Source organism: Paenibacillus sp. AGC31, assembly GCF_057334655.1.
On sequence record NZ_JBHFJH010000027.1, the window covers coordinates 57,672 to 519,044 of the forward strand.

The window sequence follows — 461,373 nt, forward strand, 5'->3', positions numbered from 1 at the left end:
AGCGTGAGACCGCGCATCGTTACATGCTCGGGTTGTATGACGTCATGGAACGAATCACTTCAGCGTTCCCGAACATTCTGTTCGAGAGTTGTTCAGGTGGGGGTGGCCGCTTCGATCCAGGTATGCTGTATTACATGCCACAGACGTGGACAAGTGATAACACCGATGCTATATCCCGCCTGCGGATTCAATACGGTACGAGTCTTGTATACCCGGTAAGTTCGATGGGATCGCATATCTCAGCGGTACCGAATCATCAGGTCAACCGGATCACTTCGCTTGAGATTCGGGGACATGTTGCGATGTCGGGCAACTTCGGGTACGAGCTGGACCTGACAAAATTCACGGAGGAAGAGAACGACATCGTGAAAGCCCAGGTTGAGCTGTACAAAGAGATTCGTGGAACGGTGCAATATGGAACATTCCGTCGTTTGCTCAGTCCGTTTGAAGGCAATGAGACAGCGTGGATGTTTATTGCACCGGATGGAAGCGAAGCTGTGGTATTCTACTTCCGCGTGCTCTCTGAGCCTAATGCGCCACTTCAGCGCTTGAAGCTGAAGGGATTAGATCCTAATGCGGATTACCGTCTGAAAGGCGGATCGGAGACCTTTACCGGCGATGCCCTCATGTATGGCGGTATTTCGGTAGGCAGCACATCAGGAGACTATCTGAGCGAACTGTTCCGGTTCGAGCGCGTCTAGATAAGTGAACTACATTTTATTTACACGGATACTACGATGACAGAACAACCTTCCAATCGCTGTTATCCCCAGATTTTTCGGTTCTCTTTTCTCAAAGGGGAAATCCGGGGATAAAGGCGAACGCTTCGCTTTTTCAGGTTTTTTCTGTCCTCTCCGTTATCGTGTAAATGAGCAGTTTCACTTATTAGATTGCTATTGTATTTAAAGTTTTAAACAAAGGAGGACCGAGGAGCGTCGTGTTGACGTTTTTTCGGTCTTTTTTTGACGTATTGGGGAAGGCTGGAGAATGACATCATTCTGTCAGAACTTGTATGCTATCGGATTGATGGAAAACTGGACGTGATTTTGTGATAATATAAGGTAGAGTGGATGAATCTGATGATTCAACCATACTGTAATTACAGCAGCAGAGCTGCCCTGAAATGATTGTAACGAACGATTCAGGAAGGAAAGAGGGATTTATTTTGTCTGAACAGGAAACGGTTCTGGAACCCAATGAAGAAACAATAAAGGCAGAACGCCATGAACGAATCATCAAACAGGTAGCCAAGGAACTGTCACTGTCCTTGAAGCAGGTCCGCACCACGTCGGAGCTTCTGGACGAAGGCAATACGATTCCATTTATCGCGCGCTATCGTAAAGAAATGACTGGAGAGCTGGATGAGAACCAGCTGCGATCGATTGAAGAACGCATTGTGTATCTGCGCAACCTCGAGGATCGCAAATTGGAAGTCATCCGTATTATAGAGGAACAGGGCAAGCTGACCGGAGAACTGCAGAAATCCATTACTCAGGCTGTGAAGCTGCAGGAAGTGGAAGACCTGTATCGACCTTACCGTCAGAAGCGGAAAACGCGTGCCAGCGTAGCCAAAGAAAAAGGTCTTGAACCCCTTGCTGTATGGATCTGGGGTCAACCGAAACAAGGAGATGCGCTCCAGGAAGCTGCGCGTTATATCAATGCTGAACTGGGCGTAGAAGATGCGGAGTCGGCGCTTCAGGGAGCCAAAGATATCCTCGCGGAGAACATTGCAGACGATGCTGCCATTCGTGCATGGATTCGTCGGTACACCTTGGATCACGGTATGCTGACTTCTGAGGCGAAGGATGCTCAAGAGGAGTCCGTATACGAGAATTATTATGATTACCGCGAATTAGCCAAGAAAATGCCTCCACACCGTATTCTCGCGATTAATCGTGGTGAACGGGAGAATATTCTGAAAGTCGGTCTCGAAGTACAGGCAGAGCCGGCTCATCGCCACATGGAAGGGCAAATCATTCGTGGTGCTTCTGCCGTACAGGACGTCCTGCGTGCTGTAATTGAAGATGCCTACAAGCGGCTTATTGCGCCTTCCATCGAGCGTGAAGTTCGTGGAGAACTTACGGAAAAAGGTGAAAATCAGGCTATATCGGTATTCTCGGCTAACCTGCGTAACCTGTTGCTTCAGCCGCCGATTCATGGCAAACGTGTGCTGGGTGTCGATCCGGCCTATCGTACTGGTTGTAAATTGGCTGTAGTGGACGATACAGGCAAGCTGCTGGAAGTGGCTGTCACCTATCCGACGCCACCGCACAACAAGAAACGTGAAGCAGCCGAAGTATTCCACCGGATGATCAAGCAATATGATATTGGTCTGATCGTTATCGGTAATGGTACCGGATCACGTGAAACGGAGCAGTTTGTGGCCGAGATCATTCAGGAGAACGGTGACGAAAGTCTCGTGTATCTGATTGTTAACGAAGCTGGAGCTAGTGTCTATTCTGCATCCAAGCTGGCCCAAGACGAATTCCCGGACCTCGATGTAGCTGAACGCAGTGCGGCTTCGATTGCTCGCCGGGTGCAAGATCCGCTGGCTGAGTTGGTTAAGATTGATCCAAAAGCTATTGGCGTGGGTCAATATCAGCATGACGTTTCCCAGAAGATTCTGGAGGAAAGTCTGAAGGCTGTCGTGGAATCCGCAGTTAACCATGTGGGTGTGGACGTGAATACGGCTTCGCCTTCATTGCTGTCCTATGTTGCTGGAGTTAACGCTACGATTGCCAAAAACATTGTGAAGTACCGTGAAGAAAATGGTCGGTTCACGAACCGCCGCCAGTTGCAGAAAGTACCACGTTTAGGCGCCAAAACATATGAGCAGTGTGTAGGCTTTATGCGTATTGGTGAGGGTGAGAACCCGCTGGACCGTACACCGATTCACCCTGAGTCCTACAAGGTCGTGGATCAGTTGTTCAAGGAGCTTCAGGTTGCACTGGACAAGCTGGGTACCAAGGAACTGTCGGTATTGCTGTCTGAGCAACAGCCAGAGCAGCTGGCTGTGAAACTGGACGTGGGTGTGCCTACATTGCGTGATATTTTGGACAGCTTGCAGCGTCCGGGTCGTGACCCGCGTGAGGAGATGCCATTGCCAATCTTCCGTACGGATGTATTGAAGATTGAGGATCTGGTGGAAGGCATGGAACTGCAGGGTACCGTTCGGAACGTTATTGATTTCGGTGCATTTGTCGATATTGGGATCAAGAGTGATGGGCTTGTCCATATTTCACAATTGAGCAACGGATATGTTAAACATCCGATGGACGTGGTGTCTGTTGGGGATAACGTAACGGTGTGGGTCATGAATGTGGATACCAAAAAAGGCCGTGTCGGCCTTACGATGAAGAAGCCTGCTTCTGCGCAACAGTCTTCTTAAGTAATAGGATTGGAGAACAGCCTTCCTGAGTAGGAAGGCTGTTTGTTGTCGACAATAATGGTCCCGTTATCCGTTCTAATTCCTCTGGTAAGTACGGTGGGCTATGATCATGGGCTTTTTCTTAAAGTTCGTAACCACAAGCGGACTTTTTGAACAACCTCTTAAAGTTCGTTCTCCGCGCTGCGCGGTGTGCCGCTTGCTGGTTTGTTACGATAAAAGAACCAGCATTCGTTCAGCAGCTTGATTTGTCGGCTGTCCTTTTTGTGAAATGCACGCATCAGTTGATTGCAAAGCCATTGAGGCAAGGGTATCTCCTCCTCTTGCATAATTCATCTGTACGTTAGCATATGTGGCAATAGCCTGGACTGTGCGGGATAAGTGAAGGACCCCGGCAAATCAATATCTCAATCACCAAAAAGCACAAATCCCAATTCAGGGAGATGCGCTTTCCGTTGTTCTCATTATAAAATGATACCTGGGGTGAATTAGAGAGCTTCCATCTCTTCTTCATACCATTGTTCCAATTGGGCCTGAAGCGCCCGGATTTCGGTAAGCAGGGAGATCAAGGGATAATGGCTTTCACGTAGTGCTGCAAAAGATTCTTCAAGTGCATTGATATAATCAAGGCCACCGATGATAGTAAGATTTTCGTTCAGGAGATCGAGGTTGTCGCATTCAGCGATCGCCCAAGGCAGAACAGGGACATCTGCTGCAGTGAGTTTATCGATTTCCTTATGCAGGCGCAGATTGAGCGCACTGAGTTGATAGGCATAATCTGAAGGCATTTCCACAAACTGCAATTGTTGTTCCTGCTGCAGGATGACATAGCGCATTGTAGGCATAACGAGTAATAATCTCCCCTCATACATTCTACTTGACAGTGTAGCCTACGAAACGGTTAAAATTCAAGTATTATACCGGAAAAACAAATGCTCCGAGGGGGTGCAAGGAGAGGATACCGATGGAAAATGAGGAATTGCAACAATGGATTGAACAGGTATCACTGGATCATTTCGGAGTGCCGTTCACCCATGAAGCGTTGTTTAACAGTCGCCTGACCACAACAGGTGGGCGTTATATGCTCAAAAGTCACCGGATTGAGATCAATCCGCATCAACTCGAAGCCTATGGGCGAGATGAGGTTGAGAAAATCATCAAACATGAGCTGTGTCACTATCATCTGCATATTCGTGGGCGCGGCTATCAGCATCGTGACCCGGAATTCAAGGCTTTATTGCAGAAGGTAGGCGGCTCGCGTTACTGCCAATCACTTCCTGACGGTAAAGGCAGAAAGCCGCTGCCATATCGTTATAAGCTGGTGTGCAAGAGCTGTGGTACGGAATATTTGCGCAAGCGGAAAATAGATCCGAAGCGTTACCGTTGTGGTCGTTGCGCGGGAAAGCTGGGCCTTCAGAATATCTGATGTGTGCATTGTTCACTACGCGTAAGTAAAGTGATGAAAGGCATGTTGACTTGGATTATTAATCATGATAGATTAGTCTTATTCAAGTTAATTTTCCCTGATAGCTCAGTTGGTAGAGCACTCGACTGTTAATCGAGTTGTCACAGGTTCGAGCCCTGTTCGGGGAGCCATTTCTTGGAGAGATACCCAAGTGGCTATAAGGGGACCCTCTGCTAAGGGGTTAGACTGCGTAAGCGGTGCGAGGGTTCGAATCCCTCTCTCTCCGTTCTGAATTAAACTTCTCTGCAAAGGGATGAGAACCCTAAAGGTTCGTCGGAGCATAAGCTTCGTTAGCAATACTTCGCAGTCTCGAACGAAGTGAGAGTACCCCTCTCTCTCCGTTCTGAATGACAAAAAATCCTCTTCACATTAGACCGGTTAACGGTCAGTGTGAAGGGGATTTTTTGCGTGTACTGATCTTTGGTTATCCCTTGTATACGCTTCTGCTTAAAGTGTGATGCTCAACACCTCGTATAAACCTTTCTTGCCTGCTTCCGTTACTTCGACAGAGCGACTTCCTGTTTTTTGACGAATCCAGTCCAGTTCCGATAATCGATGTCTGAGTTGTTCCCCAAGTATACCTGAGAGATGATGACGGCGTTCGCTCCAATCCAGACATTTGCGAGCGATGGCCCGGCGTGATCCTGGCTTCATCTGAAGTTTAATTTCAAACGTAGTGAACCACTGTATTCCTTTCTCTGTAACTTGATAATCCTTGCTGTGTGCCTCTTCGGGCTCTGAAAGATACCCCTTCTGTATTAAGGCTTCACAGAGCGAGATTCCCAATTTCCCGGCCAGATGACCATAACAGGTCCGTGCATGACTCAGTTGTTGAAGCTGATCGGATTGTTTGAGAGAGCGGATCTGTACAGGCGGAGCAATACTGGCCATCGTTTCAATCAGATTAGCAATTTCTTTGTTTGCAAGACGGTAGTATCGATGGCGTCCTTGTTGTTCAACTTCGAGTAATCCTCCCTCTACGAGTTTAGCTAGATGGCTGCTTGCCGTCTGGGGAGTGACACTTGCCATATGAGCAAGCTCTCCTGCGGGCAACGCACGGCCATCCAGTAAGGATGACAGAAAAATAGCGCGGCTTGGATCAGCGATTAACGACGCAATAACAGTAATATTCGGATATACATTCATACTTCGATCATATCTGAACTATTACTGTATTACAATCCAGTTGTATCGTCCTACGGTCAGATTGAGCTTATATATCATTGGAATGGGAACAGGAGAGGTTCAGGATGAAAAAGATAACGAAACAGGACTTTGCTACAGAGCAGTTGTCCGCGAGTCCAGCAGTGATTCAACATGAGACGATTAATCCCAGTATTTTATATTATGGTACGCCCGTATTGCTGCTAAGCACATTAAATGAGGATGGGTCAACCAACCTGTCACCATTATCTTCGTCTTGGGCGCTGGGGGATTGTCTGGTTCTCGGTCTAGGTACACAGGGCAAAGCCTATGAAAATCTGAGTCGACATCCGGAGTGTGTGATTAATTTACCAGATGCGACCATGTGGAGACAGGTTGAGGCATTAGGACGTTATACGGGAGTCACACCGGTTCCTGAGGAGAAAAGGAAGATGGGCTATGAATATTGTCATGATAAATTCACTGTAGCTGGACTAACATCTGAATGCTCAGTTCAGGTGGCACCAGATAAAATAGTTGAATGTCCGCTCCAGATTGAGGCGGCTGTACAACACATACGTATTCCCGAACATACACCGTTCATGGCGATTGTGGAAGTGAAAGCGTTGAAGGTGCACGTGCACACAAGACTAATATCTGGACCGAACAAGATTAATCCAGAGGAATGGCATCCGCTGATATATAATTTCAGACAATATTTCGGATTGGGCAAGAGACAAGGGGAAAATTTCCGGGCAGAGAAGTGACCTGAGTAGAGGCTTTTTATTATATAAGATGAATTAATCATTTACACGATAACGGAGAGGACAGAAACAAACTGAAAAAGCGAAGCGCTCGCCTTTATCACCGGATTTTCCCTTGAGAAAAGGGAATCGAAAAAATCTGGGGATAACAGCGATTGGAAGGTTGTTCTGTCATCGTAGTGCCAGTGTAAATAATCTTTAGTTCAACTTATATAGTCAGGGAAAGATTGGGTAATAGTAAAGATAGACTCATGTAAGCATATACATAATGAAAGAGGTGATGTGCATGGAAGTGGAATATTTGATGCGTGTACTCATAGCTGGAATATGTGGTGTGCTAATCGGTTATGAGCGCAAGAATCGAATGAAAGAGGCGGGGATTCGTACTCATTTTGTGGTGGCCGTTGGTGCTGCCCTGATGATGATTGTATCCAAATACGGATTCCAGGATCAGGCTGGCTGGGCCAATCTGTCTCTTGATCCGTCAAGGATTGCTGCACAAGTCGTTAGCGGTGTGGGGTTCATTGGAGCCGGGATGATCTTCACACAGCGTCACACGGTCAGGGGATTGACCACAGCGGCTGGCATATGGGCTACGGCAGGCATGGGACTTGCTGTGGGTTCAGGTCTGTATTGGACGGGTGCAGGCGTGACACTGCTTATTGTCGTGGCACAGATGTTACTGCATAGACCCACACGCTGGTTGGTATCCGCCCGAACAGAGACGTTAACCATCCATCTGCAAAATGAGGGAGAGGCCCTGAAGACTGTTTTGGCACTGCTGGGGCAGGAGAAGATATCAGTCATCGGATTTAAGACAGAACAGCAAACAAGCACAGACTCCGTGGAAGAGACTGTGCTTGAGTTCACATTGCAACTACCGGGTTCGTACCGGGGTGAGCAACTGATTATTTTGTTACAGGACGTGCCTCACGTTCGATCTGCGGAGTTAAAATGAAGAGAACCTGCATGGATCAACAGGCGACCATGCAGGTTCAGTACTTAATTCAGTATGGGTTCAATTACTGACCTTCTCCGACAATCGTTTCTGGACGGGACACCGGTTTACCTTCAAGCAGGCACTCGATAGCATGGGCTACACCGTGCTCCACATTGGTCAACGTTATGGCTTTGGCTAATGCCTGGATCTCGGGTTCGCCATTACCCATGGCGATGCCGAGTCCTGCCATTTTTAACATGGAGACATCGTTGAAGTTATCGCCAATCGCTACGGTATCCTCCATGGAGATGTTCAGGTGAGCCGCCAGTTTGGTGAGGGCATTACCTTTGGATACGTCCGGGTGCTGCATTTCGAAGTTATGCTCAAAGGATACAACCATGGCGACATCGGATCGGGAAGCGAAGTATTCTCGACCAGTCTTTACTTTGTCCGGATTCATGGAGAAGGCCATAATATTATAGATGTAGGCTTCTGCCGGAATTTCGAGGTGGCTGTCTACGCGGTGGTAGTCTTTTTTGTCATAGTGTTTCTTGATGGAGCGAATCATGCGTGCAATGTCCTCACCAGGGTTCGAACCAAGAACACGTTCCATCTCGGCGAGCAAGGTCTCATGACTGCTACGCGGGGCATAGATGCCTTGTTGCGTTGAAGCCTCATAATAGACATCATGATCTTCCAGCCACTGCATGACGGAAGCTGCTGTGTCACGCTCGAGCGGAAGATGGAATAAACGTTCACCGTCTGCATCATGAATTGTCGCTCCATTGGAGCCGATAATCGGGGTTTTGATTCCGCCTTCGCGGCTGATGGTCACAACATCGGAATAGACACGTCCTGTTGCAATGGTAACTTTCATACCGGATTGCTGGGCCTTTTGGATGGCTGCGGCATTCTCCGGGCTAATCTGGCTATCAATGTTCAACAAAGTTCCATCTAAATCTGTGGCAAATAATTTCATAATTTACAACTCCTTATCATCTGTAGGTTCAGGAATGAGAATCTCAACCTGTTGTTCGGCTAGAAAAACAAGCCATTCTTTGGTTGGCCATTGATCCGTAATCAATACATCCACCAATGACCAGTCGGCAAAACGATAACCATAACGTCTATCAAACTTGGATTGATCTGCAAGAACAACAACTTTCTTGGCAGCTTTCATCATTTGGTGTTTAATTTTCCCTTCCTCTTCGGAAGCACTGAAGCCATCCATGGTGATACCGCCAATTCCGATAAAGGCTTTATCTACATAATAGTGGGAGAGGGTCTCGATAACAGAGGTACCGTAGACATAACGTTGTTCCTTGTCTACTTTGCCTCCGAGCAAACGAATCTGGACAGCAGTGTGATTGGAGAGAAGATCAGCGGAATGAATCGAATTAGTAATGACGGTACAGGATTTGCCGTTTAAGTTCTCGGCACAGGCCTGCACAGTCGTGGAAGAGTCCAGAATAATAATCTCGCCTTCCCTTACAATGGCCGCAGCGAGTTTGCCGATGGCCCTCTTTTCCTCAGATACATCGAGTAAACGGTCTTTGTAGGATCTGAATTCTTGCGGAGGAGGGGGGAGAATCGCACCGCCACGTGTTCGGATAATGGCATCCTGTTCCTCAAGCTTAATCAGATCCCTGCGTGCAGTATCCCGTGATACATCAAACAAGGCGACAATATCATCGGCTGAGATGCGATTGTGTTTGCGTAGATGTTCAACAATGAGCTGCATTCGTTCTTCTTGAAACAAACATGTCACCTCCGAGTGTATGGATGACCGTACTTATACTGATACTTTAATTATAAGTATTTTTAATGTGATTTGCAATATTATAAGTGAACGTAAGTTTTTGTAAGTGTTTTAATGAATGATTTACATTTTTCCTGCACAGTGATGACACTGGCATGAATAGGAGAGGTGGCGATTAACGGGCCTCTGAAGAACAGTATGCAATGGACAAAAAGGCTTGAAAAATAAATTTCAAAAAAAGTATTGCAAGTTCAAATTGTCCTGTGGTATACTCATTCTTGTCGCCAAGAAAGACAACTTGTTATTAAGGCCCGTTGGTCAAGGGGTTAAGACACCTCCCTTTCACGGAGGTAACAGGGGTTCGAATCCCCTACGGGTCATATCTTCACCACCTCATGAGATCTACATTTTCGATGAGTAATCCTCAAAGTCATTGCTCTTATAGACAAGAATGAAGCATGGCACATCCGGTGAAGTTTACAGCAAGAGCCATTAGCTCAGTTGGTAGAGCACCTGACTTTTAATCAGGGTGTCGAAGGTTCGAGCCCTTCATGGCTCACCATTTTTACAATTGAATATGCGGTCGTGGTGGAATGGCAGACACGCTATCTTGAGGGGGTAGTGGGTGTATACCCGTGGAGGTTCGAGTCCTCTCGACCGCATCACAGCAACAATATAAGATAGACTTCTATGATCATTCATGGGAGTCTATCTTTGTGTTATACGATATACCTTATCCTGTTCCAGGCATATAAAGGCTGAGCATTCAGGAATAATGTGGTATAATTCAAGCAGATGAGTTGATTATTACGGTTGGAAGGCGGTTCTTGTATGCAGTCGATCTATGAGCGAATTGAACACCTGATTGCCGAACGAGGAATGACCAAGAAGGCTTTCTGCCAACAGCTGAAGATTAGCACAGGCAATCTGGGTGATTGGAAACGTGGCAAGTCTATTCCGAGTACGAATAAATTAATTGAGATTGCTTCGTTTTTTGATGTGAGCCTCGACTGGCTCATGATTGGACGTCCATCGAAGGAAGCGATGGTTCGGGAAAAACGGGAGGATTATTTTTTTGACGTTTTGCGGCAATTGAATTGCCAAGAAAGTGAATTATCGACTGTGGAACAGTCTTTTATCAGCGAATATATTGAGTTCACCCGTTACCGCAAATCCAAGGAAAGCAAGGATGCAGGCGACTATCGCTATAAACCTGAGAACAAGTCAGAGAACGATTCTGAGGAAAACGAAGCGTAAGTGATATGAGCAGCATCCATAGACTGAATGTACAAAAACCTCTGGACTAATCCGAACACACTCGGAGACAGTTCAGAGGTTTTTGTGTTAACCATCCTTACTTCACGCCCTTATTTACGAAAGACGAGGGTTTCTTTGCTCAGCAGATGGGGGCGGAGTGTATTCCAGATTTGAAGACACTGCTCCTGAAGTTCCCAAGCTGCCATGCCAAGGAGTCGAACGCCGATTCCACCGGTTGCCAGCAAACTTGCACCTGCGAGCATTCGTCCATCTGGTGGCAGAGCAGATCTGACTTGCTCCAACTCCGCAGTACCAAGCCCCGGGGCAATCATCCATAACGCAGCGGTATGTGTGTAGTGAAGGAGGGACGCTGAGTGTCTGGGATCATCGGTATCCGGTTCGAGTCCGAATCGATCCCAGACAGCCAGTTGCTCACCTTGCCATATCTCCGTCAAGCTGCGGTAACGCTCGAATTGGAACGCTTCTCCCCGATGAATCCGTCCGGCAGACCAGATATCTGCATAGGCCAGGATTGCCTGTTCTTCCAGCTCAAAGGTTACAGCGAGCGAAGAAGAACTTCCCTTGAAGGGAATGACGCATTCAGGGAAGTATTCCAGCGTGGCCCCTTTTCCCAACCGAAAGTGATGATTAACGGATGAAGGAATGGAAGGTGTGGGATGGAGTCTGGTAGCAGATGTGCTGCTCAGCATGACATGGGTGCCTTCACCTAATTCCCACTCGGAATGATAATGATCCCCGTTAAGGACTCCAGGCGAGACGTCTGACGTGTACACACATAATTCGGTTCCGCCTCCGGGAGGTCGAAAGGATCGGCTAAACCGGAGTGGTGCGCTGTAATAACGATCAGTCATGACAGTCCGGTCGCCTTGAAAGGCAAAGGTGGCCCGAAGCTCGCTGCGGCGTGTGACGGGCGAACCTGCACTTTCATTCCCATTTAGCTCTGTTTCCGTGGGGACAGAAGATGAATTAATGCGAGTGAGTGCCATGTTCATGGCTGTGTGAATGCAGATGTGCAGCGGAAGCATCGTCATCCATATATTGATGTTCAAGCCAGTGGACAATCTCGGATACACCTTCACCGCTCATTAGATTAGACATGACATAAGGGCGGCCTTCGCGTACCCGTTCGGTATCATTTTTCATAACTTCCAGGCTTGCACCAACGTAAGGGGCGAGGTCGGTTTTGTTGATTAACAGCAGATCTGAACGTGTGATTCCGGGACCGCCTTTGCGAGGGAGTTTCTCCCCTTGGGCAACGTCGATAATGTAGATGAACACATCGGCCAGTTCCGGACTGAATGCAGCGGAGAGATTGTCGCCGCCACTCTCGATGAAGATCAGTTGCAGATCCGGGAAACGTTCAATCAACTCGTCAACCGCTTCGAAATTCATGGAGGCATCCTCACGAATAGCCGTGTGCGGGCATCCGCCTGTCTCTACACCGATAATGCGCTCTGGTGCCAGTGCATTCTGACGCAGCAAGATTTCGGCATCTTCCTTGGTGTATATGTCATTGGTGATGACAGCAAGGCTATAACGTGTACGCAGTGCCTTGGACAGCTTCTCCACCAGGGCTGTTTTACCTGAACCTACCGGTCCGCCAATTCCAATTCGCATCGGACGACTCCGATCAAATGCTTTACGTTCCCACTCCGGATGATGCGTATGATTAGCTCCTCCACACATAACAATTCCTCCTAAGTTAGATAAAAGTTGTAGTTAAGACATAAACAACCGCGCGGGTAAGGTCTCGTGCCGCATGGCGTAGATTTCCTGGGCGATTCCGAAGCTGTGCATATCTTCCGGGTCATTTTCCCGAATGAGCGCCCATTCCGCTTCGATATCATCAAGCAGTTTCTGAATCAACATCTGCGCTTCGGTTTGTCCGATGGGCAGCAGGCGAAGTGCGCTGTTCACATAAGCGTTCACTGAGGTATACAGATGCCCGGTAACGGCTTCATCCAATTCAATCTCCAATTGATAGTTGATATAACCGTGAATGGTCGTGATGCCACAATACGCGCCGTGTTCCCGTATAGCCTCATCGATCAGGGAAAAGTCCATCCATGGATAGAGTGAACGGGCCAGCTTGAGCAGTCGTTTTCCCATTTTGTGGCCGCTTTCCCTGAGTTCCCGAGGGGAGCGCTGGGCGTGGACACGTTTGTCATACAGGGCAAGTAGAGCGGCATCTTGCTGTTTTATCGCCTGATAGACGCCTTTGATGGCAAGACCATCTAGTCGTACAAGACTGGAGTGAAGCTGGCTACGAATAAACTGTTCAAGCTGCGCGGTATTTTGCACGGTGCCATCATGCGTGTAAGCTTCCAGACCGAAGGAATGGGAGAAACCACCGATGGGCAGGGCTGAATCCAGCAGCTGAACATAACGGAGTAGCTTCGTGCCACTATTCATCATGAGTGCCCCCTTATCAGCTAATCCGTATTCCTATCAAAACATAAAGTACCGCTGTGCCATAGGCAACTCGTCTGCGGGTTCACAGGTGAGTAGCTCGCCGTCGGCGCGTACCTCGTAGGTTTCGGGATCGACTTCAATAACGGGGGTGACGTCGTTATGAATCATGTCTTTTTTACTGACCGAGCGACAGCCCTTGACGGGTTCAACCCGTTTCTTCAGGCCCAATAACTCTTTGATCCCCGCATCTGCTGCGGCTTGGGAGACAAATGTGATCGATCCGCTGGCAATGGCGCTACCATAGGCTCCAAACATCGGTCTACCAAATACGGGCTGAGGTGTCGGGATGGACGCATTGGGATCACCCATCTGGGCAAACGTGATCATGCCACCTTTAATGACGATCTCGGGTTTTACACCGAAATAGGCCGGTTTCCATATGATTAGATCTGCCAGCTTTCCAACTTCCACCGAACCGACGAGATGACCGATTCCGTGTGCGATAGCTGGATTGATGGTGTACTTGGCGACATATCGCTTGATCCGATCGTTATCGGAGGGGGAATCCGGGTTGAGTTCAAGTTTGCCGCGTTGTTTTTTCATTTTGTCGGCTGTCTGCCAGGTGCGGATAATGACTTCGCCCACTCGGCCCATGGCTTGAGAATCGGAACTGATGATGCTGAACACGCCAAGATCATGCAAAATGTCTTCGGCTGCGATGGTTTCGGGACGAATCCGTGAATCGGCAAAAGCTACATCTTCCGGGATGGAAGGGTCCAGGTGATGACACACCATCAACATATCGAGATGCTCTTCTACAGTGTTGCGTGTGTACGGTCGTGTTGGGTTGGTTGATGAGGGGATAACGTAGGACTCCCCAGCGGCCCGGATAATATCCGGTGCATGTCCGCCACCAGCGCCTTCCGTATGGTACGTGTGGATCGTCCGGCCGTTGATCGCAGCCAGGGTGTTTTCGAGAAATCCGGTTTCGTTCAATGTATCGGTATGGATAGCCACTTGAACATCATGTTCTCCGGCGGCAGTCAGACAAGCGTCGATAGCGCTCGGGGTAGTGCCCCAATCTTCATGCAGCTTCAGGCCGATGACACCAGCTTCAATCTGTTCAATTAAAGGTGCGGTACTGGAACTGTTGCCTTTGCCAAGGTAACCGATGTTCATGGGAAAAGCTTCTGCGGACTCCAGCATCCGGTGGATGTGCCAGGCTCCTGGTGTGCAGGTGGTGGCTTTGGTTCCTGTTGCCGGTCCTGTTCCGCCGCCGATCATGGTCGTGACCCCGGAGGATAACGCAGTCTGAATCTGCTGTGGGCAGATGAAATGAATATGGGTATCAATGCCGCCAGCGGTTACAATCATGCCTTCACCAGCGATGATTTCGGTGGAAGCACCGATGACCAGTGCGGGATGAACACCATCCATTGTATCCGGGTTACCGGATTTGCCAATGGCGCAGATGTGACCATCCCGAATGCCGATATCCGCTTTTACAATGCCCCAATGATCGATAATGATAGCGTTGGTGATAACCGTATCAGGAGTGCCGTCGCTTCGCAGAGCGGTGGTGGACTGGCCCATTCCGTCGCGGATAACCTTACCACCTCCGAACTTGCTCTCATCTCCGTATACGGCATAATCATGTTCAATCTCTGCCCATAGTTCGGTATCCGCAAGTCTTACGGCATCGCCGGTTGTCGGTCCAAACATGGACGCGTATTGTTCACGGCTCATTTGTTTCATGAGGGTTCACCTCCATCTGGTATGGGAGGGGAGAACGTCTTCAGGAATGCCTCCAGTTTCACTGGATCAGGAACTTGATCCGCAGAGCCTTCGGTTAGTCCGTTGAACCCGTGAATTTGGCGTTTGCCGCCAAAGGTCGTGAGTTCGACAGGTTTCTCTTCACCAGGTTCGAAGCGAACTGCGGTGCCTGCCGGAATGTGCAGGCGATGTCCAAAAGCTGACATGCGATCAAAGTCCAGTGCTGCATTCACTTCATAGAAGTGAACGTGAGAGCCGACCTGGACGGGGCGGTCGCCGCGGTTAAGGACAAGGAGTCGTAGGGTTGAACGATCCGGATGACAGATGATGTCGTCATCTGGCTTCAAACGGTATTCACCAGGAATCATGGTTTCTCCTGCCTTTCTCAGCGTATAGGTTCATGTACGGTAACCAGTTTTGTACCGTCAGGAAATGTGGCTTCTACCTGTACTTCAGGAATCATATCGGGAACACCATCCATACAGTCTTCACGTGTCAGGATGGTGCCTCCGTATCTCATTAATTCGGCAACACTCATTCCATCCCGTGCTCGTTCCATCAGTTCGGAGGTCAACAAGGAGATGGCTTCGGGAACATTTAACTTGAGTCCGCGTGCTCTTCGTTCACGGGCGAGGTTAGCGGCCACGGTAATCAGGAGTTTTTCCTTTTCCTGCTCAGTCCAGTGCAAGGCAATCCGACCTTTCGCTTATAGTGTCTGATATGTTCATGAATCAAGTTATATGTTAAATATACTCACACAGGGTGATTTCTTTGTCAATAAGCTTCAAGGCTTATTAGCAGTATGCATGAAACAGGTAGGCATGAAATAAAATTATGTAAGCTATATTGACATGAAGAGAGTAACCCTCCATAATTTGGATCAACGAACATTTCGGACGCAAATGACCTTAATGTTCGTCAATAGACTAAAAAAAGGGAGTGTAGGCTATTGAAGAAGAGGTCGGTCAAGTTATGGAGTATTTTGCTGGGTGCGGTCATCGTGATGACAGGATGTGTGGAGGGCGCTACGCCTCCTGAAGCTTCGGGTTCAGGTGGTACAGGAGAGCCGGCTGCATCCGGTGATACGATTAAAGTTGGCATTCTTCACTCTCTCAGCGGAACGATGGCGATCAGTGAAGTATCTGTTAAAGATGCGGAGATGCTTGCCATTGAAGAGATCAACGCCGCGGGCGGAGTTTTGGGTAAACAGATCGAGCCTGTAATTGAGGATGGCGCTTCGGATTGGCCTACTTTTGCGGAGAAGGCTGGGAAGTTACTGCAACAGGATAAGGTTGCTGCTGTATTTGGTGGATGGACCTCTGCAAGTCGGAAGGCTATGCTCCCAGTGTTTGAACAGAACAAAGGTCTATTGTTTTACCCGGTGCAATATGAGGGATTGGAATCGTCGCCAAATATTTTTTATACAGGAGCAACAACCAATCAACAGATCGTTCCATCTGTAACCTGGTTACTGGAGAACAGGGGCAAGACGTTTTATCTGCTCGGTTCAGATTATGTATTCCCAAAAACGGCCAATCAGGTCATTAAGGCACAACTCACAGCAGAAGGCGGCGAAGTGGTGGGCGAGGAATATACACCGCTAGGCCATACCGATTACAGTACCATCATTAGCAAAATCAAAGCTGCGAAGCCGGATATTGTATACAATACACTGAACGGAGATAGCAATGTGGCCTTCTTCAAACAATTGAAGGATGCCGGAATCTCCTCGGATCAGATGACGACCCTCTCGGTAAGTGTGGCGGAGGAAGAAATCCGTGGTATTGGCGCAGACGTATTGAAGGGACATCTGGCTTCGTGGAATTATTATCAGACAACGGATACACCTGAGAATGCAACATTTGTTGCCAAGTATAAAGAAAAATACGGTGCTGATCGAGTGACAGCTGATCCGATTGAAGCGGGATATGTGGCGGTTTATCTCTGGAAGGCGGCGGTGGAAAAAGCAGGATCAACCGACGTGGAGAAGGTGAAGGCAGCTGCCAAGGGTCTGGAGTTTGATGCTCCGGAAGGTAAGGTAACCGTGGATGGAGAGAATCAGCATATCTACAAAACCGTACGGATCGGTGAGGTGCAGGAAGATGGGCAGTTCAAGGAATTATGGAATTCTGGTGAGCCTGTCAAGCCGGACCCTTATCTGAAAACGTATGAATGGGGAGCTTCCCTCAGCGCTAAATAACATAGAAACCTCGCAATAAAACAGGCAACTCGCTTCAAAGCAGCCGAAACATAAACGAGGGTGTGACAACACATCCTCTCACCGTATCGCGGTAAAGCGTTACTGTAATATGGGAATGTTCCTGCCGCTAATTGAAGTCATGTGAAATATCGAGAGTCACGGTATGGAGGAGGGGATAGCGATGGATATGTTTATCCTGCAGATGTTCAATGGTCTGAGTATCAGTTCAATTCTGTTGTTGATTGCATTGGGGCTTGCAGTAACGTTTGGGCTGATGAATGTCATCAATATGGCTCACGGTGAACTGATCATGATCGGTGCATATGCAACGTATGTAACACAAAATCTGTTCATGTCCTATGCTCCAGCTGCGTGGTTTGGTGCTTACTTTGTTGTGGCTCTGCCAATTGCGTTCATTGTAGCGGCTCTGATTGGCTGGTTGCTTGAAGTGGTTCTGATCAGGCATCTGTATGGCAGGCCGCTGGACAGTCTGCTTGCGACATGGGGTGTAGGCATGATGCTGCAACAACTGGCCCGTACCATATTCGGAGCACCAAATGTGGGAGTATCCAGTCCAGCTTGGCTCAATGGGGGATTGGCGATCTCGGATGGAATTGTATTTCCGTATAAACGAATTTTCATTATCGCACTGGTTGCGGTTGTACTGCTGTGTATGTATCTCTATATCTATCGAACATCTTCCGGAAGACGAATGAGGGCTGTAATGCAAAATCGGAGCATGGCGGGGTGTCTTGGGATTTCGACCCGGCGGGTGGATGGCATGACCTTTGCGATTGGTTCGGGCATTGCCGGAATTGCAGGTTGTGCATTAACGCTCATTGGTCCGATAGGTCCTTCACTTGGTACGTATTATATTGTGGATGCGTTCATGGTCGTTGTCCTGGGTGGCGTAGGGAAATTGGTCGGAACCGTGTGTGGTGCATTGGGGATTGGTATGTTCAACACGCTGTTCGAAACCTATACCTCGGCCTCCATTGGCAAGGTGCTTGTGTTTGTATGTATCGTTGCTTTCCTGCAATGGAAACCACGCGGATTGGTCGCGATGCGCACACGGAGTCTCGATTAACGTGAAAAAGGGGGTTAGTTCATGTCCGCTTTACTCAAGACTGGCAGTCTGAAAATGAGGATTATCTGGGCAGTTGTGCTGATTATGATGTGTCTTGCTCCACTGATCTCCACGGAGTTTCGTTTGAGTCTGTTAGCCAAGTTTTTGGCGCTGGCAATCCTGGCCATTGGTCTTGATCTGATCTGGGGATATGGAGGTGTGTTGAGTCTTGGGCATGGGGTGTTCTTTGGACTGGGTGGATACGCGATGGCGATGTATCTGAAGCTTCAGGCCAGTGGAGCAACACTTCCTGACTTCATGGGATGGAGTGGTCTCAGTGGTCTGCCATGGTTCTGGGAGCCGTTTCGCTCCTTCCCGGTGGCGCTGTTATTGGGGATAGCCCTTCCGGCATTGCTCGCCTTTGCCCTGGGGTGGTTTACGTTCCGTAACCGGATCACCGGTGTTTATTTTACCATCCTGACTCAAGCCTTGGTTCTCATTACGGTAACACTCTTTGTTGGTAAACAGGAATGGACGGGCGGAACAAATGGCATCACCGGATATAATTCGATCTTTGGTTTTACACTTCATTCCGCTGGAACGACGATTGCTCTCTACTATATAACGCTTGCTGTTCTGGTGATCGCTTATATGCTCTGTCGTCGAATGGTGAACAGTCGATTCGGTCAAGTGCTCGAAGCTGCGCGGGATGGGGAGAATCGGGTGCGATTCCTCGGATATGATCCGGCAGGATATAAAACGCTGGCTTTTGCTTTTTCCGGTGCGCTTGCAGGCATCGCGGGCATGTTGTTTGTTCTTCAGGTGGGTATTATCTCGCCATCGATGATGGGGATTGTGCCTTCCATTGAGATGGTCCTGTGGGTTGCATTGGGTGGTCGCGGTACGCTTATTGGGGCGGTCATCGGAGCGGTGGTGCTGAATGCAGCCAAAACAGGCATAAGTGAGGCTTACCCCGAAGGGTGGCTGTTTGTCATTGGTGGGCTCTTTGTAACAGTCGTTTTGTTCATGCCAAACGGTATTGTAGGTGTATATCGTCATATAGTTCGCTTGTTGAAGCGGAGAGGAGAGAGTGCGCATGTCCAAGTCACTCGGGAAAAACCTAAAGTCTACTGAGGAATCAGCGGTGTTGGTAGCCGAGGATATTACGGTGGCCTTTGGTGGGTTCGTTGCTGTTAAAGGCATGAATCTGAAGCTGCATGAACATGACCTGCATTTTCTAATCGGACCCAATGGTGCTGGGAAAACAACGATGCTGGATGTGATATGTGGCAAAACAAAACCCATGTCCGGCTCGGTGAAGATGGCGGATGGCACGGAATTAACACGACTGAAGGAGCACCAGATTGTTCGCAAAGGTGTGGGACGCAAATTCCAGGCCCCATCGATCTTTGCGGGTCTGACGGTGCAGGAGAATCTGACACTGGCGGCGGAGACTCGCCGTTCCCCTTTGCAAGCCATCGGTATTCGTCGATATGGGAAAATGAGTGCTGCCATGGAGCATGTTACCCTCCAGATTGGTCTGCAAGACCGCGTTGATGCTCGTGCAGGAGCGTTATCACATGGGGAGAAGCAGTGGCTGGAGATTGGTATGCTGCTTCTGCAGGAGCCACGGGTGTTGTTGCTGGACGAACCAGCCGCAGGCATGACGGATGAAGAAACACACAAGACCGGGCGACTTCTGCAAGAGATTGCGCGTGAGCGCTCGGTTGTGGTGGTGGAGCATGATATGGAGTTTGTGCGAGAGTTCGCAGCGAAGATAACGGTGATGCATGAAGGGAAACTGCTGAAGGAAGGTACGATGGCGGAGGTACAGGCAGACCCGAAAGTGGCCGAAGTGTATCTTGGTAAAAGGAGGGATGACCATGCTGTCGCTGCAACGAATTGAATCCGGCTATGGGGAAAGTAATGTGCTTCGTGGTGTGAACCTGGATGTACAGCCTGGACAGGTGGTGTGTCTGATGGGCCGTAACGGTGTAGGGAAAACAACGTTGATGAAAACATTAATGGGGCTGCTTAAAACACGCAAGGGCAGTATTCAGTGGCAAAATCAGGAGTTATCCACCTTGGATACAGCCAAGCGGGCAAGGGCAGGGATCGGTTATGTACCGCAGGGGCGGGAGATTTTCCCGCAGCTTACGGTGAAAGAAAACTTATTGCTAGGTCTGGAGACAAGTGCACCGGGAGTAAAAACGTTCCCCGAGGATGTACTGGCGATGTTTCCAGTGCTTGCGACGATGTATGGACGGCAGGGCGGGGATCTGAGTGGTGGACAGCAGCAGCAGTTGGCATTCGCCCGGGCATTGGCTTCGCGTCCGGGGTTGTTGCTACTTGATGAGCCGACAGAAGGCATCCAGCCTTCTATCGTGGAGGACATTCGGCAGGTTATTTTGCAGCTCAAGGCAAAGGGGAACCTCTCGGTTCTGCTGGTAGAGCAGAGTATTGATTTTGTACGAAGTGCCGCAGATTACATCTATATCATGGACAAAGGAACCATAACCCTGCATGGGACACCGCAAGAACTGGATATGTCGCAGTTTGAACATCATCTCTCCGTATAGTTGTAGTTAGTGTGGCGAGTGGAGAGAGGTTTCAGGAGCGCTTGTCCAGGATATTCGAGTATTTCGGATATAACCGCCGAATGCATTCCGGACAGATGTCATGGGTGAATTCGGCGTGGGTATGCTTCTCCAGATAACTCTCAACGGAGTTCCAGTGTTCCTCTTCGTCCTTGATTTGTTTGCAGACGGCGCAAATAGGCAGCAGTCCGCGCAATGTACGCACTTCAGACAATGCCTTCTTCAATTGGTGTTCTGTCTTTCTCTGTTCGGTAATATCCATGTGTGCAATTAAAGCGAGATCGGTATCCAGAATTGAATTTGCATAAGATAGAGGGGTGAGTTCTACACGAAACCACCTCTTTTCGTTGTATACAGTATACACGCAGATGTCATATGTATGATTTCGATTAAAGGGTATTCCGCGTTCTTTCAAATTCTGTGTGACAAGTGCCATGTTAGCGTTCTTGCTTCGTTTTGCCCAGGCTTCCGTCAGATGCAGGTAATGTCTATGACTACTGTGTATATCCGGGTTTGGTGAGCATTGACCGAGTCCCTGTTGCCAGGCACGGTTACAACTTTGGATAATCCAATTGTGATCAACGATGATGAGCTGGTGACGTATGGACTGGAACGACAGCCTCTCCAGATCGGATGTAACATGTCTCATGGATGAGACCCTCCTTTGGCAGAAATCTTATCTCAGTTCATCTGGAATATCCAAAATATCAGCGACCAGGTGCCTGAATCGGGTTGCTTTGCGTGTGCCGTGAATAAGATTGGATAAACGATAGGGTGGGATGCCATGCTGTTCGCAAAAAGTCTTCTGGTCCACTTGAAGTTCGGTTAGCCGTCGTTTGATGGCCCATCCGAACGGAGTAACTGGTTTTTTCTTGTTCAAAAGGGTTCACCCCTGGTTAGAATGTAGTATTCAGCCGCCCTTTCTTCATGTAGAATGTATAGAAATGCGAGCTGTATGTTTCATTATATACGTAATTTCGTCATCTAACAATTAAAAAAGACGGAAAAAAGTGTATTTTGTGATGATAAATGGCGTAAATACGTAAATAAAACAAATAAAATGACAAAAAACACGTCGGCAAGGAGGTTGCCGCGTGTTTTTTAGTTTGTCTGAATGAAGGGGAGCAGGTATGAGGAGGAAGAGGATTAGGCCCTGTAGGCATGAAGTCCAGCTCCAAGCATATGGAAACTGGGGAAAAACGATTTCATGGACATCGAGGTTGGCTGTGCCAGTCCATCCGCAGCCGAGGCGCTGACGGTCTTCCATTCATTCTCCAGATCTGTGGCCAGGCGGACCATCAGATCCTTGGTTGTATCGTTGTTCAGGGGGATGACTTTGGAGGCTTCGGTTATGCAGGCATTCATGGCTGAATGCAGGTAACCAAGGACCGCCTCCTCGACCGGGATATCGAGGTGGTGGTTAATCCAGGCGTGAACAGTGGAGAGGCAGCCAACCGAATCGTATTTGGCAAAGATCTGTTCGAGCTGGCTGAATTCAATCCAGGGGTGCAGAGCGCGTGCGAGTCTGATCAATCGTTTACCCATCGCGGCAGCTTGTTCTCTGAGATCTCCAGGGGTTCGCTGAACATGGACGAGCTTGTCGATCAGAGCTATCCGCCATGTATCCTTGTGATCTGCTGCGGTATAGATGCCTTTAATGGCCATACCTTCAAGACGAACAATGCTGGGATGCAACTGACAACGCATGAATGATTCGAGATCTTCAGCATTACGAATGGTACCCTCCCTGATATGGATATCCATGCCGAAGGAATGGGTGAACCCTCCAACCTGAATAGAGGAATCAAGCAGTTTGACATAATCGAGCAGCTTATTCCCACGGTTCACAATCATTCGCCTCCTGTGTTCGTTAAATGTCACTTAAAGTGACATTTATATTCCTTTTTGTTTGCTTTGTGTTTAAAAATCCGAATTATATGATAGTTATCATCCCATAAATGTCCGCTTTTTGTCAATAGTATCCGTGAAAATTAATGAATTAAATCTGGGATTTAATATTGTGTTATTTTATATAACTTGTTGTGTTATTTATATGGTGAAGTGCAGGGTGGACTATATATAAGGAAGGACTATATATAAATGAATCAATAAGATCAGCTCAAGCCGGAAAAGAGGGGATCAAATCTAATGATATGCAGTTCATGGGTAAAGATGACGAGATTATGCGATTTTTGATGAAATTGCCTAGCTGAAAAAGTAGTATTAAAAAATACTTTACTTTTGGTTCTGGACCCGGTATAATCAATTCTGTTGCCGATTATTTACGACATGCGGTCGTGGTGGAATGGCAGACACGCTATCTTGAGGGGGTAGTGGGCGTATGCCCGTGGAGGTTCGAGTCCTCTCGACCGCATCATATGAACGATTAAAAAGAAGCTTTCCATTAATGGAAGGCTTCTTTTTTTTGTCTTTTTGAACAGTTTGACATCAGAGTTGAGAAAAAAAAGGCCATCCATTACCGGGGCAATGGTGCTCTACCTTCCGGCTACGGGTGGCCAATGTATTATTTTTGCAGCAAGTTCTTGATATCTTCTTCAATCTTGTCCGGTGTTGTTTTGGGAGCATAACGTTTGATTACCTGTCCGTTCTGATCCACAAGGAATTTGGTGAAATTCCATTTGATTGCTTTGGAGCCAAGCAGGCCAGGAGCTTCTGTGCTAAGGTGTTGGAAAAGAGGGTGAGCGCTTGAGCCGTTCACATCAATTTTCTCAAACATGGGGAAACTCACGCCATAATTCATCTGACAGAACTCGGCAATATCGTCGGAAGATCCTTTTTCCTGTGCAAACTGGTTGCTTGGGAAACCAAGAACTTCAAATGGAGCATCTTGAAACTTGTCTTGCAGTTCTTGCAGACCTTTGAATTGAGGGGTAAGGCCGCATGAGCTTGCCGTATTCACAATCAGTAACACTTTGTCACGGTAGTCGGACATTTCAACTTCTTGACCGCGAAGTGTATTCACTTTGTAATCGTAGACTGTCATCTAAATCGCCTCCATTTATTTACTCTTATATCTTCTATTATATTGGTTGCAATTAAATATTGCAAAACTAATGTGGTGTTAAAAGAATCAAAACAGGCAAGTTGTGCAGAATACGTGAATGAATTGGGAAGTGATTTACGCCAGAGTGAGAATTAGATAGCCTTGAAGAGATAGATGGAGTATAACTTTGTTGTAAGCGTTATTATGGATGGGAATTGGCAAAAATCTGCCGATTTGGTGATCTGGGCGGACTTTACACCGACATGGCGCGGGTGTATGATTCATAACGTAATTTCAATTTAAACTAAATTGTACCTGAAAAACGAAACAAACGATAATATCGCTCGATCTTACCTTAAGATATACGAACGATGTTTTAATCGCTGAGTTTCCATTCATTGATGAGTGGGAAACGGGGGAACCAACGGAATGCGCTGTCCAGGACAGTAGGCATTCATGGGGTGAATTTTCCGGTGACAGCCGGAAATAGGGCGACTCTCGCGCCCGAATCCGTCAGCTAACCTCGTAAGCGTTAAAGGGAGAGGCAACAAGCCGTACGCTGGTTCATGGCGTTTTCGCCATGGGTACTTTAAGAAGCGTTCGGGAGGCCTTGGTCCCCCACGCTTCTTTTTTGTTGTCTTTTCACGCCAAGGGAGGAACGAATGATGGATACTGAGATGATCTTAGTGACTGCTCCAAATGAAGCAGGACGCAAATTTATCAAATTGCTGATGTACAAAAAAATGCCGTTTGCCGTTCTAACCAACAGTGCAGGGGAAGAGCGCAGACTCCGTAGAATCGGAGTAGAACATGTCATTCGCATGAACACGGCTGCAGCTCAAAAATGGTTTTTGCCGCAGGGCAGCGTAGGCAATGTGTTTATTTTCGAGAACAGCCTGAATCTGACCTGTCGTTATTTACAGATCTGCCGTTCATGGACTTCGAAATCTCTGTGCGTTATTACGGAGCAGAGTCATCCTAAGGGCATCTATCGGGGCATGGGCGCAGACCGGATTGTATATTCGCTCAATGGGGAAGTTGGCTTTCTCCTCAATGGTTAATGCCATAGCTTGTGATTGCTCAGGTGTAAGGTGACTGTTATAATTGAATGTATCGATAAACGGAAGTTTGAGGAGACTCATGCAGGATGGTGAGTCTTCTTTTTTATGGTTTTAGAGGTTGTTCAAAAAGTCCGCTTTTGATTACGAAGGATGCCTTGTGGCATCATCAGCATCGAATATGAAATTCAGCCGAAATGTCCGTTGCTCACGTAGTTTTCCCTACGCTCCGCTACTCCATTTCTAGCTTCATTCCATCTTCTCGGTACTGAAAACCAGACTTTTTGAACTCGATTAGGATCAGGAATCACCTGTGGCTTACAAGGAGGAATTGGCGTGCCGGATGTAGGTGGATTGAAATGGTTGTTTTTTGATGTTGGAGATACGCTAGTGGATGAATGGGAGCCGGTTGATGATATTATCGGACAGTTCGTCCGCGAAGCCTGTGCATTGGGGTATCCGGTGAAGATTGAGGCGGTACGCGAACTGTTCGCGAACTGTTACCAGAGATATGAGCAATGGCCGATGAGAGTGGCGATTCGCACATTCGTTGAAGACGAGGGACACCAGAAGCAGATTCAGGACAAGCTGAAATTTCAAAAAGATCTTGAACGTCCTTTTCCATCAGCGGATTACGTCCTTCAGCAGTTGTCACGGCATTATCGCATTGGCATTATTGCCAATCAGAGTCCTGGAACGGAAGAGAGACTGGAGAGCTACGGCTTGCGGAAGTATGTTGATGTTCTGGCATGTTCGGCTGAAGAAGGAGTGTCCAAGCCAGACCCTGAGTTATACGCTGTGGCCTTGAAACAGGCCGGTTGTGAACCGGAGGAAGCCGTCATGATCGGCGATCGGATCGATAACGACATTATACCTGCTCTGAAGCTGGGCATGCGTACGATTCGAATTATGCAGGGTTACGGAAGATTCCAGCCAGAACTATCTGATGACCAACGTGCGGATTGGACTGTTGATTCATTGGATCAACTCCTGCCGTTACTGATACCAAATCAGGATTAGATGATTGTTTACTGGAGTTTGAGTTTTACTATAAAAGAAAACACCTTGCTGTATTGCAACAATAAAGGCTGATCAACTTGGGTATAGCATACCGGAGTTGATCAGCCTTTTTAGTATTTTGTCGATAAGAACGAGATTAGAATAACCGAATCGTCTGAATGATCAGATATACATTCAGCACAACGATAATCGCGGCAATGACCCATGAGATGATTTTGAGCCACAATTTGTTGGCGAATGCACCCATGCTTTTTTTATCACTCGTGAACATTACCAGGGGAATTACAGCAAAGGGCAATTGAAGCGACAGCACGACCTGGCTCAAAATGAGCAGTTCTTCTGTGCCATGTTCTCCTGCAATGGCTGTCACAATTACCGCCGGGATGATGGCGATCAGACGTGTGACCAGTCTGCGTAGCCAAGCCGGAATTCGAATGTTCAGGAAACCTTCCATAACGATCTGCCCAGCGAGTGTACCTGTAAGGGTAGAGTTCTGACCTGATGCTAACAGCGCCACACCGAACAGAATACTTGCAACCGTAGTACCCAATAGAGGTGTCAGCAGATGATAGGCATCAGCGATCTCAGCAACCTGCGTCATACCAGCACTATGGAATACAGCAGCAGATACAATCAGGATGGCCGCATTGATGAACAGGGCCAGTGTCAACGCGATTGTAGAATCCATGGTCGAGTACCGAATGGCTTCTTTTTTGCCCTGTGGTGTCTGTTCGATCTGACGGGTCTGCACAATGGAAGAATGCAGATACAGATTATGCGGCATCACGGTTGCTCCGATAATACCAATGGCAATATAGAGCATAGCCGGGTTTTGCAGAATCTCAACATTTGGTACAAAACCATGGAGAACACCGCCCATATCCGGTTTTGCCAGAAACAGATCAATCCCGAAGCAGAGGGCGATGGTTGCCATCAGCACAATGACGAGAGTCTCCAAGGCGCGGAAGCCTTTGTTTTGCAGTACAAGAATCAGGAGTACATCAACTGCTGTGATGATAACGCCGTATAACATAGGAATGTTAAATAACAGCTTTAACGCGATGGCAGAACCGATGACTTCAGCCAGATCGGTGGCTGCAATGGCAAGCTCACACAGAATCCATAACATCATGACAACAGGCATGCTGAATCGTTCACGACAGGCTTGAGCCAGATCCCGTCCAGTGACGATGCCGAGTTTGCCAGCCAGCGACTGAAGGACAACGGCCATCAGGTTCGATAACAGGATAACGGATAACAAGGTATACCCGAACTGCGAGCCGCCTGCGATATCTGTTGCCCAGTTCCCGGGGTCCATGTAACCTACGGCAACAAGGTATCCTGGGCCTACAAAGGCGAGGAATTTCTTCCACCATGCAGCATTCTGCGGAACTTTCATGGAACTATGTGCTTCTCCAAGGGAAGGGGCCATGCCCGCAGTAGACAATGATTCTCTTGAAGGAGCGTTGAACGGATTTTTTTTACTCATACGATAATCACCTGACTTTGAATTATTGATTTGGAAATATATGCGGGACAACCCGCTCATGATATATCTAAATTTTTATGTTTATTGTTACATTGTACTCCTTCAATTGTTTTTGTCTAGTGCAACTTTTATGTATCAGCACAAAATTTCGGTTCCAGCTTGTAGATGTCCCTTCGTATATTACCCAACCGTGGGGAAAATACAGCCATGGCATTGAAATGCATGAAAATAATAAAGTTGTAAAAGCTGATAAAGATACAAAATTGCGTTTCAAAATGAGCCAGAAGTTTAAATTGAAAGGAAGGCAATAAAAACTATATGGATAAGGGAGAGATTCTTAATGGAAGCTTTATATACAGCAGTAGCGACAGTTAAAGGTGGACGTACAGGTTCCGTGACTTCTTCGGATGGCGTTCTCAAGCATGATCTGAAAATGCCAAAAGAGCTTGGTGGCTCCGGTGGTGAAGGTACTAACCCTGAGCAGCTTTTTGCCGCTGGATATGGAGCATGTTATGAAAGTGCCCTCGCCAATGTAGCACGCAAAGCAGGTGTGAAATTGGAGGATGTGGTCGTTACAAGTAACGTATCCATTGGTAAAGACCCTGCGGATGACGGTTTCCAGCTGTCTGTTCGTCTGGATGTTAGCATGCCTGGTGTAGATCACAGTCAAGCAGAGGAACTGGCCCGCAAGGCGCATGATTTCTGTCCATATTCCAAAGCAACACGCGGCAACATTGATGTTGTTTTAAACGTAGTCTAAGATTTGACTCCCGGCAAGTAAAGGGAACATATAGAGCAGGGTATCCCAGATACCTGATGTTCGACTACAAAGCCCTGCTGGCAATCGGCAGGGTTTTGTGTTGATCATCTTATAAGGACATGATGCAGGAGACTAGATGCCAGATCGCGTACTATTTTACATAATTGCACTCCCACTTCATGCTACACATTCTATAAAGGGGGAACAAAGATGAGTATTGAAGAGATGATTGAGCGGCGATTTGTGTGTACGAAATGCAGAAGCACGGATTGTAACATTAAGGAAGTTTCCATGTCAGGAGCAGGCCTGAGCAAGATGTTCGATATACAGCATAACCACTACCTGTTCGTGGCTTGTGCTTCCTGCGGGTATGTTGAAGTGTTTGATCCGGATGTCTTCAAAGGGAAAAAACAGGGGCAGGTAGGGACGATTCTGGATATTCTGTTTGGCGGGTAGACATGCGCGAGTTGACATTGAACTGAATTTTCTTTAATATAACTTAGTACTGAGTAGTGTCATTGCATGAACCAAATTTGAATTAAACAGGTGATATCCATGTCTTATAGACCGCGTATTGCAGATTTAGAATTAGCTTATGGTAACAAGGAAGACGGATTGTATGAATTCAAAATGAATTTGGTAGACGGTACAAAATGCCGTGTATTCTACTCCCGTTCCCCGGAATGGAAGATGACCAATATCAGCCGTCTGCAGAAAACGCCTTGTCCAGTATGTCGCAAAGATTTCATTTGCAAATGTATGGACCAGTGGGCAAGTGACCTGCATCAACAGATGATCGATGACCAATGGATGGAAAAGGCAGTTACGGAGTAATTGTCGGACAGATACGAGCGTGGGCACAATGCCTGCGCTCTTTTTCTTTTATTTCCCATTAATGCGTGTTCAAAAAGAGCGCTTTTCAGTCTTTTTGAACAACCTCCAGAAATAAATTTAGAATTAGTGAACAAGAAGGCCCAGATTGGGTAAGTTACTCTAACCGCAACAATAGGAGGCAGCCAATATGACAGCAAATCAAACAGATGTGCATCAGGGACATCCGATCGTACTGGTGGATGGTGTCTGTCACTTCTGCCAGGGCTTAACCAAATGGATTATCAAGCGTGACCCGGAAGGGAAATATCATTTTGCATCGCTCCAATCGGATGTAGCCAAGGAACTGCTGGCGAAGGGCAATTTGTCGACAGACAGCATGGACACCTTTGTTCTGATTGAAAATGGAAAATACTATACACGTTCAACCGCCGCACTGCGATTGGCCAAAGGTCTGAAGTATCCTTATCCGTTGTTATATGTGTTCATTATTGTGCCTAGATTTATTCGTAATGCAGTCTATAACTGGGTTGCTCGCAACCGTTATCGCTGGTTTGGCAAGGATGAAGCGTGCATGTTGCCTACACCGGAGATCAAAGATCGATTTTTGTGAGTGTGATTAATAACGGAAATAATTGGGTAATGACTACAGATCATATCTATTTTGGGAGGAAAACAACTTGAAGAAGTGGACTACATTATTTATCGGGGCATTATTAGCAGTGAGCTTGGCAGCATGTGGTAACGATACAGATAATACGGCAACGCCGCCAGCGACTAACAACGAAACATCTAACGAGGGTAATACACCTGCGGAGCAGGAAACAAAGGTCCCTACCCTGGACGAATTGATTACCAAAACCAATGCAGCAACCAAAGAAATGAAAAGCTTCACAACTGAAGCAAATATTGATCAGAATCTGAAACTGGATGCTGGTGAACAGTCTCAGGATCAACAGGTTAAAACATCGCTCAAAATGGATATTATCAAAGATCCAATGATGATCTATCAAGAGATGAAAATGGAAATGTCGGGACAGGAAGCTCAGAACGTGAAGCAGTATATCACATCGGATAAAATCTACTCTCAAGTTGGGGATCAATGGGTTGCGATTCCTGAAGCTCAAACCAAGGAACTGATTGAGCAGATGAAGGCAAGCATGAATCCGGAAGGTGAATTGGAGCAATTCAAAAAGATTGAAGAAGATACTGAAGTGACCGAAGAAGGCGACAATTATGTGATTAATGCTGACGTATCCGGTGATAATGTGAAGGAACTGGCGAAAGCCGTGATGGAGCAGAACGGATCGGATGCCCAGATGCAAGCCATGCTTGATCAGATGAATATCACCAGCATGAAGATGAAATACATGATCAACAAAGAAACCTACCTGCCTGCAAGTACGGACGTAACCATGGTCATGGAGATGGAACAGAATGGACAGAAAATGACGATGGACATGAAGATGAACAGTACATTTTCTAACCAAGATCAAGTGGAAGAGATTAAGATTCCACAAGAAGCATTGGATAGCGCAAAATAATTTGGTTATGCCAAATGTGCTGAAGATGATTTAATGCGGTAAGCGAGCATCCTTGTATGCCCGTTTGCAGGGCACCTCTGAACTAGATCTGTGTGAGCCGAGAGGTTTACCGGATTAGAATCAGGGGTGTTTTTCTGTTTAGCGGAGATTATGGTCAGGGTTCAAGGTGTTATAGTATAGTCATATTGAAGTAGAGAGGGGAGATAAAAGATGATTGAATATGCACACATCCACCATGTTAGTCTGGCTGTACGTGATCTGGAAATCGCGAAGAAATTCTATTCTGGGTTACTAGGCATGCAGGAGATTGAACGTCCAGCCTTCCGCTCCACGGGTACATGGTACGCTATCGGCAGCCAGCAGCTTCATCTGCTTCAGCACCCGGAGGGCCACACGTTACGTGAGGCTGGTATTGATACTACAGACGGCCACTTTGCGATCTGGGTCACCAGTTATTCAGGGACTATAGCCTGGCTGGAACAGCAGGGAATTGAGTATGAAGCGAGACCTGACAGTGTGGCTGGATTCGCACAGATTTTTGTACTTGATCCGGACCGTAACATTATTGAGTTCGATTCACCGTACAACTCTTAAGGGAAAAAGGGTTAGAATAAATCCCTTGCTCCCCCAGAAATTGTATGCTATATTATCCATACATTCATAGCACGTGACGGAAGCACCGTCCAAATATCGCATATTCATGCGGTTATTGGACGGTGCTTTTTTGTGCTTTTTGACAGGGAGGGAAGGAGAAATTGATTGTACTAAAGGCGGTATTGGTTTCAAAAGACAAAGATTATATCAGTGCCTGGCTTGATTATGTACAGGGAAATTCGTCTGGTCTTCATGTGCGTTTCACGGCATTCTCCCAAGAAGATTCGTTCAGAGATCACATGAACGAGCAGCAGGAAGGTCGAGAATTACCGGATTTGGTTATTGCGGAACCGGAGTTTCTGAATGACTGGCTGAATAACGGGGGAGAAGTATCAGGTGTACCTTGGCTAATGCTTAGTGAAGGGATGGAAGAGGTGGATGAGGCCAAGCGGCTGATGAAATACCAACCCTTGCCTACTTTGCTGGATGCTGTGATGCATGCTTGCCGGCAGCCACGCCGTAAGAAGGTTCACCATCCGGGGCAAGAGACTCTCTCTATCGGTGTAGTATCCGCTTCGGGTGGAAGTGGCAAAACGGCAGTAGCCCTGCATATGGCCAAGCAATTGGGACTTGCAGGATATGCTGTTCTCTATCTGAATCTGGAGACGCTGGACAGTACGCTCCCGTTTCTGGAAAAGGGACTCACTAGAAGTGGGCAGCGTCACCCGGATGCGGAGACGGGATTGTCCCGTCTGTTATACGATCTGAAGGTGGGCAGAAAGGAATCCGGTAAGCAGTTACAGGTGCAATCGAAGGGCGTAGATGGATATGTGGTCCGGCATGAAGCCCTGAAATCCGATGTGTTCTGGCCATTATCGAATCGGAAAGAACTGTTGCAAATGACTCGTGAGGATACGTCGAATCTGCTTCGTTATTTAACGGAATGTGGACAATATGACGTGTTAATTCTGGATGGGGATTCCGGTTGGGATGGGCGCAGTGAAGGGGTGCTGGATGCAGCAGATGCATTTGTCTGGCTCGTTGAGGATGATATATCTGCCATGCATCGATGGGGACAATGGTTACAGCATGCTGAGCGTACGAAGCCAGATTTGTACGAAAGTATGCTTGAGCGTTCACGCTTTGTGGTTAACAAATATCGGGACAATGTCGTCAATGGACTCCCACGCCCTGATCTGCATCTGGATGCAGTATTGCCCTATATCCCTTCCTGGAAGCAACTTAGTCAGGAGGAAGTCATGCTTAGTTCTCCGATCTTCCAACGTGAAGTGAAGAGATTATGTGCCATGCTGGTACAGGATGGCGAAGAAGAATTGAAGCAGGCGGGACGAATTCAGAAGCAGGATCGGTGGGCACTATGATGGATTCATCCAATCGAATACTGGATCGTGAAGAACAGTTTCAGATGATGCGCAGGGAAGTCAGGGCTGGCCTCGATTTAACCTCTTCCGCAGGAGATGATGAACTGTGGCAGGGGATAGAACGCAAAGTTCTCACTGACCCGAAGCTGGATGATCTGACCTCAGGAGAGCGTCACACGCTGGTACAGCGATTGTTTGATTCCTTTCGTGGATTGGATATTTTGCAGCCACTTGTGGATCATCCCGATATTACGGAAATTATGATCAATAGTCACAAGGAGATTTTTGTGGAGCAGGAAGGTGAAGTCAGCCAGATCACCCTTGAATTTGAGTCGAGGGAACGACTCGAGGATATCATCCAGATGATTGTGTCTGGGGTAAACCGGATTGTGAATGAGTCTTCTCCAATCGTAGATGCCCGTTTAAAGGATGGTTCACGGGTTAATATCGTGTTGCCTCCTATTGCCTTGAAAGGCCCCACAATGACGATTCGTAAATTCCCCAGTGAACCGATGAAGATGTCTGATCTGATTGAAAAGGGAGCCCTGCATGAAGAAGCAGCAGAATTATTGCAGCAGTTGGTACGTAGCAAATACAACATCTTCATTGGAGGCGGGACCGGATCGGGAAAAACGACCTTTTTGAACGCATTATCCCAGTTTATCCCTGCCGATGAACGGATTATTACTATTGAGGATTCGGCGGAGCTACAGATAGTTACGGTACCGAATCTGGTATCACTGGAAACGCGGAATGCAAACACCGAAGGCAAGGGACAGATATCTATTCGGGATCTGATCAAATCTTCCTTACGGATGCGTCCGAACCGGATTGTCATTGGCGAAGTAAGGGGCGCGGAAGCGTTGGATATGTTACAGGCCATGAACACAGGGCACGATGGGAGCTTGTCTACAGGGCATGCGAATACCATCTCGGATATGATTAGCAGACTCGAAACGATGGTGCTCAGTGGTGCGGATCTTCCCATTGCGGTTGTAAGGCAGCAGATTAGTTCGGCGATCGATATATTTGTACATTTATCCCGGCTAAGGGACCGCTCCCGGCGGGTGACAGAGATTAGTGAAGTGATTGGCATGCAGGACGGTGAGGTTATGCTGAATCCACTGTTTCGTTTCCAGGAACAAGAAGAGCGCGAAGGCAAAATTATTGGCGGGTTAGTGCAGGTTGGAAAGTTGAATCAGGTGGATAAAATTCAGATGGCTGGGCTCGGGGAATGGCTGGATGGATACATAGAACAATACAGTGTTGAAATAGATTCATCAGATAACAACGTGAATTAAAGTCATTGGAAGGTGATTACTGTTGGGTGAAGCCAGACAGATGTTGACGGATTACACCGTATATACGCTTTCCCGGAGACAACGAATGGCCTGTATGCTGATTAGTGGTCTGCTGTTTTTTGGCATCGGAATTCTGTTCTACCATCACTGGTTGGCTGGAGCGATCCTGGCTGCGGGTTGTATATGGGTGCCAAAACATTGGACTAAAGTGCTGTTGGAACGAAAAAGAATGACACTCAGTTTACATTTTAAGCAAGCGTTATATGCACTATCTTCGGCACTTGCCGCAGGAAAATCGGTGGAAAATGGATTCAAGGAATCCGTAGAGGATCTGCGGATGTTGAACCCGGAAGCGGATACCGATCTGATTCGTGAGTTCACGATCTTGCGGACACGGATGGAGTATGGACAACCAATCGAAGAGGCACTTCAGGATTTTTCGGATCGGGCTCAGATTGAGGATATTACGAACTTTGCAGATGTGTTCATTACGTGCAAACGAACTGGCGGGGACCTGGTTGAGGTTGTGCGTCGTACCTCTGCGGTGATTGGTGAAAAGCTGGACATTCAGCAGGATATTATGGTCGCGGTATCGCAGAAAAAGTTCGAATCAAAGGTGATGTTTGCAGCTCCGTTTATTTTTTTGATATTTCTGAATCTGACCGCCAAGGACTTTATGGAGCCGTTATATAGCGGGATGGGATACCTCATCTCTAGTGGTGCCTTGGCAGTACTCGCCTGCTGTTATCTGTGGATTAATCGCATTATGGATATCAAAGTATAAGGAGCTGAAACGATGCTGCTTCCCGTTATAGTCGCAGGGATGCTCGGAGCGGGATGGCTGATTCTGGATCGAACCCGGGGGCAGACCTACCGGCATCTGCGCAAGCTGGATATGGAAGGATTACGATTGAAGAAATTGCATGGCCCCTTCCTGTTTATATTGGACAAGTTCGAGATTGGACGCAGATTGCCAGTGCTCATGTTTCGAATGCAACATGCCATTCAGAAAATGTATGGCATACAGCACAGTGGAGAGAAAACGATGCTGTATTGCGCTGAAATGTTGACCTACACATGGCTCATGCTGCTGGTGGGCTGCCTGTTATCACTCGTTGGAGATATGGGCATCGGAGGTATGGTAGGTGGGCTCGCGCTCGGTGCAGCGTTGCCTTTTGCGCTCTACAAAGATCTCAATACGAAGGTGCAGCGAAGAGACCAGGATATTCTTATGGAACTGCCTGAGTTGCTGAATCGAATTGTACTGCTGGTTGGCGCAGGGGAGACTGTGCAACGTGCCATCGTTCACTGTGTGACAAGCCAGGGTGAACGGAATCATCCGTTGTACAACGAACTTAGAAAGACAGTGGGAGATTGGAATAATGGTTATTCGTTTCAACAATCATTTGAACAGTTCAGCCGCCGCTGCGGTGTACAGGAAGTGACGATTTTTACAACAACGGTGCTACTGAATTTCCGGCGTGGGGGAGGTGACTTTGTATTGGCGCTGCGGGATCTGTCACATGTGTTGTGGGAGAAACGCAAGGCTGTCAGTCGGGCGAAGGGAGAACAGGCTTCTTCCAAACTGGTGTTTCCGATGGTACTGATCTTTTTTACGATTGTGGTCATGATCGGGGCACCTGCTTTTATGATGATGAATATGTAGGAGGAATTGGGATGATGGAAGTGTTGAAAAACAAGGTAAACGTATTTTGGAAGGAAGAGGACGGACTCGGCACGTTGGAGCTGATTCTGATTATCGGGGTTATTATCATTATTGCTTTGATTTTTAAAGACCAAATAACGGCACTAATCAAGTCTCTTCTTAGCAAAGTGGATACAAAAAGTAATGAATTTTTCCCGGGTTAACAGGCTGAAGAAGGAAGAAGGGAGCTTCACCGTTGAAGCCTCCCTGATCTTCCCTGTCGTGCTGTTTATTCTTGTGTTATTGCTCTTTTTCACCATGTACATGTATCAAAAGACATTCCTGAATCAACATGCCTATGCAGCTTCCGAACGTGCAGCCTATAGCTGGGACAACAGCCACAAACAGGCGATGACAGGTGAATATGTTGCTGGAGAACATGACAATCTGTATTGGAGACTGACGGACGATCGTATGCTTGGAGCGCTGTTTGGCTGGGCGGGAGCGGATAATCAGGTTAGCGTTTCTATACCTGCTGGTGAAGGCGGCAATCTCTCGGAACAGAAATTAGCACAAGCGGTGCAACATATGCCCTCAGCCATGAAAGGAACGATTGAGTATCAGAATTCTCTGATTCAGCGGAAAGTAACAACCAAGCTGGAACAAGTAATTTCTTTGCCTCTTCCTTCTTTTTTGTTCGATTCAGGTAACCGTGTACTGACGCGGGGATCATCCGCAGTTGTTGAACCGGTTGAATTCATTCGAACGGTCGATCTGGTTCGTTATTACGCAGCCAAGTTTAAAGGCAAAGGCGGTGCGGCGACCAGTACAGCGGCAGAAGCCGGACAGGTTGTGCAGCATTTTGGCAAAAGTAAAAAGTGAGAAAAGGAGGAGGGCGGAGCTGTTTAGAAAAAAAGACGGTGAGTTGGGAGCCGTAACCCTTTTTTTAATATTAATATTGGCCGGAGTTTATATGTTTGTTGCTATATTTATTGATTACGCTCGTATAGCTGCATTCAAGGTGCAGACTGAACGCATGACACATGCTGCGATGAGATCCGTCATGTCAGCCTATGACACATCACTACGAGAGTATGGTTTATTCGGGTATGGCGACAGCAGTGGGGATGCAATCATGGCTAAAGTACTGAATGATAGCGTGAAGCCTTCAGCTGTAAAAGATGGATTTCCCATTCTGGATATCCAGTGGGATACAACTACGCTGAGCATGGAGCGTGAACTGGGCAGATACGATATATTTAATCGCCAGATTCAGGAGGATATGAAGTATCGGGCTCCGGTTGATTTTACCCTTGAAGTGATCAATCGGTTCAAACCAATGTCAGACGAGATGAAGGAAGCCGCGCACACGGTAGATTTGCTGAAAAAATTACAGAAGTTATATGACAAACGTGAAGAACTACTGGACGAAGCCATTGCCAATCAGACGGAATCCGCGGAGAAGCTGAAGAATCTTCCAAAGTTGATCATGGACCCGCCTTCACAAGCGATCTATGAAGAAATGTTGGAAGAAACACCGGAGACAGCTGCCGAGGCAGCAGCACGTTATGCAGATTATCTGAACAAGAAACAGGCAGATGAGGGACTGCCGTTGAGAGAGCAACAATACATATTGGAACTGGCTCGTTATCGGACTGGTGTTGGTAATGTGGTGACAGGCATCAGCATGATCATACAGCCCGCGTTACAGGCCCATCAAACAAAACTGGAGGAAGCACAGTCCAAGATCGAAGAAGCACGCAAGATTAATGAGGAAATGAAACGTGTGATCGCGGAGGGGGAGAACCGTTCACAGAATGCCAGCTACGACAACGTGGGCAACTCGAATCTGCCTGGGACGAGTCCTGCAACTACTGGATCAGGCAGTGAAGCTAAGAGCACACGCTCACTCGCCTCGGAGCTTTTGAGGGCGGATAGCCTGTTTGATCAGTTGAAGGCACGGGTTGTTTCCCAGAATGCGGACTTCTCTAACGTCAGAAGAGACAACATGGAATTGAATAGTCAGCTTCGCAGCGTTACGGGAATGAGTGGGGTTCCGATTAAACCTGCGGTCAGACAGGCAAGTCAGATTACGGAACGATATATGGATACCTATGTGAATAGTGGTCCTGCCAACCTCATCCAACAGAGTAAGCAGCAGCTGGAGAGTGGTCGTGGGTCGGATGCCCAACGCAAAGCGAATGACAAAGAATCCAAAGGGAAATTGAAGGAAGTCAAACGAATCTTGTCGCAGATCCAGAATGGAAGTTCGGGTTCCATGGACACTTTCAAACAGTTGGAGGAATATTATAACGCTAATATTTCTTTTAACGAGGCTAGTCGTGAGGAAGCCAAAAAGGCAGAGATTGCTGGAGACCCCTATGACTCTGGTGGCGATGCCATGAAGGGAATGGACAGTTTGTTTGGCGGGATGTCCGGTCTGTTGGACAGTCTTGGCGACGAATTATTTCAGAATGAATATGCTTTAGCCTATTTTAACTCCATGGATTTTGGTCAGTTATTTACCTGGGCTGAAGGTGGTGGAGATGCTGGTGATGTTTTCAAACTGGAGAATCAGGAACTGGAGTATATCGTTTATGGGTTTCATAATCCTTCGGGTAACATCGCTGCGGCATATGCGGAGATATTTGGGATGCGGCTGGCTATTCGAACCGCAGAAGGGTTAATTGAGCACAGCAAGCTGGGGAACCCACTTCTGGTATTATCGGCAGCAATCTTATACGGGATTACAAACGCCATCGCGGATATGGTGAAACTAGCAAAAGAGGGCAGTGTGGAATTGTCCAAGTATATCAAAGTCAAACTGACGTACAGGGACCATCTCCGATTGTTCCTATTGATGCATAGTAACAATGAACGCAAAATGTCCAGAATGCTGGCGCTAATTCGATTGAATACGGGTGTGAATCCAGATGAGAAACAGACGTATGCTTCGGGTAACATGCGCAGCAGTATCAAGCTGTGGTTTTTACCAGGGGTGGTTAGAAGCATGGGTGCAGTGATGGGTAGTGCGGACCAAGTTGAAGATGGACGATTTTTCATTGAACGGAAGGCGGATTATTCCTATTGAATAATCAGGATCGTTTCGGTGGAGGGATTATGGATAAGCAGCAACATTATGAAAAAGAAAGCGCACAAATGCAGATTCGTTTAACAAGAATAATCAGATTGCAGCGTTTGAAGTCTCTCAAAAAGCAGATATATTCTTCGGAAAAGGAACAAGGTAGCATGGTTCTGGAAGCCTCACTAGTGTTACCTGTCTTCTTGTTTTTTATCATGTTTCTCATCTTCATAGTGCAAATGACTCTAATCTCCACAGCGTTACAAAGCACAGCGGGTGAAGCGGTGAAGCAGTTATCAACGAAAATATATCCCGTTTCCCTTGCATTCACACCTTCTGATTCTGCCGGCGGAGAAGGTTCTGGAGGGGGTTGGAAGATACCAGAGTTATCTCTGACGGAATGGGCAGAAGGTTATGCTTCTTCTCTACCCGAGCCATTAAGTGATTGGGTACGTTCAGCGGCGGCCAGTGGTGAACAACCACTACAGGAGATCAAAACATCCGTCTTGGAAACCGTACTTGATCCCACGGTAAAACCGTTGCTTCAACCATTTATCGAGCCAACGCTGCTGAATATGGAACGTGTTCATGTGAATGGTATTTCGGTACCTGATCTTAAAAACAAAACAAATCCGTATTTCCGACTTGAACTGAGTTATGAATTGCCGCTAAAAGTCCCCTTTCTCAGTAAACCGCTACGGATTCAGGCCGCTGCGGCAGAACGGGTATGGATTGGGGATACCGGAGAAGGATCGGATGGCAGTGCAGGAGACGGGGATACTGCGGATTCAGCAACGGTTCTGTCGAAGCCTGACCCGGCTTACATAGGCAACAATGCAATGATCAAGGTGAAGGTAGAACCAGGAGAGACAGCCAACTTAACGATATTTTACAAGTCAGGTGAAAGTTCTGCGAAGCACATCGGCTGGGCTACCGCAGATGAGAATGGAATTATTGAATGGAACTGGTTTGTTGGTACTCGGACAACAGAAGGAACTTGGAGTTTTGTTGTCGAGACAGGGGACGGTGCCAAGACGGAGACTACGTTTACCGTGGCCTCCAGAAAATAAGGAAGGGGATGATAGAGGTGGAGTGGTTTTACATTGCCTGTGGCATATACGTCATTGCAGCTTTTATTACAGATATTCGTTCCATGAAAATTCCAAATCGATTGACTTTACCCGTGACTGTTACAGGCGTATTGGCCCATATCATATGGGGAGGTTGGGATGGTTTCTTGTTCTCAGCCGCTGGATTAGCAGCAGGTTTTGGCATTTTGTTTCTGATGTATGCGATTGGCGCCGTAGGAGCAGGAGATGTGAAATTGTTTGGTGGGATTGGCGCATGGACGGGACTTGTTTTTGGCATTCATGTCATTATTTACTCCGTTTTGTACGCGGGCGCAATAGGTCTAGTGATACTGCTATTCCGAAAGGACTCAGCGAAACGAATTCGAGGCATGGCAGGTAGTCTTGCGGGGTTCTTCATGCTTGGTTCGCTCAAGCTGGTGAACAAGGAGAAGACATTGAAGTTTCCGTTTATGCTGGCGGTGTTACCTGGATTTATCACGGTGCTTGTCTCGGGACTTTTCCCTTTATAAAAGGGAATCAAGAAATCTGGGGATAACAGTGATCGGAAGGTTGTTCCGTCATCGAAGTGCCCAGTGTAACTTTCTTTAGTTGACCTAAATAACAATGGAAAGAGAGGATTGGCATGTATGGATTAACGAGAGATTTTATTCGTAACGGCGGAGCATTCATGGTTTTGGAGAAAGAGGACGGGTTACGAATGGAGGAATTAAGCCGGGTACAGATGGGGATGTTGTCCTCCAATCAGATTCCGCGACTTCTTCCTGTTCATATTCGGGAAGTCGATCGAAATGTAACTTTGCAGTACGACATATCAGGGTACAAGATGTTATCTCAGATGTTAAAGTCAAGCAAAATCAAATTGCGTGTTCTGTATGGTTTGTTGTTCCAACTAGCTGATGCCTTCACGGAATGCCGGCAATACATGCTGGAGCCTCGTAAATTATTGATCCATGAAGAGTACTTGTTCATCAACGGTTCATTCGAACAGGGTGAGCTAGGGATGGTATATGTACCAATCATGGATACGGTTGAAGTTGATCCAACGCCTCAGCAATTCCGTGAGCTGGTGATCAGGCTTATGGCGCATGTACAGGAACTGCAGGGAGAAGGCATTCAGCGTGTTCTGCAGTTATGTGACAATGAACGCTGGGATATCAGACAGTTGCGAGAACTCCTTTTGGAATTATACGCTGACGAGCAAGAGAATGGAGGAGGCGCAGCATTTCTCTCATCCAGAACTTCGGAAACACCCAATGATTCAAGAGGTGATCTTCATTCGTCGATTTCTGAGCGAGATAGCAGGCTAGCCACTGGTACTTCTCGGCCATATCAACCCGGTACTCCCGTTCAAAATGCTGCTGTGGGACCGCAACTAAATTTCCGTCAGCCGCAGAAAACGAGTGAATCTGAGGTGGAAGACATTCCGGTGAGATCTCGAACCTTTCCAGGCAGGCGCTCACCTGAGCAATCTTCATTAGAGAGTTCAAATAGTATGGATAAGAGAGGAAGTAACCCGTATGATTCGCTAGAGCGTGTTGATATGGAAGTGGAGGAGAAGCCCGGATCTTCCAAAGTAACCTATATCATATTGGGCTGTATGGTTGCCATGGCATTGGTATGGAGATTTATTTACATGGAGCAACCGGGACAGACGCAGATGATCCTGTGCATGGTACTAAGCCTTGGCTTGTTTGGTATAGCAGGATGGACGTGGAAACGTAAGGGAAGCCCTCAGAATGATTCAGAGAATAAGCGGTCTTTTTCATTCAATTTAGGTAAGAACAAAGGCAAGCAAATGGAAGATGAAGAGGAACCATTTCAGGAAAGTTGGCGCTGGAATACAGCTGAAAGGCCAGCGGAACGCATAAAACAAACGGTTGCATCCACCTCAGAAGGTAGTAGCGAGCATTCCCGTTATCAAAGTCTGCATGTGACACCTGAACACTCCGAACCATCGCTCGTTCAGCGCCATGTGGAAACGGTAGCTTCAACTTCAGAGCTAATTCGAAATGATGCAGTTGCGGAAGCAACCGTAAATTTGCAGAATCTGGCTAATGGTAAATTTACAGGGGAAGGCCCGGTGATGGCGTCTTATTATCTTGAACGAAGATCTGGCACCAGTGACCAACATGAACGGATGGATGTGCAAGGCGCATCTTTTGTCATCGGAAGATCAGCAGACATGGTTCAGTGGGTGGACACAGCGACCGGCGTGTCCCGTGCTCATGTGGAATTGAGCCGGAACAAATCGGGCTATGTGATTAAGGATCTGGGTTCCGTCAATGGCACCATTCTTCAGGGCAATATTCTTGCTCCGTATAAGGAGTATCCATTGGCGGATGGAGACACCTTTACACTTGCGGAATCAGTCTATACTTATCGGTCGGTTGGATAAGGCCTTGTTCAATCAGTCAGATAAGCCGCGATGCTTCAGATCTTCCAATGCCTGGGTTAAGGTAGGGAAAGTGAACTGGAATCCGTGGTCGAGTGCTTTTTGCGGAATGACTCTCTGCCCCTGAAGCAGAACAACGGATAGTTCACCAACTAAGGTTTTAATTAAAAAGCTGGGTACGGGGAACCAGTGAGGGCGATGATAGACCTTGCCGACCGTACGACCAAATTCATCATTGGTGACCGGATTCGGTGAGGAAGCATTAACCGGACCTGACACTTGTTTATTTTGAATGCTAAAGTCAATCAGCCTTACGATATCCATAATGTGAATCCAGCTGGTCCATTGCTTGCCACTGCCGATCTTGCCGCCAACACCGAGCATGTAAGGGAGTTTCATCAATGGAAAGGCTCCTTTTTTATGGCCAAGCACCAGGCTAACCCTGATTTTGACGAGTCTGACATGCTTGATGGCATCTGCAGCTATTTCCCATTGTTCTGAGACCCGGGACGGGAAGTTCATTGATTTTTGTGGACTGCTCTCGTCAAAGGTTTCGTTAGGGGAGGTTCCATAGATGGCCATGGCAGAAGCCTGAACGACCACTTCCGGCTTTTGTTCCAGAGACTCCACCAATCGGGCTACCCGCGCTACGGTCGTGACTCTGGATTCAACAATCTCCAGCTTCGCTTTGGTTGTCCAACGTTGATTCAGTGTTTCTCCGGCAAGGTTAACGAGAGCGTCCATACCTTCCAGCAAGTGAGGTTGTTCTTCGACTTGTTCCCACGATATATATGTAAGATTTTTACTTGGATTATGCAAGTCAGGCAGTTTTCGTGTAATAACTTTCACATGGTGCCCGGCTTGCAGCCAGTAATCTACAAGTGCTCCTCCTACAAATCCGGTACCTCCACAAATGGCAATTTTCATATCAAACATCCTCTCTGTATTTTCACTGCGCTGATATATTACCGTTGGATCGACAAACAGCCCCGTACGGTAAGCAATGCCTGTTGGGAATAACTTACCTGACGGAGCATATCTGTATCTAATTAACCAAATTTATATGTCATTTAACTCATCTTTTATTTTATTTAATCAAATGTTGATAAGGGGAATAATCGATTTTGTTTTTCTCCAAAAATTTGACCAAAAACTTATTATCCCTTTTCGGTGTGGCTATAATGTAACCTTTGATGCAGTGATCTCTCGATACTTCCGTGGCGTCGTCTTCAACTGCAATTTTACCGATCTCTGCAGCAATGGAATGTTTGGCAATGTCACGAAATGGCCCTGGCACAGGCTCCACAAGTTGATCCAAAAAAGCTTTGGCTTCATCTGTCCATAAGTGACGGCTGGCTTCAACCCAATAATTCTGCCAATCCAGTTTGGACTTTCCGTCCGCTTTTGGTAGCACTTTCAAAAACTTGCGCATCATAAAAAATCCACCGATACACATGCTGCCAAGCAATAAAAAAGTCCAGAATGCGATCGTATTCATAAACCAATTGCTGGGGGAACTGCTGGTCAGTATCATCGCGTAGGAGTCGAAAATCATTGCGGAGTCACCTCGGTTCATTGATTTTCACGGAAAGACGGATTCCGCCTACCCATGTTCCACATATTAGCTGTAAAAAATAGCCTCTATCCCGAATTATAGCGCATTTCTAGATTTATTTCGATAATCGCGTTAGAATAAGGGATAATTCAGATTAAGGGGGATCAATAATGCTGAAAATCGGCTCCCACGTGTCCTTTTCGGACAAGGGATTATTGAGTGCAACGAAGGAAGCGTCCTCGTACGGTTCCAGTTCGTTTATGATATATACGGGTGCACCACAGAATACACGTCGCAAGCCAATCGAATCCATGTATATTGAAGAAGGCAAACTTGCCATGCAAGAGGGTGGAATGGAAGATATCGTTGTCCATGCACCGTACATTATTAATCTTGGCTCATACAAAGACAACACGTATAGACTCGCTGTAGATTTCCTTCAGGAAGAGATCCGTCGTACACATGCCATTGGTGTGAAAAACATCGTATTACATCCCGGCGCTTTTACAGACAAAGATGCCCACTATGGGATCGGACGGATCGCAGAAGGGTTGAATGAAGTGCTGGAGGGTGTGAAAGAGACAGATGTGAACATTGCTCTGGAGACCATGGCTGGCAAAGGTACGGAGATGGGTCGCAGTTTCGAAGAAATCGCCCAGATTATTGAGAAAGTAACGTATAACGAACGTCTGACTGTGTGTATGGATACATGCCACATTCATGATGCCGGATACGATATCGTTAACGATTTTGACGGTGTACTGGAACAGTTCGATCGCACTGTAGGACTTGACCGCATTGCCGTAATGCATATTAATGATAGTAAGAATGCTGTGGGTGCGCACAAGGACCGTCATACACCAATTGGCTCTGGCTGGATCGGGTTTGAAGCGATTAACCGCATCGTTAACCATGAGAAGCTTCAAGGACGTCCATTTATTCTGGAGACACCTTGGATTGGTAAAGAGGCCAAGACACAGCGTCCAATGTATGAGGTGGAGATTGCCCTGCTTCGTGGGGATGTTGCCGGTCGATTCGGCCAGGAATTCCTGACAGAAGTAGAACAGTTGCAACACTTTTTCAAAGGTAAAGAGATTGAGTCTCGTTCGTATATTCTGGATGTGTGGACGCTGCTCAAAAATGATGCCAAAGCCAAAAAGGCAGATCCGCGCGAACCGCTGGAACGCCTCTATGACATGGTGGCTGAAGCTGCACTATTCCCGCATTTGAATGAAGAACAACTGAATCATCGCTTGATTGCATGGCTTGCGGGTTAATCCCGCAGGTCATGGCTTAATTGAAGGAGGAAGAATAACCCGATGGAGATCCACGCTAAACAAGTACGCCCTGATTCTAAAAACCGCGCCGATCGTGCGCGCATGCTTATTTCCTGTCCAGATGGTCCAGGAATTGTAGCTGCCGTATCTCATTTCCTGCACCAGCATGGTGCAAACATTGTTCAGTCGGACCAGTATACCATGGACCCTGCTGGCGGCATGTTCTTTATGCGGATTGAGTTTGATCTTCCACAATTGTTGGTCAATTTGCCGAAACTCGAAGCTGATTTTGCAGAAGTGGCAAGCCGTTTCCAGATGGAGTGGACGTTATCTGCGGTCAGCCGCAAGAAAAAACTGGCTATCTTTGTATCCAAAGAAGATCATTGTCTGGTTGAATTGTTGTGGCAATGGCAGGCAGGCGACCTGGATGCCGATATTGCGCTTGTGGTCAGCAACCATCTGGACATGAAGGACTATGTAGAATCATTCGGTATTCCATATCATCATATTCCGGTTACAGCAGATACGAAGAAAGAAGCGGAACAGCGCCAACTGGACGTCATCGGCAACGATGTGGATGTGATCATTCTGGCTCGTTACATGCAGATCATCTCTCCCATGTTCATTGAGCACTACCGTAATCGAATCATTAATATCCACCATTCGTTCCTGCCAGCCTTTGTGGGTGGTAAACCGTATGCGCAGGCGTACAACCGTGGTGTCAAAATTATCGGTGCGACAGCCCACTATGTTACGGAAGAACTGGATGGCGGCCCGATTATTGAACAGGACGTGCAGCGTGTAAGCCACGGGGACGATGTAACCGAGCTGAAACGTATCGGACGTACCATTGAGCGTGTTGTGCTCGCACGTGCCGTGAAATGGCATGTTGAAGACCGTGTTCTCGTTCACGAAAATAAAACCGTCGTATTTTAAGCTCATGCTTTAATACTGTGCAAGGTTGATTCGGAACCACATAATAGATTAACAACAAAGCGACCCCAATCGTTTACGAAACGGGAGTCGCTTTTTTTGTTGTGTTGATATACTTTCCGCACAAGCCAAGCACAGTACCAAACAGCAGATGTCCTACAATCCAGTAGAGGATGGCGGACACATCGTACAGCTCTGGAACACGTGATGACAATTGAGAGAGTGGGATATAGAGCAAGGACGAGACTGCACCAAGTAAAATTCCTTTGATCATAGGGCGGCCTGAATGCCTTACCCACCACAGATAGAAGATGCCGATGACAACGGACACGATGAGATGCAAAGCAAATTCAATGAATTCGGGTAAGGTTGGCGGAAGACCAGGCACAAAATCAATATTCAGCAGCAGGGTATATACTTGTTCGCCTGTGCTGGCCTGAATCATTTTGAGGAAAAACCCAAGTACAACTCCCGAGAGGATTCCCGTTAAAATACCGGATAACCAGGGTAATGAGTTTTTTACCGATGTTGATGGGTGAGCAGCAGGATCTGGCATGATCGTGACCTCCTATGATTGACGCGTGTACATCTGAAAAGTAAACCAATGCCCGAATCTCGAATCCATAATTAAGGAACATTATATGTGAATTGAGGATGAATATCTAAAAAATGCATGGTTTTCAGGTTAAAGGTTATACTTCATGCGATGGATTTGTGAGGCTCCTTAAGTCTGCTTTTGGAATTTAGTACCTTGTAAAGTACGATTTTTGCTTGATAAGCTAAGGATTATTCATCACAAACCACCGATTTTCACGAACTTCTAAAAGAAGGTTATGGAAAAGCTTCACGCCAAGTGATACAATACAAAAGTGAATAAGTCAAAATGAAACACTCAAGCGGATTCACTTATTGTGAAATTCGGTTTGCTTGTATGATGAGAGGGATTCGCTTGCGCACCCGACTTATCTAAAGACATGAGGAGGACAAACCATGACTGACAAGAACGAAGCGATTCAAAAGGACGAGAACACCACAATCGACAACCTGTCGATTACTACCGTACGTACTTTGGCGATTGATGCAATTGAGAAGGCAAATTCCGGACATCCGGGTATGCCTATGGGCTCCGCTCCAATGGGGTACCAACTTTTTGCAAAAACGATGACTCATAACCCGGACCACCCAACTTGGGTTAACCGGGACCGTTTTGTCCTGTCTGCAGGACATGGCTCCATGTTGCTGTACAGCTTGCTGCACCTGAGCGGATATGATCTTCCAATGGAAGAACTGAAACAGTTCCGTCAATGGGGAAGCAAAACTCCGGGTCACCCGGAATTTGGACATACTGCAGGTGTTGATGCAACAACCGGCCCACTGGGTCAAGGTATTGCAATGGCTGTAGGTATGGCGATGGCTGAAGCTCAACTGGGCGCAACATACAATAAAGACAAATTCAACGTAGTTGACCACTACACTTACGCAATCTGTGGTGATGGTGACTTGATGGAAGGCGTATCTCATGAATCAGCTTCCCTGGCTGGACGTTTGCACCTGGGCAAATTGATCATGTTGTTCGACTCCAATGACATCACGTTGGATGGTAAATTGGATCTGTCTTCTTCCGAAAGCATCGCGAAGCGTTTTGAAGCTTATGGCTGGCAAGTGCTGCGCGTTGAAGATGGTAACGATCTGCCTGCAATCGAAAAAGCAATTCAGGAAGGTCAAGCAGATACACTGCGTCCTACACTGATCGAAGTTAAAACGGTTATCGGTTATGGTAGCCCTAACAAACAAGGTAAAGGCGGCCACGGCGGTACTCACGGATCTCCACTGGGTGCAGACGAAGCCAAATTGACTAAAGAGTATTACAAATGGGTTTACGAAGAAAACTTCCACGTACCAGCTGAAGTTCGCGATCACTTTGCACAAGTGAAAGATCGTGGTATCTCTGCTAACAAAGCTTGGGATGAGAAATTTGCCGAGTACAAAAAAGCTTTCCCTGAGCTGGCAGCTCAATTCGAAACAGCGATTAACGGCGACCTTCCAGAAGGTTGGGACCGTGATCTTCCTAAATATGCAGCAACAGACAAAGCTCTTTCCACTCGTGTAGCATCCGGTAACGCTCTGAACGGTCTGGCACACAACGTGCCACAACTGACAGGCGGATCTGCTGACTTGGAAAGCTCTACAATGACTCACCTGAACAACCTGGAGAACTTCACACCAGAAGATTACTCCGGCCGTAACATCTACTTCGGTATCCGTGAATTCGGTATGGCTGGAGCAATGAACGGTATGGCACTGCACAGCGGTGTGAAAGTATTCGGAGGTACGTTCTTCGTATTTACCGATTACCTGCGTCCGGCTGTTCGTCTGGCTGCCCTGATGGGATTGCCTGTAACGTATGTTCTGACTCACGACAGTATCGCTGTTGGTGAAGATGGTCCTACGCACGAACCAATCGAGCAACTGGCATCCCTGCGTATCATTCCTAACCTGACGGTTATTCGTCCGGCTGATGGTAATGAAACTTCGGCTGCTTGGGCTTATGCGCTTGAGAACAAGAGCAACCCGGTTGCACTCGTACTCACTCGTCAAAACCTGCCGATCCTGGAAGGTACGGTTGAAGGTTCACGTGAGAACGTGAAACGTGGTGCTTATGTTGTCTCTGATGCAAAAGATGGCAAAGCGGTAGCACAAATCATCGCTACAGGTTCTGAAGTGCAATTGGCTGTTAAAGCTCAAGCAGCACTTGCTGAACAAGGTATCCAAGTTCGCGTAATCAGCATGCCAAGCTGGGATCTGTTCGAGAAACAAGACAAAGCTTACAAAGAGTCCGTTCTTCTTCCGGATGTTAAAGCTCGTCTTGCGATTGAAATGGCTTATCCAATGGGCTGGGAAAAATATGTTGGAGATCAAGGTGACATTCTCGGAATCAGCACATTTGGTGCATCCGCGCCTGGCGACCGTGTTATCCAAGAATATGGCTTTACAGTGGACAACGTGGTTAGCCGCGTAAAAGCATTGCTGTAATAGAGGTTGTTGAAAAAGTCTGCTTTTGATTACGAAGGATGCCTCACGGCATCATCAGCGTCGAAGATGGGATTCAGCCGAAATGTCCGTTGCTCACGTAGTTTTCTCCTACGCTCCGCTACTCCATTTCTAGCTTCATCCCATCTTCGCGGTACTGAAAACCTGACTTTTTGAACACGCACTTATAGCTTCATAAGCGCTGCTATGGTCGGGAGAGCTTCATGCTGTCCTGATCCATGGCAGTAAGTTATTTCCGCAGAGCATGGGCGGTAACTCGTTATCGCCCTGATCTGTTTTGCCTTTTGTTTTCATTAACTTCAGGGGAGCGGGTACGCATGTCACAATTCGATCAAGTCAGTGTAGTGAAAGAGGCCAACATTTATTATGATGGTCAGGTAACCAGCAGAACGGTTATTTTGGGGGATGGCAGCAAAGTGACTCTAGGCATCATGCTTCCAGGCAGTTATGAGTTCGGTACGGATTCCCGTGAAATTATGGAGATTCTGTCCGGAGATCTGAAAGTATTGCTTCCCGGAGAAGAAGAGTGGCAAGAGATTCAAGGCCAAGCTACGTTCCACGTGCCTGCCGAGTCCAAATTTAAACTGGAGATACGCAGCGTTACTGACTACGTCTGCTCGTACCCGGCGGAATAACATAAGAAGGGTAAGCAGAACCGCAACCCGCGGATTCGGTTTACCCTTTTTGCTTCTTGAATTCTAACGACAAAGTTCGAGCTGCAAGCTTGTCAGCCCCGTGGATTTGAAGTATCCTTAAGGCAAGTTGTTTAGAATGGAATACGGATACGGAAAAAATATAACCGAAATCAGGAGGTTTTTGAGATCATGGCAAAAAAAGTGACATTTGACTATAGCACGGCATTGCAATTTGTAAATCAGCATGAAGTGGATTATTTTGCAGAACCGATTCGTCTGGCTCACGAGCAGCTTCACAACGGAACAGGAACAGGCTCCGATTATCTGGGCTGGATTGACCTGCCGACGGCTTATGACAAAGAAGAGTTCGCCCGCATTCAAAAAGCGGCTGCCAAAATCCAACGCGACTCCGAAGTACTGATCGTTATCGGTATCGGTGGATCATACCTGGGTGCACGTGCAGCGATTGAAATGCTGACTCACTCTTTCTATAACAATCTGCCAAAAGACAAACGCAAAACACCTGAAATCTATTTTGCAGGAAACAATATCAGTTCCACATATGTAACTCATTTGCTGGATCTGGTTGAAGGCAAAGATTTCTCCGTTAACGTCATCTCCAAATCCGGTACAACAACAGAGCCAGCAATTGCATTCCGTATCTTCCGTGCAGCACTGGAAGAGAAATACGGTAAAGAAGAAGCTCGCAAACGCATCTATGCTACAACAGACAAAGCACGCGGTGCATTGAAAGAACTGGCAAATGCAGAAGGATACGAATCTTTCATTATCCCGGATGATGTAGGCGGACGTTACTCCGTTCTGACAGCTGTAGGTTTGCTGCCAATCGCAGCAGCTGGTATCAGCATCGAAGAAATGATGCAAGGTGCGGCTGACGCATCCAAGGAATACAGCAACCCGAACGTAGCTGAGAATGAAGCATATCAATATGCTGCAGTTCGTAACGCATTGTATCGCAAAGGCAAAGGAACTGAGATTCTTGTAAACTATGAGCCTTCCCTGCACTTCGTATCCGAGTGGTGGAAACAACTGTTTGGAGAGAGTGAAGGTAAAGACTACAAAGGGATCTATCCTGCATCCGTTGATTTCTCTACAGACTTGCACTCCATGGGTCAATTCATTCAGGAAGGTAGCCGGAATATTTTCGAAACTGTTATCCAGGTTACTGAAGTTGCAGAGCATATCTCAATCAAATCCGATCCGGACGATCTGGATGGTTTGAACTTCCTTGAAGGTAAAACTATGGACTTTGTTAACAAAAAAGCATTCCAAGGAACACTGCTTGCACATACAGATGGTCAAGTGCCAAACCTGATTGTGAACATTCCAGATATGACTCCATATTCTTTCGGATATCTGGTATACTTCTTTGAAAAAGCATGCGGTATCAGTGGCTACCTGCTGGGCGTCAATCCATTTGACCAACCAGGCGTGGAAGCTTACAAGAAGAATATGTTTGCATTGCTGGGCAAACCAGGCTTTGAAGAAGAGAAAGCAGCGCTCGAAGCGAGACTTTCCGAATAATTCATCGGTCTGCTCATATAGTTGAATAAGGTAATGTAAATCTAACTGGGAATCACTGTTTGTGTAAGATGCAGGGTTCCCGGATGTAGATAACCAGGGCAGTTCGTCCGCGTTCGCGCGGTGAACTGCTTTCTTGTAAAATGGACTCAGGAAAAGATCAGAAAGTTGGATTTGGAATGATTGAACGTTATCGCACGGTTCGAGGACCGGGCAATCTGGAAATTGTAATCAAGAAGTCGCGATTTATCGGTCATATTATGCCGGTCACGACAGAGGCAGAAGCTGTTGCTTTCATCGATGAGATCAAGAAAAAACATTGGAATGCAACTCATAACTGCTCTGCATACATGATTGGGGAGCGGGACGAGATCCAGAAGCAATCCGATGACGGGGAACCCAGCGGAACAGCAGGGAAACCCATTCTTGAAGTGATCAAAAATCAGAAATTAAAAAATGTGGCAATTGTGGTTACGCGATACTTCGGGGGAATTATGCTTGGAGCTGGCGGGTTAATTCGTGCTTATACGGATGGAGCTGTAGCAGCCATTGAAGCCGGAGAAGCCATTACCAACGTGCTGCATCGTGAAGTGTTTGTTGAACTGGATTATACGTGGCTGGGTAAAGTGGAAAATGAGTTAAGAAGCCGGGAAGTCCGTACAGGTGAAACTGGATTCACCGATAAGGTTACGTTGACTTGTCTTCCGCCGGATAGTGAAACCGAGGCTTTTGTAGCCTGGATCACGGATTTGACGCAAGGGCAATCCCGGATCACGGAGGGACAGCGGCTTTATTTTATTGAAGGGGAATAAAATATATGGCTAGAAGAGCAGTCGAACAGGAGTTGTCGAGGGAGCGGATACTGGAGGCGGCGAGGCACCTTTTTATTACCAAAGGATACCGCGCCATTTCGATGCGAAGCATCGGCCAGCATCTGGGCTATAGTCATGGGTCGCTGTATTATCACTTTAAGGAAAAGGCAGAGCTGTTCTATGCCATCGTGGTTGAAGATTTTAATCATCTGGGGCATTTGCTGCTGCAAGCCATGGTCAGGCCGGTTCGTGATGATGTGAGCAAGGTAGAGCATATCATGATGGAGTTTATTCGCTTTGGTCTGGAGAATCCATACCAATACGAAATTATGTTTATGATCAGGGACGAAGAACTGTTGTCTTATTGTCGTGCCGAACAGGGACGTTGCTTCGAATTGTTTGCATCGATTATAAGGCAGTATATGAATGAAGAGAACTGTACGGAAGAGGATATTCAAAGGGTACCGCGTACGCTATTTTTGGCTATGCACGGATTCATTTCTTATTACATTCAGGACCGTTTAACGTTTGTGGAGATTGAATCGTCTGCGCTGTCTCATGTCAAAGTGCTGTGCCGCAATCTGGGTCAGCAGTCTGGCGACCAATAATGGCGCTGTTGTTGCACCCCTACACTTCAGGGCGGTGATTTGTCATAACTTTAATCCTTTATAACGTTGTCTCGCGAAAGTTAGTATGCGCAGCAAACCAAGTCAGGCGGCTCCGACCCGGAATGAGGGTGGACCGCCTGTTTGTGTTTATCAAAAATGAACGAGTGGGTGGCAGGCCTATTGGACCCAACTAACCTTCCATGATTTTGAGGAAGTACTCCCGCTCACGTGGTCCATCGAATTCGCAAAAGTAAATGCCTTGCCAGCGGCCAAGCAGCAGCCTGCCTTCGTGAATAATCACCGTCTGTGATGGCCCTGTAGTGATCGATTTGAGGTGAGAGGCTGTATTGCCTTCGGCATGTCGATACTCGGGATGCTCCCAAGGGTATACTTCGTCCAGACGCAACAAGACATCGTGTTTCACATCCGGGTCTGCATTTTCGTTGATGGCAATACCGGCCGTCGTATGTGGACAGTAGATGAGCACCGTCCCATTCTGCACTCCGCTACTCTGGACAACCTGCTTCACGTCCCATGTGATATCCTTCATTTCGTCTCGTGTGGAAGTGGATATATTCTTCGTATATAACATGTTAGATCACTCCTTATCATCTCTGTTCTTACCCTCGATTGTACCTTAACCACTACATACCAAACAAACCACAATGACGCTGATTATGGGAATTGCACCATAACGAAGAGGACAGAAATAACCTGAAGTGATTTTTATTAATCGTTCTCATATGAGGCCCAATTATATTCAATAAAAGCATTGACGATTAGCACTGCAAACTGGTAAAGTATCAGAAAAGCAAAACCAAGTAGACTAATGGGAATAATATTAAAGTAATATCATCCAACTTAGGGAAAATGTCGTATTAAAACCAGGAAGACTGCCGACCGGAGCTAAAGCCGGAGGCTGGGAGGGAACGCAGCAATGAATACCGTTCTTCGTCATAAGGGATGGACTTGGGGATTCCGCAGTACCGTATTGTTATATTTTATCGTACTTATTGTACTTCCAATCATCGGTGTGTACGTCAATTCCTTCTCCGAAGGATGGAGCAACTTTGTTCAGAGCATTATGGACCCCATCGCGTGGAAAGCCGTACTGCTGACCATTCGGCTGGCCGTGATTGCCACGCTGATTAATGTGGTTTTGGGCACGATGATCGCTTGGGTGTTGACAAGGTATCGCTTTGTAGGTCGATCGTTTCTCAACAGTCTGGTTGATCTCCCGTTTGCACTGCCAACAGCGGTGGGCGGCTTGATGATTATGCTGCTTTTGGGTCCGGTCAGTGCCATCGGGAGACTGGCAGAATCCATGGGATTTGAGATTGTATTTCACCAGCCCGCCATTGTTATCGCGATGACCTTTGTCACGTTTCCGTTTGTTATCCGTGCGGTGCAGCCTTTGCTGGAAGAAATCGATCCTTCCGAGGAAGAGGCCTCGTACACGATGGGGGCATCCAAGGCTCGCACGTTCATGCAGGTTATTTTGCCTTCCATGGCACCTGGCATGATCAGTGGGGGGATGCTCGCTTTCTCCAGAGGACTGGCTGAATTTGGTGCTGTCGTGCTGGTGGCTGGTAACATTCCGGGCAGAACACTGACCGCTTCCGTATTTATCTACGGGGAGATTGAAAGTGATAATCCAACGGGAGCTGCTGCTGTATCCGTGTTGCTCCTGACGCTCTCCTTCCTGATCCTCTGGCTGATCAATCTGGTGCAGATGCGGGGGAGAAGACGATGAGACGACTCTTAATCGGACTGACGTTTGCGGTATTTATTGTACTGCTGATCATCCCGCTCGGACGCATTTTTATTGGTGCATTTGAAGACGGGGCAGGTGGATTCCTGAAAGGGTTAATGCGTCCTGAGGCGCTACATGCCTTGATGATGACCGGACTGGTTGTCCTGGTGGTCACCCTGTTAAATACATTGTTTGGCATCATGATGGCTCTGTATCTGGTTCGTGCCGGATGGCTGAGTGAAAAGATAAAAGGGCTGCTGAACAGCATTGTAGACCTGCCTTATGCCGTATCTCCTGTCATTGGCGGTTTGATGATTGTGTTGATGTTGGGACCTAACAGCATTATGGGCGCTTTTTTTGAAGGGATTGGATTCAATGTGGTCTATGCCTTCCCGGGTATGGTGATCGCAACGTTATTTGTTACCTTTCCACTGATGGTCAGAGAGGTTATGCCTGTCCTGCAGGAACTCGGTTCCCAGCAAGAGGAGGCCGCATCTACACTTGGCGCATACGGCTGGAGAACGTTCTGGAGTGTGACATGGCCTTCGATCCGCTGGGCGGTAGTGTATGGTCTAGTCTTGACGGTTGCGCGCTCGCTTGGGGAATTCGGTGCAGTGCTGGTGGTATCCGGTAATATTATGAACAAAACGCAGACCGCAACAACCCTGGTGTATCAGGATGTTGAGAATTTTAATGTGGCTGCCGCAAATGGTGTGGCGTTGGTGCTGGTAACCTTCTCCGTCGGGCTGCTGCTCATGATGGAATGGGCCAAGAAGCGAAAGGAAGTGCATTGATATGCATGTAGAAGTCCGTGATCTGAACAAACATTTCGGTGATTTTCATGCGGTAAAAGATGTCTCATTCGATATTGCCAAAGGCCATCTGATCGGTCTGCTTGGACCCAGCGGAGGCGGGAAAACGTCCATTCTGCGGATGCTTGCGGGTCTGGAGAATCCGGGTTCCGGGGAGATTCGCTTTCACGGAAAAGTCGTGAACCATCTGCCTCCACAGGAGCGGGGCATCGGATTTGTATTCCAGAACTATGCCTTGTTCAAACATATGACGGTATTTGAGAATATCGCCTTTGGACTCAAGGTTAAGAAGACACCAAAAGCCCAGATCCGTGATCGGGTAATGGAACTGGTTGAACTGACCGGGTTAAAAGGTTTCGAACAGCGCTATCCGCATCAGCTGTCTGGTGGGCAGCGTCAGCGTGTTGCTTTTGCCAGAGCACTCGCCCCGGAGCCACAGCTGTTATTGCTGGACGAACCGTTCGCGGCCATTGATGCCAAGATCCGTCAGGAACTGCGTTCATGGTTACGTGAGCTAATCGAGCGGGTAGGAATCACTTCGATTTTTGTAACACATGACCAGGATGAAGCGATTGAAGTGGCGGACGAGATTATGATTATCAGCCAAGGTCGTCTGGAGCAAAAGGGCACACCTTGGGATATATACAAAAACCCGCAGACCCCTTTTGTCGCTACATTTATCGGGGAGTCTACGGTTGTGGAGGATGCCTCCCAGTTGAAAGGATTCGAACATGCGGTTGAGGGTGAAGGTACCAAAGCGCTGATCCGACCGGAGTATATTGAGATCGGCTTGAAAAACGAATTCACCATGCTGTCTGCAACGGAAAAAGGTACAGTCAAACATCTTCATTTCCGCGGCAGTGAATGGATGGTAGAGGTGGACGTACAGGGTCATAAGTTAATCACATATCGTTCCCTGGAGAAAACGACATTGGAGATCGGTCAACAAATTCGAGTCCTTGTACACCGTGCATACCTGTTCAATGACTCCAACAGTTGGGTGGTTGAGAACCGACTGAAGGAAGATCCGATGCCGGTGATGATTTAGATCAAGTGGAAGAAAGGGGCTGCCCATGCAGACGAGGAAGAAGAAAGCCATACTCTTATATGTTGCCCTCATGCTTCTGCTCGTCTGCATGACCGCTGGATGCAGCAAGCAGGAGGGGGCAAGTGAACAGAACGAGCCCTCTGGTAACGATTCATCCAATACGCTGGTGATTGGTGCTTATAGTGTAGCGAAAGATGCTGTAGGCGAATTGCTACCCAAGTTCCAAGAGGAGTGGAAGGCAAAAACCGGACAGACGATTAACTTTCAAGAATCCTATGAAGCTTCGGGTACACAGGCAAGAGCCATCGTTGGTGGATTCGAGGCTGATGTGGCCTTGCTCGCGATGGAGAGTGATATCGAGAAGTTGGTCAAAGCCGATCTGGTTAGCTCTGATTGGAAACAGACCCCTAATGAGGGTATGATCACCCGTTCAATTGTTGTTCTGGGCACAAGAGCGGGCAACCCGCTCGGTATTCGTGATTTTCAGGACTTAACCAAGCCAGGAGTGAAGGTACTGTACCCCAATCCAAAGACATCCGGAGGAGCACAATGGGACATTAATGCCATTTATGGTGCCGGATTGAAACTGTCGGAGGAGCAAGAGGGGAAGAAAGATCCTGCCGTAGCCAAGGCTTTTCTCGAACAGGTACATCGTAACGTTGAATCATTGGACAAGAGTGGGCGTTCTTCGATGGCGGCATTCGAATATGGCGTGGGTGATGTAATTGTTACATATGAAAATGAATTGCTTGCCCGGATCGCCAAAGGTATAGATTATGATATCGTCATTCCAAAAAATACGATCCTGATTGAAAACCCGGCAGTTGTGGTGAATAAATATGCCGATAAACATGGGAATCGTGAACTGGCGGAAGCTTTTGTCGCCTATCTGCGTACACCAGAAGCGCAGCGCATTTTTGCCAAGCATGGTTTTCGTTCAGTAGATCCGGATGTATTTGCACAGACCGAGGCGACATTCCCAACGCCTGAAGGGTTATTTGATATCAACTATCTGGGTGGATGGGATGAGGTACGCAGTACGTTGTACTCCAAACGTGGCGTGTGGTATCAGGTGCTCGCTGGATTATAGGTTGAATTATGAATTTGGACGTTTGTTTACTTAGTACAGAGGCTTAAAGTTTTGTGTGATAATCGTTTAGAATATTATTGAAATGGCCTCCCCATGGTTAGATAATGTCTAACCATGGGGAGGCCATTTACAGTGAGAGTGAGTTATAACAGGATTTCTCTAGAAATATTATTAATCAGTATTGTTGGTATTCTAAGGATTCAAGTTGACAAAAAATAATTCTGCTTGAGTCCTGTCCTTTCCAAAATCCATACGAGTAAAGGTAAGAATATCCCCGAAATTAGTAATAGGGGTATAACTTCCTTCTTTTGTGGTTAACCGTTGTTTATTACCTGTGGTTAAATCTACAGCCATAATATAGGGGGATTGTTTGTAGATAAGCTGATTTTCAAATAAAAAAGGCGAGTATCCACCGAGTAGCGAGCTGTCGTGAATAATGGAATATATCAGTTTTTTAGTTTTTCTATCTAAGATTTCAGTAGTACTCTCCGTTGTCAATACAATCCATTGCTCATTTACTGTGAAATCATAAATGTCTTCACGATCTTTAACAATAAGCTCAGGTTTGGAATGGTCTTTAGGATACATAACAATGTCAAACCGTTTTTCATTATTCTGATCTTTATTTTCAAAAACCGTTTGTTGTATCAATAATCCTTCTTTTACAGGCCTTTGTAAATCAAGGAAGATACCTTCTCTGTTCTTTGATTGTTCATTTAGAAATTGTGTGGCTACCGTGGTCTTGATACGAGTCTTCACATTATAAATGTAAGCTTCGTTCTTCACGATGTGATTGGTAATCTTCTTCTCTATCCAGCTAATTTCATCTTGATTGGATCTTAATACTGGAACGGCTATCTGATCTTCGCTAATCCCTTCGGCAAAAACGGTAGCGGTTGCATCAAGATCATCTCGTTTCATTCGTTTAATTTTCCATGGAGTAGTATTATCTGTTGACTTGGATGGATTTTCTACCCAAAATAAGTCATCGCCAACGGACACCAGGGTATTAATAATCATGCCTTTCGCAGCACGATATTGGGAGATATAGGTATTGTTTTTCGTGTCAAACTGAATGATTTCCATCTCCATCACTTCAGTTGTAGAAAAATCTCTACTAAAAATGACGATACCGTTATCATTTTTATAGCTGGAAACGATGGTGTTACGCTCTAGAATATCATTTTTAATTGTAATTGAATCGATTGTGTAAGGAAGCTTAAATTTAACATCGGGTTTAGCTTGTGGAAGTTCGGATAACGTTGGCTTTTGAGATAAATCTGTTAAATTAGTTTCAGGTGCAGTTTCCAATGTACTAGAAGGTTTTTCAAGTGAATGTTGATCTATAGTTTGATTTGCTGGAGTTGATTGGTTACAGGCTGTAAGTAGTAATATAAGCACAATGATGAGATAGAAATAAATGCATCTATACTTCTCTTTCATGTCGAAGCCTCCTGTAGAGTAGTAAAGAAGGGAAGCATGCTTCCCTTCTTTAACCTGATTTTACCATATAATTGCTTGTCTAAAGTGGTTTTGATTAGCTTGCCACACTTTTTCAAGCGTGTACCACTTATTACCATGCGTTTTCCCTCTATTTCCTTGATCGTAAGGATCAGTGAGTCTTACTTTTGCATCATTTGTTCTAAAATCATAACCTGAGACATTTATTATATGACCGCTTACAGTTCCCGTATAATTTTCTAATTCATTTCCGGTAATTTTTAAATCTAATACAGCTGGATGGTAGTTATCCGATGAATACATGATGGCATACTTCCATGATTCAATTGGAAGTGACGTAGAGTATGAATAAGTATAGTTTGATTGAAGATTATTTAGTACGTCATCAACAACTGTAAAGTCAGTTCCATCTTTTGTGGTTCCTATTTTTTGTGCATAATATGATTGTGATTCTGAACTGCCATTTAGGTAATTTAATACTTGCTTAGACGTAGCTGGTCCACACCAATATGTTGTTTCCTGTTTGAAAGGGGTAACACCTACCGTTTTTAAGTCACCAATTGCCATTATTTGGAATTTACTTTCAGCTTTATCCTTGTGAATTTGTAAATCTTTTAATTTTTTTGGAAGAACTTGTTGTTGTTTTAAGCTATGATAGTTACATTTCAAAACAATGAAAGTAAACTTGAGACCGGAAGCTAACTCTTCATTTCAATGGAAGTAGAGATGGAGGTTTTTTACTGCCAAAAGGTTATAATAGGGGTATACTGAATCATGATTGTTACATAGTGCAGGAAGGTGTGAGTTGGATGAGTGCAGAGATCAAATTATCCCAAAGTACAGCGATTCGACTGGAGCAGGCCCGCGGTAAGGGTATGCCTGAGGAAGAAATATTAAAAGCCATTCAAGCGAAAGATGTTTCCGCTTTTGACGCCGTGTCTGAAGAGGAATACCGATATAACGAATTTTTCTCGTATGCGGATGAGCATGGTGAAAATCTGGAGGCAGCAGTAAAAGATGGGTACCGGATTACCTTTAACACACGTGGTGGACTCGGAATCTGGTTGGAAAAGGCCTTTAAAGTGCAGCCAGAGAAAGATTTCACGGTGGGTGAAGGAATCATCACCGGATTACAGTTGAAACCGGCGCAGGCAGAGGTACTGGCGAAGCGGCTTGCGTCGAACTGGGTGATTACGGATTCGAAGGATGTACCTGCGGGTCAGGAACTGACGTTGAAGCTGCGGGCACTGGTATAGTTCCAGCGCCGAGTGGATGTGACTCGAATTAATCAGTCGTGGCCTGTTTAAAAGGTAAGTCCTGATCTTCATGCGGATGACCCGCTTATAAGGTTGCACTACATGCTGACGAAGCGTACGCTCCCGAATGGAGCGAAGCATGGAATTAAAGTCTGACGGTGAAGTGTCAGACCACAGACTGTCCCGAATTGCAGTGTAGAACTGCAGCGGGATGGTCTTTTTTTTGCAAAAACAGGGGTGGACGATTACAATTTACATATCATTAATTCAGGGGGAATGCGGATTGGATCAGCTAACATTTCTGGGCACTGGCGATGCGATGGGCGTTCCACGTGTGTATTGTGATTGCGACGTATGTACAGAGGCGAGGCTTACGGGAGAGAATAAACGGAAACGCTCTTCTGTTCTGATTGACGGTGATGGCGATGGTGCTAGCGAAGGATTCATGATTGACTGCGGACCAGACTGGAGATCACAGATGGAGGATCAGGGGGTGCGTATGGTGCATACGCTGCTCATCACTCATGCCCATTTTGACCATATTGGAGGATTGCCGGAATGGGCGGATGCGTGTCGCTGGTTGGGCGTGAAGGGGCGTTTATATGCGCCACGTGAAGTGATTGTTACGATTCAGGGACAGTTTCCCTGGTTGGGGCGTCATATGGACTTTTTGGAAACGGATGACGGTATTGAACTGGGCGGCTGGAAGGTACATTCATGGAAGGTCTGCCACGGTAAAAACGGTTATTCCTATGCGTATCGACTCGTACGGGAAGGGTATAGCTGGGCGTATTGTTCGGATGCCATTGACCTGAAAGCAACCGAGAAAGAGCCGTTGCACGGACTGGATCTGCTGGTGCTCGGAACGAGCTTTGTGCATGAGCTTGCGGAATTCTCGACACGTTCCGTGTACGATATGGGTGAGGCGCAGGAGCTGCTGCGGGAACTGAAGCCAGGTCATACCTATTTTACACATATGTCTCATGACGTCGATCTACGGCAGAATTATAATCTGGATCAAGGCATTACGATTGCCCTTACCGGGATGAAGGTGCCGCTTGGAACATTAAAGCTGGAAACGAATGCGTAACCCAACTTAACTAGCGTAATAAAATAAATTCAGAAGAGCGTATCCTTTACAAGGGGTTCTTCGTTTACATAGTGTAAGTCAAAATCAATCAGGAACCAGCAAAGGGGGGCCCCCAAGATGGCCTTTGTGAAGTCCGTGGATTGCAGAATCAACAGACCACATGATGATGGTAAACAAGATAAATTCGATGTTGATTTTAATGGCAACGACAGAAAAAATCAATTGAACCAAAGCATCCGTACTCTACTACCCGATCTGATGGGTTCGTTGTATGCGTATTGTTTATCTCTGACGAAATCAGTTCCAGACACGGAGGATTTGGTTCAGGAGACCTGTCTCAAAGTGTTGTCGTCGAGTGTAGTTGGAACTTATGGGATGAATAAAGATATAAACTGGGAAGCTTATCTGATTCGTATTGCACGCAACAGCTGGTTTGATATCCTACGTCAGCGGGAGAGATTAGCATGTAAATTGGATAGCTTGAAGCCGCTCCTGCACGAGATGGAGGAGGAAAGGCAATTCGAGGAATTGGAGTCTGCCGTACAACTTCTTGTAAATACGCTACCTCCGTGGCAGCGAGTGATATATGTATTACGTGAATTAATGGGTTATAAGGCGGCAGAGACTGCGGAAATGTTGGATACGACAGAAGGTGCTGTGAAAGCAGCGTTAAGTCGAGCCCGCTCTGCCATAGCTGAAGTGAGGCACAGGTTGGAACAATCGGACGACACAGAATTGCAGTATGAGGAAGGCGCAGTGGAGGACAATCGGGAGGAACTGCGCAGCTATCTGCTGGCATTTCGTAATGGAGATACAGCCCGAATTATTGATCTGTGCCTGAACCGGACCGATGATCCGATGGCTGTGGCGGGGACGATTTTGCAGCAGACTTTGCCGTCTCCATCCATGCAGCCAATGATGTACGGGTACTCTACTTCTGGCATGAACTCGATGTCATATGGAGGTGGGTACACGGTCAACATGGTTGCCTAAATCGAGGAGGCGACACATATGAATGTAGTGCCGTATGTAGTGGAACAAACAGCTCGTGGAGAGCGGAGTTATGATATTTATTCACGTTTGCTCAAAGACCGGATCATTATGGTGTCCGGGGAGATTGAGGATCAGATGGCAAATGCCATTGTGGCTCAGTTGTTGTTTTTGACTGCAGAGGACCCGGAGAAGGACATCCAGATGTACATCAACAGTCCTGGTGGCTCGGTGACTGCGGGATTTTCAATCTATGACACGATGCAATTTGTGAAGCCAGATATCTCCACGATCTGTACAGGTATGGCGGCAAGTTTTGGCACGATCTTGTTGGTGGGTGGAACAAAAGGCAAACGTATGGCATTGCCCAACAGCGAGATTATGATCCATCAGCCACATGGTGGTACGCGGGGGCAGGCGTCGGATATGCTGATTCATGCTAACCGCATCATTCAGCATCGACAACGTCTTAACAAGCTGTTAGCCGACCATACAGGACAGTCAATTGAGCGGATTGAGAAGGACTCGGATCGAGACTATTTCTTGACCGCTGCTGAAGCAGTCGAATATGGATTGGTGGATAAGGTCATATCCAGCTCATAACAGTAGCCCGGAAGGTCATGTGACCTTCCGGGCTTGATTAATCAAGAGGACGAACAGGAAACTGACGTCCTCTTTTTTGTCGTCCAGATTAGCCAGTCCACGTCTATGGATCGAATCAGAATGAGAATAATGTGAAATAAGGATTGACCATCGGTAGGTATAGTGTATATATTATATATATACACTATACCTACCGAAAATTATTTAACATCAATGGAGTGAGGAAAGATTAACATTTTAATATCGAACGCTTCGAGCGATCCGATCTATATGCAGATTTTAACTCAGATCAGACAGAGCATCTTGAGCGGAGAATTGGTTGCTGGAGATAGTCTCCCCTCCATTCGGCAGCTCGCCAAGGATCTGCAAGTCAGTGTCATTACAACTAAACGTGTCTATGAAGAGCTGGAGAAGGAGAAGCTGATCGATTCAGTTGTAGGCAAAGGGAGCTTCGTATCTGGAGCCAATCAGGACTTTATTCGGGAGCGGCGGATGAAACAATTGGAAGAGAAGATGCTCGAAGTGATTCGTGAGAGCAAAGAACTGGGCATGAGTTCACAGGATGTAATCCATCATCTTACATTGTTGGTTGAGGAGGAATAAGCATAATGAACGCGATCGAATTACGTAATGTAACCAAAACGTATCCTTTATTTAAAGTAGATAATGTATCTCTGGACGTGAAAAAAGGATATATTACGGGACTTATTGGTCCGAATGGAGCGGGAAAGAGTACTCTGATCAAAATGATCACGGGTCTGATCCATCCCGATAAGGGGAGCCTCAAGACATTGGGCAGCCAGATGCCCAATCAGGAAGTTGATATCAAGCAACGCCTTGGCATTGTGTCCGATGAATGTTTTTACTATGAGCATCTAACGATCCGTGAGATGACACAAATGATCGCTCCTTTTTACACCAAATGGGACAATAAAGCGTTCAATGACTACTTGGATCAGTTCGAACTGTCTCCCAAAAAGAAAATCCAGGATCTGTCCAAAGGCATGAAAATCAAGTATTCTCTCGCCGTAGCTTTGTCGCATGAAGCGGATCTGCTGATTATGGATGAACCGACATCTGGACTTGATCCTGTGTTTAGGCGGGAACTGCTCGATCTGCTTGCAGATATGATACAGGACGAAACAAGGAGCATTATTTTCTCGACGCATATTACGACGGATCTGGAACGGATTGCAGACTATATTACGTTTATTCATCAAGGGAAACTGGTGTTCAACGAGGCAAAAGATGATGTGCTGGAAAGGTATACGATTGTAAAAGGGGATATGGGTCTGCTTGATTCCGACATTCGGAAACATTTCATCGGAATACGCGAGACAGCCGTTGGTTTTGAAGCATTGTCGGATCATAAGGCAGAGGCCGAACAGTTATTTGGCAGGCTTGCTCTTATACAAAGACCTACGTTGGAAGACCTCATTTATTTTACGGCGAAGGGAGGACGCAAATATGCTTAACCTACTTCGTAAAGACTTCATTGTACTGAAAAGTTCACTATGGATTATTGCATTATACTTGGTGGTATTCAGTCTCGCATTCATACCGCAGAGTGAAATGTCGATGTATTTTGTAGGCATCTATACTGCATTTGGTTCCATTATTATGGCAACCATGATTGATATCAAGAACCATAATCATAATTTTCTGGTGACGCTCCCTGTTAGCCGTAAACAGATTGTAAAAGCAAAGTACTTGTCTGCCATAGTCTACGCGCTATTCGGGGTGCTCGCGTCGTACGGAATTCACGAGCTTGTGAACCTGAATTATCCTGAACTGAACAAGCCGAATTATTCACTTAGGGATATTGTCATTTCCATAGGTATGGTGCTTGCGTTGGTTTCCATATACATGCCTCTTTTCTACGGACTTAGCAAAAAAGGTGCTGGCATCATCAATGCGATATTCATGGTCTGCATGATTATTTTGGCGCAACCCGTTGCGTACCTCATGAGTATGGCCAACGAGAACGGCATAATTACCACGACGACAATGACGTTGGTTTCCGTAGGCATTATAGGTTTGTTTTTTGCGTCCTATCTGATTACCATTCGCTTGTTTGCAAGAAAAGACCTTTGAGCACAGAGCGGGTTGCAGGTAAAGAGTATAGAACACCAAAAGTAAAGTCGCCACAAGGCGACTTTTTTTGATGCAGCAGGGTGAGAGGGCAATTACACTAGATATTCTTCGGAGTGACGTCAATTCCAGGGAATCCAAACGTTACATTTGTTTGGCCAGCGTAATAAGTCTGCTCATCCCTTCCCGAATCTGCTGCTCATGCGCATAAGAGAAGGACAGGCGCAACTTGCGACTGGCTGAATTATCCGAAGAATCAAATACGGTTCCGGGTACGAATGCAACGGATTGTTCCATGCATCGGTGAAGCAGTCTTCCGGTATCCACACCCTCAGGAAGCTCCACCCAAAAGTTGAGTCCGCCCTCCGGCCGGGTCCACGTCCAGTCCGTTTCCAGCAGACACTGTTCCATCACTTCCATCCGTAGCTGGATGGCGGTCCGCAGCTTGGACAGATGCTGATGCATACGTTCTGACTGAAAATAACGGAGAAAAAGCTTCTGGTTCAGAAGGGGCGATCCGTTATCTGTCAGTGATTTTACAGCCTGTAGTCCTGGCATGAAACGCTGACGGCATATGATGGCTGCAATCCTTAGTCCGGGTGCAACATACTTGCTGTAACTACGGATGTACAGGGTGTGTCCAGTGGTGTCGTAGGTGAAAATCGGTGCAGGAGGTTTCTCCTTAAAATAGATATCATAGGTGCTGTCGTCTTCGAGCAGAAAACATCCATACTGTTCTGCAAGTTCGGGTAACTGCTTGCGCTGTTCTACTGGAACGTTAACGCCGGTTGGATTATGAAAAGTTGGCGTCGTGTAGAATAAGCGTGGTTTCTCCGATTTCATCAAATGCTCAATCTGCTCCAGATCATAACCTTCCGAGTGAATATCCGTAAAGATCAGACGAGCACCCTGCTTGCGGAAAATCTCCATTGCCGGTCCATACGTAGGCCGTTCCATCAACACCCGATCTCCGGGTTTGACCAGCGTCCGCGAGATGACATCGATCGCTTGCTGGGCACCCGAAGTAATGAGCACTTCGTCTGCGGAGAGATAGAAGCGTTCTTTTTTTGTTAGATGGCTTGCCAGCGCACTTCGCAATTCCAGATCTCCCTGAATTGTGGAATACGTTCCGAGCAAACGGGGATATTGATCCAGCAGATCACGCATCAGTTCTCCCCAATACCGGTTGGGCAGCAGAGAGGGATCAATTAACGATTTGGAAAATTGGTATTCTGCTTCTAGAGACTGTACCCGCGCTAGTGAATCCCAATGCAGCCAAGCAGACACAGCAGGATCATCCGCCTGATCCGTTACAGAGAATGGGGTCGCTGGACTAACATAATAGCCAGACTTATCCTTTACATACACATTTCCACGTTCCTTTAACTCCTGATAGGCTTTGAAAACGGTCAAGCGATGTACGCCGAGTAGCTCGGACAGGCTTCGTACAGATGGCAGTTTTTCATGTTCAGCCCACTCTCCCGCTTCTATACGCACGACGAGATAATGGATTACTTGCTCATATAGTTTCAGGCTGTTATCTGTCATCATCATGGTTTTGCCCACCCGGCTCACGCTCCTTTTGAATTCTATTGTAACAGTAAACGGAAGATATCTGTTCTGTTTTGTTCATTCTGTTCTGTAGACAGTGCTATATGATGGAGAACAGATGAAGGAGGGGCTAGCATGGTTGGGATCGCATTTACCGTAATGTGTCTTATTTTTGGAACAACGTTTCTGGCAATTAAAATTGGAGTGGAAGCAGGCATGCCGCCTTTTCTGTCCGCTGGACTCCGTTTTATCATTGCAGGGGCTTTGATGTTTACATGGATGTGGATGAAGGGAAAGGTCAATATTTCCCTGCTATGGCGTAAAGAAATGCTCATTACAGGTGCAGGACTGACGTTTGGTACATTTGCGACCTTATATTGGGCTGAACAATATGTGAGTTCGGGCGTTGGTGCGATTTTGTCAGCGACAGGGCCTTTGATGATTATGTTGATGCAGACGGCGCTGTTACGGCAAAAAACATCTGCCCGTATGATTACAGGCTGCCTGATCGGGTTCTCCGGTGTGGTTCTGGTTGTGTTGCCAGGTGTATCGTTTGGTGCAGGTTCCCTGTTCATGTGGGGTTGTATCGCGGTACTGGTGGGGGAGGTCTGTTATTCAGCAGGTGCCTTGTACTCCAAAAAGGTTATTCATCAGTTCAAGGAGGCTAGTCCTATAGCGATCAATGCGGTGCAGATGATGTATGGGGGACTGCTGTTATCCCTGCTCTCAGTCGGAACAGAATCGTGGAATATGTCTACTCTGGACTGGGTGCCTGCCGTCTCGTCGGTGATCTATCTGACTGTCATTGGCTCCATGGTGGGGCATAGTCTGTTCTATTGGATTATGTCGCGTACCAACCCGTTGTTTCCAGCAACATGGTTATACATTTCACCACCCATTGCCGTAGGGCTTGGTGCTGTTGTCTATGGTGAACATGTCAGCTGGGTTACGTGGATCGGTGTGGTGCTGGTCGTTTCAGGTCTGCTGGCGATGAATGAGAAGGTGAGCAGCTGGTTGAAGAAAAGAAGTCGTGCGAGGATGACAGTGCAGGCTTCCGAATCTGTTTTAAAATAGCTGGCCTTTCTCACATAACAGATCGAGTAGCTCCATCGTTAACAATTTATGAGTTCGGGTAACTCTCAAATCCACCTTTTTATCAATCATTTTCATCTACATCAGTTCCTTATTGTAGTTTAGCTATATATTATCAACACAATGATTCTTACATGATACGAGATTCCAAGTGTATATTGGTATTATAAGTAATTTTTTAATAGGGCTACAAGTGTAGATAAAATATGATGGATTAGAGAGGATGAAGTGGCGATGTCCGAAATGAAAAAAGCTGTGGTGATCGGGGCAGGTATTGCAGGGTTAATCACTGCAAGGATGTTATCTGATTATTATGATGAGGTATGTATCATTGAGCGAGATGAATTGCCTTCTGAGCCGGCAAATCGGCAGGGTGTGCCTCAATCCTTTCATCCACATCGTGTATTGCCGCGCGGCGGACTCATTCTGGAACATTACTTTCCCGGATACAATGACGAATTGGTCGCGCTTGGTGCCATTCCTTCACATGAAGAGAAGTTTATGATTGCCAATCGCTACGGTAGATTAGTTAATAAGGCGAATGCTGCTTCCTCATTCAAAATTGCATCGAGCAGCAGAGCTCTGCTGGAATGGGTACTGCGTCAGCGAGTCCAGAACATAGATCATATAAGCTTCTTAACGAGTACGGAAGTTACCGGGTTAATGGCATCAGAAGATCAGCGTTCGATTACAGGCGTGTATACCAAAATAAGAGGTCGGGATAACCGGGAAGAAATGCTTGCAGCAGATATGGTTATTGATGCCGCGGGACGTTCTTCCAAATTGATCAGATGGCTTGAACAGATAGGGTTTTCCGTGCCTGAGCCGGAAGTGCTGAAGGTGTCGCTTGGTTACAGCACCCGCTATTATAAGATACCATCCTCTATTCAAAATGAATGGGGCACGGTGATAACAGAGTCCGATCCTGTGCAAGGAATTCGTGCAGGCATGTTGTGGCGCATTGAAAATGATATCGCCGGACTGTTACTGTTCAACGCAGGGGGAGATGAATATCCTTCAACTCATCTGGATGAGTTCCAAGAGCAAATCAAACATCTGTTTGCTTCGGATGAAATCGTAGCGTTGGAAGAACAGCTGGAGCCTTTTCAAGGGCCGCGGGGATACCGTATTTCCGAGTCTGTCCGTCAACATTTTGAACTCATGGAGAATTGGCCCTCCGGATTACTCGTCCTTGGCGATGCATTTTGCAGTTTCGATCCGATCCATGGCCAAGGCATGACGGTCGCTGCAATTGAAGCCGAGACCATAGCGAAATGTTTGGATGAGCAGCGAATGCATCCTGAGCCGCAGTTTGAGCGCCAAGTGTTGCTTCGTATGCAGCAGGCTATTGAACCGGCCTGGTGGCTTAGTTCTGTGGCCGATCTGCGTTGGAAAGGGGTCGAACATGTTGGGCCTTCCCGAATGAAAGGGGTTGCGTTTGCTCAGAAGTATATAAACTTGTTTACTAAGCAGGCGATGAAAAAGGCGAGTCAGGAAAATAATAAACATCTCTTTTTTACCCAGTTCCTGATGAATGCACTAATCCTTCCTCCAAGTGAATACTTTAAAGGTGAAATCCTGAACATGATCCTGAACGACAATGGTTCCGAAGAAGAAATGGAGTTGAGAGCAGAGCTTGGTGTCCAAGATCCGGAGCTTTTCCAACAAAGAATAGATGAGATCATTCCGTCATTTCAATTGGAATTTGATGGGCAAATCAAAAAACTGCTGGAGTCTTTCCAGCATGCCATGAGCAAGTAAAACAATGAATCGTGGTGCGAAAGTAGGCAAAATATGAAACGAATAATTTTAAATTTCATAGCTAGCATTGTAATCTCATTCATTGTATTTTTTATTGTTTTGTTTTTTGCCGATGTCCAAGATACAAATCGTGTCATCTTATCTATGGCGATTACGATTTCACTACAATTATCCTTGATTACCGCATTGTTGCTCTCAAAACATAAAAAATAACAGAGAAATATACCTAATATAATCGTTTAAACAGGATAATGAACATATTTTTAAAATCAAAAAAACAGCCCTGTACGGCGAAATTCGCCGACTGGGCTGTTCGTTGATCTTAATTACTCTGCGTTCAGCACAAACTTCTCAATAACCTCTTTTACACCATCTTCGTTATTACTTGCCGTAATGTAGTCTGCCAGCTCTTTCAGGGCAGGGATGGCATTCCCCATCGCTACACCAAGACCAGCAACTTCGAGCATCTCATGGTCGTTCCAGGAGTCGCCGATAGCAATACACTCGCTGAGCTGGTGACCGAAATGGTCCGCCAGGAAGGTCAGGGCATGGCCCTTAGTTCCTTCGTTGTGCATGATCTCCAGGAAGTAAGGTTTGGACTTTGTGATATGCACTTGTGGTCCGAGCAATTCACGCAGGTCAACGGCAACTTTATCCAAGTAGTCTGGCTCATCGATAATAAGCAGCTTTGGTGTTTTTTGTTCGATGACTTTGATGAAATCAGATTCGATGTAGTATTGAGTGCCGTTTAATTTGGCATAATCACGCAGCTTGTCGTTTTCCTCACGGGCATACAGTTTGTCGTCAATGTATGTTTGAAGGTGGAGATTGTTCTCCAGGCAGTAATCATACAATTTTCGGGAAGCTTCCTGTGGAACGTAACGCTCATAGAGGACTTTTTCGTCCAGCAGGTTTTTCACCAATGCGCCTTGATACGTAATAATCGGCACGTTAAGTCCGGTTTGACGAGCAAGTGCTTGTGCGGAAGCATAAGCACGTCCAGTCGCCAGCGTTACAGTTACACCATGGGCAACCGCTTGTTCCAGTGCAGCCTGTGTAGCAGGGGTTACTTCTTTGTTGTCGTTGATCAGGGTGTCATCAATGTCGATTGCAATTAATTTGTAGGTCATCTGTATTTCTCTCCTTTTTTATCTGTATCTATTTGTATCTATACCCGACTTAATCTATATCAGTTCAACTAGACGTTTTACACGAGAACGGAGAGGACAGAAAAAACCTGAAGAAGCGGAGCGTTCGCCTGAAAGCTTTCTGAAAGAAAGCTACATCGGAAGCATAAGCTATCACCGGATTTTCCCTATGAAGAAGGGAATCAAAAAAATCTGGGGATAACAGCGATCGGAAGGTTATTCTGTCATCGGAGTGGCAGGTGTAAACATTCTTGGGTTGAACTTATATACCTACTCTTCCAGGAAAACAAGGCCGATAAAGTCTTCCAGCTCAAGGTTGCCGAAGTAATGTTTTACATCCAGGCCCTCAAGCGCAGTACGCACCTCGGATTCCTCATACCGCTTGCTACGCAGCATATTTTCGATATCCGCCACATCGCCTACACCGAAGAAGTCGCCAAAGATTTTGATATCTTCGATGCGTCCATCCTTGATGTTCATGCGCAGATCGATGATGCCAACAGGGAATTTGCGAGTGTGCTTCACATTGCTTTCTGGAGACAAGCCATAGTTCCAGTCCCAGTTATTATAACGCTCAGCGGAGATTTCCTTAATTTTGTCCCAGTCCTTGTCAGTCAGCTTGTATTGCGGGACGTCCTGTGGCTCCATTCTGAAAATGTGACGTAACAGCTCATCGCGGAACTGCTCAATCGTCAGGTTGGTGTCAATCAGATCCCGTATGTTGGCGACCCGGCTGCGCACGGACTTGGTGCTCTTGGATTTGAACTTCTCGGGATTGACGTTCAGGGAAGCCTGAACATGCTCCAGATTCAGATCAAACATCAATGTGCCATGACTGAACATGCGCCCACGTGTGGAAAACTGGGCGTTGCCCGAAATTTTCTTTTCGCCGACTTGCAGATCATTACGCCCGGTCAACTCGGCATTTACACCAAGCTCGTGCAAAGCTTCAACGACAGGTTGGGTGAACTTGCGGAAATTGTGGAAGGATTGACCGTCATCCGCTGTAATAAAGCTGAAATTCAGGTTGCCCAGATCGTGATATACCGCTCCGCCTCCCGAAAGACGACGAACCACCTGCACACCGTTATCCTGAACGTACTCGATATTAATTTCCTCAATCGTATTTTGATGTTTTCCGATGATAATCGACGGACGGTTGATGTAGAACAGCAGATAGCTGTCATCCTCCATCGGCAGATGCTTCAGAATGTACTCCTCAATGGCAAGGTTTACAGAAGGATCTGTAATGCCCTGGTTGTCTACAAACAGCATGGTCATTCCTCCATTAATGTATGTGAGGGATTGCTAGTCCCTTATGTAGTGAACCTTGTATATCAAAAGGAACCGAAATTCCTCTTCTATTGTAAACGAATTATGGTTGGGACACAAAGAAAACAGGATTGACCCACACCTCCCGTGCCATCCATAATAAAAAGGACATACAGAAAGGATGACGGAAGAATGACCGGTTATATCGAAGTGTTCGGACATGGCGGGGACGTGGAGACGGCTGCGTCACGATTTGGGAGGGAAGCTACTGATTTTCTGGATTTCAGTGCCAACATTAATCCGCTCGGTCCGCCGGGAGGGGTGCTGGAGGCTATACAGCAAGGATTGCAGTCGGTGATTCGGTATCCCGATCCGGCACATCGGGGATTCAAAGCACTGCTGAGCGAGCGTCTTGGTGTAATGCAGGAGCAGATTTCCGTGGGCAACGGTGCAGCCGAAAGCATGGCGCTCATTCTGCTGGGACTTGCCCCGCGCAAGGTGGGTACGGTGGAACCGGGATTTTCGGAGTACCGGTCGTTGGCACGACAATTTGGTGCCGAGGTTGTGCATACGGAGGGAAGAGAAGAACTGGCGTGGCGAGCGGAACCCGAGGACATCGAGCAGCTCATGGAAAAGGTAGACTTGCTCTTCCTCGGCCAGCCCAACAATCCAAACGGTGTACAATATCCACTTGAGGTATTACAAAGGCTTGCCCGCAAAGCGGAAGAAACGGGAACCGTACTTGTCATTGACGAGGCCTTTATGGATTTTATTCCGGTAGACCGGCGTCAGTCTCTGGCAGCACATCTGAATGACTATCCGAATGTAATCATCATTCGCTCGATGACAAAGTTTTATGCCATTCCGGGTTTGCGTCTCGGATATGCTCTGGGCCGTGCCGAATACATTCAGGCGATGACAAAGAAACAGGTGACCTGGAGTGTCAACGGTCTGGCGCTCATGGCAGGTGAAGCCTGTCTGCGCAGCGGAGAACGGTACGAACAGGAGACCATATCACAGATCACGGGGGAACGGGGTCATCTCATCGCAGGACTGAAGGCGTACGGATATGCGGTGACACCGGGAGAGGCGAATTTTATTTTGGTACGTGTGCCGGCCCCTTGGACAGCGGCATCAATGCAGGAGGTGCTGGGTCGAAGAGGTATCCTGATTCGCAGCTGTGCCATGTATCCGGGGCTTGACGAAGGGCATGTACGTTTCGCGGTCAAGGATGCAGACGCCAATGCCACATTACTCAAAGTGCTGGGCAGCGTGCTGGAAATCAAGGGATATCCGAATGTTGATCAGACGAAAGATGAGGAACAGGGAGGGGAGCGGCAGTGACACTCCCGTTTTATAACTACTTTGCGAATGGAGAAACAGACGAGAATGAATATGCTTCCTCTTCCTGGCCGGGACTGAACATATCTGCACATGAACGACATATCAAAGCACAGAGTCCAAGGGTAGCCCAAGCGCTGTCGAGTGCGGTATATGGCGGCGGGATGTTTGAACTGGATCGCATATTTAACATCTATGTGGACAGGCATTACCGCTGTGATGATCCGCCGCGTGATATCGAACAAGCGCTGAACGAATGGCAAGAGCCGCGGGATCAATGTGCCGGATTATTGACGGCCGTAAGACTGGAGCATACCTCCATTCAGGAATATACATGTAATGAATTTGGTCTTCTGTGCTGCACCACTGCGGGTGTATCGAATGCCGCACGCGCGGGGTCGGAGAGAACGGTATTTGATACGGCGGGAAATAAGACGATGTCTTCCGGCCGGGAGCACTCTGCTCCTTCAGCACAGAATCTAACGTTCCCACCCTATGTCCCGGGTACAATTAACATCATGCTCTGGTTGAATGGACGCATGACCACCGGGGCGATGGTGAATGCGGTACAGACGGCGGTGGAAGCCAAAGCGGCAGCGCTGGCGGATGCGGGTGTTCCGGATTCGGAGAACGGGTTGCCCGCCACCGGCACCACAACCGATGCCATTGTGTTTGCGGTACGTCAGGCAGTGGAGGAACCTCAGCCGATGATCACTTATGCCGGAACAGCGACTACGGCAGGGGCAGCGATTGGCAGATTGGTATACGACACGGTGACGGAAAGCCTTCGGGCCGGACTGTTATGGAAAGAGAGGATCAGGCACAAATGACTTTTGATGTGGAGCATCTATGGACCTGGCCGTTCTGGACAGGCATGGCGGGAGCCTGGATTATTATACTTGCGTACCTGTTGGACCGATGTATCGGAGATCCACGCTGGATTCCCCACCCGGTCATTGGCATGGGAAAAGGCATCTCGGCGTTGGAGCGTGTCATTCGCTCGCGTGTGCGCACAGATTCGGGGCTGAAGAGAGCCGGGCTGTTATTCCCGATGGTGATCGCGGGGAGTTCTTTTGCCATCACGTGGGGACTCGTATATGTGCTTGGGCTGATTCATCCTGTCATTGCAGCGGCAGCTGAAGTGGTGCTCATTGCAACAACCATTGCTTCAAAAGGGCTGAAGGATGCAGGTATGGAAGTGTATCGTCATCTGAAGCAGCAGGATTGGCCGGCGGCCAGAACTTCACTGAGCATGATTGTTGGGCGTGATACGGCTCATCTGGATGAACCGGAGGTTGTGCGGGGAACGGTAGAGACGGTGGCCGAAAATATCGTGGATGCCATTGTATCCCCGTTATTCTATGCGCTCATTGGAGGCGCTCCGCTTGCCATGGCTTATCGTGCCGTCAACACGCTGGATTCCATGGTCGGATATAAAAATGACAAGTATCTGCATCTTGGCTGGGCCTCGGCCCGTCTGGATGATGTGGCGAACTGGATACCTGCCCGGCTGACCGCGATTCTGTTAATCGTGGGTGCCTGGGTCATGAAGCTGGACGCCAAAGGAGCAGCACGCATGGTTGCACGGGATGCAAGATTACATCCAAGTCCGAATAGCGGTTTTCCCGAATCAGCGGTGGCTGGAGCACTGGGCATCCGGCTTGGCGGACATAACGTGTATCACGGAGTTGCTTCATTTCGTGCCTACATGGGTGAAGCCACACGGCCGATGGAAGCCGAGGATATTGTGCAAACGTCACGCCTGATGTTCTGGTCGGCAGGGGCTTTTGTGGTACTATGCTTGTTCATAACGCTGGGTGTGTGGCTGGCAGGAGGTAGGCTGCTATGGTCATAAATGAAGGAAATGCAGGCAATGAAGTACATATGAATCAGCCTGGGCCGCTGAAACGAAACATTCTGTGGGTCCGTCATGGGACAACGTTGTGGAATGTGGAAAAAAGATATCTGGGGCATACCGACATCGGTCTGCTGCCAAATGCCAAAGAAGAGCTGGCTCCGCTTCATGAACAATTGAGCGGTGTTTCGTGGAATGAGGTATATTGCAGTGATCTGCTTCGCTGCCGACAGACGCTGGAACAGATTCTTCCTGATGCCAGCGGACAGGTGAAGTTCGACTCGCGCCTGCGCGAGAATTATTTTGGACAGTGGGAAGGGCTGACGTATGATCAGCTTAAGGATAACCCTATGTACCGAAACTGGATTGATACCCCGCAGGAGGTCACTCCGCCCGGCGGGGAATCGTGGCAGGAGTTTACCGGACGGTTGGATTCCTTTCTCCAAGAGATGTTGTTGGAGGATCGTCCTTCGATGCACGTTGATGAGGGGCAAGTGCCAACCATAGTTGTGGTCACACATGGTGGTGTCATCCGGTATGCCTTGTCCCGTCTGATTGCCGAGATTGGGTTCTGGGATACACATGTCGTACCGGGACAGGCGATTCAGGTTCAGCTTGATCAACAGGGGAATCAGTGGTCTGGCAGCAGAGTGACTTTTCCGCCGATCGGGTTGTAAGGATGTACAATATACCCTATAATCACAACAGAAGTGTGACTTCAGTATGGATACAGATACGCTGCAGGATGTGAAGCCTGAAGGAGTATGCAGCATGCAGAAGTTACACGGCAATGGTTTACCATATCAGCGACCAAGGGTCCCGCGTGTGAAGGCTGTTTTCATGGCAAATTAGTATGAGTCATGAACACACAAGGGTGAAATGGGGAAGCCGGTGCAAATCCGGCACGGTCCCGCCACTGTAAAACAGGATGATTCCTGTAAGTCAGGTTACCTGCCCTGGACGTACAAACCGGTGTTCCTTCGAGGAAAGGACAGCGTTTCGGGCTATTCTATGCGCATGGACAACCCTTGGTTGAACATGTACAGATCGCCATATGCGAGACGTCATCCCTGATCCTGGACGTATGGATTGGGGATTTTTTATTGTTCATGTAAAAAAACCGAACTTTTACACGCTAACGAAGAGTGCAGAACCGATCTGAAGAAACGGAGTGTTCGCCTTTATCCCCGGATTTTCCCTTTCGAAAAGGGAATCAAAAAAATCTGGGGATAACAGCGATCGGAAGATGGTACTGCAATCGGAGTGGACTTGTGTAAAATGGATGGGTTTTACTTGTACAGGAACACCAAGACATGGGGAATAAGGGTTCGAGCACGATGCAAGAAAATAGTACAAATAGAGAAGGGGAGAATAACAGAATGAATTTCAAGAATTGGAAAAGCGTAGCGTCACTGCTAAGTGCAGCGGCACTTGCACTGGCTTTGGCCGGATGTGGCAATGCAACAACAAACGAGGGCACAGGTACTTCACAGCAACCGGCACAGGAGCAGTCCCAAGGCCAGGCGCAAACGGATCTCAAAACACAGTATCCGCTTACCGTTACGGATGCAACGGGTGAATCATTCACCTTTGAAAAGGCACCAGCCAAAATCGTATCCGTGTCTCCAGCTGAGACGGAATCCCTGTTTGCCCTTGGATTGGACGATCAAATCGTTGGTGTATCCGACTATGACGATTATCCGGAAGCGGCAACAACCAAAGCGAAAATGGGCGGTATCACTAAGCCCAATGAAGAGTCCATCATTGCAGCTGAAGCCGACATTGTCTTCACAGGTATCTCGATGAGTGAGGATGCGGTGAAGAAGCTGCGCGAACTGGGCATTACCATTTTCAAAACGGATCCTAAATCCATTGACGATGTGATGAATAATATCGAAACCTTCGGTAAAATTACCGATCATCAGGAAAAAGCTCAGGAGATCATCACACAGATGAAACAGGATGTGACAGATGTAACCGAAGCGGTGAAGGCAGTTAAACCGGAAGAGAAGAAAAAAGTATACGTTGAATTCTCCCCAGGCTGGACTGTGGGTAAAGGCGAATTCATGGATGAACTCATCACTGTAGCCGGTGGTAGCAATATTGCTTCCGACAAAGAGGGCTGGTATGAAATTAACGAAGAGAACGTGATTGCCTCCAACCCGGATGTGATCCTGTATGCCAACGATGTAATTGACGAAAACTCTAAAACACTGGATCAGATCATCAAGGCGCGCAGCGGCTGGGATCAAATTACGGCTGTGAAAAATGACGCGGTTATTGGCCTGGATGCCAACCTGCTGAGCCGTCCGGGTCCACGTGTAACTCAAGGGTTGAAAGAAGTAGCCAAAGCGATCTACCCTGACTTGTTCCAATGAGTAAAAAGCTGATCCTGTTCGGAACGACGGGCATGGTGCTGCTGGTGCTCACCGTGCTCATCTGCACGGGCATTGGTTCAGTAGCGTTGCCGATCCGGGATATTGCAGGCATCCTGATTCACAAAATTCCCTGGGTGGGCGATTGGATTACACCGGATTGGAATAAGGCAGCCGAACAGATTATCTGGAAAGTCAGATTCCCACGTGTACTGCTTGCCGTGCTCGTGGGCGCATCGTTGGCGATTGCCGGTGCGGGATTCCAGGGGGTTCTTCGGAACCCGCTGGCAGACCCGTTCACGCTTGGTGTATCATCCGGTGCTTCGGTGGGTGCAGCCTTTCTGATTTTCTTCGGATTGCAGTATGCACTGATTGGGATCTGGACGTTGCCTTTGATTGCGTTTTTGACGGGTGTAATCACGTTATGGTTTGTTATGGCACTGGCTCGTGAAGGGCGTAAAATACCTACACATAGCCTCATTCTGGCTGGTGTGGTCATGCAAAGTTTCCTGGGCGCAGTTGTTTCCTTCCTGTCGACCATGTCGAAACAGACGATTAATGAAATTATATACTGGACGATGGGAAGTCTGGCTCTGCGTGGGTGGTCGTATACGGCCATCCTTTTCCCGTATTTTCTGCTAGGGCTGGTCTTTCTCTGGAGCCGCGCACGCTCGTTGAATGTGCTTGCACTGGGAGAACGTCAAGCCGCACATATCGGGATCGGAGTGGACAAGCTCAAGCTGTCAGTGCTAGCAGTTGGCACACTGCTGACCGCAGGTGCTGTCTCGGTATCGGGTGTCATCGGATTCGTTGGGTTGGTGATCCCGCATATGTTGCGGCTGCTGGTGGGGCCGGATTACCGACTGCTGGTACCTTTGTCTGCCATTGGTGGAGCGATCTTCATGGTGTGGGCCGATACCATCGCAAGATCGTTGTTGGCGCCAACTGAAATTCCGCTTGGTGTCGTCACCGCCTTTGTTGGTGCGCCGTTCTTTGCTTACCTGCTGCACCGGAACAAAAAGTTGCAGAAGGGGATGATGCCATGAATTCCAGTAACAGTTCCAACTCGACTTCACTTATCTCCATTAAGGGAGCAGGGAAGTCATATGGCAATCATCAGGCACTGCGCAATGTAGACTGGCATGTTGGCGAAGGTGACTGGTGGGGAGTTGTCGGACCAAACGGCAGCGGCAAGTCCACCTTGATTCAGCTTATTGCCGGAACGGAACAGTTAAGCGAAGGTCAGATCCATATTGATGGTCGAGACATCGGCTCTTACAGCCGTAAGGACCTGTCGCGCATGATCGCTGTATTGCAGCAGGATGGCTTGCCAGCTATCTCCTATCCCGTGCGAGACGTGGTGGAGATGGGGCGATATCCGTACCAGAACTGGCTGGGGCGGGAAACGGGTGATGGGGCACTTGTGGTGGACAGGGTGCTCGAAGACCTGGGATTGACAGAGCTGGCGGACAGACCGCTGGACGCACTCAGTGGCGGGCAACGGCAGCGGGTCGCACTAGCCAAAGTTATGGCTCAGGAGCCGAGGTTACTGCTACTGGACGAGCCGACTACGTTTCTGGATATTAAATATCAATTGCAATTCATGGAATTGTTATCGGCATGGCGACAGAGGACTAACATTACAATTGTGGCTGTGCTGCATGATCTGAATCTGGCCGCATTATTTTGCGATCACATTCTGGCGCTGCGTGAGGGATTGACGGTTGGAAAGGGCACGCCTCATACGTTGATCAACGATGAGAACATCCAGGACATATTTCGCGTCAAACCCGCGATTGTCTCCCATCCCGACCATGCCATACCTCAACTGCTGCTGCGGCGGGACATCGATTAAATGAAGCGGGGCAACCCATATTTTGATGAAGGAAGTGCTGGTTGTATGAATAATGAACAGGTGTTGGAGCATTTAACAAGTAAGATTACTGCTCCTGATCAGGAAGTCGCGGCAGAAACCTCTGCGTATGTGGATTCGTTGACGAAGCCGCCCGGGAGCCTGGGCAAATTGGAAGAGCTGGTGATCCGCCTGGCAGGCATGACGGGCAATGCACGTCCGCGTTTTGATCACAGAGCGGTCATTGTCATGGCCGCAGATCACGGCGTAGTGGAAGAGGGCATCAGTGCTTTTCCTGCTGAAGTGACCCCGCAGATGGTCCTGAATTTCCTTGCTGGAGGCGCTGCGGTGAATGTGCTTGCTCGTCACGCCGTAGCTGATGTGATCTGTGTGGATATCGGTGTGAATGCCGATCTGGAACATCCGGGCCTGCTTTCCCGTAAAATTCGCAAAGGCACGGCCAACATGGCCCGAGGGGCAGCGATGACCCGGGATGAGGCAGTTCGGGCCATCCTTGCAGGAGCCGAAGTTGTAGCGGCAGAGGTGGCGAAGGGAACACAGCTGTTTGTCACCGGGGAGATGGGAATTGGCAACACTACTGCAAGTGCTGCGGTAATGAGCGCGTTAACCGGAGTTGCACCAGCTGCCGCCGTGGGGCGAGGAACCGGCATTGATGATGCAGGCTTGCAGCGCAAGGCTGCTGTAGTCAGCCGGGCGCTTAGCGTAAACACACCGAACCCGGAAGATGCACTGGATGTTCTGTGCAAGGTGGGTGGACTGGAGATTGCCGGACTCACAGGGGTTATTCTCGCAGCAGCTGCTCATCGTTGCCCGGTCGTTGTAGACGGGTTCATCTCTACCGCGGCAGCGCTGGTGGCGAGACAACTTGCACCTCTGAGCACAGCCTATATGATCGCTTCTCATACGTCACACGAAAATGGACATGGAGCGCTGCTGCGTGAACTGGACCTGAAAGCGATGCTGGATCTGGACATGCGTCTGGGTGAAGGCACAGGCGGCGTGCTCAGTCTTCATCTGATTGACGCAGCATGTCTCATTCTGAACGAGATGGCGACTTTTGCAAGCGCGGGTGTCTCGGACGGGGCAAGCCATGCTTCGGACTCCGCTGCGTCGGTTGATTCATCCCTGCAAGGAGAGAGTTCTCGATGAGCGTACTGGTGACAGGCGGCGCACGCAGTGGCAAAAGCTCCTTTGCCGAGCGTCTCTGCATGCAGCGTTCCTCTGAGGCCTGGTATGTGGCGACAGCTCAGGCGTACGATGATGAAATGCGTGAGCGCATCGCCATGCATCAGCATCAGCGGGAGGCATCAGGGTATCTGTGGCATACAACAGAAGAGCCGATACATCTACCTGCTTTGATAAGCCGTATGGGTGAAGGGCATACAGGGACTTCTGCACCCACCATTCTGGTGGATTGCCTGACGCTGTGGCTGACAAATGTTTTGTTAGCGCATGAGCATGACGAGAAGCAGGTGTTACAGGGACATTTGGATGCGCTGGTTGAAGCGATTCGAACCTATCCCGGGTTACTTGTTCTGGTTACGAATGAAGTGGGGGACGGGATCGTACCGGAATATGCCCTTGGCAGGAAATATCGGGATTTGGCCGGTGTACTGAATCAGCGTATTGCGGCGATATGCGGTGAAGTGTTTCTGGTGACCGTAGGTATTGCGATTGAACTAAAAAGCAAGGAGTACCGCTTATGAAGGATGGCACGCCTGCTCCTCAGCGCAAACATGCGGCGGCAGCCGCTTTTCAATTTTTGTCCCGTTTCCCTGTCAAAATGCAAATCGATTTTGTCCCGCCACTGCTGCGGGAAAGTGTAGTCTTTTATCCGCTGGTCGGTGCAGCGATTGGTCTGTGTGTCTGGCTCGCGGGAGCCTTAAGTGGTGCAGTGCTTCCGGCCTTTCCGGCTGCCGTCCTGACCCTGACGTTATGGGTATGGCTAACCGGAGGGCTCCATCTTGACGGATGGATGGATACGGCGGATGGCTTGCTCAGTTATCGTACCCGTGAACGGATGCTGGAGATTATGAAGGACAGCCGTGTCGGGGCAATGGGCGTGATCGCCTGCGTGTTGCTTCTGATGATGAAGGCTGCGCTGATCGCCGATTTTATTGCCCAGGGCCACTGGGTGTACGGTGCGCTGCTGATCCTGCCCATGATCTGGAGCCGCTGGTTCATGGTGTATGCGATGTCGGCCTGGCCGAATGCGCGCGAAGATGATGGACTTGCCGTATTGTTCAAAGGTCTGGGTGAGCGGAAGGAGGTCCAGCGTGCACGAAGTTCAGCTGTGGGCCTGACCTTAATCGCAGGGGCAATTACGTTTGCCGCGGTGTGGCTTTTCAAGCCGGATATGGGGATTGCGGATGCGATGGTGAGTGGTCTGGGTACACTGCCATGGTGGCTATACCCGGTGGCGGCAGTAATTATACTGCCTGTAGCGTGTTATTATATCGGCCGATTCGTGGCTACCCGGATCAGTGAACGGCTCGGCGGTTTAACCGGGGATACGTATGGTGCTATGAATGAGTTGCTGGAGGCGGCATTGTTAATCGTGCTGAGTGTGCTTCAAGGACTGTTCTGGCTGTAACTTTTGAAGTATGAAGCAGTATGAAAGTGTTACGCATGAGGTTGGGAGCAAGGTGATCTGGAGATAACACGGAGACAGGGGGAGAGAGCGTGGAGAATAGGCCATCACAACCAGCGGCGGTACTGATGCTGCAAGGAACGGCTTCCGATGTAGGCAAAAGTGTCATCACAACGGCATTGTGCCGGATTTTTAAGCAGGATGGCTTCAAGCCTGCTCCGTTCAAGTCACAGAATATGGCACTGAATTCCTATGTGACGGAAGATGGCAAGGAGATTGGTCGGGCTCAGGGGGCACAAGCTGAAGCCTGCGGTATTGAGGCGACAACCGACATGAATCCAATCCTGATCAAGCCGGTGCGGGACATGCATTCGCAGATCGTGGTACGTGGTGTACCATTTGCCCAGATGAGTGCATCGGACTACCGTCAGCATTTCCTGCCTGAAGCAAAGCAGACGGTTATGGATGCGTTGAATCGGCTACGGGATACCTATGATATTGTGCTGATGGAAGGAGCGGGCAGTCCGGCCGAGATCAATCTGAAGGACCGGGATATCGTCAACATGAATCTGGCAGGCTGGGCCGATGCGCCGGTGATTCTGATCTCCGATATTGATCGGGGCGGAGTGTTTGCTTCCATTGTAGGTACGCTGGAGCTGCTGGAACCCCATGAGGTCGCGCGTGTCAAAGGGTTCATTATCAACAAGTTCCGCGGTGATCTGTCCCTGTTGCAACCAGGACTCGACTGGCTCGAAGAACGGACAGGCATTCCAGTATTAGGGGTATTGCCTTACATAAGAGATATTCAGATTGAAGCAGAGGATTCAGTGGTGCTGGACTCCATGCGTCATGGTAAACCCGGCAAAACCGAGCTGGATCTGGCGGTGATCCGATATCCGCGAATTTCCAACTTTACAGACTTTGATGCACTTTCCCGTGAACCGGATGTGAATGTACGGTACGTGACCTCGCCAGAGGAATTGGGTAGTCCGGATGCCATTCTTCTACCGGGTACAAAGGATACCATAGGTGACCTGGCATTTCTGCGTGAGTCTGGGCTGGAGCAGGCGATTGCCAGTCAGACCGAGCGTGAGCATGTTCAGCTGGTAGGAATATGTGGCGGATACCAGATGCTGGGACGTCATCTGAAGGACCCGTTTGCTGTGGAGGCGAATCAGATCCAGGAAGCAAAAGGACTTGGCTGGCTCCCGCTATCGACAACGTTTCTTCAGGAAAAGCAGACCGTCAGAGCTTCCGGACGGGTGCAGCCTGGTCACCCGATTCGTCTGTATGGTGATCGAGATGTAACAGATGCTTCATTATCTATTAATGGATATGAGATTCATATGGGGGTTACGGAGTGCCACGAGCCTGAGCGTGTAACCGCGTTGTTTGAAATCTCACATCCAGGTGGTCAACCTTTCCAAGAAGGCTGGGGCTCAGTAGATGGCAGCGTGTGGGGAACCTACCTGCATGGTTTGTTTGAAAGTGATCAATTCCGACGTTCGTGGCTGAATGCCTTGCGTGAAGGAAAGGGACTGGCTCCACTTCAGGAGACGTATAGTGCGCATGAACGTAAGGAGATGGAGTTCGATCGGGTAGCCGAATCGTTGCGTTCGGCATTGGATATGAAGCGCGTGTACGAGATTATGGGTGTTCAGGCACCCGAGTGAAACAACAATACCCCCATGTCTGACAACCCGTTCTCTAGAAACGGAATGTTAGCGGCATGGGGGTATTGTATATCCTATGATTATATGAGGTTTAAAACAGGTGATGATAGGTTAATGGTTAACCTGTTAGTTTATTTTGAAATTTTTCATGGCGGATTGAAGCTCTACAGCTTGTTCATGCAGATGACGAACTGTATTCGAATGGGAATCCATCTCGCTGAGCTGAAGGTCTGCTGTTGAAGCAATCTGTAACATGCTCTCACGGGATTTGGTCGTAATCTGTGCCGTTTCTTCTACGGATGCACTCACTTCTTCAGCACCAGCAGATACTTGTTGTGTAGAAGCAGAGACGGTCTGGATGGTCAGATTCACGTTCTGAATCAATTCATTCAGCTGTTGGAAGGCTGATCCTGCTTGTTGAACGACAGTTGTGCCTGAACCAATCTCCTGGGTTACACGGTTCATGGCGTCAACGGAGCGTTCAGCGTCTTCACGAATGGTACCCAGATAATCCGAAATTTCTTCGGTTGCTGTCTTGGATTGCTCGGCAAGTTTACGAACTTCTCCAGCAACAACAGCGAATCCGCGGCCATGCTCTCCGGCACGTGCTGCTTCGATGGAGGCGTTGAGTGACAGCATGTTAATCTGTTTGGTGATTTCAAAAATGGAAGCAACAATGGTGCCGATAGCTACCGAACGTTCATTCATAGTTTCCACATAACGCAACGATTCGCTTGCTGTCTGGCCTACACGCTCCATCTGCTCAATGGCATTCTGAGCCAGTCGGTTACCGTTAACTGCCTCGTTGGCTGCTTCACCAATCTGGTCAGACACTTCAGCGGAAGAAGAAGCAATATGCATGATACCCTGCGTAATTTCTTCCATAGCTCTGGCGTTCTCGGATGCGCTTGACGCAATGCTGATGCTGCCTTTTTCGGCATCTTCTGCGGAGCGGCTGGAGTTTCGAACCATACCGGACATCGATTCAACCCGCTGAAGCAGGTCATTGGAGCCTGACACAACTTCATTGGAAGTGGACAAGGCACGGCTAATCATTTCTTTCAGGTTATGCGTCATCGTCTGGAAGCTTGCGGCAAGCTGGGCAATTTCATCCTTACCTTTGATCTCTAGTTTAGCGGTCAGATCACCTTGGGATATTTGTTTGCTATGTTGGACGAGCTTGATGATTGGTTTGGTAACTCTTTTGATCATACTAGTGGAGATAAGCCAGCCGAGCACAAACACTAATGCTGTAATCCCCAGACACAACCAGAAAATCTGGGTAATCTTGTCTTGAATGAACTGGGCATCCATGCTCACAGCCATAATCATGTTACTTCCTGCAATGGGGATAAAGGCTGCTTTATGTACACCAAAGGAATCGGAGTAGACCTCACTGATTACCATTTCTTTGTTCTCAATAGCTGCATTCATTGCGGGTTCTACACTAATCTCATCCTGGGCTTTCATGTTTGAAGAAGGGTTGGCCACAACGACTTTGGCTGAGCCATCTTGAATAGCAACAACGTAAGCCGCATCCAGATTATGTTCTTTTGCTTTATCTGCCAGGTACGATTCCACGGTCATGGCAGCACCTTCAGAACCGGCTCCGCCACTCTGTACCTGTAGGATTTTGGAAGCTGAAGTATTTTTGTATATATCCTGAATGGACGTGTTTAGGACTTTGTCAAACTGCGGGAGCACGTAGCTTTGAATAATATTCATCGAAACGGCGTAGAAACTGATACTGAACAACAGGGAAGCAACCAGCAGAACGAGGAACAAGGTGCCTCTGATTTTACCGGCAACGGTGCGATTACGAAACATATGATCATCCTTTCACGTCAAGTTCATTAACATTGTCGCTTTTCCGTATTCATAAGACCTATCTACCAATGAAGAAAGACCTAAATTATACATTGAGAAAACTTGGGAATAAGCGGATATACCTATATTACAAAATTAACCGGAGGTTGAATAGAACAATTTTCACGATTTGGTGTATTTTTTTTCAGAAATACATGAATCTATTACATGCATATTACATAATATCAATTAATACCTACCAGAATAGTTTGTTATATGTTATATTGTAAAATGTCTTTGTCGGAAGTACAAAAGATAGAAGAGAAAACCGGATATGTTCCGGTTACACACATGCCTGAGGAGGATTTAAAGAAATGGATACTTTTCTAGTCATATTGAATGTAGTGGTTATGCTTGTTTTACTTGGCATCCTCTACTGGATGCAGAAAAAGCATATCTCCTTTACGAAACGCGTATTTGCGGGTCTGGGACTGGGGATTGTTTACGGGGTTATTCTTCAATTGGTGTACACATCAGGCTCTGATGTAGTTACAAAATCAGTCGATTGGTTCAATCTGGTCGGTTCAGGATATGTTCGTTTGTTACAAATGGTCGTGATCCCATTAATCATGGTGTCGATCATCTCAGCCATTATGAATCTGAAGGGCAAGCAAAATCTCGGCAAGATGAGTGTTTCCATTATTGCCATTCTGTTGATCACCACAGCGATTGCCGCAGGTGTCAGCATTGTAACGAGCCTTGGCTTTAACCTGACTTCCATTGAGATTCAAGGAGGAGACCGGGAGAATGCGCAGATTCAGAAGGTGGAGGAACGGCTTGTTGATGTGAAGGATCAGACAATCCCGCAGCAAGTGCTGGAATTCATTCCTTCGAATCCATTTGCAGATATGACAGGAGAACGTCGTACATCCACACTGGCGGTGGTTATCTTCTCCGCGTTCATCGGTGTAGCCGTACTTGGACTGGATCGCAAAAAACCTCAGCAGGCGGAGACGTTCCGCGGTATGGTTAATGCGGTATATGCGGTGGTTATGCGAATTGTTACGCTGGTTCTGAGGCTTACGCCTTACGGGATTCTAGCACTGATTACAAAGGTAACGGCGACAACCAATGCGGAAGAGATATTAAAGCTCATCAAATTCGTCATTGCGTCCTACGTGGCCCTCATCGTGATGTTTATTATTCACCTGATCATTATCTCGCTGTCCGGGTTCAACCCGATTACGTATTTGAAGAAGGTGCTGCCAACACTGGTATTTGCCTTCACATCCCGTTCAAGTGCAGCAGCGATCCCGCTGAATGTGGAGACACAGACGAAGAAACTCGGCGTATCGGACGGCATTGCGAACCTGTCTGCAAGCTTTGGTGCTACGATTGGGCAAAACGGCTGCGCCGGGATCTATCCGGCCATGCTGGCGGTGATGATTGCTCCGACGGTCGGCATCGACCCGCTGAGCTGGGACTTCATTGTGACTTTGATCCTCGTAGTCATGATCAGTTCGTTTGGTGTGGCTGGCGTTGGCGGCGGGGCAACCTTCGCTTCCCTGATCGTATTGTCCACCATGAATCTGCCTGTGGCTCTGGTTGGACTGCTCATTTCCGTGGAGCCGCTGATCGACATGGGCCGTACAGCGCTTAACGTGAACGGGTCCATGACTTCTGGACTTGTAACCAGCAAAATTTTGAAAGAAAACGATCGGGACACGTTTAACGATCAGAGCCGTGAGCTGGATTCTGCGGCTCAGGCTTAATTACAGAATGGATTAGATAGAAACTCACATTAAGATAGCTAGAGCCGTCTACAAATCAAGTGAGAAAAGCCGTCCTTCGGAGGAATCCGGAGGGCGGTTTTTTTACGGCAATCAAACTATGCTGTGCACAGTGGTGAAGCAGTCTTCTTTTTCTATACACGGTGCAAGGGCAATAGAGGTAGGAAAAACTAGTATGGTCGAGAGGGACACGGGAGGAGTATAGGCGGGTTCGTAGTCACTCAGGCACACTTGGAGTTATTTAGTTCTGTTCATGGGGCGAGAAATGTGATAGAGTATTCATGTTTTGGCCCTGAGCCAAACCGCGGTTCGTAACCATCCCGCGTAATCAAAACTAGGAAGGCAGTGTATGTATTTATGTTTAACTTAGGGTGGGGAGCAGTTTTTGTTCTCGTAACTTATGGATTTTTCCTGTTGTGTTACCGCTTGTTCGGTAAAAAAGGTCTCTATGCCTGGATTGGTGTGGCTACGGTTATAGCCAACATTCAGGTGACCAAAACGATAGATATTATGGGAATCGTACTGACGTTAGGCAACACGATGTATGTCAGCATGTACCTGACCAGTGATCTGCTCAATGAGAAATATGGACCAGGTGAGGCACGCAAAGCCGTATGGTTCGGTTTTTTCACGTTGATTATGACTACGGTTCTGATGCAGATGGTGTTGTTTTTTGAACCGGCACCAACGGACTTTGCACAGGATTCGATGAAAACATTGTTTGGTCTGCTGCCACGTCTGGCCCTCGGAAGTCTGACGGCATACTTCATCAGTCAGTTCTTGGATGTACGATTGTACTCCTGGTTACGCAAGGTAGCCCCAGGACGCAATCAGTTGTGGATACGCACCAACGGTAGTTCGATCATCAGTTCATTCGTGGATACACTGGTGTTCTGCGCGATCGCGTTTGCGTTCATCTACCCTTGGGATGTTTGGCTGGAAATCTTCCTGACGACGTATATTATTAAATTTGTATTAACTGCGGTTGGAACGCCGTTTCTGTATGCTGCACGCAGCTTTAAGTTTAAGGATGAGGCTTAGACAATATCGTTATGAGCGTGTATCATTAGCCAACGATGATTTCAACCAAAGGGGAATCGAACATGTACTCTACACTGCGTTATACACTGGAAAGCAATGGCACAACCTACGAGAATGATAGTATTAATGCCTCGTTATTGGTGGAGTTGATCTCCAATCTGGAATTGCATGAATACGTAGTACTTAAACCTTCGGAGGTGGTGGAGGGAAGTATGTATATGCAGGCTGCTGCGCTTGAGGAACCAGGGCAAATGGTGGCAGAGATTCGTTTGCAGGAAGGCGAGGACGGTTTCCGGCATTACAGCTGCAGCACAACAGATCCAACCGGGATTATTCAATGTTTTCTGGATTACTGGGGGAAGCAACAGCTGCCACAGCTGGAGTCTTGGCAGGATATCACGCATGAGTTTGGTTAATGGTAAATGAGTGAGCAGGAATAAGATTACGTAGAATGCAGACGGAGTAATCTAGGATATGCTTTGTATTAATTACAATCCCGCAACCCATGATATTCATGGATTTGCGGGATTTTTGTGTTCGCGTGTGTACTTGCTACTTTTTCTGTATACAGGCCTGAGGCGTACGCGAAAGGAGTATATTATTTAGAAGATACAGTTCAGCACAGTTTCGTGCAGTTTAGTTCATGATGCATAAATATCGGCTGAGCATTAATGTATCTGGGCTGTTTTTGACATAGATCCAATTACATTAGTCGGTAAGGATTTGCAGTTCTTTTGGATATGTTGTCAGAACTTCCACACCAGTCTCGGTCACAATGACATCATCTTCGATACGGACGCCGCCTGCTGCGGTATATATGCCCGGTTCAATCGTGAATACGGTACCTTCATTCAGGATGTCCATATTCTCTCCATGGAGAGAAGGATACTCATGTACGTCAATACCGAGTCCATGGCCTACTCTATGCATAAAACGTTCGCCGTATCCCGCTTCTTCCGTGACCTGGCGTGCTGCACGATCCACTTCGGCGCAGGTAATGCCTGGTTTCACGATTTGGATAGCAGCTTCGTTCGCTGCGAGCACAGTGTTATAGATGGTTTTGAGTTCAGGTGAGATGTCACCAAAGGCGAATGTACGTGTGATATCCGAGGCATATCCTCCAGCATAGACACCCATATCAAACATCAACAGGTCACCATGTTGCAGTTTCCGTTCACCTGGTGTACCGTGTGGCAGACCTGTTTTGGGTCCCGTGAGCACCATGGTATCAAAGGAAGGGCCATCGGCACCCAGCTTTTTCATCTGATACTCCATCTCGGCGACAAGTTCAATCTCGGTTACACCTGTACGAACATGAGAGAGGCCTTGACGTAATGTTTCTTCAATCAGATGAATGGCGTGGCGAATGCGGGCAACCTCATCAGGTGTTTTTTTCACACGTAATGTGCGAAGCAGGGGGCCCACATCTTCAAAGCTGGCAGCACCTAGAGCGGCGGTCAGCTGTTCATAACGTGATACTGTCACATATTCTTTTTCGAGACCTACTCGTCCCAGGCGCCCCTGATAACGATCAAACAAAGCGTATGGATTATCCGTATCCGTGTGAGTGGCAATATTGGATACCGAGGAAGCGGCTGCGGCAGCTTCAGCATCGAGCGCAGGTACAATCAACAGGGGCTCTTCGCCGCGTGCGAGAACCAGACCTAGGAAGCGTTCATGCGGATTGCTCGCAAATCCAGTTAAATAGTAGATATGTTTTGGATCTGTGATCAGCATGGCGTCCAATCCTTGCCCGGACAGATCGGCTTCAAGACGAGATAAAGGGTTTTGATTCATAAGTGTAGTTGTCCACCTTTCCATTCATACTATCCTTCTATTATAAAAGATTATGATGGAATTCCAAACTGCGGTGATTTCATATCCTCGGAATACCTTGAATTCTCGGTTTAAGCGGCTGGTGTGAAGGGTAATACAGGGCGAAACCGCTTTACCGATGAATAATAACACCTCAACTATAGCGAACAATACATCAACAATACGTTGAAGCTTGGCTTATTTATTTTATACAAAAGAACGAAATACGAAGGGAGATGTAATCATGAATAATCGAGTAACCGTTCCGCTGTATGCTTCATTATTAAGTGTGGCACTGTTAACCGCGTCATGTTCTTCAGGCGAACCTTCTACGGGAGGAACAGAGCAGACGTCTCAGGGACAGGGAACAGGTCAGGGACAGACAGCGAATGGAGGTAATAACGGTGCAAGTGGAAATGAGAGTGGAGCGCAGGGAGAGACGGTTATTCCGTATCAGGCTTCTGTTCTGGTTGAAGGATTGAATGCACCATGGGAGATTGTGAGTGTGCCTGATGGTCGGATGTTTGTAACGGAACGCCCTGGTGCGATTCGGGTCATTGAGGATGGAAAACTTGCTCCTGAACCACTGATTGAATTCTCAGCCCCGTTTAATGAAGAAGGTGAAGGAGGTCTGTTGGGTCTTGCGGCTGATCCGGACTTCGAGGATAACGGTTATCTGTATGCATATCACTCCTATCTGGAAGGCGACGACATTGCCAATCGAGTATTACGTCTCAAGGTGAATGATGGCAAAGCGGTCATAGATCAAGAGCTGCTTGGTAACATTCCAGGCGGAACAAATCATAACGGTGGGCGGATCAAAATTGGCCCGGACAAGTTGCTCTATATCACGACAGGTGAGCGTTATGAACCGGAACTGTCACAGAACAAAGATAGCCTTGGCGGTAAAATATTGCGGATTGGTCTCGACGGATCGATCCCGGCAGACAACCCATGGCCGAATTCACCTGTATACAGTATGGGACACCGCAACGCACAGGGACTGGCATGGAACCCGGACAACGGTTATCTGTATTCTACCGAGCATGGGCAGCGGAATCACGATGAGATTAACCGGATTGTAGCTGGAGAGAATTATGGCTGGCCTGAGGTGGAGGGAGACGACGATGGCAACGACGCATATCAGGCTCCGCTTGCACATAGTGGGAATGATACATGGGCGCCGTCTGGTGTAGCTTTTGTAGAAGAAGGTCCTTGGGCTGGATCTCTGATTGCTGCGAATCTGCGTGGAGAGCAGTTGCTGAAGGTTACTCTTTCGGAAGATGGCACACAGGTGAAGAAGGTGGAACCCCTCTTCGAAGATGAATGGGGTCGAATTCGCAATGTGAGTGCTGGCGAGGACGGGAAGTTATATGTGCTTACGAACAATCGGGATGGACGAGGATCGCCACGAGATGGAGATGACAAGCTGATAGTGCTTACTCCAGAGAGTTAAGTCTGGAGTCAGGGGAGATAAAATCAGTGTTGCAGGACAGTGTCGAACCGGATTGGTATCCCCGTAAGGGTGAGGATGAAGTAAGTTTAAAACGAACGGTTACCACTCAACTTGAGTCAAAGCCCTGAAGTGCCCTGAATCTGAATCGCATTCAATAAAATTTTTCTAACGAACCTGACGCACCTTGAATAGAGGTTTGGTGGCGTTCGTAGTCTGAGATTCGTTACAAACAACACCAGTGCAGTAGTAGATGCACATGGTTAATTAATCAAAGGAGCTGTCCCCGTCAAATTCATGACTTATGGGACAGCTCCTTGATTGTAATGTATGTGTCATCCTAATCTTGAATGAGCTACAACGCACAATGCCCACGAAGAGAACCAGCGTTAATAGGAAGCGTTATCGTTCCAAAAACACTCACCAGTCCGCGTTCTTTACTACTCTGCGCTCTCTGCAAGAGTGGCAATTCGCTGAGCCGGGTCATTCATGTACTCTCCACCGTGATAACAGAGGACTTTATTGAGCTTAAGGTTGGTCAGTTTCTTCAGGCTTCGCAGCGCTTCAGGCATGTCCGGTGTCGCTTGTGGTGCAGGGCCAACCAGTTCATCATCGACCACACGAAGTTCATCGGCAGCGAGCAGGAACTGTTGCTCCCCGAAATACAGGCAGATATGACCTGGTGTATGTCCCGGTGTATGAATGACCTGTGTACCACCTTGAAGGGGTAACAAGTCTCCGTCCGCCAGAGTTCTGCTGATGTTCACTTCAGGCAGCTGTAAGAGCAGTTGGTCTGCCAGTGCCAAAACGGGCGCGGGCAGCAGAGCACGACGTTCAGGCGTGAATTTGATCAAAGGTTTCTCACCTGTTAGATATGGAATCTCATCGGCATGTGCCCAGATTTCCAGATCAGGGATGGCATCCAGAAGAGCACCCAAGTTACCGATATGATCGATGTCCTGATGAGTAATAATCACACGTTTGACGTCCGAGAGCTGTACGCCCTCTTGTTCCAATGCGGATTGAAGTTCAGCGAATTGTCCAATCATGCCTGTATCCACCAGGGTAACGCCATCTTTATCACGAAGCATGACGGGGAAGATGGGGCTGTTCCCGGAAGGTGTGGGAATCTGGAGATTTAGCACAGTAATCGAAGTTGATGGATGGCTCATGGTTATCCGGACCGTAGTCCGGTACACCTCCTTTTCTTTTTAAGCGATGATTGTTGTTATTCAGGGCGATTATATTTCAAGTGTTTTCTATATTTTTTTACGGTATGGAGCAGCGCTTCGAACGTTTCTTCCTCATTACTGCCATCCTTAACGATGGTGACAAATGAGAAGTTATCATGAACAAGTTTATTCCTCGTCTGAAACACCAGGCTAAGGGCTTCAGCGAAGTGTTCCTTTTCGGATTCCAGAGCAATGAACTCTTTACTCAGTTCGGACTGAATAATCTCCATGTTGGAGCGTGCACGGTAGGCAGGAGTTTTCATCAGCTGGGTCGAATTAAACTTTTTCTGATATACGTCTCTGTACAGTTGATGTAACATTTGTTCAGTAATGGCGCATAGTTCGATGACGAGTGAAGCATATCTTCGGTTTTTGCGTTTTCGGGTGAGATCACGTGTTTCTTCTTTGTCCAAAATACCGTATTTTTCATACAGCGTAGAGTCAACGTTCTGCAAGATTTCCTGATATTCCTGTTCGAGTAGTGCGATTTCAAGTTTGGCTTGTTTTTTTACTTTTTTAAAATCTTCTTTGGTCAGCATACTTGTCCTCCCATGAAAACCGAGATGTGATCCTATCATTATCTCATATTGTCCGTCGTCGCGCCTCTAATTTCGGAACCTCAGGTTCAGAAGGGAAGTACCTCATGTCCAATCAGACAGCCATTGTAACAGGAGCTAACTCAGGTATGGGGTTGGCAACCACCATTGAACTTGCAAGACAAGGATATCGCGTAATCATGGCATGCCGCAGTGAGAAGCGCGGACAAGAGGCTCTTCAGGAAGCTGTGCGTCAGTCCGGCTCTTCTGCGATTGAATTGATGTTGTGTGACCTGGGTTCACTCGAAAGTATACGCCAGTTTGCCCGCACATTCCGCGAGCGTCATGATCGCCTTGACGTTCTGGTTAATAATGCAGGGGTAGTGATGGTTAAGCGGAAGGAAACCTCAGATGGGTTCGAACAAAGTATCGGGATTAACCATCTGGGGCATTTCCTGCTGACCTTACTTTTGATAGAACCTCTGAAAGCCGCGAAGCAGGGACGGGTTGTGAACGTTTCGTCAGGTGCTTACAAGGCCGGCAAAATCCACTTCGAAGATCCACATCTGCACAAAGGTTATAATCCGATCAAAAGTTACGCCCAATCCAAATTGGCGAACGTGCTCTTCACTCGTACACTGGCTCGCAAACTGTCAGGTACGTCTGTCACAGTGAACTGTCTACACCCTGGTGCGGTGGGAACGAGTATTGGCGTAGATCGTAATACCGGATTTGGCACACGTATTATGGCTTTTGCAGGTAAACTTCCATTCTTTCTGTCCCCTGAAGAAGGGGCGCGAACGGCTGTTTATCTGGCCACAAGCCCTGAAGTCGTCGGCATCACCGGGCGTTACTTCTATCAACAGAAAGAGCAGCAGCTGAAGAAACATGCCGTTGATGATGCTTCAGCTGAGCGTTTCTGGACATGGAGCGAAGAACAGGTTGGGCTAAAGCCTGACGAGAAGTTGTAATTCAGCACAAGCTGATGAGTGACCCATGAATAGAGTCGTTACATCTTTTATACTTTTGCCTTCACAGCTTGTTGGATCATTTCAATAACAGCTTCAATACGTTGGATGCCTTGATCTCCCTGACCGTATGCACGGACAGAGGCGGATGAGGCATTTTTCTCATTCTCACCAAGTACGAGCGAATAAGGCACTTTTTCCATCTGGGCTTCACGGATTTTGTACCCGAGCTTCTCGCTCCGCAGATCTGTTTCTACCCGAATGCCCGCAGCCCGGAGTTGGTTCTGTACTTGGAGCGCATAGTCTACATAATGATCCGATACAGGTAGGAGTTTCACTTGTACAGGTGCAAGCCAGAGTGGGAACGCTCCTGCGTAATGTTCAGTCAGGATGCCGATGAAACGATCGATGGAACCGTAGATGGCACGATGGATCACGACAGGACGGTGTTTCAGACTATCTTCTCCAATGTAAGTGAGGTCGAACTTCTCCGGCATTTGAAAATCAAGCTGGATTGTTCCGCACTGCCAGCTGCGTTTCAGCGCATCGAGGATATGAAAGTCAATTTTTGGTCCATAAAAGGCACCGTCTCCTTCGTTAATGCGATACTCCACGCCTCGACGATCTAGTACATTCTGCAAAGCTCTTTCAGCTTGATCCCACAGTTCTTCCGATCCCATGGAATCTTCCGGGCGAGTGGACAATTCAATCTTATATTCGAACCCAAAGATGTTGTACATACGTCCGATCAGTGAGATCGCCTGATTAATCTCGTCCTCGATCTGCTCTGGCATGACGTATAGATGGGCATCATCCTGGCAGAATGTCCGCACACGCATCATACCGTTCAGGGCACCTGAGAATTCATGGCGGTGAACCTGACCAAATTCCATCATGCGAATGGGTAATTCGCGATAGGAATGAAGTGTGTTTTTGAAGATCAGCATGTGCCCAGGACAGTTCATCGGTTTCAGTGCAAAAGTAGCATCGTCCACTTCCGAGAAATACATGTTGTCCTTGTAATGCTCCCAATGGCCGGATTGCTCCCACAGCCGGTTGTTCATCATGAGAGGAGTCCGAACCTCCTGATAACCTTCCTGTAATTGCAGCTCACGCGAGAATTGCTCCAGTTCAGTGCGAACAGTCATGCCTTTGGGCAGATAAAAGGGCATGCCGGGCGCTTCTTCGGAGAACATGAACAGTTCAAGCTCTTTGCCAAGTTTACGGTGATCCCGTTTCTTCGCTTCTTCAAGCATGTGCAGATGTTCATCCAGTTGGGCTTTGTTCGGGAAAGCAGTGCCGTAGATGCGTTGCAGCATCTTATTATCCGAGTTACCCCGCCAGTACGCACCAGCCACATTTAACAGCTTGAACGCTTTGATTCGACCAGTGGATGGAAGATGGGGACCGCGACACAGATCGAAGAACTCTCCTTGATCATAGATTGAAAGTTCGGCGTCCTCTGGCAAATCCTGAATGAGTTCAAGCTTGTAGGGGTCCTGGATTTCTCCGAAGATACGGAGGGCTTCCTCCCGGCTAACGACCCGTCGACTGATCTTTTCATTCTCCTGAATGATTTTGTTCATTTCCCGCTCGATGGCAGCCAAATCACCGATGGACAAGGCATGCTCCAGATCAACATCGTAATAGAATCCATCTTCAATGACTGGGCCGATACCCAGTTTCACTTGTTCTGCACCGTAGATGCGTTTGAGTGCCTGTGCGAGCACATGTGCTGCGCTGTGACGATAACGATATAGACCTTCCGCACTGTCCAAAGTAACGATAACAAGTTCGCAATCTTGCTTGAGCACCCAATCGAGATCGACATTTTGACCATCTACAATACCGCCAATAGCCTGTTTTCCCAGGCTTGTGCTGATAGATGAGGCAACCGCACCTACAGTGATGCCTGCTTCGTAAGAACGTATCGCGCCACCTTGCAGATGGACCTCAATGGAATGACTGGATGGTTGAAGATCATTTGCTTGGTTGTTAATTTCGTTACCTGATTTGTTGCTTACTGAGTTACTGTTTTCTTGTTTGCTCATGTGAACCACTCTCCATTTCTTAAAATGAAAGCGCAAAAAACACCCGTCCCGGAAAAGGGACGAGTGCGCTTGGCTCGTGGTTCCACCCTAATTTTGGTTATGGTGCACCCTGCTCTCGGCCAGCCGCCGGAACAGAAAACATCATAACCCTCATTGGAATCCGTTATCGGGGATCAGGCGGTGAACTCTACTGGCAGCAAGCCAAACATCCGAGGGAAGTTCGAAATGCTGAGGTTCGAGGTCACGGCTGCAGAGGGGTAATTCCGGTCCGTTCGCTGAAGAAGGTTTCACCAATCCCCTCTCTCTCTGGGCAGCACGCAAACGAAATCATGTCTCTGGTCATCGCCAAATATGTTAGATCAACTCATTCAAATTATTCTGAAATGTGTTGCATTCAATATTAATATATTGGAACAGGTGTTATTGAGTGTCGATTATATAGACTGAAAATGGAAAGGTCAAGCGGAACTTTTTAATTGGTTTCGGACGGCCCATCCCATATTAAGCGAATGATCGTTCCTTCACCAGGGGTGGACTGTACCTCAATACGACCATTCATGGCTTCAATCAAACCTTTGGTTACCGCCATGCCCAGCCCTGATCCAACGTCCGATGTACCAGTATCTGTACCGCGATAGTATCGTTCAAATAACTTCCATACCGTCTCGGGGTCCATGCCTCGTCCATTATCGGCAAATTGAATGCTGAATTCATCTACCTGCTTACCAGAATGCACACTGACAACCAGGATGGACTCGGGTGGATTATGAAGAAGGGCATTGGCAGTCAGATTATCCACAATTCGTTCAAACGACGGAATATGGACAAATCCATACACAGGCACTTCGGATGGTTGGAATAGGATGCGACCTTCCCCATATGCCGGATTCCGTTCGGCGCGCTGGATCAGATCACCGAGCAACGTATTTACGTCTGTCTCTTCCACTACAGGTTGATATCCTCCACTGCGTAATCGATAGGTCATGGCAAGGTCGTTGACAAGCCTGTCCATATACATGGACTTATCGAGCATTATGCCTGCGAATTCCCTGACTTCCTCCGCGGTCCAGCTATACTTATCCGCCTCAAGCATATGAGCATATCCCTGAATGGAGGAGAGGGGTGTCTTCAGGTCATGTGTTATGCCAGCAATCCACTCCTCCCGCAGAGAATCGGTCTGTTTCCGAAGTTCTTCATCTTGTTTCAATGTGTGAGACAAGGCCTGCATGGAGCGGAGCACCTCAGCATACACGTGATATTTCCGTTTCCATTTTCCGTTACGACGCTGACTGCGAGGCACTCCTAAAGCTCCGGTGGGTTCCTCGTAATGCCCTCGCTCCAGACGCTGTAACCATTGGAGCATATGCAGCATGGGTGAGCCGAATCGATTGGCATACCAGAAGGCAAGCAAGATGAGCAGAATGATGATGGATACAATCAATACAACCAATGCCGGTTCCAGAATAAAATTGTAGGGGTTCTGATCACTGTTCACCGCTGGATCACCAGGGATGCTAATCAGCCAGGTAGTTTCATTTTGTTCGTCGTACCACGTTGCAACAGACATACCTGATCGACTCGGATAGCGAACTTGCAGAACAAGTTCCTGAATGGTGTATTCGCTAGGTACGCCCATGTCCGGTTTGTTATAGGAGGAGAGCTCGCGTCCTGACGCGTCCAATACTTGAAGATAAGCATTGGCGGCACGGAGGGCCTCCTGTTGGTCGGTCTTAAGATCAAGCTTCCCGTTGGTGAAAGCAAGGTCTGAACGAATCTTATTCATTAAGGACTTGGCCGGGTTACTCTCACCATATAACAAGGTGAATTCCTTCCCGTTTTTCTCCCGGATTAGCATGACGATCTGATAAGGGAAGGGCTTTTGGCTTTCCCAGTATGCAATCAATTCTCCCGGTTTATAGTGAGTAGGAACATCGGCCGGGGTGTGGTATGCATCTATGGCGTAACCTTGTTCATCCAGAACTTGCAGCCAGCCTTGATATTTATCTACTTGCTTCAGCAATTCGGGGTCATATCGGATGGTATCATCCGGCATGATCTCTGCTGTATTAATTAATTGGTCCAGACCGTTGGCAGCAAAATCATCTACCAGATTCACTTCATTTACCTTTTGTACGACCCAGTAAGTGGCTACAGACCCAAGCAGGATGATAAGAACAACTGCACCGGCAAGCATCCCGATAAACCGGGTCATTAACCTGCGACGAATACTCATGGGCGTGACACATGTTCCGGCTGAATCAGTTTGTAACCCAGACCCCGGACGTTGACGAGAAACACCGGATTGGAAGGATCGGCTTCAATGCGCTCCCGAATGCGGTGAATATGAACCATCACGGTATTATCATCACTAATGGCTTCAGAGCCCCAGACTCGCTCATAGAGGTCTGATTTGGTGAAGATTCGATTGGGATGTTTGCAGAAAAAGAGTAGCAGTTGAAACACAAGTGCCGGACAGGGTACGGGCTCACCTTCAACCCGAAGTTCACCAGCCCACTCCAGTACCTGGAATCGTCCAAAATCGTACACGCCTTCCGATGTGCAGCGAGATGACGTATTTACGTTAGATGGGTTGTGATCCGAGATCGCTGCGGTTTTAGAAGGTAAATAACGCTTCAGTAATGATTTAATTCGAGCAACCACTTCCAGAGGATTAAAGGGTTTGGCAACATAATCGTCGCCCCCAACGGCGAACCCGGTTAATTTGTCATAATCCGTTGTTTTGGCCGTCAGAAACAGGATGGGAGCATCGGTGACCTGCCGTAGAAAAGGACAGATTTCCAGTCCGCTTTTGCCAGGAAGCATGATGTCGAGCACGATGCAATGATACGTCTTGTTGTTGCATGCCTCAATGGCAGCTTCGCCTGTTGTAACGGTATCAATATCGAGAAACTGCTCTTTGAGCAGAACGGTTTTGAGCATATGCAGAATAGCCTGTTCATCATCCACAAGCAGTAATGAGACGTTATCCATAGTTTAAAAATGACCTCCTGATCCTTCCGTTGTGTGTATTGCTAATCATACCATCCAAGAAGGCTGTATAGTGTATGAGCTATCTTAACGGAATCTTAATTATGCAGCCTCAAAAGGCGTTGCAAGTTTAACTACATGTAAGATGGGGTTAGACGAAGGATAAGACTCATTCTGTACACTTAACTGGAAAGTATAACGATTAACGGAAAGGGATGTTGAGAATGAACAGAGAAGGTCATCTGAAATCAAAACAAAATACACAATTGAAATTGCAGAATAAAAGGGGGTGGAAGGTGCTTGCGATTACCCTTGGAGCTTGCGTGATATTGTCTGCTTGCGGCAACAGCAACTCCATTACTTCCGACCAGGCGGAGCAGCAGTCAGCCGAACAGGCATCCAATACAAATAAAGAGGGTGAGAACACTCATCAGGAACAGGATTCTGCTTCAGCAGGAACTGCAATGGTTACACCCGACAATTTTGTTGATACCCTCATGAAGGGTTCCAGTGAAGATATTTACCGTCAGTTGAGTCCTCAAATGAAGGAAGCGATCACACTTGAAAATCTTAAAACGTCTGCTGACGAGTTCCTGGAAGGAGTAACTTCCCTGGATCAAGTGTTCGCAGCTGAGATGAACAATCTGACCGAGTTCGCCTGGAAGGATCAAACAGGGACAAAAGGGATTCGAGCCTATTTTACCGAGGCCAATCAGATTGATGGTCTGTTGATCCAGCCGCTGGAAACCCATAAGAATACAGATCAAAAGTTCACCAAAACTGAATTCCATTTCCCTTTAAAGGGTGAATGGTATGTGTTCTGGGGAGGTAACGATGTGATGTCGAACTATCATTATGAGCATGAAACACAGCGCTATGCGCTGGATATCATTCGTTCAAAAGAAGGTTTTAGCTATAACGGGGATGCCAAGGTGAACGCAAACTACCATGCTTTTGGTCAACCACTCTATGCTGCTGCGGACGGAACAGTTGTCGATACCAAAAATGACATACCAGACAATATACCCGGCGTCATGAATCCCGAAGAGCCAGCGGGGAATTATGTGGTGATCGACCATGGCAACAATGAATACAGCATCACAGGACACATCAAGGAAGGTACTGTTTCGGTCAAAAAAGGAGATAAGCTCAAGCAGGGAGACCCTATCGGTGAGCTTGGTAATTCGGGGAACTCCAGTGAAGCTCATCTGCATTTCCAGGTGTCGGATGGCCCGGATCTGTTCACATCTCGCTCAATTAACATTCGTTGGGCAGACCAGACTCAGCAGTTAACTCGTGGGAACACAATTCAGGGACTTCCAGAGTAATGATGGAGTAATTCTCTGTCAGAATGTTAGAGGTGACGAAGGCTTCTATTTTCCATTATAATATCCTCTATGATAATAGAACGATCTGGAATGATGGAGGAATAGTGATGAAACTGGAAGATGTGCAGATTGAATATGCGCGCCTGGAGGACTTGCCGAGGATTGTGGAAATTTATAATTCTACCATTGAGGGCCGTATGGCAACAGCGGATTTGGAGCCGGTGACGGTGGAGCAACGTTTGCCTTGGTTCGAGGAACATACACCCGATCATCGTCCGCTTTGGGTGATGAAGCAAGCAGGACAGGTGGTAGCTTGGGCAAGTCTCAGCTCGTTCTATGGACGCCCTGCGTATAACGGAACGGTGGAAGTCAGTGTATACGTCGATCAGCAATGCCGCGGAATTGGGGCTGGCGGACGTTTGCTTGAAACGGTATTTGAGGCGTGTCCTGCACTTGGGATTACGACCATTCTCGGATTTGTCTTTGGGCATAACGAACCGAGTCTGGGGTTATTGCGCAAGCATGGTTTTGAACAGTGGGGATATTATCCCGAAGTTGCCGTACTGGATGGTGTGAATAGAGATCTGGCGATTTTGGGCAAAAAAATATAAGTGTCGTTCTTATTCGTAGGATAAGAACATTGAAAACCTTCAACCTAAATTAATAGGATTGGAGGTTTTTTGTCGTTCAACTATATTCTTTGCTATGTGAAAGTAAGGTTGTGTTTATACGCCAAGCTGCTGTTTGATCTCTTGGATCTGTCCCAGATGACGTTCCTCATGATAACTTGTAAAGTCAATCCATTGGGTTAGATCCATCTCACCAAATACGGGATGAGGAAAGGACTTGCTGCGCAGCAGGTCAGGATCATGATCCAATGCAAAGTTATTTAACGATTGGTGAGATTCGTCCAGATCATTGCGTACGTCTGCAAGTGCTTCGGGCGCTGCTGGAGGCTGAAGATGGGGTGGTGCCTCTACGGAGCGGCTGCGGTCCAACGATAATTCATATGGTTTTTTGTCCACAGACACCGTCTGTTCCTTCTCGAGGGCCAGGCGGGCTTGTTTTCCAATGACATTTTCCATCAGATTCAGATGACGTAGTACTTGCATAATACTCCACTGTTCGGGTGAAGATTTTCGGTTCAATTGTTCTTCTTCGAGTCCTGAGATGGCTTCCCAAATTTGGTTGCGTATATTGTCATTACGAGTAAACATCGTGCAATCCTCTCCTTATATACGGGTTCTATGATGCGGGTAGTCTGTGTATGTTCATTACCCAAAATGTGGATGCTTATTCTTGAAGCATTGAGAATGGAAAGAGTGAATGCGAACCTAGGCAAGATTAGCCTTTGTTAGATGTGATTTGTGCCAAATAAAAAAAGCCGTTCTCCATGAACGGTTCATTTAAATCCATCCCAAGTCCAAAAAAAGATTGACGGGCAGACCCCGGCAAACTATAATCGGTACAAGTAACTTGATATGTAAGGAGTCCTGACATGATATGTTAGTAATCGACGAGGTGTATCACCATACAGCATTGCAAATATCATCGTCCGATTTATTGTACCTTATCGAACGGCTGAAGGTCAAAAAAGAAAATGAGATCCAAACGCTCAAGCAGAAGATCGAACAGTTCGAACAGAAGCGTCGAGCGGAAGAGGTTGCTTATCAATCGTTGTCGCCCGTACGCAAATGGTTTGCGGGCCGCCCAGCATCCCATCATCAGGCGGTAGAGTATATGGTGCAGGTGAAGGAACGTTTTCGCAAGATGGAACAGATTCGCAGACGCATACGTGAATTGGATCAGATCGCAGAACGAATTAAGCATCCGGACAGCATTGAGCGGGACGAGATTGAGCTTGCGCCCGATACAATCCGTGAACTCAGACAGCTTAGTGAAACGGAGGATGTATAAACATGACTTTGGAGACGTTAAGCACCGGGATTGATACGGTCTGGGTCGTACTGAGTGCAGCGATGATTTTATTGATGGAGGGTGGATTCGCCCTGCTCGAGGCTGGCTTTGTGCGTTATAAAAATAGTGTGAACATTATTATGAAGGTTTTTGCTGACATTACGATTGGAACGTTGCTGTTCTATGCTATCGGTTTTGGACTGATGTATGGTTCGGACGTTGGCGGTTTTGCGGGAGTAACGGGATTTTTCCTGAATGGGGATTTGTCTCACCTGGACGTACCGGTATCTCTGGAGACATTCTGGTTGTTCCAGGCTGCCTTTACCATTGCTGTTATTTCCATCGTTTCAGGAGCGGTAGCCGAGCGGATCAACTTCCGTGCCTACCTGTTGTATATCATATTGATGACGGCGATTATCTATCCAATTGGTGGACACTGGGCATGGGGCGGCGGCTGGCTTAGTCAGCTGGGGATGCAGGACTTTGCCGGTTCGGCTGTTATCCATGCACTCGGCGGATTCTCGGCACTGGCGGCTGCGATTATTATTGGCCCGCGTAAAGGCAAATACACGCCACTTGGCGTAAGTGCCATTGCACTCCCGAGCAATCTGCCACTGGCATCTGTAGGTGCATTTCTGTTATGGTTCGGCTGGTTTGGCTTCAATGCTGGTAGTACACTCAGTGCGACGGATGTAAGAATTGGTCACATTGCGATTGTTACGATGTTATCTGCGGCTTCGGGTGGTGCGGTTACGTTGTTGTATACGTTATTCCGCTTCAATCGTTCAGATGCGCCATCGGTCATTAACGGTTCACTCGCGGGACTCGTCGGCATTACGGCAGGCTGTGCTTTTGTTGGTGATGTAGCAGCGATATTCATTGGGGCAGTATCCGGTCTATTGATGATGGCAGCCACTAACTGGCTGGACCGTCGGCAGATTGATGATCCAGTTGGTGCTTTCCCGGTGCATGCTGCATCCGGAATGTGGGGCACGATTGCTGTAGGTCTGTTTGCTACGGATGGTGGATTATTTATGGGCGGCGGCTGGAGGTTGCTGGGTGTTCAAGCACTTGGCCTTACAGCCTTAGTCATCTGGGGATTCGCCATGACCTGGATCGGGTTAAAGTTGATTGGCAAAATTGTGCCTGTACGTTCGACAGAAGAAGAGGAAGATTTGGGTCTGGATATCAGTTATCATGGTGTGATGGCAGCCCATCAGGCCCATGAATTCCTGGATGGTGAGGAGCATATGCGTGCTTACCAGGAGAAGTCTTCTGATCCAAATCGTTAAATGGAATATAGAATTAAGGAAGTAGACTGACAAGGAATGTCAGTCTCTTTTTTCTATATAAATTGGACTGCACATTTACACGAGAACGTAGAGGACAGAAAGAACCTGAAGAATCGAAGAGTTCGCCTTTATCCCCGGATTTTTACCTTTGCAAAGGTGAATCTAAAAAATTCTGGGGATAACAGCGATCGGAAGGTTGTTCTGTCATCGGAGTGGTAAGTGTAAAATATTCTTAAGTTCAATTTATATAGAAGCAGGGAAAGACGTCCGGGCGGAAGAATATACAGGTGTGAACCTGAATATGTCTCAGCATAGGTGTATTGTCAAAAGGGGAGGATCTATATGATTAAGCCAGAACAATGTGAACGTCTGACCAGAAAAGCCCGTAAAACACTTGAGGAATATGGTTTGGGAGTTGCTGCCGATCTGCTGCTGTCTTCAAGCCGCTGGGGAATTCGCCTCGATGTATCCACACTGGACGAATATCGCAGAACAGGAAACTCACGTGTGGGTGGACATCCGGATTTGCCAAGTCGCATGGAATGGCCCGTAACACAAGAAGGAGTTCTAATGACTTTCCTGGCCCAACTGAACCTGGTGGATTTGTCGCCGTATACGCCGAATGATGGGCGCGGGACTTTGCCTGAACGTGGAATGTTATACTTTTTCATTGGCACGGATGAATCTGCTTGTCCCATTGAACATCGTGTGATTTTTGAGCCAAGTTCTCATAACCTGATAAGGCGAGAACCTGAGGGTGATACCGCGCTGGATGGAGCACCGTTTGTTGCACATTCGGTGACTGTGCTGCCTAATCTTGAGTTTCCTACATATGCATATATTGACTCCAACGGGCTGAATGAGCTCTCGCCGCCGAGGCTTGAGAACGATGAGGCCGAAGCGGAAGTGAGTCTGTATGACCGTTACCTTGAATTCGAGTCGAGTTGGAATCATCCAAGTACGCTGAATTGGGGTGGGATGTTTGGATATCCTGACGGGCAGCATCCGGATGCCGAGCATCGTGCCTTGTTACAGATCGCACTGGGAGAAGAGTACGATTATAATGAGCAGGAGTGTGAGAAGAAGCTGACCAAGCATTACGGCGGTGATGAGGATCGGACATGGCAGGAACTATCCGATACGCTGCTGCTGTTGAAGATAGATACGCATGATGCTATTGGTTTCCAATGGTGGGATTGCGGGGAACTGCAATTTTTCATTCGCAAGTCTGACTTGGAGGCTGGACGATTCGAGCAAACGTATTGTTCGTTATACTCAAGTTGAGCAAAGATTTGAAAACAAATAGGCAACAAAATGTCCTGAATCCCGTCTATAAGAAGGAGGAAGGACTTTTTTGTTCGTAGATTGTTATATAAATTGAACTAAAGAATATTTACACTGCACACTCCGATGACAGAACAACCTTCCGATCGCTGTTATCCCCAGATTTTTTTTTGATTCCTTTTATAAAGGGGAAATCCGGGGATAAAGGCGAACGCTCCGCTTCTTCAGGTCCTTTCTGTCTTCTCCGTTTTGTGTAAATATTTTGTTCAATTTATATAGATTTGGGGTATAAATTAAGGAGGGATATCTTGGTTGATAACCGATCATATGTTCCGTATAATGGGATAAAAAGGAAGTGTGTCTGTTGATTCAATCTGCGTTCAAACATATTGACGTGGCCGTAACATCGTTGATTGATATATGTGATCAGTTGTCGGAAGAAGATTTGGCTTTGACTCCAATTGAAGGTAAACGGCCTGTTGGAGAATTACTAGCCCATCTGTCTGTGATCTGCCGAGCGGATGTTTATATTTCCGAAGGTGCATCGGAGGAAGAGATGGCTCAATTCTATGCAGAGAATCAGGCGCATTCGCTCGGTGAGATCAAGCAGGCTTTGATTGATAACCAGATGTATCTATACCAACGGTACAGGCAGTTTAACACGGAAGAGTTATTACATGTGACGGATTCGTACTGGGGAGCTTCCTATAGTCGGCTGGAGTGGTTACTTGAGATTATGGGGCATGTATATCATCACAGAGGACAATTGTATACGATGCTGACCCTGACGGGCAAAGAACCCGAATCAGTACTTTTTAAATAGAAACGGATAGAATACATATAAGCATGTTATAGGAAATATCATGGGTTAAAGTGGGAATAGACCGACGATACTACACGCCATACGTGAAATAACGGAGGATTCGGGACGTGGAACAACACGATACATGGAATGCATCGATGGACAATACGTTAATTGACAGGTTAAAACAGATTCCTGAACTTGGTCAGGCCACGCGGATTGAACCTGTTATGAAGGGTTATTCAGCAGATACTAAATTCAAAATGTTTATCCCTGGTCAAGGCCATGTGCTGGTGAGGGTGTATGATATTGCTGAGGAATGGATGAAGCAAAGGGAATATCAATATTTGCAGAGCATGCAACAATTAGGTGTACTGTGTCCAGCAACGTTGGGCACAGGTAGATTGGATGAGAAGAACGGATATATGATTCTTAGCTACATTGAAGGCGAAGATGCTTCCGAGAGACTGCCTCAGCTGAATGAACAGCAGCAGTGGGCGGTTGGTTTGGAAGCAGGAGTGCAGCTACAGCTGATTCACCAGTTGCCGATGGAGGGACAGATCGAATCATGGTACATACGCAAGAGCACCAAGCATCAACGTTACGTGGAGCGCTATAAACAGTGCCCTATCGTGATGAAAGAGGATCATGTTATTCTAACGTTTATTGCAGACCATCTTGGTTGGATGAAAAATCGTCCAGATGGATTTCAGCATGATGACTTTCACCCGAGCAATCTCGTCGTTAAGCAGGATAAACTCGCAGGAGTGGTTGATTTTAATCGTTATGATCAAGGTGATCCCATTCATGAATTTTTGAAGCTGGGTTTGTTTGCTTCGGAGATCAGTATTCCATATTCCATAGGTCAAATTCAGGGTTATTTCGATGGCAATGAACCGGATGAGTTATTCTGGAGATTGTATTCACTGTATACGGCCATGGCGCTGGTGTCTTCTGTGGTGTGGATTCAGCAGGTGAAGCCGGAAGAGACACATGAGATGATGACCAAGATCGAACGTGTCCGTGAAGATCATGATGATTTTCGCAGTTTCATCCCTCGGTGGTATACTTTGAACAGGTAAGGGAAAAGCATAGCCAACAGATTATGCTAAGGTATACCCGGATCAGAATTATATTTGAGGCCAGGCAACGAAGTGGAACTTAGGCACAAGCGGTTATTACTGGAGACGTTTAATATTCGGTATGAGGAGGATGAAATGAACAATAGACACATGAATTCGGATGGAGAGCTGCCTGGCATCTCCGGATTAGGCGGCTGGCTCATTTTAATCCAGATCAGTCTTTGGTTTGCGTTGGTGTTTCTCATCTCGGATGTATCGCAGGTGAATGTCATCATGGACCCTGCCAGATGGGAAGTAGGCCGTGGTGTCGATCCTCAGATTTACACGGAGATGATCCGTCCACTCCTGTGGTTTGGTTTCATAAGCAGTACCATTCTATTGATAATCGTTATCGTGAATCTCATTCTTTTATATAAACGGAAGAGACAGTTTCCACGTATGATGATGGTGATGTACCTGATGAATGTGATCATAAGCATCGTGACGTGGATTCTGATTGCACGCAATGAAATCCCAAGAGAACAGCATGTGCTTGATGCAACTCCGGCTTTTCAGTTGATCGTACGATCACTTCTGACATGTTGTATCTTTATCCCGTATTTCCTAAAGTCGGTACGTGTGAAAAATACGTTTGTGAAGTAAATAGACTTCTTCGATTGTCTCACTGCACTATAGTGCTCTATAGGATAGTGACACGTAAGGCCCGTTGCTATACAAGAGATCATCCTGTATGCTAACGGGCCTTTACGTGTGTTGAATATATGAAAAGAATAATCATTTCGATGATGATTGTTCCCGAATTGAGGCGGGAATTCGGCGTATCATCTGGTTTAATACCTCGGAGAGCACCAGGCCTACGGCAATAGCTCCGGATAACATGAGTGCTTTGGCGGCCATCTCCATAGCGGCACTGTAGTCATTTTGCACAAAACTTCGCATCGCATTATACGCCAGTCCACCAGGAACGAGAGGAATGATGCCTGCGACGCTAAAGATGATGACAGGTGCGCGAAACATGCGAGAGAATACCTGGCTGATGACACCTACGGCTATGGTCGCTGCAAGTGTAGCAGGCACCGCATCCGCTGCATATTCAAGCACGATATAGATGATCCAGCCGATCATGCCGACAAATCCACCGTGGAGCAGCATGCGCCGTGGTGCGTTGAAGATGATCCCAAACGCGGCTGAAGCGACAAAACTGGTCAAGGCTTGTTCAATAAAATGGAGCATATCCTGCATTCCTCCGTCTTACATAAAAAGTGAAAATACAACTGCAATGCCGGTACCTATGGCAAAGGCGGTCAGAAATGCCTCGGCTCCCTTGGATAATCCGGAGACAAGATGTCCGGCCATTAGATCGCGTACAGCATTGGTAATCAGCAGCCCCGGAACCAGTGGCATAACCGAACCAATAATGATTTTGTCCCGTTCATGACCTACTCCCATGTAGATCAGGAGAAAAGCGAGTAAGCCAATAACAAAGGATGCCGTAAGCTCGGCAAAGAATTTGACCCGCACCAACCTGTGAAAGGCAATAACGGCTGCATAACCTATGCCCCCGCAGATTAACGCCGGAAGAAAGTCGCTCCAGCCCCCGCCAAACATAATGGTAAAACAACCACTGGATAACGCTGCGGCCGTAAGCTGCACCGCCGTTGAATAGGAGGAGGGCTTGCCTTCGATCTGTACCAACAGATCATGAGCTTCCTGAGCGGATAGCTCACCTTGCCCAATGCGGCGGGAGACTGCATTCACCTCAGACACCTTGTCCAGATCCGTCGTACGCTCGGAGATACGAATCAGCTTGGCGGGTTCGGTTGCATCAACAGAGAAGAAAATGCCTGTCGGAACAACGTAACTGTGCGAATGGGGTAAACCCAGCGCAGCCGCCATACGTTTCATCGTATCTTCCACACGGTAGGTTTCACCACCGCTTTGCAGCATGATTTTGCCTGCGAGCAGACAGATTGCAATCACGCGGGATTGTTCAGTAGGGTTGCTGCCAATCATACCCGTCTCGGCTTGTGATACGGGTGATGAATCATGACGTATGTATTCCAACCGGATCAAGCTCCGTTTCATATGAGATATGGGGTGGTGCGACACCATTGTATCATATTTCACACGCTCGCAAGGAATCATACCGCACCATGGCCGGGACCATAAAAAAGCTTCGTTCCCAAGACTTGAAGATCTCAGGAGCGAAGCTTCTTGGAACAGGTTCGGATATGGAAGTACAATACCCCTACATCAAGAGTGTGATAACCAACAATTCATACAGCACAAGCGGCAAAATCGTTGGTCCAAACAAGGCGCGCGGTTCAGGATATCCGTGCATCGGGGTAACCTGGAGATACAAAATTCCCCGGTCTGCACTGATGATGACACCTTCCCACACTTGCCCATCGATATTCTGGACGTGTACCTTCTTGCCTATATGCTGCCGGGCTGTATGATGAAGCATATTCCGCACACTTTGCACGGATTGAAGCATCGGTTGATTGGCTTGATACACGACACGCGCGGATGGCGTGGATGTGGATTCAGACATGATGCACAACCCTTCCTCAAAATAAGTTCTTACTTCAAGGTATGCATCTGCCTATAAAAGGTGATTACACAAACGCCATCTCAAGGCTCCCGCGTCCATTTTCATAAGCGACTTTGCCCAATGCTCCATTCACAAAGGTGAGCTGGGGCGGAACATGGCCGAGATCCACATCGTACAGTACAGGTACATCCAGATCCCCAAGTGCAGAGGATAGGGCATCGGTAAAATTGAAATCGGCTGTATCGGAGTAACCCGCAGGTCGGCCGAACATGAAACCTTTTACACCTGCAAACCAGCCAGCCTGTCTCATCTGCCACAGATGACGGTAGATATCCCCCGCATTCATCTCACAGCTTTCCAGATACCAGATGGTACCTTCGTCTGCACAGTACTGATCCAAATACGATTGGACGGGTGCATACGGCGTACCAATCAGACTGGAGATCGTATCCATACAGCCACCGATCAGCCGACCGGAGAACGACACAGCGGTATCTGCATCTTCCGAGTGGCCGAGCTGTTTCCATTGCGAAGGTGTATCCAGGTTAAATCCAGGAGATTCCGGTTTCCATGCCGATTGATAATGTGTGGAAGACGATTGTGTGATCTGTCCGCCGTATTTGGTCTGTAACACATCAATCCAGCGCGCAGTCACGGGATCGAGGGCGTTTGATCTTAGATCAACATAATTGGTGCCATGTGCGGATGCTGTTCCGGTGATCAGGGTATAGGCGAACAAGAACGTACTGATATCCGAATATCCCATGACCCATTTGGGCGGTAATGTTTTCAAAGCTTCCCAATCCAGCAGGGGCAGGATATCCATCAGAAATTCCCCGCCCCATGGAGGGATAATCGCTTGAATATTTGGATTGCGGAAAAATTCATTCATTTCTTCGGCGCGTTCCTCTTTGGAGGCACTCACACATTTGGTGTTGTGGCGGAGCGACGGGCTTTCCAGCACGCCAAAACCAAGGCGCTCCATATTACGTTTGCTCTCCTCAAGATAGTGGTATAGGGATTCGCCTACACCGCTGGAGGGGGCTGCCACACCGATCATGTCCCCTTGCGCGAGTGGTTGCGGATAACGGATTGAACGATTATTCATTGTGGAAACACCCTTTCTTGTGAACATATCGATTTAATGTAGCTGTTTAATATTTTCATTATAGTGCATGACAACGTCGAGTGGCTTGCAATTATGGCGGTTACATTTTCTTTAGGGAGTCACAGGAATTTCAATAGAGAACGGTGCGCGAATTTGATCAGGGTAAGAGAATATTTCCATTGTCAGATTTCCTTTGGCTGCGGCTCCATTTTTAATGACAACTCTTGCTTCAAAGACGGAAGGGCTCCAGCCTACTTCATTAATGTCGAAAGGGTTTCCTTTACTGTCCTCAATGTTGGTAAATGATAGCCCCGAAGTAGCATTTTGAGCATCTGCAATTGAAAACTCGAGGATCAGATTTTTGCCCTGGACCGTGCTTTGCAGCAATTTCAAACTGGATGGGCCGCCTTGTATTTCACCTGAAGATGGATCAATGCTGATAACCAGTTCTTCCTTATCCACCGCTGAAAGGCCAGACCCTTGCAAAGTCAGTTTTTTCGGAGTGGAGAAGTACATGCTTTCGAAAAAGACGGAACTTCCAGAGCCTGAGATAGAAGATGAATCTGTTCGCCATGCTCGGCCTTGCTCATCTACCAAGTGCAGATCACGAATGTTAAAGATTGTTTTGGTATTGTTCCGATCATATTCGATATCAAGTACAAGGCGAGTGGGATACAGAATGGCCTGTTTCACATGGATACGCTGCCCGTCCACGGTCATTGTTTGGTTTACGGGAATGATTTTTTTCATGCCTTTTGTTAAGCTGTGATCCACGGGGAAGGTGACTTTCCACTTATTATTCGGTTCCTTACCTCGTTCCTTAAATATAACGGTCAGCTCATGTGGCGGTAAAGATTCTATGAATGAGATATCGATTTTATCCTCATAAATTCCACTTTCTGAAGCTGGATTAAGAGAGGAATAGCTAAACGCAACAGGAAGGTCTTTACCGTTCTCATCCAGCAAATCAATGTCATAGTTGAATTTCTCGGAATCTTTCATGCCTTTCATCGTGTAGAAAATAACCATACGTGACTCGTCTGTGATAATGCCATCAACGGTCAAGGAAGTACCATCATGCTCGTCGGTGACACCGACCTGCTGTAAGAGGGACTTATCGATGGCCATCATTAATCCTTTGTCCTGGCGAATCATACTCACAATGCCCTCCATTCCGGGCAATTGCTCCACGAAGGATGCAAAAGCGGGAGAGACACGGATACATCCGGTAAACAGCAGGATGAGAGCCGCTGCCGAGATGGAACTCATATACCAGCGCAGCCGGGACTTGCGTTTGCGGGCAGCCTGGCGGATTCCGGACTGAACAGCCTGATAGGCGGCATCCGGTACAGGCATGGTTTCGTATTCCGTCTTTCGAGCATTCAGACGTTCTTCCAATGTGTCGAATGAGTTTTGTTCATCCGTCATCAGGATACATCTCCTTTCGTTTCAAGTTGATCACGGAGCTGTCCGAGTGCCCGATGTAATCGGGATTTTACAGTTCCGGTCGGGATGTCGAGAATATCGGCAACTTCAGTTAAGGAGAAACCTTCGAAATAACTCAGGATAATAATCTGTTTGCAATCCCGGTCAAGGGTGGATACGGCGGCAGCAAGATCGGGGTCCGCAGGACGATCCCAACTGCTGGATTCAATAATCTCGGTGACGGGACTGAACCGACTTTTACGTTTGCGTTCGTCCGCACAGTAGTTGAGCAGTATGCGGATGAGCCAAGTGCCAAAGTAGGAGGGCTCTTTTAATTTTTTGAGTTTATGGAACGCCCTGAACGTTGATTCCTGAATCGCTTCGAGCGCATCACCTTCGTTATGCAGGTAGGCATATGCGATACGGTACAGTTGGCTCTGATGTAATTCCATTAAGGCTGCAAAAGCCTCGGCATCCCCTTTTTGTGCGGCGATGGTGAGCTGAGAAGGGGTCACATGGCTCCTCCTTTCATCGATATGTTGAGTATTAGACCGTGTAAAGCTTCAAACGGTTCTTGTTTTCTTAGAAAAATATGTATGTACCTGATTTCTATAATAGTTGAACTACGTATTTGCATGAGAACATACAGGACAACAAATAACCGTCAGACCTTCTCTTTGTACTCCAAAAAGAGTCCTGACGGTTATTCGCGGTACTGCTCACGTTATCTAATCATTATTGCTGATGCGCTGTAACGGCTGCTAGCAGACATGAAGCTGTAGACGTGTTACCACGCTCAAGTGAAATATCCAGTGCGGTTTGGCCCGCTAAGTTTAGCGCGTTTGGATCAGCTCCATGCTGGAGTAACATCTCAATAAGTTCGATCTGATCCGTATGAAATGCTGCGGAGTGCAATGCATATTGTCCATCGCTGTCCAGAATACTTGTGGATGCCCTATGTTCGAGTAAAAGGCGGATAACTTCTGGCGAACGTTCTCCCGCAAGCGCGGCATGTAGTGCAGTATTGGACGGAATAAAGGAAATCTTTGAATGAGAAAGGGTGTTAACATCTGCTCCATGCTCCAGAAGGAGACGAACTACTTCTGCTTGTCCATAATGAGAGGCATATCCCAGCGGAGTTAACCCATCCTGATTTTCAGTATTGGTGAGTTCCGGGTGAGAAGCGAGCAATAATTGCAGGTTGGCCACATCTCCAGACTGTGCAGCCTGAAATAGTTGATTAATCTGTTCTGCATGATTCATAAGGAATACCTCCATCTGATGAGATAATTTAATTATAGATGTTCCTCTTCAGAGGTTCTTCTTCATAATCACCTTTTTGCCCGCAGCTGGGAAGGAGAGCTATGGAAGCGTCTAGTGAATAATGAACTGAACGAACCGAGGCTTTCGAAGCCCACATCATAACAGATTTTAGTTACAGACCTGTCCGAATCAAGCAAAAGCCGCTTCGCAGCCAATAGTCTGCATTCGGTCAGATAACGATGGGGTGAAGTACCAAACAACTTTTTATAACTGCGTAGAAAATGATTCACGGATAGTTGTGCAGCCGCTGCAGTCTGTTCTAGCGTTAACGGCTGATCATAGTAGGCGGAGATATACTCATGCCCGATATACACTCTTCGGTACAACTCTTCTCTGGTTGAACGTCTGATCATATCCAGTTCGTTGATCTCTTGCTGAACATTACGGTGTAGATCCAGCATGTGAAAAGCGAGCTGATGAAGCTGCTCCGCTATTGCCCAGGAATCCAGTGTGTCTTGACTGTACAAATTCCGCAAATCATTCAGAGCTGCGCCAAGCCGATTATCCATGGCATATGTACGTTCTACCCACTCAATCTTGTTAGAGGATGAATAACTATACGGCTCATCAAGTAGACGAAGATCACTGGTCATTAGATTCCGTCCGATCTCTTCCACATAACCGGAAGGGAAGAAGATACAGAAGGATTCAACTGGAGTAGATGAATCAATGTGGAGACTATATTCCTGACCCTCATTCAGAAGCAGATAGTTCTCATTATTAACTGCGAAGTGACCGCGGCCCGCTTCATAGAGCGTTTTTCCGTTACGGAATGTTTTCAGTGATAACGAGCCGCTGCCTTTCCAATCGAATTGGGAACTCGATTCATGCAGAATGAAGGGTACAGGTCGAGGAAGAGGAATCTCCAACATTTGCAAGCACCTCCAAGCTTAATTCTGGTTATATAACTTCTTCGCAGCTTCCAGCCCAGGTACGGCAAAGCAGGCGAGTGGAGAGGGCAGATCATTCAATGGGAACCAACCGATCTCACCAATGGCTCCGCCTTCTTCCAGATTACGAGCATGACCGCCAATCACCTTGGTGGAATAGAGCACGGATATCCAATGTTCCTTATGTTGTGGCTGGATCGTCTCCGCCGTACAGAGCAGACTGTCGATGGCGATATCCAGATTCACTTCCTCCTTGATTTCACGGATGACGGCAGTTTCCAGTGATTCGTAGGGATCTACTTTCCCGCCGGGAATACTCCAGGTGTATTGCTCGGGTTGACGATTCCGCCAGGCGAGAAGCACTTCGCCCCGTTCATTCAGGATGACCGCACCTACGCCGATGCGAGGTGAAATTTCAGATTCACCTTTTGGAACAGAACTTAATTCCGACAGAGGCAGCGCAGCTTGTTCGTTCCCATTACGTTGTGAAAAACCACCCGCTACTATATCCCCAGATTCAGGAGTACGAGTAGACTGGAATGACAAGGGAAGCCCAGCCTGTGCGGACCATTCTTCAGCAAGGATACTCATTGAGATCAGGTCATAATGCATGCCATCCCGCAAAACTGCTGAACGCTGGCGACCCTCTTCCCGGAATCCGGCTTTTAGGTACGCACGTCTCGCGGCTTCATTGTATTCGATGACTTCCAGCGCAATCCGGTTCAGGTTCAATTCGTGGAATCCATATCGAAGAATCAGAGCCAGAGCGTCGCTTCCGTAGCCTTTACCTCGATCATTTTCTTCGCCGATACCAATGGCCAGACGAGCAGAGCGATTGTTCCATTCAATCCGGTACAGGGCTGTGAAGCCAATGAATCGGTTACCCTCCAGTGTACGTAATGCAAATTCAAATCCGTTGTCTCGGCGGACAGAGGAAGACCCTGTCTCATCCGGCGTTAACGGGATCGCGATATCGGTATCCATGTTGCGCAAGTATTCATAATCGTCTGTGAAGCGGGAGAGACGCATGCAATCTTCCGGGCATGGGGCCGCTAATCTGACTTTGGAACCTTGAAATCCATTTAAATGACGTGGAGACATGTTGCACCTCTTTTATTCGATATGAAATCAATCGTTTCTCCCCATTATACTACGAACAGAAGCGGATACCGAAAAATGGCACCAAACGAGCTATACTCAGTGGAAAAGAACCATAAAAAAAAGCAGCCGTTTCAGGCTGCTTGTACATTCATTATTTCAGATCATTCAATAAATTCTTCATTTTTTTGTAATGTCCACTGACCCGATCAACCATGTAGTTATACATGAGCTGGTTCTCTGAAAGGTCCGCCATTTCCTTGTCAATGTCAACGTTATTGTTGTTATTGTTCATCGTAGTTTCGTTGTTCTCGACAATTCGGTACTGTACGATGGAAGAATTGGGATCACTGACAGGGAAGTGTTTGTTATGAGTCCGCTTCATGGCGAGCTGATCTGTTTTGCCATTTTCAACGATACGTCTCAACTCTTCCTGAAATTCTACCGTTTTCTTTTTGTAGTTGGGTGTGTCTGCATTGGCAATGTTATTGGTGATGGCATTGTGTTGTGCAGTAAGCGCTTGTAACAGTGATTCGTTACGTCTTGTCGTATTCGTTTCGATCACGGGCTCAGTCTCCTTCACTGTAGATTGTACAGTTACTTCTATAATAAGAAATAAAGTTGCACACTGTCAACATAACAAAGAAAAAGACAAGCACATGCTGGAGGTTCCCCGATAAGAAGAACCCTGCCTTCATGAAATCTTGTCTTAGATTTTGCCCTTATGGATCAGCGTTGAACAACCTCTTTAAGAGGGACGATTAATATTTTTGCCGTAATAGATCTCGTCCATCTCCAGCTTCAGCCACTCCGTAATCTCCTGTTGTTCCTTCTTGCTGAGCTTATCCTTGGTGTACCCAAACAGATAATTATCGAGATCAAATTCCCTCAGTTTACACTTGGTGTGAAAAATATTCTCCTGATAGACGTTCACGTCAATCATGTCAAAGCTGCTCTTGATCTCGTCCGGAATATAATTCTGAATCGAGCCGATCTCATGGTCAATGAACAGCTTGCGTCCGCTTGTATCCCGCGTAAAACCACGCACCCGGTAATCCATCGTCATAATGTCCGTATCAAAGGAGTGGATCAGATAATTCAGCGCCTTAAGCGGTGAGATCTCACCGCAGGTGGAGACATCGATGTCGGCACGGAAGGTACTGATGCCTTCACTGGGATGAAATTCAGGGTAGGTGTGCACAGTGATATGGCTTTTATCCAGCTGCATGACAACGTTATCTGGCAGAGGGCCGGGAGATTCATCGAGTGATTCTTCAGGGATCTCCACAATCGGACCTTCCGAGACAAGCATCGTAACACTCGCACCTTGAGGCACGTAATCCTGCTGGGCAACATTAAGAACGTGGGCTCCGATGATGTCAGAGACATTGTTCAGAATTTTACTCAGCCGGGCGGCGTTATACTGTTCATCAATATATTCAATGTAAGCTTCGCGTTCGTCTTTGGTTTTGGTATAACAAATATCGTACATATTAAAACTGAGCGACTTGGTCAAGTTGTTAAATCCATGCAGTTGAATGCGCTGCTCTGGCGTAATTGTCATGGTTGCAGTTCCCCTTATCCCATACGACATATCATCGCAGTTATAATACTACTTATACCCAACCTGCCTCGAAAAAAAACATATGTACGGCATTCAAAATACGATTCCCCTCTGATGAAAGCTATGCATGAATGGACTTCAGATGATCTACATTTTTTCAGAATGAAGAATCGTCAAAGTCTATAATATCGTTCATGCGCTCATCCTCAGCTACAGATTGAATATCCTCTGAAGTGACACTGATGATTGTATAGTCCTCGTTCTGCTGTTTCTTCACGGCTTTTTCCTTCACAAAACGGGGACTGCCTTCCCCGGCATCTTCATCATAGACGAGCAGAAGACCGTCGCTTTTACGGAGCAACAGATCATCCCGTGCAGTGAACTGCCACGGCCCGATATAAGGTTGATTGCTAATCGCACCGTAATAGTCCACACCCGAGAGGATGGAACGGTAATACTCCTGCTTGTCTTCTTTCCATTGCTCCTCAGGGTTCTGAAAGGCAGTGATGATCGACAGCTTCAGATGTGGATACGTCTTCTTTAGATCAATCACCACTTCGCAGGCCCACAGGTCCACACCGTACTGTCCCGGCGTCAGCACCCATTCCAGGCCATCCTCGACAAGGGGAGTGAGTCGGGAGGAGATGGCTTTTTTGATAAAAGGAATACCTTCATGTTTCTGTCCAAAAATCTGCAATTCATGTGCCCGGTAACCGGTGATCAACAGGTTTTTCAGTGTCCGTTCCTCCTTTCAGGCATGATCAATTGATCAGTGAATTTTCTATATATGCACACATTAGTGGTGCAGTTATTTCACAGGTGGAGTTTCTGCACGGAACGGATACAGGAATGGCTTCGGAATATCCGTTTCGAATGACATTAACTCATCCGTTGTAGGGTGGATAAACGAGAGTATACGTGCATGAAGTCCGAGACGGCCAAGATCTCTTGTGCGTGCGCCGTATTTTCTGTCACCGGCAATCGGATGTCCGAGATCTTCCATATGCACACGAATCTGATTTTTACGACCTGTCTCCAGACGCACTTCCAGCAAGGAGAACTCACGGTTCGATTTCAGACGTTTGTAATGTGTAATGGCATGTTGTCCATCATTCGGACGAGAACTGGAGTACATTTTCAGCGTTTTGGTTTCCTTCAACCAAGAAGAGATGGTGCCTTCTTCTTTGGCTACTGAACCTTCAACAAGGGCAACGTAGACGCGGTCCTGCACATTTTCTTTCCAGTTGTTTTGCAGCTTCTGCTGCACCTCTTCACTTTTGGCAAACATCATCACACCCGATGTATCCCGATCCAGACGATGGACAACAAAGATCCGGTTGAGCGGATTGGTGCGGCGTACATGCTCTGTCAGTTGGCGATAAGCCGTGAGGTCATCTGTCTTGTCTGCGGCAATGGACAACAGTCCGGCTTCCTTGCGGATCACAATGATATCATCGTCTTCATGCAAAATGTTAATACCCGTTAAGGACGGAGCAGCGACTGCACCTTCTTTTCGAATGTAGACAATCTGACCTGGCGTCAGCGCTTCATTAAACTTGGTTACGACCTTCTGATCCACGGATACCTGTCCACGACCCAGAATGGACTTCACTGCGTTCCGTCCTGATTTCAAATGCTGCAACAGGAAGTTCAACAGTTCATCGGGTTTGGTCACTTTGTACTGGCGTGGTGGTTCCTGCTTGCGATAGTAGGAATTACCTGGTCGTTTGGATGCGCTGGCATTTTTGAGTTTGTTGCCTCCAGCTTTCTTGGGTGCACCCGATGATTTCGCGGTTATTGGCTTCTTATTCTCCTCCGTATTACGAGATGCGGAAGCACCTGATGTTTTGGCAGATGAGAAGTTGGACTTGCCGGACCGTGCTGAAGATGAACCTGTATAAGATTTCCCCTTGGCCGAGGCCGATGTCTTGCCTGTTGGACGTTTGCGTTTATTCATGAATAGTAATCTCCTTCTGAACAGCCTGTACCGCTTGTGTGCATACGATCCGTTCATTTTCGTTATGCAGTTCAATATACCATTAACAGTCGACAAATAAAAATAGGTTCATACAATCTGCTATACATCCAATCATAAGAGTAGTGAGATTCATAGGATAGGGTATCCCATAGCATTGGAGGTGTTACTCATGGGCGTGTTTCTCGATATGAGAACTTCGATGAACTCGGCAACCGTAGGACAGCCCGGTTTGTCACTGTCAGAATCCCCGACAGCTTTCGGCACCATTGGTCTGCAGACGCAGGGTGTGGTGAATCCCATTATTACGTTGAACGGGACAGTAGGTGTTACGGGAGAACTGGGAGATACCTTTGTTGTGGAGCTTGTGCGGGGTTTTTTATATGATCCTTTCTATATCATCTACCGTGCTGAAGGTACGATTGGACAGAACGGAGGTGCCGAATTTCATTCGTTCACAGCTCAGGATCTAGCTGCACCACCAGCATTGGAAAGTGTGTATACTTCGTTCATCTCGGGGGTGTCCACAGCAGTAAGAACCGGGCCGGAGATGTTATATGGTATTGCAGCCACCGGTTAGTAGTGAAAGGCGAAATATAACAGGCAGAGTGCTTCGTCATCACTTCCGTTGACGGCAGAGTTCGCTTCATACCCCAGAAACGCAAGACAATGCAGCGATAGGTTTCGACTAGCGCTCAGCAAGAAACCCCCGGCTTAAGAAGTCGGGGGTTTTTGCCGTACAGCATCTGCACGTTTCAATACAAATCACGAATCTAAAGTTTGGAACTGTCCATGATCAGTTGGCACGGCCTTTCAGAATGATGTTGTTGGCTTTGCCAAAATCGATAGCAACTTTGCCTGCGAGTGCGGCTGTTCGCTCCGCAAGGATAACCGCGTTGACGCCACAGGAGAAGAGAGCGACATCGAAGGTCTGTTGATTATTCTGAATCCAGTGCAGCGTTTCATCCATTTGATCATAGCTGTCGAAGGGCAGGGCAGTCACAATGTTTAGATTATAGGGCTCACGTTCGAGCATCACACGCAGTTCCTCAATCTCACGGGTAACGAGTAACACACGCTTGCCTGCAAGCATCTGCCAGAAACGCGGGTTCTGCGCCAGTTCCCGATTGACACAGGCGTGACAAGTCAGTGGAGGAGAGATGCCAAAGTGTGCAAATACCATGTCGGTCAGGGGTCTTTTGAGATAATCGGGAGCATTGATGGTGCTGTCACCACGAGGAAGAATGCCCACGATATCGGCACGTTGCAAGGAAGCGGCGACTTCATCCCGTAGTTTCGGGTTGGGAAGACGAAGTCCCTTTTGCCCTAGGTTGGCTTTCTTGGCCCAACGCTCCTGAAGGACTTGTTCCGTAGGCCATACGGTTTCTTGAGACATGACGATATTCTCGCCATCACCGACTCTTACAAGAGACAGCGGTCGGTGTTCCAGAAGTGCCGCTTCGAGCTGATCAAGCACACCTTCCATTTCAAGATAGATCGAATTCATTGATGGGTTGCCTCCTTTGAAAATTGAACTGTTCTATTCTATGTTGCGAATACCGTAACGATATGTACGTTTGACCCAAAGGGCGTCATCTTCAGTTGTATATCAATCTATTTATATGAAAGTTAGTACATCTGTCGGTACCGCTTCTATCAACGTTTCATACGATATAGAGTGCTGGATTCACAAGCGAGATGTGGCTTGTAAGCAATCAGATAGATAGAAGATGGTCTTCGTAGGAAGACAGCATCAAAACTATGAAAACAGTCTGTATCCGGTAAACGGAATTTGCAGCGTTCATGAGGAGGAATGTTATGTCCAGGAAAGTTGTGATTGAGATTAACTTCAACAATTACGGGATGGACCCGCAGCGATTGACGCGGGAATGGCTGGAACGTCGGATGAGCATCTTCCGCACGTTCACATTGCATTGCCTGAAGGCACAGACGAATCAGGATTTCCTCACAGTGGTGAAGTTGTCCAAGGAATCCGGGGAATTAATGCAGGAGATTCTGGCGGGTCAGGAGCCGCTTCCCTCCAATATTCGTTTTGGAACCAATATCGAGAGTGTGCGTGCCATTTTGGCGTTTGCCAAAGGTACGGAGCAGCTCTATATTGCCCGTCTGGATTCGGATGATTTATACCATAAAACTTTTGTTCAACAACTCTACGATATTCAACCGCAGCAGCAGACGATGGCATTGATTAACCAGAACGGATATCTGTGGGACAGTGTGAATAACGAGATGGCACCAGCGTTTCACCGTTCTCCGCAATTCTATGTCTACTTATATAAGACAGCCGAATACGCAGCAGGATACCGGGTCAAGCTTCCGGGCAGAGGTACACATGGCAATGTCATTGAACTGCCGCACGAGCTGCTTGCTCCGCGCAATTATGTCAACATCGTGCATTCGAGCAATACTTCAACCAAAAAGGTACCGCCCAAAGACCGGTTAAGCCGGGATGAGATGGCACAGGTACTACGCGAATTCATGATCTGATCAGGGAGGGATTCATCCATGATTCAAGGACAAACGATTCTGATCACTGGAGGAACGGGCTCCTGGGGTCAAAAGCTGACTGAGGTACTGCTGGAGCAGGACCCGGCTGAGATTCGCCTTCTGTCACGTAATGAATACGCCCAGATTGCGATGCAGCGAGAGTTCAACCATGATCCGCGTCTGCGATTCATCATTGGGGATATCCGCGATTATCGGGCAGTGGAAGATGCATGCAGAGGTGTGAATGTGCTCTTCCATCTGGCTGCGCTGAAGCACGTTCCGGTCTGCGAGGACCAACCTGATGAAGCGTTCAAGACCAATGTAATCGGGACGCAGAATATTATTCGGGCTGCGATACGCATGCAGGTTGCCAAAGTCATCGATGTGTCCACCGATAAGGCGGTAGATCCGATTAACGTATATGGCATGACCAAGGCTTTGGGTGAAAAAATGATGATCCGTGCCAACTGGCTAAGTGAAGGTACCCGGTTTGTCTGCATCCGCGGGGGCAATGTGCTTGGAACCAGCGGCAGTGTTGTGCCTTTGTTCCGGCGTCAGATCGATGAAGGCAAAAGCCCGACCATTACGGACAAAGGCATGACCCGTTTTTTCCTGACGCGTACCGAAGCTATACATTTACTGCTTAAGGCGGCTGAGGCGGCCGTGGGCGGAGAGACTTTTGTGATGAAAATGAAAGCTTGCAAGATGACGGAACTTGCATCCGTCATGTTGGAACAGGCAGGTCGTCCATCCTTCGATTATAAGGTGACGGGAATACGTCCAGGCGAGAAATTGCATGAAGTGTTGATCTCGCCCTTTGAAGCGCCGCGTACGTACCAATACGATGCGCAGTATTATGTCATCCTGCCGGAGCACAAGGACAAGAGCCTGACGGATCAGTACAGCAGTCTGCCACGTGTGAACTTCTCCGAGTATCGCTCGGACAGTGCCATGATGAACAAACCAGCGATTGCCCGGTTTTTGCGTGCAGGTGGCTATATCGATTAGGGTGTGTCTCAAAACTCGCTCGGAGTTTTCAGACACGCCCACTGAGGGGAGGCGGAGCGTTTGGAGGTGGTAGGTATGGAAGAAAATCATCAGCACAACCAGCACGAAGGTAATGAAGAGTTACAGCAACGTAACCTTATACAACATATTAATGACCGCTCCCTAAAAGCTGTTGTCATTGGTCTAGGCTATGTGGGTTTACCCATGGCTGTAGAGATAGCACAGGCCGGTTATCAAGTCCACGGGATTGACATCGATACTTCCAAGGTAGCTAAGCTGAACGCCGGGAATTCGTATGTCATAGGTATAGAAGATGATGTTGTGCAGTCGCTTATGCAGGCTGGATTATTCACGGCAAGCACCGATTATGCAGCGGTGAGACAGGCGAATGTCATCGTGATCTGTGTGCCCACTCCGCTGACTGCCGATCATCAACCGGATATCTCGTATATCTCGGCCGCGGTGGATGGCATAACTCCGTATTTGCAGGAAGGCAGCCTGGTTATATTGGAAAGCACGACCTATCCGGGCACAACGGAAGAACGCGTGAAACAACCGATTGAAGTGGCAAACGGCTGGCGAGCTGGAGAACAGTTCTACGTCTGTTATTCTCCGGAGCGGGTAGATCCGGGCAGTGTTCATTATGGTGTGAAAAATACCCCGAAGATTATTGGTGGTTCGACACCCGCTTGTCTGAATTATGGTAAACAGTTCTACGGCTCATTCCTCAACGAAGTTGTTCCGGTTAGTTCAACAACGGTAGCGGAGACGGCAAAATTGTTCGAAAATACATTTCGTAGTGTCAATATTGCACTCGTGAATGAGTTGACCCCGGCCTGTGAACAGATGGGTGTAAACATCTGGGAAGTACTGAATGCGGCGGCAACCAAGCCGTTTGGTTATATGCCCTTCTATCCCGGTCCCGGTATCGGCGGACATTGTATCCCAATCGATCCGATCTATCTGTCCTGGGCAGCAAACCGTCAGGGATCGGAGCTGCAATTCATCCAGCTGGCGGATGCAACCAATCGGCAAATGCCAGAGAGAGTAGTGAAGCGTGCCTCGGAGCTGCTGAAGCAGAATGGTGTATCTGTGCGGGGAGCACGTGTTGTACTGGCGGGTATGGCTTATAAAAAAGATATTGACGACTTGCGCGAATCGCCAGCATTGGACGTTTTTCGGCTGCTGAGCGTAGCGGGCGCAGATGTGGTTTTCACCGATCCAATGGTGCCTGTCTTCCGGAAGGATGACGGTACGATGCTCCAGTCTCGGCCTGCTGTACCGGAATTGTGGACAGGAGCTGATCTGGTGATCATCACCACGGATCATTCGGCATTCGATTATCAGGAGATGGCGGATCATGCAAAGCTGATTTTTGATACACGCAATGCAACGGCCGGATGCCACGGGGGAAATATTGTGGTGCTGGGTCAGCCTGTACGGCGAGGAAACACGGGAGAAACCTATGGCGAATCATGACCGGGTGAGTGAACGCTATTACGGCGAGATCAATTCGGAGGATTCTCATGAAGCGACGAGAACACGTATCCACTGGATGTGTCGTGCGGCGACAGGCAAACGCATCCTGGATGTCGGGTGCAGTCAGGGCATTACGTCCATTCTACTGGCACGTGAAGGATTTCGTGTCACTGGCATTGATTTGGAAGAAGAAAGTGTCCGATATGCGCAAGCTGAGCTTGCCAAAGAGTCTAGGCCAGTTAGGAACAATGTGGATTTTCGAATGCTGGATATTACGCAATGGAAAGTACGGACGACCTTTGATACTGTGCTGCTTGGAGAAGTACTGGAACATTTTGCTCATCCGGAGACGTTGTTGGTCCAGATTCATCGGCTGCTGCAAGAGGATGGGACGCTGGTTGTGACCGTACCGTATGGATATCATCCGTTCTATGACCACAAGCAGACCTTCTATGCAGGAAGCCTGGCGATGACCCTGATGCCGTATTTTGAAGTCTTGAAACTTGAAGTTCATCATAAATATCTATGTTGCGTGGCCCGCAAACGGCGGAGTACACAACTGCATATGTCGCCGACTTTGGATCAATTGATGGAGTGGATGGAACTGGATCATGTCCATTTTGCCGAGGTGGAACATCAGCACCTCCGCGTAATGAAGCAGCGCAAGAAGGCACTGGACAGTGCGGTGGAGCAGGTGAAACGGCTTCGCCGTCAGGAGAGTGGAGAAGTGTAACATGGGATACGATTGTAACAGGATAGGATATAAGAAGGCATGTGCCTGAGAGATTAAAATTACTGCAGGTACACCGGAACTATGTACTTGAGTTAATTAGAAAATAGGGGAACTTGCATGATCGACAGTTCGCAATACGCGTACGACAGGAAGGGGCTCAAAACGTGATCACCATCAGTCTGTGCATGATTGTGAAGAACGAGGAACGCACGCTGGCGCGCTGTCTTGATTCGGTTGCCGGCATCGCGGACGAAATCATCATTGTGGATACCGGTTCATCGGATCGTACGATGGACATCGCTGCGCAGTATACCGACCAGGTCTACACGTATGAGTGGAAGGAAGATTTTTCCGCTGCGCGGAATGAGTCATTCGCCAAGGCTACGCAGGAGTACATCCTGTGGCTGGATGCGGACGATGTGCTGCTGCCTGCGGAACGGGCGAAGCTTGCGGTGTTGAAGCAGCAGCTGCCGTCCGAGGGGGAGACGGCAGCTGTGATCTTGAACTACACGCTGGCCGAGGGCCCGGAGGGAAGTCCGCTCGTGACGGACCGACGGCTTCGCTTGGTCAAGCGGGATGCCGGGTGCCGCTGGCATGGCCGGCTACACGAGCAGCTTAGCTTTCCGCGGGGCGAGGTCATTACGGCAGATATTGCCGTCACGCATCGCCGCGAAGCGGGACATCATTCGGCGCGAAATGTGCGCATTCTGCGCAAATGGATCGCCGTAGAGGGCGTAGCCCAAGGTCGCCTGCTGTTTTATTATGCAGGCGAATGTTATGATCGCCAGCGTTATGCGGCGGCGGCACGCGGGTACGCGAAGCTGCTGGAGCAGCCAAGCGGTTACCGCGAGGATCGCCTGATTGCCTGCGCGCGGCTGGCGGAATGTTATGAACGACTGGGTGAGCCGGGCCGTAAGCTCGGAGCATTGCTGCAGTCGTTCCAGTATGATCTGCCACATGCCGACTTCTGCTGTGCCATTGCGTCCTGTTTTCATGAGCGGCAGGAGCCGGTCTCGGCGATCTACTGGTATATGCAGGCGGTGGACGTGAGCAGCCGCGATCCGGGTCTGCGCCCGGTGCCTATGGCCTGTCGTACATGGCTGCCACATGCCCGTTTATCCCTTTGTTATGCTCATCTGGGCAACTGGGAACAGGCATTGCTGCATAACACCAAAGCCCGTGAGTACTTGCCCAACGATCCCGGATTGCTTGCGAATCGCCAGAAGCTCGAAGTTGTGGTACGCAAAGAGATGAAGGAGCGGGAAGAACGTGGTGAAGTGTCACCGCATAAGTAGGGAGACGAACTGGGACAGATGAGGACAGAAGGGTTTGAAGCGGGATTAGGAAATAGGGGGAATAGATTGAAGTAGAAGTGAAATAACAACAAAAACTAATTCGTTGCTGGTAGGATGCGATAGGGCGGATCAGTGAAAATAAGGGTTGAGTGGAAATAGAATGTAAGCCACAATTGCGAGCAGAAGCAGAAGCAGAAGCAGAAGCAGAAGCAGAAGCAGAAGCAGAAGCAGAAGAGGATTAAGAGGTAGAATAGATATAATAGATAAATTATGATGCTGCCATATGTTTAAAGTCCGATAGCTACGAAGTTGGTAGTGACTGAGCTTATGCAGACCACAATGAAGCATAAGTTGATAAACGATAACTTGCAGAACAAGAGCAGCCCCGCTCAACCGAAAGAGTCGGTGAGTGGGGCTTTTAATGCTTATCTTGCCGCGTGTATCTCCTGCCATGGTGTAATGAAAGTAGCATTTGGTGAAATTTTCACAAGGCATACAGAGCGTTGGGACTTTTGACAATGCGGTGCAGTGAGGATTACTCATCAAGATGAGACCTTGAGTGTTCAGAGCCGTCATATTAGCTGTTAAGTTTCTTTATTTTTCGGGTGCTAGGCATCGCACAGACTGATCTTTCATCCGTAAGCTCTTGCATGCCCAGCCCCATCCATCATATATTTCGTTCATCGATGTTGAGGGTGATGGTCTCATCCGTATATTCATTCCAGTTTTCAATCCGGAGTGTGTTTTCACTTTCCCATTCGAGATGGTTATTTCCGTGGTGCTTGGCACGAAAGATTGTTTTTACCGTGGCACCCTCAGGTGCATTTGTCTTCTTTACATCGACCCAGATTGTAACGCCGCCTGCCGCACCACCGTAAGGTACACCGTAAATTTCGGCAGTATAGTCACCATTACGTGAAGGCATGGAATAGCTTAATTCTCCTTTCTCAGAACGGTCAAACGTGGAGAAGTAAGAACGGAGCCAGAAATACAGGAATACAGTGGCAAACAGTACAAGAATCAACAATGTAAATGTAGTGAGAATAGGGTGTCTACGTATCCAAGGTTTGCGAGAATCTGTATGGGATGAACTTGAATTAGCTTGAGTATTTAAGTCCATAAGGTTGATCCTCCAATTGCACCTTACAGTGAAATTTGCTTTGCAGGAATATAAATGTCCAACTCTCCGTAGTGGTCCTGAGCCAGACTGCCATCAATTTTTTCAAAATAGTAGGGATCACTCTTCTCGTACCCCGAATGGCTCTGCCAATATTCATCGATAAATGTCCAGACACTGTCCAGATGATCAATATTGATGAGACTTGGATGGAAATCACAGACAAATTTGAATACGGCATACTGGTTGGCCGGGACCTCAATTCCGTCCAGTTCTTCAGGGATATGATCCAGACTGGTGACCTCTACAGACGGCTGATATGTACTGTAATCCTCGTTAATTTCATTGGTAAATCCGATATATACGTTGGGTTGCAGCACGTTAGGAATCGAATGAAAGTGTTTTTCAAAAAAGTCGTTGCCTGCTGAATTGGCTTCATAGTGCTCTTCGTTATCTGCATACCGAATGTGGGACCGTTGCCCAATGAGTTTCATAGCCGGTTTTCGTACATACGTTGGTTTGAAAATATATCCATATGGAAGCGTTGTGATCATGGACGAAGTCATGCGGGCTGTGAATTCAAGGTTTCCAGCTCCCTGTTTGCGATACTGCAGGGGTGTAATGCCGAAGGCTTGTTTGAAAGCACGGATGTAGGATTGTTCATGTTCAAAAGCGTAATGTCCGCTGATATCGATAATCTTCCAGTTCAGATTCACCAATTGCTCCAGGCTGCGTGCCAATTTGCGTGAACGAATGTATTCTCCAGGCAATTGTCCGCTTACATGTTTGAACATGCGATGCAGGTGGAATTTGGATATATGAGTCACAGATGCCAGATGATCCAGCGTTAATTTGTCTTGAATATGGTCTTCTATGTAGTCAAATAGCTTATCCAGTGTGTCTAACAGATCGTGTTGCATATCAATCTCCCTACTTCTAATAGTACTTACAGCAATAAATGTTCATTTTTTCCTTATCACCGATGATATCATAACCAAGTACATAATTTAATGACAAGATTGGAGAAAGCATCCATGTTTGCTGACAAAAGAACTTATACAACGTTAGGCATGTTAACTCGATTATGGACACTAACGGGCAAGTACCGTATGTTCATCATTCTGTTACTTTTCGCCGCATGTCTGGTCTCCCTGATTGAGGTCGGTTATTTGGAATCGATCCGAAGACTGGTCAAAGGCGCGACTGAAGCACAGTTTTCGTTACTCTACTCTGGGTTGATCATAGGCGTTAGCATTGTAGTATTACGATTGATTGTAACCGCATTCATGACGAGGGTCGAGACGTTATTCCAGCAAAAGACATTATTGTCTGTGCAGTCTCTACTGCTCTCATCCTTTAGCAACACAGAGACACGTGACCTGGCACATTATCATACAGGTGACCTAACCTCTAGGGTCTGGACTTCAGCCAAGGAAGCACAGAAGGGGATCAACCAACATGGCATTGAACTCGCGAAAAATATCATTCAGCTGATTCTTGCCTTTGCTTACTTCAGCTGGGTGAACTTGCCGCTGTCGTTGGCTATCACTGCATTCACATTGATCTATCCTCTTGTAACGGTAGGACTTGGTAAACGTCTACAAAGACAGCATGATCAGTTGAATGCCAGCGCAGCGTCAAGAGATGAGATACTGACTGAAATCATCCAAGCCCCAGTTGAGATCCGAAGTTACGGACTGGCGGGTTATGTACACCATCATTTTAAAGATCGAATGGATCAGGTGTTCAGACATACGATGTCCGTATCTGTGTTACAACGACTTTCGGAAGTAGCCGGACGGGTCTCAACGTATGGTGGCATGATTCTGATTCTCTATCTAGGCGGCATGCAGGTCCTGAATGGACATATGGATGTAGGCGGACTGGCAGCTTTTCTGGTAGCAAGCAGTCAGTTAACACGTCCGATTGAATCGTTATCTGGGCTGTGGAATGATTTTATTGGTTCGGCTTCTCATGCATCCAGAATCTTTGAGGTGCTGGATTTGGAGAGAAAGAACACGGTTGCTAATACCGGTACAAATACATATGTACGATCCGAACCGGGTTCAGGTGAAATTGAAAAACAATCTAAACTGGCTGGCATTAACGTGCAGCATGTGTCTTATAGGTATGCGGAGCAAGAAGAAGTGTTAACAGATATTTCTTTTGAGGCCAAGAAAGGAAGGCTTACTGTAATCACAGGGCCAAGTGGATGCGGGAAAACCACGTTATTGAAATTAATAGCCGGATTAGATACACCTGTTACTGGTTCGATCCAGGTCATGAATCAGAAGAATTCACTGAAGGATATGCACAAAGTTCAGACAGCGCATGTCAATCAGGTATATGTTCCGCAACAAGCCTTTATTTTCACAGGTACAGTGGAAGAGAATATTGTTTTTGGACAAGAGGGGATATCTGCCGATCAAGTAAAGGTTGCGGCCCATATGACGCATGCACATGACGCGATTATGCGTCAATCGCTCGGCTATGGGACAGAGCTTCAGCCGCAAGGCGGGACGATGTCGGGTGGTGAGCTTCAGCGTATTAGTCTAGCCAGAGCGCTGCTGAGGAACCCGGATATTCTATTGTTGGATGAACCGACGTCATCCCAAGACCCGTGGCATGAGCAGCGATTGAATGATCTCTTTGCCCGAATCACTGCTGACAAAGGCACAACGGTTATTGCAGTTACTCATCGATTATCGCTGATCGAACGGGCGGATCAGGTCATCTATATTCAGCAGGGACGCGTCGAAGATACGGGGACTCATCGTGAATTGCTGGATCGTCCAAACGGATATCGAAGTTATATTGCGGAGCAGGATACGGAAGTGGAGGGACAGCATGAGTAACAAGATCGAAGATGCAGCATATACCGATGAAGTTGAAATGAAGAGCAGTCATGAGAAAAGTGGAGCATATGAGATAAATGAAAATAATGAAAATGAAAAGTCTGAAATAGAAGCTCATCATCAGATGAACGAAAGTGATGTTCCAGATGACCCAAAGCAAGTTGTATCATTGGCAACGGTATGGCCCGTTATTTTTCGCTGGATGAAGCCTTATGGATTAGCTGTAGCGATCTTGCTCATTTTTATCGCAGCAGATGCTGTCTTTGATTGGGGACTTGCCTTTGTACAGGGATTCTTCGTGGATGCTATTCATGATGGGGGAGAGGAGCAGTTAAACGCTACAGCGTTGATCTTTATCGCCATTCTGGCAGGGTTTATTGTATTGCTCGCGATGCATCGTTATGTGCTGGTATGGCTCAAGGAATCGATCCAACGGGATATGTCCATGGATCTGTTGAAACTGTTAAACCGGATGCCCTATTCCTGGGTGCGCAGACAGAAGTCCGGGGATGTGATGCTTCGTATCAAGGAAGACACCAAGCATGGTGCAGAAGTTGTGGAGGCTATTGCAGAGGGTGTTACGGTTGTACTCATCATTGCTCTATCGCTGGGATACTTGTACAGAGCAGATGCATGGGTTGCGGTTATTGCCTTGGTGAGTGCAGGGGCAATCTGGTTTACGGCGAGGTTGTATGATCAGCGAATTATACATCTGTCCGATGAGGTCGAATCCAGGGAAGGCGAGTCCCAAGAACAGATCCAACAGTATGTTGAAGGGATACCGGTGATTCAAGCCTATAATGCATCACCGTGGTTTCTCGCTCGTTTTCGGACACAACAGCAATCACTGAATCGTGTTCAGGCTAAGTTGCAGATGACCCTGAGCATGTCGGATAACGTGGCGATGGCGGTGTTTGGTCTGGCTCAATTGGCAGCGTTGTTCCTTATTGCTTTGTCAGCGGCTAGGGGAACTTTGTCTCCGGGCATGGTTGTTGCAAGTAGTCTGCTGTTTGAACTGGTGGTGTGGCCAGTACTCGGCTTGTCCAGCCAGTGGAGTCAGATGCAAGCCAGCGTGGGTGCATTTGGACGTATCTCTGCATGGTTGAAATTGGCGGAGAACAAGAAGACAGACGCATCCAATACTAAGCACGAGGAGCTTACACAGGGAATTTGTAACCAAGATCAAGGGAGTACACAAAAAGGGGCAAATAAAGAGAACGAAATTGTTATGCTACGTCTTCAACAGGTTACGGTAACCGATGAAAACAGTGGTCGGAAGATTTTGAATCAGATTACGTTTAATCTGGTTCCTGGTGAACTGGTTGCGGTAGTTGGCGCTAGTGGTGCTGGCAAATCTACACTGTGCCAAGTGTGTGCAGGGCTGATCCCGCCAACAAACGGAAGCATATTGCTGGGTGATAAACATGTTGCAGAGTATATAGAAATGGATAACCAATCCAGACTGACGTCTATGCCGCAGACACCAACTTTTTTCACAGGAACGATTGAAGATAATATTCGTCTGAGTTCAGACGTTACATTGGACAGAGTGAAGTTTGCGGCAGAGCAGGCAGGTTTGCATGAATATATTGAGGCACAGGAAGGACAATACGCAGCAATGTTGCATGAGAAAGGGGCCAATCTATCTGGAGGCCAACAACAGCGACTGTCGCTTGCCAGACTCTTTATGAGGTCATCTGACCTGTATATTCTGGACGAACCAACGTCATCACTGGATATTCAGACAGAACAGAAGGTGATGAATCACTTGTTGAGCTTTATGAAAGGCAGAATAGGATTGCTTGTCACACATCGCATGGAGGTTGCTAGTCAGTGCTCTCGCATCCTTGTGATGGAACATGGCCGAATTGCCGAGGATGGAACGCATGAACAACTGATGCAGAGGAAAGGATTGTATTATCGTATGAATGCAAGAGGTGGTGATACAACATGAATGAATCTGGGGTTAAGAAAGTAATGGATACGCTGGAGTTCTTGAGTCAGGATCGGGAAGCACGTCGTTTGTATGAAGAGCGGCAGAAATATTTGCATGACGAAGCTTCTATGATTGAATGGGCTAACTGAGTCTGAGATACAGTCATTGAAAGGCTAGGAGCGTATACAGTACAAACTAGTTGTTAATTAAGCTCTTATTGTATGTTGAAATGAATGCAATCGTTTTGTCCAACTAGGGCAGGACGGTTGTTTTATTTTGATGAAGGGGCTTCAAACGTTTTACAGTAAAACGCGGTTGCTCATTCGGGGCTGGGCCGTTAAACTAAAGGGAGCGGCGTTTGCTTGACGGACAAGTCATGAGAACGCCATTTTGTTGTCAAGGAATCGGGATATGTGCCGCTTTCGGATGTCAGAATCGGATCGGACCAAGCTGGTGGAAAAACACCGGTGATAAGTAAGGAGTCTTTACATGAGTGTGCAAACACCTACATTAGAAGAAGCGCAGGGTCTCCTGCAAAAATATTATGGCTACCCCGACTTCCGTGAGGGACAGAAAAAGATCGTAGCCAGCCTGCTCGAACGTGAAGATACGTTGGGTATTATGCCAACCGGGGGCGGTAAGTCGATCTGTTATCAGATTCCCGCTCTGTTATATTCGGGTCTGACACTTGTTGTCTCCCCGTTGATCTCATTGATGAAGGACCAGGTCGATGCGTTGACGACCGCCGGAATTGCTGCCGCGTATATTAATAGTACACTTAGCGGCAAAGAAGTGAATGATCGCATCCGCGCGGCGCAGCGCGGTGAGCTGAAGTTGCTCTATGTCGCGCCTGAGCGACTGGAGCTGGATTGGTTCCGCGAGGAGATGGGCTATTTACCGATCTCTTGCGTTGCCGTGGATGAGGCCCACTGTGTATCGCAGTGGGGGCATGATTTTCGGACAAGCTACCTGGCGGTAGCGCCGTTTGTGGACAGTTTGCCGGAGCGGCCGGTGGTTGCGGCCTTTACGGCTACAGCGACGCCCGAGGTTATGGGCGATATTCTGCGGCTGCTGCGTTTGCAGGACCCGCAGACATATGTGACCGGACTTGGGCGGGATAATCTGGCGTTTAGCGTGCTGCGCGGCGAGAGCAAGAAGGACTTTGTCCTGAATTATGCGCGCGAGCATGCCAGCGAGCCGGGCATTGTGTACGCCGCGACTCGTAAGGACGTGGACGATCTGCATCAGCGTTTGTTGCAGGCGGGATTGCCCGCAGGACGCTACCATGCCGGGATGACGGACGATGAACGGTCCCAGAGCCAGGAAGCTTTTTTGTACGATGATATCCGAGTGATGGTGGCGACCAATGCGTTTGGGATGGGGATTGATAAATCGAACGTGCGTTACGTTATTCATAACAGCATGCCGAAGAACATGGAGGCATACGTGCAGGAAGCCGGACGTGCAGGCCGGGATGGAGAGCCAAGCCAGTGTATTCTGTTATTCGGGGCACAGGACATTATCACCCAGAAGTTCCTGATTGAGCAGAATCCGATGGACGGCGACCGCAAACAGAACGATTACCGGAAGCTGCAACAAATGGTGGATTACTGTTACACGACGCGTTGTCTGCGCAGTGCGCAGCTGGATTATTTCGGTGAGGTGCATGACGATACACCTTGCGGTACTTGCAGTTCCTGTACGGACGACCGCGAGTTGGTAGACATGACGATTGATGCACAGAAAATATTCAGCTGCATTCACCGCATGCGTGAACGGTATGGTGTATCGCTGGTCGCTTCGGTACTCAAAGGCTCCCGTGCCAAAAAAGTGCTTGATTATGGCTTCAACTCTCTGCCAACCTACGGCGTGATGGGTAATCGGACAGAACGTGAGATATCGGAGATCATCAACGTGATGGTATCCGAAGGGTATCTGATGCTGTCTGAGGGACAGTATCCAGTTGTACGTCTGCAACCACTAGCGGTGGAAGTGCTCAAAGGCCAGCGTGAAGTGATGCAGCGTGTTGTCCGCAAGACAGCAGCAACGGCTTCGGGTACGAACTATGGTGGACGTCGCGGACGCGATGCGATGCCATCTGCGGTTAATGAGACGGTATTTGAACAGCTTCGCCTAATCCGGCGTGATCTGGCGGCGAAAGAGCATGTACCATCGTACATTATCTTCAATGATGCGACCCTGCGTGAGATGAGTGTGGTATGTCCACAGACAGAACGTGACATGCTGGATATCAAAGGGGTCGGTGAGGTCAAGTATCGCAAGTACGGACTGCCGTTCCTAGAGTTTTTCCAGAAGCAATCGGGCGAAGAAGTGGATACGGATGACGATGCTTTTTACGAGTATGAGTAGGTATGAGTGAGTTATGATCAATTATGAGCGAGTTTGGCTGGTTGGGATGAAGTGAGGATTGTTTTTACGTTCGCGCTTTCAGGTCTTTGAAGTTCATGACGCGTAAAGCTTAATTGATTAAAAGTTGATATATATGCTTCGTGCAAGTCGATGATTTATCCATGATACGGGAAAAGTGTTTGGCACAGGTTCGACGCTAGAGTCTCAAGCTTCAAAGCTCAAGACAGTAATATGTGGATATCGAATTTTGGATGGAATGCGAATGAGGTATTTTACAGATTGAAGTGAGTTTGAAGTTGGTTGTCGTGTCTCTGTAGAGTGGACAAATGGTGGCGAATTGTCTTTCAAAGGGTGGACATTGGCGTTAGGAATGGCTGACCGCATCTTATACAATATGTAGGTTCGATGTGCTTTTTTTATACTGTATGTTGTGGTTTGGGTTTAGCGAGGTGTATATGTCTTTTTGAAAAGAGTGTCCACTCTTTGAAAGACAAAAGTTGGATATGTCCATGAGACATGGAATGGCGAGTTCAAAAGAGGTTTAGATGAACAGCATCCGGGGCAGGATGGCTGTGCAGCTTTCTTTTTACCAAAAAAAATATGGTCTGGGTGTCCAGGCAAAGGTTGTGAACCATGAAGGTTATTCTTTCTACATTAAATGCAAAGTACATCCATACCTCCTTGGCCTTGCGGTGTCTGAAGGCGTACAGTGAGAAGGATTTTGATATTGACCTGGCGGAATATACGATTAAGGACCCGGTGATGAACATTGTATCTGATCTGTACCAGCGTGGGGCGGACGTGATTGGGTTCTCGTGTTACATCTGGAACATTGAAGAGACGATCAAGGTCATTGATAATCTGAAAAAGGTTATGCCTGACGTGAAAATTCTGCTGGGCGGACCGGAGGTGTCCTACGACACGGAATATTGGATGAACCGGATTCCGAATGTCGATTTCATCGTGATGGGCGAAGGGGAAGAGACGCTGCATCAGCTGTTGACGGAGCTGCAGGGGAGTAAGAAGTTCCACTTTGTGTATGGCCTGGCGTATCGCAAAGGGGAAGAGGTCATTCTCATGCCAGGACGCCCTAAGGCGGATCTGAATGATCTGCCGTCACCACACCGATTTGAAGAGGATATCCCGGATCTCGGGAAGCGGGTTGTTTATTTTGAGACCAGTCGGGGCTGTCCGTTCAGTTGTCAGTTCTGTCTGTCCAGTATTGAGGTCGGCGTGCGGTACTACGATATTGAGCGGACGAAGTCGGACATTCTGTACCTGATTGAGAAGGGTGCGAAGCTGATCAAGTTCGTGGACCGGACGTTCAACATCAAGCGGGATTATGCGCTTGAAATGTTCAAATTCCTAATCGAGAATCATCAGGGGACGGTATTTCAGTTTGAAATTACGGCGGATATTATGCGTCCTGAAGTACTGGATTATCTGGCAGAGAATGCGCCACCGGGCACATTCCGCTTCGAGATCGGGGTTCAGTCCACGAATGATCCAACGAATGAACTGGTAAAACGCCGTCAGAACTTTACCAAGCTGAGCCGTACGGTGAACAAAGTCAAAGCCAGTGGCAAAATCGACCAGCATCTGGATCTCATCGCCGGACTGCCGGAGGAAGATTACAATACGTTCCGCAAGACGTTTAACGATGTATTTGCACTGGGGCCGGAAGAGCTTCAGCTCGGATTCCTCAAAATGCTGCGTGGTACGGGGCTGCGTCTGGATGCGGAGAAGTACAACTATACGTACATGGATCACGCGCCGTATGAGATTCTCGGCAGCGATGTGCTGCCGTTCAGCGACATTGTGCGCTTAAAGCGTCTGGAAGATGTGCTGGAGAAATACTGGAACGCACACCGGATGGACCATACGCTGAAGTACCTGATGGAGCAGGAGTTCAACTCACCGTTTGATTTCTTCCAGGCGTTTGGTGATTACTGGGAAGGTCAGGGGTGGCAGAAGATTGGTCACCAACTGGAGGATCTGTTTACTCGTTTGCACAGCTTCCTGGAGTCGCGGAATACGCCGCATATGGATATCGTACTCGGCTTGATGAAACTGGACTATTTCCTCGGCCACAAATACAAACCACGCAAAATCTGGTGGGAAGATCCGCTTCAGAAAGACCAGTGGGCGGGTTATATGAAAACGTTGGCTGAACGTCCGGAAGATGTTCGTCTGCCACGTGTTGCCGGCGCCGCAGGCACGGCTTGGTTGGAAAGCAGCGGCACGGGTCCGAGTGCCGCTGGGGCAAGTTCGGCTGCTGCCGAGGAAGACTCTGCCGCAGATGCGGCGGGTGTAATCGGCAGCGAAGCCGGGGTTGCAGCGTCGCTCACTTCGGGCGACGCAACAGGGTCCGCCGCGGATGGAGCGGCGGACATGGTGGACGGCAACGCTTCGCGTGCGTTGCCGATGACCTCGGCCATGACCGCACAGACGGTCATGGGTGCCCGTGCTTTCGCCGACCTTGGTCTCGGCGAAAAGGAACTGCAGAAGCACACCGTATTGGATGTGCTTCTGTTCCGGCTTGAGCGTGTGCTAGCTGGCGCCAGCCCGCTTGCCGCGAAAGGCCGGACGCTGCTGGTCGTTGTGTACCAGCAGCATGAAGGGCAGCAGGCGCAGTATTACACGCTGCCGCTGGGAGAAGAAGCCGCTGCCATGTAGATGCAGCGACCTAGGGGTTAGCTGCATGGCCGATTGGCGGCATGCAGCGGGAGAAGCGCCACGGCTTAGCGGTCGTGGCGCTTTTTGTACGCATAACGGCTATGCGCTCGTGATGCTGCAACGGCGAGCACCGCGGTTATGGACGCCGTGCCATCCCGTGAGGTGCTGCCCCATTGGGCGCAGCACCTCACCCTTACGCGGCTTGCCACTGCATAAGCCGCGCTCCGCTCCACCTTTTAAAAAATCATATGTTTCGAAAGCATCGGAAGGTCGTCTAATTCTCTATGGGATGAAGAAGGGCCTTCCTTTTGTTTTCAAGGTCACGCCAGAGGAACTGGAAGAAGTCAAACGAGAAATCAAGGCTCATATGACCTATTACAACCACTACAGATACCAATGGAACTTAAAAAAGGATGACCCTTATAGGGTACAGTTTAAACGAAGGCCTACTTTAAGTTGATTTACATATTACTGCATCAATAATACGGTTATCGGTTCGAGATCATGGTACAGTTGAAAAAACGATCCGTTTTATCAAAGCTTGCGGCTGTTACTTGGGGATGTGATCGCAATGGATAGGATGATGGGAACAACATTTGGAAGATGAACGGGTTATTAGAATAGCACTAAAAGCAGGCCCAGAAGCATATTTATTGAAGTCACATCAATCCCAAACATGGCCCAACCAATCAAACGTTAAAAAAGGCTCAACAGTATGGCTGCTGATGTATAAACAATGATCGAACTAGGCAGAGAAACACTAAGGAGGGTTCATATGAAAGCTGTGATTTGCACCAATTACGGACCGCCAGAAGTGCTACAGATGAAAGAGATGGAAAAGCCTAAACCGAAAGACCATGAGGTTTTAATTAAAGTTTTTGCAGCCACAGCACATATTGGCGATACCCGTATTCGAAGAGCTGATCCATTCTTGGTGAGACTTGTATTCGGCATGCTCAAGCCCAGGAAAAATTTAATACTTGGCCTGGAAATATCCGGTGTGATTGAGTCGGTAGGGAAAGACGTACAATCCTTTAAGGAAGGAGACAAGGTCTTTGGGCTTACAGGGTTTTGTGGAGGTTATGCCGAATACATTTGTTTACCTGAAAAAGTGAAAAACGGAACCGGTGAAAAAAAAGGAATGGTTGCAATAAAGCCCAACCATTTATCCTACGAAGAAGCTGCGGTCGTTCCATCGGGAGCACTTACAGCTTTGAAAAATTTGCAAAAAGCAAAAATCAAGCCAGGTCAGAAAATATTGATCAATGGAGCATCCGGCAGCCTAGGGACGTATGCGATTCAACTTGCGAAATACTATGGGGCAGAAGTCACAGCGGTGTGCAGTAAAAGTAATTTTGGATTGGTAGAATCTATAGGAGCGGATAAAGTAATCGATTATACCGAAGAAGACTTTACGCAATCAGAAACTAAATACGATATCGTTTATGATGCCGTAATAAAAGCCAAACCCTCACAATGCCAAAAAATCCTAACACCCAATGGTGTTTTTCTAAACAACAGTCGACTTCCGAAAATGGAAGCAGCCGATTTACTCTTTCTCAAAGAGTTGATCGAGGAAAACAAACTAAAACCGATCATCGATCGAACCTATGCTTTGGATGAAATTGTGGAGGCCCACCGATATGTGGATACCGGGCGTAAGAAAGGCAATGTGGCAATAACGGTCAGATAGAATGAAGGATGTATATAGGAATCAGCTTTACGCTGAGGCCATGTTTTAGGGAAAAAGGTGCTGAAGATCGGCTGAGGAAAAGGTCAATCCCTGCGATACCACAGGGAGCGTAAAGCCACTGATCTATGGGGATGGATCTTATGCAGCATGAAGGGCATCAGGCGCAGTATTACATGCTGCTGCTGGGAGCGTAAAGCCGCTTCCATGTAAATGCAGCGGCTCTGGGGTTAGCTTGCATGGCCAATTGGCGACATGCAGCAGAGAGAAGCGCTACGACTATGCGGTCGTGGCGCTTTTATTGCATGCATCACAGCGTAGTCCTCCGTAATGCTGCTGGTATGATGAGCACCGCGGTTATTAAAACGCGGTGCAACCCTATGAGGTGCTGCACCCATTGTACGCGGCACCTCACCCTGACACGGCTTGCCATTGTATAAGCCGCGCTCCGTTTTACCTTTTACATCACTAAAAGCATCATTTAGGTCTGAGAAAACATCGTGATATAATTAAACCAAAACCGATTAGGGCAGGAGAGCTATAGAAAATGGATGATTTTACTAAGAAGCGCATTCAAAAGATTATGGATAATTACACCCAAAATGCAGTACCCGAGCACGTGAAAAGCCAGATGAAGATAAGTTATAAAATCAGAGGAAATCATGTGACGTTGATTGAAGAAAGGCAAGCCTTTCGAAGCGAGCAATGGGTACAGATGCCGGTAGCACAGTTCAGATTGGATGAGAAGGCATGGAAAGTGTATTGGCAGGACAGTAAAGGCAGATGGCATTTCATCGATGATATCGAACCGAACGAAGATTTTGAAACACAACTCAAGATCGTTGACGAAGGTCATAACGGAATGTTCTGGAATTAATTTTTCGAAAAAAGAGTTGGAGAGTTGAGTAAGATAATTAACATTAAAAGATATGAATGTCAAACTTGAAACCATTGAAGAGACGGATTCATTCTTTAGCTGGCATTCATCTTTAAAGAGAATTTGGAGGCCACAGAATGGACCTGAAGACATACCTGGCAGAGCATTTTCCAAACCTAACATTGGAAAAACCGCCTCTTTTCTATGATTGGGATGTTGCAATACGATTCGAACTTGGCAATCCTCTGATGTTTGGAATGAATACGGAGCATTACATGGAACGAGTTTATTATCGATCACTTGAATTATTTAAGGCTCTTCATAATCAAGAAGATGAAGTCCTATTAATAACTCAAGCTTATTTTGCAGATAAGCCTAAACACAAAGTGAAGAAGTTGAACCTGTATAGGAAATATATCAAGAAGAAAGAGCCGATTAGAGCCTTGAGACTTGAGATACTTTCAGGTTTGGATTGTGAACCGGATGAAATCCCAGACCCAAGGAACAACATGTATAGGTACTGGACTAAATGTAGAGTTGAGGACTTGAAATATAATCAGTTAATCAGAGCTATATGTAATCATGATGTTGGAATTAAGCCAATGATTTATCATAGGGTGTATTTCATTAATATTAGTAAGAAAACGATATTTCATATCTATGATGATAGAGGTTGCGATGTTATTTCAGCATCAAGAGAAGAGCTAATGGATATTTATAAAGAATTTAATGGTTGGATTTTAGATTATGATCGAGCCAGAATTAACAATGTATTTCTAGGATAATGGGGTGGATGATCCAAGATAATTTTCTGATGTTGATCGCGCAGGGATAATGTATTATTTGAAACACAGGTTTGGAAAGAACTTCAAGGGTGTTCAGATGTAAGGAGTTAGGATTATGGATAACAAAGAAAAGAAGTTACTCATTGTTATGATTGTACTTGCTGTAGTTGTATTAGGAGTTATATGGTACCTGAAAGTAGGCTATCTATTAAGGAAACCGGAGATGCCCGAAGCAAATATTGCAATTCAGACTCAAATGGTGGATGGTGGTGCGATCAGTTTACGAAATGCTGATTACACGGAAAATCAAATCAAGGTTGGATATGAAGTGAAAGGGTACAGTTTGGAGGAATATAACATTGCTTGTGAGCTTTATCGTGACGGACATTTGATTTCAACTTCTGGCTCAACAGGTGGAGGTTTGATAGAACTGGACGAAAAGCATTATTACTTCATTGGTTATGAGAATATAACTGAGATGACTTTGCCTGAATCTATACATCTAAACGTGGAGATTAAAGTGATACCCAATGATTTTAGACAAAAATCGATAACTTCATCCTATGACGTAAGCCTAGATAAAGAAGTGCAATAGATAGAAGAGGACTGCTATTACCGGTGATTAAGACAACTGTTAAAGGGATGAGTGTTGTATGATAAAACCTTAATTCAAATGGTACTTCTCCATAACGGAATCACGGAAAGTTTCGTATTTTGATAACGCTTGTGCAGTGGAGGATTGAGGCACACTATATTGAGTTATCCCTTCAAGGCTGAATTTGCCTAAGTTATCATTGATCAATCCATAATTACCAAAGGAATTTTTCATCAAAAAGAGCACACTTTGATCACCCTTCTGCAGTTCTACATAGTCATCAACTGTATATTTGACGTCTCCTTCGAGGCTAACGGGTTCAATGATTGTCAATTCGTTCTGATCTGAAGGGAAATCTTCGGGTTTCTTCAATATCTTTTCAATCTTGATGTTTGTGTTGGTGTGAAAGGATTGCATGGTCCCATCCTCAAATGCAGTAATAACATGCTCTCGATCTCTGAAATCTTCTGTTGCATAACCAATAACGATCAGTTCAGCAAACGCATCCAGCTTATCTATTTCATGAAATATTAAAGAGTTGGCTGAAAGGTTGACGACTTTATGAATGGGCACGTCCGGTTTCGATTGACCATTTACGTAAGCGATTGCACCAGCAGAGATAGCCAATACGAATAAAGAGACTAGAACAACCTTCTTTTTGAAAAAAGACATGATCTCATCCTCTCTGTTAGATTTAGTATATTGAAAGTATTTTGCTTCATTTCTACTATACACATATTTGAAAATTATTGTAAATTGGTTGAGCCAAACTAAAAGTGGTAAAGCGGTGGAACAAACGAGGAGATGGTACGAATGGATCAACAAGAATATGGCCGCTATTTATTATCGATGGGCGGAGAAGATATTGAGCGAGAAGATGATGAACAGGTTGAGGCAGACCATCTCTACGGATTTTTTCAATGGTTTATGCCATCGGGAGCAGGGATTGAACGTGTGTTTGAGCCGATTCCAGAGAGCCAGTGTTTTCTGGACAGAATACGTCTGATCTATGAGATGTTGAATCCAGAGGAATTCGCTGGCGAATATGTGCCGGGTTATTTCAATGGTGGACATGAGGATGCTTCCGTGGAAACGCTCCGTGGTCTAGGGGAAGAACTAATTCAAAGATTGAAGAGTCTGTTCTCCATGGTGCCGGAGGATGATGAACTAGCAGACGTAGCTAAGAAAGCATACGGGGCTTTGGGTTGTGTAAAGGAAGTGGTTGCACTACCACCAGGGGAAATTAGCAAGTTAGAACAAGGACTGATTCAAGGCACGGATGAAGAGGATAGCGAGGTCGTTTACGAAGCACTTGGTGACCTACTTCGCTCACGCAAAGATTACAATGAAGCTATCGAAATATTGAGCGAAGCCTACTATTCCATCGCTTGCGATTATTGGGTAGCCTATTACTTGCAATGGCCCCGTTATCAAGGTTTGCAAGAGGCGGAAAACTGCTTATATCCATACTTTGAGCTATACTGCTATGGCTATAATCTTCATTGGACACAAACGAAGCTATACATTGGTAAACGTTAAAACGTTACGATTGTTTGTATGATTGATATGGTATGAATTGTGGAGGGGACAAAATATGTTTGCTGATCTATTTAACAGACGCGGTATTACTTTACCTGCTACAATCGTTGAGGAGTTAGAAGTTCATCTTCAGAAACAGAAGGATTACAAGTTTTTTCTCCGATTAATGCAGCGCGACGAGATCGTTGAATCATTGGATGACATGGCTGGAATAGAGGTGTACCACAATATGATTCCTTTATGGACAGATGATCATTCGAACTACATAGGCTTACATGTGGAAGGTGCATGCCAGTACAGGATAAGTTATATCAGCCATGAGGAGACGGATATAGCTCCAGCTTATAGAAGTGCAGGCTCATTCATACGTGAACTGGAACGAAATCCTCATCAGGATTGGGATGAATTGAAGAAAGACTATCCCAGCGATATTGAACTTAGTAGAGATCAAATGAATGAAGACTTAAGTTGTATTCATGAATTGAACGATGTAATTGAGTCTGATCCACGATTAAATGAGGATGTTCGTTGTCAGTACATTTATTGCATTATGGCATTAACCCCGCAAAGCCATCTGGATTCTCTGATGAAATATATAGATGATGAAGATATGTATGTTCAAGAGAGAGCATGCCAGATTATGGGGTTCCATCGTTACACGCCGGCTAGAGAAAAATTAGTAGAAGTCTCCAAAAAAGGAATGCATAATGGGAAACTAGCGGCCAAACGAGCATTAGCCAAAATGAGAGAACAACGAAAAGAAAATAAGATAAAATAAATCTAATGATAAGGGTGATAGATATGGAAAAAGGACTCATTATATTTTTGAACGGAACATCAAGTTCGGGGAAAACAAGCATCGCGATGGAAATGAAGAATCAGGGAGACATTCCGTTTCATCATCTATCTGTAGATCAATTTCTGCATAATTATGATCAATTCATCGACACTACATATCCAGATATGAAACCAACAAGAGAAGTGGAACACCATGTGATGACAGATATCCTGTTCGACCCCATCAATTCGTTGTACTGTGCAACCATTAAGCTGTTTTCGGAGATGGGTTTGAATGTCATCGTGGATACGGTCATCAGCAATGACAAGTGGTTTAACGGTTTTTATGATTTACTATCGGATTATCCGATTTTGTTTGTAGGTGTGCAGTGCTCGAAAGAGGAACTCACCAGAAGAGAGCAGAGCAGGGGAGATCGCGAGATTGGACTTGCCCATTCCCAGTTCGACTACATCTACTCTTATGATGAATATGATCTGGAAGTGAATACGGAAGAGCTTAGCTCAGCTGCATGTGCGGAAAAGATATTAAGTTATATGAAGTCTGATCAGGAATACTCGGCATTTAAGAAGTTAAGCAGAAGAGAGGTGAAAACATCGTAAAAGAAATGAATTCAAGACCAAGGCTGGTAAGGTGGTCAAAAAATTGGAGATGGAGGATCAGACCTCAAGACAATGTCTGTATTTTGCAAACAAATTTGGATATGGTTCACTTGAAGTAGTTTATAATCAGCTTAAGGAGCAAGGAGGAGTCGAGCATGATTATTTTCAAAGCAACCCAACTCACATTAAAAGATCTTCATGCCAAACCGGAAACCATCCAAGACAGCAATGCCTTCTTTAGTTGGCATGTAAACTTCTTCACGTTGTATGGCAGAAAACACTATGTGTTTATGAATGATTTGTCCAGGTTAAGCTTAACGATCTATGGGATTAGAGCAAATCAGGCGAGTAAACTGGCAGGAATCTTTAAAAAGAATTTAGAGGACTATTTGGCCGTTGAGAAGCTTCCTGACCATCTGGTGAACTATTATTTGGAAAAATGTAACGAGAGCACGATCACCAAAACGGATAGTCGAAGTGTTATAAGTACCATGAATGAAATCATGCTTGTGATGAAGACGCTTGAAGTTGAAGATAATGATTTTCGTGATAAAGATGAAAGGCATATGTGGAATAATAGATCTATGTATAAACCCATCGACTATAAAGAACCCATTGAGGTATTTGTTAAAGAGCTTCAAACACGGTTTGAAATGGAGAGTTAGAGAAACTGGATTTTCATCGGAGACCTCTGATGCCAGTAGCAGTATAAGATGGATCATTGGTGGGTTATTCCAGCAAACCACATCTGATCAAGTCAGACGTCATGAATACGGTAAAATGAGATCAGGAGATATGTTAAAATTACAGAAAGTAGAACTAACTCAATAACAGGAGGTAGAACACATGAAATGGCAAGAAGTCAGAGAACTGTTCCCTGACCAATTTGTTCTGGTTTCTATCATTCATTATCATGAGGAAGACAACAAAAAAATAGTAGATGAAGTTGCACCAATCCGAACCATATCAGAACGAGATGTAAATAAAGAGTTTTTTCAAGTAGAGCCTGGTAACGTCGTGTATCATACTTCAAATCAAGACTTTGTGATCAATCTTCGCAGAGATCCATTAATGAGAGTGAGACGTAATACGAATGAAAATTAACTATGATGGTCAGTTAATTACAACGTCACTCACCGTTACATTTAGAGGCAGAGTATTAAGAATAGATGATGTAATTATAGATACAGGATCCTCACATACGATCATTAGTCCTGATGTTTTAGAGGAAATCGGTGTGACCTATGAAACCGGCGATTCGATATATGAAGCATACGGGATTGGAGAAGTATTCCTTTCTACACCAAAGTCATGGACAGGATTGAAATAGGAACAAAAAGCATTGGGAATATAGAAATAGATGTAGGTATATTAGCTAAAGAACATAAAGGGCTTCTCGGATTGGATATTCTGAAACAACAAAATTTTATAATTGATCTGAAAACATTAGAATTACATTATTGAAAATAAAATTGTAGTAATGAATGAGGCCTATTTATAGTGCGTTTCGGGTAATAAGATACATATACAAGTGGTTTTTACCTAACAAATTTTGTTAGGTTTTTTATTCTAGAGCCTACGCGCTTTTCAACAGTTGAATTATGCTCTTATCCCATTACTCCAATCCGTAACCAACACTAAACATAAGCACTATTCGCTGCCATGAAACCGATTGTCCGTTCTCCAGTTTGAGCACAAGAAGCATGGTTTATTTTCTCCAAGGAGCTATTGTCTTTCTCCGCACCATGTCGCATTAGTCCGGCTCAAATGTCGCAAAAGTACATGGTAGCGCAATGCAGAGATCGTTTATACTCTCTTTATGTTTCGATAATGAAAATCATTATCAGTATTATACATAAGGGGGATTCATCATGAATCAAGGAACAAAGGGGCAGGCTGCCGGAAGCAAGGCATATGCTGCTCACAAATCACGATTATTCATGGGCTTGATGTTAGCCCTTATTCTTGTCCTGACGGCTTGCGGTGCCGGAGCAGGTACAGATAGCGGTAATCAGCCTGCGGCAACGCCAACGGAAACGCCTTCGAATACAGAATCACAGACTGCCGGAGCTTTCCCTGTTACGATCACGCACATGAAGGGTGAGCTGACGCTAAACGAAAAACCACAGAAAATTGCAGTGCTTGATGTTAAGTTTCTGGATCAAATGTTAGCCGTTGGTGAGAAGCCAGCAGGAAGTGTTATTGCAGGAGGGAATACCGATTTTCCAGAATATTTAGGAGACCAACCGAATGGCGTAGAAGTTCTGGGTACACGGGACGAGCCTAACCTGGAAGCGATTGTAGCACTCGACCCAGATCTGATCATCATGACCGACTTTCAAGAGAAGCAATATGAGGGTGTAAGTAAAATTGCTCCTACCCTGGTACTCGATTTCTACGAAGACTGGCGGGATACGTTAGCTACAGTGGCTAAGATTACAGACAAGCAGGACGAGGCAGAGAAAGTGCGTACAGCGTATGAAGAGAAAATCGCCGGGCTGAAGACAAAATTGTCAGAGAAGCTGGGTGATGAAACGGTGGCGATCATTCGTCCACGAAAAGAAGGAATTCGTGTTCACGGTATTGAGCACCGCATTGGCGGTATTATGTACAATGACTTGGGGCTGAAGATGCCTGCTTTGGTACAGGAGATTAATGAAGATGGTTCCGTTGAAATCTCGATGGAGAAGGTTCCTGACATTGGGGCAGATCGTTATTTTGTGCTGTCGGATGAGCTGTTTGCGGCAGAGGCAGAGGCGATGGTGAGTAATCCAGTGTGGAAGTCTCTTGATGCTGTGAAAAATAACCGCACGTATGACGTAAACTCAACACTTTGGATTGCATACTATGGTCCGCTTGCGATTAATCTTATTGTAGATCAGGCATCGGAAGCCCTGCTCGGATCGAATTAATATGACCCATTATCTCTCGACAGACTTATGGAAAGAGACAGTGGAGGATTATTCAATCTTGCTCGGTGAGCCGCCTGAACGTAGTGTCCGTACCATTGCTCTAAGTGAGCTGCATGACGAAGCGGCATGCCGAGAGTATATCGGTTGGTTTCAGGAGTATATCGATGCGCCTGACATGAAGGTTGCCGCTTCGATGTTAGCCAAGCGAATTGGTTATCTGTGGACGGCTCCACTGGTGACCGCGATGACTTTTCATCATCAGCATGTCTCGTTTCAGCTGGAGAACAGCTTTCTCTATCATCCGGCGCTCTCAGATCATGAGGGCGGTACACGATTTCCTTTTCTAGCGGTGAATGGGCTTCAGGCTGAAGGATTATCGGGAGACAGGGCAGTGTGGCGGGAAAAGGTAGTCGAGGAGATGTTTGCGGTACAGCTTACACCCCTGTTAAAGACGCTTGCTGCGATTGCGCCACTTTCGATGAGTATTCTCTGGGAGAATATCATGGTACGTATCGGCCGACTATTCGCTCCTGATGAAGCCGAGACTGAGCAGGAAAGTAAGATCATTCGAGAGGACTTTTCATATCTGACGCAGGTGGCATCCGGGGAAGTGTTTGGTGAGAGGAAGAATCCGTTAACCCGCTTCACCGATTGTAAGGACAATGTGCATGTTGCCAAAAGCGAGCGAATTACCTGTTGTTTCTATTACCAGATGTCAGGCGAATATTGTCTCAAATGTCCGAAAATTGACAATGAGAAAGAATCTCAACTAAAATGACAACAGCAACAACTTTACCTTTGCTATTGTCAGGAGATGAGAGAAATGCCGCTGCAAGAACAGACAAGTCTATGGAGTGATACGGCGATCAAGATGCTTGATGGGTATAGCGGTACTTTGCAGACAGGCAGCGTTTTACACGAAACGGATTTAACTTCAAATGTGCTGCTGCTGGCATATGGAGGGGAAGGGGAGCTTGCAATGAATGGCGAGGATAGCCACATTGGAGCTTCTTTTGCCTGTCATGTGGTGAAGGGATCATCCTTTACGCTGACGGCCAGATCAGAGGACATTCATTATATTGTTATTATGTACAAGGCTTCTTCCATAGAGGGAGCCTCTCTTGTTGTGCCTTCATATCGCAAGCATCCGCTGCGCAGGTCATTTGTTCAAAACTCGGTAGCCCATGCGGAATGGATCGAAAATGCCGAAAAAATCGTTGCCAAATGGCGCCGCGGTGAAGGACTGGAACGTTTTTATGCCAACGCTTTGCTCCAAGGAATGATCTACGAGCTGATCATGGAGTATGAACGTGGTCAAGGGGGAGCGGAGTCCGACATGGTGGATGTAGTCGCTTCTTATATCACATCGCACTATCGTCAAAACTTGGAGCTAAAAGAGCTGGCAGCCCTGGCGGGCTGTAGTGTAAGACAACTGCAACGACGATTCAAACAAGAGAAGCAGCTTGGACCGATGGAATACGTCATTCAGCTGCGTATGGAAAGTGCCTCACGCATGCTATGTCACACGGATGCCTCCATCGGTGAAATTGCGGACAAAATGGGCTATCGCGATATGTATTACTTCAGCAGAGCATTTAAAAAATATCATGGCGTCCCACCGCTACATTACCGGCATGCCGCCGCTTCGAGAAGAGATGCAGACTATGCGAATGCTTTGCTGCAAAATCGTACAGCTTCTTCCTATGAATCAGCCGAAGGCCCGGTCATCTGCCATATGCGCGGGGAGTACACCGTCACCGAAATACCACAGCGTATCGCTGTCCTCGATGTGCAATATGCTGATCATTTGCTTGCACTGGGCTTGTCTCCGGTAGGAAGTGTCGGACTAGGAAGTACCGTGTTAACGTTCCCTCCATCACTCCGGGCAGGACTCCAGCATACAGCATTACTTGGTACGTATGAATACCCCGATCTCCCGGCAGTAGAGCGACTTGCGCCGGATCTGATTATTTGCACCGAGGTGCATGATCAGCATCATGAACGGTTAAGCCAGATCGCTCCAGTGCTCATGTTCAAGCGTAATGAAAACTGGCAGACCATCCTGAGTCTATTCGGTGAACTGACAGGCAAGCGAGCAGAGGCCAAGCAGATTATCGCGGATTATCATCGCCGAACAGCTTTGCTGTTCGAAGAACTGGCTACGGTACTGGCTGGTAAAAGCGTGGCCCTGATCCGTCCACTCGATTCCCTCGTGCGCGTCCATTCTGCTGCTCATCGCACAGGCGCTGTGCTGTACCGGGATCTGGGTCTGCCCGTTCCGTTATTTGTTGCAGACACCACCGACACGGCCTATCATATCTCGGTTGAGAGATTACCTGCAGTACAAGCTAGCCACTACTTTTTGCTGAGTAATGAGTTTATGCAGGATGGTATATCTGCGACAGAGCAACGTGTCAGGGGGATGCTTGATGGGGGTGAGGAACAGCACATACATTCTGTTGATGCTGCAACATGGATCGGCTGTTATGGGCCGATAGGTGTTAACGGGATTGTGGATCAGATTGAACAGGCGTTGTTGGCTTGATAGGTGGTTGCCGGCGCTAGCCCGTTTGCAGCGAAAGACAGTACGCTCTACCTTTTTTAAAGTTGATAGATTCCAGTGTATCGGAAGGTCTTCGGATTCCCTATGGGATGAAGAAGGACCCTTTTGTTTTATTACTATAACGAAAGGTTCCACTGCATACTCGCGTCCTGTACAACCCTACATATATTCAGCGTATTCAAAGCCCATTGGATCGATTGGATAAGGGGTTGAGAAAACTAATAAATCTCCCTTATTCGCCAATTTCCTTTCGTAATTGTAACAATATGGGTTATCATATACGTAGTTCAGGCACTAGTAGGAGGTGATTCAATGAAAAAAAATATAGCAATAATCATACTAATGGTTGGATTGGTAATAAGCATGTACTTCAACTATCAATTCAAAGCGTACAAAGACAATCAGGAAGTTGAATACACGGTTAAACTAAATCATGGAACTGAAATTGGTATAAAAGAATCAATCTATAATTTAGATAATGTGATAAAAAGCTTAGAGGACGACTCTTCCAAGGAAACAGCCATACATGCCTTAGGAAATGTTGCGGTATCTTTGAAAGTTGGTGAAGAATCATTCGTCTTTCTGAAATCCGACTTCAGGGAAGATCAATTATCATCAACTTATTTAATCTATAATGTGTTTAGAGATATGTATACGCATATAAGGGTAGAAATCATAGGCGAAATTTTATCGAATAAGGTATCGCTAGAAAAAGAATCGAGAAATCAACTGATTAAGGATATAGGAGTGCTTAAACAAGATTTGGAGTATATTGATAGTCAATTTAACGAGGATATTCTGAAAGAACAAAGTCCTAAGTGGATTGAAAACAAATGGAAAGAGTTAATTGGAGAGATTGTAAATAGAAATACGGATTATAAGTTATATGAAAGAATGAAAATGAAATACAATCTATAAGTATTTTGTGAAAGGTAATGAGATCTAAATAACAGCATATCTACGCTGCGTTGCTTCCACTTCTTGGTCTGCCGAGGGTATTCGAAGAAGTGGAGTCAGCAGGTACCCCTGCGCTACCTTACTGAATTGCGGCAAGTCGCTGGACTCTTCGAGGTAGTGAGGGTTTGTAAATACAAGAACACCTTGCGAGATTATCAATAAAACTTTTTGGGGAGAACTGATGAAACCATTACAAATTATCAAAATGCCTCCATACTTTAAGATTCTAAATTGTAATATCACCGAGGTTCTAGATGGATTATTAATAGAAGATAATTCTATTTTATTTTTAGACATTTACCATGAAGAAGATCTCGATACCTACTTATCTAAAAATAAAGTATTAAAGTTAGATAATGTGATACAAATAATCGATAACTCCAATAAGATGAGTTTTATACCATATATCAAATCCAAGAAAGATTTTAATCAATATAGGTATCAAGACTGGGACTTTTCTTGTATTGTCTTTGATAAAAATTTAAAGAGTCTTTTCTACATAAGAGGGATAGAGGACGCAGGAGAGAACGGAATTAGAATAAAAGAAATGGAGCCAAACTTATATAATAAATATTTTTTAAATTATCAAGAATAGGAAGTAACTCTTACGCAGACGAGAGTTGCATATGAAGTAATTTAAAGAGATATTGATAGATTATATGGTATAACGATGCAGTTACTGCTGACTCACTAAGTGAAGTGAAAGACTATAAGGAGGGACATAATGAAGCTCTTTCGTGGAAAAGAAGCCTTAATTCAAGGTACTGACCTTATACAACCTTCAATATATACGCCTCTTGGAACAATTGAATTTTCACTTGCTGCCTCTGGCGAATGTTATCTTCCTACTCACTGTTCTCAGCTCAAACATGGCGGATCACTATACCAGTATTACTACGACTCGTTTGATTGCGAGTTAGTGCTCTGTAATCTGAACCATAATCTTTTTTCACCTCAGGAAGTAGAGGAATGCTGGGGAGCCGTATTTAGAATCAAACCCAATGCATATCATCAGATAAGCACTTGTAGCTTTTCTGCTTTGTGGAAAGAGGGATACAGCTGGGAAGATTACGGATCTGACACGGGAGAAAATCTTGAAGCTGTCGAATATGAGAATGAACAGTACCGCTTACACATAGGAACCCAAGAAGAACCACTGATAATGGGAAAAAGAAACCAAGGTGATATGATTCCTAAATCTCTTGCTTTGAACTCTGCTTTTGAGAAGTATAGTTTTGTCTTACATTCTGATCAAGGCATTGAAGTATCTATGACAGAGATTGATTCCCACCAGATATGCCAAGTACATTTTTTAATAGCGTGGAAGAGAAAAATAAAAGAGGATATTTCTACTTGGTTAGCTGTAGACCAGCCTACGAAAGAAATCTTAAAGGGAGAAGATATTTGGTAAACTATAAACGAAAATAGTATATAAAGAACAAGAGATACATCCTTGATCAAGTAGTGGGAGAAGTGTGGTACTTTACCTATATATATAGGATAAATTTTGATATACGTCTAAGGTAGAAGGAGAGAATGTAAATGAACAACATAAACTCTCATAATTGCAACCTAAATATAAGGTATGACCTGCCTGATGAGGTGTGGGCTAAAGTTTCTAAAGTATATGAGCGCATGCCAGGGTGGATTGGTTATAAAAGTGGAATTCCATATTGGTTTGGAACTGAAGAGGATGATGTCTTCATTGAAGCATCCGTTGAGCCTAGTGGATTATCATTTTATGCACAGATGAATAACGATGATTGGACTTCTTGGATAGAAACGTTCAAATTAGAAGCGTCAAAAGTATTAGGTTTTGATGTTGGTGAACCCGAAGATGGATATATGTGATGAAAAAGGAGGATGAACAGGTGAATGAATATGGTGCATTACTTGAGTCAAACGGTCGTTATGCTTTGAGGTTTGAACGATTTCTTCATCAAAATCCAGAAGATGTTTTCCTTGTGATCACGAAGCCTAGTTCCTTCGCCCAATGGTACCCTTTCGCAACAGGAGAGATGGATCTGAGAATTGGTGGCAGGATTGCCTTCGATGATGGTGAAGGAACGACATATGAGGGAAGCATTACAGAGTTAGAAAAGCCATATGTTTTTGGTTTCCGTGAAGTTGATGATCTGATTAACATTTCATTGCAGAAAGAAGATAAAGGGTGTCGAATGATCTTTACCCATACGTTTAACGATAATTCATGGGCAGTGAATACCGCTGCAGGATGGCATAGATGTCTGGATGTATTGGTTCAAATTATCAATGGTACAACCATTCAGTGGCACGATAACTCCACTAAGCTGCGTGAAATCTATAGTGAAGCATTTAATATGGAAGGTTAACAGAATAAAAAAAGTTATTCCATTATACAACACCCCACCTATACGTAGTTCAGATATAATGCAGGATGTGTGGTTGTATGGAGGGAGATTATTCTAGATGATTCGAAATACAGTAAGAGCATTGATTATCAAGAATGACAATCTTCTATTAATAAAGAAAAGGAGAGCAAATATAGGTATTTATTATGTACTGCCTGGAGGAGCTCAAGAAGAGAACGAAACATTGGAACAGGCTTTAAGTCGCGAGTGTATGGAAGAACTGGGTATTGAAATATGGAGTAGTAGGTTAGTTTGTGTAAGAGAATACATGTCGCGCAATCATGAATACTCTTTCATAATGAAGGAAGTTCATTCTATTGATTTTATTTATGAGTGCAGCACTCAATTCCTAAATAATGAATTAAGAAGCCTACAAGCTGATGTTGGACAGGTTGGGATTGAATGGTTACCCATTAATGAAATTAAGAGGACAGTGTATAGGCTAGAAGAATCTTTAGAACATTATAAATTTCCTAGAACAACCAATGAATTCTTTAAAGAATATTTTTCGGATCAAGTAATAAAACCATATTCTAGCGTAATATTTGAAAGTAGTCTATAGAAGACATCACCATCTCATAACACCATATTCACGCATCGGACATTTTCCCTTGGTCGCCAGGAGGGATTTCGGGGAAGCTGAATCAGGCGGACAACTCTGTACTGGCTAAGTCCGTCTGATCCGCGCTTACGCGCTTAAGCCAGTGAGGGTTCGTGAATACACAACGTTTACGTGAAATGCCGGAAATCACTTATTTAAGAGGGGGAAGCTATGCAGCAAGTGGATCTAACCAAAACTCTTGAAGAGCTAGAAGACGATAGGTGGGATGAACCGAACTTTGCTTCTCGATTAGTTCTCCGAGCAAATGAATTAAGAAAGAAACCTCTCTGTGAATTGAATAATGAGGATTTAAGGCTTTTGATCGGGCAACAAATGAGTCTAGATCTTCTTTTACCTCTAGCTTTGGAGAAATTAGTGGAGAACCCATTAAGATCAGGAGATTTGTACATGGGGGATTTATTTTGTTCGGTGCTCAAGGTAGGGCAAAAATATTGGGAAGAACATAGAGAACTGAAGAACGAATTAGATGAAGTAATTAGAACATATGAAGAGGCGAGAAAGACATTAGAAGAGTACATAAATAAATACAGAAGTGATCCTTTGTAAGGATGTTCAAGTATGTTTGCTTCAACCAGCATATGGAACTTTATCGTTCCATCTTAAAGGAAATATCCAAAACATCTTGAAAAGGAGATATCGAATGATTGAGCAATTCTCAAGAAGTGGAAAACTTCAAATCTTATTAAAGACAATAGGAACAGATCCCAAAAAGTACCTTGATGAAGAGATCATTCAGTATGTAGAGAGATTCCAACCAAGTCAAAATTGTGAGGGGGCCACTAAAGGATACTTCTCTATTATTTCGCATATATGTTATTACAGACCTGATCTTGAACATCCGCTGATGAAAATTGCATTAAGACCTCTGTATTACTTAGGAGTTGAAGATGCGAGTGATGCAATTAAGTGGGTGCAATTTTATGTAAGCGATATAAGCAATTATTATTATACATCCAAGCAAGGAGACGTATGGATTAAAGAGAGTTTAAATAGTAAGCAAAATATCGCAGAAAAGATTTTTAAAGAAATAGATCAGGAAGATAATGCTGAGTAGAGAGCTTGGGAATTCAGCGGACACCTCCGACAACGTCGAACGTCGTGAATACGTAAACGTAACAGGAAATTAACAAGTCAAAAAAAAATAATGATAACTTGCGAGGCATTATGAAATTAATAAAATTAAAGCGCAGTAAAACTGAAGAAGATATAAGAAGAGAATTAGTAGGATCGCATGAGTCATTATTTAATGATGAAATAAGATCAGGATTGTTTTCAGTTATCAAGAGGTTTTTTCCACAAATGGAAACTGCCTATATCTTATTTTGGACACCTGAACAAGGGGAAGACATATTTTCGTTGCTGATTAATAACGATACAATTGCAAAAGTAGAAATTGATCGTTACGACCCTAATATTGAACCTATAATTGAAAGCAAACAGCTAGACAATGTCTATTTAAAAGGACTTAGGAAATATTCACAGATTAGATTAGCGATTGCACTTGAACTTGCAAATATGGATCTGCAAGATGAAGAAAAAAATTAAAGGAGTTTCCAAATTGAAGAATCCAAAGCGTTCAATAATTTTAATATTTCTTTTAATGATACTAGCCCTAAGTGGTTGTATTTCAAGCAGTGTAAAGACGGATGAAATTGTTGAGGATGGGTTGAACATAAACTCAATTTCATTTGGACTGGGAGAGAGCGAAGAAGATGCAGGTATTACAGTCGTAACATACAATTTCAATCTACGGAATAGAACCAATAAATCAATAATCCTAAAAACAGTTGAACCGATCATAAGTAAGGAGATTCAGGAGCGATTGATCGATAGAAACATTAAATTGGACATAAATGAGAAAATTGATGGTGATACTTCGGAAGCACTGACAGGTACTTTTAAATTAGATACAAAAGGGCTTGATAAAGAAGGAATAATTAAGTTAAACATTAATGTTAAAGAATTTAATATAGCATTTGAACAAGTCATAGGAATAAACGAACCTTAAGGCTCATCAATATCGGATAACAAAGTGTTAATGATGAGGGATAGGCTTCCTTTTTGCTGTAAATAGTGGTGTTTTCCTTAAAGGAGGATTTTAAATAATGAGAAAACGGCATTCTATTGATAAAGCGGAATGGTCAGAAACAAGAGAGACCCGGTATCACAAAGACTGCAAGGATATTGTATTTGAATTTGGCGATAGACTCATTGAAGTGGATGGCACGGTTTATTTGAAACGAAAAGAAGTCGAGATTAAGGTAATAAAACCTCTTAAACGAAAAACATTTTGGTATGAAACATGGCTAAAGATCAAAGAAATCTACAATACATAGTCTAATATAAATTCAACATGATCGCTTAAGAGCCAGTGAAGGTTGATTAATCATTTGGTGAGTGATATTTGGAGGTAATTGAATGACGATAATTTGTCTCGAAGGTGCCAGTTCTGTAGGTGAAAGTACCACTTGTCAGCAGTTCGCTACACAGTATGATGCATTTATTGTTCCAGAAACAGGGTTCCTTTTTGAATCTCCTCAACTTGAAGGTAAGGAACTTATGATGTGGTTGCTGGAGAGACAAATCGATAGATGGCATATAGCATATGAGAAGAATCGACAACATGAGTATGTGATTTTGGATGGCGATGTATTTAAAATTTGGTACAGCTGGATATATGGTTATGAGCACCTATCTTTAGATGAAACAGCGAACTTTTTTAGAAAGAAATTATTGGAGAATGAAATATCATTACCGGATGCTTATGTACTATTCTGGGCTGAAGAAGATGAGCTGCGCAAGCGAAAGGAGATGGATCAGACAAGATCTAGAAGAAATTTTGATAAACATCTACGCATGATTGAACCTCAAATGAGATACTTCCATTATCTTAATGAACTAGTACCAGGATATGTGGGGATTCATAAAGCAGAGACTGTAGCAGATAATATACATCATATTGTAAAGCATAGCGAGACATTACCGGACATAAAAAAACGCGAGAGCGAGATCTTTGATAGAGTAATTGATTTTTACAAGAGTACAACTCCTTAATCTTAGTGTGGCTTTTGATATCAGATCTCACAGCTACTCTAGCTGTGTCTTGGAACTGAACAAATACTGCGAACCAAGGAAAAAGAAATATGCGAGGTGAGTTATGGGCGTAAGAAAAAAATATAAACGTAAAATCGTTCGCTCCAATCGATTATTTTATTGGTATGTTGAACCGGATATTGACGATGAAGGGATAATCAAATTACATATCGTTTCTGAGGATAAGAAGTTAATCGTCACTTATGAAGTGGGACAACACAGTATTAGGAACAAGACTCCATTTATAGTCATCATCGGAGAAGAATTCGAAGGCTGGACAACAGAATATATAGGATTCAGAAGAGTACTCACACCGAAATGGAGCGATGAGATCATCACGCCAAAATTGATAGGTGAAATCATTGATTGGTGCCTCTTGAAAGATAAAGAAACAAAAGTCGTTAATTGGAAAGGTGAAATTCTCCCACTTCTCTCCTGAATGGAGTGTAATTACATTGGAGAAATAAATTAGATTCGTGGACTCTTTTGAAAACGTATACGTGGAAACAAGATTATGTAATCAATATTTAAATAAAAGGAGAGTAACTAATGCAGATTAATCGTGGATATCACACTGTTAACAAAGTAATCGCTTGTGTTCTGTCATTCATATTTATCATTATGGCAATAGCGGTACCTGCTCACGCTGAAGAGAAACAGGTTGAGACTACACCATCCAGGATTCCTTTATCCAAGTTAGAGGAAACGATTGATGCTTATGTTGCCTCGTATGAGAAGTACACCGCTGCCGTTTCGGTTGTGGCTATTAAAGATGGTGAAACCATTGTGAATAAGGCATATGGTTACGCAGATATTGAGAATCAGCGAAAGGCGGATACCTCTACTGTGTTTGAATGGGCTTCCATCTCGAAACTGTTGGTCTATACGAGTGTGATGCAGCTTGTTGAACAAGGCAAGCTTGATTTGGAGACGGATATCCAAGAATATCTCCCAGAGGGATTCTTCAAAAAGCTGAAATACGATGAACCAATTACCCTATTGAACCTGATGCATCACAATGCGGGTTGGGAAGATCAAACAGTGACCGAAGTGTATTATTACGAAGAAAATAAAAATTATGATTTAGGAGAAACGTTGCGTAAAAATGAACCGAAACAAATCTATAAACCGAATAGCATAGTGGGTTATTCGAACTACGGCGTTGGTCTAGCTGGTTACATCGTGGAAGAGATAAGTGGCCAACCTTTTTATGAGTATGTCAATCAACATATTTTCGAACCACTTCATATGAACGACACCTCGATTCATCCAACGGGACAAGATCATCCAGACCTAGTACAAAGAAGAAATGAGATTGAAGGGTATACAAAAGATTTGAAACTGATCCCTGAGAACAGAGTATATGTTACGTTTTATCCGACAGGGGCAGCCATCGGGACAGCAGAAGATTTAGGCAAATTTCTTGCAGCGCTGATGCCAGTAGATGATAGTAATGTATTATTTAAGAACAGGGATACGTTGAACGAAATGTTGTCGACAAGTCTATATTATGACGGGACTTCTACTCCGCGATTTGCTCATGGATTCGTTGAGATGGAATATTGGGTGCCTACACTGATGCATGAGGGGAATCTGAAAGGGTTCTCAAGTAAAGTTGTCTTTGATCCCGCATCTAAATTTGGGATGGTCGTCATGACAAACCAGTCTTTTGAGGAAATTTATTATTATGGACTTATTAAAGAAATTTTCGGTGATAACGTCAATTCTAATATAATTACTTCGGAGGGAGGAGGATATTTTCAATCCACACGACGGCCTGCTTCTAGATTTACCGATTTATTCAGGCAACTTGATATAACAAAATTTTCAAAAGCTGAGTTAAGTAGTCTTTATAATGTGGTCGAGCATAATGGCGTTGTTGAGAAAATTTCCTTCACTCCTTACATGGATTACTTGCCTGTATCGAAATGGAAGGTGAACTTGATTGTAATATCTTTTATTCCTGTCATACTAGCCATCCTTTTCAGTGTGACTGCTTTGCTCGTCTATTGTATCCGGATGCTACTTTACAAACTAAATAAACGAGGAAATCTTCGGATAGATTTTAATAAATATCATCTTGCAATTAATGTTGCAGGTGCGGTACTTCCTCTTAACCTTTTAATCATACACACAAGACTTCCAAATTATCCCGCTCATTCTTCGATACGAATTAATTTAATGTTTAATCTACTTTATGTGGTTCTAGCAGTGGTGTATCTTGGTTTGCTTATGTATAAACTGCGCAAGAACAGTTATAGCAAAAAGCAAAAGGTGATGTACATTATGTCAGGCATCTCGGCGTTCCTCTTGGCTACTTTTATTGTGGGATGGAATTTGTATGTTTAGAGTATTGTAGAAAATACGATGTCCTGTAGAATAGGAGTTCAATCTATATTGAATATCGGGTACATGGAAAGAATAATTCGCCTGAATGGATACTGGGATATTTCTGCAAATGACTGGGATGAGTGGTTTGGTTTTACTGAAGAACAAATCAAAAGCAAGACCGATAACTCGGAGAACGACAAATTATCTTAGTAAGCGCTACTTAACAAAGGAACGTTGTCTGAATTCTATAAAACTTATAGATTCATGAAACTAGTGATCTTATGAACATATATAATGAGATCGCAGTTATTTTTAATGTTAAAGGAGAGTAGCTAATGCAAATAGATCGAAGGTATCGCTATGTTAACAAAGTGGTCGCCTGTGTTCTGTTATTCGTGTTTCTCATTATGGGATGCGGGGTACCAGTATACGCTGAGATAGAGAATGTGGAGACCACGCCTTCCAGAATTCCGTTGTCTTCTCTAGAGGAGACGATCGATTCTTATGTGGCTACCCATGAGAAAAACACCGCTGCCGTTTCAATTGTGGCTATCAAGAACGGGGAAACGATTTTTAGTAAGGCCTATGGCTATGCAGATATTGAGCAACAGAGAAAGGCGGACAGCTCTACTGTTTTTGAATGGGGTTCCGTCACTAAACTGTTGGTCTGGACGAGTGTAATGCAGCTTGTCGAGCAGGGAAAGCTTGATCTACATACTAATATTGAGGAATATCTACCGAAAGGGTTTCTAAAGAAGCTGGAGTATGATGCCCCCATTACGCTATTAGATCTTATGAATCATCAAGCGGGTTGGGAGGATAGGATGCTTGAGTTATGGTATCTATCCGAGAATCAAGTTATGGATCTGGGAGAAACATTGCAAAAATTTGAACCAAGACAGATCTATGAACCGAGGAGTGTATTTGCTTATTCAAACTATGGTGTTGCTATGGCTGCCTACATCGTAGAAGTGCAGAGCGGACAACCTTTTTACGAATACGTGAATGAACATATATTTAAACCACTGGATATGAAAGAAACTACGATTCATCCGTCACATCAAGATCGTCCAGACCTCGTGCTGAGAAGGGATCAGATTCAAGGCTATACTGCTAATGCCGAACTTATCCCCAAAACCAAAGTATACATGAACATATATCCTGCAGGAGGTGCCATGGGCACCGCAGAAGATGCAGCAAAATTCCTAGCAGCCCTGATGCCAATCAATCGTGGTAATTTATTATTCAAGAACAAAGAAACCTTAAACGAAATGCTGTCAACCAGTCTGTATTATGATGGAACTTCTATCCCTCGAATCGCACATGGATTCATTGAGGTAGAGTACTGGACACCTGCACTGGAACACGGTGGAAATACATTGGGATTTTCGAATAAATTGATCTTTGACCCCAAATCTAATTTTGGGTTAGTGGTGATGACCAACCAGTTCGAAGAAGAGGTATATTGTTTCGGTCTTGTCCAGAAATTGTTTGGGGATAATTACAGCACTAGCTCTGTAACCTCTGGAAATGATGGATATTATCTCACTACACGACGTTCCGGTTCTGGATTTACGAAGCTCTATTCGATTCTTTTGCTGAAAAAGTATTCCACATTTGATCTTAGTAACTTCACCAATGTTGTTGAGAAAGATGGTGTCGTTGAGAAGGTCTCCTTTACTTACAATGATTATGTACGTGTATCAAGCTCAACGATGATCTGGATCATTGCCTCTTTAATAGCTCTTGCAATAGCCATCGTATTCAATTTGAGAGCTGTGATTGGCTATTTTATCCGATTATGTTTTTACAGATTGAAAAAATGGGAAAGACCCGGGACAGGGTTTGATAAATATCATGTTGCCATTAATATTGCAGGTCTGGCATTCCTACTGAATACTACAGTACTAGCCATGCGAGCATTGAGTTTAAACGCCTCTTATTCTTCATTACGAATTCATCTCATCTTTAACCTGATTTATGTGATTCTAGCTTTAGCATATCTTGTCTTGCTAATCTACAAACTGTGGAAGATAAGTTACAGCAAAAAGCGAAAGGTTGTATATATCATGACCGGAGTGTCGGCTTTCCTATTTGCTGCTTTTATTGTGGGATGGGATTTGTACTTTTAGAAGGGCACTCATGAAGATGTATTGGAGTGAAAGACAGCAGTTCCTCATCTGGGACTGCTGTCTTTGTGTTTATATGCTCTTTGGCTTTTGAAGAAACTGTAAATGACCACTAGAATATTCAATAATAATAGACCTATATATCCATCTGTTAACTTTGTACGTTCAATCCACTTGTTCACTAACTCTCCAGAGAGAGCTTGTTTTCCTAAATATTTATTTATATCATTCGGATGGATTTCATCTATATATATAAGTGGAAACTCCATGCTGTTGGAAGAAGCAGCTAGCGGCGGATAGAACTCTACCTATTTCTGACCTGCCCATCGATCATACTTATAATGCAAGTCTGCGCTGGATTCAAGATTATCCCACCTGAGAAAACCCAATATGATTAGAATACAAAGTGTAAAGACGCTAAATATTAGCTTCTTGTTATTCAAATATACCCATCCTTATGTGTGTACTACTAACAGTACCGTTGCATTAAACAACTTTATCATTCGTTATATTCTAACAGTATTTTCCGTTATCTGTAAGTGGATTTTTCAATGAAATGCTAGTAAGTAAAAAAAATCGATCAAAGAATCGTAGCAGCAGGTGCTAAAGGTACGAGGATAAATTCGCAAAACGATTAGGGTGTAGAAGGATTTCGAATAAGCTGGACAACGTGCAGGGATTGCAAAAAAAGGTGAGTATTCATGCGCTTCGCCACTCATTTGCTGGAAAACGGGAAAGTTCTATGGTACATCCAGGAGCTACTCGGTCATACGAGTGCACGACAAACCAGCGATATACGCATGTTAGTATGAAAAATATTCATCGTATTCAAAGCCAATTGGATCATATGGATATGGGGATTAAGCATCCCAATAATTCTCCCTTTTTCACCAAATTTTTCTTCGCAAATATCACCGTATAGGTTATCATATACGTAGTTTGGATATCAGGCAGTATGTGTGGTATTTACGAAGTACATAGATTAGATGTTATAGGAAATCAGCAAAAAAATTAAAGCTTATATAAAATGATAATAGAAAACATATATACATATATATAATAAATAAAAGATTGCAGACAGAGGAGAAGTAACATGTTGGAGATCTTGCAAGTTCCATATGGAGATAAAATTATCTTAAGCAGTTTGATCCAGTTTTATAGATATGACTCAAGTGAATTTGATGGACATGAATTGAATAATCATGGAGCCTACCTTTATAAGTATTTAGATCATCAGTGGACAGATGAATATCGTAAGCCATTTTATTTAAAGATCAACGGAGAGCTGGCTGGCTTCGTTCTTGTATTAACGGATGTCCCTAAAGAGTATGTAAAGGCAAGTATGGCAACCCACACAAATGTAATTAGTGATTTTTTTATTTTATAATGCGTAAATTTAGAAATAAGGGATATGGAAAACAAGTAGAATATTTTATTTTCAATACCTATAAAGGGACATGGGAAATACGACAGACTCCACAAAATAGACCAGCAAATCTATTTTGGAACAAGGTAATTAATGAGTTTACAGATGGGGATTACAAAGAATTTATATTAGATAATGAAAGCTGGAATGGACCTGTTCAAGTATTTCTAATGAAAGAATAGATGCGGGGTTATTCGTAGAAGATGCTGACATCCTATAACCTCATATTTACGCTGCGGACATTCGTCCTGGGTCCGACATTCGTCGGACACTCAGCATACGCTGTGTCGTGAATACGGGAACGTTAGATGAAAGATAAGTAAAATCCATTCTTAAAAAATAAGAGAGAGGTTATTTATATGGGAGTAGCTTATACATTAGATTGCAAACAGTGCTCTTACAATCAAAATGTTTTTTTAGGAATTGGTTTTAACTACATAGATTTGAAAAGTATTTTGGAATGGTATGAACAAGAAGAAGGGCGGCAACAAATCTTAAAATATATGAATGATGAAGATACAAGTTTTGAATGTTATGACGGGCTTTATGTTTGTCAACAATGTGGATACTTATTAAATCGTACATTTCTGCATATAACATCAAAAGATTATTCTTATACAAATAACCTTGAGTGTCCATATTGTCATATGCAAATGCCTAAAAAGCCTTTGCTAGATGAAATAGAAGAAAGTTTTCTAAAGTGTCCTGACTGTAAGGACGAAGAATTAGAAATACAAGCATATATGGACTGGGATTAAATACTTTTGTGTCAATCATAAAAGAGCCCCTATTGAACATTTGGAGAGCAACTCAACGAAGACTTATCCATCATCTAACATCATATTCACGCTGCGGGACATACCCTGGGTCCGGCGTTTGCCGTACACCCGAGATACGTCGGGTCGTGAATACAGGAACGTTATAAGAAATCGACGGAAGACCTGGAAAACCATATTACATATGAAAGAGGGAATTGGACATGCATATAGAATTTGATGAATATCTTATCACGGATGACAAAAAAATATTGGATTTTGAAACCATCAGTAGCTTCTTGTCAAGAAGCTACTGGGCGAATAGAAGATCAAAAGAGAAAATTAGAAAATCATTTGAAAACTCAGAATGTATTGGTGTCTATAAGGGTGAAAAACAGATAGGGATAGCTAGATTGGTTACAGATTACACAACCGTTTACTGGTTATGCGATGTTTTCATTGATGAGGAATACAGAGGGAAGGGAATAGGCAAGAAATTAATTGAAAGCATTACAACAGCAGAAGAATATAGGAATCTATTTGGTATTCTTGGAACAAGGGATGCACATGGGTTGTATGAAGGTTATGAATTTGTAAAGGACAATGGCAAATTTATGGGGCGAACGCCTGACTTTCTAAGAAATTAATAAAGACATTAAAACCAAGGTGTAGATAACTCAAAGAAGCCATCAACATTACATTTTCGCAGCGGGACATTCGTCCCTTGGTTCGCCGGATGCGGTTGGGCAGTGGATGAAATCAGGCGAACAACCCTGCAAGGCTAAATGGCGAAACGACCCGGCGCATTCGCGCCTTAAGCCTTTAGGGTTCGTAAATGCGAGAACGTTATCGGAAATCAATGCAAACAATATTTGTATTAGCGAAAACCAAAATTGAGGAGGGTCAAACGATGGAGGATAATTCAATGAAAATAGATTACAGTCAATACTTTTGGCAGGATGATAAAGTCAGATTACGTGCAATACATTCAGCAGATTGGAAAGGAGATTATATTAGTAATTTTGATACTCCTGCACGTCGTCTTCTAGAATGTTCGACAGAATTGCCGCCTACTATTGCGGGTTCAAAGAAATTTGCAGAGGAAAATGCTGATTTTTCCTCAACAAATGGAAGAATAATGTTTACTCTTGAGACCTTAGAAGGCGAAAGCATAGGAGGTATCAATCTTAATAGTATTGATGAAAGAAATGGTACGTTCAGTATCGGAATAGTAATCGATAAAGAATATCGTGGTATGAGTTATGGTACAAGAGCGATGAAGATTCTGTTAAGGTACGCATTCCTTGAACGAAGGCTTAATAAATTCAATGACTATGTTCTTGAGGGAAATGAAGCATCTGCAAAGATGATGGAGAATCTCGGATGTATTCAGGAAGGCGTACGGAGACAGGTCGTCTATATCAATGGCAAATTTATGGACTTCATTTTGTATGGATTAACGAAAGATGAATTTGTTGAAAAGCATAGAGAAGAGTTAAACCTCTAGAACTGACTTCCACCGGACAAATGTGAGTTAAAACGAGGAAGGCATTGACATCCGATAACAATATATTCACGCAGCGGCTTCTTACGGAGCCTTGGTCTGCTGGATGGATTTCAGGGAAGCGGACTCAGCAGACACATCCGAATTCGTCGGACGTTGTGAATACAGGAACGTTAGATGAAATAGCCTAAGACCGTTTATAAACGTATAAAAATATAATAGTAATAGAGGCGAAGACATGACAGACATAGATGACAGGACTATCGAAGAAGTTATAAAAGTGCTAGAGGACATGATAAATGAAAAAATACCCATACACCAAGGATGTCATCTACTCTCTGGCATGTATAGCTCAGGGAATGATTTGATTTGGTACGATTTTGTTGAATATTATGACAATCTAAATGATATACCTTTGCCTGATGAATATAAATTATGGAATGAAGAAGCGTTGAAAATAAAACAAAAGAAATTGGATGAGAATAAAACAAGAGTATTAAGTATGGCGAAAGAATTGCTAAATGAAATTAAAGGACTTTAAAAAAATTGGTTTCAAGGAATAGGGCTACATCATCTAACATAATATTCACGCTGCGGACATCCGTCCTTGGTCTGGCAGGAGCCAGACACCCAGCAAACGCTGGGTCGTGAATACAGGAACGTTATGTGAAATACCGGAAACCATTTATTTAAGAGGGTGAAATCATGCAGCAAGTGGACCTAACCAAAACCCTTGAAGAGCTTGAAGGCGAATATTGGGATGAACCGAATTTTGCTTCCTCATTAGTGATCCAGGTACATCAATTAAGGAAAAAACCTCTTTGCGAATTGAATAATGAAGATTTAAGACTCTTGATCGGACAACAAATAAACCTAGATTTAATTTTGCCATTAGCCATAGAGAAATTGATACAGAACCCATTAGAATCAGGAGATATGTACACCGGTGATTTATTTTGTTCGGTGCTCAAAGTAGAGAAAGAATATTGGAACGAACATAAAGAATTAAAGAACGAATTGGATGAACTGATTAGAACCTATGAAGAAGCGAGAAACATAGTAGAAGAGCAAATAAGTAAATACAGAAGTGATTATTTGTAAGTCGATTCAGGAAGTACGGTACATCACATAACATAATATTCACGCTGCGGGCATACGCCCTTGGTCCGGCATTCGCCGGACACCCGACATACGTCGGGTCGTGAATACAGGAACGTTAGGCGAAATTCACTAAATAAAAAAGGAGAGGTTTCTTTTGAAAAAAGCTTTTTTATTACACCCGTATGAAAATGTGAATGGTAATTTGCGATGGCCTTCCAAGAATCATTCTGAACAGGTGAAAGTGAGTGAGTCTCTTGAAGAACTTAGAAAGTTAGGGTATTGGGCAAGTGCTTTTCCTGAAGGAGATGGAATTACGTTTTCTAAAGACGAGTATTCTTCACAACAAGCATTAGCAGACATTGTAAAAACATTCAGTTGGCTAGAGATAGAGGAATGTGAGTTGTCTGAATTAAATGAAAAAATGAGAGTAGTATTAATGGATCAAAAGTCAGTATGTAATATCTTAGTACCAATCAGAAGTCTCAAAATTGAAGATTCGTTTCAAATAGGAGAATATAAGTTTTGGTCACCTTATGACTTAGAAAATCCATGGATTGATTATTTTGGCGCGTATCATCTATACAGTGAAGTAAACACAGAGGAATGGAGTGAAGAGTTAAAAACTGAAATGGATTTACTACGTTTTCCATTAGTAGAATTAACAATCGAAGTAAATGAAGCTGATCTTGTTGGTTTGGATAACAGTATAAATTCCGAAGTTAATCTGATTCGAATTGCAAGTGAACAAGCAGATCGTGGCTTAGATTTATTGAGGATTACTCATTGTCATTATAAGAGAATTGAATATTTGCCAGATCGAGCGGGGCAACTTGCCGATGGTTTTACGGCAGCTTATATCATTCCTGAACAGCAAGAGTACAAAGAAAAATTATTAGTTCATATTGTTTATTCTATGAGAACTACGAATAACTGGTTAGGACTAGAAGCGGAATATATATCTGATCCTTTGGTTGAATGGTTAGCGAGACTACTTAAAGGTAAGACGAATAATGAAATCGAAAAATCTGTTCGAAGTGCTGTAATTTCTATGAGTCAGGCTTTCTATACGATTTATGATGAAGCAAGATTTTTGTCCTTGGTATTTTCCCTTGATGGTCTTTGTTCTCCTAAGCGTAATTGGACTGGCTGGAAACATAGAAGTTACATTGCTGCTGTTACCTCTGTAGGTAATATTAATTCGTATGAAAAAGATTTGAGGAAGTTCGAACATTTGTATACAAATATTCGAAATAAATTAGTTCACGCTGGTTCTTCTTTCATAGATATTGAGGGAGAGAATCCAATGTCTGTGTCACAAGACATACACTCTTTAATCATTCGGACTATTATGACAATTCATCAAAAAGGGATTACTTCTATTGAAGAATTACATGACCTCGCAATCACTTCACTCCAGAAAAGTGAATATAAACAAGTTACTGATAATGTGATAAATGATTATGATCTTATTAGAGGCAAGCAAACTCCACAAAAAGATAGACCTAATTGGTAAAATAATTATAAAAATTAAAGAACACGTGATCTTCGCCTAACATAATATTCACGCTGAGGGCATACGCCCTGGGTCCGGCATTCGCCGGACACCCGACATACGTCGGGTCGTGAATACAGGAACGTTATAGGAAGTTGGCGCAAGATATTAGAACAGGGGTGAATTTAATGTCCAAAATTTTTGAAGGCTGGAAACATCGTGATGCTTTACAAGACGAAAATAAAAAATATATAGAATTCGATTGTGGTCATAAAGCTCCAATATTTAAAGTGAATAGTATTCATGCTCTGAATACACTAGTCGGATACTGTAAGCATATTTATCAAGAAGATGGAAACATATACTTTCGAGGACAGACATCTCTGTATGGATCTATGAAGCCTAGTTTGTATAGAGGAATAACAACCTTTAAACCATTAAGTCGACGACAAGAGAAATTAAATTCATTGATTCGAGAAACTTCTTCTAAAATGCGTTTATTAAACAAAATGGATCATAAATTAATTGCACCATTAATCCAGCATTATGGAATACAAACTGACTGGTTAGATTTAGTTGATAATTTATGGGTAGCACTATGGTTTTCGATTCATGAGTATATAAGACCTGAATCTAATAAAAGACATGAATATGTCAGGAGAATAAGTAAACAAAGTGGCTCTACATATTTATATTTGATGCTTTCTGATGCAGTTGAAAGGCACAGCAAGATACCGGGATATTATAAAGGAAACATTTCTGAAATTGTTGATCTTAGAGCAGCAGCTCCCTCCGTTTTTTTGAGACCACATAATCAACATGCAATCTTGTTAAGGAAGAAATGTAAATACAATAGAAGCTGCTGAAATGGCGGAAATGGTGAAATTAGTAATCCAGTTAGATCCAGAGGCAATTATTGAATGGCTAGGAATGGGGCGGCTTCTAACAGTAGAGAACATCTATCCTTCACCTGTGTATGACCAAGGATATTCTATTCTATTGCGAGATTGTACAGCTGATCCAAAGGATGGAATAGGATGTATTACTTCAATTACTCATGAAGCATTTATTTAATTAAGTAAATGGAAATTGATCTAGAAGAACGGGGAAAATAGATTAACTTCAGTTAAAATAATATTCACGCTGCGGGCATACGCCCTTGGTCCGACATGCGCCGGACACATCCGACTTCGTTGGACGTCATGAATACAGGAACGTTATGTGAAATACCTGCAAGCAACGGAGGAATTAAAAATGACCGTTATCTTCGATGTGATAATTCCTAAAATACTTCCAGGAATAATAATATCTATTGTAACTTCATTTATTACTGTTAGATTATCAATGAAGCAATTTTATACTCAAAAGTGGTGGGAAAGAAAGGCAGATACTTACTCGAAAATTATTGAAGAACTATCCTATTTACAATATTACTTTAGCGAGCTATTTGATGAGGGTATACAAATTAAGAAAATTAATAGTGATGTCCATGATGAACTACGGAAGAATTTTAGTAATTCAAAACAACAAATATTTAAAACTTATGCTTCAGGTGCTTTTATAATTTCTGATAGATCGACGAAAGCATTGGAGGAACTTGTAAGAAATATTGAACAAGAAAGCAGTAATGGTGATTATGTTGGAGACATTGATAGATGGTATGGTGCAGTCAAAAAATGTATTCAAATTTTAGAGATGAGGCTAAGAAAGAACTGAAAAAGAAATGAATATATTTTGAATTGCTAGGAAGGCAGATACTTCATATAACTTGATATTCAAGCTGCGGCTCCTGCGGAGCCTAGGTCTGCGAGATGGATTTCAGGGAAGTGCTTCGGCAGGCAAGCCCTTCGGGGTTCATGAATACAGGAACGTTATCCGAAACCTCCGAAAACATAATAAAGGGGAAATTCTAATGACAGATAAATCTATTCATCATTTTATTGAAGTAAGAGATAGTTTTGAATCTCTTCAAAACTATAACATGGAGTATAACATATATAATAGAGGTGTGATAACAGATAAGAATTCCATTTGGCGATACATGGATTTTTCAAAATTTGTTAGTCTTCTTGATAAAAAAGAGTTATTTTTTTCAAACCCTAGTCTTTTTAGAGATCCATATGAGGGTGCGTATTCTGAGCGAGATTTTGTGAATCTTATAGGGGAACCTTACTCTTACATCCCCGATTTAAAATATGATTTTGATATTAGAAGAGAGAGTCTTATTGAGAGAACAAGAAACATTCTTAATTATGTTGGTGTCTCTTGTTGGCATCTCAACGAGGAAGAATCTGCGGCAATGTGGGACTTATATCTCGGGACTTCAAATGGAATTGCTATTAAAACTTCTATTAGTAACTTGATTAACTCATTTGATCACAATGAATACGATTTGTTTTTCGGAGAAGTCCAATATATTAATTACCTACAAGACATGGCGAGTCAAAACGCAATTGAGACACTCTTTTATAAGAGGCAGTCATTTAGTCACGAAAATGAATTTCGCTTAATTGTTTTTGAAGATCCTGATGAGCAGTTTTTCAGTGAGTATGGAGTAAATGTTCAATGTAATTTAGAAGTACTAATTGATGATATATATGTGTCTCCGACAAGTCCATCTTGGTTTAAAGACGTAGTACAATCAGTAACGAATAAATATGACTTAGAAAGCAAGAGAGTAATTCAATCTAATTTATACTCAGGACCACGATCAGTATTTTAGACTTTCAGTTATTCAGGAAGCGTAGTCATCGGATAATACTGTATCTACGCTGTGGGCCATTAGGCCCTTAGATCGCAAGAAGCCGTAGGCGGAGAAGTGAAAACAGATCACAACCCTGCGAGGCTAAGTCGTCCGACCCGGTCGCTTACGTTCCCTTAAGCCTCTCGGGTTTGTAGATACAAGAACGTTATGTGAAAGGGATGCAAAAATTAGTTTTTAAAACAGCTAAAAAATAAGAGAGGGAGAAATATCATAATGAAGTTTAGCTATAAGAATTTCTCCTGTGACACCGAGATTTATTACAAAGATAAGGACATAACAGTTAGATTTTTCGATAGCTACAAAGAACAAGAAGAAGATGACATAATAAATTTAGTTATAGTTGACCCTGGGTATGGCTATCTTTGTTTGAAATATAAAGGAGATGCTGCACTCTTAAGTGGATTCCTAGATGAAGATTTCTTCTCATCAGATGACCATATAGATGCAGCAATTAGTTTTATTGAAATCTTAAGTCCAAATTCAAAGAATATTTATACCCCATATCATATTAAACTCTTTAATCAAACCAGATTTATTGAATACAATGGAGAATACTAAAAATAGATCGTAGGAAATTCGAAGAAGGCATCCCCATCATATAACATAATATTCAAGCAGCGGCTCCGCTGGAGCCTTGGTCTGAAGTATGGATTTCGGAGAGGCATTTCAGCAGACAACCCTACGGGTTCATGAATATAGGAACGTTATCGGAAATCGGACAAAGAGACTATAGAAAATGAAAAGAGTGAAATTACTTTATGGGTTTAGCTGTAAGTTTCAAATTACAAAAAATCATAGATGGCAAAGCGATTTATAACTATGGCTTGAACTTCAATAATTTCGAAGGGGAAATAGAAATAGATTTAAGTGAAACAAGTAACTCTTTAACAGAAGATGAGAATCGAGCAAAAATTAAAGCAATCTTAATTACTCCTTGTAATGGGGAATGGTCAAATTCTGGTCTTGCACTTAGAGTAGTTTCAAAAATTTATAGGAGCTACATAAAGGAACAAAAGTATATTGAATCGGGAGGACACTATGCGGGATAATTAGTGTGCATGTTATCCACTGAAGTGTCCGACATCCGATAACAATATATTCACGCTTCGTACATCCGTCCTTGGCCCGGCATATGCCGGACACCCGACATACGTCGGGTCGTGAATACAGGAACGTTATCTGTAATCGAATTTTCTGGAGGTTATTCATTGATGATTATTCTAGGACAAAGTTCTGATGATAAAGGAACTCAACTTGAAGAGCTTACAAAGCGTATCTTGTTAAGCAAAGGCTATAATAACGTAGTTACAAATCATATAGGTCCAGGTGGTGCGGAGATAGACGTTTCTGCGGATTTTTCAAGACCTGGAATTGTAGGAAATCACACGAACCGTTTGATTTGCGAATGTAAAGCCTATAAGTCAGTAATTGATACAACGAGTTGGATGAAATTTTTAGGGAAAGTTTTCATGGAGGAAGCTAGAGCTAAAGGTGAAGTACTAGGATGTTTTATAGCTTTATCAGGTGTGAATGGGAATGTATCAGGAAGTTACGATGAGCTATTGAAACATAGACAAAATGTAGCTTTAATCACTGGAGAAAATCTCTTAGAAACTGCTAAAGAGCTTTATAATGTTGCTGATATAGAGAATGTTACTCGTATCATTAATAATTTTACGGATCGAGCAATTCGCATGATTGATATTTGTTATTATAGGAATTCTATTTATTTTGTTATTGCATTCAACAATGATGAATATACATTGCTCGATTCGAGTGGTGAGGTATTAAAGACTAGTGACGCTCATATTCTTTCAATGGTAGAAGAGTCTCTTTCTGCAGGTTCTTATGTGAATATAGAAGAAGAACAAAAAGCGAAAAGAAGATCTATGTTTATTCAAAAAGCAATTTTGACAGAACTCATGTTAGAAAACGGAGAAGTGAACAAAAGACAAATTAACAAAAATTATAAATGATAAGTATGTCACTTGTGAAGAAACAGAATTTAATAAAGAGATCCAATTATTAATTGAAAAGAAATTTGTATGTTGCGAGGAAGCTTTATTTTACATTAATAAAAATACTGATGATATATTCGTTGAACTATTTCGTTTTTTACTCGATGGTATTATAATGACCGGCGCATTAGGTTGTGAATATTATGATGGATTAATAACACATCAAGTTTATTCCAAAAATTGAGGAAATTCAAAAAGGACTAAAGATAACTGATGATATATTAGAAATTGTATTGTATTTAATAAGAATTTCTCCTGCAGCCTTAATAAAATCTTTATATCCAGAGCCAATGATAGTGTCGCATTACGAACAGCAATTAAAAAGCCAGCAAATTGAATTATTTGATAAAGAATACTTCGTCCAAATGATTTATGAAGGATTTCTAAGTGATTTCAATAACCCTAAACTAAGCAGGTATTTTAGGGTTATAAGAGGAATTGCAGAAGTTGAAAAAGGTCAAATAATTAAAATTAAGAGCAAAGAAAAGCTCTTGTTTAGTAATGAATGGGTAGAAAGAAAAGCGATCGGACAAATGACAGACGAGTACGGAGGGAAATATGTAAGCTTGCTAGTTTTAGGTAATCAACCAGAACCATGGGAAGAAGCAAACAACTAAAAAGATAGCAAACTAAAAAAAATGTTCTCAAAGAAAATTCAACAACAGATAACATAATATTCACGCTGCGGACATTCGTCCTTGGCCCGGCATACGCCGGACACCCAGCATGCGCTGGGTCGTGAATACAGGAACGTTAGCTGAAATTAATGTAGAACCGTCATAAACCCTTTACTAAGATTTAGAAAGGATAAACATGTATAAGTTAATAACTTTATTGATTTAGTAATTCTGTTGGGATGATCGGATGATACGCGAAAGAGCTTTGAACAAGATGACTCAATAAATAATAATCCCTTAAAGGAGGAACTAAGCGAAATGTATACCTATAAAGCTATTACTGAAGAAGATCAAACATTAGGATTTTCGAAATTTCTGGATACCGGCATTTTCGAAGGTAAAGAAAGTGCGAAATTTAGAGGATCGCTTCTTACTTTGTTTGGGGAACCCTTTTATAAGTCAGATAATGCTGAAGATGCGTACCATTATTTAATTGAAGTAAGCCATAATACAAGTAAGTGGAATTTTATGGTTTATGAAGGTCCTTCAGGACCTGCGATTGGTTATGATAGCAATGAAAATCAACCAAACGCAATGGAAGCCTCAAAAGCTTTGCTAGAGAAAATTAGAGGAACAACACCTTCTGATTTTAATGAAGTCGTCTATTACGAAGACTTCGGCTCGAAAATTACATATGGATCTAAGAACGGAGAATGCTTTTATAAAGAAGAAAACGAAGAAAATCATTAGAATTTGAGGATATTTCATAGAGGACATTAACTTCAGCTAACATAATATTCACGCTGCGGACATTCGTCCTTGGGCTGGCAGTCGCCAGACACCCGACATGCGTCGGGTCGTGAATACAGGAACGTTAAGCGAAACTTCTAAGAGACAATACTATAATAACAGAAGCTAAAACGGTGACATTAAAGGAGTATCCAATATGGTAAATTTTCAAATAAAAAAAATGTTTGGTAGGACTATTGATAGCTATAAAATAATCGGTCACTTGGGTACTGGTGGAAATGCAGATGTGTTCAAAGTTCAAAAAGATAATAATTATTTTGCAATGAAGATGTTGGTAGTGTCAGATAATAAGAGTTTTAATAAAAAATATAGTCGATTTAAAGATGAAATTTACGTAGTAAAAGAAAACCAAAAAAAAATAACAGGAATAATACCTATAATAGATATTTACCTTCCAGAAAAACCTGCTGTAGATAATCGGCCTTGGTATACAATGCCGATAGCCATACCATTAAGTAAAAAAAACAATAAAAGCATGGAAGATGTCATTTCGTGCGTTTATGATTTAAGCAAAATATTAGTTTCGTTACACGAAAAGAACATTGTGCATAGAGATATAAAGCCAAGTAATATTTATTACTATAAAGATAAATGGGCTTTTGGAGATTTTGGATTAGTAGAATATCCTGAAAAAACTGAATTGACAGAAAAAGGCGAGTCTGTAGGTCCGAGAAATACTATCGCCCCTGAAATGAAAAGAAATGCAATACAGTCTGATGGTAAACCTGCAGATATTTACTCTTTAGCTAAAACACTATGGATACTTTTAACAGATGTAAAAGACGGATTTGACGGTCAATATTCGCATAAAGTTGATGATTTCAATTTAGATTCAAAAATATGTTTTAAAGCTTATCAAAAGAAATTTACAGTTACTCTTCATACATTGTTAAAAGAATCAACTTCAAATACACCTAGTGAAAGACCTGTAGCAATAGAATTTAAAAAAATGTTAGAGGAATGGTTTATTTTAAATCAGAATTATAAAAAACGTAACATATTAGAGTGGGAATTTTATTTAAGAGATATTATACCTTTTACTTTGCCTGAAAAAATATCGTGGACAAGGCTTGAAGATATCTGCAATGTATTAAGTATCATTTCAAATACCAATTTAAATCATATGTTTTTTCCTGGAGGAGGAGGCATGGATTTAGATGAGGTTAGACCTTCAAATGAAGATGGATTTTTAGAACTAAAAGTCGGATATTTGTTGAAACTAAAACCTAAAAGATTAACTTTAAACACTTTTGATGCCTCTTTCGATTGGAATTATTTTTATTTAGAAACAGAAGAAATAGAGTCACCATTTCCTGAAAGATACACAGATGAAAAATTATACGATTTAGAACTGGTTGAAATATCGCCAGGAGAATATTTAGAGTATGAAGACCAAAAGTTAACTGTTGGAAGACAAATATGTTTACATCTCAGCGGAGGGTTTGTTCTGTTTGCAAAAGGATCTTACTATAATTCAATTTCTTCAACTTATGATGCTAGGCATAATCGTGGTACTGCAGAAGATTTTAGAAATTATATTCAGATGTTTATAGATAGGCTAAAGTTTGAGCAAGAGCATCCAGAGATTGCAGAAAAAAGAAAGGAAGAGGCACGGAAGAGATTAGAAGAAAAAAGAAAAAAGGAAAGTGAATTATTTAAGTTAAAGCTTCAAAATTTCAAAGAATTATGGGAAGAAAAAAAGGCTGCCTTGGATATACCGAATTTATTATCTCTCACATCTAATAAAAGTAAAATAATTTATAATATTAAGTTTGAAGAAGACCTTATAGAAAAACGTTATTATTTTTCTAAAAACTTCGAATTAGTACACTATGCTACAGGTTGGTACGAGGCAATGAATAAAGCAGATGAGATTTTTGAGGACTGCCTTGGAATAAACGATTTTAATTTAGTTCTAAAGTATGTTGAAATCATTGAGAATCACTTTTCCCATTTAAAAAATAATAAATTTGATATTCCATTTAATATGCATTTTGAAGTAACTTGTTTTAGGACAAAACAACCAGCTCATATTTTTTCGAAAAAAGAGCTTTTAGACTTAATAAATATAGCCACAAAAAATGATCGTATATGTATAGATTTTGATGACCGATTACAATTAGCTTCAAATAAAAATGAATTAAAACTCCATCAAAAACAGTTTCCGGTAATTAATACTATGCCTGACTTGGAGTATATTGAGAATGACAGCAGAGAATTCAAATATTTATATTTTACTCTACTTGAAGCATGGGAAAATCATCTTGAATGCAATGAAGAGCAAATAATTAGTGACTGGGATTTTATTGATTTGATGCGCTTTGATGTCGAAAAGAAGTATGAAGAGATAGAAATAAAAATGAACAAATACCCATCATAAAGCGTTTGAATCTTAAAAATGTATCTATAAAGCAAAAAAGATACAAGGAGAAGCATCGCTTAACAATATATTCACGCTGCGGACATCCGTCCTTGACCCGGCATTCGCCGGTCACCCAACATTCGTTGGGTCGTGAATACAGGAACGTTAGGCGAAATTGCGAAGAGAAAGGAAGAAACTTTATGGAAAAGCATGTTAAAGAGCTTTTTACCTTGAAAGTGCTTAATGAGGCGGCTCAAAAGTTTAATATTGTTGAATCAAGTCTTCAAGATTTAGAAGGATTTCAAAACTTTGTTTATTTTGGGAAGTCAAATGAAACAAGTGTTGTTCTCCGGGTAACACATAAATCACATCGAAGTGAAGAAGAGATTTTATCTGAAATTGATTTTATTAATTACTTGTCTAAAAATAATGTATCTGTTTCAAAAGCTGTGAACTCTATTGATGGGGGATTTGTAGAGAAAATAGATAATGGGGAATTTTATGCAACTTCTTTTGAGTTTTCTAGTGGACGAAAGGCTAGAATTGCTGAAGAAAGCAATTTGTTCTATCAAAGAGTTGGTAATTATACAGGAAGAATGCATAATCTTTCAAAGAAATTAAATCCAATAGATGATTTAAACAGGAGACAATGGCATGAAAAAGAGTTCCTTATCAATATGAAAAAGTATTTACCCGCGGAACTTTCTTATGTAATTGACAAATACGAAATTCTGAAAAATGAACTCAGCCGGCTTCCCAAGAATACTGATTCATATGGAATTATCCATGGAGATTTAAATCATGGGAATTATTTGTACATAGACGATGATGTAGTCTTTATTGATTTTGATGAAGCCGAATACAGTTGGTTTGTTAGTGATATTGCTATTCCTTTATTCTATGAAATTCCGATCCCTTGGGTAGTAGATGGAAAACAAAGGTTAGAGATAACCAAGAGGTATTATTATAATTTCATGGATGGGTATGTAAAAGAAAATACAATTGATAATGCATGGTTGAAATTAATACCTGATTTTATTAATCTTAGACAGTTTGGAGTAGTTTCAGCGATTTATAGAAGTTATAATTTTCATAATTATAACAACTGGAGTGATTGGGACAAGGAAGCATTGAAATTTTATTTGAATAATATCGAGAATGATATCCCTTATATTGAAATGGATTTTTGTAGGTAGTTCAATGCGGCATCGCCTAACATTATATTCACCCTTCGGGGCTTACGCCCTTTGGTCGTCCAGATGTATAATCATAGGAGATAACCCGGACGACACACGAGCCGACCTAAGATAAGAGTTATCTAAGGTCGGCTCGCGTCGTGAATACAGGAACGTTAGGCGAAATCTAAAAAAGAGGTGAATGATTATGTATTTAATTTATATCAAGTCGTTCGTTAGTATTTCTGACTCAATCGCTGAATTAATTAGAAAGCAAATTGAAATTAATGAAAAAGAAAAGATCAAAGCTAAAGAAAGATTAGCGATTTGTATGTTTCTAATGTCTGATTTAAATGATGAAGATCATCATTTAGAAAACATAGAAGAAAATTTAAAAAAAATTTATGATCCAGAATATATAAAAAAGATTTCTGATTTCCAGTCTTCTAATTTAAGAGGAGTTACTAATAAAGATAAAAAAAAGAACCAATGGTTTGATCACATTAATGAGCAAGGCTATTGGAGAATTTCAACATCAGGTAAAGAGAAGATTAGAAAATATTTTGAGAAAATAGGAATAATATTTATCAGATCTAATTACACAGAAGAGCTAATTGAGTACGTTGAAGATTCGAATGGACTTATAGAATATATTGGAGAGAAAAAATATAGAGACAGTCGCATCAAAGTTAGAGAAGGTCAACCTAAATTTCGTGCGGAACTCATGGATGCATACTCTCAGAAATGTTGTATAACCGGAGAAGAATGTATACCTTTACTTGAAGCAGCTCATATTAGAGGTCATATTAATAAAAATTCTAATAAACCCTCGAATGGTCTACTACTACGAATTGATTTCCATAAACTTTACGATAAAGGTTTGTTATACATTGATAAGAATTACATTGTTCACATTAGCTCAAAAATAAAAAATGAAGATTATAAAAAGTACGAAGGAGTAAAAATTAAGCTTCCAAATAACAGAAGTTATTATCCTAATAAAGAATTATTAGAATCTAAAAGAGAATTTTTCGAAAAATTAATATAAAGATTTAGACATCGCCTAACATAATATTCATGCTGCGGACATTCGTCCTTGGTCCGGCATTCGCCGGACACTCGACATGGGTCGAGTCGTAAATACAAGAACGTTATAAGAAATCGGCGTAAAGAGTAAACCCATAATTAATGCAAATACATAGGAGTAAATCTATGAATTACAAATATAGTCTATTCAACGAGGATGGCAGTTTAATTATCGGACATTGCGATAATATTGCTGGATTGTTAGAAACGAACATTAGTGAAACTGCGGATGAGGATTACTACGATCTCAGTTTTATTAATTTTCATTTCAGCGCTGACTTTAAACAGATTTGCTCAAACGGAAAGTATCCCATAAGTAATATATACATACTTATTTTAGATCATTGTAGTAATAAGATAGGTGATTATTATTTTGTATTGAATACTAAGAAAGTATTTACTTCTTCAGATTTAAAAGATGGGCGAGATGTTAATATTGCTGGTTATCTTCCAATTGCTCTTTCTATGGAAATTCTAAGACTCTGGGATCTTGGTAGAGAGTTAAAACAAAAGAATATTTGGTCTCAATTTACTAACCACCAGCGCGAGATCTGGATGGAGATAATCAGAAATCGCGATAATTGTTGTAAAATCTCCAGTAATATTCAGGACATTAATCAAACGTATTATGTTGATGGTCGACATATCATAGATAAGATTTCTTTTTATTTCGCGCTGGGTGAATCCATCAATGGCCCTGGAGGTTATTTCGGCGGATGTCTGGACAGCTTGTCAGATTGCTTGTGCGGAGATTTTGGTGTGAAACCACCTTTTACGATTGAAATCAATGGATTCGCTGATAAATGCGAAATAATTGAGAATATTTTTGAATTGCTTAACGAACATAATGTTACAATCAAACTTTAAAACAAAAAAAGTGATTTTTTGAAAGTTAATCGAAGAAGACACCGACATCTTATAACATAATATTCACGCTGCGGCTCCGATGGAGCCTTGGTCTGCTTGAAGGAATGCGGAGAAGCAATTTCAGCAGACAATCCCTGTGGGGTTCATGAATACAGAAACGTCATGAGAAATAAAATTAAAGGGGAAACCAAGAGTGGGAAAAAAAACTAACTATATTTCTTGTGGATGGGTCAGAAACAGGGCCTAGAACAATTGAAATCGGTAATTGGTCAGGTAAGGCTTTATATTCACAGCGTTCTTCTTTGCCTAAAATCATAGAGCGACCCGAATTTAATAGACCAGGAGTCTACATTCTAAAATCTTTACCTAACAACGACAACTATAATGAACGCATATACATAGGTGAAGCAGAGAATCTTAAAAAGAGATTAAAGCAACACTTCAAAACGACACAACACATTTAAAAATTGAGGATGAGATTAATGGACGAGAAACAAGATAAGCTTCTTCGAAAGATCTGGATTGTTATTCGTTATCTCCTTTTATCGTTGGATTGATTGTGTCTATAAACGTGGTGGATATTTACTATATCAAATGATTGGATCGGATTTTATGGCACCATTATTGGCGGATTAATAACCTATTTTAGTATTTACATGAGTATGAAAGGTGTTAGAGGACAATTAACGACCCAAAAGGAAGCAAATGACCTAACAAGGTATCAACTTAATAATGAGAAAATTAAGATAGAAGAAGAGCGAAGATTGAGCGTTAGGGCTTACATAAATGAATTTTCTGTGGATTCTAAGGGGGCAATTAGCTACTTAGCTGTTATGTTTGATGACCATCGATTAGAAGAGCATACTTATCAAGATGATATAATATTAAACATTAAAAATATTGGTCTAGGACCAATCATATCCTTAAAAGTTATAGTTATGAAAAGTTTTCAAGCTGAATTCTTGACACCATTCCATGAAGAAACTAAGTCTTTAGAAAAAGATGGAATAATGATAATAACCATTAGCTATATGCATAGTCAATCATTTTTGAGTAACAATCAGCAAGTCATATTAGAATACTAAGATATCTTAGATAACTTGTATACTCAAACCCTTTACATTTACTGTCCTGAAAAAGGATTAGAAAAAACAATAATAAACAATATTTCAAAACAAGAACTAATTACCAGTGAGAAGAAGATCAATTGATCTAATACAACAAACCTGGGTCTTCGTATAAAATAGTATTCAAGCTGCGGGTGGTCCTGTATTCGCCGGACAGCCAGCATACGCCGAATCATGAGAAAGGAATATTATCATAAAGTTATCCTATTGCCTGTTCTTTTGCCTATTATTTTGCCTATTATTTCTGCTACCTATACAAATATATTAAATAAATATACTAATGATTTAACTACATTTTTAACAATATTTTCTATATTGTTGATAGTTATTTTATTTGCATTCATTTACGACTTTGTTTAGATTTATTTACGATGATTTTATCAATGGAGATTATTAAAGATATAAGACTATAGCAAATGACTTGCGAGAATTACACTTTAAATTATTATAGTTTTATATTAGAAAAAGATATTCAAAGTTTTTTTTATAAAAATATTCGAAATAATAGAATTTAAGGGGCTAGATTATGAGAGAGATTAAATTCTATTCAAGAAATGACTTGGCAAGTGGGTTTGTCTTAAAAGAAATCGAAAATTATCTAATAGAGGGTAGAGCAGAAAAAGAAGAACTAAATATTAATGATCTGATTGAAATATATAATATAAAACAATATTTTAAGCATAAGCTATACCTCCTTACTTGGACTTCGAATGAGATAGAAAACTATGAGAAGCAAGTTAATATTTATTTCAAAAAGATTGGACGTTTTTTTCATTCCATTAACAGTGAAAACCTAGCAGATTTTTATAATAAATTGGAAATAGAATACAGAGAGGATTTTTGGGCACTTTTTGAAAAATTCAAAGTATACGAAAGAATTACTGATTTAAGCTTTAATCAATTTTTAACCGAAAATAATATTTGGCTATATCAACTATTAAGGCACAAAACGTTATTTGAACACTTTGGTAATGTTATTAAGGAATATATGTTGAGTGATCATTCAGTAGCAGAACTACTGTTAGATGAATATGAAATGCAACATACAACAGATAAAGAAAAGTTGAATTTCCCAAAAGAGCTAACATACTTGGATAAAGAAAGAATCATTCTTAATTACATTAATAGCGAAAGTCCTAATTTGAATTATTTGCGGCTTATTGTGAATGTACAAAGTAATAAAGACAAACTTCTGCTCTCACCGAGAACTATATTAACCGCGAAAAAAAGAGTAGAAAAAGAAGAAGAAAGACTTTTTCCTGAAGACTCGGGGATGCTAGTCGAAACTACCGTAGGTTTTTCTAAAAATCAGGAAGAAGTTGTTATTTCTAATATAGATGGGCTTTCAATAAAGACTATGTACAGTACAAAATGGTTTGAAAACAATACCGATTATGGAACACTATTAAATAACTTTATATATTTATTCGAATTTGTTGATTATCAAATGAGATGTAACTTTGTAAACAAACCTAATCAAATGGGGGTAATGGAAAAAATTCTTTATTCTCGTTCTCGAAATGCTTATTTGACAGGAATGGTATTTAATCAAAAGGATTCATTATCTTTATTACAAACAAACTGATATTATAATGAACTGTCTAGCCTAGGAGTGCGTATTGAGTTAGTAATTGAATGGTTTTTTAAAGAATACTTGCGGAATGAGTTCTTAGTATCAGATTTTGATATTAATATGCCATCAAATCACTCTACATTACTCGAGAAGTGCACTAATATAATGCCAGCGGTAGAGTCTGTTCTAAAACAATTTATTTTATACGTTGAAGAAGGTATAGTTGATTTCGATTTACTTGAAATACGCTCTGAACATCTTATATATAGCAACATTCCTTCACTAGTAAATAAAAAGTATGCTTATGGTAAAGGCGAGGAGTTTGACTACGCATCTTTTCTCTTTTTTTCTGATCAAAGTGGACTTGGCTATAGTAAAAAAAATCAGAGTAGCTACAATAACTACTTTGAATTACTATGCAATCAACCTCTCAAGTTAGCTGATTATCCAGAATACTCTCATAGCAAAATTGAATGGTTGATTGAAAAGAACTATCTCAAGAATAATGAAGAAGGATTCATTGTTTTTGAAGATGAGTCTGTGGTTTTGGTAATAAAAGATTTATATATTAATGAGGTAGTTAACTATTGGCGAGCTTCACTAAAAATGAGAAATGCTTTGGATAAACTTGAAACAAAGAATGTAGTTGTTTTTGAAAGTTCGTTGTTGTCAAAACCTGAGCAAGAGTATGTAAATTATACGCTTAATAAGTCACAGTTTAACAACGGATTGGATTTAAGGAATAGATATAGCCATACTCAACCTAAAAGTACTGAGAATGATAAAACGCACGAGTATAACTATATGATCTTCCTAAGATTATTGATTTTGTTTGTGATAAAAATAAATGATGATTTTTGTATAGAAGATATGTTATCAAAAAGAGAAGCTAAATAGATATTTAAATGCTTTGGTAGATTTAGCTCTTTGTTCTCAAATGATTAGTACAAAGTAAAAATCAACTAATAGACTCATTCAACAATTGAAAGGTAGTATTTAAACTTTCTTTAGTCGGTTCAACAATTTACTTTCTTGAGGAAAATAGAGAGCTTCTAGAGAATGCCTCATATCATTGAGAAATCTTCGTATATATCCGTCCCAAAAGCAATGGCCTGGGAATAAGACAATCAGTATTAAGTTGCCTGTCGAGTTTTAGGCAGGCTTTTTTAATGCATATAACAATCGGAAAGATGGTAAAAGAGTGGATATTTTCGTGTGTATAATCAAATGCATTCGTTTACAGGAAATTAAGGTTTAAATACATAAAATTAGAAAATAATTTATTCTTCCCCAAGCAAATACCCCACAGAAACCTCCAAAGCTCTCGCAATCATTACTACTTCATAATCCTGAACAAGACGATACTGACCCTCTAAACGTGAAAGACTGGTCTGACTGATGTCCAAACCCAATGTTTGCAATCTGGCGAGAAATTCTCGTTGTTTGATGCCCTTACTTTTACGAATAGATACGACTCGTGAGCCGATAATATTTTTGTCACCAGGTGGTTCTTGTCTATGCTTCATTATGTGCACCTCTCATTTCAACCAAATTGTATGAGAAATAATGGTTGTTTTAATGTGGATATCGAATTAAAATAAAATAAACCGATAATCGCATTAAAAGTCACTGCTCACGTCTAGCATTAACAAGACATGACGCAGTTTAGACCCATCAGAGAGGTGGATGTATGATCCGGTTGCTTGACTTATTGGAAGAGGAACGGCGCAAGCTTAATCAGCTTGGTGAGGCATCCTTGAAGCAAGCGATTCCGTTGTGGGAGAACCCTGAGGTTCAGGAACAGAGCCGAAGGGTGGACGAACTGGTGGCACGAGTTAGTGAAATGAGGGCGAAGCATAGTCGAGGGGTACGATGATGAGCGAGGTACATAATGCGTAGGGGAGGAGAAGCAATGGATTTTCCACGGTGGTTGCAACGAGCGATTCAGGCAAGGCTGGATGAGGTGTCTTCTCGGATCGAGCAAGATCCTGAACTGAGTCGAGTACGTGGGGGAACAGACGAAGCATTTGAAGTTTTGTTTGCAGGTAAAGATGTCGAGCAAACACCTGAATATACCGAGTGGGAGAATCGTTATATTGTCAGCAAAGGCATAGAAAATGAGAGGTTGTATATGCAGGGACTACGAGATGGCATTCAGCTCACAGTATCCTTGCTGGGTCAGTCGATGCCAGAGGAGACCGATACTGAGGCTTGATCCACTAAGCGAACCCATAAGTCAGGGGAAGCTACCTCGAACTTAACTTAAAAACCGGAGCCGAAGCGTGAATCTATCGCTTCGGCTCCGGTTTTAATGCTCTACTTTTCCAAATTCTAAATTAAGGAGAGGAGGGATTTGAGTATGTGTTAAGCTTAAACAAACAAAGGCAGAAGTGAGGTATGGTTATATGAAAAAAAGATCTAAATACTTAATCCTGCTTTTTATGTTTATTTTGATTGTGTTAATTTTTTTTTTTAAATACCAACAAAAATAGAGCCAATGAGCCAGTGGTTAATGGAAATATCATTCACGTCAAAAACTTTGATCTGGATGCCAAATCAACGAATTTAAAGACAATGACACAAGGATCGATATTCGTTGAGAGTGAGAAGCAGCATATTGATCATATCAAAATAGTAGCCCATGTAGAGATTGACCCCGCTGACTGGGGTGGTGTTGCATTTTATATCCCTGATCAATGGAGTGTCTCCAGTATCACCAGCAGTTATCCTGAACATCAATCGAAGTTGAAGCCTGCTGAGTATGTATCCACCTGGATGAATTCTTCTGATGACTCTTCATGGGGAACGATGATTGAGATTGGGAGAGAACGAAATTACATAGCAAATGGCGGAGGTAGTGGAACGATTGTGATCGAATTAATTCCGGATAAAAAGGGGAAGTCCACCTCTGAGTCGATTGGTATTGAGGTCGGATCAGAAGAAAAAAATGATCAAAGAGTTATGGGTACAGATTCTGTTGAAGTTCCTGTATTTTAAAGTGCTGGGTAAACTAGATACAGAAAAACAAGCCGAAGCGATGGCAATGCACGCTTCGGCTTGTTTTTTTATTCTTTTATTTTGACCCATGTTACTTCTTCAATTCTTACTTCGCACTCACAGACTTAAACCATTCATTCACTTCTTGCGTGATCTGATCTCCGCCATTGGATTTCCAGTTGGCGACGAATTGGTCAAAGGCATCAATTGGCAAATTGCCATAGATGATTTTGTTGAAGGTTTCCATCTCGGACTGGCGGAGCAGGTTCCATTTGGATACCATGGTTGGTGTGGCTGCGCCAGTGAAATAGTTTTGTTTACGGATGTCGATCTGGGACATAACGACTTTACCTGCATACCAGTTTTCCGGTTTGCGGAATTCGGCCATTTGTTTCTCGTAAGGTGTTTCAGGCTTCTCGCCGTTGGCCAGCTTCACGAGTGTTTTCATGTACAGATCCGGGATACGTGCTGGGCCGGTCAGGAAAGGGAATTCGTTGGAGAAGTCTTTGATCTTCTCTTTGTCACTGGTCGGTTGTCCGTCAATGATATCCCAGTCGTAACCTTTGGCGAAGCCGTATTCATACTCACTGCCCGCAGCCGGGTTAGCCAGGTTATCGAGCAAGTAGTTGTAGTACAGGAAGATGGCTTCGGGATGCTTCGCATCCTTGTTGATCATGATACTTGCGTTGACACCAGAGTTCTGCCACTTTGTACCGATCTTGCCGTCTGGGCCAGCTGGAACAGGGTAAGCTTTATACTTTGAGCCAGGTACGTTCTTCAGCAGGTCAGGTGCAGGCCAGTCCGGTACCCAGTTGGCGCCAGGCAGAATGCCCGCTTTGCCAGCTGTCCAGCTCTCAGCGGATTTGCCTTCGTCCCACAGAGCGGAGTCAGCGTGGATATAACCTTTATCCATCCATTCAGCCAGCTTGGCAAGGGCTTGTTTGGCACCCGGGTTAACGGAGCCGTACTCGAGGTTGCCGTTTGCGTCTTTGTTCCATTGCTCCTCGATTGTGCCGTATGCACCGAACAACCAGTCGAGCTGACCCATCCAAGTGTTGGTGTTATTTTTCAGCGAGATCGCCAGCGGGAATACTTTGTCTGGAGACAGACCGTCCGGGTTCTCGTTCTTGAATTTGTCCATGATGTTCTCAAGGTCTGCGATGGTTTTCGGAGCTTCCAAGTTCAGCTTCTCCATCCAGTCCTCGCGGAGCCAGAGCAGTGTATCGTCGTTATCGGTGTACTCCATGATCGGCATGTTGTATTTCTTGCCGTCCTTGGTGAACGGATACCACAGTTCAGGATGTGCTGCTGCGTGATCTTTCAGGGTCTGACTCGCGTACTTGTCGAACAACTCATCGATGGCGATGAATTGACCGGAGTCGATCAGCTGATTAGTCAGTACCGCATTGGTGGGTACGGATACAAAATCAGGCAGCTTTTCGCCAGAGGCGATAGCCAGTTGCAGTTTTTGTCTGTATTGATCGTCATTGGCCGGATACCAAGTATCTTTATGCTTCATACCCAGCGTTTCCAGCATCCAGCGATCGTGCACGTTATTTTCTTTGGTATCTCCTTGCACGTATTTCTTCGGCATTAATACCGAACTGAACTCGATGGGTGGGTCGTATTTTCCTTTAGCAAAAGCAGCTTCTGCTTCAGCTGAGCCGACAGTTCCCGGCGTATTATTACCATTGTCACTGGCTGTCTCGCCACTGCCGCACGCAGTGATCGTGATGAGCGTGATAACCATGAGCAGTGACCACCATGTTTTTTTGAATTTGATCATTGTTCAATCCCCCTACGGTGTATGATCTTTACAATGTAACTGTACCAATTTGGGCGGGAGGGCATCTATATGAGTTTGTTAGTTTTGATAGGACTCTATTAGTGAAAGTTCAAAAAATTCGGTTTTCAGTACCGAGAAGATGGGATAAAGCTAGAAATGGAGTAGCGGAGCGTAGGGAAACTACGTGAGCAACTACAATGTTTCCAAAGGAAACATACTTCGTAAGCCTCCCGCTTATTTCGGCTGAATTCCATATTCGATGCTGATGATGCCGTGAGGCATCCTTCGTAATCAAAAGCCGATTTTTTGAACAACCTCTAAAATGTTATTTATGCTGGTCTCTGTACTCTTGCGGCGTAACGCCGAATTGACGCTTGAACACTTTGATAAAATAAGCCGGGTCCATATAACCAATCTCCACGCTGATTTCGTACACTTTTTTGGTGGTCGTGACCAGCTTGTGGCAGGCCCGATCCATGCGCAGGCGTGAGATATAATCACTGATGCCTTCGCTCGTTTCGATCTTATAGATTTTGGACAAATGGGTCGGGTGCAGATTGACATGGTCAGCCAGCACACGCAAAGACACATCCAGATGCAGGTTCTTATCTGTAAAATCCTGAATCTTCTTCACATACTCGGAACGGATGTCCTTGATCTCGTTGGACGTGCCTTCCTTGAGTTTACTCAGCACACTAAGCGACCATCTCCGCAGTTTGCTGATGGTAGCGAAAACTTCCCCACTTTGCAAATCCTCGACATCATTTCCCATTAAAGTGGTCAGAGTCAGCTTGTTCCGATGGGCAATATTGGTGAATGAAGCCGTAATGAGAAAACCAGCCTCCATGCAATGCTCCCATGATTCCGACCATTTCTCATCCAGCTCTGCGCAGACCGCGCGTATTTTCTCTTCCGCTGCATCCCACTGTCCGCTCTCTAGCAAACTAATAAAGGTGGGCGGGGTATACAGTACATCCAAGGGACCTTGTGCCGCAGGTGTCTCGACATCGCTGACACGCATGACGAATTCGCGTTCGTCGCCAACAATCTGCCGGAAGTAGGCGGAAGCCTGACGGAAACGATCGTAAAGCTGATCCGGAAAGGTGAACCACTCGGTGATAACGATGGAGAGGGAGCCTTTCAGAAACTGTTTTACTTTGGATTGAAGCTGAATCGACAGCTTCTCCAGAATGGTTTCTTTGCCAATATCGCCTTTCCGTTCTTTCAATTGAAGCAAAAACACGAGATATCCGTGCTCCTCCTTGACGCCCCACACTTCCATAAACTCACCCATAATCTCTTCCGCCATATTGATGATCGCATATTCGATCAGGGTCTGATCATTGCTGTCGTAGTGTCCGAATTCTTCTTCCAAACGAACCAACATTAATGCGGCATCCCCGGTATGAAAGGGCAGAGCGTAATTGGCTAGTTTCCGATTCCATTCCGCAGCGGCGATTCGTTGTCCCTGTAACGCCCCAAGAAGCAGTCGTCCCTGCAAATGGGGGAGATTCTCTCGCAACGTAAACTGCGTTCGTGTCAGTGAACTGACAAGTTCCCATTCGTTGTTCAATTGATCGATGGCCTTCTGAACAGCCCCCATTAATTCATCGTCTGTCGGTGGCTTCAACAGATAGTCTACAGCTTCAAACTGGATGGCTTTTTTGGCGTAATCAAATTCGGAATACCCGGATAACAGAATACATTTTATTTTTTTGTCCCGGATGCGGATGCGTTCGATCAGTTCAATACCTGTCATTTCAGGCATCTGAATGTCTGAGATCACGATATCGATGGGGTGGGTGTCGATCATTTGTAGTGCTTCGTGTGCCGAGTATGCTTTATGCACATGTTCAATTCCCAGCGTATGCCAAGGCTTGGTCATGGACAGGTTATCGACCCAGTGTGCTTCATCGTCTACGATCATCATTTGCATGGTGTATTGTCTCCCTTGGTGGTTGAACCCAGACAGCTGTACACTTGCCACTCCGATGACAGAATAACCTTCCGATCGCTGTTACCCCCAGATTTATTGAATGAATTTAATAATGTGTAAATCTGGTGATAGCTTATGCTTCCGATGTAGCTTTCTTTCAGAAAGCTTTCAGGCAAGCACTCCGTTTCTTCAGGTTTTTTCTGTCCTCTGCGTTCACGTGTACATGATCTTGTTCAAAATTAAATCGTCAATTTATTGTTTGTATCGTATCAATTCGTATCGGTATTATCTTTATCGGAATCTGTATCCTCTTTTGGTATCTCCCAGATGATTTCGGTTCGGAATCCGCCAAGTGGGGATGGGCCGAATAGGAGGTAGGAGTGACTGCCGAACAGGTGCGTGATTCGTTGGTACGTATTCCAAAGGCCGCAGCCCATTTCTTCTTGTAAAGGTTCCTGCATCTTCAAGTTTAGCGCTTCGTATTGTTCCGGGCTTAAGCCTGGGCCGTCGTCGTCGATGTATATTCTGCCAAAACCATTCAAGCGCTCCCCGGTAATTCGGATTTCCCCGGATGAATAGGACTTCGCCACACCGTGTATGACGGAATTCTCCACCATCGGCTGAAGCATTAATCGCGGTACCGACTGGGCAAGCATATCCTCAGGGATATCAATGTGATACTCAATGCGACCATTACGCAGCTTCTGGATATCCAGATAGTTGATCAGCAGCTTGATCTCTTCTTGTAGCGACGACGTCTCCCGTTCCATACGGGTGGTGTAGCGATAATACGCACTTAGGTTATGCGCCATGGAGACGACGGCTTGCTCGTCCTTCATTTGGGCCATGTTGATGATATAACCAAGACAATTATATAGGAAATGCGGATTGATCTGCGCCTGTAATTGCTTCAGCGTAGCTTCCCGGGCTCTAATTTTCTCATGGAACACATTCTCGATCAGATCTTGAATCTGATGGGACATATCGTTGAATCGGCGGAACAGGAATGAGAACTCATTCTGGTTTTTGCTATACAGTCGGACAGAATAATCCCCTTGTTCTACACGGCGTAAACCTTTGATCAGCTTTTTGATCGGATATTGAACATTTCGGTACAGCAGGATTGACGCAGAGATACCCACCACCAGCAGTAAAATCATACAGGTGTAGAACAGATTCTGACTGAGCGAGATGGGTTTCAAAATCTGATACAGCGGGATGACGTCAACCAGATGCCAATCCAGATAGCTGGACTTCACGGAGCTAACCAGATATTTCTTTCCGTTCAGTTCGACCACGTCCTGTGTGGTATCCTCTGGCGAGTGCGTATCCAGATACTGAGTGAGTGCTGCGGATAACTGTTTGTCCGCGCTGCGATTCAGAATGGGTGCATTTCCTTTGTGATATAAGAAAGGATCACCTTGTCCGCCTGCTTTATACGTATCCAGCATATTCTGAATGTTCTCATAGCTAAAGCTGGCTTCAATCACCAGATTGCTTCCAGTGAGCATTCCTGGTTGGGCAAGGGAGTCCGTAAAGAACCAGTAGAAGGATTTCATCTCATCTTGTGATTCGGCACTTTGGTCCCCATAGGTCCATTGTCCGCTCATATTTTTTTTCAAATACGCCTCATCATATCCGGTAGTTCGATTGTAGTTGGCGATGACATCCTCATTCTGCTGTGAATACACCGCATATCGGGTAGGCCATATATCGGTAACGCTCGTCTGAAGCGTCATTTTCTCCTGAATCACATAACGGGTCTGCATCCGGTCATATCGATCATCCCACATGTTCAGGCCGTTGAAGGCTCTGACATTGGGGTCTCGGGAGAGAATTAGGCTGAAATCCATCATCTGATTGATTCGGGAGTCGATCTGACTGGACAGAAACGTGAGCTGTTTTGTGTTGGAGATCTGCAGTTCTTTGCTGACGACATCATAGGTGACGTTATTCGAGTAGGTGTACATGATTAGAATGGGGATGAACAAGACCACAATTAACAAGTTTATTTTGGCAAAAAGACTGAATGGGGATCGAGTCTTGCCTGGAAATAGGTTTAAGCGCTTCCATATATGCATAAAAAGTCTCCTTCAAATTCGTGTGTAAACAACCTCTTCTGATGATACCCTAACAAAACACTATCAAGCCTAACAATGTTATATAGCAGACCTCAGAATGGCTTGATACTATTTATATCAGAGAACCCGATCACACACAAAAACTTTTTTTGGGAACAGGAGAAGCGCTATGGAGGCTAAATTGGAGGGTAAGCGGATCCCGCAGGCAAACGTTGGGAACAAGCTGGATAAAAAGAGAAAAAAACGCTACAAACAGCCATGGATTCTGCACTTTATGGTGTTGCCGGCGGCCATTATGGTCTTTATATTTTCATACATTCCGATGTCCGGGATTTTGATGGCATTTCAAGATTATAAACCTGCACTGGGATTTTTTAATTCCGAATGGGTAGGACTGAAACACTTCAGGTACATGTGGGAAAATGATTATTTCCTGCAAATTACGTGGAACACGTTGTTCTTTGCCTGCTCCAAGATTGTCATGAACCTGATTATTCCGTTTGTATTCGCCTTATTACTTAATGAGGTACGGAAGATGGCGCTGAAAAGAACGATTCAAACGCTTGTGTATCTTCCTCACTTTCTGTCCTGGGTCACGCTATCAGGCATTCTGATCGACATTCTGGCCCAGACGGGTATTGTCAATCAGTTCTTGGTATCCGTATTCGGCATCAAACCGATCTTCTTCCTGGGGGATGGCAGCTGGTTCCGCTTCACAATTATTGCGAGTGATGTCTGGAAAGAGTTTGGATTCAACACAATCATCTTCCTCGCGGCACTGTCTGGCATTAACCCTGCACTTTATGAAGCAGCTGAAGTAGATGGGGCAGGACGCTGGAAACAAACGATGTATATTACCATCCCGGCACTGATCCCCATTGGGATCGTAATCGCAACCTTGGCACTGGGTAATGTGCTTAACGCCAACTTTGACCAGATCTTTAACTTATATAGTCCGTTGATTTATCAACAAGGAGATATTATCGATACGTTTGTGTACAGAGAAGGTCTGCTTAGTGGGCAGTTCAGTTTCGCTACCGCTGTGAATCTGTTCAAATCGGTCATCAGCCTGATCCTGATTGTGATCTCGTACCGACTGGCTTACCGATTCGCCGGATATCGAATTTTCTAGAAAGGATGACAAACGAATGTACCATAAAACGATGCCTTACCGCATATTCAGCATATTCAACAATGTGTTACTGACCATCCTTTCACTGCTCTGCTTGCTGCCTTTGTATCACTTGCTCATGGTATCACTTAGCGCATCTGCACCTGCAAATGCTGGTCTCGTAACGTTCTGGCCGATTGGATTTACACTGGAGGCGTATGCCAAGACGTTCGCCAATACCAACTTCCTCTCCTCCTTATGGGTATCCGTGGAGCGGACGGTACTGGGTACAGGACTTGCGTTAATCGTTAATACGATTGCAGCCTATGCGCTATCCAAAGAGACGCGGGTGTTCCGCGCACGTAACATCTATCTGTGGTATTTTGTCATCACGATGCTGTTCAGCGGTGGCCTCATTCCAGGGTACATCCTGATTCTGAAGCTGGGACTGATGAACACATTGCTGGCCTTGATCCTGCCGGGATTGGTTGCGGTATTTAACATCATTCTGTTGCTGAATTTCTTCCGTACCGTTCCGAAGGATCTGGAAGAAGCGGCATTTATCGATGGCGCAGGGCACTTTAAAACGTTTATCAAAATCTATCTGCCTGTCTCGGTACCCGTTATTGCAACGGTTTCACTCTTCATGATGGTTGGGCATTGGAACGCGTACTTTGACGGGATTATCTACATCCGTGATGCGGAAAAACTTCCACTCGCGACATTCATGCAGACGATCATCGTGCAGGCCGATATGTCGAAGCTTGATCCAGAAGCGGTGAAGAACCTGTCCCAACGGACCATTCGGGCTTCGCAGATCTTTATCAGCGCGCTGCCGATCCTGCTTGTGTACCCGTTCCTGCAACGTTATTTTGTAACCGGGATCGTGGTTGGTGCTGTTAAGGAGTAGTTGAATGTAGGGAATGAATAGGATTGCAAAATGGAGTCACTGAACTGGGGAAGGCCAGGGAGGTGGCTTCTTTTTGGTGTAAATATTTTCAATCCTATTAATTTGTTGTAAGATAGTACCAATTCATAAAGAAAGTGAGGTTAATCGTTTTGATACCTCCATATGTTGTAGACCTCTAGGTACGTTACTACTCATACCTGATTCTAGGTAAATCTAAAGTGCGTGCCGGGGATCTTATTGTTCAATGATAACGATGAAATGCAAGCATGGGAATTGCAACAGCTAGACAAGCACTTGGATACATGGAAGAGAATTAAAAGAGATTTCGACCCCAGAATCAAGAAATTAAATGAGTATCGAAATCACAGAAAAACCAAGCATTACTATAATAATGAGGTTAAGGACATTCGAGGACTCACCCAAAGAAGCTTTCGAAAACAATTCAAACAGAACATGCTTCTTGAAGAATTTTATCGTCCAGTACCTCATGATTATCGAACGTATGGTTGGTTGTCTTACTAAGTTGTCTTAAGTTACTAAAATGGAAAGAGAGAAGAAATTCTCTCTTTTTCTTTTGAAAGAATGATGGACAAGAAAAAGAGTACAGGCTACTTATAAGGGACATGAATTTTAACACGGAGGAGCAAAAATCATGATCGACAAAGAATATTATGTAAAGCTTAGTCAAGAGGCAAATGAGAATTATACGTTTTATAAGGAAGAGGCTGAAGCATCGATACATAGAAGAGAATATACCACTAGCAAGCGTTATGACATCTCTCTGTATTGGTATGCCCGCCAAGGTGAAATCTCTGGTGATATCTCAGATGAAGAGACGGATACATATTATGAGTTTGATAAGGATGACAGAATTAGAGTCTCGGCTTGTGATGATTTAATTGATGGGTATGCTTACATTACTTATGAAGAAAATAAAATGACCACTAGAACATATGTGGATGGGATTTTGGATTCCATCAAAGAGTACTTGTTGCAAGGTGAATTGATCCATCAGTCAGTGGAGTATTTTCCGAGATTTGATAAATTAGAGGTTGAAGACTACATCTACGAGGGGAATAATCTGGTTCAAATATACCAACCTCAATACGAAAATAATGCTTATTTTGATCACCTTCTTCGAACCTATTTCGAATATGATGAGCAAGGCAATCTCCTGCGAGTGTTAGATGGGACCAGAGGTGTAATCTACGTAAGGATGCCATCTGAGGAAGTTTTAGTACTCAGAGAAAAGGTAAAAGAGGAACTCATTCAAGCTTTAAAAGAAATCGTTAGCGATCTCTGTGAGAATCAGTCAGGCAAAGAATATTGTTTTATGTCAATCTACTTGCATGATGAAGTGCATACGGTATATTCACCTATTTTCCATCCTGGCTTGCAAGAAGTAAGAGAAGAGCAAATAGAAGAAAATGATAATGATGAGGAAGAATATTATTACACGCTCTGGAATTCAGGAGATCATCCGATGAACGATCAACAAGAACTTACGGATCAACATTTAATTCAGAAACTTAGAACTCTTATTATATATTGGCGTAGCAACGGAGATTGGTGGGAGGAAGGCGTGAGCTTGTGGAAGGAAGTCGCGTATGCCCTTAATGAAAAGACGAATTGGTCCGATTATCCAATACTCACAGAGAACTTTGTTGTATTCGTCGAATGGGAAGCGATGGATGTTATGAGTGGAGATTTGCAAGAAAGCATCCCTCCAGCGAAGTTACTGAGCTTGCAGTCTGATCGCTTGGCTCCAACGGTTTAAAATAACTCGTAAAGATGGATTTCAAAGCTTTGCTATCTCTTCCAGAGCCGTTGCCTACACTATCCTACCCTGCTATAATTTCGATATATCTATCGTATTGGGGGTTATGACGTGGCAATATGGATAATGCCGGATTGCTCGTTCGCTAGAAAGCCTTATGCAAAGCCTGAATAGGGGCGGACTTTGTGTAGGGCGCGACAAAAATGAGATTGTTGCCCTGAAATCAATATCAACATAATGTTACATCCCGCAGGCTTTGCACCTTATTTGTTCTTCCAATAAAAATAAGGGGCTGAACGCCATGCAAACACCATTTATTCAGAATCATCAATTTAATTATATTCAAAAACAAGCTGATTTCCTGCTCAAAACGCTACGCTCGGTTGTGGATCGAAAAGTATTGGAAACCGTCCGTTATACGGTCGGCACCAATGCGGTGAGCATCTTCGATGAACTCACTCCAGAGCAGAAGCAACTGCTGGAGCAGTTATCCACGTATGAGACGACACATGAATTGCAGACGTATCTGAACGGGCTGGAATCATATCTGATTCCATATCCGCATGTATCAGCGAAGCAGATTCAGAAGTTGTTTCCAAAGGCCAAGAAGCTTAAAGTGCCGGATCTCGAATCCATCGATTACGCACATACAACCTATCTGAGATGGACTGACATTGCCACGAGTCGCTTGTTCATCGTGTACCCGCACAAAGGCAGGTTCCTCGGTATTGAGGGACGGATTACACCCACGAACAAAAAAGGGTATTGCATGTTCTGTCATCGTCATCAGGAGCTTGGATTCTTCAACGTGAAGACCAAGGCTCATTCGCCGGACAACTTTTCTTCCATTGCCCAGTACGTATGCATGGATAACACAGCTTGCAACCATAGTATTACCGATATCTCTATGCTGGAGAAGTTTCTTCTCTCGACAGTAAAATAATGCAAGACACACAGGCAGGGTCGCTCTTCGGAGCGACCTTTTTGCCGTGTTCAAGCGTAATGATTCGCCATTGAACGTACCACTAAACTTCAGAATTCATATTCGGGTCAGGGTCATACCTTTTTTTTATACGATCATGAAGTCGGAATATCGTTGGCATAGTTCAGTCCCAAGTGATGTGCTTGGTTCAGCAGTGCCTCATAATGCTCAGGCTTGGATTCCAACGTTTCATATAAATACTCAACCCTCGATTGGGACACCCCACAGTAATCGGCAATACCCACATTGAGCAGGTTGGCGATTGATTGACCATAGTTGCGCTTCTGCATCTGTTCTTCCGTCACACCCGAAAGAGCGATCCACAATATCTGCTGATGAGGGAGCTTGTTCGCGCCGTAGGCAAATCCGTTGTTCATGACACGATCCACATAACCTTTCAACATGGCTGGCAGATGCCACCACCAGAGAGGAAACACAAAAGCCACAGCATCGTGTTTCTTCAATCGCTTCATCTCGGTTTCAACCTCATGCGAGAACACCTGATGTTCTTGGGTATAGTCTGGTTCATCCATTTCTCGGAGAATTGGGTCGAAGCCAATCCCATGCAAATCCAATATCTCATAACCGTGACCGGCATCGGTAAGACCCTGTGCAAAACGTTGAGCTACCTGAAAGGTCAAGGAGTCTTTTCTTGGGTGGGATACTACAATGAGTACGTTCATCTTATCTTTCACTACCTTTCTGGAATGCAGTCTTGTAGCCATAAATCAGTGGCTGATGCTATTATAAACAGGTATGAAAACATCTGGAAGTACGCACTTTGATGTTCTATAGGAAGAATGAAGTGCCATAGGAACATCAAAGTACCCTAAATGGATGCCTCGAAATAGGCTCAAATAATTGAAAGAAGAGCAGTGAAATTTTATTTTCACTTGGGATACAGCCTGATTATGGAGGGGTTCAAAAATGACGGAACATGGAGAAACGAGCGCGCCAAAGAAATATAAAGTAGGCGTGGAAGCAGCCTTGGAAGTGATGGGCGGGAAGTGGAAGCCATTGATTATTTATCATTTAATGACCGGACGTAAACGCACGTCAGAGCTTCGACGATTAATCCCCGACATTACGCAGAAGATGCTGACAACACAGCTTAGAGGACTTGAAAAGGATGAAATCGTACAGCGAAAGGTATATTCGGAGGTACCTCCCAAAGTGGAATATGAGTTAACGGACTACGGCTGGGGACTTAAGCCCGCCCTGGATCATCTATGTTATTGGGGAGAAGAGCATCTGGATAAAATCCACGGGGATAGGTTTAAAGTATTGGAGGATTTCGATTCTCAGGAAAGTTGAAGAGAGGGGCACGAGAAGGTGGATGGTGCAGAGCACGTGAAACAGGCAGTTCCCATTCGTTGTGAAGGCGTGGCTGTAGTTCTATTGAAGAAAAGCCTCGATCAATACCGTGTACTGATGCTGAAGCGGGCTGGTCGTATGTTGCATAACGAGTGGTGTTATGTTGGCGGCGGGATAGAAAAGGGCGAGAAGGCATGGGAAGCTGCACTCAGAGAAGTTCATGAGGAAACAGGTATTACGGAAGTCAGGTTGTATTCTGCCAATCAATTCGAACAATATTATTCACCCATGGAGGAGTATATCTATACCGCTCCCGTATTCGTAGGATATGTGGATGAAAGCCAGGTTGTCCGGTTAAATCATGAACATATCGAGTACCAATGGATGACGTTTGACGAAGCTAAAGAAAATGCGGCTTTGCCCGGAATTGATGATATTTTGGATTTTGTTGAGAAGCATTTTGTCAGAAAAGTCCCTTCCGAGTGGCTTCGGATTAATGGTTAGAATAATTAGGAGTTGGAACTCATCACATACAAGACGATTTATCCAAGAGCATGGTTGAGCCTACTATGTATGTTGGTCATTGAAGCTATGTTTTTCAGAAATATTATTTATGATGAAAATGGTATTATGAAGTACTTCCTGATCGTTATATTGACCTTTATTCTCGGTTATATCGTTTTTCTGCTCTGGCGTTTGTTTTTCACTAGACCCAGTATTACGCTGGAAAGCGATCATGTGATTTCTATGAAACATCAGAGATATGATGCATCTCAGATTGAGTGTATTTATATGAATTACAGACGGATTGGCATCAAACTCTATGGTAAACGGTTAGTGCCGATGGATCTATGTTTTTATTTTCAACGAGGTCAGGAGTCTGCAGGCGTAGAAGCTGTGCATGAATGGGCGGCGCGAAACGACAAAGAGATCAAACACAAATTTTTTCAAACATTGGGGTAGAGCAGTGCGTTTGTGAATATAAGGAATCGTTGAGGAAGTGCAGCTTAATTCTCGTCACAAATTAAAGAGGTCTATGCTTTAATAGCAAAGTAGATTCTATAAATCAGCAGGAGAGATGCCCATGAGATATCTAACGAAAGAATGGTATGAGCTTTGTCAGCAGACACATTTTCATTTTGGTTTAAGAGTACATAACGGAGCTTACGAGTTCGATGAAAATCTATTTTTAAGGCTGTATAAAAGAAAGGAAAAAGCGCATGTGAAACAGGAGCGAGAGTTATATAACTTGGACCCACGTTACATGCTGGAGCATGATGGTCAAGTACTTACTCGCGTAGACAAAGCTTTCGGTGAGGAAGAAGTGACAGAAGAGGATCAGATCGTATTTCACATGCAGCCAGAACAAAGAGCGCATATCGAGAAACTCATTGCAGAATATGATGTGCGTCCTCCGTTTGATGAGAAGAAATGCAAGGAAGAGTACAAAGAATCGATGGAGTCGAGTTTTCAATACAAGGCGGAACATCTGCCACAGGAAATCGTTGAACAAATTGCGGATATTCGTGTGTTTACTTTGGGATATTGCACGAGAGAGATACTACAGCAATTGAAGAAACAGAGTGCACACAATTGGAGACGTGTGGAACACACATCGAAAGAATTTAGAGAAGTGATGATGGCACAGAATATCCCCGATGAAATACATAGCCGGGTTCAATATCATGATTGTACGGTAACGGAACTGTTGACGATGGATGAAGTGGTTATTCGTTTTGACACCCGTGGGGGCTTCACCAATATAAATAAACTCACGCTGGTTGCACCCGAAATCATCAAGCAAGAGGGTGAGATTGTAGGCAGTTACTGGCTGTATCAAGAGCTGTATCGGATCGATAACGGATATGAACTTCATGTTCTATTTGATGGAGAGAATATGCCTGAGCTGATTGTTCGCTGTGCTGATATTCTTGCCGAAGAGGAAGAATGAGAGAGACCAAGAGGATGAATATGGAGGAAATAGAGATGGAATGGACCACCAGTACGTTTGGTTATCTATCTACTCACGTATTTGTCGTGGGCATTGCATGTTACTTCTTTCCTGATTTTCTATACAAAATATTTGTCCTGATGAGATATCGAAAAATTAAACCGAATTACGAGTTTGAGGATAACCCACCTAATAGTGATATCCCTAAACATATCGAAATAATATTAAAAGTACTAGGTACCATTATGGTGATCCTGGGGATTGTATGGTTTTGGTTTTCAGAAGAGTTTTACGACTTATTATTTTGACAGCAAGGAGTTGGACACCATTTTGGAATTTATCTGGGCTTTAGTGATCTCAATTATAAGTTTAATTGTCGTTCTTATCTTTGCTGCAATTGTACGTTATGCGATAGATTCATCCAAAACATCGCAAAAGCTGGATGTCCTAGTTAAAGAAGTGCACTATTTGAAAACTGAAATTAAAAAATTGCAACACCATAATCAGCAAGATGGTAGCAAGCATATTATTGATGAGAAAGTTTAGATGAACGACACGACTTGAAATTTTTCTAATAAGGGAACAGACCATGATGAAACCACAGGGAAAAGTACAAGCTGTTTTTATAGACAGAGATGGAACAATTGGTGGTACAGGTCATTTTATTCATCCGAGAGATTTCAGATTATACCCAAATGCTCAAGAAGCAATTATGCATTTGAAACGAGAAGGAATTATGGTACTGGCTTTTACGAATCAATATCGAATCTCACGTGGAGAAGCAAGTGTTGAGGATTTTGAAGAACAATTTCGCGAGTACGGATTCGATCACTCCTATATATGTCCACATGAGCAAGAATGCAGTTGCAGAAAGCCTAAACCCGGAATGTTATTACAAGCATCAGAGGAACTCGGTCTGGATTTATCCAAATGCATCGTTATTGGAGATGTAGGAGATACAGACATGCTTGCTGCCCATGCCGTAGGAGCGACCAAGATCATGGTGAGAACAGGCTGGGGGGAATCTTCATTAACCAAATTCAGAGACAAATGGATGGAGACCGAACCTGATTATATCGCAGAGGATATTTGGGATGCCGTACAATGGATCCTTCATGGAAGGGAATTCAGTAAATAAAAGACAGGAGGTAACGGTGTATGGGCATGTCAGACTATTACAAAAACCTCAGGGAAAAGATCGGCAACGAGCTTATTTTTATGCCGGGTGTAGCTGGGATTATCCGAAATGAACAAGGGGAGATTCTGTTCGGTCGTAAACATAACGAATCAACCTGGGGGTTGATTGCCGGAGCAATTGAGCTTGGTGAGACACCGGCTCAAGCGATGGCTAGAGAGGCACTGGAAGAGACAGGTCTAGTTGTTGAACCCGAGAAGATTATCGGAGTATACGGGGGTGAAGCAAGAAGGTTTACATACAGCAATGGTCATCAGGTTGAATATTTGACTATCGTATTTGAATGCAGGATCAAATCCGGGCAACTCACGCCCGATAATGAAGAGATGAAGGATCTGCAGTTTTTCTCCGAGGATCAGCTCCCAGCCATGGCAAACCAGTACCCAGATTATATTTTTAGCTCCAACCAAGAAGAACGTGCCCATTTTGAAAAATAATCCAACCCACTGTGCAACTGGAATTTAAACTCACCTTATCTTCAACAAATGAATCAAGATCCTAGTTATATGAGGGGAACCATATGTTATGTTAATTAATCCAACGATTAATGAGATCAATGACTTATTCAAGAGGCATTATATCAACGAAGAGATATCTGAAATTCAAAGTTTGTCAGGTACCACAGCTGGACGTGTTTATCGGTTGAGTACGGATCTGAACAGGAACTATATTCTGAAATCAGATGAACCCGAACAGATTCATATTGCCCAGCAGTTTTTGGATACGTATAAGAATTCTTCGTTACTGCCTGAAGTTTTGTTCACTGATCTGGATAACACTTATTTTATCTATACGTATATGGAAGGCACGACCCATTTCAATCGGGGACAGAAAAGAGACTGGTTAACTCGTCTCGTGAAAGAGCTGTTCAATACATATGTGCGTTCTTCAGATACGAAATCATGGGGCAGAATAGAGTTCCCACTGAGGACATGGAAAGAATTCAATCAGATTAGTATTCATGAGGCAAAAATGAATATCGGAAGTATTTTAACAACAGATGATTATAATCTGGTTCAATCCAAAGTGGATCGTCTCTTTCATGAGGAAGAAGAGAAGTTTCTTTTACATGGCGATACGGGGGTTCATAATTTTGTATATGATCAAAATGAACTCATCGGCGTCATTGATCCATCTCCAATGGTTGGACCTATCCTCTATGATTTCTTGTATGCTTTTAGCTCCTCGCCAGATGATATCAACACCGAAACATTATTTGCTACATTCGAACTTCTGGAAAAAGTAGATATGGATAAATCCAGATTAATAGAGGAAGCTCTGATCCATCTATATTGCCGAATTGGGCTGAGTAACAAACATCATCCGGATGATCTGCCTGAATACTTGAAGGCGTGGAATGAATGGAAACGACTATGTCAGGAATTTTGAGCTAGCAAAGTATTTACAGCTATCGCAAATGCCTTAGTTCAGACTATACAAGAAAGGAGAGATATCACAAGTTGGATAACAAAAATAGTTTGCATAGTCCGAATGCATGGACCTTCGATATACTTCATGGCGACTTACTTGCCAGTAAAGAACTTATCTATGACAAGTGTGGCTTTGGTTGCTCACAACCACATGAAGAAGCACAAAATGCTGAATATGGTGCATATGTGTTCACCATAAATTCTCTCTCCATTCGATTTCGCGTCGCCAAAACCACGCCAACCAAGATCGGACAATTTGTTACCCTATGGCAGCGGAGTGAGGATGGAACGACACAGCCATATGATGGATCAGATCCAGCAGATGTGTATGTCATTAGTACGCGCGCAGGCAGCCACTTTGGTCAATTTGTATTTCCAAAGCATGTATTGTTACAGCGAGATATCGTATCGGATCAAGGCAAAGGTGGCAAGCGCGCCATACGTGTATACCCGCCTTGGGACAAACCAACAAGTAAACAGGCTCTAAAAACGCAGCAATGGCAGCTGGAATACTTCCTGGAAGTACCTTTTACCGAACCGTTAAACTGTGATCAAGCCCGGGTACTTTTTGGACCCAGCGATTAAAGTAAGCGAAACAGTAGCCCAGCATCTCCAAACTCTTCTCCTCTGAATATCAGCTTTTCACCGATCTTTTTGGCATATCTCCTCTATTCGTTATTTCTCAGTACTGAAGCGTGTGCTATGTCCTCCATTTGTTAAAAATAGTGAACGTCAGTTCATTTAATTTTTTTGAAATTTGTGCTTGCCTTAATGTGAACATTAAGCCTTAGGATGTAAAAGAACCGGCCAAATGCATCCAAAAATGAACATAAAGGAGGAGTCAGCAGTATGGCTTTCTCGATAAAAGAAGCTTCGGAGCGGCTGGGTTGTCCTGCACATAAAATTCGTTACTACGAGAAGGAGGGACTGCTCCCTTACATTCAACGGGATCAACATGGAAATCGGATGTTCGAGGAAGAACATCTGGATTGGATGAGACTGATGTCTTGTTTCCGGGCAACGGGTATGAAGGTAGCTACACTGAAACATATGGTTAGTCTGGCGCTGGATGGTGATTCAACGATTCCACAACGGAAAGCGATCCTTCACGAATATAAAGATGAATTACATCGCCGCCAACTTGAAATTGCCGAAGCACTTGCAGCGGTGAATAACAAATTGACCATCTATGAAGACATAGAAACAGGAAAGCTACCTTCAGAGAGCAAGTTGCTAGATCAAATGGAAAGCATCGGCAAAGACTAATATTAACGGATGGAGAGATGGAGAATTGAAGCAAAGAGTACTGGGAAATAGCGATATCGTCGTATCTTCAATTGGACTGGGAATTATGGGCATGTCTCCAGGGATGTACGGCGAAACCAATGATGAGGAGTCAATAAAGACCATCCATCACGCGCTGGAGATTGGCGTTACACTGCTGGATACAGCTGATGTGTATGGTAATGGTCATAATGAAGAACTACTGGGGAAAGCGCTGAGAGGACGTCGCGATCAGGCCATTATTGCTACCAAATTTGCGTATACCCCAAACTATGAGACGTTGAATGGTCATCCGGATTACGTGAAAAAGGCTGTAGAAGCAAGTCTTCGCAGGCTGGACACCGACTATATTGATCTGTATTACCAACACAGGGTAGATCCTCAGATTCCGATTGAGGAAACGGTTGGCGCGATGGCTGACTTGGTTAAAGAGGGGAAAGTCCGCTGCCTTGGATTGTCCGAAGCATCGGCTTCCACTTTACGCCGTGCACACGCCGTTCATCCAATCTCTGCGTTGCAGAGCGAGTATTCCCTGTGGAGCAGGGATATTGAGGACGAGATTCTACCAACTGCGAGAGAACTGAATATTACCCATATTGCTTACAGTCCATTAAGCAGAGGGTTTATCACAGGTGAGATACGGAAATTCGAAGATTTGGATGTTAATGATCTGCGCAGATATATGCCGAGGTTCCAAGGAGACAATTTCGCCAAAAATATAGAAGTTGTGGATAAAATCAAAGAGATTGCGATGGAGAAGAGTTGCACGCCTGCACAATTGGCTTTAGCTTGGACAATGGCTAGTAACGCATTGCCGATTCCGGGAACGAAACGAATCAAATATTTGGAGGAAAACGCGAACGCTGCAACGATTGAACTGACACCTGATGACTTAGCCCGCATTGAAAAGGTAAGTCCTCAACATGAGGTCCATGGAACACGTTATATGAAAGAAATGATGACTCAGCTTAACGGGTAAAAATGAGGCAAAAAAGGAAGTATGATTTAGTGCTATATCCTGTATAATTTAGAGAACAATCAGGTTTGCATTTCTGTAGAGAATGAAGGATCTACGATTGGAAAATAAGGTATCCCTATTATGGGAGTGATTCTGCTGCCACTTTGAGTACTGGAGTGTGGTCATGATTGTATTGACATCAGCAATCGTAGTCACCGTCTTGATTCTGATCGTTATTCTGTTTCAGGTTGCGTTGGCAGTGGGTGTGCCATGGGGAGAGTACGCCATGGGTGGGAAGTTTCCCGGGAAATACCCCATCTCCATGCGTTTTGCCTGCATAGCTCAGATCGCAATATTGGCATTCATTGGGATCATTGTCCTGAGTAAATCAGGATTGCTTTTGCCAGGATGGTCTTCATTCTCAGATATCGCAATTTGGTTTATCGTTGGGTATTTGGTGCTGGGGACCATATTAAATCTGATCACGAGAAGTGTATGGGAACGAAGAATCTGGGCGCCCGTAACGTTGTTGATGCTGATAACCAGTATAATCATTGCCATTTCATAACAATGAGCAACAATAGAATATACTAAACGAGAGCCCTGGCATGTATGCCAAAGGGCTCTATGAATTACTGCCGTTCCTCATTTATACTAATGATAGTTTAACCCTACATAGAGAAGATCAACGGAGAGGAGCGGTTTTATTATGCCGATCTACTACTACCTTGTAGCAGTTTTATTAGTTGTAACAGCCTATTTGGTTCGACGTAAGCTCAAGATTTTCCGTCCAGCAGGAAGACGCAGAAAACAGACGAAAGTGACGTACAGACGAAAAAAAGCACCATTGAATCTTGGACTTCGAGAAGAAGTCTCTTATCAGCAAACCATTCTTCAATTGGAGAAGAGTTACAATAAGCATTTTGCCAATAAACTCAAGATCCGAATTCAACAGGAATATCCTCACATGAAAACGCTGGAGTATCGGTGGAAATTGATAGAGCTTAAGCGATATTTCATTATGGCTTCATTACTTAAGCAGGTGCCCATGTTCAGTGATGAAGTTGATGATTTGTGGCATGAGATGCTGATGTTTACGAAATCTTACGCTGATTTTTGTGCAGAATTCATGGGTTCCACGGTGCACCATGAGCCGGCAATCACCCGCCGCGAAACGCCAGGAGCACGTGCATGGTTTGATTGGGTGTACTGTCAATTATTTGAGTTCACCCCCTACAGTGCTGCAATCTGGGGTGATTTTTTCACTTACCCATTAACCAGTGATGTACAGAAGCTGATCGCACAGGGAGATCAATCTGAACTGGTGAATGAACTGTTTCATGCCAGACGCAAGCAGGAAGATCCTGAAGCTGCTCAGGTGATTGCCTACTTAATTGATCAACTACGTAGATCCGCAACGCTAAGTGAAGACGAGCTATCTCCAGCATTTTCCGGAAGTAGCGATGTAGCTCTCGTCATGGCTAGCGCCATGGTGTATTACTCCATGCATAACGAGGCGACATATGGGTTACACATGGGGCGGCTAGAACAGGAAATTCTTCCACAGGAAAAGGCAGCCTATGGTTCCTCGTCAAGCAGTGGCTGCACGAGCAGTTCCAGCTGTTATGCGGATCAATGTACAGACAATAGTAGTTCCTCGGGAGGATCTGGATCATCTTCCGACTTTTCTTGCAGCTCATCCAGCTGTTCATCTTGTGGTGGTGGCGGAGATTAATGAAGTATGAAGCTAGCGAATGAATGGAAAAAGAGAAGATGTCGATGATACAGCGGAATAACCTGTCAGAAAAGAAGGCAGGGATGTGTTCATCAAGCCGTAGGACATACCAAAAAATTATAAAAATCAAAAACAGGGCTTTCCCAGTGATGGGAATCAGCCCTGTTTTCATTTAGCAGTTTTTTTTTAGTAAACATTCAATGGTGATGATGTGCGTGGGCATCTGGTGCGTCGCCTTTGACCGTACATAATACCGAGGTATCATGCAGATGTTTTTCGGATTCCACTTGGAGCGTCACATGTTTGATTTCTTTATGTTCCAGCATATGTTCGATCTTCTGAACCAGGATCTCGGATGCATAGACATCCATCGTTCCATCCACCACGATATGTGCGGTCAGCGCATTCAGGTTACTGGTAATGGACCAGACATGCACATCGTGTACACCTTTGACCCCATCGACTTGTTTGATGGTCTGCACCAGTTCATTCACATCCACATTGGCTGGAGTGCCTTCCATCAAGATATGCAGGGATGATTTGGTGACATAGAACCCACTACGCAATACCAACGCCGCGACAATTACACTCGCAAGTGGATCGGCCCAACCCCAGCCAAAGAACATCATGAGCAGGGCTGCCGCAATGGCCCCAACGGATCCCAGCATGTCGCTGATGACATGGAGATAAGCACCGCGCATATTCAGATTATTTTCCGTATCGCTACCACGCATCATGATCCAGGCCACCAGAATATTAATGAGTAATCCAATGATGCTGATAATCAACATGCCTACCGTTGCAACCTCCGGCGGGTTGATGAAACGACCAATCGCTTCGTAGAAAATGTAGAGCGCAATGGCGATTAACGTGATTCCGTTTAACGTAGCGGCCAAAATTTCAAATCTTCTGTACCCGTACGTTTTGCCGGTATTCACCGCTTTTTCACCAAAGGTGAACGCCAGTAAAGCGATCCCGAGTGCAATGGAGTCAGATAGCATATGGCCTGCATCCGAGATAAGTGCGAGACTGTTGGTGATGAATCCACCAATGGCTTCGACGATCATATAGATGGTAATAATAATGAAGGAAAACAACAGGACTTTCTTGTTATTGGTGGTGTGAGCGTGGTTGTGTCCATGATCGTGCCCATGGTTGTGACTGTGATGATGTCCGGACATTTATATCCTCTCCTTTGGAGCGAGGCTCCTTTATGTAATATGATTTCTAGTGTGACTATAACTGAGCTTAAGCAATGTTTAATCGCCTACAAATGAATATATGAGCGCTTGTTCATATGTTATGGTTTTATTATAGTTGCGCCACATAATAGTGTCAACCAGATTCAAGAAAATATAAACATGTCCAAGGTGTCTCCATGCATGTGCTGGCGAATGAGATTGCTTTTATGCTACCATCTGTGCAGGATCAAAGTGAGATGTACTCGCTACATAGAAGGGCGGACAACGATATGAAACATCTGCTGCTGGCAGACGATGATGCCAATATTCGAGCACTTCTGCGGCATGTCATGACCAAGGAAGGGTATCGGGTTCATGAAGCGCAGGATGGATTGGAAGCGGTCAGACTGATGCAAGAAACGCCGATTGATCTGGCGATCCTCGATGTGATGATGCCCGGCATGGACGGACTGGAGTTATGCGATTTCATTCGGCAGCATTACGACATTCCTATCATGCTACTGACGGCACGAGATCAGCTATCCGATAAGAGAGATGGTTATTTGAAAGGAACAGATGAATATGTGACCAAGCCATTTGAACCGGAAGAGTTAGTCTATCGGGTAAAGGCGTTATTTCGTCGGTACCATCGCACATCCAGCGATATTATCCGTATGAACCGGATCGTCATTGACCGTAACAATGTGGAGGTTACGGACGGGCAATCCATTCTCTTTTTGCCGATGAAAGAATTTGAATTACTCTCACAGCTTGCCCAGTATCCGGGCCGTTTGTTCTCGCGGGATGAGCTCATTCGGCTCGTATGGGGAGCGGATTACGAAGGAGATGACCGTACCGTTGATGTGCACATCAAGCGGCTGCGTGATCGTTTTGCCGATTATACTGACGATTTCATCATCCAGACTGTACGGGGCATTGGTTACAAGATGGAGGTGAAAACACCTTGAGGACCTTGTATGTCCGGGTATTCCTCATTACGATTGGAGTGATTATGGTCAGTGGCATATTGGGTTTTCTTATGTCGAATATCTACTATCATACGAAGCTCAAGGATTTCAATGACGAGAAGCTGGTGGGCATCGCGACGCAAATGAAGCAATTTGTGGAACAGCAACCTGGCACGATGGAGGATTATCTGAACAATGCCGCCGCACTCGGGTATGAAATCTATGTGACGGATGGAAAAGGCAGCGACCGATTCTATGGCCGCGAATTCCGTGAGAAAGATCTGGATAAGCAAGCTGTAGAACTGGTACTAAATGGTGAGGTGTACCATGGCGTCGCCCAGTTTCCAAGCAAACCGTTCATTACCGGTTTCTTCGATAATCAATTAAGCAATACCGTGGGTGTTCATCTACAGTTGGGCAATGCGAATTACGCTCTCTTTATGCGCCCGGATGTAATTCTGCAATTCGGTGAGCTGCGAATCTTTTTTGCATTGATTGGAGCATTGACGATAGGCATTAGTATCCTGATCTTTCTGATCAGTACCCGCTATCTGGTCAATCCGATTGAACGTCTATCCGAGGCGACCAAGCGCATTGCTCAAGGAAAATATAATCTGAAATTGCCTACCGCAAGGCGGGATGAGATTGGACAACTGGCACAGCATTTCATGACCATGAGTCGTGAATTGGAAAGGGTAGATCAGGCGCGACAGCAGTTTGTATCGAATGTATCGCATGAGATTCAATCACCGCTGACCTCGATTCAGGGTTTTGCCCAATTGGTGGCGGATCGGGATCTGCCTGAACAGGAACGGGAGCACTATGCATCAATCATTGAGGAGGAGAGCCGCCATCTCTCCTTGCTCAGCAAACAACTGCTTCTCCTGTCCTCTCTTGAACAAGGTAACGAAGATCTGTCCAAAGTAAAGTTCTCTTTGCGAGATCAATTCAGGCAAGCGGTTCAGGTGCTGCAATGGCAACTCGAAGAAAAAGAACTTCTGCTTCGGATATCGGTGCCCGAATCCATCCAGCTGGTTGGCAATGAAGTGCTGCTCATGCAGGTGTGGATGAATCTACTGGGCAATGCGGTGAACCATCTACCACAGGGAAGAAGCATCGAGATTCATGCCGAGCAGACAGATAACCAGTGTGTGATTCAGATTCGGGATACAGGAGACGGGATTGCTGCGGAGCATCTGCCTTTCCTGTTTGATCGATTCTATCGGGTGGATCGTGCGAGGGAACGTTCTTCCGGCAGAACTGGACTTGGACTTGCCATCGTACAGAAAATTATCCGAATTCATGACGGTACAATCGAGGTTTCCAGTTCACCTGAGGGTACGGTCTTCACCGTGACACTTCCGCAGATGTAATCTGTTATTCATTTGCCGTTCATTTTCGCCTCCTATACTTGGGTTATCAAGAGGGAGGTCACAGAACATGTACTTGGCTATTCGGGAAATGAGGTATGCCAAAGGGCGCTATGCCTTAATCGCTACAATCATGGTGCTGGTTTCATTTCTGGTACTGTTTATTACAGGTCTTGCACAGGGGCTGGCGTATGATAACGCAGCTTCGGTCAAAAATATGGCAGCAACCCACTTTGTGCTGGAGCAGGATTCGAATCATCGGTTTACCCGGTCACAAGTGGATCAGGATCAGCTTAATCAAGCACGCTCCGTGGTAGGGCAAGAGAACGCGGAGCCACTAGGTGTGAAAATGACCACTGTTAGTCCAACCGGCGACACAAAAAAGATCGATGTCACGTTGTTCATGGTAAATCAGGAGGGTTGGCTTGCTCCAACCGTTACCGAAGGAACTCCTATTACAGATCAAACAAACGGGCAGGTTGTGGTAGATCATAAGTTGTCTGAATCTGGCGTCACGATTGGCACTGTTCTCGTCGATCAAGCTTCGGGAGCGGAGTGGACCGTTGGTGGATTTGTACAAAATGAGTCCTTCAGTCACTCCCCAGTGGTGTTCCTGAATGAACAGGAATGGCTTACGCTTCAAGGAGGTTCACGAACTTCGCAAGGTTCAGCAGACACCAATGCCAATGCTCCGATATACAATGCTATTGCGATTAAGGATGGGGGCGATCAGGTAGACCGCTTGAGTACTGCAATGCCTAATACGGAAGTCATCACAAAGTCGGATGCCGTATCGGCTATTCCTGGATATAAGGAAGAACAGGGATCGTTGCTCATGATGATCGCTTTTCTATATGTCATCTCGGCGTTTGTGCTTGCGGTATTCTTCTACGTTATCACGATTCAGAAAACAAGTCAGTTCGGCATATTAAAAGCGATCGGAACCCGGAATGGTTATCTGGCAGGTAGTGTTTCGTTACAAGTATTGGTTCTGTCGGTTGGCAGTTTGGTGATCAGCGTGCTGTTGGTTCGACTGTTCGAGTCCATCTTGCCAGCATCGATGCCGTTTCAATTAGGTTTATCCACCCTCGCTCTGACCTGTGTGTTATTCATACTCATGTCTGTGGCTGGTTCATTATTCTCGGTGTGGAAGGTTACCAAAATTGATGCACTTGATGCGATTGGGAGGACTGCAGCATGAGAAACCGATTGGTATTGCAGGGAATTACACAGACCTTTGAAGATGGCGGCAGCAAACGCGTGATTCTGGACAAACTGGACCTTGAAGTAGCAGAAGGGGAACTAGTGGCTGTGATGGGGCCTTCCGGCTCGGGCAAAAGTACATTCCTGTCCATTGCTGGTGCACTTCTTGAACCTACGGAGGGGCAGGTTCTACTGGATGGGGCTTCTATTATGGGCAAAAGCAAACAAGATATATCCGATATGCGGCTTCAGCAGCTTGGTTTTATATTTCAAAGTGCCAACCTCATTCCGTATCTGAAAGTAGAAGAACAACTGATGGTGGTCGCGAAACTCGCCGGAACGGATAAAAGCAAGGCGGAGAAACGTGTCAATGCGCTGTTGGATACGGTAGGCTTGACCCATCGGCGGAAGGCGTATGCGGAGAAGCTGTCTGGCGGGGAACGTCAGCGGGTCGCCATTGCACGGGCGTTGATGAACGATCCGGCTGTCCTGCTCGCGGATGAACCAACAGCCAGCCTGGATGCGGAACGTGGACTGGATATTGTCGGCATGATTGCACGGCTCGTGAAAGAGCAGGGCAAGAGTGCAGTGATGGTTACACATGATGAGCGGATCTTGCCGCTCTGTAGCAGGGTTCTTTTTTTGGAAAACGGAAAACTGGTGCAGCATTAGACGATTAGGTGAATTTGTCAGGAACGGAACGATCTGATGTGGTTAAGGACGAGAAGGTCATGTGTTTCCTCAAGGGGAAGGTGGCCTTCTTTCTTCATTTTCATCTATAATTGGGAGAAGTATATAGATGAGAGATTTTATTTTACATAGAGAGGAACGGTGCGGATGAGCAGCTTGAATGCAGAACAATTCCCGGCGCTGAGCACGTCAATTCATTGGGGAATTATTGAGGCAGAGTTCAGATTAAACAACATTGTAGATGAAACGCTGGTGAGCAATATTAGCATCATTCCGTTTGTCGGGGATCAATGTGTTGTTTTCCAACTGGATAATGGAGCTTGGGAGCTTCCTGGGGGTACGCTTGAAGCGGGTGAGCATTACATGGATGGACTGAAGCGCGAATTGATGGAGGAACTTGGGGCTGAAATGCGGTCCTATCAGATTTTTGGCCAATTCTATTGCGCATCCAGTGCGTTGAAACCGTATCGACCGCATATCCCGCATCCCCATTTTGTACGAATCATCGGATATGGAGACGTTGAACTTGTTGGTGATCCGCTGAATCCGGAGGATGGAGAGCAGGTGGTTGCGGTGGAAGTCGTAGAGATTGATGAGGCGATCCGAAGATTCCAGGAACAGAACAGATATGACATTGCGGAGATGTACAAACTGGCTCATATGCTGCGAGAAGAAGCTAAATAGTCAGGCAAGGACCAGATGATCTAATTCCGATATCTTACGGAGGTAATGATGATTCGAGATAAAATTAACGAGCTGCTGGATGCATTACCCGAAATGGAACTGAACCGAGCATATTGGGGGATTGAGCGTATCCATCAGGAATATATGTTCAAGAAGAATTTGCAGGGTAAAGGGGTTGTCGTGTCCGAACTGTATGAGGAATCCGAAGGGATTGTACAGCAATGGGACAGCGTGTTTGCCCATAATATCGATGATGTGGTCAAAGAGTCTATCCATTATAGTGAGTACAAGTGGCATTTGTTCAGTTATGAACAACAGAAATGTCGGACACATGATCAAGCACGAGATGCTTTCAATGCCGAGCCGAAAGATGAAGTATATGTGATGTATGAAAGTGGGGGTTGGGTGCTTTTATACGAAAACGCGAATCGGATTATTGCAGCGGATTTTGATTCGGAGCAGGATATCTATATCTTCGACCGAGCGTTTACATGGACGTACGTGCATACGCACGAATCCATGTGTGGCCCTTATTTTTATAAAATGGAACAAGCATGATTTTGAACAAAAAAAAGATAACAACGTATTAAATAAAATTTGCCTTGGGAGTGATATCTAATGCAGGAACTTTTTAAGAAGATCATCAAAACAGAAGTCAAACCCGTATTTGCCAAACACGGTTATTCCAAGAAAAATCTGAATTTCTACAAAGCGGATGGAAACCTCGCATATAAGTTCAACATTCAAAGAGCAAAGTATAACACCAGTCGTCAAGTCCAGTTTTATGTTAATTGTGGTGTTCATTCCACCGAACTTGCGGAGTTGCATTCCGTTGGATTGAATGGAGACATATTGGAGTACATATCTCATTTTACCTGCCGAATCAGAGCAATAGCCCCTTCCGCTCCGGCCCACTATACCTTAACGCCTGATATCGATCCGGAAGCTTTATCGAAAGAACTGGTGTCACATTTGGAAGAGGGCATGTCATTCCTGCACTCGCTAACAGGGGCCAGAGATATAGTCCATTATTATATGGACAAGACAGCGCTACATTTAAGCGAAGTAACCTTCCGCTTCCTGCTAAAAGCCGGTGATACGGAAGAAGCCAAGCATTATTTACAGCAACTGCACGCCAAATACGGAGCCGAAAAGCGCTGGACGATATTAGAAAAGAAATATGCAGCCGTTTTTGCCGAGTACGGATTATAGGCTTTGCTCCAGACAAATAGCCAAAATGAGAGGGGATAACATATGAACGATACTCAATATAATTTAAATTTTGAGAAACTGTGTAATGAATTACAGCTTGGTGAATTGATCAGTTCGCCCAAACCGATTTCAGGTGGACTTCTTCATCGAATGTACGCCATTGAAACGACGCAAGCTAATTATGCAGTTAAGGCATTGAATCCCCAGATCATGATAAGACCTACTGCTGTGCAAAATTATATTGATTCAGAAAAAATCGCAAGCGTGGCAGCTGAACATATCCATGCTCAACCTGCAAAAAGGTTAAAGGGTGCTTCTATGCATAACATTGATAATCAATTCTATCTAATTTTTGATTGGATTGAGGGGCAACGCTTGGAACAAGATGAAGTTACTATCAATAACAGTTCTCTGATGGGAACGATCCTTGCAGATATTCATAAAACGGATTTTAGACAACTAGAATTGCATAGTTCACAGGTGACTAATTCTAAAAAAATAGATTGGATGTTTTATCTGAACAAAGGAAAAAATGAGAATTCGGAATGGATTGAGATTTTGAATTCCAGTATGGATAAGCTATATGAGTGGAGCATGAAGGCTAAGAAGTCATCTTCAATGTTAGCATCTGAGAATGTTATTAGTCACAGAGATCTGGAGCCTAAGAATGTGATGTGGAGACAAGACATACCTATTATTATCGATTGGGAATCGGCAGGTTATATTAATCCTATGCATGATCTGGTAGAAACAGCTGTGTATTGGTCAGTAGATAACTCCGGAAGTATAAACAAGGAAAAGTTCTTGGCTTTTATAGCTGGATATGAGAAGCAAGTGGGGAGTCTAACCGCCAATTGGGATGTGGTTCTGGATAATGGTTTTGCTGGAAAGTTGGACTGGCTCGAATATAGTCTTAAACGGTCACTGTGGATTGAATGTACGGACATAGAGGAACAGTTAGTAGGAACATCACAAGTCATTTGGACTTTAGAGGCTCTAAAACAATACGAAAATATGATTTCAGATATTAAGAACTGGTTGAATACTTGATTCAGGAGGGGATGCCATATGGCCAACGATAAAGGAACACTCAGAACATGCGAACAAGGCCATTCGTATTATAAAAAAAGTGATTGCCTAACCTGTCCGACATGCGAAGCTGAACGTAAACCGACAGAAGGATTTCTAGCCTTGCTGTCAGCTCCCGCCAGACGTGCCTTGGAGAATGAAGGCATTACGACACTACTGCAACTTGCGGATTACACAGAGAAAGAAATCCTGAAACTACACGGAATCGGACCATCTGCCATGCCTAAACTTCGAAACGCATTGGAAGAAGAGGGATTGTCTTTTAAGAAATAACCCTCTTCATGTGGTTTCACTAATCCAAACCAGAAGCAGAAGTAATCTCCTCCATCGTTACCCGATACAACAAGTTACCTTCACTAAGTAGCAGACGATGTTGACGAAAATCCTGCCGTACCTGCTTGAAGGGCTGATCATCTTCATTTAGCAAATCAATCTTCTGCCCCTTGCTTAATCTTCCGGGCTTCTCCAATTTCTTAAGCACAAACGTCCCATGTTTACCGTACCCGCCATCGAACAAGTAATGATAACCATCTGTACTGAAGCCGGAGGAACCAGAGATGTTTGATTCATAAATGTCACTTTGGGTTCACTGGTGCCCCCTGAGATACAACCGAGTTCGAAATCGGTGTAGAAGTAGAACCAGACCTGGTTATCATTTACGACATTCAGTGCGTAACAATCCGCAATGTCTGCTGCTTGGTTTTCGTACAGCTTATTACCGTGTCCATCCCAGGCCAGCAGACCGTATGATCCAATTGGATTGCTCCATCCGTAGTTACCAAATATCCCTTCATCAAAGTAGCTGGTCCAAATCGTTCCCTTCTCTGTGACCTGTACACTCTGAATACCGTCTCCCAGCAAAAACTCGCGAATTGTATTTCCGTCTAAATCACACACTTTGGCGTTTAGATCATACTTTTCATTCCCGTAATTGGCACATCGTGCTCCGACGAGCAGCAGATGATCATGTAACGGTTGTACATAATGATAATTGAACGTCTTCCCCCAGATGACAACTTCCTCTATAGTTTCATCTGTCACAATGAGCAATTTGTACGTATAGCTTTGGTTTAATGTGGTCTGAACGAACATACCTCGTTCTCTTTCGGGAATCTGATTCAGCAGCAGCACATAGACAAGGCCATCACCGCCCCACTGGGTGGAAACGATATCGAAGCCCTCGACATAATTTGAAATGTCGGCGAAAGGCAAAAGTTTTACTTTGGGATTGGGCATATCCATATCCTCCTTCGTAGTCGAATACAGTGTCACCATCTGCATCTGTATAAGAGGATTATGACGTACGTGTACTTTGCTGAACGTGGCGGAAGTATAGCGAAAGCCTTATTTGGTTTTTACTGTATGAGTATGATTTGAAATGGCTGCTTCGTCCTTGACATATGTAGTACAATAAGGAAGTTGTGTAAAATTCCATATAATAGGAAGGCGGAGAGATCGCTATAAGGAGAGTGTGAAAATACATACAACGCACGTGAAGTAAGGGGTGAGAATCACCCGTAGGTTCAATGTGCAATATTAAGATGAAGACTCATCTCAGAAAAACAAAACTGGCTAAGGAAGTGTTACGAAATGGAACCACATATTCAAGAGCAAAAGGCAGATTACCGTCCACTAGGCGTCTCGGGATTGGGTGGTTGGCTGATTCTCATCCAGATTGGATTATTTCTAACGGTAATACTGCTTGTAGTGCAATTATTTCAACAGATAATACCCACATTCACAACGGAGACTTGGGAAATGCTAACCTCCAAACAATCGGACTACTATCACCCGTTATGGGGTCCGGTACTTATTTTTGAGATGGTGTACAATACGCTGTTTTTATTATTCAGTGTCTACACAATTTTTGCGTTTTATAGCAAGAAGGCAATATTACCCCGTCTGATGATCATCTTCTATGGTCTCAGTCTTATTGTTGGAATTATTGATTACCTATTATTACTCCAGATTCCGTTAGCAAAAGAATTGGAAGATGGAAGCTCGATCAGAGAAATTGCTAAATCTGTAATCACTTGTGCCATCTGGATTCCTTACTTTATCAAATCAGAGCGAGTTCATAACACATTTGTGAGATAAATGGTAAGCAGGAAATACCCGATCTTGGATAGAAGCTATCTGAGGTCGGGTTTATTATATATGCCGGGCTAGTGTCATACAGTGTAAAGAAATATTGTTCATTAAATAAGTGAAAAGGGGGAGAGAAATCTTGAAAATTTACCTCGTAAGGCATGGGATGGATGAGGGAGGGTATCGAGGCGGATGGAGCGATCGTGGACTTACGGAGCAGGGAATCAATCAATCCAGGAAATTGGGAGAGCATTTGCATCATCATGCTGAGGAGTACAACATACATACGATTATTAGCAGTGATCTGCCTCGTGCAGTACAGACTACACGGGAAATGGAGAAGAGATTAAACATGCAGGCTAGCCTAATGAAAAATTGGCGGGAGATGAATAACGGAGATTTGGCAGGCATGCTCCATAAGGATGCTGAGGAGCATTACCCAGGGATTTATTTCAATACTCTTGAGATGGACTCCCCGTTTCCGGGAGGAGAAAGCCCAAGGGATTTTTATAGCCGGATAAGTACAGCTTTCGAGAGTCTATTCAGGGGTTTAGAGGAGAAAACAGTAGAGTCCAATGTTCTATTAATTACTCACGGCGGAGTGATTAATATTCTGTATTATCTGCTTGAGAAGAAGGAATGGAGCAATAAGTCCAGCTTTTATCCCATGGACAACACCAGTGTACATACCGTTGAAAAGGGAAGGCATGGTTGGAAACTTAGCAGCGTAAATGTGTTAAGTCATCTAGATTAGTTGTTTTTCCATGTTAAAGAGAAGATGGAGGCGATGACATGAGTGATAAACCCATTGAACTGCTACAACGTTTGAAGTCTTTATCCGGCCCATTTCCAACGTGGGATATGGGGCAGTTACCGGATCGGCCCGGGAAGCTATTTTTGGAGTGGTTGAGATTGGCGGTTGAGAATAAAGTGAAAGAACCTCATGCCATGACGATTTCAACCGTGGATCAAGACGGTTATCCTGATGCGAGAGTATTGATTTTGAAAAACGTAATCGACGAAACGTTTTATTTTGCCTCCAGTTCGGAGAGTCGCAAAGGGCAGCAGTTGAAGGAGAATCCTCATGTCGCTCTGACATTCTACTGGCCTTCCCTTGGAAGACAGATTCGGATAAGGGGAATTGCCGAGGATCGGGGAGATGAAGCGGGCGCTGATGATTTCCGCAAACGTTCAGCTGGAGCAAGAGCAGTTGCTATGACAGGGCATCAGAGTGAGGTTTTGGATAGCGAGGAATTACTGAATAGTTCCATTAAAGCTCAGAAAGAAAAGATAAGACGTGACCCTAGTGTTGTTACACCTCATTGGCGTTTATATGCCGTGAATGCACAAGAGGTGGAGTTTTGGCAGGGAGATTCGGAGCGCAAGCATGTACGAGTTCAATATGTAAAGCAAGATGGGCAGCAGTGGAAGACACTCAAATTGTGGCCTTGATTTTACAACAGATGAGCTAGGTAATACGGACCGAACCGCTGTGTGTTTCTTTTTCCTAACAATCTGAGGGAGGATAAATCTATGAAAACGATTGAAAACTTCTTCGAACCATTTCCGATATTAGAAACCGAACGAACGCTGCTCCGACCGCTTAGCTATGATGATCTGGAGGATATGTACAGTTACTGCGTTGTACCTGCTGTATCGGAGTTCACCACTTGGGATGCGCATCAGAGCAAAGAAGACACCAAAGCTTTTTTAGATTTTGTCATGAGTCGTTATGAGACGGATCTAATAGGTCCATGGGGGATTGAAGATAAACACACTAAAAGATTGATTGGTAGTTGTAACTATCTAGGGTGTGACAGCGATAACAGGAGAGTTGAACTGGGATATGTGTTATCTGATCAATTTTGGAATAAAGGCTACATGACCGAAGTAGTGAAACGAATCATCCAATTTGGATTTGACGAAGTGGGGCTCGAGCGAATCCAGGCCAGATGTTTGGTGAAAAACACAGGTTCCGCCAAGGTCATGGAGAAGGCAGGCATGCAATTTGAAGGTATGCTAAGGAAATACATGAAGGTAAAAAATGAGCTTCAAGATCTGAAGATGTATGCTATCGTAAAAGAAGACTTCTATACTCGTGTTAAATAAAGAACGTGTTATTGAAAAGTCGTGTGTCATTTATCATGCTGGCGAGCCATGGATTTTCCTATAATCCTGAATTTATCAGTGATACACAATAAAAGCAGAAGTAAGAAAGAGCTTGAATATCTGCTTCAAAAGGTCAAGGTATCGTATTTTATATTGTCTAATTCATAATTCAATAATTATATGCCAAGCTTTGGCCCATTCCTGATCGTTGGGGAAATGGGTTTATGTTGTTTTTAACAACCAACGTACATAATGTCATATCGTCAACCTGGTGCCATCCGCTATAATCTTCAAGTTATCCAAACGTGGATTGAATGAAGGAACCAGGAGGTACAACGAATTGATAGCCAAAAACAGATATAAATCACTCGAACTGGAGACACCCGGCGTATATGAGCTGGAAGGGCTTGAGGTGGGAGTGACATCGAACTGCAACTATAAATGCGACTATTGCTGCGCCTACAATCGGGATGATGGAGCGTGCATCAATAGTCAGGAAGTCATCCGTATTATTCGTGAGCTTCCTCGTCTCAAGCGAGTGCGATTGTCCGGGGGTGAAGTCACTCTGAAATATCAGGATTGCCTGGAGATTGTGACGTACTGTGCAGCACATGGCATTGATACACAATTGAACAGTAATGCCAGCCTGCTGAATGAAGAACGAATCATCGCGTTGCGTGATGCAGGCTTGTCTAACATTCATATCTCGTTCAATTATACGGATGCGGAGTCGTATGCTGCGTACTACCGTGTGCATCCTCGCATGTATGAGAGACTGGAGCAGAATATTCGTTTGTGTACGGAAGCTGGTCTGGAGACGGTGCTGGAAACGTTACTATTTGAAGGTAATCAAGCGAACATGCAGGCCATTAGCGATAAGGTGTATGATCTGGGTGTGCGCATCCATGAGATCCAGAACAGCATTAAGATGCCACATACGGATTGGAGCCAGATTGTATCCAGAGAGTCGCTTATTCGATCTGTAACGGAGCTGATTGAACATAAGAAGCCGGATACAACGCTCTATTTTACCTGTATGGATCGGTTTGCTGAACAGTTGAATTTGCGCGAACAACCTGGGGTGTATTTCTCTAATTGTGTGGATGGCACGAAACAGCTGCACTTGCACGGCAACGGGGATATTCTCATCTGTGAGTTATGCCATCCTGTCGTGATTGGTAACATCTATAATGGAACGTCGTTGAAGGATATCTATTCGCAGCAGCCCCCGGCGTTAATGGAATTTTTGGAAAAGCGGCCTTGTCCCGCATACGATGCTCTTTTTGCAGACGCATAACAGGAAGACCTGATGAAGATATGTGATATGAATGTTGAACGAGATATGTACACGATATTAGTGGCCTTAGGATTGTATAGATTATAAATCAAGGTGATCTGGTTTCCTCAATGGGAAAACGGATCACCTTTTTTATTGAACTATTCATTTACACAATAACGGAGAGGACAGAAAAAACCTGAAAAAGCGAAGCGTTCGCCTGAAAGCTTTCTGAAAGAAAGCTGCATCGGAAGCCTACGCTATCCCCGGATTTTCCCCTTTAGAAAAGGGAATCAAAAAAATCTGGGGGTAACAGCGATTGGAAGGTTGTTCTGTCATCGTAGTGTCAGTGTAATAATCTTTAGTCCAATTCGTGTGGTTTCAGATTCATTTAAGTTATCCGGCCTAATATGGCCTTAAGAACTTAGATGAAGAGGTGAGCTTCACATGATGAAGATCTATGAGAAACCAACCCGGAAAAACCCACATAAAAGACCGATCTCCCTAAGAAAGCGCCGATGGCTCATCATCACACTTGTCATCGTGCTTGCGGTAGGTGGAATCCTGTACAGCCTGGCTGACCGTTACCTGATCCGGCATGTGCAGGTGGTTGTAGCAGATGAGAACACGGCGATGGCATCAACGGACAACACCAATGATTCCAGCAGTACTTCGACGATCCCGACGGAAGTGAATGCAACATCGGATGATTGGAATTACTCGAGTGATGATATGAAGGTCAGTATTGAAAAGGTACAGACCGGTTCTGGCTCGGATCAGATTACGTATTATGTCGCCGATGTTCAGCTGACGGATGCAAGCAGCCTGCGAACTGCGCTGGCGGACAATAGTTTTGGAACGAACATTACCGAAAATACGTCAGAGATTGCCTCAGCCAACAATGCGATCTTTGCCATTAATGGTGACTATTACGGATTCCGTGATGATGGTGTCATTATCCGAAATGGAACGTTGTATCGGGACAGCCCAACGCGGGATGCGCTTGCCCTGTTCAACAATGGAACGATGAAAACATATAACGAGAACGAGATTTCTTCCTCGGAACTGCTGGCCGAAGGTGCAACCAATACACTATCCTTTGGACCGATTCTGATTCAGGATGGCGAGATCGTCAGTGATTTTAGCAGTGTGAAAATCGATAACAACTTCGGTAACCGCTCCATCCAGGATACAAATCCAAGAACAGCGATCGGCATGATTGCTCCGAATCATTACGTCTTTGTGGTGGTGGACGGACGGCAGGATGACAGCCGTGGCATGACCTTGGCAGAACTGGCCGATGTCATGAAAGGTCTTGGAGCAACCGAAGCCTACAACTTGGACGGAGGCGGTTCATCCACGATGTATTTTATGGGCAGAGTTGTCAATAACCCGCTGGGGCGTAACCAGGAACGTGGTGTAAGTGACATTTTATATCTGACGGAGGGACAAGGATCATGACGATATTAATTCCATCATACGAACCGGATGTACGTTTACTGAATCTCGTTCTGCAACTGCAAACATTTAAACTTGGACCCATTGTGATTGTGGATGATGGCAGTGGCCCAGGGTACCGTGGGATTTTTGAAACGGCAGAAGCCTATGGCTGTACGGTCCTGACACATCCCGTCAATCTGGGTAAGGGCAGGGCGTTGAAGACGGGTTTTCAATATATTAAGGAGTACGGACCTCAGGGCGGTGTAGTGTGCGGAGATAGTGACGGGCAGCATCTGCCACACGATATTAAGCGTATCTTCGAAGTGCTTCTCGCACAAACGTCACCGGGAATTGTACTTGGCAGCCGTCGCTTCAGCGGGAAAATCCCAGCACGCAGCCGTTTTGGCAACACAGTCACCCGGGCAGTTTTTTCGCTCACGACAGGTACCCAAGTATATGACACGCAGACGGGTCTTCGAGGTTTTCCTTACTCCATGCTGGACTGGCTGAACCAGATTCCGGGGGACCGGTTTGAATACGAGATGAACATGCTGTTAACGGCACACAAGGAAGGGTATGAGATTACGGAGGAGTTTATTGATACGGTGTATCTGGATCACAATGAGTCCTCCCATTTCCGGCCGCTGATGGATTCGTTCCGGATCTATATGCCAATCCTGATGTTCAGCACATCTTCGGTGCTGTCCGCTCTGATTGATTTTGGATTGCTGTTCATTATCCAGTATTTCACGCATAATCTGTTTCTGTCGGTTGTTGCAGCAAGGCTGTGCAGCTCCATCTTCAACTATACGATTAATCGGAAGTACGTATTCTCCACAGGACGAACCTCTAAGGTTCGCCAGTCTTTGCCCAAATACTTCTCACTTGTTCTACTGGTGCTGCTATTAAACTACGGTTTACTGTATTTTTATAATGAAAAACTGATTATCCCACTGCTCGCAGCCAAGCTGTTGACCGAGGTGTCCATCTTCCTGTTCAGCTATTGGGCACAGCGCAGATTTGTCTATTAACACAGAGAGAGTGGGCATATAGGTTGCTCTCTTTTTTCAATCCAAACCGTTTCAAAAGAATATCCTGCGCTTTTTGGTTAACAAAAAAGGTCGAGAACAGGGGTAAGCATACCCTTGCTCTCGGCCTTTTAAACTCATAGGAGAACGAGCGTTACATCAGCTTCTTAATCTCATCCTTGAGGATTTCGGACTGGGTGCCGAAGATGACCTGCACAGCTCCACCACCGAGCCTCATGACACCGGAAGCGCCAAGCTGTTTGAGCGCCCGATCGTTGACGGCTTTGTCGTCCCTGACAACTAGTCGGAGGCGAGTGATGCAGGCGTCAATGCTCTCGATATTATCTGTTCCCCCGATCTCGGCGAGCACTTTGCCAGCCTTGGTGTCGGCAGACGCAGCCACGGCTGAAGTATTAGTGGGGGGATCGGCATCATAAGCGTCATCCTCGCGCCCCGGCGTTTTCAGGTTGAACTTGATAATCATGAACCGGAACAGGAAATAATAGACGACCGCAAATGCGAGTCCAACCGGGATCATGAGCAGCGGATTGGTCGACAGCTTCATGTTCACGAGGTAATCGATCAGACCTGCCGAGAAGGCGAAGCCCAGCTTAACATTCAGCAGGTACATGATCAGGGCCGCCGCACCGGTAAGAATAGCGTGCACCACATACAGCAGAGGAGCCGCGAACATGAAGGAGAATTCGAGCGGCTCGGTAATACCCGTTAAGAACGAAGCCACCGCTGCGCCGATAAAGATCGAAGCGACCATTTTACGCTTTTCAGGCCGGGCTGTATGAATCAAGGCTAGCGCCGCCGCCGGAAGAGCGAACATCATAATCGGGAAGAAGCCAGACATGAACATGCCTGCTGTAGGATCTCCGTTGAAGAAGCGGGTCAGGTCGCCGTGCACGACTTCCCCGGCTGCATTGGTATAATCTCCGATCTGGAACCAGGCGATGGAGTTGAGGACATGATGCAGACCGAGCGGGATGAGCAGGCGGTTGGCGATCATAAACACCATGGAGCCAATGCCGCCAAAACCTACAATCCAGGCGCCAAAAGCGCCGATGGCATCCTGAATCGGGCTCCAGACCATGCCGAACAGGATGGCCAACACCAGCATGGAGCCGGCGGTGACCATCGGCACAAAGCGTTTGCCGGAGAAGAAGCCGAGCCAGTCAGGAAGCTTGATATTATGGTATTTTTTATACATATAGGCTGCAAGCAGTCCGGCAAATATACCGCCCAATACGCCCATATCCAGCTTGACATCGTCAGGAATGTAACCGAATACACCTGGAACGGCTCCCAGAATCCGCGTCAGCACCATATAAGCGATCAGGGCGGAAAGCGCGGCGACCGCATCCCCCGCCAGTCCGATTGCCACCCCAATGGCAAAGATGAGCGCAAGGTTGCCGAAGATCGCCCCCGCTCCTTCATTCAGGAATGGAACTACATACTGATTAAGGAATCCCCCGATCACGGGACCGAGCGGAATGTCCTTTTCATAATTTAGAAGACCGAGGCCTTGAAGAATACCTGCCGCAGGCAGGGTTGCTACAGGAAGCATCAGGGATTTTCCCAGCTTTTGCAGTGATTTCAGCATATTGTTCTTCCTTTCTTTTTTTGATTTAGCTTATTTGGACAAGCTGACTTTCATGATAGTTCCCATGCCTGCTTCTACGCTGCCATACTCTGGGTGCGACTCCCACGGTTGTTCAGCCGCATTTGCAACGATGACAGGGGTGATGACCGGATAACCGGCCGAAGCGATCGCATTCAGGTCAAATTCAATTAGAGTCTGACCGATAGTGACCTGATCCCCGGTCTGCACTTGGGGTGTGAAGCCCTGTCCTTTCAGGCTGACAGTATTCATACCGATATGCAGCAGCAGCTGCAGCCCGGAAGCATGTTCAATCATTACGGCATGGTGCGATTTGATCAGGTGTACCACAGTGCCGTCGATAGGGGCGACCAGCCTGCCTTCCTGGGGAATCATTGCGACGCCCGGTCCCATAAGTCCTTGTGCGAACGCTTCGTCAGGCACTTCTTCCAAACTGACGCAGGTTCCGGTTAATGGGGAGGCGACGGATATTGTTTCAGATGTTTTGGCAGATTTGTTGTTTTTCCATTTCCAGATCATTGTGTGTTGTCCTTTCTGTTGTTGGTTTTGGCATGGGTTTGAAAAAGCCGGTATAAATGCATTGCGAGAAAAGCCGTTTCTTCCTCAGGCACTTCTGTACCCAAATCCTCGGCCATTACAGCGCTCAGTTTTCTAGCTAGCTGGTATTCGGACGTATATTCATTTTTCACATATTGTGCGAAGGTGGGGGCCGTCATCGGCTGCTGATACAGGCGTTCCATGGAGAAGCGCAGGTGTATCATGAGTCTTGCCTGGCTAAGGCTTCCCTGATCAAAGCGAACGCCACCCTCCTCTTCAATAATGGACTGAAGCTTGCTGATCACATTAGATACCTTAACCAACTGTCCGACAGGGACGTGATTTACGGAGGAGTACACATGGTATGTCAGGAATCCCGCCTCATCCTCCGGTATATCTACGCCAAAAGCCTCTCCGATCATGGCCGCCGCTTCCGAGGCGATTTCGAATTCTTTCGGAAAACTGAGCTTTGTCTCCGTAAGGAAAGGATTCAGAATCTCCATCCCGTTGCGGATACGATATAAGGTGAACTGAATATGACTCGGAAGAGCAAGATAGATCTTGTCATTCAGCTTGCCGGGAAACTGATCAGCGATGAGACGGATAATTCGGTCAGAGATGTCGATGACATGGGGGTCCAAATCCCTCATCAGCTCCTGAGCCTGCCCCCATTCCTCCCGGTCTTCCAGCCGGAACCTTTTCTCAATCCGCGGATCATCGGACTGCACGGTGCTTTCCACTTTGAACGCAAATCCCAACCCTTTGCCAATCAGTACATACTCCTTGCTATTCTGGTGCGACCGGGCCAGAACAATATTGCTGCCGACGACCCGCTCCACCTGCAGAATCATTCCTTTACTCACGGTTCACCGCCTCCTCGTTTCTAAAGTTAACGCTTACATGCCTCCGGAACGCAAAAAGAGCCAAGAAGCGAGTATAGTCTCATGTTCGCTTCTTGGCTCATGCCCTCTGGGGTGGTAACACGCCAATTCATTTTATGTTTTTATCAGAACGTTCTTCCTACATAATATATAAGCTGATCTGCCAACGTCAACCATAATTTTGTCATCCCACTGTTCGTCGTTTAATATAGGGAATGTGTAAACGAAAAGGTACCTGTCATAGATGGAGCCAAATCTAACATGAATAGGAGTATGCCTATGTATCTTCGAAGTGTGGAACTCATGTCGGCCAAGATCGAGAATCGGGATCAATATCCTTTTGACATCCCCGCGATCCGATCCTTGGAACGATTGGAGCTCACGAATAACGTTACTTTTTTTGTAGGTGAAAATGGTTCAGGGAAATCTACGCTGCTGGAAGGCATCGCTCATCAATGTGGATTCAATACCGCAGGGGGTGGCAGGAATAATACCTATGAGACACATGCTTCGGAATCCTCGCTCGGGAATTATCTCAGGCTGGCCTGGTTGCCCAAAATAACGAATGGTTTCTTCATGCGCTCTGAATCGTTCTATCAATTCGCATCACATGTCGATGAGATGCCGGCGTCGCTTCAATACTATGGCGGGCGTTCACTACATGAACAATCACATGGGGAGTCTTTTCTCAGTCTGTTCGTCAACCGCTTCAGTTCCAAAGGCATCTATCTGCTCGACGAGCCCGAAGCCGCATTGTCCCCAGGAAGGCAGCTCTCTTTATTGCGTATCCTTCATGATCTGTCAGGTACTTCGCAATTCATTATCGCGACGCATTCACCGATTTTGCTGGGATATCCGGGGGCAGAGATTTTAAGTTTTGACGATAACCATATTCAAGAGGTAGTCTATGAGGATACCGATCACTACCAGATTACCCGCAGCTTTCTGGAGAACCGCGACCGGATGCTGAATGAATTATTTAAAGATTAAATGAGATTGTGATACCAAGAGTAAAACTACATTTTGTATGAGGAGAGATAGGATGAAAGTAGGATTCATAATCATTGATATGCAAGAGAGTATTGTGCGAAAAAAGATGGACCAGACTTCGATAGACGATGCTTGCGAGTACATTAACCATGTAGCTAACGTACTGCGCTTGAATGATCATGTGGTCGTTCACGTGCAGGATGTGGAGGGTATGGAGGAGGCACCACCGGAAGAATATCGTATTATTCCCGAGGTGGATGTGAATGAGAAGGATATCATAGTTACCAAGGAAGCTTCCAATGCTTTCTGGCAAACTGATCTGGAGCAGGTGTTGAAGAGTCACGGAATTGAATTGGTGATTATTGCCGGGTTTGCCGCAGAGGAATGTGTTCTATTCACCTACAACGGTGCGATGGAGCGAGGTTTCCGGCCGGTCATGTTGCAAAACGGAATTCTCAGCACTCATCATGAAGCGGTGACTTCTACGTACAGAGATCGCAATGTGATCTCATATCCTGTGGTTGATTATCTATATAAGTTCAACTAAAGAGGTTTACACTGAGCACTCCAATGACAGAACAACCTTCCGATCGCTGTTATCCCCAGATTTTTTTGATTCCCTTTTTAAAGGGGAAATCCGGTGATAGCGTATGCTTCCGATGCAGCTTTCTTTCAGAAAGCTTTCAGGCGAACGCTCCGCTTCTTCAGGTTATTTCTGTCCTCTCTGTTTTGTGTAAAAAGTTTAGTTGAACCTATATAATTCAATAATCATTAGCTAAGTGCTAATGGATACTTGGTGAAAAATAAAGACAAGACCAATAATCGGACTCTGTAGGGAGTCTTTTTTTTGCACAAATGTACACTTCCACTACGACAGTTAAGATTACTCCATGGTTTAAACCAAACTTTGCCTATATCTGCTGTGGTTGAAAGGATATATTGAGAACAGGGCACAGCAAACTCGTTGTGGACATCGGTAAGGTTATGTATTGATCACTAGCCAACTCTTTGACTAAGGGAGATGTGCAATGAAGATGAATGTGCAAATTACGAGTATTTTCGCAGAACAAAAGGAATTGTTTCTCAACCTGTACAACTTGTATTTATATGATCTGTCTGAATTTTCTGGCGAGGATCTACTCGAAGAGGGGGAATATGATCCAACGAACACCTATCTATATCTGGAACGCGATGAATTACATCCATTTTTGATTCAGTATGAAGGAAAGGTTATTGGATTCGTACTGGTGTGCTCACCTCCATATGTGCCGGAAGGTGTGGATTATACCGTGCAAGAGCTGTTCCTGGTCAAAAAGTATCGCGGACAGGGGCTGGCAGCACAAGCGGTTGACTTGGTTTTTGCTCAATTTGAGGGTAAATTCAAAGTGGAACAGCTTGCTAATAATGCAGCAGCAGTTTCATTCTGGAAAAAATATTATGAGCAGCATCAGATTGAATATACTGAGTCTGAATATAACATTGAGATTGACAACATCGCTGGCAGCCACCGAATTTTGTCCCAGACTTTTGTGCGTGGGAAAGAGATAGATCCTATTTAAAATAGAAGGTGATTAGTTTGATTATTATCATAGCAACCAAGGGAAGTTTGAAGTGGGTTTCGGGTGTATTTCAGGCAGAAGATTTAGCTAGACAGTACATGGATCTAATACCTGATGAGCTTAAGGCATTCCAGGAATTCATTCAGATAGAGAACATCACATATCCATTTTATATTATAGAGCGTCAGGATTCTCCATTTAGGTTTCTTGGTAAAGATGAGATGATTTCACTTTTTGATAAAACAGATGTATCAGAGGACGAAGATGAGGTACACTTCAATATCTACACGGTGGATTCAGATTATAGACCAAAGAACCCTGGAACAGATTATATGGGAACACTGAGGCATGATCATGTGACCAATGAATCTATAGAGATGTACCGAGAAGAAGGAACAGCGTTTCTGAGTAGACGAAGGATTTTATGAATGTAAGGAAGTTTTTATCACGGTCCTATTTTACTTCTCCTGATTTGGGAGGTAGATAGGATCTTTTTCAATTTCCATTTACCAATACATGGGTTATGATGAATTAAGAGGGTCTATGGGAGTGACGTGTAAGGGGGAAGTACGCAGGAATGCCAAAGCATCATTTTGTTATCGAAAACAAAGAGCGAGTAAACGGGAATATTCATACTTCCTACTCATGGGATTCAAAAGGGAGAATACATCGAAGTGGATTAACCACAGAGAATCATGCGACCTTGGAAGACGAATTCATTGCGTACATCTATGATTCCCTTTGCTGGTTGGATACATGGAATCCATCTACCTGTATGAGATGTAGTGGACTGAACAACTATGGAATAACCGTTATTGAAGAGCAGGATGCTTTGTTGAAGTTTCATCAACTGATTCGAGCCTGGATGGATCTATTCAGCCATGCGACGGATCCGATCGTTCTTACAGGGAATTACAGCATTGCTGGAGGCGAACAGAAGGGCTACTACGAGAAACTCGTATACAACAAAGTCGAATTAATCAACGAATTAAACAAGCTTGCGAACATGGCAAAGTACGCTGAGGTAAATGAGAAATGTATTGTGCATTTCGGGATATGAAATTTAACTCTTTTAAGACCAATTGACTAAAGAAAGGAGTTTTTATATTGCCTTGGCCTATGGTACATTTTGCAATTGCATCCGCGTTGATATCCGAGCCATCCCCTGAATTGTTACTGGGAAGCCTCGCTCCTGATTCCATCCACGTAAGAACTAATCTTCGTACTGAGAAGGCAAAAACCCACCTCATGCCAGAGGCAGGAAGGTTCGCAACAGACGAAGAACTTAAAGAATTTTTTGAGTCCAACAAGAAGTTAGCTTATAGGGATCCCAAATTCATGCAATATCTGTGCGGATACATCGCCCATATCTATACGGATCGCGTGTGGACTTTCGATATTTATCCTGAATATGAAGTCCACCCCAATGGAAGAAGCGTGTATACACAGGATGTCACGAAGCTGGAGTTTATGATTCTACGGAATTGGAACGAGGCCCATGAATGGTTAAATGAGCTGAACGTGGGAAAAGCATTTGGTTTAGGTGGATTGCTGGAATCTGAGGTGTATCAGTATAGGGAGGAGAAACTTGAGTTTTTAGCTAACTCTGACTACGAACCTTTGGGCGACTTAAATATTTTATCCATGGAAGCTATGGAAGAGTTCATACATAAAACTGCGTTAGCGCTAAAAGAATTGTATACAAAATGGAATGTGTATGAAGATTTACGCAGCACTGTGTAAGCAAGGGAGGGATTTACCTGAAGGTATACAGGAAACAAGTACGCAAAATTGTAGTGAATGATACACTGTTCCTGTACGTTGTGGATGAGCAAGCTTACGATATCGTCATTCGGGTTTATTCGAATGCGCTTAAATCTACATTTGTAGAGTTCGATGTTGCTTGGGAAGATACATGGGATATATTTGTCTATGAACCAAAACTGATAGCCAACCTTATTCAATATGCTATAAAACAAGAGTGGGACTACCAAGAGAAGAATAACAAAATGAAATTTAACAATGCGACCAGCATTGTAAGAATTCTAATGGCAGAGAAACAAACACGATCATAAGGAACTTGAACACAAATTGAAAGCAGGTCTACTGCTCTACAACTCAAATTAGAAGATATATGTACTGAAAGGCATAATTTCCAGTTAATCTTGCATCATAGAATCACATAAAGGAGGAAGGACATGGACATCGTTATGACGCTTGAACCGCACGGATGGCTGGATATCCTGGTTAAACCTAATCAAGGAGAACAGATAGAGATTCCGGTTTCTTTTTTGTCGGATGGGGTTGAGGAGATAACACGTCAATTCGTTGCATTGCACAAGGGAGCCACAGAGGTAACCATGACCATGCAGACCGAACCTGGAGAATATCGTTTCTGGATCAAGAAACGTTCACAGGTAATCGTTCAATTTATGGTGTATGAGATGAGTGATAACTTTAGCACGGAAGCCGTTACAGAGGGCCGTTTACTTATGTCCGAGGAGTTAACCTTGGTCAAGTTGACTAAGCTGTTCTACAGAGAGCTAAGCAAATTGAAGGAAATGGGACTGGAGGAATATCACAAACGGTGGAGTTTTGATTTCCCTCTGGATGCCTATGAGCGGATAGGAAGGGTCGTCCAGATCCGATGAAATCGAGTGTGTTTGACGAGAAGGAGGGGTGACGTGGCAAACGTATACAAGGGAAGATACTCCGCTCAGATTGAGGGGGAATTTGTTGTTTTTATTATCGGAATGAGGGTCAATCGTTTGTGGGCTATACACAAATGGCTGCCTGTCTTTAAGTCCATGGGCCCGATGATTAAAGAACTGTATACGAATCCGGAGAGCGGATTTCTGAGTACAGAGTATTTTATAAGCTGGCGTGGGGTGACGTTACTACAATACTGGCGCTCTTACGATGAATTGGAGAAATACGCACGGGGCGGACTACACTTGGAAGCTTGGAAAAAATTCAACCGATCCATTGGTACTGACGGAACAGTAGGGATTTATCATGAAACATACAAGACTCAGTCGGGTTCCTTCGAAACCATATACGCCAACATGCCAAAGTTCGGATTAGCTAAAGCGTCTGAACATGTGCCAGCGACAGGCAGGATGGAAACATCCAGACGCAGAATGGGCGGAGAGAATGACCCGGCAGTGGAAGCACCAGAGAATCCTTAAACGTTGAACAGAGAGGAGAATGTTATGAAGGCTAGAGTGCAAGCAGAAGATGTACATTCAAAGCAACTTAGCTGGTTGTGTATTAAACCGATGCTTGTTTCTGTACGGGGCAGAGATATGGCCGCCAAAACAGAGATATACCGACAGTTACACGAAGGGCAACAAGCCTTATTTCTGTTCTATTCCTATCACAATCACACGAAAAGTCTGGCAGAATTTTATTGGTTTTCGGCGTATAACATCATCGAGATCAAGAGTTGGAATGGGATCAAAAAAGGGATGCACTTTTTTCATTTAGCTGAGATGGCGACCGTATTGGACCAGATTGAAAGTCTCATTACGGACAAAAATAGAGTGGGTGAAGAGTGGCGTGAGGTGTTAGCAACGGATCTGGATAAGGACCCGATTTTGCTTCAGAGAACAGAGGTGTTATATGCGACCTATCAGACCGTGGCGCAAGCAACAATTGCACATATGAATGAGATGATCCTGCAAAATCAGGAGATGTATCTGGAGATCGTATAAGGATAACGTAGCACCTCGAAATAATAGAATAGCTCATGCCTTGAATGCTCTGGATGAGTACATGGAAGAACTGCTCCTATGGAGTGGTTTTTTTATTGTCTACGTAGTGCCGATGCAACAAACCTGCAAAATCATGCAACAAAACGCAATACAGTGGGATAGTCATAACTATGCTTGTAATATGAGTTGTGAGAGGAGGGCAACACGTGAAAGTCATTTTTGAAGAGAACACAGCAATTGAAAAAAGGGTGGTCAAAGTCATAACTCATCCTGAAGAGAGGTCGAAGTGGGATCGTATTGAAAAAGCGATCGGCCAATCGGAAACTCAACTAACGGTCATCCATGCCAAGAACAATCGCAACGTACAGATTCAACTGAGCTCGGTGGTCGCCATTGAGTCAGAGGATCGGATGTGTTGTGTACGTGTGATTACAGGCGAGAGATACCTGCTTAACAAACGTTTGAAATTTGTGGAAGAAGACCTGGATGACGTTCATTTTGTGAAAATTAATAATCAAACGATCATCAACACACGGTATATCACCGCATTCTCTGCAACAGATCATGCTCGGATTAAGGTAGATCTGAGCGATAGCTCCAGTTACTTTGTCAGTCGATTTTATATTAAAAACTTTAGGGGGAAATTATCATGATGATGCAGCTTAGGCTTTCCTTTTTTCAAGTATTCACCGTTACTTCACTCTGGGTGACCTTGCTATTGACCCTATTCTATAATGATCAACCTATCGAAATGGGCTATCTGTGGAATATTGCCGGCATTTCAGCTATTGCCGCTGTGTTGTTTGGCGTGATGTACAATGCGCTCTGGAACCATTTTACGTTAAAACCGGTATGGAATATCGCCATTTCTTCCACATTCAATATTGCAGGAGGCATGGGGATCGTATGGTTATTCTCCACGGAAATGTTCCATTTGATTGCTCCCTGGTTCCCCGGCATGTGGTTGTTATCCATTGTGCTGCACATCATCGCTTTCTATTTTTATGCTAGAATGGATAGCAGGAAAAAAGCGGAAGAGTTAAATAACATTCTAAAGTAGCTAAGGGGAACAAATATGAACGAGGAAGAAATGTTGCAGTTGTACGGGGTGGAACCTGATGAGGTACACCGGAAGGAGGGGGACTATGCCAAGTTTGCATGACAACATCATCTTAAGTTACGAAGTTGATTTAGAGAACAATAGAATCAGGATGCGCACTCGTTCAAGTCATGCTGTACCGAAAAATATGGATGTCTTATTCTCTGGTGTAATGGCTCATGCGTTTGATATATCGCTCCATGGCAGCATTATTTTGGATCTGGATGAGTGGGATATAGAGCATTTTATTCCTTATAATCGAGAGTTGTTAGAATCGGGAAAGGGTAGTGGTTGGCCTGTCAATTATGATTCCTATGACGAATTGCAAATCCGGCTCATAGAGGAGAAATACAAGTATATGGTGATCTCATCCTCGTATGGATTGAATGGGTGGGTTTTGGCGAAGGGGATAGATATTTCTGTTCAAGAATCGGGTGAACGGGTTGATGGGTGAGTACACCCAGCATGGTAGCAAGAGGGGCGCAGGACTAAAAACGTACATTGTTGTGTTTGCTGTCCTGCTCCTTATTCTAGTCATGACCCATCCAAACGAAGAAGATTTTGTTGCATGGCTTGCAACTGAACATTATCCATTCTTCGTATAATGTGAATGAAGGCAGGACGTTTGTGCAGAAAATCGATGGTGAGGAAAAGACGCTTCATTATAAAGCTGGACATATACGGCATAGGGGGATCTATTCAACATATAGTTACCGTTTTGCGGATAATGAAGAAAACGAGGCCCAGATTGAAGCGGTCGGCATAATGAATATGCTATTTAATAGATAGCTAGATTGATTGTGGACAGTTACAAAAATTGAGTGAAAGTTCTGCTAATAACCACGCGCTTTGCATGATATAGCTTGTGCAGAGAAACGTGGTTTTTTGCATGAAATGCGCTAGAAACAGAGATGGTTAACTTCGTTTATTCGCAAATTCCACATTATGGGTTATGATGTACCTTGAGAGAAAATTTTACATACAATAGGAAGTCTTCGTTCTAAATTAAAGGTATTTAAGCTCTTTACTAGGGGAGTGTTATCCATGATTGAATGGAGGATTGATGATGAAAAAGTTAACCGTAGTTTCATTATTACTTCTACTTCTGGTGGCCTGTCAGAACCAGGAACACACTGAAGATGCACAACTGGATGAAGAAAGATCGACATCCCAAGAGAATGAAGACATCCCACCAGAGTACCTTGATGAAACAAACTATACAGGGGACAAATTGGAAATCGTCAAACTTATGAATACCCGTCTGCGTTATTTATACGAAGAGGATGAAAAGCGATATATGAATCTTTTTGATCCAAAATCTCCTATATCAGGTATGGGAAGATACAAAGTTCTCAAAGTTACTTTTATGAGCGATATAACTATACAGGAGCAAAGGAAGCTCTACCAGGCAGTGGTGACGGTTAACGAGTTAAAAGAGAACAACGAAGAGTATAACAATACGATGGTGTTTTGGAAAAAGAAAGAAGATGGCGATTCTGCGCAATGGGTTATTGCGGATATTGATTAATAACTTACTGTCTGACACATGGAAGATCCATATCTTCACACAAAATAAAGGGTGATGTAATGATGACAAGGCGATTAATACTGATTGAAGGATTACCGGGTTCAGGCAAGTCAACGGTTGCCAAGATGGTATCCGAAATTTTGATAGAACAAGGCAAGAAGGTACAACTATTTCAGGAAGGAAACCTGGATCACCCTGCTGATTACGAGGGCGTATCTTTTTATTATACAGGAGACTTCGAGGCTTTATTGAAAACGCATGAAGAATACAGAGAGATTCTGGAAAGTAATGCGATTGCCCATGATCAAGGTTTCCTGATTCCATACCGTAAGATGAAAGAGCAATGGGGAATAGAGCTTCCCGATCACATTGTACAGGATATTTTCAGCCGAGATATTTACGAAATTCCTTTTGAGCAAAATGTGAAGCTGATCACCGAGAAGTGGCAAGATTTCACCCAAAACGTGTTAAGCACGAATGATGACTGCATCACGATATTTGAGTGTTGTTTTATCCAGAATCCACTAACCATGGGTCTTGTCAAATGTAATCAATCCAAAGAGCAGAACGTTCAGTATGTATTGGAACTGGGGCGATTCATTCATGCTCTGAACCCGCTTCTCATCTATATCGACCAGAAAGATATATCCTATACATTCGATAAGGCGGTTAGTGAAAGACCAAAAGAATGGTCAGAGGGATTCATTAATTATTATACGAACCAGGGTTTGGGACAGGCACAGGGTTATCAGGGTGTTAAGGGTACGGTACAGGTTTTGCAGGAAAGAAAGAAGCTGGAGTCCGAAATCTATGGCTTACTTGAGATGGATAAGGTATGGCTGGATAATTCGGATTATGACCTCGAGGCTTGTAGGCGCAAACTAGAAAAGATTCTGTAATAACCTTAATGAAATACGAATACATACCGGAGGTCAATTTTATGACATTTTATGAAGTAGCCCTAATTGCAACAACCGCAATCTTAATTATTATAGGTGTTCGAAGCAAACGGAAAGTAATTTTTAGATGGGGCATAGCCAGTTTAATTTTATTGCTCGTACTCATCATTCCCTCATTCATCATGGGATTCATGGACGGATTTGCTGATGGGTGGTCAGCGAGATGACCACTGCAGATAACAATAATGTATCGTATGAACAAAATAACAACAAATTCAACTTCCGTGTGGCAGGTATTGTGATGGATGCGGGAAGAGTTCTTTTGCATACGACTGAACAGGATGATTTCTGGAATCTGCCCGGAGGGCGGGTGGAATTGCACGAGACAACAGAAGCGGCTATTGTGCGAGAGATGGCGGAGGAACTGGGTGTTCATGTAGAAGCGCAAAGGCTCGCATTTGTTAGTGAAGATTTCTTTGAATATGATGGCCTGAAATATCATGAAGTTGGCTTTTATTATCTCATCACATTGCCGGAAGCCCATAAGCTCTATAATGAAATTGAATTCAAAGGTCTAGAGGATAACGGTAAGTTATTCTTCCGATGGTTTCCCTTGGACGAACTAGAGCAGATGGAAGTCTATCCTGTGTTTTTGAAAAAGGAACTGACTAATCTCCTTGATGCAAAAGGCATCAAACACTTCATTCAGAAATAGAGGGATAGGTGCCTATGGACATTACATTTATTCGTCATGGTCATGGCGAACACTTGGTAGATTACCCTAATCAATTAAATTGCCTGCACCCTGGCCTCACTGAATTGGGGAAAAGTCAGGTTATAGCGTTGCGTAAACAAGTGTTTTTTTCGCCTGAAGACGTCATTTTGATTAGTCCAACGAAACGTACTATTGAAACAGCACAACTCCTAACCTCTAACAAAAATCTTGCGTTCTTCAGCCCGCTGGTTGGCCCAAGAATGTTTCCTCAGAATCCAGAGTTTGTACCTTTCGTCTGCGATCAGATCTATTCCAAGGAAGAACTCAGCCATCAGTATACTGACATAAGAATGCTTGATTTGGGTTTTGATTGTTGGAAAGAAAGTATTAATCAGATGGATGCACATCGATTCAAGGAATTAGCTGAGCAGCTTCTTGAATGGTGCAGGCAACAGAGCGGCAATACGTTTATCATTTCACATGATGGTACGATATCGAACTACAGGATGTTACTCGGAGAAAAAGGGTTAACCAAAAGTGATTTTCTTGGTGAAGCAGGGCAGTACACGATCAGGAACTTTTAACGATCTAAGGAGATCTCATCAATCTCTTCTACTACACATTACACAAGGCTTCTGTTTTGTAAGTGGTCTATAACTGTACTAAGGGGGACTTTCAATGAAGTTATCGGATTATGAATATTTAACTTTGGCTCTGGAAGAAGCAGAACAATCACTTATTGAAGGAACGTATCCGATTGGTGCGATAATCGTGGATGTGGATGGGAATGTCGTGAGTAAAGGCAGAAACCGAGTCTTCTCGGATTGCGATCCTACAGCACATGCTGAGGTGGATGCCATTCGTCGGGCAGGAAAACATTTGCTGGATGTAGACAAGAAGAGATTCATGAAGAAGAAAGAACTGACGCTCTATACTACCTGTGAACCTTGTCCTATGTGTTCTTGTACCATATTAATGTCGGGTATTAAAAAGATTGTATGGGCAGCGGATGATGAAGAATATGGCGGGCTTCGACGTTTCAAGGAAGGACCTCATTTTATCCATATGTTTGACACGTTATCCTGTGTTGCAGCACCCTATCTTGATCTGGAAAACAGACAGAGAGCTTTGCTCGCCAAATGGAACATTGGTAGAGGTTTGCTTGATACAGAATGGGAGATTCCTAAACAATGATCTTTTTATAAAGGGGATGTTCGTATGTCTCAAAACAAATATGTTCAAGCCGCTATTAATGCAGTTCATTACGTAGAGACCAAGAAATTTGGTAACCCAGTTGAGGCTTGGAGTTTTGCAACTGGAGAGTTATTCGGTGAGGGAAGTTGGGGACAACGGAAAGGCTGTCCCAGAACTGCTTTTCTAGGTCTGTGTGAGGATGGTTATGTCAGAGGTATTCCCCAAGGGAGATATAATCATAGAGAGAACTCGTTAAATAAAAGATATGCCATTAACACGGTTAAATTATTTTATAAGAACTCTAGTATGGTTCATGAAGATAGTAAGAGATTGTGGTCAGCAGTCACTGAGGGCAAAGTGATTAAGTCAAACTATCAGGTCGATATTGTTAAAGGACTATGGGGAAAAGGAATGATCCTTACAGAAAGGAGATGAATTCACATGGAATTCGTGGGAGAGAAGGTAAGAATAACATCAGTCACAGAACAGGACCTCGACTTCATATGTCAACTTGAATGTGACACAAATATATGGAGCTTTGAGGAAACTGTTGAAACGGATGAGGAAAAGGTCCGTGAGAAATATCGCAGCCATTTTGCTCTCGCAGATGAGAAACCATATGCCTATGATTTCGTTATACGCCGCATAAATGATCCGGAAGATACCCCCATTGGTATAGTTCAGATGTGGAGTTATGTGGATTACCGCAAAAGTTGGGAACTTGGATTCGCTGTACTTTCGGAATATGCAGGGAGAGGATACGGGAGTGAAGCTACCCTTCTTTTGTTACAATTTGTATTTCAAGAGTTACAAGCTCATAAGGTCGTTGGCATGTGCAATTCACAAAATGTTCGCTCTGCCGCACTGATGCAGCATGTGGGTATGACACGGGAGGCCATCTTCCAGGAAGAGCTATGGTGGAACAATCAGTGGACCGACCAGTACTTTTTCTCGATTTTGGATAGAGAATTTAAGTCTGTCTAATAGGTACGGGAGGAAATAAGATGACTACGTTGGTTCTGTTAAGTGATTTGCTCTTCGAGTCTAATGATAAATTGGATCAGAGAATACGAAGCTTATTCGAAAGTGCACAGCCTTCCATCGGATATATCCCTTCGTGCTCCGATCCGGAGCGAAAGTATTTTGAACACACTAGACGTTACTATAATAAATTAGGAGTAGATAACATTCAATATTATGATCTTGATCTGGAGTATGAGGAGAGCACATTTGGCGCTATTTTCGAATGTGATGGGATTCATCTATCCGGCGGAAATACGTTTTATTTTCTAAGTTTATTACAGAAGAGAAATATGGTTGGTTTGCTGCGTTCCTATGTGAAGAGTGGCGGCATTCTGATTGGGGTCAGCGCAGGCAGTATTCTGACTACACCTACGATAGAGATAGCCGGGTATGGGGAAGATGCAGATGAAAATAAAGTGGGTTTGAATGATATAAAAGCGCTGGGGCTCGTTGATTTTGAGTTTGCACCGCACTGGGATGGTTCGGAAGACACCCTGAATTCATTAAGAGAGTATACCCGTGTTAATCGTACGGCTGTTTATGTGTGCCAAGATGGTGGCGGGCTTGTAATGGATGGTGAAAGCGTAGAGTTATATGGAAATGTGAGTCTCGTAGATTACAGAGAGAGTGGGTCTGTTGATGAGTAATATTACGGTCTATCATTATGATGCTTTCTCTACCGTTCCGGGTCAAGGTAACCCGGCAGGAGTGGTTTTTGATGCTGATCATTTCAGTGAGACGGAGATGCAGCAGATCGCTTATAAGGTTGGTTTTAATGAGACGGTATTTGTGTTGAACTCTGAAGTAGCTGACGTCAGACTACGTTATTTTACACCGGGGCATGAGATTAATCTGTGTGGTCATGCCACAATGGCATCACTGTATGGTTTGAAGACGCGTGGTATGTTAAGTGACAAAGAATTGATCACAATTGAAACCAATGTAGGTACATTACCCATACGATTTGAGCGCAATGCCGACACCATTTACATGGAAATGAAACAGGATCAGCCGCAGTTTATACCATTCCAGGGGGATATCGAGAAGCTGGTAAGCGCCATCAATCTCACTCTGAATGATGTTGACCTTTCCACGCCAATCGTTTATGGAAGTACAGGAACCTGGACGTTATTAATCCCGACTCGTGAACTGAACTCTTTTATGAAAATGAAACCGGATTCTTCCCTGTTCCCTGGAATTTTAATTGAGACTCCCAAAGCTTCCCTGCATCCCTTTTGTTTCGAAACCCGTGATTCCGATGCGATGATGCATGCCAGACATTTCTCTTCACCTTACTCTGGTACGACTGAAGATCCAGTGACTGGAACAGCCTCCGGGGTGATGGGTGCTTATTATTTAACCTATGTGAAACCGGAGATTGATGAGGTACAGTTTGTGGTAGAGCAAGGGCATGAGATTGGAAGAGATGGAAAGATTCAAGTGAGTGTGATTCGGGATGGTGAGGATATGGATGTCAGAATAAAGGGGACAGCTGTATTTGTGCGTGAACTGAACGTTGAATTGGACACCTGATCATATACCTAAAGGAGTTGATCTTGTTGAATGAAAAGACTGTTTTAGATAGCGTTACTCGTGTCTTGAAAGAAGAATTAACGGATGCCTTGGTGGGAATATATTTACACGGTTCTATGGCCATGGGATGCTTTCATCCAAATCAGAGTGATATCGATATATTGGTCGTTAGCCGGGAAAAGCGATCTGCCGACACTTATCGAAGGATTGCACAAAAGTTAATGCATATTGAAGATGAGATGCACATTACGAAAGGTTTTGAACTCAGTATTGTGCTGGAATCTACGATTGTAAGTATGGCATACCCTACTCCTTTCGAATTTCATTATTCTGCCTATCACCGGGAGAAATATCGAACGGAAGAGCAATATCTCTGTGGTGGATATGAAGATCCGGATCTGGTAGCACATATGGCTGTCATCTATGATCGAGGTATTGTGCTGGATGGTAAACCCATTAAGGATCTGTTCCAACCGGAAAATCGTGAACATATGATTGCCTCAATTACATCGGACGTGAGTTCAGCTATGGAAGAAATTGCGGACAACCCAGTCTACTATGTATTGAGTCTATCCCGGGTTCTTTTGTACGTGAAAGATTCAGTCATTCATTCCAAGCGAGAAGCAGGAGAATGGGCACTTACAAACCTTCCCACTAAATACAAGGAAGTCATCTCACAATGTCTTGCAAAGTACAATGGTGATTTGGAGAATGTGAATTTGAGTGAAGCCTTACTTCGGGAGTATGCGGAATATATGTTGAATCAGATCCAATTGAAGGGAGATTAACATTTTGCAAATTATTGATATTCGGCAGAAGCCGGACGTGCTGCAAGAAGCAGTACAGTATTTCTGGAAACAATGGGGCTCGGAATCAAGCTTCCATTTCTATCGGGATTGTATAGAGCGTTCTGTGGATACAGAGAGTGATGTACCAAGATTTTATGTGATGTTGGACGGAGACCGAATTATCGGTGGGTGCGCTTTGTTGCGAAGTGATCTGAATAGCAGGCAGGATCTTTTTCCCTGGTTTGCGTGTCTTCATGTTGATCCAGAATATCGGGGCCAGAATCTGGGTGGACAACTCCAGACCCATGCATTGAATGAGGTGAAAGCAAAAGGGTATGACAAGCTGTATTTGTGTACTGATCTGACCGATTATTATGAAAAAAATAACTGGGCCTATATCGGCAAAGGATATCTGCTTGATGATGAAGAGACGAGAATCTATGAATATAAGATTTAATAGAGGTTACACACGCTTTAGGGCGTTGTCTTGAATTCGGGAGGAATGAATCTATGATTACCGAGATTAATAAACATGAATTCCATAAAGTAAAACATCTCACGGACTCGTGTCAGAATATTGAAGTCAAGGCGGTGGCGTCTGGCTTGAACCCGGGACGGATCTATGTAGATGATGCAGAGAATATCACAGCAGCACTAATTTGGATACATGGACAGTCCGGTTTTCAGTTGATCGGCGACTCTCGAAGTGAGCCCTTTCTGAATGAATTGAAAGAGTACATGCGGGAACGTATTGAACCTGAGTTATTGGACTTACATATGCATGCTGTTGAAATTGGTGTGGTGGACGAAGCCTGGGAAGATGTTCTTCGGCACATCTCCGGGAAAAGAGAGATTTCCAGTGATATTCAACATGTATTCAAATTGAATCCAGATTCGATAAGTCATCAAGTACCTCTCGACATATGTGCTTCACAGGACGAGGAAGTCAGAATTCTCAGGATAGATGAAGTACTATTAGGAGAGAAAAGATATAACAATTCTCAATTCCTGAAGGATAAAATCTCTTACTTCTGGACGACAATAGATGATTTTTTACAACATGGATTTGGCTATATTGCAGTGCATAACGATGATATCGCGTGTGTTTGCCTTTCGGCATTTATCGCAGATCAGACACATGCAGTTGATATTGAAACGGTTGAAGTCTACAGAAGAAGGAATTATGGTGCGAAGGTGGCAAAAGCTTTTGTGGAAGAATGCGGTCGTGTAGGCATACATCCGTATTGGGATTGTTCACCGGACAATGCAGGCTCAATTCATCTGGCACAAGGCATGGGGATGTCACTCGATTTTAACTATAAAGTCTACTGGTATGACCTCTCTATATAGATTGTGAATCGGAAAAATGAAGGAGGATGTGCTATGAGCGACTCATTACAGGATCAGATTCACTTTCTCATTGAGATTGATAAACTCAAAACGATTGAACGAAAGACGAGAATTATGCATGGTGAGAGACTTGAAAATGATGCGGAGCATTCCTGGCATCTGGCGATGATGGCTTTGGTTTTGCAGAGTCATGCCAACAAGGATGTGGATATCCTCAAAGTCATTAAGATGCTTCTCGTTCATGATCTGGTCGAGATTGATGCCGGAGATACATTCGCTTACGATACGGTGGGACACACGGATAAATACGATCGTGAACTCCAGGCGGCTCATCGGCTGTTTGGTATGTTGCCTAAGGAACAGGCTGAAGAACTACTCCAATTATGGTTAGAGTTTGAAGCAAAGCAGACTCCTGAAGCACAATTTGCCTCATCTCTTGATCGGTTGCAGCCTCTGATCCACAATCATCAGAATGAGGGAGATACGTGGCAGAAATATAACATTACAAGTGATCAGGTGTTAAACAGAAACCGTGAGATTGCAAACGGTTCCGAAACATTGTGGGAGTATGCGGAGCAGCTTATTCAGAAATCTGTGGACCAGGGAATCTTGACCAAATCATAAGGATACGTTTAATCGTATGTACTTTGAAGAAGGAGGAGCATGATGACAGAGGATTTTTATTGTGATGAAGTGCTCAGTGGTAAAACAAAAGTAAATATTGTTTGGGAAACAGATCAAGTATTAGCCTATCACCATACCCGACCATACTACGAACACCATATCGTGGTAATTCCCAAGATTCATATCCGGTCATTCATTTCCCAAGAAGCAGAGAATAATGATGAACTTTTATTGGAAATGATGCGTGTCATTAAAAAGATTGCTGCTGACATGGTGAACCAGACAGGCTCGTCGAAGATTATAACTAACTTGGGCAACTATCAAGACTCGAAGCATCAACATTGGCATATAGTCAGTGGTGAACGAACTTAGGAAACTGTATACCGGATTATAAATCTCCCACCTTCTCACACGGGTATGGAAGGTTTTTTTTATTTTTAATTATAAGTACTCTAAATGCCCTTACATCTACCAGAAAAGTTAACTGAGGAAAAATATGCTAGAATAGGGAGTGATAATTTAATAGACTAATTAGGAGGAATAATGATGATGTTTGGTTCTATCATTACAATATTCGCAATGTTGATTAATGTGTTGTTATATGGACTGGGCGTGTATGCGCTGATCCTGTTTATTAAGCTAGCCCGACGTGGGATTCAGGCACTGGATATCTACCTGTATGAGAAACGCGGAGAGCATTTCTAACGTTCAGCATCTCATACTCGAACAGAATTATCATTTTTCTCTCAGTGTTTTATCTTTTCTATTCTAGTATGATTAACGCATCAATCCAGTAAAGAGAGGTTAATGATATGGATGCTTTTTTAGAGCAAATTAACGAGTTAAACGAGCTTCAGAAAGACTTGGTTAGTCTACATCCTTTGTTTGCAGAACATTATCCAGTAGTTGTAGCCTATGAAGCTTTATTATATATCTATGATTATTCGTCCAAAACGCAGCAATATGAGTGGGTGAAGACGGTACCGGACGATTTATATATTCCAGATGAGTGCCTTGCGGCAATGCCGGTGCATCATATGAACGGACGAATGTGTGCGATTGTAACGGATGCAGCGTTCAAAGATCTGGAGCAGAAAGTCTATCTATTCCATGAATATGTTCATTGTTATGTATATGAGAAATATGATGAACGGATCGTCAACCGTCTTCAGATTAAGCATAAAATGGACCAACTGAAGCGTGTGACATGGGAACTGGATTATGAGTTTCCCTATGAAAATGAAGTCGTTGTGGAACGGATTAACTCATTGTTGTCTGCTTTGAAGAGTAAAGACCTGATACAAGTACACACAGCCAGAAAGGCGTTGTTCACTTCATTAAATGAAGAACAAGCCGAGTACTGGAGCTGGTTGGAGTGGAACGAGGGTTACGCTCGTTATATTGAGAATCTGATTCGGGCAAAATTTGGGCAGGAAAGCAATCATTTTGGAGATACAGCTCCGTTTAACCGCTTGATGTTCTATGAATGTGGGTCGGAATATATTAGTCTGCTTGTGAAGGAGCACCCGGAGTACCATACGGATCTGGAGCAGCTGTTTGACCGCATGCAAGTGGAGAGAGTTCAGGGATAATCACGCATCTACGGTGAAAAAGGATGGAACCTAGCGAAGTCTCACTATTCCAGTGATCTGTACGTTGCACCAGTAGGTTATATCGTTTCTTTTTACTAAGTATAGTAGAATACTTCCCGATAAAAGGAGATTAACTCTATGCCGTTACCTATGGTTCATCTCAATATTGCTAATCTGATTGCAGACTCGCTGCAAATGCAGACTGATCGAGGTTCATTCTATCTGGGGAATATCGCCCCGGATTCCATACATATGCGTGAAGGTACAACCAGAGATGATAAGGAGTACACCCATTTCAACCCGAAAGATGATGGAGATTACGTTGGTGAATTGAAGGATCTTTACTCATTCTATATGCACCAACTTACCGATGAAGGATGGAAGTGGTTTGTGCGAGGATACTTTATGCATGTGCTAACAGACTATTACTGGTTCCGTAGTGTGCATCCCGAATTCGTCGAACGGGTCAACAAGGTAGACCAACATACAGGCAGTAGCAGATCGAAGGATGAACTAGCGCGTTTATATTACCAGGAGACGGACCAGATCGATTTTAATCTCTATCAAGGTTCAAGTTGGAGCGAAGAGGTATGGCAGGTGCTCAACAGTTCACCGGGTTATGACATGACGGATCGTTTAACTGCTGATGAGATTGTACGCTGGCGGGACCACACGTTTTCTTTTCTTAATGGGGAAGAACCGGGAATTACTCCTGAGTTCATCACGGGTGAGAGAGTTCAGGTATTTGTGGAAGAGACCTTAGAGCGACTGATCGCTTTGTTGTCTTCATGGGACCCGGAGTTACGTAACTTGATATGAATATAAATAGTTAGTGCAGTTGAGTCATTATATACTGTATTTATTACTTCTCTACTCATTACTAGTTTATTTAATACTAAGTCAGGGAGGCGTGCAGTATGGTGAAATATGTAGGAGTGTTGCTCGTATGTGTCATTGCCGCATTCATTGCAGGGTGCAGTAAACCGAATGAATCGAACGCGGAAGAGGGGCTTCCTGTGCTGATCACCTTAACCTGTAATCCAAACCTCACTTTGGAACCATGCCAAGATGTTAAGTTTGATCGATCTGACGAGATACGGATCATGATGGAGGCCATACATAAGGCTGAGCGTATGCCCGGCATTCTCGATTATGGTACACAGTACGACCTGAGCATAACCAATGTGGATGGCTCGATAACACGGTATGATTTTTCATTAGGAATGGATCCCAAGATGCAAGGCGTGTTAGTAAACCATGAAGACACGCACACTGGATATAGCATTCCTCTTGAGGATTCGAATCAAATAAGAAGACTGATTCAGCGACGTACAGATTAAGAAGGTAAATGGAACGGAGAAGAACCTGTGGATGACAAAATTACCATTGAACCTTTGACGCGATCGGATGCAGATGGAGTGTATCAGGTGTTCGAGACAACCATTCCCTCAGCATTTGATAAGGAGGGGATTGGCTCGCTTCTGGATGATATTCAGGATGAAATAGCACAGAAAAAAGCGATGATTCACAAGGCATTGCAAGCAAAGGACAACATAGAACCAAGTGTATTTTTCCTCGTCGCCAAAATGGGAGATGTTATTGTAGGCACAATCTCGTATGGACCGTGTGGTAAGGAGATTCGAGAATGTACAGAGGGTCGGCTAAACGGTATCGGAGAACTGGGTAGCCTGTATGTGTTGCCCGAGGTTCAAGGACAGGGGGTTGGTTCGGCGCTGATTCTCGCCCTGGTTACTGAACTGCAGCGGCTGGGAATTGAGCAATTCTGCCTGGATAGCGGTTACCAGATCGCACAGAAAAAGTGGCAACGCAAATTCGGTGAACCCTATGTGGTGGCGAAGAACTACTGGGGCGAAGGAACTGACCATATGGTATGGCTGTGTGAAGTACAGGATTTTATAGTAAAATGAATGAACAAAAGAGATGACGACCTGTATTGTATAGGGGTCATCTCTTTATTTTTTTGCATCGATCGTGGACGATTATTCGTACAGTGTATCATGTGTGTTTTTATGTACCCGAGGAAAAGGAGTGAACATATGTCAATACAGTGGAATATACCCGAGCAGAGGCTTTCCCCTTATGCGGTAAACTTGTGGAGAATTAGCGCCATCATATGGAATGTAATAGGCTTTCTGATCCTTGCCGTACTGTTAATACTCGACTCCATCTATGGATGGAAGACGTGGATTGGTTGGATCTTGTGGGGCGTTACAGCCATATCTGTGCTCTACGCGGTGTGGGATATTTTGATCCAGCCGACATGGTTATACAAGCATTGGTACTATGATGTGAATGAGGAGTTCCTGCAACTGAAGCGTGGGGCGCTAACCAAGGTACATCAGATCATCCCCATGGCAAAAGTGCAATCGGTTACAACAAATCAGGGACCTTTGATGCGAAAATATGGACTCTATTCCGTATCGGTTGGCACGATGGGTTCATCGCATGAAATCCCGGCATTGCCAGAGGAAGTCGCGCTTGCACTCCGTCATCAGATTGCATCCTATGCGCGGATTAATGAGGTGGATGAATGATCGATCTGAAGCGACATCATCCATTAACCATGCTGTGGAGTCTGTGGAAACTGGTGAAGAATTCGTTCGCCATCGTCCTGTTTTTGTTTGTTTTCCGTCAGGGATCAGAGTCCCCATGGCTTTTCTATGGAAGGATCGCCTTTTATGCGGGGATTTCCATCGGCATTGTGTCGATCATCTGGAAGTGGTTTACTTCTCGTTATACAGCAGACGTTAAGGCTTTTCACATCTACAGTGGTGTGTTTAACCGTACCCGAAGAACGATACCTTATACGAAGGTCCAGAATGTGAATCGTCATACAACGCTGTTTCATCGGTTGTTCAGCGTGACGTCGATTCGATTCGAGACCGGAATTAAGGGAGAAGATGCTACCTTTCAGTTACACGTTGTTTCACTTTCCGAAGCGGAACAGCTGGAGAAAATTGTAGCAGGTCATATGGCTGAAGAAGCAGAAACAGCAGGGGCAGCAGAGGAACATGATACGTTGGATGCAGTTCAGGTTATGGAAGAGAGAGAGGCGCAATCCGAACCTTTTATAACTGTTGAAGCGATGTCTCTACCTGCAAAAGAAAAACAGGAACGGATTGTTCATTATCACTCCACCCGCAAGGACATATTCAAAGCATCCTTTACCTCGCTTAGTTTTCTCGTACTGATTCCGGTCTTGGCTACGCTTTATTCCTGGGTGAAGGACTTCTTCCCTGATGAAGAAGTAACGGAAAGTTTGTTATTAACCTGGCTTGATTCCTGGTGGATTGCCGGTTTGATGATTTTAGTTTTATTGATTATATCTATTGCTCTGGGCATAGTCAGAACCTTCGTAAAATATGGGAATTTCCAGATCACCTCGGATGCCAAGCGGATCTATATCTCGAAGGGCATGATGGAGCAAACGTCATTTTCAATCCTGAAAGAACGAGTACAGGCCGTGAAAATTACACAGTCTCCGATGAAAAGGCTGCTTGGACTGGCGGAAGTAGAACTGACGACTGCGGGTAGTCTGGGGGAATCCGAGCAGGAGGTGAATTCGCTTTATCCTTTCTTGCCTGTGAAGCAAGCCTATATCCTGATAAAGGAGATTCTACCATCCTATCGGGTCACACAGGAGATGGAAAAACTTCCGAAAATATCATTATGGTTGCGCCTGCTCAAACCAAGTTGGGGATGGATCATTATCACGGGTTTACTGTGGTACTTCAAACCAGTGGTGTTTGGGCAGAAACATGCCTGGTGGATGATTTCCGCGATTCTGCTCGTGTGGATTGCAACATGCAGAGTGATGGACTTTTTCCATACCCGATACATTCTGCACCAGAATTTCATTCAACTTCGAACCGGAGCGCTCACTTCAACACTCTTCATCTCCAAACGTGAGAAAGTCATCGAAGTGCAGATCACCCGTAATGTGTTACAGCGTTGGTTCGGTGTGGCGTCCATTCATACGATAAACCGGGCCAAACCTGTTCTGCATCATCGTGCACATGACATCCCCCTGGATACGGCGGAGTCATTTCAATCATGGTACATGGGACGCACCCAAGATGTTCAGACCCGTTAAACGTAAGAGCAAGTGCAGGAAGACCACACAAGGTTATTCTGTGCTTGCTCTTTTTAATTGAAGACAGAGGAGGAAGAACAATTTGATTAAAGCTGTGTTCTTTGATGTGGACGGTACATTGCTGAGCGAAATAGATCGGAGTTTATCACCGCGTACAGCTGAGTCGATCCGGGAATTGATTCGTAAAGGCGTTCGAGTGGTACTCGTCACAGGCAGGCCCTATAATTTATGCGAAGAATTCAGAAATCTCGGAATCGATACGATCATTTCGGCTAATGGAGCATTGATCAAAGCAGGTAATGAAGTGATACATAAGTCTGTACTTTCAGCACAGATGGTTAGAGCATTCAGTGAGTTTGCCGAGTTGCAGGGGCACAGTATTTCATATTTTACAGAGTCATTTGAGACAAACGGGTTGTGTACAGTAGATGGTCGTGTTACTGAGGCGTTAAGAGATACACTTGGACTCATGGATTCCCCGCAGAAAATTAGCACGTTGGAACAGGACGTATATTGCATCTGTTTATATGCAGATGAAGCGGAGACGGAGAAATTCCAATCCAGATTTCCTTCCTTACGATTCGTGAGATTCCATCCGTATGTAGTGAATGTGCTGGAAGCGAGCGAAGTCAGCAAATCTATAGCCGCAGAGAAAGTTCTCGACTACCTGAAGATATCCAGAGAGGAAACAATGGCCTTTGGCGATGGGGAGAATGACGTGGATCTATTAGTGTATGCGGGAATCGGAATTGCGATGGGAAATGGCGGAGAACGAATTAAACAAAGCGCCGATTATGTCACCCTGCGGGCAAGTGAAGATGGAGTCACCCGTGCATTAAAGCAATTTAAGATTTTATGAGAATGGATCGGCTAAAAAGATGAAGGATATCCAAATTGTGGATTATAATGTAGAATGATATAGCACGTATTAAGCCCTAAAGCATAGGGTGTTGATCGAAGGGTGACTTATGAAAAAGGTTGTTATCGTAATCCTGTCTCTTGTCGTACTTGTAGGTGTATCCTCTTCCGCTTATGCTCATCCAGGCAGACTGGATAAGAATGGTGGACATAATTGTTCAGCCAAATCCAAACAAAAGGGTCTGTGCACGGGTTATCACTATCACAAAAAGAAAAAATGAGAATGAGCTGTACAAGATAAACCCAGCCATCGTTCAATGTATGGTTGGGTTTGCATGTGTACCATTGATTTAAAATGATGGAGGCGGTTACACCATGCGGATACAGGAGATATCGGTATGGAATCGTGAAGAGTTAGTGGCGATGCTGGCCGAAAGCTCCAATGAGGGGTTCAGACATATCAAGCGATTAATCCATGAATATGAGACAGGAATTAATACATTTGAGCAAGAAGATGAAGCGCTTTTTGAATGCAGAATGCACGATAAGGTTGTTGGGATCTGCGGTTTGAACAGAGATCCTTATACTGAAATGACTGATACCGGAAGAATTCGCAGGCTTTATGTGATGAGAGAATTTCGAAGACATGGGGTTGGGCGCAGGCTGATGGATGCGGTTATTCAGAAAGCGGAGAATCATTACGCTCGACTGGTTCTGTACACGGATCAACCGGTTGCTGGATCTTTTTATCGCGACTTGGGATTTAGAGAAGTGACGAGTATGGAGAAGATAACGCATGTACTGGAATTGGGGGAGAAGGAAGATGGATCATATTAAAGCGGTTATTTTTGATTTGGATAATACAATTCTGAACAGAACGATGACCTTTGGCGGCTTCACGCAGCGTTTAATCAAGACCTATTTTGGTCACTTGGAGTCAACCGAAGAGATAAGTAAACGAATTATTGAACTCGACCAGGATGGTTATAAGGACAAACCCCTTCTGTTCAACGAGTTGTTGAATGAACTGCCTTGGGCAGAACATCCGCCACATGCAGAACTGATGGAGTTTTATGGCAGAGAGTATGTGCGAAGTTCAGTTCTGATGGAACAAGCGCGAGAAGTCGTTCAGCATCTGCGGGGGAAATACCAAACCGGGTTAATTACCAATGGGCAGACCGATATTCAGTATGGAAAAATCGATCAACTCGGTATCCGGGAGGATTACGACCATATTATTGTTTCAGAAGAGGCAGGAGTCAAAAAGCCCGATCCACGCATATTTCAGCTTGCGCTCGATCATTTCGGTCTAAGCCCAGAGCAATGCATCTACATTGGCGATCATCCGGTGAACGATATTCAAGGAGCGGCAAGCGTTGGCATGAGTACGATCTGGATGAAGGTTAACCAGCCATGGCAGGACACCATTACGACTGGTCCTTTACATACGATTGAGCATCTAAGTAAGCTGAAGAAATTGCTGTAGAAGGCGGTTATATAAATTGAATATAACATTTACACAAAACGTAGAGGACAGAAATAACCTAAAGAAGCGGAGCTAAAAGCTTTCTGAAAGAAAGCTACTTCGGAAGCATAAACCTCGCCTTTATCCCCGGATTTACCCTTTAGGAAAGGAATCAAAAAAATCTGGGGATAACAGTGATCGGAAGGTTGTTCTGTCATCGGAGTGTCTAGTGTAAATATTCTTTAGTTCAGTTTATATAGACAAGTAGATTCCTATAATTACAGTTTGGAAAGCGAGGTACATATGGAGATTAGACAGATGGCTACAGCATTTTTGAGCAATGGCTCAGACATGCTGATGATGAAGAAGGCGGGTAGCAGATTGTTTGATTTTGAATTCTGGGGTGGCATTGGCGGACATTTGGAACAAGGGGAACTGAACACGCCCATGACCGCCAGCTATCGGGAGATTGAAGAAGAGACCGGATTCAAGCAAGCGGATGTCGAACACTTTCGGCTTCGATATATTCTGTTAGAGGTTAACGGTGGTGAGATTTGGCAGCAGTTTGTATATTTCGGAGAGACGAGTCATCGACGGTTTGTACCCTCGGATGAAGGGGAGTTGTTCTGGATACCGCTGGATGAGGTGCTGGATTTGCATGCGTCTATTCTGGTCAAAGCAACGCTCCGGCACTATTTACAACAACCGGGAGCAGAAGACATCTGGATTGGCAACGTTCAGAGCGGAACAGATTTAAAGGGCACTCCACAGGTAATTTGGAACAGAATGCAGGAAACGATATCATTTGAGCCAAAGGGGGTTATCAATAATGTTGAAATATAGAACTGAAAGAAAAAAATTGAGATGGATCAATTACCTGTTGATCACTGTACTGATTGCTATCATTCTTCCGAGTAGTCATGTAGAGGCAGGCAGCACAATTACAGTAAAAACGAAGGTCCAGTATTACAAAGGACAGCCATACATACATCTAACAGGTGGTAATAAATCTGTGACCGATAAGATGAACAAGACATTTAAACTCCACGCAGTGAAAGCAGCTCGCCTGGACAAGGAAGAAAAGAAATCAAACAAAAATTATTTCTACATTACCATGGCCAGTGTAAAATACAATGCAAAAGAAAAGTTATCTGTGGTATATGAAGATCATGTGTACACTGGCGGAGCACATGGAATGGATGCAACAAAAACATATAACTATGATTTAAGAACGGGGAAAGAACTGAAGCTAAGCGAGTATGTTAAAGACGATACTCAGATGGAGAAGGTAGAGAAATCAATCTCCAACAGTCTATTAGCCATGTATAATGCAGGAGTTTCTATTTTTGAAGAAAATATTTATGATTTTCAGCTTGATCAAACATCTGAATTCTTTTTATATGATAAAGGAATTGTCATCCGATTCCACCCTTATGAGGTTGCCCCTTACGCTAAAGGGTTTGTAGATATCAAAGTCCCGTACAGTAAATTCAACCAATAGATCGTATGCAATAAAATGCATGAATCAGTTTAAGGAGTCATGTCTTTTTTCTATATGACGGATTGTAATATGAAGTGCGACACCCTACTGAAATAAAAAAATGGCTCACAGCCTGATTCGTGTAGAATGAAAGTTACCACACCAGCATTCACACAAGGAGAATCAGTCCATGAGTTATTCACATCTTAGCATAATCGAACGCAGCAAGCTAGAAATCCTCCACAGACAAGGCAAAAGCTCAAGAGCTATTGCAAAAGAACTGGGGAGACATTCGTCCACGATTTGCCGCGAACTAGATCGTGCTAATTCATCGTATCCCTATCAGGCAGAACACGCTCAGAACGCTTATGAGAAGCGTCGTCAATCCTCTGTTTCTTCAGGTAAATGGTCAAGCACCTTAGCTGCTTCACTGGAGGAAAAACTGAAGGCAACGTGGTCTCCGAAACAGATCAATCAACGCTTCCGTACCGAAGGCTTGCCAGCAGTATCCTTCAAAACGATCTATCGCTGGATCTACGCAGGTCGACTGGTTCAAGGCACGTTACAGGTTCTTCGGCACAAAGGAAAGCGTCAGAAACCCGCAGAAACTCGCGGTAAATTTGCCATTGGCAGATCCATTTCGGATCGTCCCCAAGAGGTTCGTTCTCGTGAAACGTTTGGGAACTGGGAACTGGATACCGTCGTATCTAGTCGTGGGAAAAGTAAAGGATGCATAGCCACGCTCATTGAACGCAAAACCCGTCTATATACCGCCATTCTCATGCCTGATCGCACTGCTCTGTCTATGGAAATTGCGCTTGGTGTAGCCATCTCACAGTATCCCACAGGCACTTTCCTCACAGCCACGGCTGATCGGGGAAAGGAGTTTGCATGCTATGCCAATCTGGAAACAAGCCATGACCTGCACGTTTATTTTGCTGATCCATATTCGTCTTGGCAACGCGGTTCCAATGAGAATGCGAATGGATTGCTTCGAGAGTTTTTCCCGAAAGGCGCCGATCTCGCTCAAGTCGAGGATGAAGATCTTGCCAGTTCACTAGATCTAATAAACCACAGACCACGAAAATGCTTGGGTTGGAGAACCGCTCACGAATCTTTCACAGAGGAACTGTCGCACTTGGTTTGATAATCTGTCGTAAGTATAGTTTAAATTAAATTGTTTATTACATATTTCCAAGCTTTTACTATCGTTATAATAACATATAAGAGAAGTAGTTAATTTACTTCATAAAAATTGCAGGGGGATAACAAATGAATGATTTTTTTAGATTTGATACTGATGAAGAACGGCGGGCGTTATTAATCAGAGCAAGGAAAGTCGCTTTATCTGCAATTCGAAAGTATGACGTAGAATGGGATAACATCCAGTTTATTCAACTATCCGGCGATACGATCACGTATAAAATTGAAACCAGTACAGATAACAATTATTTACTTCGCATTCATTCGGACCGATTAAGCAGAGAGGAAATTCGTTCGGAACTCCTACTGTTACAAGCACTGAACAAATCGAAAGATCTAAAAGTACCAGAAGGGATGGCAAATTGTGATAGTATTTATGTATTGGACATCGAAACAGAGACAGGATATAGGCGCCCTTATATAACGATGATGCGATGGATAGAGGGTGAAAAAGTTGTAGGTGAATTTACAGATAGTCAAGCATATAATATAGGTGTATTGATGAGCAGGCTCCATGAAGCAGCAAAGGATTTCAATCCACCTTCTGATTTTGTAAGACCTACTTGGGGAGTAGAAAGTTTTAAACGTGAAATGGCTAAGTTGGAACGTTACTATGAGCGTTTTTTATCCGAAGAGGGATGGAAGCTGTATCAAGATGCAGCTGAGAAGGTTGTATCCCAACTTACCACGATGCATCCAAGTGAACATAACTATGGGCTCATTCATGCTGATTTACATACCGGTAATATGGTTTTTGAGGATAATCAACCCTATCCGATTGATTTTGGAAGATGTGGGTACGGATATTATCTCTACGATATGGCAGGCACCATATTGGAGCTTTGGCCAAAGCATCGATGGATGCTTATCCAAGGTTATGAGAGTATTAGGAAGTTGGAAACCGACTATATTCGGGATCTGGAATGTTTTTTTGTCATGTTCATGATCGAGAACTGCTGCCATCACGCCTCTGATCCAAGAGAAACAACCAGTTTAATCGATGAACAAAAGTATGCCCAAGCATACATAAGAGAATATTTAAATGGTAATCCATTTTTATTCGAAGTGATCAAGCCTGTAAATGTGGATTAATACTAACCGATACCGGGCTAAAATAATGATATCTTATGGTGATGATTTACAATAGGTCGCTTTTTAGAGTGTTTGTTCATAACATGCTATGCCAATCTGGAAACAAGCCATGACCTGCACGTTTATTTTGCTGATCCATATTCGTCTTGGCAACGCGGTTCCAATGAGAATGCGAATGGATTGCTTCGAGAGTTTTTCCCGAAAGGCACCGATCTCGCTCAAGTCGAGGATGAAGATCTTGCCAGTTCACTAGATCTAATAAACCACAGACCACGAAAATGCTTGGGTTGGAGAACCGCTCACGAATCTTTCACAGAGGAACTGTCGCACTTGGTTTGACAATCTGTCATATACAATCGAAATATTTTAAATAATTCCAATAAATGAGGCTCTATGTGTCTACATACCGTGTAACAGCTCAACCCATTCCAAGATGTAGGTTTTGTTATGAAGTGTATTGGAAACATGTTTCAGGCCGACTGTAGTAGCGTGCACATGCTGCTACGGTCGGCCTGAACGGGGCGAACCAGTTTAACTTAACAGAGGGCAGAGGCGGTTATTATGGGTTGTTGGAAGAAGCTGATTTCGTCCGACTACGCTGTAATAATTCGATCTTTCGTTCGTCTGTTCCGATGTTCTATAGCCTCCTCATAATCCCCGATTAGTGTATCAAAAATATGCTCCCACGACCGCTGCTCAGCCAGCTTTCTGCCTTTCAGTCCCATTATCCTCAATTGGTTCACGTGATTTCCCCAGAGACATATCTCCCGAATCAGTGCATCAGCCTGACCTGGCTCGAATAAAACACCGTTACGGTGGTGGGATATCAGATCCTTTACACCTCCGGCATTGGCCGCCACCACAGGGAGTCCTGAAGCCATCGCTTCCAGTACCACATTGCCAAATGTCTCCGTAGAGGAAGGAAACACAAACAGATCTGCCGAAGCATACATAACAGCAAGTTCTTCGCCATGCATATATCCTGTAAAGGTGACATTGGATGGGGATTGCAGACGCATTTTGGGGAGAGATGGGCCGTCGCCAACGATAATCCAGTGTACACGGGACTGCATTTCCTGGGGCAGCTGCTGCATGGTAGTCGTGAGCGTAGCGATATCTTTTTCCGGGGCAATGCGTCCAACGTAGAGTAGAATAAGGGGAGCGGTGATGTGGTATCGTTCACGGATATCCGAGCTGTGTTTATCAGGGGAGTACAGGTTGCAATCAATCCCGCGAGACCAAAGTTTCAGACGCTGAATGCCCTGGGCTTGCAGGGTGTTTAATGTTTCCTGCGATGGAGTCAGTGTTGCATCACAGGCGCGGTGGAACCATTGGATATATTTCCAGTAGAGCGGAATCATACTTTTTAACCGGTAGTATTCGAGATAACGATCAAAGTGGGTATGGTAGGAGACAACATGCGGAAGATGGTGTTTGAGTGCATACCTCAGGCCAAGCAGCCCCATATTAATAGGCGTAGCGATATGCAGCAGATCGGGCTGAAAGGCTTGTAGCTGTTTGTGTGTGTTTGCTCTGTTGGGTAGAGCAATGCGGCATTCGGGATACAGAAAAAAAGGGATGTTGGCAACCGATCGGACTTGAGTCTCATGGCTTCCTTCAATGACGGAGTTCGGAGTAAACAGCAGATGTTCAATTCTTCTGCGGTTCAGATGATTACTCAAGCGGTGGAGCGTGCCAGCAACACCATTGGTTTCCGGAAGATAGGTGTCTGTGAACAAGGCCAGGCGCATCATTACCCCTCCCAAGACTCGTGATGCCAAGATCATAACAGCGGAACATTTTCCAGAGGTCAAGTGCACGTTAACTTGACGATATTCCCTGTAAAATGACTTCTGCACGAACATGTAAACTTCCATAAGTTCAACTTATATAGCGTATTCTGCTATGATGTAATAACGTGTCGGCGTAGTTGAACTTGAAATTTACACGAAACGGAGAGGGCAGAAAAAAACTGAAGAAGCGGAGCGTTCGCCTTTATCACCGGATTTTACCCTTTAATAAAGGGATTGAAAAAATCTGGGGATAACAGCGATCGGAAGTTTATTCTGACCGCGTAGTGGTCCAGTGTAAAAAACACGTTCAAACTATTTAGACAGAGAGATACAGGAGGCAGAGAAAGATGAACAAGTTACAAGAAGAATTGCAGGAGTTGTTACCACTCGATCAGCTTGAAGAGATGTCGGGTGAAGAAGTGGTGGGGAGTGTTGCCATGGACCTGTATCGGGCTGAATTTTCGACGATTCGAGAAAGTGGGCCGGAACTTCCGCAAGTATTGCAAGATATCATTCTAATCATTGATCTGGATACCGAGCTGTCCATGAACGGGATGACCGGTTTCCTTGAGAATATCAGCGGACAGTATCTCGGTGAGACAATAGCAGCGATGGAGCGGATCGGCAATGATGCAGATGTCGTGATCCTGAAGAAAATAGAGCAGATGTTGTCCGAAAGCGGCGTAACGCACGGGCAATTACGAGATAATGTGAATGGCCTGTCCGAAGATGACATCACGACAAGCCTGCAAACACACGGGGAACAGATTCATGAGGTATTACAGCAGATTGAACTGGAAGCCGCGAATTTGAGCATGCAATCGGATAACGAAGAAAGCTTTGACCTGCTGTATCAATATGTGGATAAAAATAAAGAACGTTTGAAACAGGAGATGCAGCACGTTTTGTCTAATTGAATGGGAAGAGATCTTGTATAAAGAAATCCTTCACAACATTATTTGAGGAGGCAAAATGACAAGCATGAACAAACGATTAGCGATGGAATCCTTTCTGGTTACCTTGTTATTCATCGTTGGTTTTGCAGCTTGGAATGTCGTTCAAGGCATGATCATGACCATGAATTACGTACCTGATCTGACAAACACCGCTTCTTCGGGTACCCCACTGCAATCCAAGGTTGCTTTTGGAACTATTGTTCGGTGGGATTCTTCCATGATAATCGTTGGCATAGGCGCAGTTATCCTGTTTGGAACTGCTTATTATGTTATCCGCTCACAATTCCAGCAGCGGAAGCAGCGCCCCTAGTCGATAGTAATCTCGTAACACATATTTCTTTATACACTAAAAAGAGCCCTTATTGTCAGATCACTGATAATAGGGCTGCTTTTCGTTATCCTCATATATTAAGAATGCCGGCCGCAGCCTTCTGACCAGATATCACAGCACCTTCCATTGTGGTGAACATGGGCTGTTTAGTATAATCCCCAGCGAGGTATAACCCTTGAATTGGAGTCACTTGTTCGGGTCGCTTGGGCTCATTGCCTGGTGAGATCCGATAAAAATTCTCATTCCCCCGAACAATCCGGTAATCCGTTACGGAAGACACACCTTCGGCAAGTCCGATATCGACCAACCCTTGTTTGGTACGCTCCCATACTTCCTCATCGGGCAGATCAATGAGTTCGTCGGGATTAACCAGAATGATTGAAGCTCTGCCGGGCCGCCCGCGAAACGTTGTTCGGGATTGCTCCCCAAATGAACCGATGTCGGTGCCTGGCCCAAAGGTTGTACGGTCCTCGGGCAGGAGCGGCAGCTCTAATTCGAACTGTGCTGTAACGTGTGGCATGGCATCCAGACTCAAAAAGGGCTGAAACCATTCATGTTCACTGAAGTGCTCTTCAAGTAATTGTTGGGAACGTCGGATATTGGTAGCTACAACAACACGTGTAGCGGAGAGCTGTTCACCATTTTCCAGTTCAACACCCTTCAGACCCTCCGAATCATAGAGTATTCGGATTACTGGGGCGTTGATTCGTACTTGTCCTCCTTTTTGCGTGATGGCAGCAGCCAGAGGCGCACACATGACATCCGTCATGCCGCCAGTAAAGGCACCAATTCGCATTTTATGAATCCGAGGAATACCCGGCAGGAACAGGCCAAAGAAGGCATACGCAGAATATTTATCAAGTGGCATGAAAAAAATGCCTGAAGATAACGGTTCAACGATTCGTTGCAGAGCCTGTTCGCTTACCCCATGCTGATTCGCAAAATCAAGCACCGATATTGAATCGAGTTCCTCAGGGCTGGATACACACTCCTTGAAGCCAGCAGCTAAAAAAGGAATAAGTGAAGCCTTGTCGGCTGGCGTGATGAAATTATTGTTTCCCAGCACACCTGATAGTGTTTTGAGGGGAGCATGAATAACGTCAAGTCCAAATTCACCATGCTCATCGACATTTGGGTGACGGACTTCCATCGTTGTTTCCCATACCAACATATCATCAAGGTCAATGCCAGCACGTTCAAGCAGATCTGGCAGTGCTTTGTAATATCCAATGAATTTATGGAACCCGGACTCCACCTCCATTCCCCGCTCATTCCAGTTCCCTGTGCGTCCGCCTACATAGGGGGCAGCTTCGAGGACCAGTACAGACTTTCCCTGTTCTACAAGTTCAAAGGCACAACTCAAACCAGCGAGCCCTGCACCGATGACAATGATTCGATCTTCGTTCATCTGAGAATTGTTGGGTTGTGTAGACAATCATATTCCCTCCTTTTATATCTAATATACCCATTAACTCCTGTACAAAAGCTTCTATACATAATTGAGATCGAGTTATCGTAGTACAAAAAAAACAGCACTTCGACACGGATGTGCCAAAGTGCTGTTGGTACAGATGACAATCAGATATGTTTGGAAATGATTTCTTCCAGTCCTTGAGCAACAGAATGCGCACCCCGTGCCAGGTGTCTTTCATACAGATGCAGGCGGACGAAACTCTCATCTGTGCCCATCGCTTCCGAGAACATTCCACTGAGTCCGCGAGCGCGGCGGTCGATCTGTAATAGCAGCTCCAGGGAATCGCCCATCGGATAGAACATGACTTCCAGCTCATCCAGATGCCCACGGAATTTGTTGGTTGGCACATATTCGAATTCCTGAACAAATGGCAGATTGCCGCCCAGTTTCGGTGCATAATCGTTTGTCACTTCACGGAGTTTGAAGCCGAGGATATCCATTGCATCGAGCACGGTGTTCATGTCTTTGCTAGGAACAACATGCAATCTGTCCCGGTCTGAGGGGTCTACAGCGCTTGAAATATCAAGGCCCGTTTCTACCCACACCTCTGCACGATGTAGCGTAATAGGCAGGTTTTCTGGTAAGTCAAATGAGAAGTCTTTCTCCAATTTGGCTCCAGGCTGTAATGTAAAACCTTCGGTGAGCAGATATTTGGCTATAACGGCTGTTTCTTTTACTTTACGATCATCGTGCTCCCGTATGTAATGGGTTTTGATTGAAAGATAGATTCGATCTACGTTCTGTTCCACATCTCCACCTTCAATGTACACAACCCCCGAGATGATTCCTCCAGGCGTGACCTCAGGTGTATGCAATTCTGTATTTACTCTGGCTGCTCCAACACCTACACTGGCTAACATTTTCTTGAAAAATGACATGCGCTCAACCTCCAGATCAGATGGTTTATTATATGGGATACATACGGCTTCGACCTTAATACGGAAGCTGGAAGAGAAGCGTTTCATATTTTAGCAAAGATATATCATATATCCAAACAGGAGAATCGACGTACCTATGTCGAATGTTTAAATAAAGGGATTTTTTGTCAGGAGGAACTCTATGAGCATGGAATGGTACGATATGATTGCACGACGTAATGGAGGATACAAGGGTAGAGCTTTATATACGCTTGAAGGTAACTCTGCTGAAGATATTTTTGAAGAGAGGTTGATTAAGCTTTTGCCTCAGTATACATCCGTGCTCGATGCAGGCTGTGGACATGGGGAGTTTACGTTGAAAATGTCGGAATATACCGATCACATTATGGGATTTGATAATTCGGAAGAGATGATAAAGATAGCCCGGAACAGTCTTCATTCAAGCACGATAACAAATGTAGAATTTTTCTGTGTCAGCACAAAAGAAAAGATGCCATTTGAAGATAAGCAATTTGGTCTGATCTATGATCGCAGAGGTCCAACTTCCATTATTGAGCATGGGAGATTGCTGCAAAAGGATGGAGTTATGATTGGTATTCATACGGATATAACAAAGGTACGTGAGCGTTTGGAAAGAAATGCATTTAAGGAGATCAAGATTGAGGAATATAACGAGGCATTTATGATTTTCTCAGATGAAAAAGAGTTTGCCATCTTTCTCTCCGATATCCCCGGAAACTCGGATTATACACAGCCTGAGTACCGGGAACAGCTGGAAGTCAAGCTGAAGGAGAACCAGGTTGATGGTAGGATTGCTGTAAGAGAATGCAAGTATATTTGGCAGGCCATAAGGAGGTGAAGCGGATTGAACACAAAATTTTCAGAACAGAAATATGGTGAAACGGGTGTCAAAACCAGCTTCGAACAGATGGCGAACGGGGAACAAAAATATAAAATGATAGCAGAAGATGGCAGTTATTATTGTAGAACTGTTGCCTCTCCCCACGGAGCATGGCAAAACAGTCATGTACATATCAACTTAACGGAGTTTTATGTGGTGCAAACCGGATGGATTGCGTATGCCAGTTATGGAGACGATCAGATATTTTCGATTCGAGTGATGCGTGCAGGAGAGCACATCATTGTCCAACCTGGAATCCACCATAATATATACATGTCTGCACATAGCGCGATACATACCATCAAGCATGGATTGAATACCTCCAGTGATTGGACGGCATCCCCTGAGTTGGATAGGTTAACTCAATCTTTAACAGAGAAGGAGCTACTCCAGAAGTATGATTAACCAGACGGGAGGATCAGACAGATGCGTAAAAGCACAATATTTTGGACTACGGGAATAACGATAATCCTCTTGGTGACTCTGCTCATATACAGCTATGTTATTCCAAGTGTGAGTGCACAGGATGTTGTGATGGCAGGTACAATCAGGCAGATTGATACGGACGCAGTTGAGGTAGAGTTAGAGATAACGCGAAAAAGAGAAGACAAGGATCGACATATGGTGTATCCTGTTGTCCCTGGATGGGAAGGGGTCACATTCACTGAAGAACAAGATGATGCGTGGTACCTGCCTTCGTCTGTAGGCAGCTCCTATCTTGATCAAGTCATTCTGGAAAAGTATCTGAAGGCGCAGGGGAAAACCATGAAATCAGCTGATAATCTGATAGGATTTGCGATACCTGATGAGATAGGGAGCTACAAGTTGCGGTTAACGCTCAGATCTTCGGATGGAACGACTCAACCGCTTGAGAATCCCATGGTGTATTATGTTCACAACGAGCATTTGTTAGGGAAGGATCTGAGTTGGGTTACGGGTGAGAATCTGGAGATCAATAAGGAGTAATTCGAATGATGAATGTATATGAATTGAATGAAATCACCGTACGTTTCTTGGAAACAGAAGATGAACACCATCTGGTGAAATGGCTGTCAGACCCGAAAGTTCTTCAATACTATGAAGGGCGTGATCGGCCTCATGACCTGGAACAGGTGAGAGAGCATTACTACAATCAGAAAGATGATGCTACTCGTTGTATCGTTGAATATGGAGGACATCCGATTGGATACATTCAGTTCTATGAGCTTGAGGAAGAAGAACGAACGGAGTATGGTTATGGAGACACGGATGAGATCATCTATGGAACGGATCAGTTTATTTGTCAGGCAGACTACTGGAATAAAGGCATTGGTACACGGTTGATGCAGTCCATGCTGGCTTATCTGATTAATGAAAAACAAGCCCGTAAAGTGGTTATGGACCCTCAATCCTGGAACTTGCGAGCGATATCCTGTTACGAGAAATGTGGTTTCCAAAAGATTAAGCTGTTGGAGAAACATGAGCAGCATGAAGGACAGATGCGAGATTGTTGGCTTATGGAATATACCCTGTAGATCCTGTTTAAAGTTATTTTGAATCATACAAACAAGGAGGAATGATGGATGGATGAAAGATTTCCATTAGGACCATTTGTACACACGGGCGAAGTTACGCCCACGCAGAGAGAACAGTGGATTCGGGACATTGCTGAGTTGCCTGAACGCGCACGAGAAGCGGTAAAGGGACTAAGTGAAGAGCAATTAAGTCTGCCGTATCGAGAAGGTGGATGGATGCTCAAACAGGTCATTCACCACATGGCAGATAGCCATATGAACAGTATGATACGTTTCAAGTTGGCACTGACAGAGGATACACCTACGATTCGACCTTATTATGAAGAGCGCTGGGCTGAACTGAGTGATTCAAGAGACCTAGATGTTGAATTCTCGCTTCAGATTCTGGATGCCCTCCATCGTCGTTGGGTGTTTCTGTTAAACGCGTTGACAGATGCAGATTATGCCAAACAATTTTATCATCCCTCATCGAAAGAAACGACAAGACTGGATTACAATCTGGGCATGTATGCTTGGCATGGCAAACATCATGTTGCTCACATCACATCGCTTCGGGATCGGCTGGGAATATAGCTAGAAAAAATATCTTGTTGAGGAGAAATTATCAATGAGTGTACATATCAGACTATTAAATGAGAGCGATCCTGTAATCATATCAAAGGCGTTTCAGGAGCAGGGTTGGGGGAGATTCGCTGAGCAGTATACTCATTACTTGGCTGAACAACAGAATGGGGAACGCGTAACCTTGGTAGCCGAGTTGAATGGAGAATTTGCCGGATACGTGAATGTATTGTGGTATTCCAGCTACCCGTCTTTCAGGGAACAAGGTATTCCCGAAATTAACGATTTTAATGTGTTGATGAAGTTCCAGCGCCAAGGTATTGGTTCACGGTTGATGGACCGAGCAGAGGAAGTTATTCTGGAACGAACGGATGTAGCAGGCATTGGTGTAGGTGTGTTTTCCGATTATGGCAAAGCGCAAGTTCTATATGCCCATCGCGGATACATACCAGACGGTCACGGTGTACACAAACATGATCATTACATTCAGCCGGGTGAAGAAACGATTATGGACGACGATGTTGTACTTTATCTTACGAAGAAGCTAAAAGCCACGCAATAAGTCTAATGTGTAGTTAGTACTTGCAAAGAAAGATGATAAAAAAGCGGTCCTGCATGTTATACTCTATTGGAATTTGAAGAATGATAAGCAGGATGTTGAGAGATTAGATGAGCAGAGGAGTGATTGATCCATGTTTAGCAAAGTCGGCCAGGTTATGTTGTATGTCAACAATCAAGATGAATCACTGGCTTTTTGGACGGAAGTTGCAGGATTCCACATTGTGGATGAAGTAAACCTTGACGAGGGCATGAGATGGATTGAGATTGCGCCTACCCCAGACTCGCAGACGAGTATTATTCTCCATGACAAAGAGTTCGTTGAACGGATGTCGGCGGGTGTAAATCTGGGCACACCTTCGTTAATGTTCTTCACCGATAATCTGGATCAGTTATATGCCGACTTGGCTAGTAAACATGTAACGGTCGGAGAGATTGTAGAGATGCCAACCGGGCGAGTTTTCAACTTTGCTGATAATGAAGGAAATTACTTTGCAGTTTTGGAACGGGCGAAGTAAATTACAACTCAAAACCGCTATGCCTGTAAGCGATCGACATTCATGTCGGTCGTTTTTTGTTGGGAAAAAGCTTATGTTTTGGAGTAGAAACATGCAAGGAAAATAGAGAATTACTGGGTAAAAATGTTATAATAGAGTGTGGCTGATTTATTGAAAATGACGAGGAATGAATAGTCGGAAGTGAAGGTTTGGATGGAGCGATTAAGGAGGAATGTGGTTGTGGAAAAGACGATTAAAAGTGTACAGGATCTATATGATATGCTCGATGCGGACTTCAGATCTGCCAAGCAGTTTTGGGAACCTTTCTATGAGGATCGGAACAGACCCATCCCCTTTTTCCCAAACAAACCGGATGAGAATCTGGTAGCACATGTGAACGCAGGTGTCCTAAGCGGTGGCAAGGCACTGGAACTGGGGTGTGGCCCGGGCAGAAATGCGTTGTATTTAACACGCCAAGGATATCAGGTAGATGCTTATGACCTTTCGGAGACAGCTATTGCCTGGGCTAAGGAGAGGGCGGTAGAAGAGCAATTGGACGTGCATTTTGAATGTCGATCTGTATTCGAATTGTCCCCAGAGCAAGAATATGATCTTGTCTACGACTCGGGTTGTCTGCACCATCTGTTGCCACATCAGCGCATTCCCTACATAGAGATGATCCACAATGCACTCCGGCCTGGAGGATACTTTGGAATGACTTGTTTTGCTCCTGGTTATGGCGATATTGGTGGGCCTGAGGTCGTTATGAATGATTGGCAGGTGTATCAAGAGAAGTCGATGCGAGGTGGTCTTGCATTCACGGAGGAGAAGCTTCGCTACATGCTGGAAGATGGCTTTGAATGTGTGGAGTTCCGTGCGATGAAGACGATGGAGCAGCATGAACTATGTTTTGGTGTACCTTTTCTCTGGGCCACGTTGTGGAGAAAGAAAGATTCATAAGCTTATATGGGGATATGATCGATTGAAGATAGAGGAGGGGGAGTATCGAAATGGGAACAGAAACAGGAAGAAGACACTTTATCATTACAGGCACATCCAAAGGGATCGGTTTACAACTTGCAGAGTTATTATTGGCTAAGGGGGATTACGTTTACGGTATTTCACGCGGGGGTTCGGATCTGTTGGAATCAAGCGAGGAATGGAGCGGACGTTACCGCCATGTTCAGTACGATCTTGCCGAACTGAATGGTATCGATGATTTGATTACACGCATATTGGACCAAATTCCGTCTCAGGAAGCTGAATTCATTGGACTCATTAATAATGCAGCGATGCTGGAGCCACTAAGACCTATCGATCAGTGCAGTGCGGCAGAGATAAGTCAGAGTCTTAACATCAGCCTCGCAGCGCCAATGATATTGAGTTCATCTTTTATTCAACAAACAAATCACCTGTCCGCCAGACGTAAAATTGTTAATCTTTCATCGGGTTCGGGAAGTTATCCCGCGCCTTCAATGGCAGTGTACTGTACATCCAAGGCAGGCGTGAACATGTTCACCCAATGCGTATCTCTGGAGCAAACGGGGCAACAGAACCCTGTTGAGATTATTGCTTTTGATCCGGGGATGGTCGATACGGAATTGCAGGCTGTTGCACGAGGCAAAAGTGCAGAGGAGTTCGCCCTTGCGGGTATGTTCAATCAAGTATATGAAACAGGACAATTAAGATCGCCACAAGATGTAGCGAAGCAGTTGATCGAGCGGATCGATGAACACAGTGATGCAAGCCATGTTATACACTCCACCGAGAGTTAATATCGTATACTTCGTTTTGCCTGTTTTCTTGTGAAGTAATAAGTAAGGATACCTTTTTGATATAAGCCCAATTTCCCTGTACACTGGTAACAGCGATCGGAAGTACGATTCGTAACGGTAAGGGTGATCCTGCAACAATGGAGTCTGATTACCTTATTCAACCTTAGAAGATCAGAAACGTGGTGAATCTCTTGTTTAAAATTATGCTCATTGAAGACGACGAATCGTTATTCACTGAAATCAAGGAACGTTTGTCCCAATGGTCGTATGACGTGTATGGTGTGCAGGATTTTGGAAAGGTATTGCAGGAGTACAGCGTAATTCAGCCGCAACTGGTCATTATTGATATTCAGTTACCCCAATATGACGGGTTCCATTGGTGCCGGATCATTCGTTCGCACTCCAATGTGCCGATTATCTTTTTGTCCTCACGGGATCATCCTGCGGATATGGTCATGTCCATGCATTTGGGTGCAGATGATTTTATCCAGAAGCCTTTTCACTTCGATGTATTGATTGCCAAGATCCAAGCGACTTTGCGGAGGGTGTATAACTATAACACAGAGCATACTGAACTCCGAACCTGGCGCGGTGCTGCTATTGAATATGTGAAAAATACACTAACCTGCGGGGATGAATCTGTTCTGTTAACCAAAAATGAGATGTTCATTCTTAAAGTGCTGGTCGAGCACAAAAATCAGATTGTTTCCCGTGAGGACCTCATCCGGAGCTTGTGGGATCATGAGCATTTCGTGAGTGACAATACGCTGACGGTTAACGTTAATCGGTTACGGAAGAAACTAGAACCCATCGGCTTGGAGCAGTACATTGAAACCAAAGTAGGTCAGGGATACATGGCAACGGAAGAGGCAGAAGCATGATCGGAAAGTACATACGAGAAAGGGCTAGTTGGTTATGGCTACTGATAAGCATGCAACTTATTATTTTATTGGTGGCCTACCTGGACTCGTCCATTCCATTCCAATCTGTGATGTATATCGTAGGACTGAATGTGGTGGTATGTCTTGTTTTTATCTGGGCGAGATACCTGAAAGAGACCCGTTTCTATAGAAAATTGAGCCTCTGGGATCATACCTATGATCTGAGAGAACTCGATATCGCCGAAAGTCCATATGAGCAGATTGTACATGAGGCGGTCAGTTCCCAGACACAGCGGTATCGTAAGGAGACGTCACACCATTTTATCGCTCTAGAACAGGAGAAGGACGAGATGTTATCCTGGATTCATGAGGTGAAGACCCCACTGACAGCGTTGCAACTGATGATCGAGCGCTTGCCAGATGACAAGTTACAGAGCCAAATGACATATGAATGGTTACGAATCCATCAGTTACTGGATCAGCAACTTCATCAGAAGCGTATTCCATTTATGCACAATGACTTGTTCATCGAAGAAACGGAACTTGAACCGGTATTGAATAGCGAGATACGAGCGTTGAAATCGTGGTGCATTTCCAAGGGTGTTGGCTTTGATATGTCTTTGATGGTATCGCGCGTGCTCACAGACAGCAAATGGTTAGGCTTCATCCTCCGGCAGTTGCTGAGCAATGCGGTGAAGTATAGTGATTCATCGGATATCCTCATCGAAACGCGGGAACAGGATGGACATATTGTACTGATCATTCAGGATCACGGGCGAGGGATTGAGACACAAGATCTGCAGCGTATATTTGATAAAGGATTTACGTCTACCCGAGGCAGAATGGATGGGGCGGCAACCGGGATGGGACTATATTTGGTTCGTCAAGTGGTCCAGACGCTTCATATGAACATTCATGTAGAATCTTCTCTTGGCGAGGGCACAACCGTCACACTTACTTTTCCGCGAAAAAACGACATGGTGCATCTTGCAGGCGTGTGACAACAATGTCACATGCTTTTTGGTTTTGTTCGGTGAATCACACGATAACACTGCACATCCCGATTATGATATAGACATGAGCATTTTTGCAGAAGATTTAAGAGGAGTGAGTGGGATATGTGGATACTGGAAGCCAAAAAAATTCATAAAGTCTATGGTAATAAACTGAATAAACAGGAAGTGCTGAAGGGCATTGATCTTGGAGTGAGCAAGGGAGAGTTTGTTGGTATTATGGGGCCTTCGGGTTCGGGTAAAACGACGCTGCTTAATGTACTTTCCTCCATTGATCGGGTGAGCCAGGGCACGATTGATATTGAGGGCAAGGAATTTACCGGAATGAAGGAGAAACAGCTGGCTGAGTTCCGCAAACATCATCTGGGCTTTATTTTTCAGGAATACAATCTGCTGGATACGCTAACGGTGAAGGAAAATATATTATTGCCGCTCTCCATCACGAACATTCCAAAGCAGGAGGCACACCGGAAGTTTGAACAGATCGCCCGTGAACTGGGGATATATGAACTGAAAGACAAGTATCCATCTGAGATTTCAGGGGGTCAGAAGCAGCGGACTTCGGCAGCACGAGCATTTGTCCACGAGCCGAGTATCATTTTTGCGGATGAGCCGACAGGAGCGCTGGATTCCAAGTCCGCTTCGGATCTGCTCGGCAAGTTAAGTGATATGAACAGCGCACGAAAAGCGACTATTATTATGGTTACCCATGATCCGGTTGCCGCAAGTTATTGCAGCAGAGTGATCTTTATTCGAGACGGTCAGATCTACACCCAGTTGAATAAAGGAGACGAGTCCCGGCAATCGTTCTTCAACGATATTATCAAAACCCAGGGCGTATTGGGTGGTGTACAGCAATGAGCTTGAATTATATCATCTTCCGCAATCTCAGGAAAAATCTAAAGAATTATTATCTCTATGTATTTGCGCTTGTGTTCAGTGTGGCCTTATATTTTTCCTTTGTGACGTTACAGTATGATCCTTCCATGGATGAGGTGGCTGCTTCAACAAAAGGTGCGGCGGCCATAGGTGCATCTTCAGTACTGTTAATCGTCATTGTCGGCATTTTTTTGCTCTATGCCAATACGATCTTTATCAAGCGGCGCAGCAAAGAAATTGGATTATTCCAATTGATTGGACTGACGAAAGGCAGAATTTTTGGTATTTTGAGTGCGGAGAACAGTATCCTCTATTTTGGCTCCATGGCTATCGGTGTGTTAATTGGGTTTCTTGCGTCCAAGCTGGTATTGATGATATTGTTCAAAATTCTCGGTGTGGATGCGATTACGAAACTGTATTTCTCTCCGATGGCACTGATGCAAACGGTGATTGTCTTTACGATAATGTATCTGCTCATCATGCTGATGAACTACACTTTTATCAAGAGACAGAGCATTCTCTCACTCTTTCGGGTGTCTGCCACTTCGGAGCAGCAGGTGCAGAGGATGTCTGTCGGACAGATGATTATTGGCGTCTTGGGCATTGCCCTGATTGTGTATGGATACTTCATGTCTGCACGGCTGTTCAGCGGTGAGGCAATGGACATGCAGCAGTTGATGTATACGATGATCCTGATTCTCTTCTCGGTCATACTGGGGACATACCTGTTCTATAAGGGTTCGGTAAGTTTTATTTTTAATCTGATTCGCAAAAGTAAAAACGGATACCTTACTATTCATGAGGTGTTGTCTTTATCTTCAATCATGTTCCGCATGAAATCTAATGCATTGTTACTCACGATTATTACAACCGTGTCGGCGCTTGCTATTGGTATGCTGTCACTCAGTTACATTTCGTATTATTCGGCAGAGGCTCAGGCGAAGGAAAGCTTGCCGGAGGATTTTTCATTTGCTCAGGTTGAGGTGAAAAATCGCTTTGTAACGGAGTTGGAACATAAACAGATTCCATATGAGGAGAATCATAGACAGCCTATTTATATTGAAATTGATGCTCATGAAGTGATGGATGAGTCCATGACGGAACAGTACCTGTTCAGCAGTGTGTTGAGTGACAACATGGTAGATAACATAGATCTGCAACCAGGTGAAGTGATCTTCATGGGATATGGAAATGCTATTAAGCAGTTGATTTACATTCAGGAGACAGGTCCAATCGTCTTGCATGGGTTGAAGCGAACGTTGGACCAACAACTGATCGGAACCACCAAACAGGGAGTTCTTCCTGCGTATTATACTAGGGGCACGCCTGTAGCGGTAGTAGATGAAACGGTATACCAACAGCTGAGACAGGATCTCGATCCCGAGCTGCAAAAATCCGAGTGGGCTGACTACTATGGTGTACGTATTCTGAAAGAGGGGCAGGCTGAAGAGGCATATGCCGTATATAAGGAGCTGCAGTTGGAAGCACCGAGCTTCTCCCAGATTGAGTTCAGAAATAACCAACGTAATAATATGGGCTTGATTATGTTCATTGTTGGTTTCCTTGGTTTGACGTTCTTGATTACATCGGGATGTATCCTGTACTTTAAACAAATGAACGAGAGCGAAGAGGAGAAGGGTAATTATACCATTCTTCGTAAACTTGGATTTACGCAAGGCAATCTGTTGAGGGGAATTCAGATCAAGCAGTTGTTTAACTTCGGTATTCCGCTTTTGGTGGGATTGAGTCATAGTTACTTTGCCGTGAAATCAGGTTGGTTTTTCTTTGGTACGGAGCTGGCGACACCAACGGTCATTGTCATGATAGTTTATACATTGTTATATTCGATTTTTGGCCTGTTGTCTGTGTGGTACTATAAGCGGGTGATTAAGGAAGCCTTGTAGAATTGGGTTCAGGAGTATGCTGATATAGCAAAATAGGTTGAGTAAAGGGCAGCTGTATTGTTTACAGACTGCCCTTTGTCTTACAGAAATGAATAGAGCGAACTAAAAAAAGGATGATTATGGAATTGAGTCGAAATGATGATAGAGTCCATGCTTCTGATTCATGTAAAACGGTGGAACGAGGGGAGTGGAGCAGCGTGCTTGGAATTCTATATGCCTCGAAGAAAGAATTAAGTGAGACGATTCGACGCACCTATGTATTATTTGAGGGAGAATTCAATGACATCCATAACAGCGACAAAGATAAGTGGGTTGAAGGTGTGGATAAAACCCCTGCCCAGATGATCGCCTACCAGCTGGGATGGATGAACCTGGTGATGGATTGGGAGCGAAAGGAACAGTTGGGACATGAATGTCATATGCCTGCACCAGGGTATAAATGGAACCAATTGGGGCCGTTAAATGAATCATTTTACGAAAAGTATTCAGGTTATACGCTGGAGGAGCTGCGCTCTTTGTTTCGGGAGACAGAACAACAATGGCAGAACTGGATTAACTCCCTTAGCGAAGAGGAGTTATTTGTACAAGGGATGAGACAGTGGACGGGTACCAAGCCTGGGTGGGCTATGGTGAAGTGGATCCAGATTAATTCTGTAGCCCCTTTTAAATCTTTTCGGACCCGAATTCGAAAATGGAAAAAAGGTCAGTTAGCCAACATGGATGTGAGGAGTGGAGATATCTAATGAATCTGGCAAATAAAATCACGTTGGCTAGAATCGCGTTGATTCCATTGTTTATGATCTGTTTTCTCAATCAGCAAAACGTGATGATTGCACTAATTATATTTGCAGTAGCAGCAGGTACGGATAAATTGGATGGATATGTGGCGAGAAAATATAATCAGATCACGAATTTGGGAAAGCTGCTCGATCCACTGGCGGATAAACTGTTGATTGCGGTAGCGCTGGTCATGATGGTTCAGGAGAATATGATCAGTTCATGGATCGCTGTAATCATTATAGGACGTGAAATTGTCATTACAGCGTTACGAATGGTAGCAACAGAGCAGGGCATTGCTCTCGCAGCCGATCGGTATGGAAAAATCAAAATGGTGCTTCAGGTGGCAGCCATCATTGCGATTTTGTTGAACCATGTTCCGTTTAGTTTGCTAACTGAGGTGCGGGTTGATGCGATTTTATTATGGCTGGCAACAGGAGTTACGCTGTTATCGGGATTGAATTATATTCTAGTAAACTATAAGTTGCTACAGACAGGAAGGTAGGAAAATAGGATTATAGGAAGACCCATGAACTACGGCTTCACAACGCAATTGGTTGCAAAATGATGTGGATGATCCGCTGACCAAAGATGAATTGGCGGCAGCTCTCATTCAGACTAATGGAGGATTGTATGCAAGAAATGCGGGCATTTCCGATGTGACAGGGCTGAACTCCCTGCAAAAACTAGATCTGAACAGTAATGAGCTTGTTCATCTGCCAGCTGGAATTGCCGGACTATCTGATCTGCAATACTTGGATGTGAGTAACAATTCCATCCCCCTGAGAGAAGAGCCTGACTTCACAATGCATCACACGTTGCTGCAACGTGTGTACATGTATAATTTTGATGATGCTGCCCCTGTGCTGGTGGAGGCACCTGCGGGTAATATCGCTTATGTTCATGGAGATGAGATTGAGATCGACCTGTCCTTTATGTTTGAGGATGAAGATGACGCTAGGTCGACCCTCATCCTACTGGCTGACTCCCCTGATCCACAATTGGCAGATGTCAGAATAGATGGACAGAAACTATACATTACTGCACTGGGGACGAGTAGTGAGCCAATTCGGATAGAGTTGAAGGTTACGGACCTTCTGGGCAAAGTTGGTGTAGGTCACGTGTACGTTGATCTGAGAGAAATAGAGTAGCGTATTTTAAAACAGCATATGTGAACAAATGCAAGTTACATCAACGTGCCTTCCGCTATGGAAGGTGCGTTATTTTATTTTTGTAAAGGATAACTTTATGTTAAAATATGCAAGAAATGAGTGAGGCTGTGAGTAATGATGATAGGGGGAGAAGAGGATGTCCCAAATCAATATCAATCCAAGTACTTCAAAGGATTCAGAGTATGTTCGCCAGCAATTAGTCGCATATAATGCTGCACATGTGAGCGAGGAATTAAGGCATCGGTACGAAGAATTGAATTTCAATATCAAAAATGAGACTGGCGAGATTGTTGCAGGTGTGCTTAGTACACTTTGCTGGAACTGGCTGGAGGTTGATATTCTTTGGGTGGATTCTGAACAACGGCATCGGGGATATGGTTCACAGTTGTTGCTTGAAGTTGAGCGAATTGCACGAGAGAAATCTTGTGATTTTGTCATGTTGAACACTTTCTCCTATCAAGCACCGGAATTTTACAAGAAACATGGCTACCAATTGATCACAACGATCGAGAATGCACCGACTGGACACAGTCATTATTATTTTAAAAAGGACCTTACTTAAGACAAAGCATGCGAAATAGGAAAAATCAGGAGGGTTATGATGATTATCATTAAAGGAATCAAACTTGAAGATTTACCGGCACTAAGCCAGCTATACAATGAGTTGATGGGAACGCCTACCAATGAGCAACAGATGAAAAAGATGTTTCATTACATACAACAGAATGGTCATTATCATGTGCTTGGAGCATTTTACAATGACAGGCTGGTCGGGTCCGTTATGGGGATTGAGTGTATGGATCTGGTGGGTCCATGCAAACCGTTCATGGTTGTGGAGAATGTGATTGTATCGGATCAGGTACGCAGGCAGGGCATTGGGCAGAGGTTAATGCTCCAGATTGAGCGGATTGCCAAAGATATGGGTTGTGGTTACATGATTCTGGTGTCTGGTGATCAGCGTAAGGAAGCACATATATTTTATGAGAAGTTAGGTTTCAAGGATGAGAAGGTTCAGGGTTACCGGAAGCATCTTAATTGACTATTCTTCCTGTTTTCGTGACCGAAAACAGCGATTGTTATTAGCTAACACATCGACGTGGAGTTATGGTGCAGTCGACCAAGGTAAATAGAGACACGTGAGTTGGAAAACAAAAAAAAGAGAGCTGGCAGCTCTCTTTTTGTATTTATTCCTTGCTTTGTTCTTTGGAGCCGGATGAGGATGATCGAATATATTGCGGTGGATGAACATCATCAATCATTAAAATGCCGTCATACTGATCGCGTGGGACAAAACTCTCAGGGATCATGCCCCAGCTGTATGCAAATCGTGGTTCGAACATCCATGAGTTGCCTGTTTCCCTGTTCTGATACCGCAGGTCCAGAAAACTGTAGGGTGTATTCGTTGCTGACATGATGCCTTCAATGGAACCGGGTTTTGCCGGCTCAACGGCATGAAGTCCGCCGGAATTATCGGCCGTTTGACCGCTGGATGCATACAATCCCAAAACATAACTTGATTTTTTCATTTCTTCCGAAAGTTTTTCTCCCATCATGGTTATGGGATAGGGCGAGCCCATGACTTCGCTATGCGCCTTTCTTATGTGATCGTTATGTCCCCATACAATAAATTTTTCGTTGGGATACACTTCGGTAGCGAGCCACATGAGATTGTCATGCATCGCCTGATCACGCCACTCCATGGAATCAAAAAACGACTCATATTTTCCTTCATCCATTTCAGCCGTTGCACGGATCGAAAGATCGACATATTCCCTTGCTACACGAATTCGATCACTGAGGCTTCGCTCCAGCAGCATGGAAAGTTTCGGTTGATCCGGGTATTCTTTTTGCAGATAGGCCTGGTTAGATTTGGATTTCAGGGATTGAAGGACATCTTTGTATACCTTGATAATTTCATTTTTCTCAGCGCGATAGGCTTTCAGATCCGTTCCGGCAGAGAAATTGGACATCTTTTGTTCCGTTTGTGTGAGTCGCTTGGCGAGCTCTTTATCCTTCAGCCAGTTACCGTCCAACAGTGGGAATTGCAGTTGCATGTCGAAACCGGTTAGAATCAGGGGTCGTTCAGTCTGTGCGCTCGTTTTGAGATAATCGAATAAAGGCATGATTTCCTTGGACCACCAGACGCCGAAGATGGAGTTTTTCATCGTTTGTTCGGGAAGTTGCTGTTTTACCATGGTATTAGCAAGCGATGTGTTGGAAAGACCGCTTTCAAAGGCAAGAATGTTGTATCCCATTTCCTGATGCAAAAACTGGATCAGCCGGGTCTTCGCCAGATTAAATTCGGCAACCCCATGGGAGCTTTCACCCAGAAACACAATTCGCTTGTCATAGAGTAGAGGTTTCAGCATCTCCAGATCCGAGAAGGAATCGGGCTCCTGACCTGTCTTCACAGGCTGGATGCTATCCAGTCGATATGCGTGATCTCTAGCCCATTCGTTCCATTCTGCAATTTTCTCATCCGACGTTTTCGCGGATTGCACCTGGGTTACCTGCCCCTGAATGGTCTCCATGGTAGCTGATGCTGCAGCACCTGCATGTCCGGCTGGATAGAGTGAATTGGCCAGTATGGCGGTAGTCAGAGCAAGTACAGCACCCGTTTTTCTTTTCCTGAAATAGTTCAAAATAATGCCTCCTTCATCATATGCGTGATAATAAATGATTTCGTAATGGAACCATCCGGCTTATGTCTGCTCTTCGTCCCAGAACAGGTCATTCAGTGTTCTTGAGAGTGCCTTGCATATGGCAATACATAAGCTGAGGGACGGATTATACTTTCCCAGTTCAATGAGACCAATGGTTTGCCTCGATACACCAACGATCCGTGCCAGATCGTCCTGCGATAGATCCTTTTCGACCCGGGCGACTTTCAATCGTATGTTTTTCATGCTCATTCACCCTTGTATCCTTTCTATGAATCCCACTGATCTTTTCGAGCGGCTTTTTGACTCGCCTTGTTTGCGAAGTGATGAACGATGACATTGAATCCTGCAAAGAGCGGAATATAAAGCAGCAGTGAAATAATAAAAACGAAGAAGAAAAACCACCACTTCTCATTCGCCGTTTCGGCAAACAAAACAGAACTTCGGATGCCCAGGAACAAGGCCATAGAAAAACCGATAACAAGACCCGTAATTATGTTGCGCAGGCTATATGAAATTTTGCTCGTCTGGTCATGGACCTCAACTTCATCCGAATAAATGCCCAGCATGACGGAACGAATTCCGAAATAGATACTTCCTGCGAGAAGTACGATCACTTCCGTCAGCATGGAGTAAGTCTCCCAACTGAGAAAGCTTTTGATCAGGATGGAGATGCCGCAGATCCACATGATTAAAGTGTAAGCTTCCTTATACACCTTGTTTTTCAGATTGACGATACGCTCATCCTGATTGCCATTTGTTTTAAACCATTTCATGATTGACCTCTCCTTCATAGAGATTGAAAATAATGTGGTAAATATTTCTTATGAGCTTCATGATAATATTATTCGAGTCTTTTTGCAATATATATATGTCATTTTGTTTGGTATAAAATACAATCTGTGAAAATAAAACAAATCTAAAGTTACACAATAACGTACAGCGACTGGTAGAGGACACTGCAATCGAAGTGGCATTGTGTATCATCCGGCAGGAATTGATTGACTGCCCATACGGCATAAATTTTGGTAATATATACAAAGTGTTTGATAAGACAGGAGGTTTATATAGAGTATGAGAATCGTGGATAACATTAAAGTCTGGGGGGAGCCGCTGGAGAACGCCGTAAGTCAGGCGGTGACTTGCTCGCAATATGGGGATGTACTGGGTGTGGCTCTCATGGCCGACCATCACAAAGGCTACTCGCAACCCATCGGTGGTGTGGTCGCTTACCGGAATATGATCAGTCCGTCAGGTGTCGGATACGATATTGCCTGTGGTAACAAGGCTGTGCGCACAAATCTGATGTGGGACGATATTCGGGATCAGATTGTAAAGATTATGGATGACATCAATTCGACCATATCTTTCGGTGTGGGCCGCAATAATCCAACACCCGTGGATCATGAGCTGTTCGACGACGCGAGCTGGAAGCTGTTTGATACCATTGAACCGGGATTACAACATAAGCTGAAGACACTCGCACGCAACCAGCTTGGAACTGTAGGCAGTGGCAATCATTTTGTGGATATTTTTGTAGAAGAGACAACGGGAAAGGTATGGATCGCGAATCATTTTGGCAGTCGCGGGTTCGGTCACAAAGTGGCGAGTGGATTCCTTAACCTCGCTGCAGGACGCGAGTTCAGTGGCAAAGCTCCTGGTGAATCGATGGATCAGCCGCCTACATTGTTTGACCTAAATAGCGAAATGGGTGATATGTATTGGGACGCAATGACTTTGGCGGGCCGGTATGCCTATGCAGGACGAGACTATGTCATTGAACAGGTGCTTGGAATTCTCGGGGCAAGTGCTGAATATGCCGTTCATAACCATCACAACTTTGCCTGGAAAGAACAGCACATGGGTGAAGAGGTAGTCGTGGTCCGCAAAGGCGCAACGCCGCTGGCACCCGGGCAGCTCGGTTTTGTCGGTGGAAGCATGGGAGATATCTCGGTAATTGTGGAGGGGATCCACAGCGAAGAGAATACCGAATCATTCCGCAGCACTGTGCACGGAGCAGGGCGTACGATGAGCCGAACGCAGGCGGCTGGCAAAATGAACTACAAGCTGCGCACACGCATGGGCGGTGAGATTAGTGAAGCACAGATGCATGAAGCAATTCGTGCCTATGGCGTTGAGCTCCGGGGAGCGGGCACAGACGAAAGTCCGTTTGTGTACAAAAAACTGCAAGACGTACTGAACGCACATGCCAATACGCTGAAAATCAACCATGTGCTGCGTCCCGTTGGTGTCGCCATGGCCGGAGGTAATGAATTCGATCCGTATAAGGATTAGTCATATATGTTCAACTGAACATTTACACGATAACGGAGAGGGCAGAAATAACTTGAAGAAGCGGAGCGTTCGCCTAAAAGCTTTCTAAAAGAAAGCTACATCGGAAGCATACGCTATCATCGGATTTCCCCTTTTCCAAAAAAAAGGAATAAAAAAATCTGGGGATAACAGCGATCGGAAAGTTATTCTGCCATCGGAGTGCCAGTGTAAATATTCATTAGTTGTACTATATATAGAGAGGGTGAACTTCATGAGAAATTGTGCGATATATAGCTCTCAATTTGACCTGGATCAGCTGTTTGAAGTGATTCTATCCATTTATCCTGAGGGTACGATTGAACGCCGGGAAGACAAGACCCATATTCAAGTGACGCAGAAGAAATGGTTCAGTAAGAAAACCAAAGGCTTTAATATCATGACCAGCCAGACACATCCAGAGGAATTTACGACAATGATTCAAGGGATGCTTGGTTTTTTGAGTCAGATTGAAGGGCGCAATGCTTCGCTCCAGGAAAAGGTACTGATCAAATGTTCCACATTGAATATGGTGGTTGGTATTGAGACGGAAGAGGACATATCGGAAGAATTCTTCGGCGAGTTATTGCGATTGGCGGACTCTCTGGATGCTGTTATCTTCTGGGGAGGTGGATCTCTGCTCAATGCACAAGGCCAGCTATTGCTGGATGTAAATGGAGATTCTGAGGTGGAGGATTACACGGTGACAGCGCACACCAGTTTCCTTGACGGTAACAGACCGCAGTCGGAGTCTGGCATTCAACGTAAAGCACGTTCAGAGCAATTGTTGACTGAACAAGGCATTCCGTATAATGCGAACTTGCCCGCAAGAGCCGGAGACGAACACACCACGATTCGGAGTAAAGAGGAAGTCGCGCGCCGTGCGGTTGCCCTATGTCTTGCCGCTCTTAAAGGTGAGTGTCTGGGAGCAGGCGAAAGTGCGGAAGATACCGCAGCGTTGGTTCAGGAAGTGATTGACAAGTATGAGGCGGAATCCTTTTTCTCACCCGTTGAGAAGAGGTTTATCGACCAGCAAGGAGCAGAGCAGCAGGAAATCATCTCCTTCTCTTGGGGATATGAAGCGTTCCACGTGATGTTGTGGGCGCTTGGTTATGTGAAGGAACTGGGTGCACCAACGGAGTTGTGTAACGTAGGGAAGGATGTCGGTTATTTGCAGCAGAAGGATAGTTTTACCGAGTTTCTCTCCGATGCATCTCTACGCAGTAAGAGCGAGATTCTGGATGAAGCAGATCTGATCTACCGTTACAACTGGGTGTGTGTGGATAGTCGGGTAAATGACAGAACGCCTCCCGCTGGTTTGAATGGTGGGGTGGCCTATGAACGTCACCGTGCATTGAACTGGCTGATCTGTTACCTGGATCAGGACTGGGATGATGTGCGCACGGATACGTAGAACGGCCCAACATAAAATAATCAAGCCAAATAACCCAAAAGCCGTATGATTACACGGTTAAAGGGGTATTTGGCTTGCTGTTCTGTGTGGCATAAGTGTTATTCCATATATGATTTTCAGTATGTGCACTCACATATGTACCACCATGTATCCTACCTTATTAGCCGCTATGCCGGCTGAACTGTTCACGAATAATAACGTCAGCAAGAATCAGCTTTTTCTCTACGCTGCTCTCTGGGTTCGCAATGCGCCATAACATCTGATCCACTGCACGTGACCCCAGCAATTCCTTGTTCACATTGACTGTGGCCAGTAAGGGAATATTGTCGTATAGATTATCAAATCCAGTCACAACACACTGATCGGGTACACGAATGCCCATACTTTCAAGAGCTTCTATGGTGTATAGCCCATAGAAATCATTCGCACATACAAACACTTCAGGCAGGTTATCCTCATGGATCACTGAAGTGAACGTCTGGCGGAACTCATCCAATGCCTGATTACTTAGCTCGGGAATCTGGTGTATCTCCATTCCATGGCCCATGAGCACAGAAGTATAAGCAATCCAGCGTTCATAGAAGCTATGAGCATCACTGATATTGCCGACGAACTGGAAGGTTTTGAACCCCTTGCGGAGCAAATAGAGCATGATCTCGCGCATGGAAGCAAAGTTATCGGTAAATATACTGTCACTGTGGAAAACAGGGTCCAGATGATCTACCATCACAACCGGAATGCCCAGCCGCTTGATTTCAAGTAGAATCGGCGTCGAGATAGAACCAACGGTAATAATTCCCCGAATAGCATCCGGATTCAACAGCGTGAACAACTGATCTGCTGAAGGTTCCGTCAAGGTCAGGATATTTATACCTTTCTGGTTCAGCTTGGACGAGATTCCGTTAAAGACAGGTCCCCAGTATACGGACTCTTGATTTTGATAACGAACATTGGGAAACAAAATCAAGATGGTACCGCTTGAACGTGTGTTCTTCGGGTCATGTGATTCACTGCTGTGAGACAGTTCACCAGACAAGATGCTGTTATCTTTGAAATATCCAAGTTTGCCGGCGGCCTTGAGAATAACATCCCTCGTCTGATCGCTAACTCCCGATTTTCCAGACAAAGCTCGTGACACCGCGAATTTCGACAAACCCGTAAAATGTGCAATTTCCTGAATTGTTACCTTCGTTTTCATCATACCATCCTTACACTCGTAGTTCTGCCGTATTCCTATTTGGAGCGATATCCAACTGATTCTAGTATAGCATGATGTATTTCTCTTAATCTAATAACGGATAGAGAATTCAAAATGTTAGTGATTCGCAGCATTTTACGATAGCCATCCAACGTGAAGGTAAGCATATTTTCAGATAGTATGACGAATATTGTCTTAAGAATTATTATTTTGTTATTTAAATAAAATAACAAATGATTGAAATGTAGTGCTGATTATAACAAGTGTGTACTTAGGGAATGACCTGGTGAATAAGCTATAATACAGCTAAAATATAGCTTTATCAGCATTTTATCAGAATAATTAGAAAATGTTAACAACAAAAATGTTGACGCTTACATTTCGCTGTGTTAAATTTTGTTTGTCAAAAACAAACAAGAAAATAACAAATGGTGGTGGTCGTTTATTTTCGATTGGTTGATGAGTGGGGTTAATGATTTAGGGTGAACCATGATTGGTATACACATTCGGGGAGGTTGTTAAAATCATGATGAGAAGATGGAATGTTCTACCTCTGATGTTATTGGTTGTGATTCTTTTTGTATCCGCTTGCAGTGGTGGGGGGACAACGCAGACGGGGACTGATGCAGAGGGAACAACGAATTCAGGCAACAGCACCGAAGTCGCTGAAACAGAGAAAGAAGACGTAGCTGAAGAAGTTGTGGCGAATGTGCCTGATCTGGGTGGACGTGTCATCAAGGTTGCGGCCTGGTGGGATCTGAAACCGGCGGGAGAGACGGCCTCGGATAAGGCCAGACTCGATAAAATTGCAGAGGTAGAGAAGAAATACAACGTGAAACTGGAGTTTGTCAACGTACCTTTCGAAGAATACATGAACAAATTCACAACGTCTGCACTAGCCGGCGAACCATTCGCTGACATCGTTCAGATGGAATACAAATCCGCACTACCTGCCATCCTCAAAGGGCAATTGTTGCCCATCTCCGAATTCACTACACCTGAGAACAACATCAATCAAGAGGCAAACCTGATTGCTAAATTCCCTGCCATTGCGGGCAACGAGTACGCCTTCGAATCTCCAACCAGCATCGGTCTGGGACTTCACTATAATCGTGACTTGTTCAAAAAACTGTCATTACCTGATCCGCAGGACCTGTATAACCAAGGTGAATGGAATTGGGATAAATTCTTGGAACTCGCCAAACAGGCAACCAAAGATACGGATAATGACGGCAAAACAGATGTATACGGTTTTTCTGGGTGGGCCCTTGATGTCGTTCGTCATTTTACTGCAGCCAACGGTGGAACCATCGTGGATGATACCAATAGCAAAGAGGGATTATCCGATCCGAAAACGATTGAAGCTGCTGAATTCGTCAAACGCCTGTATAACGTGGAGAATGTCGTGAAGGTCAAAACCGGCGACAAAACCAACTGGGAGGAAAGCAATACGTTCAAGGATGGAGACGTAGCTCTGTTCACTGCTGCTGAATGGCAGTTGGGCGATCTCACCTTTGCTGTCGGCGTTGTACCGATTCCGAATGGGCCACAGGGTAGCAAAGAGGTAACGTATGCAAACAACGCGGCATCGGCGAAGTTCATTCCAAAAGGTGTGGAGGATCCGAAGATCGTCTACCAAATCTATGAAGAGACCTTCGACATCCCGCAGATTGAAGAGTATCCAGGTCAAGATTATCTGGAGAGTCGTTATACCGATGAGAAGGATATTGCGATCATTCGCGAGCACATCGCTGGAACGGGCCGCATTTTACTGGATGATGCTTACACGGGTTACCCATTTGGAGATTACGTGAACGATATCATCAAAAACAACGCTTCCGTGACAGCAACAGCGGAGAAATACAAAGCACAGGCACAAGCTGCCATTGATAAACTCGGCAAACAATAAAAACACTTATCACCAGCAAACGATTCAGGCAGGGGCTCGTGTCGGCAAGGTTGCACGGAGTCCCTTTTTCCTGAACCACCAAATCGGCATTGCTGGCATCAGCCTTGATGAGGAGGACTCGTAGGATGGCTGGAATTCTACAACGTAAGACATGGATATTGTCCACAGTAATCATCGTGGCGGCAGCCTGCATCATTTTATATGTAACTTCCGGCGCTGATGTGAAGAGTGCAAACATTCCGCCTGGCAGTCTGCCTGCCATTGAAGTGGATGCAGTCTTGCAGCAGACCCGGCAGAAAAAGGGGTACGAACAGTATCGATCCGGAACGGATCAGGCTACACAGCCGAATGTGGACATCACCATTGAAGCAGTAGATTACATAAAAGCCGAAGGTGAAGACGTCCGCAAACTGACTAATTATGAGGGAATGGATGGTGTATCTCTCCATACCGGAGAGACCGGACAAGTCGATTGGACCATTAACGTGCCGGAGACCGGGCTGTATAACCTGTCCGCCACCTATTATCCCGTTGAAGGCAAGAGTTCGGCCATTGAGCGTGCATTGTACATTGATGGTGAACTTCCTTTTGCGGAAGCCGCCTATTTGCAGTTTGATCGGGTGTGGGCGAATGAGAAAGATGTTGTGGAGCAGGACAATCAAGGTAATGACCTTCGTCCGAGACAAGTGGAGCAACCACGCTGGATGGAAGAAACGTTTCAGGACTCCGACGGGTACGAGCAGACTCCATTCAAGTTTTATTTGGAAAAAGGGGAACACACGCTAACGCTAAAATCATCACGTGAACCCATGGTGATTCGGTCCATTCGTCTTTTCAATGAGAAGACAGCTGTTCCTTACGCGGAAACTGCAGGTGCACAACAGTCGGATTCCTCCGGGCAGCCGAAGGATGTACTTATTCGCATTGAAGGAGAAGCCGCGATTGCCAAATCTTCACCTACGTTATACCCGACCAGCGAAAGGTCAAGTTCTGCTGTATCTCCTTACAGCGCTTCCCAGGTACGCATTAATACAATTGGCGGCTTTAACTGGCGTCTGCCAGGACAATGGATTGAATGGGAAGTGGATGTGCCGGAGAGTGGACTTTATCATATCGGTTTTACCGGACAGCAGAATTTTGTCAAAGGCATCTATTCCACACGCAAGCTCACCATTGATGGTGAAGTTCCGTTTGCAGAGATGGCCAAAGCCCCTTTCCGTTATCAGAGTGACTATCGCATTGACGTCATGGGCGGCAAGGAAGCATACAAGTTTCACTTGGAAAAAGGAAAACATGTGCTACGGCTGGAGAACAGCCTCGGAGATTTTGCCCCCCTTATCCGCAATGTGGAGGACAGTCTGTACAACTTGAACTCCATGTACCGACGAATTCTGATGATTACAGGCACGAAGCCTGATGAATTCCGGGATTACCGGGTGGAGAAACAGATTCCGAACCTGCTGGAAGTGTTCAGCGGGGAAAGTAAACGACTCAAAGACGTGGCCGCACAGCTTCGACTCCTGTCAGGACAGTCCAGTGATCAGGAAGCGCTGATCAAGACGATGGCGTTGCAACTGGACGAGATGATTGACAAGCCGGATACCATTCCAAGACGGCTTGCGGCTTATAAAACCAACACGGGTGGTCTCGGAACATGGGTGCAGCAGGCACGAGAGCAACCCCTTGAGATCGACGCACTGTACGTCACTTCGATCGATCGTGATATTCCCGGAACAGGCATGGGACCACTCGCGAAGCTTGGTCATGAAGCCAAGATATTCTATCATTCGTTCTTCATTGATTATAACCAGATCGGCAATGTAGCCACTTCAGAAGATCAGCGCACGGTAACGGTCTGGATTGGTAGCGGACGAGACCAGGCGAATACGATGAAGGCGATGATTGACAAGACCTTCACACCAGACAGTGGCATTAACGTGAATCTGAAGCTGGTCAACATGGGAACCTTGCTGCCAGCGACGTTGTCCGGTGAAGGACCCGATGTTGCCATGCAGATCGGTAATGACCTGCCCGTGAACTTTGCGATGCGGAACTCGGCTGTAGATCTGACGCAATTCAGCGACTATAGCATCGTAGAACAGGAGTTCAGGGAAAGTGCAATTGTACCGTATGCCTACGATTCGGGCGTATATGCCCTACCGGAAACACAGACCTTTAACATGCTGTTTTATCGTAAAGACGTGCTCGAAGAACTCGGACTTGAAGTGCCTCAGAACTGGGAGGATGTCGAGGCTTTACTCGCGATTCTGAGCAAAAATCACATGGAATTCGGCATGCCGGTTGTGACCCAGGCGAATATGCAGGGTGTCAATATTCCGCCGAACTCGCAGTATGCAACGATGCTGCTCCAGAACGGCGGCGCATTCTATCGTAACGATGACAAGGAATCGGATCTGGATTCAAGGATCGGAATTGAGACGTTCAAGCAGTGGACGGAGTTCTATACCGATTACAAGCTGGAGCGGGAATATGATTTTGCCAACCGTTTCCGGACAGGACAGATGCCTATTGGACTAACGGATTACACGATGTACAACCAGTTGTCTGTATTTGCACCGGAGATTCGCGGACTATGGGGATTCGTTCCAGTGCCGGGAACCGTTCAGGCAGATGGTACCTTGAATCGGGACGTACCGGGTGGAGGTAGCGCGGTCATGATGCTGGAGGGTGCCAAGGATCAGGACGCGGCGTGGGAGTTCATGAAGTGGTGGACCAGTACACCGATTCAGGCGGAATTCGGACGGGAGATGGAAGGACTGATGGGTGCGGCTGCCCGTTATCCAACGGCCAACATCAAGGCACTGGATTCCCTACCTTGGCCTGCGGAGGATTACGCCAATCTCAAGGCACAATTCGAAACGGTGAAGGGCATTCCTGAAGTACCCGGTGGTTATTTTACAGGCCGCCATCTGTTTAATGCATTTTACAAAACCGTTGTTGGCCAAGTGGAAGCCAGGGAATCCATCATGGATTATACCCAATATATTCAGGACGAGATTCGCGTCAAACGTAATGAATTTGGTCTTCCGTAAGCAGAGGGAGGGTTAATCGTGCCACAAATATCACTCCGAGACGGACAAAACAGTCCTCCTGAGAAAGCGTCAAGGATGGGCATGAAATCGTGGTGGAGCTGGAAACTCCAGGAAATGAAGGCCAGCAAACATTCCTATGTTCTGCTTGCACCTTATATGCTCCTGTTCCTCATGTTTACCGTGATTCCGGTTGTCATCTCGATCATACTCAGCTTCACCTACTTTAACATGCTGGAATTTCCACGTTTTATTGGCTGGCAGAACTATACCCGCCTGTTTCTGGAGGATGATGTATTCCTGATTGCGATCAAGAATACGCTGCTGTTTGCCATCATTACCGGGCCGATCAGTTATATTGCCTGTTTTGTCTTCGCGTGGATCATTAATGAGTTAACTCCGAAATGGAGAGCGTTCATGACGCTGATCTTCTACGCGCCCTCCATTTCGGGCAATGTGTATTTTATCTGGCTGATGATTTTCTCGGGAGATCGTTATGGTATTGCTAATGGGCTCTTGATCAAATGGGGTTTTCTGCTGGAGCCGATCCAATGGCTGAAGACAGAAGCTTACATTATGCCCATCCTCATTCTCGTGCAGCTGTGGCTGAGTCTGGGAACCGGATTTCTGGCGTTTATCGCCGGTTTGCAGACTGTAGACCGGACGTTATATGAAGCAGGAGCGGTAGATGGGATCAAAAATCGCTGGCAGGAACTATGGTACATTACCCTGCCTTCGATGCGTCCACAGTTGATGTTCGGCGCAGTCATTCAGCTGACAACCTCGTTTGCCGTGGCCGATGTGTCGATCGCGCTGGCCGGGTTCCCAAGCGTGAACTATGCAGCAGAGACTGTGGTGACCCATTTGATCGACTTTGGCACAACACGATTTGAGATGGGCTACGCATCGGCGATTGCCACCGTGCTGTTCATGATTATGGTGGGCACCAACTTGCTGGTACAGAAACTGCTTCGAAGGGTGGGAGAATAGCTATGGCTGCAATTGCGACAGGCAAAAAGCGGGTGAATCGCTCGCTATCGGGAAGCCTCTCCCTGTTTGCCCTTCTGCTCGTATTCGGTGCTTTCATGGTACTGCCGTTGATCTATGCGATCAACAATGCATTCAAACCTTTGGATGAAATCTTCACCTTTCCACCAACTTTGTTTGTCAGAAATCCCACGTTCAGCAACTTTACGGATCTGCTGAATCTGCTGAGTGACTCGTGGGTGCCGTTCTCACGTTATATATTCAACACGGTATTTATTACAGGTATCGGAATTGTAGGCCATGTGCTGCTAGCTTCCGCAGCGGCCTACCCGCTTGCCAAACACAAGTTTCCAGGCAAAGTATTCATGTTCCAGGTGGTCGTACTCTCACTGATGTTCACACCAGCGGTGACAGCCATTCCGAACTATATGATCATGTCATGGCTCGGATGGATCGATACCTACTGGGCCGTCATTATTCCGGCATTTGCCTATTCACTCGGGTTGTATCTGATGAAACAGTTCATGGAGCAGATCCCGGATGCGCTGCTGGAAGCAGCCAAGATTGATGGTGCCAGTGAATACCGGATCTTCTGGTCCATTGTGATGCCCAATGTGAAGCCAGCCTGGCTTACATTGATCATTCTGCTGTTCCAGATGTTGTGGGGCAGTGATGGGAATGGATACATCTACAGTGAGCAGCTCAAGACCCTGCATTATGCAGCGGGTCAGATTATTCAGGGCGGCATATCCCGGGCAGGAGCGGGTGCTGCGGTAGCACTGATTTTGATGAGTGTGCCGATCACGCTATTTATTTTCTCTCAGAGCCGAATCATTGAGACGATGGCGAGCTCGGGCATGAAGGATTAAGGGGGAACGATATGGCACGCACAGTGAAAAGATGGCTTGTTCTCCTGGCGGCAGTATCTCTGCTGCTGGTGAATGCCGTGCCTGCGGCGGCCTCCCCGGCGCCGTATGAGAGTTACAATTACAACTATTGGAAAGAGGCTGTTCCCTCACCGGATGCCTATCTGCCCGAGCGTACCCTATCAGGTCGTGACCTTGGCATTAGTGAGTTCAAAGACCCCGGTGATGTGAACGTTTCTCCCTCCGGGTTGATCTATATTTTGGATAGCGGCAACAGCCGAATTATCGTATTGGACACCAGTTTTAAGCTGTTGCGCGTCATCGATGGATTCATGATGGATGGTAGCAAGGAGACCTTCAACCTTCCGGGCGGATTGTTTGTGGATGAAGAAGAACACATCTATGTTGCCGATACGGGCAACAGTCGTGTGGTTGTCCTGGATGGAGAAGGAGCGCTGATTCATACGATCACGAAGCCAGAATCGGATATCCTGTCGACCCAATTCCAGTTCCAGCCCTTGAAGTTGACGGTTGACCATGTGGGCCGGGTGTACGTTGTGGCACAGGGGGTCTACGAGGGGATTATGCAGTTTGACGAGAGCGGAAAATTTATCGGATACGTCGGTACGAACAAAGTGGAGCGGGACTACGGCGAATATATCTGGCGCATGTTATCGACCAAAGCGCAACGCGCACAGATGGTCCTGTTTGTCCCAACGGAGTTCTCCAATGCGGATATCGACCACAAAGGATTTGTGTATGCGACGAATATTGATCCTGGCTCGAATGAACCGATCAAACGGCTGAATCCGTCTGGTGAAGATGTACTAAAGCGTTTTGGTTATGTTGACGTCAAAGGCGATATCCGCTTCCGAAACAATCCCGGTCCATCCAAACTGATTGATGTGAAAGTGCTGGGCGACGGCATGTACAGTGTACTTGATGCGACACAGAACCGGGTGTTCACGTACGACGATGAAGGTCATCTGCTCTACATATACGGTGGCAAAGGAAATCAGGTGGGCACGCTCAAAACGCCTGTTGCTATTGAACAATCCGGTGAGCGCCACTTGGTTCTGGATCGGGGCAAGAACAATCTTGTCGTCTATGAGCCAACCCGTTTTGGTTCCCGTGTGAACGAAGCGGTGGCACTCCACTATCGCGGAGAGGACACGGAGGCCGTGAATATTTGGCAAGAAGTGCTGAAGCTGAATGCCAACTATGACATCGCCTATATTGGTATTGGCAAGTCCTTATTAATGGAGAAGAAAAACGAGGAAGCGCTGGGTTACTTCGAACTTGGGATGGATCGCAAGAGTTATTCTGTCGCGTTCAAGAGGCACCGGCGGGAGATGATGAAGGAACACTTCGGTACATTCCTGACCGCTGCGATCGCGCTAATTTTTATTCTGATCCTGACCCGATTGGCGGTTAAATGGAGACGGAGGAGGCAGGTTGATCGTGAAGCAGGATTTCATTAAGTTTCCACTGCATCTCATTTTTCACCCCATTGATGCATTCTGGGACCTCAAGTCGGATAACCGGGGACGGCTGCTCGTTGCTTTTGCAGCGCTCGTGCTCACCATCATCATGATGATTTTGCAGAAGCAGTACGCAGGATTTCTCGTCAATTACATCGATCCTCGTACGATTAACAGCATCATCGAGATCGCCACAGTTGCTCTCCCGTTCTTTCTATGGTGCACAGCCAATTGGGCAGTAACGACCTTGATGGAAGGGGAAGGGAAATTCAGAGAAATCGTTCTGGCGACAGGATACTCGCTCATTCCGGTTATTCTGATCTATGCCCCGATGATCGTGATCAGCCGCTTCATGGTGCAGGAGGAGACTGCTTTTTATTATCTTTTTAATAGCATCGCGTTCTTCTGGTTTGTGTTGCTTTTGTTCATTGGCATGATGACGGTTCATCAGTACACCGTGATTAAAACAATCATTACGATGGTGCTAACGCTCATTGTGATGGGCATTATCGTATTCCTTGGTGCCCTCGTCTTCAGCATGCTCCAACAGTTGTACGAATTCGGTTATAACATCTACCGTGAGTTGATTTTCCGGACCTAAAGGAGGCGGCATCCGTGAACAAAAGGCAACGACTATATACGGTGCTGGCTGGTGGTGCAGCTGTAATCATGATTGCAGCGGGGCTGCTGTATATAAACAACAGGGGGGTTCCAGCCGTGGAAGCTGCGGCTTATCTGGATACAACAACCCAAGCCATGCCCGTCACGGAGGAACCGTTGCAATTCCTTGACGACTCTTCGCAGGGGGTGCCTGGTATGCAACTGGTCGCCGAAGATCAGGGATTGGCCCTGTACTACAACGAGGAGACAACAGAAATTGCAGTACGTGACGGAAAAAGTGGAGAGATCTGGTATAGCAACCCGAAAGAACGGAATGGGGACAGTCTCGCTTCCGCATATGAAAAAGAAGTGCTGTCCTCCCAGCTGAACGTGTCTTTCCGGGATGCGATGGGAACACTGGAAAACTTCCCGAATTTCAGTTCCAGCATCAGCAACAAGCAATTCACTGTGGGGCAGATCGATCAGGGGATTCGGGTGAACTATACGCTTGGTGATACGTCGCTTGGCATTGACGCACTGCCGAAGTTGATCAGCAAGCAGCGCCTGGAGGAGAAGGTTCTTTCCAAGCTGGATGCTACTGTCGCAAGATACACATCTGCCCGTTATTATCCAACCAAGAGCAATCCGGATATTCTGGAGCGGCTGGATGGACAGATCTCGAAGCAACTTGTGCTGAACAAGATGTTGGCAGCCTTTGAGACGGCGGGTTACACGGCGGACGATCTGGCTTTTGACAATCAGGAGAACGGGGTTGAAGGCGGGGGCGTATCCGATAAGCCCAGCTTTGTCATTTCAGTGGAATACCGACTGGAGCAGGGAGCACTTGTTGTGACCGTGCCTCTGAGTCAGATAGAGGAAAGTGGGCAATACCGCATTCGGAACATTGATTTGCTCGCTTATTTTGGTGCTGCGGATACAAAGGGCGAGGGTTATATGCTCGTGCCTGACGGTTCCGGCAGCCTGATCCACCTGAACAACGGGAAAACCCAGGAAGAGCAGTATGTACAGCGTGTCTATGGCGCAGATCCCAATGATAATTCGCTCAGTCGTCCTCAGGTTAGTGAATCCGCGTATATGCCTGTGTTTGGTCTGAAGAACGGGGAGAATGCCTGGTTTGCGGTGATTGAAAAAGGGGACGGCATTGCCAGTATCTCTGCGGATATTGGAGGCAGGCAGAACAGTTACAACCACGTGCATGCGACCTTCTCCCTGCGCGGGGAGGATGAATTGGAGATGTACACCTCGCAGAAAATGCAGGAGATTCAGCTGCTTGGCGAAGAGCCTTACCGTGGAGATATTCAGGTCCGTTACCATTTCCTTCATGGAGAAGATGCCAGTTACTCAGGTATGGCCCGCCTGTATCAACAGCAGTTAATAGAGCAGGATGTACTGAAGCCACTCGCAGAACAGACGGAGTTGCCGTTCTATGTAGATGTACTTGGTGCGGTGGACAAAAAGGCTTCGTTCCTGAGTGTGCCCTACCGGACCACCTTAGCCATGACGACTTACGAACAGGCCACCGAGATGGCGGCGAAGTTACAGCAGGAAGGTGTAAACCGCGTGCAGATGCGGTATCAAGGATGGTTCGGTGGTGGCATCAGCCATCATACGCCAACCCAGGTGAAGTTGGACAGTGAAGTAGGCAGTCGTTCCGAACTGCAAGCGTTGTCCGCTAAACTTGAGCAGTCGGGTGGAGCTTTGTTCCCGGATGTGGCTTTCCAGCACATTTATCACGATGATATGCGTTTTGCTCCTTCCTCGGATGCAGCTCGGTTTGTCACAAAGGAGACAGCAGAACTGTATCCGTACAATCCTGCACTTAATCGCATGGATCAGAGTAGGGACAGCTATTATTTGCTCTCAGCGGCCAAGCTGCCTTATGTAGTGAGTGAGTTTGCTGACAAATTCAATCAACTGGACCTTGGCGGATTATCCCTTCGTGATCTCGGGCAAGTCCTGACTTCAGATTATCGGGATAGTCGGGTGATTCATCGGGAGACGGCGAAGAACATTGTGAAGGAGCAACTTGGCAAGTTGGCACAGTCCTATCCGAACCTGATGGTATCCGCAGCAAATAGCTACGCTTGGGGAAGTGCACAACATGTTGTGAATGTACCCGAAGGGTCGAGTCGGTTCAATATTACCGATGAAGAAGTTCCTTTTTATGCGATGGTCATTCATGGGTACATGAACTACGCAGCATCTCCGATGAACACGTCGGGGGATCAGGATCTCCGCAAACAGTTACTGCGCAGTCTGGAACTTGGGGCAGCTCCGTATTTTCAATGGACCTATGAACCATCATCCAAGCTGAAGCTGACGAATTATGATTCGGCATACGCAACCGAGTATGGCTATTGGGTGGATGATGCTGTTGCTTTGTATAAGCAGGCTAATGAAGTGCTGGGAGAACTGGAGAATGAGCAGATCCTGAAGCATGAACGCATTCAGGATGGCGTGGTCCGGATCACCTATACTGGGGGTACATCCATCCTTGTGAATTACAATGCGGATGCAGTAACCGTGGATGGGACAACGGTTGGCGGGACGGACTATGTGGTGGAAGGAGTGAACCGATGAGAACTATTCGATTATCGCTGAAGTCACGGAGAGCGCTGCTTGGACTTGCATTTATATCGCCGTGGCTGATCGGTTTCATCTTCCTCTTTGCCACGCCACTCCTGCAATCCATCAGGTTCAGCCTGAGTAACCTGTCTGTTGCTCCGGGCGGATACGTCCTGGAATACGTCGGATTTAAAAATTTCAAGGATGCGCTTCTGGTTGACGCGACGTTCAACCGGATTCTGGTTGATTCGGTTGGAGCAATGCTGCTGAATGTGCCGATGATACTGTTTTTCAGTTTGTTCACGGCGACACTGCTTAACCAGAAGTTCAGAGGCAGAACGATGGCGCGTGCAATCTTCTTTTTGCCGGTTATTCTGGCTTCCAGTGCAGTTGCAGCAGCTGAGTCTGCGGGATTAATCAATCTGATGGGAGATGCAAGTGCGGTCGATGCATCTGCTGATGGCGGGGCTTCGTTCAATGTGGTATCCATTGTGCGTATGCTGGCGGATGTGGGATTGCCGATGGCCTATGTGGATTACATTGTAGAAGCCATCATGCGGATCTATGAGATTATTAGCAGCTCTGGTGTCCAGATTCTGATCTTCCTCGCCGCGCTGCAATCGGTACCGGGATCGATGTATGAGGTTGCAAAGATCGAAGGGGCGACAGCCTATGAATCATTCTGGAAGATTACATTTCCCATGGTCAGTCCGTTGATTCTGACAAATGTCATCTATACCATTATTGATTCCTTTGCCGGAAGTCCGGTCACACAAGCTATCTATCAGACCGCATTCAAAACCCAGAACTTTGGCTTAAGCTCGGCGATGTCCTGGTTATATACCTTGGTGATTGGCCTTGTACTGATCGTAGTGGGCTGGGTGTTGTCACGGCGGGTTCATTACAACTGACGGTTAACGTTGAGGGAGGCTTCAGATTATGGCTGCGTCAGGAACAGATCGCATGGTGGTGGTTCCCAAACAGAATTACCACATGCAGCGGGTGCGAAACAAGACATCGGACCTTCTCTATTCCATATTCAGATATGCACTGGTCATCGGCATTTCATTTATTATTTTATATCCGTTATTTCTCAAAGTGTCAGTTGCGTTCAAGGATAAGCAGGATATCTACAATCCGACGATCTATATGATTCCTCAGCATTTTACGCTGGATAATATCCGGCTAGCGGCGCAAGTGATGGATTATCTGCCTTTGCTGGCGAACACGTTATTGTTCGTTACCATCACAACGCTTCTGACAGCCATATCCTGTGCACTTGCCGGATACGGCTTCGCCCGGTTTTCGTTTCCGGGTAGTAATGTGCTCTTTGTGCTGGTGATTTTGACGATTCTGGTGCCGACAAGTACGCTTATGGTACCGATGTATCTGCATTTCCGTAGCTTTGACTTTATGGGCATTATCCAGTTGTTCACGGGGAAGAACGGCATTAACCTGCTCAATACGTACTGGCCTTCAATGATTACGGCTGCTACGGCGGGAGGGCTGAAGGCGGGGCTGTTCATCTATATTTTCCGTCAGTTCTTCAAGGGCATGCCGAAGGAGATCGAGGAGGCTGCACTGATTGACGGCGCAGGTGGATTCAAAACGTTTGCCCGTATCATGCTGCCCAATGCAATCTCGCCGCTGATTACGGTCATTTTGTTCTCGTTTGTCTGGCAGTACAATGACACGTTTTATTCGGCGTTATTCATGAGTGAAAGTCCACTGATCTCCCTGAAGGTGGCTTCCTTGCCTGCACAGGCGAACCAGTTGATTCCGCAACTGATGGGCTTTGGTTCTAACTCGGGCATCAAGGCTGATCCGAACTATGTGGCGATGATCGTGGATACAGGCATTTTGCTGGCTATTGCACCGCTGATTATTCTGTATCTGTTTGTTCAGCGCTATTTCGTTGAGAGCATTGAACGTTCTGGTGTAGTGGGTTAACATGGTAAATCCAATTGGAGGTGTAGAGATGACAGTGCGTGAGATCAGCAGAGTTCCGGTGAATAAAGCAGCGTCAGCTGAAGCAAAAGAGCTGATGGCGTTCCTGGTCGAGCGTTATCGAAAAGGAATGTTATCAGGCCAGCAGGATTACAGCAATCTTAACTGGGTTAATGAAAATACAGGCCGAAAGCCAGCTGTGATTGGCTTTGATCTCATGGAATATTCCCCTTCAAGAACAGAGCGTGGTGCGGTCTCCCAGGAGATTCGGGATGTGATGGACTGGCACAGACAAGGCGGGATTGTGACGTTATGCTGGCACTGGAACGCACCGACGGATCTGATCAATGAACCAGGTAAAGAGTGGTGGCGGGGGTTCTATACGGATGCCACAACCTATGATCTGGCCTATGCGCTTGCTGATACTGAATCGGAAGCATATCAGTTATTGATCCGGGATATCGATGCGATTGCAGTTCACTTGCAAGAGTTGAAGGATGCGGGTGTACCTGTATTATTTCGACCGCTTCATGAAGCAGAAGGTGGGTGGTTCTGGTGGGGAGCGAAAGGCCCCGAACCTGCCAAACAGCTATATTGTTTGTTGTATGATCGATTGGTTCAAGAACATCAGCTGAACAATCTCATCTGGGTCTGGAACTCGGAAAAACCGGAATGGTATCCGGGTGATGATGTCGTGGATATTGTCAGTGTGGATGTATACCCGGAAGCAGGAGACCACAGCCCGTTGGCTGCGCGTTACGCCAACCTGCGTGAGCTTGTGAAGGATAGAAAAATCATTGCACTGGCCGAGAATGGCTCCATTCCGGACCCCAAGCAGATGAAGGAACAGGATGTACACTGGAGTTGGTTCTGTACCTGGACAGGTGGATTCCTGAGAGACGGGACGCATAATGATGTGGCATTTTTGAAGGAAGTGTACCATAGCGCAAAGGTTATTACGCTCGATCAGTTACCGAAGTGGAGTTGGCTATAAGAACCCCACTTTCAACTTAAATTGGAATCAATGAAGCATTAGTATTCGCATTAATTCTTACAGCGAATACTAACGCTTCATTTGTTGGTGTGCATATGTACATGGGGCCCTCTTCCGAGAAACATGAAAATCTGGTTCGAGCAACAATCTAGTTTGACGGGTGTAACATAGCTTGGATATTGGGATATAAAGTCACGCTCGAAGTGAATAAAATATACGATTGATTCACTGTACGGATCAGAATCCTCTCGCTTGTGCCATTGACTGGACCGAGCCGAATCGCAGATGGTTCGCTTCCACCGTACGTATCATCCAGGGTGACCGATGTGATATGTGTGATGGGAATTTCAATTTTGGAAAACTGCCACCGGATGACCAGTTGATCTTCTACTTTTTTCACGTTAACACCAAACATAGGATGACCTCCTGTTGTGATTCAAATTATTGAAGTAATCTCGTTTGTCCAGTCTATCATATTTTGGATAAAATTACCTTATTAATAATAAAGAATGACGATCTCTATCAACTGATTTCGAAAGTCCAAATCTATCCTGTGCAAAGGAGGAGAATGTATGAACAACTGGAATGCCTATCATTATTTTGAACAAAGTCTTGGTCCTTTCAGAAATCTCTCCAGCCTGTCTGCGGATGAAGCAGAAACAGTTACCCAGAAGATTCGTCTTCAGGGACGGAACTTTGCCAGTCGGCGACCCGCAGATTACATGACAATTCGCAGAACACTTGAACAAAGGGCTTATGAGCAGTTTGTTGCCAAAGGTGGGAAGCCGGTACAATCATATCCCCATTATCTGACGCTCGGTGCATGCGAATGGCTGTTGTCCTGGTATTCAGAACCCGATCATGTAATCATTCCATGGGGTGACCTTCCAGTTGAAGTTGTGAGTTTTACCTACGGGGACTTGTTTCCAACAATGAGGTTTGACGATGCTAAACCTTATCGTAAGCAGATCTATACCAAGGATGAAATCATGGAAGTTATTCAGTTCTATGGGTGGCCTCAGGAATGGAACCGTAAAGGTGATAAGGGGCCGGAACGATATATTGAGGTACAGGTCTGGGACGAACGTATATCCAATCGTGCACGCATGACTGAGACCGTTATGAAGAAATTTGATATTATCATCGATCCCAAGAAGTGATCATGCGGAGATATCAGTGTACGATATCGAGGGATGGGAACTTGATGTAAAACCTACAGGATTAACCATGACATATACCGAATACAAATAGAGAAATTAGAGAACTTATACTCCAACACAAAGGGTGTGCCACATGACGAATCTATTCGAACATTGTTCAGGTCAAACATTATCCGCCAACCTGAGATGGCTGAACGAGCCAGCAGATTGGTCCATTGAAGACGGCAAAGTAACGATAACTGTTTCGCCGATCAGTGACTTTTTCATTGATCCGGGAGGTGAGCCGGTGAAAGCTTCAGCTCCATTTTTACATACGATAGTCAAGGGAGATTTCAGCATCGTCACTCGAGTACAGGTGGACATGAAAGAACAGTATGACTCAGGCTGCCTGATGGTGAGGGTGGACGATACGAATTGGGCTAAAGTCTGCTTCGAATATTTTGAAGAACAGCCGTCTATTCTTAGTGTTGTTACTCGTGGTAACTCGGATGATTGTGTATCAGCACCCGTAGACGTTAACAAGCCTTATTTACGTGTAGCCCGGGCAGGCAAGAGCTTTGCTTTCCATTATTCTCAGGATGGAGAGAAGTGGAAGTTGGTACGTTATTTCGGCCTCGACTGCCCGGATGAAATCAAAGTTGGCATTGTGGCCCAGTCCCCCATTGGGCAAGGGACGACGGTTACTTTTACAGATGTACAGCTTCAACATGGAGTGACCGGAAGTGTGCGCCGAGTAGAATAACACGAGCAGAAGGTTGCTATGTCATTCATTTCACCCGAATTAACAATCCAAACAGGCCGAGTACAGCAAAGGCCAGAAATGCCGTTGTATTGGAAAACACTTCGATCGTATACCCTGCCATGGATGAGCCAAGAAATTGCCCAACACCCAGCGCGAGAAAGGCAAGGCTAATTCCGATGGACACATTTGGACTGAATAGTCTCGTCGCCCAAACGATAAATACACTGGTCAGGAAAATATACGTGCTCCCAAATATGATCGCAGAGATGAGACTGGCAGTCATGGATGGAAGAAGGATTACCCCCAGTGAGATCGCCAATAAAAGTATGCCCATTCGGTAGGACCACCCAATCTCGAACCGTTCAATAATGCGACCGGCGCATCCACCGAGTATCCCCATAACCCCCATCACAATCCAGAACAACACGGCTTCCGAATCGGAGGCCCCTTTCTCGTCTGTGAGGAAGTTGCGGGCAAAGGTCCAGTAGATTGCAGAACTGAAACCTGTCAACAGACAAGCCATGAGCAGAGCGGACCCTGGTCTGGTTGGTTTCATACATGCCCAGAGAGACTTGGTACAAGGCAGTGTCTTCGTAGGTGGAATAACACGTCTGTTCCACAGCAGAACAACAACACCGATCACAGCAAACAGGATGTAGGTTAGACGCCAGTAATCCGTGAACAGCCAGTAGAGTGGACCTGATATTACAATCCCGAAGCTGGTCCCTGTGTTAATCCAGCTGTTGCCTCTTGCTTGTAGCTCGGGAGCAAGCTCGGCATTAACCGTGTTACCGAGGGCTGGAGAGGCCCAGCCTGTACTCAAACCTGCTAGAAATATACTAAATGTAAGAACCCATGCATTCTGAGCCAGGGCAATGCCGGTTAATCCGATCACTGCGCTGATTCCTGCCAATTGAATGACATAATGATGTCCCTTGCGATTAATCAACAGTGGTGCAGTTAGAAGGGACAGACAGTAGGCAATATACGTTCCTGAGTTAATCGCGCCAGAGGCTACATCATTTAATTGTAAAGCTTCCGAAATTTCCGGCATAAACAGTCCATAACCGAATCGCCCGAATGCATAACATACAGCGATTAGTGCAATGCCTGGAAAGATAATTTTTTTCATTTAATCCACCGCCTTTTAGATAGAACGATCATTATATTTCTTATGAAATAAAAAAGTGAGTTGAAATATTAACTCACCCGGAATAGCTTTATTTGAAACTGGTTTGCGTCATATGGATCAGTTCACGGCAGACGTCATTTACATTTTCTGTCTCAGCAAGTGCCGTGGAACCCTCCAGCAGCAGGGAGAATCGCAATAGATCTCGATCACTTGCAGCAGGCGCCAATGTTTGGATTAACGTTCTCATATGTCTTTTATGCGCATTCACTGTCTGGACGATGATATGATCTGTATAACCTCCGAATTCTTCTTTGGCGCGTAGAAATAAGCAACCTCTTGATTCGTGTTCCTTCAGCCAGGTTGCATGTCCTTCAGCCAGATTGAGGAACATGGGTTGTGCTTTATTGTCTGCATATTGCCGGAGTTGTTCCAAATAACGCTGTTCGCGCCGCAGGAGCACCTGGACAATGAGATCATCCTTCGACTCAAAATGATTGTATAGCGTCATAATCGCGATCCCGGCATCCGTGATAATCCGCTTCAAACCGATGGAATGGAAACCGTGAAGGTAGAACAATTCTTCAGCCACGTTCAAAAGCATTTCCTTTTTGCTGCTCATGATCAGTGATACTCTCCCTTCAAAATAAGATAGAACGATCATTATACTCGTAGGCTATAGTAATTTGTTTATATTGTCAAATTCTGTGAGCAGGTGTTATATGAACAACGTCTTTGCACATTAACCGGACATATGAAAGCACAACATGACAGGTTGTTGGGTGGTTTATCCGTTATATTAGACATCAAGGAGTGATTATTACATGAACTGGATCAACGCATTACAGGTCGCTATTCAATATATGGAAGACCACTTGCTCGAAAATATGACGATGGAGCAGATTGCAGCGCAGGCCCATATCTCTCCTTTTCACTTTCAACGTACCTTTGCCTTATTAACTGATGTTACTGTAGCTGAGTACATAAAACGCAGACGATTGACACTGGCGGCACATGAGCTTCTGCAAAGTGATCACAAAATCATTGATCTGGCGTTTAAATACGGTTACGACACACCGGAATCTTTCTCCAAAGCATTTCGCAGACAACATGGGATCGCACCCAGTGAGGCTCGAAAGAATAGTAACACTGTCCAATCGTATAATCGTCTGGTGATTCAAGTGAGTCTAAAAGGAGCAGAGCCGATGAAATATAAAATCGTTGAACATCCCGAATTTACGTTGGTCGGAGTAGAGCAAACTTTCTCCTATGCAGATCAAGAACATCTGCAAGGCATCGGGAAGATGTGGCAGGAAGCGTGGACGAGCGGCACAGAGGATCGTTTGTTTGAACTGAACAATGGGGATATTCCAGGTTTACTCGGTGTCGTTGTGGATCAGAGCGAAATTCAGGAAAAACAGATGCAATACTGGATCGCTACAACTTACGATGGTGAAGTACCGGAAGGATTATCAAGCTTCACCATGCCTGCTTCCAAATGGAGTGTATTTGAAGTAGAAGGCCCGATGCCGGAGAGTATGCAGCTTCTGTGGAAACGGATTATTTCGGAATGGTTTCCATCCAACCCTTATGAGCACGCATATATGCCGGAGCTGGAAGTATACCCGGGCCCCAATCAACCGCCACAAATCTGGATACCAATTAAATAAATTTTAACCGTTTCAAACTCGATCATTGTAACCCATAAACATTCGGATCATCGAAGCTGTTTATGGGTTATTTGGTTGTGATTAGTCAGAGATTCGAAGTTGTACAGAGGATGTTCAAGCGTTGTTCATTTTATTGCAGCCAGGTAAACATGATATATTGGAACGAGAGTTTATCTCTATAAGAGGACAATGAGGTAAACTGCAGGAGGCAGATATGTTACATGAGGACTTATTCATTCAGACGATCATCAAACACGAGCAATTAATGCATGACCTGCGGAGAGTTCGTAGTCTCCATTTGCCTCAAAGTTACATAGGTGCAGGATATATTCGTAATTATATCTGGGATGTTCTGCATGGATATGATCTTCGTGAACTTCACAGCGATATTGATGTTGTCTATTATGATGCGCAAGACTTGCGTGAGGAGCGAGACATACAGCTCGAACAACAGCTTCGAGAGGAGACCGGCAATTCAAAGTGGTCGGTCAAAAATCAGGCGAGAATGCATTTGCGCAATGGCACAACTCCTTATCATTCTACTGAAGATGCTCTTCGCTATTGGCCAGAAGTTGTGACTGCTATAGGCGTACAGTTGGGTGAAGAGGATCGGGTGAACATCTGTGCTCCGCATGGTTTGCATGATCTGTATCATCTCGTAGTCCGCAAAAGTCCGTTCTTCACGGATGCTGACTATTATAATCAGAGAGTACAGAAGAAGTGCTGGCAGGAACAATGGCCGAAACTAACGATAATAACAGCTTGAATAATAAGTGATTTGCGGAATAGCGGGTACAAGAAGGAGTGTCTACGGATTTGATAAAAAAGTTCTTACACAAAAATGGGCTGATCATTGATCTTGTCCTGTTGGCATGTTTTGTGGCGTTCCTGGCCTTCTGGGGCCAAAGGTTCCCAGTCATGTTTTTCGGAATGATCACGGTGGCTTTTATCGTACTAAGGCGGATTGACTATCAGAAGCATGTTATTCTGAAACGGATTATCCTTACCGGATTTAGCGTGGCTGTCGTCTCTTTTGTCATTATCGAAGCGCTTGTATTTACACAGCTTGGTGCGAATGATCCGGAAGAAGCGGACTATGTCATTATTCTGGGTTCAGGCATCCGTGGAACGGAATTGTCATTGACCCTAAAACAAAGGTTAGATGCAAGTTTGGACTACATTCGCAGTCACCCTCAGACACCCGTCATTGTATCGGGTGGGCAGGGACCGGGGGAATCGATTCCCGAAGCGCTCGCCATGAAAAACTATCTGATTGAACAGGGGATTAACCCTGCCCAAGTCATTATGGAAGATCGCTCCACAAGTACACAGGAGAATTTGGCCTTTTCCAAAAAAATCATTCTTGAATCCGGGTTAGAACACCCTGAGATCATGATTGTCACCAGTGACTATCATATGTTTCGCTCCAAGTATATCGCTGCCAAGAACGGTTATGCGGCAGAATATGGCATATCGGCCCCGTCACCGGGTTATCTGAAACCCGTCAACATGATCCGTGAATATTTTGCTACGATCAAAACACTTATCTAGTGCACATGACAGAAAACGGAAACAGGACGAAGCTGGAGATCTATGCTTCGTCCTGTTTGCATATAAGGATGTTACTGCTCCTTAATGTATAGGTTATTTCTCTGAAGGAGCAGGTACAGTTACTGAAACCTTATCCCCAGGGAGAGCTACCATTTCGGGGGATTGGGTATTCGAAGGAACGGCTACGATTTCAGGAGATTCACCCGTAAAAGGAACAGTGGCTGATTCTCCAACTTTAGCCTCAGAAGGTTCAGTAGCAGACGGAACTGGCACAGCTTCGGAAACTTCATCCTCAGGGAGAGCCACGATCTCAGGGGTTTCGGAAGTAGAAGGAGCAGTTACAGCTTCGGAAATTCCGACCTTGTTGGGAGAAGCTACGATTTCAGAAGATCCATCAGTAGAAGGAACAGGCACAGTTTCAGAAGCTTCAGCCTCTACTTTAACCGTATGGTTTGATGCCCATACTGCGGTGGACGTACTTACTCCTGTAATAAGCAGGAGGGCTCCCATACTTATCATCCAATGTTTCTTTTTCAGTTTCTTTACATTAAACATAATCATCAATCTCCTTTTTAATTGTTTGCCTTCACCCGATAGGGATGAACAAAATTGAGCAGGCATCTTCTTGGTTCCCGCCATCACATTTAAAATTGTCTCACCATATCGTCTCCGCTCTTCATGGGACATCTCTTTCACGACATCTTCATCACAGGCCAACTCGCTCCAGGTATGAATGTCCCGGCGAATCATATGAATCAGGGGATTGAACCAGTGCAGGGCACTAACCCCCAAGGTCACAGCCTTGACCCACAGATCTTTATGTTTTAGATGTACCAACTCATGATGAATTACCATGCTGATGTCCATTTTCACCGTATTTTCGGGTGGCAGATATATCGTGGGTTTAAACAAGCCAACCAGTATAGGGCTTCGTACTAGCGTGCTGTGAGCAAGCGTGATATTGCGTTTGAGACCCAAAGCCTCTTTGATTAATGGTAGCTGTATAGCTGCCTCACTATGACAGAGGACTGGGGTACGTGTACGAGATAATTCATTCAGAAATCTTCGATAACAGTACACCTGCCATGCAGAAAAACTGATGACTCCAATGCCCCATCCGCATAACAAGAACCAGGCAGTGGTTACCGAAATGGTTTGTTCGGGGATAAATGTTCCTGCAACTACACCCGAAGCTGCTGCATTCTCCGTATTCGGTATAGTTGATGTCGTTTGGAATGCAATATCCAAAAGCCATGAAAGGCCAAGAGATACCGGGAAGAGATAAAACAAGAGAGCCAGTTTACCGAGTCTGTAGAGCCACTTGGTCGGAAAAACAGAACCGGGTATAAGTCGTAGTGCCAAAATACAAACAGAAACGATACTTCCCGCCACGGTCAGGCTGCACAGAATTTCAAAAAAGATGTTCATCATCTGCACCTACTTTTCCGAAAGCCATTTTTTCAGTTCTGAAATGTCATCGTCTGAAAGCTTGTCGCCATCATACATGGCCGAAACCAAATTCTTGACTGAACCTTGATACAGTCCATCAAGAACATGTTGCGTTTCCTGTAGTTTGTAATCTTCGGGCTGTAGAAGAGGTACATAATCATTGGTCCGTCCACGTCTCGTGACGGTAAGTGCGCCTTTATCCACCAACCGTGACAGAAAGGTAGACATGGTCTGCGCTTTCCACGCTTTCCCCTTCTCGGCAAATATGTCTAATAGTTCTGTCGAGGTGACCGGTGGGGCGCATGACCATATAACAACCATTAACTCCATTTCTGTTTCGGATAATTTTTGAATCTGGTTCACAGTGAACACTCCTTAACATCGTTATGCGTCCATAACGATCGTATTACTACACTACGTAGTACGTATAAACTACTACAACTTGTAGTGGATAGTCAAGTTATCCTGATAGATGATTGCCAAACCATGTTATAATATAGGTCATTAATAGAAGAACGATGTAGGAGTGAATGATCATTACAGCATATCAATTACCTGCTCTCTATGAGCAGAAGCGAGTTTCAATGCACGAGATGGAAGAGATTGTACGCCTGTTGGCCCAGACACCGCTATTATACGATGATGGACAGAGCATTCAGGTTCAGGATTACATGGGAGGCTTGGAGGTCGAACTTGAGCATGAGGTACGCCGTGCAGTGACCGAGTTGTACGAACTGGCTGTTCAGGCCTGCCGCGTCTTCGCCGATCCATTGGCGTACGAGCAACTTCAGGATGCGCTTGGGTTACAGGCTGAGTTATGGCAGGAGGAAGTGCTTACTCTTGCAAAGTGGATGGATTGGTTGAAGCAGATCAGTGAAGGAAAGAGAACACTGCCCGAGTACAACTTTTCAGCGATGCTTGGGAACTTGCCGGACGGATTCATGATCCATGATTTTTATGATGAACTCCGATATCAGCTGGAACAAAATCCTGCAAACGCATGGGCTATTGAAGAGCGGGATCGCTTGTACGCAGCCCTGGGTGCGAATTAAATCAAACCAACGGGTCACCGGCGGTGTTAATCTAATATCTGCATTTTGCATGCATAGAAGCATTCCAATCTATACCTTACGAATTCTTTACCCAGTATGGGAAATGAGGGGATACCGTGAAGAAGGTTGTATTAGCTGGTGGAACGGGATTTGTCGGACAGGATTTTGCCCAAAGGTTCAGGAAGCTGGGGTATGAGGTGTTAATTATCTCGCGTCAGCCCGGTCATATTGCCTGGGAGGATCGTGCAGGAATCATAGAGGCACTGGAAGAAGCAGAGATGTTGATTAACCTGGCGGGTAAATCGGTGAACTGCCGTTATACGGATGAGAATCGCAAAGTCATTCTGGAATCCAGAACCCGTACCACGCGCATTCTCGGCGAAGCCGTTCTGGCTTGTAATCATCCTCCTGAACTATGGATTAATTCGAGTACAGCAACCATATACAGACATGCTGAAGATCGTCCCATGACGGAAAAAGAGGGCGAGATTGGCTCCGGATTCTCGGTCGACGTTGCCAAGGCGTGGGAACAGGCTTTCTTTGAATTCAGTCTGCCGTCTACGCGTCAGATTGCACTGCGGATTGCGATTGTGCTGGGCGAGGGTGGTGTGATGGTGCCCATGACGAACCTCGTCCGTTTTGGACTGGGAGGATCTCAAGGCGCAGGAACACAGCAGTTCAGCTGGATTCATATCGAGGATCTCTTCCGCATGGTAATTTATCTGCAAGAGCATCCACACTTGAATGGTGTGTTCAATGCGTCCTCTCCGCATCCAGTGACGAATCGGGAGCTAATGGCGCGTCTGAGAGAACAGATGGGTGTTCGGATCGGCCTGCCTTCTCCTCGCTGGATGCTTGAACTGGGCGCACGTTTCATTCAGACCGAGACGGAACTGGTTCTCAAAAGTCGTTGGGTGATTCCCGAGCGAATGGAGAGAGAAGGATTCACGTTCACTTACGGTACACTAGATGCCGCTCTTGCCGAGATTTTGAATAAGAAGAAATGACACTTTATACAAAAGAAAACACAACAGGAAGGGCAGAGGCATCTGCCCTTTTGTTATATATGTTCAACTAAACATTTACACGATAACGGAGAGGACAGAAATAACTTGAAGAAGCGAAGCGTTCGCCTAAAAGCTTTCTGAAAGAAAGCTGCATCGGAAGCATATGCTTATCCCCAGATTTTCCCTTTTTAAGAAGGAATCAAAAAAATCTGGGGATAACAGTGATCGGAAAGTTGTTCTGTCATCGCAGTGTAAGTGTAAATACAATTAGCTGAACTTAAATATATCAGTCAGATGAACAGAAAGAGGTTGGGGAAATGCAACTTAGAAGAGTAAGGATCGCAGGAACAGGGAAGTACCTGCCTGAACAGGAAGTCACCGATGAGGAACTGGATCGCCGCTTGGACGTGCCTGCGGGCTGGGTCAGCAAAGCCACAGGTGTAGGTGTGCGCCATTATGCTTCGGGTGAAGAAACCTCCTCTTTCATGGGCGCGCGGGCTGCGGAAGCTGCACTGGTGGATGCAGGATTACAATTCAGTGATATCGACTGTCTGGTGTGTACTAGTGGCACGAAGGAACAACCGTTGCCAAGTACGGCGGTATTTATCCAGCAGGCCATGGGGCAGCAAGATTCAGGCGTGCCTGCTTTTGATATGGATGCAACCTGCCTGAGTTTCCTGAACGGACTCGATGTGATCTCCTATATGGTAGATGCTGGACGTTACCAGCGAGTATTGCTCGTAGCCACCGAGATTGCCTCAGCCGGGCTAAATTGGTCTGATAAAGAAAGTGCGGCCCTGTTTGGAGATGGAGCGGCCGCTGTTATTATTGAACGTTCGCCTGAAGGGTCATCCTCCCAGATTGTACATGCTTCCCTTCAAACCTACAGCCGAGGTGCTCGCTTCTCGGAGATTGCAGGTGGAGGTACACGGCTGCATGCTTCGAATTATAAGGCGGATCAGCCTGAACCCTACCTTTTTCATATGGATGGACAGGCGATCTTCCGCATGGCATCCAGACTTTTGCCTGGATTCATTGGTGATATGTTGCAGGCGACTGGGTGTCAGATGGAGGATTTCCAATTGGTTATTCCCCATCAGGGAAGTGCCATGGCGATGAGACTGATTCGCAAGAAGCTTGGCATTGCTGAAGATCGGTTTATGGACATCACACGAAATCACGGCAATACGATTGCGGCATCGATCCCGATGGGTCTGCATGAAGCGATTAGACAACAGCGTATTCAGCGTGGAGATCGGGTGTTGATGATTGGCACGGCTGCCGGATTATCATTGGGAGGACTCATTTTTGAGTACTAGATCTGGGGAAACAGGACATCGTACAGCTGCTTCTCTCCGTGTGCTGCTTACAGGCGGAAGGGCTCCCGTAACGCTGGATCTGGCACGGATGCTTCATCGGGCAGGCCATCGGGTCTATGTTGCGGAGAGTGCCGTACGGCATCTGACCAGATTATCTCGTGCAGTGGAACAGTGTGCTGTGGTCCCGTCGCCACGTCATGAGACACATGCTTATCTGGCGGAGTTGGAACGGTTGACACAGGATTGGCAGATTGACCTGTTGATTCCGATGTGTGAAGAAGTATTCTATGTTGCTCAAGGGGCAGACAGACTGCGTGCATATTGCCGTGTTCTGGTTACAACTCTGGAGCAGCTGCATGAGCTGCATCATAAATATGATTTTATCCAGCTTGCAGGGTCACTCGGTCTTTCAGTTCCAGATACACGCCTGATCAACAGTCGGCAGGAATGGATGGAAGCTCAGTCTGTTCTGGGAAAAGTAGGAGATTGGGTGTGGAAACCGGTGTATTCCCGTTTCGCAGCCAAAGTTCGCATGCCAATACTCATGACCGATGACGCTGGGACAGGGATTGATCAGGAAGGAAACGTAAGCCAAAAGAGCCGTCGACATATCCGTAACGACCCACCGGAAGAAGGGGAATTATCCTCTGTTTCGCCTTGGGTTGCACAGGCCTACATTCCTGGTCAGATGTTATGTACATACAGCATAGCGCATGAAGGGCAACTGGTTGCGCATTCCACTTACGACAGCCGCTATCGTACAGGTAGCGTGGGAGCGAGTGTTTTTTTTGAACAGGTAGAACATGAAGGTGCCCTTGCGTGGGTGAGACAATTTGTTGAGGCAACAGGTTTTAGTGGACAGATTGGGTTTGATTTTATAGAAGGTCGGGATGGGCAGGTGTACGCAATTGAGTGTAATCCGAGGGCAACGAGTGGGATTCATCTGTTTCACCCTGGAGATGACTTGGTGCGTGCACTGACTGAACCGGAGACGTTGGTAAAAGAAAGAAAAATGATCACGCCCGCACGGGACAGCAAAGCCATGCTCATGCTTCCCATGTTGGGAAGTGGAGTACAGCAGATCTTTGGCAAAGGGAAACTCCGTGCATGGATAGCTGCGTGGCGTGGAACCAGGGATGTGGTCTATGTAGGGCAGGATATCCAGCCTTTAATGGAACAATTCGGAGTGGTGCTGGCCGCATGGCGTCTGGCAAGATCGCAGAAGTGCTCGCTGACTGAAGCTTTGACTCATGACATAGAATGGAACGGTGAACAACAATGAATAGAGCATTGGTTACAGGAGCTACGGGATGTCTGGGCAGGCACCTCGCGATGCGGCTTGCCAAAGAGGGATGGGAAGTCACTGGCATGGGCCGACAGGCAAAGGTTGGTGCAGAACTTGAGTTGGCAGGAATCCGATTCCTGAATGGAGATATACGGGATGAGGAAGTAGTAAACGAAGCGTGTGCAGGACAGGATATGGTGTTTCACTGTGCGGCACTATCATCGCCATGGGGTAAATATCGTGACTTTTATAGCAGTAATGTAGAAGGCACACAAAACCTCATTGATGGCTGCCTGCATAATGAGGTGCAGCGATTCATACATGTCTCAACTCCGAGTATATATTTTAACTACAACCCGCGGTATAACGTACATGAGAATGATCCGTTGCCATCCAAACCAGCCAATCATTATGCAGCCACGAAGCTTCTCGCTGAGCAGGTTGTAATGGAGGGGCATGCGAAGGGACTTCCGTCGATCATGATTCGACCGCGAGCGATCTTTGGTCCGTATGATCAGACGTTATTTCCCAGAATTGTCGCAGCAAACGCAAAATCGGGCGTGCCGATGATCGGTGGTGGACAGGCGTTAATCGATCTGACCTGTGTGGATAATGTGGTGGACGCCTTATTATTGTGCCGCGATGCCTCTACAGAAGCACTTGGTAGAGCCTACAATATCTCCAATGGCGATCCAAGGGCGTTCAGTGAGTTGGTGAGCAGCCTGTTTGGCATGCTGGATATGCCCTTGCGTTGTCGAAACATTCCTTATCGGATGGCATATGGTGTGGCAGCGTTGCTAGAGCGAGTTCATGGCTATATTCCTGCGTTGGGTGAACCTGCGTTGACACGGTATACAGTCGGCTCCTTATCTATTCCACAGACATTGGATATTACGGATGCAAGGGAGCAATTGGGGTACGTCCCTCGGGTGTCCATTGAAGAGGGATTACAACAATTTGCAGACTGGTGGAGGGCAGAATCATGCTGACGACAACTCCAGTAGAACTATATTTGGGTGCGGCGGGTTACTGTACACATCCAGAGTTTCTGACGCTGCGCGGTGGTCGGTTAAGCCCAGTACCTTTCCCGGCAGGATTTGCCTGCATCATTCATCCCGTACACGGACCTATCCTGTTGGATACGGGATATAGCTCCCGCTTTTTCGAAGAAACGGCTCATTTGCCCAACGCACTGTATCGTCATATTACACCTGTGGTCTATCGTGAAGAGGATAGTGCCGTTCATTTTTTGGCTCGAATTGGACTGAAAGCTTCGGATATTCGGTATATCATCCTCTCTCATTTTCATGGTGATCACATCGCAGGTGTACGAGATTTCCCGGAGGCACAATTCATCTATCTGCCAAGAGCCTATGATGCTGTGCGCTCACTCGGTCCAATTAAGGCTGTAAAAGCAGGTTTTCTTGCGGGGCTGTTGCCTGAGGATTTTATGGCCAGATCATGGCCTGTTACGCGTCAGCCTGAGCGATGGACGAGAGCGGGGAAAGAGTTCCCTTTTGATGAGGTCTACGACATCTTTGGTGATGGCAGTCTGCTTGGGGTGGATGTATCCGGTCATGCGGAAGGTATGATGGGACTCCTGCTGCGTACAGAAGAACATGATTATTTTCTTTGCGCGGATGCGGTGTGGTCAAGTCGGGCTTTTCGTGAACAGCGCAGACCTCATGCGCTCGCGGGTATTATTATGTCGAATCGACAGGAATACCACCGTAACTTTGACAAGCTGGTTCAGCTGCATCAGCAATTTCCCCAGATTCGGATTGTGCCGAGTCATTGTCGAGATGTACTGGACGCTTGGGGCACGGGAGGGCAGAAACGATGAGTAATACCTTTCGCATTGTAGTTCATTATGCACTCGCACGTGGGCTGCGAACATGGAAAACGCGAGAACAACTTGAGCGCTGGCAAGAGCGCCGGATTATTCGGCATGTTCATCAGATCCGTGCCCGATCTCCGTTTTACCGGAAGTGGTGGGGTGACGTGGACGCATCCGACTGGAGAAGCTTTCCGTTGATTAACAAATCAATCATGATGGAGCACTTCGATACACTGAACACGGTGGGTATTACCAAGGACGAAGCGCTGGCTCTTGCAGGTGAAAGTGAAGAAACGCGTGATTTCAAACCTTCCATTCAAGGCGTGACGGTTGGACTGTCTTCGGGCACGTCAGGGAACCGGGGGATATTTCTGGTGAGTGATCGGGAGCAGGATGCGTGGACGGGCACAGTGCTGGCTAAGTTGCTGCCCGGTGGACTGAGGAAACCTGCCAAGATTGCGTTTTTCCTGCGTGCCAACAGTAATCTGTATGAATCGGTGCAGCGTGGCAAATTGCAGTTTCAGTATTTTGATCTGCTAGAGCGTGTGGAGACCTTGGTGAGACGGTTGGAAGAATACCAACCTACTGTATGGGTAGCTCCTCCATCCATGCTGCGTCTGTTGGCGGATGCCTATGTGGCAGGCCAACTGACTGCTGTACCGGATAAAATCATCTCGGTTGCCGAGGTGCTGGACCCCCTGGATCGCAAGGTGCTGGAGCAGGTGTTCGGACAAACCGTTAGTCAAGTCTATCAGTGTACAGAAGGGTTCCTGGGTGCGACCTGTCGTTATGGCACACTGCATTTGAATGAAGACATCGTGCATATTGAAAAAGAGTACATTGATCCCGCCACCCGGCGGTTTGTGCCCATTATTACGGACTTCTCCAGAACATCACAGCCGATCATCCGGTATCGGCTGAATGATATTCTGACCGAGGCGGCGCTGCCATGTGCCTGTGGTTCCCCGTTTACTGCCATTGAGCGGATTGAAGGCCGCTGTGATGACACGCTTTATTTTACACAACTACATACGGGTGAGTCGGTACCTGTCTTTCCAGATTTCGTTACCCGTTCGGTCATTGCGGCTTCGCCGGATATTGAACATTATCGTGTGGTGCAGCAAGGGGACGGAACAATGGAGGTATCCCTTCGGCTTGGCGGGAGCGCAGTGATGGCTCACGTAGAGACCAATGTACTGCTGGAACTGATGAAGCTGGGAGAGCGGCTTGAATGCACCTTACCTGAGATCAGATTTGTACCGTATACGTTTGAACCGGGACTTACGAAGCTGCGCAGGGTGGAGAGACGGCATAATGGAGTGGCGGATTAAGCAGTAGGGGCCGTGCGGTATAGGTAGGAACGGGAAGTAAGTAATTTACCGAGGAAAGAAGGACACACCGTGACAGCAGAGGAACATTTAACTAAGGACGGGCAGGGACGCATTAACACGGGTCTTGATGCAGTGAAGAAGACAAATGTAAGAGCGAACGCACCGGTGGCCTTAATTACGGGTACCTCCAGTGGTTTTGGTATGCTTACCGCAATCACCCTTGCCAAGCAGGGATATCTTGTTGTTGCTACGATGCGTGACCTGAGTCGAAGAGAAGAATTGGTGAAATTGGCTGAACAGGCGGGGTTAGCTGAACGTTTGCAATATGTACAACTGGACGTGACCGATGCTGAATCGGTGGACAAAGCGGTGGGGTCCGTACTTCACAACAATGGCCGAATCGACATGCTGGTGAACAATGCGGGATTTGCGGTGGGCGGATTCATTGAGGAAGTATTAATGGAGGATTGGCGGCGCCAGATGGAAACGAATCTGTTTGGATTAATCGCTGTGACACGTGCAGTCCTGCCTGTGATGCGTGAACAGAAGCAGGGGTTAATTGTTAATTTGTCCAGTGTCAGTGGGTTATCCGGTTTTCCAGGGTATGCGCCTTATGCCGCCTCAAAATTCGCTGTGGAAGGATTTACGGAAAGTCTGCGGCATGAGATGTCTTCGTTTGGTGTTCGGGTGGTATTGGTTGAGCCTGGCTCTTATCGCACGCCGATCTGGAATAAAGGTCTGGGGGAAATTCACAGAAACGAGGACTCTCCATATAAACATAAGCTGGATGCGGTTCTTCGTTATTCCCAACATGCGAGCGAGACGGCACCTGATCCACAGGAGGTAGCTGATCTGATTGGCCGAATTGCACGGATGCGTGCACCAAGACTTCGATATGCGCTCGGAAAAGGTTCGCGTGTGCTCATCATAGGTAAAGCACTGCTACCCTGGAAGTGGCTGGAGCGGATTATCGCCCGTGGATTAAAATAGAGATAAGGTACGAGTCACGATTGCGTAATTTCCGAATGGGAGGGGTTAGCCATATTTGAACTCATCGTCATTATTTTACTTCTTGCGATTGTGGGTCTGCTCTTTCATATCAATAGCAAGCTGCCAGCGCGTGACCGGGTGAAGGAAGCAATGGAACGGGATCGGAATCAGAAACATAATCAGAATGCTCCAAATTAAAACGCGGAGGTTACCAATGAAAATTGCATTCGTTTTGTTTGATGGACTGACTTTTCTTGATTTTGCAGGGTTTTATGATGTGATCAATCGGTTGAATTTCTTTGAACCTACCAAAGGAACGACGTGGGAAACTTGTGCAATGACAGATCAGGTCACGGATGAGTCTGGTCTAACGTTGAAGGTGGATCGGGTGAAGCCTGACCTGTCGGAATATGATCTCGTGTTTATCCCCGGGGGCATGGGAACGCGCAAGCTTCGATATGACGAGGCATTTGTAGGTTGGCTGAAACAGGCTGAGTCTGTGCCTTTGAAGGTTTCGGTGTGCACAGGCTCTCTGCTGCTGGGTGCAGCTGGTTTTTTATCTGGCAAAAAAGCAACAACACATCCCCGTGCATATAATTTGCTTGAGCCATATGTCACTGAGGTGATTCAGAAGCGGATTGTAAAAGATGGAAATGTAATTACAGCCGGTGGAGTAGCCACGTCCATTGATCTGGGGATTTATGTTGTTGGGTTGCTCGCAGGACAGGAAGCGGCAGCGAATGTAAAACTTCAGATCGATTATCCTTATGAGATGCAGGGAGTGGTCGAAGAATGAATGAAGGCCGAAAGCAAGAGCACTATAACATTCGCAATATTCAACGGGATGAAGCAGACCTCTACTGGCCTTTGCGACTGGAAGCATTGAAAACACATCCTGAAGCCTTCGGGGCTTCGTTTGAATTGTCCATTCAGATCCCCATAAATGAAGTACGGGAACGCATACATAATGAGCCCGATGATTATATTCTGGGAGCATATACAACAGAAGGAACACTGGCGGGAATGATGGGTTTCAAAAGGGAACACGGCCTAAAGCTCAGGCACAAAGGCATGATCTGGGGCGTCTATGTAGCTCCGCCATATCGGGGAAGTGGGCTGGCTTCGCGTTTGCTCCGCGAGGTGCTGGATCGGGGAAGACATCTGGAAGGTATCAAGCAGATTAATCTGAGTGTAGTGACAACCAATGAATCAGCCCGACGTTTATACGAGCGATATGGATTTGAAATTTATGGCATCGAGCGTAATGCCTTGGAAGTCAACGGTCAGGGATATGATGAGGCGCATATGAATTACTTTTATACAGAGCCCTCAAGATTGGATGATGATATCACCACAGGAGGAGTCCTATGACAGATCAGGTTAAACATGAGATAGATAGTGTTTCCTTTGTTTTAAAAGAGTCTCATTCTTTCGATTGGTTACGGCCCTTGGGTACGGTCTTTCGTGTATTCGATCAGCAGGATTCAGGGAATCTCTCCTTCGGTATTGTGCAAAAGGATGGAAAGCGATTGTTCGTAAAGTATGCGGGAGCACATACAATTCATGCGAATCATACGGGAAGTCCCCCGGAAGCCATTCGTAATCTGAAATCATCTGTTTCCGTCTATGAGGATCTCGCGCATGACACGTTGATTCGACTAACGGATCATTTTGCAACGGATGAGGGGTATGCCTGTGTCTTCGATTGGGTGGATGGGGAGTGTCTTCACTCCCACTGGTATTTTCCGCCTCCGGCTAAGTATGAAGATCCGCGTTCGCCCTACTATCGGTTCAGACAACTCCCAGTGAAGACACGTATTCAGGCGATGGAGCAGATTCTGAATTTTCATATCGAGGTGGAACGAAGAGGTTATGTGGCTGTTGATCTGTATGATGGCAGTCTGATCTATGATTTTGACAGAAACTTTATGAAAATTTGTGATATCGACTTGTATCGGAAGGGCTCTTTTACCAATACCATGGGGCGTATGTGGGGATCTTCCCGCTTTATGTCACCCGAAGAGTTTGAGCTAGGCGCACCCATAGATGTGGTTACCAATGTATTCAACATGGGGGCAATGGCGTTTGGTTTGCTTGGCGGGGAGACGGATCGTTCCTATGAGAGATGGGATGCCGGAGAAGCGTTGTATCACGTTGTGATGCGTGCAGTGAGCGACGAGCGGTCCGAGCGGTACGCATCGATTGCGGAACTTGGTGAGGCCTGGGAACAAGCTGCCGTGCAAAGGCAATGAGTGGAGCAGTGTGATTTTCGCAAATGTGCAAATTCCATTCGTATGTGCGTGTGAAATCCCGTATAATGGAAATTATTAAGGGGGTGCAGACGATGTGCAGATATGCCATGTCAGGACCATATAAAGACATCTATGCATGTTTCATTTGTCGCAAATCATTTAAACAAGTTTCCAGACATGACCTAAGCCCTGAGGTGGTGGCCCAACTTGAATATAAATGCCCGCAATGTGCCACGTCTATGGTTAGCATGGGACAGGATTTCCAGGCGCCCAAGCAAAATGATACCAAACAATGGGCCAAAGTGATGATACTGTATCGTCATGGTTATACCTATCATAATTGCGGGTGCGGGGCTGGATATCGCCCGGCTGATTTACGTGAATTATCCGATTTTCTGGAGCAGCAAGAAGCTGGTAAAGGCAGTGAAGGCAAACGATTATTGCAAAGGTTAACTTCTTAGTTATGTTTCCAAAATCCAACCTGTCGTCAATGGAAATGTTGAAAATACAGGTGAGCACGTTGTATACAATCAATGAGCAGCAGCGTCTCATAAGCATTAACGAGCCAGGTGGTGGGCAAGCCCCAGCCCTTTTTATCGGCATGACTTCTTCTGGTTCACTGATCTATTATCATGAGCAGTTACCGCCTAATCTAATGGATGAGTTGGGTAGGGATTGCGAACTTCCGTTGGATATTCCAAAACTGATTCGAAAGGTGGAAACCTTTGAGCCAGTTAACCGTGTGTGGATGGGACCCGCCTATGCTTTTCCTGAGTTATCTCACGAGTGGAATCAGAAGGTTCAGTTGATTGGTCAGGAGCAGCGTTATTTGCTGGCAGAGCATTTTCCTGAATTAACAGACTACTTGTATGAAAAAAGTCCCGTTGCCGCTTATGTCATTGGGAATTCTGCTGTGGCAGTGTGCTGCTCCGCAAGGCTCTCCGATCATGGGGCGGAAGCGAGTCTATATACGGCACCCGGTTATAGAGGACATGGATATGCAGCGGAAATGGTAAAGTGCTGGCAGTATTATGTCAAGGAGCGGGGACGCATGCCAATCTACAATACATCTTGGGATAATCTCGCTTCACAGCATGTTGCCCGTAAACTGGGATTAATTCAGTTCGGTGTGGATTTCAGTATCACAACTGTGGATTTGAGGAAGGACTGTGATGTCTGATGATCCGCACTTTCGTACAAAAGGATCTGCAGTATGTCATTGATGCGCATATCCGAATCTATCGAAACGAGTATAATTATGATTATAGCTTTGCTGAATTTATCACCCATAGGGGCGGGTGGATTATATCAATCTGTGGGCTTTGAAGTGAAGGAAGTCCGCAAGCAGATGTTGTCAGGTCAGGAGCTTACCGAAGAACAATGGGAACTTGTTCTGTAGTTGGCCGGGGCTTGAGCATGAAAGCCGAATCTGTTGCGTTAACTCGTTGTTGAAAGGAGTGGGACGGTGAATCGCAGAAGACTGATTCTGGGTTTGTTATCCGTATGCACAGCATTGACGGTAGCAGCATGTTCGACTCGGACAGAAGAACAAGCATTATCAGCAACCATTGAAAGCAACCTGCAGCAGATGGTTAGCGACCCTGTTCTCCTGACCAGCAGCAATCCGAATGATTATATTGCTGGTAACCGGGAGGCTTACAAGGACATCCTGCATACGGGTGAGGCCGGACTGCTTCTCCTGTTACAGCAGCTCGAATCCAGTCCGGATAATGGTCTCAAGGAATGGATCATGGCTCAGGCAAGTACTGAACTGCTTGGAGAGCATAACCCTGTAGAGGCATGGCATAGTGGCAAGGACTGGTCCAAGCAGTATAAAATGAGCGTAGAATAATGGCTTATCATCTTAGTGGGTGATGAGCCGGAAGTACAAACCTCACCTCCAGTCAGCATGAGCAGCATTGAGAGGTTCTTGGAACCCGAAAGAATACATTATAGAGGTGAAATCCTTGAATAAGAAAATTGCTTTTTTTGATTCAGGCATCGGTGGTTTAACCGTTTTGCATCAGGCATTACAACAGTTTCCGGAAGAAAAATTCCTGTATTACGCGGATACCCTGCATGTCCCATATGGAACGAAGTCTGCGGATGAGGTTAGAGGACATATTTTTGATTGTGTGGAAGCCATCGTTCAGGAGGATGTCCAAGCCATTGTGATTGCTTGTAATACAGCAACAAGTCTGGCTGTGAAGGAACTGCGCACCAAGTACGATATCCCGATCATTGGCATGGAGCCTGCGGTCAAACCAGCCGTGGAGATGAATCGTGACAGTGGGAAAAGAGTGCTTGTATTTGCCACGGCCCTCACCTTGAGCCAAACCAAGTATAACGAACTGGTATCGCGTGTTGATGATCACCACAGTGTGGATTCCATTGCGCTGCCAGAACTTGTGGAGTGGTGTGAACAGCTGGATTTTGATCCGGGCAAAATCGCTGATTATTTCCGGTTCAAGCTGGCAGATCTCGATCTTCATGGGTATGGCACAGTGGTGCTTGGTTGCACGCATTATCCATTCTATACGTCCATTCTGCGCACGGTTCTGCCCGATCATATACAGATTATTGATGGCAGTACAGGTACAGTGAACCATCTGAAGCAGCGGCTTGGACTGGTGGCTCAACATGGAGACAGAACAGGGGAACAGGTCACTTTCCTCAGTTCATCAGGCCGACCGGAAGAGCAGGAGAAGATGTGCAGTGCACTTCAATATCTTGGGATGAATTCCAAGTAGGTTACACCATAGGAGGTGATAGCTATACAGTCCATTTATCTTATCCGTCACGCCAAGGCCACAGGGCAGGAACCCCATGCAGAGCTTACAGATGAAGGGATCAGGCAGGCTGAAAAGCTTGCAGATATCTTGGCTCATCATTCCATAACGTATATTGTCTCCAGTCCATGGAAAAGGGCCGTTCAGACGGCTATGCCACTGGGCATAGCAATGCTGCAACATATACATACGGATGAACGTCTCCAGGAGAGGGTACTTAGCTCTCTTGATCTGCCTGACTGGATGGATGTACTGAAACGTACATATGATGATGTGGATTGGGTGGAAGAAGGCGGGGAATCTTCGAGAAACGCGGCTGCAAGGGGGCTGGCACTATTGGAAGAGTTATGGAGCAGACCAGAACAGCACGGGGCCGTGGTTACACATGGGAACTTGTTATCACTGCTTATTCGTAACTATGAACCATCCTTTGGTTATGAAGAGTGGACCAAACTGTCTAACCCGGATGTGTATGTGCTGGAGAGACAACGACCGGATGCAGGGCTGTCCACCATTCGAAGAATCTGGACAGATTAAACAGCAAAAGAGTGCTCCAGCGATATTATATCAGCCAGAACACTCTTTTCGTTTATCCATGGGGCATATTTACAATGCGGCAATCATGATCATAACCCATCCAGCCAAAAATGCGACTCCGCCAAGTGGGGTAACGGCTCCCAATTTGCGAACACCCGTCACACTTAAAACGTACAGGCTGCCAGAGAACAGGATAATCCCGGCGAACATCAGCCATCCGGCAAGCATGACGAGTGAGGAGGATTCAAGACGGTCTGACAGCAGTCCGATCAGGATGATGCCCAGTCCGTGGATGAGGTGATATTGAACACCGGTTTCATAGATTTTGATCATGTCAGCGGATAGTTTGCGCTTGAGCGCGTGTGCGCCAAAAGCACCCAAAGCAACAGCCAGGAACATCATAATACTGCCGAGTATAATCAGGGTTTGCAATGTGTTTTTCTCTCCTTTTAAGGGTAATTAGATATAACATCAAAGTGTACTGCACGAGTGTTGTCTACAGTTTGCGCAATTGAATCTGCCCAATGGAGTGATCGGCTTCCTTTTTCAGAATCAGTCTGGCACGTCCTTTGGTTGGCAAAATGTTTTCATGCAGGTTTTTGGCATTGATATCTTGCCAGATCTGGTTGGCCGTACGCACGGTTTCTTCTTCATCGATATTGGCGAATCGTTGATGGAAAAAGGAATCCGTGTTCTGGAACGCTGTATTACGGAGCAGCTTGAAACGCTCAACATACCAGTGTCGTATGTGCTCTTCTTCCGCATCAATGTAGATGGAGAAATCAAAGAAATCACTAACCAGCAAAGGCGTTTCCTTTTTGATCTGAAGTACATTGATACCCTCAATAATGAGAATATCCGGCTGACAGATCTGCTTCTCTTCTCCTTGAATGACATCGTAGGCGAGGTGAGAGTAGACGGGTGCTTTCACTTCCGGCTTGCCAGATTTCACATCACCCATGAACTGAATCAGGGATTTGATATCATAGCTTTCCGGGAATCCCTTGCGGTTCATGATGCCCTTCTCTTGCAGCACCGCATTGGGATATAAGAAACCGTCGGTGGTGACAAGGTCAACCTTCGGACTATTCTTACCTCTGGCGAGCAGTGCCTGTAGCAAACGGGCCGCTGTACTTTTGCCCACGGCAACACTTCCCCCGATTCCAATGATGTAGGGGGTGGGGAGAGCTTCTTTTTTCATAAAGGAGGCCGTTAGTTGATTCAGCTCTCGTGAAACTCTTGCATATAGGTCAATAAAGTGGGTAAGAGGCAAATATATATCTTCGACTTCTTGAATCGATACCTCTTCATTCAATCCCTTTAACTGTTCTAATTCGGCTTCCGTCAGTGGAAGAGTGGTCTGATGTTCTTTAAGTTCAGCCCATTCCTTGCGGTTAAACTCGATGTAAGGAGAGTATGAATTCATGAGATCCCGCTTTCTGTATGTAATATAATTGTGGACACAACCTAGTGTATCAAATTTCAGGAAACTGACAACACCTTTACATTGTGCACTTCATAATGCCTTTCGTCAAAATGGAGCGAAATACAACTTATAGGAAAGTTTAACCCAATTTATGTTAAAGTCAACGTATACCATGCGGAAGGGTGACAGCACATGATCGTATATGAGAGAGAGCATGATTTTGTTTTGACCGCACAGCATGAGCATGGATTAGTAGCCGGAGAGATGGCTTTCCACTGGAAAAATGAATTATTAGCTGATGCTTCGCATCGGGATGAATTGATTCTAGCGGCCAAGGAACATGACCGTGGCTGGATTGAACTGGATTCATCTCCGTTCTGGAATGATTACAGTCAATCGCCGTATTCGTTTCGTGATTTTCCATTGCGTCCGCGTTTTGTATTCTACCATAAAGGGATTGAAGAAGTCCGTCAGAAAAACCTCTACGCCGGATTATTGTGTAGCTTGATGTACACGGAGCTATTTCAGAAAAATCTGGGGGCCAATGCTCAGGATGATGATGACATCCGAGATTATCTGCAGCAAGAACACAAACGTCAGCTGGATTGGGAGAAACAGCTTGGTGGTGATGCTGAAGCACTGAAACAGAGGCTGCAAAGTGATGTGGAGATCATGCTTTTCTGTGATCAGCTCAGTCTGTTCCTCTGTATGGAGGAACCTGGAACACCTGCTGCGCGTTATGATTTTTTTGCAGAGGGGCTCAGTTGTACGTTTGATGCCTGTTCCAGACAGCCGATTCAGGCAGAGTGGTTATCGAATGAAAAAGTAGGCCTGTCTTTTTTCCCGTTTGATGAGGACTTTACGATCGTTTTACCATATAAATCGGTGCCAAAGGCAAGTATCCGCAAATTTGGTATGCAACAGGCTTATCGCCGGGCTGAATGGAAGGAACGCCGGGTGTTGATTACGGAATTGAACTGAGAACTGGAAACTCCAGGCTTGAGGAAAGACCAGCATAGAATATCACAAAACAGGCGGGCTTCTGATGTACAGGTGTACAGGGCGTCCGCCTTTCGTATGCATATATATCATCATAGACTATACTGTGAGACCGGTGTAAATACGAATGAATCAGAGTGGGAATAAAGAAGGAAAACACAGGTTATTCCCAGAAATGTTAGTGTACAGCAGAGAAGCGCATGTTAGTAGGAGGACGAATATGGATACTAGAATAGAGATATTAACAATGTGTATGGTATGGGACAAAATGAATGATCAGGTGTTGTTAATGAATCGGCCGGATCGCAAAGGATTTCCGGGATACATCGCTCCTGGGGGGAAGGTAGATTTTCCGGAGAGTATCGTGGATGGTGCCGTGCGGGAGGTTCTGGAGGAGACGGGGCTAGTAGTCAATGAGATTACGTATAAAGGGCTTGATGAGTTCTGTGATCCCGAACAAGGATTGCGGTACATGGTATTTAACTATTTGGCGACTTCATTCGAGGGTCAATTATTGCAAGATCCGCCCGAAGGCGAACTGTTATGGGTGCCTATGAAGCGGGTTTTTGAGCTGCCTATGCAGGATTGGTTTGCTGAACGTTTCCCGCGTTTTTTCCAAAAAGGCACTTTTGAGCGGAGCGTGATCTGGGAGAAGTCATCCGGACGTACGCTGCAAGAGACATTTATGGTGTATAGCGATTCCGTACTTGAACAGAGTGAGACCCAATAAGTTAAACCGTCAGAAGGAGTAAAAATCATGGGATACCAGCATGCCCTGCAAGGATACAGTGCGGCGACGCTTGATGGGGAATGGAAATTAATTCATGAGCATTTAAGCTTGGGTTAGGATAAAAATAATGCCTCAAAATGTATCATCCATATCTATATATTTATATCCAAATATTATGATATAATGAAGTTTACTATTTTTATAGGAGATGACTAGTCTGTGGGTAATAGTGTGTGATTAATAGATTGAGTAAACTAGTTTGTTGAAATGAAGAATGATATATTTGTGGATTTGCCATACATAGGCTTCTGCAAACAAGACGTAAATGAATATTGTACGATGAAAAGGTGGAGATTGGCATGAAATTGTCGTTCCGGATTTTGGACTGGGAAGAAGAGAGACCCTACGAACTTTTATTGATGGCTGATCCTTCAAAAGCAATTGTGGATGAGTACCTGAGTCGGGGTGTTTGTTTTATTGCTGAATATGAAGGAGAGATGGTTGGGGAGTTCGTATTGTTGAAGACTCGTCCAGAGACTGCGGAGATTGTTAATATTGCCGTACAGGAAGAACTGCAGGGACAAGGTGTAGGCAAACACATGATTAAGGAAGCGATGGAAGCTGCACGTAGATTGGGCTGCCGGATTCTCGAGATTGGGACGGGCAACTCGAGCTTTCATCAATTGAAGTTATACCAACGTTGCGGTTTTCGCATCATTGGGGTTGAACGTGACTTCTTTGTGAGGCATTATGAGGAAGAGATTATAGAGGATGGTATCCGTTGTGTGGATATGATCCGTATGGCCATAGATCTGGATGCTGTTACAGAGGATGAAAAGAAATAGGAAGTAATCGCTGGGGTGAAATTTGCTGAATCCAAAGAAGCTGCTCGGATAATTCATGTCTGGGCCAGCTTTTTGCTGTTGGTCACTTGAAGAAAACCCCAATTACTTGTTGAATGTGACGTCAAATGGTTAATGTTTAACTGGACGGTTTGTTTTTGAACATAATGGACCACAATTCAATTAAGGAGGTAAAATGGGAGATCGTATGCCTATTTTGTTGTAATTAAGCGTTTGTTGTTCTACCCAAATTGATCGATTTATTCGATTCATCTAATTTATGCATCAATTGGACTAAAAATAGGAAATGCTCCTGAGCGTAAAAGTTTATAGAATAGATAGTAGAACACGGACTTCACTTGAAGAAGTGGAGAAAGTGTAACCTTCGAACGGATCAGGACAGTATTCGACATCTGTGCGACGGTATATACAATCATTGTTTTACTTTGATTTTGAAAACGCAGACAAACCTTGACGGGAGCGTCGGACTAACGTTACTACCACCAACAGCACGATTATTGGACTTCATGAAAAATTTCGCTTAAAATGTTGAACGAACGCAAATTACGGCTTAGTCAATGATTTCCGTCAAAAACTTATGACTAAATCAAGACGGAGGGAACGTCGATGACGATCGTGGAAGGCAACAAGAAGCCCTGGGAAAGTTACTATGGCCCCAATATGGGATACGTACAGGAACAATATGAATTATTCACTCAAGACCCTGGTTCGGTTACACCGGCTTATCGTGAACTATTTGAACAATGGGGTGCACCGCCGATGTCTGGCAGGGATGCACGCACAACTTCGAATTCCGGCAACGCCCAATTGGCTTCCGGAAGCGTAGACATTCAATTATTACAGAAAGCGGTTACAGCGGGTAAACTGGTATGGAACATCCGTACCTATGGTCATCTTGCTGCAGATATAGATCCGCTTGGAATCAGTGAAGATACAGACACATCTTTGCTGGAACCTCAGCATTTTGAATTAAACGAAGAAGATCTGAAAGCTTTGCCTGCTTCCCTGATCTGGGAAGGAGCAGATGGGCAGACAGCAACCGGATGGGATGCAATCCAACGCTTGCGTCAGATTTACACTGGACCCATGGCCTATGAATTCAGTCATGTGCACGAAGTTCAAGAACGTGAGTGGCTGAATCGCCGCGCGGAATCCCGGACATCACCAGCTCCGCTTACGTCGAAAGAACGTAAGGCTTTGCTGGAACGTTTGGTTGAAGTCGAGCAATTTGAAGATTATCTTCACAAAACATTTGTTGGTCAGAAACGTTTCTCCATCGAAGGTAACGATGTGCTTGTGCCGATGCTGGATGAAGCTGTTCGCATCATGGCGGAAGCCGGATCAAGCCACATTCTGATGGGTATGGCCCACCGTGGACGGTTAAACGTACTGGCTCATGTTTTGGGCAAACCGTACAGCAAAATTTTCTCTGAATTTCATCATGCTCCGAACAAAGATTTGGTTCCATCGGAAGGTTCGACTGGAATCAACTACGGTTGGACGGGGGATGTCAAATATCATATGGGTGCCAACCGTTTTGTAAAAGACGGGGAAACTGTACAGGCACGCCTTACTCTGGCGAATAACCCGAGCCATCTGGAATACGTTAATCCGGTTGTACAAGGGTTTGCTCGTGCGGCTCAGGATGACCGTCGTGACCCTGGATATCCGAAGCAGGACGTGACGAAGGCAGCTACCATTTTGATGCATGGTGATGCAGCATTCCCTGGCGAAGGGATCGTTGCCGAGACGCTTAACTTCAAAGCTCTGCCAGGATATCAGAATGGCGGAACCATCCATATTATCGTCAACAATCGTCTGGGTTTCACTACAGATAGCGGTGATTCCCGTTCAACGTATTACGCAAGTGACCTTGCTAAAGGGTACGAAATTCCGATTGTACACGTGAATGCGGACAATCCGGAAGCTTGTATTGCAGCCATTCGTATGGCAGCCGAGTATCGCAATCGTTTCAAAAAGGATTTCCTGATCGACTTGATCGGTTACCGTCGCTACGGCCATAACGAAACCGATGATCCCGAAACAACTCAACCTATCGTTTATGACAAGGTGAAAAACCATCCAACGGTAAGCCACTTGTATCAGGATCAGTTGAAAGAAGAATCGATTATCGATGATGCATCCATTACGAGCATTCGCGATGGAGTAACGAACAAATTAAAAGAAGCTTATGACCAGATGAAGAAAAATGAAGTACATGAATATTATCAACGGAAAATCAGTGAGCCGGAGGCTGTTACGATTACTCCGACTGCGGTACCACTGGAGAATCTGCGCAGCATTAATGCCGATTTGCTGAAATGGCCTGAGAACTTCAATGTGTATCCGAAGTTACAGCGGATTTTGCAACGCCGGAGCACTTCCCTGAACGAAGGGGAAAAAGTGGATTGGAGCCTTGCGGAGACACTCGCATTTGCAACCATTCTGGCAGATGGCAAGCCAATTCGGATTAGTGGACAGGATGCCGAGCGTGCTACATTCGCTCATCGGAATCTGGTGTTACATGATTCGGAGAATGGAGCAAAGTTCTGCCCATTACATCACTTGCCACAGGCAAGAGCATCCTTTGCAATCTATAACAGTCCGTTGTCTGAAGAATCCGTTGTTGGATTCGAATATGGCTATAACGTATATTCACCAGATACATTGGTCATTTGGGAAGCTCAATTCGGAGACTTTGCCAACTGTGCACAGGTTATATTTGACCAGTTTGTATCAGCGGGCCGCGCCAAATGGTCTCAGAAGTCCAGTCTGGTGATGTTGTTACCACATGCGAATGAGGGTCAAGGACCTGAGCATACAAGTGCTCGTCTGGAACGCTTCCTGCAGCTTTGTGCAGAAGACAACATGACGATTGCCAACTTGTCGAGTGCATCTCAGTACTTCCACTTGTTGCGTCGTCAAGCCTCGTTGACTGAAACGGAAGATGCTCGTCCACTTGTGATGATGTCACCGAAAAGTCTCATTCGTAACCCGCGTGTTGCATCACCGGCAGTTGAATTCAGTGAAGGCAAGTTTGAACTTGTACTGGAACAAGCTGGACTGGGGACACAGCCGGATCGTGTAGAACGCATTATTTTGTGCAGTGGCAAGATTGCCATCGACCTGGAAGATGCTATTGAAAAAGATAAAGCAGATCGGTCATGGCTTCACATTATTCGTGTGGAACAGTTGTATCCGTTCCCGGCAGAAGAGATCAAACGTGTCCTTGCACGTTTCAGCAATGTAAAAGAACTGGTATGGGTACAGGAAGAAAACAAAAACATGGGTGCCTGGACATACATGGAGCCTCGTCTTCGTGAAGTTGCCCCGGAAGGCACAACCGTTAGATACGAAGGTCGCCCGGAACACGCAAGTCCTTCCAGCGGTTATCAGCTTGTGCATAGTATGGAACAGCAACAGATTATTACATCTGCGTTGAAACAAACGACGAAGAATAATATTCCACTGGGGAGGTAACAGCTGTGAGTGAAATTAAAGTACCTGCAATGGGTGAGTCAATAACTGAGGGAACTGTATCCAGATGGATGGTTAAAGAAGGGGATACCGTTAATCAGGGTGATGTGCTTCTTGAACTGGAAACGGATAAAGTAAATATTGAGATCAGCGCAGAAGAAAGTGGCGTGCTGGAGAAGATCATTCGTCAAGAAGGAGAGACGGTAGAGATCGGTGAAACGATCGGTACACTCTCAGCTGGTTCTGGAGGAGGAAGCGGTGCACCCGCTTCCGAACCAGTAGCTGAAGAGAAAAAAGCCGTTACTCCTGCACCTGAAGCTCCAACATCACCATCGGCACCTGTTGCGGCAGCGCCAGAGTCATCTGATAGTGCCAAGACGGCTTCACCGTCTGCCCGTAAGCTTGCACGTGAACGTGGTATCGAGTTGGATCAGGTTCAGAGTAAAGATCCGATTGGACGGGTATACCAGGACGATGTGAAGAGTCATAACAATCAGGCTCCTGCTCCTGCTGCTCCACCTGCGAGTAAAGCTCCAGCAGCACCAAGTGCTCCGGCAACTGGAAGTTCTACCTATACCAAACCAGTGGAGCGTCAGCGGATGTCTCGCCGCCGTGCGACCATTGCCAAACGTCTGGTAGAGGCTCAGCAGACAGCAGCCATGCTGACTACGTTTAATGAAGTTGATATGACTGCCATCATGGATGTACGTAAACGCCGTAAGGACAAGTTCAAAGAGAAACATGAGATCAACCTGGGCTTTATGTCCTTCTTCACCAAAGCGGTTGTGGGAGCTTTGAAAAAATTCCCTACAATCAACGCAGAGATTGATGGTGAAGATGTTGTTCTCAAAAAGTATTATGATATCGGCATTGCCGTATCTGCGAAGGAAGGACTGGTTGTACCGGTTGTACGTGATGCCGATCGTCTGGGCTTTGCCGAGATCGAGAAGAGCATTGCAGACCTGGCATCCAAAGCTCGTTCCAACACACTGGCGTTGTCTGATCTTCAAGGCGGAACGTTCACCATTACCAATGGCGGAACATTTGGTTCCTTGTTGTCTACGCCAATTCTGAATACACCTCAAGTGGGTATTCTGGGAATGCATAAGATCCAGCTTCGTCCAGTGGCGATTGATGCAGAGCGGATGGAGAACCGTCCAATGATGTACATCGCGTTGTCCTATGATCACCGGATCATCGACGGTAGTGAAGCGGTACGTTTCCTCGTGACCGTGAAAGAACTGCTTGAAGACCCGGAATCCCTGTTGATTGAAGGTTAATCCATAACGTTTGAATATAGCTATTATTCATATCGCTTAACAAGAAAACCCCTGAACTGGAGTGCAGCGTGAGCTGAGCATCCGATTCAGGGGTTTCTTTTGGCTTTTGGTATGTTGTTCTCTGAATCTATTATATAGAGTCAGCGGTCTCAGTAGGACTCACCGGACTAGGGTGTGTATTCGAGCCAGGGGTATTCCGCTCTAGCCAGTTCACAACGTGCTGGGCTACTTCTGTTCGGTTGATCTCATGCAGCATTTCATGGCGTCCATCCGGATACAGGCGATACTCAATGTTCTCCAGCTGAAGCTTCTTATACTGCGAGACCAGATTAAGAACGCCTTTGCCATGAAGTCCAACAGGGTCCTTCTCACCTGAGAACAGGTATACGGGTTTGTGTTTGGGTATGCGCTCCATATTGTGTGGAAGATGGACTTCAAGCAGCAATTTGAAGAAGTCGCGGAAAAAGCCTGCTGTACAGACCGCTCCGCACAGGGGGTCATCAATGAATCGCTGAACCTCTTGTGAGTCCCGGGACAACCAATCAAACGGTGTCGTCGCGGGGCGGAAAGAGCGGTTAAATCCACCAAATACAATCGCGTTGAGCAGCATGCTGGGGTGGGTAGCACCCTGAATGCCACACTGCAAGAAGGCCAGCTTCTCTCCAAACCGGAGCAGACCGCGTCTTCCGTTTGTTCCGGATAAAATAAAGGCATGGTACTGCTCATGACCCGCGTACATGAGATGTTGTACCAAGAATGAGCCCATGCTATGTCCCATTAGAAACATGGGGACCCCAGGATTTTCTTTGGCGGCTACTTCGCCCAGATTGATCATATCACTCGCCATCCAGCGGAAGGCATCGATACCAGCATTACCAAGCAACTTGGCATTCTCCACAGTTTTGCCATGACCCCGATGGTCATTGGCATAAACCGCATAGCCATTTTGGGTAAGAATGTCGGCAAATTCGGCGTATCGGGCTGCCGTCTCGCCCATGCCGTGTGCAATTTGCACTACACCTTTAACGTTGCATTCCGGATCGGGAAGCCAGCGGTACACATGAATACGGGTACCTTCACTAGCGACCAAGGCAAAGGTAGATTCCTGCATCTCGTGTAATTCCTCCTTCACAGGTTACATATAAGCTTGATTTATGGCAGATAAGAGCGAAGAACAGTGGTATTTCCATTTAATGTATAATAACCCAGATTGGCTGGCAAGAGATAACATTGTCCAGCTTTCAATTCAATGCTGTCTGATTCAGCATGTGCCCACTCCAAAGTTCCTTCTCCTTCACAGACAACGAGAATCGTGAAGCTGTCAGGATTGGTGGAGAGTTCCCAACGTTTATTCACAATACCTTTTTCAACTACAAAATAAGGGCATTCCGCAAGCTTGAGCCATTCACCAGGAGTAGCGTTATTTGTTTTCATCGTTGAGGCACCTGCGCCCTCATAGGCGGTGACATTTAATGAGTCTTCAACATGCAACTCACGTGGTTTGCCATCCAGCCCTGGACGATTATAATCGTAGATCCGGTACGTCGTATCTGAGTTTTGCTGAATCTCAGCGACAACGACACCTGCACAGAGCGCATGCACTGTTCCGGCAGGGATAAAGAACGTATCGCCGGCCTCTACAGGTACCTGACGAAGGGTATCCATCACCGTGCCGTTTTCCAATGCTTCTTTTAATGTTGCCCGATCAACGCCTTCATTCAAGCCATAGATGATATGTGCGCCCGGTTTTGCGTCGAGTACATACCACATTTCTGTTTTGCCAAGCTCGCCAGGAGGAAGTGCCTCATACTCGTCAGTTGGATGAACCTGAACGGATAGGTCATCGTTACAGTCAAGCAGCTTAATCAGAAGGGGGAAACGGCCGCCTTTTTCGGAAACGCCTTTAGTTCCAAGCCATTCGGTGCCCAGTTGTTCACGAACTTCATCCAGACCCTTGCCAGCAAGTGCTCCATTTAATACCTTGGTTGTACCGTTTGGATGATCCGCAATCATCCATCCTTCTCCGATATGTCCTTCAGGGGGCGTAAGGCCGAATTGCTCCAGCGCACGACCGCCCCACACACGTTCTTTGAATTCAGGTTGGAATTGTAATGGGTATGGCGTAGACATCAGTAATCTCTCCTCTAGTATATGAAATGGTGGATCGCTTTAATCAGTCATGGGCTTGTGGTCGCCATGAGCAAACAAGTGAATACGTTTGCATATGTAGAAGTAGAACACAGATCGCAGTAAGAAAAAGCCGTTAATAGCTCGCCTTGCGATTGTGTCTAGTTTATTGTATTTGGTGAACAAAGGAAATTATTTTTTCTCGATTCCGATCAGGAAAGGAGAAGTTTCTCGCTGCAATTGGCGATACATCACAACCTGTGCCTGTTCCACCGGCAGGGCAGAGGACCATTCCAATACGGCTGATGCTTCCTGTGCACCTCCGTCATGACCAGGATAGAGCACAACCGTAATAATGCCGCGAGGACGTAATAAAGCGAGTGCAGCTTCGAGTGCAGCGATTGTGCTGTTTGTCTCGGTGATGATGGAGGAATCTGCACTTTCTGAGGGCAGGTACCCCAAGTTGAACATAACTGCACCAACCGCACCAAGCCATGACTCAGGAACTGCTTCTGCCATTCGATCATGGCTTAGTTGAAGCATGGAGATGGAGCCAAGCTTGGCTTCATCATTTTGTTTTCGAATCCGGGCCTGTGCCAGCGTGAGGGCTTCACTTTGAATATCGAATCCAATGACTTGACCACGCCTGCCTACTTGTTGTGCCAAAAATAGTGTGTCTGCTCCTGTGCCAACCGTTGCATCTATCGCCAGATCACCTGGCTGCAGACGGGAAGCAATCCACTGATGTGCACAGCTGAGAACCGAAAGAAAGCCCATCTATGCTCGCCTCCAATACTTACCTTGCCATGAATCCCGCTCTCGCAGCTCACGATCAATGGAGTTCAACACTTCCCATTTGTTCATGGACCACATCGGTCCGATCAACAGATCACGTGGTGCGTCGCCTGTAAGACGGTGTACGATCATTTCCGGTGGAAGCATCTCCAGTGTATCTACAATCAGCTTGATATACTCGTCCTGATCCAGAAAACGTAAAAGACCGGCTTCGTATTGCTTCACCATTGGTGTTTTGCGCATCAGATGCAGCAGGTGAATCTTGATTCCCTGTACATCCATATTGGCAACTGCCCGTCCAGTGTCCAGCATCATCTCATGTGTCTCTTGAGGCAGACCATATATGATATGTGTACACACACGTATATTCCGTTTGCGCAGTTTCTCAACCGCCTCTTCGTAACACTTCGTGTCGTGCGCGCGATTAATCAATGTGGATGTGGAATCATGGATCGTCTGAAGCCCCATCTCAACCCACAGGTAGGTACGCTCATTGAGTTCAGCCAAATAATCAACAACGTCATCTGGCAAACAGTCTGGGCGAGTGGCGATGGACAAACCAACAACACCGGGTTGCTCAAGAATTTCTTCAAAATATTCGCGCAGCTCCTCGACCGGAGCATACGTGTTCGTATAGGCTTGGAAGTAGCCAATATAATGGGCTGTAGGCCATTTGAGGTGCTGTTTATCTCGAATTGTATTGAACTGGGTGACCAGATCTTCACGTCTGCTGCCAGCAAAATCGCCTGATCCACGCGCACTGCAGAAGGTGCAACCACCTTTGGCAATGGAACCATCACGGTTGGGACAGGTGAATCCAGCATCCAGCATCACTTTGAAAACCTTATTGTTAAATTGATCGCGCATCTCATAATTCCAGGTATGGAATCGTTTATCTCCCCACAACAGAGGGGACTGTAATGCAGGTGCATTCATCTTCAGGGTACTCCTTTGGCTGTCGAATTACAGTAATCATACGTGAACAAAAGAAGAAGCGCTATGCGATTTCCGTCATAGACGATGGATAGCGATTATAGGTGTCTTCATGAACTTTTATCATTGTATCAAAAAACTGAAAAAAAAGGGAATCGAAACGCAAAAATAGGCCGTAAAATCAAGGTTTTCTCCTTGCTATAGTTTACACCTTATGTTATATTTAAATCAGCGTCAGACACCATCTAATGGGTATTATTCATCATAGTATTTGAATCAACGTTGACGTCATGGACCATACTATACCGTGAGGTGATATGAATGAATTCCCAAGTCAAAAACAAAGAATTGAATCATGTGTCTGTTGAATTGACGGCAGAAGAAGCACTGGCTTTAACAGGTGTTCGTTTTAATGGAAATCCGAAAGTGAAAGCGGCTGCAAGACAAAAAGTTCGCGATGCTTTCGAAAAGACATTTGATTTTTCACACCAAGATAAGGTAGACTATGAACTACTAAAGTAGTTGGACCCCAATTCCAAATAAATCGAAGAGGGAATCTTTGAGATTTGCCCAAAGTGGCAGATCCGAAGATTCCCTTTTCATTGCTCTTTACAATTTGCCAGTTCTTCGGCAAAATAGTTCTGAGACAAGTATGGGACAAACGGAGGAATAAAATGCGTTTACGTGGCAGAAAAGGGATAAGAGAAAATCTGGAGCAACAAGTTGATCTTGTTGTACTGGACCCCAAGCAACATAAAGGAAAATGGTCTGAACTGTTTGGCAATGATCACCCGATCTTCGTGGAATTTGGTATGGGTAAAGGTCAATTTATCAGCCAAATGAGTTATAAATATCCGGAATTTAATTTCATCGGTATTGATATGTATGATGAACTGGTGCGTCGTGCCAGTGAGAAAGCTCGTAATGCGTGGAGCCAGGCTGATGTGGAGACACCTCCGAACCTGAAGCTTGCGCTGGCTAATATCGAACAGATCGAAGAAGTTTTTGAACCGGAAGAACTGGAGCGCATTTATTTGAACTTCAGTGACCCTTGGCCAAAAGCAAAGCATGCACGTCGTCGGTTGACGCATCCGCGCTTCCTGAAGAAATACACAGAATTGCTTAATCCCAAAGGTCAGATTCATTTCAAAACCGATTCAGAGACGCTGTTTGATTTCTCACTCAACGCCATTGCCGACTTCGGCCTGCAAATGACCAATATTTCTTTGAATCTGCATCGTGATGGTTTGAATGAAGAACATGTGATGACAGAGTACGAGCAGAAATTCATGGGTAAAGGTATGAACATTCACCGGGTTGAAGTGATTGTGGGTGAAGAGGCCTTGCGTGAGTATCAGCAGACACGTCTGGACAAGTATAAAGTTCGTGAAGCTTCTGATGAGTCTGGCGAAGAACAGGAACAGGAACAGGAATAATTCGAAAAATCTAACTTAAACTCAATTAGGTAGAGCGACACATGAGGTGAATGGTTTCATTCTCATAGGTCGCTCTTTTTTTGCATGAACAATCAATATGCCATGCTCCATAAACTCAAGTCTGGGATGATTTCAAAAGTTCTCTGAATGAAACTCTTTGCGGCGATAATCGTTTGGTGTAACCCCGTTGAACTTTTTGAACATGCGATAGAAGTATGAACTGTTGGTGAATCCCGTTCTCTCGGCAATATCGGCAACAGAGTTCTCTGTCTCTACCAGCAGATGCTGGGCCTTGGCTATGCGGGTTTCATTAATCACGTCCGTAAGTCCTTTCAAGGTAAGCTGTTTGTAGAGCCTGCTTACATAGATGGGCGACATGCCCAACTCATCTGCGATAGAAGTTAGACATAGATTGGGGTCCGCATAGTCCCGCTCAATAATGCCATTGATTTTACGAATCAATTCTTCATGTTTCAGTGTACGTTTCTCCTCCACTTTGGAGCCAAGCTCATCAAACATCCGATAGAAGCGTTCATGTACTTCACTGATGTCTTCCGCGTCTTTGACAGGCAGCATTAGACCATCCGAGACTGAATCAAGCGTGAGTTGATTATTCTTCTTGAGGGTATTTCGTACATGGTTCAGTGTCATCGTCAGATGGGATAAAGCTAGCTGGAAGACGGTAAATGGATATGCGGCTGTCTCGCCGACGATATCTGCATAGACTTGTTTTGCTTCTCGCGTCTTACCTGTCATTAGATGATCAACAAGCTGTCTTTCCTTACCTGCCGGGAATGCGTACTCCTTGGCGTGATAAGCCATGATGTCAGAGGTATAGATCAGACAGCCCGGTCCCATGAACAAACGATGCAGTGAGGCTTCGGCTGATCTGGTGTAGGATGCAATACTGTCTTCCAATGAATCTTCTTCCGTGCCGATCGTACAGGAGATGGAGCATTTCAAATGGGTCATTACAGCTGCCTGCATCATACGTAGCAGCTCTTCGATCCGGTTATGAGCAGGTTGCCCAAGTTCATTGCTTTCCGCTTTTTCATTGAAGATGAGTGTGATCAGATCACCGCCCATGTCCACAGCTTCCGCATTGTAGTGGAGATCGGCTGTCTCAGTGCAGATGTTCATCATCGCGTATTTTACAAGCTGGGTCTCATCACGATACGTTTCGTTGAATTCGGTAAAATGGTCAATACGTAGCAATACCAGTCTGGATGCACGCCGAACATCAATGGAGGAGCCGTAGAACTTCATCCGTTCTTCCAGCATACCTCCAGTTACTGTTTCGCGGCCCTGTAGGGCCCCTCGTAGAAAATCCTGCCGTAACAAATGAAGACTGCCACGTCGCTCTGCTTCCATCACACGTAAACGAACAATCATCTTATCAATAGGGTGATATAGTTTTCGGGACACAAGGTAAGAGAGCAGTAACCCTGCGAAGAGAAGTCCAACACAAAACAGAACGGTATGTGTGCGCATGCTCCGTATATCTGAGGTAATCAGATCATAAGGTGTTATTCTCACATAACGCCAACCCAGGTCATCGGGAGCGGTATAGGTGATGAGGGATTTTTCTCCGTCGACCTTCTCGGTAAAATAAGCTGACTGCTCCGTATCCTGCATAATTGGCTTCATAAAAGCTTCACTGAAGAGATTTTTCATCAATGCACGGTCGCCAAAGTCAGATAAAAGGTCTCCATTCTCATTCACGATAAAGGTTTTGCCGGGTTGATCCACAGCATTCATATTCGGACTGAGCCAATCATCCTTGATATTCACGATGACAGCATAGTTTAGCTTCGCGTTATCATTAATCGTGTCATAACAGAGATAGGTGTAGCTGTTAACCTCTGTTGCTTCGGTAGAGCCGACCTGATATGTACGCGGGATAGGCACAAAAGGTTTATAGTCATGGAAGCGTTGAAGGATGCTTGTAATCCCCTGATCATCGATCTCCGAGATGGACTGCTGCCCATTGCGCATGTTGGAACTGATAAAGAATTCTTTACTTTTGGAGTTATATACATAGATGGATTCGATAAAGGGAAGGGACATACGGTAGTTGTCTAGCTGCTCCATCGCCGATGTAATCTCATAGATATTTGGTTTGGAATAGAGCAGTAATGAAGAGATGGTGTAGTCCTGATAAATCTGATATGACAATGATTTCGCAGTCTCGGTCATTTTGGCCACTTCACGGCTGGTTTGAGTAAGACTGTTCATATCTGTACGATACACCTGGCGAAGAGCGATCCGATTATAGTTGACGTACAAAATAGAAGAAGCCACAAGTAAGGTAGCGACGGTACTGATAATAATGCCGATCAGAATCCGTGTGAAGACTTTCTGACTGTCCTCTGAACGTTTACGCATTCATCTTCCCCCTCGGACCTCCTGTTTTGGGTGAACAACATAGAAATTCATGTACATACGTGAGGCTTCATATATGGATGAGCAGAAGAGCAAGAGTAACTAGAATTATATATTATGTATGCGTTTACATCAATGCTGGACAGGCCCTTTTGCCTGTTTTGTCTACATAAAGTTCAACTTTCGCTGGATTGTTCACTAGGTGTAGCCTATGCACGATATCAACATTTGTGAACGGATGTGTGTGGATGTCTGTTCATTTCATGGTTCGTTCATTTTGTTCATAGTTCATTTCGCAGAATCGTTCATTTTCTGAAGGGAAGCTTCAGTATCCGTCAGTGAAGAGAGCATCTACAATAAAAAGAGAGCTCCACCACGCAGCACCGCAAGTAATTCGGGAGGGATCGAGCCATGCTCAAAGAATTGAACAAAAACAAAATCATGTTTCTGATGCTGTTGCCCACGCTGATCTTTTTTCTGATTAACTCGTATTTTCCGATGGTCGGCATCTATTATGCGTTCACCCGGTATGATTTTGAAGGCGGATTATTTGGCAGTCCATTTGTCGGTCTGGAGAACTTTAAGTTCCTATGGCAATCCGGAATGTTGCTCAAACTCACAACCAATACCGTGGGTTACAATCTCGCCTTCATTATATTAGGAAACGGTCTTGCGATCTTCTGTGCGATTATGCTTAGCGAGATCCGGGGCAGGTTATTCAAAAAAATTACGCAATCCGTCATGTTCTTGCCGTATTTCATCTCATTTGTACTATTAAGTGTAATCGCTTACAACATGTTTAACTACGAGTCGGGTTTTGTGAACACGGTGCTCAAACGTTTTGAGGCCGGCCCGGTCGACATTTATAACACACCCTGGATCTGGGTGTTCCTGATCATCATCTTTTATCTGTGGAAAAATCTTGGATACAGCATGGTCATCTATCTGGCTGCCATAACGGGGATCAGTGATGAGTATTATGAAGCCGCCCGAATCGACGGGGCAAATATATTTCAGCGGATCTGGTACATTACGGTACCGATGTTGAAGCCAACCTTTGTCATCCTGTTGTTGTTCTCACTCGGCAGCATTATGAAGGGGCAGTTTGACCTGTTTTATCAACTGATCGGTAACAACGGGGTGCTGTACAACGCTACAGATATTATTGATACGTATGTGTATCGTTCACTGAAAGTAACGTTTGATATCGGGATGGCAACGGCAGCTGGTCTGTATCAGTCCTTGTTTGGTTTCATTTTGATCATGACCGTCAACTATATTATCCGCAAAGTAAATGAGGACTACGCCTTGTTCTAGAACGCCCGCAGGGCAGGAGGGAGAACGATCATGAACACGCCAATGAATACTCACACTCGTACGAATACGCGTCTCAGAGATTCGGAGTTCACTTTCATGTTTCAACTGATTTCCTACAGCTTCATCATCATTTTATCAATCATGTGCTTGCTACCGTTTCTGCTGATTCTATCCGGTTCATTCAGCAGCAACGAGTCCATTGTGAGGGATGGTTATCACCTTTTTCCAACGGACTTTTCCCTGGAAGGTTACAAAATGGTGTTCAAATTCCCGACTCAGGTACTCAAGGCTTATGGGGTAACGGTCTTTACAACGGTGGTGGGAACTACGCTAGGGCTGTTCCTCATCACGATGGCCGGATTTGTGCTCCAGCGTAAGGATTTTAAATATCGGAACACATTCTCGTTTTTTATCTACTTCACAACCCTGTTTGGTGGGGGACTTGTACCTTGGTACATTATGCTGGCGAACTACTTCAATCTCACAGATACGTACACCGTACTGATTTTTCCGGGGTTGATGACGCCATTCCTCATTATCTTGATGAAAAACTTCATTCGCTCGGCAGTGCCGGATGAATTGATTGAGTCCGCCAAAATTGATGGAGCGAATGACTTCCGCATCTATGTCAGCATTGTGTTGAAACTGGCGATGCCTGGTATCGCCACCGTAGGTCTGTTTCTGGCACTGGGTTACTGGAATGACTGGTTTACCTCATCCCTCTTCATTAACAACCCGGATATGTACCAACTGCAATTTTATCTCTACAACACGATGAACACGATTACCTTCATTGACCAGATGGCGATTGGTACGGGAATCACACTCAGTCAGGATGTGCCTACTGAATCAACCAAGATGGCGATGGCAATCGTTGTGACGGGGCCGATTTTGTTCCTGTATCCATTTGTACAACGTTATTTTGTCAAAGGACTTACCATAGGTGCAGTGAAAGGTTAGAACGTGAACACGCTGTGGGTATCAGGCCATTGGCATCATTTTCGGTCTGGTCTGAAGCATGGCGAGTCTGCGCTAACATATAAAGGTTCACCACAAAAAGGGAGGATGCGTATGCGTAACAAAACAATTCGGCACCTGTCTCTGGTACTTGCCCTGATGTTGTTCGCCGGGGTGCTTGCCGCATGTAATAACGGTTCGGGGGGATCGACGCAAGGAAGTGAGCAGGGAGGAGCGTCCGAGAACAAAGGCGAGAAAGTAACGCTTCAATTTTACATGCTTGGGGATGCTCCCAAAGATCTGCCTGTCATTGAATCCGAGATCAATAAGCTGGCTGAGGCTGATCTGAACGTCAATGTAAAATTCAACTACACTTCTTGGACGGACTGGGATCAAAAATATAAACTGCTGCTGTCTTCCGGACAGCCGATCGATCTGATCTTCACAGCGGATTGGACATTCTATCAGTCTTATGCGAAGAAGGGCGCGTTCCTGCCACTGGATGAAATGCTGCCAACAGCAGCGCCAGCACTGAAAGCTCATGTCCCTGATGACATGTGGAATGCAGTCAAAATCAATGACAAAATATATACCGTTCCATCGACATGGATTGAGTATGTAACAGAGGGAATTGCGTACCGCGAAGATTTGCGCGAGAAGTACAATCTTCCGAAGCCGGAATCGTTGGAGACGCTCGAAGCGTATCTGGAGGGCATCAAAGCCAACGAACCCAATATGATTCCGATTGCGGATAGCAATGCCAACCATACCCATGGTATTCGTCAATTGACATCCAAGCTGGTTAATACAGCAGGTCAACTTCCATATGGACTGGATATTATGTATGACACACCATCAACCGTGACGTCCTATTGGGGATCCACGCAACACCTGGAAGACCTGAAAACATACAAACGTTGGATGGACAAAGGATTTTTCCCGAAAAACGTACTGAATGTAAAAGATACATCCAACTCGTTGCTGCAAAATGGAAAAGCGGCCGTTGTTCTGTCCGGGGAAAACCCTAACAAATTTAATGCAGATGTAATCAAGGTACAGTCTACGCATCCAGATTGGAAACTGGCTTATTTCCCTTACCCGAATGCAAAAGGGTTTGCACAACCGGTTCACCCGATCCACAATGGTTTTGCGATTCCGCGTAGCAGTAAAAACCCGGAAAAAGCATTGGCATTTTATGAGAAACTTGTGACAGACAAACGATATAATTGGTTGACTGAATACGGTATTGAAGGCAAAAACTTCGAGGTAGATAATGGATATTACAAAATGGTCGGAGATGCACAAACAAACGGCTTCCCGCGTGAGGGCATGAATGGCTGGGCTTGGCGTAATCCGGAATTCATGCTCTATGATAAAACCTTTGATGATGTCCTGACCATGTTTGAAGATCTCGACAAAATCAAAAAGCCGGATATCTTTACAGGATTTGCTGAAGACTGGACTCCGTACCAAGCCGAGAAGGCTGCATTGGAGCAAGTGGAAAAACAATATTTGTATCCGCTTAATGTAGGTTTGGTGGCAGACGTAGAGGCTGGATTGAACACATTTATGGAGAAGGCTAAACAAGCAGGATTGGAAAAAATTCAGGCAGATTACACCAAGCAGTGGCAGGAGAACTTGAAGTCTACAGGCATACAATAGTTTGTACTTTCCTTCATAAAGAAAAGGTGCCTTCGGATTCGAAGGCACCTTTTCAATGTGGTTGCAGGCTTGTTTGAAGCCGTTGGTTAGAGGCTTGATTAGACGAAGAATACGGGAAGCGACATCCTAATGGGATAAATTCATAAACGGGCCTCTTCTGCGGATGAAGGACGAACGTCCTCCAGCAGATCGATAATACTTTGAGCACTCTGCAGCGGATGAACCTTGGCGATTTCCGCCAGATGACGTTTGCGTTTACGTACAACATCCGGGTAGTGATGCAATAACTTGTTCATCCATTTGACCACTACGTCGAGCGATGTTATGGGTTCTCCCAACCCTCTTGCGGTAAAATAGTGGACGTTTTCTTCTTCCTGACCAGGTATAGGGTTGTGGAACAACATTGGAATTCCTTTGGCCAAGCCTTCGCTGCATGTCATTCCCCCAGGTTTGGTGATCAGCAGGTCGGATACTTCCATCAATTTGTCCACTTCGTTGGTGTATCCCAAAATATGAATGTTTTCTTTGCGATACATGGGGTTCTGTTCCATGCTGATCCGTGCTTTATCATTGCGACCCAGACAAAAAATGATCTGAATATCTTCATGCCAGCGTGTCAGCAACGGATGGACCAGCTTGTCGCTGAGCATTCCCCAACCGCCGCCCATCACCAGTACAGTGGGCATGTTCTTGAGGTTGAATCTGCTTCTAATCTCTTCTCGCCCGGGATGCTCCCAGAAATTCGGATGCACCGGAATGCCCGTGACTCGAATGTTGTCTGTAGGTACGCCGCGTAGCATTAGTTTGGACTTAACCTCATCTGAAGAAACCAGATAAAGGTCTACTTCACGGTTAATCCACGTCCCATGTGCATCATAGTCGGTGATGACTGTGCATAGGGGAACCTGTACACCCAGACGTTTCAGTCTGGATATGACAGCACTTGGAATCGGATGTGTACAGACGATCGCATCGGGACGTAACTGGCGCACAACGCTGCGTGTATGTGTATAGAACAGTTTATGCAGCGCCAGTGTTGTCAGCCTGTTCAATGATTTTTTATATTGGTGTCTGTATACGTATCCGACAAGTTTGGGTTGATTGGTAACCGTTTTTTTGTATGCTGTTATAATCAGAGGTGCAACCTTGGGATTTAAGAAACTTCCCAGTTCAAGCACTTTTGTCTGCACGTCTGGCGAGAGCTTTCGCAAATTGCTGGACAGTGCATAGGCGGCTTGAGTATGACCCGTACCAAAGCCTTCAGATAATAGTAATACTCTTTTTTTCTCCACGCTTGCTTCACCTGTTCCTGCTAGGTTTTTCTGAGTCTAACATATCGGCTTTAAGACCAGAATGCAACTGTTGCAAGTGCGACTAAAGTACCTATTGTGGCACCTGCCAGAACATCGGAAGGATAGTGTAATCCCAGATAAATTCGAGAGAATCCGACAATAAGGGCCACAGGCAACAATATTAGCAATAAGATCGGATCAGTGGTCATAAAGGGAACCGTGACCGAAAAAATGGCAGTTGTGTGTCCTGAAGGAAACGAGTGATCCGTCAGGGGATTACGGAACGTAATTGTATCCGGCAAGGCCAGATAAGGTCGAATGCGGGGATACAATTTTTTCGCGATGGCTACAGGAATGTGGCTGACCGCAAGAGCGATACAAGCCTGGAGTCCTGTTGTGCTCCATGGAGCTGGAGCAAGCAGCCAGATTAACAGTGATATTGCAATAGAAGAAGTTGCTCCACCCAGATGGGTGAAATAATACAGCCAAAAATTCATAAAACGATTATGAAGCCGGCCGTTGATCCACATAAAAACATTTCGATCATAATCTTGAAACTTTAAGAATAAACGGCTCATATTGGCCTCCTGCCAGTCAGGCCGCCCGTAATGGCGGCATTATTTCCGGTGATTTTCTACATCCGGTTTCGTCCTGATTAGTATATAACCGTTTTTCATGAACTTGAGGTTATTTCAGGTATATGTTTATCATATTTTTAAATGTTGTCCTTTTCAAGAAGAACCCATGTAAAGAACGTAAAATTCATGTTAAAGAGTGGATATATACCCATCTTAACTTTTTGACTTGGGCCAGCCAAAAAAGATACAATGATTCAACATGGCTGAAATGAGGTAAAAAAATGTGAGTTCTGTTTCAAACTTTTTGAGGTCTGTTTGCGTTATTTGTTATAGAGCCTCTGACGAAGAATAACATGCTGATGAAAAAAGCAGGGACTTTAGAAATAAAAATCAAGTAAACGGCTGAAAATAAGATATAACAGGCATGAATGCGAGGTTGCGGTATCACGAAGTGTCTATTCAGCGTTTAAAGATCACATTTCTGCTTCAGAAAGTGGAATTGGGGTTTTGACAAATGACTGAAAAGGATACAGAATCGATAAAGCAGCCAACTGATAGCAACCAAGCTTTGAAACATTGCCTGATATATTCACGTAGTACACAAAAGAACAGGGTCATATTCTGCAGATCAAAAAAAAATAAATTGCAGAATCAGGAAGAGAAATGCTTGAGTAAACTGGGTTTTGAAAAAAAGGGGGTAACAGAGAACGATGTTGGACGCTATATTCGTCACGATGCAGGTCATTCTGGCACTGCTAGCCGTGTACCAATTCACGTTTTCGCTGTTCGGTCTGATTAAGAAAAAGAAAAAGAAACATTATCCGGCGACAAAATCATTCGCTGTACTCGTCGCAGCACACAATGAGGAACAAGTCATTGGTGCCTTGATGGAGAACTTGAAACAACTTGACTATCCGGAAGATCTGTACGATGTGTTTGTCATCTGTGACAACTGTACGGATGGAACGGCTCAAATTGTCAGAGAGCATGGATTAAACGCATGTGTACGTACCAACGCCGATCTGAGAGGTAAAGGGTATGCCATCGAATGGATGCTTAAGTACCTGTGGAAATTGCCACGTCAGTATGACGCAGTTGTTATGTTTGACGCGGATAACCTGGTTGACCGTAACTTCTTGCTTGAGATGAATGATGACTTGAACAATGGTTCACGTGTTATCCAAGGATACATTGATACAAAAAATCCGGAGGATTCCTGGATTACTGCAGCTTACGGAGTATCTTACTGGTACATCAACCGTCTGTGGCAGTTGTCTCGTCATAACTTGAATATGGCGAATTTCCTCGGAGGAACCGGAATGTGCTTTGAGACCAACCTGTTGAAGGAAATTGGTTGGGGTGCAACAAGTCTGGTTGAGGATCTGGAGTTTACAATGCGCAGTGTGCAACGTAATGTGTATCCTGTTTTCAACTATGACGCCAAAGTATTTGATGAGAAGCCATTAACATTCAAAGCTTCAGCGAGACAACGTCTGCGCTGGATGCAAGGTCACTTTACAGTTGCGCGTAGATACTTCTTCCCGCTGCTCTGGCAATCCATTAAGGAAAGAAGCCTGGTGAAATTTGACCTTGCTATCTATGGAGCCAATGTCTATGTGGTGTTGCTTACGTTCCTGATGACGGCTGTGATGTGGGTAGACATGGCTATATTCAGTGGTCCGCACATTGCTAATATTTATGGGTACTTCCCGTTATGGGTTGGGTTCATGGCTATTGGTTTGAACATTCTGACGTTCCTGTTGTCCATGGCGCTGGAGAAGGTTACCTTTGCCAAAGTTTATCTATATCTGATTTTGTTCCCGATCTACCTGCTGTCTTGGTACCCGATTACGTTCTACGCTTTCTTTACGCAGAACAACAAACAGTGGAGCCACACTCAACATACACGTGTTGTACGGTTGGATGAGGTGCAAAGCAAACAAGGGTAAGGAACTTGCATGCGATACCTTGTTGACATTTGATATCACAAATGTATAATTTGCGAAAAAAAAGTTGTGTAGAATGTTGACAATGTGTTTTGTGGGTGATATAGTATTCAAGTGCCTTAAAACGAATAGAAATGGAATCACAAGCAGAAGTCCGACTTCTCACCTGATCAACAAACATGTTGGCTGGTCAACGATCCCAATAATTTATGAAGTGTATACTCATGAAGAATTGTGTTGATTACAGGGATGTCGGTAGCTTGACCGGCATCCCTTTTATTTTTGTTTAAATGGATATTCAAAATGACCTGGAGGTGGACGATTATTAGTAAAGATCACATGATTAATGATGAGATTCGGGCGAAGGAAGTACGCCTTGTCGGAGCTGAAGGAGAACAAATTGGGATTACGCCCATTCGCGAAGCACTGCAAATGGCGATTGACCTGAATTTGGATCTGGTCAATGTGGCACCACAGGCTAAACCGCCGGTGTGTCGTATTATGGACTATGGCAAATTCCGCTATGAGCAACAAAAGAAAGATAAAGAAGCCCGTAAGAACCAGAAAATTGTTGATATTAAAGAAGTATGGTTCCGTTCCAATATTGAGGAGCACGATTATCAAACGAAGCTTCGTAATGTAGTTAAGTTTTTGAACGAAGGCGACAAAGTGAAATGTTCTGTTCGTTATCGCGGACGTGAAATTGCACATGCCGCGATTGGTCAACGGATTTTGGAGCGCGTTAAGGTAGAAGTTGCAGAACTTTGTACTGTTGAACGTCAACCAAAACTGGAAGGCCGCAGTATGATCATGATTTTGGCTCCTAAAGCCTGATAACATTGGAGGAGGAAACACAAAATGCCTAAAATGAAAACACACAGCAGTTTGAAAGGACGCTTCAAAATTACCGGTTCCGGTAAGGTCCTTCGTTACAAAGCTCACAAAAACCACTTGCTTTCCCACAAATCCAAACGTGCTAAGCGCGTTCTGAACGGTAACCCAGTTATGGCTGCCGGGGATGTTAGACGTTTGAAACAAGGCTTGGCTAACTTGAAAGGCTAATTTTAATTAGTAGATTCCGTATGGGGGATCGGCTACGGCCGTACACATACCACGGATACATTTATATTTATTTGGGAGGTTCTTTAATATGGCAAGAGTAAAAGGCGGTTTTGTAGTACGTCGTCGTCATAAAAAGGTTTTGAAACTGGCAAGAGGTTATTTCGGTTCCAAACACCGTATTTTTAAAACAGCTAACGAGCAAGTAATGAAATCCCTGGTATACGCATACCGTGACCGTCGCAACACGAAACGTAACTTCCGCAGACTGTGGATCGTTCGTATCAATGCTGCAGCACGTATGAATGGTTTGTCTTACAACAAACTGATCCATGGTTTGAAACTTGCTGGAGTAGACATGAACCGCAAAATGTTGGCTGATCTGGCCGTTAACGACATCAATGCGTTCAACTCTTTGGCTACTGTAGCTAAAGGCAAAATCAACGCTTAAATTGTATGATACAAGCCGCCGTACCTATATGGCGGCTTTTTTACGGCTTGGAAGAAATTCGGAGATGAATCTCTGAATGAGTAGAGCGAATAGGCTGTAGTCTGGAAGGGAACAATGAAACCAGATAACTGATGAATAACGGTCCATGAGAATACATAAAATACGAACGGTGAAATAATACAAATAAAAACAGGTAAATCCCACTCATCACTAAAGTTCACGATATGTTTTTGTTATATAACATCACATCGTTGTAACGTTAGTGTGTTAAAACGCTAAATTATTAAGCGTTTTCAATAAAAAAAGAACAAAAATATGTGATATTTGGTGATGAAACATCTGGATTTTAACACTGGTTGATTGTATAATCACCTCTAGTAGGCTAGTCCTAGATTTTTCTCTCCATGTCATAATGTTCGGTTTTTCGACAGATGATAGGATGCTACAAGGGTGAGAATGCGCTTTTAATGTCGAAGAAACCATACATTCTGCATAAAAGTCATTCCTGCTATCTGTTAACCGTTCAAATTGTAGGCTGGATTGGAATGAGGGATATATCATTAAGGGGGAAAAAGAGAAATGAAAAAGATGCTCAGCTTGTCTTTGGTAATGTTGCTGGCGGTATCGGTTATGCTCGCAGGTTGCGGTAGCAAACCGAAAGAAGAAACAAATGCCGGAGGAGATACAGGTGGCACATCCACTGAAGCGAAATCCGACCTCAAAATCGGTATGGTTACTGACGTAGGTGGAGTTAATGACAAATCCTTTAACCAATCCGCTTGGGAAGCTCTGCAAGCGACTGAAACAGAAACAGGTACTGCTGTTAAATATCTGCAAAGTAAATCCGATGAAGAGTACATTCCTAACCTGAACGAATTCGTTAAAGGCGGATATGACCTGACTTGGGGTATCGGTTTCCAATTGGCTGATGCAATCAAAACTGTAGCTGAGCAAAACCCTGATGCTAAACTCGCGATCATCGACAGTGTTGTTGATTCTCCTAACGTTAAATCCGTAACATTTGCTGAAGAAGAAGGATCTTATCTGGTTGGTGTTGTGGCTGGTCTGACAACAAAATCCAACAAAATTGGTTTTGTAGGCGGTATGGAAAGCCCACTGATCAAAAAGTTTGAAGTAGGATTCAGAGAAGGGGTTAAAGCAGTTAACCCTGATGCTCAATTCATTTCTAACTACACAGGTGCATTTGATAAACCTGACTTGGGTAAAGCAGCAGCAGCAACACTTTACAATGAAGGCGTAGATATTATCTTCCACGCTTCTGGCGCAACAGGTAACGGTGTGTTTAACGAAGCAAGTGCTCGTAAGAAACAAGGTCAAGATGTATGGGTTATCGGTGTTGACAAAGACCAATCTCTTGAGTTTGGCGATGAGATCACTTTGACTTCCATGATCAAAAAAGTTGACGAAGCAGTTAAGCGCGTTAACAAAGAAGTAGTTGATGGTACATTCGCTGGTGGTTCCGAGAACCTGACTTTGAAAGAAAACGGCGTAGGTATTGCTGATACCTCTACTGCCAATGTATCTGCTGATACACTTGCAAAAGTGGAAGAGTACAAAGAAAAAATCATCAGCGGCGAAATCAAAGTTCCTACGGAGTAATTTTGATCTTAGTCGCAAATGAATAATCATTGGGGCCGGTCTTGACCGGCCTTATGATTGCAAGAACAGGAACATTTGATCAAGTCATCATAACAATTGTACAAGGTCACTGTGCACCAACGCTCCGGTAGGAGCTTTTCTTAAGATAATGGAATTGATATGTTATTAATCAGCTGAACCATTCGATTATCGCAAGAAAAACTTCAGCTAAGCGCGGTCTGTCTTCTTTGAAAGTACGTCGATAGACGTTTTTTTTACGTTTGCGGAACCACACTATATCAGTTATAAGGGTGATTACATGGGTGCAGCAACCCCCGTCGTTGAGTTAAAACAAATTACGAAGCGTTTCCCAGGCATTGTTGCCAACGACGCCATCAGCCTTCAGCTTCGTAAAGGCGAGATCCATGCGCTACTGGGCGAAAACGGCGCTGGTAAGTCAACGTTGATGAATATTGTATTTGGTCTATATCAGCCAGATGAAGGTTCCATTGAAGTGAATGGCAAGCCTGTCATCATCGACAGCCCTAACCGAGCGATCGATCTTGGCATAGGCATGGTGCATCAGCACTTTAAACTTGTACAGCCGTTCACGGTAACAGAGAACATTATTTTGGGATCTGAACCAACGAAGGGTCTCAATATTAACTATAAAAAAGCAGCGGCTGAAGTTCAGCGTCTTTCCGAACAGTATGGACTTAAGGTGAATCCTCATGCCAAAATTCATGATATTTCTGTCGGAATGCAACAACGTGTAGAGATTGTTAAAACGTTGTATCGCGGTGCAGACATTCTGATTTTTGACGAGCCTACAGCCGTATTGACTCCTCAAGAGATCAAAGAACTGATGATCATCATGAAGAAGCTTGTAGCTGAAGGAAAGTCCATTATTTTGATCACGCACAAACTGAAAGAAATCATGGAAATCTCCGATACGGTAACGATTATCCGTCGGGGTAAAGTGATTGATTCGGTCAAAACTTCGGAAACGAATCCAAATGAACTGGCAGAGAAAATGGTGGGGCGGAATGTCACATTCAAAGTGGACAAAAAACCGGCTACACCTGGAGCCAATGTGCTCGAAGTCAGTAAATTAACGGCCAAGAATAAAGAAGGTATTTCGGTTCTGAACCAACTTAACCTGAACGTACGTGCAGGAGAGATTGTCGGAATCGCAGGCGTGGATGGCAACGGTCAAAGTGAGCTGATTGAAGCCCTTACCGGACTTCGTAAAGTAGAGAGCGGTTCGATTCTTTTGGAGGGCAAGGAGCTGTCCAATCATTCTCCACGCCATATCTCGGAGTCGGGTGTAGCCCACATTCCGGAAGATCGCCATAAACACGGACTTGTACTTGATTTTTCAGTGAGTGAAAATATCGTTCTGGAATCGTATTATAAAGCACCATATACCCGTAAAGGGTTCCTTAACTTTGATGCCATCAAACAGCAGGCAAAACGACTTGTTGAGGCATTTGACGTGCGTACACCAAGCATCGAGACCAAGGCTCGGTCCTTGTCCGGAGGAAACCAGCAAAAAGCCATTATCGCCCGTGAGGTTGATAAAAACCCTGAACTGCTTATCGCTGCGCAACCAACACGTGGTTTGGATGTAGGGGCTATTGAGTTCGTGCAAAAGCAACTGATTGCACAGCGCGATCAAGGGAAGGCTGTTCTGCTGATTTCATTTGAGCTTGATGAGATTATCAATGTATCTGACCGAATTGCTGTTATTTATGAAGGACAGATCGTTGGCGAGGTGCTGCCGGAAGAAACCAATGATAGGGAGCTCGGCTTGATGATGGCGGGCAGCACCCAAAAGAGAGGTACTGCGCATGAATAACGTATTGAAATGGTTTACCCGAGATTCATTTATTTTGCCTGTAGTAGCTATTATTATGGGTCTTATTCTCGGTGGAGTTGTCATGCTGATTGGTGGCTACAATCCAATTGAAGCCTATGGTGCATTGTTCACCAAGGTATTTGGCGACATGTACAACTTTGGTGAAGCAGTACGGGAAATGACACCACTAATTATGACTGGACTTGCATTTGCATTTGCATCACGTGCAGGGTTGTTTAACATCGGGGGAGAAGGTCAATTTCTCGTTGGTATGACCGCTGCAACATTTGTTGGTGTTAAATTTGCAGGTTTGCCGATCTACCTTCATGCGCCACTGGCTTTGATTGCCGGTGCATTGTTTGGTGGTCTGTGGGCCGCTATTGCTGGTTATTTAAAAGCGGCACGTGGGGTCAATGAAGTTATCAGTAGTATCATGTTGAACTGGATTGGTCTGTATCTGGCCAACCTTATCGTTCGCCAATTCTTGCTGTTGAAGGGCGAGAATCGTTCCGTGGATATCAGCGAATCGGCTTCGATTAGTTTGACATGGCTCTCTGAACTGATGGGCAATTCCCGTGTACACATGGGGACGTTGATTGCCCTTGTGATGGCTGTGCTCTTTTATATCTATATGTGGAAAACAAAACAAGGTTATGAAATCCGCGCGGTAGGTTACAACCCTAATGCGGCTGAATATGCAGGTATGCATGTTAACCGGAATATCGTAAAAGCGATGTTTATCAGTGGTATGCTTGCCGGTCTTGGTGGTGCATTCCAGGTTCTTGGTGTGTTCCAATACCAAACCGTAATGTCGGGTTCACCGGGAACAGGCTTTGACGGAATTGCGGTTGCCCTGATTGGTTTGAATCATCCGTTTGGGGTGTTATTGGGGGCAGTGTTGTTTGGTACCCTCACGTACGGATCTGCAGGTATGAGTTTTGCTGCGGATGTTCCGCCTGAGATTATTCGGATTGTGATCGGTTCGATTATCTTCTTCATTGCGGCACAAGGCATCGTGCGCTGGATACTCAAACCGTTCTATTCGAAGCGTAAGAAAGAGAAGGTGTTGTAGATGGACTTGTTGACAATTGGGCAAATTATCAATACGACGCTTGTCTTTGCTACGGCATTGATTTTTGCATCACTCGGCGGAATTTTTTCGGAAAAATCAGGTGTAACCAACCTTGGACTTGAAGGTTTTATGGTTTTTGGTGCTTTTGCAGCTGGAATTGGGGCACATTATGCTCAAGAAGCGGGCATGGGTGGAACGACATCGGCATGGATGGGGGTTTTGCTCGCGATTGTATTGGGCGTACTGGTATCGCTGATTCATGCCGTTGCGTCTATTACATTTAAGGCAGACCAGATTATCAGTGGTATCGTCATTAACTTTTTGGCAGCAGGAAGTACGTTGTATTTGGTTAAACTGTTGTTTGAAGGTTCTGGCGATTCACCGTTGGTTCAAGGCTTCAGCAAGTTTGATGTGCCATTGTTGAAAGACATTCCTTTGCTGGGAGAAGCCTTCTTCAAGAACGTATATCCAACGACATATCTGGCCATTCTATTCGTATTCCTGACGTATTACATCATGTTCAAAACACCATTTGGTCTGCGCCTTCGTTCTGTAGGTGAACATCCAAGTGCGGCGGATACGGTTGGTGTTAAAGTGCTTCGTTATCGCTATATTGGCGTTATGATCAGTGGTGCACTAGCCGCTATTGGTGGAGCTGCGATTACGTTGACGACTACGGGTACATTCTCACACAATACGGTTTCCGGCCAAGGTTATATTGCCATTGCAGCTATGATCTTTGGTAAGTGGAATCCGATTGGTGCCTTTGGTGCGGCTGTCTTCTTTGGATTCTCACAAGCGATACGAAACTATGTACAGTTGTTTGAATGGTCACAAAGTATTCCCCAGGAAATTATTTTCATGTTGCCTTACCTGCTTACCATCATCGTTCTCGTTGCAGCGGTTGGACGTTCTTCGGCTCCGTCTGCACTCGGTGAAGCGTATGACCCGGGTAAAAGGTAAACTTGCAATATGTCAATTTACTATCCAAAAGCTTGATAAAAGGGTCCGCCTTGTGCGGGCCTTTTTTTGTTTTCTTGATCGTTACCCAGCCACTTTTTCATGTTTACATTGGTTCTCGTGCAAGTACCCATATTTTCAGGTAGGGACAAAGAAACAGGCGAATTCTGTGATGGACGAATACACTGTTTTGAACGATCCGAGGAGGAGGAGAAAGTATGAAACAACAAGTTACGCGTGATGAAGCGATGAAATTAATAGGCAAAAATATTGTTGCAATCAAAAAAGACGGCACTCGGGTTACGGGAAAGCTGTTGAAAGTATCGGGCAACAAACTGGTGCTGAAGCGTCTGAATGGCAAAAAAGTACGTACAAAAGCGATACTGCCACTGGTATTGTTTGATCTGCTTGCTATTGCCACACTGCCTTATGCTTACGGAGGTGGTCCCGGCTTCGGTCCCGGATATGGACCTGGACCAAAACCAGGCCCTGGATATGGTCCAGGCTACGGACCGGGATATGGACCTGGAGGACCTGGTGGCGGATATGGACCTGGTCCTGGATTCGGCCCTTATGGTCCAGGTCCACGTCCACCAGGATTTTTCTAGGACATTCTATAATGTTTTTTCCAATTCGTAGCAGCGGCTTATCATGATGTATCGAATCGCGCTGTATCCATTTTTTTGATAAAATTGAAGCCCTTTGGTATTGCCTTCATCTACCATAACTTTAGACCTTCGACAACCCCGGGATGCCGCAAAGCTCTCTGCTTTGAGCAACAAAGTTTGCCCATAACGTTTGCGTTGTTCTTTCGGACTAACGGCCATCATATCGACATAGAGCAATTCCCCATGCATGAGAAAATGGATGAATGCCACAGCAGCTTTGTCTGGCTCCGGCGAGACAACAAAGGTCATGCCCCTGTTCATTCGCAGGGGTATTTCTTTGCGGATTTTATTAATTTCCTTTTCGCTCATATGGGATAAAGGAACAAGTTGAGTGTCAATCAGCTTCATGATGGCGCCATCATCCAGCTTGGATGTGCGTTGCCGAATCACCATGCGGAGCCTCCTTTCAGGACCAGTCGTGCTGCTCGTATATCCTATGCCCGAAGCAAGATAAAAGGTGACTGAATGAAGCGCTGGGATTAGGGCAACCTTATAGGCTGAAGAGGGGGGAAGGAAGGTTCTCTGAATTTTTATGCAAAACAGGTATTGACTTATCGGTTGGAGGAATCATATAATGTTCCTAACATTTAACGAGAATATTATCATCGGCTATGAAGAGGACGAAGTTTTAAGGGCTCTTTTGCTCAGAGAGTGGCTGGAATTGCTGAAACCACCACCATTATCCCTTATATACGAGCTCACCTCGGAGCTGTTTTCCTGAAAAGCACTGGATGTCACTCCTTTCGCGTATTAGGGAAAATCGTATGTCTGCGTTACAGACAACAGGTATGGGAAACGACTATGTTCGTTTGAGCTATTCGTTTTGTTGTACCTGGTAAGGTCCGTTATTGCGAAATTTCGGACAAAGTTGGGTGGTACCACGGAAGCGATAACCTTTCGTCCCTCGCAAGCATGAACTTGTTTGCAGGGGATGGAAGGTTTTTTTTGTAACTTTAAATGTCAGAATGGTGTAAATTCCGAGAGGAGGATGACTAATGGGAGCTCAAATTCCAGAAGTACGATCAACAGATGAATTACGTGAAAAATGGATGAAGCCGGAGGTCATTAGCGGTTCCGAGATTCTGCTGAGAAGCTTGTTGCTTGAAGGTGTGGATTGCGTATTTGGTTACCCGGGTGGCGCAGTGTTGTACATTTACGATGCAATGTATGGTTTCGAGGATTTCAAACACGTCTTAACCCGTCACGAACAAGGTGCAATTCATGCAGCTGACGGATATGCACGTGCAAGCGGCAAAGTTGGTGTTTGTATCGCTACCTCCGGGCCGGGAGCAACCAATCTGGTTACTGGAATAGCCACGGCATATATGGATTCTGTGCCGCTGGTTGTCATTACGGGAAATGTTAATTCCAGCCTGATCGGCTCGGATGCTTTCCAGGAAGCGGATATTACCGGGATTACAATGCCGATCACCAAACACAGCTATCTGGTAAAAGATGTTAAGGATTTGTCGAGTATCATTCATGAGGCATTCCATATTGCCAACACCGGCCGTAAAGGTCCTGTACTGATCGACATTCCAAAAGATGTCTCAGCCAACAAAACCTTATTTGAACCGAGTACTGAACCTGTTACATTAAGAGGGTACAATCCACGGACAGTACCAAACAAACTGCAGGTTGACCGTTTGGCTCAGGCCATTCAGGAAGCAGAACGTCCAATGATTCTGGCCGGTGGCGGTGTGGTATACTCGGGAGGACATGAAGAACTGTTCGAGTTTGTTGAGAAGACAGGCATTCCGATTACGACAACCCTTCTGGGGCTTGGTGCATTCCCAAGTGGGCATGAACTATGGACAGGGATGCCAGGAATGCACGGAACATACACATCCAACCTGGCCATCCAACAGTCGGATCTGCTGATTAATATCGGCGCACGATTCGATGATCGGGTAACAGGCAAGCTGGACGGATTCGCTCCACATGCCAAAATCGTTCATATCGATATTGATCCGGCTGAGATTGGTAAAAATATTGCAACCGATATTCCAATCGTTGGTGATGTGAAGACCGTACTTGAAATAGCCAACAAAGAAGTTGGACGTGCAGAGCGTGCAGATGCATGGAGAGACCAGATCAAACAGTGGAAACAAGAGAAGCCTTACAGCTATACGGATTCAGACGAAGTGCTGAAACCGCAGTGGGTTGTTGAAATGTTGAATGATACAACAAAAGGTGAAGCGATTGTGACTACGGATGTGGGACAACATCAGATGTGGGCGGCACAGTATTACAAGTTTAATCAACCACGTTCATGGGTAACTTCGGGTGGTCTCGGAACGATGGGCTTTGGATTCCCTTCTGCAATTGGTGCTCAGATGGCCAATCCGGACAGACTCGTTATCTCCATTAACGGTGACGGCGGAATGCAGATGTGTTCCCAAGAACTCGCAATCTGTGCTATTAACAATATACCGGTAAAAATTGTGATCATTAACAATCAGGTACTTGGAATGGTTCGCCAATGGCAGGAACTCATCTATGAGAACCGTTACAGCCACATTGATCTGGCAGGAAGCCCGGATTTTGTAAAACTGGCTGAAGCATATGGCGTGAAAGGATTGCGTGCAACGAATAAAGAAGAAGCAGCGCGTGCTTGGCAAGATGCTTTGGATACACCAGGACCAGTCGTTGTAGAATTCGTAGTACGCAAGGATGAAAATGTGTATCCAATGGTTCCGCAGGGAGCAACAATTGATCAAATGCTGATGGGGGATGCTGACGAATGATTAGACATACGATTTCAATATTGGTAAACGATCAGCCAGGCGTCCTTCAGCGGGTATCAGGGTTGTTCGGTCGACGCGGATTTAACATTGAGAGTATTACAGTAGGTCAATCGGAAGAACCTGGACTCTCCCGGATGGTTATTGTTACCATTGGTGACGATAAAACACTAGAACAGATTGAGAAACAATTGTACAAAATCATCGATGTTATTAAAGTGGTTGATTTCAGCCTGAAACCGATGGTAGCCCGTGAACTCGCCCTGATCAAAGTGAAAGCAGAGCCTTCCGAGCGACCTGAAATTCTGGGTGTGGTAGAAACATTCCGCGCATCCGTTGTAGATGTGGGTCCAGGCAGCCTGATTGTGCAAGTAGTTGGAGATACGGACAAAATTGATGCTATGATTGAATTGCTCAAGCCATATGGCATTCGCGAATTGTCCCGTACAGGCATCACTGCATTGGTACGCGGCAACGTATAAAGCTATAATGAATGAAGAGGGACGACGGTTAGCTAACATATACAGTTGATCTTATGTGAGTGTCAGTCCCCTAACAGTTGTAATTTAACATTTTAGTGATGTAACGCTTGAAAATATAGCTACATTCCCGCATTAATGGGCGGGTGTCTGAACGGATCGGATCAGACCAGAGATGCTTTTGACACTCCAAGCGAGGCGGTCCCTTGAGACACCCGCTCATTAATGAAGGGTTCTTTACAATACAAAGGAGGACTTATAAACATGCCAGTAACTACTTATTATGAACAGGATGCAGAGCTTAACGTATTGAAAGGAAAAACGATCGCGGTAATCGGTTATGGTAGCCAGGGCCATGCCCAAGCTCAAAACCTTCGTGATAGTGGATTGAACGTAGTCATCGGACTTCGTGAAGGTAAATCCTTCGACACTGCAAAAAATGACGGATTTGAAGTTCTGTCCCCGGCTGAAGCAACAAGCCGCGCAGATGTAGTTCAAATCTTGCTGCCAGACGAAACTCAAGCTTCTGTATACAAAAACGAAATCGAACCAAACCTGAAAGAAGGCGCTGCATTGCTCTTCTCACACGGTTTCAACGTTCATTTCGGTCAAATCGTTGCTCCAAAAAACAGCGATGTATTGCTGGTAGCTCCTAAGTCCCCTGGTCACATGGTACGTCGTACTTATGTGGAAGGTTTTGGTGTACCAGGCCTGATCGCGATTGAGCAAGATGCAACGGGTAAAGCAAAAGAAATCGGTTTGGCTTATGCTAAAGGTATCGGTTGTACACGCGCAGGGGTTATCGAAACTTCCTTCCGTGAAGAAACAGAAACAGATCTGTTCGGTGAGCAAGCTGTTCTGTGTGGTGGCGTGAGTGCATTGGTAAAAGCTGGATTCGAAACATTGACAGAAGCGGGTTACGCTCCTGAAATGGCGTACTTCGAATGTCTGCACGAACTGAAGCTGATCGTTGACATGATGTATGAAGGCGGACTTTCAAGCATGCGTGATTCCATCAGTAACACAGCTGAGTACGGTGACTATGTAACTGGACCTCGCGTTGTAACTGAAGATACGAAGAAAGCAATGAAAGAAGTACTGACGGATATCCAACAAGGTAAATTCGCACGCGACTTCATTCTGGAAAACCAATCCGGACGTGCATTCCTGACAGCAACTCGTCGTAACGAAGCTGAACACCCAATCGAAGTGGTTGGCGGACAATTGCGTGAGATGATGCACTGGATCAAGAAGTAAGCATTAACTTCTAGAACATGCACTTAAAGGTATTCAAGTAAACTTAGAGCTTTAACTGGGAATAGCGGCCGTGCTTATGCGTGAGCCGCTATTGCTGGTTTCAGAGAAACATATAATAACAAGTACAGGAGGTGCGAAGCGTGCGTAAAATCTATGTATTTGACACAACGCTGCGTGATGGAGAGCAATCCCCGGGAGTCAATCTGAACACTCGTGAAAAGGTGGAAATTGCCCATCAGCTCGAGCGGCTTGGCATTGACCGGATGGAAGCGGGTTTCCCGGCGGCATCTCCAGGTGACCTGGCAGCTGTCAATGCAGTAGCAAATGCAGTCAAAAATGTGACTGTAATTGGCTTGTCCCGTTCCAGAGAGCAAGACATTGATGCGGTTAAGGAAGCACTTAAAGGTGCACAGGACCCGTGCATTCACGTTTTCCTGGCGACTTCACCCATTCACCGCCAACATAAATTGCGTATGGACAAAGCGCAGGTACTGGATACAGCTCGTTCCGCGATTCGTTATGCCAAGAAAACATTCTCGAAGATTGAATTCTCACTTGAGGATGCAGGTCGTACCGAGTATGATTTCCTCGTGGAAATGGTAAATATGGCTGTTGAAGAAGGTGCAGCCGTTGTGAATATTCCGGATACGGTTGGTTACCTGAGCCCATATGAATACGGCAACATTTTCAAACACCTCAAGGAGAATGTACACGGTATTGAAAAGGTACAGCTGAGTGCCCACTGTCATAATGATTTGGGTATGGCGACGGCCAATACACTTGCAGCCATTCTCAATGGAGCCGATCAGATCGAAGGTACGATCAATGGCATTGGTGAACGTGCCGGAAACACGGCGATCGAGGAAATTGCTATGGCACTGGAGACACGTCAGGAATTTTTCCAGGCGAAAACTTCGCTGCAGCTGTCTGAAATTGCACGGACCAGTCGTTTGGTTAGCCGTTTGACAGGTATGGTTGTGCCTGGAAATAAAGCCATTGTTGGGGCAAATGCCTTCGCACATGAATCCGGCATTCACCAGGATGGCATGTTGAAGGAAAAAACAACGTATGAGATTATGACTCCAGAGTCCATCGGTCTGAAGGAAAGCAAACTTGTACTGGGTAAACATTCTGGTCGTCATGCTTTCCGTGAACGGTTGATTGATCTGGGGTATGAGCTGGAAGAAGAAGCATTGAATCGTGCTTTCGCCCAGTTCAAAGATCTGGCTGATAAGAAAAAAGAAGTTACTGACGAAGATCTGCTTGCCGTAATTGAAGAGAAATTGCAGGATGCACCTGAGGTGTATAAACTGGAATCCATCTTCGTAACGTACGGAGATGAATCGATACCAACAGCCAAAGTCCGCATTGCGACGCTTGACGGGGATACAATTGAGAAGCAAGCAGAGGGTAACGGATCGGTAGATGCAATCTACAATGCGATTGACCAAGTAAGCGGGGAAGACGTAACGTTGTCTGACTACTCCATCAAATCGGTAACACATGGTAAGGATGCATTGGGTGAAGTACATGTTGTGCTGACTCAGAATCAGGTTTCGGTACAAGGACGTGGCGTAAGCACAGATATATTGGGTGCAAGTGCACGTGCCTATGTAGACGGCCTGAATCAATTGATTGAGAAGCGCAAGACTTATACGAACCGTGTAAACGTTAACCTGTAGGCTCCGATGCAAGAAGCACGCAGCCTTCATTGAACTTAACTATAAGCCGAGACACATGTATGCTGCTAGAATGATTAATCTTTAATTTAATTAATTTAGTAGATCGTTCGGCTTACTTTGTTACGTTCAATGAGGTACGTAAAAAGTCTGACTCTCCTGTGGAGGGTCAGACTCTTTTGCTTGTATTTATATGATTATGGCAGTAAAACACAGAAATCTTTTCAACGCTTACCTATTGCATTGGCTTACACTATTAAGCTATTACCACGCGTATGCATTAGGTGCATGTCCACCTGGACCCGGGAAAATCTCATCCAGACGTTTGAGCACAGCTTCATCCAAAGTCACGTCCAGACATTTGAGTGCGGTCTCAAACTGCTCCAGTGTACGCGGTCCGATAATCGGGGCGGTCACTGCCGGATTGGCTGCAACCCATGCCAAAGCCACTGTATCCTGTGGTTCACCGAGATCACGACAGAGTGCGGCAAAGTCTTCAAGCTGAGTTTGCTGCTGCTCGATCCGTCCAGCGATGCCCCCGCTGCGTGTTCCTTCCAGCTTCTGCAGAGCGTTACGTCCCAGTAATCCACCATCCAGTGGACTCCATGGAATGACGCCGAGGCCCAGCTCTTTGGCAGCGGGCAGTACTTCCAACTCAGGCAAACGACAGTTGAGACTATATTTATGTTGCTCGGAAACCAGGCCGAGGAAATGACGATTCTTGGCTTCGCTTTGAGCGATTGCAATCTGCCATGCAGCAAAGTTACTCGATCCTACATAACCGATCTTACCCTGATGAACGGCATTCTCAAATGCACCCCACAGTTCATTCCATGATACGGCTGGGTCTACATGATGCATCTGGTATAGCTCGATATGATCCGTCTGTAAACGGCGGAGGGAACCCTCCAGATGCCGTCTGATTTTGTAGGCGGAGAGGCCAGCTTCGTTGTTGGGGCCGTCTGTATCATCATGCATGGAGCCATAGACTTTGGTGGCCAGAACCACTTTCTCACGTCTGCCACCACCCTGGTTGAACCAGCGTCCGATAATTTCTTCGGTAAGACCGGAATTCTCACCCCAGCCGTAGATGTTAGCGGTATCAAAAAAGTTCACGCCTGCATCGAGTGCTGCGTCCATAATGCGGAAAGCTTCTTTTTCATCTGTAGCAGGCCCAAAATTCATGGTACCGAGACAGATTCGGCTGACCTTGAGGCCTGATTTACCCAAATACGAATATTGCATGTTGCTTATCCCTCCTGTGTACCTGATTTGAATTCAGCTATATTTTACCCCACCGGGAGGTCAGGAACAACTTGTGCAGGCTAATCTCTATTAGCTTATAGGTAAAATCTATTAAAGTCATAGATTGTATATCTTGGTCAAATGACCTTGGAATATGATACAAAAGAGAGAGTTAATATGAGACGTTACTTTATGAATAAATAATGAATGAAATATAAGGAGTGGACAACCCAATGGCAGACGTAAAAAAAATTGCAGTTATTGCAGGTGACGGAATTGGCCCTGAAGTCGTAGCTGAGGCTGAGAAAGTTCTTAAACGTACGGAGGAAGTATTCGGTTATCGTTTTGAGACAGAACATGCGCTGTTTGGCGGAATCGCGATTGATGAGAAGGGTACACCTCTTCCTGAAGAAACACTGAGCGTATGTAAAAGTGCAGATGCAGTCCTGCTTGGAGCGGTTGGTGGCCCAAAATGGGATAACAACAGCAAAGAGCTTCGCCCGGAAACAGGCCTGCTGGGTATTCGCAAAGCACTTGGATTGTTCTCCAACCTGCGTCCGGCTGTCGTATTTGATTGTTTGAAGGATGCTTCAACGCTGAAGCCTGAAGTACTGGAAGGTACAGATCTGATGGTGGTACGTGAGTTGACAGGTGGGATCTACTTCGGAGAGAAGTTCAGACGTGAAAGTGCACAGGGCGAAGAGGCTGTGGATACATGTGCATATAATGTAACAGAAGTGGAGCGGATCGTTCGTCAGGCGTTCGAAATTGCGCAAGGACGTCGCAAAAAGCTGGCTTCTGTAGACAAAGCCAACGTATTGGAAACTTCCCGTCTATGGCGTGAAGTCGTGAACCGGGTAGCACCGGATTATCCGGATGTTGAACTGGAGCATGTACTGGTAGACAACTGCGCGATGCAATTGCTGCGTCGTCCGTCCAGCTTCGATGTCATCGTAACGGAAAACATGTTTGGAGATATCTTGAGTGATGAAGCAGCGATGTTGACAGGTTCCATCGGTATGCTCGCATCTGCATCACTGGGAGAGGGCAGCTTCGGACTCTATGAGCCGGTACACGGTTCTGCACCGGATATCGCAGGTCAAGGCCTCGCTAATCCGATTGCAACCATTCTCTCTTTGGCATTGATGTTCCGTACAACCTTTGGTTATACGGAAGGTGCGGATGCCATTGAAGCGGCTGTATCGGATGTATTGAACGCAGGACACCGCACAAGTGATATTGCTGTAGACAAGAGCACAGCGATCAGCACGACCGAAATGGGCGATTTGATCGTGGCGGCTATTCAGAAACAAGCGTAATTATAGGATCAAAAACATGGCAGCCCTTTGTTTCCAATTATGGAATGTACAGAGGGCTGTTGCTTTATGATTTTTGCCACGAAAAATCCTTATTTATAATGATTATAAAAAAATAATGTTTATAATCTTGACTTTGGGAAGTCCGGATGATAACATTTTACTTGTACTTGTTATCAAGTATCAAATCATTTTAATTACAGGAAAAGCGTACGCGTTTTTCTTGATGATGAGCAATCCGCAAGGATGCTTACATAATCCCAAAGGAGGAATTTTTAGTTATGGCAGAACGTTTGGTAGGTAGACCAGCACCGGATTTCGCAATGGAAACAGTATCGGGAGACGGACAAGACTTTGGTTCCGTTAAACTGTCCGATTATCGTGGCAAATGGCTTGTATTCTTCTTTTATCCTTTGGACTTCACATTTGTGTGCCCAACTGAAATTACAGCTTTGAGCGTTGCTTCCGAGCAATTCAAAGCTTTGGATACAGAAATCCTTGGCGTGAGTGTAGACTCCGTACACAGCCACAAAGCATGGATCAATACACCTGTAGACAGCAATGGTCTGGGTCAATTGAACTTCCCGCTGGCTTCTGATATCACGAAGCAAGTGGCTAAAGATTACGGCGTTCTGATCGAAGAAGAAGGCGTAGCATTGCGCGGTCTGTTCATCATCGATCCAGAAGGCGAATTGAAATATCAAGTGGTTAACCACAACGATGTAGGCCGTAGTGTTGAAGAAACACTTCGCGTACTGCAAGCACTGCAATCCGGCGGATTGTGTGCAATGAACTGGAAACCAGGCGACACTAACCTGTAAGCAAGATTAACTTGAACGGTTTTTGTTCAAGCCCTCATCCCGTTAGGGATTGAGGGCTTTTTGCACCCTTTTGACGGAAGTTATCACGAAGTTAATCAAAAGTGTTTGAACAAGCAGCTAAGCGTGTTAATAATATATTAGAAGAAAGTCTTCTTTTTATCTGTTGAAAGAGGAATTGATGGCCTTTAAGGCGAATAGGGTATGGAAACCCGGTAAATATTCCGGTGCTCTGCATTTATAATCTGTACTTGAATGTGATACACTGATGGAACTATTCCTTTTCGGAAGTGCTGGAAGTGTACGGGATTGAATGTTTATCAAAAAAGTCCCGGCACGAATAAGGAGGGTGAACAAAAATGAGTTACTGTTGTGGGGCAAGTATGGTTGGAACGAAGGGCACGCTGAAGCATTACCGCACCCAGGTTCATAATGTTCCCCTGCTGTTTTGCCCGGTGTGTCACCGGGTTGAGGTGCATTATAAAGTGGAAAATGAATATGAAATTCTCGCTGAATATGCGCATGGAGACGGTGCATCCGAGATCGATTTTCAGGATTATGTAACAGAAGATGAAGATGCGATTTTCGAAAACTGTGTAAACCGTGAGAGTGAGGATGCCATGGTCATTGTGCAGCGCCAGATTGATATGGCTCTGGATTTGCTCAGGCTCGCGAAGGAAACCAAAGACGAGAAGTGGGAAAGCGAACTTAAACGTCGATTAGCTGTGATGAGTCAGCGCAGACTGAAAATTCAGCATAATAAGACCGGACTATAGATGAACTTGGATATATCACAAATTAAAGATATTAAAAACGAAGCTGATTTGCCTATTGGGTGAAACGGCTTCGTTTTTGTGCTGTATTCTGGAACTAGTTCGAGGTTTTTTTTAAAATAATTTCCATTCGACACTTTCTCCGATTGACTCTCTTCTATAAACTTGTCTATGATAAAAACAGACTTGCAAAAGAGGCGGAGCAAAAAATGTTCGTGTTTGGGAATAGGAGAAGGTCAGAATGGGACAAACGTATATGATTTTCCGGATCAACTGTTGGTTACCGGGAATAGACCAGCATGAGTTCCGGCCATGCCATCCATATTTTCGGCTCAGCCCCCCAACGAAAGGGCACCGGTAATGAAAAATAAAATCGGCCCTTCCTGTTTCTGTGATGATATGATGTCCGAATGGCAAGTTTATCATTTACGTGAAAAGGAGGAACCTGACATGATTAGTGAATTTCAGGATACAGTGCCTCAACCAACGGATGGATTCCCGCCTGTGCATCTGGATAACAACAAGTATGAGAATGTACTGGAACATCTGGATAGCGGTATTATGTTGTTTGACAGTCACGGTGTATTGACGTTTATTAACGTTCAGATGGCAAAGTTGTTGGAACTTCCAAGAAGTCTGTTGAGCGGCTGCACCCTGATGCAAATGCTGCATCATCCACAGATGAGCCGATTCAAGAAAAAGAAAATTTTACGTATCTATCGGGAAACTATTTTTCACCGTAAGCGCTATCATGAGTTGATTGATGAGTACGGAAGGCATTGGCTGGTTACTGTGACGTACGGGGATCAGATGGACGGAGACTTCTTGTTCAGTGTCAAGGATGTATCTGATTATAAACAGATTGAACAGACCGCTTATCAAAATGACAAACTTGCGATGCTGGGGCGCATTTCGGCTTCTATTGCTCATGAAATTCGTAATCCGTTAACCGCAATCCGTGGGTTTATCCAGTTGCTTCGGCCCCATCTGCTGCAGCTTGGCAAAGACGAGTACGCTCGCATCATACTTACAGAGATTGATCGGGCGAACGACATCATCTACGAATTCTTGAATTCTTCCAAACCGTCAGCGCCACAGAAGACTGTGATGTCTGTCGACTCTTTGCTTAAAGAGGTGGTCTTGCTGACAGAGAGCGAAGGATTGATGAAGGGATGCGAGATCACGTTGGATGAAGGGGATGCCCCGCTGAATGTGTCCATTGATGTCAAACAGATTAAGCAGGTTATTTTGAATATGGTGAAAAACGCAATGGATGCCATTGAGGAAGTCGGCGAAGAACACACGGGTCTAATTCGAATATCTACCGCCACGGAAAACAAGTTCGTGCAGATCTCCATCGCCGATAACGGTCAGGGGATGGACCATAACACACTTGTGCGTCTGTTTGATCCATTCTTCACGACCAAGGAAAGTGGAACGGGGCTGGGACTCTCGGTGAGTTACCGGATCATCAAGAACCACGGAGGTACCATCTCTGTGGATAGCAAAAAAGGCGAAGGTACGCGCTTTATCATTATGTTACCTTTGGTATATTGAGAAGAGCGGGACGTAGAGGAGTCGGCAATTAGCCGACTCCTTTGTTTTTTGTTGCCAAAAAGGGTTATAGTTAGTAATGAATGCGAATACATAAGCTCCATAACGGAAGGATGAGATGCAGATGGAAATCCAAGGAATGGAACGAATGAATCAACAACTGATGGATCATGTGGGAAAAGTGATTGTGGGAAAAGAGCATACCATAGAGCTGGTGATGACAGCCATCATAGCGTCAGGACATGTGCTGCTGGAGGATGTACCGGGTACTGGGAAAACGATGCTTGCCAAATCGGTAGCCTCTTCATTGGACTGCACATTCCAACGGATACAGTTTACACCGGACTTGCTACCCTCTGACTTAACAGGGATTCATTTTTTTAATCAAAAAGAAGGGGATTTTGAATTCCGACCCGGCCCCTTGTTTGCCAATCTTGTACTAGCCGATGAGATTAACCGTGCTACACCGCGTACACAATCAAGCTTGTTGGAGTGTATGGAAGAGCGCCAGATCAGTATTGATGGTTCAACGAGACAGCTGGAACGGCCATTCATCGTTATCGCCACCCAGAATCCTGTAGATAACCAGGGAACTTTTCCGCTACCTGAAGCGCAGATGGATCGTTTTATGATGAAAATTCGTATGGGTTATCCAAGCAGTGAAGAGAGTGTAGAAATTTTGAGACGTACGGTAGCCAGTCGTTCTGTTGATGATCTCTCGGCAGTGATCAGTCGTGAAGAACTTTTGAAGGCGCAGGATACGTATAAAACAGTGCAAATTAACGAAGATTTGCTACGATATATCATTCAGTTAACCGAAGCGACAAGGCAACATCCCGAGCTCTCGCTTGGCGTAAGTCCACGAGGGGCTCAGGCATTACTCAAGGCAAGTCAGGCATGGGCTGCACTGCATGGCAGGGATTTTGTTTTGCCTGATGATATTAAAGTACTGGCGGAACCTGTGCTGGCCCACCGACTGGTATTCCGTAACCGCATCAGACAACAAGAGGGCTTGGCTGAGCGTATCATCCAGGAACTTCTGAATCAGACAGAAGTGCCTACGGAGAATCTCGCTACAAGCGGGCGTTAATCTTATGGCATTATTATGGCTTGTCCTTGTTGGAGGCATTGTCGTTGTTATACATGGTGTGTGGTTTGGACGACCTGCACTGCGAAAACTCAGGTACAGCAGACAATTCAGCAAGCTGCGTTGTTACGCTGGAGATGAACTTGAGATGGTGGAGACGATATCAAATGAGAAACGAGTCTCCGTACCGTGGCTCAGACTTGAATCGATGATGCCAGTGTCGTTTGTATTTCGTTCCGGCTCAGGTATGGATATTAGTCAAGGCGAAATCTATCAGAACCATAAGAGTATTTTTACGTTAAAACCGTTTACTCGTATTACGCGCAAGCATCCTTTTACATGTACTCAGCGTGGGATTTATCCATTAAATACAGCAACGATGACAGGTGGGGATCTCTTTGGCGTGTGGCGTTCCACCAAACCGATTCCTCTGCAAATGTCAATGATCGTGTATCCTTCATTAATGAATGCAGAGGATCTTCCTGCAATTTATCAGGTATGGCAGGGAGAAGTGGAAGTATCACGATGGATCGTTGAAGATCCTTTCTTGATCCTGGGTGTTCGGCCTTATGGTGCAGGCGACCCCATGAATCGTATTCACTGGAAAGCAAGTGCACGTACAGGTGAATTACAAGTCTACAAGCAGGGATGGACGGCTGATCCGCAATCCTGGATTGTAGTCAACATTCAGGAATCTGCAGATATGTGGAGTGTTGTCACTCGACCGGAAAAGATTGAACGGGCACTCCGTTACGCTGCCACGGCTGCAGTGGATGCCATCGGTAGAGGACTACCGGCAGGGTTCGCTCATAATGGTTATCATGTGGGTGGAGGGCGCGATACACTTCGGATTGAGCCAGATTATGGCACGCCTCATCTGGAACGGTTACTGGAAGCTATGGCTGAGACAGAGTTGAAATGTATGGTGCCCATGGAGCAATTCCTTAATGATGAAGTACGTCTGAATGAAGAAGCACAGCAAATCCGCAGCTATCTGCTGATTACATCCTATGTATCTGCCGCTATGGAGTACGAGATTGCACGTCTGCACGAACAAGGACATCGTGTGACGATTCTCCCGGTGGAGGACATGAAGGGTAATACGAAGGTGGTGAGTGCATGAGGAACAGACCGGTAGCGACGACCAAAGGACTCATAGCGATGCTTGCCGTCTTGATGGCGGGCATATACCTTTTTCCGATATTTACGCTTGCTTCATTCTACGCAATGGAACATTTGCCGTTCACATTATTCATCATGGTTGTTCTTGTAGGTTGGTTGGGACAGTTCATTCAGCATAAAATTCCAGGTTTTAGCGAGAAGAATACATTCATTCGTGGAGTAACGGCACTGGTCATAGGATTTCTCTTCGCACTCGTTGTTGGGATGAGCCTCATTCTCCCGTTGCCGGATATCATCACATTGGTACTGTGTGGAGTCATCTCGGCTTATGCAGGGCTGACCTTCCAGCCAGTCTTTCATTCTGTGTTGTTATGGCGCTTGCAGATTATGGGTGTAATCAGTGCGATCGTGCTTATGATTGCTTCGAACTCGTTGGAATTCATGCAGCCGATACGAACCTATACCCTATGGATCTATATTGCAGGAGTGATCAGTTTTGCCTTTTGGCTGGTTGGACGATATATGCTGCAACTGGATCAGGCAATACTCAATGATGGCAAGAGAAGATTGGTATTAAGAGATTTTGCACGTGCGAATCATCAGCGGTTCATGTGGATGTTTATTGTTATCGTCGCGATTGGTGCTTTCCCAAGTCTGGCTGCCTGGCTGGGACCACTACGTGATCGCTTGCTCGCATGGATCAGGGGATGGTTTGGTCCGATTTCCGGCGAGGAGCCACGATTACCAATGGACAACCCCAATCAGCCGCTAAATATACCGAATGACTGGAGAGAGCCGCCATCCGAGCCCTCAGTCTTCTGGAACATCCTCGGATGGGTAGTGATGTGTGCTGTAGCAGGAGCAATTCTGTGGCTGCTTCTGAGGTTGGGACAAAAAACGATAAACAGACTTATGGATCGATTCAAGGGGATGTTACAACCAGGTGAAAAGAAGGCAGAACCACGGACGGAGTATATCGATGTCAGTGAGACGCTTGATGCGCCAGCAAAAGTCCGAAAGAATTGGTTTCGGAAGAAAGAGGCGCCCCCTGCACAGGATGCTGAACGTGTTCGGTATTACTATCGGACTTGGATTGAAAGAGCTGCTCATCGAGGCGTGGTAATACAAGGGACGCACACTCCGCTGGAGGCTGCACAGACCATTATTCAGAATGGTGTGAAGGTAGAAGAAGATGAGCTGTCTTCGAGACTGCCAGATACGTATAATGCCGTCCGTTATGGAGAGAAAGCTCCCGATCGTTCCGATATGGTTGAGATTGACCGAATCTGGAGATCTTATCGAAGTAAATAAGTCCGGAATCCCTTTACTTTTCTTGTCACGTTCAAGTATCATGAGAGGAATACACAAGTTGGTCAGAAAAGGAGCAGACATTAATGAAGACAAATCATTGCAAAATTGTAGATTGTACGATTCGTGATGGCGGATTGGTGAATAATTGGGACTTTAGCGTGGACTTTGTTCAACAGCTATATACTGGATTGAATGAAGCTGGCGTTGATTATATGGAAATTGGATATAAGAACTCTCCGAAGTTGCTTAAAGGCGCCGAGGAAGCAGGACCATGGCGTTTCCTGAACGATGATTTCCTGCGTAAAGTTATTCCTCAAAAAGGCAATACCAAACTGTCTGCACTGGTTGACGTAGGTCGTGTGGACGAAAATGATATCTTGCCTCGCAGTGAGAGCATGCTGGATCTGATCCGGGTTGCCTGCTACAGCAAAGATGTAGATAAGGCACTTGCACTGGTTCAAACATTCCATGATCGTGGATATGAAACTACACTGAATATTATGGCACTCTCCAATGTTATGGAGAATGAATTGCTGGAAGCATTTGAATTGATCAAAGAAAGCGCTGTGGATGTTGTTTACATTGTAGACTCCTACGGTAGCTTGGACCATAATGATGTGAAATATCTGGTAGAGAAGTTCAAGACTCACTTGCCTAACAAGCGTCTTGGTGTTCACACACATAATAATATGCAACTTGCGTTTTCTAACACATTGGTTGCGGCAGAACTTGGCGTTGAACTGCTTGATGCTTCTGTGTATGGTATGGGACGTGCGGCAGGAAACTGTCCAACCGAATTGCTTGTAGCTCATCTCAAAGGAACAAAATACAACTTGCGTCCAGTGCTTGGTGTATTGGAACAGTTGATGGTTCCACTGAGAGAAAAAGAAGAATGGGGTTACATTCTGCCTTACATGATTACAGGTGCGTTGGACGAGCATCCACGTTCAGCGATGGCGATTCGTTCATCGGAAGACAAGGATAAGGTTGTTGATTTCTATGATAAATTAACAACACCAGAAGTGAATTTTGATAAGTAATATAGTCTGAAATACAGTTGCCAAATAGGAAAACATGGACTCTAACTGGAGATCCATGTTTTTTTAGTTCTTAATGCCTTGTTTTTCTCTATATTTATGAATAAATATTCCTAGGAGTAACTATTTTTTAGTTCACGTATACAAAATTAAATGTTATTATGTACCAGATAGCATGTGTATGCATGTGAATTGAACGTTGGTTAATATGATTTTTGTCGAATCGTGTAGTAAATTTTTAAGTTTGGTTAATGTAATTCAGGATAGGTGATCCCGGGAAGGAAAACACGGCATGAAGGTTAATCTGCAAGATCAGAGAAACATAAGTTGGGTCGCTGTGTGCGGCTTATTGTGTTTCCTCGCAAGTCAATGGTTTCGTTCTTCTTCAAGCTCTGATCTGATCATATCGGGTTACCCGGTTTTGACACTCTTGGGTGGATTTGCTGCGGTAGCTGCTTGTATCGGCATTTACAATCAAAGCTGGTTGTTTCGGACACAGAAGCTAACTCTTCGGAGGGCATTATTGACAACACTCTTTTTATTGATTGGTCTGTTTGAATTGGTTCATATTGTTTCATTTGCAGAAGAGATCCCAAATGGAGCCATGATGGAATCGGAGTTCTCCTTAATGATGTCAACCATGGGATCTTTGGTATGTTCAGTAGGTTTACTGCTCGTGTATACCTTACATGAGAAAGAAATTGCATTACCACGCAAATTCTTACTGTTCAGTGGGACATTGGGTACCTTTGTTATTTTGTACATAATGGCTATTCAGGAATGGAGCATGTTGCCGAGTATGCTTGACGGGGAAGTGCTGGGTGGTATCTTCACCCGAGTTCATCTTATGGTCGGATTGCTCTATGGCATTATTGCGGTTCTTATGTTTGTGCAATGGAAAAAAACCAAAGATGCTGATCTACCAACCATTCTATGTGGCATTCTGTGTTTCTTTTTTGGTGAATGTTATTTTGTTTCAGCAACTGGGGTGAACGATCTCAATCTGTTATTAGGATTGCTGAGTAATTGTATGGCATATTTTTTCATTCAAAAAGGACTGTATACGTCCGTAGTGGACACGCCTTTCCTGCAACAGCAGGTGGCGGAAGCCAAGATGAACTATATTGCTCATCATGATGATGTAACGGGACTTCCAAACCGTCGTCGCCTTTCACAGCGGTTGAAAAAAATGATGGATGATGCCGTGGTGCAGGAACAGCTTGTTGGTGTACTGGTCCTGAATATTAATCGGTTCAAAACCATTAATGATTCGCTCGGACAGCAAGCAGCTAACCGGGTTTTGCGTCAGGTAGGTCAACGACTGAAACATTCGTCACTTCCAGGAGAAGAAGTCTTTGGATTGGGAAGAGATGAGTTTGCATTAACGATGACAGATTTTAGTTCAACCGATACAGCGTTGCGTCGGACAAGATCCATTTTGCAGCTTTTTGAGAAGCCCGTCTTGGTTGATGGCAATGAGTATCATCTTACACTTGGAATCGGGATGGCCATTTTCCCACACGATGGGGAGTCACCACTGGAGATTATTCAGAATGCAGATACGGCTTTGCACAGTGCAAAGGAACAAGGAATGGAACTGAATCGTTTTGCCCATGCGATGCAGATGAAGGCACAGGAGCGTTTGCGGCTTGAGAATGATCTGCGCAAAGCGTTGGATCGGGGTCAGTTCTACCTGGTCTACCAGCCGCAGGTTAATCTGCAAAGTGGACTAATCGTTGGCATGGAAGCCCTGGTGCGTTGGCAGCATCCGCAGCGAGGCTCGGTATCTCCGGCGGAATTTATTCCTCTGGCAGAAGAGAGTGGGCTCATTGTGCCACTTGGCGAATGGGTGCTTCGTGAGGCGTGTGCACAAAACAAACAGTGGCAGGAAGCCGGTTATCGTAAACTGTGTGTTTCGGTGAATCTGTCGATGAGACAATTCAGGCACTCCCATTTGTTGGACAATATCAATGGCATTCTCAAAGAGACGGGACTAGAGCCTGTGTGGCTTGAACTGGAGATTACAGAGAGCATGACATTTGATAAAGACCGGTCATTCGAACAGTTGCGCAAAATCAAAGAAATTGGTGTGCATATCAGTATTGATGATTTTGGAACGGGATACAGCTCGTTGCACTATCTGAAGGATCTGCCGATTGATCGGCTCAAGATTGACCGTTCATTCGTCAATGAAGTCATGGAGGACAGCAATAACGCCGCGATCGTATCCACCATCACTTCAATGGCGCATCATTTACAACTGAAAGTCACAGCTGAGGGCGTGGAGAACGAAGATCAGATGGTCTTTCTTCGCAATCAACACTGTCACGAGGCTCAGGGTTATTTCTTCAGCAAACCGATTAAAGCCGCTGAATTTGAAAAGCAGTTTTTGAGAGATGTGGATAAGCCTACAGGATAGGAAACAGCGGGGGCGCGAGGGTGCTCCTGCTTTTTTTGATGGATGTGTAATGAAAAAAATGGGAAATGTGACTTGCATGCTATAGAGGATCATGGTATATTATTATTTGTAAAAACACTGTTAAATTCCTAAGGAACTTAACAATTAAATCTTCAATCATGCGGGTGTAGTTCAATGGTAGAACTTTAGCCTTCCAAGCTAATAGCGTGGGTTCGATTCCCATCACCCGCTTAACGAAGTAGTACCGGAGCCCTTGCGATGCAGGGGCTTTTTCTATTGCCCTAAAGGAAATCCGGTGGCAACAGAGATCAGAAGATTGTTCTGTCTTCGGAGTAGCGAGTAAGTAAGTAAGTATGCTTTAGTTTAATTTATATACCCTTTGCTTTTTTACAATGATCTGGTACAATAACGGAGAAATTGATACTACACATGAATGAGAGGTAACCATACGTCCCATGAAGTAAAACACATGAATTGAACCCCAGTTAACTGCAGACGGTTTTATGACGCAGTCAGCCAGAGCGGCTGAGCAATGAGGGGATTCGTGTGTCCAAATTCAGCTATGGGAAAAGGTATGGAGCAAGTAAGCCATTGAGGTTTACGTGTACCCTGTATTTTGGGTTTCTTTGTTCATGCCGTAGCTTACCTTAGATCTGTCTTTGAATGCTTGATCCAACCCTGAATTGCCAAACCGCCGGCTGATGCCAGCGGTTTTTTTGTTCAGCAAAAAGGATGCAGGAAGGATGAGGTCTCATGATGACATTGGTACGCTTACATGAAGTATCAAAAGAGTGGAACGGTATTGAATTGTTTACAGGATTGAATTTGGAGATTAATGAGGGCGAACGACTCGCCATTTTGGGTCGCAACGGATGCGGCAAGACAACATTGTTACGCATCATTTTGGGTGAGGAGCATGGTGGTGGACGGATTGAACGTCATATTCCTCAGCAGGAATGGGGGTTCATGCGCCAGCGCTCGGAGATTGAGACCGGGATGAATGTACTGGATGCGGTCCGGCGTGAGAGCGGTCAGATCTATGAAGTGAAACGGAACTTGGAAGAACTGGAACAACGGTTGAGCATGAGCACTGAAGCGGATGAAGAGCTGCTTGCAGCTTATACACAAGTGATGGAGCAATACGAACAGTTGAACGGTTATATGTGGGAGACTGAGGTAGAGAAAGTACTGACCCGCCTTGGATTATCCGCAGAGCATTGGAATAGACCCTATCATTCCTTGAGTGGTGGACAAAAAACAAAGGCTCGTTTGGCGGGGCTGCTTGTCAGCAAACCAAAGTTCCTGATTCTGGATGAACCGACGAATCATCTGGATGAGGGAAGCATGCGTTGGCTGGAAGAGTGGTTATCCTCATATGAAGGTACGCTGTTATTTGTATCACATGATCGTACATTTATTGATCAGGTAGCAACAGGAGTCATTGAGTTCAGTCCAGATACCCTGACCAAATACAAGGGCGGATACTCCGACTACAAGATCCACAAAGAGCGTGAATTACGTGAACAGGAAACGATCTACCGCAGGCAGGAATTGGAGCGTAAGGCGCTGGAAGAAACGATTCGAAATTATCAGGAGTGGTTCCATAAAGCGCATAATTCAGCGACTGATGTGGAGGTGAAGATCACCCAGAGCTTTTACAAAGCCAAAGCTAACAAAAATATTTCACGTTACCATGCGAAACAAAAACAGCTGGAGCGTTTGGAGCGGGAACGGGTGGATAAACCTCGTGAAGCCGCCAAGTTGAACATGGAATTACAGATGAATCCACTGGCTGCACGCCAGCTGCTTGCGCTGGAAGAGGTGAGTTTTTCATATACGGGAGACAAACCATTGCTGCGCGATCTTCGGATTGCTGTGGAACGCGGCGATCGGCTTGCTGTACGAGGTCCTAATGGAACGGGCAAGACAACACTGCTGAAGTTGATGATTGGTGAACTGGAACCTTCCCAAGGCAAGGTCACACGGCATCCACAGCTGAAAATCGGTTACTTTTCACAGGAGCTGGAAGGGCTTCCCGAAAATCTGACGCTGCTGGACAGCTTGCTTACCCTTCCATCCATGACACAAAGTGCGGCACGTACCATTCTGGGATGTTTCCTATTTTCCAGAGATGATGTGTTCAAGCACATTGGGGATTTGAGCATGGGGGAAAAGTGCAGAGTGGCATTTCTGAGACTGTACTTTGGCGGAGCAAATCTGCTGGTGCTGGACGAACCGACGAACTATCTGGACATCGATACCCAGGAAGTCATGGAAAATGTATTAAAGCAGGCTTCAGGTGCTTTGGTACTTGTATCCCATGACCGGATGCTGACGAAGTCACTTGCGAATCGATTATGCGATCTGGAGGCTGGTGGCACAGCAGCTCTGTTTGAAGGAGGTGTGTCGGATTGGGAGCAGTCCACCAAACTTCGGGAGGTGGCGCTGGAGACCCGGGAATCCGATGACGAGCGGTTACGATTGGAGATGCGACTATCGGAGTTGCTGTCTCCTGTGAGCACTGCTGGAAAAGACAGTCTGACACAGCCCGAGCATTCGAATGAGCGAGCAGTCGAGGCAGTTGAGATTCGTGAAATCCAGCAGCGCCTGAAACAATTGAAAGATAAGGGTGCAAGCATTAATTAGAACATGGACGGCTTGCTATTTCGATCTATTTTGCATATAATTATGAACGATCATCGATGATTACATCGATATAGGTAAGTGTTCAAAAAGATCGGTTTTCAGTACCAAGAAGATGGGATGAAGATAGAAATGGAGTAGCGGAGCTTAGGAAAACTACGTGAGCAACTACAATGTTTCCGAAGGAAACATACTTCGTAAGCATCTGCTTATTCGGCTGAATTCCATATTCGACACTGATCATGCCGCTAGGCATCATTCGTAATCAAAAGCGGACTTTTTGACAACCTCTAGAGGTTTAACTTAAAAGCAAACGTGATGATGGAGATAAGTAAGCAGTGCCTCTGGACAGGGAGGAAGCGCCGTAGATTGAGAGCGTTTCTGTAGAACAAGGCTGCCGAAATTCACTCCGAAGCGGTTCCCTGAACCTGTTTGTGTGCAGACACAGAGGCAACAGTAGGGGCAAACGGTTAACGGTCGTTATTCCGTACAAAGTGAGACAGAACCAGTTGCAGCCAGAAGGCCACGCAGCAATGGACGTCTAACAAGGGTGGTACCACGGTCTTTTCGTCCCTTCAGGGGAGAGAAGGCCTTTTTTTGTTGCAAAAACACCACAAAAAGGGGGCAATTACACATGAAAGAACGTTTAGAGGCATTGAAGATCGAAGCGCTGGAGCAGTTGTCTGGTGTGAATGATCCGCAGACGCTCGGTGATCTGCGTGTAAAGTATTTGGGGAAAAAGGGTGCATTAACTGAGATTTTGCGTGGTATGGGTGCACTTAGTGCGGAGGAACGTCCAGTTATTGGTCAAGTAGCCAATGATGTTCGGGCTGCCATTGAGGAAGTTATCGACAGCAAGCAGGACCAGTTCCAGAAGGAAGAGACGGCGAAGCGTCTGCAATCCGAGAAAATTGATGTAACCCTGCCAGGACGTCGTGGGCGTCAAGGCGGACTGCATCCGCTGACCAAAGTGGTACAGGAGATCGAAGATATTTTTATCGGTATGGGATACCGCGTTGCGGAAGGTCCTGAAGTCGAAATGGATTATTACAACTTTGAAGCATTGAATCTGCCAAAGAATCACCCGGCGCGCGATATGCAGGACTCCTTCTACGTTACAGAAGACTTGTTGATGCGTACCCACACATCTCCGGTTCAAGTACGTACCATGCAGAGCATGAAGGGCGAAGTACCTGTCAAAGTCATCTGCCCAGGTAAAGTATACCGCCGTGATGACGACGATGCGACGCACTCTTTCCAATTCAATCAGGTTGAAGGATTGGTCATTAGCGAAAACATTCGTATGAGCGATCTGAAAGGAACCCTGCTGCAATTCGTGCGCGAAATGTTCGGTTCCCACACAGAAATTCGTCTGCGTCCAAGCTTCTTCCCGTTCACAGAGCCAAGTGCGGAAGTGGATGTAACTTGTGTACAATGTGGCGGCAGTGGCTGTCGCGTATGTAAGCAAACAGGCTGGCTTGAAATTTTGGGCGGCGGTATGGTTCACCCGAAAGTACTGGAGATGGGTGGATACGATCCGGAGAAATACAGTGGTTTTGCATTTGGAATGGGCGTAGAACGTATCGCGATGCTGAAATATGGTGTTGATGACATCCGTCACTTCTACAACAGTGATCTGACCTTCCTGAAGCAATTCGGACGGCTGTAACTTTACAATAAATAGATCTGCATTCATAGAGCAAGCGTTAGGAACGGCAACACCAATTTATAGATGAAGGAAGTGAACGTCCATGAGAGTATCGACAGATTGGCTGTCTGATTATATTTCCCTTGAAGGTGTGACGCCACAGGAATTGGCGGAGAAAATCACCCGTGCGGGTGTCGAAATTGATGTAGTGGAGAACCGCAACAAGGGCGTGAATAAAGTTGTTGTAGGTTATGTGAAGAGCAAGGAGAAACACCCCGATGCAGACAAACTGAATGTATGTGTCATTGATGCTGGCCAGGAAGAAGATCTGCAGATCGTGTGTGGTGCAAAAAATGTGGATGCAGGCCAAAAAGTAGTCGTAGCCCTGGTTGGAGCGAAGCTCCCTGGTGGATTGGATATCAAAAAAGCCAAACTGCGCGGTGTTGTCTCCCTTGGCATGATCTGTTCCGCCAAAGAGCTGGGCATGAACGATAAATTGTTGCCCAAAGATCAGCAGGAAGGTATTCTCGTTCTGCCAGAACAAACAGAGGTTGGCACGCCAATTAGTCAGGTTCTTGGTCTTGACGATCATGTGCTTGAACTGGACCTGACACCGAACCGTTCCGACTGTCTCAGCATGCGTGGTGCGGCTTATGAAGTGGGTGCCATTCTGGGTCGTGAAGTGAAGCTGCCAAGTCCCAAAGACCAACTGGTTGAAATTGGTGATGCAGCCGCGAATCATATCTCTGTAGAGATTAAGGCACAGGAGCAATGCAGTCACTATGCAGCTCGTTATGTAACTGGCATTAAACTGGGTGCTTCTCCGCTGTGGATGCAAAACCGTCTCATGGCTGCGGGTGTTCGCCCAATCAATAACATCGTTGATATCACGAACTATGTCATGCTGGAATACGGTCAACCGTTACATGCATTCGATGCGGATAAGCTGGAAAAGGGCCATATTGAAGTGCGGATGGCTAAAGAAGGCGAAACGATTGTTACACTGGATGGACAGGAGCGCAAGCTGGAGCCGCACATGTTGCTCATCACGGACGGCGTGAAACCTGTAGCCATTGCTGGGGTTATGGGTGGCGAGAATTCCGAGGTATCGGAAGGCACGGTGAATCTGTTGCTGGAGTCCGCCAAGTTCGACGGCGGAACCGTTCGGAAAACGTCGCGCCAACTGGGGCTGCGTTCCGAAGCAAGCATGCGTTTTGAGAAGGAAGTAGATCCGGGTGCAGTCATTACAGCTTTGGATCGTGCGGCTGAACTAATTCAGCGTTATGCTGAAGGTGAAGTGCATCAGGGAATCGTGGAAGCTGGAGCAGAAGCTGCGGAGAAACGTGTGATTCAATTGTCGCTGGACAGACTGAATCGTTATCTGGGAACCGATCTGTCTTTGCTTGAGGTAAAAACCATCTTCGCTCGTTTGCACTTTGCATGTGGTGATGCTGATCAAGGATTGCTGGATGTGGAAGTGCCAACACGCAGAGGGGATATTACGCTTGATGTAGACTTGTTTGAAGAGATTGCACGCCTGTACGGATATGACAACATTCCGACCACATGGATTGAAGGACCGACGACACCGGGAGCATATACACGCTCTCAAGCGATGCGTCGCACGATTCGTGGATTGCTCTCAGGCAGTGGCTGGCAGGAAATGATCAGTTACTCCTTTGTACACCCGGATAAAGCGACATTGTTCCCGGCATTGACACAAGGCAGTAAAGCTGTGAAACTCGCGATGCCTATGAGTGAGGACCGCAGTGTGCTTCGTACGAGTATTTTGCCGCAAATGCTGGATGCAGCGGTGTATAACATGAACCGTAAACAGGATTCACTGGCTGTATTTGAAGTGGGCAATGTGTTCTTCACCGAAGAAGATCAGTTGACCAAGCAACCACATGAAATCCCAGTACTGGGGCTGCTTCTCACCGGAAATCGTGCAAGCCAGCAGTGGAATGTTGGAGCGGAGAAAGTAGACTTTTTCGATCTGAAAGGTGCGCTTGAGCATCTGTTCGCCTATGTGGGGCTTGAACAACGCATTCGCTTGGTAGCAAACAGCCCTGAAGGGTTCCATCCGGGACGTTCCGCATCGGTTTACCTGGAAGGTAAGGATGGCGGGGAAGGCACATTGATCGGTACATTGGGTCAATTGCATCCGGAACTGCAACAGCAGTATGATCTGAATGATGTATACATCGCAGAGATTGCACTTGAATCGATCTACAGCGAAGCAGACGCTGACATTCGTTATCGTGAGCTTCCACGTTTCCCAGCCATGGAACGTGATATCGCGGTTGTTGTGAATGAGGATGTTGAAGCTGGAGATATGCTGCGCGCCATTCGTGAATCGGCGGGTGAATTGTTACAAAACGTACAGGTATTCGATGTGTTTACTGGCAGTAAACTGGGTGAAAACAAGAAGAGCGTGGCGATGGCACTGGTATACCGGAATCGTGAACGTACACTCACCGATGAGGAAGTTACTGAAGTTCATGCCCGTGTAGTGGCTCGTCTGGAAGAGCAATTCGGAGCGGAATTGCGTAAATAGGACAAAAGAAGATTTTTTGAACAAAGATTAGCAGGAATTGTTTGAAGTCACATCGAATCCTTAGCATTAGAGGATCGATGTGACTTTTTTGTGATTACAGCTTAGAATCAACATACAGACTTGAAGGAGGGCACAACTGTGACTACACCTGATCGTACACGCGTCACCGTAGAGATCTACGGGACTTCCTATAAACTGGTTGGCAGCAGTGCCGACTATATGAAACAAGTAGCTAACCTGGTAGATGAGCGTATGGGCGCAATCTCCAAGCAAAATTCCCGTCTGGATACTCCGCGTATTGCGGTACTGGCGGCTGTACATATGGCTGAACAGTCTCTTCAGACTCAGGAAATCCGTAATGAACTGAAGATGCTCACTGGAGAACGTACAGAACTGAGAAACGAATTGAATCGGTTGAACGCCATACAAAATGAACATCAACAAGAATTGGAACGGCGTGACCAGGCTCTTGCTGATTTGCAAAAGCTGAAGATTGAAGCCGAGCAGGCGTTGCAAAAGTCCGAATCGGACAAAAATTCAGAGATAGCCAAGTTGAATACGTTGTTGGAGCAAGAACGCGCTCAAGCAACGGAGCGAGTGCAGAAATTGCAGGCGCAAGCGACGGCACAACTGAAGGAAGCAGAAGCCAAGGGAACGAAACAGCTGAAGGAAATGGAAGAGAAAGCGGCTAACCAGCTTAAAAATGCACAGGTACAGGCTGCTTCCCAGCTCAAAGAAGCTCAGAACCGTTCTGCAGCCGAATTGCAGCAGGCGCAGGCCAAAGCTGCGGCACAATATAAAGAGTTGCAGGACAAGACTGCAGCTCAATTAAAAGAAGTCGAAAGCCGTGCCGTTGCAGAACGTCAGCAGATTGAAGCCAAGGCTGCGCAGCAGGTTCAGACAGCCAAGGAAGAAGCCGAGTCGGCTATTTTGTCCGAGTTGGAGCAGGCAGAGAGCAATCTGAAGAAAGCTCAGGAAGAAGCGGCACTGCGATATCATGAACTTCAGCAACAGATGGAACTTCGGCTCCAGCAGGCTGAAGAAAAAGCGTTGCAACAGACACAAGAGCTCACGGATCAGGCGAATCGGGAACGGGCTGACTTGCAGGAACAAGCGGAGCAGCAGCGCATGACTGAGATAAATCAGTTGAATGCGGAGTTCAAGGCGTTATCCGAGCAGTTGGAACTCGAATGGATGGAGAAAGAAGCAGCCCTCGAGGAACAATTGCAGCAAGCCAAGGAAGCAGCAACATCCCAGGCGAAAGAAGCCGAAGCGGCGGCAGAGGCCTTGTTGCAAGAAGAACAGGGCAAGCTCAAACAGCAACTTGAGGAACAACGTAAACAGGCAGAGACTCGACTATTAGATGTCGAAGAACAATTAGAAGAGGTAATGACCCAGCTCATCAGTGCACAGGACTTGGTTGCAGAGCAAGAACAGCAGCTTCAGAATGAGCGTGGTCAATTGGAATCGTTACGTCATGAGCATGGGGTCCGTAAACAAGAGCAGGAAGTCCAGACTCGCCGAATTACGGAACTGGAACAACAACTGGAGCAGTTGAAAGAGGACCGTTCCCAGTTACAGGAGCTTCTGCGTGAAACGGAACAGGCTGCCCAGCAATCCCGTGATTCACAGGAACAATGGAAGCAGAAGTATAATGAAACTGTGGATAGAGAAACCTCTCTCACAGCACAGTTGCGCAAACTTCAGGAGCAACATGCACAGCTTGAACAGGAAGCCCAAAAGCTTCGTGAGGCTGAAGTGAAGTCGGAAGAGGAACAGCGCAGACTGCAAAAAGTGCTTGAACAGGCTCATGCTGCGGTGCGTACATTGCAGAATGAGATCGGTACGCTTACGGAACGTGAGCAGTCCTGGAAGAACCTTGCTGAGCAGCGATTGGCTGAGATCGGGGACCTGGAGAATCAGATTCTTGAAGTTGCTGAACAAAACGAAACGTTGGAGTCTGGTGTGCAATCCCTTCATGATGAACTGTCCGTGGTGAAGGAAGAGTCTCGTTTTAACCATGAAGAGGCTGTGCAATACCAGAAGGATGCAGAGCTTTTGGAAGAGAAACGCAATCAGCTTGAAGTTGAGCTAAATGTTGTTCGGGAAGAGCTGAACCGACTTCAGGATAACTATAAACAAATCCGTAATGATTACAGTGATGCATTACAACGGGAAGAGAATTACAGTTCCAAGCTGGATGAATTGAGCAAGGAGAAACAAGAGATTGTGAGCGCACTTGAAGAAGCGAGACAGTCTTCAGCTAAACTTTCCGAGCGCTACTCGGAGCAAGAGAGCCGGCTAGCCCAGACTGAGGAAGAAGCATTGGAGTGGCAGATCAAACACGAAGAACTGTCAGCCAAACAGGCCGAGTTGGCATCCCGTCTGGAGCAGTTGACAAGACGTGAAGAAGAACTTCACTCAAGCGTTGAACAAGCAGAGCAGAACAACCAGGTGTGGCAACGCCGTGCAGACGAATGGGCGGCTCAGGAACAATCCTGGCAGGAGCGCTGGGCTGCACTTGAGAATGAACTAACGGTTTGGAAGAGAGAAAGTGCTGCAAGTAGTGAGTTGCTGGAGGGGCTGGAGCAAGAACGACAGCAGCTGGACAAGTTACGTGCAGAAGCGACCCAAGAGAAAGAGATCATGGAAACTGAACTGCTTGCGATGGGGGAGCGTTACGAACTAGCGGCCAATCAATTACGTTTGTTACAGGTTGAACGTGAAATGGAGCAGGAGAAGGCTGAGCAGCTGAACACGGAATATCGTCAGTTGCATGATGAATATACGAAATTGCAGACGGAATATAACGAATGGATTGAATTGATTGAACAGGACCAGACCTAGCGGATTGATTGTAGCAGAACTGGCTCGTTTGCAACGCACTCTGGTACAATTTGTTATACTAAAGAAGGAGCTCCCGTCGCTGCGGGGGCTCCTTGTCTTGAATACTATTCTTCAACGATAATTTTGGAGATCATGCTGCTGTGTCCGGAACCACAGAAGACCGAACAGGACATTTCAAATTCACCGACTTTGTCCGGGGTGATCACTTTGGAACTATTTCTGGTGTCGAGCGTAAGATTCAGCTCAGGCACAAGAATACCGTGGTTTCCGTTTACATTTTCATAAACAATCTTAACCGGGACACCTTTTTTAAGATGGTACTCGGGTTGATCAAATTTGTAGTTGCTTGCCTTGATGACCAGTTCTTCACTGGCTGTAACGCCAGCATCCGACCCGTTGCTTTCAGAGTCTGCGGACTGATTCGCTCCTCCACATGCAGTGAGGACCAGAATTAACATACAGGCAGCGAGCCATGTTATGCCTTTCTTCATTATGTGCCTCCTTAAAGCGTGATATGGATAAAATTTGAATGATTGCTCCAGTCATCATACCGCAATATGTGGATGCCTGTACACGCTGCGTATGTCGTTTTTTTGAAAATTGTACGTGTACGGCAGAGAAGGCGTACTGCCCGAATAAAATAAACCCCTTCCGGCCAGGGCCTTCAGAGGTTTAGGAGAATTCATGGGGACGTTAAGGTGAAGTGGAGATTAACTTTTGGAGCTTCGTCCGGCATCAAAAGGGGTGGATACCGGGATGAAGAGATCGATAATCCCGATAACCAGCGCAGCGAGAATGGCACCGAGCAGGCTGACTTCAACATGATCTACAACATATTGACCAAGCCAAATCACCAGTGCGCTAACGATAAATCCGACAATACCGCGACCAAACGGGTTGACCCTTTTGCCGAAGATACCTTCAACGATCCAGCCGAGCAGGGCAATGACGAGAGCAAGCAACAGGGCGCTCCAGAAGCCACCAACGGCGAATCCGGGAACGATCCAGCTGACCACCATTAATACAATTGCAGCGATGATAAATCGCACGACATGTCCCAGGAAATTCATGGTGTTTACCTCCTTTTATTCGGATTGAACTGAGCAGGGCAACTCCAGGGGGATGGAGAGGTTGCACAATCCTGACACCTGTAGTTTGTGGTGCTATGGTTGAAGTTATGTGTGGAAGGATTCGTTAAATAGCGTAAGAAAGTTTCTTTCGTTATAATACAGATATAGTTTGGAAGGAGTTGTACACTTGGACACGAAAATTTTACACACACTGGAATATCGCAAAATTTTAAATACATTGCTTAGCTTTGCTCAGACGACCATGGGAAAAAAGAAAGCGGAGCAACTTGAACCAAGCAGTGAACTTGAAGAAGTGAAGCGCTTGTTGCAGCAAACCGATGAAGCCTTCACATTTGATCGCCTGAAAGGCTCACCGTCGTTTGGGGGAATTGTAGATATTACGGCTTCCATCAAACGTGCTGAAATTGGAGGCACACTTAACCCTCACGAACTTTTGGGGATATCCAATACAACCTTTGCGGCGCGGCGGTTGAAACGTCAGATTGGTACTTTGCATGAAGATGAGCCCATCGAATCATTGTTCTATATCAGTGATCAACTGTCAGAGCAAAAAACGCTTGAGGATGCCATCAAAATCTGTATTGACGATAATGCAGAGGTTGCCGACAGTGCAAGCGTAACGTTGGCGCAGATTCGTCGTGAGCTGCGAGGCGGAGAAGCACGGATTCGCGAAAAACTGGATTCCATGATACGATCCTCTACCGTATCCAAGATGCTTCAGGATCAGCTCATCACCATCAGAGGAGACCGTTTTGTAATCCCGGTGAAAGCTGAATATCGTTCGTACTTTGGCGGGATTGTGCATGATCAATCCGGTTCGGGTGCGACATTGTTCATTGAGCCAGAATCCATTGTTGCCATGAACAACAAATTACGTGAAACCCGGATTCGGGAAGAACGCGAAATAGAAATTATTTTGCAGAAATTGACGGCACTTGTCAGTGAGCAGGGAGAGTGGCTGTTGTATGATGTCGACTTGCTGGGATCACTTGATTTTATCTTTGCCAAAGCACGTCTGGCTCGTGAACTGAAAGCAACATTGCCTCGCATGAATGACCGCGGGTTCCTGAAGCTTAAGAAAGGCCGTCATCCACTGATTGCGATCGAAAATGTGGTTCCAATCGACATAGAGCTGGGCAATGATTACACATCCATTATCGTGACAGGTCCGAATACGGGTGGTAAGACGGTAACGCTCAAAACGATTGGATTGCTCAGCCTGATGGCAATGTCCGGTTTATTTGTTCCGGCTGAGGATGGCAGTCAGTTATGTGTATTTGATGCGATTTATGCAGACATTGGCGACGAGCAGAGTATCGAGCAAAATCTGAGTACTTTCTCCAGTCATATGACCAACATCATTCGCATTCTGAAAAACATGACGCCGAAAAGTTTGGTGTTGCTCGATGAACTTGGAGCAGGGACAGACCCGGCTGAAGGTTCCGCACTGGCGATCTCCATGCTGGAGCATATGCACCGGACGGGATGTCGCATGGTTGCAACCACTCACTACAGTGAACTGAAAGCATACGCATATGAGCGTAAAGGTGTCATTAATGCCAGCATGGAATTTGATATCAACACACTGAGTCCAACCTATCGCCTTCTGGTGGGTGTACCTGGACGGAGTAATGCATTTGCCATTGCAGAGCGACTGGGACTGCCGGGTTACATTCTCGACTACGCCCGTGGCGAAGTGAAGGAAGAGGATCAACGGATTGAGCACATGATTGCTTCTCTTGAAGAGAACCGTCTTACGGCTGAACAAGAGCGTGAGAAGGCAGAGAGCTTGCGCCAGGATATGGAGAAATTACGCAGTCGTCATCAGACCGAACTGGAGAAGCTGGAACAGCAGCGTGATCGCCGAATTGAAAAAGCAGAAGAAGATGCACGCAGCATTGTGGACAAGGCTCGTGCGGAAGCGGAGAAGATTATAGCCGATCTTCGCCTGTTGGCTATGGAAGAAGGTGCTTCCGTGAAGGAGCACAAACTCATTGCTGCCCGCAAACAGCTGGACGAGGCGGAACCGGAGAAACGCAGAAAAACGGTCAAGAAGACGGCAACAGCGCCGAAGACTCGTGCCATCGGTCCAGGTGATGAAGTGCTTGTCTACAGTTTGAATCAAAAAGGCCATGTTGTAGAGATGTCGGGCAGCAAAGACGCTATGGTACAACTGGGGATTATGAAAATGAAAGTATCCCTGGATGACCTGGAACTGCAGCAATCGGCTCCTGCAGCCAAACCGAAACAAAAACCGGTAACGGGTATGAAACGCACACGTGATGACAATGTGAAAAGTGAATTGGATCTGCGTGGTACCAACCTGGAAGAAGCCCTGATGGAGACAGATCGGTTCATTGATGAAGCTTTCCTTGCCAACCTGGGCCAAGTTTATATTATTCACGGTAAAGGTACGGGAATTTTACGTTCCGGTATTCAGGATTACCTGCGTAAGCATAAACATATTAAAAGCTACCGGCTGGGCAATTACGGAGAAGGCGGGAACGGTGTGACCGTCGCAGAGTTGGAATAGCCGGTCCATGAATCAATGATATTCTGCGACCTTATTCATGAAGTTCGCAGATGGGGAGAGGGGAACGGTGCGTGATAGAAAGCATTGACCAATTGCTGTCTCATCCCTTGGGGATGGTACTCGGTTTTTTCTCGGTAGCGATTATGGAGTTGCTTGTATTTCTGGCTTGCTTCGAACTGGTGACCAAGTATAAATGCTGGACGGAGATCAAGAAGGGCAATGTAGCCGTTGCGATGGCTACAGGAGGTAAGATCTTTGGAATCTGCAACGTACTGCGTTTCTGCATACAGGCTAAATCTTCGGTGTATGAAGCCATGACGTGGTCGTTTGTTGGGTTTACCCTTCTGCTCATTGCCTATTTTTTGTTCGAATTCCTGACACCCGTGTTCTCCATTGATAAGGAGATCGAAGCGGATAACCGAGCTGTCGGATTGATATCCATGATTATTTCCGTTTCATTGTCGTTTGTTATTGGCGCGAGTATTATCTAGGGGGACCGGTCATGAAGATACTGATACGGATTCTGTTTGCGGCATCAATTGTGTTTTTTGCCATCGGTGTGATCTATGTGATGAATACATGATGATTGAAAGAGAAAGGTTGATTTAATATGGAGACAACAGTATGCCCTTGGTGTCAAACGGAGATTGTATGGGATGAGGAACTCGGTCCTGAAGAAGAGTGTCCATATTGCCACAATGAATTGAAGGGATATCGTACACTCAACATTGACATCGGAGATGAAGAGCAAGATGAAGCTGAAGACGACATCTATGATGTGGATCATGCAAACGATGATAAACAGACTACGGATCTTTCAGATCTGTGGGGGGATGAAGTTGAGCTCAAATTGCCGGAGTTGCGAACGTTAACCAAATACGCGGATGAAGGTAATGACCTGATTCAATATGAACAAGGTGTCCAGAAGCAACTTGATCATCAGGAAGAAGTACCCGAGTGCCTGAATTGTCGGGAATTCATGATTCTTGCTGGTACTCAAGCTGCAACGCAGGATAACTTTACTCCAGTTGCTAACGCAGCTTCAGGCGAAGGGTCACTATTGTCACCACCGTTTAAGGTATTGACCTATGTATGCTCGGGATGTTTCCAAGTTCAGTACAGTCTGTCTGAGGAAGATCGTCTGCGTCTGATTAAGAACCTGAGCACACAGGAATAAACATTTCGGAGATTCTAACCAATTTCATAGCAATCCTGAAGATTCATCATGTTTTCCTCTTGCTTGGGGCACGTTAACCCTAAGACCTACCTGTGCACAGTTCATTTCAGGTGGATGAAGGAGGAGCAGATGAAGATTACTTTAGGCCGACAATCCATTCTGCTTTTGGGCGTGAATGGATTGTTTGCGTTAGCCGGAGCGTTGTCGGGAACCTTTTTGAATGTGTTTCTGTGGAAAAGCCGTCCGGATTATGCCATGTTGGGGTGGTTCACTCTCAGCCAGCAACTGGCCATTGGACTGACATTCTGGCTTGCTGGCAAATGGGTCAAGGAACACAATAAAATGAGTGCACTACGATTAGGTACTGCGCTGTCCGGCATATTTTATATGATAGTCCTCTGGGCTGGTTCCAAAGCTGTAGACTGGATATGGCCTCTGGGTATACTACTGGGTTGTTCCCTGGGGCTGTTCTGGATCGCATTTAATGTTGTGTATTTTGAAATAACGGATCGGGAAAACAGGGATCTATTCAATGGCTGGGTCGGATTACTTGGCTCGATGACAGGAATTATAGGCCCATGGTTCTCTGGTCTGATTATTACCCGAATGGCGGACAATACAGGATATCGACTCATCTTCACGGTATCACTCGTTATTTATGTCATAGCGGTAGTGTTTAGCTTTTTTCTGAAAAAGAGAAAGGTGAGCGGAACATACCGCTGGTCCGAGCCTTGGATACAGTTATCCAAACCGGATAGTCCCTGGAAGACCTTGGCTTTGGGTTTGTTCGCTCAGGGTGCGCGTGAAGGGGTCTTTGCCTTTCTGATTGCACTGCTTGTATACGTGGCTACTGCACAGGAGTATAAGTTGGGACAGTTCTCACTCATCACTTCTGCTGTGGCATTAATAAGTTATTGGGCAGTAGGGAAATGGTCCAAACCACAGTATAGATCCAGAGGTATGTTCATCGGAGCTCTGATTCTGCTGATTGTGCTGATTCCTCTTCTGTGGAAAGTGACCTATGTTACGCTGTTAATCATGGGGATTGGAAGTGCAGTTGCGATGCCATTGTATATTTTACCTATGATATCAGCGGGATTCGACATGATGGGCACGAGTGACGAAAATGTGGAGAAAAGGGTTGAACTTGTCGTATTGAGGGAGTTATGTCTGATGGTTGGCCGACTTTTTGGGTTGATCATATTTATTATAACGGTCATCAATAGTCCGTCCCTGCGCATGTTAACCTGGCTTATTATCGTTCTGGGTGCTTTTCCGCTCATTGGATGGATCTTTATGCGCAAGTTATTGAATCGAACGGAAGGGCATGACCCCTCGGCTTAGCAACTTTCAAATATATAAACAGGGTACAGCGGCGGGAAAAGAGAACTTTCCGTGTGCTGTAACCCTGTTTGTCTATTGGCTCAGTTGGTGGTTATACAGGAGATGGTTTACTTGTACGTGTAAGTGAGAATAGATCCATGTCAGGGTTCTGCTTGCCCGTAATGGCATCCACAATGAGAGAGGCAGCAATCATACTGTACACGGTACCGTTGCCTCCATACCCTTCAACAAAGTACGAATTCGGATAGTCTGGGTGTGGACCGATTAGTGGAAGACCATCATGGGTGCTTCCAAAAACAGCTTCCCAAGCGTAATCAACTTCGAGATCAGGTAATGGGAAATACTCGGCAATCTTCTGTAACAAAATCTCACCTTTATGAATCGCCTTGATCGCCCGTTGTTCTTCTCGAGGACGATTCTCATCAAGTCCACCAGCAATAATTCTTCCGTCTGGAGTTGTGCGCATATATAGATAAGGTCGTTCGGTCTCCCATATCAAGCTTCGCTTATGCCAGCTGCTCAGATCCTGTAGTGGCTTGGTAGCGATAGCATATGTGCTTTGAAGGTATGCGCCTCTGTCCTTTTTGATTTCTTGTGTTTCATAGCCTGTTGAGAAAATAATATGTTTGGCACGTACAGTGCCATCAGGTGTGTAACATAGGACACCATTATCATCATAATCACAATGGGTTAATTCACTATGAGCGTAGACTCTTGCTCCTTGACGTGAGGCTGAATGGAATAGTGAGTGAACCAAACGAAACGGATTAACCTCAGCATCTCCGCTTGTGTATAGTGCAGCACGTTTGCTGAACGGGAACACTGCACTGATTTTTTCCTGATCCCACAGCTCTATATCAAATCCATAATGCTTCAGGTTACGATATTCTTCCTCCAGCAACGGTACATCTTCCTCGTGACTGGCGCAATACAGACTTGTGCGAGGCACAAACCAAGGATCAATCTCAAGCTTCGATGAAATTTTTTCGAGATGTTGCATGGCATCACGGCATAATTCGTAGAATCGAACACCGCGTTCTTCTCCGAATGTCTGGATACAAGAGGTGAGCGTTTTGTCGTTCGTATATTGGAGCAGGCCCAGATTTGCCATGCTGCTGCCATGACCGATATCTCTTTTGTCAATAACAACGGTATCAATCCCCTGATCTATCAGAAGCTTGGCAGAGAGTGCGCCTCCCATTCCACCGCCGATGATTAGGCAATCACAGGACAGATTTTCTTTCAAAACAGGATAATGGGGATGGGAATCAAAGGTGGTTGGCCAAAACGTTTTTCCGTTAATAAGTTCCACAATTAATCACCTCTGTAGAATGTAGTTGAAGTATACTTTTTCAGGTTAGGGTAACAATAAATTCGCATTAACTTTAGGTTAAGGAGGTCAGACATACATGCAAAATTCACAAATGCAAGCACTGAGCCCCAAGGAACTAAACTATATCGCGGATTCAATTTCCAATGAGGAAATGCTTATCAAACAATGTGCAGCTACAGCCTCCATCACACATAATCCGCAAATTCAACAGGCACTGAATCATTATGTTCGCTCACATGAGCAGCATCTGAATACTCTTGTCAATGCGTTACAGCAACATCAATCTCTTGCACCAGCGCAATCACAGTAAAGCTCAAAACACGACAAGTTATTCCAAAGCATAGGAGGAAAATAAGTGTACACTCAATCTTTGTCATCTGGTGGGAATTTTATGCAAGAACAAGATTTGTTGAAGTCGATTCTTGCAGATTTAAGACGAACTTCACGTGAATATACAACAGCAACTACTGAATCTTCCTGTCCCACAACTCGTAGAATGTTCAATGAGTTAACGAACGATACATTAAGATTGCAAGGTGAATTGTTCAATCTGATGCAACAAAACAACATGTATTCCGCTTCATCCAAAGCACTTCGTCAGGATGTGGACAAACAAATCCAGTCTGCACAACAGACCCAACAGAAGTGTCAGCAATTCATTCAAGAAAAGAACACGCAGAACAGTTCATATAGCCAAGCTCCTAATGTCCCTCAGCATCAGCCGAATTACGGTAACCCTTATTATATGTAACCCTTGTATAAGAGGTTTGAGCACCTAACGATCCAGGACCATACCACCGCTTGCCTGAATTCAGGGCAGGCGGTCTTTTGTCTATGCATCAACGTTAAATTCATGTAATATAAGTATTAATTCATTTTCAGGAACCTGGATGACGCTGGAGGGAAAACCATGAAAGATTTGAACGATCTGCAATTAAAAGTTCTGGATCTTCTAAAGGAAGACGCGAGAAGGACTCCCGCACTGCTGTCGACGCTGCTGGGGGAGTCGGAAGACAAGATCAAGAACGCCGTGGCACAGCTTGAACAAGACCACGTCATCGTGAAATACGCAACCGTGGTGAACTGGAGTAAAATAGATGATGAGAAAGTAACGGCCCTGATTGAGGTGCAGATCACGCCAGAGCGTGGTCGTGGTTTTGAAGGGATTGCCGAACGCATTTATCTCTATCCGCAAGTGAAGTCCGTATATCTCATGTCCGGTGCATACGATCTGCTCGTTGAAGTGGAAGGTGGCAACCTGCGTGAAGTCGCTAATTTTGTATCGGAGAAATTGTCTCCGATAGACTCTGTACTTTCTACCAAAACGAATTTTATTCTTAAAAAATATAAGCAGGACGGGATTATTTTTGAAGACCATCAGGAAGACAACCGTCTCATGATCTCGCCGTAAAGGAAGATGTGTCATGATAGTGAATGAACAGACAACCGGGAACAACAAGAAAATGACATCATATCTGGCACCTCTCGTGCAGCAGATACCTCCATCCGGAATTCGTAAATTTTTTGATCTGGTTGGAGACAACAAGGATATTATCACATTGGGTGTGGGTGAGCCTGATTTTGTTACCCCTTGGCATATGCGTGAAGCTTGTGTATACTCGCTGGAAAGAGGCATGACCAGCTACACATCCAACGCAGGTATGCCGAAGTTGAGAGAAGCCATCAGTGAATATCTGGATACGCAGTTTGATACCAAATACGATCCCAAGGATGAGATTATTGTTACTGTGGGTGGCAGTGAAGCGATTGACTTGGCTTTGCGAGCATTAATTGTACCTGGCGACGAGATTCTCATTCCTGAACCTTCGTACGTGGCTTATTCACCAATCGCTTCAATCGGTGGCGGTATACCGGTTGGTGTTGAAACCTATGCGAAAGATCAGTTCAAGTTAACGGCCGAAGCACTCGAAGCTGGCATCACACCGAAGTCGAAAGTGGTTATTCTGTGTTATCCGAGTAATCCCACTGGAGCCATCATGACGTATGAAGAGTGGCTGCCTATTGCTGAAGTGATTAAAAAGCATGATCTGATTGTGATCGCGGATGAAATTTACGCTGAATTGACGTATACGCAAAAACATGTTAGTTTTGCAGCTATCCCTGACATGAAGGAGCGGACCATTCTCGTAAGCGGATTTTCAAAGGCTTTTGCAATGACAGGTTGGCGGATTGGGTACATGTGTGGTCATCCTGAGCTTATTGCAGCCATGCTCAAAATCCATCAGTATACGGTAATGTGTGCGCCGGCCATGGGTCAGGTTGCCGCACTTGAGGCGTTGACGAATGGTTTGGGTGAGAAAGATCGGATGGTAGAATCGTATAATCAGCGTAGACGTTTAATTGTGCAGGGATTCAGGGATATTGGACTTGATTGTCACGAACCTCAGGGGGCATTCTATGCATTCCCGAGCATTCAAAAGACGGGTATGAGTTCCGACCTGTTTGCTGAACGATTGTTAACGGAGAATAAAGTGGCTGCTGTTCCGGGCAATGTTTTTGGTCCTCAGGGAGAAGGCTTCTTGCGTTGCTCTTATGCTACTTCTGTAACCCAATTAAATGAAGCTTTGGAACGAATCGGAAACTTTGTTTACAAACTGCAAAAAGAGGGTTAATACTAAAATAGAATCTTTTTACAAATGAGACATGGTTGTATTGGAAAAAAATAACTTTCTTTTACAAAATAATGTGATATAATTTCAATTTGAAATAAGTTTTCATAAATTTGGAAACCATTTTTCCAAGGAGGGGTTAGCTTTGTTTTGTGTTGAATATGATTTACCGACGAATCGTGGGCACTATCTGGCAGAAGGCGATCATGGCGACCGATGGTCGGTGAAACCCGATAACGCATCTTTGCATGACATTTCCTTGGAAGATGAAATTCATATGCTTCGTCGCAAGATGGAACAGATCTTCCTCGAAGAGAAATCATTCACATCCGATATTGTAATTGAAATCAGCAGTTTGTTGGATTTAAAGATTAATGAATATATGAAGGCTAATCCGATTAAAGGAAAATAACGTTTATGCTGGATTGAAACGTTTCATTAATTGAGTTAGAAAGGGAGACCTGAGAAGGTCTTCTTTTTTTTGTGCGTAAAGGCAAGGTGATTCCCCGATAAGCCAGGTTATTTTTTTGCGTGGAACAATTGTGATATATTGGACATAGGAGACTAAAGGGGGAACTGGAATGAAGAGATTTTGGGGGCTTACTGCAATCATTTCTATCGTTTTTTTGCTTGCTGGTTGTGGAGGTAAAGATGGTTTTTCCATATTCATCATTGATAATCAAGGAAATCCATCTGTAATCTCAGAGCAGTTACAGGCCAATCTGCAACAGAAACTGGGTGAGGAACCCAAGGTGGAAGTGATTACCAGTGCAATGTATGATGTTCAGAAAATTATGGTGGAATATGCGGCTGGAGGACATGATATCTTCATTTTGCCTGAGTCCGACATGAAACAATACGGAAGTAATGGCTCCAATGTTCCGCTGGATGATACTTTTGATCCCAAGAAGTTTGAACGGGGTGTATTTGAGGGTGGAGTATTGGTAGAGAAGGGTGAAGGAGATGCAGGTTCAGATCTCAAGCAAGAATCACATCTTTACGGCATTCCACTCGAAAATATGAAAATGTTTAAAGATGTAGAATATGCTGCGAGCAATTTGTTCGCCACCATTCCAGTGTCATCTTCCAATGTCGAAGAATCCAAAAAAGTGCTGAAGGCGCTGACAGAGTAAAGAAAATTCAGAATGGCTATGGAAGGAGGGAAGCGGATTGCTGATTACGGTCACAGGCGGCATAGGTAGTGGTAAAACCCGGTTTGCCCTCAAGTACGCAGCTGGAATTAGCCGGGAGGGTGTATATTTATCCACTGGTGATCATGATCCCGTTATTCCCGAATTGCCATCCGCTCATTATCGTGCCATTCATGCCGGGAACGGTCAGCATCTGACAGAGGTGATCACCCAGATTAATCGGGAATCCAATCTGTTTTTGGCGGATCAGCGAATTGTAATTGTAGACAGTCTGACCTCCTGGATGGCTGCCGGTTTCAGGGCAACAGAGGATCTGGATCATCAGCGTTCAGAGACACAGCTTTTGCTTGATGCTTTATTGTCTTATCAGGGGAAGTTGCTTGTGATTACCAATGAAATGCATGGTACATTGCATCCTACCGAGGAAGAACGAATATTTACAGCGAGAATGGCTTCGGTGAACCGGATGCTGCAGATACATGCTGAAAAGATGTACATGCTGGTATCCGGTCTGGCTATCGATCTTAAAAGTCAGGGCATGCGAAATGAAGATGAACGATAGCGAGATGACATAAACGGGTGACATAAAGAAGCCTCCTTAACCACGAATTGGTGGCGAGGAGGCTTTATTTATTAAGCTATCCTTTTTATTTCTGCTTTTTGCTACGTCTGATCCACCAGATGATACATCCGATGACAATGATGGCCAGAATGACGTACACTACAATGGAATAGACGTCCATAAAGTGCAAAATGCTCTCCCATGATGCGCCAAGCGCAGCACCAACACAGACAAGAATGACATTCCAGATTAATGTACCAATGGTTGTAAAGAGAAGGAATAAACCAAATTTCATATTGGACATGCCTGCGGGAATGGAGATAAGACTACGGACGAGGGGAACCATTCGGCAGAATAATACGGTCCACATGCCATATTTGTCAAACCATGCATCGACACGGTGAATATCCTCTTTTTTGATGCGCAGAACATGTCCCCAACGTTCCACAATTTTCTCAAGGCGTTCGACGTCAATGAGTAGACCAATACCATACAGGATCACAGCACCAAGGACAGAGCCAATAGTTGCGGCGATAATAACTCCTGGAATAGTGAGACTGGTATAGGTGGTCATGAATCCGCCAAACGGCAGGATAATTTCGGATGGAATCGGGGGAAATATGTTCTCAAGAGCAATAATGAGTGCAATGCCTATGTAGCCGTATTGTTCCATGAAATCGGTTATCCAGTTTTGCATAATCGTCTCCTTTACTTTTGGTTTCCTTCGATTTGTCGTATACTCGGCAGAGCACACCAATTCTTATATACGTGTAAAGCGATAGACGGGTTTCTGAAAAAATGGCATTCCCGTATTCATTATTATATTACCAATTGGAGGGATAACGATGGGCATATATACACGAACAGGTGACGAAGGACAGACTTCGGTCATCGGTGGACGCGTCATCAAGGATGATGACCGAGTTGAGGCATATGGCACGATTGATGAATTGAACTGTTTTGTAGGCCAGGCGATCAGCCTTATTGACTCTGCTCAAGGCGAATTTGAAGATCTGCGTGAACATCTGCTGGAAGTTCAGCAGGAACTGTTTGATTGCGGGTCGGATCTGGCCTTTGTGAAGATTAGTGAAACCAAATATAAGGTGAGAGATGAGATGGTCACACGTCTGGAACAATGGATTGACCAGTATGATGCTGAGAATCCAAAAGTGGAACGGTTCATTATTCCTGGTGGCAGTCAGCTGTCTTCTGCTCTTCATGTGTGCCGTACTGTATGTCGTCGCGCAGAGCGTCGCACGGTAACACTTGGACAACATACAGATATTAATCCGTCTGTACGACGGTATCTAAACCGACTGTCTGATTATTTCTTCGTGGTTGCACGGACGGCCAACGCGAGACAACAGGTGGCGGATATTGAATATGTGCGGAGCAAAAAAGTATTCCGCCGCAAAGAATGAGCCAATATTATTCGCCGATTGTCTACACGGTGACCGAACAAGAAGATGGCTGGCTGCTGAAGACCGTGCTTCAGCGCCGGCTGCTGGTGTCGCGTAAGCTTTTGTCCAAAATCAAGCTGACTGAACAAGGCGTCATGTTAAATGGAGAGCGCGTGTATATTAGCGTGAAGGTAGCTGCGGGTGATGTCGTTGAAGTTCGGATGGAGCAAGAGGAATCGGATGATATTTTGCCTGAACCTATTCCATTTACCGTTCTGTATGAAGATGAGCACTTGCTTATTGTCAACAAGGATGCGGGCATCATCGTTCATCCGACGCATGGACATTATACGGGTACTTTGGCAAATGGCGTTGTTCATTACTGGAAAATCAAGGGCGAGTGCTTTCGGTTCAGACCGATTCATCGACTTGATCAGGAAACGTCAGGTGTTCTTGCTATAGCCAAGAATCCTTATGTCCATCAACATGTCTCTGAACAGATGATCGCTGGAACAGTGGACAAGAAATATATTGCACTTGTGCACGGCAACCCTGTCCCGGAACAAGGGTCGGTGGACGGACCGATTGACCGCGATCCTGAAGAGCCACACCGCCGAATCGTAACACCTGATGGTTATGCTGCAAGAACGTTGTACACGACCGTAACACGTTGGTCAGGGGGGAGCGCCAGTGCGATAAGCCTCAAGTTGGAAAGTGGCAGAACCCATCAGATCAGGGTACATATGACGTCCATTGGCTGTCCATTAATCGGTGATCGGATGTACAAGACACTACCTGTGCACGAGATCGATGAGCAGACCTTAGCTGTTCGGGATGAACGGGACAGCTGGATCGAACGCCAGGCCTTGCATGCCTGTGAGCTGACGTTCGAACATCCCATTCTACAGGAACGCATAACGTTCCAGGCTCCTTTTCCAGCAGATATGGCTGCGCTGGAGAAGCGTTTGAATGATGAGGCAGCTCCCAGAGAAGAACTGTAGGAAGCTGCGATGAGGGACTTAGATCTTGACCCTGTGTCGCAGCTTTCTGCACGGCCTGTCCTGTTTGGCAGTCAACCTTGGTTGGCTAACTTGTGTGAGGGATGCTTCATGCACCCGAACAGCATGCCGTAGGCTAATCTATATGTTCTATGGTTAATGTATTGATGTTTAACTATTTCATGTTAAATATTTCAAGATCTCAAATCTCAAAAGCTTTTAAGGATATAAAAGCTGTAAGATTTTGACCAAAAAAATATAGCGAATGTGTGTTTTTGATCTCATTCCCCAAAGTCAGTAAAGTTGCATGGCGATGGTATCGATTTGGAGCGACTTTTGGATTTGCGAAGCAAACCAAGGGAAGCGACAAGTCGAAACCGGAGCCACACCGGAGCCACACACTAGGAGGCAAATCAATGAGTAACTTAAAAGTATATCAATATGCCAAATGCGGCACATGCCGCAAAGCTGTAAAATGGCTTGAAGCTCAAGGACATGAGCTGGAGTTAATCCCTATTTTTGACTCACCGCCATCAGAATCTGAACTAACAGAACTCATCCAACAGAGCGGGCTCGAAGTGAAAAAGTTCTTTAATACGAGCGGAGAAGTATATAAAGAACAACAATTGAAGGACAAGCTGCCAGGCATGTCAGCTGATGAACAGATTCGTTTACTGGCTTCCAATGGTCGTCTGATCAAACGTCCGATCGTTACGGATGGAGAAAAGGTGACGGTTGGATTCAAGGAAGAAACGTACGAGCAGGAATGGAATAACGCATAAACGCGCTGAATGTCAGCCTTGAATTGTTCAAAATTCAGGGCTTTTTTGGCTGAACGATGGTTGGCGGAACTATGCTATAATGATAGAATTAGTTTCGTATTTTATATGCTAGATTTAGATAGGAGAGAACAAATTCAAGTGAATCAACGTAATGAACCTACTTTGTTGCTGGTAGACGGTATGGCGGTGTTGTTCCGTGCTTTTTATGCGACATCTGCAAGCGGATATATCAGACGTACAAAGGCAGGATTGCCTACCAACGCAGTCTACGGATTTATCCGTTATTTCTGGGATGCGGTTCAGACTTTTGGGCCAAGTCATGTCGTATGTTGTTGGGATATGGGCGGTAAGACGTTCCGCGGTGAAGAATATGCAGCCTACAAAGGCAACCGGGCCGAAGCTCCGGACGACCTGATTCCCCAGTTTGCCCTGATCCGTGAAGTGATGGATAGCCTGGGTATTCCGAATATAGGTGCACAAGGATTCGAAGCCGACGATTGTATCGGGACGCTTGCGAAGTATTATACCGAAGAGACAGATATGAATGTTATGGTACTGACGGGTGACCACGACATGTTGCAACTGATCAATGATCGCACAAGTATCATTATTATGAAAAAAGGCCATGGCAACTACATGGTGTACAACCCTGAAACGCTCATGGCTGAGAAACAACTGACACCTCGTCAAGTGATTGACATGAAGGGTCTGATGGGAGATGCCAGCGACAATTATCCTGGAGTGCGGGGAATTGGTGAGAAAACAGCGTTGAAGCTTGTACAGGAATACGGCTCCATTGAAGGGATTCTGAGCAACATGGATAAACTGACCCCTTCGGTGCGTAACAAGATTGAGAATGATCTGGACATGCTTCATCTGTCCCGCAAACTGGCAGAGATTCATTGTGCTGTTCCGGTTGCCTGTGCGCTGGATATCTGTGAATTGCGTCTTGACCCGGATATGGTGATGGACAAGTTTGAACAACTTGAGATGAAGAGCCTTGGCTCTTGGATGGGAGTGGCAATAGGGTGAGCAACATGCAGAACGTACGAACAGGCAAAAAGTGGTGGACAGGGGCTATGGCCCTCGTCCTGGCCTTGCCCGTAATTCTTTCGGGAGCAGTAAGTGCACCACAGACAGTGGATGCCAAAGCAGCAATTAGCACCAAAGTACAGAAAGTAAAAGCAGCAGGACGTAATTTTACCGTACAGACCGTTTCGATTCCAAAGGGAACACCGGTTACCGTGGGACTCGCGAAGAAGCAAGTGGGCCAGACGGCAACATTGCCATCGATCGTGAAAGCCTATGGTGCACAAGCAGCCATTAACGGAGCATTTTTTGAAGCATACAACGGAGCACCAGACCCATATGGCATGTTAATAGCAAATGGTAAGGTCATACATATTGGAAGATACGGAACATCCATCGGATTTAAGGAAGACGGCTCCGCGATCATGGACTCACTTCAGGTGAGTTTGACAGGTAAAGTAACGGATACAAAAGGTAAATCACGCAGTTGGTATGCCACCTTTATTAATCGAACGCCTTCAGCGAACGCAAGCATTACGATGCTGTATACGCCAGAACGAGGTGCCACAGTCGGGTTCAAAGGTGGCACTGCGGTTGTTATCGAGAAAGGTATCGTGACCAAAAAAGTGCCCAATACAAATGTAGCGATTCCTAAGAATGGCTCGGTATTGGTCTTCACAGGCAACCAAAAGTCTTCTTCAGACCGTTTCACCGTTGGTTCGACCGTAGAAATGAATTATAAGTATACGAACGCAGCAGGCAAAGAGATCCCTTGGCAAGATGTAGTGACTGCTGTTGGGGCAGGACCACGTCTGGTAAAAGACGGTAAGGTAGCTGTCAATCCGACGAGCGAAGGTTTCAAGGATGCCAAGATTCTTAATGCTTCCGGAGCCAGAAGTGGTATTGCGATTATGGCGGACGGTTCTGTTATGCTGGCTACCGTTTCCGGAGCAACAATCAAGGAGTGGGCAGCGGTGATGCAGAAGCTTGGTGCCAAACAGGCCATGAATCTGGATGGCGGTGCTTCCTCGGGTATGTATGCCGGGGGCAAAATGCTGACTTCTCCAGGCCGGCTCTTGAGTAATACACTGGTATTTGGCGGCTCTGTGCGTTAAAAGAAAGTGATTATTGGGAGGTATGACGCAAATGACACTCACATCTGATCGAAAGCCAGGGGAGGGTAATACAGCTGTTCTGGCCATTAATGTAGGGTTGCCGCAGCCGCTCCCTGGGCAGAAGCGTGAAGTGCTGAGCGGCATTGTGAAACATCCTGTATCCGACGCGGTTTTCCTGTCATTCACTGGAATGACAGGGGACGCGCAGGCGGATCTGGTGCATCATGGCGGCCCTGACAAAGCCGTTTGTGTATACGATTACAGTCGTTATACGGTGCTGGAACAGCTGATGGATCGCAAGCTGAACTGGGGAGCTTGTGGAGAAAATCTGACAGTTGAAGGCTGTGCCGAAGAAGATGTCCGGATTGGTGATGTGTACGAGTTGGGCGAAGCCACAGTACAGGTCAGTCAGCCCAGACAACCTTGCTTCAAACTGGGTGCGAGGTATGACTATAAGGAGTTGCCTGTTTATTTTCAGGAGAGTGGACATACCGGCTTTTACTTTCGTGTACTGCAAGAAGGGGAGGTTCGGCCTTCATCGATATTTCGACGAATCAGCACCGATCCTTCATCCATGACGGTTCTTGAAGCCAATCGAATTATGCATCAGGGGAAAGAAGATATGGAAGATATTCAGGCGTTACTGGCCATACCTGCGCTGTCAGACAGCTGGAGGCAGACGTTAATGAAACGGTTGTCCAAGCTGGAGAACAAGTAACAGGGTAATTATTGTGTCATCAAGTAAAGTAATCCGAATTCCTTTTTAAACTAACTTGGGAGTGTGACTAACATGACGATCTTAGGCGCAATTGAAGCAGGCGGAACCAAATTTGTATGTGGTATTGGCACAGAGAACGGAGAAGTTCTGGAACGCGTAAGTTTTCCAACAACAACACCGGAAGAGACCATGGCTCAAGTGATTTCATTTTTTGAAGGCAAAGGCATTAAAGCTCTGGGTGTAGGTTCATTCGGTCCGATTGATCCGATTGAAGGAAGCCCAACATATGGCTATATCACAACAACACCAAAACCACATTGGGGACAGTATAACGTGATTGGCAAGCTCAAGGAGCATTTTGATGTACCGATGACATTTGATACGGATGTGAATGGTGCGGCACTTGGAGAAGCAACTTGGGGCGCTGCACAAGGTCTTGAGAGCTGTCTGTATATCACTGTGGGTACAGGTATTGGTGCAGGTGCTGTGGTTGGCGGTAAAATGGTCCATGGCTTGTCACATCCAGAGATGGGACATATCATTGTACGCAGACATCCAGAGGATACATACGAAGGTTTCTGTCCGTATCATGGTGACTGCCTCGAAGGTCTTGCAGCAGGACCAGCCATTAACAAACGTTGGGAGCAACCGGCTTATGAACTGCCTGCAGATCATAAAGCTTGGGAGATCGAAGCGCATTACCTGGCGCACGCACTGATGAACTATGTCCTGATTCTCTCTCCGCAGAAAATCGTCATGGGTGGCGGAGTAATGAAGCAGGAGCATTTGTTCCCGATGGTGCGTAGCAAACTGCAGGAGTTGCTGGCAGGGTACGTTCAGCATCCGGCGCTTCAATCCGACATTGACCAGTATGTTGTGTCACCAGGACTTGGAGACAATGCAGGTCTGTGTGGTTCGCTGGCGCTTGCCAAGTTGGCATTGAATAAATAGGTCATTAAGGGATTGACGAATTTTACCATTGTGGTATGATATGGGCAACAGCATAGTACGGTTAATGAGGAAGCACCTCTCTTGCATGGATTTTGCAGGAGGGGTGTTTTTTTGTGCTGCCTGTAGGTAGCGTAACTAACCCGTATAGGCTGAAATGTTAAAGGGAGGGAACAGAAAATGGAAGTCATTTTCATGAACAGATTGTCCAAAATGTCAGATCAGAATGCAGAGTATGCACAGCTATGGATTGGGGAGGAGGAAGATAGTTGGCAGCTGGGATGGAGCCGCTACGAGGAAGGAGAGCGTGAGGACAGCATCTGGTATGAAGGGACTTCTTGGGAGGAGTTGCTTCATATTTACCGTCTTCAGCTTGCCATACAGATGAGTGAGGGGTACCGACCGCAGTTGCAGGGATTATTTCATGAGAATGATGATCTGAAATCACGCAGTTATGGTGGACAGCGCCTCCATTGTTACAGTGAGTTATACGGCAATGAGCAATTATATACGGATCTGTGCACATGGCGCAGGAAGAGAGCTGTGTCTGACCGGAAGGCACCGTATTTTGTTGCAACAAATCGTCTGCTGCGCTTGATCAGTGCCTTCGTTCCGCAATCGCTGGATGAACTGATGCAACTGCCGGGCGTAGGAGAGAGCAAAGCGACTGAGTATGGTACGGAATGGATGGAGATTACAAGCGGATTGGAGCGTTCAACGACATTCCCGCTGGACTGGGTATATACGGCGCTGAAGGAAGAAGAGTATGAGAGTTGGTTATACAAGCAGAGAGAGCAGAAGTACAAGCAGGAACTGGATAAGTTCACCACGCGCAAGCAGGTGCTTGAAGGCATGAAGGAAGGATATACGTTAGAAGAGATTGTTAATCGATCCGGATTATCCCGACGCGAATTGATTGAGCTGTTGGAGACACTGGATCTGGAAGGTTATGACACCGATTGTCTTCTTGATGTGGAGCTGGCAGTGATGCCAGAGAACGAACAAGAGGCCGTATGGAGTGCGTATGAGGAGCTGGGAGATACGTTCCTGAAGCCAGTATTACATAAGGTGTATGGAGGAGAGAAACCCGATGGAGGAAGTCTGGAACAGGTCTATGAAAGACTGCGCATGATTCGAATCCGCTTTCGTCGGCACGCAGAGACAGAGAAGAATGTTGGTTAATGATCAGAAATGAAAAAAGACGAGGCGTTTCTCCCGGAGGAGCGCTTCGTCTTTGTTATTTCATATGAGTTCATACCCAGTCTTTCTTGCGGAAAATGAAGAACATGCTCAGGCCCAGGGTAACCATCAGGCCAATCACAACAAAATAGCTGTATTTCCAGTTAAGCTCTGGCATATTCGTAAAGTTCATGCCGTATATACCCGTAATGACCGTCAGCGGCATGAAGACCGTGGTAATGGCGGTAAATACACGCATGATCTCATTCGCCCGGTTCGCAATACTGGATTGGTAGGCTTCTCGCAAGTTTCCCATCAGGTCGCGATAAGTCTCAAAGGTTTCAGAGATTTTTACAGCATTCTCATAGATGTCACTGAAATACTTTTGCAGTTGATCATCGATGAGACGCAGATCTTTTTTGTTTAGGGTGTTAATGACCTCTTTCTGAGGTCCAAGCACTTTTTTCAGCCACAGGATCTCACTGCGCAGCCCGATAATCTCATTCAGATGTGACTTTTTGGTGTGCATCAGAATGTCTTCCTCAAGCTTCTCGATCCGTGCTTCAATTCGGTCACCTACGGTGAAATAATTATCAACAATCAAGTCAACCAGCAAATACAGCAGACGATCCGGTGTACTGATTTCCTGTTCCCACAGGATTGGTTTCAGTGTGCGCAATTCGCTGACCTTTTGCTTGGTAACACTAATAATGAAATGTCTGCCGAGAAACAGGTTGACCGCACGTAGAAATATCTCTTCATCATCGAAACGGATGCTATTAATCACAATAAAATAATGGTTCTCATAAATTTCAATCTTCGGACGTTGTTCTTCATCACTAAGACAGTCTTCCACAGCCAGATCATGCATCAAGAACAGCGGCTGAAGTACCGCCAAATCGTCTACGTCTGCATCAATCCAGTAAAATCCTTCCGCTGGTGGAGTCAGCGCCTGCTGAATGTCGTCCACCGGAATAAATACACCGTTGTTTACCAACCGGATTTTCATCGTTAATCTACTCCTTCTGCACCCGCCAACTTGGCGGATATTATCATTATGGGCGCAAAAAGAACAAATCAGCCGGTCGGCAGCGGAGCTTGGAGATCAGGGCTGCGTTCACTATATAATCAAACGGAAGTCACGTCCCGCTGCCGGCATGCTGATGTCAATTCTCTATGCAGTTTGTCGGAATTCGGCTGCCAGTCAGGCCTCGGGTCGCCATCCATTTAATATGTCACCTCTCACATAAGGGTTTATAACACCTTGTTTAGTATACCGCTGGTACAAGGTGCTTTCAAGCGCAAAAATGTGTCTATTTCGCGCCCTGAGGCAGTGTATGACAACGGATGATGAACGGTTCCGATCTGGGAAGCAGACATCGAACTGCATCTTGACGTGAGGGCATTAATGTAATAAAGTAGACGGTGAACCATATTTAATTACAATCTAATACAGCGAAATCTTATCAAGAGTAGGTGGAGGGACTGGCCCGATGAAACCCGGCAACCGGCGGTATACCGCACGGTGCTAATTCTTGCAGCGACTAAGTGTCAAGTGGCACTGTTGTAACTGAGAGATGAGAGAGGCGCATATCTTTTTTACATATGACCTTTCTCGAAATCCGAGGAAGGTCTTTGTTATATGCCCCGACTTCTCAGCAGTGATTTTCGCTAAGGAACTTGAGGTTGTTTGTAACGTTGGATGAAAGAGCAATTCAATGTTTTTACAAGCTCAAGGCAGTCTATAACTGTATTGATGTGAAGACATCAAGTCAGGGGTGGCTGCATCTATCTATGCACAAGGAGGAGTTAGATTTATATGCCAATCAAAATACCCGATACTCTACCAGCAAAAGAAGTACTTGAAGGAGAGAATATCTTCGTCATGGATGAAACTTCTGCATATCAGCAGGATATTCGTCCACTCCGTATCGCTATATTAAACCTGATGCCCACAAAGGAAACGACCGAAACACAATTGCTTCGTCTGGTGGGAAACACGCCTATTCAGGTGGATGTCGTTCTCGTACATCCCAAATCCCATACGTCGAAGAATACGTCTCAGGAGTATTTGGATCTGTTCTATAAAACCTTTGATGAGATTGAGCACCGCCGTTTCGATGGAATGATCATTACGGGTGCACCGGTGGAACAGATGGATTTCGAAGACGTGAACTATTGGAATGAAATCCAGGAAATCTTCGAATGGACCAAAACCAATGTGACTTCAACCCTCCACATATGCTGGGCTTCCCAGGCGGGTTTATACCATCATTTTGACGTACCCAAGGTTGCACTTGATGAGAAGTGTTTTGGGGTTTTCCCACATACCATCAATAAACCACATGTTCCGTTGTTGCGTGGGTTCGATGAAGTATTCAACGTTCCACATTCCCGTCATACGGAAGTGAGACGCGAAGATATTGAAAAGAATGAGAATTTAGAGATTTTGGCTGAATCCGAGGAAGCGGGGATTTTCCTGGTTGCTACCAAAGACGGCAAACAGATTTTTGCCACAGGACATGCCGAGTATGACCCGTTCTCATTAAAATGGGAGTATGACCGGGATGCAGCCAAAGGGTTGGATATCGCATTGCCTAGACATTATTATCCGAATGACGACCCTTCCCGTGTGCCACCGGCTACTTGGCGCGCTCATGCCAACTTATTATTCTCTAACTGGCTCAATTACTATGTGTATCAAGAAACACCTTACGATATTGGCCCGCAAATCTAATCGAGATTACAGGAGGATGCAGCAATGGAAGACAACAACAAGTTGAAAATCGAAAGCCGCTTAGCACAAATTGGGTCCATCAATGAACCGGTAACAGGCGCCATTAACTTTCCGATCTATCAATCCACTGCGTTTCGCCACCCGAAGCTTGGACAAAGCACGGGGTTTGATTATATTCGTACGACTAATCCAACACGTAAAGTATTGGAAGAAGCCGCCGCAGCGCTGGAGTCCGGTGATGCAGGGTTTGCCTGTAGCTCGGGAATGGCCGCGTTGCAAACGATCTTTGCCATGTTTGGTCAAGGGGATCATCTGATTGTATCGCTGGATCTGTATGGTGGAACCTATCGTCTGCTGGAACGTATTCTGTCCCGTTTCGGCGTAACTGCTAGTTATGTGGATACGAATGACCTTGCAGCACTGGAGAAGGTTCGTCAGCCGAATACCAGAGCTGTATTTATTGAGACACCAACCAATCCACTGATGATGATCACCGATGTGGAAGCCGTTGCTTCCTGGGCGAAAGGTTACAACCTGTTGACCATTGTTGACAACACGTTGTTGACTCCATTTTTCCAACGTCCGATTGAACTGGGTGCCGATATCATCATTCATAGCGCTACCAAATATCTGGGTGGACACAATGATGTGCTCGCCGGACTAATTATTACCAAAGGTGAGGCATTATCTGCAGAGATGGCGTTCCTGCATAATTCCATTGGAGCGGTATTATCTCCAAGTGACTCCTACCAGTTGATGAAAGGTATGAAAACGCTGGCTCTTCGCATGGAGCGTCATGAGCACAATGCACTTACGATTGCTAAATACTTGCTTGAGCACCCAGCGGTGGTTGAAGTGTATCATCCAGGCCTATCCGATCATCCGGGGTATGAGATACAGAACAAACAATCCACGGGTAACACAGGTATCTTCTCTTTCAAAGTGAAGGATGCACGTTATGTTGAACCGTTGCTGCGTCATATCAAACTCATTGCTTTTGCCGAAAGTCTCGGCGGAGTTGAATCACTCATGACTTATCCGGCAGTACAGACTCATGCGGATATTCCGCTTGAAATTCGTGAAGCCGTAGGTGTGGATGACCGTCTGCTCCGGTTCTCCGTAGGCATTGAACATGCGGATGATCTGATTGCAGATCTCGGCAATGCGCTGACAGCTGCACAACAAGAAGTGGAAGGAGGCGTGCACTCATGAGTGAGTCCAACAACAAGCCCAATTCCGAGTTGAAATTTGATACCAAGTTGCTCCATTTTGGCGATGAGATTGACAAAACGACTGGAGCCTCCAGTGTACCGATCTATCAAGCATCAACCTTCCATCATTTTGATATCTTCAATCCGCCTCAACATGATTACAGTCGTTCGGGTAATCCGACACGTCAGGCTTTGGAAGATTACATCACATTGCTGGAGGGCGGCGCACGAGGCTTTGCCTATTCTTCGGGGATGGCTGCGATCTCAAGCGTGTTCATGATGTTCTCCGCAGGGGATCACATGATTGTGACGGAAGACGTATATGGAGGTACGTATCGTTTGCTTACTTCCATATTAAGCCGTATGCAGATTGAGACAACCTTTGTAGACATGACCAATATAGATGAAGTAAAAGCGGCACTCAAGCCAAACACTAAGGCAGTTTATATGGAAACACCGTCCAATCCTACACTGCGGATTACGGATATCGCTGCTGTAACTGACTGGTCGAAGGAACATGACCTGATCACGATTCTGGATAACACCTTTATGACACCGTATTATCAGCGTCCAATCGAGCTTGGTGTGGACATCGTCGTACATAGTGCTACGAAGTTTCTCGGAGGTCACAGTGATGTACTGGCAGGGTTAGCCGTTGCTCGCACGGAATCACTTGGCGTACAACTGAAACAGTTGCAAAATGGACTTGGAACTGTACTCGGGGCACAAGAATCCTGGCTTCTGATGCGCGGGATGAAAACCTTGGGGGCTCGCATGGCTCATAGTGAACGGAGCACAGCCAAACTGGCGGCATGGCTTAATGAGCGCAGTGATATTACCGCTGTCTTTTATCCAGGACTTGAGGATCATCCGGGCCGTGAGGCACATGAGCGCCAGTCCACAGGATATGGAGCTGTCGTTTCATTTGATGTCGGTTCAGGTGATCGTGCAAAAGCAGTTCTTAACCGGGTGAAGCTCCCCATTGTTGCTGTAAGCTTGGGAGCTGTGGAGAGTATTCTGTCCTACCCAGCGATGATGTCTCACGCTGCAATGCCGGCTGAGGTTCGCCGTGACCGTGGCATTACAGATGGGTTGCTGCGCTTCTCTGTAGGTCTGGAAGATATCGAAGATCTGATTGTAGATTTGGAACAAGCACTTCAGGAATCCTAGCAAAACTGGATGACCGAATAAGCCGATGCGTATCACTTAAGTTTGAAATAATTCTTTTCCATATGTAAAAATTTTTACTTATTTTTAAAGCACCTGTACATAAGGTGCTTTTTTTCACATGTAACCTGTGTTACGATATGTGGAGTACAGAAATACGATGTTGCCACCAGAACTTGCTTTTCTTGAACAAGTTGGGACGGATCGTTATATAATTTCTCTTCATGAGGGAGGCTTTTTTACGATGAGTACGGTAGACCGTATCTTAGATAAAGCCCTTCGGGGCGAACGGTTGGACTTGGAAGACACGATTCAGCTATTTGAATCCAACGAAGTGGACAAAATCGGGGCTGCTGCTAATGTCATTATGAAACGCATGCACCCTGAACCATACAGAACATTTGTAATCGGGCGTAACGTCAACTACACGAACGTGTGTGATGTGTACTGCCGTTTTTGTGCTTTTTACCGCAGACCTGGATCGGATGAAGGTTATGTACTTCCGGACGAAGTTATTTTCCAGAAGATTCAGGAAACGGAAGATGTGAATGGTACCGAGATTTTGATGCAAGGTGGAACGAATCCAAACTTGCCTTTCAGCTATTATACAGACCTGTTGAAAGCCATCAAAGAGCGTTTCCCAAACATCACGATGCACTCTTTCTCCCCAGCGGAGATTATGAAAATGGTTGAAGTATCCGATGGCCTTACATTGGAAGAAGTTGTTCGTGCCATTCACGAAGCTGGACTGGATTCCTTGCCTGGTGGCGGTGCCGAAATTCTGGATGATCGCACACGTCGGAAAATCAGTCGCTTGAAAGGTTCATGGCGGGATTGGATGGACGTTATGCAAACTGCACACCGCATCGGTATGAACACCACCGCAACGATGGTTATTGGCCTTGGTGAATCGATGGAAGAGCGTGCACTGCACTTGCTCCGTGTACGTGAAGCACAGGATGAATGTATTGCGAACAAGTATGATTCCGAAGGTTTTCTGGCGTTCATTCCGTGGACGTTCCAACCGGATAATACAAATCTCAAACTGGAGCGTCAGACGCCAGAAGAGTACTTGAAGACTGTTGCCATCAGCCGACTGGTGCTGGATAATATCAAGAACATTCAATCCTCATGGGTAACCATGGGTCCCGACATCGGTAAGAAGTCCCTTGAATTTGGCTGTAATGACTTCGGTAGCACCATGATTGAAGAGAACGTTGTATCTGCTGCTGGTGCAACTTACAAAGTTAACATTGAATCCATTCTGCGTTTGATTCGAGAGTCCGGTTATATTCCGGCTCAGCGTAACACCCGATACGAGATTGTACGCATGTTCGATGAAGAGAATTCCGTGCATGAAGATTTTGTAATGCAGAACTAATTCTGATTATTTGAATACTACTCCCATAAATGCTGATCTATAGATTAGTATTGATGAAGCCAAGCCCGCTGACTACTCCGTTTGGAGAGACGGCGGGCTTTTTTGATTTCTTCTGCGGTTCGAGATCATCAAACAGTACATGTTAGGCAATTGGCGATATTTTATATTGAAATTGAACTGTTACAATGAAAGGGAACTTGTGTAGTCAGACATGCTGGAAGGGGTAAACCGATGAAGAGAAGAATACTTGGCAAGACGGAACTGGACGTACCTGTATTGAGCTTTGGAGCATCCTCACTCGGTTCTGTATTTCGTGACATTGACCGGGACGAAGGGATTCGCACTGTACATGCGGCTGTAGATGCGGGGATGAATTACATAGACGTTTCGCCTTATTACGGGCTGACAAAGGCGGAGACAGTGTTGGGTGAAGCCATCCGCAGCTTGCCCCGCAGTTCATATATATTATCAACCAAAGCCGGACGGTATGGGGAAAATGAGTTTGACTTTTCACGTCAGCGGATTCTGAATAGCGTGCAAGAGAGCCTGGATCGACTGCATACAGACTATATCGACATTCTGTTCCTGCATGATATTGAATTTGTGCCAGCAGAGATTATTATCGAAGAAGCTTTTCCAACGTTGCTGCGTCTGAAAGAGCAGGGAGTTATACGACATGCGGGCATATGTGGATTACCCTTGCCTTTGTTCGAGAAGGTTCTGCCACAGATCGATGCGGATGCGATCATATCGTATTGTCATTATTCATTGAATGATACCTCATTATTGTCGTTATTGCCCTTGTTGGAAAAAAAAGAAATGGGCCTCGTCAATGCTTCGCCTCTTTCTATGGGCTTGTTGAGTACCCGAGGGGCTCCTGCCTGGCATCCGGCAGACGATCGGGTGAAAGAGCTCTGCCTGAAGGCTGCCCGCTTCTGTGCAGAACAAGGCAGTGACATTGCCAAGTTGTCCGTGCAATTCTCCACGTCGAATGAACGAATTCCGACAACACTGGTGAGCAGTGCCAGCCAGCGCAATATCCTCAATAATGCAGCCTGGATAGAGGAACCGATGGATCAGAGCCTGCTGGATGAAGTGCTGCGCATTCTGGCTCCATTGCATAACGAGACGTGGTCAAGCGGACGACCAGAATATAATACGAAGCCAAGCAAAACCACAGCAGAAGCATCCAAGGGGGAACAACGATGAGAGCCATTGTATGTGAAGAAATAGATCAATTGAAGCTCCAGGACCTGCCTCAACCGGAACGAGCAGAAGGAGAGGCGTTGGTTGCCATTCGGCGGATTGGGATCTGTGGAACGGATCTGCATGCGTACAAAGGCAACCAGCCATTCTTTACCTATCCTCGTGTTCTGGGTCATGAACTGGCGGCTGTTATTGAAGAAATCGGTCCGAACGAGGCTGGGTTACAGCCTGGGGATCAGGTAAGTATTATTCCGTATCTGCATTGCGGTCACTGTATTGCATGTCGCAATGGAAAAACCAATTGTTGTGCGTCCATGCAAGTCATGGGTGTGCACGTAGACGGAGGCATGAGAGAAAGAATCAGCGTGCCTGTCTCACATCTGCTCTCAGCAGAAGGTTTGACGTTGGATGAGACGGCAATGGTAGAACCATTAAGCATTGGAGCCCATGCCGTCAGAAGAGCGGGAATCAAGCCTGGTGAGCATGTGGTTGTGATTGGAGCTGGCCCCATTGGCTTGGGTGTGATGGCATTTGCCAAACAGGCGGGAGCGCGTGTTATTGCCGTTGATCGTAATCTGGACAGGTTGGAGCTTAGCCGGACTTGGGCTGGAGCGGATGACTTGGTTCAGGCGAATGAACATTCTGTGCAGCATGTGGCTGAAATCACGGGAGGCGACTATGCTACAGCTGTTTTTGACGCAACCGGTAATGTGAATTCCATGAATGAGGCCATTCAATATGTTGCGCATAGTGGTCAACTCATTTTTGTAGGACTAGTGAAAGCAGATATTACTTTTCATGATCCTGAGTTTCACAAGCGGGAGATGAGCATCCTGGGCAGTCGAAACGCAACCCGTGAAGATTTTGAACAGGTCCTGTCCACCTTGCGTCAAAAGAAATTAAATATGGATGGGTATATCACACACCGAGTGGAATTTGATGAGTTACCTACGGCAATAGACCAATGGTTATTGCCAGATTCCCATGTAGTCAAAGCCATCGTTGAGCTATAATAACAAGTAAGTCTGATAACAGAAAAAAACGCTCTCTGACCTTGGTGGACAATACTGTCCATCCATAGGGGAAGAGAGCGTTTTTTGTAAGTTGAATTAAAATTACACGATAACGAAGAGGACAGAAAAAACCTGAAAAAGCGAAGCGTTCGCCTGAAAGCTTTCTGAAAGAAAGCAGCTCCGAAAGCATACGCTATCCCCGGATTTTTCCCTTGAGAAAAGGGAATAGAAAAAATCTGGGGATAACAGCGATTGGAAGGTTGTTCTGTCATCGTAGTGTCAGTGTAAATATCTTTAGGTCAACTTACATGAGCTATTATTTTTCCGGATTCGTTACAATGCCCGCATGTGGATCAATGTGACGCACAATGGACTTCAACCAGATTATCTCCAGAACATGTACCTCATAATAAAGTGCACCCGGGATTTGCCTGATCCATCCTTCCGTCATCGCGAGTTGTGTTGAGTCAGAAGTGGCTTCCAGCGTTCCAGGTTCACGGCGCAGCCGTTTGCGTACAGCTTTTTCAACTTGAGAGCTTTGTGTGGTCAAAATGCATACTTTTCGTTTGGAAGAAAAGCCCCTGAACGCAATGTACACCATTTCATAAGCAATAAGATAGGCGATTACGGAATACATCGCTTGGTCCCAGCCAAAGACAACACCAGCGGCTGTCAGTATCAACAAGTTAAGCAGCATGATTATTTTTTCGATAAGCATCCGTTTTCCACTAAACACACGTTCAGGTGGGCGGGAAGACGGATCACCGATTTCCAGCGTATCCAGTGTCCCACCATACCGTACGACGAGCCCAATTCCGAGTCCGAGGCATAATCCACCAAACATGGCGGCAGCCAGCGGATGCTCTACAAGTGGCGGCATGGGATGAAGCACAATGGCACCGATCGAAAAGACAACCAGACCCAGAACAGTAACCAGTACAAATTTCTTCTGCACAATCTTGTAAGACAGAAATATAAACGGAACATTAAATAAAAATAGGAACAATCCAATCCTCATTTCGGTCCAGTGGGCGAAGAGTGAGGAAATGCCGGTAATGCCTCCAATAATAATCTTATTGGGGTGTAAGAACAATTCAAGTCCCACGGAGGCCAGAATTCCGCCCGCAATAACGAGAAACAGGTTTAACCAGCGGCGGGTAGACGATATCCTGGTCTTGACGGTGTTTGGCACCGGATTAGCCGATATCAGAGGTGCTTTCATAGGTCATCCTCCTTAGTGCGGCTTTCGAGCCATTCTCCCTGGGTTAGTCACAGAAAGATCGGCGTAAGAGCCGCGAAGTACGTTAGTATGTCTGTTCTGTACAGACATAGGAATTATCCTTCTTTCTGTAGGACCTTTGGTTCTTCTTTCTTTTTCCGAGGATCTTTGAACTTGAATATTTTATCCAATAAACGGAATACATGTTTGGACTCTTTGGTTAATAAAGGACCCAGAATGGCCAGAATTAGGACATACAGCGCGGCAAATGGTTGAATCATTGGCAACAGTCCACCGGCTTTACCCATATTGGCCAAGATGATGGAAAACTCACCCCGTGAGACAATGGTTAATCCAATATTTGCCGATGCTTTGGGCGATAGCCCTGCACTGCGTCCAGCCAACATACCGGCCAGGAAGTTACCGAACAATGTAATAACAACTGCAATCAGGGCCAACCATACGGCTTCGCCACCCAGGGACAAAGGATCAATGGACAATCCAAAGCTGAAGAAGAAGATGGCTCCGAAGAAGTCACGGAACGGTAGAATCAAATGCTCAATCCGCTTCGCGTGTTCTGTTTCAGCAAGCACCAGACCAACCAGTAATGCACCAATCGCTTCGGCAACATGAATGGTTTCAGAGAAACCAGCTACCAGGAACAAGGCTCCAAATACAACGAGAGAGAAGAGTTCATTCGATCGAATTTTAAGCAATTTGTTTAGTAGCGGTGTTGCTTTGCGTCCAAGGATAATCACGATAAGCATGAATCCAAGGGCAATAAGTGCGGACATGATGACGCCTCCGATGGAGGATGAATCACTAAGCACAAGTCCGGACAAGATTGAGATATATACAGCGAGGAATACATCTTCGAACATAATAATACCCAATATCATCTCTGTTTCCGGGTTGGCTGTTCGTTTCAAATCGACGAGTACCTTGGCCACAATGGCACTGGAAGAGATGGTAGTTATACCTGCGATAATAAGTGCTTCTGCAACTGGGAAACCGGAAACAAAACCGAATATTAATCCCAGCGTAAAGTTAATGCCGATGTAGATCGAGCCGCCAACTGCAATGGAGCGACCCGATTTAATTAAACGACCTACCGAGAATTCAAGTCCAAGGTAGAAGAGAAGGAACAGGATACCGATCCGACCCATGAATTCAATAAAAGGCTGACTCTCAATAAAGCGGAAGTCCAGATGCCAGATTTTCATGGCATGTGGACCAACGGCCATCCCGATTAGAATATAAAACGGAACAACCGAAAATCTTAGTTTTGCCGATAAAAGGCCGGCTGCCGCAATGAGCACAAGGGCCAGACCTACTTCGAATATCAAATGATCCATCTATTTACCCCCTTCCAGTCAGGAGGAGGGATTTAAACAGTTTCTGCTGATTGCGTTCGCCAACGGCTACCACCGTGGATTCTGCACTGATAACTACCTCCGGACCTGGGCTGATATGTTTTTTGTGATTTTTCTCTACAACGGCGATAACCGTTGCCCCAGAGTTTTGACGTACGTCCAATTCACCGATGGATTTACCGATACTTCCAAAAGATGGTTCGATTTTGTACCACTCGATAATCAGGTCGTCAAACGTTACTTCAATATTTTCAAGCTGCTTTGGTTTGTAAGTTAATCCGCCAACAATAGCAGCAATCTGTCGTGCTTCGTAATCGTCAAGTGTGATCATCGAGATGCTTTGATCGGGATCATCATACTCGAAGTGGTACATTTCCCGGCGACCGTCATCGTGAATAATAATGACAATTTTATCACCGCTGCTTGTTTCAATTTGAAATTTTTTGCCAATTCCCGGCAAGTCTGTTTCGCGTACATCCATGGATTGTTGCCTCCTTATAATTAGGGGCTGGCCACAGAAGACAGGCTTATTTCCCGAAAATGATTAATCTGCTGCTCAACGGAACATCAAAAGATGCGGGTAAACAGAGCCAGAAATTCCTGACACAGCCATATGATTTGAATTTGTCGGTGTGGGTACAACAAAAATAGGTACTGTCAGAACATTGGTTTATCTAACGTGTGCTTAAAGGGTTATAAGTTATGCACAAGCACACCGTCTTATAAATACAGAGGTGTCTCCATGCAAAAGCAACCTGTAATACGTCGTAACGGCTAGTGAAGAGCGTTCACGTATTTTGGTGCTATAGGGGTGAGGGATACATACATGCTGGTAAACTTAATAGGTAGCAGAAATAATCTGCGTTTAAACAGACAATACCACGGTTTAAAGGACAGACCCGTTGTAGGGATTCGCAGCATCAATACCAATGCGAGGACAAGAAAGACAGGCTTATTATGCGTAACCGCAATCAGCTTGGACATGACTTGTGGGTATTTGCGAATGACAGGTTTCTGCTGGGATTCGGGTATTTGCAACAGCACTTCCTTGTTGGAAGTTGCTTCTACAGACACCCCAACGGCAGATTCGGTCTGCATCGGAATAGGGAAGCACAAGGCTTGGAAAACGCACAAAATGATAATGATAGTGTAGTGGAGTATTCTAGGTTGTTGTCTCATTTTGGCTTCCCTCCTTTTCCGTGAAACATACTGTTATTAAAATAATAACACATTTTTGTCTTAACTCCAAACCTCTTCATAATATACTGAGAAATCATGACACGCTTTCCATCAATCCGCTTCGTATATCCCCATCGGCCTTGCCATATACTTTGAACAGGAAGGAAAGGAGTGATTCTTGTGGAACTGTTTGCTGTATGGACCGATGTATCGGGGCAAGAGGAAGCGGATCAATTTTATCGTTGTGTCAAGGAAAAAACCAAAGGTTTACATATAAATAAAAGAGGTTTCCGGCTCACCTTCAAACATAATGATGGAAGAGCAACCTGGGTGTGCAGAGGGAATGAGAATCACGAAGACTTCCAGCAATGGCTTCCCCGGATCAGTGATCTGCTCTCCCTTGGACTCGCCGACTTCATTATGGAGACACAAGAACGAGGCATGGTGGAGGATATGATCGCCAAGGCGTGTTCTGTCATGGATGAGCATGAGGTGGAGAAGGTCAATCGAATCTGCATGCCACTTCTATTAAATGGTGATCTGGATCAGCCCGGACTTCGGGAGCGCCGCCGTACTACGTTAGCCAGTGGACTACGGCAGGATCTGGAGGATGTTCACTTTTTTCACCTTGAAGGTATTATCAATTTCCGTATACGGCCATATAAGCAGGAACTTCAGGAATTAGTGGAGTATGCACTCGATGAGTTCTGGATGGATCGGCAATATGAAGAGTTTATGGGGCTGTTAAAATATTTTGTGTTTTTTCAAGAAGCCAAAGTACCACTAGTTCATCTTGTACACAAGGGAATGCATGAATTTCAGGTCTTGGATGCTGGACTTAATCTGTTACCTGTGCAAAAGGATGAACAGGTTGTTGTGGAAATGCCGGGTCTGGAACTGGAGATGGATATTGAAGATATGATTGTAAGTACACTCATCTCGATCTCTCCTGAGAAGGTCATGCTCCATACACGCACCCCGGATCTGCCAATCATCTCGACCATATGCCAGATCTTTGAAGACAAAGTGCAAATATGTCATCATTGCCCGGAATGCGAAGTGCTGCGCTCAGGATTGTTGACAGGTCTTGACGCAAGTGATCTCGGCAATTATAATAACTGTTGATCCATGAATTTTTCATGAGAACCATTGAACCAAAAGCGTTGACAAAGACAACAACCACACGCAAGATCGGTGCAGAGAGAGGAACCTAGGCTGGAATTTCCTCCGGATATCACGTATGGTTTACCCCTTTGTAGCTGCAATTTTGAAAGTGGAGTTAGAATATCGCCTTTATGGGGGATTATCCGCGAGTAAGGATCTGCCGGGTCATGCCCGTTATCGTCATGCCAATGAGGGCTGTATTTCCGAATATGGATGAATCAGCTGAATTAGGGTGGAACCACGAGTATATAACACTCGTCCCTTTGCCGGGACGGGTGTTTTTTGCGTTCCTTTGCAAAATGACTGGAATAGCAATAGATTATCAGTCCATAAATATCTGGACTCGAAGGTTACATTAACAGGAGGAATGAGACAAATGGCAGTGAACATTAAATTACCGGATGGTTCGGTACGTGAGTATGCGGATGGCAGCAGCATTGAGGATGTAGCCGCTTCAATTAGCAGCGGATTGCGCAAAAATGCCGTAGCCGGCAAGTTGGATGGCATCGTGGTGGACTTGTCCACAACACTTCATGAGGGAGCATTGGTGGAGATCGTAACGCTGGATTCACCTGAAGGACTTGAAGTGATGCGTCATAGTACAGCTCACTTGATGGCTCAAGCAGTGAAACGTTTATATGGTAACAAAGAGGTACGCCTCGGTATCGGCCCTGTCATTGAAGATGGTTTCTACTATGATATGGATCTCGAACATGCGCTCAATCCTGAAGATCTGCAAAAGATCGAGAAGGAAATGGAACGTATTGTGAACGAGAACTTGCCAATTGTACGTAAGGAAGTTAGCCGCGAGGACGCGATCAAAACGTTTGAAGAAGTGGGCGATCCTTACAAACTTGAGTTGATTCGTGATTTGCCGGCGGACAGCGTGATTACGATTTATGAGCAAGGTGAATTCTTCGACTTGTGTCGTGGTCCTCACGTACCATCGACTAGCAAAATCAAAGTGTTCAAACTGATGAATGTCGCGGGTGCTTACTGGCGTGGAGATAGCAAAAACAAAATGCTTCAACGTATCTATGGTACGGCTTTTGTGAAAAAAGCACAGCTGGACGAGCATCTGCACTTCCTTGAAGAAGCTCGCAAACGGGATCACCGCAAGTTGGGTAAAGAGCTGGAAATGTTCACATTCTCCCAACTGGTCGGTCAAGGCCTGCCAATCTGGTTGCCTAACGGCGCGAAGCTGCGCCGTACTCTGGAGCGTTATATTGTGGATCTGGAAGAAAGCCTGGGATACCAGCATGTATACACACCGGTTCTGGGTAACGTGGAATTGTACAAAACATCTGGACACTGGGAGCACTACCAGGAAGATATGTTCCCGAAAATGGTTATGGATAACGAGGAACTCGTTCTGCGCCCAATGAACTGTCCTCACCATATGATGGTGTACAAGTCCAGCATGCACAGCTACCGTGATCTGCCAATCCGTATTGCGGAGCTTGGCATGATGCACCGTTATGAAATGTCGGGGGCATTAACAGGTCTGCACCGTGTACGTGCAATGACACTGAACGACTCACACATTTTTGCACGCCCGGACCAGATCAAAGAAGAGTTTGCTCGTGTTATCGAGTTGATTCAAACAGTGTATAAGGATTTTGGTATTAACGAATACCGTTTCCGTCTGTCCTATCGTGATCCGAAGGATACCGAGAAATACTTCCAGAACGACGAGATGTGGGAAATGTCCCAACGCATGCTGCGTGAAGTTGTGGAAGAACTTGATCTTCCTTTCTATGAAGCTGAAGGTGAAGCGGCATTCTACGGTCCGAAGCTGGATGTACAGATCAAAACAGCCCTGGGCAAAGAAGAGACATTGTCTACGGTTCAACTGGACTTCCTGTTGCCTGAGCGCTTTGAACTTGAATATGTGGGAGATGACGGACAGAAACATCGTCCGGTCGTTATTCACCGCGGTGTAATTAGTACAATGGAACGTTTCACAGCATTCTTGCTGGAGAACTTTGCAGGAGCTTTCCCATTGTGGTTGTCTCCGGTACAGGCAAAAGTGATCCCGGTATCCGGAAACTTCGACGATTATGCGCGTGAAGTGGAAGCGAAGCTGAAACGTGCGGGAATCTCTGCTGAAGCCGATCTGCGGAATGAGAAGCTTGGATATAAAATCCGTGAGGCGCAGCTTGAGAAAATGCCTTATATGTTTGTAGTTGGTGAGAATGAGCGTAATGCAGAAGCAGTATCCGTGCGTAAGCGTGGAGAAGGCGATCTGGGCATGAAACCGGTCGATGAAATAATCGCTCAATTGAAAGAAGAAATCGCAACACGTTTGGTATAAATGAACAAATGATCTATCGGATAACCAGTGCATAAGTTGCGCTGATCACTCTGTATAACGCCTGGATAACATGGGATTGACCTATGTTATTCAGGCGTTTTTTCGTAGTGTTTGCAGTAAAAAGTATAGATTAATTGCTTTTTGGAAAACCTTTGCAGTGAGGGGGAGGTTATACAATGAAAAAGCAATTCTCAATTCAAAAGAAACATATACGGGGTTTATTGGTTGGCTGTGTGATGTTCGCCGGAATGATGATTAACCTGAATCAGGCGGATGCCTATACATTTGAAGAGGAAAGTACAGTACTGCATGTCGAGAGTCAGAGCAGCGGCAGTGAAGGTCCGATTATTGAAACTTCGAGCAAGTCGGATCAAGAATTTCCAGAACAGGTCAGCCATCAATACAGCGATGAGGCCCAGCTGACGACCATGGTTTATATGGCTTTATTGTGGTCACCACAACCAATGGTCATTCCAAGACCTGAACTTCCAGAAAAACAAGTGGCAGATCCGTCTATGCCGGTGCTTGCTCCGCGTTCAGAACAAATCCTTGGTACACAAAAGGTTACAGCAACGGGATATACGGCAGGAGTGGAGTCTACAGGAAAAGGGCCTAAACATCCTCAATATGGAATTACGTATTCTGGTGTCAAAGTACGCCGTGATAAAGAAACGGTCTCCACGATTGCAGCTGATCCAAAATTGTTCCCGATGGGTTCCATTCTGTATATTCCGGGCTATGGCTACGGAATTGTTGCAGATACCGGTTCAGCGATCAAAGGCCATAAGATCGATCTGTATTTCCCGACAACCAAGCAAGTGTACAAAGAGTGGGGCAAAAAGGATGTGGAGGTACAGGTGATCAGGCAAGGCGCTGGAAAGTGTACAGAAAAGATGCTCAGCGAGTTGGCCGATGCGATTGATGTGTACAAATCCGTACCGGACTCCTGGCTGGACAAGGCCATATAATTTCACCTGGTCACATGAATAACTGAAGTGCTCTCTTCACATAATATTGACTGGGGACGAACCCCGCGGTGCAGCAATGCAACGTAAATATGAAGAGAGAGGTGATTCGTTGTGGCTAAGAAATCACAAGGACAAGGGTACCAAACGCCAAACGAGAAGTACAATGCAGAGTTTGGAGAAGAGAATGCAGCAGCTAAAGTGAAACAATCCGCTCAAAACAAAGTACAAGATAATTTCCAAACACCTGATGAAAAATTCAATGCCGAGTTCGGTGTAGAAAACACGGGTCAAACAAACCAAGGCCGTGCAGGGAAATTCCAGAAATAATTGAAGATAAAGATTCAGCACCCTGGAGCAGCAGCTCCGGGGTGTTTTACATATGCGAAGTTTTTTACATTAATACCCTCCCATCTCAGTCTCGAGACCGAGATGAATTCCATCTGCCGCCGCTGTTCTCATTGTCTTGTCTGAGTTACACTGGATACATAATACAGACAAAGGAGACATGAGCGATGAAACGATCGACGCGTGACCGCTGGTGGGTTGGCATACCTCTTATTGCTATTGGTGCGATGATCTTGTTCAGACAATTGGGATATGACATTGATGTAGGATATATTTTCAGAACATATTGGCCGTTATTTCTAATCTGGTGGGGGGTCAAAGGAATTTCCGAGATTCGTCGCAATGGGGGTTACGCCTTTATTGGACCGATAATTGTACTGGCGATCGGTGGGTATTTTCTGGCCCGTAACCTGGGATGGATTGATTACTCCATGGGTGAGTTTATCCGTTATCTGATCCCGGTTATGCTGATTGGCGGAGGATTATTTGTACTGATTGGTCCACGACGTCGTGATCGGAAACATCATGACAAGATGCAGCCACCTCCAGCACCTGAGCAACCTTATAAACCGTTGTCTCCGGAGGATCTGGAGATGCCGTCGTCGTTTGACGAACAGTTCGAGAAAACATTTGGCAAACCAAAACAGGAACAGAAGAACGATGCACATGGCCCTCATTTCACAGGATCAACGGATTCATCATCACAAGGGCATCAATATAAGAAGAAACATCAATCGTATAACTCTAACGATACCGGATATGGAGAACATTATGGTGATGGGTACGGAAATGGTTATGGGAATTATGGCAGTGGCAATACCATTAATAAATCAGCGTTCATAGGGGATTTGTACATGGGACAGGAAGTGTTCTCGTTGAAACCCATGAACATCTCGGCTTTTATCGGAGATACCGTAATTGATTTGACCAAAGCACAGATTCCATACGGTGAGACGAAAATTGTCATTTCTTCATTTATTGGGGATGTGAAAGTATTTGTTCCAGAAGATATGGATCTGGGTGTGACGGTGACGACTAATTCCTTCATTGGAGATATGTCACTGTTGAACCAGAAACGCGGCGGATTCCTGAGTAGTGCCCAGGCTGAAACTGCCCATTACCATGAAGCAAGCAAAAAGGTACGGATTATTGTAAGTGTGTTTATCGGAGACGTCAAAGTGAATAAGGTGGGTTAACGCATGATTCGAACAATTCTCAAGGCCAATAAATGGGAACTGATGATGTATTTTGCGCTAACCGGTCTGATTACGCTGGGCGGATTCTATCTATTGTATGGAGAGGTGTTGATGGGGGCTGGTCGTCAGCGGGCATGGACCTATGTTGCCGTTGTTGTGCTGGCCACCGTTATCACCGGATATATCGCTGCATTACGACTCCAACGCAAGATCGATCTGCTTGATCTCAACATGTTGAAAGTGTCCAAGGGTAATCTGGCGGTGCGCATGCCTGAAGCGGATGATGCTTCGTTTGGTCGTGTCTATCAGGAATTCAATGTCATGATGGATTCGATTGAGAAAAAGATGAGACTGCTTCAGCGCCTCGGTGAGCAGGAAGTCATTGAGAAGGAGCAAGCCTCGGAGCGGGCTGTGCTTGAAGAGCGCAAACGAATGGCAAGGGACCTCCATGACACGGTTAGCCAGCAGCTGTTTGCCATGCATATGTCGGCTTCGTCCTTACCTCGTCTGCTGGAGATGAATCCTGAACATGGCGGTAAAGTACTGGACCAGTTAATCCAGATGTCACATATTGCACAGCGTCAGATGCGAGGACTTATTGCCCAACTTCGACCGGTGGAGCTGGAAGGGCGTGACCTCACCGCAGCACTGGATAGTTGGTTTCCTGATTATTGCAGGCAGAATGGTCTTAAAGGTGTGAAAGAGCTGGAACTGGATGGCGGAATCTCGGATGCCATTGAGCACCAGCTGTTTCTTGTTATTCAGGAGGCTGTTGCGAATGTCGTGAAGCATGCAGAGGCGGGAGTGGTTAGTCTGTCCATACGGGAGAGTGAACATCAGATCAGCATGAGCATCAGCGATGATGGTCAGGGATTTTTGCAGCAAGCGGAGCGTCCGGGTTCATATGGGTTATCTACTATGCGTGAACGGGCGGAGAAGCTTGGGGGGCAAGTTCAGATTATATCAAAGCCGGGAGCGGGAACGACGGTACGGGTATTGATCCCGAAATTTCCTAATGTATCTGAATGAACTAGAGGGGGAGACGCAATGAGTGGGAAAGTAAACGTAATGATTGTGGATGACCATGACATGGTTCGAATGGGGCTGAAAACGTATCTGATGCTGGAACCTACTTTTCATGTGATGGGGGAAGCGGGCCACGGGCAGGATGCGCTTGATCAGTTGCGTAAGTTAAATGATAGTGAAATGCCGGATCTGATCCTGATGGATCTGATGATGCCGGTAATGAATGGCGCTGAAGCAACAAAAGCCATCATGACTGAATTTCCAGGGATGAAAATTGTGATGCTCACCAGTTTCCTGGAGGATGATCTGGTTGTGCAAGCGATTGAAGCGGGTGCGGTAAGTTATGTACTGAAGACAGTCTCTGCTGAAGAACTGATCTATGCTCTTCAAGGGGCCTATAGAGGCATGCCTGTTATGACAGGTGATGTGTCGCAGGCATTAACCCGGGGAATCAGACAACGTACAGCGAGAGAGAGTGAATCGGGTCTGACTGAACGGGAGAAGGAAGTGCTGCTGCTTATTGCAGAGGGAAAGACCAACAAAGACATTGGGGAAGAATTACATATCAGTATCAAAACCGTCAAAACACATGTAAGTAACCTGCTGATGAAATGTGAGATGGACGATCGTACACAATTGGCCATCTATGCGCATCGTCAGGGTTGGGTGAAAACGAAAGGGTAAAATGCTGTCATGACGGGGAAAAGAGTCTATTCTTACGTGCTTTTATCTCCTTTTTAATTGTTTTTAAGGTACGGTTAAGGTTTAAAGTACAAAATAAGGACAGTTAAAGAATATCTCTTGGGAATAAGAGATTGGGAGGTAGAGAGGCATGGACGAACGCAACTATAGATCGAACCGTCAAGACGAGGAAAACGAAACCAAACAAACGGAGAATCGCAATTCTTCCGGAACGGACGAATCCTCCTATTATTATTCTTATGGACCTTTTCAGTCCGTGAATCAGGAAGATACAGCAAATCACATGGGAAGCACTAATCAGCGTGAAGAAGGAAATGTAGAGATTACAAAACCTGATCCGGTGAGACCCGTACCTACTTACTATAATAGTGAATCATCCGAACAAGCGAAAAGATCATCAGCAGGCGGCGGAAACGGCTCAGGTAACGGTGGAGATCAAGGGAATGGCGGCAAAGGCAACTGGAACTATAATAACCGCAAACCACGTTCTTCCGTAAGATCACTTCTATTTTCCTTTATTGCCGGTATGCTGGTCATCACCGTTCTCATGTACACAGCTGATAGAACAAACATGTTCACACCGGAGACGGCACTTACGAACACGGACAATCAAAGTTCAGGACAGGAAGCGTCCACAAACACAGGCGGAGGCAACAATGTTACAGCGTCGTTACTGCCAACAGGCAAAGAGGATGTGTCTTCCGTAGTGACAAGTACAAGTCCAGCAGTCGTCAAAATCGAAACACTCGCGAAGCAGTCCTCACGTACAGGATTGGGTCAGGGTGGATCAAATACAAGTGATCCGCTGTACCAATACTTCTTTGGTAATGGCGGCGGAACGGAAGGCAATCAAGGCCAAAGCCAGCAACCACAAAGCAGTAATCAGCTTGTGCCTATGGGCATTGGTTCGGGGTTCATTTTTGACAAAGAAGGATATATCCTGACGAATCAACACGTTGTTCAGGGTGCAGATGTAATCCAGGTAACCCTGGAGAACAACAGTAAACCTTATGAAGCTAAACTGCTGGGAAGCAGCTTTGATCTGGATTTGGCTGTATTGAAAATTGAGAAAAACAGTGGTGACGATGCGTTCCCTGTAGCTCCACTAGGTGATTCCAACAGTACTCAAGTCGGTGAATGGCTTGTAGCTATTGGTAACCCGGAAGGATTTGAACACACCGTTACAGCAGGTGTACTGAGTGCCAAAGAACGTACAATCAGCATTCCAGATGAAGAAACAGGAAAAACACGTGAGTACAGCCATTTGCTGCAAACGGATGCTTCGATTAATCCGGGTAACTCCGGTGGTCCGTTGCTTAACCTGAATGGGGAAGTTATCGGAATGAACGTTGCAGTAAGCGCAGATGCACAGGGAATTGGTTTTGCAATTCCGTCGAGCGTCATCTCTGAAGCTGTTAAATATCTTAAAGAGAACAAAGAAGTTCCCAAAGAGCCAGTACCATTTATCGGTGCGTCTCTGATGGCTCTCACGCCTGAAGTTGCTAAACAAATGGGAACAGATGTTACCGAAGGTTCAGTTGTAGCCAGCACGATCTTCCAATCACCGGCTTACCAAGCAGATCTTCGTGCATATGATATCATCACAGGTGCTAACGGTACGCCTTATGCGACAAGTCAAGACCTGATTGATTTTATCAAGAAACAGAAGATCGGCAGTGAAGTTACATTAAACGTGGTGCGTGACGGTAAGAAAATGGATCTGAAAATCAAAATCGGAAACAAAAATGATTTTGATACTTCACAAACAACAGGTACACAACAGCAGCAACCATAAATATCGGTCAAGGATTAACAGAACGGAAGGGTTTGAAGGCCCTTCCGTTTTTTTTGCCCTGATGGAGCAAGGTTACAATGGACCAGTACGGAATGGAGACCGCCTACTTGAAGATGCAGATTGTGCTTCTGCCTGTTACAATGGGATAAAACGTTAGGATAAAGGAGAAAGACCATGCGCTCAACTATTTTGATTGTGGATGATGACGAAAAAATTGTATCCATGCTCCGCCGGGGGCTGGCTTTTGAAGGATATGAGGTACAGACGGCTTCCAATGGAGCCGAAGGCCTAAGCAAACTGATGGACAAGGAGCCGGACATCGTTGTGCTGGATGTGATGATGCCGCAGATTGACGGATTTGAGGTATGTCGCAGATTGAGAGAAGCAGGCAGCAAAGTACCTGTGCTGATGCTGACGGCCAAGGATGAAGTACAGAGCCGGGTGACCGGACTGGACACGGGAGCCGATGACTACCTTGTAAAACCTTTTGCGCTGGAAGAATTATTGGCACGTGTCCGCGCATTGCTGCGCCGCAAGTCTGATAATGGGGGTACGCCGGACAACCGCTTAATGTATGAAGATATCATTTTGGACAATGACTCACGTGAAGTATTGCGAGATGGGCAGCGTCTGGAGCTGACTGCCAAAGAATTCGAACTTTTGAATCTGTTCATGCAAAATCCAAGACGGGTACTGTCCCGTGATCTGATTATGGATAAAATCTGGGGTTATGATTACAGCGGTGAGTCTAACGTGCTTGAAGTGTACATTGCCATGCTCAGACAGAAGACCGAAGAATACGGTGGCAAGCGTCTAATCCAGACCATCCGGGGAGCCGGCTATATTCTGAGAGGTGACTCTTAATATGTCCATTCGGTTAAGACTAACCGCATGGTATTCTGGCATTTTGGCGGCTGTTCTGATCTTTTGGGGCGTTGTAATCTATGCCTTTGTTTATTTTAACTCCTATCAGGAAGTCGAACAGCAATTGAAGGTGAAGAGTACCCGGATTACGGAGCAGATCGGTGTTAATCCTCTTTCACAGTCGCTGGATCTGGACCCATTTACAGAGAGTCAGCTTCAGGAGGCACAAATCTATATTCAACTCTGGGATTATCAGAGTCGTTCTGGCAGAATTTCCGGTAATATGGAGAAATTGCAGATTCAGTTTCCGGTACTAAAAGCCAATGAGATACTTAAAGAGCGTGGCATATCTAAGATCTATGTGGACGGTACACCGTTTCTGGTGAATCAGCTTCCCCTTTCTCTTCAAGGTACCAATGAAGTACGTGGAATTCTTCAGGTAGGAGCCAATGTAAGTTCACAGGAGCGATTGCTGGAAGCGTTGCTTAATATTTTAGTTTTTGGCTGGCTGGTAGCGATGGCATTGGCTATAACCTCAGGTCTTGTTCTGGCCCGCAAGTCGATGCGTCCACTCGTGAATGTCATTGATGCTGCGAATCAGATTCAATCGGGAGATGACTTAAGTGTACGTATTCAATATGCGGGGCCAAAGGATGAGATCGGGCGTCTGATTGAAACGGTGAATAATATGCTTGAACGTACAGAATTGTCATTCCGCGGTTTGGAGGAGACGAATGCTGCCCAGCGCCGCTTTGTATCCGATGCATCACATGAACTTCGTACACCGTTGACCACCATTCGCGGGAACGTGGACTTCCTGAAGAAGTTATGGGATCAGGAGGGAACCGACCGACCGAATCTGGATGAGGAGACTGTCAAGCAAATGTCGCTGGAAGCCATTGAAGACATGGCGGACGAGGGAAAACGTATGAGCAGGCTGATCAGCGACATGTTATCGCTGGCGAGAGCGGATACGGGTCAGAAAATTGAACTGAATCCGATCCCGCTGCAGATACTCGTACAGGAAGTGGCACGCAGAGCACAATTTCTGGATCGTCAGGCAGACTGGCTTCCAGGAGATTTTTCCATCCTGAACGGCATTTATGTGAACGGTAGCAAGGACTATCTGCAACAGATGTTATTTATTTTCATCGAAAATGCGTTTAAATACACACCTGAAGGCTCTGTGACGCTGGATGCCGTATTATACAAGGGCCAGGTGGGACTGCGCATCAGCGACACCGGTATTGGGATGGATCGGGACGAAGTGCCGTTCATCTTTGATCGCTTCTATCGGGCAGATGAATCCCGTGGGGCTACACCGGGCATCGGTCTGGGACTTTCAATTGCGAAGTGGATTATTGAGGAACACCATGGATCGGTTGAGGTTGTGACCAGACGTGGAGAAGGAACCACCTTTATTATCTGGTTGCCGGTTGTCTTTGCTCCGCCTATCGAATAAAGGTATAATAGACAGGACTGCAATTACATCGGCAACGTTGCCGAGAAAGAAAGCGGGTGGCAACCAAGTGGAAGTACTACGAATTTCGCCGCGGGGATATTGTTACGGCGTTGTGGATGCGATGGTGCTCGCGCGTCAAGCGGCACGCAATCTGGATTTACCACGACCTATTTATATATTGGGTATGATTGTGCATAACCAACATGTGACTGATTCCTTTGAAGATGAAGGTATTATTACATTGGATGGTCCGAACCGGATGGATATTTTGAGCCAAGTGGAGAGTGGCACGATTATTTTTACAGCTCATGGTGTATCTCCTGAAGTGCGTAAGCTGGCACGGGACAAAGGATTGACAACAGTGGATGCAACATGCCCTGATGTGACCAAGACACATGATCTCATTCGCGAAAAGACAGCAGAAGGTTATCAGATTATCTATATTGGTAAAAGGAATCATCCTGAACCAGAAGGTGCTGTTGGCGTTGCGCCAGACCTCGTTCATCTGATCGAGAAGGAAGAAGAGATCGAAGAACTGAACGTACCTTCAGGCAAAATCCTTATTACGAATCAGACAACGATGAGCCAGTGGGATATCAAACACATTATGAGCCGTCTGCTGGAGAAGTTTCCGGGAGCTGAGATTCATAATGAAATTTGCCTCGCAACTCAGGTTCGTCAGGAAGCTGTTGCTGAACAGGCAGGTCAAGCGGACCTGGTTATCGTGGTGGGGGATCCTCGCAGCAATAACTCTAACCGTCTGGCACAAGTGTCGGAGGAGATTGCGGGTGTTACGGCCTACCGTGTATCCGATGTTTCCGAGATTCAGCAAGAATGGCTGAAAGGTGTAAATAAGGTGGCGGTTACTTCGGGTGCATCAACACCAACACCGATCACGAAGGAAGTCATCCTTTACCTGGAGCAGTATGAACATGACAAGCCGGAGACGTGGGAAATCAAACGTACCGTGAACATGAGCAAACTGCTGCCTCCAGTTAGAGAAAAAACACGTACACCTTAGGCGCAGCTAATGTAAAAGTAAGTCTAAGTGTATGTGAATTAAAAACGAGATGTGAATGAGAAGAATCCTGTTACGCAGATCCGAATGTCGGAGCCTGTGGAGCAGGGTTCTTTTTGTATATGGATAAGGAATGTGTACCTTGACGCAATAAGAGAACTATGGTATATTCACTTTAACGGATAAAAGCTTAAAAGCGAACAAGCGTTTAAGCGCGACAGAGTTTTTATATTTAATCAGACGCACGTTAAGAAATGATTGTGCTCTCATACAAGGAAGGATGGGAATTAATATGATCGTTATTGCAGGCAAGGCTACACCGGAGGAACAGATTCAGGATATCGTTGCAGTTATTGAAAAAGAAGGGCTTCAGGTGCATATCTCTCGCGGAGAGGATCGTACTATCATTGGTTTGATTGGTAAAGTTGAACCTAAAATGCAAGAGCATCTTCGTCAAATGAAAGGTGTCGAGAATGTCGTGAAAATCTCGAAGTCCTACAAATTGGCAAGCCGCGACTTCCATCCGGAAGATACGGTGATCTCCATCAAAGGTGTAGATATCGGCGGAAAAGAACTTGTTGTCATGGGCGGACCATGTGCGGTTGAATCCGCTGCACAGATTGATGAGATTGCAGGGCTTGTGAAAGCTGCTGGTGGGCAAGTGTTACGTGGTGGTGCATTTAAGCCTCGTACGGGTCCTTACAGCTTCCAGGGAACGGGTGTAGAAGGATTGATCATGATGGCGGAAGCAGGCAAGAAACATGATCTGCTGACCATTACAGAAGTCATGACACCTGAGTATGTGGATATTTGCGCCGAGTACGCAGATATTCTGCAAGTAGGTACACGTAACATGCAGAACTTTGACCTGCTCCGCAAATTGGGTGAGTGTGGCAAACCGGTATTGTTGAAACGTGGCTTCAGTGCGACATACGATGAGTTGTTGAATGCGGCTGAATACATTCTTGCGGGTGGTAACCCAAATGTTATGCTGTGTGAGCGTGGTATTCGTACGTTTGAATCCTACACACGGAATACGCTGGATCTGTCAGCGATCCCTGTTCTACAGTCTCTGAGCCATTTGCCGGTTATTTCTGACCCGAGCCATGGTACTGGACGACGTGAACTGGTGGAACCGATGACAAAAGCTTCCGTTGCTGCGGGTGCCAATGGCTTGATCATTGAAATGCATACCGATCCGGATAACTCCATGACAGGAGATGGTGTGCAATCCCTGTTCCCTGATCAATTCGCTAACCTGTTGCAGGATTTGGAGAAATTGGCACCAATCGTGGGTAAATCATTCAGCACAGCCAAACAACCGGCAGAATTTTTCCCGGCACGTGTAGGCGTGTAATAAGAATTTCATAATCAAGGTCTGGATCATCATCCGGGCATCTCATCTGGTCTCGTTCATTGCGACGGAATCAGATAGATGCTCGGTTTTTTGCATATTTTGCAGTTTTGAACGTATTTATTAATCAATGGTGATAAGAAACATTTATGATGTGAAGTTTTTCCCATGATTTAGGATAAAAAAGGGGTCGCTTTACCGCATTAAACCAGTTAAATGTATATAAATATAGTTGTTATATGAATTTAGGTTATTTATAAAATGTGAGTATATCTAACATACCTTCAAAAAATACCTTACATAAGTATTGACGATGTCATGTTTTAAAATTTATAATGACGACAGAAAAAAATTCGAATTTAGACATTTTCTTAGTGGGGTTGTTTAATGTTCGGAATATTTGGGAGGACGAATACATGTCGGTTGAAAACGTATTGAAATCAATTCAAGAGAACAACATCGAGTGGGTAGATTTTCGTTTTGTAGATTTAGCTGGTCGTGCACATCACATCTCGTTGCCAGCTTCGGCTGTTGATGCAGACACGTTCGTAAATGGAGTAGCTTTTGACGGTTCTTCTATCCAAGGTTTCCGCGGAATTGAAGAGTCTGATATGGTTATGATGCCAGACCCTGAAGCGACTTATGTCGATCCGTTCACTGCACACCCTACATTGAATGTTATGTGTGATATCTTCACTCCGGATGGCGAGCGTTATGAGCGTGACCCACGCAGCATCGCTGTTAAAGCAGAAGCTTATTTGCAAGAGAGCGGTGTAGGTACAGCGGCATTCTTCGCACCTGAATCCGAGTTCTTCATCTTCGACGATGTACGTTATGAGAGCGGCACGAACAGCTCTTCCTACTATGTAGATTCCGAAGAAGCTTCATGGAACACCAACCGCAAAGAAGAAGGCGGAAACCTGGGCTTCAAAGTACGCACTAAAGGTGGATATGTTCCAGTAGCGCCAGTGGATACACAACAAGATATTCGTAGCGAAATGTGTCGCCTTTTGGAAGAAGCAGGCCTGTCGATCGAGCGTCATCACCATGAAGTGGCGACAGCGGGTCAAGCCGAAATCAACTTCCGTTTTGATACACTGAAGAAAACAGCAGATAACCTGCTTGCATACAAATACATCGTGCACAACACTGCACGTCAATATGGTAAAGTAGCAACATTCATGCCAAAACCATTGTTCGGTGATAATGGTAGCGGAATGCACGTTCACCAATCCATCTTCGATGGTGATTCCCCATTGTTCTATGACAAAGCGGGATATGCTAACCTGAGTGAAATGGCTCTGCACTACATCGGAGGTATCCTGTACCATGCTCCGGCACTGATCGCTTTGACTAACCCTAGTACGAACTCGTTCAAACGTCTCGTACCTGGTTACGAAGCACCGGTAAACCTGGTTTACTCCAAAGGTAACCGTTCTGCAGCAGTACGTATTCCGGTTGCAGCCGTGACACCAAAAGGTTGTCGTATCGAGTTCCGTACACCTGACTCCACAGCTAACCCGTACCTGGCATTCTCCGCAATGCTGATGGCTGGTCTGGATGGAATCAAACGCAAAATCAACCCAACTGAGCTTGGATATGGTCCGCTCGATAAAAACATCTATGACCTGTCTGATGCAGATAAAGAAAACATCCGCAGTGTGCCAGCTTCCCTCGAAGAAGCACTTGATGCATTGGCAGCTGATAACGAGTTCTTGACTGAAGGCGGCGTATTCACAAAAGAATTCATTGAAAACTACATCAACCTCAAACGTGATGAAGCGAAAGCAGTAGCGATCCGCATTCATCCGCACGAGTACAGCCTTTACTTCGACTGCTAATCGGTCGGGGTCGGAACAGTTCTTGTTCCAACTTAAAGCCTCCGGGACACGCTCTCGGAGGCTTTTCCTTGAATTAAACAATGTAGTGCTTTAACTTTGCAGGGTGATAAAGGAATTTGATGACCTGAATTCAACACTTCAGTGCATATTGCCCTTGAAGCAGATAGAGAATACTGATATCATAGCGATAATATTCACTTTGTATGTCAGAGTTACGGATGGAAAGGGCGGGGGATTTTGTGACAAAAAGAGCGTATAACTTTAATGCAGGACCTGCGGCGTTACCACTTGAGGTACTGGAGCGTGCACAGGCGGAATTTGTAGATTTTCGTAATACAGGCATGTCGATTATGGAGATGTCTCACCGTGGAGCGGTGTATGAGTCTGTACATAATGAAGCTCAGGAGCGGTTGTTGTCGCTTCTAGGCAATCCAAAAGGATACAAGGTTCTTTTTCTGCAGGGCGGTGCAAGCACTCAGTTTGCGATGTTACCAATGAACCTGCTCGGTGCAGGGCAGACTGCAAGTTACGTGATGACTGGCAGCTGGGCCAAAAAGGCTCTGTCTGAGGCGAAGTTGATCGGCGAGACGCATGTTGCTGCATCTTCAGAAGCAGAGAAGTTCATGAAATTGCCGGATGTTTCGAATCTGAGTTTGCCAGAACGTACGGCTTATGTACATCTGACTTCCAACGAAACGATCGAAGGTACGCAATTCAAATCGTTCCCGGATACCGGTTCAGTACCTCTGATTGCGGACATGTCGAGTGATATTTTCTGTAAACCATTTGATCTTAATCAGTTCGGCATGATCTACGCGGGTGCGCAGAAGAACCTGGGTCCATCCGGAATTACGGTTGTAATTGCCCGTGAGGAACTGGTGAGCGAATCGCCTAAAACGATTCCAACCATGCTTCGTTACAGCACACATGTAGATAACAATTCCCTGTACAATACGCCGCCATCCTTCTCGGTATATATGGTGAATGAAGTATTGAAATGGATTGAAGAACAGGGCGGACTGGCTGGTATTGAGCAAAAAAATACGAAAAAAGCGGAATTGCTCTATAACACAATTGACGCTTCAGGCGATTTCTACCGTGGTTGTGTGGAAACAGAGGATCGTTCCCTCATGAATGTAACCTTCCGTCTTGCTTCTGAGGAACTGGAGAAAAAGTTCATCAAGGCTTCGGAGGAAGAAGGATTTGTAGGTCTGAAAGGACATCGCAGTGTGGGTGGTCTCCGTGCCTCCATTTATAATGCTGCTCCTTATGAGAGCGTTAAGGCACTGACAGACTTCATGAGCCACTTCCAGAAGACAAATGGATAATTAAGTATAGGTACGGTGTAATGGACCTTTGTGTCTAATCCTGTGCCTTACCAGAGCCTTCCACATTGACGTGTGGAGGGCTTTTCTTTAAGATTAGAGGGTTGTCGTCAACATGAAATGAAAAGGAGATTGAACACATATGGCTTTACACATCGTTCTGGTTGAACCAGAAATTCCGGCGAACACAGGCAATATTTCGCGTACTTGTGCGGCGACCGGTACCCATCTGCATCTCGTACGTCCACTTGGATTTCGAACAGATGATGCTACATTGAAACGTGCAGGCCTGGACTACTGGCATGCTGTTCATATTGAATACCATGACTCATTTGCTGAGGTTCAGGAAAAATTTCCGGAAGGTCGTTTCTTCTACGCAACTACGAAGGCGAAAAACCGATACAGTGATTTTAATTTTCAGGATGGGGATTTCCTCGTTTTTGGTAAAGAGACTAAAGGCCTGCCACCTGAATTAATTGCTGCGAATCCCGATACATGCATGAAAATGCCAATGACTGGTGACGTTAGATCATTAAATCTATCCAATTCGGCAGCAATTATTGTATATGAAGCGTTGCGCCAGCTCAATTTCCCGGGGTTAGAAGGATAAATTTTGGTTATAAATGACGGCTAGAATTCGGAAAAAAAACATTTTTCAAAAAAAAGGACAAAAAATGTTTATTTCCAGCAGGATTCGACAAAATCTTGGCGAATCTATAAACATAGTACAAATGTACCTAGAAATTTAGAGTAAGATAGGAGAGGTGTGCCGTAGCTATGAAGCCAGCTGGAGTAGTTCGCAAAGTTGACCAATTAGGAAGGATCGTATTGCCTAAATCTTTGCGTAAAAGGTATCAAATGAATGAGGGAGATCCTGTAGAAATCTTAGTACAAGGGGACCATATTATCTTGGAGAGATATCGTCCAAAATGTATTTTCTGCGGATCCATCGAGGAAGTCAACGAGTTCAAAGAGCGTTACATATGCGCACAATGTTTAGATGAAATGACTCAGCTTCCACAACACGGATAAGAAATAACGTCATGGGGTCCATTGACCCCGTGGCGTTTTTTGTTTTATTCTCAATCGGATGGCATAATTGCAAATTTAAATAAGATAAGATACGGAGACTAATCCTTGGTATAAAGGGGTAAAACCTCATTCCAAACGGCATTCAGGATGCCTTGCATATTTTCTTCCTCACTGTTAATACATACGACAGCTTCCTGAGAGGGAATTACGATACACAATTGACCATAGGCTCCATCGGCGCGGTAAGCGCCATGAGAACACATCCAGAACTGATACCCGTAACCTTTTCCCCAATCACCGTCTCCAGTCGTTTCGATCTGCTGGGACGTAGCCTGTCTGATCCAATCGGCAGGTACAAGCTGTGTGCCTTCCCAAAGCCCCTCCTGCAGCAGTAACTGTCCAAATCGACTCAGTTCATCATTGCTTATCCAAAGACCTGCACAGCCAAGTGTTACCCCCAATGGAGAGGTTTCCCACTCTACTTCATGGATGCCAAGCGGATCAAATAACCGTGGAGTCAGGTAATCTTTCACGGTTTGACCGGTAGCAACCTGTAGCATGGCTGAGATCATAAATGTATCCCCGCTGCTATATGTAAATTGTTCTCCAGGTAACCGGTCCAGAGGCAGCGACATGTAATATTTCGCCCAGTCCTTTTCGGTCAATGAAGCTCGTTCATCAGCCCAAAGAGGGGGAGAGTCATGGCCCGAAGACATTCGGAGAAGATCACGCAATTTTAATTCTTGCGGCGATGGGAGTTTGTGTTGTGCAACGGGTACATGATCATAAGAAAAATAATCACCAAGTGTCGCATCCAGATGTAACAGACCTTCTTCAAGCGCAAGACCAACGGCCATACACGTGAAGGATTTACTGATGGAATGTTGTACCCTGCGCTGGTCCTTATCCCGGTCCCAATGGGCAAGCAGATGCCCTTTTTGTAATATGCGAATGGAAAAAACATTCAATTGTTGCTCCGTAATCGTATGAATGAAACCTTTGAGTTGTTCAGACATATTAACCTCCCTAATATCAGGTGAAACCTGAGTAAAATCGGTTGGTGAAACGTTTCCGTAATTCGAATGCAAAATCAGAACCCATGTTAGTATAAACCTGGTTTGGTGTCAATTAAAGTTGTAATCGCACTTACTGAATTTTCATTTTTTCGTAATAATAGTGTCTTTGGACGCAAATTTAGACTTAAAATAGCATTTTTTCGAGAAAAAAACGCGAAATTTGTAAAAAGGTTATTGACAGGATTTACTCATCGGGCTTATGATTTATTCGAAACGATTCGAAGAAATCGCTTCCACATTAAAAGTGTTGTAATGAAGTCCATGTGGATCAACGTTGGCTATGTTTTGAAACGATTCGAGAAAATCGTTTCGATAACCCATCGTAATACAAGGGAATCTACAACAGCCTGCAATCCAACGCCAGAGAAACGAATGAGTAAAGACAGCAGGCGATGATGAGAGGGGTTACATTTATGGCACATATAACGATCGAAACTGGATCGCCAACCTTATGCATGAATACCAGCATACATGTTGTGTCCAGTGACTCCGGAGAGACTTCAGGCGGTACACTATATCTGTTGCATGGGGCAGGCGATAATGCGAGTACCTGGCAGCGGTTAACCACAATTGAGATGTATGCAGCGCAATATGGCTGTACGATCATTATGCCGGAAGCGAATCGTAGCTATTACACCGATATGGAATACGGCCTGAATTACTTCCACTACATCACTCAGGAGTTACCTGAAATATGCAAGCGTCTGCTCAATCTGAATCCTGATCCGGAGAAAACATACGTCGCCGGTTTATCCATGGGTGGATATGGTGCACTGAAATGTGGACTAACTTATCCAGAGCGATATCGCAAAGTAGTGTCCCTATCCGGCGTAACGGATATCCAGACACGACTTCGTGATCCTCATATGCCAGCGACCATGATCAAGGAAATGAAAGCGGTTTTTGGAGAACGTTTACAGGTAAAAGCCGATCAGGATATTTACGCACTGTCGGCCAAGCTGCTGGAACAGGGTGTTCCTTTACCGGATATCCTCAGTTGCTGTGGCGATAGTGACCCCTTCGTAGAGATGAATCGCGACTATGCGAGATACATGCAGGGGACTGCCTTTGATTTTCGGTATGTGGAGACGCCGGGGGCTCATGAATGGAGATTTTGGGAGCACCACCTGAGAACGATGTTTGATTTTCTGTACAACGACAAGACCATAGTAGAGTGAGGAGATGCAATGTGAAACCTGCAGCCGAAGGACCTAGCAAAAAGCTGAAGGGAAACGTGAAGGGCAATTCGCTCTGGACTGAAATCTGGAAGCACCGAATGACATACACCCTGCTTATTCCGGGGCTTGTCTGGCTAATTCTGTTTGCCTACATGCCGATGGGTGGCCTGTCTCTGGCATTCAAAGATTACAAGGCCAACCTGGGCATCTGGGGAAGTCCATGGAGCGGATTCGAGAACTTCAAATATGTTTTCCGTGATCCAACCTTTATCGACGCAGTATGGCGTACGCTGTACATCAATATTCTGAAACTGATTATTCAGTTCCCGTTCCCGATCATTCTGGCGCTGTTGCTGAATGAATTGAGGATGCGCAGAGGGAAAAAATTATTCCAAACCGTCCTTACGTTCCCGCACTTCCTGTCCTGGATCATCGTATCCGGGGTAGTCATCAATGTGCTGGCATATGACGGACTGGTAAATAGCGCGCTCGGATTACTCGGATTGCCAACGATTAACTTCCTGGGGTCTGAATCCAACTTTGTACCCATGTTGCTGTTGACTGATATTTGGAAATCAAGTGGATGGGGCGCGATTATATTCCTGGCTGCCATTTCCGGTATTGATCAGGATCAGTATGAATCAGCACAGATTGACGGGGCTTCCCGTATGCAACAGATGTTCAAAATTACTTTACCGAACATCCTTCCAACCATCACAATCATGTTTATTCTGTCGGTTGGTGGATTGATGTCTTCCGGATTTGACCAGATCTTCAACTTGGCAAATGCCGCTACCAAAAATGTATCGGAAGTACTCGATGTGTATATCTATCGGATTACGTTCCAGTCATCTACCGATTTCTCATTCTCGACAGCGGTCAGCTTGTTCCGTTCCCTGGTGAATATGGCCTTGCTGCTTCTTGCTGACAGATTTGCCAAGTGGCTTGGCGGAGACGGTTTGTTCCGATAAGAGAGGAGGAAAAATGAGATGAGCAAGAAAGCTAACAAAAAACCGAGAATTGGTACAGAAAAAATGACACTTCTCGATTACATTATTTTTGCCGTATTACTAGTGCTTGCCCTGATGATCCTGATTCCGTTCTGGAATGTCATCATGATCTCGTTTGCAACACAAAAAGAATATGCTGACAATCCATTTTTGATGTTCCCTAAAGAATGGACATTGGATTCCTACAAGGCATTGTTCGCTGACGGAACGATTCTGTCTGGGTACAAAAATACAATTATATTGCTAGTCATCGGCTTGCCGCTCAGCTTGTTCCTGACAACAAGCATGGCATATGGCCTTAGTCGTAACAAATTTCCGTTTAAGAAATTTCTCTTTTTCCTGGTACTGTTCACCATGATCTTTAATGGTGGTATCGTACCGCTGTACCTGATCATGAAATCACTTCATCTTACAGGTACGCTGTGGTCCGTCATTCTGGCGGGAAGCTTCAGTGCGTTTAACATGATTCTGATGATGAACTACTTCTACACCTTGCCTGAATCACTCATGGAATCGGCGAGACTGGATGGAGCCGGAGAGTGGAGAATTTTGTTCTCTGTTGTTCTTCCGCTGGCTACACCAATTATGGCTACAATCACGTTGTTCTACGGTGTGGCTTACTGGAACAGTTGGTATGATGCGATGATATTCCTTCGAAAAGCGGATCAGTTACCGCTCCAGAATGTACTCCGAAATATTATCGTGACATCTACGACGAATGCATCCAATGCATCCAGTGTGGATGCTGCCCAGGCAAGCAACTTCTCAATGGGCATGAAGATGGCAGCCGTATTTGTCACCATGGTACCAATTATGTGTTTCTTCCCAATGCTGCAAAAACACTTTGCCAAAGGGGTATTAACAGGGGCAATCAAGACCTGATATACGTATAGGATTTTGCAATAAAATTCTACTAAAAAACATGGGGGTAAAACATGAAAACGAACAAAAAGTTGTCAGTAAGAGCTCTCTTTGCCATCACGCTTAGTGTAGTTATGCTGATGGTGACCGCTTGTTCCAGCCAAGGAGCTTCAGGTGGTAACGAAAAAGATGCAGAGGGAAATTACAAAGATAACCTGACCATCTCTGTAGCTAACCTGACAGAAATCAAAAACGGGAACCTGGATAATGACTTCCACAAGTTCTGGACAGACAAATTTAATGTAACTTGGGACTACAACTATATCGATTGGGATTCATGGGGCGAGAAGCTTCGTCTGTGGATCAACTCTGGCGACTTGCCGGATGTAGCGGTATGGAACTACGTACATGGCGATGCCATTAACAGCATTGAACAAGGTTTGTTCTACAAATTCCCGGATGACTGGAAAGAACGCTGGCCTAACGTCGCAGCAGCTTACAATTTGACGGGTCTTGGAGACAAGTTGGAAGAATTGACGGGTGGAACATACGTCCTGCCTAGACCAATCTACTTCGAGAACAAACCGGCTGACCCACTGACGAACCAAATTGGTGTCATTGCGCTTCGTAAAGACTGGGCTGAAGCGGTTGGTTTTGAACTGAAAGATGCTTATACAACAACCGAATTGAATGAATATGCTGCGCTAGTGAAAGAAAAAGATCCAGGCAAAGTGGGTAACAAACTTGTACCTCTGTCCTACAATGCGGCAGATGCCATGACAAACATGATTATGCCAAACAGTGTGCATGCCATGACTGACTCTCCGTTCTACAAAGGTGAAGATGGCCAATTCCACTGGGGACCAGCAGATCCTGAAACGCTGACAGGACTTAAATTGATGCAAAAAGCCTATAAAGACGGACTGCTCAATCCTGAGTTCTACACATGGAAAAACAATGAAGGTCAAAACAATTTCAAAGTAACCGGTACAGCTGCTGTAACAAGTCTGGGCGGACTGGCTTCGTACAGACAAGGTCTGGATTCCGATATGAAAAAAAATCTGGGTGTAGATAGTGATGAACTGGTACACACAGCAATCGTAGTAGGCGATGACGGGAAATACCGTAACATGGAGCAAGCCAACTTCTGGTCTGCATTGATCTTCAATCCGGACATCAGTGACGAGAAATTCGAACGGATCATGGATCTGATCGATTACTCCGCAACAAAAGAAGGACAGTTGCTCATCAACATGGGCTTTGAAGGAAAAGATTGGAAGTATGATGAAAACAACGAACTCGTTAGCTTGTTGCCAGAAGGAACGGTATTGGAAGATAAATATCCAGCACGTTTCGAAGGTCTGTATCTGCTCGGTGACGACTTCAGTGTTGTAAACCCTGCAATCAAAAAAGATTACCGTGATAGAGCCGTGAAATTGTTCGAAGAAAAAGCAAAACTCGGTACAGAAGGCAAATCACTTGCAGCATATGATTGGGATATCAACCTGTACGATTCCAAAGCTAAGAGTCAAGCTTCATTCGATTACCAGAACGAATATGCCAACCTGATCCTGAAAAGCGGAGATCTGGAGGCTAACTGGAAAGAATGGGTGAACAGTAAAATGTCCCTGGTTCAACCTTATCTGGATGAGCTAAACGAGAAATTCTAGTAATCGTTCAGTAATTAATTTTGAACCCGGTGCGCGGTCTCTCCCCGAACGCAGCCGGGTTCTTTATTTCAACAACTTGTAGTGGAGGATACTATTGATGAATAACGAGCAGTTGCTAGACTTGGTGAAACAGATGACGTTGGAGGAAAAAACAGCACAGCTTCTTCAGTTGACTGCCAACTTCTATGAAGGAACGAATGTGGAAGGTCAGATCACAGGGCCAATGGAAGAGATGGGAATTACGGAGCAGTCCGTGGATGCCAGTGGGTCCATTCTGGGATTGTCCGGTGCGCAGGCTATCATTGATGTACAGCAAGCTTATATGAAAAAAAGCCGTTTGGGCATTCCGCTTTTGTTCATGGCTGACGTAGTTCATGGATTCAAAACTATTTTCCCGATTCCACTGGCGATCGGTTGTTCATGGGACACAGAACTGGCTGAGAAAAGTGCTGAAATTGCAGCACGTGAATCAGCTGTATCCGGTTTGCATGTTACCTTTGCACCGATGGTGGATCTGGTTCGTGACCCGCGCTGGGGCCGTGTGATGGAAACGACAGGAGAAGATCCTTATCTGAACAGTTTGTTCGCGGCTGCGTTTGTACGTGGATATCAGGGCGATAGCTTGAAGGATGAGCCAGATCGTCTTGCAGCCTGTGTGAAACACTTTGCGGCGTATGGAGCGGCTGAGGGTGGTCGGGATTACAATACGGTGGACATGTCTGAGCGTAACCTGCGTGAGTACTATTTGCCAGCGTACAAAGCAGCGTTGGATGCGGGGGTGGAAATGGTCATGACTTCGTTCAATACGGTTGACGGTATTCCGGCAAGTGGCAATGAGAAGTTAATGCGCGGCATTTTGCGTGACGAGTGGGGCTTTGATGGTGTATTAATCTCGGATTGGGCTTCCATTCGCGAGATGATTGCGCATGGTGCTGCAGAAGATGATCGTGAAGCGGCATATCGTGCCATTCGCGCAGGAGTAGATATGGAGATGATGACACCTTGTTATGTGCATCATTTGCCTGAACTGATTGAGAGTGGTGAAGTGGATGAGAAGCTCATTGATGAAGCCGTTCTGCGAATTCTGCAACTGAAAGAAAAGCTGGGATTGTTCGATAACCCACTTCGTGCAGCTGATCCTGAACGTGAACGTGAGATTGTATTCTCCAAAGAGCACCGTCAGGTATCGTATGAACTGGCAACCAAATCGGCTGTCCTGTTGAAAAATGATGGCAGCGTGCTTCCAATTCAACCTGATGCTAATGTAGCCCTCATTGGTCCTTTTGCACAGAGTCCTGATATTCTGGGCTGGTGGTCCTGTGAAGGGGTTAAGGAAGATGCAGTCAAGTTGGGAACAGCTCTGCAAGAACGCCTGACGGGTGGGAAAGTTCAATTTGCTCAAGGCAGTAATGTTCATACGATTACAGCTGAGCAGATTGCCGAAGCCCTGGCAGTGGCAAGCAAAGCAGATCTGATTGTCCTTGCTCTTGGTGAAGACTCCGAGATGAGTGGAGAAGGTGGCTCACGCACGGATATTCGTCTGCCAGCAGCCCAATTGGAATTGGTTAAACAGCTCAAAGCAGCGGGAAAACCGATTGCCAGCGTTATTTTCAACGGCCGTCCATTGGATCTGCATGGTGTAATCGATGAATCGGATGCTGTTCTTGAAGCCTGGTTCCCAGGTAGTGAAGGCGGAGCAGCGATCGCAGATGTTCTGACAGGTGTGGTGAATCCATCCGCACGTCTGACGATGTCCTTCCCGCAGTCCGTAGGTCAGATTCCGGTCTATTACAACCATTTCAATACAGGTCGTCCACTGAACCCGGAGAAGACGGAAGAACGTTATGTCTCCAAATACATTGACAGCCCAAATGAACCTTTGCTTCCGTTCGGTTATGGTCTCTCATACACTTCGTTCTCTTATGGTGATCTGGAAGTGTCAAGTAACGAGATGACTGCCGAAGAGTCCCTGAGCATCCAAGTACGTGTAACGAATACGGGTGAGCGCGCAGGCGTGGAGACCGTTCAGTTGTACGTTCGTGATGTAACGGGTGAAGTCGTTCGTCCTATGCGTGAGCTGAAAGGATATGTGAAGCTTGCACTGGCGCCAGGCGAGAGTGGTACAGCCACATTTACGTTAAATGAAGAACAGCTTCGTTATCACCATTCCGACTTAAGCCACCGTAGTGATCGAGGCGAGTTCCATATTCTTGTGGGTGCAAACAGCCGGGATACTCAGAAGAAATCATTCAGACTTGTTTAATCCGGTGAATGGAAAGAGTAATGTGTCAGGCCTTTTGTTATGGAAGGCCTGATTAACATAACAGGGGAGCGAAGAATGTGGTCAGTATCAAGGATATCGCCAAACAGGCGGGAGTTTCCATCTCTACTGTGTCATATGCGCTGAATGGCAGCAACAAAGTGACCGATGAGACGAGTTCCAAAATTTTGGCCATTGCCAAAGAACTGAACTATGTTCCAAATGCCGCAGCAAGAACACTGAAGAAGAGGGAATCCAAAATTCTAGGTGTATTCTTGACCGATTTTAGAGGAGATGTGTATGGAGACTTGCTGAGTGGCATGAAAGCCGTATGTAATGCTCAAGGTTATGACCTGATCGTGTGCAGTGGTAAACAATCCCATCGCATGCTTCCAGAGAGAATGATTGATGGTGCGATCATTCTGGATCATACGTTTGCAAGTGAGGAACTAATGCAGTATGCCGATCGTGGGCACAAAATCGTTGTATTGGACCGTGAGATGGATCATCCCAACATTAATCAGGTTCTGCTGGATAATAAGGCCGGGGCGACACTTGCGATGGAACATCTGATTGAACAGGGACATAAGAAAATCTACGTGGTGACAGGACCGGAAGGTTCGTTTGACTCTGTGCAACGGTTAAAGGCTGTGAGACAGGTTGCGGAACGTGAAGCCGATGTGGAATGGATTGAGATCACGGGAGATTTTGAAAAGAGTGGTGGAGAACAAGCCGCAGATCAGATTGTGCAGGTGTATGATGGACCCGCAGCGGTATTCTGCCTCAATGATGAGATGGCTATTGGCTTGTGTGATCGTCTGGCAGACAGTGCACTCGGCGTTGGTCAGGAGATTGATGTCATCGGATTCGACAATATTGAATTGAGCAAGTATGTCCAGCCGAGATTGGCAAGCATTGATTATTCCAAACGCAAGTGGGGATCGCTCGCTGCTGAACAATTGATCAAAATTATTGCTGGAGAACCCGTCGATCATGAACGAATTTATGTGACATTAGTTGAGGGTGGGTCGGTGAGTGGGCCTATTCCGTCTGATTCGATTATATCTATGCGGAATGATCGGGCGGTTAGCTATTGATCCCGAATACAGCAAGAGACAAGGCTTAGAAGAATCGAATCATTCTTTTAAGCCTTGTCTCTTGCTATTTCGAGGATGAAGCAATAGAAAAAGCCTCTCCGGAGAGAGGCTTGGCCTTTACAAGCCTTTTGTTTTGTCATTGTTGTAGGATGAAGTGAGAATGCCTGTAATGAAGAGAGTCAATACGATTGCAATAATCCAGAATGTCAGTGAAAATGACATGCCCTTCGCACCTCCTGCACAAGCTCATTTTCTTCTATTATAACCATTATAGGTAGAAAAGAAATGCTTCACCCTATTATTTGTAAAATAAAAAGTGTGTGGGCACCGGTCTGAGGCTGCCATCTGAAGGGTTATTCACGACCCGATTATTCAGAATAAGCGAGGATGATCCACCGCCATCCAGATTATAGGCGTCGATCACCCCAAGCTTGTACAACCGCCCTTGCAACTCTTCAAGGGTAGCACCGGAACTTCCGCCCTCATTATATCCGTCAACTACAATAATCAATAACTGATCATCCTTATAATTGCCAATGACTGTACGTGGTGCTCGTTTGGGTGATACCTTCCACTTGTCGGGAATTGCAGTTTTACGTCCATTCTGTAGCAGCACGGGTACAAACGTAGCCCCAAATTGTGGTTGCAGGCGATCCAGTGAGTTTTTGTCGAAGAACTTGCCTCCGACCAGTTTGCCGGCATCGTTAAGTCCTACAAAAAACAGATCTTTGAAACTGGCCTGGAACCCGTTCACGTATTTCCCGTCCATGACGGTTGTGCTAAGTGGATAACGTTTGCCGCCACTGTCAGCAAATCCACCTGCGTTGATCCCGGCAATTGCGCCGTTACGCTTCACAGCCTGCATGGTCGTCTCAGAACGCCCTGGTTCACTGTCTAGAGCCATCTGCATGGCCGTCGGGTCTTTTAGCTTGATCTTCATGGCATAGCCCTTATAGCTGCCAGGATTCACTCTGTACAGTTCAATCGTTAACCGGTCACTGTCTACCCGTTCAAATGGAACGCCAAGCTTGGATGAAATCCGTTTGTTGTAGATCATTTCCGGACGATCCGCTTGGGTGGAAGCCTTCTGCACAAGTGTAGACATCGTACTTGTTGTTTTATTATAGAGCTGTGTCGTTCTTTTAATAGAAGAAGAAGTCTGGACAGCAGCATCTTTTGCCCCCGCAAGCTCTTGGCTAATTGCTTGGGTCCGGGGTGTAATCGTATCCTCTGACAGTTCGGTAGGCATCAAACCTCCGGGTTCAAGTGGAGGACGAAGCAGCAGCAGGCATAATATCAATCCAACAAAAGGAGCGAGTGCAAGCATAAAAAAACGATTAACCTGTTTGACGGGTGTAATCATTTGAGCAGGTCCATCTTTTTCTGGAGTGTCTCCAGTTGTTTTTTGACTTCGCTCAGCTGGGTATACAGTTTGTTGCTGTTATCCGTTTTGTCACTTGCATTATCCTTGGTGAAAGTCAGCAATTCATTGAAGGATTGAACCTGTCCCTGCAGGTCTTTTACTTCCTTTGATATCGTTGTTAGCTGATTTTCATAGTCGGTTTTTAGTGCTGCAATCTGCTGCTGATTATGGGCTTGAAGCTGGTTAATCATCTGTTGCTGGAGATGGTTACTATAATAGTAGGTTCCAACGACTCCTAGTGCAATGAGAACAATCCACATTACCAGAAACAGCTTGATTGAAGATCCAGCCTTGCCTTTGGCGCTCCGGGTGTGATGGATGTCAGAGGACGGGGCAGATGGTTTCATATCATCACTCCTGGTCATTAATAGGTACAAAAAAATTTCCAGTCCTCATTCTATCATGCCCCTATTGATTACGCAAAAATGAAATTCTTTACTTAATAGAGTAAAAAGAGATTGCATCGGAAGGAAGTCCTAGGATACAATTTCTTATAGATGCAATAAGTAGGAACTTTGGGCAGGTTTTTCGACTTTTTTAGATAGAAATGCAGGAAATTTATACTATATTTTGACCTTTCCGGGGATGGAAAGATGGACGTCATGGTGTTTTTATAACAAAATACAGTGAAAATAGAGCCTTTTTATCGGCTTCCTCCTGTATTTTTCTGTTTTTCGACATAATCCGACCTATGCTTCTTCTATACTCGGATTGTCGCATAGACGATGAATTCATCATGACAGAATTTAAAAGTTATTTGTCCAATACATAACAGGGGGAACAACAATGAAAAAAGTATGGCAGGTGGTCATCATAGATATCCACCCCACCAGCATGCTCGGTACAAAATTGATTTTGGAAGAGCAGCAAGATCTGACGGTACGTGGCATGACTTCGACCGGAACAGAAGGGCTCGATCTGGTGAATATTCACCAGCCTGATCTGATTCTAATGGATTATCGTCTTCCGGAGGGTCAGGCAGATCAATATATTCCCCAGATGAAGAATCTGTCAGCTCACAGTCACATCATTATTTTGACGGATGAAGATAATGTGAAGCTGTTTCGTCATCTGATGAGCCTTGGTGCAAGCGGCATGTTATCCAAACAGGCTTCCCCTAGCCAGCTGATTCATCTGATCTCTGGATTACGTGAGGGCCATGTGTCCATTCCATTGTCGTGGTTAAACAGTGCGGAGTGGGCGCAACCTGTGGAGTCTCCGACAGAAGCACGTGTCATTGAATTAACAGAAACCGAAACTTTTATCATGGAAAGAATTGTTCAGGGTGTAACCTATGATAAAATAGCGAATGAGATCAACGTTAGCAGACGTTCCATTGATAATTACCTGCGTAAAATATACGTGAAGCTGGAAGTAAGCAGTAGAGCACAGGCCATTGAACGTTATGCCTTGCATGCAAGACAAGTGAAGACGGGATCCTGACGAAACAGGTTTGTTCTTCCCATGATCACAACAGTTCGGTATGCATCCGGTCATATTCGATGGCGAGCAGGAATAGGTTGTAGGGCTGCGGACTGCGAGTACAGTTTCGGAATAGGGATGAAAGGGGAACGGATCGATGAAATATTTCTTTGCTTCCCGTACCAACAGGCTTTTGTCATCACCACTGAGGGATATACGTGAGATGTCTGGCAGGGATTATTTCATATCTCTGGCAGAAGAATTGCCTGCGGAGGAGTTGTTTCCTTTCAAATTGTTGGAAGAAGCAGCGGTGTCTGTCTTTAGTTCAGGCCCCTCCGCATTGCAATATGGAGAGCCAGCAGGCTACACCCCCCTAAGAGAGTGGTTGAACAAAGACTGGAATGCACGCAAAGGCATACGAACGGTACCCGAACAGATTCTGTTGACCACTGGTACCCAGCAGGCCATTGATCTGGTGATGCGTCTATTGCTTGAGCCAGGAGATTCTGTACTGGTTGAACATCCCACATCTCCAGGCTGTCTTGAGGTTCTGGAGATGCAAGGAGCCAAGATTGTGCCCGTAATGGGTGATCGGGACGGCATACTGCCAGACCTTTTGGAGCATCACATGCAGCAGGTTAGACCGAAGCTGCTTTTTGCTGCACCCAGTTTCTCGAATCCGACCGGTGCTTTGTGGAGTATGGAGCGGCGGGAGGCAGTCCTTGAGCTGTGTTCGCGCTATGGTGTACTGCTTGTGGAAGATGATTCTTATGGAGAGCTCCATTTCGATGGCCTTGAGCCAACGGAATTCTATCGTAAATATCCTTCACTTTTTGCACTGGATACTGCCGATCAGGGTGGACATGTTCTCTACATTGGTTCGTTCAGCAAAACGGTAGCGCCCGCTCTTCGAACCGGATGGGCTGCTGGACATCCTGCGCTGATTCAGGCCATGGCCTCGGTTAAACGAATTGCAGATGGTCAGTCCAGTCCGATGAATCAGCGGCTGTTGTATCAATTGCTTGCCCATTCCCCTTTTCGTTGGAGTGATCACCTATCCATGTTGAATCGGGAGTATAAGACAAGACTCAAACTGATGCTTGAACTGTTGAAAAGACCTGGCTGGAAAGGGTGTCAGTACAACATCCCTGAGGGCGGAATGTATCTGTGGGTACAGTTGCCTGAAGGATTGGATAGTGGCGCTCTGCTTAAAGCGGCTTTGCCCAAAGGTGTATCCTTTCTTCCTGGATCACTATGTTCTACAGGTGTACAGGATCAACGTTATATTCGATTGAACTTTAGCCATCCGGGCCGGGATGAATTGCTGCTTGGCATGAACCTGATCAGTGAAACCATTGCCGAATTTACGGCTCGTAGCTAAGTCAGATCAAAAATAGATTTTGTAGCAAAAATTAAAATGGGTTCATGACCAAAGTGATTACGTTATTGCATCCACTAACATTTTTATATATAATATGAATTAATGAGTTGTTGGTTTCTTTATATAAGCTACAATGGTGGCCGGTTCAGAAAATGCACTCATATATTTTATCTAACGGGGGAAAATTCAACATGTCTAATATTTTATTTGTTAAAGCAAATGACCGTCCTGCAGATCAAGCAGTCAGCGTTAAATTGTACGATGCATTCTTGAGCGCATACAAAGAGTCTCACCCAGGTGACACAGTTACTGAGTTGGATCTCTACAATACAGAATTCCCATTCTATGGTAACACTGCTATCACAGGTACTTACAAAGCAGCTAACGGTTTTGAACTGACAGCTGACGAGCAAAAAGCAGCTTCACTTGCAGCACAATTGCAAGATCAATTCCTGGCAGCTGACAAAGTTGTATTTGCATTCCCACTGTGGAACTTCACTGTTCCAGCTCCATTGGTAAACTACATTGCTTACCTGAGCCAAGCTGGTAAAACATTCAAATACACTGCTGAAGGTCCTGTAGGACTTGCTGGCGACAAAAAAGTAGCTTTGCTTAACGCACGTGGTGGCGTATATTCCGAAGGCCCAATGGCAGCTGCTGAAATGTCCCTGAACTTCCTGAAAACAGTTCTCGGCTTGTGGGGCATTCAAAACCCAGAAGTGGTTATCGTTGAAGGACATAACGCTTCTGCAGATCGTGCTGAAGAAATCGTTACTGCAGGTCTGAAATTGGCTTCCGAAGTAGCAGTAAAATTCTAATAGCAATCATTTATATAGAACACATCAAAACGCCTGTAGTCTCCAGTGGAGATTACAGGCGTTTTTTTTGCATTCTCATTTTTTCGTATCCGTTACTTTCAGATGATCAGAATCAGATCTTGCCTGTATTTTTCAAGTACTGCTCCGCTGTTTCAGCGATGTATGCAAGGTCGTCCTTATTTTCACCAGATACAGAATACGTTACATCGAGTTCATTAATGGTTCGTTCAATCATATCATTATCCTCAAGCATGTGTGCATGCTCGGTTAACGCCTGTACTCCCTTAATCGTCAAAATATATTTTCCACGGGAGAGGCGTTCAAACCAGCCATAATAATTTTTTTGCAGAATCGCTGCTGCAGAACCTACGCCTGTCTGTCTGGCAAGGTTGGCTGGAGAGGCTTCTCCGTTCGTCCGTAGAGCGGATGCGACACGTAAAGCCTTCTCACGATATGCTGTGACCAGCTGTCTTCGTGTGCTGCCTCCCGTATTGTAGTCTCCGCTGCGTTCGTCGAATTCCTTGAGCAATCGTTTCCGCCGAACACCGCTTTTGCGAGCAACTTGATTGGCGCTAGTAAGGGGTGTCTGGGCTGAAGGTTCGCACAGTACATCAATCAGGGGAGCTTTGGTTTTGTAAAATGTGACAGTCAGTAGCCCCAGGCCGAGCTGTCTGCATAGTGCGGTCAGTTCGCTCCAGCGTTGGTTTACGGCTCCGCGTTTACTGCGATTGCGCTCGACGGCCAGATACACGAACGGGCTAAGTTTCAAGCGCTGCATGCCCTGTAGCAACAAGGAGAGGTTAAATGTTTTTTTCATCTCCACAATGAGTGGTTCGTCCTGGTCCGATCTGACTCCGACGAGGTCACAATGTCTGACTTCCGCCTTGACGTCGAAGCCACGCTGCTCAAAGAAAGCCTTCACAGGCGAATATAATTCGGTTTCGTATTTCACTGCCATCGTCCGTGCTCCTTTCCAGAAGTGGCCTGTCTCTGACCATGTGTTGTCCGGTTTCCTAAATTTAGAACCCTCATTATATCATATTCGTTCTTTTTTTTCTGAAGGCACAAGATGTCTGATAGAACAGGGAAAAGCCAAAATTCGAAGCGGTTGATTGAAAAAAAGAGGTCAACTTATCCGAATTGCCGCATAGGTATGTAATACACTTTTCACAACAAAACAAGACGTTTGGACAGAGGGTGGCGGGACTACACAGTACCGCAAGATTGGTATTCAAGCAGGAGCCGCAATTCTATTGATTTCTTCATACCATTCGGAATGGTTGACAATCACACTAAAGGAGCCATGGGAGGTACCAAGCATGAATATTTTTGAACGCGTTGCGGAACATCGGGCAGAGAGTGACCGTTTGACATGGAACGGAACATTTGAAGATTATATTGCACTGCTGAGAGAGGACCCGACTCCGGCAATGACGGCTCACGCCAGAGTGTATGAGATGATTGAATCGTTTGGGGTGGAAGAAGTAGGTGGGCATAAGCGGTACAAGTTTTTTGAACAGGAGATCTTTGGGCTGGACCGTTCGATTGAAAAGTTGGTTGAAGAATACTTTCACTCGGCAGCACGCCGTCTGGATGTACGGAAGCGGATCTTGCTCCTGATGGGTCCCGTAAGTGGAGGAAAATCGACGCTGGTGACGCTGCTGAAGCGGGGGCTTGAACAGTTCTCGCGGACAGAGAAAGGTGCCATATACGCCATTGATGGATGCCCGATGCATGAGGAACCGCTGCATCTGATTCCACTGGAGCTTCGTCCTGAAGTGGAAAAGGAAATTGGAGTCCGTATTGAGGGTAACCTTTGCCCATCCTGCCAGATGAGACTCCGTACCGAATATGGTGGTGATATCAGCAAGGTACCGGTGGAACGGGTCATTGTTTCCGAAGATAATCGCGTGGGAATAGGAACGTTCAGTCCATCCGATCCGAAATCACAGGATATTGCCGATCTGACGGGTAGTATCGACTTCTCCACCATTACGGAGTTTGGTTCCGAATCCGATCCACGTGCCTATCGTTTTGATGGGGAGTTGAACAAGGCGAACCGTGGGTTAATGGAGTTCCAGGAGATGTTGAAATGTGATGAGAAATTCCTATGGAATCTCCTGTCGCTCACGCAGGAAGGAAATTTCAAAGCAGGACGTTTTGCCTTAATCAGTGCGGATGAAATGATTGTGGCGCATACGAATGAATCGGAGTATAAGTCTTTTATCTCCAACAAGAAGAATGAGGCACTGCAATCCCGGATGATTGTCATGCCGATTCCGTACAACTTGAAGGTATCCGAGGAAGAGAAAATCTATGCCAAGCTCATTCAGCAAAGTGACATGAAGCATGTTCATATTGCACCGCATGCACTGCGGACTGCAGCCATTTTTTCGATACTTACCCGCTTGAAGGAAACGAAGAAACAAGGCATGGATCTCGTTAAAAAAATGCGAATGTATGATGGTGAAGAAGTGGAAGGATACAAAGAAGCTGATCTGCGCGAGATGCAAAATGAGTATCTGGATGAAGGGATGTCCGGCATTGATCCACGGTATGTCATTAACCGGATCTCCAGTGCTTTGATTAAGCAAAATCTTCAGTGCATTAACGCGCTGGATATTCTGCGGGCGATCAAGGATGGTCTGGACCAACATGCCTCGATCACGAAGGAAGAGCGGGAGCGTTATCTGAACTTCATTGCTCTTGCACGCAAGGAGTATGATGAACTGGCCAAGAAAGAAGTGCAGAAAGCATTTGTTTACTCATTCGAGGAATCCGCAAGAACGTTATTCGAGAATTACCTCGATAACATTGAAGCATTCTGCAACTGGTCCAAGATGCGTGACCCGCTCACGGATGAAGAGATGGACCCGGATGAGCGTCTGATGCGATCCATTGAGGAACAGATCGGGATCTCCGAGAATGCAAAGAAAGCGTTCAGAGAAGAGATTCTGATCCGAATCTCGGCATACTCCCGCAAGGAGCGCAAGTTCGAATACAGCAGCCATGACCGTTTGCGTGAAGCGATTGAGAAGAAGTTGTTCACCGATCTGAAAGACATCGTCAAGATCACAACCTCAACCAAAACACCGGATGCAACACAATTGAAACGTATGAATGAAGTCATTAAACGTTTAATTGAGGAACATGGATACACCGCAGCCAGCGCGAATGAACTGTTACGTTATGTGGGCAGTCTGCTTAATCGCTAATCGGCAACAAACCATTCCGGATCAGGCTCCTGATGTCTGCTGTGAGGCTCCTTCACAGCAGAGTCAGGGCCTTTTTAATTTCATGAAGGTCATATTAATCTAAAAAGCTGACAAATAAGGTTAATTTTAAAGAGAATTAGTTCTAATGGTATATGTATATTTAGGTATTTTAGTCTATAATCAATACATATATTTACAATTTGAAGTAATTTAGTGTTTATTAAGGAGCTGACTGAACCAGATATGAGCAGTATTTCCGCAACAAGACAGAAGCAACTTGATTACATGGGATTAACCACAGGGGATCTAAAACTACTTGCCGATCATCGGCCTGTTTTTCAAAAAGTCGTTAATGAAGTGGTGGATCATTTCTACAATCATGTGGGAAATTATCCCGAATTGGTAGATCTGATCGCAAGGTTCTCTACCATTGATCGTCTAAAAGAAACACAGAAGATGTACTGGTTATCGATGACGGACGGAATCGTGGACGACGCATATATTGAGCAACGGATTGCGATTGGACTTGTGCATTCACGGATTGGTCTGTCTGAAGATTATTATCTGGGTACCTATATGGTCTACCTGGATATTGCAACGAGCATATTCCAACAGGTTATTCCTGATTCCTGGCATCTTGTCATTCAAGCGCTCAGCAAAATGTTCAATCTGGATTCACAGCTTGTCCTTGAAGCTTATGAGAAGAAAGAAAAAGAAAAGTTACATCAGCTTGCCGATGACCAACAACATACATTACAGGCAATTACGCAGATTACCCAAGAGCTTACAGGCATGATTAGTGAATTAAATGAAAGTGCAATGGCTATATCGAGTGTTGCCAAAGAAACAGCGGCTTCTCAGGATCAGGCTCAGGTTCTGCTTACCGAATTAACAGGAGAGATCCAGCAGATCGGAAAAATGGGTGAACTCATTCGCGAGATATCGGATCAGAGTCATCTTGTCGGCCTGAATGCAGCGATTGAAGCTGCTCATGCAGGAGAGTTTGGACGTGGCTTCGAAGTAGTCGCCAGTGAGGTGCGCAAGCTTGCAGCCAGTTCCCGGGATGCCCAGGGTAAGATTCAGTCTAATCTGGAGAAGATCATGAAGAAACTGAGCAGTGTGCAGCAGGAGTCGGATCATACGTCTCGCGGAGCACGTAGCCAAGCTTCACGCTCGGCTGAACTCGCTGTATTTGCAACAACAATGGAGAAACTGTCTCTGGATTTGAAGAATCTGGAACAGCAGGAATAGAGCTTAAAAGCATTAGGAACCTTCCATACCGTTTCAGGCTGTTTTAAGCTATAATGGGTAGACAAACCTGCCGATGTTATAGAAAATGCAGCCGGAGACAGGGGATTCGAAAGAGGTTGAGGTGATCAGATGGCTTCTATCCATGATGTAGCCAAGGAAGCGGGAGTATCTGTTGCAACCGTTTCCAAAGTGATAAACGATTATCCTGATGTAAGTGAAAAAACACGCAAAAAAGTCAATATAGCCATCGAATTATTGAAATATCAACCCAATGTGGTCGCACGTGGACTCGTCAAACGCCGTTCATGGACGGTGGGCGTACTGTTAACGGTTCCGTTTACGAACCCTTTTGTGTCGGAGTTGCTGGAAGGGATCAAGACAGCGCTGGAGAACAGTGGATATGACCTGGTCCGGTTGTCTACTCGATTCGATGATCCGGCGTACTCGTTCATCAAACATTGCCGCAGTCGTAATGTGGATGGCGTTGTGGTATTCGGGGAAGGCAGAGAAAACACGAGTATTCAGGAACTGGTGGATGCAGAGATTCCAACGATGTTTGTTGATACGGACATGTTGGGCAAACGTGCCGGTTACATTACTACGGATAACGCGAACGGGATCTCGATGGGTGTCAAACATCTGCATGAGCTTGGGCACCGCAAAATTGCCTATATCTCAGGGACACTTGGACCTGCCGTAGCCAATCTACGATTGGAAGGATATCGGGAAGGGCTGCGAGAATGCGGCATCCCGTATTCTACGGTATATCTGGAGATCTGCGATTATTCCTTCGACGGAGGAAGCAAGGCCGCCCGACGATTGCTGGCACTTCAGGATCAACCAACGGGAATTGTCTGTGCATCAGACATGTCTGCTTTTGGTGCGATTCATGAAATTGAAAAGCATGGACTGAGTGTACCAGAAGATATCTCGGTTGTCGGGTTCGATAACACGTATTATGCTGAGGTATTCAAACCGGGGTTGACCACGGTGAATCAGAATATCTATTCCATCGGCATTAAGTCCATCGAATATCTGATTGCCATGATCGAGAATCCATCTTATTCTCCTCCCGTGGTGACGGAACCTTCCAATCTGGTTGTCCGTCAGACCACAGCACCTTTAAAAGTGTAAATATGTAATGACGGTGACATGGAGCACAGCTAACAAGCTGTGCTTTTTGTCGTTTTATCTTATTGTGAAGTTTTTAAAATAAGTCCTATAGTTTAACGGGTAAACAAAGTTCGCTGGCAATCGTATAATGAAAGTGCTTACAATTTCTGTTCAATAACGACTATCCAATCCTGCACAACGATCTTGTAAAGGGCTGGCGCATGACAGAACAAAGGTTACTCTTCACAAACAACCAACCAAGGAGGAGATCGGATGCATTTGAGAAAATGGTGGAGCTTGTGCTTGTCGGCTGTATTGATCTTCAGTTTGTTCCCAAGTGTGGGAACAGGAGGGACACGTGCTGCGGCTGCGGACGTTAAGACTGGCGATGATGAAGTACTGTTTGAGGCTAATTTTGAAGATGGTGTGTTGGGACAATGGCGTCCACGTGCGAATGAGAAACTCGATATTGTCACGCAAGTAGGTCACGACAGTACACGGAGCCTGAGAACCTCTTCCCGTACCGAAACGTTCCATGGACCCTTAATTGAAGTAATAGACCATGTACAGAAGGGCAGCACGGTTCATATTTCATTTTGGGCCATGTACGATGAAGGGCCGGACAGTCAGGTCATTAACGGTTCACTGGAGAAAGAGTACAATAACGACGCTTCAAGTCGAGAATATGCTACGTTTGCCTCTGCAACTCTGAACAAGGGACAGTGGAAAAAAATCGAGGCAGATGTGGTGATCCCTGGAGAAAATAGCGGCATCACCGGATTCCGCATGTATGCAGAGACACCTTGGAAGACGTCAGCGGAAGTGACGTCGGCGGATACGATTACTTTTTACGTGGATGATGTACTGATTACGGAAGCCGAAAAAATTGAAATAGAGCCGAACATTCCGAATCTAGTGGATGTTGTGGGACAACACTATGCAATGGGAGCGGCAATCGACCAGTCTGCACTGGACGCGGAAGATCCGCATTCCCAGCTGTTGACGAAACATTTTAATAGTATTACAGCTGGAAACTTTATGAAAATGGATGCGATGCAGCCTCAGGAAGGACAGTTTGTCTGGTCAGAGACAGATCGCCTGGTGAAGTTTGCCGAAGCAAATGACATGGAAATCAGAGGTCATACGCTGTTATGGCATAGTCAGGTGCCGGATTGGTTCTTTACGGATCCGGATGATGCTTCGAAACCTGCCACGCGGGAACAGTTGCTTGCACGGATGAAAACGCATATTCAAACCATCGTGAGTCGGTACAAAGGAAAGGTTCATACATGGGATGTCGTCAATGAAGTCATCTCAGACGGAGGCGGCTTGCGGAATGAGGCCAGTAATTCCAAGTGGAGAGATATTATTGGGGATGTGGATAGCGACGGAGATGACAGTGATTACATTGAACTGGCTTTCCGTTATGCACGTGAGGCTGACCCCGATGCGGTATTGGTGATTAATGACTATGGAATGGAGGGCAATGGAAACAAGGTAAATGATATGGTGAAGCTTGTAGAGAAGCTGCTTGCCAAAGGAACACCCATTGATGCGGTTGGATTCCAGATGCATGTGTCGATGTACGGACCGGATGTAAAGCTCATTCGTGAGGCTTTTGAGAAAGTGATCGCTCTTGGTGTGAATGTACAGGTTACAGAGCTGGACGTTTCGATCTATTCAAGTAATTCTGAACTGGAGATGCCTGTCACAGATGAATTAATGCTGCAACAAGCTTATCGTTATCGTGAACTGTTTGACCTGTTCGAAGATTTGGGGAAACGCGGCGTGATGGACAGTGTTACGGTCTGGGGACTTGCAGATGATGGTACATGGCTTGACAATCATCCGGTCAAAGGACGCAAAGATGCACCGTTGCTGTTTGATCGTAAATTAAAAGCAAAACCGGCATTTTGGGCACTGGTGGACCCTGCCACCCTTCCGATCTATCGTAATGAATGGACAGCATTGAAGGCCAGCCCTTCTTTCCCGAATCATAAAGGACAGGAAGATATTCTTTGGGGTGCTGTGAAAGGACTGGAAATTAATCATCTGGCAGATGGTACATCTGCGGTTACGGGTGAGGCTCGTATGATGTGGGATGCCAAAAAGGTGAATTTACGAGTGGAAGTGAAGGATACCACACGTCGCAAAGGGGATCAGGTGCAGGTTTTCCTCGCGGAAGAAGTCAAGGGGACAGGTGCTGCAACTTCTGAAGCTGATCTGTCTGCCAAGAAGAAAAATCCGCCGTCTGCCAATGGTCAATATACATTTAAACGGGATGGTGGTAAAGGCAAAGATAAAAATACTTACAATGTACAGGAGACAAAAACCGGTTATGTTGTATACGCATCACTGCCTATGTCAGCTGCTTTACTTACTGAAGGCCAGGTCTTGTCTCTGGATTATCGGATTACGGATGAATATGCTGCTGGAAAGACAGCGACCATCGTTTGGAATGATATTTCCAATCAACAGCCCGACAAACCAGCCAACCGGGGCAAACTGAAGCTCGGTTCTGTCTTGAAACAAACCAAGGTCACTTATGGCAAACCTGTAATTGATGCAAAAAAGGATAACGTCTGGAAAAAGGCTGCATCTGTTAAAACGGATGTCTGGGTGGTCGGAAACTCCGGTGCAACGGCGACTGCACAGCTGTTATGGGATGAGAAATACCTGTACGTATTGGCAGATGTGAAAGATCCTTTGCGAAGCAAATTAAGTTCTAATGCACATGAGCAGGATTCGATCGAGATTTTTATCGACCCGAGCAAAGATCAGACAACATTCTATCAGGAGGATGACGCCCAGTACCGGGTCAATTTTGATAATGAGGCTTCTTTTGGAGGAAATGCACGGAAAGAAAGTTTCAAATCAGCTACCCGATTAACAAGCGGAGGGTATACAGTTGAAGTGGCAATCCCACTAGATAGCGTTCGTGCTGAAGGGCAAAGATGGATTGGATTTGATCTGCAAGTTAATGATGATGGCGCGGGGGATGGCAAGCGAAGCAGTGTGTCCATCTGGAGTGATTCATCAGGTAACTCTTATCAAGATACTTCCGGTTTTGGCAGTCTGTTATTGACTCGCAAATAGAATATTTTGTTGTGAATTAGAATATGAAAAAGTTAGCTAATCAACATCGTATATCTGGAAATAAGTGTTGATTTTAAGGGCTGGGACGTTTAGACTATATACATTCAAATAAACGGGTTCCAATGTATGACAACGGCTTCAACTAAGTCTGTGGTCACGAGTCAAATGATGCGGAGGGAGTGCCTGTCATCCAGACAGCGCACTCGCTTCTTTTTTACATTTTTGCATACATACAAGGCATTTCCCGGTCGAAAGGAAAGAGTGAGTGGAGCACCTACATGGTACGTACAACTTAGAACTTGTTATTTTATCCTATATTATTGCATCGTTAGCTTCATACGCAGCCCTTGACCTTGCAGGCCGTGTAAGTCAGGCTAGCGGGATGGCGCGGAATGTATGGCTTACCTGCGGTGCAGTCTCGATGGGGCTGGGAATTTGGTCCATGCATTTCGTAGGTATGCTGGCTTTTGTTCTGCCTACGCAAGTCTCCTATTCCACCGGTAAGGTTATTTTATCTGTTCTACTTGCTATTGTCGCATCAGGGGTGGCCTTGAACATTGCGGGTAGACAATCGGGCAGGATAAGCCAGCTTATGATTGCTGGAGTGCTGATGACAGCGGGGATCAGCTCGATGCATTATGTGGGAATGGCAGCGATGTCAACTCCGGTTACGTATGAACCAGGCAGAGTGGTGTTATCCATTCTGATTGCAGCGCTTGCTTCCTTTGCGGCATTGTGGCTCATGTTTTTCTTCCGTTATCATCAATCAAGACATACCTGGGTTTACAAGATGGGCAGCGGTCTCATAATGGGGATTGGAATCTCTGGCATGCATTATACCGGGATGTCAGCCGCGCATTTCCATCATTCACATGGCTCGATGGTAAGTTCAGGTATGCAGATTGAGCCAGGCATTCTCGCCTACTTGATCGCATCGGGCACATTTATTGCTTTGGGCTTGACGTTGTTTGGCATATTTATCAATCAGCGAATGTCACAGAAAGATCAACGGATTCATGAGAACGAGCAATGGTATCAGGCCTTGTATCATAACCATTCGGATGCCATTATTTCAGTGAACAAGGAAGGGATTGTCAAAGGTATTAATGCTGCTGTAACAACAATCACCGGATATCCTGAAAAAGAGGTCATGGATCGTTCCATTGATGATATCGCTCAGCAGATCGATATCGAGTGGATAAGTGAATTTGATTCCATCGATTGGGATGATCATGGGCTGGAGCAGGCGCACTACATGGCCAAAATGAGAGACATACAGGGTGAACTTCTGGACCTTAGTATTGTTGTAGTTCCTGTTGTCATTGATGGCAGACATGTGGGAAGTCACATTTTGATCAAAGACGTTACAGAGGAGAAACAGGCTCAGGAGAAGATTCGTCACCAAGCTTTGCATGATCCGTTGACGGGGTTGCCCAATCGGCGCAAGCTGGATGATGTACTGGCTTGTACGATTCACGATTCAGAAGAAAAAGGGAATTCTTTTGCCGTTATGGTGATGGATATAGATCGTTTCAAGATGATTAATGACTCGCTGGGACATTCCATTGGAGATGTATTTCTAAGAGAAGTCAGCAACCGGATCATGAAAGCCATAGAAGCTTCTGATCCCTTGGCTATGGAGAATGTCATGCTGGCCCGGATGGGTGGTGACGAGTTCACACTCGTTGTGACCCAGGATCAAGCGACAGAAGTACAAGTGGCAGAACTTGCAAAACAGATTGTTGAAGCCATTCAGTTACCTTATCGACTGAAGGAGAATGACTTTTACGTAACCGCCAGCATTGGAATTGCGATGTACCCGGATCATGGAGTTGGCGTGGATGCTTTGCTGAAACATGCGGACTCCGCCATGTATGAAGTGAAGAAAAACGGCAAAAATGGTTTCCAATTCTACACTGCTCAACTGGATTCGGAACTTTATGAACGCATTGAGCTGGAGGGTTATCTTCGTAAAGCTTTGGAACGCGATGAGCTGGTCCTGTACTATCAGCCACAGATTCGTACCGAGGATAGCCGCATGATTGGTGTGGAGGCTCTTATACGTTGGAACCATCCACTCAAAGGTCTGCTCGCACCCAATGTATTCATCCCGCTTGCAGAAGAGACAGGCATGATCTATGAGATTGGCAATTGGACGCTGCGGGAGGCATGCAGGCAGATGAAACTCTGGCATGCCAGTGGCGGACCACTCATTCCGGTATCGGTTAACTTGTCCAGCCAGCAGTTTCACCAATCCAACTTAGTGGAACAGGTCAAGAATGCCCTACATGAGACAGGGCTGGAGGCCCGTTATCTGGAGCTGGAGATTACAGAGAGCATGATGATGGATGCAACAGTGTCCACGGCAATCCTGAAAGAACTCACGGCACTGGGGGTAAAAATCAGCCTGGATGATTTCGGTACGGGATACAGTTCACTCAGTTATCTGAAGCATTTCCCGATTCACAAGCTCAAGATTGATCGTTCATTCGTGACGGGTATTACAGAGAGCCATAGCGATCAGGCAATTGTAGCGACCATTATATCGATGGCCCAGAATCTCAACATGGAAGTCATTGCCGAAGGTATTGAGACGAAAGGTCAACTGGACATTCTGATGCAGAATGACTGCCGTGAGATTCAGGGATATTATTTCAGTCGTCCTCTGCCGGCAAGTGAAGTTGAACATGACTTTTTTGTACCGCTGCGCTTGCAGGGCAATGGTACAACGCCGGTACCATCCTAATTTTATGAAATGCCAAGCGGCAAGTTCCCGTGTATGTCGGGGACTTGCCGCTTTTTTATGTCTTATTTTTTATTAAACATTAAACTGATCCATGATAAGAGTATTTATATTTTCGTTTCCTATAATGATAATCGAAAACCTTACATAAATTTGCGGTGGTGCTTCTTGCCGTCATACGTAAACCAGATCGGTTTATCCTCGACACGTGTCTCTACATGTACCGTACGCCCCCAGAGGCGATACAGATAAGGCATGGTGCGCTCCATATATTTCAGATCCAACTCAATGCCTTCATATTGATGTTTCAGCACGAGTTCCCCGGTCCGCATATAGTCGGCATCTTGCACGACCAGATAAGGGGAGCCCCCGTTGACACGTGAAAATACGAGCTGATCCCGTATATTTTCCCAGGACTTGTCGGTGATTTTCCAGTCCGGGCCTTTTTTCTCAAAGACGTAGAGGTCGAGGTCCTCAGTTAATTGTTTAGTCATGTAATTCCGAATAAAGGAGGTATCGGAATCGAATTCACGCACCTCGAACATTTTCGCCCGACCCTGGCCTGGTTTACGGCCCCAACGATCCTGTTCTTCCCGGGTTGGGTTATCCCAGCGTCGTTCAATATCCTCGAAAATCTTCAGTCCCAGATAATACGGATTCAGACTTTGTTTGGATGGCTGCACCACGGAGGAGTTGAGCTTCGCGAATTCAATCGTATCCTCACTGTTGAGATCGAGTTCACGGATAATGCGTTGATGCCAGTAAGAAGCCCAGCCTTCGTTCATGATTTTCGTTTCCATCTGTGGCCAGAAATATAACATCTCTTCACGCATCATACTCATGATATCCCGCTGCCAGTCGGTCAATACTTCCGAGAATTCCTGAATAAACCACATGACATCCTTCTCTGGTTCAGGCGGAAAGTGATGGACCTGAATGCCTTCGGCTGGTGTATCTTCGGTCTTCACATCATCAAGCGACCATAAATCATCATAGCGGCCTTCCGGTTTGGGTGCTTTCTCACCGCGCTGCTCCCGCATTTTCATCTCCATGTAACGTTGTTTGTCCAAATGGCGGGGTTTAATCAGCTGTGGATCTACATGTTCCTGAATTGCGATCACGGCATCGATAAATGCTTCAACCGCTTCCGTTCCGTACTCCATCTCATAATTGCTGATCCGATCCGCCGTAGCAGCCATGCTTTCGACCATATTACGGTTGGATTTGGAGAAGCGGGCATTGTTTTTGAAAAAATCACAGTGTGCCAATACGTGGGCTACGATCAATTTGTTCTGAATCAGGGAATTGCCATCCAGCAGGAAGGCATAACAAGGGTTGGAGTTGATGACAAGCTCATAAATTTTGCTGAGTCCAAAATCGTATTGCATTTTCATCTTATGAAATGTTTTGCCAAAGCTCCAGTGGCTGAATCTGGTCGGCATGCCGTAGGCTCCAAATGTATAAATAATATCCGATGGGCAGATTTCGTACCGCATGGGGTAATAGTCCAGACCAAAACCATTGGCAATCTCCATAATCTCGGCAATAGCGTATTCTAGGTCGCGGATCTCATCTGTCATCTAACGCTGCCTCCTTCCCGTTTCTGGAAAAAGCTGCGCAAAGCTTTGTACACTTCGCCTTTTTCTTTGATCACATAATACATAAACTGATCCATCTTGATATGGCGGTAAGCCGACATCAGTGTGCTACTGCGGTTATATTGATTCACTTCGCCGTATCCAAACATATTGCTACGTTTCATTAACTCCCCGATCAGCTTCACACACCGTTCGTTATCCGAGGTCAGATTATCCCCGTCAGAGAAGTGGAAAGGGTAGATGTTGTAGCTGGAAGGTGGATAACGGCTGTCAATAATATCCAGCGCCTTCATATATACAGAGGAGCAGATGGTGCCTCCGCTCTCGCCACGGGTAAAGAACTCTTCTTCGGTTACTTCCTTGGCTTCCGTATGATGGGCGAGGAAAACAATCTCAACTTTCTCATACTGACGGCGTAGAAAACGGGTCATCCAGAAGAAAAAGCTGCGCGCGCAGTATTTCTCAAACGAACCCATGGACCCGGATGTATCCATCATGGCAATAATAACGGCATTGGATTGAGGAATGATTTTGTCTTCCCATGTCTTGTAGCGCAGGTCATCCGGACTGATATGATGGATGCCTGGCGTGCCAGTCGTAGCATTGCGACGTAGATTCTCCAGAATGGTACGTTTCTTGTCAATATTGGACTGCATACCTTTTTTGCGAATATCGTTGAAAACTACCGTATGTGTCTCAATCAGATCCTTGTCTTTCTGCTTCAGATCAGGTAATTCCAGCTCAGCGAAGAGCATATCTTCCAGTTCCTCAATACTAACTTCGGCTTCCACAATATCATGACCAGGCTGATCGCCAGCTTTTTCGCCTTTGCCGGGTTTCTGCGAAGCAGCGGGATCACGACCGATGACGTCTCCGACCTGACTGTCACCGTCTCCTTGACCGACATGTTTTTGCTTCTGGTAGTTATACACAAAACGGTACTCATCCAGACTGCGGATTGGTACCTTGATGATTTGTTTTCCATCAGACATGATGATGTTTTCTTCCGTAATCAGATCAGGCAGATTCTGCTTGATGACATCTTTCACCTTTTGCTGATGGCGCTGCTGGTCCTGGTACCCTTTGCGGTGAAGCGACCAATCTTCCTTCGACACGACGAACGAGTAAGGCTGGTGTGAATTTGACATGTAGGCACCCCCCATTGATTACGCGGCACAGTTTGGCCTGTCGGTAATTAAGTATATTCACGGGCGAGGACGATATGTGATGAGAGTGGATATAAAATGATACAATTACGCAAGTTCACCTCGGAGGTAAGGTGAGTTGCAAGAACAGAACTGCACCATTTTTTACAGAAACAGTGAACAAGTGTGATATCCTTCCTTTACAATAGGAGAAAGACATCAATCATTATAATAGTTGCATGTAAAGGAAGGATTTATGTGAATAAAAAGGCGATCAAGGCTTGGATTATGTATGATTGGGCCAATTCGGCTTACGCGACAACGGTGTTGGCAGCGGTCCTGCCCGTATTCTATGCTTCGGTTGCTGCAGCAACGCTGGATAAGGATACCGCCGCCTCCTACCTGGCTTATACACACTCCATTGGCATGTTGTGCGTAGCTCTGCTAACACCGTTGCTAGGAACGCTGGCTGATTTGTCAGGACGTAAGGGCGACTTCCTGCGTGTATTTGCAATCATAGGCGTCCTTGCTACATTGGGATTCAGCGCAATCGGTGAAGGGGACTGGTTACTTGCTTCCGCTTTGCTGGTCATATCTACGATTGGTTTTGCAGGTGGTAACACCTTTTACGATGCAATGCTGCCGGATCTGGTACCTGTTGAACGAAGAGACATGATATCCTCCAAAGGATATGCCTATGGTTATATTGGAGGAGGATTGCTGCTTGCGGTGAACCTGCTGATGATTCAGCAACCGGGATGGTTCGGGATGAGCAGTACACTGGCAGGCACAAGACTTGCTTTTATCTCCGTCTCGTTGTGGTGGTTGCTGTTCTCGATACCGATCTTTCGTCATGCTCCAAGACGGCCTGCATCACCGGACATGCCCGGCTCGTGGACAGGGTATGCTGCGGTGGGCGTGCGCAGACTGCGGCAGACCTTTCGTCAGATGCGGCGTTTTCCCCAGTTAATCCGCATGTTGTTGGCTTTTTGGTTTTTTAATGACGGCATTAATACCATCATTCTGATGGCTACAATCTATGGGACAAGTATAGGTATTGGCACAACCGACCTGATGCTCGCGCTACTGTTAACCCAGTTCATCGGGTTCCCGTGTACATTGTTATTGGGAGCATGGGCACAGCGTTGGGGAGCAAAGCAGGTATTAATTGTTAGCTTATCGGTTTACATATGTATTGTGATTCTCGGTTATTTCATGACACAAGCGATCCACTTCTATGTGCTCGCCGGGCTGGTTGGAGTCGTGCAGGGTGTGAGTCAATCCACAGCGCGTTCCCTGTTTAGCAATCTGATGCCGGCAGGCAGAACAGGAGAGTATTTTGGTTTTGTGAATATTACAGGCAAATTCTCTTCGATCTTCGGTCCATTTGTGTTCGGTTATGTCGGACAGATCACGGGTTCCACGCGTTGGGGCATTCTGTCGCTGATCTTCTTTTTCATCGCAGGCATTGCTGTATTGTTAACTGTGAAGGTACAGAAGGGGATGCAGGATGCTGCATTGGCAGATCAGGAAGAAGAGCAAAATAGGAGTGTCGGAGCTCCTGGGAAGAGTTCAAATGTAAGGTTCACCTGATGATTGTTCAACGGTTTTCATAGTAAGCTTCTCAACGGATTACGCATGGCTTCAGGCATTGTTCCTCACAGAACATGTCTGGAGCTTATTCGCGTTTGTGCAATCAGAACATAGTTGATCATGAATAAGTGCTTAAACGACAGACAGGAGAATACAGTGAAAGAGTAAGAATTTATGAAAAGGTGAAAATAAAAGATTGACATGATACATTTTGTATCATAGAGTAAAACTATAAATACATATTGTATCTGAGAGTTGTCGAAAGAATATGTGTATTTGCATCACTCTCGGGTAAGGTTCCGACGGAATGTTGCAAAATACTGACCTAATAGTTTGCGTAGTATTCGTTTTGCCAAACACAAAAGTAGAGTCTGGTCTATCCCGGCTGCATGCTTAATTTATTGAACAGAGGAGAGGCTGCCATTGATCGACGCTCAAGGTAACGGACTTGTTTTCTTACTATGTGTTCCCCGCAGTGGTAGTTCATTATCCACAGTCATGCTGCAAAATCACAGTCGTATATTCGCCACCCAGGAAATGTGGTTTCTGATGAGTCTTGTCGATCTGCCAAAAACCGATTCACGCGCTTATGGTGGCAGCTCCATCATGCGTCAGTTCTACAATGCCATGGTATCCGAGGATGTCTTCGAAAAGGCGTGCAGAAGTTTTGCTCTTGAGATCTACAATGGATTCCTGGAAGGGAGCGGAGCAGACTTCATCGTTGATAAATCTCCGCGTTATTATTACATGCTAGAATGGCTGGATCGTCTGTTCCCACAGTCCAAGCGCATTCATCTCCAGCGTAATCCTCTGGCCATAGCAGCATCATTCAAAAAGGTAAACCGTCATACAGGTGAAGGATTCGACCTGACTCATAGTTTGCAGAGCTCCAAATTAAATATGAAATCTGTAGATCTCACACTGGGTATGCTCCGCTTGAATGATTATTTTGCCGAACCACATTCCAATGCGTATGAATTGCAATATGAACGAATGGTTTCCAATCCCCAGGAAGAACTTGAAAAACTATGCGCGTTTCTGGGAATTCCATATGAACAGGGTATGGAGCAGTATGGACAGTTTCTGGACAGTGCCAAGTCTGACATGTTCTACAGTATGGGCGTGGGTGATCCATTCCTTTCTTCCCATCAAGAGGCACATCAGGGTTCTGTTAACAACTGGAAAAACATATTAGAACCACATGAAGTTGAACTGTATTGTCGTGTGATGGGAGCGGATCTGTTCCATCGGATGGGGTACAGTGACCAGTTGGCAGAAGCCGAACAATGGACGGGTGTTCGTTATGAAGCAAGTCCGGATCAAGAGGTCATCGAGCGAATTACGCATCAGTTGATTACAGCGACCGGTTGCGACTGGCAGCAGCACTATCGGATGCAGCCAGCTGATTCTCTCGTCCATGATTCCCATGAAAATCGGAATGATTCAGCTCTCGAAGAACCGGAAAAGATAGATCCCACACTGGCTGCACTGGCAACGATCAGACAGCTGCAGGCCGCACTACGGGCGGCAGATCATCGTCTGGAACGAGGATACAGTGAGCGAGAACGTTTGAAAGTCCAGCTGGCTTCTGCTCAAAGCAAAATACAGCGTATCAAATCATGGGTACCATTTGGTCACCAGATCAGCGCTTGGGCTTCACAGCGCAAGATTCTACGGGGAGGCAAGTCATGAGCGCCATAGCAGGAATTGTACACAACGATGGTCAGCAGGCGCTATGGGAAGACAGCTGGCGTCTTTACGCAAGCCTGGGGCATGTCCCTGCGGATACAACAGGGGTGTGGAAAGGCAATGAGGCGTTCCTTAGCTGTCACGCCCAATGGATTACACCGGAAGCGGTTAGCGAGAAGTTGCCTCTATATGATGAGGAAAGTGGTCTGACCATCACGGCAGATGCCATTCTGGATAACCGGGAACAACTGGCAGATCAATTACAGATATCCAGAGCTGAGCTGGCGATGTTATCGGATAGTGAATTGATCTTGCGTGCCTATCAGCGCTGGGGGGAAGATGTAGCTGTCCGATTGCTGGGGGATTTTGTATTCGCGATATGGGATGAGCGGAATCGAAAACTGTATGCAGCGAGAGACATTACAGGCATGAGAGCTTTTTATTACCGACATGATGGCTCACGTTTTGCTTTCTGCACACTCATGAATCCGTTGCTTGGGCTTGAAGGGGTACATAAAGAACTGGATGAGACCTGGTTGTCCGAATTCCTTGCCATTCCTGACATGCATGATTCAGCAGATATCAATTCAACCGTATATCGGGGAATAAGCCAACTGCCTTCTGCACATACACTTGTTTTCCGGGATGGGAGACTGGAGCTGAAGCAATATCATCGCTGGAATGAAGTCGAACCCCTAAGGCTGAAATCCGATGGTGAGTATGTAGAAGCGTTTCGGGAGGTCTTTGGGCAGGCGGTTGGATCGCGATTGCGAACTCACAGGCAGGTAGCTGCTGCTTTAAGTGGCGGACTGGACTCGGGAGCCGTGGTTGGTTTTGCTTCTGGAACACTGAGAAGTCAGGGCAAACGGCTGCATGCTTATAGCTATGTTCCCGTGCCGGATTTCACGGATTACACGTCGAAAACGTTGCTTGCTGACGAGAGACCATTTATACGTTCGACTATTAATCACGTCGGGAATATCACAGAGAACTATCTGGATTTTGAAGGCAGAAGTCCTCTCAGTGAAGTAGACACCTGGCTCGATATTATGGAAATGCCCTACAAATACTTTGAAAATTCATTCTGGATTCGCGGATTCTATGAAAAAGCGAGCCAGCAGGATGCAGGTATTCTGCTCACAGGAGCACGCGGTAACTTCACCATCTCCTGGGGCCCGGCTTTGGATTATTACGCCAGTCTGCTGAAAAGTGGCCGCTGGTATCGCTGGTTCCGTGAGATGCAGCAGTACAGTGAACGGACCGGTATGCCCTTCTCCCGTATAGCCAAGATCACCGGGAAAAAGGCATATCCAGAATGGTTCAAGGCACAGTCCAAAGGAGCAAGCCAGGCCGCTTCTGTACAGTTGATCCATCCTGATTTTGCTCAAAGAACAGGTGTACTGGAAAGACTCAAATCCATTATTGTTCTGCAGGGCGGTGCCCAGGCTGATGCACTCAAAGTACGTGCCGAGAAATTCAATAACCTGGCCATTGCGAACAAAAACGGTGCTGTAGCTACAAAATGTTCTCTGCGTTACCGCGCTTGGGAACGTGATCCGACAAGTGATGCCAGAGTCATCCGGTTCTGTCTGTCCGTTCCGATTGAACAATATGTGAAACAAGGGACGGATCGTTCATTGATTCGCCGGGCTACTTCACCGGAGTTGCCTGACAAGGTCAGACTGAATCAACGGGTACGGGGGGTACAACCGGCGGATTGGCTGCATCGCATCATTCCGAATTGGGATGCCTTTACGGCCGAGTTGCGTGCCTTGTGTTCTGATAGCAAGGTTGCTGGCATATTAAACACGGAGCGTATCAAGTCTGCTCTGGCCAATTTTCCGAGTCCAAGACCTGAACTTGCTTCACATCCAGATCTGCGATTGATGATGCATAGTCTGATCGTCTATCGGTTCATTCGAAAATTCTGAATGAGGGCACATGAAAGGAGGTGAATACGATGCAAATGGAAAAAAAGGAATGGCAAGCACCAGCTCTTGAAGTGTTGGAAGTCAATCAAACGATGGCCGGTACTGGCTACAGACAAATTGACTGGATCACAGTTCACGATGCGGATCTGTACGATCCAACTTCCTAAGTTGTTTAGTTCCAAAACGTGTCATCATACTTAAAGGGCGGAATTGGAACCAATCCAGCTTTTCGCCTCCGCCCTTATATTGAGCAACATGAATATAAGGGCTTTTTTTTACATTTAATTACGAAGGAGGCGTCGTTCATTGTTGCCTGTGCATTATGTGGCGTATGGTCTGCGCTGGTCGAGCCAAACTCGAATGCCTGAACTACAGATCGCACCCAAGGATGCGGAGAGTGATTTTGATGTCGTGGATGTGCACATCGAGTCTTCAGATCTGACCCCATTGTGGGAGGATTGGAATGTAGGCAACGACAACTTTGTGGCACGAGAGGGCAGTCTTTTTTTCAAAATCGAAGATACAGGTCTGTTTCTAATGGAACAAGGAAAGCGCATTGTCGTGTCCCCTATATCGGGTGCAGATGAGAAAAAGGTTAGATTATTCATCCTGGGCACTTGTATGGCGGTCATTATGATGCAGCGTGGCATTCTTCCTTTGCATGGTAGTGCAGTTGTTATTGATGGATGGGCTTACGCATTTGTCGGACATTCGGGAGCAGGCAAATCAACACTCTCGGCCGCACTGGCATCACGCGGATATCCGCTTCTCACCGATGATGTTGTCGCATTGACCTGGGATGCTGGGGGAAGGGCTATCGTATCACCTGGTTACCCGCAACAGAAATTGTGGCAGCCCAGTCTGGATGGCTTCGGTATGAAGGAACAGGATTATGCAACGGTTCACGCGGAGATTACCAAGTATGCGATACCTGTTCAGCACTATTTTCATGAGATGGCCGTACCACTAGGTGGAATATTCGAACTTGCTCCACAACCGGAGGAAAACCATACTTCTGTTCAACTGGTTGAAGTGATGGGGCTAGAACGACTGCATCTGTTATGCTCCCATACGTTCCGGGGTGGACTTGTTGCAAGACAGGGGCTGGCACAGTGGCTGTTCGAGACGGCTTCAAGACTTTCAGCAAGTGTGGAGATTGGCAGATTGGTCAGAACGGGTGCTGAGTTTACAGCATTTGAGATGGTGGATCGGATCACAGATCATATACGTAAAGGAGTGCATACAGGACAATGACAGCGACTACACCGATGAATGTGGAAGACCGGGTAACCCGGAAGGAAGGCAATCTGGTCAGTGATATGGGCAGTGAGAAAGTTATGATGAGCATTAGCTCTGGAAAATACTATAATCTCGGGAGTACCGGTGGACGAATCTGGGATCTGATCGCAGAAGAACGCACGCTGGGTGAAGTTGTTGAGGTACTTGCTGCGGAGTACGAGATTGAGCCAGATGTATGTCGTGAGCAGGTGGTGCAATTCCTGGAACACCTGTCCCGTGAAGGTTTAATCGACGTTACTCGCGGAGTGTAGAATGATGTTGCGAAAAATAAAGGCTTATCTCGCGCTCCCGCGGTCGATGCGTCGACTGGTATGGGAGGCTTATATGCTCCTTGGTTGGGCACGCATACAGAAGGCTATGCCATTTGCCAAAATCGCGCCAGGGCTGGGTATACCCATGCTTGAAACACCGATGACAGGACTTGATCGCAGCGAGGTCATCACTATACGGAATATTTCCAAAGCGATTTCGCTCGCCAGCAAATATACGTTATGGGAAAGCCGCTGCCTTGTAATGGCGATTGCCGGGATGAAGATGCTTCAGCGACGCAAGATAGAGAGTACGTTATATATGGGGACAGCGCGGAATAAACAAGGACATATGATGGCTCATGCCTGGCTGCGAAGTGGTAAAT

The 461,373-nt window shown here is 45.4% G+C and carries 469 protein-coding genes, 7 tRNA genes, 4 pseudogenes and 3 riboswitches (2 of these 483 running past the window's edge); of the genes and pseudogenes, 380 read left to right on the forward strand and 100 right to left on the reverse strand.

The features are described 5' to 3' along the window. On the forward strand, nt 1–701 hold the end of the coding sequence (locus tag ACE04G_RS12040; protein WP_339182779.1) for an alpha-galactosidase. The gene continues 1,489 nt to the left of window position 1, outside the view; only the last 701 of its 2,190 coding nucleotides appear in the window; the start codon falls outside the window, past its left edge; the stop codon is at nt 699–701. Between the two features lie 464 nt (nt 702–1,165). Further along, nucleotides 1,166–3,388 (forward strand): Tex family protein, encoded by a 2,223-nt coding sequence (locus ACE04G_RS12045; protein ID WP_260870950.1) that lies wholly within the window; start codon nt 1,166–1,168, stop codon nt 3,386–3,388. A gap of 161 nt (nt 3,389–3,549) precedes the next feature. Here the strand turns inward: ACE04G_RS12045 and cmpA are convergent, their stop codons facing one another. Beyond that, nucleotides 3,550–3,693: a cortex morphogenetic protein CmpA gene (gene cmpA, locus ACE04G_RS12050; RefSeq protein ID WP_105408244.1), complete on the reverse strand. Its 144-nt coding sequence runs from the start codon at nt 3,691–3,693 to the stop codon at nt 3,550–3,552. A 180-nt stretch (nt 3,694–3,873) separates the two neighbouring features. Further along, the gene (locus ACE04G_RS12055) at nt 3,874–4,230 is read right to left on the reverse strand and encodes a hydrolase/acyltransferase (protein WP_336759533.1); all 357 of its coding nucleotides are present in this window, start codon (nt 4,228–4,230) and stop codon (nt 3,874–3,876) included. Between the two features lie 119 nt (nt 4,231–4,349). On the opposite strand from ACE04G_RS12055, the gene ACE04G_RS12060 reads away from it, so the two are divergent. The 3 genes from ACE04G_RS12060 to ACE04G_RS12070 all read left to right on the forward strand — a co-directional run bounded on the left by ACE04G_RS12060 (nt 4,350) and on the right by ACE04G_RS12070 (nt 5,076). Further along, nucleotides 4,350–4,811: a SprT family protein gene (locus tag ACE04G_RS12060; protein WP_036669054.1), complete on the forward strand. Its 462-nt coding sequence runs from the start codon at nt 4,350–4,352 to the stop codon at nt 4,809–4,811. Nucleotides 4,812–4,905: 94 nt separating this feature from the next. Next, a tRNA-Asn gene (locus tag ACE04G_RS12065) sits at nt 4,906–4,981 on the forward strand. Nucleotides 4,982–4,987: 6 nt separating this feature from the next. Further along, nucleotides 4,988–5,076 (forward strand) — tRNA-Ser (locus ACE04G_RS12070). Between the two features lie 221 nt (nt 5,077–5,297). Here ACE04G_RS12070 and ACE04G_RS12075 read toward each other — a convergent pair. After that, the gene (locus ACE04G_RS12075; protein WP_449004258.1) at nt 5,298–5,996 is read right to left on the reverse strand and encodes an ArsR/SmtB family transcription factor; all 699 of its coding nucleotides are present in this window, start codon (nt 5,994–5,996) and stop codon (nt 5,298–5,300) included. A 104-nt stretch (nt 5,997–6,100) separates the two neighbouring features. Here ACE04G_RS12075 and ACE04G_RS12080 point away from each other — a divergent pair, with 104 nt between their 5' ends. Both ACE04G_RS12080 and ACE04G_RS12085 read left to right on the forward strand, forming a co-directional pair. Next, nucleotides 6,101–6,760 carry a flavin reductase family protein gene (locus ACE04G_RS12080; protein ID WP_339182786.1) on the forward strand — a complete coding sequence of 220 codons (660 nt, stop codon included), beginning with the start codon at nt 6,101–6,103 and terminating at the stop codon, nt 6,758–6,760. Nucleotides 6,761–7,043: 283 nt separating this feature from the next. Further along, nucleotides 7,044–7,715: an MgtC/SapB family protein gene (locus ACE04G_RS12085; protein WP_091033649.1), complete on the forward strand. Its 672-nt coding sequence runs from the start codon at nt 7,044–7,046 to the stop codon at nt 7,713–7,715. A gap of 64 nt (nt 7,716–7,779) precedes the next feature. Here the strand turns inward: ACE04G_RS12085 and ACE04G_RS12090 are convergent, their stop codons facing one another. Both ACE04G_RS12090 and ACE04G_RS12095 read right to left on the reverse strand, forming a co-directional pair. Beyond that, nucleotides 7,780–8,676, reverse strand: coding sequence for a Cof-type HAD-IIB family hydrolase (locus tag ACE04G_RS12090; RefSeq protein WP_339307310.1), 897 nt, complete (start codon nt 8,674–8,676; stop codon nt 7,780–7,782). A gap of 3 nt (nt 8,677–8,679) precedes the next feature. Next, nucleotides 8,680–9,456, reverse strand: a complete 777-nt coding sequence (locus ACE04G_RS12095) for a DeoR/GlpR family DNA-binding transcription regulator (protein WP_047842021.1) — start codon at nt 9,454–9,456, stop codon at nt 8,680–8,682. Between the two features lie 308 nt (nt 9,457–9,764). Between ACE04G_RS12095 and ACE04G_RS12100 the strand changes: the two genes are divergently transcribed. From ACE04G_RS12100 to ACE04G_RS12115, 4 genes are all read left to right on the forward strand, one after another. Next, nucleotides 9,765–9,836 (forward strand) — tRNA-Glu (locus tag ACE04G_RS12100). 106 nt (nt 9,837–9,942) lie between these two features. Continuing rightward, nucleotides 9,943–10,018 (forward strand) — tRNA-Lys (locus tag ACE04G_RS12105). Between the two features lie 17 nt (nt 10,019–10,035). Further along, a tRNA-Leu gene (locus ACE04G_RS12110) sits at nt 10,036–10,118 on the forward strand. 169 nt (nt 10,119–10,287) lie between these two features. Then, on the forward strand, nt 10,288–10,713 hold the full coding sequence (locus ACE04G_RS12115; RefSeq protein WP_036610863.1) for a helix-turn-helix domain-containing protein: 426 nt from the start codon (nt 10,288–10,290) through the stop codon (nt 10,711–10,713). A 110-nt stretch (nt 10,714–10,823) separates the two neighbouring features. Here the strand turns inward: ACE04G_RS12115 and ACE04G_RS12120 are convergent, their stop codons facing one another. From ACE04G_RS12120 to ACE04G_RS12145, 6 genes are read right to left on the reverse strand one after another with little or no spacing between them, the layout of a single operon-like run. Then, a complete protein-coding gene (locus ACE04G_RS12120; RefSeq protein ID WP_486094467.1) occupies nt 10,824–11,795 on the reverse strand; it encodes an urease accessory protein UreD in 972 nt (323 codons plus the stop codon). Then, on the reverse strand, nt 11,701–12,420 hold the full coding sequence (gene ureG, locus ACE04G_RS12125; RefSeq protein WP_017690021.1) for an urease accessory protein UreG: 720 nt from the start codon (nt 12,418–12,420) through the stop codon (nt 11,701–11,703). The genes ACE04G_RS12120 and ureG overlap by 95 nt, the downstream gene beginning before the upstream one ends. Before the next feature lie 33 nt (nt 12,421–12,453). Then, entirely contained in the window at nt 12,454–13,149 is a 696-nt protein-coding gene (locus ACE04G_RS12130; RefSeq protein WP_249911497.1) for an urease accessory protein UreF, read from the reverse strand. Between the two features lie 33 nt (nt 13,150–13,182). Next, complete coding sequence (gene ureC / locus ACE04G_RS12135; protein WP_221819175.1) at nt 13,183–14,901, reverse strand: urease subunit alpha; 1,719 nt, start codon at nt 14,899–14,901, stop codon at nt 13,183–13,185. Further along, entirely contained in the window at nt 14,898–15,287 is a 390-nt protein-coding gene (locus ACE04G_RS12140; RefSeq protein ID WP_221819176.1) for an urease subunit beta, read from the reverse strand. The genes ureC and ACE04G_RS12140 overlap by 4 nt, the downstream gene beginning before the upstream one ends. A 17-nt stretch (nt 15,288–15,304) precedes the next feature. Beyond that, complete coding sequence (locus ACE04G_RS12145) at nt 15,305–15,607, reverse strand: urease subunit gamma (protein WP_449004257.1); 303 nt, start codon at nt 15,605–15,607, stop codon at nt 15,305–15,307. Between the two features lie 261 nt (nt 15,608–15,868). Between ACE04G_RS12145 and urtA the strand changes: the two genes are divergently transcribed. The 5 genes from urtA to urtE all read left to right on the forward strand — a co-directional run bounded on the left by urtA (nt 15,869) and on the right by urtE (nt 20,764). After that, nucleotides 15,869–17,119 carry an urea ABC transporter substrate-binding protein gene (urtA, locus tag ACE04G_RS12150; protein WP_221819177.1) on the forward strand — a complete coding sequence of 417 codons (1,251 nt, stop codon included), beginning with the start codon at nt 15,869–15,871 and terminating at the stop codon, nt 17,117–17,119. A gap of 181 nt (nt 17,120–17,300) precedes the next feature. Continuing rightward, a complete protein-coding gene (urtB, locus tag ACE04G_RS12155; protein ID WP_036610830.1) occupies nt 17,301–18,206 on the forward strand; it encodes an urea ABC transporter permease subunit UrtB in 906 nt (301 codons plus the stop codon). A gap of 21 nt (nt 18,207–18,227) precedes the next feature. Further along, on the forward strand, nt 18,228–19,319 hold the full coding sequence (gene urtC / locus ACE04G_RS12160) for an urea ABC transporter permease subunit UrtC (protein WP_076209468.1): 1,092 nt from the start codon (nt 18,228–18,230) through the stop codon (nt 19,317–19,319). Beyond that, nucleotides 19,282–20,091, forward strand: coding sequence for an urea ABC transporter ATP-binding protein UrtD (gene urtD / locus ACE04G_RS12165; RefSeq protein WP_449004256.1), 810 nt, complete (start codon nt 19,282–19,284; stop codon nt 20,089–20,091). Before urtC ends, urtD begins: the two co-directional genes overlap by 38 nt. Beyond that, nucleotides 20,069–20,764, forward strand: coding sequence for an urea ABC transporter ATP-binding subunit UrtE (gene urtE / locus ACE04G_RS12170; protein ID WP_076209466.1), 696 nt, complete (start codon nt 20,069–20,071; stop codon nt 20,762–20,764). Before urtD ends, urtE begins: the two co-directional genes overlap by 23 nt. A gap of 31 nt (nt 20,765–20,795) precedes the next feature. Here urtE and ACE04G_RS12175 read toward each other — a convergent pair whose 3' ends face one another. The 3 genes from ACE04G_RS12175 to ACE04G_RS12185 form a co-directional block, all read right to left on the reverse strand. Continuing rightward, a complete protein-coding gene (locus tag ACE04G_RS12175; RefSeq protein ID WP_449004255.1) occupies nt 20,796–21,431 on the reverse strand; it encodes a nitrogen regulation protein NR(II) in 636 nt (211 codons plus the stop codon). A 27-nt stretch (nt 21,432–21,458) separates the two neighbouring features. Further along, nucleotides 21,459–21,662, reverse strand: coding sequence for a hypothetical protein (locus tag ACE04G_RS12180; protein WP_017690011.1), 204 nt, complete (start codon nt 21,660–21,662; stop codon nt 21,459–21,461). A 266-nt stretch (nt 21,663–21,928) separates the two neighbouring features. Beyond that, entirely contained in the window at nt 21,929–22,630 is a 702-nt protein-coding gene (locus tag ACE04G_RS12185) for an urease accessory protein UreF (protein WP_162158974.1), read from the reverse strand. Nucleotides 22,631–23,073: 443 nt separating this feature from the next. Between ACE04G_RS12185 and ACE04G_RS12190 the strand changes: the two genes are divergently transcribed. Then, nucleotides 23,074–23,156: transfer RNA gene (locus ACE04G_RS12190), tRNA-Leu, on the forward strand. A gap of 150 nt (nt 23,157–23,306) precedes the next feature. Here ACE04G_RS12190 and ACE04G_RS12195 read toward each other — a convergent pair. After that, nucleotides 23,307–23,786, reverse strand: a complete 480-nt coding sequence (locus ACE04G_RS12195; RefSeq protein ID WP_036610823.1) for a glutathione peroxidase — start codon at nt 23,784–23,786, stop codon at nt 23,307–23,309. 371 nt (nt 23,787–24,157) lie between these two features. Next, nucleotides 24,158–24,333: riboswitch (cyclic di-AMP (ydaO/yuaA leader) on the forward strand. A gap of 115 nt (nt 24,334–24,448) precedes the next feature. Between ACE04G_RS12195 and ACE04G_RS12200 the strand changes: the two genes are divergently transcribed. Together ACE04G_RS12200 and ACE04G_RS12205 are read left to right on the forward strand one after the other, a co-directional pair. Continuing rightward, nucleotides 24,449–24,847, forward strand: a complete 399-nt coding sequence (locus tag ACE04G_RS12200) for an HAD family hydrolase (protein ID WP_235193755.1) — start codon at nt 24,449–24,451, stop codon at nt 24,845–24,847. Between the two features lie 333 nt (nt 24,848–25,180). Beyond that, nucleotides 25,181–25,864 (forward strand): HAD family hydrolase, encoded by a 684-nt coding sequence (locus ACE04G_RS12205; RefSeq protein ID WP_449004254.1) that lies wholly within the window; start codon nt 25,181–25,183, stop codon nt 25,862–25,864. A gap of 136 nt (nt 25,865–26,000) precedes the next feature. Here ACE04G_RS12205 and ACE04G_RS12210 read toward each other — a convergent pair whose 3' ends face one another. Further along, the gene (locus ACE04G_RS12210; RefSeq protein ID WP_036669231.1) at nt 26,001–27,296 is read right to left on the reverse strand and encodes an Nramp family divalent metal transporter; all 1,296 of its coding nucleotides are present in this window, start codon (nt 27,294–27,296) and stop codon (nt 26,001–26,003) included. A gap of 397 nt (nt 27,297–27,693) precedes the next feature. On the opposite strand from ACE04G_RS12210, the gene ACE04G_RS12215 reads away from it, so the two are divergent. The 16 genes from ACE04G_RS12215 (at nt 27,694) to ACE04G_RS12290 (ending at nt 41,978) form a co-directional block, all read left to right on the forward strand. Then, the gene (locus ACE04G_RS12215; protein ID WP_036610819.1) at nt 27,694–28,113 is read left to right on the forward strand and encodes an organic hydroperoxide resistance protein; all 420 of its coding nucleotides are present in this window, start codon (nt 27,694–27,696) and stop codon (nt 28,111–28,113) included. 210 nt (nt 28,114–28,323) lie between these two features. Further along, nucleotides 28,324–28,569: a zinc ribbon domain-containing protein gene (locus ACE04G_RS12220; RefSeq protein WP_449004253.1), complete on the forward strand. Its 246-nt coding sequence runs from the start codon at nt 28,324–28,326 to the stop codon at nt 28,567–28,569. A gap of 99 nt (nt 28,570–28,668) precedes the next feature. Further along, the gene (locus ACE04G_RS12225; RefSeq protein ID WP_017690003.1) at nt 28,669–28,947 is read left to right on the forward strand and encodes a hypothetical protein; all 279 of its coding nucleotides are present in this window, start codon (nt 28,669–28,671) and stop codon (nt 28,945–28,947) included. Nucleotides 28,948–29,134: 187 nt separating this feature from the next. Next, nucleotides 29,135–29,557, forward strand: a complete 423-nt coding sequence (locus ACE04G_RS12230) for a thiol-disulfide oxidoreductase DCC family protein (RefSeq protein WP_449004252.1) — start codon at nt 29,135–29,137, stop codon at nt 29,555–29,557. A gap of 67 nt (nt 29,558–29,624) precedes the next feature. Further along, on the forward strand, nt 29,625–30,488 hold the full coding sequence (locus tag ACE04G_RS12235; protein WP_076209460.1) for a DUF6612 family protein: 864 nt from the start codon (nt 29,625–29,627) through the stop codon (nt 30,486–30,488). Between the two features lie 210 nt (nt 30,489–30,698). Continuing rightward, on the forward strand, nt 30,699–31,082 hold the full coding sequence (locus tag ACE04G_RS12240; RefSeq protein WP_047842030.1) for a VOC family protein: 384 nt from the start codon (nt 30,699–30,701) through the stop codon (nt 31,080–31,082). A gap of 161 nt (nt 31,083–31,243) precedes the next feature. Then, on the forward strand, nt 31,244–32,464 hold the full coding sequence (locus ACE04G_RS12245; RefSeq protein WP_449004251.1) for a nucleotide-binding protein: 1,221 nt from the start codon (nt 31,244–31,246) through the stop codon (nt 32,462–32,464). Then, nucleotides 32,464–33,765, forward strand: a complete 1,302-nt coding sequence (locus ACE04G_RS12250) for a TadA family conjugal transfer-associated ATPase (RefSeq protein ID WP_486094538.1) — start codon at nt 32,464–32,466, stop codon at nt 33,763–33,765. Before ACE04G_RS12245 ends, ACE04G_RS12250 begins: the two co-directional genes overlap by 1 nt. A 40-nt stretch (nt 33,766–33,805) precedes the next feature. Further along, nucleotides 33,806–34,549: a type II secretion system F family protein gene (locus ACE04G_RS12255; protein WP_237176898.1), complete on the forward strand. Its 744-nt coding sequence runs from the start codon at nt 33,806–33,808 to the stop codon at nt 34,547–34,549. 12 nt (nt 34,550–34,561) lie between these two features. Then, nucleotides 34,562–35,431, forward strand: a complete 870-nt coding sequence (locus ACE04G_RS12260) for a type II secretion system F family protein (protein ID WP_339307328.1) — start codon at nt 34,562–34,564, stop codon at nt 35,429–35,431. A gap of 11 nt (nt 35,432–35,442) precedes the next feature. Continuing rightward, nucleotides 35,443–35,634 (forward strand): Flp1 family type IVb pilin, encoded by a 192-nt coding sequence (locus ACE04G_RS12265; protein ID WP_237176508.1) that lies wholly within the window; start codon nt 35,443–35,445, stop codon nt 35,632–35,634. After that, nucleotides 35,615–36,292 carry a TadE/TadG family type IV pilus assembly protein gene (locus tag ACE04G_RS12270; protein WP_339307330.1) on the forward strand — a complete coding sequence of 226 codons (678 nt, stop codon included), beginning with the start codon at nt 35,615–35,617 and terminating at the stop codon, nt 36,290–36,292. The genes ACE04G_RS12265 and ACE04G_RS12270 overlap by 20 nt, the downstream gene beginning before the upstream one ends. A 91-nt stretch (nt 36,293–36,383) precedes the next feature. Continuing rightward, on the forward strand, nt 36,384–38,501 hold the full coding sequence (locus ACE04G_RS12275) for a hypothetical protein (RefSeq protein WP_449004250.1): 2,118 nt from the start codon (nt 36,384–36,386) through the stop codon (nt 38,499–38,501). Between the two features lie 29 nt (nt 38,502–38,530). Then, nucleotides 38,531–39,562, forward strand: a complete 1,032-nt coding sequence (locus ACE04G_RS12280) for a pilus assembly protein (RefSeq protein WP_445252509.1) — start codon at nt 38,531–38,533, stop codon at nt 39,560–39,562. 8 nt (nt 39,563–39,570) lie between these two features. Next, a complete protein-coding gene (locus ACE04G_RS12285) occupies nt 39,571–40,092 on the forward strand; it encodes an A24 family peptidase (protein ID WP_339307335.1) in 522 nt (173 codons plus the stop codon). Nucleotides 40,093–40,205: 113 nt separating this feature from the next. Beyond that, entirely contained in the window at nt 40,206–41,978 is a 1,773-nt protein-coding gene (locus ACE04G_RS12290) for a DUF6382 domain-containing protein (RefSeq protein WP_339307337.1), read from the forward strand. A gap of 12 nt (nt 41,979–41,990) precedes the next feature. On the opposite strand, the gene ACE04G_RS12295 is transcribed toward ACE04G_RS12290, so the two are convergent. Both ACE04G_RS12295 and ACE04G_RS12300 read right to left on the reverse strand, forming a co-directional pair. After that, nucleotides 41,991–42,902: a TIGR01777 family oxidoreductase gene (locus ACE04G_RS12295; RefSeq protein ID WP_237176502.1), complete on the reverse strand. Its 912-nt coding sequence runs from the start codon at nt 42,900–42,902 to the stop codon at nt 41,991–41,993. A gap of 160 nt (nt 42,903–43,062) precedes the next feature. Then, nucleotides 43,063–43,530: a DUF2621 domain-containing protein gene (locus ACE04G_RS12300; RefSeq protein ID WP_221819344.1), complete on the reverse strand. Its 468-nt coding sequence runs from the start codon at nt 43,528–43,530 to the stop codon at nt 43,063–43,065. 170 nt (nt 43,531–43,700) lie between these two features. Between ACE04G_RS12300 and ACE04G_RS12305 the strand changes: the two genes are divergently transcribed. Together ACE04G_RS12305 and purU are read left to right on the forward strand one after the other, a co-directional pair. After that, entirely contained in the window at nt 43,701–44,807 is a 1,107-nt protein-coding gene (locus tag ACE04G_RS12305; protein ID WP_221819193.1) for a deoxyribonuclease IV, read from the forward strand. A gap of 42 nt (nt 44,808–44,849) precedes the next feature. Next, on the forward strand, nt 44,850–45,743 hold the full coding sequence (purU, locus tag ACE04G_RS12310) for a formyltetrahydrofolate deformylase (RefSeq protein WP_017689986.1): 894 nt from the start codon (nt 44,850–44,852) through the stop codon (nt 45,741–45,743). A 73-nt stretch (nt 45,744–45,816) separates the two neighbouring features. Here purU and ACE04G_RS12315 read toward each other — a convergent pair whose 3' ends face one another. Further along, nucleotides 45,817–46,296, reverse strand: coding sequence for a hypothetical protein (locus tag ACE04G_RS12315; protein ID WP_339307340.1), 480 nt, complete (start codon nt 46,294–46,296; stop codon nt 45,817–45,819). A gap of 434 nt (nt 46,297–46,730) precedes the next feature. Between ACE04G_RS12315 and tkt the strand changes: the two genes are divergently transcribed. The 5 genes from tkt (at nt 46,731) to ACE04G_RS12340 (ending at nt 52,388) form a co-directional block, all read left to right on the forward strand. Beyond that, nucleotides 46,731–48,773 carry a transketolase gene (gene tkt, locus ACE04G_RS12320; protein ID WP_036610788.1) on the forward strand — a complete coding sequence of 681 codons (2,043 nt, stop codon included), beginning with the start codon at nt 46,731–46,733 and terminating at the stop codon, nt 48,771–48,773. Nucleotides 48,774–49,108: 335 nt separating this feature from the next. Then, complete coding sequence (gene ppnP, locus ACE04G_RS12325; protein ID WP_017689983.1) at nt 49,109–49,426, forward strand: pyrimidine/purine nucleoside phosphorylase; 318 nt, start codon at nt 49,109–49,111, stop codon at nt 49,424–49,426. A 189-nt stretch (nt 49,427–49,615) separates the two neighbouring features. Next, nucleotides 49,616–50,971: a glucose-6-phosphate isomerase gene (locus ACE04G_RS12330; protein ID WP_486094469.1), complete on the forward strand. Its 1,356-nt coding sequence runs from the start codon at nt 49,616–49,618 to the stop codon at nt 50,969–50,971. 176 nt (nt 50,972–51,147) lie between these two features. After that, nucleotides 51,148–51,780, forward strand: a complete 633-nt coding sequence (locus ACE04G_RS12335) for a YigZ family protein (RefSeq protein WP_339308633.1) — start codon at nt 51,148–51,150, stop codon at nt 51,778–51,780. A 5-nt stretch (nt 51,781–51,785) separates the two neighbouring features. Then, the gene (locus tag ACE04G_RS12340) at nt 51,786–52,388 is read left to right on the forward strand and encodes a TetR/AcrR family transcriptional regulator (protein WP_221819202.1); all 603 of its coding nucleotides are present in this window, start codon (nt 51,786–51,788) and stop codon (nt 52,386–52,388) included. 190 nt (nt 52,389–52,578) lie between these two features. Here the strand turns inward: ACE04G_RS12340 and ACE04G_RS12345 are convergent, their stop codons facing one another. Then, nucleotides 52,579–52,980, reverse strand: a complete 402-nt coding sequence (locus ACE04G_RS12345) for a secondary thiamine-phosphate synthase enzyme YjbQ (RefSeq protein WP_076327247.1) — start codon at nt 52,978–52,980, stop codon at nt 52,579–52,581. 345 nt (nt 52,981–53,325) lie between these two features. Here ACE04G_RS12345 and cysT point away from each other — a divergent pair, with 345 nt between their 5' ends. From cysT to ACE04G_RS12365, 4 genes are read left to right on the forward strand one after another with little or no spacing between them, the layout of a single operon-like run. Next, a complete protein-coding gene (gene cysT, locus ACE04G_RS12350) occupies nt 53,326–54,141 on the forward strand; it encodes a sulfate ABC transporter permease subunit CysT (RefSeq protein WP_339307342.1) in 816 nt (271 codons plus the stop codon). Next, nucleotides 54,138–54,935, forward strand: a complete 798-nt coding sequence (locus ACE04G_RS12355; RefSeq protein ID WP_221819205.1) for a sulfate ABC transporter permease subunit — start codon at nt 54,138–54,140, stop codon at nt 54,933–54,935. Before cysT ends, ACE04G_RS12355 begins: the two co-directional genes overlap by 4 nt. A gap of 1 nt (nt 54,936) precedes the next feature. Beyond that, nucleotides 54,937–56,001 carry a sulfate/molybdate ABC transporter ATP-binding protein gene (locus ACE04G_RS12360; RefSeq protein ID WP_127544178.1) on the forward strand — a complete coding sequence of 355 codons (1,065 nt, stop codon included), beginning with the start codon at nt 54,937–54,939 and terminating at the stop codon, nt 55,999–56,001. A 25-nt stretch (nt 56,002–56,026) separates the two neighbouring features. After that, complete coding sequence (locus ACE04G_RS12365; protein WP_449004249.1) at nt 56,027–57,091, forward strand: sulfate ABC transporter substrate-binding protein; 1,065 nt, start codon at nt 56,027–56,029, stop codon at nt 57,089–57,091. A 192-nt stretch (nt 57,092–57,283) separates the two neighbouring features. On the opposite strand, the gene ACE04G_RS12370 is transcribed toward ACE04G_RS12365, so the two are convergent. Beyond that, on the reverse strand, nt 57,284–58,534 hold the full coding sequence (locus ACE04G_RS12370; RefSeq protein WP_339182955.1) for a hypothetical protein: 1,251 nt from the start codon (nt 58,532–58,534) through the stop codon (nt 57,284–57,286). A 60-nt stretch (nt 58,535–58,594) separates the two neighbouring features. Then, nucleotides 58,595–59,221, reverse strand: coding sequence for a C39 family peptidase (locus ACE04G_RS12375; RefSeq protein WP_339182957.1), 627 nt, complete (start codon nt 59,219–59,221; stop codon nt 58,595–58,597). A gap of 140 nt (nt 59,222–59,361) precedes the next feature. On the opposite strand from ACE04G_RS12375, the gene ACE04G_RS12380 reads away from it, so the two are divergent. The 7 genes from ACE04G_RS12380 to ACE04G_RS12410 all read left to right on the forward strand — a co-directional run bounded on the left by ACE04G_RS12380 (nt 59,362) and on the right by ACE04G_RS12410 (nt 64,585). Beyond that, nucleotides 59,362–59,808 (forward strand): hypothetical protein, encoded by a 447-nt coding sequence (locus ACE04G_RS12380; RefSeq protein WP_339182959.1) that lies wholly within the window; start codon nt 59,362–59,364, stop codon nt 59,806–59,808. 283 nt (nt 59,809–60,091) lie between these two features. Further along, the gene (locus ACE04G_RS12385) at nt 60,092–60,898 is read left to right on the forward strand and encodes an MBL fold metallo-hydrolase (protein WP_339182960.1); all 807 of its coding nucleotides are present in this window, start codon (nt 60,092–60,094) and stop codon (nt 60,896–60,898) included. Between the two features lie 117 nt (nt 60,899–61,015). After that, nucleotides 61,016–61,891 carry an RNA polymerase sigma factor gene (locus ACE04G_RS12390; RefSeq protein ID WP_339182962.1) on the forward strand — a complete coding sequence of 292 codons (876 nt, stop codon included), beginning with the start codon at nt 61,016–61,018 and terminating at the stop codon, nt 61,889–61,891. 18 nt (nt 61,892–61,909) lie between these two features. Beyond that, nucleotides 61,910–62,491 carry an ATP-dependent Clp endopeptidase proteolytic subunit ClpP gene (clpP, locus tag ACE04G_RS12395; protein ID WP_017689971.1) on the forward strand — a complete coding sequence of 194 codons (582 nt, stop codon included), beginning with the start codon at nt 61,910–61,912 and terminating at the stop codon, nt 62,489–62,491. Nucleotides 62,492–62,719: 228 nt separating this feature from the next. Continuing rightward, nucleotides 62,720–63,094, forward strand: a complete 375-nt coding sequence (locus tag ACE04G_RS12400) for a GntR family transcriptional regulator (RefSeq protein ID WP_339185364.1) — start codon at nt 62,720–62,722, stop codon at nt 63,092–63,094. 5 nt (nt 63,095–63,099) lie between these two features. Beyond that, the gene (locus ACE04G_RS12405) at nt 63,100–63,966 is read left to right on the forward strand and encodes an ABC transporter ATP-binding protein (protein ID WP_336759570.1); all 867 of its coding nucleotides are present in this window, start codon (nt 63,100–63,102) and stop codon (nt 63,964–63,966) included. Beyond that, complete coding sequence (locus tag ACE04G_RS12410) at nt 63,959–64,585, forward strand: ABC-2 transporter permease (protein WP_339182966.1); 627 nt, start codon at nt 63,959–63,961, stop codon at nt 64,583–64,585. The genes ACE04G_RS12405 and ACE04G_RS12410 overlap by 8 nt, the downstream gene beginning before the upstream one ends. Nucleotides 64,586–64,726: 141 nt before the next feature. Here ACE04G_RS12410 and ACE04G_RS12415 read toward each other — a convergent pair whose 3' ends face one another. Continuing rightward, entirely contained in the window at nt 64,727–66,148 is a 1,422-nt protein-coding gene (locus ACE04G_RS12415) for an aminotransferase-like domain-containing protein (RefSeq protein WP_339182968.1), read from the reverse strand. A 120-nt stretch (nt 66,149–66,268) separates the two neighbouring features. Between ACE04G_RS12415 and ACE04G_RS12420 the strand changes: the two genes are divergently transcribed. Together ACE04G_RS12420 and ACE04G_RS12425 are read left to right on the forward strand one after the other, a co-directional pair. Beyond that, nucleotides 66,269–67,207, forward strand: a complete 939-nt coding sequence (locus tag ACE04G_RS12420) for a DMT family transporter (protein WP_339182970.1) — start codon at nt 66,269–66,271, stop codon at nt 67,205–67,207. Nucleotides 67,208–67,459: 252 nt separating this feature from the next. Next, nucleotides 67,460–68,986 carry an NAD(P)/FAD-dependent oxidoreductase gene (locus tag ACE04G_RS12425; RefSeq protein WP_449004248.1) on the forward strand — a complete coding sequence of 509 codons (1,527 nt, stop codon included), beginning with the start codon at nt 67,460–67,462 and terminating at the stop codon, nt 68,984–68,986. Nucleotides 68,987–69,312: 326 nt separating this feature from the next. On the opposite strand, the gene ACE04G_RS12430 is transcribed toward ACE04G_RS12425, so the two are convergent. Then, nucleotides 69,313–70,116 (reverse strand): Cof-type HAD-IIB family hydrolase, encoded by an 804-nt coding sequence (locus ACE04G_RS12430; protein ID WP_449004247.1) that lies wholly within the window; start codon nt 70,114–70,116, stop codon nt 69,313–69,315. A gap of 288 nt (nt 70,117–70,404) precedes the next feature. Next, entirely contained in the window at nt 70,405–71,409 is a 1,005-nt protein-coding gene (lplA, locus tag ACE04G_RS12435) for a lipoate--protein ligase (RefSeq protein WP_449004246.1), read from the reverse strand. A 189-nt stretch (nt 71,410–71,598) separates the two neighbouring features. Between lplA and cobD the strand changes: the two genes are divergently transcribed. The 11 genes from cobD to ACE04G_RS12490 all read left to right on the forward strand — a co-directional run bounded on the left by cobD (nt 71,599) and on the right by ACE04G_RS12490 (nt 83,113). Further along, nucleotides 71,599–72,750, forward strand: a complete 1,152-nt coding sequence (gene cobD, locus ACE04G_RS12440) for a threonine-phosphate decarboxylase CobD (protein ID WP_449004245.1) — start codon at nt 71,599–71,601, stop codon at nt 72,748–72,750. Continuing rightward, entirely contained in the window at nt 72,747–73,577 is an 831-nt protein-coding gene (locus tag ACE04G_RS12445) for an adenosylcobinamide amidohydrolase (protein ID WP_449004244.1), read from the forward strand. The genes cobD and ACE04G_RS12445 overlap by 4 nt, the downstream gene beginning before the upstream one ends. A gap of 44 nt (nt 73,578–73,621) precedes the next feature. Next, on the forward strand, nt 73,622–74,602 hold the full coding sequence (cbiB, locus tag ACE04G_RS12450; RefSeq protein WP_449004286.1) for an adenosylcobinamide-phosphate synthase CbiB: 981 nt from the start codon (nt 73,622–73,624) through the stop codon (nt 74,600–74,602). Continuing rightward, complete coding sequence (locus ACE04G_RS12455) at nt 74,593–75,279, forward strand: histidine phosphatase family protein (protein ID WP_449004243.1); 687 nt, start codon at nt 74,593–74,595, stop codon at nt 75,277–75,279. The genes cbiB and ACE04G_RS12455 overlap by 10 nt, the downstream gene beginning before the upstream one ends. A 147-nt stretch (nt 75,280–75,426) precedes the next feature. Continuing rightward, nucleotides 75,427–75,575, forward strand: a riboswitch (cobalamin riboswitch). Between the two features lie 406 nt (nt 75,576–75,981). After that, nucleotides 75,982–76,980: an ABC transporter substrate-binding protein gene (locus ACE04G_RS12460; protein WP_091033535.1), complete on the forward strand. Its 999-nt coding sequence runs from the start codon at nt 75,982–75,984 to the stop codon at nt 76,978–76,980. Then, nucleotides 76,977–78,023, forward strand: a complete 1,047-nt coding sequence (locus tag ACE04G_RS12465; protein ID WP_221819228.1) for a FecCD family ABC transporter permease — start codon at nt 76,977–76,979, stop codon at nt 78,021–78,023. Before ACE04G_RS12460 ends, ACE04G_RS12465 begins: the two co-directional genes overlap by 4 nt. After that, nucleotides 78,020–78,832, forward strand: coding sequence for an ABC transporter ATP-binding protein (locus ACE04G_RS12470; protein ID WP_339182984.1), 813 nt, complete (start codon nt 78,020–78,022; stop codon nt 78,830–78,832). Before ACE04G_RS12465 ends, ACE04G_RS12470 begins: the two co-directional genes overlap by 4 nt. A gap of 45 nt (nt 78,833–78,877) precedes the next feature. Next, the gene (cobT, locus tag ACE04G_RS12475) at nt 78,878–79,999 is read left to right on the forward strand and encodes a nicotinate-nucleotide--dimethylbenzimidazole phosphoribosyltransferase (protein WP_449004242.1); all 1,122 of its coding nucleotides are present in this window, start codon (nt 78,878–78,880) and stop codon (nt 79,997–79,999) included. Further along, nucleotides 79,996–80,556, forward strand: a complete 561-nt coding sequence (gene cobU / locus ACE04G_RS12480; RefSeq protein ID WP_036610730.1) for a bifunctional adenosylcobinamide kinase/adenosylcobinamide-phosphate guanylyltransferase — start codon at nt 79,996–79,998, stop codon at nt 80,554–80,556. The genes cobT and cobU overlap by 4 nt, the downstream gene beginning before the upstream one ends. Next, complete coding sequence (gene cobS / locus ACE04G_RS12485; protein WP_449004241.1) at nt 80,553–81,443, forward strand: adenosylcobinamide-GDP ribazoletransferase; 891 nt, start codon at nt 80,553–80,555, stop codon at nt 81,441–81,443. Before cobU ends, cobS begins: the two co-directional genes overlap by 4 nt. Before the next feature lie 125 nt (nt 81,444–81,568). Further along, the gene (locus ACE04G_RS12490; protein WP_449004285.1) at nt 81,569–83,113 is read left to right on the forward strand and encodes a cobyric acid synthase; all 1,545 of its coding nucleotides are present in this window, start codon (nt 81,569–81,571) and stop codon (nt 83,111–83,113) included. Between the two features lie 126 nt (nt 83,114–83,239). Here ACE04G_RS12490 and ACE04G_RS12495 read toward each other — a convergent pair whose 3' ends face one another. Then, nucleotides 83,240–84,940, reverse strand: a complete 1,701-nt coding sequence (locus ACE04G_RS12495; protein WP_221819235.1) for a methyl-accepting chemotaxis protein — start codon at nt 84,938–84,940, stop codon at nt 83,240–83,242. Nucleotides 84,941–85,293: 353 nt separating this feature from the next. Between ACE04G_RS12495 and ACE04G_RS12500 the strand changes: the two genes are divergently transcribed. The 3 genes from ACE04G_RS12500 (at nt 85,294) to ACE04G_RS12510 (ending at nt 88,166) form a co-directional block, all read left to right on the forward strand. Next, nucleotides 85,294–86,691, forward strand: coding sequence for an L-cystine transporter (locus ACE04G_RS12500; protein ID WP_237176479.1), 1,398 nt, complete (start codon nt 85,294–85,296; stop codon nt 86,689–86,691). A gap of 375 nt (nt 86,692–87,066) precedes the next feature. Beyond that, the gene (locus ACE04G_RS12505) at nt 87,067–87,750 is read left to right on the forward strand and encodes a queuosine precursor transporter (protein WP_221819238.1); all 684 of its coding nucleotides are present in this window, start codon (nt 87,067–87,069) and stop codon (nt 87,748–87,750) included. Nucleotides 87,751–87,812: 62 nt separating this feature from the next. Next, a complete protein-coding gene (locus ACE04G_RS12510; protein WP_449004240.1) occupies nt 87,813–88,166 on the forward strand; it encodes a hypothetical protein in 354 nt (117 codons plus the stop codon). A 292-nt stretch (nt 88,167–88,458) separates the two neighbouring features. Here ACE04G_RS12510 and ACE04G_RS12515 read toward each other — a convergent pair whose 3' ends face one another. Next, nucleotides 88,459–89,547: a M24 family metallopeptidase gene (locus ACE04G_RS12515; protein WP_237176476.1), complete on the reverse strand. Its 1,089-nt coding sequence runs from the start codon at nt 89,545–89,547 to the stop codon at nt 88,459–88,461. Nucleotides 89,548–89,809: 262 nt separating this feature from the next. Between ACE04G_RS12515 and ACE04G_RS12520 the strand changes: the two genes are divergently transcribed. Then, entirely contained in the window at nt 89,810–91,021 is a 1,212-nt protein-coding gene (locus tag ACE04G_RS12520; protein ID WP_449004239.1) for a PQQ-dependent sugar dehydrogenase, read from the forward strand. 437 nt (nt 91,022–91,458) lie between these two features. On the opposite strand, the gene ACE04G_RS12525 is transcribed toward ACE04G_RS12520, so the two are convergent. Both ACE04G_RS12525 and ACE04G_RS12530 read right to left on the reverse strand, forming a co-directional pair. Beyond that, a complete protein-coding gene (locus tag ACE04G_RS12525) occupies nt 91,459–92,190 on the reverse strand; it encodes an MBL fold metallo-hydrolase (RefSeq protein ID WP_221819245.1) in 732 nt (243 codons plus the stop codon). A 56-nt stretch (nt 92,191–92,246) separates the two neighbouring features. After that, entirely contained in the window at nt 92,247–92,789 is a 543-nt protein-coding gene (locus ACE04G_RS12530; protein WP_221819246.1) for a hypothetical protein, read from the reverse strand. Nucleotides 92,790–92,893: 104 nt separating this feature from the next. Between ACE04G_RS12530 and ACE04G_RS12535 the strand changes: the two genes are divergently transcribed. Beyond that, complete coding sequence (locus ACE04G_RS12535) at nt 92,894–93,757, forward strand: SDR family oxidoreductase (protein ID WP_221819248.1); 864 nt, start codon at nt 92,894–92,896, stop codon at nt 93,755–93,757. Nucleotides 93,758–93,804: 47 nt separating this feature from the next. On the opposite strand, the gene thrS (ACE04G_RS12540) is transcribed toward ACE04G_RS12535, so the two are convergent. The 3 genes from thrS (ACE04G_RS12540) to ACE04G_RS12550 all read right to left on the reverse strand — a co-directional run bounded on the left by thrS (ACE04G_RS12540) (nt 93,805) and on the right by ACE04G_RS12550 (nt 98,796). Next, the gene (gene thrS, locus ACE04G_RS12540) at nt 93,805–95,805 is read right to left on the reverse strand and encodes a threonine--tRNA ligase (protein WP_449004238.1); all 2,001 of its coding nucleotides are present in this window, start codon (nt 95,803–95,805) and stop codon (nt 93,805–93,807) included. 472 nt (nt 95,806–96,277) lie between these two features. After that, a complete protein-coding gene (locus tag ACE04G_RS12545; protein ID WP_449004237.1) occupies nt 96,278–98,038 on the reverse strand; it encodes a sensor histidine kinase in 1,761 nt (586 codons plus the stop codon). Continuing rightward, nucleotides 98,035–98,796, reverse strand: a complete 762-nt coding sequence (locus ACE04G_RS12550) for a response regulator transcription factor (protein ID WP_339183007.1) — start codon at nt 98,794–98,796, stop codon at nt 98,035–98,037. The genes ACE04G_RS12545 and ACE04G_RS12550 overlap by 4 nt, the downstream gene beginning before the upstream one ends. A 221-nt stretch (nt 98,797–99,017) precedes the next feature. Here ACE04G_RS12550 and ACE04G_RS12555 point away from each other — a divergent pair, with 221 nt between their 5' ends. Both ACE04G_RS12555 and ACE04G_RS12560 read left to right on the forward strand, forming a co-directional pair. Next, a complete protein-coding gene (locus ACE04G_RS12555; protein ID WP_339183009.1) occupies nt 99,018–100,121 on the forward strand; it encodes a M23 family metallopeptidase in 1,104 nt (367 codons plus the stop codon). Between the two features lie 107 nt (nt 100,122–100,228). Further along, on the forward strand, nt 100,229–100,732 hold the full coding sequence (locus ACE04G_RS12560; protein ID WP_339183011.1) for a GNAT family N-acetyltransferase: 504 nt from the start codon (nt 100,229–100,231) through the stop codon (nt 100,730–100,732). Between the two features lie 114 nt (nt 100,733–100,846). Here ACE04G_RS12560 and ACE04G_RS12565 read toward each other — a convergent pair whose 3' ends face one another. After that, complete coding sequence (locus ACE04G_RS12565) at nt 100,847–101,338, reverse strand: DinB family protein (RefSeq protein ID WP_339183014.1); 492 nt, start codon at nt 101,336–101,338, stop codon at nt 100,847–100,849. A gap of 286 nt (nt 101,339–101,624) precedes the next feature. Between ACE04G_RS12565 and ACE04G_RS12570 the strand changes: the two genes are divergently transcribed. The 6 genes from ACE04G_RS12570 (at nt 101,625) to ACE04G_RS12595 (ending at nt 107,140) form a co-directional block, all read left to right on the forward strand. Then, a complete protein-coding gene (locus tag ACE04G_RS12570) occupies nt 101,625–102,038 on the forward strand; it encodes a hypothetical protein (protein WP_221819256.1) in 414 nt (137 codons plus the stop codon). Between the two features lie 2 nt (nt 102,039–102,040). Next, a complete protein-coding gene (locus ACE04G_RS12575; RefSeq protein ID WP_036610695.1) occupies nt 102,041–103,330 on the forward strand; it encodes an ammonium transporter in 1,290 nt (429 codons plus the stop codon). Nucleotides 103,331–103,672: 342 nt separating this feature from the next. Next, nucleotides 103,673–104,614 carry a DUF1963 domain-containing protein gene (locus tag ACE04G_RS12580; RefSeq protein ID WP_339183017.1) on the forward strand — a complete coding sequence of 314 codons (942 nt, stop codon included), beginning with the start codon at nt 103,673–103,675 and terminating at the stop codon, nt 104,612–104,614. 355 nt (nt 104,615–104,969) lie between these two features. Then, nucleotides 104,970–105,437 (forward strand): DinB family protein, encoded by a 468-nt coding sequence (locus tag ACE04G_RS12585; RefSeq protein ID WP_339183019.1) that lies wholly within the window; start codon nt 104,970–104,972, stop codon nt 105,435–105,437. Between the two features lie 107 nt (nt 105,438–105,544). Further along, the gene (locus tag ACE04G_RS12590; RefSeq protein WP_339183021.1) at nt 105,545–106,498 is read left to right on the forward strand and encodes an aminoglycoside phosphotransferase family protein; all 954 of its coding nucleotides are present in this window, start codon (nt 105,545–105,547) and stop codon (nt 106,496–106,498) included. Between the two features lie 135 nt (nt 106,499–106,633). Next, nucleotides 106,634–107,140, forward strand: a complete 507-nt coding sequence (locus tag ACE04G_RS12595; RefSeq protein WP_339183023.1) for a DUF2569 family protein — start codon at nt 106,634–106,636, stop codon at nt 107,138–107,140. Between the two features lie 132 nt (nt 107,141–107,272). Here the strand turns inward: ACE04G_RS12595 and ACE04G_RS12600 are convergent, their stop codons facing one another. From ACE04G_RS12600 to ACE04G_RS12665, 14 genes and pseudogenes are all read right to left on the reverse strand, one after another. Then, a complete protein-coding gene (locus ACE04G_RS12600) occupies nt 107,273–107,731 on the reverse strand; it encodes a threonine/serine exporter family protein (protein WP_339183025.1) in 459 nt (152 codons plus the stop codon). An 18-nt stretch (nt 107,732–107,749) separates the two neighbouring features. Next, nucleotides 107,750–108,511: a threonine/serine exporter family protein gene (locus ACE04G_RS12605; protein ID WP_036611092.1), complete on the reverse strand. Its 762-nt coding sequence runs from the start codon at nt 108,509–108,511 to the stop codon at nt 107,750–107,752. Between the two features lie 235 nt (nt 108,512–108,746). Beyond that, entirely contained in the window at nt 108,747–109,052 is a 306-nt protein-coding gene (locus tag ACE04G_RS12610) for a hypothetical protein (protein WP_339183028.1), read from the reverse strand. A 64-nt stretch (nt 109,053–109,116) separates the two neighbouring features. After that, the gene (locus tag ACE04G_RS12615) at nt 109,117–110,160 is read right to left on the reverse strand and encodes a S66 family peptidase (protein WP_339183030.1); all 1,044 of its coding nucleotides are present in this window, start codon (nt 110,158–110,160) and stop codon (nt 109,117–109,119) included. 111 nt (nt 110,161–110,271) lie between these two features. Further along, complete coding sequence (locus tag ACE04G_RS12620) at nt 110,272–111,588, reverse strand: DUF4179 domain-containing protein (RefSeq protein WP_339183032.1); 1,317 nt, start codon at nt 111,586–111,588, stop codon at nt 110,272–110,274. Then, nucleotides 111,588–112,100 carry an RNA polymerase sigma factor gene (locus ACE04G_RS12625; RefSeq protein ID WP_339183034.1) on the reverse strand — a complete coding sequence of 171 codons (513 nt, stop codon included), beginning with the start codon at nt 112,098–112,100 and terminating at the stop codon, nt 111,588–111,590. The genes ACE04G_RS12620 and ACE04G_RS12625 overlap by 1 nt, the downstream gene beginning before the upstream one ends. A 220-nt stretch (nt 112,101–112,320) precedes the next feature. Continuing rightward, a complete protein-coding gene (locus ACE04G_RS12630; RefSeq protein ID WP_339183037.1) occupies nt 112,321–112,848 on the reverse strand; it encodes an ankyrin repeat domain-containing protein in 528 nt (175 codons plus the stop codon). A 68-nt stretch (nt 112,849–112,916) separates the two neighbouring features. Further along, nucleotides 112,917–113,780 (reverse strand): helix-turn-helix transcriptional regulator, encoded by an 864-nt coding sequence (locus tag ACE04G_RS12635; protein ID WP_339183039.1) that lies wholly within the window; start codon nt 113,778–113,780, stop codon nt 112,917–112,919. 18 nt (nt 113,781–113,798) lie between these two features. Beyond that, nucleotides 113,799–114,200, reverse strand: coding sequence for an NUDIX domain-containing protein (locus ACE04G_RS12640; RefSeq protein WP_449004284.1), 402 nt, complete (start codon nt 114,198–114,200; stop codon nt 113,799–113,801). 210 nt (nt 114,201–114,410) lie between these two features. Further along, nucleotides 114,411–114,899: pseudogene (locus ACE04G_RS12645) on the reverse strand (GNAT family N-acetyltransferase); the annotation flags it as partial. Nucleotides 114,900–115,050: 151 nt separating this feature from the next. Further along, nucleotides 115,051–115,461, reverse strand: a complete 411-nt coding sequence (flgB, locus tag ACE04G_RS12650) for a flagellar basal body rod protein FlgB (protein ID WP_221819275.1) — start codon at nt 115,459–115,461, stop codon at nt 115,051–115,053. 183 nt (nt 115,462–115,644) lie between these two features. After that, nucleotides 115,645–116,460, reverse strand: a complete 816-nt coding sequence (gene speD, locus ACE04G_RS12655) for an adenosylmethionine decarboxylase (protein ID WP_036610662.1) — start codon at nt 116,458–116,460, stop codon at nt 115,645–115,647. A gap of 157 nt (nt 116,461–116,617) precedes the next feature. After that, nucleotides 116,618–117,196 (reverse strand): SLOG family protein, encoded by a 579-nt coding sequence (locus tag ACE04G_RS12660; protein ID WP_124113482.1) that lies wholly within the window; start codon nt 117,194–117,196, stop codon nt 116,618–116,620. A 72-nt stretch (nt 117,197–117,268) separates the two neighbouring features. Further along, on the reverse strand, nt 117,269–118,417 hold the full coding sequence (locus ACE04G_RS12665; RefSeq protein WP_339183041.1) for an RluA family pseudouridine synthase: 1,149 nt from the start codon (nt 118,415–118,417) through the stop codon (nt 117,269–117,271). A 190-nt stretch (nt 118,418–118,607) separates the two neighbouring features. Between ACE04G_RS12665 and ACE04G_RS12670 the strand changes: the two genes are divergently transcribed. Beyond that, nucleotides 118,608–119,015 carry a hypothetical protein gene (locus ACE04G_RS12670; RefSeq protein ID WP_091015180.1) on the forward strand — a complete coding sequence of 136 codons (408 nt, stop codon included), beginning with the start codon at nt 118,608–118,610 and terminating at the stop codon, nt 119,013–119,015. Nucleotides 119,016–119,231: 216 nt separating this feature from the next. Here ACE04G_RS12670 and ACE04G_RS12675 read toward each other — a convergent pair whose 3' ends face one another. Further along, nucleotides 119,232–119,942 (reverse strand): GT-D fold domain-containing glycosyltransferase, encoded by a 711-nt coding sequence (locus ACE04G_RS12675; RefSeq protein WP_339183044.1) that lies wholly within the window; start codon nt 119,940–119,942, stop codon nt 119,232–119,234. A gap of 311 nt (nt 119,943–120,253) precedes the next feature. Here ACE04G_RS12675 and ACE04G_RS12680 point away from each other — a divergent pair, with 311 nt between their 5' ends. The 7 genes and pseudogenes from ACE04G_RS12680 (at nt 120,254) to ACE04G_RS12710 (ending at nt 125,458) form a co-directional block, all read left to right on the forward strand. Next, nucleotides 120,254–120,943, forward strand: coding sequence for a glycosyltransferase (locus tag ACE04G_RS12680; RefSeq protein ID WP_339183046.1), 690 nt, complete (start codon nt 120,254–120,256; stop codon nt 120,941–120,943). 18 nt (nt 120,944–120,961) lie between these two features. Further along, the gene (locus ACE04G_RS12685) at nt 120,962–121,951 is read left to right on the forward strand and encodes a polysaccharide biosynthesis protein (RefSeq protein ID WP_339183048.1); all 990 of its coding nucleotides are present in this window, start codon (nt 120,962–120,964) and stop codon (nt 121,949–121,951) included. A gap of 75 nt (nt 121,952–122,026) precedes the next feature. Then, the gene (locus tag ACE04G_RS12690; RefSeq protein WP_449004236.1) at nt 122,027–123,430 is read left to right on the forward strand and encodes a nucleotide sugar dehydrogenase; all 1,404 of its coding nucleotides are present in this window, start codon (nt 122,027–122,029) and stop codon (nt 123,428–123,430) included. Beyond that, nucleotides 123,417–124,163 (forward strand): class I SAM-dependent methyltransferase, encoded by a 747-nt coding sequence (locus ACE04G_RS12695; protein WP_339183052.1) that lies wholly within the window; start codon nt 123,417–123,419, stop codon nt 124,161–124,163. The genes ACE04G_RS12690 and ACE04G_RS12695 overlap by 14 nt, the downstream gene beginning before the upstream one ends. Nucleotides 124,164–124,348: 185 nt before the next feature. Then, nucleotides 124,349–124,540, forward strand: a pseudogene (locus tag ACE04G_RS12700) (glycosyltransferase); the annotation flags it as partial. Between the two features lie 23 nt (nt 124,541–124,563). Further along, nucleotides 124,564–124,782 (forward strand): hypothetical protein, encoded by a 219-nt coding sequence (locus tag ACE04G_RS12705; RefSeq protein ID WP_449004288.1) that lies wholly within the window; start codon nt 124,564–124,566, stop codon nt 124,780–124,782. A 79-nt stretch (nt 124,783–124,861) separates the two neighbouring features. Beyond that, a complete protein-coding gene (locus tag ACE04G_RS12710; RefSeq protein WP_449004287.1) occupies nt 124,862–125,458 on the forward strand; it encodes a hypothetical protein in 597 nt (198 codons plus the stop codon). Between the two features lie 667 nt (nt 125,459–126,125). Here ACE04G_RS12710 and ACE04G_RS12715 read toward each other — a convergent pair. Together ACE04G_RS12715 and ACE04G_RS12720 are read right to left on the reverse strand one after the other, a co-directional pair. After that, complete coding sequence (locus tag ACE04G_RS12715; RefSeq protein ID WP_339307378.1) at nt 126,126–126,578, reverse strand: DUF5412 family protein; 453 nt, start codon at nt 126,576–126,578, stop codon at nt 126,126–126,128. A gap of 23 nt (nt 126,579–126,601) precedes the next feature. After that, nucleotides 126,602–127,495, reverse strand: a complete 894-nt coding sequence (locus tag ACE04G_RS12720; RefSeq protein ID WP_339183062.1) for an AraC family transcriptional regulator — start codon at nt 127,493–127,495, stop codon at nt 126,602–126,604. A 114-nt stretch (nt 127,496–127,609) separates the two neighbouring features. Between ACE04G_RS12720 and ACE04G_RS12725 the strand changes: the two genes are divergently transcribed. From ACE04G_RS12725 to ACE04G_RS12770, 10 genes and pseudogenes are all read left to right on the forward strand, one after another. After that, a complete protein-coding gene (locus ACE04G_RS12725) occupies nt 127,610–129,430 on the forward strand; it encodes an ABC transporter ATP-binding protein (RefSeq protein ID WP_486094482.1) in 1,821 nt (606 codons plus the stop codon). 202 nt (nt 129,431–129,632) lie between these two features. Continuing rightward, nucleotides 129,633–131,384, forward strand: a complete 1,752-nt coding sequence (locus tag ACE04G_RS12730; protein ID WP_237176445.1) for an ABC transporter ATP-binding protein — start codon at nt 129,633–129,635, stop codon at nt 131,382–131,384. Further along, nucleotides 131,381–131,509, forward strand: a pseudogene (locus ACE04G_RS12735) (Rpn family recombination-promoting nuclease/putative transposase); the annotation flags it as partial. The gene ACE04G_RS12730 and the pseudogene ACE04G_RS12735, both read left to right, overlap by 4 nt. Before the next feature lie 346 nt (nt 131,510–131,855). Then, nucleotides 131,856–133,736: a DNA helicase RecQ gene (recQ, locus tag ACE04G_RS12740; RefSeq protein ID WP_036610632.1), complete on the forward strand. Its 1,881-nt coding sequence runs from the start codon at nt 131,856–131,858 to the stop codon at nt 133,734–133,736. A gap of 633 nt (nt 133,737–134,369) precedes the next feature. Next, nucleotides 134,370–136,412, forward strand: coding sequence for a B12-binding domain-containing radical SAM protein (locus tag ACE04G_RS12745; protein ID WP_449004235.1), 2,043 nt, complete (start codon nt 134,370–134,372; stop codon nt 136,410–136,412). A 25-nt stretch (nt 136,413–136,437) separates the two neighbouring features. After that, nucleotides 136,438–136,872: a hypothetical protein gene (locus ACE04G_RS12750; RefSeq protein WP_486094542.1), complete on the forward strand. Its 435-nt coding sequence runs from the start codon at nt 136,438–136,440 to the stop codon at nt 136,870–136,872. 315 nt (nt 136,873–137,187) lie between these two features. Next, nucleotides 137,188–138,105, forward strand: coding sequence for an NAD(P)-dependent alcohol dehydrogenase (locus ACE04G_RS12755; protein WP_221822520.1), 918 nt, complete (start codon nt 137,188–137,190; stop codon nt 138,103–138,105). Between the two features lie 544 nt (nt 138,106–138,649). After that, nucleotides 138,650–138,979: a DUF3024 domain-containing protein gene (locus ACE04G_RS12760; RefSeq protein WP_260632869.1), complete on the forward strand. Its 330-nt coding sequence runs from the start codon at nt 138,650–138,652 to the stop codon at nt 138,977–138,979. Nucleotides 138,980–139,116: 137 nt separating this feature from the next. After that, nucleotides 139,117–139,764 carry a DUF3885 domain-containing protein gene (locus tag ACE04G_RS12765; protein ID WP_449004234.1) on the forward strand — a complete coding sequence of 216 codons (648 nt, stop codon included), beginning with the start codon at nt 139,117–139,119 and terminating at the stop codon, nt 139,762–139,764. A 115-nt stretch (nt 139,765–139,879) separates the two neighbouring features. Further along, nucleotides 139,880–140,359, forward strand: a complete 480-nt coding sequence (locus ACE04G_RS12770; protein WP_221822523.1) for a hypothetical protein — start codon at nt 139,880–139,882, stop codon at nt 140,357–140,359. A 69-nt stretch (nt 140,360–140,428) separates the two neighbouring features. Here ACE04G_RS12770 and ACE04G_RS12775 read toward each other — a convergent pair whose 3' ends face one another. After that, entirely contained in the window at nt 140,429–141,031 is a 603-nt protein-coding gene (locus ACE04G_RS12775; RefSeq protein WP_449004233.1) for a hypothetical protein, read from the reverse strand. A gap of 141 nt (nt 141,032–141,172) precedes the next feature. On the opposite strand from ACE04G_RS12775, the gene ACE04G_RS12780 reads away from it, so the two are divergent. From ACE04G_RS12780 to ACE04G_RS13020, 49 genes are all read left to right on the forward strand, one after another. Beyond that, nucleotides 141,173–141,898: a hypothetical protein gene (locus tag ACE04G_RS12780; RefSeq protein ID WP_449004232.1), complete on the forward strand. Its 726-nt coding sequence runs from the start codon at nt 141,173–141,175 to the stop codon at nt 141,896–141,898. A gap of 55 nt (nt 141,899–141,953) precedes the next feature. Beyond that, nucleotides 141,954–142,676 carry a HEAT repeat domain-containing protein gene (locus ACE04G_RS12785; RefSeq protein ID WP_150366424.1) on the forward strand — a complete coding sequence of 241 codons (723 nt, stop codon included), beginning with the start codon at nt 141,954–141,956 and terminating at the stop codon, nt 142,674–142,676. Nucleotides 142,677–142,699: 23 nt separating this feature from the next. Further along, a complete protein-coding gene (locus ACE04G_RS12790; protein WP_449004231.1) occupies nt 142,700–143,296 on the forward strand; it encodes a chloramphenicol phosphotransferase CPT family protein in 597 nt (198 codons plus the stop codon). A 155-nt stretch (nt 143,297–143,451) separates the two neighbouring features. Further along, a complete protein-coding gene (locus ACE04G_RS12795; protein WP_336766241.1) occupies nt 143,452–143,961 on the forward strand; it encodes a DUF6933 domain-containing protein in 510 nt (169 codons plus the stop codon). A 181-nt stretch (nt 143,962–144,142) separates the two neighbouring features. Continuing rightward, nucleotides 144,143–144,400, forward strand: a complete 258-nt coding sequence (locus tag ACE04G_RS12800; protein ID WP_036669338.1) for a hypothetical protein — start codon at nt 144,143–144,145, stop codon at nt 144,398–144,400. Beyond that, the gene (locus ACE04G_RS12805) at nt 144,390–144,626 is read left to right on the forward strand and encodes an aspartyl protease family protein (protein WP_336766243.1); all 237 of its coding nucleotides are present in this window, start codon (nt 144,390–144,392) and stop codon (nt 144,624–144,626) included. The genes ACE04G_RS12800 and ACE04G_RS12805 overlap by 11 nt, the downstream gene beginning before the upstream one ends. A gap of 541 nt (nt 144,627–145,167) precedes the next feature. Then, nucleotides 145,168–146,208, forward strand: coding sequence for an ABC transporter substrate-binding protein (locus ACE04G_RS12810; RefSeq protein WP_449004229.1), 1,041 nt, complete (start codon nt 145,168–145,170; stop codon nt 146,206–146,208). Nucleotide 146,209: 1 nt separating this feature from the next. Further along, nucleotides 146,210–146,986 carry an IucA/IucC family C-terminal-domain containing protein gene (locus tag ACE04G_RS12815; protein WP_449004228.1) on the forward strand — a complete coding sequence of 259 codons (777 nt, stop codon included), beginning with the start codon at nt 146,210–146,212 and terminating at the stop codon, nt 146,984–146,986. A 45-nt stretch (nt 146,987–147,031) separates the two neighbouring features. Beyond that, a complete protein-coding gene (locus tag ACE04G_RS12820) occupies nt 147,032–148,753 on the forward strand; it encodes a helix-turn-helix domain-containing protein (RefSeq protein WP_449004227.1) in 1,722 nt (573 codons plus the stop codon). 330 nt (nt 148,754–149,083) lie between these two features. Beyond that, nucleotides 149,084–149,689 carry an oxidoreductase gene (locus tag ACE04G_RS12825; protein WP_449004226.1) on the forward strand — a complete coding sequence of 202 codons (606 nt, stop codon included), beginning with the start codon at nt 149,084–149,086 and terminating at the stop codon, nt 149,687–149,689. A gap of 220 nt (nt 149,690–149,909) precedes the next feature. After that, the gene (locus ACE04G_RS12830; protein ID WP_336766250.1) at nt 149,910–150,323 is read left to right on the forward strand and encodes a hypothetical protein; all 414 of its coding nucleotides are present in this window, start codon (nt 149,910–149,912) and stop codon (nt 150,321–150,323) included. 129 nt (nt 150,324–150,452) lie between these two features. Next, complete coding sequence (locus ACE04G_RS12835; protein WP_449004225.1) at nt 150,453–151,139, forward strand: hypothetical protein; 687 nt, start codon at nt 150,453–150,455, stop codon at nt 151,137–151,139. 131 nt (nt 151,140–151,270) lie between these two features. Continuing rightward, entirely contained in the window at nt 151,271–151,579 is a 309-nt protein-coding gene (locus ACE04G_RS12840; RefSeq protein WP_336766254.1) for a hypothetical protein, read from the forward strand. Between the two features lie 20 nt (nt 151,580–151,599). Then, a complete protein-coding gene (locus tag ACE04G_RS12845; RefSeq protein WP_336766256.1) occupies nt 151,600–152,079 on the forward strand; it encodes an SRPBCC family protein in 480 nt (159 codons plus the stop codon). A 97-nt stretch (nt 152,080–152,176) separates the two neighbouring features. After that, on the forward strand, nt 152,177–152,680 hold the full coding sequence (locus ACE04G_RS12850) for an NUDIX domain-containing protein (RefSeq protein ID WP_336766257.1): 504 nt from the start codon (nt 152,177–152,179) through the stop codon (nt 152,678–152,680). A 210-nt stretch (nt 152,681–152,890) separates the two neighbouring features. Next, nucleotides 152,891–153,286 (forward strand): contact-dependent growth inhibition system immunity protein, encoded by a 396-nt coding sequence (locus ACE04G_RS12855; protein WP_336766258.1) that lies wholly within the window; start codon nt 152,891–152,893, stop codon nt 153,284–153,286. Nucleotides 153,287–153,380: 94 nt separating this feature from the next. After that, nucleotides 153,381–153,794: a hypothetical protein gene (locus ACE04G_RS12860; RefSeq protein ID WP_336766260.1), complete on the forward strand. Its 414-nt coding sequence runs from the start codon at nt 153,381–153,383 to the stop codon at nt 153,792–153,794. 110 nt (nt 153,795–153,904) lie between these two features. Then, entirely contained in the window at nt 153,905–154,285 is a 381-nt protein-coding gene (locus tag ACE04G_RS12865) for a hypothetical protein (RefSeq protein WP_336766261.1), read from the forward strand. Continuing rightward, entirely contained in the window at nt 154,269–154,748 is a 480-nt protein-coding gene (locus tag ACE04G_RS12870; RefSeq protein ID WP_449004223.1) for a hypothetical protein, read from the forward strand. Before ACE04G_RS12865 ends, ACE04G_RS12870 begins: the two co-directional genes overlap by 17 nt. Before the next feature lie 97 nt (nt 154,749–154,845). Continuing rightward, the gene (locus tag ACE04G_RS12875) at nt 154,846–155,076 is read left to right on the forward strand and encodes a hypothetical protein (RefSeq protein ID WP_449004222.1); all 231 of its coding nucleotides are present in this window, start codon (nt 154,846–154,848) and stop codon (nt 155,074–155,076) included. Between the two features lie 82 nt (nt 155,077–155,158). After that, a complete protein-coding gene (locus tag ACE04G_RS12880; RefSeq protein WP_449004221.1) occupies nt 155,159–155,794 on the forward strand; it encodes a chloramphenicol acetyltransferase in 636 nt (211 codons plus the stop codon). Nucleotides 155,795–155,897: 103 nt separating this feature from the next. Continuing rightward, a complete protein-coding gene (locus tag ACE04G_RS12885) occupies nt 155,898–156,272 on the forward strand; it encodes a hypothetical protein (RefSeq protein ID WP_339183127.1) in 375 nt (124 codons plus the stop codon). Nucleotides 156,273–156,382: 110 nt separating this feature from the next. Then, on the forward strand, nt 156,383–158,182 hold the full coding sequence (locus ACE04G_RS12890) for a serine hydrolase domain-containing protein (RefSeq protein WP_449004220.1): 1,800 nt from the start codon (nt 156,383–156,385) through the stop codon (nt 158,180–158,182). 48 nt (nt 158,183–158,230) lie between these two features. Then, on the forward strand, nt 158,231–158,374 hold the full coding sequence (locus ACE04G_RS12895) for a hypothetical protein (RefSeq protein ID WP_486094486.1): 144 nt from the start codon (nt 158,231–158,233) through the stop codon (nt 158,372–158,374). A 296-nt stretch (nt 158,375–158,670) separates the two neighbouring features. Next, nucleotides 158,671–160,296, forward strand: coding sequence for a serine hydrolase domain-containing protein (locus tag ACE04G_RS12900; protein WP_449004218.1), 1,626 nt, complete (start codon nt 158,671–158,673; stop codon nt 160,294–160,296). A 1,090-nt stretch (nt 160,297–161,386) separates the two neighbouring features. After that, nucleotides 161,387–161,680 carry a hypothetical protein gene (locus tag ACE04G_RS12905; RefSeq protein WP_449004217.1) on the forward strand — a complete coding sequence of 98 codons (294 nt, stop codon included), beginning with the start codon at nt 161,387–161,389 and terminating at the stop codon, nt 161,678–161,680. Nucleotides 161,681–162,078: 398 nt separating this feature from the next. Further along, a complete protein-coding gene (locus ACE04G_RS12910) occupies nt 162,079–162,477 on the forward strand; it encodes a P-loop NTPase family protein (protein WP_449004215.1) in 399 nt (132 codons plus the stop codon). Between the two features lie 221 nt (nt 162,478–162,698). After that, the gene (locus tag ACE04G_RS12915) at nt 162,699–163,121 is read left to right on the forward strand and encodes a GNAT family N-acetyltransferase (protein WP_449004214.1); all 423 of its coding nucleotides are present in this window, start codon (nt 162,699–162,701) and stop codon (nt 163,119–163,121) included. 263 nt (nt 163,122–163,384) lie between these two features. Then, entirely contained in the window at nt 163,385–163,981 is a 597-nt protein-coding gene (locus ACE04G_RS12920; RefSeq protein WP_449004213.1) for a GNAT family N-acetyltransferase, read from the forward strand. 235 nt (nt 163,982–164,216) lie between these two features. Further along, nucleotides 164,217–164,519, forward strand: coding sequence for a hypothetical protein (locus tag ACE04G_RS12925; RefSeq protein WP_449004212.1), 303 nt, complete (start codon nt 164,217–164,219; stop codon nt 164,517–164,519). A gap of 164 nt (nt 164,520–164,683) precedes the next feature. Further along, the gene (locus ACE04G_RS12930) at nt 164,684–165,079 is read left to right on the forward strand and encodes a contact-dependent growth inhibition system immunity protein (RefSeq protein ID WP_449004211.1); all 396 of its coding nucleotides are present in this window, start codon (nt 164,684–164,686) and stop codon (nt 165,077–165,079) included. Between the two features lie 154 nt (nt 165,080–165,233). Further along, on the forward strand, nt 165,234–166,592 hold the full coding sequence (locus tag ACE04G_RS12935) for a hypothetical protein (protein WP_449004210.1): 1,359 nt from the start codon (nt 165,234–165,236) through the stop codon (nt 166,590–166,592). Nucleotides 166,593–166,759: 167 nt separating this feature from the next. Continuing rightward, nucleotides 166,760–167,437, forward strand: coding sequence for an FRG domain-containing protein (locus tag ACE04G_RS12940; protein ID WP_449004209.1), 678 nt, complete (start codon nt 166,760–166,762; stop codon nt 167,435–167,437). 1 nt (nt 167,438) lies between these two features. Next, the gene (locus tag ACE04G_RS12945; RefSeq protein WP_449004208.1) at nt 167,439–167,645 is read left to right on the forward strand and encodes a hypothetical protein; all 207 of its coding nucleotides are present in this window, start codon (nt 167,439–167,441) and stop codon (nt 167,643–167,645) included. A gap of 180 nt (nt 167,646–167,825) precedes the next feature. Then, nucleotides 167,826–168,287 carry a hypothetical protein gene (locus ACE04G_RS12950; protein WP_449004207.1) on the forward strand — a complete coding sequence of 154 codons (462 nt, stop codon included), beginning with the start codon at nt 167,826–167,828 and terminating at the stop codon, nt 168,285–168,287. Nucleotides 168,288–168,483: 196 nt separating this feature from the next. Next, nucleotides 168,484–169,293, forward strand: a complete 810-nt coding sequence (locus tag ACE04G_RS12955) for a hypothetical protein (protein WP_449004206.1) — start codon at nt 168,484–168,486, stop codon at nt 169,291–169,293. A gap of 255 nt (nt 169,294–169,548) precedes the next feature. Next, nucleotides 169,549–169,893, forward strand: coding sequence for a hypothetical protein (locus ACE04G_RS12960; RefSeq protein ID WP_449004205.1), 345 nt, complete (start codon nt 169,549–169,551; stop codon nt 169,891–169,893). 200 nt (nt 169,894–170,093) lie between these two features. Next, nucleotides 170,094–170,384, forward strand: a complete 291-nt coding sequence (locus ACE04G_RS12965) for a hypothetical protein (protein ID WP_090808356.1) — start codon at nt 170,094–170,096, stop codon at nt 170,382–170,384. 162 nt (nt 170,385–170,546) lie between these two features. Then, nucleotides 170,547–171,311 carry a restriction endonuclease gene (locus tag ACE04G_RS12970; RefSeq protein WP_486094489.1) on the forward strand — a complete coding sequence of 255 codons (765 nt, stop codon included), beginning with the start codon at nt 170,547–170,549 and terminating at the stop codon, nt 171,309–171,311. 275 nt (nt 171,312–171,586) lie between these two features. Next, entirely contained in the window at nt 171,587–171,970 is a 384-nt protein-coding gene (locus ACE04G_RS12975) for a hypothetical protein (RefSeq protein WP_449004203.1), read from the forward strand. A 318-nt stretch (nt 171,971–172,288) separates the two neighbouring features. After that, nucleotides 172,289–172,720 carry a hypothetical protein gene (locus ACE04G_RS12980; RefSeq protein WP_339183149.1) on the forward strand — a complete coding sequence of 144 codons (432 nt, stop codon included), beginning with the start codon at nt 172,289–172,291 and terminating at the stop codon, nt 172,718–172,720. A 196-nt stretch (nt 172,721–172,916) separates the two neighbouring features. After that, nucleotides 172,917–175,160 carry a protein kinase domain-containing protein gene (locus tag ACE04G_RS12985; RefSeq protein WP_449004202.1) on the forward strand — a complete coding sequence of 748 codons (2,244 nt, stop codon included), beginning with the start codon at nt 172,917–172,919 and terminating at the stop codon, nt 175,158–175,160. A gap of 182 nt (nt 175,161–175,342) precedes the next feature. After that, nucleotides 175,343–176,338 carry a phosphotransferase enzyme family protein gene (locus ACE04G_RS12990; protein ID WP_449004201.1) on the forward strand — a complete coding sequence of 332 codons (996 nt, stop codon included), beginning with the start codon at nt 175,343–175,345 and terminating at the stop codon, nt 176,336–176,338. 187 nt (nt 176,339–176,525) lie between these two features. Further along, complete coding sequence (locus ACE04G_RS12995; RefSeq protein ID WP_449004200.1) at nt 176,526–177,365, forward strand: HNH endonuclease; 840 nt, start codon at nt 176,526–176,528, stop codon at nt 177,363–177,365. Nucleotides 177,366–177,529: 164 nt separating this feature from the next. Further along, a complete protein-coding gene (locus ACE04G_RS13000; RefSeq protein WP_449004199.1) occupies nt 177,530–178,270 on the forward strand; it encodes a barstar family protein in 741 nt (246 codons plus the stop codon). Between the two features lie 221 nt (nt 178,271–178,491). After that, entirely contained in the window at nt 178,492–178,734 is a 243-nt protein-coding gene (locus ACE04G_RS13005) for a GIY-YIG nuclease family protein (protein WP_449004198.1), read from the forward strand. A gap of 198 nt (nt 178,735–178,932) precedes the next feature. Beyond that, entirely contained in the window at nt 178,933–179,355 is a 423-nt protein-coding gene (locus ACE04G_RS13010; RefSeq protein WP_486094491.1) for a hypothetical protein, read from the forward strand. A 568-nt stretch (nt 179,356–179,923) separates the two neighbouring features. Further along, on the forward strand, nt 179,924–180,982 hold the full coding sequence (locus ACE04G_RS13015; protein WP_449004196.1) for a hypothetical protein: 1,059 nt from the start codon (nt 179,924–179,926) through the stop codon (nt 180,980–180,982). Between the two features lie 153 nt (nt 180,983–181,135). After that, the gene (locus ACE04G_RS13020) at nt 181,136–181,867 is read left to right on the forward strand and encodes a hypothetical protein (RefSeq protein ID WP_486094493.1); all 732 of its coding nucleotides are present in this window, start codon (nt 181,136–181,138) and stop codon (nt 181,865–181,867) included. A 383-nt stretch (nt 181,868–182,250) separates the two neighbouring features. Here ACE04G_RS13020 and ACE04G_RS13025 read toward each other — a convergent pair whose 3' ends face one another. Next, nucleotides 182,251–182,496 carry a helix-turn-helix domain-containing protein gene (locus ACE04G_RS13025; RefSeq protein WP_449004194.1) on the reverse strand — a complete coding sequence of 82 codons (246 nt, stop codon included), beginning with the start codon at nt 182,494–182,496 and terminating at the stop codon, nt 182,251–182,253. A 164-nt stretch (nt 182,497–182,660) separates the two neighbouring features. Here ACE04G_RS13025 and ACE04G_RS13030 point away from each other — a divergent pair, with 164 nt between their 5' ends. The 3 genes from ACE04G_RS13030 (at nt 182,661) to ACE04G_RS13040 (ending at nt 183,967) form a co-directional block, all read left to right on the forward strand. Further along, on the forward strand, nt 182,661–182,846 hold the full coding sequence (locus tag ACE04G_RS13030; RefSeq protein WP_449004193.1) for an aspartyl-phosphate phosphatase Spo0E family protein: 186 nt from the start codon (nt 182,661–182,663) through the stop codon (nt 182,844–182,846). A gap of 36 nt (nt 182,847–182,882) precedes the next feature. Then, nucleotides 182,883–183,185: a hypothetical protein gene (locus ACE04G_RS13035; protein ID WP_449004192.1), complete on the forward strand. Its 303-nt coding sequence runs from the start codon at nt 182,883–182,885 to the stop codon at nt 183,183–183,185. Between the two features lie 290 nt (nt 183,186–183,475). Beyond that, on the forward strand, nt 183,476–183,967 hold the full coding sequence (locus tag ACE04G_RS13040) for a hypothetical protein (protein ID WP_449004191.1): 492 nt from the start codon (nt 183,476–183,478) through the stop codon (nt 183,965–183,967). Between the two features lie 106 nt (nt 183,968–184,073). On the opposite strand, the gene ACE04G_RS13045 is transcribed toward ACE04G_RS13040, so the two are convergent. From ACE04G_RS13045 to ACE04G_RS13055, 3 genes are all read right to left on the reverse strand, one after another. Continuing rightward, on the reverse strand, nt 184,074–185,753 hold the full coding sequence (locus tag ACE04G_RS13045) for a type 2 periplasmic-binding domain-containing protein (protein WP_449004190.1): 1,680 nt from the start codon (nt 185,751–185,753) through the stop codon (nt 184,074–184,076). Nucleotides 185,754–186,078: 325 nt separating this feature from the next. Continuing rightward, complete coding sequence (locus ACE04G_RS13050) at nt 186,079–187,689, reverse strand: response regulator transcription factor (RefSeq protein WP_449004189.1); 1,611 nt, start codon at nt 187,687–187,689, stop codon at nt 186,079–186,081. A gap of 269 nt (nt 187,690–187,958) precedes the next feature. Continuing rightward, entirely contained in the window at nt 187,959–189,770 is a 1,812-nt protein-coding gene (locus tag ACE04G_RS13055; protein WP_449004188.1) for a sensor histidine kinase, read from the reverse strand. A 169-nt stretch (nt 189,771–189,939) separates the two neighbouring features. Here ACE04G_RS13055 and ACE04G_RS13060 point away from each other — a divergent pair, with 169 nt between their 5' ends. From ACE04G_RS13060 to ACE04G_RS13075, 4 genes are all read left to right on the forward strand, one after another. Further along, nucleotides 189,940–190,902, forward strand: coding sequence for an ABC transporter permease (locus ACE04G_RS13060; RefSeq protein ID WP_372238352.1), 963 nt, complete (start codon nt 189,940–189,942; stop codon nt 190,900–190,902). Between the two features lie 16 nt (nt 190,903–190,918). Further along, nucleotides 190,919–191,791 (forward strand): carbohydrate ABC transporter permease, encoded by an 873-nt coding sequence (locus ACE04G_RS13065; RefSeq protein ID WP_017689839.1) that lies wholly within the window; start codon nt 190,919–190,921, stop codon nt 191,789–191,791. Between the two features lie 652 nt (nt 191,792–192,443). Beyond that, nucleotides 192,444–193,568 (forward strand): hypothetical protein, encoded by a 1,125-nt coding sequence (locus ACE04G_RS13070; protein WP_339307441.1) that lies wholly within the window; start codon nt 192,444–192,446, stop codon nt 193,566–193,568. A 301-nt stretch (nt 193,569–193,869) separates the two neighbouring features. Next, nucleotides 193,870–194,511, forward strand: coding sequence for a FusB/FusC family EF-G-binding protein (locus ACE04G_RS13075; RefSeq protein WP_339307443.1), 642 nt, complete (start codon nt 193,870–193,872; stop codon nt 194,509–194,511). A gap of 134 nt (nt 194,512–194,645) precedes the next feature. On the opposite strand, the gene ACE04G_RS13080 is transcribed toward ACE04G_RS13075, so the two are convergent. Next, nucleotides 194,646–195,233 (reverse strand): NAD(P)H oxidoreductase, encoded by a 588-nt coding sequence (locus ACE04G_RS13080; protein WP_221823485.1) that lies wholly within the window; start codon nt 195,231–195,233, stop codon nt 194,646–194,648. 244 nt (nt 195,234–195,477) lie between these two features. Between ACE04G_RS13080 and ACE04G_RS13085 the strand changes: the two genes are divergently transcribed. The 14 genes from ACE04G_RS13085 to ACE04G_RS13150 all read left to right on the forward strand — a co-directional run bounded on the left by ACE04G_RS13085 (nt 195,478) and on the right by ACE04G_RS13150 (nt 204,417). Then, entirely contained in the window at nt 195,478–195,864 is a 387-nt protein-coding gene (locus ACE04G_RS13085) for a winged helix-turn-helix transcriptional regulator (protein WP_076209362.1), read from the forward strand. A gap of 18 nt (nt 195,865–195,882) precedes the next feature. After that, complete coding sequence (locus ACE04G_RS13090) at nt 195,883–196,368, forward strand: NUDIX hydrolase (RefSeq protein ID WP_221822626.1); 486 nt, start codon at nt 195,883–195,885, stop codon at nt 196,366–196,368. A gap of 69 nt (nt 196,369–196,437) precedes the next feature. After that, complete coding sequence (locus ACE04G_RS13095) at nt 196,438–196,827, forward strand: hypothetical protein (protein ID WP_221822628.1); 390 nt, start codon at nt 196,438–196,440, stop codon at nt 196,825–196,827. Between the two features lie 121 nt (nt 196,828–196,948). Further along, the gene (locus ACE04G_RS13100; protein ID WP_260632872.1) at nt 196,949–197,815 is read left to right on the forward strand and encodes a DUF4085 domain-containing protein; all 867 of its coding nucleotides are present in this window, start codon (nt 196,949–196,951) and stop codon (nt 197,813–197,815) included. 35 nt (nt 197,816–197,850) lie between these two features. After that, nucleotides 197,851–198,123, forward strand: coding sequence for a hypothetical protein (locus tag ACE04G_RS13105; RefSeq protein ID WP_339307446.1), 273 nt, complete (start codon nt 197,851–197,853; stop codon nt 198,121–198,123). 22 nt (nt 198,124–198,145) lie between these two features. After that, nucleotides 198,146–198,361 (forward strand): hypothetical protein, encoded by a 216-nt coding sequence (locus tag ACE04G_RS13110; protein ID WP_339307448.1) that lies wholly within the window; start codon nt 198,146–198,148, stop codon nt 198,359–198,361. A gap of 43 nt (nt 198,362–198,404) precedes the next feature. Further along, entirely contained in the window at nt 198,405–198,953 is a 549-nt protein-coding gene (locus ACE04G_RS13115) for an HAD-IIIA family hydrolase (protein ID WP_339307450.1), read from the forward strand. Between the two features lie 20 nt (nt 198,954–198,973). Next, the gene (locus tag ACE04G_RS13120; protein ID WP_339307452.1) at nt 198,974–199,447 is read left to right on the forward strand and encodes an NUDIX domain-containing protein; all 474 of its coding nucleotides are present in this window, start codon (nt 198,974–198,976) and stop codon (nt 199,445–199,447) included. Nucleotides 199,448–199,535: 88 nt separating this feature from the next. Then, entirely contained in the window at nt 199,536–200,399 is an 864-nt protein-coding gene (locus tag ACE04G_RS13125; protein ID WP_339307454.1) for an aminoglycoside phosphotransferase family protein, read from the forward strand. A 71-nt stretch (nt 200,400–200,470) separates the two neighbouring features. Next, on the forward strand, nt 200,471–201,025 hold the full coding sequence (locus tag ACE04G_RS13130; RefSeq protein WP_449004187.1) for a MepB family protein: 555 nt from the start codon (nt 200,471–200,473) through the stop codon (nt 201,023–201,025). A gap of 264 nt (nt 201,026–201,289) precedes the next feature. Beyond that, complete coding sequence (locus tag ACE04G_RS13135) at nt 201,290–201,706, forward strand: MerR family transcriptional regulator (RefSeq protein WP_449004186.1); 417 nt, start codon at nt 201,290–201,292, stop codon at nt 201,704–201,706. Nucleotides 201,707–201,731: 25 nt separating this feature from the next. Beyond that, entirely contained in the window at nt 201,732–202,703 is a 972-nt protein-coding gene (locus ACE04G_RS13140; protein ID WP_449004185.1) for an aldo/keto reductase, read from the forward strand. 163 nt (nt 202,704–202,866) lie between these two features. Then, a complete protein-coding gene (locus ACE04G_RS13145; RefSeq protein WP_339183204.1) occupies nt 202,867–203,250 on the forward strand; it encodes a hypothetical protein in 384 nt (127 codons plus the stop codon). 141 nt (nt 203,251–203,391) lie between these two features. After that, nucleotides 203,392–204,417, forward strand: coding sequence for a glycine-rich domain-containing protein (locus ACE04G_RS13150; protein WP_339183207.1), 1,026 nt, complete (start codon nt 203,392–203,394; stop codon nt 204,415–204,417). Nucleotides 204,418–204,614: 197 nt separating this feature from the next. On the opposite strand, the gene ACE04G_RS13155 is transcribed toward ACE04G_RS13150, so the two are convergent. Further along, the gene (locus ACE04G_RS13155; protein ID WP_221822653.1) at nt 204,615–205,598 is read right to left on the reverse strand and encodes a cation diffusion facilitator family transporter; all 984 of its coding nucleotides are present in this window, start codon (nt 205,596–205,598) and stop codon (nt 204,615–204,617) included. 290 nt (nt 205,599–205,888) lie between these two features. Between ACE04G_RS13155 and ACE04G_RS13160 the strand changes: the two genes are divergently transcribed. From ACE04G_RS13160 to ACE04G_RS13200, 9 genes are all read left to right on the forward strand, one after another. After that, nucleotides 205,889–206,566, forward strand: coding sequence for a response regulator transcription factor (locus ACE04G_RS13160; RefSeq protein ID WP_449004283.1), 678 nt, complete (start codon nt 205,889–205,891; stop codon nt 206,564–206,566). After that, nucleotides 206,563–207,939, forward strand: a complete 1,377-nt coding sequence (locus ACE04G_RS13165; protein ID WP_449004184.1) for a sensor histidine kinase — start codon at nt 206,563–206,565, stop codon at nt 207,937–207,939. Before ACE04G_RS13160 ends, ACE04G_RS13165 begins: the two co-directional genes overlap by 4 nt. Before the next feature lie 67 nt (nt 207,940–208,006). After that, nucleotides 208,007–209,137, forward strand: a complete 1,131-nt coding sequence (locus ACE04G_RS13170) for an ABC transporter permease (protein ID WP_449004183.1) — start codon at nt 208,007–208,009, stop codon at nt 209,135–209,137. After that, nucleotides 209,134–209,811 carry an ABC transporter ATP-binding protein gene (locus ACE04G_RS13175; RefSeq protein ID WP_449004182.1) on the forward strand — a complete coding sequence of 226 codons (678 nt, stop codon included), beginning with the start codon at nt 209,134–209,136 and terminating at the stop codon, nt 209,809–209,811. The genes ACE04G_RS13170 and ACE04G_RS13175 overlap by 4 nt, the downstream gene beginning before the upstream one ends. A gap of 165 nt (nt 209,812–209,976) precedes the next feature. Continuing rightward, complete coding sequence (locus ACE04G_RS13180) at nt 209,977–210,513, forward strand: NUDIX hydrolase (protein WP_449004181.1); 537 nt, start codon at nt 209,977–209,979, stop codon at nt 210,511–210,513. Between the two features lie 45 nt (nt 210,514–210,558). Further along, nucleotides 210,559–211,071: a DUF4275 family protein gene (locus ACE04G_RS13185; protein WP_260632874.1), complete on the forward strand. Its 513-nt coding sequence runs from the start codon at nt 210,559–210,561 to the stop codon at nt 211,069–211,071. A 60-nt stretch (nt 211,072–211,131) separates the two neighbouring features. Continuing rightward, the gene (locus ACE04G_RS13190; RefSeq protein WP_221822664.1) at nt 211,132–211,725 is read left to right on the forward strand and encodes a DUF4304 domain-containing protein; all 594 of its coding nucleotides are present in this window, start codon (nt 211,132–211,134) and stop codon (nt 211,723–211,725) included. A gap of 42 nt (nt 211,726–211,767) precedes the next feature. Then, nucleotides 211,768–212,775, forward strand: coding sequence for a phosphotransferase (locus tag ACE04G_RS13195; protein ID WP_339183217.1), 1,008 nt, complete (start codon nt 211,768–211,770; stop codon nt 212,773–212,775). An 18-nt stretch (nt 212,776–212,793) separates the two neighbouring features. Beyond that, nucleotides 212,794–213,087 carry an RNA polymerase alpha subunit C-terminal domain-containing protein gene (locus ACE04G_RS13200; protein WP_221822667.1) on the forward strand — a complete coding sequence of 98 codons (294 nt, stop codon included), beginning with the start codon at nt 212,794–212,796 and terminating at the stop codon, nt 213,085–213,087. Between the two features lie 19 nt (nt 213,088–213,106). On the opposite strand, the gene ACE04G_RS13205 is transcribed toward ACE04G_RS13200, so the two are convergent. Both ACE04G_RS13205 and ACE04G_RS13210 read right to left on the reverse strand, forming a co-directional pair. Beyond that, a complete protein-coding gene (locus ACE04G_RS13205) occupies nt 213,107–213,241 on the reverse strand; it encodes a hypothetical protein (RefSeq protein ID WP_449004180.1) in 135 nt (44 codons plus the stop codon). Between the two features lie 20 nt (nt 213,242–213,261). Next, nucleotides 213,262–214,050: a hypothetical protein gene (locus ACE04G_RS13210; RefSeq protein ID WP_449004179.1), complete on the reverse strand. Its 789-nt coding sequence runs from the start codon at nt 214,048–214,050 to the stop codon at nt 213,262–213,264. A gap of 354 nt (nt 214,051–214,404) precedes the next feature. Between ACE04G_RS13210 and ACE04G_RS13215 the strand changes: the two genes are divergently transcribed. The 7 genes from ACE04G_RS13215 (at nt 214,405) to ACE04G_RS13245 (ending at nt 220,758) form a co-directional block, all read left to right on the forward strand. Further along, on the forward strand, nt 214,405–214,911 hold the full coding sequence (locus tag ACE04G_RS13215; protein ID WP_449004178.1) for a DUF2569 domain-containing protein: 507 nt from the start codon (nt 214,405–214,407) through the stop codon (nt 214,909–214,911). Nucleotides 214,912–215,041: 130 nt separating this feature from the next. Beyond that, on the forward strand, nt 215,042–215,656 hold the full coding sequence (locus ACE04G_RS13220; RefSeq protein WP_449004177.1) for a histidine phosphatase family protein: 615 nt from the start codon (nt 215,042–215,044) through the stop codon (nt 215,654–215,656). Between the two features lie 38 nt (nt 215,657–215,694). After that, a complete protein-coding gene (locus tag ACE04G_RS13225; RefSeq protein ID WP_449004176.1) occupies nt 215,695–216,354 on the forward strand; it encodes a pyridoxine/pyridoxamine 5'-phosphate oxidase in 660 nt (219 codons plus the stop codon). 81 nt (nt 216,355–216,435) lie between these two features. Further along, nucleotides 216,436–217,011: a GNAT family N-acetyltransferase gene (locus ACE04G_RS13230; protein WP_221822672.1), complete on the forward strand. Its 576-nt coding sequence runs from the start codon at nt 216,436–216,438 to the stop codon at nt 217,009–217,011. Nucleotides 217,012–217,351: 340 nt separating this feature from the next. Further along, on the forward strand, nt 217,352–218,308 hold the full coding sequence (locus ACE04G_RS13235) for a radical SAM protein (protein WP_221822673.1): 957 nt from the start codon (nt 217,352–217,354) through the stop codon (nt 218,306–218,308). Nucleotides 218,309–218,734: 426 nt separating this feature from the next. Continuing rightward, nucleotides 218,735–219,748: a phosphodiester glycosidase family protein gene (locus ACE04G_RS13240; protein ID WP_221822674.1), complete on the forward strand. Its 1,014-nt coding sequence runs from the start codon at nt 218,735–218,737 to the stop codon at nt 219,746–219,748. After that, complete coding sequence (locus ACE04G_RS13245; RefSeq protein WP_221822675.1) at nt 219,745–220,758, forward strand: bifunctional glycosyltransferase family 2/GtrA family protein; 1,014 nt, start codon at nt 219,745–219,747, stop codon at nt 220,756–220,758. The genes ACE04G_RS13240 and ACE04G_RS13245 overlap by 4 nt, the downstream gene beginning before the upstream one ends. Before the next feature lie 151 nt (nt 220,759–220,909). Here ACE04G_RS13245 and ACE04G_RS13250 read toward each other — a convergent pair whose 3' ends face one another. From ACE04G_RS13250 to ACE04G_RS13260, 3 genes are read right to left on the reverse strand one after another with little or no spacing between them, the layout of a single operon-like run. Further along, complete coding sequence (locus ACE04G_RS13250; RefSeq protein ID WP_221822676.1) at nt 220,910–222,364, reverse strand: PTS transporter subunit EIIC; 1,455 nt, start codon at nt 222,362–222,364, stop codon at nt 220,910–220,912. 30 nt (nt 222,365–222,394) lie between these two features. Then, nucleotides 222,395–222,901, reverse strand: coding sequence for a PTS sugar transporter subunit IIA (locus ACE04G_RS13255; protein WP_221822677.1), 507 nt, complete (start codon nt 222,899–222,901; stop codon nt 222,395–222,397). Beyond that, on the reverse strand, nt 222,898–223,782 hold the full coding sequence (locus tag ACE04G_RS13260; RefSeq protein ID WP_339307485.1) for a PRD domain-containing protein: 885 nt from the start codon (nt 223,780–223,782) through the stop codon (nt 222,898–222,900). The genes ACE04G_RS13255 and ACE04G_RS13260 overlap by 4 nt, the downstream gene beginning before the upstream one ends. 297 nt (nt 223,783–224,079) lie before the next feature. Here ACE04G_RS13260 and ACE04G_RS13265 point away from each other — a divergent pair, with 297 nt between their 5' ends. From ACE04G_RS13265 to ACE04G_RS13480, 44 genes and pseudogenes are all read left to right on the forward strand, one after another. Next, entirely contained in the window at nt 224,080–224,790 is a 711-nt protein-coding gene (locus ACE04G_RS13265; protein WP_221822678.1) for an AAA family ATPase, read from the forward strand. A gap of 52 nt (nt 224,791–224,842) precedes the next feature. Next, on the forward strand, nt 224,843–225,337 hold the full coding sequence (locus tag ACE04G_RS13270; protein ID WP_449004175.1) for a cysteine hydrolase family protein: 495 nt from the start codon (nt 224,843–224,845) through the stop codon (nt 225,335–225,337). Nucleotides 225,338–225,818: 481 nt separating this feature from the next. Further along, a complete protein-coding gene (locus ACE04G_RS13275) occupies nt 225,819–226,349 on the forward strand; it encodes a GNAT family N-acetyltransferase (RefSeq protein ID WP_260632876.1) in 531 nt (176 codons plus the stop codon). A 17-nt stretch (nt 226,350–226,366) separates the two neighbouring features. Continuing rightward, on the forward strand, nt 226,367–226,777 hold the full coding sequence (locus ACE04G_RS13280; protein ID WP_221822680.1) for a hypothetical protein: 411 nt from the start codon (nt 226,367–226,369) through the stop codon (nt 226,775–226,777). Nucleotides 226,778–226,926: 149 nt separating this feature from the next. Continuing rightward, on the forward strand, nt 226,927–227,409 hold the full coding sequence (locus ACE04G_RS13285; RefSeq protein WP_221822681.1) for a hypothetical protein: 483 nt from the start codon (nt 226,927–226,929) through the stop codon (nt 227,407–227,409). Between the two features lie 47 nt (nt 227,410–227,456). Further along, nucleotides 227,457–228,092, forward strand: coding sequence for a hypothetical protein (locus tag ACE04G_RS13290; protein WP_221822682.1), 636 nt, complete (start codon nt 227,457–227,459; stop codon nt 228,090–228,092). A gap of 53 nt (nt 228,093–228,145) precedes the next feature. Further along, nucleotides 228,146–228,424 (forward strand): hypothetical protein, encoded by a 279-nt coding sequence (locus tag ACE04G_RS13295; protein ID WP_221822684.1) that lies wholly within the window; start codon nt 228,146–228,148, stop codon nt 228,422–228,424. A gap of 123 nt (nt 228,425–228,547) precedes the next feature. Beyond that, on the forward strand, nt 228,548–229,000 hold the full coding sequence (locus tag ACE04G_RS13300) for a hypothetical protein (RefSeq protein WP_221822692.1): 453 nt from the start codon (nt 228,548–228,550) through the stop codon (nt 228,998–229,000). Between the two features lie 33 nt (nt 229,001–229,033). Then, nucleotides 229,034–229,537 carry a DUF4188 domain-containing protein gene (locus ACE04G_RS13305; RefSeq protein ID WP_449004174.1) on the forward strand — a complete coding sequence of 168 codons (504 nt, stop codon included), beginning with the start codon at nt 229,034–229,036 and terminating at the stop codon, nt 229,535–229,537. A gap of 24 nt (nt 229,538–229,561) precedes the next feature. Continuing rightward, nucleotides 229,562–230,062: a hypothetical protein gene (locus ACE04G_RS13310; RefSeq protein ID WP_221822696.1), complete on the forward strand. Its 501-nt coding sequence runs from the start codon at nt 229,562–229,564 to the stop codon at nt 230,060–230,062. 206 nt (nt 230,063–230,268) lie between these two features. Continuing rightward, nucleotides 230,269–230,715: a LytTR family DNA-binding domain-containing protein gene (locus ACE04G_RS13315; protein WP_221822698.1), complete on the forward strand. Its 447-nt coding sequence runs from the start codon at nt 230,269–230,271 to the stop codon at nt 230,713–230,715. Next, nucleotides 230,712–231,122 carry a hypothetical protein gene (locus ACE04G_RS13320; protein WP_221822700.1) on the forward strand — a complete coding sequence of 137 codons (411 nt, stop codon included), beginning with the start codon at nt 230,712–230,714 and terminating at the stop codon, nt 231,120–231,122. Before ACE04G_RS13315 ends, ACE04G_RS13320 begins: the two co-directional genes overlap by 4 nt. 85 nt (nt 231,123–231,207) lie before the next feature. Then, complete coding sequence (locus tag ACE04G_RS13325; RefSeq protein WP_221822702.1) at nt 231,208–231,615, forward strand: hypothetical protein; 408 nt, start codon at nt 231,208–231,210, stop codon at nt 231,613–231,615. Continuing rightward, entirely contained in the window at nt 231,608–231,766 is a 159-nt protein-coding gene (locus tag ACE04G_RS13330) for a hypothetical protein (RefSeq protein ID WP_339183261.1), read from the forward strand. Before ACE04G_RS13325 ends, ACE04G_RS13330 begins: the two co-directional genes overlap by 8 nt. Nucleotides 231,767–232,224: 458 nt before the next feature. After that, nucleotides 232,225–232,689, forward strand: coding sequence for a hypothetical protein (locus ACE04G_RS13335; protein WP_449004173.1), 465 nt, complete (start codon nt 232,225–232,227; stop codon nt 232,687–232,689). A gap of 59 nt (nt 232,690–232,748) precedes the next feature. After that, complete coding sequence (locus tag ACE04G_RS13340) at nt 232,749–233,588, forward strand: adenylyl-sulfate kinase (RefSeq protein WP_260632878.1); 840 nt, start codon at nt 232,749–232,751, stop codon at nt 233,586–233,588. A gap of 223 nt (nt 233,589–233,811) precedes the next feature. Beyond that, nucleotides 233,812–234,303, forward strand: a complete 492-nt coding sequence (locus tag ACE04G_RS13345) for an NUDIX hydrolase (RefSeq protein WP_221822709.1) — start codon at nt 233,812–233,814, stop codon at nt 234,301–234,303. 14 nt (nt 234,304–234,317) lie between these two features. Then, the gene (locus tag ACE04G_RS13350) at nt 234,318–234,887 is read left to right on the forward strand and encodes a histidine phosphatase family protein (protein ID WP_221822711.1); all 570 of its coding nucleotides are present in this window, start codon (nt 234,318–234,320) and stop codon (nt 234,885–234,887) included. A gap of 94 nt (nt 234,888–234,981) precedes the next feature. Beyond that, on the forward strand, nt 234,982–235,497 hold the full coding sequence (locus ACE04G_RS13355; protein WP_221822713.1) for a nucleoside deaminase: 516 nt from the start codon (nt 234,982–234,984) through the stop codon (nt 235,495–235,497). A 24-nt stretch (nt 235,498–235,521) separates the two neighbouring features. Further along, nucleotides 235,522–235,932 (forward strand): DUF6979 family protein, encoded by a 411-nt coding sequence (locus tag ACE04G_RS13360; protein ID WP_221822715.1) that lies wholly within the window; start codon nt 235,522–235,524, stop codon nt 235,930–235,932. A gap of 6 nt (nt 235,933–235,938) precedes the next feature. Continuing rightward, nucleotides 235,939–236,481, forward strand: coding sequence for a GNAT family N-acetyltransferase (locus ACE04G_RS13365; RefSeq protein ID WP_221822717.1), 543 nt, complete (start codon nt 235,939–235,941; stop codon nt 236,479–236,481). Nucleotides 236,482–236,501: 20 nt separating this feature from the next. After that, nucleotides 236,502–237,167 carry a Type 1 glutamine amidotransferase-like domain-containing protein gene (locus tag ACE04G_RS13370; RefSeq protein ID WP_221822719.1) on the forward strand — a complete coding sequence of 222 codons (666 nt, stop codon included), beginning with the start codon at nt 236,502–236,504 and terminating at the stop codon, nt 237,165–237,167. Beyond that, complete coding sequence (locus tag ACE04G_RS13375) at nt 237,160–238,053, forward strand: PhzF family phenazine biosynthesis protein (RefSeq protein WP_221822721.1); 894 nt, start codon at nt 237,160–237,162, stop codon at nt 238,051–238,053. Before ACE04G_RS13370 ends, ACE04G_RS13375 begins: the two co-directional genes overlap by 8 nt. A 26-nt stretch (nt 238,054–238,079) precedes the next feature. Next, on the forward strand, nt 238,080–238,841 hold the full coding sequence (locus ACE04G_RS13380) for an aminoglycoside adenylyltransferase domain-containing protein (protein WP_221822722.1): 762 nt from the start codon (nt 238,080–238,082) through the stop codon (nt 238,839–238,841). Nucleotides 238,842–238,845: 4 nt separating this feature from the next. Next, nucleotides 238,846–239,298, forward strand: coding sequence for a GNAT family N-acetyltransferase (locus ACE04G_RS13385; RefSeq protein ID WP_260632879.1), 453 nt, complete (start codon nt 238,846–238,848; stop codon nt 239,296–239,298). Nucleotides 239,299–239,351: 53 nt separating this feature from the next. Then, a complete protein-coding gene (locus ACE04G_RS13390; protein ID WP_221822725.1) occupies nt 239,352–240,191 on the forward strand; it encodes a GNAT family N-acetyltransferase in 840 nt (279 codons plus the stop codon). A gap of 33 nt (nt 240,192–240,224) precedes the next feature. Beyond that, complete coding sequence (locus tag ACE04G_RS13395; RefSeq protein ID WP_339307499.1) at nt 240,225–240,815, forward strand: HD domain-containing protein; 591 nt, start codon at nt 240,225–240,227, stop codon at nt 240,813–240,815. A gap of 39 nt (nt 240,816–240,854) precedes the next feature. Continuing rightward, nucleotides 240,855–241,187 (forward strand): HIT family protein, encoded by a 333-nt coding sequence (locus tag ACE04G_RS13400; RefSeq protein WP_221822730.1) that lies wholly within the window; start codon nt 240,855–240,857, stop codon nt 241,185–241,187. A gap of 171 nt (nt 241,188–241,358) precedes the next feature. After that, nucleotides 241,359–241,520 carry a hypothetical protein gene (locus tag ACE04G_RS13405; RefSeq protein ID WP_221823555.1) on the forward strand — a complete coding sequence of 54 codons (162 nt, stop codon included), beginning with the start codon at nt 241,359–241,361 and terminating at the stop codon, nt 241,518–241,520. 107 nt (nt 241,521–241,627) lie between these two features. Continuing rightward, the gene (locus tag ACE04G_RS13410) at nt 241,628–242,407 is read left to right on the forward strand and encodes a hypothetical protein (RefSeq protein WP_221822732.1); all 780 of its coding nucleotides are present in this window, start codon (nt 241,628–241,630) and stop codon (nt 242,405–242,407) included. Between the two features lie 138 nt (nt 242,408–242,545). Further along, entirely contained in the window at nt 242,546–243,226 is a 681-nt protein-coding gene (locus tag ACE04G_RS13415; RefSeq protein ID WP_339307502.1) for a zinc dependent phospholipase C family protein, read from the forward strand. Nucleotides 243,227–243,324: 98 nt separating this feature from the next. Continuing rightward, nucleotides 243,325–243,747 carry a YhfM domain-containing protein gene (locus ACE04G_RS13420; RefSeq protein ID WP_221822737.1) on the forward strand — a complete coding sequence of 141 codons (423 nt, stop codon included), beginning with the start codon at nt 243,325–243,327 and terminating at the stop codon, nt 243,745–243,747. A gap of 27 nt (nt 243,748–243,774) precedes the next feature. After that, nucleotides 243,775–244,335 (forward strand): GNAT family N-acetyltransferase, encoded by a 561-nt coding sequence (locus ACE04G_RS13425; RefSeq protein ID WP_221822739.1) that lies wholly within the window; start codon nt 243,775–243,777, stop codon nt 244,333–244,335. A 129-nt stretch (nt 244,336–244,464) separates the two neighbouring features. Continuing rightward, nucleotides 244,465–244,962 (forward strand): PH domain-containing protein, encoded by a 498-nt coding sequence (locus tag ACE04G_RS13430; RefSeq protein ID WP_221822741.1) that lies wholly within the window; start codon nt 244,465–244,467, stop codon nt 244,960–244,962. Further along, the gene (locus tag ACE04G_RS13435; RefSeq protein WP_449004172.1) at nt 244,959–246,521 is read left to right on the forward strand and encodes a PH domain-containing protein; all 1,563 of its coding nucleotides are present in this window, start codon (nt 244,959–244,961) and stop codon (nt 246,519–246,521) included. Before ACE04G_RS13430 ends, ACE04G_RS13435 begins: the two co-directional genes overlap by 4 nt. An 82-nt stretch (nt 246,522–246,603) precedes the next feature. Next, the gene (locus ACE04G_RS13440) at nt 246,604–247,380 is read left to right on the forward strand and encodes a Cof-type HAD-IIB family hydrolase (RefSeq protein ID WP_449004171.1); all 777 of its coding nucleotides are present in this window, start codon (nt 246,604–246,606) and stop codon (nt 247,378–247,380) included. Between the two features lie 109 nt (nt 247,381–247,489). Further along, nucleotides 247,490–247,660, forward strand: coding sequence for a YHYH domain-containing protein (locus ACE04G_RS13445; protein ID WP_094030640.1), 171 nt, complete (start codon nt 247,490–247,492; stop codon nt 247,658–247,660). A gap of 94 nt (nt 247,661–247,754) precedes the next feature. After that, a complete protein-coding gene (locus tag ACE04G_RS13450) occupies nt 247,755–248,216 on the forward strand; it encodes a GNAT family N-acetyltransferase (protein WP_339307510.1) in 462 nt (153 codons plus the stop codon). Continuing rightward, on the forward strand, nt 248,203–248,865 hold the full coding sequence (locus tag ACE04G_RS13455; RefSeq protein WP_339307512.1) for an HAD family hydrolase: 663 nt from the start codon (nt 248,203–248,205) through the stop codon (nt 248,863–248,865). Before ACE04G_RS13450 ends, ACE04G_RS13455 begins: the two co-directional genes overlap by 14 nt. A 297-nt stretch (nt 248,866–249,162) precedes the next feature. Next, the gene (locus ACE04G_RS13460; RefSeq protein WP_449004170.1) at nt 249,163–249,687 is read left to right on the forward strand and encodes an NUDIX domain-containing protein; all 525 of its coding nucleotides are present in this window, start codon (nt 249,163–249,165) and stop codon (nt 249,685–249,687) included. Next, on the forward strand, nt 249,674–250,345 hold the full coding sequence (locus ACE04G_RS13465) for a DUF3298 and DUF4163 domain-containing protein (RefSeq protein WP_449004169.1): 672 nt from the start codon (nt 249,674–249,676) through the stop codon (nt 250,343–250,345). The genes ACE04G_RS13460 and ACE04G_RS13465 overlap by 14 nt, the downstream gene beginning before the upstream one ends. A 169-nt stretch (nt 250,346–250,514) precedes the next feature. Continuing rightward, nucleotides 250,515–251,471, forward strand: a complete 957-nt coding sequence (locus ACE04G_RS13470; protein ID WP_339307518.1) for an IS30 family transposase — start codon at nt 250,515–250,517, stop codon at nt 251,469–251,471. 125 nt (nt 251,472–251,596) lie between these two features. Further along, complete coding sequence (locus tag ACE04G_RS13475) at nt 251,597–252,619, forward strand: phosphotransferase enzyme family protein (RefSeq protein WP_339307520.1); 1,023 nt, start codon at nt 251,597–251,599, stop codon at nt 252,617–252,619. 81 nt (nt 252,620–252,700) lie between these two features. Continuing rightward, nucleotides 252,701–252,958: pseudogene (locus ACE04G_RS13480) on the forward strand (IS30 family transposase); the annotation flags it as partial. A gap of 254 nt (nt 252,959–253,212) precedes the next feature. Here the strand turns inward: ACE04G_RS13480 and ACE04G_RS13485 are convergent. Then, a complete protein-coding gene (locus tag ACE04G_RS13485) occupies nt 253,213–254,373 on the reverse strand; it encodes a glycosyltransferase family 4 protein (RefSeq protein ID WP_339307522.1) in 1,161 nt (386 codons plus the stop codon). 386 nt (nt 254,374–254,759) lie between these two features. On the opposite strand from ACE04G_RS13485, the gene ACE04G_RS13490 reads away from it, so the two are divergent. Then, nucleotides 254,760–255,329, forward strand: coding sequence for a DMP19 family protein (locus ACE04G_RS13490; protein WP_339307524.1), 570 nt, complete (start codon nt 254,760–254,762; stop codon nt 255,327–255,329). Between the two features lie 64 nt (nt 255,330–255,393). Further along, nucleotides 255,394–255,678 carry a hypothetical protein gene (locus ACE04G_RS13495; RefSeq protein ID WP_339307526.1) on the forward strand — a complete coding sequence of 95 codons (285 nt, stop codon included), beginning with the start codon at nt 255,394–255,396 and terminating at the stop codon, nt 255,676–255,678. 91 nt (nt 255,679–255,769) lie between these two features. Here ACE04G_RS13495 and ACE04G_RS13500 read toward each other — a convergent pair whose 3' ends face one another. Together ACE04G_RS13500 and ACE04G_RS13505 are read right to left on the reverse strand one after the other, a co-directional pair. Next, entirely contained in the window at nt 255,770–257,134 is a 1,365-nt protein-coding gene (locus tag ACE04G_RS13500; RefSeq protein ID WP_339307528.1) for a hydroxysqualene dehydroxylase, read from the reverse strand. 143 nt (nt 257,135–257,277) lie between these two features. Continuing rightward, nucleotides 257,278–258,051: a sporulation protein gene (locus tag ACE04G_RS13505; protein ID WP_339307531.1), complete on the reverse strand. Its 774-nt coding sequence runs from the start codon at nt 258,049–258,051 to the stop codon at nt 257,278–257,280. A gap of 181 nt (nt 258,052–258,232) precedes the next feature. Between ACE04G_RS13505 and ACE04G_RS13510 the strand changes: the two genes are divergently transcribed. The 18 genes from ACE04G_RS13510 to ACE04G_RS13595 all read left to right on the forward strand — a co-directional run bounded on the left by ACE04G_RS13510 (nt 258,233) and on the right by ACE04G_RS13595 (nt 271,522). Beyond that, complete coding sequence (locus ACE04G_RS13510) at nt 258,233–258,910, forward strand: class I SAM-dependent methyltransferase (protein ID WP_449004168.1); 678 nt, start codon at nt 258,233–258,235, stop codon at nt 258,908–258,910. 6 nt (nt 258,911–258,916) lie between these two features. Then, the gene (locus tag ACE04G_RS13515; RefSeq protein WP_449004167.1) at nt 258,917–259,357 is read left to right on the forward strand and encodes a cupin domain-containing protein; all 441 of its coding nucleotides are present in this window, start codon (nt 258,917–258,919) and stop codon (nt 259,355–259,357) included. Nucleotides 259,358–259,378: 21 nt separating this feature from the next. Continuing rightward, nucleotides 259,379–259,918, forward strand: a complete 540-nt coding sequence (locus tag ACE04G_RS13520; RefSeq protein WP_449004166.1) for a hypothetical protein — start codon at nt 259,379–259,381, stop codon at nt 259,916–259,918. An 8-nt stretch (nt 259,919–259,926) separates the two neighbouring features. Further along, the gene (locus ACE04G_RS13525; RefSeq protein WP_449004282.1) at nt 259,927–260,466 is read left to right on the forward strand and encodes a GNAT family N-acetyltransferase; all 540 of its coding nucleotides are present in this window, start codon (nt 259,927–259,929) and stop codon (nt 260,464–260,466) included. A gap of 48 nt (nt 260,467–260,514) precedes the next feature. Next, on the forward strand, nt 260,515–261,039 hold the full coding sequence (locus ACE04G_RS13530) for a YfiT family bacillithiol transferase (protein ID WP_339183339.1): 525 nt from the start codon (nt 260,515–260,517) through the stop codon (nt 261,037–261,039). A 34-nt stretch (nt 261,040–261,073) separates the two neighbouring features. After that, entirely contained in the window at nt 261,074–261,589 is a 516-nt protein-coding gene (locus tag ACE04G_RS13535) for a GNAT family N-acetyltransferase (protein ID WP_339307540.1), read from the forward strand. A gap of 130 nt (nt 261,590–261,719) precedes the next feature. After that, the gene (locus ACE04G_RS13540; RefSeq protein WP_339183342.1) at nt 261,720–262,103 is read left to right on the forward strand and encodes a VOC family protein; all 384 of its coding nucleotides are present in this window, start codon (nt 261,720–261,722) and stop codon (nt 262,101–262,103) included. Between the two features lie 192 nt (nt 262,104–262,295). Continuing rightward, entirely contained in the window at nt 262,296–263,042 is a 747-nt protein-coding gene (locus tag ACE04G_RS13545; RefSeq protein WP_449004165.1) for a class I SAM-dependent methyltransferase, read from the forward strand. A gap of 50 nt (nt 263,043–263,092) precedes the next feature. Continuing rightward, nucleotides 263,093–263,857: an SDR family NAD(P)-dependent oxidoreductase gene (locus tag ACE04G_RS13550; protein ID WP_449004164.1), complete on the forward strand. Its 765-nt coding sequence runs from the start codon at nt 263,093–263,095 to the stop codon at nt 263,855–263,857. Between the two features lie 191 nt (nt 263,858–264,048). Beyond that, nucleotides 264,049–264,738, forward strand: a complete 690-nt coding sequence (locus tag ACE04G_RS13555) for a response regulator transcription factor (RefSeq protein ID WP_221822759.1) — start codon at nt 264,049–264,051, stop codon at nt 264,736–264,738. Next, a complete protein-coding gene (locus ACE04G_RS13560; RefSeq protein ID WP_221822760.1) occupies nt 264,735–265,739 on the forward strand; it encodes a sensor histidine kinase in 1,005 nt (334 codons plus the stop codon). Before ACE04G_RS13555 ends, ACE04G_RS13560 begins: the two co-directional genes overlap by 4 nt. Nucleotides 265,740–265,856: 117 nt before the next feature. Further along, the gene (locus tag ACE04G_RS13565) at nt 265,857–266,612 is read left to right on the forward strand and encodes an ABC transporter ATP-binding protein (RefSeq protein ID WP_339183347.1); all 756 of its coding nucleotides are present in this window, start codon (nt 265,857–265,859) and stop codon (nt 266,610–266,612) included. Next, on the forward strand, nt 266,609–268,534 hold the full coding sequence (locus ACE04G_RS13570) for an FtsX-like permease family protein (protein WP_449004163.1): 1,926 nt from the start codon (nt 266,609–266,611) through the stop codon (nt 268,532–268,534). Before ACE04G_RS13565 ends, ACE04G_RS13570 begins: the two co-directional genes overlap by 4 nt. 197 nt (nt 268,535–268,731) lie before the next feature. After that, the gene (locus ACE04G_RS13575; RefSeq protein WP_449004281.1) at nt 268,732–269,277 is read left to right on the forward strand and encodes a ClbS/DfsB family four-helix bundle protein; all 546 of its coding nucleotides are present in this window, start codon (nt 268,732–268,734) and stop codon (nt 269,275–269,277) included. Further along, nucleotides 269,277–269,816, forward strand: a complete 540-nt coding sequence (gene pgsA, locus ACE04G_RS13580; protein ID WP_449004162.1) for a CDP-diacylglycerol--glycerol-3-phosphate 3-phosphatidyltransferase — start codon at nt 269,277–269,279, stop codon at nt 269,814–269,816. Before ACE04G_RS13575 ends, pgsA begins: the two co-directional genes overlap by 1 nt. Nucleotides 269,817–269,880: 64 nt before the next feature. Further along, nucleotides 269,881–270,462 (forward strand): hypothetical protein, encoded by a 582-nt coding sequence (locus tag ACE04G_RS13585; protein WP_486094500.1) that lies wholly within the window; start codon nt 269,881–269,883, stop codon nt 270,460–270,462. A gap of 157 nt (nt 270,463–270,619) precedes the next feature. Next, entirely contained in the window at nt 270,620–271,045 is a 426-nt protein-coding gene (locus tag ACE04G_RS13590) for a GNAT family N-acetyltransferase (protein WP_221822766.1), read from the forward strand. A 36-nt stretch (nt 271,046–271,081) separates the two neighbouring features. Next, complete coding sequence (locus ACE04G_RS13595) at nt 271,082–271,522, forward strand: GNAT family N-acetyltransferase (protein WP_449004160.1); 441 nt, start codon at nt 271,082–271,084, stop codon at nt 271,520–271,522. 145 nt (nt 271,523–271,667) lie between these two features. On the opposite strand, the gene ACE04G_RS13600 is transcribed toward ACE04G_RS13595, so the two are convergent. From ACE04G_RS13600 to ACE04G_RS13610, 3 genes are read right to left on the reverse strand one after another with little or no spacing between them, the layout of a single operon-like run. Continuing rightward, nucleotides 271,668–273,125, reverse strand: coding sequence for an erythromycin esterase family protein (locus ACE04G_RS13600; RefSeq protein WP_260632881.1), 1,458 nt, complete (start codon nt 273,123–273,125; stop codon nt 271,668–271,670). A gap of 60 nt (nt 273,126–273,185) precedes the next feature. Further along, the gene (locus tag ACE04G_RS13605; RefSeq protein WP_175399435.1) at nt 273,186–273,389 is read right to left on the reverse strand and encodes a helix-turn-helix transcriptional regulator; all 204 of its coding nucleotides are present in this window, start codon (nt 273,387–273,389) and stop codon (nt 273,186–273,188) included. Between the two features lie 23 nt (nt 273,390–273,412). Continuing rightward, nucleotides 273,413–273,919, reverse strand: a complete 507-nt coding sequence (locus ACE04G_RS13610; protein ID WP_221822770.1) for a DUF6773 family protein — start codon at nt 273,917–273,919, stop codon at nt 273,413–273,415. A 298-nt stretch (nt 273,920–274,217) separates the two neighbouring features. Between ACE04G_RS13610 and ACE04G_RS13615 the strand changes: the two genes are divergently transcribed. After that, nucleotides 274,218–275,438 carry an RtcB family protein gene (locus tag ACE04G_RS13615; protein ID WP_339183361.1) on the forward strand — a complete coding sequence of 407 codons (1,221 nt, stop codon included), beginning with the start codon at nt 274,218–274,220 and terminating at the stop codon, nt 275,436–275,438. 250 nt (nt 275,439–275,688) lie between these two features. Further along, nucleotides 275,689–276,867 (forward strand): DUF4272 domain-containing protein, encoded by a 1,179-nt coding sequence (locus ACE04G_RS13620; protein WP_449004159.1) that lies wholly within the window; start codon nt 275,689–275,691, stop codon nt 276,865–276,867. A gap of 160 nt (nt 276,868–277,027) precedes the next feature. On the opposite strand, the gene ACE04G_RS13625 is transcribed toward ACE04G_RS13620, so the two are convergent. Continuing rightward, nucleotides 277,028–278,065, reverse strand: coding sequence for a LacI family DNA-binding transcriptional regulator (locus ACE04G_RS13625; RefSeq protein ID WP_221823514.1), 1,038 nt, complete (start codon nt 278,063–278,065; stop codon nt 277,028–277,030). A gap of 526 nt (nt 278,066–278,591) precedes the next feature. Here ACE04G_RS13625 and ACE04G_RS13630 point away from each other — a divergent pair. The 10 genes from ACE04G_RS13630 (at nt 278,592) to ACE04G_RS13675 (ending at nt 292,485) form a co-directional block, all read left to right on the forward strand. Further along, entirely contained in the window at nt 278,592–279,974 is a 1,383-nt protein-coding gene (locus ACE04G_RS13630; RefSeq protein WP_445253544.1) for an ABC transporter substrate-binding protein, read from the forward strand. A gap of 125 nt (nt 279,975–280,099) precedes the next feature. Beyond that, nucleotides 280,100–283,027, forward strand: a complete 2,928-nt coding sequence (locus ACE04G_RS13635) for an extracellular solute-binding protein (protein ID WP_449004158.1) — start codon at nt 280,100–280,102, stop codon at nt 283,025–283,027. Nucleotides 283,028–283,102: 75 nt separating this feature from the next. After that, complete coding sequence (locus ACE04G_RS13640) at nt 283,103–284,014, forward strand: carbohydrate ABC transporter permease (protein WP_047842211.1); 912 nt, start codon at nt 283,103–283,105, stop codon at nt 284,012–284,014. Nucleotides 284,015–284,016: 2 nt separating this feature from the next. Then, nucleotides 284,017–284,880: a carbohydrate ABC transporter permease gene (locus tag ACE04G_RS13645; RefSeq protein WP_339183371.1), complete on the forward strand. Its 864-nt coding sequence runs from the start codon at nt 284,017–284,019 to the stop codon at nt 284,878–284,880. Nucleotides 284,881–284,891: 11 nt separating this feature from the next. Then, a complete protein-coding gene (locus ACE04G_RS13650) occupies nt 284,892–286,358 on the forward strand; it encodes an NHL repeat-containing protein (RefSeq protein WP_449004157.1) in 1,467 nt (488 codons plus the stop codon). Next, nucleotides 286,339–286,959: a YIP1 family protein gene (locus ACE04G_RS13655; protein WP_221822782.1), complete on the forward strand. Its 621-nt coding sequence runs from the start codon at nt 286,339–286,341 to the stop codon at nt 286,957–286,959. The genes ACE04G_RS13650 and ACE04G_RS13655 overlap by 20 nt, the downstream gene beginning before the upstream one ends. A 14-nt stretch (nt 286,960–286,973) precedes the next feature. Further along, nucleotides 286,974–289,559 (forward strand): DUF5696 domain-containing protein, encoded by a 2,586-nt coding sequence (locus tag ACE04G_RS13660; protein WP_449004156.1) that lies wholly within the window; start codon nt 286,974–286,976, stop codon nt 289,557–289,559. Continuing rightward, entirely contained in the window at nt 289,556–290,455 is a 900-nt protein-coding gene (locus tag ACE04G_RS13665; RefSeq protein WP_076209260.1) for a carbohydrate ABC transporter permease, read from the forward strand. Before ACE04G_RS13660 ends, ACE04G_RS13665 begins: the two co-directional genes overlap by 4 nt. A gap of 28 nt (nt 290,456–290,483) precedes the next feature. Beyond that, the gene (locus ACE04G_RS13670) at nt 290,484–291,494 is read left to right on the forward strand and encodes a carbohydrate ABC transporter permease (RefSeq protein WP_221822787.1); all 1,011 of its coding nucleotides are present in this window, start codon (nt 290,484–290,486) and stop codon (nt 291,492–291,494) included. A 28-nt stretch (nt 291,495–291,522) separates the two neighbouring features. Next, nucleotides 291,523–292,485, forward strand: coding sequence for a glycosyl hydrolase (locus tag ACE04G_RS13675; RefSeq protein WP_313771482.1), 963 nt, complete (start codon nt 291,523–291,525; stop codon nt 292,483–292,485). 148 nt (nt 292,486–292,633) lie between these two features. Here ACE04G_RS13675 and ACE04G_RS13680 read toward each other — a convergent pair whose 3' ends face one another. Next, nucleotides 292,634–292,900: a PH domain-containing protein gene (locus tag ACE04G_RS13680; protein WP_221822791.1), complete on the reverse strand. Its 267-nt coding sequence runs from the start codon at nt 292,898–292,900 to the stop codon at nt 292,634–292,636. 157 nt (nt 292,901–293,057) lie between these two features. On the opposite strand from ACE04G_RS13680, the gene ACE04G_RS13685 reads away from it, so the two are divergent. Further along, nucleotides 293,058–293,645 carry a hypothetical protein gene (locus ACE04G_RS13685; protein ID WP_339307561.1) on the forward strand — a complete coding sequence of 196 codons (588 nt, stop codon included), beginning with the start codon at nt 293,058–293,060 and terminating at the stop codon, nt 293,643–293,645. Between the two features lie 133 nt (nt 293,646–293,778). Continuing rightward, nucleotides 293,779–294,387: a DUF1349 domain-containing protein gene (locus ACE04G_RS13690; RefSeq protein ID WP_221822793.1), complete on the forward strand. Its 609-nt coding sequence runs from the start codon at nt 293,779–293,781 to the stop codon at nt 294,385–294,387. Nucleotides 294,388–294,412: 25 nt separating this feature from the next. Here ACE04G_RS13690 and ACE04G_RS13695 read toward each other — a convergent pair whose 3' ends face one another. Next, nucleotides 294,413–295,519 carry an MFS transporter gene (locus tag ACE04G_RS13695; RefSeq protein ID WP_339307564.1) on the reverse strand — a complete coding sequence of 369 codons (1,107 nt, stop codon included), beginning with the start codon at nt 295,517–295,519 and terminating at the stop codon, nt 294,413–294,415. 88 nt (nt 295,520–295,607) lie between these two features. Next, nucleotides 295,608–296,138 carry a TetR/AcrR family transcriptional regulator gene (locus ACE04G_RS13700; RefSeq protein ID WP_221822797.1) on the reverse strand — a complete coding sequence of 177 codons (531 nt, stop codon included), beginning with the start codon at nt 296,136–296,138 and terminating at the stop codon, nt 295,608–295,610. A gap of 202 nt (nt 296,139–296,340) precedes the next feature. On the opposite strand from ACE04G_RS13700, the gene ACE04G_RS13705 reads away from it, so the two are divergent. The 3 genes from ACE04G_RS13705 to ACE04G_RS13715 all read left to right on the forward strand — a co-directional run bounded on the left by ACE04G_RS13705 (nt 296,341) and on the right by ACE04G_RS13715 (nt 298,737). After that, nucleotides 296,341–297,186 (forward strand): AraC family transcriptional regulator, encoded by an 846-nt coding sequence (locus ACE04G_RS13705; RefSeq protein ID WP_221822799.1) that lies wholly within the window; start codon nt 296,341–296,343, stop codon nt 297,184–297,186. 214 nt (nt 297,187–297,400) lie between these two features. Continuing rightward, nucleotides 297,401–297,952, forward strand: a complete 552-nt coding sequence (locus ACE04G_RS13710) for a nucleotidyltransferase family protein (protein WP_221822802.1) — start codon at nt 297,401–297,403, stop codon at nt 297,950–297,952. Between the two features lie 50 nt (nt 297,953–298,002). Continuing rightward, complete coding sequence (locus ACE04G_RS13715) at nt 298,003–298,737, forward strand: YdcF family protein (protein ID WP_221822812.1); 735 nt, start codon at nt 298,003–298,005, stop codon at nt 298,735–298,737. Nucleotides 298,738–298,830: 93 nt separating this feature from the next. Here the strand turns inward: ACE04G_RS13715 and ACE04G_RS13720 are convergent, their stop codons facing one another. After that, nucleotides 298,831–300,168: a M56 family metallopeptidase gene (locus tag ACE04G_RS13720; RefSeq protein WP_260632885.1), complete on the reverse strand. Its 1,338-nt coding sequence runs from the start codon at nt 300,166–300,168 to the stop codon at nt 298,831–298,833. A gap of 6 nt (nt 300,169–300,174) precedes the next feature. After that, nucleotides 300,175–300,549, reverse strand: coding sequence for a BlaI/MecI/CopY family transcriptional regulator (locus tag ACE04G_RS13725; RefSeq protein ID WP_221822817.1), 375 nt, complete (start codon nt 300,547–300,549; stop codon nt 300,175–300,177). A gap of 167 nt (nt 300,550–300,716) precedes the next feature. On the opposite strand from ACE04G_RS13725, the gene ACE04G_RS13730 reads away from it, so the two are divergent. The 17 genes from ACE04G_RS13730 (at nt 300,717) to ACE04G_RS13810 (ending at nt 314,585) form a co-directional block, all read left to right on the forward strand. Further along, entirely contained in the window at nt 300,717–301,238 is a 522-nt protein-coding gene (locus ACE04G_RS13730) for a hypothetical protein (RefSeq protein ID WP_221822819.1), read from the forward strand. Between the two features lie 116 nt (nt 301,239–301,354). Beyond that, a complete protein-coding gene (locus ACE04G_RS13735; RefSeq protein ID WP_221822821.1) occupies nt 301,355–302,245 on the forward strand; it encodes a TIGR01777 family oxidoreductase in 891 nt (296 codons plus the stop codon). Nucleotides 302,246–302,562: 317 nt separating this feature from the next. Further along, entirely contained in the window at nt 302,563–303,564 is a 1,002-nt protein-coding gene (locus ACE04G_RS13740; protein ID WP_221822824.1) for a beta-ketoacyl-ACP synthase III, read from the forward strand. Further along, on the forward strand, nt 303,554–304,846 hold the full coding sequence (locus ACE04G_RS13745) for an ATP-grasp domain-containing protein (RefSeq protein WP_221822826.1): 1,293 nt from the start codon (nt 303,554–303,556) through the stop codon (nt 304,844–304,846). The genes ACE04G_RS13740 and ACE04G_RS13745 overlap by 11 nt, the downstream gene beginning before the upstream one ends. Next, nucleotides 304,843–305,838, forward strand: a complete 996-nt coding sequence (locus ACE04G_RS13750) for an NAD-dependent epimerase/dehydratase family protein (RefSeq protein ID WP_221822829.1) — start codon at nt 304,843–304,845, stop codon at nt 305,836–305,838. Before ACE04G_RS13745 ends, ACE04G_RS13750 begins: the two co-directional genes overlap by 4 nt. After that, nucleotides 305,832–306,692 carry an MBL fold metallo-hydrolase gene (locus ACE04G_RS13755; RefSeq protein WP_449004155.1) on the forward strand — a complete coding sequence of 287 codons (861 nt, stop codon included), beginning with the start codon at nt 305,832–305,834 and terminating at the stop codon, nt 306,690–306,692. Before ACE04G_RS13750 ends, ACE04G_RS13755 begins: the two co-directional genes overlap by 7 nt. After that, the gene (locus tag ACE04G_RS13760) at nt 306,689–308,017 is read left to right on the forward strand and encodes a F390 synthetase-related protein (protein WP_339183412.1); all 1,329 of its coding nucleotides are present in this window, start codon (nt 306,689–306,691) and stop codon (nt 308,015–308,017) included. Before ACE04G_RS13755 ends, ACE04G_RS13760 begins: the two co-directional genes overlap by 4 nt. Before the next feature lie 69 nt (nt 308,018–308,086). After that, the gene (locus ACE04G_RS13765) at nt 308,087–309,007 is read left to right on the forward strand and encodes an SDR family oxidoreductase (protein WP_313771483.1); all 921 of its coding nucleotides are present in this window, start codon (nt 308,087–308,089) and stop codon (nt 309,005–309,007) included. 214 nt (nt 309,008–309,221) lie between these two features. Then, nucleotides 309,222–309,803 carry a DJ-1/PfpI family protein gene (locus ACE04G_RS13770; RefSeq protein WP_036669691.1) on the forward strand — a complete coding sequence of 194 codons (582 nt, stop codon included), beginning with the start codon at nt 309,222–309,224 and terminating at the stop codon, nt 309,801–309,803. Further along, entirely contained in the window at nt 309,800–310,378 is a 579-nt protein-coding gene (locus ACE04G_RS13775; RefSeq protein WP_449004154.1) for a GNAT family N-acetyltransferase, read from the forward strand. The genes ACE04G_RS13770 and ACE04G_RS13775 overlap by 4 nt, the downstream gene beginning before the upstream one ends. Next, the gene (locus ACE04G_RS13780) at nt 310,375–311,259 is read left to right on the forward strand and encodes a serine/threonine-protein kinase (protein WP_237176252.1); all 885 of its coding nucleotides are present in this window, start codon (nt 310,375–310,377) and stop codon (nt 311,257–311,259) included. The genes ACE04G_RS13775 and ACE04G_RS13780 overlap by 4 nt, the downstream gene beginning before the upstream one ends. A 92-nt stretch (nt 311,260–311,351) precedes the next feature. Further along, on the forward strand, nt 311,352–311,720 hold the full coding sequence (locus ACE04G_RS13785; protein WP_237176251.1) for a hypothetical protein: 369 nt from the start codon (nt 311,352–311,354) through the stop codon (nt 311,718–311,720). A 59-nt stretch (nt 311,721–311,779) separates the two neighbouring features. Further along, nucleotides 311,780–312,439: a GNAT family N-acetyltransferase gene (locus ACE04G_RS13790; RefSeq protein WP_449004152.1), complete on the forward strand. Its 660-nt coding sequence runs from the start codon at nt 311,780–311,782 to the stop codon at nt 312,437–312,439. 78 nt (nt 312,440–312,517) lie between these two features. Then, nucleotides 312,518–312,658 carry a hypothetical protein gene (locus tag ACE04G_RS13795; RefSeq protein WP_221822843.1) on the forward strand — a complete coding sequence of 47 codons (141 nt, stop codon included), beginning with the start codon at nt 312,518–312,520 and terminating at the stop codon, nt 312,656–312,658. 66 nt (nt 312,659–312,724) lie between these two features. Continuing rightward, nucleotides 312,725–313,111, forward strand: coding sequence for a hypothetical protein (locus ACE04G_RS13800; RefSeq protein WP_221822845.1), 387 nt, complete (start codon nt 312,725–312,727; stop codon nt 313,109–313,111). 115 nt (nt 313,112–313,226) lie between these two features. After that, entirely contained in the window at nt 313,227–314,009 is a 783-nt protein-coding gene (murI, locus tag ACE04G_RS13805; protein WP_449004151.1) for a glutamate racemase, read from the forward strand. Nucleotides 314,010–314,024: 15 nt separating this feature from the next. Next, nucleotides 314,025–314,585, forward strand: a complete 561-nt coding sequence (locus ACE04G_RS13810; RefSeq protein ID WP_449004150.1) for a histidine phosphatase family protein — start codon at nt 314,025–314,027, stop codon at nt 314,583–314,585. A gap of 69 nt (nt 314,586–314,654) precedes the next feature. Here ACE04G_RS13810 and ACE04G_RS13815 read toward each other — a convergent pair whose 3' ends face one another. Further along, nucleotides 314,655–315,017, reverse strand: coding sequence for a DUF423 domain-containing protein (locus ACE04G_RS13815; RefSeq protein WP_449004149.1), 363 nt, complete (start codon nt 315,015–315,017; stop codon nt 314,655–314,657). A gap of 64 nt (nt 315,018–315,081) precedes the next feature. Further along, nucleotides 315,082–316,011: a type I pantothenate kinase gene (coaA, locus tag ACE04G_RS13820; protein WP_339307595.1), complete on the reverse strand. Its 930-nt coding sequence runs from the start codon at nt 316,009–316,011 to the stop codon at nt 315,082–315,084. A gap of 192 nt (nt 316,012–316,203) precedes the next feature. Here coaA and ACE04G_RS13825 point away from each other — a divergent pair, with 192 nt between their 5' ends. The 5 genes from ACE04G_RS13825 (at nt 316,204) to odhB (ending at nt 323,360) form a co-directional block, all read left to right on the forward strand. Continuing rightward, the gene (locus ACE04G_RS13825) at nt 316,204–316,992 is read left to right on the forward strand and encodes a DUF3891 family protein (protein WP_449004148.1); all 789 of its coding nucleotides are present in this window, start codon (nt 316,204–316,206) and stop codon (nt 316,990–316,992) included. 238 nt (nt 316,993–317,230) lie between these two features. Continuing rightward, nucleotides 317,231–317,740, forward strand: a complete 510-nt coding sequence (locus tag ACE04G_RS13830; RefSeq protein ID WP_221822856.1) for an 8-oxo-dGTP diphosphatase — start codon at nt 317,231–317,233, stop codon at nt 317,738–317,740. Between the two features lie 359 nt (nt 317,741–318,099). Next, entirely contained in the window at nt 318,100–318,585 is a 486-nt protein-coding gene (locus tag ACE04G_RS13835) for a GNAT family N-acetyltransferase (RefSeq protein ID WP_449004147.1), read from the forward strand. 624 nt (nt 318,586–319,209) lie between these two features. Continuing rightward, nucleotides 319,210–322,083 carry a 2-oxoglutarate dehydrogenase E1 component gene (locus ACE04G_RS13840; protein ID WP_449004146.1) on the forward strand — a complete coding sequence of 958 codons (2,874 nt, stop codon included), beginning with the start codon at nt 319,210–319,212 and terminating at the stop codon, nt 322,081–322,083. Between the two features lie 5 nt (nt 322,084–322,088). Then, on the forward strand, nt 322,089–323,360 hold the full coding sequence (gene odhB, locus ACE04G_RS13845) for a 2-oxoglutarate dehydrogenase complex dihydrolipoyllysine-residue succinyltransferase (protein ID WP_405131784.1): 1,272 nt from the start codon (nt 322,089–322,091) through the stop codon (nt 323,358–323,360). A 130-nt stretch (nt 323,361–323,490) separates the two neighbouring features. Here the strand turns inward: odhB and ACE04G_RS13850 are convergent, their stop codons facing one another. The 4 genes from ACE04G_RS13850 to mnmL form a co-directional block, all read right to left on the reverse strand. Continuing rightward, the gene (locus ACE04G_RS13850) at nt 323,491–324,471 is read right to left on the reverse strand and encodes an alpha/beta fold hydrolase (protein WP_339183447.1); all 981 of its coding nucleotides are present in this window, start codon (nt 324,469–324,471) and stop codon (nt 323,491–323,493) included. A 41-nt stretch (nt 324,472–324,512) separates the two neighbouring features. Continuing rightward, nucleotides 324,513–325,490, reverse strand: coding sequence for a type I phosphomannose isomerase catalytic subunit (locus ACE04G_RS13855; RefSeq protein ID WP_449004145.1), 978 nt, complete (start codon nt 325,488–325,490; stop codon nt 324,513–324,515). Between the two features lie 189 nt (nt 325,491–325,679). Further along, entirely contained in the window at nt 325,680–326,264 is a 585-nt protein-coding gene (gene mnmM, locus ACE04G_RS13860; RefSeq protein WP_339307607.1) for a tRNA 5-(aminomethyl)-2-thiouridylate-methyltransferase MnmM, read from the reverse strand. Then, on the reverse strand, nt 326,265–327,218 hold the full coding sequence (gene mnmL / locus ACE04G_RS13865; protein WP_036610193.1) for a tRNA modification radical SAM protein MnmL/YtqA: 954 nt from the start codon (nt 327,216–327,218) through the stop codon (nt 326,265–326,267). It lies immediately after the preceding gene. A gap of 318 nt (nt 327,219–327,536) precedes the next feature. Between mnmL and ACE04G_RS13870 the strand changes: the two genes are divergently transcribed. Beyond that, on the forward strand, nt 327,537–327,737 hold the full coding sequence (locus ACE04G_RS13870) for a hypothetical protein (RefSeq protein ID WP_017689675.1): 201 nt from the start codon (nt 327,537–327,539) through the stop codon (nt 327,735–327,737). Nucleotides 327,738–327,889: 152 nt separating this feature from the next. Further along, nucleotides 327,890–328,651, forward strand: a complete 762-nt coding sequence (gene trmB, locus ACE04G_RS13875; protein WP_339307609.1) for a tRNA (guanosine(46)-N7)-methyltransferase TrmB — start codon at nt 327,890–327,892, stop codon at nt 328,649–328,651. Nucleotides 328,652–328,783: 132 nt separating this feature from the next. On the opposite strand, the gene ACE04G_RS13880 is transcribed toward trmB, so the two are convergent. Beyond that, a complete protein-coding gene (locus ACE04G_RS13880; protein ID WP_339307611.1) occupies nt 328,784–331,036 on the reverse strand; it encodes an AraC family transcriptional regulator in 2,253 nt (750 codons plus the stop codon). 408 nt (nt 331,037–331,444) lie between these two features. On the opposite strand from ACE04G_RS13880, the gene ACE04G_RS13885 reads away from it, so the two are divergent. From ACE04G_RS13885 to ACE04G_RS13895, 3 genes are all read left to right on the forward strand, one after another. After that, nucleotides 331,445–332,350 carry an ABC transporter permease gene (locus ACE04G_RS13885; protein WP_017689672.1) on the forward strand — a complete coding sequence of 302 codons (906 nt, stop codon included), beginning with the start codon at nt 331,445–331,447 and terminating at the stop codon, nt 332,348–332,350. A 96-nt stretch (nt 332,351–332,446) separates the two neighbouring features. Continuing rightward, on the forward strand, nt 332,447–333,310 hold the full coding sequence (locus ACE04G_RS13890) for a carbohydrate ABC transporter permease (protein ID WP_405132409.1): 864 nt from the start codon (nt 332,447–332,449) through the stop codon (nt 333,308–333,310). A 105-nt stretch (nt 333,311–333,415) separates the two neighbouring features. Next, nucleotides 333,416–334,969, forward strand: a complete 1,554-nt coding sequence (locus ACE04G_RS13895) for an ABC transporter substrate-binding protein (protein ID WP_449004144.1) — start codon at nt 333,416–333,418, stop codon at nt 334,967–334,969. A gap of 140 nt (nt 334,970–335,109) precedes the next feature. On the opposite strand, the gene ACE04G_RS13900 is transcribed toward ACE04G_RS13895, so the two are convergent. Together ACE04G_RS13900 and ACE04G_RS13905 are read right to left on the reverse strand one after the other, a co-directional pair. Then, on the reverse strand, nt 335,110–336,261 hold the full coding sequence (locus ACE04G_RS13900; protein ID WP_221822887.1) for an MGDG synthase family glycosyltransferase: 1,152 nt from the start codon (nt 336,259–336,261) through the stop codon (nt 335,110–335,112). A 50-nt stretch (nt 336,262–336,311) separates the two neighbouring features. After that, nucleotides 336,312–336,839: a phosphatase PAP2 family protein gene (locus tag ACE04G_RS13905; RefSeq protein ID WP_017689668.1), complete on the reverse strand. Its 528-nt coding sequence runs from the start codon at nt 336,837–336,839 to the stop codon at nt 336,312–336,314. A gap of 710 nt (nt 336,840–337,549) precedes the next feature. Here ACE04G_RS13905 and ACE04G_RS13910 point away from each other — a divergent pair. The 9 genes from ACE04G_RS13910 (at nt 337,550) to ACE04G_RS13950 (ending at nt 346,392) form a co-directional block, all read left to right on the forward strand. Continuing rightward, nucleotides 337,550–338,788 carry a glycosyltransferase family 2 protein gene (locus ACE04G_RS13910; protein ID WP_339307616.1) on the forward strand — a complete coding sequence of 413 codons (1,239 nt, stop codon included), beginning with the start codon at nt 337,550–337,552 and terminating at the stop codon, nt 338,786–338,788. 336 nt (nt 338,789–339,124) lie between these two features. After that, entirely contained in the window at nt 339,125–339,619 is a 495-nt protein-coding gene (gene infC, locus ACE04G_RS13915; protein ID WP_017689666.1) for a translation initiation factor IF-3, read from the forward strand. Nucleotides 339,620–339,643: 24 nt separating this feature from the next. Further along, a complete protein-coding gene (rpmI, locus tag ACE04G_RS13920; protein ID WP_017689665.1) occupies nt 339,644–339,847 on the forward strand; it encodes a 50S ribosomal protein L35 in 204 nt (67 codons plus the stop codon). 88 nt (nt 339,848–339,935) lie between these two features. Then, on the forward strand, nt 339,936–340,295 hold the full coding sequence (gene rplT, locus ACE04G_RS13925) for a 50S ribosomal protein L20 (RefSeq protein WP_017689664.1): 360 nt from the start codon (nt 339,936–339,938) through the stop codon (nt 340,293–340,295). 579 nt (nt 340,296–340,874) lie between these two features. Then, nucleotides 340,875–341,915 (forward strand): BMP family lipoprotein, encoded by a 1,041-nt coding sequence (locus tag ACE04G_RS13930; RefSeq protein WP_221822889.1) that lies wholly within the window; start codon nt 340,875–340,877, stop codon nt 341,913–341,915. A 298-nt stretch (nt 341,916–342,213) separates the two neighbouring features. Further along, nucleotides 342,214–343,752: an ABC transporter ATP-binding protein gene (locus ACE04G_RS13935; RefSeq protein WP_036610171.1), complete on the forward strand. Its 1,539-nt coding sequence runs from the start codon at nt 342,214–342,216 to the stop codon at nt 343,750–343,752. Next, nucleotides 343,745–344,824, forward strand: coding sequence for an ABC transporter permease (locus tag ACE04G_RS13940; protein WP_036610168.1), 1,080 nt, complete (start codon nt 343,745–343,747; stop codon nt 344,822–344,824). Before ACE04G_RS13935 ends, ACE04G_RS13940 begins: the two co-directional genes overlap by 8 nt. Further along, the gene (locus ACE04G_RS13945; RefSeq protein WP_091014847.1) at nt 344,825–345,787 is read left to right on the forward strand and encodes an ABC transporter permease; all 963 of its coding nucleotides are present in this window, start codon (nt 344,825–344,827) and stop codon (nt 345,785–345,787) included. It begins immediately after the preceding gene. 215 nt (nt 345,788–346,002) lie between these two features. After that, on the forward strand, nt 346,003–346,392 hold the full coding sequence (locus tag ACE04G_RS13950) for a hypothetical protein (RefSeq protein ID WP_047842246.1): 390 nt from the start codon (nt 346,003–346,005) through the stop codon (nt 346,390–346,392). Nucleotides 346,393–346,398: 6 nt separating this feature from the next. On the opposite strand, the gene ACE04G_RS13955 is transcribed toward ACE04G_RS13950, so the two are convergent. Next, nucleotides 346,399–346,842, reverse strand: coding sequence for a GNAT family N-acetyltransferase (locus ACE04G_RS13955; RefSeq protein ID WP_237176231.1), 444 nt, complete (start codon nt 346,840–346,842; stop codon nt 346,399–346,401). Between the two features lie 605 nt (nt 346,843–347,447). Between ACE04G_RS13955 and ilvB the strand changes: the two genes are divergently transcribed. The 4 genes from ilvB (at nt 347,448) to ACE04G_RS13975 (ending at nt 352,614) form a co-directional block, all read left to right on the forward strand. Beyond that, a complete protein-coding gene (ilvB, locus tag ACE04G_RS13960) occupies nt 347,448–349,199 on the forward strand; it encodes a biosynthetic-type acetolactate synthase large subunit (protein ID WP_339183467.1) in 1,752 nt (583 codons plus the stop codon). Next, on the forward strand, nt 349,196–349,678 hold the full coding sequence (gene ilvN / locus ACE04G_RS13965) for an acetolactate synthase small subunit (protein ID WP_024628317.1): 483 nt from the start codon (nt 349,196–349,198) through the stop codon (nt 349,676–349,678). The genes ilvB and ilvN overlap by 4 nt, the downstream gene beginning before the upstream one ends. 261 nt (nt 349,679–349,939) lie before the next feature. Beyond that, nucleotides 349,940–350,932: a ketol-acid reductoisomerase gene (ilvC, locus tag ACE04G_RS13970; protein ID WP_036669754.1), complete on the forward strand. Its 993-nt coding sequence runs from the start codon at nt 349,940–349,942 to the stop codon at nt 350,930–350,932. 140 nt (nt 350,933–351,072) lie between these two features. Further along, nucleotides 351,073–352,614: a 2-isopropylmalate synthase gene (locus ACE04G_RS13975; RefSeq protein ID WP_076209215.1), complete on the forward strand. Its 1,542-nt coding sequence runs from the start codon at nt 351,073–351,075 to the stop codon at nt 352,612–352,614. A 261-nt stretch (nt 352,615–352,875) separates the two neighbouring features. Here the strand turns inward: ACE04G_RS13975 and ACE04G_RS13980 are convergent, their stop codons facing one another. Next, nucleotides 352,876–353,856: an aldo/keto reductase gene (locus ACE04G_RS13980; protein WP_221822893.1), complete on the reverse strand. Its 981-nt coding sequence runs from the start codon at nt 353,854–353,856 to the stop codon at nt 352,876–352,878. Between the two features lie 233 nt (nt 353,857–354,089). Between ACE04G_RS13980 and leuB the strand changes: the two genes are divergently transcribed. The 14 genes from leuB to ACE04G_RS14050 all read left to right on the forward strand — a co-directional run bounded on the left by leuB (nt 354,090) and on the right by ACE04G_RS14050 (nt 374,988). Then, nucleotides 354,090–355,175: a 3-isopropylmalate dehydrogenase gene (gene leuB / locus ACE04G_RS13985; protein ID WP_036610148.1), complete on the forward strand. Its 1,086-nt coding sequence runs from the start codon at nt 354,090–354,092 to the stop codon at nt 355,173–355,175. Between the two features lie 278 nt (nt 355,176–355,453). Beyond that, nucleotides 355,454–355,993 (forward strand): peroxiredoxin, encoded by a 540-nt coding sequence (locus ACE04G_RS13990; RefSeq protein ID WP_036610146.1) that lies wholly within the window; start codon nt 355,454–355,456, stop codon nt 355,991–355,993. A gap of 356 nt (nt 355,994–356,349) precedes the next feature. Continuing rightward, the gene (locus ACE04G_RS13995; protein ID WP_017689649.1) at nt 356,350–356,766 is read left to right on the forward strand and encodes a hypothetical protein; all 417 of its coding nucleotides are present in this window, start codon (nt 356,350–356,352) and stop codon (nt 356,764–356,766) included. 447 nt (nt 356,767–357,213) lie between these two features. Continuing rightward, a complete protein-coding gene (locus tag ACE04G_RS14000) occupies nt 357,214–358,320 on the forward strand; it encodes a PAS domain-containing sensor histidine kinase (protein WP_221822901.1) in 1,107 nt (368 codons plus the stop codon). Nucleotides 358,321–358,441: 121 nt separating this feature from the next. Continuing rightward, complete coding sequence (locus ACE04G_RS14005; protein WP_017689647.1) at nt 358,442–359,407, forward strand: AAA family ATPase; 966 nt, start codon at nt 358,442–358,444, stop codon at nt 359,405–359,407. A gap of 4 nt (nt 359,408–359,411) precedes the next feature. Next, nucleotides 359,412–360,527, forward strand: coding sequence for a DUF58 domain-containing protein (locus ACE04G_RS14010; RefSeq protein ID WP_221822903.1), 1,116 nt, complete (start codon nt 359,412–359,414; stop codon nt 360,525–360,527). Then, complete coding sequence (locus ACE04G_RS14015; protein ID WP_221822905.1) at nt 360,524–361,837, forward strand: DUF4129 domain-containing protein; 1,314 nt, start codon at nt 360,524–360,526, stop codon at nt 361,835–361,837. The genes ACE04G_RS14010 and ACE04G_RS14015 overlap by 4 nt, the downstream gene beginning before the upstream one ends. An 83-nt stretch (nt 361,838–361,920) precedes the next feature. Beyond that, a complete protein-coding gene (locus tag ACE04G_RS14020; protein ID WP_221822907.1) occupies nt 361,921–362,877 on the forward strand; it encodes an aldolase catalytic domain-containing protein in 957 nt (318 codons plus the stop codon). A 289-nt stretch (nt 362,878–363,166) separates the two neighbouring features. After that, entirely contained in the window at nt 363,167–365,293 is a 2,127-nt protein-coding gene (locus tag ACE04G_RS14025; protein ID WP_449004142.1) for a putative bifunctional diguanylate cyclase/phosphodiesterase, read from the forward strand. A gap of 160 nt (nt 365,294–365,453) precedes the next feature. After that, nucleotides 365,454–365,524, forward strand: a tRNA-Gly gene (locus ACE04G_RS14030). A gap of 522 nt (nt 365,525–366,046) precedes the next feature. Continuing rightward, nucleotides 366,047–367,939: a ribosomal protection-like ABC-F family protein gene (gene abc-f / locus ACE04G_RS14035; protein ID WP_449004141.1), complete on the forward strand. Its 1,893-nt coding sequence runs from the start codon at nt 366,047–366,049 to the stop codon at nt 367,937–367,939. Nucleotides 367,940–368,570: 631 nt separating this feature from the next. Continuing rightward, entirely contained in the window at nt 368,571–369,605 is a 1,035-nt protein-coding gene (gene pheS / locus ACE04G_RS14040; RefSeq protein ID WP_017689641.1) for a phenylalanine--tRNA ligase subunit alpha, read from the forward strand. A gap of 82 nt (nt 369,606–369,687) precedes the next feature. Then, nucleotides 369,688–372,141: a phenylalanine--tRNA ligase subunit beta gene (gene pheT / locus ACE04G_RS14045; protein WP_449004140.1), complete on the forward strand. Its 2,454-nt coding sequence runs from the start codon at nt 369,688–369,690 to the stop codon at nt 372,139–372,141. A 138-nt stretch (nt 372,142–372,279) separates the two neighbouring features. Continuing rightward, nucleotides 372,280–374,988: a hypothetical protein gene (locus ACE04G_RS14050; RefSeq protein WP_449004139.1), complete on the forward strand. Its 2,709-nt coding sequence runs from the start codon at nt 372,280–372,282 to the stop codon at nt 374,986–374,988. 104 nt (nt 374,989–375,092) lie between these two features. On the opposite strand, the gene ACE04G_RS14055 is transcribed toward ACE04G_RS14050, so the two are convergent. Both ACE04G_RS14055 and ACE04G_RS14060 read right to left on the reverse strand, forming a co-directional pair. Further along, nucleotides 375,093–375,479, reverse strand: a complete 387-nt coding sequence (locus ACE04G_RS14055; protein ID WP_449004138.1) for a cupredoxin domain-containing protein — start codon at nt 375,477–375,479, stop codon at nt 375,093–375,095. Between the two features lie 219 nt (nt 375,480–375,698). Next, nucleotides 375,699–376,058, reverse strand: coding sequence for a phage holin family protein (locus ACE04G_RS14060; RefSeq protein ID WP_017689637.1), 360 nt, complete (start codon nt 376,056–376,058; stop codon nt 375,699–375,701). A gap of 187 nt (nt 376,059–376,245) precedes the next feature. Here ACE04G_RS14060 and ACE04G_RS14065 point away from each other — a divergent pair, with 187 nt between their 5' ends. The 4 genes from ACE04G_RS14065 to ACE04G_RS14080 all read left to right on the forward strand — a co-directional run bounded on the left by ACE04G_RS14065 (nt 376,246) and on the right by ACE04G_RS14080 (nt 381,133). Continuing rightward, entirely contained in the window at nt 376,246–378,612 is a 2,367-nt protein-coding gene (locus ACE04G_RS14065) for an endonuclease MutS2 (RefSeq protein ID WP_124113694.1), read from the forward strand. Nucleotides 378,613–378,662: 50 nt separating this feature from the next. After that, nucleotides 378,663–379,103, forward strand: coding sequence for a DUF350 domain-containing protein (locus ACE04G_RS14070; protein WP_221822936.1), 441 nt, complete (start codon nt 378,663–378,665; stop codon nt 379,101–379,103). A 119-nt stretch (nt 379,104–379,222) separates the two neighbouring features. Continuing rightward, entirely contained in the window at nt 379,223–379,789 is a 567-nt protein-coding gene (locus tag ACE04G_RS14075) for a hypothetical protein (RefSeq protein WP_449004136.1), read from the forward strand. 129 nt (nt 379,790–379,918) lie between these two features. Next, nucleotides 379,919–381,133 carry an MFS transporter gene (locus ACE04G_RS14080; RefSeq protein ID WP_449004135.1) on the forward strand — a complete coding sequence of 405 codons (1,215 nt, stop codon included), beginning with the start codon at nt 379,919–379,921 and terminating at the stop codon, nt 381,131–381,133. A 91-nt stretch (nt 381,134–381,224) separates the two neighbouring features. Here ACE04G_RS14080 and ACE04G_RS14085 read toward each other — a convergent pair whose 3' ends face one another. Continuing rightward, nucleotides 381,225–382,445 (reverse strand): NAD(P)/FAD-dependent oxidoreductase, encoded by a 1,221-nt coding sequence (locus ACE04G_RS14085; RefSeq protein WP_449004134.1) that lies wholly within the window; start codon nt 382,443–382,445, stop codon nt 381,225–381,227. A gap of 97 nt (nt 382,446–382,542) precedes the next feature. On the opposite strand from ACE04G_RS14085, the gene ACE04G_RS14090 reads away from it, so the two are divergent. The 7 genes from ACE04G_RS14090 (at nt 382,543) to ACE04G_RS14120 (ending at nt 386,809) form a co-directional block, all read left to right on the forward strand. Further along, nucleotides 382,543–382,776: a hypothetical protein gene (locus ACE04G_RS14090; protein WP_047842262.1), complete on the forward strand. Its 234-nt coding sequence runs from the start codon at nt 382,543–382,545 to the stop codon at nt 382,774–382,776. 81 nt (nt 382,777–382,857) lie between these two features. Continuing rightward, complete coding sequence (locus tag ACE04G_RS14095) at nt 382,858–383,217, forward strand: spore coat protein (RefSeq protein WP_440131245.1); 360 nt, start codon at nt 382,858–382,860, stop codon at nt 383,215–383,217. 159 nt (nt 383,218–383,376) lie between these two features. Continuing rightward, nucleotides 383,377–383,877 carry an Lrp/AsnC family transcriptional regulator gene (locus tag ACE04G_RS14100; protein ID WP_024628343.1) on the forward strand — a complete coding sequence of 167 codons (501 nt, stop codon included), beginning with the start codon at nt 383,377–383,379 and terminating at the stop codon, nt 383,875–383,877. A 13-nt stretch (nt 383,878–383,890) separates the two neighbouring features. Continuing rightward, nucleotides 383,891–385,099 (forward strand): aminotransferase class I/II-fold pyridoxal phosphate-dependent enzyme, encoded by a 1,209-nt coding sequence (locus ACE04G_RS14105; protein ID WP_036610094.1) that lies wholly within the window; start codon nt 383,891–383,893, stop codon nt 385,097–385,099. A gap of 187 nt (nt 385,100–385,286) precedes the next feature. Further along, the gene (locus ACE04G_RS14110; protein ID WP_176872852.1) at nt 385,287–385,508 is read left to right on the forward strand and encodes an aspartyl-phosphate phosphatase Spo0E family protein; all 222 of its coding nucleotides are present in this window, start codon (nt 385,287–385,289) and stop codon (nt 385,506–385,508) included. A gap of 169 nt (nt 385,509–385,677) precedes the next feature. Beyond that, a complete protein-coding gene (locus ACE04G_RS14115; protein ID WP_449004133.1) occupies nt 385,678–386,229 on the forward strand; it encodes a hypothetical protein in 552 nt (183 codons plus the stop codon). Nucleotides 386,230–386,266: 37 nt separating this feature from the next. Continuing rightward, nucleotides 386,267–386,809, forward strand: a complete 543-nt coding sequence (locus tag ACE04G_RS14120) for a bifunctional adenosylcobinamide kinase/adenosylcobinamide-phosphate guanylyltransferase (protein ID WP_076209196.1) — start codon at nt 386,267–386,269, stop codon at nt 386,807–386,809. Nucleotides 386,810–386,894: 85 nt separating this feature from the next. Here the strand turns inward: ACE04G_RS14120 and ACE04G_RS14125 are convergent, their stop codons facing one another. After that, the gene (locus tag ACE04G_RS14125) at nt 386,895–387,506 is read right to left on the reverse strand and encodes a DedA family protein (RefSeq protein ID WP_449004132.1); all 612 of its coding nucleotides are present in this window, start codon (nt 387,504–387,506) and stop codon (nt 386,895–386,897) included. A 148-nt stretch (nt 387,507–387,654) separates the two neighbouring features. Here ACE04G_RS14125 and ACE04G_RS14130 point away from each other — a divergent pair, with 148 nt between their 5' ends. The 8 genes from ACE04G_RS14130 (at nt 387,655) to ACE04G_RS14165 (ending at nt 394,981) form a co-directional block, all read left to right on the forward strand. Continuing rightward, nucleotides 387,655–388,230: a cob(I)yrinic acid a,c-diamide adenosyltransferase gene (locus tag ACE04G_RS14130; RefSeq protein ID WP_036610088.1), complete on the forward strand. Its 576-nt coding sequence runs from the start codon at nt 387,655–387,657 to the stop codon at nt 388,228–388,230. Next, the gene (locus ACE04G_RS14135; protein WP_449004131.1) at nt 388,227–389,210 is read left to right on the forward strand and encodes an RluA family pseudouridine synthase; all 984 of its coding nucleotides are present in this window, start codon (nt 388,227–388,229) and stop codon (nt 389,208–389,210) included. Before ACE04G_RS14130 ends, ACE04G_RS14135 begins: the two co-directional genes overlap by 4 nt. A gap of 413 nt (nt 389,211–389,623) precedes the next feature. Then, entirely contained in the window at nt 389,624–389,989 is a 366-nt protein-coding gene (locus tag ACE04G_RS14140; protein WP_221822951.1) for an arsenate reductase family protein, read from the forward strand. A 138-nt stretch (nt 389,990–390,127) separates the two neighbouring features. Further along, nucleotides 390,128–391,021 (forward strand): 5'-3' exonuclease, encoded by an 894-nt coding sequence (locus ACE04G_RS14145; protein WP_017689620.1) that lies wholly within the window; start codon nt 390,128–390,130, stop codon nt 391,019–391,021. Between the two features lie 5 nt (nt 391,022–391,026). After that, the gene (locus tag ACE04G_RS14150; protein WP_260632887.1) at nt 391,027–392,133 is read left to right on the forward strand and encodes a phosphodiester glycosidase family protein; all 1,107 of its coding nucleotides are present in this window, start codon (nt 391,027–391,029) and stop codon (nt 392,131–392,133) included. 31 nt (nt 392,134–392,164) lie between these two features. Further along, nucleotides 392,165–392,851 carry an MOSC domain-containing protein gene (locus tag ACE04G_RS14155; protein WP_221822963.1) on the forward strand — a complete coding sequence of 229 codons (687 nt, stop codon included), beginning with the start codon at nt 392,165–392,167 and terminating at the stop codon, nt 392,849–392,851. Nucleotides 392,852–392,923: 72 nt separating this feature from the next. Continuing rightward, nucleotides 392,924–393,802 (forward strand): ROK family protein, encoded by an 879-nt coding sequence (locus tag ACE04G_RS14160; RefSeq protein WP_221822965.1) that lies wholly within the window; start codon nt 392,924–392,926, stop codon nt 393,800–393,802. Nucleotides 393,803–393,979: 177 nt separating this feature from the next. Continuing rightward, the gene (locus ACE04G_RS14165; protein ID WP_221822967.1) at nt 393,980–394,981 is read left to right on the forward strand and encodes an HRDC domain-containing protein; all 1,002 of its coding nucleotides are present in this window, start codon (nt 393,980–393,982) and stop codon (nt 394,979–394,981) included. Nucleotides 394,982–395,051: 70 nt separating this feature from the next. On the opposite strand, the gene corA is transcribed toward ACE04G_RS14165, so the two are convergent. After that, nucleotides 395,052–395,987, reverse strand: coding sequence for a magnesium/cobalt transporter CorA (gene corA, locus ACE04G_RS14170; RefSeq protein ID WP_062833460.1), 936 nt, complete (start codon nt 395,985–395,987; stop codon nt 395,052–395,054). A gap of 451 nt (nt 395,988–396,438) precedes the next feature. Continuing rightward, a riboswitch (SAM riboswitch) is annotated at nt 396,439–396,562 on the forward strand. Between the two features lie 235 nt (nt 396,563–396,797). Here corA and metA point away from each other — a divergent pair. From metA to ACE04G_RS14200, 6 genes are all read left to right on the forward strand, one after another. Further along, nucleotides 396,798–397,715, forward strand: a complete 918-nt coding sequence (metA, locus tag ACE04G_RS14175; RefSeq protein WP_036610071.1) for a homoserine O-acetyltransferase MetA — start codon at nt 396,798–396,800, stop codon at nt 397,713–397,715. A 24-nt stretch (nt 397,716–397,739) separates the two neighbouring features. Next, nucleotides 397,740–398,927 carry a PLP-dependent transferase gene (locus ACE04G_RS14180; protein ID WP_221822969.1) on the forward strand — a complete coding sequence of 396 codons (1,188 nt, stop codon included), beginning with the start codon at nt 397,740–397,742 and terminating at the stop codon, nt 398,925–398,927. Continuing rightward, entirely contained in the window at nt 398,924–400,096 is a 1,173-nt protein-coding gene (locus ACE04G_RS14185) for a trans-sulfuration enzyme family protein (RefSeq protein WP_036669808.1), read from the forward strand. Before ACE04G_RS14180 ends, ACE04G_RS14185 begins: the two co-directional genes overlap by 4 nt. A 241-nt stretch (nt 400,097–400,337) precedes the next feature. Continuing rightward, nucleotides 400,338–401,474, forward strand: coding sequence for a cyclic dehypoxanthinyl futalosine synthase (gene mqnC, locus ACE04G_RS14190; RefSeq protein WP_221822980.1), 1,137 nt, complete (start codon nt 400,338–400,340; stop codon nt 401,472–401,474). A 231-nt stretch (nt 401,475–401,705) separates the two neighbouring features. Then, nucleotides 401,706–402,683 carry an aldo/keto reductase gene (locus tag ACE04G_RS14195; protein WP_221822982.1) on the forward strand — a complete coding sequence of 326 codons (978 nt, stop codon included), beginning with the start codon at nt 401,706–401,708 and terminating at the stop codon, nt 402,681–402,683. Continuing rightward, nucleotides 402,680–403,693, forward strand: coding sequence for a zinc-binding alcohol dehydrogenase family protein (locus tag ACE04G_RS14200; protein ID WP_221822984.1), 1,014 nt, complete (start codon nt 402,680–402,682; stop codon nt 403,691–403,693). The genes ACE04G_RS14195 and ACE04G_RS14200 overlap by 4 nt, the downstream gene beginning before the upstream one ends. 316 nt (nt 403,694–404,009) lie before the next feature. On the opposite strand, the gene ACE04G_RS14205 is transcribed toward ACE04G_RS14200, so the two are convergent. The 4 genes from ACE04G_RS14205 to ACE04G_RS14220 all read right to left on the reverse strand — a co-directional run bounded on the left by ACE04G_RS14205 (nt 404,010) and on the right by ACE04G_RS14220 (nt 407,464). After that, the gene (locus ACE04G_RS14205; protein WP_221822986.1) at nt 404,010–404,915 is read right to left on the reverse strand and encodes a YitT family protein; all 906 of its coding nucleotides are present in this window, start codon (nt 404,913–404,915) and stop codon (nt 404,010–404,012) included. A 113-nt stretch (nt 404,916–405,028) separates the two neighbouring features. Next, nucleotides 405,029–406,267: a cation:proton antiporter gene (locus ACE04G_RS14210; protein WP_091014701.1), complete on the reverse strand. Its 1,239-nt coding sequence runs from the start codon at nt 406,265–406,267 to the stop codon at nt 405,029–405,031. A gap of 4 nt (nt 406,268–406,271) precedes the next feature. Then, nucleotides 406,272–406,766 (reverse strand): cation:proton antiporter regulatory subunit, encoded by a 495-nt coding sequence (locus tag ACE04G_RS14215; protein ID WP_036610059.1) that lies wholly within the window; start codon nt 406,764–406,766, stop codon nt 406,272–406,274. 293 nt (nt 406,767–407,059) lie between these two features. Beyond that, nucleotides 407,060–407,464, reverse strand: a complete 405-nt coding sequence (locus tag ACE04G_RS14220; protein ID WP_221822988.1) for a hypothetical protein — start codon at nt 407,462–407,464, stop codon at nt 407,060–407,062. A gap of 180 nt (nt 407,465–407,644) precedes the next feature. Between ACE04G_RS14220 and ACE04G_RS14225 the strand changes: the two genes are divergently transcribed. The 16 genes from ACE04G_RS14225 (at nt 407,645) to ACE04G_RS14300 (ending at nt 425,870) form a co-directional block, all read left to right on the forward strand. Next, nucleotides 407,645–408,589, forward strand: coding sequence for a putative sporulation protein YtxC (locus ACE04G_RS14225; protein WP_221822990.1), 945 nt, complete (start codon nt 407,645–407,647; stop codon nt 408,587–408,589). A 415-nt stretch (nt 408,590–409,004) separates the two neighbouring features. Next, nucleotides 409,005–410,942, forward strand: a complete 1,938-nt coding sequence (gene thrS, locus ACE04G_RS14230; RefSeq protein ID WP_221822992.1) for a threonine--tRNA ligase — start codon at nt 409,005–409,007, stop codon at nt 410,940–410,942. Nucleotides 410,943–411,370: 428 nt separating this feature from the next. Further along, nucleotides 411,371–411,910, forward strand: a complete 540-nt coding sequence (locus ACE04G_RS14235) for a 3D domain-containing protein (protein WP_156946116.1) — start codon at nt 411,371–411,373, stop codon at nt 411,908–411,910. Nucleotides 411,911–412,021: 111 nt separating this feature from the next. After that, nucleotides 412,022–412,237 carry a hypothetical protein gene (locus ACE04G_RS14240; RefSeq protein ID WP_221822994.1) on the forward strand — a complete coding sequence of 72 codons (216 nt, stop codon included), beginning with the start codon at nt 412,022–412,024 and terminating at the stop codon, nt 412,235–412,237. Between the two features lie 185 nt (nt 412,238–412,422). Next, nucleotides 412,423–413,451, forward strand: coding sequence for a cell wall-active antibiotics response protein LiaF (gene liaF / locus ACE04G_RS14245; RefSeq protein WP_449004130.1), 1,029 nt, complete (start codon nt 412,423–412,425; stop codon nt 413,449–413,451). 3 nt (nt 413,452–413,454) lie between these two features. Continuing rightward, nucleotides 413,455–414,480 (forward strand): HAMP domain-containing sensor histidine kinase, encoded by a 1,026-nt coding sequence (locus ACE04G_RS14250; RefSeq protein ID WP_091032721.1) that lies wholly within the window; start codon nt 413,455–413,457, stop codon nt 414,478–414,480. Between the two features lie 18 nt (nt 414,481–414,498). Next, a complete protein-coding gene (locus ACE04G_RS14255) occupies nt 414,499–415,161 on the forward strand; it encodes a response regulator (RefSeq protein ID WP_017689597.1) in 663 nt (220 codons plus the stop codon). Between the two features lie 148 nt (nt 415,162–415,309). After that, nucleotides 415,310–416,974: a S1C family serine protease gene (locus ACE04G_RS14260; protein ID WP_449004129.1), complete on the forward strand. Its 1,665-nt coding sequence runs from the start codon at nt 415,310–415,312 to the stop codon at nt 416,972–416,974. 174 nt (nt 416,975–417,148) lie between these two features. Next, entirely contained in the window at nt 417,149–417,838 is a 690-nt protein-coding gene (locus tag ACE04G_RS14265; RefSeq protein WP_076209172.1) for a response regulator transcription factor, read from the forward strand. A 1-nt stretch (nt 417,839) separates the two neighbouring features. Beyond that, a complete protein-coding gene (locus ACE04G_RS14270) occupies nt 417,840–419,300 on the forward strand; it encodes a sensor histidine kinase (protein ID WP_237176203.1) in 1,461 nt (486 codons plus the stop codon). A gap of 67 nt (nt 419,301–419,367) precedes the next feature. Beyond that, entirely contained in the window at nt 419,368–420,321 is a 954-nt protein-coding gene (locus ACE04G_RS14275; RefSeq protein ID WP_076209170.1) for a 4-hydroxy-3-methylbut-2-enyl diphosphate reductase, read from the forward strand. Between the two features lie 289 nt (nt 420,322–420,610). Further along, entirely contained in the window at nt 420,611–421,675 is a 1,065-nt protein-coding gene (gene aroF, locus ACE04G_RS14280) for a 3-deoxy-7-phosphoheptulonate synthase (protein ID WP_036610039.1), read from the forward strand. Between the two features lie 413 nt (nt 421,676–422,088). Beyond that, a complete protein-coding gene (gene glnA / locus ACE04G_RS14285; protein WP_074094318.1) occupies nt 422,089–423,513 on the forward strand; it encodes a type I glutamate--ammonia ligase in 1,425 nt (474 codons plus the stop codon). Nucleotides 423,514–423,752: 239 nt separating this feature from the next. Further along, nucleotides 423,753–424,841, forward strand: coding sequence for a 3-phosphoserine/phosphohydroxythreonine transaminase (gene serC / locus ACE04G_RS14290; RefSeq protein ID WP_076209168.1), 1,089 nt, complete (start codon nt 423,753–423,755; stop codon nt 424,839–424,841). Between the two features lie 139 nt (nt 424,842–424,980). Further along, nucleotides 424,981–425,448 carry a tRNA (uridine(34)/cytosine(34)/5-carboxymethylaminomethyluridine(34)-2'-O)-methyltransferase TrmL gene (gene trmL / locus ACE04G_RS14295; RefSeq protein WP_076209167.1) on the forward strand — a complete coding sequence of 156 codons (468 nt, stop codon included), beginning with the start codon at nt 424,981–424,983 and terminating at the stop codon, nt 425,446–425,448. Nucleotides 425,449–425,615: 167 nt separating this feature from the next. After that, the gene (locus tag ACE04G_RS14300; protein WP_036610032.1) at nt 425,616–425,870 is read left to right on the forward strand and encodes an AbrB/MazE/SpoVT family DNA-binding domain-containing protein; all 255 of its coding nucleotides are present in this window, start codon (nt 425,616–425,618) and stop codon (nt 425,868–425,870) included. Between the two features lie 98 nt (nt 425,871–425,968). Here ACE04G_RS14300 and ACE04G_RS14305 read toward each other — a convergent pair whose 3' ends face one another. Further along, nucleotides 425,969–426,886, reverse strand: coding sequence for a serine hydrolase domain-containing protein (locus ACE04G_RS14305; RefSeq protein WP_449004128.1), 918 nt, complete (start codon nt 426,884–426,886; stop codon nt 425,969–425,971). A gap of 473 nt (nt 426,887–427,359) precedes the next feature. Here ACE04G_RS14305 and ACE04G_RS14310 point away from each other — a divergent pair, with 473 nt between their 5' ends. The 6 genes from ACE04G_RS14310 to ACE04G_RS14335 all read left to right on the forward strand — a co-directional run bounded on the left by ACE04G_RS14310 (nt 427,360) and on the right by ACE04G_RS14335 (nt 435,022). Then, nucleotides 427,360–428,124: an alpha/beta hydrolase gene (locus ACE04G_RS14310; RefSeq protein ID WP_221823013.1), complete on the forward strand. Its 765-nt coding sequence runs from the start codon at nt 427,360–427,362 to the stop codon at nt 428,122–428,124. A gap of 11 nt (nt 428,125–428,135) precedes the next feature. Beyond that, entirely contained in the window at nt 428,136–429,095 is a 960-nt protein-coding gene (locus ACE04G_RS14315) for an ABC transporter permease (protein ID WP_017689585.1), read from the forward strand. A gap of 18 nt (nt 429,096–429,113) precedes the next feature. Beyond that, complete coding sequence (locus ACE04G_RS14320) at nt 429,114–430,016, forward strand: carbohydrate ABC transporter permease (RefSeq protein WP_076209164.1); 903 nt, start codon at nt 429,114–429,116, stop codon at nt 430,014–430,016. Between the two features lie 53 nt (nt 430,017–430,069). Further along, nucleotides 430,070–431,665, forward strand: a complete 1,596-nt coding sequence (locus ACE04G_RS14325; RefSeq protein WP_307414163.1) for a type 2 periplasmic-binding domain-containing protein — start codon at nt 430,070–430,072, stop codon at nt 431,663–431,665. Nucleotides 431,666–431,762: 97 nt separating this feature from the next. After that, on the forward strand, nt 431,763–433,928 hold the full coding sequence (gene bglX / locus ACE04G_RS14330) for a beta-glucosidase BglX (RefSeq protein ID WP_449004127.1): 2,166 nt from the start codon (nt 431,763–431,765) through the stop codon (nt 433,926–433,928). 77 nt (nt 433,929–434,005) lie between these two features. After that, a complete protein-coding gene (locus tag ACE04G_RS14335; protein WP_339183540.1) occupies nt 434,006–435,022 on the forward strand; it encodes a LacI family DNA-binding transcriptional regulator in 1,017 nt (338 codons plus the stop codon). A gap of 298 nt (nt 435,023–435,320) precedes the next feature. Here the strand turns inward: ACE04G_RS14335 and ACE04G_RS14340 are convergent, their stop codons facing one another. Next, the gene (locus tag ACE04G_RS14340; RefSeq protein ID WP_449004126.1) at nt 435,321–436,385 is read right to left on the reverse strand and encodes a phosphodiester glycosidase family protein; all 1,065 of its coding nucleotides are present in this window, start codon (nt 436,383–436,385) and stop codon (nt 435,321–435,323) included. Continuing rightward, nucleotides 436,382–436,792 (reverse strand): hypothetical protein, encoded by a 411-nt coding sequence (locus ACE04G_RS14345; RefSeq protein ID WP_449004125.1) that lies wholly within the window; start codon nt 436,790–436,792, stop codon nt 436,382–436,384. Before ACE04G_RS14345 ends, ACE04G_RS14340 begins: the two co-directional genes overlap by 4 nt. Before the next feature lie 439 nt (nt 436,793–437,231). On the opposite strand from ACE04G_RS14345, the gene ACE04G_RS14350 reads away from it, so the two are divergent. From ACE04G_RS14350 to ACE04G_RS14360, 3 genes are all read left to right on the forward strand, one after another. Further along, on the forward strand, nt 437,232–437,888 hold the full coding sequence (locus ACE04G_RS14350; protein ID WP_449004124.1) for a response regulator: 657 nt from the start codon (nt 437,232–437,234) through the stop codon (nt 437,886–437,888). A 136-nt stretch (nt 437,889–438,024) separates the two neighbouring features. Next, a complete protein-coding gene (locus ACE04G_RS14355) occupies nt 438,025–439,248 on the forward strand; it encodes an aminotransferase-like domain-containing protein (RefSeq protein ID WP_076209159.1) in 1,224 nt (407 codons plus the stop codon). 191 nt (nt 439,249–439,439) lie between these two features. Beyond that, nucleotides 439,440–440,066, forward strand: a complete 627-nt coding sequence (locus ACE04G_RS14360) for an FMN-dependent NADH-azoreductase (RefSeq protein WP_036610012.1) — start codon at nt 439,440–439,442, stop codon at nt 440,064–440,066. 112 nt (nt 440,067–440,178) lie between these two features. Here the strand turns inward: ACE04G_RS14360 and ACE04G_RS14365 are convergent, their stop codons facing one another. Further along, nucleotides 440,179–441,024 carry a DUF2161 domain-containing phosphodiesterase gene (locus tag ACE04G_RS14365; RefSeq protein WP_449004123.1) on the reverse strand — a complete coding sequence of 282 codons (846 nt, stop codon included), beginning with the start codon at nt 441,022–441,024 and terminating at the stop codon, nt 440,179–440,181. A 361-nt stretch (nt 441,025–441,385) separates the two neighbouring features. Here ACE04G_RS14365 and ACE04G_RS14370 point away from each other — a divergent pair, with 361 nt between their 5' ends. From ACE04G_RS14370 to ACE04G_RS14390, 5 genes are all read left to right on the forward strand, one after another. Further along, nucleotides 441,386–443,281 carry a PrkA family serine protein kinase gene (locus tag ACE04G_RS14370; protein WP_036669848.1) on the forward strand — a complete coding sequence of 632 codons (1,896 nt, stop codon included), beginning with the start codon at nt 441,386–441,388 and terminating at the stop codon, nt 443,279–443,281. A gap of 243 nt (nt 443,282–443,524) precedes the next feature. Continuing rightward, nucleotides 443,525–444,532 carry a protoglobin domain-containing protein gene (locus tag ACE04G_RS14375; protein ID WP_449004122.1) on the forward strand — a complete coding sequence of 336 codons (1,008 nt, stop codon included), beginning with the start codon at nt 443,525–443,527 and terminating at the stop codon, nt 444,530–444,532. A 129-nt stretch (nt 444,533–444,661) separates the two neighbouring features. Continuing rightward, nucleotides 444,662–445,666: a LacI family DNA-binding transcriptional regulator gene (locus ACE04G_RS14380; RefSeq protein WP_237176193.1), complete on the forward strand. Its 1,005-nt coding sequence runs from the start codon at nt 444,662–444,664 to the stop codon at nt 445,664–445,666. A gap of 252 nt (nt 445,667–445,918) precedes the next feature. Continuing rightward, entirely contained in the window at nt 445,919–448,741 is a 2,823-nt protein-coding gene (locus tag ACE04G_RS14385; protein ID WP_405131836.1) for an endo-1,4-beta-xylanase, read from the forward strand. 265 nt (nt 448,742–449,006) lie between these two features. Next, a complete protein-coding gene (locus ACE04G_RS14390; protein ID WP_221823034.1) occupies nt 449,007–451,487 on the forward strand; it encodes an EAL domain-containing protein in 2,481 nt (826 codons plus the stop codon). 140 nt (nt 451,488–451,627) lie between these two features. Here the strand turns inward: ACE04G_RS14390 and ACE04G_RS14395 are convergent, their stop codons facing one another. Further along, entirely contained in the window at nt 451,628–453,064 is a 1,437-nt protein-coding gene (locus ACE04G_RS14395) for a SpoVR family protein (protein WP_221823042.1), read from the reverse strand. After that, the gene (gene yhbH, locus ACE04G_RS14400) at nt 453,061–454,230 is read right to left on the reverse strand and encodes a sporulation protein YhbH (protein WP_074094335.1); all 1,170 of its coding nucleotides are present in this window, start codon (nt 454,228–454,230) and stop codon (nt 453,061–453,063) included. The genes ACE04G_RS14395 and yhbH overlap by 4 nt, the downstream gene beginning before the upstream one ends. A 255-nt stretch (nt 454,231–454,485) precedes the next feature. Here yhbH and ACE04G_RS14405 point away from each other — a divergent pair, with 255 nt between their 5' ends. The 7 genes from ACE04G_RS14405 to ACE04G_RS14435 form a co-directional block, all read left to right on the forward strand. After that, complete coding sequence (locus ACE04G_RS14405) at nt 454,486–455,820, forward strand: MFS transporter (RefSeq protein WP_221823044.1); 1,335 nt, start codon at nt 454,486–454,488, stop codon at nt 455,818–455,820. Nucleotides 455,821–456,243: 423 nt separating this feature from the next. Then, entirely contained in the window at nt 456,244–457,512 is a 1,269-nt protein-coding gene (locus ACE04G_RS14410) for a sulfotransferase family protein (RefSeq protein ID WP_221823046.1), read from the forward strand. Next, entirely contained in the window at nt 457,509–459,440 is a 1,932-nt protein-coding gene (locus ACE04G_RS14415; RefSeq protein WP_221823048.1) for an asparagine synthase-related protein, read from the forward strand. The genes ACE04G_RS14410 and ACE04G_RS14415 overlap by 4 nt, the downstream gene beginning before the upstream one ends. Nucleotides 459,441–459,469: 29 nt before the next feature. Further along, nucleotides 459,470–459,607 carry a paeninodin family lasso peptide gene (locus ACE04G_RS14420; RefSeq protein WP_174806426.1) on the forward strand — a complete coding sequence of 46 codons (138 nt, stop codon included), beginning with the start codon at nt 459,470–459,472 and terminating at the stop codon, nt 459,605–459,607. A 139-nt stretch (nt 459,608–459,746) separates the two neighbouring features. Then, nucleotides 459,747–460,694, forward strand: a complete 948-nt coding sequence (locus tag ACE04G_RS14425) for a phosphoenolpyruvate carboxykinase (ATP) (RefSeq protein ID WP_221823050.1) — start codon at nt 459,747–459,749, stop codon at nt 460,692–460,694. Continuing rightward, on the forward strand, nt 460,691–460,990 hold the full coding sequence (locus tag ACE04G_RS14430; RefSeq protein ID WP_017689560.1) for a lasso peptide biosynthesis PqqD family chaperone: 300 nt from the start codon (nt 460,691–460,693) through the stop codon (nt 460,988–460,990). The genes ACE04G_RS14425 and ACE04G_RS14430 overlap by 4 nt, the downstream gene beginning before the upstream one ends. Before the next feature lie 4 nt (nt 460,991–460,994). After that, nucleotides 460,995–461,373 carry the 5' portion of a lasso peptide biosynthesis B2 protein gene (locus tag ACE04G_RS14435; RefSeq protein ID WP_449004280.1) on the forward strand. The gene runs 104 nt beyond the window's last position, so the window shows 379 of its 483 coding nt (coding positions 1–379); the start codon lies at nt 460,995–460,997; the stop codon falls past the right edge of the window.

Coding starts and splice junctions, on each gene's coding strand:
- ACE04G_RS14370 (WP_036669848.1), top strand. CDS start 441,386: ATGAATATTTTTGAACGCGTTGCGGAACATCGGGCAGAGAGTGACCGT.
- ACE04G_RS12910 (WP_449004215.1), top strand. CDS start 162,079: ATGGGAGTAGCTTATACATTAGATTGCAAACAGTGCTCTTACAATCAA.
- ACE04G_RS12850 (WP_336766257.1), top strand. CDS start 152,177: ATGATTCGAAATACAGTAAGAGCATTGATTATCAAGAATGACAATCTT.
- urtE (WP_076209466.1), top strand. CDS start 20,069: ATGCTGTCGCTGCAACGAATTGAATCCGGCTATGGGGAAAGTAATGTG.
- ACE04G_RS13890 (WP_405132409.1), top strand. CDS start 332,447: ATGTTTCAACTGATTTCCTACAGCTTCATCATCATTTTATCAATCATG.
- ACE04G_RS13330 (WP_339183261.1), top strand. CDS start 231,608: ATGGGTGAGTACACCCAGCATGGTAGCAAGAGGGGCGCAGGACTAAAA.
- ACE04G_RS13540 (WP_339183342.1), top strand. CDS start 261,720: ATGTTTAGCAAAGTCGGCCAGGTTATGTTGTATGTCAACAATCAAGAT.
- ACE04G_RS12460 (WP_091033535.1), top strand. CDS start 75,982: ATGAATTTCAAGAATTGGAAAAGCGTAGCGTCACTGCTAAGTGCAGCG.
- urtD (WP_449004256.1), top strand. CDS start 19,282: ATGTCCAAGTCACTCGGGAAAAACCTAAAGTCTACTGAGGAATCAGCG.
- ACE04G_RS12825 (WP_449004226.1), top strand. CDS start 149,084: ATGAAAAAAAATATAGCAATAATCATACTAATGGTTGGATTGGTAATA.
- ACE04G_RS14345 (WP_449004125.1), bottom strand. CDS start 436,792: ATGAAACCATCTGCCCCGTCCTCTGACATCCATCACACCCGGAGCGCC.
- ACE04G_RS14095 (WP_440131245.1), top strand. CDS start 382,858: ATGCAAGAACAAGATTTGTTGAAGTCGATTCTTGCAGATTTAAGACGA.
- ACE04G_RS12805 (WP_336766243.1), top strand. CDS start 144,390: ATGAAAATTAACTATGATGGTCAGTTAATTACAACGTCACTCACCGTT.
- ACE04G_RS13245 (WP_221822675.1), top strand. CDS start 219,745: ATGACGATATTAATTCCATCATACGAACCGGATGTACGTTTACTGAAT.
- aroF (WP_036610039.1), top strand. CDS start 420,611: ATGATCGTTATTGCAGGCAAGGCTACACCGGAGGAACAGATTCAGGAT.
- ACE04G_RS13490 (WP_339307524.1), top strand. CDS start 254,760: ATGAACAAGTTACAAGAAGAATTGCAGGAGTTGTTACCACTCGATCAG.
- ACE04G_RS13310 (WP_221822696.1), top strand. CDS start 229,562: ATGAAGGCTAGAGTGCAAGCAGAAGATGTACATTCAAAGCAACTTAGC.
- ACE04G_RS14165 (WP_221822967.1), top strand. CDS start 393,980: ATGGAAGTCATTTTCATGAACAGATTGTCCAAAATGTCAGATCAGAAT.
- ACE04G_RS13855 (WP_449004145.1), bottom strand. CDS start 325,490: ATGTCTACGCCATACCCATTACAATTCCAACCTGAATTCAAAGAACGT.
- ACE04G_RS14020 (WP_221822907.1), top strand. CDS start 361,921: ATGAAGACAAATCATTGCAAAATTGTAGATTGTACGATTCGTGATGGC.
- ACE04G_RS13360 (WP_221822715.1), top strand. CDS start 235,522: ATGTCTCAAAACAAATATGTTCAAGCCGCTATTAATGCAGTTCATTAC.
- ACE04G_RS13470 (WP_339307518.1), top strand. CDS start 250,515: ATGAGTTATTCACATCTTAGCATAATCGAACGCAGCAAGCTAGAAATC.
- ACE04G_RS13250 (WP_221822676.1), bottom strand. CDS start 222,364: ATGCTGAAATCACTGCAAAAGCTGGGAAAATCCCTGATGCTTCCTGTA.
- ACE04G_RS12985 (WP_449004202.1), top strand. CDS start 172,917: ATGGTAAATTTTCAAATAAAAAAAATGTTTGGTAGGACTATTGATAGC.
- ACE04G_RS12750 (WP_486094542.1), top strand. CDS start 136,438: ATGGCCGATTGGCGGCATGCAGCGGGAGAAGCGCCACGGCTTAGCGGT.
- ACE04G_RS13050 (WP_449004189.1), bottom strand. CDS start 187,689: ATGCAAATGATGATCGTAGACGATGAAGCACACTGGGTCGATAACCTG.
- pheT (WP_449004140.1), top strand. CDS start 369,688: ATGAGAGTATCGACAGATTGGCTGTCTGATTATATTTCCCTTGAAGGT.
- ACE04G_RS13210 (WP_449004179.1), bottom strand. CDS start 214,050: ATGCCCAATCCCAAAGTAAAACTTTTGCCTTTCGCCGACATTTCAAAT.
- ACE04G_RS12470 (WP_339182984.1), top strand. CDS start 78,020: ATGAATTCCAGTAACAGTTCCAACTCGACTTCACTTATCTCCATTAAG.
- ACE04G_RS13910 (WP_339307616.1), top strand. CDS start 337,550: ATGTTGGACGCTATATTCGTCACGATGCAGGTCATTCTGGCACTGCTA.
- ACE04G_RS13760 (WP_339183412.1), top strand. CDS start 306,689: ATGAGTAATACCTTTCGCATTGTAGTTCATTATGCACTCGCACGTGGG.
- ACE04G_RS13880 (WP_339307611.1), bottom strand. CDS start 331,036: ATGCGTAAACGTTCAGAGGACAGTCAGAAAGTCTTCACACGGATTCTG.
- ACE04G_RS13680 (WP_221822791.1), bottom strand. CDS start 292,900: ATGTTTGGTGTTAACGTGAAAAAAGTAGAAGATCAACTGGTCATCCGG.
- ACE04G_RS13905 (WP_017689668.1), bottom strand. CDS start 336,839: ATGAGCCGTTTATTCTTAAAGTTTCAAGATTATGATCGAAATGTTTTT.
- ACE04G_RS14210 (WP_091014701.1), bottom strand. CDS start 406,267: ATGGATCATTTGATATTCGAAGTAGGTCTGGCCCTTGTGCTCATTGCG.
- ACE04G_RS13190 (WP_221822664.1), top strand. CDS start 211,132: ATGCAGGAACTTTTTAAGAAGATCATCAAAACAGAAGTCAAACCCGTA.
- ACE04G_RS14055 (WP_449004138.1), bottom strand. CDS start 375,479: ATGAAGAAAGGCATAACATGGCTCGCTGCCTGTATGTTAATTCTGGTC.
- ACE04G_RS12570 (WP_221819256.1), top strand. CDS start 101,625: ATGTTAGTAATCGACGAGGTGTATCACCATACAGCATTGCAAATATCA.
- ACE04G_RS13690 (WP_221822793.1), top strand. CDS start 293,779: ATGACGAATCTATTCGAACATTGTTCAGGTCAAACATTATCCGCCAAC.
- ACE04G_RS13930 (WP_221822889.1), top strand. CDS start 340,875: ATGAAAAAGATGCTCAGCTTGTCTTTGGTAATGTTGCTGGCGGTATCG.
- ACE04G_RS14100 (WP_024628343.1), top strand. CDS start 383,377: ATGAAAGATTTGAACGATCTGCAATTAAAAGTTCTGGATCTTCTAAAG.
- ACE04G_RS12500 (WP_237176479.1), top strand. CDS start 85,294: ATGGATACTTTTCTAGTCATATTGAATGTAGTGGTTATGCTTGTTTTA.
- ACE04G_RS13750 (WP_221822829.1), top strand. CDS start 304,843: ATGAATAGAGCATTGGTTACAGGAGCTACGGGATGTCTGGGCAGGCAC.
- ACE04G_RS13435 (WP_449004172.1), top strand. CDS start 244,959: ATGATCGATCTGAAGCGACATCATCCATTAACCATGCTGTGGAGTCTG.
- yhbH (WP_074094335.1), bottom strand. CDS start 454,230: ATGTCAAATTCACACCAGCCTTACTCGTTCGTCGTGTCGAAGGAAGAT.
- ACE04G_RS13570 (WP_449004163.1), top strand. CDS start 266,609: ATGAGCTTGAATTATATCATCTTCCGCAATCTCAGGAAAAATCTAAAG.
- ACE04G_RS13530 (WP_339183339.1), top strand. CDS start 260,515: ATGGATGAAAGATTTCCATTAGGACCATTTGTACACACGGGCGAAGTT.
- ACE04G_RS12340 (WP_221819202.1), top strand. CDS start 51,786: ATGGCTAGAAGAGCAGTCGAACAGGAGTTGTCGAGGGAGCGGATACTG.
- cobT (WP_449004242.1), top strand. CDS start 78,878: ATGAATAATGAACAGGTGTTGGAGCATTTAACAAGTAAGATTACTGCT.
- ACE04G_RS12685 (WP_339183048.1), top strand. CDS start 120,962: ATGATTCAAGGACAAACGATTCTGATCACTGGAGGAACGGGCTCCTGG.
- ACE04G_RS13775 (WP_449004154.1), top strand. CDS start 309,800: ATGAATGAAGGCCGAAAGCAAGAGCACTATAACATTCGCAATATTCAA.
- ACE04G_RS12275 (WP_449004250.1), top strand. CDS start 36,384: ATGTTTGTTGCTATATTTATTGATTACGCTCGTATAGCTGCATTCAAG.
- ACE04G_RS13495 (WP_339307526.1), top strand. CDS start 255,394: ATGAACAAACGATTAGCGATGGAATCCTTTCTGGTTACCTTGTTATTC.
- ACE04G_RS13675 (WP_313771482.1), top strand. CDS start 291,523: ATGACAGTGCGTGAGATCAGCAGAGTTCCGGTGAATAAAGCAGCGTCA.
- ACE04G_RS12425 (WP_449004248.1), top strand. CDS start 67,460: ATGTCCGAAATGAAAAAAGCTGTGGTGATCGGGGCAGGTATTGCAGGG.
- ACE04G_RS13270 (WP_449004175.1), top strand. CDS start 224,843: ATGAAAGTAGGATTCATAATCATTGATATGCAAGAGAGTATTGTGCGA.
- ACE04G_RS13335 (WP_449004173.1), top strand. CDS start 232,225: ATGATGAAAAAGTTAACCGTAGTTTCATTATTACTTCTACTTCTGGTG.
- ACE04G_RS14325 (WP_307414163.1), top strand. CDS start 430,070: ATGAAAACGAACAAAAAGTTGTCAGTAAGAGCTCTCTTTGCCATCACG.
- ACE04G_RS12905 (WP_449004217.1), top strand. CDS start 161,387: ATGTTGGAGATCTTGCAAGTTCCATATGGAGATAAAATTATCTTAAGC.
- ACE04G_RS13510 (WP_449004168.1), top strand. CDS start 258,233: ATGAGCATGGAATGGTACGATATGATTGCACGACGTAATGGAGGATAC.
- ACE04G_RS13940 (WP_036610168.1), top strand. CDS start 343,745: ATGAATAACGTATTGAAATGGTTTACCCGAGATTCATTTATTTTGCCT.
- ACE04G_RS13175 (WP_449004182.1), top strand. CDS start 209,134: ATGAGAAACCGATTGGTATTGCAGGGAATTACACAGACCTTTGAAGAT.
- abc-f (WP_449004141.1), top strand. CDS start 366,047: ATGATGACATTGGTACGCTTACATGAAGTATCAAAAGAGTGGAACGGT.
- ACE04G_RS13620 (WP_449004159.1), top strand. CDS start 275,689: ATGAGAAATTGTGCGATATATAGCTCTCAATTTGACCTGGATCAGCTG.
- ACE04G_RS13610 (WP_221822770.1), bottom strand. CDS start 273,919: ATGAAATGGTTTAAAACAAATGGCAATCAGGATGAGCGTATCGTCAAT.
- ACE04G_RS13990 (WP_036610146.1), top strand. CDS start 355,454: ATGGCAGAACGTTTGGTAGGTAGACCAGCACCGGATTTCGCAATGGAA.
- ACE04G_RS12250 (WP_486094538.1), top strand. CDS start 32,464: ATGGATTCATCCAATCGAATACTGGATCGTGAAGAACAGTTTCAGATG.
- ACE04G_RS13170 (WP_449004183.1), top strand. CDS start 208,007: ATGTACTTGGCTATTCGGGAAATGAGGTATGCCAAAGGGCGCTATGCC.
- ACE04G_RS13285 (WP_221822681.1), top strand. CDS start 226,927: ATGCCAAAGCATCATTTTGTTATCGAAAACAAAGAGCGAGTAAACGGG.
- ACE04G_RS12610 (WP_339183028.1), bottom strand. CDS start 109,052: ATGTCTGAATCCACATCCACGCCATCCGCGCGTGTCGTGTATCAAGCC.
- ACE04G_RS12915 (WP_449004214.1), top strand. CDS start 162,699: ATGCATATAGAATTTGATGAATATCTTATCACGGATGACAAAAAAATA.
- ACE04G_RS13115 (WP_339307450.1), top strand. CDS start 198,405: ATGATGAAACCACAGGGAAAAGTACAAGCTGTTTTTATAGACAGAGAT.
- glnA (WP_074094318.1), top strand. CDS start 422,089: ATGTCGGTTGAAAACGTATTGAAATCAATTCAAGAGAACAACATCGAG.
- ACE04G_RS13045 (WP_449004190.1), bottom strand. CDS start 185,753: ATGATCAAATTCAAAAAAACATGGTGGTCACTGCTCATGGTTATCACG.
- ACE04G_RS12930 (WP_449004211.1), top strand. CDS start 164,684: ATGCAGCAAGTGGACCTAACCAAAACCCTTGAAGAGCTTGAAGGCGAA.
- thrS (WP_449004238.1), bottom strand. CDS start 95,805: ATGAGCAAACAAGAAAACAGTAACTCAGTAAGCAACAAATCAGGTAAC.
- ACE04G_RS12855 (WP_336766258.1), top strand. CDS start 152,891: ATGCAGCAAGTGGATCTAACCAAAACTCTTGAAGAGCTAGAAGACGAT.
- ACE04G_RS12555 (WP_339183009.1), top strand. CDS start 99,018: ATGAACAGAGAAGGTCATCTGAAATCAAAACAAAATACACAATTGAAA.
- ACE04G_RS12965 (WP_090808356.1), top strand. CDS start 170,094: ATGGGTTTAGCTGTAAGTTTCAAATTACAAAAAATCATAGATGGCAAA.
- ACE04G_RS14195 (WP_221822982.1), top strand. CDS start 401,706: ATGAAGAGAAGAATACTTGGCAAGACGGAACTGGACGTACCTGTATTG.
- ACE04G_RS12140 (WP_221819176.1), bottom strand. CDS start 15,287: ATGATTCCTGGTGAATACCGTTTGAAGCCAGATGACGACATCATCTGT.
- ACE04G_RS13720 (WP_260632885.1), bottom strand. CDS start 300,168: ATGATGAACATCTTTTTTGAAATTCTGTGCAGCCTGACCGTGGCGGGA.
- ACE04G_RS12925 (WP_449004212.1), top strand. CDS start 164,217: ATGACAGACATAGATGACAGGACTATCGAAGAAGTTATAAAAGTGCTA.
- ACE04G_RS13155 (WP_221822653.1), bottom strand. CDS start 205,598: ATGTCCGGACATCATCACAGTCACAACCATGGGCACGATCATGGACAC.
- ACE04G_RS12835 (WP_449004225.1), top strand. CDS start 150,453: ATGAAGCTCTTTCGTGGAAAAGAAGCCTTAATTCAAGGTACTGACCTT.
- ACE04G_RS14075 (WP_449004136.1), top strand. CDS start 379,223: ATGGAGACAACAGTATGCCCTTGGTGTCAAACGGAGATTGTATGGGAT.
- ACE04G_RS13275 (WP_260632876.1), top strand. CDS start 225,819: ATGAAGATGAATGTGCAAATTACGAGTATTTTCGCAGAACAAAAGGAA.
- ACE04G_RS12335 (WP_339308633.1), top strand. CDS start 51,148: ATGATTGAACGTTATCGCACGGTTCGAGGACCGGGCAATCTGGAAATT.
- ACE04G_RS13550 (WP_449004164.1), top strand. CDS start 263,093: ATGGGAACAGAAACAGGAAGAAGACACTTTATCATTACAGGCACATCC.
- ACE04G_RS14140 (WP_221822951.1), top strand. CDS start 389,624: ATGAGTAACTTAAAAGTATATCAATATGCCAAATGCGGCACATGCCGC.
- ilvB (WP_339183467.1), top strand. CDS start 347,448: ATGGGAGCTCAAATTCCAGAAGTACGATCAACAGATGAATTACGTGAA.
- ACE04G_RS12430 (WP_449004247.1), bottom strand. CDS start 70,116: ATGACCTACAAATTAATTGCAATCGACATTGATGACACCCTGATCAAC.
- ACE04G_RS13095 (WP_221822628.1), top strand. CDS start 196,438: ATGTTGGTCATTGAAGCTATGTTTTTCAGAAATATTATTTATGATGAA.
- trmL (WP_076209167.1), top strand. CDS start 424,981: ATGGCTTTACACATCGTTCTGGTTGAACCAGAAATTCCGGCGAACACA.
- pgsA (WP_449004162.1), top strand. CDS start 269,277: ATGAATCTGGCAAATAAAATCACGTTGGCTAGAATCGCGTTGATTCCA.
- ACE04G_RS14125 (WP_449004132.1), bottom strand. CDS start 387,506: ATGCAAAACTGGATAACCGATTTCATGGAACAATACGGCTACATAGGC.
- ACE04G_RS12580 (WP_339183017.1), top strand. CDS start 103,673: ATGATTAAGCCAGAACAATGTGAACGTCTGACCAGAAAAGCCCGTAAA.
- ACE04G_RS12360 (WP_127544178.1), top strand. CDS start 54,937: ATGCATGTAGAAGTCCGTGATCTGAACAAACATTTCGGTGATTTTCAT.
- ACE04G_RS14415 (WP_221823048.1), top strand. CDS start 457,509: ATGAGCGCCATAGCAGGAATTGTACACAACGATGGTCAGCAGGCGCTA.
- ACE04G_RS14200 (WP_221822984.1), top strand. CDS start 402,680: ATGAGAGCCATTGTATGTGAAGAAATAGATCAATTGAAGCTCCAGGAC.
- ACE04G_RS13085 (WP_076209362.1), top strand. CDS start 195,478: ATGACGGAACATGGAGAAACGAGCGCGCCAAAGAAATATAAAGTAGGC.
- ACE04G_RS14150 (WP_260632887.1), top strand. CDS start 391,027: ATGCAGAACGTACGAACAGGCAAAAAGTGGTGGACAGGGGCTATGGCC.
- ACE04G_RS13225 (WP_449004176.1), top strand. CDS start 215,695: ATGAGTGATAAACCCATTGAACTGCTACAACGTTTGAAGTCTTTATCC.
- ACE04G_RS13685 (WP_339307561.1), top strand. CDS start 293,058: ATGAACAACTGGAATGCCTATCATTATTTTGAACAAAGTCTTGGTCCT.
- urtB (WP_036610830.1), top strand. CDS start 17,301: ATGGATATGTTTATCCTGCAGATGTTCAATGGTCTGAGTATCAGTTCA.
- ACE04G_RS14340 (WP_449004126.1), bottom strand. CDS start 436,385: ATGATTACACCCGTCAAACAGGTTAATCGTTTTTTTATGCTTGCACTC.
- ACE04G_RS12770 (WP_221822523.1), top strand. CDS start 139,880: ATGGATAACAAAGAAAAGAAGTTACTCATTGTTATGATTGTACTTGCT.
- ACE04G_RS12230 (WP_449004252.1), top strand. CDS start 29,135: ATGACAGCAAATCAAACAGATGTGCATCAGGGACATCCGATCGTACTG.
- ACE04G_RS12115 (WP_036610863.1), top strand. CDS start 10,288: ATGCAGTCGATCTATGAGCGAATTGAACACCTGATTGCCGAACGAGGA.
- metA (WP_036610071.1), top strand. CDS start 396,798: ATGCCAATCAAAATACCCGATACTCTACCAGCAAAAGAAGTACTTGAA.
- ACE04G_RS14025 (WP_449004142.1), top strand. CDS start 363,167: ATGAAGGTTAATCTGCAAGATCAGAGAAACATAAGTTGGGTCGCTGTG.
- corA (WP_062833460.1), bottom strand. CDS start 395,987: ATGAAAATCCGGTTGGTAAACAACGGTGTATTTATTCCGGTGGACGAC.
- ACE04G_RS14180 (WP_221822969.1), top strand. CDS start 397,740: ATGGAAGACAACAACAAGTTGAAAATCGAAAGCCGCTTAGCACAAATT.
- ACE04G_RS12870 (WP_449004223.1), top strand. CDS start 154,269: ATGAAGAAAAAAATTAAAGGAGTTTCCAAATTGAAGAATCCAAAGCGT.
- ACE04G_RS12775 (WP_449004233.1), bottom strand. CDS start 141,031: ATGTCTTTTTTCAAAAAGAAGGTTGTTCTAGTCTCTTTATTCGTATTG.
- ACE04G_RS12535 (WP_221819248.1), top strand. CDS start 92,894: ATGTCCAATCAGACAGCCATTGTAACAGGAGCTAACTCAGGTATGGGG.
- ACE04G_RS12785 (WP_150366424.1), top strand. CDS start 141,954: ATGTTTGCTGATCTATTTAACAGACGCGGTATTACTTTACCTGCTACA.
- ACE04G_RS12630 (WP_339183037.1), bottom strand. CDS start 112,848: ATGAATCATGCAGAACAGATTAATCAACTATTTCAGGCTGCACAGTCT.
- ACE04G_RS13065 (WP_017689839.1), top strand. CDS start 190,919: ATGTACCATAAAACGATGCCTTACCGCATATTCAGCATATTCAACAAT.
- ACE04G_RS13695 (WP_339307564.1), bottom strand. CDS start 295,519: ATGAAAAAAATTATCTTTCCAGGCATTGCACTAATCGCTGTATGTTAT.
- ACE04G_RS14395 (WP_221823042.1), bottom strand. CDS start 453,064: ATGACAGATGAGATCCGCGACCTAGAATACGCTATTGCCGAGATTATG.
- ACE04G_RS12695 (WP_339183052.1), top strand. CDS start 123,417: ATGGCGAATCATGACCGGGTGAGTGAACGCTATTACGGCGAGATCAAT.
- ACE04G_RS13950 (WP_047842246.1), top strand. CDS start 346,003: ATGAAACAACAAGTTACGCGTGATGAAGCGATGAAATTAATAGGCAAA.
- speD (WP_036610662.1), bottom strand. CDS start 116,460: ATGACAATTACGCCAGAGCAGCGCATTCAACTGCATGGATTTAACAAC.
- ACE04G_RS12810 (WP_449004229.1), top strand. CDS start 145,168: ATGAATCAAGGAACAAAGGGGCAGGCTGCCGGAAGCAAGGCATATGCT.
- ACE04G_RS13995 (WP_017689649.1), top strand. CDS start 356,350: ATGAGTTACTGTTGTGGGGCAAGTATGGTTGGAACGAAGGGCACGCTG.
- ACE04G_RS12060 (WP_036669054.1), top strand. CDS start 4,350: ATGGAAAATGAGGAATTGCAACAATGGATTGAACAGGTATCACTGGAT.
- ACE04G_RS12530 (WP_221819246.1), bottom strand. CDS start 92,789: ATGCTGACCAAAGAAGATTTTAAAAAAGTAAAAAAACAAGCCAAACTT.
- ACE04G_RS12600 (WP_339183025.1), bottom strand. CDS start 107,731: ATGCTCCATTTTATTGAACAAGCCTTGACCAGTTTTGTCGCTTCAGCC.
- ACE04G_RS14060 (WP_017689637.1), bottom strand. CDS start 376,058: ATGAATTTCCTGGGACATGTCGTGCGATTTATCATCGCTGCAATTGTA.
- ACE04G_RS14385 (WP_405131836.1), top strand. CDS start 445,919: ATGCATTTGAGAAAATGGTGGAGCTTGTGCTTGTCGGCTGTATTGATC.
- ACE04G_RS12605 (WP_036611092.1), bottom strand. CDS start 108,511: ATGATTGGCAGCAACCCTACTGAACAATCCCGCGTGATTGCAATCTGT.
- ACE04G_RS13410 (WP_221822732.1), top strand. CDS start 241,628: ATGGATGCTTTTTTAGAGCAAATTAACGAGTTAAACGAGCTTCAGAAA.
- ACE04G_RS12210 (WP_036669231.1), bottom strand. CDS start 27,296: ATGGCCCCTTCCCTTGGAGAAGCACATAGTTCCATGAAAGTTCCGCAG.
- ACE04G_RS14365 (WP_449004123.1), bottom strand. CDS start 441,024: ATGGCAGTGAAATACGAAACCGAATTATATTCGCCTGTGAAGGCTTTC.
- ACE04G_RS12565 (WP_339183014.1), bottom strand. CDS start 101,338: ATGTTTACTCGTAATGACAATATACGCAACCAAATTTGGGAAGCCATC.
- ACE04G_RS12220 (WP_449004253.1), top strand. CDS start 28,324: ATGAGTATTGAAGAGATGATTGAGCGGCGATTTGTGTGTACGAAATGC.
- ACE04G_RS12550 (WP_339183007.1), bottom strand. CDS start 98,796: ATGGATAACGTCTCATTACTGCTTGTGGATGATGAACAGGCTATTCTG.
- ACE04G_RS13795 (WP_221822843.1), top strand. CDS start 312,518: ATGATTATAGCTTTGCTGAATTTATCACCCATAGGGGCGGGTGGATTA.
- ACE04G_RS14270 (WP_237176203.1), top strand. CDS start 417,840: ATGTCCATTCGGTTAAGACTAACCGCATGGTATTCTGGCATTTTGGCG.
- ACE04G_RS14360 (WP_036610012.1), top strand. CDS start 439,440: ATGTCTAATATTTTATTTGTTAAAGCAAATGACCGTCCTGCAGATCAA.
- ACE04G_RS12270 (WP_339307330.1), top strand. CDS start 35,615: ATGAATTTTTCCCGGGTTAACAGGCTGAAGAAGGAAGAAGGGAGCTTC.
- ACE04G_RS13255 (WP_221822677.1), bottom strand. CDS start 222,901: ATGATCTGGAAATGGAAAAACAACAAATCTGCCAAAACATCTGAAACA.
- ACE04G_RS13525 (WP_449004282.1), top strand. CDS start 259,927: ATGAATGTATATGAATTGAATGAAATCACCGTACGTTTCTTGGAAACA.
- ACE04G_RS13455 (WP_339307512.1), top strand. CDS start 248,203: ATGGATCATATTAAAGCGGTTATTTTTGATTTGGATAATACAATTCTG.
- ACE04G_RS12615 (WP_339183030.1), bottom strand. CDS start 110,160: ATGAATAATCGTTCAATCCGTTATCCGCAACCACTCGCGCAAGGGGAC.
- mnmL (WP_036610193.1), bottom strand. CDS start 327,218: ATGAATGCACCTGCATTACAGTCCCCTCTGTTGTGGGGAGATAAACGA.
- ACE04G_RS14375 (WP_449004122.1), top strand. CDS start 443,525: ATGAGCAGTATTTCCGCAACAAGACAGAAGCAACTTGATTACATGGGA.
- ACE04G_RS12960 (WP_449004205.1), top strand. CDS start 169,549: ATGAAGTTTAGCTATAAGAATTTCTCCTGTGACACCGAGATTTATTAC.
- ACE04G_RS12330 (WP_486094469.1), top strand. CDS start 49,616: ATGGCAAAAAAAGTGACATTTGACTATAGCACGGCATTGCAATTTGTA.
- ACE04G_RS14105 (WP_036610094.1), top strand. CDS start 383,891: ATGATAGTGAATGAACAGACAACCGGGAACAACAAGAAAATGACATCA.
- ACE04G_RS13105 (WP_339307446.1), top strand. CDS start 197,851: ATGGAATGGACCACCAGTACGTTTGGTTATCTATCTACTCACGTATTT.
- ACE04G_RS13080 (WP_221823485.1), bottom strand. CDS start 195,233: ATGAACGTACTCATTGTAGTATCCCACCCAAGAAAAGACTCCTTGACC.
- bglX (WP_449004127.1), top strand. CDS start 431,763: ATGAATAACGAGCAGTTGCTAGACTTGGTGAAACAGATGACGTTGGAG.
- ACE04G_RS14070 (WP_221822936.1), top strand. CDS start 378,663: ATGGGGAGAGGGGAACGGTGCGTGATAGAAAGCATTGACCAATTGCTG.
- ACE04G_RS12355 (WP_221819205.1), top strand. CDS start 54,138: ATGAGACGACTCTTAATCGGACTGACGTTTGCGGTATTTATTGTACTG.
- ACE04G_RS12200 (WP_235193755.1), top strand. CDS start 24,449: ATGATGGATACTGAGATGATCTTAGTGACTGCTCCAAATGAAGCAGGA.
- ACE04G_RS13070 (WP_339307441.1), top strand. CDS start 192,444: ATGATCGACAAAGAATATTATGTAAAGCTTAGTCAAGAGGCAAATGAG.
- ACE04G_RS12970 (WP_486094489.1), top strand. CDS start 170,547: ATGATTATTCTAGGACAAAGTTCTGATGATAAAGGAACTCAACTTGAA.
- thrS (WP_221822992.1), top strand. CDS start 409,005: ATGGCAGTGAACATTAAATTACCGGATGGTTCGGTACGTGAGTATGCG.
- ACE04G_RS12800 (WP_036669338.1), top strand. CDS start 144,143: ATGAAATGGCAAGAAGTCAGAGAACTGTTCCCTGACCAATTTGTTCTG.
- ACE04G_RS12345 (WP_076327247.1), bottom strand. CDS start 52,980: ATGTTATATACGAAGAATATATCCACTTCCACACGAGACGAAATGAAG.
- ACE04G_RS12715 (WP_339307378.1), bottom strand. CDS start 126,578: ATGGACTTAAATACTCAAGCTAATTCAAGTTCATCCCATACAGATTCT.
- ACE04G_RS12675 (WP_339183044.1), bottom strand. CDS start 119,942: ATGAATTCGATCTATCTTGAAATGGAAGGTGTGCTTGATCAGCTCGAA.
- ACE04G_RS13415 (WP_339307502.1), top strand. CDS start 242,546: ATGCCGTTACCTATGGTTCATCTCAATATTGCTAATCTGATTGCAGAC.
- ACE04G_RS13650 (WP_449004157.1), top strand. CDS start 284,892: ATGGCACGCACAGTGAAAAGATGGCTTGTTCTCCTGGCGGCAGTATCT.
- ACE04G_RS13100 (WP_260632872.1), top strand. CDS start 196,949: ATGAGATATCTAACGAAAGAATGGTATGAGCTTTGTCAGCAGACACAT.
- ACE04G_RS12790 (WP_449004231.1), top strand. CDS start 142,700: ATGGAAAAAGGACTCATTATATTTTTGAACGGAACATCAAGTTCGGGG.
- ACE04G_RS13705 (WP_221822799.1), top strand. CDS start 296,341: ATGAACTGGATCAACGCATTACAGGTCGCTATTCAATATATGGAAGAC.
- ACE04G_RS14130 (WP_036610088.1), top strand. CDS start 387,655: ATGGGCATATATACACGAACAGGTGACGAAGGACAGACTTCGGTCATC.
- ACE04G_RS13535 (WP_339307540.1), top strand. CDS start 261,074: ATGAGTGTACATATCAGACTATTAAATGAGAGCGATCCTGTAATCATA.
- ACE04G_RS13590 (WP_221822766.1), top strand. CDS start 270,620: ATGTCCCAAATCAATATCAATCCAAGTACTTCAAAGGATTCAGAGTAT.
- ACE04G_RS12820 (WP_449004227.1), top strand. CDS start 147,032: ATGCCGCTGCAAGAACAGACAAGTCTATGGAGTGATACGGCGATCAAG.
- ACE04G_RS12875 (WP_449004222.1), top strand. CDS start 154,846: ATGAGAAAACGGCATTCTATTGATAAAGCGGAATGGTCAGAAACAAGA.
- ACE04G_RS14205 (WP_221822986.1), bottom strand. CDS start 404,915: ATGAAAGCACCTCTGATATCGGCTAATCCGGTGCCAAACACCGTCAAG.
- leuB (WP_036610148.1), top strand. CDS start 354,090: ATGGCAGACGTAAAAAAAATTGCAGTTATTGCAGGTGACGGAATTGGC.
- ACE04G_RS12055 (WP_336759533.1), bottom strand. CDS start 4,230: ATGCCTACAATGCGCTATGTCATCCTGCAGCAGGAACAACAATTGCAG.
- ACE04G_RS12085 (WP_091033649.1), top strand. CDS start 7,044: ATGGAAGTGGAATATTTGATGCGTGTACTCATAGCTGGAATATGTGGT.
- ACE04G_RS12265 (WP_237176508.1), top strand. CDS start 35,443: ATGATGGAAGTGTTGAAAAACAAGGTAAACGTATTTTGGAAGGAAGAG.
- ACE04G_RS12950 (WP_449004207.1), top strand. CDS start 167,826: ATGACCGTTATCTTCGATGTGATAATTCCTAAAATACTTCCAGGAATA.
- ACE04G_RS12720 (WP_339183062.1), bottom strand. CDS start 127,495: ATGCAACACGATCTGTTAGACACACTGGATAAGCTATTTGACTACATA.
- ACE04G_RS12075 (WP_449004258.1), bottom strand. CDS start 5,996: ATGAATGTATATCCGAATATTACTGTTATTGCGTCGTTAATCGCTGAT.
- ACE04G_RS13015 (WP_449004196.1), top strand. CDS start 179,924: ATGAGAGAGATTAAATTCTATTCAAGAAATGACTTGGCAAGTGGGTTT.
- ACE04G_RS12990 (WP_449004201.1), top strand. CDS start 175,343: ATGGAAAAGCATGTTAAAGAGCTTTTTACCTTGAAAGTGCTTAATGAG.
- ACE04G_RS12760 (WP_260632869.1), top strand. CDS start 138,650: ATGGATGATTTTACTAAGAAGCGCATTCAAAAGATTATGGATAATTAC.
- ACE04G_RS13740 (WP_221822824.1), top strand. CDS start 302,563: ATGCAACTTAGAAGAGTAAGGATCGCAGGAACAGGGAAGTACCTGCCT.
- ACE04G_RS13450 (WP_339307510.1), top strand. CDS start 247,755: ATGCGGATACAGGAGATATCGGTATGGAATCGTGAAGAGTTAGTGGCG.
- ACE04G_RS14250 (WP_091032721.1), top strand. CDS start 413,455: ATGATTCGAACAATTCTCAAGGCCAATAAATGGGAACTGATGATGTAT.
- ACE04G_RS14235 (WP_156946116.1), top strand. CDS start 411,371: ATGGTTTATATGGCTTTATTGTGGTCACCACAACCAATGGTCATTCCA.
- ACE04G_RS12890 (WP_449004220.1), top strand. CDS start 156,383: ATGCAGATTAATCGTGGATATCACACTGTTAACAAAGTAATCGCTTGT.
- ACE04G_RS13545 (WP_449004165.1), top strand. CDS start 262,296: ATGGAGCGATTAAGGAGGAATGTGGTTGTGGAAAAGACGATTAAAAGT.
- ACE04G_RS12945 (WP_449004208.1), top strand. CDS start 167,439: ATGGCGGAAATGGTGAAATTAGTAATCCAGTTAGATCCAGAGGCAATT.
- ACE04G_RS12455 (WP_449004243.1), top strand. CDS start 74,593: ATGGTCATAAATGAAGGAAATGCAGGCAATGAAGTACATATGAATCAG.
- ACE04G_RS14420 (WP_174806426.1), top strand. CDS start 459,470: ATGCAAATGGAAAAAAAGGAATGGCAAGCACCAGCTCTTGAAGTGTTG.
- ACE04G_RS12620 (WP_339183032.1), bottom strand. CDS start 111,588: ATGACGGATGAACAAAACTCATTCGACACATTGGAAGAACGTCTGAAT.
- ACE04G_RS12130 (WP_249911497.1), bottom strand. CDS start 13,149: ATGATGAATAGTGGCACGAAGCTACTCCGTTATGTTCAGCTGCTGGAT.
- ACE04G_RS13670 (WP_221822787.1), top strand. CDS start 290,484: ATGGCTGCGTCAGGAACAGATCGCATGGTGGTGGTTCCCAAACAGAAT.
- ACE04G_RS14155 (WP_221822963.1), top strand. CDS start 392,165: ATGACACTCACATCTGATCGAAAGCCAGGGGAGGGTAATACAGCTGTT.
- recQ (WP_036610632.1), top strand. CDS start 131,856: ATGAGTGTGCAAACACCTACATTAGAAGAAGCGCAGGGTCTCCTGCAA.
- ACE04G_RS12725 (WP_486094482.1), top strand. CDS start 127,610: ATGTTTGCTGACAAAAGAACTTATACAACGTTAGGCATGTTAACTCGA.
- ACE04G_RS12665 (WP_339183041.1), bottom strand. CDS start 118,417: ATGAATAAACGCAAACGTCCAACAGGCAAGACATCGGCCTCGGCCAAG.
- ACE04G_RS12390 (WP_339182962.1), top strand. CDS start 61,016: ATGGCCTTTGTGAAGTCCGTGGATTGCAGAATCAACAGACCACATGAT.
- ACE04G_RS14305 (WP_449004128.1), bottom strand. CDS start 426,886: ATGTCTGAACAACTCAAAGGTTTCATTCATACGATTACGGAGCAACAA.
- ACE04G_RS12490 (WP_449004285.1), top strand. CDS start 81,569: ATGCTGCAAGGAACGGCTTCCGATGTAGGCAAAAGTGTCATCACAACG.
- ACE04G_RS12305 (WP_221819193.1), top strand. CDS start 43,701: ATGCTGAAAATCGGCTCCCACGTGTCCTTTTCGGACAAGGGATTATTG.
- ACE04G_RS13635 (WP_449004158.1), top strand. CDS start 280,100: ATGGCTGGAATTCTACAACGTAAGACATGGATATTGTCCACAGTAATC.
- ACE04G_RS12995 (WP_449004200.1), top strand. CDS start 176,526: ATGTATTTAATTTATATCAAGTCGTTCGTTAGTATTTCTGACTCAATC.
- ACE04G_RS12860 (WP_336766260.1), top strand. CDS start 153,381: ATGATTGAGCAATTCTCAAGAAGTGGAAAACTTCAAATCTTATTAAAG.
- ACE04G_RS13780 (WP_237176252.1), top strand. CDS start 310,375: ATGACAGATCAGGTTAAACATGAGATAGATAGTGTTTCCTTTGTTTTA.
- ACE04G_RS13345 (WP_221822709.1), top strand. CDS start 233,812: ATGACCACTGCAGATAACAATAATGTATCGTATGAACAAAATAACAAC.
- ACE04G_RS13375 (WP_221822721.1), top strand. CDS start 237,160: ATGAGTAATATTACGGTCTATCATTATGATGCTTTCTCTACCGTTCCG.
- ACE04G_RS13895 (WP_449004144.1), top strand. CDS start 333,416: ATGCGTATGCGTAACAAAACAATTCGGCACCTGTCTCTGGTACTTGCC.
- ACE04G_RS12465 (WP_221819228.1), top strand. CDS start 76,977: ATGAGTAAAAAGCTGATCCTGTTCGGAACGACGGGCATGGTGCTGCTG.
- ACE04G_RS12410 (WP_339182966.1), top strand. CDS start 63,959: ATGCTTAACCTACTTCGTAAAGACTTCATTGTACTGAAAAGTTCACTA.
- ACE04G_RS12755 (WP_221822520.1), top strand. CDS start 137,188: ATGAAAGCTGTGATTTGCACCAATTACGGACCGCCAGAAGTGCTACAG.
- ACE04G_RS12510 (WP_449004240.1), top strand. CDS start 87,813: ATGTACTCTACACTGCGTTATACACTGGAAAGCAATGGCACAACCTAC.
- ACE04G_RS12520 (WP_449004239.1), top strand. CDS start 89,810: ATGAATAATCGAGTAACCGTTCCGCTGTATGCTTCATTATTAAGTGTG.
- ACE04G_RS13430 (WP_221822741.1), top strand. CDS start 244,465: ATGTCAATACAGTGGAATATACCCGAGCAGAGGCTTTCCCCTTATGCG.
- ACE04G_RS14215 (WP_036610059.1), bottom strand. CDS start 406,766: ATGGATGTACGCGAAACAGACTTGCCGGGAATTGGCAAAAAATTTCAA.
- ACE04G_RS12255 (WP_237176898.1), top strand. CDS start 33,806: ATGTTGACGGATTACACCGTATATACGCTTTCCCGGAGACAACGAATG.
- ACE04G_RS12795 (WP_336766241.1), top strand. CDS start 143,452: ATGATTATTTTCAAAGCAACCCAACTCACATTAAAAGATCTTCATGCC.
- ACE04G_RS12730 (WP_237176445.1), top strand. CDS start 129,633: ATGAAGCCTTATGGATTAGCTGTAGCGATCTTGCTCATTTTTATCGCA.
- ACE04G_RS13825 (WP_449004148.1), top strand. CDS start 316,204: ATGATCGTATATGAGAGAGAGCATGATTTTGTTTTGACCGCACAGCAT.
- ACE04G_RS13405 (WP_221823555.1), top strand. CDS start 241,359: ATGATGATGTTTGGTTCTATCATTACAATATTCGCAATGTTGATTAAT.
- ACE04G_RS12315 (WP_339307340.1), bottom strand. CDS start 46,296: ATGCCAGATCCTGCTGCTCACCCATCAACATCGGTAAAAAACTCATTA.
- ACE04G_RS13020 (WP_486094493.1), top strand. CDS start 181,136: ATGCCAGCGGTAGAGTCTGTTCTAAAACAATTTATTTTATACGTTGAA.
- cbiB (WP_449004286.1), top strand. CDS start 73,622: ATGGCGGGAGCCTGGATTATTATACTTGCGTACCTGTTGGACCGATGT.
- ACE04G_RS13185 (WP_260632874.1), top strand. CDS start 210,559: ATGATGATTCGAGATAAAATTAACGAGCTGCTGGATGCATTACCCGAA.
- ACE04G_RS13355 (WP_221822713.1), top strand. CDS start 234,982: ATGAAGTTATCGGATTATGAATATTTAACTTTGGCTCTGGAAGAAGCA.
- ACE04G_RS14115 (WP_449004133.1), top strand. CDS start 385,678: ATGAAGAGATTTTGGGGGCTTACTGCAATCATTTCTATCGTTTTTTTG.
- ACE04G_RS13195 (WP_339183217.1), top strand. CDS start 211,768: ATGAACGATACTCAATATAATTTAAATTTTGAGAAACTGTGTAATGAA.
- ACE04G_RS14080 (WP_449004135.1), top strand. CDS start 379,919: ATGAAGATTACTTTAGGCCGACAATCCATTCTGCTTTTGGGCGTGAAT.
- ACE04G_RS12680 (WP_339183046.1), top strand. CDS start 120,254: ATGTCCAGGAAAGTTGTGATTGAGATTAACTTCAACAATTACGGGATG.
- ACE04G_RS13420 (WP_221822737.1), top strand. CDS start 243,325: ATGGTGAAATATGTAGGAGTGTTGCTCGTATGTGTCATTGCCGCATTC.
- ACE04G_RS14380 (WP_237176193.1), top strand. CDS start 444,662: ATGGCTTCTATCCATGATGTAGCCAAGGAAGCGGGAGTATCTGTTGCA.
- ACE04G_RS12545 (WP_449004237.1), bottom strand. CDS start 98,038: ATGAGTATTCGTCGCAGGTTAATGACCCGGTTTATCGGGATGCTTGCC.
- ACE04G_RS13755 (WP_449004155.1), top strand. CDS start 305,832: ATGCTGACGACAACTCCAGTAGAACTATATTTGGGTGCGGCGGGTTAC.
- ACE04G_RS13770 (WP_036669691.1), top strand. CDS start 309,222: ATGAAAATTGCATTCGTTTTGTTTGATGGACTGACTTTTCTTGATTTT.
- rplT (WP_017689664.1), top strand. CDS start 339,936: ATGGCAAGAGTAAAAGGCGGTTTTGTAGTACGTCGTCGTCATAAAAAG.
- ACE04G_RS13935 (WP_036610171.1), top strand. CDS start 342,214: ATGGGTGCAGCAACCCCCGTCGTTGAGTTAAAACAAATTACGAAGCGT.
- ureC (WP_221819175.1), bottom strand. CDS start 14,901: ATGAAACAAATGAGCCGTGAACAATACGCGTCCATGTTTGGACCGACA.
- ACE04G_RS13150 (WP_339183207.1), top strand. CDS start 203,392: ATGCCGATCTACTACTACCTTGTAGCAGTTTTATTAGTTGTAACAGCC.
- clpP (WP_017689971.1), top strand. CDS start 61,910: ATGAATGTAGTGCCGTATGTAGTGGAACAAACAGCTCGTGGAGAGCGG.
- cysT (WP_339307342.1), top strand. CDS start 53,326: ATGAATACCGTTCTTCGTCATAAGGGATGGACTTGGGGATTCCGCAGT.
- ACE04G_RS12955 (WP_449004206.1), top strand. CDS start 168,484: ATGACAGATAAATCTATTCATCATTTTATTGAAGTAAGAGATAGTTTT.
- lplA (WP_449004246.1), bottom strand. CDS start 71,409: ATGCTGTTTGTAGACAACCAGGGCATTACAGATCCTTCTGTAAACCTT.
- ACE04G_RS13055 (WP_449004188.1), bottom strand. CDS start 189,770: ATGCATATATGGAAGCGCTTAAACCTATTTCCAGGCAAGACTCGATCC.
- ACE04G_RS12080 (WP_339182786.1), top strand. CDS start 6,101: ATGAAAAAGATAACGAAACAGGACTTTGCTACAGAGCAGTTGTCCGCG.
- ACE04G_RS14000 (WP_221822901.1), top strand. CDS start 357,214: ATGATTAGTGAATTTCAGGATACAGTGCCTCAACCAACGGATGGATTC.
- mqnC (WP_221822980.1), top strand. CDS start 400,338: ATGAGTACGGTAGACCGTATCTTAGATAAAGCCCTTCGGGGCGAACGG.
- ACE04G_RS12920 (WP_449004213.1), top strand. CDS start 163,385: ATGGAGGATAATTCAATGAAAATAGATTACAGTCAATACTTTTGGCAG.
- ACE04G_RS13075 (WP_339307443.1), top strand. CDS start 193,870: ATGCAAACACCATTTATTCAGAATCATCAATTTAATTATATTCAAAAA.
- ACE04G_RS12575 (WP_036610695.1), top strand. CDS start 102,041: ATGACTTTGGAGACGTTAAGCACCGGGATTGATACGGTCTGGGTCGTA.
- ACE04G_RS13395 (WP_339307499.1), top strand. CDS start 240,225: ATGAGCGACTCATTACAGGATCAGATTCACTTTCTCATTGAGATTGAT.
- ACE04G_RS12405 (WP_336759570.1), top strand. CDS start 63,100: ATGAACGCGATCGAATTACGTAATGTAACCAAAACGTATCCTTTATTT.
- ACE04G_RS12690 (WP_449004236.1), top strand. CDS start 122,027: ATGGAAGAAAATCATCAGCACAACCAGCACGAAGGTAATGAAGAGTTA.
- ACE04G_RS13565 (WP_339183347.1), top strand. CDS start 265,857: ATGTGGATACTGGAAGCCAAAAAAATTCATAAAGTCTATGGTAATAAA.
- ACE04G_RS13320 (WP_221822700.1), top strand. CDS start 230,712: ATGATGATGCAGCTTAGGCTTTCCTTTTTTCAAGTATTCACCGTTACT.
- tkt (WP_036610788.1), top strand. CDS start 46,731: ATGACTGACAAGAACGAAGCGATTCAAAAGGACGAGAACACCACAATC.
- ACE04G_RS13325 (WP_221822702.1), top strand. CDS start 231,208: ATGCCAAGTTTGCATGACAACATCATCTTAAGTTACGAAGTTGATTTA.
- ACE04G_RS13475 (WP_339307520.1), top strand. CDS start 251,597: ATGAATGATTTTTTTAGATTTGATACTGATGAAGAACGGCGGGCGTTA.
- ACE04G_RS13485 (WP_339307522.1), bottom strand. CDS start 254,373: ATGATGCGCCTGGCCTTGTTCACAGACACCTATCTTCCGGAAACCAAT.
- ACE04G_RS13160 (WP_449004283.1), top strand. CDS start 205,889: ATGAAACATCTGCTGCTGGCAGACGATGATGCCAATATTCGAGCACTT.
- ACE04G_RS12885 (WP_339183127.1), top strand. CDS start 155,898: ATGGGCGTAAGAAAAAAATATAAACGTAAAATCGTTCGCTCCAATCGA.
- ACE04G_RS13350 (WP_221822711.1), top strand. CDS start 234,318: ATGGACATTACATTTATTCGTCATGGTCATGGCGAACACTTGGTAGAT.
- ACE04G_RS13400 (WP_221822730.1), top strand. CDS start 240,855: ATGATGACAGAGGATTTTTATTGTGATGAAGTGCTCAGTGGTAAAACA.
- liaF (WP_449004130.1), top strand. CDS start 412,423: ATGAAACGATCGACGCGTGACCGCTGGTGGGTTGGCATACCTCTTATT.
- ACE04G_RS12765 (WP_449004234.1), top strand. CDS start 139,117: ATGGACCTGAAGACATACCTGGCAGAGCATTTTCCAAACCTAACATTG.
- ACE04G_RS13145 (WP_339183204.1), top strand. CDS start 202,867: ATGATTGTATTGACATCAGCAATCGTAGTCACCGTCTTGATTCTGATC.
- ACE04G_RS13025 (WP_449004194.1), bottom strand. CDS start 182,496: ATGAAGCATAGACAAGAACCACCTGGTGACAAAAATATTATCGGCTCA.
- ACE04G_RS13215 (WP_449004178.1), top strand. CDS start 214,405: ATGGAACCACATATTCAAGAGCAAAAGGCAGATTACCGTCCACTAGGC.
- ACE04G_RS12745 (WP_449004235.1), top strand. CDS start 134,370: ATGAAGGTTATTCTTTCTACATTAAATGCAAAGTACATCCATACCTCC.
- ACE04G_RS12635 (WP_339183039.1), bottom strand. CDS start 113,780: ATGTTGGAGATTCCTCTTCCTCGACCTGTACCCTTCATTCTGCATGAA.
- ACE04G_RS12830 (WP_336766250.1), top strand. CDS start 149,910: ATGAAACCATTACAAATTATCAAAATGCCTCCATACTTTAAGATTCTA.
- ACE04G_RS12780 (WP_449004232.1), top strand. CDS start 141,173: ATGGATCAACAAGAATATGGCCGCTATTTATTATCGATGGGCGGAGAA.
- ACE04G_RS13200 (WP_221822667.1), top strand. CDS start 212,794: ATGGCCAACGATAAAGGAACACTCAGAACATGCGAACAAGGCCATTCG.
- ACE04G_RS12815 (WP_449004228.1), top strand. CDS start 146,210: ATGACCCATTATCTCTCGACAGACTTATGGAAAGAGACAGTGGAGGAT.
- ACE04G_RS13625 (WP_221823514.1), bottom strand. CDS start 278,065: ATGAAAACGAAGGTAACAATTCAGGAAATTGCACATTTTACGGGTTTG.
- ACE04G_RS12880 (WP_449004221.1), top strand. CDS start 155,159: ATGACGATAATTTGTCTCGAAGGTGCCAGTTCTGTAGGTGAAAGTACC.
- ACE04G_RS14185 (WP_036669808.1), top strand. CDS start 398,924: ATGAGTGAGTCCAACAACAAGCCCAATTCCGAGTTGAAATTTGATACC.
- cobD (WP_449004245.1), top strand. CDS start 71,599: ATGACCGGTTATATCGAAGTGTTCGGACATGGCGGGGACGTGGAGACG.
- ACE04G_RS14090 (WP_047842262.1), top strand. CDS start 382,543: ATGCAAAATTCACAAATGCAAGCACTGAGCCCCAAGGAACTAAACTAT.
- ACE04G_RS12290 (WP_339307337.1), top strand. CDS start 40,206: ATGTATGGATTAACGAGAGATTTTATTCGTAACGGCGGAGCATTCATG.
- ACE04G_RS14265 (WP_076209172.1), top strand. CDS start 417,149: ATGCGCTCAACTATTTTGATTGTGGATGATGACGAAAAAATTGTATCC.
- ACE04G_RS13870 (WP_017689675.1), top strand. CDS start 327,537: ATGAATTCCCAAGTCAAAAACAAAGAATTGAATCATGTGTCTGTTGAA.
- ACE04G_RS13560 (WP_221822760.1), top strand. CDS start 264,735: ATGATCGGAAAGTACATACGAGAAAGGGCTAGTTGGTTATGGCTACTG.
- cobU (WP_036610730.1), top strand. CDS start 79,996: ATGAGCGTACTGGTGACAGGCGGCGCACGCAGTGGCAAAAGCTCCTTT.
- ACE04G_RS13010 (WP_486094491.1), top strand. CDS start 178,933: ATGAAAGGTGTTAGAGGACAATTAACGACCCAAAAGGAAGCAAATGAC.
- ilvC (WP_036669754.1), top strand. CDS start 349,940: ATGCCAGTAACTACTTATTATGAACAGGATGCAGAGCTTAACGTATTG.
- ACE04G_RS14160 (WP_221822965.1), top strand. CDS start 392,924: ATGACGATCTTAGGCGCAATTGAAGCAGGCGGAACCAAATTTGTATGT.
- ACE04G_RS13135 (WP_449004186.1), top strand. CDS start 201,290: ATGGCTTTCTCGATAAAAGAAGCTTCGGAGCGGCTGGGTTGTCCTGCA.
- ACE04G_RS14350 (WP_449004124.1), top strand. CDS start 437,232: ATGAAAAAAGTATGGCAGGTGGTCATCATAGATATCCACCCCACCAGC.
- ACE04G_RS13630 (WP_445253544.1), top strand. CDS start 278,592: ATGATGAGAAGATGGAATGTTCTACCTCTGATGTTATTGGTTGTGATT.
- ACE04G_RS13840 (WP_449004146.1), top strand. CDS start 319,210: ATGACGATCGTGGAAGGCAACAAGAAGCCCTGGGAAAGTTACTATGGC.
- ilvN (WP_024628317.1), top strand. CDS start 349,196: ATGATTAGACATACGATTTCAATATTGGTAAACGATCAGCCAGGCGTC.
- ACE04G_RS13370 (WP_221822719.1), top strand. CDS start 236,502: ATGACTACGTTGGTTCTGTTAAGTGATTTGCTCTTCGAGTCTAATGAT.
- rpmI (WP_017689665.1), top strand. CDS start 339,644: ATGCCTAAAATGAAAACACACAGCAGTTTGAAAGGACGCTTCAAAATT.
- ACE04G_RS12525 (WP_221819245.1), bottom strand. CDS start 92,190: ATGAGCCATCCATCAACTTCGATTACTGTGCTAAATCTCCAGATTCCC.
- trmB (WP_339307609.1), top strand. CDS start 327,890: ATGCGTTTACGTGGCAGAAAAGGGATAAGAGAAAATCTGGAGCAACAA.
- ACE04G_RS13785 (WP_237176251.1), top strand. CDS start 311,352: ATGTGCAGATATGCCATGTCAGGACCATATAAAGACATCTATGCATGT.
- ACE04G_RS13230 (WP_221822672.1), top strand. CDS start 216,436: ATGAAAACGATTGAAAACTTCTTCGAACCATTTCCGATATTAGAAACC.
- ACE04G_RS12670 (WP_091015180.1), top strand. CDS start 118,608: ATGGGCGTGTTTCTCGATATGAGAACTTCGATGAACTCGGCAACCGTA.
- pheS (WP_017689641.1), top strand. CDS start 368,571: ATGAAAGAACGTTTAGAGGCATTGAAGATCGAAGCGCTGGAGCAGTTG.
- ACE04G_RS13240 (WP_221822674.1), top strand. CDS start 218,735: ATGATGAAGATCTATGAGAAACCAACCCGGAAAAACCCACATAAAAGA.
- ACE04G_RS14260 (WP_449004129.1), top strand. CDS start 415,310: ATGGACGAACGCAACTATAGATCGAACCGTCAAGACGAGGAAAACGAA.
- ACE04G_RS12980 (WP_339183149.1), top strand. CDS start 172,289: ATGTATACCTATAAAGCTATTACTGAAGAAGATCAAACATTAGGATTT.
- ACE04G_RS12175 (WP_449004255.1), bottom strand. CDS start 21,431: ATGAGACATGTTACATCCGATCTGGAGAGGCTGTCGTTCCAGTCCATA.
- ACE04G_RS14005 (WP_017689647.1), top strand. CDS start 358,442: ATGGAAATCCAAGGAATGGAACGAATGAATCAACAACTGATGGATCAT.
- urtC (WP_076209468.1), top strand. CDS start 18,228: ATGTCCGCTTTACTCAAGACTGGCAGTCTGAAAATGAGGATTATCTGG.
- ACE04G_RS12515 (WP_237176476.1), bottom strand. CDS start 89,547: ATGAATCAAAACCCTTTATCTCGTCTTGAAGCCGATCTGTCCGGGCAA.
- ACE04G_RS13980 (WP_221822893.1), bottom strand. CDS start 353,856: ATGCAATATTCGTATTTGGGTAAATCAGGCCTCAAGGTCAGCCGAATC.
- ACE04G_RS13700 (WP_221822797.1), bottom strand. CDS start 296,138: ATGAGCAGCAAAAAGGAAATGCTTTTGAACGTGGCTGAAGAATTGTTC.
- ureG (WP_017690021.1), bottom strand. CDS start 12,420: ATGTGTGGAGGAGCTAATCATACGCATCATCCGGAGTGGGAACGTAAA.
- ACE04G_RS12280 (WP_445252509.1), top strand. CDS start 38,531: ATGGATAAGCAGCAACATTATGAAAAAGAAAGCGCACAAATGCAGATT.
- purU (WP_017689986.1), top strand. CDS start 44,850: ATGGAGATCCACGCTAAACAAGTACGCCCTGATTCTAAAAACCGCGCC.
- ACE04G_RS13505 (WP_339307531.1), bottom strand. CDS start 258,051: ATGTCATTTTTCAAGAAAATGTTAGCCAGTGTAGGTGTTGGAGCAGCC.
- ACE04G_RS12365 (WP_449004249.1), top strand. CDS start 56,027: ATGCAGACGAGGAAGAAGAAAGCCATACTCTTATATGTTGCCCTCATG.
- ACE04G_RS14355 (WP_076209159.1), top strand. CDS start 438,025: ATGAAATATTTCTTTGCTTCCCGTACCAACAGGCTTTTGTCATCACCA.
- ACE04G_RS14300 (WP_036610032.1), top strand. CDS start 425,616: ATGAAGCCAGCTGGAGTAGTTCGCAAAGTTGACCAATTAGGAAGGATC.
- ACE04G_RS13645 (WP_339183371.1), top strand. CDS start 284,017: ATGGCTGCAATTGCGACAGGCAAAAAGCGGGTGAATCGCTCGCTATCG.
- ACE04G_RS14430 (WP_017689560.1), top strand. CDS start 460,691: ATGACAGCGACTACACCGATGAATGTGGAAGACCGGGTAACCCGGAAG.
- ACE04G_RS12380 (WP_339182959.1), top strand. CDS start 59,362: ATGAGTGCAGAGATCAAATTATCCCAAAGTACAGCGATTCGACTGGAG.
- ACE04G_RS12240 (WP_047842030.1), top strand. CDS start 30,699: ATGATTGAATATGCACACATCCACCATGTTAGTCTGGCTGTACGTGAT.
- ACE04G_RS13710 (WP_221822802.1), top strand. CDS start 297,401: ATGTTACATGAGGACTTATTCATTCAGACGATCATCAAACACGAGCAA.
- ACE04G_RS13030 (WP_449004193.1), top strand. CDS start 182,661: ATGATCCGGTTGCTTGACTTATTGGAAGAGGAACGGCGCAAGCTTAAT.
- ACE04G_RS13180 (WP_449004181.1), top strand. CDS start 209,977: ATGAGCAGCTTGAATGCAGAACAATTCCCGGCGCTGAGCACGTCAATT.
- ACE04G_RS14010 (WP_221822903.1), top strand. CDS start 359,412: ATGGCATTATTATGGCTTGTCCTTGTTGGAGGCATTGTCGTTGTTATA.
- ACE04G_RS13520 (WP_449004166.1), top strand. CDS start 259,379: ATGCGTAAAAGCACAATATTTTGGACTACGGGAATAACGATAATCCTC.
- ACE04G_RS13640 (WP_047842211.1), top strand. CDS start 283,103: ATGGGCATGAAATCGTGGTGGAGCTGGAAACTCCAGGAAATGAAGGCC.
- ACE04G_RS13615 (WP_339183361.1), top strand. CDS start 274,218: ATGAGAATCGTGGATAACATTAAAGTCTGGGGGGAGCCGCTGGAGAAC.
- ACE04G_RS14135 (WP_449004131.1), top strand. CDS start 388,227: ATGAGCCAATATTATTCGCCGATTGTCTACACGGTGACCGAACAAGAA.
- ACE04G_RS13000 (WP_449004199.1), top strand. CDS start 177,530: ATGAATTACAAATATAGTCTATTCAACGAGGATGGCAGTTTAATTATC.
- ACE04G_RS12215 (WP_036610819.1), top strand. CDS start 27,694: ATGGAAGCTTTATATACAGCAGTAGCGACAGTTAAAGGTGGACGTACA.
- mnmM (WP_339307607.1), bottom strand. CDS start 326,264: ATGGGCTTTCTTTCGGTTCTCAGCTGTGCACATCAGTGGATTGCTTCC.
- ACE04G_RS13730 (WP_221822819.1), top strand. CDS start 300,717: ATGATCATTACAGCATATCAATTACCTGCTCTCTATGAGCAGAAGCGA.
- ACE04G_RS13605 (WP_175399435.1), bottom strand. CDS start 273,389: ATGAAAAACATACGATTGAAAGTCGCCCGGGTCGAAAAGGATCTATCG.
- ACE04G_RS12090 (WP_339307310.1), bottom strand. CDS start 8,676: ATGAAATTATTTGCCACAGATTTAGATGGAACTTTGTTGAACATTGAT.
- ppnP (WP_017689983.1), top strand. CDS start 49,109: ATGTCACAATTCGATCAAGTCAGTGTAGTGAAAGAGGCCAACATTTAT.
- cobS (WP_449004241.1), top strand. CDS start 80,553: ATGAAGGATGGCACGCCTGCTCCTCAGCGCAAACATGCGGCGGCAGCC.
- ACE04G_RS14320 (WP_076209164.1), top strand. CDS start 429,114: ATGAGCAAGAAAGCTAACAAAAAACCGAGAATTGGTACAGAAAAAATG.
- coaA (WP_339307595.1), bottom strand. CDS start 316,011: ATGAATTCATACTCTCCTTACATCGAGTTTAACCGCAAGGAATGGGCT.
- ACE04G_RS14015 (WP_221822905.1), top strand. CDS start 360,524: ATGAGGAACAGACCGGTAGCGACGACCAAAGGACTCATAGCGATGCTT.
- ACE04G_RS13060 (WP_372238352.1), top strand. CDS start 189,940: ATGGAGGCTAAATTGGAGGGTAAGCGGATCCCGCAGGCAAACGTTGGG.
- ACE04G_RS12940 (WP_449004209.1), top strand. CDS start 166,760: ATGTCCAAAATTTTTGAAGGCTGGAAACATCGTGATGCTTTACAAGAC.
- ACE04G_RS14310 (WP_221823013.1), top strand. CDS start 427,360: ATGGCACATATAACGATCGAAACTGGATCGCCAACCTTATGCATGAAT.
- ACE04G_RS13595 (WP_449004160.1), top strand. CDS start 271,082: ATGATGATTATCATTAAAGGAATCAAACTTGAAGATTTACCGGCACTA.
- ACE04G_RS13125 (WP_339307454.1), top strand. CDS start 199,536: ATGTTAATTAATCCAACGATTAATGAGATCAATGACTTATTCAAGAGG.
- ACE04G_RS13390 (WP_221822725.1), top strand. CDS start 239,352: ATGATTACCGAGATTAATAAACATGAATTCCATAAAGTAAAACATCTC.
- infC (WP_017689666.1), top strand. CDS start 339,125: ATGATTAATGATGAGATTCGGGCGAAGGAAGTACGCCTTGTCGGAGCT.
- ACE04G_RS12295 (WP_237176502.1), bottom strand. CDS start 42,902: ATGAAAATTGCCATTTGTGGAGGTACCGGATTTGTAGGAGGAGCACTT.
- ACE04G_RS12595 (WP_339183023.1), top strand. CDS start 106,634: ATGAACAATAGACACATGAATTCGGATGGAGAGCTGCCTGGCATCTCC.
- ACE04G_RS12495 (WP_221819235.1), bottom strand. CDS start 84,940: ATGTTTCGTAATCGCACCGTTGCCGGTAAAATCAGAGGCACCTTGTTC.
- ACE04G_RS13665 (WP_076209260.1), top strand. CDS start 289,556: ATGAGAACTATTCGATTATCGCTGAAGTCACGGAGAGCGCTGCTTGGA.
- ACE04G_RS13120 (WP_339307452.1), top strand. CDS start 198,974: ATGGGCATGTCAGACTATTACAAAAACCTCAGGGAAAAGATCGGCAAC.
- ACE04G_RS13850 (WP_339183447.1), bottom strand. CDS start 324,471: ATGCAGGAATCTACCTTTGCCTTGGTCGCTAGTGAAGGTACCCGTATT.
- ACE04G_RS12505 (WP_221819238.1), top strand. CDS start 87,067: ATGTTTAACTTAGGGTGGGGAGCAGTTTTTGTTCTCGTAACTTATGGA.
- ACE04G_RS13300 (WP_221822692.1), top strand. CDS start 228,548: ATGGACATCGTTATGACGCTTGAACCGCACGGATGGCTGGATATCCTG.
- ACE04G_RS13945 (WP_091014847.1), top strand. CDS start 344,825: ATGGACTTGTTGACAATTGGGCAAATTATCAATACGACGCTTGTCTTT.
- ACE04G_RS13460 (WP_449004170.1), top strand. CDS start 249,163: ATGGCTACAGCATTTTTGAGCAATGGCTCAGACATGCTGATGATGAAG.
- ACE04G_RS12285 (WP_339307335.1), top strand. CDS start 39,571: ATGATAGAGGTGGAGTGGTTTTACATTGCCTGTGGCATATACGTCATT.
- ACE04G_RS12260 (WP_339307328.1), top strand. CDS start 34,562: ATGCTGCTTCCCGTTATAGTCGCAGGGATGCTCGGAGCGGGATGGCTG.
- ACE04G_RS12370 (WP_339182955.1), bottom strand. CDS start 58,534: ATGAAAGAGAAGTATAGATGCATTTATTTCTATCTCATCATTGTGCTT.
- ACE04G_RS14255 (WP_017689597.1), top strand. CDS start 414,499: ATGAGTGGGAAAGTAAACGTAATGATTGTGGATGACCATGACATGGTT.
- ACE04G_RS13265 (WP_221822678.1), top strand. CDS start 224,080: ATGTATCTTCGAAGTGTGGAACTCATGTCGGCCAAGATCGAGAATCGG.
- ACE04G_RS12865 (WP_336766261.1), top strand. CDS start 153,905: ATGAAATTAATAAAATTAAAGCGCAGTAAAACTGAAGAAGATATAAGA.
- ACE04G_RS12300 (WP_221819344.1), bottom strand. CDS start 43,530: ATGATTTTCGACTCCTACGCGATGATACTGACCAGCAGTTCCCCCAGC.
- ACE04G_RS13885 (WP_017689672.1), top strand. CDS start 331,445: ATGCTCAAAGAATTGAACAAAAACAAAATCATGTTTCTGATGCTGTTG.
- ACE04G_RS13835 (WP_449004147.1), top strand. CDS start 318,100: ATGAAATTGTCGTTCCGGATTTTGGACTGGGAAGAAGAGAGACCCTAC.
- ACE04G_RS13465 (WP_449004169.1), top strand. CDS start 249,674: ATGTTGAAATATAGAACTGAAAGAAAAAAATTGAGATGGATCAATTAC.
- ACE04G_RS12560 (WP_339183011.1), top strand. CDS start 100,229: ATGAAACTGGAAGATGTGCAGATTGAATATGCGCGCCTGGAGGACTTG.
- ACE04G_RS12225 (WP_017690003.1), top strand. CDS start 28,669: ATGTCTTATAGACCGCGTATTGCAGATTTAGAATTAGCTTATGGTAAC.
- ACE04G_RS13365 (WP_221822717.1), top strand. CDS start 235,939: ATGGAATTCGTGGGAGAGAAGGTAAGAATAACATCAGTCACAGAACAG.
- ACE04G_RS12195 (WP_036610823.1), bottom strand. CDS start 23,786: ATGACAGTCTACGATTACAAAGTGAATACACTTCGCGGTCAAGAAGTT.
- ACE04G_RS14220 (WP_221822988.1), bottom strand. CDS start 407,464: ATGAGACAACAACCTAGAATACTCCACTACACTATCATTATCATTTTG.
- ACE04G_RS12420 (WP_339182970.1), top strand. CDS start 66,269: ATGGTTGGGATCGCATTTACCGTAATGTGTCTTATTTTTGGAACAACG.
- ACE04G_RS13035 (WP_449004192.1), top strand. CDS start 182,883: ATGGATTTTCCACGGTGGTTGCAACGAGCGATTCAGGCAAGGCTGGAT.
- ACE04G_RS12840 (WP_336766254.1), top strand. CDS start 151,271: ATGAACAACATAAACTCTCATAATTGCAACCTAAATATAAGGTATGAC.
- ACE04G_RS13340 (WP_260632878.1), top strand. CDS start 232,749: ATGATGACAAGGCGATTAATACTGATTGAAGGATTACCGGGTTCAGGC.
- ACE04G_RS13830 (WP_221822856.1), top strand. CDS start 317,231: ATGGATACTAGAATAGAGATATTAACAATGTGTATGGTATGGGACAAA.
- ACE04G_RS13445 (WP_094030640.1), top strand. CDS start 247,490: ATGAAAAAGGTTGTTATCGTAATCCTGTCTCTTGTCGTACTTGTAGGT.